The organism is Streptomyces sp. NPDC047081 (genome assembly GCF_040643775.1).
Taxonomy (GTDB): Bacteria; Actinomycetota; Actinomycetes; order Streptomycetales; family Streptomycetaceae; genus Streptomyces.
The window spans coordinates 1-455,399 of sequence record NZ_JBEYUY010000005.1 but is presented as its reverse complement, the minus strand read 5'-3'; the positions used below and the strand labels follow the sequence as shown (position 1 = coordinate 455,399).

Annotated in this window: 413 protein-coding genes, 1 rRNA gene, 5 pseudogenes and 2 riboswitches (1 of these 421 running past the window's edge); of the genes and pseudogenes, 216 read left to right on the top strand and 203 right to left on the bottom strand. The window is 71.6% G+C overall.

Going from position 1 to position 455,399, the window contains the following annotated elements:
- On the bottom strand, positions 1–244 hold the 5' end (the start) of the coding sequence (locus ABZ848_RS12830; protein WP_360829776.1) for an amidohydrolase family protein. Its footprint begins 2,933 nt before the window's first position; 244 of the gene's 3,177 nt are visible here — the first part of the coding sequence; the start codon lies at positions 242–244; the stop codon falls past the left edge of the window.
- Between the two features lie 197 nt (positions 245–441).
- On the opposite strand from ABZ848_RS12830, the gene ABZ848_RS12825 reads away from it, so the two are divergent.
- The 8 genes from ABZ848_RS12825 (at position 442) to ABZ848_RS12790 (ending at position 8,749) form a co-directional block, all read left to right on the top strand.
- Entirely contained in the window at positions 442–1,740 is a 1,299-nt protein-coding gene (locus ABZ848_RS12825) for an extracellular solute-binding protein (protein ID WP_360829773.1), read from the top strand.
- The gene (locus ABZ848_RS12820; protein ID WP_360829770.1) at positions 1,737–2,609 is read left to right on the top strand and encodes a sugar ABC transporter permease; all 873 of its coding nucleotides are present in this window, start codon (positions 1,737–1,739) and stop codon (positions 2,607–2,609) included. The genes ABZ848_RS12825 and ABZ848_RS12820 overlap by 4 nt, the downstream gene beginning before the upstream one ends.
- On the top strand, positions 2,606–3,490 hold the full coding sequence (locus ABZ848_RS12815; RefSeq protein WP_360829767.1) for a carbohydrate ABC transporter permease: 885 nt from the start codon (positions 2,606–2,608) through the stop codon (positions 3,488–3,490). The genes ABZ848_RS12820 and ABZ848_RS12815 overlap by 4 nt, the downstream gene beginning before the upstream one ends.
- Positions 3,491–3,516: 26 nt before the next feature.
- Positions 3,517–4,647, top strand: coding sequence for an ROK family transcriptional regulator (locus tag ABZ848_RS12810; protein ID WP_360829858.1), 1,131 nt, complete (start codon positions 3,517–3,519; stop codon positions 4,645–4,647).
- A gap of 46 nt (positions 4,648–4,693) precedes the next feature.
- Entirely contained in the window at positions 4,694–6,238 is a 1,545-nt protein-coding gene (locus ABZ848_RS12805; protein WP_360829763.1) for a GMC oxidoreductase, read from the top strand.
- Positions 6,235–6,843 (top strand): nucleoside deaminase, encoded by a 609-nt coding sequence (locus tag ABZ848_RS12800; RefSeq protein ID WP_360829760.1) that lies wholly within the window; start codon positions 6,235–6,237, stop codon positions 6,841–6,843. The genes ABZ848_RS12805 and ABZ848_RS12800 overlap by 4 nt, the downstream gene beginning before the upstream one ends.
- Positions 6,840–7,820: a sugar phosphate isomerase/epimerase gene (locus ABZ848_RS12795; RefSeq protein WP_360829757.1), complete on the top strand. Its 981-nt coding sequence runs from the start codon at positions 6,840–6,842 to the stop codon at positions 7,818–7,820. Before ABZ848_RS12800 ends, ABZ848_RS12795 begins: the two co-directional genes overlap by 4 nt.
- 107 nt (positions 7,821–7,927) lie before the next feature.
- Entirely contained in the window at positions 7,928–8,749 is an 822-nt protein-coding gene (locus tag ABZ848_RS12790) for a DUF1684 domain-containing protein (protein ID WP_360829754.1), read from the top strand.
- 3 nt (positions 8,750–8,752) lie between these two features.
- Here the strand turns inward: ABZ848_RS12790 and ABZ848_RS12785 are convergent, their stop codons facing one another.
- From ABZ848_RS12785 to ABZ848_RS12775, 3 genes are read right to left on the bottom strand one after another with little or no spacing between them, the layout of a single operon-like run.
- Positions 8,753–9,568, bottom strand: a complete 816-nt coding sequence (locus ABZ848_RS12785) for a DUF427 domain-containing protein (protein WP_360829751.1) — start codon at positions 9,566–9,568, stop codon at positions 8,753–8,755.
- A gap of 52 nt (positions 9,569–9,620) precedes the next feature.
- The gene (locus ABZ848_RS12780; protein WP_360829748.1) at positions 9,621–10,829 is read right to left on the bottom strand and encodes a cysteine desulfurase-like protein; all 1,209 of its coding nucleotides are present in this window, start codon (positions 10,827–10,829) and stop codon (positions 9,621–9,623) included.
- Between the two features lie 34 nt (positions 10,830–10,863).
- The gene (locus tag ABZ848_RS12775; RefSeq protein WP_360829746.1) at positions 10,864–11,241 is read right to left on the bottom strand and encodes a MerR family transcriptional regulator; all 378 of its coding nucleotides are present in this window, start codon (positions 11,239–11,241) and stop codon (positions 10,864–10,866) included.
- Positions 11,242–11,356: 115 nt separating this feature from the next.
- On the opposite strand from ABZ848_RS12775, the gene ABZ848_RS12770 reads away from it, so the two are divergent.
- A complete protein-coding gene (locus ABZ848_RS12770; protein ID WP_360829743.1) occupies positions 11,357–12,430 on the top strand; it encodes an alkene reductase in 1,074 nt (357 codons plus the stop codon).
- Here ABZ848_RS12770 and ABZ848_RS12765 read toward each other — a convergent pair.
- Both ABZ848_RS12765 and ABZ848_RS12760 read right to left on the bottom strand, forming a co-directional pair.
- Positions 12,399–13,268, bottom strand: coding sequence for an isocitrate lyase/phosphoenolpyruvate mutase family protein (locus ABZ848_RS12765; protein ID WP_360829740.1), 870 nt, complete (start codon positions 13,266–13,268; stop codon positions 12,399–12,401). The genes ABZ848_RS12770 and ABZ848_RS12765 overlap by 32 nt on opposite strands.
- Before the next feature lie 52 nt (positions 13,269–13,320).
- The gene (locus ABZ848_RS12760) at positions 13,321–14,496 is read right to left on the bottom strand and encodes a cytochrome P450 (RefSeq protein ID WP_360829737.1); all 1,176 of its coding nucleotides are present in this window, start codon (positions 14,494–14,496) and stop codon (positions 13,321–13,323) included.
- 186 nt (positions 14,497–14,682) lie between these two features.
- On the opposite strand from ABZ848_RS12760, the gene ABZ848_RS12755 reads away from it, so the two are divergent.
- From ABZ848_RS12755 to ABZ848_RS12735, 5 genes are all read left to right on the top strand, one after another.
- Positions 14,683–15,381, top strand: coding sequence for a FadR/GntR family transcriptional regulator (locus ABZ848_RS12755; RefSeq protein ID WP_360829734.1), 699 nt, complete (start codon positions 14,683–14,685; stop codon positions 15,379–15,381).
- 79 nt (positions 15,382–15,460) lie between these two features.
- Positions 15,461–16,891 (top strand): four-carbon acid sugar kinase family protein, encoded by a 1,431-nt coding sequence (locus ABZ848_RS12750; protein WP_360829731.1) that lies wholly within the window; start codon positions 15,461–15,463, stop codon positions 16,889–16,891.
- Positions 16,891–17,748, top strand: a complete 858-nt coding sequence (locus ABZ848_RS12745) for a class II fructose-bisphosphate aldolase (protein ID WP_360829728.1) — start codon at positions 16,891–16,893, stop codon at positions 17,746–17,748. The genes ABZ848_RS12750 and ABZ848_RS12745 overlap by 1 nt, the downstream gene beginning before the upstream one ends.
- A gap of 224 nt (positions 17,749–17,972) precedes the next feature.
- On the top strand, positions 17,973–18,884 hold the full coding sequence (locus ABZ848_RS12740) for an NAD(P)-dependent oxidoreductase (protein WP_360829725.1): 912 nt from the start codon (positions 17,973–17,975) through the stop codon (positions 18,882–18,884).
- A 2-nt stretch (positions 18,885–18,886) separates the two neighbouring features.
- Positions 18,887–20,317: an SLC13 family permease gene (locus ABZ848_RS12735; protein WP_360829722.1), complete on the top strand. Its 1,431-nt coding sequence runs from the start codon at positions 18,887–18,889 to the stop codon at positions 20,315–20,317.
- A 1-nt stretch (position 20,318) separates the two neighbouring features.
- Here the strand turns inward: ABZ848_RS12735 and ABZ848_RS12730 are convergent, their stop codons facing one another.
- The 3 genes from ABZ848_RS12730 to ABZ848_RS12720 form a co-directional block, all read right to left on the bottom strand.
- Positions 20,319–20,870 (bottom strand): hypothetical protein, encoded by a 552-nt coding sequence (locus ABZ848_RS12730; RefSeq protein ID WP_360829719.1) that lies wholly within the window; start codon positions 20,868–20,870, stop codon positions 20,319–20,321.
- Positions 20,867–22,291 carry a HAMP domain-containing sensor histidine kinase gene (locus ABZ848_RS12725; protein WP_360829855.1) on the bottom strand — a complete coding sequence of 475 codons (1,425 nt, stop codon included), beginning with the start codon at positions 22,289–22,291 and terminating at the stop codon, positions 20,867–20,869. The genes ABZ848_RS12730 and ABZ848_RS12725 overlap by 4 nt, the downstream gene beginning before the upstream one ends.
- Positions 22,292–22,353: 62 nt before the next feature.
- Positions 22,354–23,046, bottom strand: coding sequence for a response regulator transcription factor (locus ABZ848_RS12720; protein ID WP_360829716.1), 693 nt, complete (start codon positions 23,044–23,046; stop codon positions 22,354–22,356).
- Between the two features lie 179 nt (positions 23,047–23,225).
- Here ABZ848_RS12720 and ABZ848_RS12715 point away from each other — a divergent pair, with 179 nt between their 5' ends.
- Entirely contained in the window at positions 23,226–24,005 is a 780-nt protein-coding gene (locus tag ABZ848_RS12715; protein ID WP_360829853.1) for a DUF3152 domain-containing protein, read from the top strand.
- Between the two features lie 43 nt (positions 24,006–24,048).
- Entirely contained in the window at positions 24,049–27,435 is a 3,387-nt protein-coding gene (locus ABZ848_RS12710; RefSeq protein ID WP_360829713.1) for a S8 family serine peptidase, read from the top strand.
- Positions 27,436–27,484: 49 nt separating this feature from the next.
- Here ABZ848_RS12710 and ABZ848_RS12705 read toward each other — a convergent pair whose 3' ends face one another.
- Positions 27,485–28,747, bottom strand: a complete 1,263-nt coding sequence (locus ABZ848_RS12705; RefSeq protein WP_360829710.1) for an MFS transporter — start codon at positions 28,745–28,747, stop codon at positions 27,485–27,487.
- Positions 28,748–28,871: 124 nt separating this feature from the next.
- Here ABZ848_RS12705 and ABZ848_RS12700 point away from each other — a divergent pair, with 124 nt between their 5' ends.
- Positions 28,872–30,119, top strand: coding sequence for a WD40 repeat domain-containing protein (locus ABZ848_RS12700; RefSeq protein WP_360829707.1), 1,248 nt, complete (start codon positions 28,872–28,874; stop codon positions 30,117–30,119).
- 6 nt (positions 30,120–30,125) lie between these two features.
- On the opposite strand, the gene ABZ848_RS12695 is transcribed toward ABZ848_RS12700, so the two are convergent.
- From ABZ848_RS12695 to ABZ848_RS12675, 5 genes are read right to left on the bottom strand one after another with little or no spacing between them, the layout of a single operon-like run.
- Positions 30,126–31,304 carry an MFS transporter gene (locus ABZ848_RS12695; protein WP_360829704.1) on the bottom strand — a complete coding sequence of 393 codons (1,179 nt, stop codon included), beginning with the start codon at positions 31,302–31,304 and terminating at the stop codon, positions 30,126–30,128.
- Entirely contained in the window at positions 31,282–31,812 is a 531-nt protein-coding gene (locus tag ABZ848_RS12690) for a GNAT family N-acetyltransferase (RefSeq protein ID WP_360829701.1), read from the bottom strand. The genes ABZ848_RS12695 and ABZ848_RS12690 overlap by 23 nt, the downstream gene beginning before the upstream one ends.
- A complete protein-coding gene (locus ABZ848_RS12685) occupies positions 31,809–32,984 on the bottom strand; it encodes a type III PLP-dependent enzyme (protein ID WP_360829851.1) in 1,176 nt (391 codons plus the stop codon). The genes ABZ848_RS12690 and ABZ848_RS12685 overlap by 4 nt, the downstream gene beginning before the upstream one ends.
- Positions 32,985–32,995: 11 nt before the next feature.
- Positions 32,996–34,315, bottom strand: a complete 1,320-nt coding sequence (locus ABZ848_RS12680) for a DUF6271 family protein (protein WP_360829697.1) — start codon at positions 34,313–34,315, stop codon at positions 32,996–32,998.
- Positions 34,297–35,358 carry a phytanoyl-CoA dioxygenase family protein gene (locus ABZ848_RS12675; protein WP_360829694.1) on the bottom strand — a complete coding sequence of 354 codons (1,062 nt, stop codon included), beginning with the start codon at positions 35,356–35,358 and terminating at the stop codon, positions 34,297–34,299. Before ABZ848_RS12675 ends, ABZ848_RS12680 begins: the two co-directional genes overlap by 19 nt.
- Before the next feature lie 325 nt (positions 35,359–35,683).
- Between ABZ848_RS12675 and ABZ848_RS12670 the strand changes: the two genes are divergently transcribed.
- The 14 genes from ABZ848_RS12670 to solA all read left to right on the top strand — a co-directional run bounded on the left by ABZ848_RS12670 (position 35,684) and on the right by solA (position 52,268).
- A complete protein-coding gene (locus ABZ848_RS12670) occupies positions 35,684–37,192 on the top strand; it encodes a glycoside hydrolase family 3 protein (RefSeq protein ID WP_360829691.1) in 1,509 nt (502 codons plus the stop codon).
- Between the two features lie 99 nt (positions 37,193–37,291).
- Positions 37,292–38,776 (top strand): glycoside hydrolase family 76 protein, encoded by a 1,485-nt coding sequence (locus ABZ848_RS12665; protein WP_360829688.1) that lies wholly within the window; start codon positions 37,292–37,294, stop codon positions 38,774–38,776.
- Positions 38,777–38,961: 185 nt separating this feature from the next.
- A complete protein-coding gene (locus tag ABZ848_RS12660) occupies positions 38,962–39,762 on the top strand; it encodes an N-acyl homoserine lactonase family protein (protein ID WP_360829685.1) in 801 nt (266 codons plus the stop codon).
- A 105-nt stretch (positions 39,763–39,867) separates the two neighbouring features.
- Positions 39,868–41,523, top strand: a complete 1,656-nt coding sequence (locus tag ABZ848_RS12655) for an ABC transporter substrate-binding protein (RefSeq protein WP_360829682.1) — start codon at positions 39,868–39,870, stop codon at positions 41,521–41,523.
- Entirely contained in the window at positions 41,516–42,394 is an 879-nt protein-coding gene (locus ABZ848_RS12650; protein ID WP_360829679.1) for an ABC transporter permease, read from the top strand. The genes ABZ848_RS12655 and ABZ848_RS12650 overlap by 8 nt, the downstream gene beginning before the upstream one ends.
- Before the next feature lie 26 nt (positions 42,395–42,420).
- Positions 42,421–43,470, top strand: coding sequence for an ABC transporter permease (locus tag ABZ848_RS12645; RefSeq protein WP_360829676.1), 1,050 nt, complete (start codon positions 42,421–42,423; stop codon positions 43,468–43,470).
- A gap of 5 nt (positions 43,471–43,475) precedes the next feature.
- A complete protein-coding gene (locus ABZ848_RS12640; RefSeq protein WP_360829673.1) occupies positions 43,476–44,165 on the top strand; it encodes an alpha/beta hydrolase in 690 nt (229 codons plus the stop codon).
- Positions 44,162–45,208 (top strand): ABC transporter ATP-binding protein, encoded by a 1,047-nt coding sequence (locus ABZ848_RS12635; RefSeq protein WP_360829670.1) that lies wholly within the window; start codon positions 44,162–44,164, stop codon positions 45,206–45,208. The genes ABZ848_RS12640 and ABZ848_RS12635 overlap by 4 nt, the downstream gene beginning before the upstream one ends.
- Entirely contained in the window at positions 45,205–46,224 is a 1,020-nt protein-coding gene (locus tag ABZ848_RS12630; protein ID WP_360829667.1) for an oligopeptide/dipeptide ABC transporter ATP-binding protein, read from the top strand. Before ABZ848_RS12635 ends, ABZ848_RS12630 begins: the two co-directional genes overlap by 4 nt.
- Positions 46,221–46,985 carry an amidohydrolase family protein gene (locus ABZ848_RS12625; RefSeq protein ID WP_360829664.1) on the top strand — a complete coding sequence of 255 codons (765 nt, stop codon included), beginning with the start codon at positions 46,221–46,223 and terminating at the stop codon, positions 46,983–46,985. The genes ABZ848_RS12630 and ABZ848_RS12625 overlap by 4 nt, the downstream gene beginning before the upstream one ends.
- Entirely contained in the window at positions 46,982–47,440 is a 459-nt protein-coding gene (locus ABZ848_RS12620) for a cytidine deaminase (RefSeq protein ID WP_360829661.1), read from the top strand. The genes ABZ848_RS12625 and ABZ848_RS12620 overlap by 4 nt, the downstream gene beginning before the upstream one ends.
- Positions 47,441–47,460: 20 nt before the next feature.
- On the top strand, positions 47,461–48,309 hold the full coding sequence (locus ABZ848_RS12615; protein ID WP_360829658.1) for a creatininase family protein: 849 nt from the start codon (positions 47,461–47,463) through the stop codon (positions 48,307–48,309).
- Positions 48,310–48,366: 57 nt separating this feature from the next.
- Entirely contained in the window at positions 48,367–49,824 is a 1,458-nt protein-coding gene (locus ABZ848_RS12610) for an aldehyde dehydrogenase family protein (protein WP_360829655.1), read from the top strand.
- Positions 49,821–52,268 carry an N-methyl-L-tryptophan oxidase gene (gene solA, locus ABZ848_RS12605; RefSeq protein ID WP_360829652.1) on the top strand — a complete coding sequence of 816 codons (2,448 nt, stop codon included), beginning with the start codon at positions 49,821–49,823 and terminating at the stop codon, positions 52,266–52,268. The genes ABZ848_RS12610 and solA overlap by 4 nt, the downstream gene beginning before the upstream one ends.
- 26 nt (positions 52,269–52,294) lie before the next feature.
- Here the strand turns inward: solA and ABZ848_RS12600 are convergent, their stop codons facing one another.
- A complete protein-coding gene (locus ABZ848_RS12600; RefSeq protein ID WP_360829649.1) occupies positions 52,295–52,984 on the bottom strand; it encodes a GntR family transcriptional regulator in 690 nt (229 codons plus the stop codon).
- A gap of 74 nt (positions 52,985–53,058) precedes the next feature.
- On the opposite strand from ABZ848_RS12600, the gene ABZ848_RS12595 reads away from it, so the two are divergent.
- Genes ABZ848_RS12595 through ABZ848_RS12570 form a run of 6 tightly spaced genes read left to right on the top strand, consistent with a single transcriptional unit; the run spans position 53,059 to position 61,143 of the window.
- Positions 53,059–53,718: a cyclase family protein gene (locus ABZ848_RS12595; protein ID WP_360829647.1), complete on the top strand. Its 660-nt coding sequence runs from the start codon at positions 53,059–53,061 to the stop codon at positions 53,716–53,718.
- Complete coding sequence (locus ABZ848_RS12590) at positions 53,715–55,361, top strand: gamma-glutamyltransferase (RefSeq protein ID WP_360829644.1); 1,647 nt, start codon at positions 53,715–53,717, stop codon at positions 55,359–55,361. The genes ABZ848_RS12595 and ABZ848_RS12590 overlap by 4 nt, the downstream gene beginning before the upstream one ends.
- Positions 55,358–57,316, top strand: coding sequence for a primary-amine oxidase (locus ABZ848_RS12585; protein ID WP_360829641.1), 1,959 nt, complete (start codon positions 55,358–55,360; stop codon positions 57,314–57,316). The genes ABZ848_RS12590 and ABZ848_RS12585 overlap by 4 nt, the downstream gene beginning before the upstream one ends.
- A 38-nt stretch (positions 57,317–57,354) precedes the next feature.
- Complete coding sequence (locus ABZ848_RS12580; RefSeq protein WP_360829638.1) at positions 57,355–58,707, top strand: aromatic ring-hydroxylating dioxygenase subunit alpha; 1,353 nt, start codon at positions 57,355–57,357, stop codon at positions 58,705–58,707.
- A gap of 5 nt (positions 58,708–58,712) precedes the next feature.
- Complete coding sequence (locus ABZ848_RS12575) at positions 58,713–60,167, top strand: glutamine synthetase family protein (protein WP_360829635.1); 1,455 nt, start codon at positions 58,713–58,715, stop codon at positions 60,165–60,167.
- Positions 60,157–61,143, top strand: a complete 987-nt coding sequence (locus tag ABZ848_RS12570) for a PDR/VanB family oxidoreductase (protein WP_360829632.1) — start codon at positions 60,157–60,159, stop codon at positions 61,141–61,143. Before ABZ848_RS12575 ends, ABZ848_RS12570 begins: the two co-directional genes overlap by 11 nt.
- Here ABZ848_RS12570 and ABZ848_RS12565 read toward each other — a convergent pair.
- Positions 61,140–61,565 (bottom strand): YjbQ family protein, encoded by a 426-nt coding sequence (locus ABZ848_RS12565; RefSeq protein ID WP_360829629.1) that lies wholly within the window; start codon positions 61,563–61,565, stop codon positions 61,140–61,142. The genes ABZ848_RS12570 and ABZ848_RS12565 overlap by 4 nt on opposite strands.
- A gap of 122 nt (positions 61,566–61,687) precedes the next feature.
- Here ABZ848_RS12565 and ABZ848_RS12560 point away from each other — a divergent pair, with 122 nt between their 5' ends.
- The 5 genes from ABZ848_RS12560 (at position 61,688) to ABZ848_RS12540 (ending at position 65,782) form a co-directional block, all read left to right on the top strand.
- Positions 61,688–61,771 (top strand): putative leader peptide, encoded by an 84-nt coding sequence (locus ABZ848_RS12560; RefSeq protein ID WP_343234701.1) that lies wholly within the window; start codon positions 61,688–61,690, stop codon positions 61,769–61,771.
- A 137-nt stretch (positions 61,772–61,908) separates the two neighbouring features.
- On the top strand, positions 61,909–62,844 hold the full coding sequence (locus tag ABZ848_RS12555) for an ABC transporter permease (protein WP_360829626.1): 936 nt from the start codon (positions 61,909–61,911) through the stop codon (positions 62,842–62,844).
- A complete protein-coding gene (locus tag ABZ848_RS12550; RefSeq protein ID WP_360829623.1) occupies positions 62,817–63,590 on the top strand; it encodes an ABC transporter ATP-binding protein in 774 nt (257 codons plus the stop codon). Before ABZ848_RS12555 ends, ABZ848_RS12550 begins: the two co-directional genes overlap by 28 nt.
- 41 nt (positions 63,591–63,631) lie before the next feature.
- The gene (locus ABZ848_RS12545) at positions 63,632–64,654 is read left to right on the top strand and encodes an ABC transporter substrate-binding protein (RefSeq protein ID WP_360829620.1); all 1,023 of its coding nucleotides are present in this window, start codon (positions 63,632–63,634) and stop codon (positions 64,652–64,654) included.
- 42 nt (positions 64,655–64,696) lie between these two features.
- The gene (locus tag ABZ848_RS12540) at positions 64,697–65,782 is read left to right on the top strand and encodes an NAD(P)-binding domain-containing protein (RefSeq protein ID WP_360829618.1); all 1,086 of its coding nucleotides are present in this window, start codon (positions 64,697–64,699) and stop codon (positions 65,780–65,782) included.
- 12 nt (positions 65,783–65,794) lie between these two features.
- Here ABZ848_RS12540 and mltG read toward each other — a convergent pair whose 3' ends face one another.
- Together mltG and ABZ848_RS12530 are read right to left on the bottom strand one after the other, a co-directional pair.
- On the bottom strand, positions 65,795–66,637 hold the full coding sequence (gene mltG, locus ABZ848_RS12535) for an endolytic transglycosylase MltG (protein WP_360829615.1): 843 nt from the start codon (positions 66,635–66,637) through the stop codon (positions 65,795–65,797).
- A gap of 43 nt (positions 66,638–66,680) precedes the next feature.
- Positions 66,681–68,483, bottom strand: coding sequence for an ABC transporter ATP-binding protein (locus ABZ848_RS12530; protein WP_360829612.1), 1,803 nt, complete (start codon positions 68,481–68,483; stop codon positions 66,681–66,683).
- A 94-nt stretch (positions 68,484–68,577) separates the two neighbouring features.
- Between ABZ848_RS12530 and ABZ848_RS12525 the strand changes: the two genes are divergently transcribed.
- Entirely contained in the window at positions 68,578–69,030 is a 453-nt protein-coding gene (locus tag ABZ848_RS12525) for a MarR family transcriptional regulator (protein ID WP_360829609.1), read from the top strand.
- Between the two features lie 144 nt (positions 69,031–69,174).
- Here the strand turns inward: ABZ848_RS12525 and ABZ848_RS12520 are convergent, their stop codons facing one another.
- Together ABZ848_RS12520 and ABZ848_RS12515 are read right to left on the bottom strand one after the other, a co-directional pair.
- A complete protein-coding gene (locus tag ABZ848_RS12520; RefSeq protein WP_360829606.1) occupies positions 69,175–70,512 on the bottom strand; it encodes a cation:dicarboxylase symporter family transporter in 1,338 nt (445 codons plus the stop codon).
- 163 nt (positions 70,513–70,675) lie between these two features.
- Positions 70,676–71,401 (bottom strand): L,D-transpeptidase family protein, encoded by a 726-nt coding sequence (locus tag ABZ848_RS12515; RefSeq protein WP_360829603.1) that lies wholly within the window; start codon positions 71,399–71,401, stop codon positions 70,676–70,678.
- Positions 71,402–71,535: 134 nt separating this feature from the next.
- Between ABZ848_RS12515 and ABZ848_RS12510 the strand changes: the two genes are divergently transcribed.
- Positions 71,536–73,350, top strand: a complete 1,815-nt coding sequence (locus tag ABZ848_RS12510) for an ABC transporter ATP-binding protein (protein WP_360829600.1) — start codon at positions 71,536–71,538, stop codon at positions 73,348–73,350.
- On the top strand, positions 73,347–75,128 hold the full coding sequence (locus ABZ848_RS12505) for an ABC transporter ATP-binding protein (RefSeq protein WP_360829597.1): 1,782 nt from the start codon (positions 73,347–73,349) through the stop codon (positions 75,126–75,128). The genes ABZ848_RS12510 and ABZ848_RS12505 overlap by 4 nt, the downstream gene beginning before the upstream one ends.
- Before the next feature lie 161 nt (positions 75,129–75,289).
- On the opposite strand, the gene ABZ848_RS12500 is transcribed toward ABZ848_RS12505, so the two are convergent.
- A complete protein-coding gene (locus ABZ848_RS12500) occupies positions 75,290–76,876 on the bottom strand; it encodes an FAD-dependent monooxygenase (RefSeq protein ID WP_360829594.1) in 1,587 nt (528 codons plus the stop codon).
- 37 nt (positions 76,877–76,913) lie between these two features.
- Positions 76,914–77,405: a hypothetical protein gene (locus tag ABZ848_RS12495; protein WP_360829591.1), complete on the bottom strand. Its 492-nt coding sequence runs from the start codon at positions 77,403–77,405 to the stop codon at positions 76,914–76,916.
- Between the two features lie 120 nt (positions 77,406–77,525).
- On the opposite strand from ABZ848_RS12495, the gene ABZ848_RS12490 reads away from it, so the two are divergent.
- The 4 genes from ABZ848_RS12490 to ABZ848_RS12475 all read left to right on the top strand — a co-directional run bounded on the left by ABZ848_RS12490 (position 77,526) and on the right by ABZ848_RS12475 (position 79,962).
- Positions 77,526–78,134, top strand: a complete 609-nt coding sequence (locus ABZ848_RS12490; RefSeq protein WP_360829588.1) for a sigma-70 family RNA polymerase sigma factor — start codon at positions 77,526–77,528, stop codon at positions 78,132–78,134.
- A complete protein-coding gene (locus tag ABZ848_RS12485) occupies positions 78,118–78,978 on the top strand; it encodes a hypothetical protein (RefSeq protein ID WP_360829585.1) in 861 nt (286 codons plus the stop codon). Before ABZ848_RS12490 ends, ABZ848_RS12485 begins: the two co-directional genes overlap by 17 nt.
- A gap of 216 nt (positions 78,979–79,194) precedes the next feature.
- Complete coding sequence (locus ABZ848_RS12480; RefSeq protein ID WP_360829582.1) at positions 79,195–79,665, top strand: DUF5709 domain-containing protein; 471 nt, start codon at positions 79,195–79,197, stop codon at positions 79,663–79,665.
- 33 nt (positions 79,666–79,698) lie between these two features.
- Entirely contained in the window at positions 79,699–79,962 is a 264-nt protein-coding gene (locus ABZ848_RS12475) for a type B 50S ribosomal protein L31 (RefSeq protein ID WP_360829579.1), read from the top strand.
- Between the two features lie 50 nt (positions 79,963–80,012).
- Here the strand turns inward: ABZ848_RS12475 and ABZ848_RS12470 are convergent, their stop codons facing one another.
- Positions 80,013–80,807, bottom strand: a complete 795-nt coding sequence (locus tag ABZ848_RS12470; RefSeq protein WP_360829576.1) for a metal-dependent hydrolase — start codon at positions 80,805–80,807, stop codon at positions 80,013–80,015.
- A 145-nt stretch (positions 80,808–80,952) separates the two neighbouring features.
- Here ABZ848_RS12470 and ABZ848_RS12465 point away from each other — a divergent pair, with 145 nt between their 5' ends.
- Both ABZ848_RS12465 and ABZ848_RS12460 read left to right on the top strand, forming a co-directional pair.
- Positions 80,953–83,466: a DUF3516 domain-containing protein gene (locus ABZ848_RS12465; RefSeq protein WP_360829573.1), complete on the top strand. Its 2,514-nt coding sequence runs from the start codon at positions 80,953–80,955 to the stop codon at positions 83,464–83,466.
- A gap of 19 nt (positions 83,467–83,485) precedes the next feature.
- Complete coding sequence (locus ABZ848_RS12460) at positions 83,486–84,352, top strand: acyl-CoA thioesterase II (protein ID WP_360829570.1); 867 nt, start codon at positions 83,486–83,488, stop codon at positions 84,350–84,352.
- Positions 84,353–84,362: 10 nt separating this feature from the next.
- Here ABZ848_RS12460 and ABZ848_RS12455 read toward each other — a convergent pair whose 3' ends face one another.
- Together ABZ848_RS12455 and ABZ848_RS12450 are read right to left on the bottom strand one after the other, a co-directional pair.
- Positions 84,363–85,244 carry a DUF6397 family protein gene (locus ABZ848_RS12455; protein ID WP_360829567.1) on the bottom strand — a complete coding sequence of 294 codons (882 nt, stop codon included), beginning with the start codon at positions 85,242–85,244 and terminating at the stop codon, positions 84,363–84,365.
- A 126-nt stretch (positions 85,245–85,370) separates the two neighbouring features.
- Entirely contained in the window at positions 85,371–85,784 is a 414-nt protein-coding gene (locus ABZ848_RS12450) for a roadblock/LC7 domain-containing protein (RefSeq protein WP_360829564.1), read from the bottom strand.
- A gap of 93 nt (positions 85,785–85,877) precedes the next feature.
- Between ABZ848_RS12450 and ABZ848_RS12445 the strand changes: the two genes are divergently transcribed.
- Positions 85,878–86,306: a PPOX class F420-dependent oxidoreductase gene (locus ABZ848_RS12445; RefSeq protein ID WP_360829561.1), complete on the top strand. Its 429-nt coding sequence runs from the start codon at positions 85,878–85,880 to the stop codon at positions 86,304–86,306.
- 13 nt (positions 86,307–86,319) lie between these two features.
- On the opposite strand, the gene ABZ848_RS12440 is transcribed toward ABZ848_RS12445, so the two are convergent.
- From ABZ848_RS12440 to ABZ848_RS12420, 5 genes are all read right to left on the bottom strand, one after another.
- Complete coding sequence (locus ABZ848_RS12440) at positions 86,320–86,925, bottom strand: ATP/GTP-binding protein (protein ID WP_242768868.1); 606 nt, start codon at positions 86,923–86,925, stop codon at positions 86,320–86,322.
- Between the two features lie 179 nt (positions 86,926–87,104).
- Positions 87,105–87,518, bottom strand: coding sequence for a DUF742 domain-containing protein (locus ABZ848_RS12435; protein WP_360829558.1), 414 nt, complete (start codon positions 87,516–87,518; stop codon positions 87,105–87,107).
- Between the two features lie 22 nt (positions 87,519–87,540).
- A complete protein-coding gene (locus ABZ848_RS12430; RefSeq protein ID WP_242768866.1) occupies positions 87,541–87,978 on the bottom strand; it encodes a roadblock/LC7 domain-containing protein in 438 nt (145 codons plus the stop codon).
- On the bottom strand, positions 87,975–90,494 hold the full coding sequence (locus ABZ848_RS12425) for a nitrate- and nitrite sensing domain-containing protein (protein ID WP_360829554.1): 2,520 nt from the start codon (positions 90,492–90,494) through the stop codon (positions 87,975–87,977). Before ABZ848_RS12425 ends, ABZ848_RS12430 begins: the two co-directional genes overlap by 4 nt.
- Positions 90,495–90,551: 57 nt before the next feature.
- Positions 90,552–91,325 (bottom strand): MHYT domain-containing protein, encoded by a 774-nt coding sequence (locus ABZ848_RS12420; RefSeq protein WP_360829551.1) that lies wholly within the window; start codon positions 91,323–91,325, stop codon positions 90,552–90,554.
- 152 nt (positions 91,326–91,477) lie between these two features.
- Between ABZ848_RS12420 and ABZ848_RS12415 the strand changes: the two genes are divergently transcribed.
- Positions 91,478–92,077 (top strand): class I SAM-dependent methyltransferase, encoded by a 600-nt coding sequence (locus tag ABZ848_RS12415; protein WP_360829548.1) that lies wholly within the window; start codon positions 91,478–91,480, stop codon positions 92,075–92,077.
- A gap of 95 nt (positions 92,078–92,172) precedes the next feature.
- On the opposite strand, the gene ABZ848_RS12410 is transcribed toward ABZ848_RS12415, so the two are convergent.
- The gene (locus ABZ848_RS12410; RefSeq protein ID WP_360829545.1) at positions 92,173–93,069 is read right to left on the bottom strand and encodes an oxygenase MpaB family protein; all 897 of its coding nucleotides are present in this window, start codon (positions 93,067–93,069) and stop codon (positions 92,173–92,175) included.
- A 99-nt stretch (positions 93,070–93,168) separates the two neighbouring features.
- On the opposite strand from ABZ848_RS12410, the gene ABZ848_RS12405 reads away from it, so the two are divergent.
- From ABZ848_RS12405 to ABZ848_RS12395, 3 genes are all read left to right on the top strand, one after another.
- Complete coding sequence (locus ABZ848_RS12405; protein ID WP_360829542.1) at positions 93,169–93,465, top strand: hypothetical protein; 297 nt, start codon at positions 93,169–93,171, stop codon at positions 93,463–93,465.
- Positions 93,466–93,601: 136 nt separating this feature from the next.
- Positions 93,602–94,477, top strand: coding sequence for a hypothetical protein (locus tag ABZ848_RS12400; protein ID WP_360829539.1), 876 nt, complete (start codon positions 93,602–93,604; stop codon positions 94,475–94,477).
- A 215-nt stretch (positions 94,478–94,692) separates the two neighbouring features.
- Positions 94,693–96,084 (top strand): tannase/feruloyl esterase family alpha/beta hydrolase, encoded by a 1,392-nt coding sequence (locus tag ABZ848_RS12395; protein WP_360829535.1) that lies wholly within the window; start codon positions 94,693–94,695, stop codon positions 96,082–96,084.
- Positions 96,085–96,088: 4 nt separating this feature from the next.
- Here ABZ848_RS12395 and ABZ848_RS12390 read toward each other — a convergent pair whose 3' ends face one another.
- Together ABZ848_RS12390 and ABZ848_RS12385 are read right to left on the bottom strand one after the other, a co-directional pair.
- On the bottom strand, positions 96,089–96,271 hold the full coding sequence (locus ABZ848_RS12390; RefSeq protein ID WP_242768857.1) for a hypothetical protein: 183 nt from the start codon (positions 96,269–96,271) through the stop codon (positions 96,089–96,091).
- 126 nt (positions 96,272–96,397) lie between these two features.
- Entirely contained in the window at positions 96,398–97,459 is a 1,062-nt protein-coding gene (locus ABZ848_RS12385) for an acyl-CoA desaturase (RefSeq protein ID WP_360829532.1), read from the bottom strand.
- A gap of 249 nt (positions 97,460–97,708) precedes the next feature.
- On the opposite strand from ABZ848_RS12385, the gene ABZ848_RS12380 reads away from it, so the two are divergent.
- The 3 genes from ABZ848_RS12380 to ABZ848_RS12370 all read left to right on the top strand — a co-directional run bounded on the left by ABZ848_RS12380 (position 97,709) and on the right by ABZ848_RS12370 (position 103,295).
- On the top strand, positions 97,709–100,561 hold the full coding sequence (locus ABZ848_RS12380) for a DEAD/DEAH box helicase (protein WP_360829529.1): 2,853 nt from the start codon (positions 97,709–97,711) through the stop codon (positions 100,559–100,561).
- The gene (locus ABZ848_RS12375; protein WP_360829526.1) at positions 100,558–101,826 is read left to right on the top strand and encodes an SWF or SNF family helicase; all 1,269 of its coding nucleotides are present in this window, start codon (positions 100,558–100,560) and stop codon (positions 101,824–101,826) included. Before ABZ848_RS12380 ends, ABZ848_RS12375 begins: the two co-directional genes overlap by 4 nt.
- A gap of 128 nt (positions 101,827–101,954) precedes the next feature.
- Positions 101,955–103,295 (top strand): esterase-like activity of phytase family protein, encoded by a 1,341-nt coding sequence (locus tag ABZ848_RS12370; RefSeq protein ID WP_360829523.1) that lies wholly within the window; start codon positions 101,955–101,957, stop codon positions 103,293–103,295.
- A gap of 56 nt (positions 103,296–103,351) precedes the next feature.
- On the opposite strand, the gene ABZ848_RS12365 is transcribed toward ABZ848_RS12370, so the two are convergent.
- Together ABZ848_RS12365 and xylA are read right to left on the bottom strand one after the other, a co-directional pair.
- Positions 103,352–103,606 carry a hypothetical protein gene (locus ABZ848_RS12365; RefSeq protein WP_360829520.1) on the bottom strand — a complete coding sequence of 85 codons (255 nt, stop codon included), beginning with the start codon at positions 103,604–103,606 and terminating at the stop codon, positions 103,352–103,354.
- Positions 103,607–104,006: 400 nt separating this feature from the next.
- A complete protein-coding gene (xylA, locus tag ABZ848_RS12360; protein ID WP_360829517.1) occupies positions 104,007–105,173 on the bottom strand; it encodes a xylose isomerase in 1,167 nt (388 codons plus the stop codon).
- A gap of 125 nt (positions 105,174–105,298) precedes the next feature.
- Here xylA and xylB point away from each other — a divergent pair, with 125 nt between their 5' ends.
- Positions 105,299–106,744: a xylulokinase gene (xylB, locus tag ABZ848_RS12355; protein ID WP_360829514.1), complete on the top strand. Its 1,446-nt coding sequence runs from the start codon at positions 105,299–105,301 to the stop codon at positions 106,742–106,744.
- 10 nt (positions 106,745–106,754) lie between these two features.
- Positions 106,755–107,963 (top strand): ROK family transcriptional regulator, encoded by a 1,209-nt coding sequence (locus ABZ848_RS12350; protein ID WP_360829511.1) that lies wholly within the window; start codon positions 106,755–106,757, stop codon positions 107,961–107,963.
- A 74-nt stretch (positions 107,964–108,037) separates the two neighbouring features.
- On the opposite strand, the gene ABZ848_RS12345 is transcribed toward ABZ848_RS12350, so the two are convergent.
- Entirely contained in the window at positions 108,038–108,580 is a 543-nt protein-coding gene (locus tag ABZ848_RS12345) for an FABP family protein (RefSeq protein WP_360829508.1), read from the bottom strand.
- A 274-nt stretch (positions 108,581–108,854) separates the two neighbouring features.
- On the opposite strand from ABZ848_RS12345, the gene ABZ848_RS12340 reads away from it, so the two are divergent.
- The 5 genes from ABZ848_RS12340 (at position 108,855) to ABZ848_RS12320 (ending at position 114,962) form a co-directional block, all read left to right on the top strand.
- On the top strand, positions 108,855–110,342 hold the full coding sequence (locus ABZ848_RS12340) for an APC family permease (protein ID WP_360829505.1): 1,488 nt from the start codon (positions 108,855–108,857) through the stop codon (positions 110,340–110,342).
- A complete protein-coding gene (locus ABZ848_RS12335) occupies positions 110,339–111,352 on the top strand; it encodes an acetamidase/formamidase family protein (protein WP_360829502.1) in 1,014 nt (337 codons plus the stop codon). Before ABZ848_RS12340 ends, ABZ848_RS12335 begins: the two co-directional genes overlap by 4 nt.
- 26 nt (positions 111,353–111,378) lie before the next feature.
- Entirely contained in the window at positions 111,379–111,978 is a 600-nt protein-coding gene (locus ABZ848_RS12330) for a peptidoglycan recognition family protein (RefSeq protein WP_360829499.1), read from the top strand.
- Positions 111,979–112,048: 70 nt separating this feature from the next.
- Positions 112,049–113,362 (top strand): GAF domain-containing protein, encoded by a 1,314-nt coding sequence (locus ABZ848_RS12325; RefSeq protein ID WP_360829497.1) that lies wholly within the window; start codon positions 112,049–112,051, stop codon positions 113,360–113,362.
- A 76-nt stretch (positions 113,363–113,438) separates the two neighbouring features.
- The gene (locus tag ABZ848_RS12320; RefSeq protein WP_360829494.1) at positions 113,439–114,962 is read left to right on the top strand and encodes an aldehyde dehydrogenase family protein; all 1,524 of its coding nucleotides are present in this window, start codon (positions 113,439–113,441) and stop codon (positions 114,960–114,962) included.
- Positions 114,963–115,024: 62 nt separating this feature from the next.
- Here ABZ848_RS12320 and ABZ848_RS12315 read toward each other — a convergent pair whose 3' ends face one another.
- The 3 genes from ABZ848_RS12315 to ABZ848_RS12305 form a co-directional block, all read right to left on the bottom strand.
- A complete protein-coding gene (locus tag ABZ848_RS12315) occupies positions 115,025–116,302 on the bottom strand; it encodes an MFS transporter (RefSeq protein WP_360829491.1) in 1,278 nt (425 codons plus the stop codon).
- Entirely contained in the window at positions 116,299–117,408 is a 1,110-nt protein-coding gene (locus tag ABZ848_RS12310; RefSeq protein WP_360829488.1) for a PLP-dependent cysteine synthase family protein, read from the bottom strand. The genes ABZ848_RS12315 and ABZ848_RS12310 overlap by 4 nt, the downstream gene beginning before the upstream one ends.
- Positions 117,409–118,203: 795 nt before the next feature.
- Entirely contained in the window at positions 118,204–118,791 is a 588-nt protein-coding gene (locus ABZ848_RS12305) for a DUF6153 family protein (RefSeq protein ID WP_360829485.1), read from the bottom strand.
- Between the two features lie 88 nt (positions 118,792–118,879).
- Here ABZ848_RS12305 and ABZ848_RS12300 point away from each other — a divergent pair, with 88 nt between their 5' ends.
- The 6 genes and pseudogenes from ABZ848_RS12300 (at position 118,880) to ABZ848_RS12275 (ending at position 123,110) form a co-directional block, all read left to right on the top strand.
- Positions 118,880–119,254: a BlaI/MecI/CopY family transcriptional regulator gene (locus ABZ848_RS12300; RefSeq protein WP_360829482.1), complete on the top strand. Its 375-nt coding sequence runs from the start codon at positions 118,880–118,882 to the stop codon at positions 119,252–119,254.
- Positions 119,251–120,162 (top strand): M56 family metallopeptidase, encoded by a 912-nt coding sequence (locus ABZ848_RS12295; RefSeq protein WP_360829479.1) that lies wholly within the window; start codon positions 119,251–119,253, stop codon positions 120,160–120,162. The genes ABZ848_RS12300 and ABZ848_RS12295 overlap by 4 nt, the downstream gene beginning before the upstream one ends.
- A 176-nt stretch (positions 120,163–120,338) precedes the next feature.
- Positions 120,339–120,890 (top strand): hypothetical protein, encoded by a 552-nt coding sequence (locus ABZ848_RS12290; RefSeq protein WP_360829476.1) that lies wholly within the window; start codon positions 120,339–120,341, stop codon positions 120,888–120,890.
- A gap of 40 nt (positions 120,891–120,930) precedes the next feature.
- Positions 120,931–121,375, top strand: a pseudogene (locus ABZ848_RS12285) (NlpC/P60 family protein); the annotation flags it as partial.
- Between the two features lie 56 nt (positions 121,376–121,431).
- A complete protein-coding gene (locus ABZ848_RS12280; protein WP_360829474.1) occupies positions 121,432–122,082 on the top strand; it encodes a TetR/AcrR family transcriptional regulator in 651 nt (216 codons plus the stop codon).
- A 113-nt stretch (positions 122,083–122,195) separates the two neighbouring features.
- Entirely contained in the window at positions 122,196–123,110 is a 915-nt protein-coding gene (locus ABZ848_RS12275) for a tyrosinase family protein (RefSeq protein ID WP_360829471.1), read from the top strand.
- Positions 123,111–123,230: 120 nt separating this feature from the next.
- Here the strand turns inward: ABZ848_RS12275 and ABZ848_RS12270 are convergent, their stop codons facing one another.
- The gene (locus ABZ848_RS12270; RefSeq protein WP_360829468.1) at positions 123,231–123,848 is read right to left on the bottom strand and encodes a DUF2218 domain-containing protein; all 618 of its coding nucleotides are present in this window, start codon (positions 123,846–123,848) and stop codon (positions 123,231–123,233) included.
- A 28-nt stretch (positions 123,849–123,876) separates the two neighbouring features.
- Positions 123,877–124,509, bottom strand: coding sequence for a class I SAM-dependent methyltransferase (locus tag ABZ848_RS12265; RefSeq protein ID WP_360829465.1), 633 nt, complete (start codon positions 124,507–124,509; stop codon positions 123,877–123,879).
- 343 nt (positions 124,510–124,852) lie between these two features.
- Between ABZ848_RS12265 and ABZ848_RS12260 the strand changes: the two genes are divergently transcribed.
- The 5 genes from ABZ848_RS12260 (at position 124,853) to ABZ848_RS12240 (ending at position 128,358) form a co-directional block, all read left to right on the top strand.
- Positions 124,853–125,656 (top strand): C40 family peptidase, encoded by an 804-nt coding sequence (locus ABZ848_RS12260; protein ID WP_360829462.1) that lies wholly within the window; start codon positions 124,853–124,855, stop codon positions 125,654–125,656.
- A gap of 103 nt (positions 125,657–125,759) precedes the next feature.
- Positions 125,760–126,659, top strand: coding sequence for a DUF5134 domain-containing protein (locus ABZ848_RS12255; protein WP_360829459.1), 900 nt, complete (start codon positions 125,760–125,762; stop codon positions 126,657–126,659).
- A gap of 249 nt (positions 126,660–126,908) precedes the next feature.
- Complete coding sequence (locus ABZ848_RS12250; RefSeq protein WP_360829456.1) at positions 126,909–127,220, top strand: heavy-metal-associated domain-containing protein; 312 nt, start codon at positions 126,909–126,911, stop codon at positions 127,218–127,220.
- Between the two features lie 344 nt (positions 127,221–127,564).
- Positions 127,565–127,816, top strand: a complete 252-nt coding sequence (locus ABZ848_RS12245; protein ID WP_360829860.1) for a hypothetical protein — start codon at positions 127,565–127,567, stop codon at positions 127,814–127,816.
- A 209-nt stretch (positions 127,817–128,025) separates the two neighbouring features.
- Positions 128,026–128,358, top strand: a complete 333-nt coding sequence (locus ABZ848_RS12240; protein WP_360829454.1) for an NADH-quinone oxidoreductase subunit A — start codon at positions 128,026–128,028, stop codon at positions 128,356–128,358.
- Here ABZ848_RS12240 and ABZ848_RS12235 read toward each other — a convergent pair.
- Positions 128,322–128,996, bottom strand: coding sequence for a hypothetical protein (locus tag ABZ848_RS12235; RefSeq protein WP_360829452.1), 675 nt, complete (start codon positions 128,994–128,996; stop codon positions 128,322–128,324). The genes ABZ848_RS12240 and ABZ848_RS12235 overlap by 37 nt on opposite strands.
- Positions 128,997–129,498: 502 nt before the next feature.
- Between ABZ848_RS12235 and ABZ848_RS12230 the strand changes: the two genes are divergently transcribed.
- Genes ABZ848_RS12230 through ABZ848_RS12200 form a run of 7 tightly spaced genes read left to right on the top strand, consistent with a single transcriptional unit; the run spans position 129,499 to position 136,237 of the window.
- The gene (locus tag ABZ848_RS12230) at positions 129,499–129,645 is read left to right on the top strand and encodes a hypothetical protein (RefSeq protein WP_360829449.1); all 147 of its coding nucleotides are present in this window, start codon (positions 129,499–129,501) and stop codon (positions 129,643–129,645) included.
- A complete protein-coding gene (locus ABZ848_RS12225; protein WP_360829446.1) occupies positions 129,638–130,582 on the top strand; it encodes an NADH-quinone oxidoreductase subunit H in 945 nt (314 codons plus the stop codon). The genes ABZ848_RS12230 and ABZ848_RS12225 overlap by 8 nt, the downstream gene beginning before the upstream one ends.
- A 23-nt stretch (positions 130,583–130,605) precedes the next feature.
- Entirely contained in the window at positions 130,606–131,166 is a 561-nt protein-coding gene (locus tag ABZ848_RS12220; RefSeq protein ID WP_360829443.1) for an NADH-quinone oxidoreductase subunit J, read from the top strand.
- Positions 131,163–131,468 carry an NADH-quinone oxidoreductase subunit K gene (locus ABZ848_RS12215; RefSeq protein WP_360829440.1) on the top strand — a complete coding sequence of 102 codons (306 nt, stop codon included), beginning with the start codon at positions 131,163–131,165 and terminating at the stop codon, positions 131,466–131,468. Before ABZ848_RS12220 ends, ABZ848_RS12215 begins: the two co-directional genes overlap by 4 nt.
- Positions 131,465–133,312: a proton-conducting transporter membrane subunit gene (locus ABZ848_RS12210; protein WP_360829437.1), complete on the top strand. Its 1,848-nt coding sequence runs from the start codon at positions 131,465–131,467 to the stop codon at positions 133,310–133,312. Before ABZ848_RS12215 ends, ABZ848_RS12210 begins: the two co-directional genes overlap by 4 nt.
- 4 nt (positions 133,313–133,316) lie before the next feature.
- A complete protein-coding gene (locus ABZ848_RS12205; protein ID WP_360829434.1) occupies positions 133,317–134,822 on the top strand; it encodes an NADH-quinone oxidoreductase subunit M in 1,506 nt (501 codons plus the stop codon).
- The gene (locus ABZ848_RS12200) at positions 134,819–136,237 is read left to right on the top strand and encodes an NADH-quinone oxidoreductase subunit N (RefSeq protein WP_360829431.1); all 1,419 of its coding nucleotides are present in this window, start codon (positions 134,819–134,821) and stop codon (positions 136,235–136,237) included. Before ABZ848_RS12205 ends, ABZ848_RS12200 begins: the two co-directional genes overlap by 4 nt.
- A 14-nt stretch (positions 136,238–136,251) precedes the next feature.
- On the opposite strand, the gene ABZ848_RS12195 is transcribed toward ABZ848_RS12200, so the two are convergent.
- On the bottom strand, positions 136,252–137,889 hold the full coding sequence (locus ABZ848_RS12195; RefSeq protein ID WP_360829428.1) for a serine/threonine-protein kinase: 1,638 nt from the start codon (positions 137,887–137,889) through the stop codon (positions 136,252–136,254).
- Positions 137,890–138,117: 228 nt separating this feature from the next.
- Here ABZ848_RS12195 and ABZ848_RS12190 point away from each other — a divergent pair, with 228 nt between their 5' ends.
- The gene (locus ABZ848_RS12190) at positions 138,118–138,750 is read left to right on the top strand and encodes a phosphatase PAP2 family protein (RefSeq protein ID WP_360829849.1); all 633 of its coding nucleotides are present in this window, start codon (positions 138,118–138,120) and stop codon (positions 138,748–138,750) included.
- A 17-nt stretch (positions 138,751–138,767) separates the two neighbouring features.
- Here the strand turns inward: ABZ848_RS12190 and ABZ848_RS12185 are convergent, their stop codons facing one another.
- The 21 genes from ABZ848_RS12185 to ABZ848_RS12085 are packed head-to-tail and all read right to left on the bottom strand — an operon-like array spanning position 138,768 to position 166,218.
- Positions 138,768–140,102, bottom strand: coding sequence for a glutamate-1-semialdehyde 2,1-aminomutase (locus ABZ848_RS12185; RefSeq protein ID WP_360829425.1), 1,335 nt, complete (start codon positions 140,100–140,102; stop codon positions 138,768–138,770).
- Between the two features lie 7 nt (positions 140,103–140,109).
- Positions 140,110–140,661, bottom strand: coding sequence for a dTDP-4-dehydrorhamnose 3,5-epimerase (rfbC, locus tag ABZ848_RS12180; RefSeq protein WP_360829422.1), 552 nt, complete (start codon positions 140,659–140,661; stop codon positions 140,110–140,112).
- Positions 140,658–141,884 carry a polysaccharide pyruvyl transferase family protein gene (locus ABZ848_RS12175; protein WP_360829419.1) on the bottom strand — a complete coding sequence of 409 codons (1,227 nt, stop codon included), beginning with the start codon at positions 141,882–141,884 and terminating at the stop codon, positions 140,658–140,660. Before ABZ848_RS12175 ends, rfbC begins: the two co-directional genes overlap by 4 nt.
- On the bottom strand, positions 141,881–142,837 hold the full coding sequence (locus ABZ848_RS12170) for a glycosyltransferase family 2 protein (RefSeq protein ID WP_360829416.1): 957 nt from the start codon (positions 142,835–142,837) through the stop codon (positions 141,881–141,883). Before ABZ848_RS12170 ends, ABZ848_RS12175 begins: the two co-directional genes overlap by 4 nt.
- The gene (locus ABZ848_RS12165) at positions 142,834–144,141 is read right to left on the bottom strand and encodes a hypothetical protein (RefSeq protein ID WP_360829413.1); all 1,308 of its coding nucleotides are present in this window, start codon (positions 144,139–144,141) and stop codon (positions 142,834–142,836) included. The genes ABZ848_RS12170 and ABZ848_RS12165 overlap by 4 nt, the downstream gene beginning before the upstream one ends.
- Positions 144,138–145,421, bottom strand: coding sequence for a DUF4910 domain-containing protein (locus ABZ848_RS12160; protein ID WP_360829410.1), 1,284 nt, complete (start codon positions 145,419–145,421; stop codon positions 144,138–144,140). Before ABZ848_RS12160 ends, ABZ848_RS12165 begins: the two co-directional genes overlap by 4 nt.
- A complete protein-coding gene (locus tag ABZ848_RS12155) occupies positions 145,409–146,434 on the bottom strand; it encodes an SDR family oxidoreductase (RefSeq protein ID WP_360829407.1) in 1,026 nt (341 codons plus the stop codon). Before ABZ848_RS12155 ends, ABZ848_RS12160 begins: the two co-directional genes overlap by 13 nt.
- 3 nt (positions 146,435–146,437) lie before the next feature.
- Complete coding sequence (locus ABZ848_RS12150) at positions 146,438–147,085, bottom strand: PIG-L deacetylase family protein (protein WP_360829405.1); 648 nt, start codon at positions 147,083–147,085, stop codon at positions 146,438–146,440.
- The gene (locus ABZ848_RS12145) at positions 147,082–147,867 is read right to left on the bottom strand and encodes a sugar phosphate nucleotidyltransferase (RefSeq protein ID WP_360829402.1); all 786 of its coding nucleotides are present in this window, start codon (positions 147,865–147,867) and stop codon (positions 147,082–147,084) included. Before ABZ848_RS12145 ends, ABZ848_RS12150 begins: the two co-directional genes overlap by 4 nt.
- Positions 147,864–149,123, bottom strand: coding sequence for a class I SAM-dependent methyltransferase (locus tag ABZ848_RS12140; protein WP_360829400.1), 1,260 nt, complete (start codon positions 149,121–149,123; stop codon positions 147,864–147,866). The genes ABZ848_RS12145 and ABZ848_RS12140 overlap by 4 nt, the downstream gene beginning before the upstream one ends.
- Positions 149,120–150,364, bottom strand: a complete 1,245-nt coding sequence (locus tag ABZ848_RS12135) for a glycosyltransferase (protein ID WP_360829397.1) — start codon at positions 150,362–150,364, stop codon at positions 149,120–149,122. The genes ABZ848_RS12140 and ABZ848_RS12135 overlap by 4 nt, the downstream gene beginning before the upstream one ends.
- Before the next feature lie 2 nt (positions 150,365–150,366).
- On the bottom strand, positions 150,367–151,632 hold the full coding sequence (locus tag ABZ848_RS12130) for an O-antigen ligase domain-containing protein (protein WP_360829394.1): 1,266 nt from the start codon (positions 151,630–151,632) through the stop codon (positions 150,367–150,369).
- 1 nt (position 151,633) lies between these two features.
- Entirely contained in the window at positions 151,634–153,178 is a 1,545-nt protein-coding gene (locus ABZ848_RS12125) for a right-handed parallel beta-helix repeat-containing protein (protein WP_360829391.1), read from the bottom strand.
- Positions 153,175–155,115: an alginate lyase family protein gene (locus ABZ848_RS12120; protein ID WP_360829388.1), complete on the bottom strand. Its 1,941-nt coding sequence runs from the start codon at positions 155,113–155,115 to the stop codon at positions 153,175–153,177. Before ABZ848_RS12120 ends, ABZ848_RS12125 begins: the two co-directional genes overlap by 4 nt.
- Positions 155,112–157,286, bottom strand: a complete 2,175-nt coding sequence (locus ABZ848_RS12115; protein WP_360829385.1) for a bi-domain-containing oxidoreductase — start codon at positions 157,284–157,286, stop codon at positions 155,112–155,114. The genes ABZ848_RS12120 and ABZ848_RS12115 overlap by 4 nt, the downstream gene beginning before the upstream one ends.
- 16 nt (positions 157,287–157,302) lie before the next feature.
- Positions 157,303–159,237, bottom strand: coding sequence for an asparagine synthase (glutamine-hydrolyzing) (gene asnB, locus ABZ848_RS12110; RefSeq protein ID WP_360829382.1), 1,935 nt, complete (start codon positions 159,235–159,237; stop codon positions 157,303–157,305).
- 3 nt (positions 159,238–159,240) lie between these two features.
- The gene (locus ABZ848_RS12105) at positions 159,241–160,761 is read right to left on the bottom strand and encodes a Wzz/FepE/Etk N-terminal domain-containing protein (RefSeq protein WP_360829379.1); all 1,521 of its coding nucleotides are present in this window, start codon (positions 160,759–160,761) and stop codon (positions 159,241–159,243) included.
- A complete protein-coding gene (locus ABZ848_RS12100; RefSeq protein WP_360829376.1) occupies positions 160,758–162,128 on the bottom strand; it encodes a Wzz/FepE/Etk N-terminal domain-containing protein in 1,371 nt (456 codons plus the stop codon). Before ABZ848_RS12100 ends, ABZ848_RS12105 begins: the two co-directional genes overlap by 4 nt.
- Complete coding sequence (locus ABZ848_RS12095) at positions 162,125–163,393, bottom strand: glycosyltransferase family 4 protein (RefSeq protein ID WP_360829373.1); 1,269 nt, start codon at positions 163,391–163,393, stop codon at positions 162,125–162,127. The genes ABZ848_RS12100 and ABZ848_RS12095 overlap by 4 nt, the downstream gene beginning before the upstream one ends.
- On the bottom strand, positions 163,383–164,699 hold the full coding sequence (locus ABZ848_RS12090) for a nucleotide sugar dehydrogenase (RefSeq protein ID WP_360829370.1): 1,317 nt from the start codon (positions 164,697–164,699) through the stop codon (positions 163,383–163,385). The genes ABZ848_RS12095 and ABZ848_RS12090 overlap by 11 nt, the downstream gene beginning before the upstream one ends.
- A 46-nt stretch (positions 164,700–164,745) precedes the next feature.
- A complete protein-coding gene (locus tag ABZ848_RS12085; protein ID WP_360829367.1) occupies positions 164,746–166,218 on the bottom strand; it encodes a sugar transferase in 1,473 nt (490 codons plus the stop codon).
- 724 nt (positions 166,219–166,942) lie between these two features.
- On the opposite strand from ABZ848_RS12085, the gene efeU reads away from it, so the two are divergent.
- Genes efeU through ABZ848_RS12070 form a run of 3 tightly spaced genes read left to right on the top strand, consistent with a single transcriptional unit; the run spans position 166,943 to position 171,238 of the window.
- Entirely contained in the window at positions 166,943–168,976 is a 2,034-nt protein-coding gene (efeU, locus tag ABZ848_RS12080) for an iron uptake transporter permease EfeU (protein ID WP_360829364.1), read from the top strand.
- Positions 168,977–169,017: 41 nt separating this feature from the next.
- The gene (efeB, locus tag ABZ848_RS12075; RefSeq protein ID WP_360829847.1) at positions 169,018–170,301 is read left to right on the top strand and encodes an iron uptake transporter deferrochelatase/peroxidase subunit; all 1,284 of its coding nucleotides are present in this window, start codon (positions 169,018–169,020) and stop codon (positions 170,299–170,301) included.
- A gap of 34 nt (positions 170,302–170,335) precedes the next feature.
- Entirely contained in the window at positions 170,336–171,238 is a 903-nt protein-coding gene (locus tag ABZ848_RS12070) for an MBL fold metallo-hydrolase (protein WP_360829361.1), read from the top strand.
- Positions 171,239–171,330: 92 nt separating this feature from the next.
- On the opposite strand, the gene ABZ848_RS12065 is transcribed toward ABZ848_RS12070, so the two are convergent.
- Together ABZ848_RS12065 and ABZ848_RS12060 are read right to left on the bottom strand one after the other, a co-directional pair.
- The gene (locus tag ABZ848_RS12065) at positions 171,331–173,472 is read right to left on the bottom strand and encodes a beta-galactosidase (protein WP_360829359.1); all 2,142 of its coding nucleotides are present in this window, start codon (positions 173,470–173,472) and stop codon (positions 171,331–171,333) included.
- An 84-nt stretch (positions 173,473–173,556) separates the two neighbouring features.
- On the bottom strand, positions 173,557–174,591 hold the full coding sequence (locus ABZ848_RS12060; protein WP_360829356.1) for a LacI family DNA-binding transcriptional regulator: 1,035 nt from the start codon (positions 174,589–174,591) through the stop codon (positions 173,557–173,559).
- A gap of 202 nt (positions 174,592–174,793) precedes the next feature.
- Between ABZ848_RS12060 and ABZ848_RS12055 the strand changes: the two genes are divergently transcribed.
- The 7 genes and pseudogenes from ABZ848_RS12055 (at position 174,794) to ABZ848_RS12025 (ending at position 181,847) form a co-directional block, all read left to right on the top strand.
- The gene (locus ABZ848_RS12055) at positions 174,794–175,564 is read left to right on the top strand and encodes an SDR family NAD(P)-dependent oxidoreductase (RefSeq protein WP_360829353.1); all 771 of its coding nucleotides are present in this window, start codon (positions 174,794–174,796) and stop codon (positions 175,562–175,564) included.
- A gap of 92 nt (positions 175,565–175,656) precedes the next feature.
- Positions 175,657–177,678, top strand: coding sequence for a non-reducing end alpha-L-arabinofuranosidase family hydrolase (locus ABZ848_RS12050; RefSeq protein WP_360829350.1), 2,022 nt, complete (start codon positions 175,657–175,659; stop codon positions 177,676–177,678).
- 162 nt (positions 177,679–177,840) lie between these two features.
- Positions 177,841–178,098 (top strand): annotated as a pseudogene (locus ABZ848_RS12045) (TetR/AcrR family transcriptional regulator); the annotation flags it as partial.
- Positions 178,099–178,124: 26 nt separating this feature from the next.
- Complete coding sequence (locus tag ABZ848_RS12040; protein WP_360829347.1) at positions 178,125–179,168, top strand: NUDIX domain-containing protein; 1,044 nt, start codon at positions 178,125–178,127, stop codon at positions 179,166–179,168.
- A gap of 119 nt (positions 179,169–179,287) precedes the next feature.
- On the top strand, positions 179,288–180,664 hold the full coding sequence (locus tag ABZ848_RS12035; protein ID WP_360829344.1) for an MBL fold metallo-hydrolase: 1,377 nt from the start codon (positions 179,288–179,290) through the stop codon (positions 180,662–180,664).
- A 71-nt stretch (positions 180,665–180,735) separates the two neighbouring features.
- The gene (locus ABZ848_RS12030; protein ID WP_360829341.1) at positions 180,736–181,107 is read left to right on the top strand and encodes a rhodanese-like domain-containing protein; all 372 of its coding nucleotides are present in this window, start codon (positions 180,736–180,738) and stop codon (positions 181,105–181,107) included.
- Positions 181,104–181,847, top strand: a complete 744-nt coding sequence (locus tag ABZ848_RS12025; protein ID WP_360829339.1) for a sulfite exporter TauE/SafE family protein — start codon at positions 181,104–181,106, stop codon at positions 181,845–181,847. The genes ABZ848_RS12030 and ABZ848_RS12025 overlap by 4 nt, the downstream gene beginning before the upstream one ends.
- 18 nt (positions 181,848–181,865) lie before the next feature.
- On the opposite strand, the gene ABZ848_RS12020 is transcribed toward ABZ848_RS12025, so the two are convergent.
- Entirely contained in the window at positions 181,866–182,144 is a 279-nt protein-coding gene (locus ABZ848_RS12020) for a metal-sensitive transcriptional regulator (protein ID WP_242777045.1), read from the bottom strand.
- A gap of 72 nt (positions 182,145–182,216) precedes the next feature.
- Here ABZ848_RS12020 and ABZ848_RS12015 point away from each other — a divergent pair, with 72 nt between their 5' ends.
- The gene (locus ABZ848_RS12015; RefSeq protein ID WP_360829335.1) at positions 182,217–182,792 is read left to right on the top strand and encodes a rhodanese-like domain-containing protein; all 576 of its coding nucleotides are present in this window, start codon (positions 182,217–182,219) and stop codon (positions 182,790–182,792) included.
- 9 nt (positions 182,793–182,801) lie between these two features.
- Here ABZ848_RS12015 and ABZ848_RS12010 read toward each other — a convergent pair whose 3' ends face one another.
- From ABZ848_RS12010 to ABZ848_RS12000, 3 genes are read right to left on the bottom strand one after another with little or no spacing between them, the layout of a single operon-like run.
- Positions 182,802–183,803 carry a VOC family protein gene (locus tag ABZ848_RS12010; protein ID WP_360829332.1) on the bottom strand — a complete coding sequence of 334 codons (1,002 nt, stop codon included), beginning with the start codon at positions 183,801–183,803 and terminating at the stop codon, positions 182,802–182,804.
- Positions 183,800–184,663 (bottom strand): alpha/beta fold hydrolase, encoded by an 864-nt coding sequence (locus ABZ848_RS12005; RefSeq protein WP_360829329.1) that lies wholly within the window; start codon positions 184,661–184,663, stop codon positions 183,800–183,802. The genes ABZ848_RS12010 and ABZ848_RS12005 overlap by 4 nt, the downstream gene beginning before the upstream one ends.
- Positions 184,660–186,237, bottom strand: coding sequence for a bifunctional 3-(3-hydroxy-phenyl)propionate/3-hydroxycinnamic acid hydroxylase (locus ABZ848_RS12000; protein WP_360829326.1), 1,578 nt, complete (start codon positions 186,235–186,237; stop codon positions 184,660–184,662). The genes ABZ848_RS12005 and ABZ848_RS12000 overlap by 4 nt, the downstream gene beginning before the upstream one ends.
- 109 nt (positions 186,238–186,346) lie before the next feature.
- Between ABZ848_RS12000 and ABZ848_RS11995 the strand changes: the two genes are divergently transcribed.
- Genes ABZ848_RS11995 through ABZ848_RS11975 form a run of 5 tightly spaced genes read left to right on the top strand, consistent with a single transcriptional unit; the run spans position 186,347 to position 190,805 of the window.
- Complete coding sequence (locus ABZ848_RS11995; RefSeq protein ID WP_360829323.1) at positions 186,347–186,979, top strand: TetR/AcrR family transcriptional regulator; 633 nt, start codon at positions 186,347–186,349, stop codon at positions 186,977–186,979.
- On the top strand, positions 186,976–187,764 hold the full coding sequence (locus ABZ848_RS11990) for a fumarylacetoacetate hydrolase family protein (RefSeq protein WP_360829320.1): 789 nt from the start codon (positions 186,976–186,978) through the stop codon (positions 187,762–187,764). The genes ABZ848_RS11995 and ABZ848_RS11990 overlap by 4 nt, the downstream gene beginning before the upstream one ends.
- 37 nt (positions 187,765–187,801) lie before the next feature.
- Complete coding sequence (locus ABZ848_RS11985; protein ID WP_360829317.1) at positions 187,802–188,746, top strand: acetaldehyde dehydrogenase (acetylating); 945 nt, start codon at positions 187,802–187,804, stop codon at positions 188,744–188,746.
- Positions 188,743–189,762, top strand: coding sequence for a 4-hydroxy-2-oxovalerate aldolase (gene dmpG, locus ABZ848_RS11980; protein ID WP_360829314.1), 1,020 nt, complete (start codon positions 188,743–188,745; stop codon positions 189,760–189,762). The genes ABZ848_RS11985 and dmpG overlap by 4 nt, the downstream gene beginning before the upstream one ends.
- Positions 189,759–190,805, top strand: a complete 1,047-nt coding sequence (locus tag ABZ848_RS11975) for an amidohydrolase family protein (protein WP_360829311.1) — start codon at positions 189,759–189,761, stop codon at positions 190,803–190,805. The genes dmpG and ABZ848_RS11975 overlap by 4 nt, the downstream gene beginning before the upstream one ends.
- A 67-nt stretch (positions 190,806–190,872) precedes the next feature.
- On the opposite strand, the gene ABZ848_RS11970 is transcribed toward ABZ848_RS11975, so the two are convergent.
- From ABZ848_RS11970 to ABZ848_RS11960, 3 genes are all read right to left on the bottom strand, one after another.
- The gene (locus ABZ848_RS11970; protein WP_360829308.1) at positions 190,873–194,247 is read right to left on the bottom strand and encodes a pyruvate carboxylase; all 3,375 of its coding nucleotides are present in this window, start codon (positions 194,245–194,247) and stop codon (positions 190,873–190,875) included.
- Positions 194,248–194,326: 79 nt separating this feature from the next.
- The gene (locus tag ABZ848_RS11965) at positions 194,327–194,788 is read right to left on the bottom strand and encodes a (2Fe-2S)-binding protein (RefSeq protein WP_360829305.1); all 462 of its coding nucleotides are present in this window, start codon (positions 194,786–194,788) and stop codon (positions 194,327–194,329) included.
- A 30-nt stretch (positions 194,789–194,818) separates the two neighbouring features.
- Positions 194,819–196,903 carry a molybdopterin cofactor-binding domain-containing protein gene (locus tag ABZ848_RS11960; protein WP_360829845.1) on the bottom strand — a complete coding sequence of 695 codons (2,085 nt, stop codon included), beginning with the start codon at positions 196,901–196,903 and terminating at the stop codon, positions 194,819–194,821.
- Between the two features lie 295 nt (positions 196,904–197,198).
- Here ABZ848_RS11960 and ABZ848_RS11955 point away from each other — a divergent pair, with 295 nt between their 5' ends.
- Positions 197,199–198,464 carry a DUF3533 domain-containing protein gene (locus tag ABZ848_RS11955; protein WP_360829302.1) on the top strand — a complete coding sequence of 422 codons (1,266 nt, stop codon included), beginning with the start codon at positions 197,199–197,201 and terminating at the stop codon, positions 198,462–198,464.
- A 9-nt stretch (positions 198,465–198,473) separates the two neighbouring features.
- Here the strand turns inward: ABZ848_RS11955 and ABZ848_RS11950 are convergent, their stop codons facing one another.
- From ABZ848_RS11950 to ABZ848_RS11900, 11 genes are read right to left on the bottom strand one after another with little or no spacing between them, the layout of a single operon-like run.
- Complete coding sequence (locus ABZ848_RS11950) at positions 198,474–199,445, bottom strand: sugar kinase (RefSeq protein WP_360829299.1); 972 nt, start codon at positions 199,443–199,445, stop codon at positions 198,474–198,476.
- Complete coding sequence (locus ABZ848_RS11945; protein WP_360829296.1) at positions 199,442–200,074, bottom strand: bifunctional 4-hydroxy-2-oxoglutarate aldolase/2-dehydro-3-deoxy-phosphogluconate aldolase; 633 nt, start codon at positions 200,072–200,074, stop codon at positions 199,442–199,444. Before ABZ848_RS11945 ends, ABZ848_RS11950 begins: the two co-directional genes overlap by 4 nt.
- Positions 200,075–200,102: 28 nt before the next feature.
- Complete coding sequence (locus ABZ848_RS11940) at positions 200,103–200,888, bottom strand: hypothetical protein (protein ID WP_360829293.1); 786 nt, start codon at positions 200,886–200,888, stop codon at positions 200,103–200,105.
- Positions 200,889–200,925: 37 nt separating this feature from the next.
- Positions 200,926–202,071 (bottom strand): galactonate dehydratase, encoded by a 1,146-nt coding sequence (dgoD, locus tag ABZ848_RS11935; protein ID WP_360829290.1) that lies wholly within the window; start codon positions 202,069–202,071, stop codon positions 200,926–200,928.
- Positions 202,068–202,805: a FadR/GntR family transcriptional regulator gene (locus ABZ848_RS11930; RefSeq protein ID WP_360829287.1), complete on the bottom strand. Its 738-nt coding sequence runs from the start codon at positions 202,803–202,805 to the stop codon at positions 202,068–202,070. Before ABZ848_RS11930 ends, dgoD begins: the two co-directional genes overlap by 4 nt.
- 43 nt (positions 202,806–202,848) lie before the next feature.
- Positions 202,849–203,622 (bottom strand): glucose 1-dehydrogenase, encoded by a 774-nt coding sequence (locus tag ABZ848_RS11925; RefSeq protein ID WP_360829284.1) that lies wholly within the window; start codon positions 203,620–203,622, stop codon positions 202,849–202,851.
- 51 nt (positions 203,623–203,673) lie between these two features.
- The gene (locus tag ABZ848_RS11920; RefSeq protein WP_360829281.1) at positions 203,674–205,731 is read right to left on the bottom strand and encodes an alpha-galactosidase; all 2,058 of its coding nucleotides are present in this window, start codon (positions 205,729–205,731) and stop codon (positions 203,674–203,676) included.
- Entirely contained in the window at positions 205,728–206,567 is an 840-nt protein-coding gene (locus ABZ848_RS11915; protein WP_360829278.1) for a carbohydrate ABC transporter permease, read from the bottom strand. The genes ABZ848_RS11920 and ABZ848_RS11915 overlap by 4 nt, the downstream gene beginning before the upstream one ends.
- Positions 206,567–207,502, bottom strand: a complete 936-nt coding sequence (locus tag ABZ848_RS11910) for a sugar ABC transporter permease (protein ID WP_360829275.1) — start codon at positions 207,500–207,502, stop codon at positions 206,567–206,569. The genes ABZ848_RS11915 and ABZ848_RS11910 overlap by 1 nt, the downstream gene beginning before the upstream one ends.
- 1 nt (position 207,503) lies before the next feature.
- Positions 207,504–208,793: an extracellular solute-binding protein gene (locus ABZ848_RS11905; protein ID WP_360829272.1), complete on the bottom strand. Its 1,290-nt coding sequence runs from the start codon at positions 208,791–208,793 to the stop codon at positions 207,504–207,506.
- Positions 208,794–208,807: 14 nt separating this feature from the next.
- Positions 208,808–210,874 carry a glycoside hydrolase family 27 protein gene (locus tag ABZ848_RS11900; protein ID WP_360829843.1) on the bottom strand — a complete coding sequence of 689 codons (2,067 nt, stop codon included), beginning with the start codon at positions 210,872–210,874 and terminating at the stop codon, positions 208,808–208,810.
- A 191-nt stretch (positions 210,875–211,065) separates the two neighbouring features.
- Here ABZ848_RS11900 and ABZ848_RS11895 point away from each other — a divergent pair, with 191 nt between their 5' ends.
- Complete coding sequence (locus ABZ848_RS11895; RefSeq protein WP_360829269.1) at positions 211,066–215,124, top strand: discoidin domain-containing protein; 4,059 nt, start codon at positions 211,066–211,068, stop codon at positions 215,122–215,124.
- Here ABZ848_RS11895 and ABZ848_RS11890 read toward each other — a convergent pair.
- The gene (locus tag ABZ848_RS11890) at positions 215,112–216,392 is read right to left on the bottom strand and encodes a phosphodiester glycosidase family protein (protein ID WP_360829266.1); all 1,281 of its coding nucleotides are present in this window, start codon (positions 216,390–216,392) and stop codon (positions 215,112–215,114) included. The genes ABZ848_RS11895 and ABZ848_RS11890 overlap by 13 nt on opposite strands.
- A 144-nt stretch (positions 216,393–216,536) precedes the next feature.
- Here ABZ848_RS11890 and ABZ848_RS11885 point away from each other — a divergent pair, with 144 nt between their 5' ends.
- Complete coding sequence (locus ABZ848_RS11885) at positions 216,537–216,896, top strand: DUF779 domain-containing protein (RefSeq protein ID WP_360829262.1); 360 nt, start codon at positions 216,537–216,539, stop codon at positions 216,894–216,896.
- A 171-nt stretch (positions 216,897–217,067) separates the two neighbouring features.
- Positions 217,068–218,219, top strand: coding sequence for a phosphodiester glycosidase family protein (locus ABZ848_RS11880; RefSeq protein WP_360829841.1), 1,152 nt, complete (start codon positions 217,068–217,070; stop codon positions 218,217–218,219).
- 12 nt (positions 218,220–218,231) lie between these two features.
- Here ABZ848_RS11880 and ABZ848_RS11875 read toward each other — a convergent pair whose 3' ends face one another.
- The 7 genes from ABZ848_RS11875 to ABZ848_RS11845 form a co-directional block, all read right to left on the bottom strand.
- Positions 218,232–218,426 (bottom strand): hypothetical protein, encoded by a 195-nt coding sequence (locus ABZ848_RS11875; protein ID WP_242777078.1) that lies wholly within the window; start codon positions 218,424–218,426, stop codon positions 218,232–218,234.
- 102 nt (positions 218,427–218,528) lie between these two features.
- On the bottom strand, positions 218,529–219,392 hold the full coding sequence (locus ABZ848_RS11870) for a phosphatidylinositol-specific phospholipase C/glycerophosphodiester phosphodiesterase family protein (protein ID WP_360829259.1): 864 nt from the start codon (positions 219,390–219,392) through the stop codon (positions 218,529–218,531).
- 171 nt (positions 219,393–219,563) lie between these two features.
- A complete protein-coding gene (locus tag ABZ848_RS11865; RefSeq protein ID WP_360829256.1) occupies positions 219,564–220,637 on the bottom strand; it encodes an acyl-CoA dehydrogenase family protein in 1,074 nt (357 codons plus the stop codon).
- Positions 220,634–221,872: an acyl-CoA dehydrogenase family protein gene (locus ABZ848_RS11860; RefSeq protein ID WP_360829253.1), complete on the bottom strand. Its 1,239-nt coding sequence runs from the start codon at positions 221,870–221,872 to the stop codon at positions 220,634–220,636. The genes ABZ848_RS11865 and ABZ848_RS11860 overlap by 4 nt, the downstream gene beginning before the upstream one ends.
- Positions 221,869–222,846: an NADPH:quinone oxidoreductase family protein gene (locus tag ABZ848_RS11855; RefSeq protein ID WP_360829250.1), complete on the bottom strand. Its 978-nt coding sequence runs from the start codon at positions 222,844–222,846 to the stop codon at positions 221,869–221,871. Before ABZ848_RS11855 ends, ABZ848_RS11860 begins: the two co-directional genes overlap by 4 nt.
- Before the next feature lie 164 nt (positions 222,847–223,010).
- A complete protein-coding gene (gene gap, locus ABZ848_RS11850; RefSeq protein ID WP_360829248.1) occupies positions 223,011–224,009 on the bottom strand; it encodes a type I glyceraldehyde-3-phosphate dehydrogenase in 999 nt (332 codons plus the stop codon).
- A 112-nt stretch (positions 224,010–224,121) separates the two neighbouring features.
- The gene (locus ABZ848_RS11845) at positions 224,122–225,006 is read right to left on the bottom strand and encodes an SDR family oxidoreductase (protein WP_360829245.1); all 885 of its coding nucleotides are present in this window, start codon (positions 225,004–225,006) and stop codon (positions 224,122–224,124) included.
- An 87-nt stretch (positions 225,007–225,093) separates the two neighbouring features.
- On the opposite strand from ABZ848_RS11845, the gene ABZ848_RS11840 reads away from it, so the two are divergent.
- On the top strand, positions 225,094–225,672 hold the full coding sequence (locus ABZ848_RS11840; protein WP_360829242.1) for a helix-turn-helix domain-containing protein: 579 nt from the start codon (positions 225,094–225,096) through the stop codon (positions 225,670–225,672).
- Between the two features lie 20 nt (positions 225,673–225,692).
- Here ABZ848_RS11840 and ABZ848_RS11835 read toward each other — a convergent pair whose 3' ends face one another.
- Both ABZ848_RS11835 and ABZ848_RS11830 read right to left on the bottom strand, forming a co-directional pair.
- Positions 225,693–226,649 carry a helix-turn-helix domain-containing protein gene (locus tag ABZ848_RS11835; protein WP_360829239.1) on the bottom strand — a complete coding sequence of 319 codons (957 nt, stop codon included), beginning with the start codon at positions 226,647–226,649 and terminating at the stop codon, positions 225,693–225,695.
- Positions 226,650–226,670: 21 nt separating this feature from the next.
- A complete protein-coding gene (locus tag ABZ848_RS11830) occupies positions 226,671–227,249 on the bottom strand; it encodes an XRE family transcriptional regulator (protein ID WP_360829236.1) in 579 nt (192 codons plus the stop codon).
- Between the two features lie 80 nt (positions 227,250–227,329).
- Between ABZ848_RS11830 and ABZ848_RS11825 the strand changes: the two genes are divergently transcribed.
- The 5 genes from ABZ848_RS11825 (at position 227,330) to ABZ848_RS11805 (ending at position 232,051) form a co-directional block, all read left to right on the top strand.
- Positions 227,330–228,265, top strand: a complete 936-nt coding sequence (locus tag ABZ848_RS11825; RefSeq protein ID WP_360829233.1) for an NAD(P)/FAD-dependent oxidoreductase — start codon at positions 227,330–227,332, stop codon at positions 228,263–228,265.
- Between the two features lie 29 nt (positions 228,266–228,294).
- Complete coding sequence (locus tag ABZ848_RS11820; protein ID WP_360829230.1) at positions 228,295–229,833, top strand: ATP-dependent DNA ligase; 1,539 nt, start codon at positions 228,295–228,297, stop codon at positions 229,831–229,833.
- Positions 229,830–230,297 carry an NUDIX domain-containing protein gene (locus tag ABZ848_RS11815; RefSeq protein ID WP_360829227.1) on the top strand — a complete coding sequence of 156 codons (468 nt, stop codon included), beginning with the start codon at positions 229,830–229,832 and terminating at the stop codon, positions 230,295–230,297. The genes ABZ848_RS11820 and ABZ848_RS11815 overlap by 4 nt, the downstream gene beginning before the upstream one ends.
- A 97-nt stretch (positions 230,298–230,394) precedes the next feature.
- Positions 230,395–231,789: an NADP-dependent succinic semialdehyde dehydrogenase gene (locus ABZ848_RS11810; RefSeq protein WP_360829224.1), complete on the top strand. Its 1,395-nt coding sequence runs from the start codon at positions 230,395–230,397 to the stop codon at positions 231,787–231,789.
- Positions 231,790–231,814: 25 nt separating this feature from the next.
- On the top strand, positions 231,815–232,051 hold the full coding sequence (locus ABZ848_RS11805) for a DUF6213 family protein (protein ID WP_360829221.1): 237 nt from the start codon (positions 231,815–231,817) through the stop codon (positions 232,049–232,051).
- Positions 232,052–232,120: 69 nt separating this feature from the next.
- Here ABZ848_RS11805 and ABZ848_RS11800 read toward each other — a convergent pair whose 3' ends face one another.
- Positions 232,121–232,783 (bottom strand): transcriptional regulator, encoded by a 663-nt coding sequence (locus ABZ848_RS11800; RefSeq protein WP_360829218.1) that lies wholly within the window; start codon positions 232,781–232,783, stop codon positions 232,121–232,123.
- Positions 232,784–232,960: 177 nt separating this feature from the next.
- On the opposite strand from ABZ848_RS11800, the pseudogene ABZ848_RS11795 reads away from it, so the two are divergent.
- The 3 genes and pseudogenes from ABZ848_RS11795 to ABZ848_RS11785 all read left to right on the top strand — a co-directional run.
- Positions 232,961–234,034: pseudogene (locus tag ABZ848_RS11795) on the top strand (type III polyketide synthase); the annotation flags it as partial.
- A gap of 7 nt (positions 234,035–234,041) precedes the next feature.
- Positions 234,042–235,265, top strand: coding sequence for a cytochrome P450 (locus ABZ848_RS11790; RefSeq protein ID WP_360829215.1), 1,224 nt, complete (start codon positions 234,042–234,044; stop codon positions 235,263–235,265).
- A complete protein-coding gene (locus ABZ848_RS11785; protein ID WP_360829212.1) occupies positions 235,259–235,777 on the top strand; it encodes a cupin domain-containing protein in 519 nt (172 codons plus the stop codon). Before ABZ848_RS11790 ends, ABZ848_RS11785 begins: the two co-directional genes overlap by 7 nt.
- Here the strand turns inward: ABZ848_RS11785 and ABZ848_RS11780 are convergent.
- Positions 235,774–237,000 (bottom strand): acyl-CoA dehydrogenase family protein, encoded by a 1,227-nt coding sequence (locus ABZ848_RS11780; protein WP_360829209.1) that lies wholly within the window; start codon positions 236,998–237,000, stop codon positions 235,774–235,776. The two genes, ABZ848_RS11785 and ABZ848_RS11780, sit on opposite strands and share 4 nt — an antisense overlap.
- 172 nt (positions 237,001–237,172) lie before the next feature.
- On the opposite strand from ABZ848_RS11780, the gene ABZ848_RS11775 reads away from it, so the two are divergent.
- On the top strand, positions 237,173–237,817 hold the full coding sequence (locus ABZ848_RS11775; RefSeq protein ID WP_360829206.1) for a TetR family transcriptional regulator: 645 nt from the start codon (positions 237,173–237,175) through the stop codon (positions 237,815–237,817).
- Here ABZ848_RS11775 and def read toward each other — a convergent pair.
- Positions 237,814–238,356: a peptide deformylase gene (gene def, locus ABZ848_RS11770; protein ID WP_360829203.1), complete on the bottom strand. Its 543-nt coding sequence runs from the start codon at positions 238,354–238,356 to the stop codon at positions 237,814–237,816. The two genes, ABZ848_RS11775 and def, sit on opposite strands and share 4 nt — an antisense overlap.
- Positions 238,357–238,469: 113 nt before the next feature.
- On the opposite strand from def, the gene ABZ848_RS11765 reads away from it, so the two are divergent.
- The 7 genes from ABZ848_RS11765 to ABZ848_RS11735 all read left to right on the top strand — a co-directional run bounded on the left by ABZ848_RS11765 (position 238,470) and on the right by ABZ848_RS11735 (position 246,354).
- A complete protein-coding gene (locus ABZ848_RS11765) occupies positions 238,470–239,708 on the top strand; it encodes a MurT ligase domain-containing protein (RefSeq protein WP_360829200.1) in 1,239 nt (412 codons plus the stop codon).
- 14 nt (positions 239,709–239,722) lie between these two features.
- Positions 239,723–240,451, top strand: a complete 729-nt coding sequence (locus ABZ848_RS11760; RefSeq protein WP_360829197.1) for a glutamine amidotransferase — start codon at positions 239,723–239,725, stop codon at positions 240,449–240,451.
- Between the two features lie 179 nt (positions 240,452–240,630).
- Complete coding sequence (locus ABZ848_RS11755; protein ID WP_360829194.1) at positions 240,631–241,656, top strand: 6-phosphofructokinase; 1,026 nt, start codon at positions 240,631–240,633, stop codon at positions 241,654–241,656.
- Between the two features lie 105 nt (positions 241,657–241,761).
- On the top strand, positions 241,762–242,712 hold the full coding sequence (locus tag ABZ848_RS11750) for a cytochrome c oxidase assembly protein (protein WP_360829191.1): 951 nt from the start codon (positions 241,762–241,764) through the stop codon (positions 242,710–242,712).
- Positions 242,713–242,896: 184 nt separating this feature from the next.
- Complete coding sequence (locus ABZ848_RS11745) at positions 242,897–244,213, top strand: PASTA domain-containing protein (RefSeq protein WP_360829839.1); 1,317 nt, start codon at positions 242,897–242,899, stop codon at positions 244,211–244,213.
- Between the two features lie 28 nt (positions 244,214–244,241).
- A complete protein-coding gene (locus ABZ848_RS11740; RefSeq protein ID WP_360829188.1) occupies positions 244,242–246,167 on the top strand; it encodes a protein kinase in 1,926 nt (641 codons plus the stop codon).
- A 13-nt stretch (positions 246,168–246,180) separates the two neighbouring features.
- Entirely contained in the window at positions 246,181–246,354 is a 174-nt protein-coding gene (locus tag ABZ848_RS11735) for a hypothetical protein (protein ID WP_242777128.1), read from the top strand.
- Positions 246,355–246,370: 16 nt separating this feature from the next.
- Here the strand turns inward: ABZ848_RS11735 and ABZ848_RS11730 are convergent, their stop codons facing one another.
- Genes ABZ848_RS11730 through ABZ848_RS11715 form a run of 4 tightly spaced genes read right to left on the bottom strand, consistent with a single transcriptional unit; the run spans position 246,371 to position 250,408 of the window.
- Entirely contained in the window at positions 246,371–247,588 is a 1,218-nt protein-coding gene (locus ABZ848_RS11730) for a histidine kinase (protein WP_360829184.1), read from the bottom strand.
- Entirely contained in the window at positions 247,585–249,297 is a 1,713-nt protein-coding gene (locus ABZ848_RS11725) for a cation acetate symporter (RefSeq protein WP_360829181.1), read from the bottom strand. Before ABZ848_RS11725 ends, ABZ848_RS11730 begins: the two co-directional genes overlap by 4 nt.
- On the bottom strand, positions 249,294–249,662 hold the full coding sequence (locus ABZ848_RS11720) for a hypothetical protein (protein WP_360829837.1): 369 nt from the start codon (positions 249,660–249,662) through the stop codon (positions 249,294–249,296). Before ABZ848_RS11720 ends, ABZ848_RS11725 begins: the two co-directional genes overlap by 4 nt.
- Positions 249,659–250,408 carry a LytTR family DNA-binding domain-containing protein gene (locus ABZ848_RS11715; protein ID WP_360829178.1) on the bottom strand — a complete coding sequence of 250 codons (750 nt, stop codon included), beginning with the start codon at positions 250,406–250,408 and terminating at the stop codon, positions 249,659–249,661. Before ABZ848_RS11715 ends, ABZ848_RS11720 begins: the two co-directional genes overlap by 4 nt.
- Before the next feature lie 77 nt (positions 250,409–250,485).
- Here ABZ848_RS11715 and ABZ848_RS11710 point away from each other — a divergent pair, with 77 nt between their 5' ends.
- The 6 genes from ABZ848_RS11710 (at position 250,486) to ABZ848_RS11685 (ending at position 258,059) form a co-directional block, all read left to right on the top strand.
- Positions 250,486–250,971 carry an Lrp/AsnC family transcriptional regulator gene (locus ABZ848_RS11710; protein WP_360829175.1) on the top strand — a complete coding sequence of 162 codons (486 nt, stop codon included), beginning with the start codon at positions 250,486–250,488 and terminating at the stop codon, positions 250,969–250,971.
- Between the two features lie 152 nt (positions 250,972–251,123).
- On the top strand, positions 251,124–251,948 hold the full coding sequence (ddaH, locus tag ABZ848_RS11705) for a dimethylargininase (RefSeq protein ID WP_360829172.1): 825 nt from the start codon (positions 251,124–251,126) through the stop codon (positions 251,946–251,948).
- On the top strand, positions 251,945–253,165 hold the full coding sequence (gene rocD / locus ABZ848_RS11700; protein WP_360829169.1) for an ornithine--oxo-acid transaminase: 1,221 nt from the start codon (positions 251,945–251,947) through the stop codon (positions 253,163–253,165). The genes ddaH and rocD overlap by 4 nt, the downstream gene beginning before the upstream one ends.
- Before the next feature lie 122 nt (positions 253,166–253,287).
- Positions 253,288–255,738, top strand: coding sequence for a SpoIIE family protein phosphatase (locus ABZ848_RS11695; protein WP_360829166.1), 2,451 nt, complete (start codon positions 253,288–253,290; stop codon positions 255,736–255,738).
- 75 nt (positions 255,739–255,813) lie between these two features.
- Positions 255,814–257,043 carry a SpoIIE family protein phosphatase gene (locus tag ABZ848_RS11690; protein WP_360829163.1) on the top strand — a complete coding sequence of 410 codons (1,230 nt, stop codon included), beginning with the start codon at positions 255,814–255,816 and terminating at the stop codon, positions 257,041–257,043.
- 284 nt (positions 257,044–257,327) lie between these two features.
- Positions 257,328–258,059 carry a lysophospholipid acyltransferase family protein gene (locus tag ABZ848_RS11685; RefSeq protein WP_360829161.1) on the top strand — a complete coding sequence of 244 codons (732 nt, stop codon included), beginning with the start codon at positions 257,328–257,330 and terminating at the stop codon, positions 258,057–258,059.
- Positions 258,060–258,126: 67 nt separating this feature from the next.
- Here the strand turns inward: ABZ848_RS11685 and ABZ848_RS11680 are convergent, their stop codons facing one another.
- From ABZ848_RS11680 to ABZ848_RS11645, 8 genes are all read right to left on the bottom strand, one after another.
- Entirely contained in the window at positions 258,127–259,728 is a 1,602-nt protein-coding gene (locus ABZ848_RS11680; protein WP_360829158.1) for an alpha/beta hydrolase, read from the bottom strand.
- Positions 259,729–259,886: 158 nt separating this feature from the next.
- On the bottom strand, positions 259,887–260,654 hold the full coding sequence (locus tag ABZ848_RS11675) for an urease accessory protein UreD (protein WP_360829835.1): 768 nt from the start codon (positions 260,652–260,654) through the stop codon (positions 259,887–259,889).
- Positions 260,642–261,319 (bottom strand): urease accessory protein UreG, encoded by a 678-nt coding sequence (ureG, locus tag ABZ848_RS11670; protein WP_360829155.1) that lies wholly within the window; start codon positions 261,317–261,319, stop codon positions 260,642–260,644. The genes ABZ848_RS11675 and ureG overlap by 13 nt, the downstream gene beginning before the upstream one ends.
- A 51-nt stretch (positions 261,320–261,370) precedes the next feature.
- On the bottom strand, positions 261,371–262,045 hold the full coding sequence (locus ABZ848_RS11665) for an urease accessory UreF family protein (protein WP_360829152.1): 675 nt from the start codon (positions 262,043–262,045) through the stop codon (positions 261,371–261,373).
- Between the two features lie 51 nt (positions 262,046–262,096).
- Positions 262,097–263,818, bottom strand: a complete 1,722-nt coding sequence (locus tag ABZ848_RS11660) for an urease subunit alpha (protein WP_360829148.1) — start codon at positions 263,816–263,818, stop codon at positions 262,097–262,099.
- The gene (locus ABZ848_RS11655; RefSeq protein ID WP_360829144.1) at positions 263,811–264,122 is read right to left on the bottom strand and encodes an urease subunit beta; all 312 of its coding nucleotides are present in this window, start codon (positions 264,120–264,122) and stop codon (positions 263,811–263,813) included. The genes ABZ848_RS11660 and ABZ848_RS11655 overlap by 8 nt, the downstream gene beginning before the upstream one ends.
- 9 nt (positions 264,123–264,131) lie before the next feature.
- Positions 264,132–264,434 carry an urease subunit gamma gene (locus tag ABZ848_RS11650; protein ID WP_010355509.1) on the bottom strand — a complete coding sequence of 101 codons (303 nt, stop codon included), beginning with the start codon at positions 264,432–264,434 and terminating at the stop codon, positions 264,132–264,134.
- An 88-nt stretch (positions 264,435–264,522) separates the two neighbouring features.
- Positions 264,523–265,173 carry a TetR/AcrR family transcriptional regulator gene (locus tag ABZ848_RS11645; RefSeq protein WP_360829141.1) on the bottom strand — a complete coding sequence of 217 codons (651 nt, stop codon included), beginning with the start codon at positions 265,171–265,173 and terminating at the stop codon, positions 264,523–264,525.
- Positions 265,174–265,289: 116 nt separating this feature from the next.
- Here ABZ848_RS11645 and ABZ848_RS11640 point away from each other — a divergent pair, with 116 nt between their 5' ends.
- Positions 265,290–266,303: an ABC transporter permease gene (locus ABZ848_RS11640; RefSeq protein ID WP_360829138.1), complete on the top strand. Its 1,014-nt coding sequence runs from the start codon at positions 265,290–265,292 to the stop codon at positions 266,301–266,303.
- Positions 266,304–266,393: 90 nt separating this feature from the next.
- Here ABZ848_RS11640 and ABZ848_RS11635 read toward each other — a convergent pair whose 3' ends face one another.
- The gene (locus tag ABZ848_RS11635; RefSeq protein ID WP_360829135.1) at positions 266,394–266,672 is read right to left on the bottom strand and encodes a type II toxin-antitoxin system Phd/YefM family antitoxin; all 279 of its coding nucleotides are present in this window, start codon (positions 266,670–266,672) and stop codon (positions 266,394–266,396) included.
- 63 nt (positions 266,673–266,735) lie between these two features.
- Between ABZ848_RS11635 and ABZ848_RS11630 the strand changes: the two genes are divergently transcribed.
- The 3 genes from ABZ848_RS11630 (at position 266,736) to ABZ848_RS11620 (ending at position 268,715) form a co-directional block, all read left to right on the top strand.
- Entirely contained in the window at positions 266,736–267,371 is a 636-nt protein-coding gene (locus ABZ848_RS11630; protein WP_360829132.1) for an ATP-dependent Clp protease proteolytic subunit, read from the top strand.
- A 7-nt stretch (positions 267,372–267,378) separates the two neighbouring features.
- Positions 267,379–267,687: a hypothetical protein gene (locus tag ABZ848_RS11625; RefSeq protein ID WP_360829129.1), complete on the top strand. Its 309-nt coding sequence runs from the start codon at positions 267,379–267,381 to the stop codon at positions 267,685–267,687.
- A 363-nt stretch (positions 267,688–268,050) separates the two neighbouring features.
- A riboswitch (cyclic di-AMP (ydaO/yuaA leader) is annotated at positions 268,051–268,238 on the top strand.
- 3 nt (positions 268,239–268,241) lie between these two features.
- Positions 268,242–268,715, top strand: coding sequence for a C40 family peptidase (locus ABZ848_RS11620; protein WP_360829127.1), 474 nt, complete (start codon positions 268,242–268,244; stop codon positions 268,713–268,715).
- Between the two features lie 51 nt (positions 268,716–268,766).
- Here ABZ848_RS11620 and ABZ848_RS11615 read toward each other — a convergent pair whose 3' ends face one another.
- Positions 268,767–269,225 carry an ATP-binding protein gene (locus ABZ848_RS11615; protein WP_360829124.1) on the bottom strand — a complete coding sequence of 153 codons (459 nt, stop codon included), beginning with the start codon at positions 269,223–269,225 and terminating at the stop codon, positions 268,767–268,769.
- Positions 269,226–269,437: 212 nt separating this feature from the next.
- On the opposite strand from ABZ848_RS11615, the gene ABZ848_RS11610 reads away from it, so the two are divergent.
- Both ABZ848_RS11610 and ABZ848_RS11605 read left to right on the top strand, forming a co-directional pair.
- Positions 269,438–270,298: a helix-turn-helix transcriptional regulator gene (locus tag ABZ848_RS11610; protein WP_360829121.1), complete on the top strand. Its 861-nt coding sequence runs from the start codon at positions 269,438–269,440 to the stop codon at positions 270,296–270,298.
- A 9-nt stretch (positions 270,299–270,307) separates the two neighbouring features.
- Positions 270,308–270,535: a DUF397 domain-containing protein gene (locus tag ABZ848_RS11605; protein ID WP_360829118.1), complete on the top strand. Its 228-nt coding sequence runs from the start codon at positions 270,308–270,310 to the stop codon at positions 270,533–270,535.
- A 41-nt stretch (positions 270,536–270,576) separates the two neighbouring features.
- On the opposite strand, the gene ABZ848_RS11600 is transcribed toward ABZ848_RS11605, so the two are convergent.
- Positions 270,577–271,704: an 8-amino-7-oxononanoate synthase gene (locus ABZ848_RS11600; RefSeq protein ID WP_360829115.1), complete on the bottom strand. Its 1,128-nt coding sequence runs from the start codon at positions 271,702–271,704 to the stop codon at positions 270,577–270,579.
- 178 nt (positions 271,705–271,882) lie between these two features.
- Here ABZ848_RS11600 and bioB point away from each other — a divergent pair, with 178 nt between their 5' ends.
- Genes bioB through bioD form a run of 3 tightly spaced genes read left to right on the top strand, consistent with a single transcriptional unit; the run spans position 271,883 to position 275,055 of the window.
- Positions 271,883–273,064 carry a biotin synthase BioB gene (gene bioB / locus ABZ848_RS11595; protein WP_360829112.1) on the top strand — a complete coding sequence of 394 codons (1,182 nt, stop codon included), beginning with the start codon at positions 271,883–271,885 and terminating at the stop codon, positions 273,062–273,064.
- Entirely contained in the window at positions 273,057–274,337 is a 1,281-nt protein-coding gene (locus ABZ848_RS11590) for an adenosylmethionine--8-amino-7-oxononanoate transaminase (RefSeq protein ID WP_360829109.1), read from the top strand. Before bioB ends, ABZ848_RS11590 begins: the two co-directional genes overlap by 8 nt.
- 1 nt (position 274,338) lies before the next feature.
- The gene (bioD, locus tag ABZ848_RS11585) at positions 274,339–275,055 is read left to right on the top strand and encodes a dethiobiotin synthase (protein WP_360829106.1); all 717 of its coding nucleotides are present in this window, start codon (positions 274,339–274,341) and stop codon (positions 275,053–275,055) included.
- Between the two features lie 9 nt (positions 275,056–275,064).
- Here bioD and ABZ848_RS11580 read toward each other — a convergent pair whose 3' ends face one another.
- On the bottom strand, positions 275,065–275,472 hold the full coding sequence (locus ABZ848_RS11580) for a hypothetical protein (protein WP_360829103.1): 408 nt from the start codon (positions 275,470–275,472) through the stop codon (positions 275,065–275,067).
- A gap of 180 nt (positions 275,473–275,652) precedes the next feature.
- Here ABZ848_RS11580 and ABZ848_RS11575 point away from each other — a divergent pair, with 180 nt between their 5' ends.
- Together ABZ848_RS11575 and ABZ848_RS11570 are read left to right on the top strand one after the other, a co-directional pair.
- On the top strand, positions 275,653–276,342 hold the full coding sequence (locus ABZ848_RS11575) for a response regulator transcription factor (protein ID WP_360829100.1): 690 nt from the start codon (positions 275,653–275,655) through the stop codon (positions 276,340–276,342).
- Positions 276,339–278,234 (top strand): sensor histidine kinase, encoded by a 1,896-nt coding sequence (locus ABZ848_RS11570; RefSeq protein ID WP_360829097.1) that lies wholly within the window; start codon positions 276,339–276,341, stop codon positions 278,232–278,234. Before ABZ848_RS11575 ends, ABZ848_RS11570 begins: the two co-directional genes overlap by 4 nt.
- A 35-nt stretch (positions 278,235–278,269) precedes the next feature.
- Here ABZ848_RS11570 and ABZ848_RS11565 read toward each other — a convergent pair whose 3' ends face one another.
- On the bottom strand, positions 278,270–280,813 hold the full coding sequence (locus ABZ848_RS11565; RefSeq protein WP_360829833.1) for a LuxR C-terminal-related transcriptional regulator: 2,544 nt from the start codon (positions 280,811–280,813) through the stop codon (positions 278,270–278,272).
- A 118-nt stretch (positions 280,814–280,931) separates the two neighbouring features.
- Here ABZ848_RS11565 and ABZ848_RS11560 point away from each other — a divergent pair, with 118 nt between their 5' ends.
- Together ABZ848_RS11560 and ABZ848_RS11555 are read left to right on the top strand one after the other, a co-directional pair.
- Positions 280,932–281,618, top strand: a complete 687-nt coding sequence (locus tag ABZ848_RS11560) for an alpha/beta fold hydrolase (protein ID WP_360829094.1) — start codon at positions 280,932–280,934, stop codon at positions 281,616–281,618.
- Positions 281,619–281,699: 81 nt separating this feature from the next.
- Positions 281,700–282,404: a class I SAM-dependent methyltransferase gene (locus tag ABZ848_RS11555; RefSeq protein ID WP_360829091.1), complete on the top strand. Its 705-nt coding sequence runs from the start codon at positions 281,700–281,702 to the stop codon at positions 282,402–282,404.
- Here ABZ848_RS11555 and ABZ848_RS11550 read toward each other — a convergent pair whose 3' ends face one another.
- Together ABZ848_RS11550 and ABZ848_RS11545 are read right to left on the bottom strand one after the other, a co-directional pair.
- A complete protein-coding gene (locus ABZ848_RS11550; RefSeq protein ID WP_360829088.1) occupies positions 282,405–282,779 on the bottom strand; it encodes a fic family toxin-antitoxin system, toxin component in 375 nt (124 codons plus the stop codon).
- Between the two features lie 4 nt (positions 282,780–282,783).
- The gene (locus ABZ848_RS11545; protein WP_360829085.1) at positions 282,784–283,023 is read right to left on the bottom strand and encodes a toxin-antitoxin system HicB family antitoxin; all 240 of its coding nucleotides are present in this window, start codon (positions 283,021–283,023) and stop codon (positions 282,784–282,786) included.
- Between the two features lie 251 nt (positions 283,024–283,274).
- Between ABZ848_RS11545 and ABZ848_RS11540 the strand changes: the two genes are divergently transcribed.
- The 10 genes from ABZ848_RS11540 (at position 283,275) to mug (ending at position 293,972) form a co-directional block, all read left to right on the top strand.
- Positions 283,275–284,099 (top strand): ABC transporter ATP-binding protein, encoded by an 825-nt coding sequence (locus ABZ848_RS11540; protein ID WP_360829083.1) that lies wholly within the window; start codon positions 283,275–283,277, stop codon positions 284,097–284,099.
- Between the two features lie 4 nt (positions 284,100–284,103).
- Entirely contained in the window at positions 284,104–286,671 is a 2,568-nt protein-coding gene (locus ABZ848_RS11535) for an FtsX-like permease family protein (protein ID WP_360829079.1), read from the top strand.
- A gap of 65 nt (positions 286,672–286,736) precedes the next feature.
- Positions 286,737–287,627, top strand: coding sequence for an LLM class F420-dependent oxidoreductase (locus ABZ848_RS11530; RefSeq protein WP_360829076.1), 891 nt, complete (start codon positions 286,737–286,739; stop codon positions 287,625–287,627).
- A 60-nt stretch (positions 287,628–287,687) separates the two neighbouring features.
- A complete protein-coding gene (locus ABZ848_RS11525) occupies positions 287,688–288,113 on the top strand; it encodes a GNAT family N-acetyltransferase (RefSeq protein WP_360829073.1) in 426 nt (141 codons plus the stop codon).
- A 156-nt stretch (positions 288,114–288,269) separates the two neighbouring features.
- The gene (locus tag ABZ848_RS11520; protein ID WP_360829070.1) at positions 288,270–289,619 is read left to right on the top strand and encodes a hemolysin family protein; all 1,350 of its coding nucleotides are present in this window, start codon (positions 288,270–288,272) and stop codon (positions 289,617–289,619) included.
- Positions 289,616–290,647, top strand: a complete 1,032-nt coding sequence (locus tag ABZ848_RS11515; protein ID WP_360829067.1) for a hemolysin family protein — start codon at positions 289,616–289,618, stop codon at positions 290,645–290,647. The genes ABZ848_RS11520 and ABZ848_RS11515 overlap by 4 nt, the downstream gene beginning before the upstream one ends.
- An 82-nt stretch (positions 290,648–290,729) precedes the next feature.
- Positions 290,730–291,518 carry an SGNH/GDSL hydrolase family protein gene (locus ABZ848_RS11510; protein ID WP_360829064.1) on the top strand — a complete coding sequence of 263 codons (789 nt, stop codon included), beginning with the start codon at positions 290,730–290,732 and terminating at the stop codon, positions 291,516–291,518.
- Positions 291,519–291,527: 9 nt separating this feature from the next.
- Positions 291,528–291,878, top strand: coding sequence for a DUF4326 domain-containing protein (locus tag ABZ848_RS11505; RefSeq protein WP_360829061.1), 351 nt, complete (start codon positions 291,528–291,530; stop codon positions 291,876–291,878).
- A gap of 109 nt (positions 291,879–291,987) precedes the next feature.
- Positions 291,988–293,430 carry an adenylosuccinate lyase gene (purB, locus tag ABZ848_RS11500; protein WP_360829058.1) on the top strand — a complete coding sequence of 481 codons (1,443 nt, stop codon included), beginning with the start codon at positions 291,988–291,990 and terminating at the stop codon, positions 293,428–293,430.
- Positions 293,427–293,972 (top strand): G/U mismatch-specific DNA glycosylase, encoded by a 546-nt coding sequence (gene mug / locus ABZ848_RS11495; protein ID WP_360829831.1) that lies wholly within the window; start codon positions 293,427–293,429, stop codon positions 293,970–293,972. Before purB ends, mug begins: the two co-directional genes overlap by 4 nt.
- On the opposite strand, the gene ABZ848_RS11490 is transcribed toward mug, so the two are convergent.
- The 3 genes and pseudogenes from ABZ848_RS11490 to ABZ848_RS11480 all read right to left on the bottom strand — a co-directional run bounded on the left by ABZ848_RS11490 (position 293,969) and on the right by ABZ848_RS11480 (position 296,109).
- The gene (locus tag ABZ848_RS11490; protein WP_360829055.1) at positions 293,969–294,406 is read right to left on the bottom strand and encodes a hypothetical protein; all 438 of its coding nucleotides are present in this window, start codon (positions 294,404–294,406) and stop codon (positions 293,969–293,971) included. The two genes, mug and ABZ848_RS11490, sit on opposite strands and share 4 nt — an antisense overlap.
- Before the next feature lie 58 nt (positions 294,407–294,464).
- Positions 294,465–295,186, bottom strand: a pseudogene (locus tag ABZ848_RS11485) (ABC transporter permease).
- A 2-nt stretch (positions 295,187–295,188) separates the two neighbouring features.
- On the bottom strand, positions 295,189–296,109 hold the full coding sequence (locus tag ABZ848_RS11480; protein WP_360829052.1) for an ATP-binding cassette domain-containing protein: 921 nt from the start codon (positions 296,107–296,109) through the stop codon (positions 295,189–295,191).
- A gap of 108 nt (positions 296,110–296,217) precedes the next feature.
- Between ABZ848_RS11480 and ABZ848_RS11475 the strand changes: the two genes are divergently transcribed.
- The 3 genes from ABZ848_RS11475 to ABZ848_RS11465 all read left to right on the top strand — a co-directional run bounded on the left by ABZ848_RS11475 (position 296,218) and on the right by ABZ848_RS11465 (position 299,372).
- Positions 296,218–297,372: a histidine kinase gene (locus tag ABZ848_RS11475; protein WP_360829049.1), complete on the top strand. Its 1,155-nt coding sequence runs from the start codon at positions 296,218–296,220 to the stop codon at positions 297,370–297,372.
- Positions 297,373–297,386: 14 nt separating this feature from the next.
- Positions 297,387–298,049, top strand: coding sequence for a response regulator transcription factor (locus ABZ848_RS11470; RefSeq protein ID WP_360829046.1), 663 nt, complete (start codon positions 297,387–297,389; stop codon positions 298,047–298,049).
- Between the two features lie 165 nt (positions 298,050–298,214).
- Entirely contained in the window at positions 298,215–299,372 is a 1,158-nt protein-coding gene (locus tag ABZ848_RS11465; protein WP_360829043.1) for an ROK family protein, read from the top strand.
- A gap of 100 nt (positions 299,373–299,472) precedes the next feature.
- Here ABZ848_RS11465 and ABZ848_RS11460 read toward each other — a convergent pair whose 3' ends face one another.
- The gene (locus ABZ848_RS11460; RefSeq protein WP_360829040.1) at positions 299,473–300,234 is read right to left on the bottom strand and encodes a GntR family transcriptional regulator; all 762 of its coding nucleotides are present in this window, start codon (positions 300,232–300,234) and stop codon (positions 299,473–299,475) included.
- Between the two features lie 371 nt (positions 300,235–300,605).
- Here ABZ848_RS11460 and ABZ848_RS11455 point away from each other — a divergent pair.
- Positions 300,606–300,821: pseudogene (locus tag ABZ848_RS11455) on the top strand (DUF1360 domain-containing protein); the annotation flags it as partial.
- Here the strand turns inward: ABZ848_RS11455 and ABZ848_RS11450 are convergent.
- Positions 300,730–301,728 (bottom strand): RNA polymerase sigma-70 factor, encoded by a 999-nt coding sequence (locus ABZ848_RS11450; RefSeq protein ID WP_360829037.1) that lies wholly within the window; start codon positions 301,726–301,728, stop codon positions 300,730–300,732. The pseudogene ABZ848_RS11455 and the gene ABZ848_RS11450 sit on opposite strands and share 92 nt — an antisense overlap.
- Before the next feature lie 113 nt (positions 301,729–301,841).
- Between ABZ848_RS11450 and ABZ848_RS11445 the strand changes: the two genes are divergently transcribed.
- The 7 genes from ABZ848_RS11445 to ABZ848_RS11415 all read left to right on the top strand — a co-directional run bounded on the left by ABZ848_RS11445 (position 301,842) and on the right by ABZ848_RS11415 (position 311,488).
- Positions 301,842–302,495, top strand: a complete 654-nt coding sequence (locus ABZ848_RS11445) for an NAD(P)-binding domain-containing protein (RefSeq protein WP_360829034.1) — start codon at positions 301,842–301,844, stop codon at positions 302,493–302,495.
- 110 nt (positions 302,496–302,605) lie between these two features.
- Positions 302,606–303,436 carry an alpha/beta fold hydrolase gene (locus tag ABZ848_RS11440; RefSeq protein ID WP_360829031.1) on the top strand — a complete coding sequence of 277 codons (831 nt, stop codon included), beginning with the start codon at positions 302,606–302,608 and terminating at the stop codon, positions 303,434–303,436.
- 199 nt (positions 303,437–303,635) lie between these two features.
- Positions 303,636–303,764, top strand: a complete 129-nt coding sequence (locus ABZ848_RS11435) for a hypothetical protein (protein ID WP_360829028.1) — start codon at positions 303,636–303,638, stop codon at positions 303,762–303,764.
- Between the two features lie 187 nt (positions 303,765–303,951).
- Complete coding sequence (locus ABZ848_RS11430; RefSeq protein ID WP_360829025.1) at positions 303,952–305,535, top strand: alkaline phosphatase D family protein; 1,584 nt, start codon at positions 303,952–303,954, stop codon at positions 305,533–305,535.
- A 138-nt stretch (positions 305,536–305,673) separates the two neighbouring features.
- The gene (locus ABZ848_RS11425; protein ID WP_360829022.1) at positions 305,674–307,266 is read left to right on the top strand and encodes an SWIM zinc finger family protein; all 1,593 of its coding nucleotides are present in this window, start codon (positions 305,674–305,676) and stop codon (positions 307,264–307,266) included.
- On the top strand, positions 307,263–309,938 hold the full coding sequence (locus ABZ848_RS11420) for a DUF6493 family protein (RefSeq protein WP_360829019.1): 2,676 nt from the start codon (positions 307,263–307,265) through the stop codon (positions 309,936–309,938). The genes ABZ848_RS11425 and ABZ848_RS11420 overlap by 4 nt, the downstream gene beginning before the upstream one ends.
- A 146-nt stretch (positions 309,939–310,084) precedes the next feature.
- The gene (locus tag ABZ848_RS11415; RefSeq protein WP_360829016.1) at positions 310,085–311,488 is read left to right on the top strand and encodes a GNAT family N-acetyltransferase; all 1,404 of its coding nucleotides are present in this window, start codon (positions 310,085–310,087) and stop codon (positions 311,486–311,488) included.
- Here ABZ848_RS11415 and ABZ848_RS11410 read toward each other — a convergent pair.
- The gene (locus ABZ848_RS11410) at positions 311,436–312,707 is read right to left on the bottom strand and encodes a PLP-dependent transferase (protein ID WP_360829013.1); all 1,272 of its coding nucleotides are present in this window, start codon (positions 312,705–312,707) and stop codon (positions 311,436–311,438) included. The two genes, ABZ848_RS11415 and ABZ848_RS11410, sit on opposite strands and share 53 nt — an antisense overlap.
- Positions 312,708–312,767: 60 nt before the next feature.
- Between ABZ848_RS11410 and ABZ848_RS11405 the strand changes: the two genes are divergently transcribed.
- Entirely contained in the window at positions 312,768–313,259 is a 492-nt protein-coding gene (locus ABZ848_RS11405; RefSeq protein WP_360829010.1) for an Lrp/AsnC family transcriptional regulator, read from the top strand.
- 33 nt (positions 313,260–313,292) lie between these two features.
- Positions 313,293–314,984 carry a DUF885 domain-containing protein gene (locus tag ABZ848_RS11400; RefSeq protein WP_360829007.1) on the top strand — a complete coding sequence of 564 codons (1,692 nt, stop codon included), beginning with the start codon at positions 313,293–313,295 and terminating at the stop codon, positions 314,982–314,984.
- A 51-nt stretch (positions 314,985–315,035) separates the two neighbouring features.
- Here ABZ848_RS11400 and ABZ848_RS11395 read toward each other — a convergent pair whose 3' ends face one another.
- From ABZ848_RS11395 to ABZ848_RS11385, 3 genes are all read right to left on the bottom strand, one after another.
- A complete protein-coding gene (locus ABZ848_RS11395) occupies positions 315,036–315,881 on the bottom strand; it encodes an SDR family oxidoreductase (RefSeq protein ID WP_360829004.1) in 846 nt (281 codons plus the stop codon).
- 60 nt (positions 315,882–315,941) lie between these two features.
- A complete protein-coding gene (locus tag ABZ848_RS11390) occupies positions 315,942–316,454 on the bottom strand; it encodes an immunity 21 family protein (protein ID WP_360829001.1) in 513 nt (170 codons plus the stop codon).
- Between the two features lie 79 nt (positions 316,455–316,533).
- Complete coding sequence (locus ABZ848_RS11385; RefSeq protein WP_360828998.1) at positions 316,534–317,016, bottom strand: rhodanese-like domain-containing protein; 483 nt, start codon at positions 317,014–317,016, stop codon at positions 316,534–316,536.
- Between the two features lie 126 nt (positions 317,017–317,142).
- Here ABZ848_RS11385 and ABZ848_RS11380 point away from each other — a divergent pair, with 126 nt between their 5' ends.
- Complete coding sequence (locus ABZ848_RS11380) at positions 317,143–317,589, top strand: Lrp/AsnC family transcriptional regulator (protein WP_242777255.1); 447 nt, start codon at positions 317,143–317,145, stop codon at positions 317,587–317,589.
- Here ABZ848_RS11380 and ABZ848_RS11375 read toward each other — a convergent pair.
- From ABZ848_RS11375 to ABZ848_RS11355, 5 genes are all read right to left on the bottom strand, one after another.
- Complete coding sequence (locus tag ABZ848_RS11375; RefSeq protein ID WP_360828995.1) at positions 317,583–320,648, bottom strand: SMC family ATPase; 3,066 nt, start codon at positions 320,646–320,648, stop codon at positions 317,583–317,585. The genes ABZ848_RS11380 and ABZ848_RS11375 overlap by 7 nt on opposite strands.
- Positions 320,645–321,808, bottom strand: coding sequence for an exonuclease SbcCD subunit D (locus ABZ848_RS11370; protein WP_360828992.1), 1,164 nt, complete (start codon positions 321,806–321,808; stop codon positions 320,645–320,647). Before ABZ848_RS11370 ends, ABZ848_RS11375 begins: the two co-directional genes overlap by 4 nt.
- Before the next feature lie 107 nt (positions 321,809–321,915).
- Entirely contained in the window at positions 321,916–322,542 is a 627-nt protein-coding gene (locus ABZ848_RS11365) for a YigZ family protein (RefSeq protein WP_360828989.1), read from the bottom strand.
- A gap of 180 nt (positions 322,543–322,722) precedes the next feature.
- Positions 322,723–323,283 carry a histidine phosphatase family protein gene (locus ABZ848_RS11360; RefSeq protein ID WP_360828986.1) on the bottom strand — a complete coding sequence of 187 codons (561 nt, stop codon included), beginning with the start codon at positions 323,281–323,283 and terminating at the stop codon, positions 322,723–322,725.
- Complete coding sequence (locus ABZ848_RS11355) at positions 323,280–324,017, bottom strand: hypothetical protein (RefSeq protein WP_360828983.1); 738 nt, start codon at positions 324,015–324,017, stop codon at positions 323,280–323,282. The genes ABZ848_RS11360 and ABZ848_RS11355 overlap by 4 nt, the downstream gene beginning before the upstream one ends.
- Positions 324,018–324,205: 188 nt before the next feature.
- On the opposite strand from ABZ848_RS11355, the gene ABZ848_RS11350 reads away from it, so the two are divergent.
- The 3 genes from ABZ848_RS11350 (at position 324,206) to ABZ848_RS11340 (ending at position 327,715) form a co-directional block, all read left to right on the top strand.
- Positions 324,206–324,613, top strand: a complete 408-nt coding sequence (locus tag ABZ848_RS11350) for a CoA-binding protein (protein ID WP_360828980.1) — start codon at positions 324,206–324,208, stop codon at positions 324,611–324,613.
- Between the two features lie 163 nt (positions 324,614–324,776).
- Complete coding sequence (locus tag ABZ848_RS11345) at positions 324,777–326,414, top strand: APC family permease (RefSeq protein WP_360828977.1); 1,638 nt, start codon at positions 324,777–324,779, stop codon at positions 326,412–326,414.
- A gap of 83 nt (positions 326,415–326,497) precedes the next feature.
- Complete coding sequence (locus ABZ848_RS11340; protein ID WP_360828974.1) at positions 326,498–327,715, top strand: 4-hydroxybenzoate 3-monooxygenase; 1,218 nt, start codon at positions 326,498–326,500, stop codon at positions 327,713–327,715.
- A 4-nt stretch (positions 327,716–327,719) separates the two neighbouring features.
- On the opposite strand, the gene ABZ848_RS11335 is transcribed toward ABZ848_RS11340, so the two are convergent.
- Together ABZ848_RS11335 and ABZ848_RS11330 are read right to left on the bottom strand one after the other, a co-directional pair.
- On the bottom strand, positions 327,720–328,277 hold the full coding sequence (locus ABZ848_RS11335; protein WP_360828971.1) for a YbaK/EbsC family protein: 558 nt from the start codon (positions 328,275–328,277) through the stop codon (positions 327,720–327,722).
- Positions 328,278–328,300: 23 nt separating this feature from the next.
- Positions 328,301–328,873, bottom strand: a complete 573-nt coding sequence (locus tag ABZ848_RS11330) for an XRE family transcriptional regulator (protein ID WP_360828968.1) — start codon at positions 328,871–328,873, stop codon at positions 328,301–328,303.
- A 106-nt stretch (positions 328,874–328,979) separates the two neighbouring features.
- Here ABZ848_RS11330 and ABZ848_RS11325 point away from each other — a divergent pair, with 106 nt between their 5' ends.
- Positions 328,980–329,837, top strand: a complete 858-nt coding sequence (locus tag ABZ848_RS11325; RefSeq protein WP_360828965.1) for an EamA family transporter — start codon at positions 328,980–328,982, stop codon at positions 329,835–329,837.
- A 28-nt stretch (positions 329,838–329,865) separates the two neighbouring features.
- Here the strand turns inward: ABZ848_RS11325 and ABZ848_RS11320 are convergent, their stop codons facing one another.
- Complete coding sequence (locus ABZ848_RS11320; protein ID WP_360828962.1) at positions 329,866–330,630, bottom strand: acyltransferase; 765 nt, start codon at positions 330,628–330,630, stop codon at positions 329,866–329,868.
- A 167-nt stretch (positions 330,631–330,797) separates the two neighbouring features.
- On the opposite strand from ABZ848_RS11320, the gene ABZ848_RS11315 reads away from it, so the two are divergent.
- Both ABZ848_RS11315 and ABZ848_RS11310 read left to right on the top strand, forming a co-directional pair.
- Positions 330,798–331,535 carry a hypothetical protein gene (locus ABZ848_RS11315; protein WP_360828959.1) on the top strand — a complete coding sequence of 246 codons (738 nt, stop codon included), beginning with the start codon at positions 330,798–330,800 and terminating at the stop codon, positions 331,533–331,535.
- A gap of 383 nt (positions 331,536–331,918) precedes the next feature.
- Positions 331,919–332,317, top strand: a complete 399-nt coding sequence (locus tag ABZ848_RS11310) for an RDD family protein (protein WP_360828956.1) — start codon at positions 331,919–331,921, stop codon at positions 332,315–332,317.
- Between the two features lie 50 nt (positions 332,318–332,367).
- On the opposite strand, the gene ABZ848_RS11305 is transcribed toward ABZ848_RS11310, so the two are convergent.
- Entirely contained in the window at positions 332,368–333,774 is a 1,407-nt protein-coding gene (locus tag ABZ848_RS11305; protein WP_360828953.1) for an MFS transporter, read from the bottom strand.
- Between the two features lie 191 nt (positions 333,775–333,965).
- Between ABZ848_RS11305 and ABZ848_RS11300 the strand changes: the two genes are divergently transcribed.
- From ABZ848_RS11300 to sulP, 4 genes are read left to right on the top strand one after another with little or no spacing between them, the layout of a single operon-like run.
- The gene (locus tag ABZ848_RS11300) at positions 333,966–334,385 is read left to right on the top strand and encodes a hypothetical protein (protein WP_360828950.1); all 420 of its coding nucleotides are present in this window, start codon (positions 333,966–333,968) and stop codon (positions 334,383–334,385) included.
- Between the two features lie 16 nt (positions 334,386–334,401).
- Positions 334,402–335,370, top strand: a complete 969-nt coding sequence (locus ABZ848_RS11295) for a polyphosphate kinase 2 family protein (RefSeq protein ID WP_360828947.1) — start codon at positions 334,402–334,404, stop codon at positions 335,368–335,370.
- Complete coding sequence (locus ABZ848_RS11290) at positions 335,367–338,099, top strand: HAD-IC family P-type ATPase (protein ID WP_360828944.1); 2,733 nt, start codon at positions 335,367–335,369, stop codon at positions 338,097–338,099. Before ABZ848_RS11295 ends, ABZ848_RS11290 begins: the two co-directional genes overlap by 4 nt.
- Positions 338,100–338,134: 35 nt before the next feature.
- Positions 338,135–339,874: a sulfate permease gene (sulP, locus tag ABZ848_RS11285; protein ID WP_360828941.1), complete on the top strand. Its 1,740-nt coding sequence runs from the start codon at positions 338,135–338,137 to the stop codon at positions 339,872–339,874.
- A 9-nt stretch (positions 339,875–339,883) separates the two neighbouring features.
- Here the strand turns inward: sulP and ABZ848_RS11280 are convergent, their stop codons facing one another.
- From ABZ848_RS11280 to ABZ848_RS11270, 3 genes are read right to left on the bottom strand one after another with little or no spacing between them, the layout of a single operon-like run.
- Complete coding sequence (locus tag ABZ848_RS11280; protein ID WP_360828938.1) at positions 339,884–341,368, bottom strand: alpha-amylase; 1,485 nt, start codon at positions 341,366–341,368, stop codon at positions 339,884–339,886.
- Positions 341,365–344,061, bottom strand: a complete 2,697-nt coding sequence (locus ABZ848_RS11275) for a glucosidase (protein WP_360828935.1) — start codon at positions 344,059–344,061, stop codon at positions 341,365–341,367. The genes ABZ848_RS11280 and ABZ848_RS11275 overlap by 4 nt, the downstream gene beginning before the upstream one ends.
- 22 nt (positions 344,062–344,083) lie before the next feature.
- Positions 344,084–345,505, bottom strand: coding sequence for a hypothetical protein (locus tag ABZ848_RS11270; protein WP_360828932.1), 1,422 nt, complete (start codon positions 345,503–345,505; stop codon positions 344,084–344,086).
- 133 nt (positions 345,506–345,638) lie between these two features.
- Here ABZ848_RS11270 and ABZ848_RS11265 point away from each other — a divergent pair, with 133 nt between their 5' ends.
- From ABZ848_RS11265 to ABZ848_RS11255, 3 genes are all read left to right on the top strand, one after another.
- On the top strand, positions 345,639–346,193 hold the full coding sequence (locus ABZ848_RS11265) for a DUF1269 domain-containing protein (RefSeq protein WP_360828929.1): 555 nt from the start codon (positions 345,639–345,641) through the stop codon (positions 346,191–346,193).
- Positions 346,193–346,675, top strand: coding sequence for a DUF1269 domain-containing protein (locus ABZ848_RS11260; RefSeq protein WP_360828926.1), 483 nt, complete (start codon positions 346,193–346,195; stop codon positions 346,673–346,675). The genes ABZ848_RS11265 and ABZ848_RS11260 overlap by 1 nt, the downstream gene beginning before the upstream one ends.
- A gap of 168 nt (positions 346,676–346,843) precedes the next feature.
- Positions 346,844–349,258 (top strand): LuxR C-terminal-related transcriptional regulator, encoded by a 2,415-nt coding sequence (locus ABZ848_RS11255; RefSeq protein WP_360828924.1) that lies wholly within the window; start codon positions 346,844–346,846, stop codon positions 349,256–349,258.
- 25 nt (positions 349,259–349,283) lie between these two features.
- On the opposite strand, the gene ABZ848_RS11250 is transcribed toward ABZ848_RS11255, so the two are convergent.
- A complete protein-coding gene (locus ABZ848_RS11250; protein ID WP_360828920.1) occupies positions 349,284–349,760 on the bottom strand; it encodes a helix-turn-helix transcriptional regulator in 477 nt (158 codons plus the stop codon).
- Positions 349,761–349,877: 117 nt separating this feature from the next.
- Entirely contained in the window at positions 349,878–350,216 is a 339-nt protein-coding gene (locus tag ABZ848_RS11245; protein WP_360828918.1) for a hypothetical protein, read from the bottom strand.
- A gap of 100 nt (positions 350,217–350,316) precedes the next feature.
- Between ABZ848_RS11245 and ABZ848_RS11240 the strand changes: the two genes are divergently transcribed.
- Positions 350,317–350,778, top strand: coding sequence for a hypothetical protein (locus ABZ848_RS11240; protein ID WP_360828915.1), 462 nt, complete (start codon positions 350,317–350,319; stop codon positions 350,776–350,778).
- Here ABZ848_RS11240 and ABZ848_RS11235 read toward each other — a convergent pair.
- On the bottom strand, positions 350,760–352,097 hold the full coding sequence (locus ABZ848_RS11235; RefSeq protein WP_360828912.1) for a diacylglycerol kinase family protein: 1,338 nt from the start codon (positions 352,095–352,097) through the stop codon (positions 350,760–350,762). The genes ABZ848_RS11240 and ABZ848_RS11235 overlap by 19 nt on opposite strands.
- Before the next feature lie 168 nt (positions 352,098–352,265).
- Between ABZ848_RS11235 and ABZ848_RS11230 the strand changes: the two genes are divergently transcribed.
- Positions 352,266–353,669 carry a DUF2252 domain-containing protein gene (locus ABZ848_RS11230; protein ID WP_360828910.1) on the top strand — a complete coding sequence of 468 codons (1,404 nt, stop codon included), beginning with the start codon at positions 352,266–352,268 and terminating at the stop codon, positions 353,667–353,669.
- Between the two features lie 162 nt (positions 353,670–353,831).
- On the opposite strand, the gene ABZ848_RS11225 is transcribed toward ABZ848_RS11230, so the two are convergent.
- A complete protein-coding gene (locus ABZ848_RS11225) occupies positions 353,832–354,674 on the bottom strand; it encodes a YhjD/YihY/BrkB family envelope integrity protein (protein ID WP_360828907.1) in 843 nt (280 codons plus the stop codon).
- A gap of 158 nt (positions 354,675–354,832) precedes the next feature.
- On the opposite strand from ABZ848_RS11225, the gene ABZ848_RS11220 reads away from it, so the two are divergent.
- Entirely contained in the window at positions 354,833–355,363 is a 531-nt protein-coding gene (locus ABZ848_RS11220) for a gamma carbonic anhydrase family protein (RefSeq protein ID WP_360828904.1), read from the top strand.
- A 17-nt stretch (positions 355,364–355,380) separates the two neighbouring features.
- On the opposite strand, the gene ABZ848_RS11215 is transcribed toward ABZ848_RS11220, so the two are convergent.
- The 4 genes from ABZ848_RS11215 to ABZ848_RS11200 form a co-directional block, all read right to left on the bottom strand.
- The gene (locus ABZ848_RS11215) at positions 355,381–356,031 is read right to left on the bottom strand and encodes a DedA family protein (RefSeq protein WP_360828901.1); all 651 of its coding nucleotides are present in this window, start codon (positions 356,029–356,031) and stop codon (positions 355,381–355,383) included.
- 85 nt (positions 356,032–356,116) lie between these two features.
- The gene (locus ABZ848_RS11210; RefSeq protein ID WP_360828898.1) at positions 356,117–357,676 is read right to left on the bottom strand and encodes a carboxylesterase family protein; all 1,560 of its coding nucleotides are present in this window, start codon (positions 357,674–357,676) and stop codon (positions 356,117–356,119) included.
- Positions 357,673–360,138 (bottom strand): glycoside hydrolase family 3 N-terminal domain-containing protein, encoded by a 2,466-nt coding sequence (locus tag ABZ848_RS11205; protein WP_360828895.1) that lies wholly within the window; start codon positions 360,136–360,138, stop codon positions 357,673–357,675. The genes ABZ848_RS11210 and ABZ848_RS11205 overlap by 4 nt, the downstream gene beginning before the upstream one ends.
- A gap of 259 nt (positions 360,139–360,397) precedes the next feature.
- Positions 360,398–362,179: an RICIN domain-containing protein gene (locus ABZ848_RS11200; protein WP_360828893.1), complete on the bottom strand. Its 1,782-nt coding sequence runs from the start codon at positions 362,177–362,179 to the stop codon at positions 360,398–360,400.
- A gap of 380 nt (positions 362,180–362,559) precedes the next feature.
- Between ABZ848_RS11200 and galU the strand changes: the two genes are divergently transcribed.
- Complete coding sequence (gene galU, locus ABZ848_RS11195) at positions 362,560–363,501, top strand: UTP--glucose-1-phosphate uridylyltransferase GalU (protein ID WP_360828890.1); 942 nt, start codon at positions 362,560–362,562, stop codon at positions 363,499–363,501.
- Between the two features lie 72 nt (positions 363,502–363,573).
- On the opposite strand, the gene ABZ848_RS11190 is transcribed toward galU, so the two are convergent.
- The 4 genes from ABZ848_RS11190 to ABZ848_RS11175 all read right to left on the bottom strand — a co-directional run bounded on the left by ABZ848_RS11190 (position 363,574) and on the right by ABZ848_RS11175 (position 367,247).
- Positions 363,574–364,011: a DUF4442 domain-containing protein gene (locus ABZ848_RS11190; protein ID WP_360829828.1), complete on the bottom strand. Its 438-nt coding sequence runs from the start codon at positions 364,009–364,011 to the stop codon at positions 363,574–363,576.
- 98 nt (positions 364,012–364,109) lie between these two features.
- A complete protein-coding gene (locus tag ABZ848_RS11185; RefSeq protein WP_360828887.1) occupies positions 364,110–364,955 on the bottom strand; it encodes a fused MFS/spermidine synthase in 846 nt (281 codons plus the stop codon).
- Positions 364,956–365,048: 93 nt separating this feature from the next.
- Positions 365,049–366,218 carry an elongation factor Tu gene (gene tuf, locus ABZ848_RS11180; protein WP_360828884.1) on the bottom strand — a complete coding sequence of 390 codons (1,170 nt, stop codon included), beginning with the start codon at positions 366,216–366,218 and terminating at the stop codon, positions 365,049–365,051.
- Positions 366,219–366,524: 306 nt separating this feature from the next.
- Positions 366,525–367,247, bottom strand: a complete 723-nt coding sequence (locus ABZ848_RS11175; protein ID WP_360828881.1) for a DNA alkylation repair protein — start codon at positions 367,245–367,247, stop codon at positions 366,525–366,527.
- A gap of 49 nt (positions 367,248–367,296) precedes the next feature.
- Here ABZ848_RS11175 and ABZ848_RS11170 point away from each other — a divergent pair, with 49 nt between their 5' ends.
- Positions 367,297–368,079, top strand: coding sequence for a VTT domain-containing protein (locus ABZ848_RS11170; RefSeq protein ID WP_360828878.1), 783 nt, complete (start codon positions 367,297–367,299; stop codon positions 368,077–368,079).
- A 3-nt stretch (positions 368,080–368,082) separates the two neighbouring features.
- Here ABZ848_RS11170 and ABZ848_RS11165 read toward each other — a convergent pair whose 3' ends face one another.
- Positions 368,083–369,252 carry a thiolase family protein gene (locus ABZ848_RS11165; RefSeq protein ID WP_360828876.1) on the bottom strand — a complete coding sequence of 390 codons (1,170 nt, stop codon included), beginning with the start codon at positions 369,250–369,252 and terminating at the stop codon, positions 368,083–368,085.
- Positions 369,253–369,359: 107 nt separating this feature from the next.
- Between ABZ848_RS11165 and ABZ848_RS11160 the strand changes: the two genes are divergently transcribed.
- Positions 369,360–369,830 (top strand): helix-turn-helix domain-containing protein, encoded by a 471-nt coding sequence (locus ABZ848_RS11160; protein WP_360828873.1) that lies wholly within the window; start codon positions 369,360–369,362, stop codon positions 369,828–369,830.
- 9 nt (positions 369,831–369,839) lie between these two features.
- Here the strand turns inward: ABZ848_RS11160 and ABZ848_RS11155 are convergent, their stop codons facing one another.
- The 3 genes from ABZ848_RS11155 to ABZ848_RS11145 are packed head-to-tail and all read right to left on the bottom strand — an operon-like array spanning position 369,840 to position 372,639.
- On the bottom strand, positions 369,840–370,562 hold the full coding sequence (locus tag ABZ848_RS11155; RefSeq protein ID WP_360828870.1) for a cupin: 723 nt from the start codon (positions 370,560–370,562) through the stop codon (positions 369,840–369,842).
- Positions 370,556–371,482, bottom strand: a complete 927-nt coding sequence (locus ABZ848_RS11150; RefSeq protein WP_360828867.1) for a PmoA family protein — start codon at positions 371,480–371,482, stop codon at positions 370,556–370,558. The genes ABZ848_RS11155 and ABZ848_RS11150 overlap by 7 nt, the downstream gene beginning before the upstream one ends.
- Entirely contained in the window at positions 371,479–372,639 is a 1,161-nt protein-coding gene (locus tag ABZ848_RS11145) for a Gfo/Idh/MocA family oxidoreductase (protein ID WP_360828864.1), read from the bottom strand. The genes ABZ848_RS11150 and ABZ848_RS11145 overlap by 4 nt, the downstream gene beginning before the upstream one ends.
- Before the next feature lie 301 nt (positions 372,640–372,940).
- On the opposite strand from ABZ848_RS11145, the gene ABZ848_RS11140 reads away from it, so the two are divergent.
- Entirely contained in the window at positions 372,941–373,816 is an 876-nt protein-coding gene (locus ABZ848_RS11140; RefSeq protein WP_360828861.1) for an undecaprenyl-diphosphate phosphatase, read from the top strand.
- A 1-nt stretch (position 373,817) separates the two neighbouring features.
- Here ABZ848_RS11140 and ABZ848_RS11135 read toward each other — a convergent pair whose 3' ends face one another.
- Positions 373,818–374,381 carry a carboxymuconolactone decarboxylase family protein gene (locus ABZ848_RS11135; protein WP_360828858.1) on the bottom strand — a complete coding sequence of 188 codons (564 nt, stop codon included), beginning with the start codon at positions 374,379–374,381 and terminating at the stop codon, positions 373,818–373,820.
- Between the two features lie 162 nt (positions 374,382–374,543).
- Between ABZ848_RS11135 and ABZ848_RS11130 the strand changes: the two genes are divergently transcribed.
- Positions 374,544–374,822 carry a helix-turn-helix domain-containing protein gene (locus ABZ848_RS11130; RefSeq protein WP_360828855.1) on the top strand — a complete coding sequence of 93 codons (279 nt, stop codon included), beginning with the start codon at positions 374,544–374,546 and terminating at the stop codon, positions 374,820–374,822.
- 133 nt (positions 374,823–374,955) lie between these two features.
- A complete protein-coding gene (locus tag ABZ848_RS11125) occupies positions 374,956–375,135 on the top strand; it encodes a hypothetical protein (protein WP_360828852.1) in 180 nt (59 codons plus the stop codon).
- 100 nt (positions 375,136–375,235) lie between these two features.
- On the opposite strand, the gene ABZ848_RS11120 is transcribed toward ABZ848_RS11125, so the two are convergent.
- Both ABZ848_RS11120 and ABZ848_RS11115 read right to left on the bottom strand, forming a co-directional pair.
- Entirely contained in the window at positions 375,236–375,976 is a 741-nt protein-coding gene (locus ABZ848_RS11120) for an SDR family oxidoreductase (protein ID WP_360828849.1), read from the bottom strand.
- A gap of 55 nt (positions 375,977–376,031) precedes the next feature.
- Complete coding sequence (locus ABZ848_RS11115; RefSeq protein WP_360829824.1) at positions 376,032–376,688, bottom strand: hypothetical protein; 657 nt, start codon at positions 376,686–376,688, stop codon at positions 376,032–376,034.
- 225 nt (positions 376,689–376,913) lie between these two features.
- Between ABZ848_RS11115 and ABZ848_RS11110 the strand changes: the two genes are divergently transcribed.
- On the top strand, positions 376,914–377,390 hold the full coding sequence (locus tag ABZ848_RS11110; protein ID WP_360828846.1) for a nuclear transport factor 2 family protein: 477 nt from the start codon (positions 376,914–376,916) through the stop codon (positions 377,388–377,390).
- A gap of 92 nt (positions 377,391–377,482) precedes the next feature.
- Positions 377,483–379,057 carry an apolipoprotein N-acyltransferase gene (gene lnt, locus ABZ848_RS11105; RefSeq protein WP_360828843.1) on the top strand — a complete coding sequence of 525 codons (1,575 nt, stop codon included), beginning with the start codon at positions 377,483–377,485 and terminating at the stop codon, positions 379,055–379,057.
- Here the strand turns inward: lnt and ABZ848_RS11100 are convergent.
- The gene (locus ABZ848_RS11100) at positions 378,981–379,886 is read right to left on the bottom strand and encodes a Gfo/Idh/MocA family oxidoreductase (protein WP_360828840.1); all 906 of its coding nucleotides are present in this window, start codon (positions 379,884–379,886) and stop codon (positions 378,981–378,983) included. The genes lnt and ABZ848_RS11100 overlap by 77 nt on opposite strands.
- A 13-nt stretch (positions 379,887–379,899) precedes the next feature.
- Complete coding sequence (locus tag ABZ848_RS11095) at positions 379,900–381,084, bottom strand: FAD-dependent monooxygenase (RefSeq protein ID WP_360828837.1); 1,185 nt, start codon at positions 381,082–381,084, stop codon at positions 379,900–379,902.
- Between the two features lie 172 nt (positions 381,085–381,256).
- Here ABZ848_RS11095 and ABZ848_RS11090 point away from each other — a divergent pair, with 172 nt between their 5' ends.
- From ABZ848_RS11090 to ABZ848_RS11080, 3 genes are all read left to right on the top strand, one after another.
- Entirely contained in the window at positions 381,257–381,853 is a 597-nt protein-coding gene (locus ABZ848_RS11090) for a TetR/AcrR family transcriptional regulator (protein WP_360828834.1), read from the top strand.
- A 42-nt stretch (positions 381,854–381,895) separates the two neighbouring features.
- Complete coding sequence (locus ABZ848_RS11085; RefSeq protein ID WP_360828831.1) at positions 381,896–382,411, top strand: DinB family protein; 516 nt, start codon at positions 381,896–381,898, stop codon at positions 382,409–382,411.
- Between the two features lie 112 nt (positions 382,412–382,523).
- Positions 382,524–383,006 carry a hypothetical protein gene (locus ABZ848_RS11080; RefSeq protein ID WP_360828828.1) on the top strand — a complete coding sequence of 161 codons (483 nt, stop codon included), beginning with the start codon at positions 382,524–382,526 and terminating at the stop codon, positions 383,004–383,006.
- Positions 383,007–383,027: 21 nt separating this feature from the next.
- On the opposite strand, the gene ABZ848_RS11075 is transcribed toward ABZ848_RS11080, so the two are convergent.
- The 7 genes from ABZ848_RS11075 to ABZ848_RS11045 form a co-directional block, all read right to left on the bottom strand.
- Positions 383,028–383,600, bottom strand: a complete 573-nt coding sequence (locus ABZ848_RS11075; protein WP_360828825.1) for a hypothetical protein — start codon at positions 383,598–383,600, stop codon at positions 383,028–383,030.
- 127 nt (positions 383,601–383,727) lie between these two features.
- Positions 383,728–384,411, bottom strand: a complete 684-nt coding sequence (gene ung, locus ABZ848_RS11070) for a uracil-DNA glycosylase (RefSeq protein ID WP_360828822.1) — start codon at positions 384,409–384,411, stop codon at positions 383,728–383,730.
- A 105-nt stretch (positions 384,412–384,516) separates the two neighbouring features.
- Positions 384,517–386,100, bottom strand: coding sequence for an ABC transporter substrate-binding protein (locus ABZ848_RS11065; RefSeq protein WP_360828819.1), 1,584 nt, complete (start codon positions 386,098–386,100; stop codon positions 384,517–384,519).
- Between the two features lie 211 nt (positions 386,101–386,311).
- Entirely contained in the window at positions 386,312–387,073 is a 762-nt protein-coding gene (locus tag ABZ848_RS11060; RefSeq protein ID WP_360828816.1) for an SDR family oxidoreductase, read from the bottom strand.
- 12 nt (positions 387,074–387,085) lie between these two features.
- On the bottom strand, positions 387,086–387,847 hold the full coding sequence (gene fabG / locus ABZ848_RS11055; protein WP_242777735.1) for a 3-oxoacyl-ACP reductase FabG: 762 nt from the start codon (positions 387,845–387,847) through the stop codon (positions 387,086–387,088).
- A 125-nt stretch (positions 387,848–387,972) separates the two neighbouring features.
- On the bottom strand, positions 387,973–388,422 hold the full coding sequence (locus ABZ848_RS11050; RefSeq protein ID WP_360828811.1) for a DUF3037 domain-containing protein: 450 nt from the start codon (positions 388,420–388,422) through the stop codon (positions 387,973–387,975).
- Positions 388,419–389,183, bottom strand: a complete 765-nt coding sequence (locus ABZ848_RS11045) for a HipA family kinase (protein ID WP_360828808.1) — start codon at positions 389,181–389,183, stop codon at positions 388,419–388,421. The genes ABZ848_RS11050 and ABZ848_RS11045 overlap by 4 nt, the downstream gene beginning before the upstream one ends.
- Before the next feature lie 193 nt (positions 389,184–389,376).
- Between ABZ848_RS11045 and ABZ848_RS11040 the strand changes: the two genes are divergently transcribed.
- Positions 389,377–389,880 carry a Rieske (2Fe-2S) protein gene (locus tag ABZ848_RS11040; RefSeq protein ID WP_360828805.1) on the top strand — a complete coding sequence of 168 codons (504 nt, stop codon included), beginning with the start codon at positions 389,377–389,379 and terminating at the stop codon, positions 389,878–389,880.
- On the opposite strand, the gene ABZ848_RS11035 is transcribed toward ABZ848_RS11040, so the two are convergent.
- Positions 389,867–390,523: a cysteine hydrolase gene (locus tag ABZ848_RS11035; RefSeq protein ID WP_360828802.1), complete on the bottom strand. Its 657-nt coding sequence runs from the start codon at positions 390,521–390,523 to the stop codon at positions 389,867–389,869. The genes ABZ848_RS11040 and ABZ848_RS11035 overlap by 14 nt on opposite strands.
- 141 nt (positions 390,524–390,664) lie before the next feature.
- Between ABZ848_RS11035 and ABZ848_RS11030 the strand changes: the two genes are divergently transcribed.
- Positions 390,665–391,132 carry a pyridoxamine 5'-phosphate oxidase family protein gene (locus ABZ848_RS11030; protein WP_360828799.1) on the top strand — a complete coding sequence of 156 codons (468 nt, stop codon included), beginning with the start codon at positions 390,665–390,667 and terminating at the stop codon, positions 391,130–391,132.
- A 10-nt stretch (positions 391,133–391,142) separates the two neighbouring features.
- Here ABZ848_RS11030 and ABZ848_RS11025 read toward each other — a convergent pair whose 3' ends face one another.
- Entirely contained in the window at positions 391,143–392,045 is a 903-nt protein-coding gene (locus tag ABZ848_RS11025) for a LysR family transcriptional regulator (RefSeq protein ID WP_360828796.1), read from the bottom strand.
- Between the two features lie 38 nt (positions 392,046–392,083).
- Here ABZ848_RS11025 and ABZ848_RS11020 point away from each other — a divergent pair, with 38 nt between their 5' ends.
- Positions 392,084–393,049, top strand: coding sequence for a DMT family transporter (locus ABZ848_RS11020; RefSeq protein ID WP_360828793.1), 966 nt, complete (start codon positions 392,084–392,086; stop codon positions 393,047–393,049).
- On the opposite strand, the gene ABZ848_RS11015 is transcribed toward ABZ848_RS11020, so the two are convergent.
- Entirely contained in the window at positions 393,021–394,349 is a 1,329-nt protein-coding gene (locus ABZ848_RS11015; RefSeq protein WP_360828791.1) for an aminotransferase class I/II-fold pyridoxal phosphate-dependent enzyme, read from the bottom strand. The two genes, ABZ848_RS11020 and ABZ848_RS11015, sit on opposite strands and share 29 nt — an antisense overlap.
- A 62-nt stretch (positions 394,350–394,411) precedes the next feature.
- On the opposite strand from ABZ848_RS11015, the gene ABZ848_RS11010 reads away from it, so the two are divergent.
- Positions 394,412–395,095, top strand: a complete 684-nt coding sequence (locus ABZ848_RS11010; RefSeq protein WP_360828788.1) for a pyridoxamine 5'-phosphate oxidase family protein — start codon at positions 394,412–394,414, stop codon at positions 395,093–395,095.
- A complete protein-coding gene (locus tag ABZ848_RS11005) occupies positions 395,095–395,724 on the top strand; it encodes an FMN-binding negative transcriptional regulator (protein WP_360828785.1) in 630 nt (209 codons plus the stop codon). The genes ABZ848_RS11010 and ABZ848_RS11005 overlap by 1 nt, the downstream gene beginning before the upstream one ends.
- Positions 395,725–395,805: 81 nt before the next feature.
- Here the strand turns inward: ABZ848_RS11005 and ABZ848_RS11000 are convergent, their stop codons facing one another.
- Both ABZ848_RS11000 and ABZ848_RS10995 read right to left on the bottom strand, forming a co-directional pair.
- Positions 395,806–396,810, bottom strand: a complete 1,005-nt coding sequence (locus ABZ848_RS11000; protein ID WP_360828782.1) for an EamA family transporter — start codon at positions 396,808–396,810, stop codon at positions 395,806–395,808.
- Between the two features lie 46 nt (positions 396,811–396,856).
- Positions 396,857–397,420 carry a Clp protease N-terminal domain-containing protein gene (locus ABZ848_RS10995; protein ID WP_360828779.1) on the bottom strand — a complete coding sequence of 188 codons (564 nt, stop codon included), beginning with the start codon at positions 397,418–397,420 and terminating at the stop codon, positions 396,857–396,859.
- Positions 397,421–397,639: 219 nt separating this feature from the next.
- On the opposite strand from ABZ848_RS10995, the gene ABZ848_RS10990 reads away from it, so the two are divergent.
- Together ABZ848_RS10990 and ABZ848_RS10985 are read left to right on the top strand one after the other, a co-directional pair.
- A complete protein-coding gene (locus tag ABZ848_RS10990) occupies positions 397,640–397,813 on the top strand; it encodes a hypothetical protein (RefSeq protein WP_360828776.1) in 174 nt (57 codons plus the stop codon).
- Between the two features lie 78 nt (positions 397,814–397,891).
- A complete protein-coding gene (locus tag ABZ848_RS10985; RefSeq protein ID WP_360828773.1) occupies positions 397,892–398,320 on the top strand; it encodes an SRPBCC family protein in 429 nt (142 codons plus the stop codon).
- Between the two features lie 78 nt (positions 398,321–398,398).
- Here the strand turns inward: ABZ848_RS10985 and ABZ848_RS10980 are convergent, their stop codons facing one another.
- From ABZ848_RS10980 to ABZ848_RS10965, 4 genes are all read right to left on the bottom strand, one after another.
- A complete protein-coding gene (locus ABZ848_RS10980; protein WP_360828770.1) occupies positions 398,399–399,031 on the bottom strand; it encodes a PadR family transcriptional regulator in 633 nt (210 codons plus the stop codon).
- Positions 399,032–399,148: 117 nt separating this feature from the next.
- On the bottom strand, positions 399,149–399,634 hold the full coding sequence (locus tag ABZ848_RS10975; protein ID WP_360829821.1) for a GNAT family N-acetyltransferase: 486 nt from the start codon (positions 399,632–399,634) through the stop codon (positions 399,149–399,151).
- A gap of 19 nt (positions 399,635–399,653) precedes the next feature.
- Entirely contained in the window at positions 399,654–401,294 is a 1,641-nt protein-coding gene (locus tag ABZ848_RS10970) for a thiamine pyrophosphate-binding protein (RefSeq protein WP_360828767.1), read from the bottom strand.
- The gene (locus tag ABZ848_RS10965; RefSeq protein ID WP_360828764.1) at positions 401,291–402,076 is read right to left on the bottom strand and encodes a cyclase family protein; all 786 of its coding nucleotides are present in this window, start codon (positions 402,074–402,076) and stop codon (positions 401,291–401,293) included. The genes ABZ848_RS10970 and ABZ848_RS10965 overlap by 4 nt, the downstream gene beginning before the upstream one ends.
- A 153-nt stretch (positions 402,077–402,229) precedes the next feature.
- On the opposite strand from ABZ848_RS10965, the gene ABZ848_RS10960 reads away from it, so the two are divergent.
- Positions 402,230–403,039, top strand: a complete 810-nt coding sequence (locus ABZ848_RS10960; protein WP_360828761.1) for a PhzF family phenazine biosynthesis protein — start codon at positions 402,230–402,232, stop codon at positions 403,037–403,039.
- Here ABZ848_RS10960 and ABZ848_RS10955 read toward each other — a convergent pair.
- Positions 403,036–403,836, bottom strand: coding sequence for a type II CAAX endopeptidase family protein (locus tag ABZ848_RS10955; protein ID WP_360828758.1), 801 nt, complete (start codon positions 403,834–403,836; stop codon positions 403,036–403,038). The two genes, ABZ848_RS10960 and ABZ848_RS10955, sit on opposite strands and share 4 nt — an antisense overlap.
- 185 nt (positions 403,837–404,021) lie before the next feature.
- Between ABZ848_RS10955 and ABZ848_RS10950 the strand changes: the two genes are divergently transcribed.
- Complete coding sequence (locus ABZ848_RS10950; RefSeq protein WP_360828755.1) at positions 404,022–405,791, top strand: substrate-binding and VWA domain-containing protein; 1,770 nt, start codon at positions 404,022–404,024, stop codon at positions 405,789–405,791.
- A gap of 15 nt (positions 405,792–405,806) precedes the next feature.
- On the opposite strand, the gene ABZ848_RS10945 is transcribed toward ABZ848_RS10950, so the two are convergent.
- Entirely contained in the window at positions 405,807–407,324 is a 1,518-nt protein-coding gene (locus ABZ848_RS10945) for a glutamate--cysteine ligase (protein ID WP_360828752.1), read from the bottom strand.
- Between the two features lie 551 nt (positions 407,325–407,875).
- On the opposite strand from ABZ848_RS10945, the gene ABZ848_RS10940 reads away from it, so the two are divergent.
- The 3 genes from ABZ848_RS10940 (at position 407,876) to ABZ848_RS10930 (ending at position 410,339) form a co-directional block, all read left to right on the top strand.
- Positions 407,876–408,460: a hypothetical protein gene (locus tag ABZ848_RS10940; protein WP_360828750.1), complete on the top strand. Its 585-nt coding sequence runs from the start codon at positions 407,876–407,878 to the stop codon at positions 408,458–408,460.
- A 398-nt stretch (positions 408,461–408,858) separates the two neighbouring features.
- On the top strand, positions 408,859–409,065 hold the full coding sequence (locus ABZ848_RS10935; RefSeq protein WP_360828747.1) for a DUF5999 family protein: 207 nt from the start codon (positions 408,859–408,861) through the stop codon (positions 409,063–409,065).
- Between the two features lie 227 nt (positions 409,066–409,292).
- Positions 409,293–410,339, top strand: coding sequence for a LacI family DNA-binding transcriptional regulator (locus ABZ848_RS10930; protein ID WP_360828744.1), 1,047 nt, complete (start codon positions 409,293–409,295; stop codon positions 410,337–410,339).
- A 61-nt stretch (positions 410,340–410,400) separates the two neighbouring features.
- Here the strand turns inward: ABZ848_RS10930 and ABZ848_RS10925 are convergent, their stop codons facing one another.
- The 5 genes from ABZ848_RS10925 to ABZ848_RS10905 all read right to left on the bottom strand — a co-directional run bounded on the left by ABZ848_RS10925 (position 410,401) and on the right by ABZ848_RS10905 (position 415,597).
- Positions 410,401–411,450: an endo-1,4-beta-xylanase gene (locus ABZ848_RS10925; protein ID WP_360828741.1), complete on the bottom strand. Its 1,050-nt coding sequence runs from the start codon at positions 411,448–411,450 to the stop codon at positions 410,401–410,403.
- A 52-nt stretch (positions 411,451–411,502) separates the two neighbouring features.
- On the bottom strand, positions 411,503–412,267 hold the full coding sequence (locus tag ABZ848_RS10920) for a carbohydrate ABC transporter permease (RefSeq protein ID WP_360829818.1): 765 nt from the start codon (positions 412,265–412,267) through the stop codon (positions 411,503–411,505).
- Between the two features lie 53 nt (positions 412,268–412,320).
- Positions 412,321–413,319 (bottom strand): sugar ABC transporter permease, encoded by a 999-nt coding sequence (locus tag ABZ848_RS10915; protein WP_360828738.1) that lies wholly within the window; start codon positions 413,317–413,319, stop codon positions 412,321–412,323.
- Between the two features lie 9 nt (positions 413,320–413,328).
- Positions 413,329–414,621: an extracellular solute-binding protein gene (locus tag ABZ848_RS10910; RefSeq protein WP_360828735.1), complete on the bottom strand. Its 1,293-nt coding sequence runs from the start codon at positions 414,619–414,621 to the stop codon at positions 413,329–413,331.
- A gap of 319 nt (positions 414,622–414,940) precedes the next feature.
- Positions 414,941–415,597: a hypothetical protein gene (locus tag ABZ848_RS10905; protein ID WP_360828732.1), complete on the bottom strand. Its 657-nt coding sequence runs from the start codon at positions 415,595–415,597 to the stop codon at positions 414,941–414,943.
- A gap of 109 nt (positions 415,598–415,706) precedes the next feature.
- Between ABZ848_RS10905 and ABZ848_RS10900 the strand changes: the two genes are divergently transcribed.
- Both ABZ848_RS10900 and ABZ848_RS10895 read left to right on the top strand, forming a co-directional pair.
- On the top strand, positions 415,707–416,000 hold the full coding sequence (locus tag ABZ848_RS10900; protein ID WP_360828729.1) for a hypothetical protein: 294 nt from the start codon (positions 415,707–415,709) through the stop codon (positions 415,998–416,000).
- The gene (locus ABZ848_RS10895) at positions 415,997–416,635 is read left to right on the top strand and encodes a hypothetical protein (RefSeq protein ID WP_360828726.1); all 639 of its coding nucleotides are present in this window, start codon (positions 415,997–415,999) and stop codon (positions 416,633–416,635) included. The genes ABZ848_RS10900 and ABZ848_RS10895 overlap by 4 nt, the downstream gene beginning before the upstream one ends.
- A gap of 109 nt (positions 416,636–416,744) precedes the next feature.
- Here the strand turns inward: ABZ848_RS10895 and ABZ848_RS10890 are convergent, their stop codons facing one another.
- The 3 genes from ABZ848_RS10890 to ABZ848_RS10880 form a co-directional block, all read right to left on the bottom strand.
- On the bottom strand, positions 416,745–421,136 hold the full coding sequence (locus ABZ848_RS10890) for an FtsK/SpoIIIE domain-containing protein (protein ID WP_360828723.1): 4,392 nt from the start codon (positions 421,134–421,136) through the stop codon (positions 416,745–416,747).
- 70 nt (positions 421,137–421,206) lie between these two features.
- Complete coding sequence (locus ABZ848_RS10885) at positions 421,207–421,500, bottom strand: WXG100 family type VII secretion target (RefSeq protein ID WP_242777669.1); 294 nt, start codon at positions 421,498–421,500, stop codon at positions 421,207–421,209.
- 97 nt (positions 421,501–421,597) lie between these two features.
- Positions 421,598–423,571 (bottom strand): hypothetical protein, encoded by a 1,974-nt coding sequence (locus ABZ848_RS10880; protein WP_360828720.1) that lies wholly within the window; start codon positions 423,569–423,571, stop codon positions 421,598–421,600.
- A gap of 178 nt (positions 423,572–423,749) precedes the next feature.
- Between ABZ848_RS10880 and ABZ848_RS10875 the strand changes: the two genes are divergently transcribed.
- Entirely contained in the window at positions 423,750–425,171 is a 1,422-nt protein-coding gene (locus tag ABZ848_RS10875) for a hypothetical protein (protein WP_360828717.1), read from the top strand.
- On the opposite strand, the gene ABZ848_RS10870 is transcribed toward ABZ848_RS10875, so the two are convergent.
- The 5 genes from ABZ848_RS10870 to ABZ848_RS10850 form a co-directional block, all read right to left on the bottom strand.
- Positions 425,155–425,694, bottom strand: a complete 540-nt coding sequence (locus tag ABZ848_RS10870) for a sigma-70 family RNA polymerase sigma factor (RefSeq protein WP_360828714.1) — start codon at positions 425,692–425,694, stop codon at positions 425,155–425,157. The two genes, ABZ848_RS10875 and ABZ848_RS10870, sit on opposite strands and share 17 nt — an antisense overlap.
- A gap of 96 nt (positions 425,695–425,790) precedes the next feature.
- Entirely contained in the window at positions 425,791–428,682 is a 2,892-nt protein-coding gene (locus ABZ848_RS10865; RefSeq protein WP_360828711.1) for a BTAD domain-containing putative transcriptional regulator, read from the bottom strand.
- A 118-nt stretch (positions 428,683–428,800) separates the two neighbouring features.
- Entirely contained in the window at positions 428,801–429,403 is a 603-nt protein-coding gene (locus ABZ848_RS10860; RefSeq protein WP_360828708.1) for a hypothetical protein, read from the bottom strand.
- Complete coding sequence (locus ABZ848_RS10855; protein ID WP_360828705.1) at positions 429,400–431,106, bottom strand: PHP domain-containing protein; 1,707 nt, start codon at positions 431,104–431,106, stop codon at positions 429,400–429,402. The genes ABZ848_RS10860 and ABZ848_RS10855 overlap by 4 nt, the downstream gene beginning before the upstream one ends.
- A gap of 178 nt (positions 431,107–431,284) precedes the next feature.
- Positions 431,285–433,177, bottom strand: coding sequence for an NAD-binding protein (locus tag ABZ848_RS10850; protein ID WP_360828702.1), 1,893 nt, complete (start codon positions 433,175–433,177; stop codon positions 431,285–431,287).
- 351 nt (positions 433,178–433,528) lie between these two features.
- Here ABZ848_RS10850 and ABZ848_RS10845 point away from each other — a divergent pair, with 351 nt between their 5' ends.
- Together ABZ848_RS10845 and ABZ848_RS10840 are read left to right on the top strand one after the other, a co-directional pair.
- Complete coding sequence (locus ABZ848_RS10845) at positions 433,529–435,481, top strand: amino acid transporter (protein ID WP_360828699.1); 1,953 nt, start codon at positions 433,529–433,531, stop codon at positions 435,479–435,481.
- A 126-nt stretch (positions 435,482–435,607) separates the two neighbouring features.
- Positions 435,608–436,126, top strand: a complete 519-nt coding sequence (locus ABZ848_RS10840; RefSeq protein ID WP_360828696.1) for a hypothetical protein — start codon at positions 435,608–435,610, stop codon at positions 436,124–436,126.
- On the opposite strand, the gene ABZ848_RS10835 is transcribed toward ABZ848_RS10840, so the two are convergent.
- Complete coding sequence (locus tag ABZ848_RS10835; protein ID WP_360828693.1) at positions 436,104–436,703, bottom strand: DUF1707 domain-containing protein; 600 nt, start codon at positions 436,701–436,703, stop codon at positions 436,104–436,106. The two genes, ABZ848_RS10840 and ABZ848_RS10835, sit on opposite strands and share 23 nt — an antisense overlap.
- Positions 436,704–436,812: 109 nt before the next feature.
- On the opposite strand from ABZ848_RS10835, the gene ABZ848_RS10830 reads away from it, so the two are divergent.
- The 6 genes from ABZ848_RS10830 to ABZ848_RS10805 all read left to right on the top strand — a co-directional run bounded on the left by ABZ848_RS10830 (position 436,813) and on the right by ABZ848_RS10805 (position 441,133).
- Entirely contained in the window at positions 436,813–437,208 is a 396-nt protein-coding gene (locus tag ABZ848_RS10830) for a helix-turn-helix transcriptional regulator (protein WP_360828690.1), read from the top strand.
- 190 nt (positions 437,209–437,398) lie between these two features.
- The gene (modA, locus tag ABZ848_RS10825) at positions 437,399–438,229 is read left to right on the top strand and encodes a molybdate ABC transporter substrate-binding protein (RefSeq protein ID WP_360828687.1); all 831 of its coding nucleotides are present in this window, start codon (positions 437,399–437,401) and stop codon (positions 438,227–438,229) included.
- The gene (modB, locus tag ABZ848_RS10820; protein WP_360828684.1) at positions 438,226–439,119 is read left to right on the top strand and encodes a molybdate ABC transporter permease subunit; all 894 of its coding nucleotides are present in this window, start codon (positions 438,226–438,228) and stop codon (positions 439,117–439,119) included. The genes modA and modB overlap by 4 nt, the downstream gene beginning before the upstream one ends.
- Positions 439,116–439,241, top strand: a complete 126-nt coding sequence (locus ABZ848_RS10815) for a hypothetical protein (protein ID WP_360828681.1) — start codon at positions 439,116–439,118, stop codon at positions 439,239–439,241. Before modB ends, ABZ848_RS10815 begins: the two co-directional genes overlap by 4 nt.
- Before the next feature lie 356 nt (positions 439,242–439,597).
- A complete protein-coding gene (locus tag ABZ848_RS10810; RefSeq protein ID WP_360829815.1) occupies positions 439,598–440,686 on the top strand; it encodes an ABC transporter ATP-binding protein in 1,089 nt (362 codons plus the stop codon).
- A gap of 27 nt (positions 440,687–440,713) precedes the next feature.
- Complete coding sequence (locus ABZ848_RS10805) at positions 440,714–441,133, top strand: TOBE domain-containing protein (RefSeq protein WP_360828678.1); 420 nt, start codon at positions 440,714–440,716, stop codon at positions 441,131–441,133.
- A gap of 48 nt (positions 441,134–441,181) precedes the next feature.
- Here ABZ848_RS10805 and gcvP read toward each other — a convergent pair whose 3' ends face one another.
- Complete coding sequence (gene gcvP, locus ABZ848_RS10800) at positions 441,182–444,067, bottom strand: aminomethyl-transferring glycine dehydrogenase (protein WP_360828675.1); 2,886 nt, start codon at positions 444,065–444,067, stop codon at positions 441,182–441,184.
- Positions 444,068–444,242: 175 nt separating this feature from the next.
- A riboswitch (glycine riboswitch) is annotated at positions 444,243–444,339 on the bottom strand.
- Positions 444,340–444,453: 114 nt separating this feature from the next.
- Here gcvP and ABZ848_RS10795 point away from each other — a divergent pair.
- Positions 444,454–444,831 (top strand): PRC-barrel domain-containing protein, encoded by a 378-nt coding sequence (locus ABZ848_RS10795; protein ID WP_360828672.1) that lies wholly within the window; start codon positions 444,454–444,456, stop codon positions 444,829–444,831.
- Between the two features lie 130 nt (positions 444,832–444,961).
- Here the strand turns inward: ABZ848_RS10795 and ABZ848_RS10790 are convergent, their stop codons facing one another.
- The 11 genes from ABZ848_RS10790 to rrf all read right to left on the bottom strand — a co-directional run bounded on the left by ABZ848_RS10790 (position 444,962) and on the right by rrf (position 455,277).
- On the bottom strand, positions 444,962–446,353 hold the full coding sequence (locus ABZ848_RS10790; protein ID WP_360828669.1) for a DNA polymerase IV: 1,392 nt from the start codon (positions 446,351–446,353) through the stop codon (positions 444,962–444,964).
- Positions 446,354–446,436: 83 nt separating this feature from the next.
- The gene (locus ABZ848_RS10785; protein ID WP_360828666.1) at positions 446,437–447,081 is read right to left on the bottom strand and encodes a MerR family transcriptional regulator; all 645 of its coding nucleotides are present in this window, start codon (positions 447,079–447,081) and stop codon (positions 446,437–446,439) included.
- A 259-nt stretch (positions 447,082–447,340) separates the two neighbouring features.
- Positions 447,341–447,814, bottom strand: a complete 474-nt coding sequence (locus ABZ848_RS10780) for a bifunctional nuclease family protein (protein WP_004002801.1) — start codon at positions 447,812–447,814, stop codon at positions 447,341–447,343.
- Positions 447,815–447,899: 85 nt separating this feature from the next.
- Positions 447,900–448,637: a MerR family transcriptional regulator gene (locus ABZ848_RS10775; protein WP_360828663.1), complete on the bottom strand. Its 738-nt coding sequence runs from the start codon at positions 448,635–448,637 to the stop codon at positions 447,900–447,902.
- 40 nt (positions 448,638–448,677) lie between these two features.
- Positions 448,678–449,586 (bottom strand): FHA domain-containing protein, encoded by a 909-nt coding sequence (locus tag ABZ848_RS10770; RefSeq protein ID WP_242777628.1) that lies wholly within the window; start codon positions 449,584–449,586, stop codon positions 448,678–448,680.
- Between the two features lie 61 nt (positions 449,587–449,647).
- Positions 449,648–450,484, bottom strand: coding sequence for a DUF881 domain-containing protein (locus ABZ848_RS10765; RefSeq protein ID WP_360828660.1), 837 nt, complete (start codon positions 450,482–450,484; stop codon positions 449,648–449,650).
- Between the two features lie 5 nt (positions 450,485–450,489).
- Positions 450,490–450,822 (bottom strand): small basic family protein, encoded by a 333-nt coding sequence (locus ABZ848_RS10760; RefSeq protein ID WP_003988855.1) that lies wholly within the window; start codon positions 450,820–450,822, stop codon positions 450,490–450,492.
- A complete protein-coding gene (locus ABZ848_RS10755; RefSeq protein WP_360828656.1) occupies positions 450,819–451,724 on the bottom strand; it encodes a DUF881 domain-containing protein in 906 nt (301 codons plus the stop codon). The genes ABZ848_RS10760 and ABZ848_RS10755 overlap by 4 nt, the downstream gene beginning before the upstream one ends.
- Before the next feature lie 107 nt (positions 451,725–451,831).
- Positions 451,832–454,327 carry a mannose-1-phosphate guanyltransferase gene (locus ABZ848_RS10750; RefSeq protein WP_360828653.1) on the bottom strand — a complete coding sequence of 832 codons (2,496 nt, stop codon included), beginning with the start codon at positions 454,325–454,327 and terminating at the stop codon, positions 451,832–451,834.
- 114 nt (positions 454,328–454,441) lie between these two features.
- Positions 454,442–455,050: a CDP-alcohol phosphatidyltransferase family protein gene (locus ABZ848_RS10745; RefSeq protein ID WP_360828650.1), complete on the bottom strand. Its 609-nt coding sequence runs from the start codon at positions 455,048–455,050 to the stop codon at positions 454,442–454,444.
- Positions 455,051–455,160: 110 nt separating this feature from the next.
- Positions 455,161–455,277 (bottom strand): 5S ribosomal RNA (rrf, locus tag ABZ848_RS10740).
- Positions 455,278–455,399 lie beyond the last annotated feature (122 nt).

Genomic DNA, 455,399 nt, shown 5'->3' with positions numbered 1-455,399 from the left:
GGCGGGCGGTGCCGCCGGTGCGGGGCAGGGACCACAGGGTGCCCTGGACCTCGGCGATCAGCCGGTCGCCGGCGGGGGCGAGGGTGGCCGAGCCGTTGGTGGCCCGGGTGAAGGTCAGCGAGGTGGCGCCGGTGTCCGGTCTCGCCAGGGCCGCGGGAGCGACGCCCACGAGGGGCACGGCGCTTGCGGCGGCGAGGAGTTGGCGGCGGGTCGGACGGAAGGTGGGGCTCCAGTCACGGTCCATGACAGCACACACTGCTGCACCGGCCGCCCCGGTTTCAACACACCGTACGGATCAAGCCACGGAAAGTGACCGGCCGATTTTGCTACAAGTTCCGAAATTATTCGTGACGGACGGGCCACGCCGGTGCAACACGGCGTTCGTAGCTTCGCAGTCAGCGAATAACGCTGCTTTCCCGCGAAATCCCCCAGGAGCCCCCGGTGTCCCATCCCTCCAGACGCGGTGCCCTGAAGCTGACCGCCGGCCTGGCGCTCGGCGGCGCCCTCGCCCTGACCGGCTGCGGCCGCGACAGCACGGCCTCCGCCGCGAAGGCCTCCGCCACCCCCGTCGACGACACCCCGGCCACCGGCACCCTGAACGTGTGGGCCGCCCAGGGCGACGCGGACGTGCTGGACAAGGTCCTCAAGCCGTTCAAGGCCGCGAACCCCAAGCTCACCATGAAGTTCACGCTGATCCCGAACGGCGAGTACTACACCAAGCTCCAGTCGGCGATCGCGGCGGGCAAGGGCCCCGACGTCGCCCAGTTCTTCCCGGAGTCGCAGGCCCAGTTCCTCGACCCGTCGATCCTGCGGGCCGTGCCGGACGGACTCGTCGACCCGAATGGCTTCTTCACCAGCCTGTGGGACGCCGGTACGGCCAAGGGCGTCGCCTACACGGTCCCCTGGTACGCCTACACCTACGCGCTGGTCTACCGCGCCGACCTCGCCAGGAAGGCGGGCGTGAAGGCGCCGACCACCTGGGACGGCATGGTGCCGTTCCTCAAGGCGCTCCAGGGCGCCGGCGCCGGGCACGGGCTCGGTGCGGACATCGGCTGGGACATCTTCAACGGCCAGGACGTGGCGATGTACGCCTGGCAGGCGGGCGGCTCGCTGCTGAATGGCGGGAAGTGGACCCTCGACACCCCGCAGATGGCGGACGCGCTCAAGTACAACGCGTCGTTCTTCACCTCCAAGGTCGCCGACACCAGCGGGCCGACCTTCCTCGACGCGCAGCCGTACTTCGTGTCCGGGAAGACGGCCATGATGATCACCGGGCCGTGGGTGGTCGGGCAGCTCGACACCGCCGCCAAGAAGGACGGCTGGACGGCGGCGCACGTCGCCACGGCACCGCTCCCGGCGGGCTCTTCCGGCAGTGTCTCCTTCTCGGCGGGCGGTACCTGGGGCGTGCTCGCCGACAGCGGCAACGCGGAATCCGCGTGGAAGTTCGTCCGTCATCTCGCCGCGCCGAGCACGCAGGTCGCGCAGTACAAGGCGTACAGCTCGCTGCCCGCAGTGGTCTCCGCCTGGGACGACCCGGCGATCAAGGGACAGCCGCTCCTGGACGCCTTCCTCACCCAGCTCAAGAACACCCGCGCGTTCCCGCAGGTGAGCACCTGGCAGCAGGTGGCGACCAGGCTGGGCAAGGAGATGGAGGCCGTGGCCAAGGGCACGGAGAGCGCGGCGAAGGCCGCCGCGAACGTCCAGGCGTACGCCGAGAGCCTCGGTACGGGAGCGAAGTGAGGGCCCGCCGTACGGCAGTCGGCTGGCTGTTCCTCGCGCCGTTCACGGTCGTGTTCCTGCTCTACACGGCCGTCCCGACCGTCGCGGCGCTCGGCTTCAGCCTCACCGACCTGCGGGGCTCGGATCTGCGTCATCCGCTCGCGGTGGACTTCACCGGGCTGGAGAACTACGTCCGGCTGTTCCAGGACGACGCGTTCGTACGGGACATCCTGAACACCGCGCTGTTCGTGGCCGTCGGCGTCCCGCTGACCATGGGCGTCGGCTTCGCGCTGGCGCTCGCGCTGAACTCCGGCATCCGGCGGCTGCGCGGCGCCTTCCGCACGGTCTTCTTCGCGCCGGTCGTAACCAACGTCGTGGCGGTGGCGCTGATCTGGCAGTACGCCTTCCACGCCGACGGCACCGTCAACCGGGTCCTGTCCGCCGTCGGCCTCGCCGGACCGAACTGGCTGGACGACCCGCACCTGGCCATGCCCGTGGTCATCGCCCTCGGCGTCTGGCGCAACTTCGGCACCGCGATGGTGCTGTTCCTCGCCGGGCTGCAGGCGATCCCGCGGGACGTGTACGAGGCCGCGGCCCTCGACGGGGCGGGCAGATGGCGGCAGTTGAGGCACATCACCCTGCCCCTTCTCCTGCCCACCACCCTGATGGTCTCCGTACTGCTGACCGTCTTCTATCTCCAGGTGTTCGACGAGCCGTATCTGCTCACCAACGGCGGCCCGCTCGGCTCCACCGAGTCGGTGGCGCTGTACACCTACCATCAGTTCGGGGTCGGCGAGTTGGGCGTGTCCTCGGCCGCGTCCTTCGTGATGCTCGCCCTCGTCGCCCTGGTGAGTGTCGTCCAGTTCCGACTGCTGAGGCCCCGCTCATGACCACCGTCGCCGCGCTGCGCGAGGCAGCCGAACCGACCACCGGACGGATCGCCGTCCGCCGCCGCCCCGTCTCCCAACCCCTGCTGTACGCCGCCCTGTTGGCGTGCGCGCTGCTCACTCTGCTGCCGTTCGTGTGGGTGCTGGGCGGCTCGCTGCGCAGTCTCGACGAGATCCGCTCCGACCCCGGCGCCTGGCTGCCGCACCACGTCACCTTCGACAACTTCATAAGGCTCTTCAGGACCCAGGGTTTCGGCCGGTTCCTGGTCAACAGCGTCGTCGTAGCGGCGATGGTGGTCGTCGGCAACGTGGTGGCGGCGTCGACGGCCGGATACGCCCTCGCCAAGCTGGAGTTCGCCGGCAAGCGGCTCGCGTTCGGGGCGGTCATGGCGGCGCTGATGGTGCCGTTCACCACGGTCTTCGTCCCACAGTTCGTGATCACGGTCGACCTGGGTCTCGCGGACACCCTCACCGGTATCGCCCTGCCCGCCATGGCGCTGCCGCTGTCGGTCTTCATCATGCGCCAGTACGCCCTGTCGATCCCCGACGAACTCCTGGAGGCCGCCCGGATCGACGGCGCGGGCGAGTTCCGGATCTTCTTCCGGATCTTCCTGCCGCTGGCCGGTCCCGCGGTCGCGACGATCACGATCATGTCGTTCCTGACCTCGTGGAACAACTTCATCTGGCCGCTGGTGGTCGCCCAGAGCATGCAGAGCTACACACTCCCCGTCGGCCTCGCCGCGACCAGCCAGGCGGCGGCCCACGTCACCGACTACGGCCTGCTGCTCGCCGGGGCGATCGTCGTGATGCTCCCGGTGCTGGTCCTCTTCCTGTTCCTGCAGCGGTACTTCGTGCAGGGCGTCGCGGGAACGGGGATGCGGTGATCGGCAACCGTGTCATGGCGTCCGGCATGAACCAGAGCGCGGTACGGCGGGTCAACACCTCGGTGATCCTGCGGGCGTTGGCGGTGTCGGCCGGGCCGACCACGCTGACCGCGCTCGCCGAGCGGACGAGCCTGTCGCGCCGCACGATCGAGCTGATACTGGACTCGCTGCTGGAGGCCGGCTGGGTGGCCGAGCTCGACCGGGTGCCCGCCAAGGGCAGCGCCGGCCGCCCCGCCCGCCGCTATGAACTCCGGGCCGAACACGCCCTGTTGGCGGCCGCGCGGATCACCACAGCGGACGTGTCCGCGGTCGTCGCCGACGTACGCGGCCGTATCGTAGGCCGGGCACACCGCCCGCTGCGCTCCTACCACGACCCGCACTCCTCACTGGACGACGTGGCCGAACTGGTCCGGGAGGCCCTCGCGGACGCGGGGGGCTCACCGGAGCGGCTGCGGGCGGGCGCGGTGGCGAGCGGCGGTGCGATCGACGACGACGGAGTGGTACGACGGCTGGTGCACACCACCCGCTGGGAGGGCGTGGACCTGCCCAGGGAACTCGCACACCGGATCCCGATGCCGTGGTTCGCGGACAACGACTCCAACCTCGGTGCGCTGGCGGAGCGTTGGCGCGGAGTCGCCGGCGACCACGACAACGTCGTCTGGACGGTGCTCGGCAACCGTGCCGGCCTCGGGATTCTGATACGAGGGGCCGTGCACCGCGGCCTCGACGGTGCCGCGGGCGAGATCATCGAGGCGGCGTCGATGTCGGTGGGCTCGGTGGAGGACCGCCCGGTCGCCTGGCTCACCTCGCCGGACCCGGACCGCCGGGCCGTCGCACTCGACCGCTTCGAGGCCGCGCGGAGCGGGGAGGCGGCCGCGTCCGCCGAGGTCGACGAGTTCGTCGAGCACATGGCCTCGATCCTGACCACCCTGTCCTGGACGGTCGCGCCCTCGCTGATCGTGCTCGGCGGCGGCCTGGAAGCGGCGGCGGACGTCATGCTCCCCCGACTGCGCGCGGCCCTGCGCAGGGCGCGCACGCCCGCCGTCGAACTGCGGGCCACCGTCCTGGGCCACGACGCCGCAGTCGTCGGCGCCGTGAAGCTGGCCCTCGACCGGATGGACACGGAGCTGTTCGGCCCGCTCGTCCCGAGTGCGTGAAGCGCCCCAACTTCCCCCCACGGCAACGGATCTACGGAGTCTCACTGTGACCGAAACCCCCCGCACCGGCGTTCTGATCGTCGGCAGCGGCATCATGGGCTCCGTCGTGGCCCGGCGGCTGCGCGAGAGCGACCCGGCGCTGGAGATCACCATGGTCGACGGCGGGACCCCGATCGGTGACACCCCGGGCCGGCATCTGCACGACCTCGACGACCCCGCCCTGTGGGCCCGCTACAACGAGCGGGTGGCCACCGGCATCCAGGGCATGTACACCGGCGCCGACTTGGTGCGCGAGGTCCCGGACCGGCTCGACGGGCTGCCGCCGGGCATGTACCACGCGCTCGCGTTCGGCGAGGACGCCGAGGCGATGCCTCAGGCGGCGCTGGCGTGGAACACGGGGGGCATGGGAGTGCACTGGACGGCCGCGACACCGTGGCCGGCCGGGGACGAGGTGTTCGACTTCGGCGACCCGGCCGGCTGGTCGGCGGACCTCGACACCGCACACCGGCTGCTCGGGGTCACCCCGGCAGCGATCGGGCCGACGGAGGCCGGGCTCCTGGTACTCGACGTCCTGCGCCGGCGCTACGCCGGTATCGGACCGGCCGACCGGCGCCCGCAGCCCATGCCCATGGCGGTCACCGCGACCGCCACGGGCCCGATGCCGCGCACGGCCCCCGGCACCGTCTTCCCCGCGATCGCGACCGGCGGGGACCCGGCCTTCACCCTGTTGACCGGCACGCTCGCCACCCGGCTTCTCGTCACCGGCGGCCGGATCTCGGGCGCCCGCCTGCGTCGCACGGCCGACGGCACCGAGTCCGAGATCCTCGCGGACGCCGTCGTGGTCTGCGCCGACGCCCTGCGCACCCCGCAGCTCCTCTTCGCCTCGGGCATCCGGCCCCCGGCGCTCGGCCGCCACCTCAACGAGCACGCGTTCATCACCGCCCGTGTACTGCTCGACACGGACCGCTTCGGCCTGGCCCCGGACGCCCTGCCCCTTCCCCGCGTCGGCGAGTTCAGCACCGACTCGCTGTGGCTGCCGCAGAACGGGACGGCACAGCCCTTCCACGGCCAGATCATGAACCGGACGTACGTCGACGAGGCCGGCCGGCCGCTCGCCCACTCCGTGGGCGTCTCCCTGTACGTGCCCGTCGAGTCCCGCCCCGAGAACCGGCTGGTGTTCTCCGAGACGGACACCGATCTCGCCGGACTGCCGCGCATCGCCGTCGAGTTCGACTACTCCACGGCCGACCGCGCGCTCATCGACCGCGCACTGCACGAAGTCCGTTCCCTGGCCCGGGAGTTCGGCCCCTTCGACCCCGGGACCGAGAGCGCGCTGCTGCCACCTGGGTCCTCCCTGCACCTGACCGGCACGGTCCGGGCCGGTGCGGCCGACGACGGCACCAGCGTGTGCGACCCGGACGGCCGCGTATGGGGTTACGACAACCTCTACCTCGCCGGGAACGGCGTGATCCCCACCGCGATGGCCGCCAATGTCACCCTCACCGGTGCCGTCACCGCCGTACGCGCCGCCCGCGCCGTCACCGCACGCAAGACCGCACCCGCCGCTCGCCGACAGGAAGTTGGAACATGATCGACATCGCCAAGGAATACCGCGTCTCGCTGCCGGCGTGGATCGACGACGAGCTGGCCGACGTGCCCGCCGTCCTCCCCGGCCGCGAGGACCGGATGCACCTGGTGCACCGTCTGGCCGACCGCAACTGGCGCGAGGGCAACGGCGGTCCGTTCGCGGCGCTCGTCGCCGAGCAGGACACCGGCCGGATCGTCTCGGTCGGCGTGAACGTCGTCCTCGCCTCCGGCATCTCCAGCGCACACGCCGAGGTCCTCGCGCTCGGCCTCGCCCAACAGGCGGTCGGCGGCTGGGATCTCGGTGGCGAGGGACTGCCCGCGCACGAGCTGGTCGTCAACTGGCGTCCCTGCGTGCAGTGTTACGGCGCGACCCTGTGGTCAGGGGTGCGCGGCCTCGTGGTCGCCGGGGAGGGACCGGAGCTGGAGGAGCTCACGACCTTCGACGAGGGCCCGCTGCGCGACGACTGGGCCGAGCAGTTCGAGGCGCGTGGCATCAAGGTCACGGGGGACGTGCTCCGGGACGAGGCCCTGGCGGTGTTCCGCAACTACCGTCAGGCCGTGGACGCCGGCGTGATCACCGTCTACAACGCCCGTGGAGGCTCCGAGTGACGCCGCGCTTCGCCACCGACGTCATCACCTTCTACCACCCCCGCTTCTGGTCCCTCGACTCCGCCGAGGCCGTACGCGACTGGGCCCTCGCCCATCCGGAACGCTTCTGGGAGCGGATCATGGGGACGCTGGTCGAATCCGGCGTCACCGGCGTCGAGTTGACCTTCGCGCCCGCCGACATCGCCTCGGTGCTGCGGGCGTTCGGCAGCGCGTCGGGGTTCCGCCGTGAACTCGCCGCCCGCGGACTGTCCTTGGTGAGCGCGTTCATCGCCGGTGCCGACGCTCCCGACTGGCGCCAGGGCGAGAATCTCCCGGCGATCGTCGCCGATGCCGAGCGCCGGGCGGCCTTCCTCGCCGAGGCGGGCGCCGGGCTCCTCGTCGCCGGGCTGCCGATGAGGACGACGTTCGGGACCCGCCCGGCCTTCTTCGTCGACGCCGCCTACATGACCCGGATGGCCGACATCGCGCACGCCGTGGGCGAGGCGGTCTCGCGGTACGGCGTGAAGCTGGCGTTCCACACCGAGTCCAACAGCACGCTCTGGTACGAGCGGGACATCGACCTCTTCATGGCCCTGACCGATCCGCAGTACGTGTGGCTGTGCCCCGACTCCTGCCACATCGCGCTCGGCGGCGGCGACCCGGTGGCGGTGGCCCGGCGCCACGCCCAGCGGATCGCGCTCGCGCACTGGAAGGACGCGGTCGGGCCGATCGACGTCCACCTCACCGTCGACGAGACGGTCTTCGCCCGGCAGCAGCCGTACATGACCGAACTGGGCACGGGCGTCGTCGACTGGCCGGGCTGGTCCGAGGCGATGTCGCGCACGCCCGGCGCGCACACGGTCCTCATCGAGCTCGACGAGGCCCCGGATCCTGTGGCCGCGCTGCGGGCGGGGACGGCGGTGGCGCGGGCGTCGCTGGGAGCCGTGCGAGATCCGGCGGATGCCCGCGGCAGGCCCGAGCGGCCCGCCGCCGTATGACAGTCGCCGTATGACAGTCGCCGTATGACAGTCGTGTGAAGCCGGAATGGCCCGCGGCGGCGGGACGCTTGCACCGGGAAAGGACCGTGCAGCGAGAGGGAGCCCAGATGACCGTCCAGGACGTCGACCGCGTGAGCTTCGCCGCCGAGTGGCAGGAGTGGCACCGGCAGAAGGAGGAGGTGCTCTCCGGCCCGCACGGCTTCCTCGCGATCACCAGCCTGCGCTGGCTCACCGACGAGCCCGCCCGGTTCGAGGACGCGCCGGGCGCGTGGTCGACCACGGCCGACGGTGTGGTGGTGGAGCTGGCCGAGGACGAGGAGGTGACCGTGGAGGGCCAACTGGTGCGCGGCCGCCATGACTTCGGCGTCCTTCCCGAGCGCGGCAGTGTGTACGTCGGCTGGGGCGACGCGGTGATCGAGGTCGCCAAGCGCGGCGGACACGACATCGTGCGGCCCCGCCATCCGGGCAATGCGCTGCGTACGGCCTTCACCGGCACGCCCGCCTACGAGCCCGACCCGCGCTGGGCCGTGACCGGCCGGTTCGTGCCCTTCGACGAGCCGCGTCCGGTGACGGTCGGAGCGGCCGTCGAGGGCCTGGAGCACGTGTACGACTCCCCCGGCCGGGTCGAGTTCGAGCTGGACGGCAGCACGCACCTGCTCACCGCGTTCAATGGGCGGTCGCCGGGCGCCCTGATGGTGCTGTTCACGGACAAGACGTCGGGCGTGACCACGTACGCGGCCAACCGCTCCCTGCAGATCGACGCCCCGGACGGGGAAGGCCGGGTGACGATCGACTTCAACCGTGCCGCCAACCTGCCCTGTGCCTACACCGACCTGGCCACCTGCCCGCTCCCGCCCACGGAGAACCGCCTGCCGGTGGCGATCGAGACGGGCGAGCGTATCCCGCTGGAGCGGGGCGGGCAGCCCTGAGCCTCAGTCGGTCGAACGGCTTGAGAGCGCCTTGGTGAACGGGGTCACCGGGCGCTCCATGCGTTCGCCGTCCACGGTGATGTCGACGACCTCGTTGTAGAACGCGAGGAGCCCCTTCACCGCACCGACCGCGGGCAGCGGGTCCGGATAGCTCCAGACCAGGTTCGGCGGTACGTCGTCCGTACCCCGCCAGGACCAGTACTCGGCGGTGCCCTTGTACGGGCAGCCGGTGTGGTGCTCGGTCGCTTCCAGCAGGTCGAGGCGGATGTCCTCGCGCGGGATGTAGTAGCGCGTGGGCAGGCCGGTCTCGAAGAGCAGGACCGGGCGGCGGGTGTCGGCGACGAGCGTGCCGGCCACCGAGACCTGGACATGGCGGCTGCTGGGGAGCGCGTCCACCCGTTTGTGCGGATCACGAGGGTGGATGAAGATCTCTTCCTCCTCCTCGTACCAGTGGTCGAGGCCCCGCCCGACCCGCCGGAACCACTCGAAGGCGATGTGTCCGGCCAGGTCGGCGGACGGGAAGGTCCAGGCGGCGTTCTCCAGCAGCTCCCCGTCGATGTCGAGGTCGTAGAAGATCCGCGAGCCGGTGTGGCTGCCGGTGCGCGGGTTCTTCGCCGGGCGGAGCAGGTCCTCGCGCACGTCGGCGCGCGGGAACGCGTACAGCGGTACGGGTACGCCCGGCTCCCAGACCAGCAGCGGGCGTCGGCTGTCGACGACGGTGACGTCGCCCTTGCGGCCCCGCACCCAGCGTGCGCCGGGCTCCCACAGGAGGCCCTCCGGGGTGGTCCGCACGGCTTGCATGGTGGGCAGAGTGGTCATGGGCGGCCCTCCTTCGATCCTTCGACGCTACCGCCGCTCACCCGCCGCAACCTCAGCCCGCCAGGAAGTCGGCCAGTCCCGTCAGCAACCGGTCCACGTCCTCCGTGCTGTTGTAGGGCGCGAGTCCCACGCGCAGGCCCCCGGTGTCGCCGAGGCCCAGGTGGCGGGAGGCCTCGATGGCGTAGAAGGAGCCGGACGGCGCCTGGACGCCACGCTCGGCGAGGAAGGCGTACGCGTCGACCGTGCTGTGGTTCTCGAAGGTGAGCAGCACGGTCGGGGTACGGTCGGCGGCCCTGGAGTGGACGATGACGCCGTCCAGCTCGGCGAGACCCTTGTCGATCCGGGTGCGCAGCACGTGTTCGTGGGCTTCAAGTGCGGCGAACCCGGCGGTCAGCCGCTCGCGCCGGGTGCCGGTGGCCTGCGGGTCCAGGTGCTCGGCGAGGAAGTCGACCGCCGCCGTGGTCCCGGCGAGGAACTCGTAGGGCAGCGTGCCCAGTTCGAAGCGCTCGGGGACGCCGTCGGTGGAGGGCAGGAGCTTGTCGGGGCGGAGGGTTTCGAGCAACTCCGGGCGGGCGGCGAGGACTCCGTGGTGCGGGCCGAGGAACTTGTACGGCGAACAGGCGAAGAAGTCCGCGCCGAGCGCTTCGAGGTCGACGAGGGTGTGGGCGGCGTAGTGGACGCCGTCGACGTAGACGAGCGCTCCGACCTCGTGTGCCGCGCGGGCGATCGCGGGGATGTCGGGGCGGGTGCCGATCAGGTTGGAGGCGGCGGTCACGGCGACGAGCCGGGTGCGCTCGGACAGTACGGCCCGGATCGCGTCGAGCGTCAACTCCCCCGTCTTCGGGTCGAATTCGGCCCAGCGCAGGGTCGCACCGACCGCCGCGGCCGCCTGCACCCAGGGCCGGATGTTGGCGTCGTGGTCGAGCCGGGTGACGACCACCTCGTCGCCGGGCGACCAGGTCTTGGCGAGGGTGCGCGAGAAGTCGTAGGCGAGCTGTGTGGCACTGCGGCCGAAGACGATCCCCGCGGGGTCCGCGCCGAGCAGGTCGGCCATGGCCCGGCGGGCCCCGGTGACGGCCGCTTCCGCGTTGCGCTCCCCCAGCGTGACCTGCCCGCGGTTCGACAGCGGCTGTGCCAGTGTGTCGGCGATGGCCCGGATGACGGGCTCGGGGGTCTGGGTGCCGCCGGGGCCGTCGAAGTGGGCGACTCCGGCGGCCAGGGCCGGGAACCGGGAGCGGATGGCGGCGATGTCGTACGTCACGTGGGCTCCTTGTGGCCGACTCGGTCCGGAGGCCTCAGCCTGCCACGGCGGACCGCAGGCGCTCGCGGTGGGCCCTGTTCGTCGCCATGAGCCCGTCGAGAGCGTTCCGGGTGCGGATCAGGTCGGCGATGTGCTCGTCGAGCCGGTCGCGCTCCTCGGCCATGCGCTCCAGCGCGGCGTCCGAGGTCTCCTCGCTGGGTGCGTCGACGCACGGCAGCAGCTCGGCGATGGTCCGGCTGGACAGGCCCGCCGCGTACATCCGCTGCAGGAACTCGACCCGCTCGACATGGGCATCCGTGTAGTGGCGCTGCCCGCTCGCGCTGCGCACGCTGCTGAGGAGGCCCTGCTCCTCGTAATAGCGCAGCGACCGGACGCTGACCCGGGCGCGTGTCGCGAGTTCCCCGATGCGCATGCCGCCTCCTGGTGTGATCCCGGGCACAACCCTTGCCTCTGACGTCAATGTCAGGTTTTAGCGTAACCGACGTGCCCGGGATCCGGGCGCGACGGAATCACTGAGGAGACTTGACGTGACGACCCTTTTCACGGGCTACCAGCTCGGTTCCCTGGCGCTGCCCAACCGGGTGGTGATGGCTCCGATGAGCCGGGTGCGGGCCGCGGCGGGCGGGCTGGCGACGCCGTCGATGGCGCGCTACTACGCGCAGCGGGCCACGGCCGGCCTGATCGTCAGCGAAGGGGTGCAGCCGAGCCTGATCGGGCAGTCCAACCCCGGCACCCCGGGGCTGTACACCGACGAGCAGGTGGCCTCCTGGCGTCCGGTGACCGATGCCGTGCACGCCAACGGCGGACGGATCTTCGCCCAGATCATGCACGGTGGCCGGGTCTCGCACCCCGACACCACCGGGCTGGTGCCCGTCGGCCCCTCGGCCGTGCCCGCCGTCGGCGAGGTGTTCACCCCGGGCGGGCGCCTGCCCGCGCCGACCCCGCGCGCCCTGGAGACGGCGGAAGTGCCCGAGCACGTCCAGTCGTACGCCGATGCCGCGCGCCGGGCGGTGGACGCCGGCTTCGACGGGGTCGAACTCCACGGCGCCAACGGCTACTTGATCTCCCAGTTCCTGTCGACCAACGCCAACCTGCGCACCGACCGCTACGGCGGCTCGGTCACGAATCGCATCCGGTTCGCCGTCGAGGCCGTCGCCGCGACCGTCGACGCGGTCGGCGCCGACCGGACCGGCATCCGGCTCTCCCCCTCCGGGCCGTTCTGGGGTGTCGAGGAGACCGACGTCCCCGAGCTGTACGGCGCACTGCTGGCCGAGCTGTCGCGGATCGGACTGGCGTACGTCCATCTGGAGGCCACCACCGACGAGGAGACGCTGCTCGGTCTGCGCCGGGCCTGGCCGGGCGCCCTCGTCATGAACCCGGTGCTGCCGCTGGGCCCCAAGCAGACCGGCCGCGACGACGCGGACCACTGGCTCGGGCTCGGTGCCGACCTCATCAGCTTCGGGCGGGCCTTCATCGCCAACCCGGACCTGGTGGAGCGGCTGCGCACCGGGCTGCCGATCGCGCCCGCCGACGAGGCGACCTACTTCGAGGGCGGCGACCGGGGCTATCTCACGTACCCGGCCTATCAGCACTCGGCGTGAAGAGGCGGTTGAGCTCGTCCTGCGGGATCTGCGCGTCGGCGTAGGAGAAGGTGCCCTTGTCGGCCAACTCCCGTGCGGCGGCGACGAGATGGCCGTACATCGCGCGGGCGATGCTGCCGCCGACGGTGACCCGCCGGACGCCGAGTTCGCGCAGGCTGTCCAGGGTGAGCGCGTTGCCGGTGAGGCCCATGACGACGTTGAGCGGGCCGTCGATCTCGCGGACGAGGGTACCGATGGTGGCGGCGTCGGCGGCGCCCGGGACGAAGGCGCAGTCGGCGCCGGCCGCGAGGTAGGCGTTGGCGCGGGCGATGCAGTCGTCGAGGGTGCCGCCGACCAGCAGGCCGTCGGTGCGGCCGACCAGGACGAACGGCTCGCCGCTCGCGTCCACGGCGGCCCGTGCGGCGCGGATGCGGTCGGCGGCCGACTCCGGTGCGTACAGCGGGCGTTCGCGGGAGCCGGTGAAGTCCTCGATGTTGCCGCCCGCGGCACCGGCGGCGAGGGCCATCGTGATCGTCTCGGCCACGGTCTCGGGGGCCTCGCCGTACCCGTCCTCAAGGTCGGCGCTCAGCGGTACGCGGATCTCGTCGGCGATCTCCCGGACCCGGCGCAGCATGGTCTCCCGGTCGACGCGGTCCTCGGGTGCCTGCTCGGCGAAGAAGTCGTGGTCCGGGCGGCCGAGGGAGAAGGCGACACCCGCGCTCGTGGTCGCCACCGCGGGGAACCTGGCCGCCTCCAGGACCCGGGCACTGCCCACGTCCCAGGCGTTGGGCAGCAGGAAGCAGCCTTCCCGGTGCAACTCGACGAACCGCTGGGCCCGTTCGCGTCGTGCGCCGTCCATGTGATTCCCCCTTGCAGTCGATGACTTGTTTCCGACGGATCCGGCAGGTCCCTCAGTCGCGGCCGCCCCAGAGGACATGCAGCGTGGGCGGTTTGCGGAAGACCAGCCCGTACGGAGCGGCCTCGTGGGCCGGGTCGAGGCGGAGGGCGGGGAGGCGTTCGAGGAGCCGCTGGAGGGCTATGCGGGTCTCCAGACGGGCGAGGTGGGCGGCGATGCAGTGGTGCGGGCCGTGTGCGAAGCCCAGTTGGAGGCGGGCGTTGGCGCGCCGGACGTCGAAGCGGTCGGGGTCCGGGAAGACCTCCGGGTCGCGGTTGGCGCCGGTCAGGGAGACGGTGACGAGGTCGCCCCGGCGGATCGTGGCCGGGCCGAGGTCGGTGTCGCGGGTGGCGTAGCGGTCCACGACCGCGGCGCCGGGTTCGAGGCGCAGGGACTCCTCTATCGCGCCGTCGAGCAGCTCGAAGTCGCCCTGGACGAGGGCGAGTTGCTCGGGGTCCCGGAGCAGGTGGAGGAGCGCGTTGGTGATCATCGCCTCGGTGGTCTCGATGCCGCCGAACATCAGCACCGCCGCGTTGGACGCCACCTCGGGCACGGTCAGCCGTCCGGCGGCGGAGAGGAGCAGCGAGGTCGCGCCCTTGTCGGCGACGGTGGCCTCCACTGCGGCCCGCAGCTCCGCGTAGGCCGCGTCGCCGGCCGGTCCCGCCGCCACCCCGGCGGTGATGTCGGAGACAGCCCCTACGATGGCGTCGTACCAGGTCAGGACGGTGTCCGTGCCGGCGCCGGCCAGTCCGAGCGCCTCGGTGACGACGGCGACGGCGAGCGGTCCGGCGAAGGCGCGGCGCACTTCGCAGGCGCCGTCCGGTTCGAGCGCCCCGATGAGCCGCTCGGTCTCCTCCTCGATGAACGACGCGAAGCCCTCCCGTACCGCGCGCGGCTTGAAGGGGGCGGCGAACGGCTCGCGGTGGCGGGCGTGTTCGGCGCCGTCCAGGGAGAGCATGCTCGGGCCGACGACCTGTGCGGTGGAGAAGCGCGGGTCGTCGACGGTGTAGGTCTCGCTGTCCCGCATCACGCTCAGCGCGAGATCGCGGCGGGTCACCAGCCAGCCGCCCAGCTCGGGCAACCAGGACACCGGCTCGTCGGCCCGCAGCCGGGCCAGTCGCGGGTGGGGGTCGTGGGCGAGCTCGGCGAGCGTGGTCGAGGCGCCGAGGGGGAACGTGTCGACGGGGCTCATCGCGCCTTCCGCCCGGGGAGTGGGAAACGGATCACGCCCAAGGCTAACGCCCCGCCGAATTCACCGTCCCGGGGTATTGACGAGCCCTCCACCCGCTGTCATCGTTTCCGGCATATAGACATCAGATGTCTGACGTCTGATGTAGAAACCGAACTCTGATGTAGAAGCCGAACGAAGAGGTTCACCATGTCGCTCTCGGACGACCTCGCCGAGCAGCTGCTCACCGCGATCATCGACGGCGAGTACCCGCCGGACTCCGCCCTCCCGCCCGAGGGAGAGCTCTCGGAGCTGAGCGGGGTCAGCCGGCTCACCGTGCGGGAGGCCGTGAAGCAGCTGCGCGCCCAGAACGTCGTCCGGGTGGTCCGCGGCCGCGGCACCTACGTCAACGCGCCGGACCGCTGGACCGCGCTGGAGCCGGTGGTGCGGGCGGCCTCGCGCACCTCCAGCGGCGCCCTGTCGGAGCGGCTGATCGAGGCACGCCGGCTGATCGAGAACGGCGCCTGCGAGCTGGCCGCCTCCCGGCGCGGCGAGGAGGACCTGGAGGAGCTGCGCCGGCACCTCGCGGTGATGCGCGAGGCCGCCGAGGCCGGCGACACCGAGCAGTTCGTGCAGGCCGACATCGACTTCCACGACACGGTGATGCGGGCGACGGGCAACCTGTTCGTGCCGCTGCTCTTCGAGCCGTTCGGCCCGCTGCTGGTCGAGGGGCGCCGGGAGACCTCGGCCGTCCCCGAGATCCGTACGAACGCCATCGCGCACCACGAACGGGTGCTCGCCGCGCTGGAGTCGGGCAGCCCCGAGGCCGCCCGGGCCGCGATGGACGGCCATATGAACCAGACCGCGGACGACCTGCGCACCCATGTGATCAAGCGCGACGTCGGCTGACACCGCTCCCTCGGCCCCCCCTGTCGAGAGCTCGACCGACACCGCTCCCCAATTCCCCTTTCAAGACCAGGATTTCGCCATGTCCCTACCCCTCCGCGCCCAGACGCCGGCCGTCCCCGAGGCCGATGTGCTGGACGGGCTCCCCCCGGTCCGTGCGGTGAGCGCCGCCGAGGTGGCCGCCCGTATATCCGGCGGCCCGCGTCTCGTCGTCCTGGACGACGACCCGACCGGCACCCAGACCGTCGCCGACGTCCCGGTGCTGACCTCCTGGTCGGTGGACGACCTGCGCTGGGCGCTGCGCCAGGACAGCGCCGCCTTCTTCGTCCTGACCAACACCCGCAGCCTGTCCCCCGAGGACGCGGCCGCCCGCAACCGCGAGGTCGTACGCGCCCTCCGCACGGCGTCGGCGGCCGAGGGCATCGGATACGTTCTGGCCAGCCGCGGCGACTCGACCCTGCGTGGCCACTTCCCGCTGGAGACCGACGTCCTGGCCGAGGAACTCGGCACGGTGGACGGTGTCGTGCTGGTGCCCGCGTACATCGAGGCGGGCCGCCTGACCGTCGGCTCCCGTCACTGGATGCGCACACCGGACGGCCTGCTCCCGGTCGGCGAGAGCGAGTTCGCGCGCGACGCCACCTTCGGCTACCGCAGCTCCTCGCTGCCCGAGTGGGTCGAGGAGAAGACCGGCGGCCGGGTCACCGCCGACGAGGTCCTGCGCATCACCCTCGACGACCTGCGCGGCGGCGGCCCGGCCCACACGGCACGGCTGCTGTCCTCGCTGCGCGACGGGCGTACGGCCGTGGTCGACGCCGTCCGCGACGACGATCTGCGGGTCCTCGCACTGGCCCTCGCCGAGGCGGAGGCGAGCGGCACCCGGCTGCTGTACCGGGTCGGACCGTCCTTCGTGCGGGCCCGCGCCGGACAGGCCGGACGGGCCCCGCTCACCCCGGCCGAACTGGGCCGGCTGCGCGGGCAGGCGCCCCATGGGCTCGTCGCCGTGGGCTCCCATGTCTCCCTGACCACACGGCAGTTGGACCGGCTGCGGGAGCGCGGCGGGATCGCCGAGTACGAACTCGACGTGGCCCGCCTGCTCGACGAGCGGCGCGACGCCCACATCGCGGAGGTCGCGGCCGCCGCGGCGGGTGCGCTGGACTCGGCGGACGCGGTGATCCGCACCTCGCGCACGCTGGTGACGGGCGCGGACGCGGACGACAGTCTGGCGATCTCCCGCCGGATCTCCGCCGCCCTGGTGGAGGCCGTGCGCCAGGTCAACGCCATCCGGCGGCCCGCGTTCGTCGTCGCCAAGGGCGGCATCACCTCCAGCGACACCGCCACCCACGGCCTGGAGATCCGCCGCGCCTGGGCCCGGGGCACGCTGCTGCCCGGCATCGTCTCGCTCTGGGAGCCGGTGGACGGCCCCGCCGCCGGCATCCCCTACATCGTGTTCGCCGGGAACGTCGGCGACGACGACGCCCTCGCCGACGCCCTCGACCTGCTCAGGAGCGCGTGATGCTGCTGCACGGAACCGACGCGCTCAAGCAGGCGGCCGCCGCCGGGCACGCCCTGCCCGGGTTCGTCGCCTACAACCTGGAGACCGTCCAGGGCATCACGGCCGCCGCCGAGGTCTCCGGCCGGCCCGTGCTGATCCAGGCAGGCTCCAGCCCCTTCAAGCATGCCGGGCGCGAGGCCCTGATGCGGCTGGCGCTGGACGCCGCCGAGGACTCCGCCGCCCGGCTCGGTGTGCACCTCGACCACAGCCGGGACATCGACGAGATCACCGTCTGCCTTCGGGCGGGCTACACGTCCGTCATGGTCGACGGCTCCCACCTGCCGTTCGCCGAGAACATCGCGCTGACGCGGGAGGCGGTACGCCGGGCCCGGGACCACGGCGTCTGGGTGGAGGCCGAGTTGGGCGCCCTGGCCGGCGACGAGGACGTCTCCACCGACGCCGTCGCCCACCGCACGGCGATGACCGACCCGCGCCAGGCCGCCGAGTTCGTGGCCGCGACGGGCGTGGACGCGCTCGCCGTCGCCGTCGGCAACGTCCACGGCTTCACCAAGGACCCGGTCCGCCTCGACCTGGACCGGCTGGCCGCGATCCACGAGGCCGTCCCGGTCCCGCTGGTCCTGCACGGCGCCAGCGGGCTGCCCGGCGGAGAGCTGCACGGCGCCCTCGCGCGCGGTGTGGCCAAGGTCAACGTCAACGCCGAACTGCGCCGCGCCTACCTGGAAGCCGTCCGCGCGAGCCTCCCCGACGCGCTCCCCGGCTCCGACGTCGTCTCCCTGTGGGCGGCGGGCCGCGACGCGGTCCGGGACGCGGCCCTGGAGGTCATCGGCCGCCTGAACCCCGAGGGAGAAACCCCGTGACCTTACGCCCGCCCCGCTGACGACGAACCCGCACCACACCGCCGTACGACACGAGACCGTCGTACGACCGTCCGCCGCATCGCGACACCCACGCGAGCCGCGCCCAGAGCCGCCGGCCCTGCGCCATCCCCGCACGCACCGCGCCGCGCCACCCCCCTTGCTGCCCGAGCCTCCCCACTCCGGCATTCCTTCCGCTCCTCTCCTCTGTCCCCAGGAGGACACTCATGTCTGCCCAAACCCGTCCCCACACTGCCGTGCTGGGCCTCGGTGCCATGGGTCTGCCCATGGCCCGGCGCCTCGCCGGTGAACTGCCCGTCTCCGTCTACGACATCGACGCCGACCGGCGGGCCGCACTGGCCGCCGAAGGCGCACGCGAGGCCGCGTCGCCGGCCGAGGCCGCACGGGACGCCGATGTCGTCGTGCTCGCCGTGCGCGACCAGGCGCAGGTCGAGGGCGCGCTGTTCGGCGCGAACGGCGCCGCCGAGGTACTGCGGCCCGGCTCGGTCGTGATCCTCACCAGCACCGTCGGCCCCGAGGCGGCCCGGACCACCGCGGCGCGGCTCGCCGAGCGCGGGGTGCTCACCGTGGACGCGCCGGTCAGCGGCGGCCCGGTGCGGGCCGGAAACGGCGATCTGCTGATCGTCGTCGGCGCCGAGGACGTGGCGCTGAAGGCGGCCCGGCCGGTCCTCGACCTGCTCGCCTCCACGCTCACCGTCGTCGGCCCGCGGGCCGGTGACGGCCAGGCGATGAAGGCCGTCAACCAGCTGCTGGCCGGCGTGCACATCGCCGCCGCGGCCGAGGCGATCGCCCTCGCCCGCGGGCTCGGACTGGACCCGGGCACGGTCGTGGAGAGCCTCAAGCACGGCGCCGCGGGCTCGTTCATGTTCGCCGACCGCGGGCCGCGCATGGTCGAGACGTACGACGACGGGCCCGAGCCCGAGGTGAAGTCCCGGCTCGACATCTTCGTCAAGGACATGGGCATCGTCACCGGCATCGCGAAGGACGCGCACGTCCCGGTGCCGCTGGCCGCCGCGGCCGAGCAGCTCTACCTGCTCGGTGAGCGCGCGGGACTCGGTGCCCGCGACGACTCCTCCGTCGTCACCGTCCTTTCCCCCAAGTCCCCGGAAGGAGAGTGACGATGAGCCACTCCGCCCTGCTCACCATCGCGGTCGCCGGCGTGGCGACCCTGCTGCTGCTCATCCTCAAGGCCAAGGTCCAGCCGTTCGTCGCCCTGGTCGTCGTCAGCGTCGGCGTGGCGCTCGCCGCGGGCGTGCCGGCCGCCGACCTGGTGAAGACCATCGAGGACGGCATGGGCGCCACCCTGGGCCACATCGCCACCATCATCGCCCTGGGCGCGATGATCGGCCGGATCGTCGAACTCTCCGGCGGGGCCCACGCGTTCGCGTACGCGCTCATCGAGAAGTTCGGTTCCCGCCGCACCCCGCTGGCGCTCACCGTCGCCGGGTTCGTGCTGGGCATCCCGGTCTTCTTCGAGGTCGGCCTGATCATCCTGATGCCGATCGCGTACGGCGTCGCCCGCGCCTCCCGCAAGCCGCTGCTGGTGTACGCGCTGCCGATGGGCGCGGCGATGCTGACCGTGCACGCGTTCCTGCCGCCGCACCCGGGTGCCGTCGCGGTCGCCGCGACGATCGGCGCGAGTCAGGGCCTGATGCTGCTGCTGGGCCTGCCCGTGACGGCCGTCGTCGCCCTGGTCGGCTTCCTCGTCTCCCGCCGGCTGACCCGCCGCGAGTACCCGATGGACCCGGCGGTGCGCGCCGAGGTGTACGGCGAGCCGGAGGCCGGGAGCGGTGCCGGGTCCTCGGAACCGACGGTGTCCGACGGCGGCCACGCCACGGCCGTGCTGACCAGACCGGCTCCTTCCGGCACGGAGGTCCGGCCGCCGTCCTTCGGCATGGTCCTGGCGCTCATCGTCACTCCGATCCTGCTGATCCTGCTCGGCACGATCAGCCAGAACACCCTCGCCGAGGGCTCCGCCCTGCGCGGTGTGCTCACGGTGCTGGGTGCGCCGATGGTGGCGCTGCTCATCGACGTCGCCCTGTGCGGCTGGCTGCTCGGTGCCCGGCGGGGCTGGGACCGGTCGCGGATCGCCGAGGTGATGGGCTCCGCGCTGCCGCCGGTGGCGATGGTGATCCTGGTGGCGGGCGCCGGTGGCGTGTTCGGCAAGGTGCTGGTCGCCGGCGGTATCGGCGACGCGATCGCCGACGTGCTGGAGAGGACCGGGCTGCCCGTGCTCCTGCTGGCCTTCCTCACCTCCCTGGCGCTGCGTGCCGCCCAGGGTTCGGCGACGGTCGCCCTCATCACCACGGCGGGCATCCTCACCCCGCTGCTGCACCGCGCCGACCTGTCGACGGCCCAGCTCTCCCTGGTGGCCCTGGCCATGGGCGCGGGCGCGCTGGCCCTGTCCCACATCAACGACGCCGGCTACTGGATGTTCACCAAGCTGGCCGGTCTGGACGTGGCCTCCGGGCTGCGCACCTGGACGGTCCTGACCACGGTCATGGGCTGCACCGGCTTCGCCCTGACCGCGGCCCTGTGGCCACTGGTCTGACCTACCGGACGGGCGGGCAGTCCTTGGCGGACCCCTCGATCCGCCGCCCCTGGTCGTCGGTCACGTAGGCCGCGGCCGGGGTGGCGGACGGGTCGGAGATGCGCTGCACGGCTGCGGCCGTGCAGATGAGCTGCTGGACCGCGAGTCGGCTCAACTCGCCTATGCCGGACGGCAGTTGGATTGACATCCGGCGCCCGCTCACCTTCACGGTGGGCGTGTCCACCGGGACGGCGGACGGCTCGACGCTGTCGGTCGCCGTGCGGGGCGCCCTGGTCGGCCTGCCGGGTATCTCGCTGGTGTAGCCGACCGAAGCCTCCCCGGCGGACGGGCCCTCCAGCAGAAGTTCCATCGCCGTCTCGGCGTCGCCGGGCCGGTCCGTGATGCGCGGGGCCGCGACGAGGGCTCCGTGCTGGACGAAATACACCGTCGCGACCGGCGTCATCCCGCTCGCGGGACCGCCGGCCTCGACCACCCCGGTCGCGGGGATGTCGCAGGAGGCCAGCGCGAGGAGCGCCGGCGCCAGCAGCAGCGGGAGGCGGTGTCGGGCCTTCATGACCGGGGCTCCTCGGGCAACTCGTCTCGCCGCAGCGGGAGTTCGACGGTGAAGACGGCGCCCCCGGCGGAGTGGTTCGCCGCGCGGACGGTGCCGCCGTGCATCCGGACGTTCTCGGCGGTGATCGACAGCCCGAGGCCGCTGCCCTCGGAACGGGTGCGCGCGGAGTCCGACTTGTAGAACCGCTCGAAGACGTACGGGAGTACGTCGTCGGGGATGCCGGGACCGCTGTCCCACACCTGGATGACCGCCAGGGGTGCCGGGGCGGGCGCGACACTGAGTCGTACCCGCACCGGACGGGCGCCGTGCTTCAGGGCGTTGCCGACCAGGTTGGCGACGACGACGTCCAGGCGGCGCGGGTCGACCCGGCCGCGTACGGCGTCGGGCGGCGGCAGGTCCGTCTCCACGGTGTCGGTCCAGCCGCGGGAGGCGAGCGTGCGCCGGATCGACTCGGCGAGGTCGATCTCGTCGAGGTGCAGCACGGCGGCGCCCGCGTCGAAGCGGGAGATCTCCATCAAGTCGTCCACGAGACGGGCCAGTTTGACGGTCTCCTCGCTGATCAGCCGAACCGCGGTGGCCGTGTCCGGGTCCAGCCGGGCGGCGTCCTCGTCCAGGACGTCGGTCACCGCCGACATCGCGGCGAGCGGGGTGCGCAGCTCGTGCGAGACGTCGGCCGCGAAGCGCCGGGCCCGCGCCTCCATCTCGCGCAGCTCCGCCACCGACGCCTCCAGCGCGGCGGCCGTCTCGTTGAACGTGTGGGAGAGATCGGCGAGTTCGTCGGACCCGTTGACCGCGAGCCGGGTGTCGAGGCGCCCCTCCGCGATCCGTCGTGTCGCCTGCCGCAGCGCCCGCACCGGCCGCAGGACCCCGCGGGCGGCGAGGAGGGCGAGCACGACCGCGAGCAACAGGGCCGGAATCATGGCCCGTTCGACGGCGGTGACCAGGGCATCGACGTACGCCTGTTCGGTGGTCTGCGGAACGACGAGGTACACCCGCACCCCGGACAGCGTCCGGGACTCGTCGGAGAACGCGACGGACATACCGACGACGAGAGAGGTACGGCCGTCCGCGCGCACCCGCTGGAAGACGGTCGCCGAACTGGAGGCGACCGCCGAGCGCACGGCGGGCGTCAGCTCCCTGAAGGCGTCACCGGCGGCGGACGTGGCGCTCAGGTCCCCGTAGGTGACCAGCACCCGCCAGCCGCCCGAGGCCTCGGTGTCGGCGATGTCGGCCGCGTAGCCCCGCAGCGCCGACTCGTCCGGAGGGAAACCGAGTTGGGGGGCCTGCTGGGTGGCCTGGACGCGCAGTTGCCGGATGACGGAGTCCTGGCTCTGCTGGAGCACTCCGGTGCGCGCCTCCCGGAAGGTCAGCGCGCCGGTCGTGGCGGCGGCGACGGTGGCCACCAGCCCGAAGGCCACCATCAGACGGGCCCGCAGCCCGCGCAGGCGCCTCTTGCGCAGGGCGCCGATGCGCCTCGGTCTCCTCACGGGGCCGCGAAACGGTAGCCGAAGCCGCGCACGGTGTGGATGTACCGGGGCGCCTTGGGCGGTTCGTACATCTTGGTGCGCAGCCGTTTGACGCAGGCGTCCACCAGGCGGGCGTCACCGTGGTAGTCGTGCTCCCACACCGCCTCCAGGAGCTGCTGCCGGCTGAACACCTGGCCCGGCGAGGCGGAGAGGGTGAGCAGGAGCCGCAGCTCGGACGGGGCGAGCGCGATCGGCTCGCCCTTCAGCGTGACGGTGAAACCGGCCCGGTCGACGGCGAGTTCACCGTAGGTGTCGATCTTCGGCAGTACGGCGTCGGCGGCCCCCGCGCCCGTCCGGCGCAGGACGGCGCGGATCCGGGCGTCGAGCACCCTGGCCTGCACGGGCTTGACGACGTAGTCGTCGGCACCCGCCTCCAGGCCGACAACGATGTCCACTTCGTCCCCCCGGGCGGTGGCCATGATGATCGGCAGCGTCTGGTCGACGGCCCGGATCCCTCGGCACACGTCGAGTCCCGTCATGCCGGGCAGCATCAGATCGAGGACCACGATGTCCGGCCGGAAGGACCGCAGCCGCTCCATGCCCTCCTCGCCGGTCGCGGTGGCGGCCACTTCGTGCCCCTGACGGCGCAGGGCGAGGTCGACGCCCTCACGCACGGCGCGGTCGTCTTCGATCAGCAGTACACGTGACATGGGCACAGTATCCACATGGCATGAGCAGGACCGGGCGTTATCGTCTCGTTATCTTCCGGGCCAGGGTCGATCACATTCCGGTCTCACTGTGAACTGCCGTGACAGCGCACAAGGAACAGCGACCGAGCCGCCGCCGGAGGGGATCCACCCACGCCGCCCGACGGAGCGGCGGGAGACAACTGGCCGTGGGACTGGCCGCGTTGGGCACGCTCGGGGTGGTCGGCTTCAGCGTGGTGGCCTGGCTGCCGGCCGACGCGAAACACTCGCCCACGGTGACCGACGCGGTCACCGGCGCCGGACACACGCCGACGGCGAGCTCGACCTCGCGGGCGCCGAAGCCGACGCCCAAGCCGACGCCGACGCCGAGCAGGACGAAAGAGCCCAGCATCACCATCCCCCAGCACGGTCCGGGCACCTACGTCACCGCCCCCGGCGGAAGCGCGGTGGTGGGCAAGGGAAAAGCCTTCCGGTACACGGTCGAGGTGGAAAACGGCATCGACGTGTCGCCGGCCGAGGCCGCCAAGGAGGTTGAGCGCATCCTCGCCGACCCGCGCGGCTGGACGGCCGACGGCCACTCGGCGTTCCAGCGCGTGTCGAGCGGCCCGGTCGATCTCCACATCCGCATCGCCACACCGGACACCGTCGACACGAACTGCCTGCAGCACGGCCTGGACACCGGCGGCGAGTACAACTGCAGTGCCGACGGCGACGTCATGGTCAACCTCAAGCGGTGGGTGCTGGCGACTCCCGTCTACGCCAAGGACGTCCCCTCCTACCGCGCCCTGATCATCAACCACGAGGTGGGCCACTTCCTCGGCCACGGCCATGTCACCTGCCCCGGCAAGGGGAAACCGGCCCCCGCGATGATGCAGCAGATCAAGGGCATGCTCGGCTGCGTCCCCAATGTCTGGCCCTACGACACCGAGGGCCGGCTCATCACCGGACCCGCCGCTCCCTGACGGCGGGTTGCGATCCCCTGATTCCCCATCACCAGGAGCTGTAGTGGAGTTACGCGCAAGACACAGACGTGCGGCCGTCGCGGCCGGGGTCGCCGCCCTGGCGCTCGCGCTGTCCGGACTGCCGGCCCGCGGCGCCGCCGGCGCGTCGGTCGAGATCGGCAGCCCCGCCCGTACGGCAGCCGCCGTCAAGACCGTCACGCTGATCACCGGCGACCGCGTGCTGCTGGACGGCACCGGCCAGGTCGCCGCGATCCAGCGGGCCAAGGGCCGCGAGGGCATGCCGTTCACGGTACGGACCGTCGCCGGGCACACCCGGGTCGTACCCGGCGACGCCCAACTGCTGCTGGCGCAGGACAAGTTGGATGTACGACTGTTCGACGTCACCCAGCTGGTGAAGGACGGGTACGACGACGCCGGCCGCTCCGACCTCCCGCTCATCGTCACCTTCCGCGGCAACAAGGCCCCCTCGACCGACCCGTTCACCGCGGCCGGCGCGCGCATGGGCCGGCAGCTGCCCGTCGTCAACGGCCGGGCGATGCGCTCCGCGAAGAAGCGCGGCACTGGCTTCTGGCGGGCCGTGACCCACGACTCCGGCAAGGGAACGGCACAATTCACCGCCGCGACCGGCGTGCAGAAGCTCTGGCTGGACGGCAGGCGGAAGGCCTCGCTGGACAGGAGCGTCCCGCAGATCGGCGCGCCGACCGCCTGGGCCGCGGGCTACGACGGCACCGGCACCAAGGTCGCCGTACTGGACACCGGTATCGACACCACCCACCCGGACCTCGCGGGCAAGGTGATCGCGGCGCAGGACTTCAGCGGCACCGGCTCCACCACCGACAAGTTCGGCCACGGCACGCACGTGGCGTCCACCGTGGCCGGCAGCGGGGCGAAGTCGGACGGGAAGTACAAGGGGGTCGCCCCGGGCGCGAAGCTCCTCAACGGCAAGGTCCTCGACGACGACGGCGGTGGCACGGACTCCGGGATCATCGCCGGCATGGAGTGGGCGGTGGCCCAGGGCGCGGACGTCGTCAACCTCAGCCTCGGCGGCCCGGACTTCCCCGACGTGGACCCCATGGAGGAGGCGGTCGACCGCCTGTCCGCCGAGTCCGGCACCCTCTTCGTCATCGCGGCCGGCAACGACGGCGACGGCGAGCGGACCGTCGGCTCGCCCGGCAGCGCCGCGGCCGCGCTCACGGTCGGCGCGGTCGACAAGTCCGACGTGCTCGCCGACTTCTCCAGCCGCGGTCCGCGGGTCGGCGACAGCGGGGTGAAGCCGGACATCACCGCACCGGGCGTCGACATCACGGCCGCGGCCGCCGCGGGCAGCGTCCTGGCGGACTGGTACCCCTCCGACGTCCCCGGGTACCTCACGCTCGAGGGCACCTCGATGGCCACCCCGCATGTCGCGGGCGCCGCCGCGATCCTCGCCCAGCAGCACCCCGACTGGAGCGGCGAGCGGCTCAAGGCGGTGCTGACCGGCTCCGCGAAGCCGGGCACGTACAGCTCCTTCCAGCAGGGCACCGGGCGCGTCGACCTGGTCAGGGCGCTGGACGAGAGCGTCGTCACCGAGCAGGGGCCGCTCGACTTCGGCGTCCAGCAGTGGCCGCACGACGACGACAAAGCGGTGACCAAGCAGCTCACCTACCGCAACCTCGGCACCGAGCCGGTCACCCTCGACCTGTCCGTCGACTCCTACGGGGTGGACGGAAAGCCCGCCGCCGAGGGCATGTTCACCGTCTCCCCGAAGCGGATCACCGTCCCGGCGGGCGGCGAGGCGAGCGCCGACGTCACCGCGGACACCACCGCCGGCAGCACCGACGGCAGCTTCGGCGGCTCGGTGACGGCCGCCTCCGCCGACGGCAAGGTGCAGGTGCGGTCCACCGTCGGCGTGGACCGCGAGGTGGAGTCGTACGACCTGACGATCCGGCACACCGACGAGAACGGCGCGGCGACCGGCGATGCCGTCACCTCCGTGGCGGGTCTCTACAGCAACTTCTACGCCGAGTACGCCGACGAGAAGGACGGTGAGCTGACGGTCCGGCTGCCCAAGGCGCAGTACCTCCTCACCGGTGTGATCCACCCGTCGACGACGTCCGCCGAGCACGCCGTGCTGGTCCAGCCGAAGCTGCTGCTGGACAAGGACATGACCGTCGACGTCGACGCCCGGCAGGCGAAGCCCGTTGACATCACCGTGCCGGACCCGGCGGCCGTGAACAACGACGCGTCGGTCGCGATCCGCTACGGGCGGGGCGAGGGAGAGAGCGACGCCTCCCTCCAGTTCCTGCTGCCCACGTTCGAGGGCTCGCGGTTCGGCCGGCTCGGCGCGGACGAGCCGGTGGACGGGCTGGTCTCGATGTACTCCGGCGGCTGGACGAGCAAGGACAAGGCCGGCAGGCCGGTCGACTACCACCTGGCCTGGTACCGGGAGGACGACTTCGACGGCTTCACCGCGAACATCGAGCGGAAGCAGCTGGCCAAGGTGCAGTTGCAGGCAGGGGAGGCGGTCGAGGGCCGGCGCGTGCAGGCCGAGGTGACTCCGCACCTGCCCGACGGCCGGCTCGTGACCGGCTACACGGACATGCGCGGGGACCTGCCGTACCGGAGCACCGAGTACATCCTCGACAACGGCGTGCAGTGGTCCGTACGCAACTGGCAGGTCTCCGGCCAGGGCGAGGACTCGGTCTTCGAGGGCTTCCTGATGCGGATGCCGAGGACCTGGAAGGCCGGTCACACCTATCGCGAGCGCTTCGGCGTGGGGGTGTTCGGCCCCGTCCTGAACGGTCCCGACGACATCGGCGTCGAGCGCGGATACCCGGGCATCGGCCGCGCCGGGAACACCCTGCGGGCCTTCCTGCCGCTGTTCGGCGACGGCGCCGGGCACTGGGGCATCAGCAACACGGCCCCGGGGACGGTGAAGTTGGAGGCGAACGGCAAGGAGATCGCCGACGACTACGGCATCGCGCTGACCGACGACATCACCGAGTACACGCTCCCGGCCGAGGACACCGCGTACAAGCTGACGGTGGACCACGACCGCGACCCGGCCGTGTACGGGGTCAGCACCCGCGTCCACGCCGAGTGGACCTTCCACTCGGCCAAGACCCCCGAGAACGGCTTCACCACGGTGCCGCTGTCGGTGGTCCGCTACTCCCCCAGGCTGACCCTCGCGAGCACGGCCAAGGCCGGCCGGCGCTTCGAGGTGCCCTTCACCATCCAGGGCGCGGCGGCCGGACAGCGGCCGGCCGAGCTCGCCTTCCAGGTGTCGTACGACGAAGGCGCCACCTGGCACGCGGCGAAGACCGTCGGCACCCACCTGGTGCTGCACCACCCGGCGAAGGCGGGCTCCGTCTCGCTGCGCGCGGAGCTGACGGACCGTGACGGCAACACGCTGACCCAGACGATCGAAAGGGCGTATCTCACCACCCCGTAAGCACCCGTCCGGGCCGAGCCCGCGGCACGCCGACCGGCCCCTTCCCGGGCTACACGGTGTCGGCCGCCGCGGTGCTCGGCGCCCGCGTGCCCGCGCTGCCGAAGCGGATGCCCTTGGCCTCCCTGCCGACCGCGCTGAGCACGATCACCGCGGTCAGGGCGGGTACGACGGTCCAGGTCATCGCCGCCGGATAGCCGTGGTGGTCGGCGATCGCCTCCTGGATGGGCAGGTTGAGGGCGGCGATCAGATTGCCGAGCTGGTAGGTGACGCCGGGGTAGAAGCCCCGGATCGCGTCCGGGCTCATCTCGGTCAGGTGGGCGGGGATGACGCCCCAGGCTCCCTGCACGCACAGCTGCATCAGGAAGGAGGAGAGCATCAGCCAGCCGACGGTCGTGGACAGCACGAAGAAGGGGACGACCACCAGGCCCGCGGCCGCCGCGACCATGATCGTGCGCCGCCGGCCCAGCCGCTCCGAGTAGGCGCCGAGCAGCGAACCGCCGATGATGGCGCCGACGTTGTAGACGACGGCGATGGCGATGGCCGTGTCCGGCGAGAGGCCCAGGCCCTTCTTCACGAAGGTCGGGTAGACGTCCTGGGTACCGTGCGACATCCAGTTGAAGGCGGTCATCAGCGCCACGAGGTACACGAAGCGCTTGAGCACCGCCGGGTTCCTGAACACCTGGTACGCGGGCGTGCGGTTGACGGCGACGCTCTTCTCCCACACCTCGCTCTCCTCCACCCGGGTCCGCACCCACAGGGCGACCAGGGCGGGCACGAGGCTGAAGGCGAACAACCCGCGCCAGCCGAAGGCGGGTTCGATGACGAAGAAGGCGACGGCGGCGAGCAGATATCCGAGCGAGTAGCCGCTCTGCAGCAGCCCCGACCAGAACCCGCGCCGCTGTGCCGGGATCTTCTCCATGGCGAGGGCCGCGCCGAGCCCCCACTCGCCGCCCATGCCGATGCCGTACAGCAGTCGCAGCACCAGCAGGACGGCGTAGTTGGGCGCGAAGGCGCAGGCGAAGCCGACGGTCGAATAGAAGATCACGTCGACCATGAGCGGCACGCGTCGGCCCTTCCGGTCCGCCCACATCCCGAAGATCAGGGCACCGACCGGCCGCATCATGAGGGTGGCGGTGGTCAGGAAGGCCATGTCGGTCAGGGAGACATGGAAGTCGTCGGCGATCTCGCTGTAGACGAGGACGACGAGGAAGTAGTCGAAGGCGTCCATCGCCCAGCCCAGATACGCGGCGACGAATGCGTTGCGCTGATCCTTGGTCAGACCACCTGCTTGCTCCCGCACAGTCTTCAACATGCCGGCCCTTCCCACGGCTCCGCAGGTCACGCTAGGAGTACCCCCGAAACGGAACAACGCAACAACCGGCAAAGCACACACCAGAATTGAACAAAGCCGTCGCTCGGTTCACTACTGTGCCGGGGTGACTGTTGTGGAGACTGTGGCCCGGGTGGCAAGCAGCGGCGGCGCGCCGGTGGAGCGACTGGTGTGCCATCCGAGGCTTCCCCTCGTCGCCGGCCTGGATGCGGAGCGTCCGGCGGTGCGCGTCTGGGACTGCGCGGAAGGGCGACTGCGTGAACTCGGGACCGTCGGCGGCGAGTCGGCCGTCTACGGCGACGCCCTGGGCTGGGACCGGATGAACCGGACGCCTTCCGTGACCTGGCATCCGGAGGAGCCACTGCTCGTGGTGGCGAGCGAGGACGGGGTGGCGCGGTGGACCTCTGCCGCGCTCTCGGAGCTGCCGGGCCCGCCGCCGCACGCCCGCTACGACGATGTGGCGTTCAGTCCCGACGGGCGGACGCTGTGGGCATCGCCGTCGTCGGGCGACGAGGGCGGGGCATGGGAGAGTTCCGACGTCGTCGACCTGGCCTCCGGCACGGTGTCCCGCGGCCCGCGTTGGGACACGGGTGTCACGGAGCACCCGGCCGGCGGCCTGGTGGTCACCCTCTGCAGCGACCAGGGCGCGACGCTCGGCCTCTTCGCGCGGGTCGATCCCGGGGCTCCGGCCACAATGCGCGTACTGCGGCGGGCGCTGGTCCTGGACTGCGACGGGTACGAGACGCCGGTCTTCAGCGCGGACGGGCGCCATCTCGCGATCCGCGGCAACGCCTACGACAACTCGCTGGAGGTGTTCGAATTCCCTTCCCTGCGCCGGATTCTGGCGACCACCCTCGGCGAACCGAGCCCGGGCTATCCGTACCCGCCGGAGTGGCTTGAGCAGATGCAGGCCTGGTCGCGCCACAACATCGCCTTCGGCGCGCTGCCCGGCACGCTCTGGGTCGGGACACCCGCCGGGACCCTCGTCGAAGTCGACATCGAAGGTCAACACGCCTTCGAGCACGACATGTTGGGCGGCGCCCCGGTGACCGGGCTGGCCGCCACGCCGACCGGCGACCTCGTCGTCGCGACCGGCGCGGGCGATCTCGTACTCCTGGCCGTGCGCGCCGCCGAGGCCCGGCCCACGGCCGGCGACGCGTCGAAAGCCACCGTCGCCGCCTTCCTGGCCGCCACCTCGGAGGTGCCCGAGGACGGCGACCTGGAGACGGATCTCGTCCTCACCGACGGGACCCGGACCTGGGACTCCGCCGACCTGGCGGCGGTGACCGAGGCCGAGGCGACGGATCCGACGTGGCTGCGGATCCAGGCCGCCGTCAACAACATCCGCGACTGACCGTCGTCACGTGACGTCAGCGCTCACCGGCGTCCACCGGATCCGCGTACTGCACACGGACACCACGACCGCCGCCGCCGCGACGACCGCGAGCCCCCACACCAGGCTGCTCGCGTTCGCCACGAACCCGATGACCGGCGGCCCGGCCAGCAGGCCCGTCGTGCCCATGGCGGCGACCAGGGCCAGTGCCTGTGAACCCTGTTTCGCCGCCGCCACGTACACGCACGGCGTCACGGCCGCGCAGCCGAGGCCGACGCAGGCGAACCCGATGAGCGCCGGTGCCACTCCCCCGCTCACCAGCGCGAAGGCCAGCCCGGCGGCGGCCAGGGCGCTGCCGGACAGGACGACCCGCCCATCCCCCCAACGGCTGCGCCAGCCGTCGGCGAAGAGGCGGGCGACGACCATCATGCCCGACACCACGGCGATGCCCATCGGCGCCAACTCCGCGGAGGCCTTGGCGATTTCACGCATGTAGAGGGCCGACCAGTCGTTCATGGCGCCCTCGGTCACCGTGCCGAACGCCATCGCGCAGCACATCCAGAGCGTCACCCGCGACGGCAGACTCCACGCACCGCGCGTCTTCTTCGCCTTCGACTCCTCCTCGGCGGGTGCGTCTTCCTGGAGCAGGCCGGAGCGGGCCACCGCGGCCAGCAGTACGAGGAGTACGGCCGCCACGCCGAAGTGCGCGGCCACGGAGGAGGTCGCCGCGTTCAGGCCGGACGCCAGGAGCGCCGCGAGCAGGGAGCCGGCGCTGAAGGTCGCGTGCAGTCTGGCCATGGTGTTGCGTTCGTACCGTGTCTCCAGGGCCGTTCCCTGCGCGTTCATGGCGACGTTCAGACAGCCCACGAACACTCCGTCGGCCACCATCACCAGCAGTGCGAGCGGGTAGTCCGGCGCCACGGCCAGGGCCAGGAGCAGGACGGTCAGGCAGAGCGTCGACAGCAGCGCCAGCCGTGCCGAGCCCAGCCGTCTCATCAGCACCGGCACCAGCGGGAACGACGCCACCGCGCCGATCCCCGCCGCCATCAGCAGCACCCCCACCTCGGCCGCGGTCAGCCCGAGCTCCGCCTTGATCGCCGGGATCCGGGAGGCCCAGGTGGCGTACTGGAAGCCGAGCGAGCAGAACAGCGCGGCGATCGCCAACTGCCCGCGGTGGAAGGGGTCATGGAGTGGGGACACGGGCATCAGCGGCTCGCTTCGTCGATCTGGACATGTAGACGGCGTTCGCGCCGTAACCGCCCGGGGCGATCCCCGGATAAGCGGTGAAACCACGCGCCGACCAGAACCGCTCGCTGCGGCCGACGGCGATCAGCGAGATCCGCTCGAACCCGCGTGAACCGGCGGTCGGGGAAAGGTGGTTGAGGAGGCGCTGCCCGAGTCCCCGGCCCCGCAGCCGCTCCGTGACGACGAGGTCGTGCAGGTGCAGATTGCGCGTGGAGCGCGCACCGGCCGCCTCCGACCGTTCCAGGTCCGGGTACTTGAAGGGTGGATACGGCAACGCCAGCAGGTATCCGGCCGGCTCGCCGCCGACGTCCAGGACGAAACAGGTGTCCGGCGAGGCCTCCGCCCTGGACCGCAGCGCAGCGCGCCCCTCCGAGAGACCGAGGGCCGCGTAGGCGTATGACTCCATCTCGACGATGGCGTCCCAGTCGCAGGCGGCGATGGGGCGTATGTGCACGCTGTCGCCGCTCATGCCTGCTCCTCACGGGTGAAGGCGTACGGGAGCGGGTCGAAGCCGTTGAAGCCCTGGGTCGTGTAGCTGATCGCGTAGGCGCCGCTGGACAGGATCCAGACGGGGTCGCCCGAGGCCAGGTCCTTCGGGACGTGGACGAGGCCGTGCTCCTGCGGGTAGGCGTCGTCGCTGTCGCAGGTGGGCCCGGCGACGACGGCGGGGACGTGCGCGGCCTCGGGGTGCGTGGGGAAGACGAGCCGGTACTGCAGCGCGTCCAGTTCGTACAGGCCGTTGAACTTCCCGCAGGCCAGATAGAGCCAGTACTGCCGTTCGCCGTCCGGTCCGCGCCGCTTGGACAGCCGCGCCACGTGGGTCCGGATGGCCCCGTGGTCGGCGACGAGGTGCCGCCCCGGCTCCAGCACGAACCGCAGGTGCTCGCCGTGCACCTTCCTCAAGTGCCGCATGCCCTCGCGGATCACGGCGAAGATCTTGTCGAGCGGAGGGTCGAGGGGCGTGCCGAACCGGTCGAGGTAGCCGAGCGCGGGCAGACCGCCGCCCAGGTTGACGTGGTCCAGCACGATCCCGCGCCGGCCCAGCACCGCCAGCACGTCCGCCAGGCACTCGACCGCGCTGCGCCAGGCGTCCGCGGTCATCTGCTGGGAACCGACGTGCACGGACAGACCGGAGGGTGTGAGCCCCCGCTCCCGAGCGGCCTCAAGGATCCGCACCGCGTCCGCGGGCGAACAGCCGAACTTGTTGCTGAGCCCCCACAGCGCCCCTTCACCGCTGGTCGCGAGCCTGCAGAACACACGGGCTCCTGGAGCGTGGGCGGCGATGGCGGCCACGTCCTCCAGGCTGTCGGTCGCGAAGTCCCTCACCCCCAGCCGGTGGGCGTCCGCGATGTCCCGGTCGGACTTCACGGTGTTGCCGTAGTGCGTCCGGCCGACCGGCACCCCCGCGCTGAGCGCCTGCTCCAGCTCGCGCGGACTCGCCCCGTCGACTCCGGCACCCTTCCCGGCGAGACACGCGAGCACCTCGTCGACCGGGCAGGCCTTCATCGCGAACCGGACGTCCACGCCGGGCAGTTCACGAAGCAGCGTGCCGTAGCGCTCCTCGATCCCGGTGAGGTCGAAGACGATCCGGTCCTCGGCGACGTCCGCCAGCGCGGCGAGCAGGCGAGCGGAGTCGTACACCGCACCCGCCGTCACGGCTGCCGTCCAGGAGTCGGCGGTACGGCGGTGAGCCGGGCCGCGGCCACCAACGGCTCCCACGCCTCCACCAGCAACGCGAAGTCCTCGATGTCGCCGCGAGCTTCGTCGAGGAGCCGCTCACGGCGCGGCCACAGCAGTTCCGCGAACTCGGCGTATCGGCCGCCCAGTTGTCGGTAGGCGGCGTCGAGGGCGTCCAGCCGACGGACGTTCTCCCCCGTGTCGAGCCCCGCGCTCTCCGCCGCGAGCCGGGCGACGGCCGAGGCGCGTACCTGCCCTTCGTCGTCGAGCAACGCCCCGTCGTCACCGGCCATTTGCTCATAGACGAAGTTGAAGTAGAGCATCGACAGCAGGAACTTGACGTACCGCAGCTGGTACGCGACGAACCCGGCGTCCGTCCTGCGCTCGCCCGTGTAGAAGTTCACGATGTTCCGGTTGTGCAGCACGCCCGGCAGCGCGGCGTCGTGAACGAGGTGGATGAGGAAGTAGTCGCTGCCGATCGTGTCGGTCGCGGGCGGCAGCGGCACCCGCTCGTGCACGCCGTGGAAGGCGATGTTGCACATGTCCACGTGCATGGGGTCGACCAGGGTGAGTGTGGAGTGGTCCTCGATGAAGGGGTCTGTGCCCGCGCCCCGGAAGGACTCCTCGACGAGCTGTCTCTTCTGTTCGGCGGACCAGTGGCCGGGTGCCCACAGACTCACCATGTCGTGGTAGACGCCGGGGTCGATCCGGAGTATCTCGCCGATGTCGACGGACAGTTCACCGACGAAGGAGCTGCCGACCATGGCGACCCGCTTGCCGGCGTGTTCCTGGGCGAGTGCGTTCTCGGTGACATCGTCGGCGGCGTCGGACGCGCGCCGGCCGAGCGAGAGCAGTTCGTGATGGACGGGGAAGACGGTCTCGCCGTTCACAATCTGGTACCGGCTGTCGGAGTCCCTGCGGTGGACGGACTCGCAGCCGAGCGCCGCGGCGATGAGGAACGCGCGGTTGGTGCAGGCGCCGTAGGACAGCCGGTCCGGGAGCATCAGGTCGAGCAGCAGGTCCGGCTTGGTGGCCGCGGCCCGGTCGATCGCCCGCCGCAGGAAGTCCCGCTGCTGCGTCTCGTCGAGATGGTGTACGACGATCCGCGGGTCGCGGGGTAACCGCCGTACGGCGTCGGCGTGTTCGGCGTGGGCCGGCGGGTCGCAGGAGTCCAGGATCAGGAGGTGGACCTCGGTGTCGAAGTGCCGGGCGGCGTAGGCCGCTTCCTCGCCGATCGCCGAGATCGTCGCGGTGCAGGGCCTGTTGGTCGGCAGGGTCAGACAAATTCGGCGCATGACTCTTCTCCGACCGGCGCTGTCTCGTCGTCGCTCCAGGACGTCAAACCCAGCAGCCTGGCGCCGAGTTCGTCGAGTTCTGCACGTCCGTAGCGCAGGGACTCGTGGCGCTTGGCGTCGCCGAGCAGCGTCGGGTTCCAGTCCGGTGTGCCGAGCGTGCGCCAGGATTCGATCCGCGAACGCCTGAGGGGCTCGGCGGACTCCAGGGCCGGCATCATCGACAGGTACTGGACCGCCCGTACGCTGCTCTCGGAGGTGTTGGGCGCCACCCCGTGCGCCAGCAGTCCGTTGAAGATCAGCAGGTCACCGGCCTCCAACTCCGGCCGCACGACCGGGAATTCGTGCCGGTCGATCCTGGGGCGGATCGGGTCGCGGTCGTCCGGTTGGAGCGCCTTCCAGCGGTCGAACTGCCGGAACAGTTCGGGGCAGCACTGGAATCCGCCGAGTTCGGGCCTGGTGTCGGTGAGGGCGATGATGCCCTGGACCCTTTGCGGCAGCACGCCGAGGGTGGTGTCGACGTCCCAGTGGAGCTCGATGTCGAACCCCTCCTCGGTGCGCGGGATCAGCGCCCGGTCACGGTTCCTGACGTTGGGCGGGTTCAGGTTGAGCCGGTCGAGCGTCACCCACAGCTCTTCGCAGTCCCACACGTCGACGAAGGCGTCGTAGACGCGCCGGTTCTGGCGGCTGTCCCAGATCAGCTGGTGGTGGTAGGCCTCGACGAAGCCGTAGATGTGCAGTTCCCGGTCCAGGTCGGAGCGGTACTCGCGCTCCGCGTACCAGGTCTCCGGGCGGTCGGGGTCGAGTCCCTCGAACTCCCAGGCGAAGTCGAGGAGTTGACGGGCCGAGGCGGCGGGGATGGCCTGCTTGACCACGACGTAGCCGTACGACTGCCAGAAGGCGAAGTCGTCCTCGGTCAGGACGCGGAGCGGGCGGCTCTTCTTCAGGTCCCGCAGGGGTGTCTGGGCGAGATAGGTCTCGCCGTCCGAACTGAAGTAGGGGATGTCCGACGGGGCTCGATGGAGATAGCGGGCAGGCGTGGGCATGCGGTGCTCCAGACCTCGATCTCAGGTACCGGCGACCCCGAACGGGTCGCCAACTGCGCGGAGTGAGGGGCGGTGGCCGTTCCCGCAGGGTCGCTGCACCACGTGCCACACCAGCCCCTTGTTCGAACTCGCGCATCACCAACTTGGACTAGACCAACTCGCAATGTCAAACATGCAAGTTGTCGGCGCGTTGCCGCCGACGCGGCGCCATCCGGTGCCACAACAAGGCGTGATCCGGCGCCAGTTGACGAGGTCCGGGCCCACTTGACACGTGCGGTTAGCCTGAGCGGAGACACATTGGTCTGTACCAACAGAAGGGCTCTCGATGGTCTCCAGCAAGCACAGCAGGGAGTTGCGGCGGCTGGCGCTCTCCGTCCTGCAGCCGGGGTTCGTGGGCACCGAGGCGCCGGACTGGGTGCTGCGCGAGATCGGTGACGGACTGGCCTCGGTCGTGCTCTTCTCGCGCAACATCGTCTCGCCCGACCAGGTCGCCCGCCTGACCGGGCAACTGCGCGCGGAGAACCCCGAGTTGATCGTCGCGATCGACGAGGAGGCCGGAGACGTCACCCGTATCGAGTCCGCGACCGGCTCCACCCGGCCCGGCAACTTCGCCCTCGGCACGGTCGACGACACCGAGCTGACCGAGGAGGTCGCCGCCGACCTGGGCCGCCAGCTGCGCACCGTCGGCGTGAGCCTGGACTACGCGCCCAGCGCGGACGTCAACTCCAACCCCGACAACCCGATCATCGGGGTCCGGTCCTTCGGCGTCGACGCGAAGGTGGTGTCCCGGCACACCGCGGCGTGGATCCGGGGACTCCAGTCGGCCGGCGTCGCCGCCTGCGCCAAGCACTTCCCCGGCCACGGCGACGTCGCCGTCGACTCGCACCACGGCCTGCCCGTCTACGGCGCCGACCGCGAGCAGATCGCCACCCAGTCCCTGCCGCCCTTCCGTGCCGCCGTCAAGGCCGGCGTACGCGCGGTGATGACCGGCCATCTCCTGGTCCCCGCCTACGACCCCGACCTGCCCGCCACCCTCAGCCCGCGCATCCTGGACGAACTGCTGCGGCAGGAGCTGGGATTCGACGGCATGATCGTCACCGACGCCATCGAGATGGGCGCGGTCGCCGGCCGCCACGGGATCGGCGGGGCCACGGTGCGCGCGGTCGCCGCCGGTGCCGACGCCGTGTGCGTGGGCGGCGAGAACGCCGAGGAGGCGACCGTCGACCTGCTCGTGAACTCCCTCGTGAATGCCGTCCGTTCGGGGACTCTCAGCGTGGAGCGGCTCGGCGAGGCGGGCGACCGCGTCCGGCGGTTCGCCGCCTGGTCGGCGGCGCTGAGCCCGGCCGTGAACGGCGACCTGGGCGGCGGCATCGGCTTCGCGGCCGCCCGCCGGGCCATCCGGCTGACCGGAGCCGTACGGCGGGCCCTGCCCCTGGTCGTCGCGCCGCACGTGGTGGAGCTGGTGCCGACCACCAATCTGGCCATCGGCAAGGAGACCCCCTGGGGCGTCGCCGCCCCGCTCGGCGAGCGGCTGCCGGGCACGACCTCGGTCCGGGTCCGCCACGAGGACCTGCGTTCGGGGACGACGGCCCTGGAGTCGACCGCCCTGGCACCCGCCGCGGGACGCCCGCTGGTCGTGGTGGTCCGGGACGCCGCCCGGCACGCGTGGATGGCGGGGGCACTCGCCGACCTCGTCGCGGCCCGCCCGGACGCGATCGTCGTGGAGATGGGCCTGCCCGGAACCTCCCTTCCGGCAGCGGCCCAGATCTTCACCCACGGCGCCACGGCCGCCTCCGGGGTGGCCGCGGCGGAGGTGCTGGCCGGCGCCCGCTGAGCGTCAACTCCCGTACTGCCGAGCAACATTGACGCTCTCTCAGCTCTTGCCTACCTTTTGAGAGCGCTCTCACACCCGTAGCCGGAGCAGGGAGGTCCCATGACCCCCGTACAGAGTCCGAGACGTCACCCCCTCCACCGATGGCTGGCAGCCCTTCCCCCGGGGCTGCTCGCCCTCCTGGTCCCCCTCGCACCGCCCGCGTCCGCCGCAGACACCTCGGCGGCGGCCACCGTCTGCAACAAGTACTGCGACGCCCGGGATCCCGCGCTCTCCCCGGGCGACCGCACCCCGGTCACCGCGAGCATCTACTCCCGTTCGATCGTCCTGCACTTCGACGACACCGACGCGATGGGCTGGGCCTCCATCGACAACGGCAGCCCTGGCGACGAGGTCTGGCTCGACCGCTCCTTCGACGGCGGCCGGACCTGGAGCTCGGGCAGCAAGCTCGGCGACACCACCGTCCCCTCGGGACAGCGGGGTTGGCGGACGCTGATGTACAACGTGGACGACTGGAACAACCTCGGCGTGGGCGCCCTGCGCGCCTGCGGCAAGGCCGGAGACCGCGCCGAGATCGCGTGCACACCATGGGCCCGTACGACATGGAACGCCGGCGAGCGGCGCACCGCGGCCGCGACGGCGCTGATGACCTCGTACAACTACGGCACCGGCCTGTTCGACACCACCGGCTGGTGGAACTCGGCGAACGCCCTGACCGCACTGATCGACAACATTCGCGTGACGGGCATGGGCAGCTACAAGTACGCGATCGCCCGCACCTACGACCTCAACATCAACGCCCAGGGCGGGCAGTTCCGCAACGACTACATCGACGACACCGGCTGGTGGGGGCTCGCCTGGGTCGCCGCGTACGACCTGACCGGCGACAGCCGCTATCTGAGCACGGCCCGCGCGGACGCCGACCACATGGCCGCCTACTGGGACACGACCTGCGGCGGCGGAGTGTGGTGGAGCACGGCGAGGACGTACAAGAACGCGATCGCCAACTCCCTCTACATCCAGCTCAACGCGGCCCTGCACAACCGGATTTCGGGCGACACGGCGTATCTGGACCGGGCGCGGGCGGGCTGGTCCTGGTTCCAGGGCACGGGCATGGTCAACGGCTCGCATCTGGTCAACGACGGTATCGACCTGTCCAGTTGCCGCAACAACGGCGCGGCCGTCTGGTCGTACAACCAGGGCGTCCTGCTCGGCGCCCTCACCGAGCTGTACCGGGCGACGGGCGACGGCGGAGTGCTCACCAGCGCCCGGCAGATCGCCGACGCCGCCACCACGACCTCCCTGCTCCACACCTCCGACGGCATCCTGCGCGATCCGTGCGAGGACGGCGACTGCGGAGGCGACGGACCGTCGTTCAAGGGCGCCCACGTCCGCGGCCTCGGCAGGCTCAACGCGGTGCTCGCCGACCACCCGTACACCGCCTACCTCAAACGCCAGGCGGACCGCGCCTACGCGAGCGACCGCAACGCCCTCGACCAGTACGGCCTGCGCTGGTACGGCCCGCTGGACAAGACGGACGCGGCACGCCAGCAGAGCGCCCTCGACCTGCTCAACGCGGCGTCATGAGCACGGGACAACGTTGTCCCACCCTTGCCGCCACGACACCCGGTTCAGACCGCCCTCAGTGTTGTTTACTTCGCCGCAACCCATGATTGGATCCAAATATCTATGCTGTGGATCCTTGCGACGAACGGGCACAACGGAAGGGTCACCGAATTGACCATGCCGATGCACCGCCACCCGGACCCCGTGTGACCCGCCACGGCGTGCGACGGATCGTGCCGCTGCTGCTCGGCTGGGAGGAACTCCCCAAGTCGGTCTCGGTGCACGGCGCCCCGTACGAGGAGCGGCTGCGCGAGCCCGTGCCCGCGGTCCTGCTGGAGTGCGACGGCGGCTGGCTGCTGCTCGACACCGGCTTCAACACCGCCCTGATCCGGGACCCCGCCCTGCGCCGCCGCTTCTACGGCTCCCCCAACTACCGTCCCGTCCTGCCGGGCCCCGGCGAACCGCTGGAGGAGGCCCTGGACGCGGCCGGTGTCGCGATGGACGCGATCCATGCGGTGGCCCTCAGCCATCTGCACGCCGACCACGCGGGCGGGCTGAAGCACTTCGCGGGCCGGGTGCCGGTGCACGTCCAACGGGCGGAGCTGGCCTACGGGTTGTCGGGGCGGCCCGAGGTGGAACGCCACTCGATCTTCCGGGTCGACTTCGACGACCCCCGCATCGACTGGCGGCAGGCGGACGGCGACGTGGAGATCGCCCCCGGGGTGACGGCCGTACTGACCGCCGGGCACACACCGGGCCACCAGAGCTTCGTCGTGGACCTCGCGGACGGCGGAGGGCTCGTGTTCGCCTTCGACGCCGCCGACCTCACCGAGAACATCGAGCACGAACTGCCGATCGGCGCCTTCATCGGGGCCGATCCGGAGCAGACGGTGGAACCGATCCGCCGGCTCAAGCGCATCGCCGCCGAGCGCGGCTACGAACTCGTCCCCGGCCATGACCCCGTCGTCTGGCCGGAGTTGACGCGACGCCGGTTCACACGCCTTTAACTCCTGGGACACGAGAAGGATTCCGTGACCCCTGAAGCTTTTTTTGGATCCAATCCAGCACACATTAGATCCAGTTTCCGAGGATCGGTGCCCAAGGAGGCCCACATGCCGGACCGTTCACATGGATCGCTCCCGCCCGGCTCCAGCACGCCGGAGGTCTCGCGCCGCACCATGCTCAGGGGCGCCGGGCTCCTCGGAGTGGGTGTCGGCTTCGGGCTGCCCGCTCTGTTGAGCGCCTGCGGCGCGGCGGCCGACGACGCCGGGGGAAGCGGCAAGGGCGGGACGCTGACCCTCGCCATCGACGCGACGAGCGCCGTCAACGACCCGGCTTTCTACACCTCGTTGGGCGACTGGATGGCCGTCGACTGCATCTGCCGCGGTCTGACCTTCATCTCCTTCGAGACCAACGAGCCCACGCCCGACCTGGCCAAGACCTGGAAGATCTCCGACGACCTGCTGACGTACACCTTCACCCTCCGCGAGGGCGTCAAGTTCCATGACGGCACCACGCTGACCTCCGCCGACGTACTGGCCAGCCTGGGCCGGCAGTTCGATCCCGAGGACAAGACCCTCCCCAAGGGCGGCACCCGGCCGCTGGCCAGCCTCGGCACCAACGTCGCCTCCCTGACCGCCGAGGGCGATCTCACCGTGAAGATGGTCCTCAAGCAGCCCGACCGGACGGTGCTCGGCCGGCTGTCCGACATCGGCGGCCGCATCATCTCCAAGGCCGCGCTGGAGAAGTACGGCGCCGACATCGGCAAGCACCTCGTCGGCACCGGCCCCTTCGCCTTCTCCTCCGCAACCTCCGGCCAGGCGATCACCCTGGAGGCCTTCGACGGCTTCCGGCTCGGCAGACCTCCCATCGACCGCCTGGTGCTGCGTCAGGTCCAGGACCCGTCGGCCATCGTCAGCTCGCTGCTCAGCGGCGATGTGTCCGCGACCCAGTTCACCCCGTACTCGGCCGCCGACCAGCTGCGCGGCGACGATTCGGTCACCGTCTACGACACCCCGCACAACGCCGACGCGATCATGATGATCGACGCCCGGCGCATCCCCGAGATCAAGGTGCGCAAGGCGATCAACCTCGCCGTCGACCGCAAGGCCATCCTCAGCCAGGCGTTCTTCGGCATGGGCAGCGAACCGAAGGGCTACGCCCTCCCGCCCGCCCAGAACGGCTACGACACCGCCCTCGCCGACCTGAGCACCCAGAACGTCGCCCAGGCGAAGCGCCTTGTCACCGAGGCCGGCGCCGAGGGCCGCACCATCCGGATCATGGCGGCCAGTGACTCGTGGCACCCGAAGGCCGCGCAGATCGTCGCCCAGAACCTCACCGACATCGGGTTCAAGGTGGCGACCACCTCCGTGGACCCGGCCACCTATTTCGGCCGCCTCCTCGACCCCGACGACGAGTACCACGACCTGATGATCTGGGAACGCAACACCTACGTCCCGGACGCCAACGACATGGTCGGCGCCATGGCCAGCCCCACCGGCATCTACGGCTCCAAGATCACCGGCATGGACACCCTCGACGGCGTCGACTCCCTCGCCGAGGACCTGTTCGCGGCCAAGAACCTCCCGGACGGCAAGAAGCGCACCGCCGCGTACACGAAGATCCAGCGACGCTGGGCGGAGGAGTACATGGTGCTGTCGATGCTGGCCTGCTTCACCAACCTCGTCGTCAGCGGCTCGCAGGTGAAGGACATGAACACCAGCGCCCTTGCCAACCACCGGTGTTACATGGAGAAGGCCAGTGTCTGACGCGGCGGTGGCCACGGTCACGCGCGGGCCTTCCGTCCTCTCCGCCCTGCGCCGCCGGCGGCTGGCCCGGTCCTGGCCGGCCGTCCTGTCCTGGCTGGTCCTGGCCGCCGTACTCCTCGTCGCCGCCGTCGGCCCGCTCCTCGTCCAGACCGACCCCCTGCGCCAGACCCCGTCCGCGCTCCTGCCGTTCGGCTCCGCAGGGCATCCGCTCGGCACGGACGACCTGGGGCGCGACGAACTGGCCCGGCTGGTGCACGGAGCGCGCCCGCTGCTGCTGGTGTCCTTCACGGCCACGGCTCTGGCCGCCGTGGCGGGCACCGCGATCGGGCTCGTCGCCGGGTACGCGGGCGGTGTCGTCGAACAGGCCCTGATGCGCCTGGTGGACCTCGCGCTCGCCTTCCCCTCCATCCTCCTCGTCATCCTGCTGGTGGCGGCGGCCGGGCCGGGCACGGTCAGCCTGATCGTCGGCATCGGCGTCTCGCTCGCGCCCGGACTCGCCCGGCTGGCCCGCGCGTTGACGGCCCGCGAGGCGGCCCGCGACTACGTCGTGGCCTGCCGCCTCGGCGGCACCGGCACCCCGCGCATCCTCGTACGGGAACTGCTGCCGAACATCGCCGGTCCGATGCTCGCCCAGATCGTCATGACGCTGTCCGTCGCGGCGGGCTTCGCCGCCGGGCTGTCGTACATCGGCCTGGGGATCCAACCGCCGCAGCCCGACTGGGGATACATGGTCCAGGCGGGGCAGGAGTTCCTGTACTCCGCTCCCCGGCTGGTCGTCCTCCCCGCCACGCTCACCCTGCTGTTCGTCGTCGCCTGCAACTTCGTCGGCGACGACCTGCGCGACGCCCTCGATCCCCGGGGGACGGCATGAGTACGTCCACGCCTTCCCTTGTGCGCGTGCACCTGCCCAGGTGGGCCACCGGCACCGGCCTGTCGGTCGTACGACGGCTCGCGGTCGTCCCCCTTGTCCTGTTCGCGTTGGCCAGTCTCGTGTTCCTCGCGATACGCCTGCTGCCCGGCTCGCCCGCGACCTCGCTCTCGGCGGGCCGGGGCGACATGTCCGCGGTCGAGGTGTCCGCGAACGAGGAGCGGGTCACCAAGGCGCTCGGCCTCGACCAGCCGTTGCTCACGCAGTACGGCCACTTCCTGGACGACCTGGTGCATCTGCGGCTTGGCACCTCGTTCTTCGGGTCCAACAGCGTCCTCGGGCTGCTCGGGGACGCCCTCCCCGCGACGATCGAGCTGACCCTCGCGGCGATGACGATCGCGGTCGTGCTCGGTGTCCTCACCGGGGTGATCGCCGCGCTGCGCAAGGGCAGTTGGGTCGACGCCTCGACCCGGGTCGTGGCCACGGTGAGCTTCTCGCTGCCCTGGTTCGCGCTCGGTGTGCTCGGCATCGTCGTGTTCGGCGTGTGGCTGCGCTGGCTGCCGGTGCTCGGCCGGCTGCCCAGCTCGCTCGACTACCACCCCACGACCAACTTCGTGCTGCTGGACGCGATCCTCCAGGACCGCCCCGAGCTGGTGTGGCCCTGGATCCAGCACCTGATCCTGCCCGCCGTGACACTGGCCCTGTCGATGGCCGGGTTCATCACCCGCATCGTGCGCGCCTCGGTCCTGGAGGTGCTCGACGACGACTTCGTGCGCACGGCCCGGATGAAGGGCCTCGGCGAGGGCGCGGTCATCCGCCGGCATGTGCTGCGCAACGCCTGGCTGCCCATCGTGACCGTCCTGGGGCTCCAGTTCGGCTCGCTCCTCGGCGGCTCGGTGATCACCGAGACGGTCTTCTCCTACGCGGGTGTCGGCCGCCTCCTGGTGCAGGGCGTCCTGCAACGCGACTACCCCGTCGTCCAGGGCGCCGCCCTCGCCATCGCCCTTCTGTTCACCCTGGTCAACCACGCGGTGGATCTGCTCTACACGGTCCTCGATCCGCGGATACGGAAAGGATGAGCCGCATGGACATCGTGCTGGTCCACGGCGCCGGCGGACGGCCGACGACCTGGTCGGCGGTGGAGCCCCTGCTCGCCGCCCTCGGCCACCGGCTGTTCACCGTCACCAATCCGATGACCTCGCTGGCCGACGACGTCGACCACACCTCCGCCGTGCTGGAGGAGACCTGGGGCCCCGTACTGCTCGCCGGGCACTCCTACGGCGGCGCGGTCATCAGCAACGTCGGCCGCGATCCACGGGTCAAGGGGCTCGTCTACATCGCCGCGTTCGGCCCGGACGAGGGCGAGACCGTCAACGAGATCGTCGAGCGGTACGAGGAGGCCGAGATCTCCAAGTACATGCGGCGCGGTCCGAACGGCGAGTGGAAGTCGGAGCCGAGTCCCGAGTTCTGGGCCGAGATCGGCCCCGATCTCTCCCCCGAACAGCGGGTCGTCGTCGAGGCGGAGGGGCGCAAGGCGGAGAACCTCGTCTTCACCCAGCCGACCGGCGTCCCCGCCTGGCGCACGCTGCCCAGCTGGTACCTGGTCGCCGACGACGACCGCACCCTGCGCCCCGAGGCCCAGCGGGACATGGCCGAGCGGATGAAGGCGACGGTCGAGCATGTGCCCGGCAGCCACTACACGACCCTCGTGTGGCCGCGGCGCGTCGCCGACCTGATCCACACGGCCGCGCTGGCCGTGGGCACGGCCTCATGACGGCCGCACTCGAACACACCCCGGACCAGGCCGTGTCCGAGCCCGTACTCGCAATCCGGGACCTGCGTGTGCAGTTCGACGTCCCCTCGGGCCGGCTGCCGGCGGTGGACGGTGTCGACCTGACGCTCCGGCAGGGTGAAGTCCTGGCCCTGGTGGGCGAGTCGGGGTCCGGCAAGTCCGCCCTGTCGATGAGCCTGGTCGGTCTGAACCGGGGTCCGCGCACCCACGTCACCGGCGAGGTGTCCTTCGGCGGCCGAGACCTCGTCACTGCCTCGGAGCGTGAACTGCGCTCGGTGCGGGGCAAGGAGATCGCGGTCGTCTTCCAGGACGCGCTGGCCGCGCTCAATCCGCTGCACCGGGCGGGCGCCCAGGTCTCCGAGATGATCCGCGCCCACCGTGACGTGCCGCGCGAGCAGGCGAGGGACCGTGCGGTGGAGCTGCTGGGCGAGGTGGGCATCGCGGGCCCGGACCGCGCGGCGCGCTCCTACCCGCACCAGCTCTCCGGCGGCATGCGGCAACGCGTGATGATCGCCATGGGCCTGGCCAACGACCCGGCCGTACTGATCGCCGACGAACCCACGACCGCGCTGGACGTCACCATCCAGGCGCAGGTCCTGGCGGTCCTGAAGCGGGTACGGCGCGACCACGGCACCTCGGTACTCCTGATCACCCATGACCTGGGCGTCGTGGCCGAGGTCGCCGACCGGGTGGCCGTCATGTACGCGGGCCGGATCGTGGAGCAGGGGCTGCGGGACGAAGTGCTGTTCAACCCTCAATACCCGTACACGATGGGCCTGTTGGGGTCTGTTCCACCGCTCGACGGTCCGGTTCTACGACGGCTGCCCGCGATCTCCGGGAGCCCGCTGACCGGGGTGGATCGGCCGTCCGGCTGTGCCTTCGCGCCCCGGTGCCCGTTCGTGCACGACGCCTGTGCCGAGCGTCCGGAACTGCGGCGGCGGCACGGCGGGGACGGGCATGTGGATGCCTGCGTGCTGCCCGGCTCCGAGCGCGCCGAGGCCCGTGCCCGGGCAGGCGCCGCATGAGCGCCCCGCTCGTCTCGGCCCGCCGACTGCGGGTCGAGTATCCGGGAAGGGCCGGAGGCCGGGTCAGGGCGCTGCGGGACGTCGACCTCGACATCCTCCGGGGCGAGACCCTCGGTCTCGTCGGAGAGTCGGGGTGCGGCAAGTCGACGCTCGGGCGGGCGCTGCTGCGGGTGATCGAACCCTCGGCGGGCCGCATCGAGTTCGCCGGCGCCGACCTCACCCGAATGCGGGGGCGGCAACTGCGACGCACCCGCGCGGACTTGCAGATGGTCTTCCAGGATCCGTTCGGTTCGCTCAACCCGCGCCGCCGGGTGGCCGACATCGTCGCCGAGCCGCTGCTGCGGGCGCGCGGCGCGACCCGCGCCGAGGCCGCGCGGGCGGTGGCCGAGCTCCTCGACCTCGTCGGTCTGGGCGCGGAGACCGGGGCGCGCAGGCCGCACGAGTTCTCCGGCGGCCAGCGTCAACGCATCGGTATCGCCAGGGCGTTGGCCTCCTCGCCGCAGTTCGTGGTGGCCGACGAGGCGGTGTCGGCGCTGGACGTGTCGATCCAGGCGCAGGTGCTGAACCTGCTGTCGGACCTGGTGCGCGACCGGGGTCTGACGATGCTGTTCATCTCGCACGACCTGGGCGTCGTACGGCACATCGCCGACCGCGTCGCCGTCATGTACCTGGGCCAGATCATCGAGATCGCCTCCCGGGACGCCTTCTTCGCCGGTCCCGCGCACCCCTACAGCCGGGCCCTGCTGTCCTCCGTACCGGCACTGCGGCGGCCCGGCGGTGATCCGGCGCGCGAACGGGAGGTGCTGGAGGGCGAGTTGCCCGACCCGGCGAATCCGCCGGACGGCTGTCTGTTCCGGACGCGGTGTCCCATCGCCGCCCCCGAGTGCCGTACCCGCATGCCCGAGCTGCGGGAGATCGCGCCGGGGAGAAGCGTCCGCTGCCATCTGCCCCTGATCTCCGACGACCTCGAAGCGGACGGTTCCGCGAGCCCAGCGACAAAGGACGTAACGCTGTGATCATCGACGCCTACAACACCACGCAGGACGTCCGCGGCCGCTCGGACTACCTCACCGGGGCACGCAAGGGCCAGGCCCCGCCGCCGTACACGCCCTTCGATCCCCGGCGCATCCTCGACCGGATGGACGCCGCCGGGGTGGACAGGGCGATGGTGTGCTCCCTCGCGCAGCGCATCGAGAACGACTTCATCGCCTCCCTGGTCGCCGGACATCCGGACCGCTTCTTCGGCTTCGGGCAGGTGCTGCCGCAGGCCGACGACGCGATCGAGGAGATCGACCGGATGGCCGACGCGGGCCTGGTCGGACTGAAGCTGCATCCGAGTCTGCACGGCTACCACGTCGCCGACCACGGTCTGCTGGACCCGGTGTTCGAGGCGTGCGCGCGGCGCGGGCTGCTGGTCCTCGTCAACGCTCTCGACGACGCGTTCTGCGCGCCGTTCGCGATCGAGGAGATCGCCCGCGACCATCCGGAAGTGCCCACGGTCATCGCCCACATGGGTGCCGTGTGGAACGTACCGGAGGCGATCATCGTGGCCGAGCGTCAGCCGCACGTGTACCTGGAGACCTCCGCGACCCTGCTGAGCGACGTACGGCGGGCGTACGCACGCCTGGGCCCGGAGAAGATCCTGATGGGCAGCGAGTGGCCCGGCTCCGACTTCGACCTGGAGCGCATGAAGATCGCGAAGGCGATCGAGGACGAGAAGGACCGGGCGCTCATCGAGGGCGGGAACATGGCCCGGCTGCTGGGGTTTCCGGTATGAGCGCGGCCGGCGTCGCCTCCGTCTCCGTCCCGCCTTCGATGGGCGTCGAGGACGCCGAACTCCTCGCTGTGGCAGAGGAGTTGCTGGCCCGTGTGTGGCAGCACGGGCGGCATGAAGTGGCGACCGCGCTGCGTACGGCGGACGGCCGGATCCATACCGGCGTGCACATGGAGGGGTCCTGCCGCCGCAGTTCGGTCTGTGCCGAGGGAGTGGCCATGGGGGCCACGCGGGGCGCGCTGCCGGGCGGGGCTCCGCTGGGCATCGTGTCCGTGGTGTCCGTGCAGATCAAACCGGCGGGGCAGTTCCGGATCATCGCGCCGTGCGGGGTGTGCCGGGAGCTGATCAGCGACTACTGCCCGGACGCGACCGTGTGGGTCACCACGGTCGACGGGGACGAGCCGGTCCCGCTGCGCGCCCTGGACCTGCTGCCCGAGAAGAGCCGACGCCAGTGGTGAACGCACCTTTGAGGAGAGACATGCCTGCTTTCATCACCGGGCCCTGCGGACGGACCGTCCCCACGGAACTCGACGTCCCCGGCCTCGCGGCCCGACTCGGCGGCACCGGTGCCCCCGTCCTGTGGGAGGAATTGACCTGGCCGGAGGCCGGGACCACGACCGCCGCGCAGGACGCCGTCATCATTCCCGTGGGCGCCACCGAGCAGCACGGCCCCCATCTGCCCCTCGCCGTGGACACCCGGATCTGCGAGGCCGTCGCCCTCGGGGTGTCCGCCCTGACGGGGGTCCCCGTCCTGCCGCCGCTGAGCTTCGGGGTGTCCGCGTCCCACGGCGATTTCGCCGGGACGGTGGCGCTGCGCCCCGAGACCATGATCGCCGTCGTCGAGGACGTCATCGACTCGCTGTACGCCTCCGGGGTACGGCAGTTCGTCCTGCTGAACGGGCACATCTGGAACAACGGCGCCCTCGACGTCTCGGCCGAGAAGCTGAGGGTCCGTCATCGAGACGCGCGAGTAAGGGCGTTGGGGTACGTGACGATGTACCCCGGCCCCGAGGTCGACGGACATGTCACCTACGGCCGGGCGCTGATGCACGCCAACTTCTTCGAGACCTCGGTCATGTTGCACCTGGCCCCGGAGCTGGTGCGGATGGACCGGGCGACCTCCCATGTCGACGTCGACTCCTTCTGGGACTACCGCATGGACCAGGTCAGCGAGACCGGCGTGTGGGGCAGGGACGTGACCGACGCCGACGCCAAGCACGGGGCGGCGGAGTTCGACCGCTGCGTCCTGACCACCGCCAGGGCCGTGTCCGCGGCGGTCCGCGAGCCGTGGCCAGATCCGGCCCACCGGCCCGGCGGACGTACGTGAGCCGTACCTCACCCGGACGTGTCCCCTGCGCGACCCCTTGCCCCGAAGGAGAACACCTTGGACCCCAGCACCGCCCTCCCCTCACTGCCGGACTGCGAGCCCATGCTCATCGGCGGCGACTGGACCACGGGGACCTCACCGCAGCGGATCCCGGTGCTCGACCCCGCCACCCGAGAGCAGCTCACCACCATCGCGCAGTCGGGCCCGGACGAGGTGTCCGCGGCGGTCGCCGCCGCGTCCGCCGCACACCGCGACCGGCGCTGGCGCGGGCTCGCACCCCGGCAGCGCCGTGACGTGCTGCTGCGTCTCGCCGACCTGGTGGAGCGGGACGCCGAGCAGTTGGCGGTCCTGGACACCCTGGACAACGGCAAGGCCATCGAGCGCGCCCGGGGCGACGTGGACCTCGGCCTCCAGGCCATCCGGCACTTCGCCGGCGCCCCGGCCCGGCTGACCGGCACCGTCCACGCGGCCGGGCCCGACCGGCACGTCTACAGCGTGCGCGAACCGGTCGGCGTGGTGGCGGCCGTACTGCCGTGGAACTTCCCCTTCATGATCGCCGCCTGGAAGATCGCTCCCGCGCTGGCGGCGGGCTGCACGGTCGTCGTCAAACCGGCCGAGCAGACCCCGCTCACCGCGCTGCGGCTGGCCGCGCTCTGTCTGGAGGCGGGCGTCCCCGAGGGGGTGGTCAACGTGGTGACGGGTGACGGCCGTACGGGAGCGGAGCTGGTCGCCCACCCCGACGTCGCCAAGGTGTCCTTCACCGGGTCCACCGAGGTCGGGCGGCTGATCATGGCCGCCGCCGCGCCGACGGTGAAGCGGCTCACCCTCGAACTCGGTGGCAAGTCGCCCGACATCGTCTTCGCCGACGCCGACCTGGAGGCCGCCGTACCGGCCGCGGTCCGTGCGGTGTTCGGGCACTCCGGGCAGATGTGCACCGCCGGGAGCCGGCTCCTGGTCGAGCGCACGGTCCTCAAGGAGTTCCTCGACCTGCTGGTGCCCGCGGTGGAGGCCCTGCGGATCGGTCCGGGTCTGTCCGGCGGGGTCAACATCGGTCCCCTGGTGTCCCAGGAGCAGTACGACCGCGTCACCGGCTATGTCGAGGCGGGCCGCGCCGAGGGCGCCGAGGTGGCCGTGGGCGGAGAAGCGGTGCCCGGGCCGGGCTGGTTCGTGCGGCCGACGGTGTTCACGGGCGTCACGCCCGACATGCGGATCGCCAGGGAGGAGATCTTCGGCCCGGTCGCCGCGGTCATGCCCTTCGACACCGAGGAGGAGGCGATCGCGCTGGCCAACGACAGCGAGTACGGGCTCGCCGCGGGCGTGTGGACCGGAAGCCTCCAGCGCGCCCACCGCACCGCCGCCGCACTGGAGGCGGGCACCGTGTGGGTCAACACGTACAACGAGTTCGATCCCGCCGTGGCCTTCGGCGGGATGAAGCAGTCCGGCCTCGGCAGGGACCTCGGCGACGCCGCCGTCGACGGGTTCACCGAGCTCAAGAGCATCACGATCGCCCTGTGAGCGCCCCCGTGACGGCCGGGACCGCGGCCAGGCCCGCGCCCCCGGCCGCCCCCGCTCCGGATGTCGCGGCCGAGCGCGCCCGGACCCCCGGCTCCGCCACCGGCCACCACTTCAACGCGGCGGGCGCCGCCCTGCTCGCCAACGGCACCGTCGAGGCGGTCATCGACCACCTGCGGGCCGAGAGCCTGTCCGGCGGTTACGAGGCCGCCAAACACGCCGCCCCCGCCCTGGAGGCCGTCTACGCGCGCACCGCTCGACTCCTCGGCGTCGGCCCGGAGGAGGTCGCCCTCGTCGAGAGCGCGACGGCGGGCTGGCAGCGCGCGGTCTCGGCACTGCGCTTGCGCCCCGGCGACCGGGTCCTGGCCGCCCGCTCCAGCTACGTCAGCTGCGCCCTGCAGCTGCTGGCGGCCGAGCGCGACCTCGGCGTCCGCGTCGAGCTGCTGCCCAACGGCCCTGACGGCGCGGTGGACTTGGCGGCGCTGGAGGCGGCACTGCGGGCCGGTCCCGCCGCGCTGGTCACCGCGGCCCATGTGCCGACCTCCTCGGGCCTGGTCGAACCGGCAGCCGACATCGGCGCGTTGGCGAGGGCCCATGGGGTGCCGTTCCTGCTGGACGCCACGCAGTCGCTCGGCCAACTGCCCGTCGACATGGGCGTCATCGGCTGCGACCTCCTCATCGGGACCGGCCGCAAGTTCCTGCGCGCCCCGCGCGGTACCGGCCTGCTCGCGGTCCGCCGCCCGCTCCTGGAACGGCTCGCCCCCGAGGCCCCCGACGTCCGGGGTGCCCGCTGGACCGCCGAGCGGAGCTTTGAACTGGTGCCGGACGCCAAGCGGTTCGAGCTGTGGGAGGCCGCGCACGCCCTGCGCCTCGGCCTGGGTGCCGCGCTGGCCTCGCTCGAATCCCTGGGCGTGGACGTCGTCGGCGGGCACCTGGCGGCGCTCGCCACGGGTCTGCGGGAGCGGCTCGCGGAACTGCCGGGCGTACACATCACCGACCCACCGGCCGCCGGCGGCGCCATCGTCACCTTCCTGGTCGACGGACTCGACGCCTCCGACGTACAGCGCGAACTCGCCGAGCGCCGGGTCCATCTGGTCGCGGTGCCAGCCGGGCACGGGCGCTGGGACATGGATCCCCGGGGGCTGACCAAGGTGGTCCGGGCCTCGGTGCACGTCTACAACGACCAGTCCGACCTGGACGCCCTGGTGGAGGCGGTGCGGGAGATCGTACGGGGGCACGGGGCGGACGTACGGGCCGGGCGGAGAGACGTACGGGCCGGGCGGAGAGCTGATGCGGAGGTGCGGGCGCCTCATGTCACGCCCGCCCCCGCACCGGGTGCGGCCCTCCGCCGCCACGACGCGATCGTCGTCGGTCTCGGCGTCCACGGCACCGCCGCCCTGCACCGGCTGGCCGCACGCGGACTCGACGTCCTGGGCCTGGAGCAGTACGCGGCGGTCCACGAACTCGGTTCCTCGCACGGTGCGACCCGGATGATCCGGCGCGCCTATCCCCACCCCGACTGGGACGGCCTGCTGGACACGGCCTACCAGGCCTGGGCGGAGCTGGAGGCGGAGGCGAAGACCCAACTCCTGGACATCACCGGTGGGTTGTACGCGGCCCCGCTGGACCGGCCCGATCCGCTGCGCGGCCCCGGCTGCCGTCGGGTCGGCCCCGACGAGGCGGCGCGGATCTTCCCGGGGCTCCGGCTGCCCGCCGGATTCGGCGCGGTGCACGACCCGGCGGCCGGGATCATCGACGCACGGGAGACACTGCGGACCCAACTCACGCTGGCCGAACGGTCGGGCGCGGCCGTGCTGGACCGTACACCGGTCCTCGGCTGGGAGCCGGACGGCGACGAGGTCGTCGTACGCACCACCGACGGCGAACTGCGCACGCGCCGTCTGGTGCTGTGCACGGGTCCCTGGACGGCGGCCCAAGTCCCCTCGCTCGCACCGCATCTGACGGTCACTCGCATAGTGAACGCCTACTTCGAGGCCGACTCCGAGGGCCCCCTGGGCCGCTCCGGTCTGGGCAGCTTCTCGGTGGATCTCCCGCAGGGTCTGCTGTACGGGTTCCCCGCCGCCGACGACCGCGGTCTCAAGGCGGGCCTGGACAGCGGGCCGGCCTGGGATCCGGACGCGCCCCGTCCCCCGGCGAGTTCGGACGAACTCGCCCTGCTCGCCGAGGCGGTGGCGCAGGTGCTGCCAGGGGCGGGACCGGTGACCGAGAGCCTGACGTGTCTGTACACGGTGACGGCGGACCGTCGCTTCATCGTCGGCGAAGTGCCGGGCGCGCCCCAGGTGCTGGTGGCGTCCGCCTGCTCGGGGCACGGGTTCAAGTTCGGTCCGGCTATCGGCGAGGCACTGGCCGACCTCGTGTGCGGGACCGCCCGCCCGGACCTCGAATTCCTCTCCCCCGCACGGCTGTCGACGGGTGGGGCCCGATGAGGGGCCCCACGGCCGTCTCCGCCGCCTCAGCCGTGGAACACGGTCTGGGAGCGGCGCTCGTACCAGGCCGTCAGATGCTCGCCCGAGCTGATGACGTGGTCGCGCATGGCGTCGTCGGCGCGGTCGGGGTCGCCGGCGGCCAGGGCCTCGATGATCGCCTCGTGCTGGCGGATGTTCTCCTGCCGGTGGCGTTCGTCGCCCGCGAGGGCGAGCGAGGAGACGTTGCGCGGGAAGCTCTCGTTGATGCGCTCGATCATCCGGCTCAGCCAGGGGTTGTCGGCCGCCTCGCAGACGACCGTGTGGAAGCAGTCGTTGGCGGCGGTGGTGGCGGGGCTGCCGCCGGTCTCGCGCTCCGCCGCCTCCCGCAGAACGGCGTTGTGCTCGCGCAGGGCGGCGAGCTGGCGGTCCGTGATGCGGGCGGCGGCACGCCGGGCGGCCAGGCCCTCCAGCTCGGCACGCACCTCGTACGCCTGGCGCACCTCCCAGGGCGCGGGCACCCGGACCACGGCGCCGCGATGGGGCTGCATCTCGATCAGGCCGCCGTTCTGCAGCTGACGCAGCGCTTCGCGCACCGGAGTGCGGCTGACCCCGAACTCGGCGGCCAGTGCCGCCTGGCGCAGCGGCTTGCCGATCGCCAGTTCGCCGTTCATGATCCGCGCGCGGATGCGGGCCGCGATGTCGTCGACGAGGGGGCCCTCGTCTGTCTGGGGCGTCATCGGAGTCGGTCAAGCCCTTCTCGATCGATCATTGGATCCATTTCCATGATATCCGCATCCAATAGGAGGACCGCATGGTCATGAACGTGGATTTCGCCAAGGCCATCGACGTGTCCGTTCCCATCCACCCCGGAATGCTCCACTGGGGCCGCCGCCCCGAGATGGAGATCGTGGAGTCCCGCACCGCCGGCGACCCGTCCAACGTCAGCCGCTGGCGCATCGGCGCCCACACCGGCACCCACATCGACGCGCCCGCGCACTTCATCGACGGCGGCAGGACGGTCGACCGGCTCGACCTGTCCGCGCTCAACGGCGTCGCCCGGATCCTCGACCTGACCCATGTGAAGGAGCAGATCACCGCCGCCGACCTGGACGCGGCCGGCCTCCGCGACGAGGAGCGGGTGCTGCTGCGCACCAGCAATTCCGAGGGCGTACTGCGCAGCCCGTGGAAGGCCAGAGAGTGGGTCGGACTCGCCCCGGACGGCGCGGAACGCCTCATCGAGGCCGGGGTGCGCACCGCGGGCATCGACTACCTGAGCATCGAGGCCGTCGCCTACACCACCCACTGGGAGACCCACCAACTGCTGTGCGCGGCCGAGGTGTTGATCCTCGAAGTGGTCGATCTGCTGCACACACCGGCGGGCGTCTACGACATGCTCTCGCTCCCCCTGCCGCTTCAGGGCGCCGAGGCCGCCCCCTCGCGCACGGTTCTCCTGCCCCGGGACGACGCGTGAGCGCCGGCTCCCGGCTGATCCTCGCCGCACCGCACCCGGCCGCGCTCTCGGCCGCCCGCCGAGCGGCGGAGCGCGGCGGCAACGCGGTGGACGCCGCACTCGCCGCGGCCGCCGCCCTCACCGTCGTCTACCCCCACCAGTGCTCCCTGGGCGGCGACCTGATCGCCCTCGTCCACTCCCCCGGCGGGACCGTGCGCGCGATCGTGTCCGCCGGGGCCGCCGCACAGAACGTGGACGTCGAGGCCCTGCGCGCCGCGGACGAGCGGATGCCCGCGCAGGGGCCGCAGACGGTGACGGTGCCCGGCGTGGTCGCCGGCTGGGCGGCGCTCGCCGAGTCCCACGGCACGCCGGGCGCCCTCGCGCCCGCACTGCGGGACGCGGCCGAACTGGCTCAGGACGGTGCCACGGTCTCGGCCGGCCTGGCGCGCGCGATGGTCGAGCGGGCCGCGCACATCGCCGCGGACCCCGGACTCACCACCCTGCTGACCGACCCCGACGGGGCCCCGCTCACCGAGGGTGCCCCGCTTCCGCAGCCGCGGCTGGCCGCCGTACTCCGAAGCCTTGCCGACGAGCCCTGGTCCTTCTACCGGGGAGCGGTGGCCGAGACCCTCGCGGACGGCCTGCGCCGGGCGGGCAGCCCACTGACGGCCGCCGACCTGGCGGCCCACCGGGCGGAGACCGTCGAGCCGTTGGTACTGGACACGGCACGGACACGTTGGTGGGCCGCGCCTCCGCCGAGTCAGGGGGCGACGCTGCTTGCTGTACTGGACACCGCTGTCGTAAGCGGAACTGGCGAACTCCGGTACCGTGCAGCGCCCTTTCAGGGGCGCGGGGAACTGCGCGACCAGCCCCCACCGGCCCGCGGTGAACAACCCACCCATGCGGCGGAAAGCCTGGCGCTCCTCTGCCAGGACGCCTCCGCGGCCCGCGACCGCCTGCTGGGCGACCCGCGCGGCTCGCGGCCGGACCTCGGCGGGCTGCTGCGGCCCGCCCCACTCGTCGGCGCACAGCCACCGAAACCGCCCTCCCGCCCCGCCGGGGACACCGTGGCCATCACGGCGGTCGACTCCTCCGGCCTCGCGATCTCCCTGATCCAGAGCGTCTACCAGACCTTCGGCTCCGGCATCTGCGACCCCGCCACCGGCATCGTGCTGCACAACCGCGGCTCGGCGTTCAGCCTGGAGCCCGGCCACCCGGCGCTCATCGGCCCCGGCCTGCGGCCCCCGCACACCCTGTGCCCGGTACTCGGCCGCTCCGCCGACCTGCTGCTGGCCGCGGGCTGCCAGGGCGGCCGGGCCCAGCCGCAGATCCTCGCCCAGACCGTGCCCGCCCTGATGGACCCCGACGCCGATCCGGCCACCGTGCTGGACCGCCCGCGCTGGGTGGTCGGCGCCCGCGACATCGGCCACGAGACACAGACCCTGCTGGTCGAGCCCGGGGCCGTGTCCGCCACCACGGGCGCGCTCCCGCCGGGGCTGCCGGTCGTCGTCGCACCCGGCCGCACCGACCTCGCCGGCCACACGCAGGCCGTACGACTGTCCGCCGACGGCCGCCTCGACGGCGCCGCCGATCCGCGCGCCGACGGCGGCACCCTGCTGTACGCCGCCCCGGCGGACCGCGCACCGGAAGGAACCCCCGCATGAGCACCCTCGCCCCCGAACCCGTACCGGCAGCCGACGCACCCCATCCGCTGGACCCGCTGACCGTGACCGAACTGGCCACCGCGGTAGCGGTGTTGAAGGCGGACACCCGGGTCACCGAGGACGCGCGCTTCTGGGGCGTGGCCCTGGACGAGGACCACGCCCGGCACGCCGTACCGGGCGATCCCCGACGGGCCCGCGCAGTCGTCATCTGCCCCTCCGCGCACCTCGCCTACGAGGTCGCCCTCGAACTCGGCGACAAACCGCAGAGCACCGCCTGGCGGGAGTTGGACGTGCGCAGCCCGGGCTGCTCCTCCGAGGAGGCCCGCCAGGCCGCCGCCGCGTGCCGGGCCGACCCGCGCTTCAGGGAGGCGCTCGCCCTGCGCGGCATCCACGACGTGTCGCTGGTCATGGTGGACCCGGAGTCGATCGGCGGCTTCGAACCACCCGAGTACCCGGGGCGCCGGCTGTCCTGGGGCAGCGTCTGGCACCGCACCTCCGAGGACGACAACGGTTATGCGCGCCCGGTGCAGGGCGTGGTGCCGATCATCGACATGGAGTCGATGGAGGTCCTGCACATCGAGGACCACGGCATCGTCCCTCTGTCGGAGGAGTCCGGCGCGTTCGGCGCGGGCGTCGTGCCGGAGCGAACAGGCCTGAGGCCACTGGAGGTCGTCCAGCCCGACGGGCCCAGCTTCACCGTCACCGGTCAGCGGCTCGACTGGCAGGGCTGGTCGGTGCGGGTCGGCTTCAGCCACCGCGAGGGTCTGGTGCTGCACGACCTGACCTTCGACGCGGCCGGGAAGGGTCCGCGCCAGGTGGTCCGGCGTGCGGCGGTGAACGAGATGTACGTCCCCTACTTCGACACCGCCTCGACCCAGTACCGCAAGAACTTCTTCGACTGGGGCGAGTACGGCGCGGGCCCGCTCACCAACTCCCTCGCCCTGGGCTGCGACTGCCTCGGTGTGATCCAGTATTTCGACGCGGCGGTGCTCGGCGGCGACGGCGTCCCCCGGCTCGTCCCCAACGCCGTCTGCGTGCACGAGGAGGACGACGGCATCCTCTGGAAGCACCACGACGGCCGCACCGGCCGCACCGAGGTGCGTCGCTCCCGCCGTCTGATCATCTCGGCGTTCGCCACGGTCGCCAACTACGACTACGGCTTCTACTGGTCGCTGTACCAGGACGGTTCGGTGATGCTGGAGATCAAGATGACCGGCATCCTCTCCGCGACCGGTGTCACGGAGGACGAGGAGACGCCGTACGCGCGCCGGGTCGCCCCGAACGTCGCGGTCACCAACCACCAGCACTTCTTCGCCGTACGACTGGACATGGCGGTGGACGGCACCGGCAACCGCCTGGTCGAGGTCACCGCGGAGCCCGAGACCGACCCGGAGCTGAACCCGTACGGAAACGCGGCCCGGACCGTGCTGCGTCCGATCCTCAGCGAGGCGGAGGGCGGCCGGCGCACGGACCCCTCCCGCGCCTTGCACTGGCGGGTGGAGAGCACCGAGGCCCGCAACCGGATGGGGGAACCGACCGCGTACCGCGTGCACGTGGAGAGCACCGCGGTGCTTCCGGTGCGCGAGGACAGTGTGTGCGCCCGCCGTGCCCCGTTCGTGGGGCGGCAGTTGTGGGCGACGGCCTACGCCCCGGAGCGGCGGTTCGTCGCCGGTGAGTATCCCAACCAGGCCGAGCCCGGCGCCGACGGCGTGCACAAGTGGCAGGAGGAGAACCGGTCGTTGGACGGCACGGACCTGGTGCTGTGGGCCACGATCGGCTCCCACCACTTCCCGCGCCCCGAGGAGTGGCCCGTGATGCCGGTCGCCAAGGCGCGGCTGCGCCTGGAACCCGACGGCTTCTTCGACCGCAACCCGGCCCTGGACGTGCCCGCACCGGTCTCCTGCCACACACCGAAGCACCAGTCGTCCGCGACGCCGGACCACTGCTGCGGCTGACCCCGTTCCCCCTCTGTGACACTTCGGAAGGGCTTGAGATGCGCGAGGAAGAGAACCGACGGCTCACCCGGACCGGCCCGGGCACCCCGGCCGGCGAGTGGATGCGCCGCTACTGGCAGCCCGTCGCCCTGAGCGAGGAACTCGACGGCGTACGGCCCCTGGTGGCGCCCAGGGTGATGGGCCAGGCCCTTGTCCTGTTCCGGGACGACGACGGCGAACTCGGCCTCGTCGACCGCGGCTGCCCGCACCGCGGCGCCGACCTGGCGCTCGGCCGGCTGGAGGACGGCGGCCTGCGCTGCTGCTTCCACGGCTGGCTCTTCGGCCGCGACGGCAGCTGCCTGGACACGCCCGCCGAGCCCGCGGGCAGCCCACTCAAGTCCCGTGTCCGCCTGGCCAGTTACCCGGTCCGCGAGATCAACGGCATCGTGTGGGGCTACCTCGGCCCCGGCGAACCGCCCGAACTCCCCGCTCTGGACTGCTTCCGGGCACCCGCCGACCACGCCTTCGCCTGGAAGGGCCTGCTTGAGTGCAACTGGCTCCAGGCCCTGGAGGTCGGCATCGACCCCGCCCACGCCTCCTACCTCCACCGCTTCTTCCAGGACGAGGACCCCGAGGACGGCTACGGCAAGCAGTTCCGGGCCGCCTCCCGGGGCACGGACCTGCCGATGACGAAGATCCTGCGTGAGTACGGACGGCCGGACATCGACGCCGTGCGCACCCCGTACGGCATCCGCATCACCGCCCTGCGCACCCTGGACGGCACGGACACCTCGGGCCGCACGATGGACGGCAGCCGCACCCATGTCCGCGTCACGCATCAGGTGTTCCCGCACGCCTTCCACATCCCGCTCGACGCGGAGACGGCGATCACCCAGTGGCATGTGCCGATCGACGACGACTCCTGCTACTGGTACGCCCTGTTCACCAGCGTCGGCGCCCCGGTGGACGGCGCGGAGATGCGGCGGCAGCGGGTCGGCGCGGTCACCCTGCCCGACTACCGCCCGCGCTTCGGCCGCGCGAACGACTACGGCTACGACCCCGAGGAACAGCGGACGACGACGTACACCGGACTCGGCACCGACATCAACGTGCACGACCAGTGGGCGGTGGAGGGGCAGGGCGCGGTCCAGGACCGTACGCGCGAGCATCTGGGCCGCTCGGACAAGGCGATCGTGATGTACCGGCGCATGCTCGGCGAGGCCGTCTCCGCCGTCGAGCGCGGTGAGAACCCGCCCCTGATACTGCCGCCCGAGGAGGCCGCGCTGGTCCAGGGGCCGGTCACGCTCGACGGCATCGGGCCCACCGAAGGCTGGCAGGAGCACTGGGCGGCCGCCACCGCCAAGCAGCGCGCCGACAGCAGCTGGGCGCAGCCCGTCGGAACGGACGGCTGAGCGGCGTGGGATTCATCGAGCGCCACGGCCTGTGGAGCCCCGAACAGACGGCGGCGGCCGGGGAGATACGCGAGCGCGCCGAGAGCGGCGACATGAAGGTCGTACGGCTCGTCTTCGCCGACCAGCACGGACTGCTGCGCGGCAAGACCGTCACGGTGGGGGAACTGCCCAACGTGCTGCGTGAGGGCACCGGCATCGCCTCGTCGCTCCTCGCCAAGGACACCTCGGGGCGCACCGTCTTCCCCCTCTTCACCAAGGAGACGCCGCTCGGGCTCCCCGAGCTGCGGGGCGCCGCCGACATGGTGATGATCCCGGACCCGCTGACCTTCCGGATGCTGCCCTGGTCGCCGGGCACGGGCTGGCTGCTGTGCGATCTGCGGTTCACCACGGGAGCACCGGTTCCGTTGTGCACGCGCGGGCTGCTGCGATCGGTGCTGGAGCAGGCCGGCGGGCTGGCCTACCGCACCGGCCTGGAAGTGGAGTTCCACCTCTTCCGGCTCACCGATCCGCGCCTGGGCCCCGGTGATCCGGGCCAGCCGGGTGCCGCTCCCGAGGTCGGCATGCTCAACCACGGCTACCAGTACCTCAGCGAGCTGCGGTACGACGAGTTGGACCCGATCCTCGACGTCCTGCGCGCGAACATCGAGGGGCTGGGACTGCCACTGCGCAGCTTGGAGGTCGAATTCGGGCCGAGCCAGGTCGAGTTGACCCTCCAGCCCGCCGACGGGCTCGGCACGGCCGATGCGATGGTGCTCCTGCGCGGCGCCGTCAAACAGGTCGCCGCCCGGCACGGCCACCACGCCACCTTCATGTGCCGCCCCCATCTGCCCGGGGTGTTCTCCAGCGGCTGGCATCTGCACCAGAGCATGCTGCGGGGCGGCGTCGGTGTCTTCGCCCCGGAGGCAGCAGAGGTGGGCGGTGCCGACGGCACGGTGTCCGGACGGCCGCCCCTGTCGCCGTACGGGACCGCCTTCCTCGGCGGGCTGCTGCGGCACGCACGGGCCACCAGCGCGTTCTCCACGCCCACCCTCAACGGCTTCAAGCGCTTCCGGTCCCTCTCACTGGCCCCCGACCGTGCGGTGTGGGGGCGTGACAACCGCGGAGCGATGGTGCGGGTCCTGGGTGACGGGCCGTCATCGACACGGCTGGAGAACCGCATCGGTGAACCGGCGGCCAATCCCTACCTCTACCTCGCCTCCCAGCTCGCCGCCGGGCTGGACGGGGTGGCGGGCGGTTTCGACCCCGGCCCGGCGGCGGACGAGCCGTACGGCACCCACGCCGAGCCGCTGCCGCGCTCGCTCGGCGAGGCCCTGGACGCGTTGGAGGCGGACGAAAGCCTCGCGAGCCGGCTCGGCAAGGACTTCGTGTCCTACTACGCCGGCATCAAGCGCGCGGAGATCGCCCGCTTCGAGCAGGAGGTCACCGACTGGGAACAACGGGAGTACTTCCGTGTCTTCTGATGCCTCACCGTCCACGGAACGTCTGCTGGTCCGGCAGGTGCGCTGGGTCGCCCGCGACGTCGTGGAACTCCGGCTGACCCGGCCCGACGACGGCGAACTGCCCGTGTGGGAGCCGGGGGCCCACGTCGAACTCGTCCTGCCTTCGGGGCTGCGACGCGCCTACTCCCTGTGCGGGAACCCGACGGACGCCCGCGCGTGGACGGTCGCCGTGCACCGGATGCCCGACGGACGCGGCGGCTCGCGCGAGATCCACGACACCGCGCTGGTGGGACGGGAGTTGGAGGTGACAGGCCCGGTCAACCGCTTCCCCCTGCTCCCCGCGGAGGGCTATCTCCTGCTGGCCGGCGGCATCGGCATCACGCCGCTGCTCCCGATGGCCCGCGAACTCACCGCGCGCGGCCTGCCCTGGCGGCTGGTCCTGGGCGCCCGCGACCGGTCGCGTCTCGCGTACGTCGACGAACTCCTGGAGTTGGGCGGGAACCGCGTACTGCTCGTGCCGCAGGACGAGGCGGGTCTGCCGGACCTGGCCGCCGAGATCGCAGCGGCTCCGCCCGGTCACGCGGTCTACGCCTGCGGACCGACGCCGATGCTCGACGCGGTGACGGCCCTGTGCCGCGCGGCGGATCCGGCGCGGACGGCGCACACGGAGCGCTTCGCCCCGGGCGACGACGACACGCACGTCGTAGGCGCAGAAGTCGTAGGCGCAGAAGGGGAGTTCGAGGTCGTGCTGTGTCGCTCCGGACTGCGTGCGACCGTGCCCGCGGACCGTTCCGTGCTGGACGTCGTCCGGGAGTTGCTGCCGGCCGTGCCGTACTCGTGCGAGGAGGGCTACTGCGGTAGCTGCGAGACACCGGTCGCGGCCGGGACGCCGGACCACCGCGACACGGTGATCGACCCGTCCGAACGCGCTACCGCCACCACGATGATGATCTGCGTGAGCCGCTCCGCGTCCCCGGTGCTGGAGCTCGACCTCTAGCCCGCGAGAAACGTCAAGCGCACCTTTCGCTGCGGATTGTCCCTGTTCGTGTCCACCAGACAGACCGACTGCCAGGTCCCCAACTCCAGTCCCCCGCCCACGACCGGCAGCGTCGCGTGCGGTGGTACGAACGCCGGGAGCACGTGGTCGCGGCCGTGGCCGGGGCTGCCGTGGCGGTGCTGCCAGCGGTCGTCGGCGGGGAGGAGGGTGTGGAGTGCGGCGAGGAGGTCGTCGTCGCTGCCGGCGCCCGTTTCGATGATGGCGATGCCGGCCGTGGCGTGCGGGACGAAGATGTTGAGGAGGCCGTCGCGGCCGGCGGCCGCCTCGCGCAGGAAGGCCTCGCAGTCGCGGGTCAGGTCGAAGACCCGCTCGTTCGAGCCGGTGGCGATGTTCAGGACTCGGGTGGTGAAGGCATCTGACATGGGCCCATCCTGACCCATGTGCCGGGATTCGCACGTCAACGGCCGCCCGCTGGTTGATACGAGCGGTCCATTCCGCGAGACACCATTGACCGTGCACCGACCAGCTGGCTACTTTCGGCCGCATGTTGCGCTCAGCCCTGCTCACCACGCGCGGTCACATCGACCTGCTGCGGGTGGCCTCCGCCGCGTGTTGTCGCGGCTGCTGACGCCTTCTCCCCACCTCACTTCCGCATCGCCCTCCCCGCCGCTGACCGGCAGGCGCGTCGCCGACACGCGTCGTCCCACGCCGTGGCGCTGAGGCGCGTACCCCTCTCCGGACGATCTCCCCCACTCGTGGAGCATCATGAGCATCAGCCATGCCCCGCCCGGCTCTCCCGAACCCGATATTTCGGAAATATCCCAGGAGGGCGCCGAGGCCGGTGACGCGAAGGGTGCCGAACAGGGCGCCCAGGCCGAGCCCCTCTCCGGCTCCGACCTCGACCTCACCCCCATCGTCCCCGCCTCCGCCCGCCGCACCCGCGTCCCCCGCTGGCTGCGCCGCACCACCGGGCCCGTCCTGCTCCTCGTCCTGTGGCAACTCCTCAGCGCCACCGGCGTGTTGACCGCCGACGTGCTCGCCTCGCCCGGTCGGATCGCGCAGGTCGGCTGGGACTTGACCGCCGACGGTTCGCTGCCCGGCGCGATCGGGACCTCACTGCAGCGGGTGGCCGGCGGACTGCTGCTCGGCACGGTGATCGGCACCGGACTCGCCCTGGTCTCGGGCCTGTTCAGGGTCGGCGAGGATCTCGTGGACGCGCCGGTACAGATGCTGCGGACCGTGCCGTTCGTGGGTCTCATCCCGCTGTTCATCATCTGGTTCGGCATCGGCGAGGCCCCGAAGATCGCGATCATCACGCTCGGTGTGACCTTCCCGCTCTACCTCAACGTGTACGCCGGAATCCGGGGCGTGGACGCCCAGTTGATCGAGGCCGGGGAGTCCCTGGGGCTCTCCCGCTGGGGGCTCGTGCGGCACGTCGTGCTGCCGGGGGCGCTGCCCGGCGCGCTCACCGGGCTGCGCTACTCGCTCGGCATCGCCTGGCTGGCGCTGGTCTTCGCCGAGCAGGTCAACGCGGACGCCGGCATCGGCTTCCTGATGGTGCAGGCGCGGGACTTCCTGCGCACCGACGTGATCGTGGTCTGCCTGATCGTCTACGCCTTCCTCGGTCTGCTGGCCGACCTCATCGTCCGTACCCTCGAAAGGCTGTTGCTGCAATGGCGACCGACGTTCACGGGCCGGTGAGCCCGAGCCCGGCGACGGCCGGCGAGGCCGTGCGCCCCCTCCAGGCCGTACACGTGGCAGGGCTGACCCGCTCCTTCGACGGCCGTGCCGTCATCGACGACCTCCGACTGGACGTCCGGCCGGGCGAGTTCGTGGCCCTGCTCGGCCGCAGCGGCTGCGGCAAGTCGACCCTGCTGCGCATCCTGGCCGGACTCGACCGCGACATCCGGGGCACCGTCCTGGTCCCGCGCCGCAAGGCCGTCGCCTTCCAGGCACCGCGGCTGATGCCGTGGAAGAAGGTGTGGCGCAACGTCCTGCTCGGCCTGCCCGGCAAGCCCGGGCGTGCCGTCGCCGAGAAGGCGCTCGAAGAGGTGGGCCTGGACCACCGCACCGACGCCTGGCCCAAGACCCTCTCCGGCGGCGAGGCCCAACGCGCCTCGCTGGCACGGGCGTTGGTCCGCGAGCCCGATCTGCTGCTGCTCGACGAGCCGTTCGGCGCCCTGGACGCACTGACCCGTATCAAGGCCCAGCGGCTGGTGGGCGAGTTGTGGCAGCGGCGCGGCTGCGCGGTGCTGCTGGTCACGCACGACGTCGAGGAGGCCGTGCTGCTCGCCGACCGCGTCCTGGTGATGGACGACGGCGTCATCGCGCACGAGCAGACGATCGACCTCGCCCGCCCGCGCGACATCGCCGCCCCCCGCTTCGCCGAGCTCCGCGCCGGCCTGCTGGAACGGCTCGGCGTCGACACCGCCGCCGAAGCCGCCTGAACTCTCCCTGCTCTCACGCCAGTTCCACAGAAGGAATCCCCATGCGACGCCGCCTCGTCCCCGCCGCACTGCTCCTGCCCTTCGCCCTGCTGCTGACCGCCTGCGGCGGCAACTCCGCGGCCGACGCGGGCGGTTCGGTGGACGGCAAGGGCTCCCTCACCCTCAACGTCAGTGACCAGAAGGGCGGTTCGGAGGCCATCCTGCGGGCCGCCGGGGAGCTGAAGAACCTCGACTACAAGATCAAGTGGTCGACCTTCACCTCCGGCCCGCCGCTTCTGGAGGCCGTGAACGCCAAGGCCGTCGACATCGGCGGCGTCGGCAACACCCCGCCGGTCTTCGCGGCCGGCGCGGGCTCGAAGATCACGGTGGTGGCCGCCTGGCACGGCACCTCCAAGGGCGACGCCATCCTCGTCCCCAGCAGCTCGAAGCTGACCAGGCCCCAGGACCTCAAGGGCAAGTCGGTGGCCGTGGCGCAGGGCTCCTCCGCCAACTACCAGCTGGTCGCCTCCCTGAAGGCGGCCGGGCTGAGCCTGAGCGACGTCAAGGTCAAGTACCTCCAGCCGGCCGACGCACTGGCCGCGTTCACGTCCGGCAAGGTCGACGCGTGGGCGGTGTGGGACCCGTACACCTCCCAGATCCTCCAGGCCAAGCAGGGCCGCGTCCTGACGACCGGGGACGGCGTCACCAACGGCCTCACCTTCCAGGTGGCGGCGCCGAGCGCGCTGCAGGACAAGAAGAAGGCCGCCGCGATCAAGGACTACCTGGAGCGGCTGCGCCGGGCCACCGACTGGGTCTACGGCCACAAGGAGGAGTGGGCCAAGGTCTGGGCGAAGGACACCGGGCTGCCGTACGAGGTGGCGCTGGCCTCGGTGAAGCGCACCAACGCGACCCGGATCTCGGTCGCCGTCGACAAGCCGCTCATCGCCTCCGAGCAGCAGATCGCCGACACCTTCACGCAGTTGAAGCTCATCCCGAAGAAGGTCGACTTCGGCGACTTCGTGGACACGCGCTACAACGGCGACCTGCCGCCCTCGACCACGGCGGCGCGTGCCTCGGAAGGGTGAGCGACCGGGAAGATCCATGGCCTCGACGCCGTTGGTAGAAGCGTGAACAACATGCGCGAGGTCGAGGTGGTCGTCATAGGCGCTGGTCAGGCCGGTCTGTCCAGCGCCTATCACCTGCGCCGCACCGGTTTCGAGCCGGACCGCGACTTCGTGGTGCTGGACCACTCCCCCGGCCCGGGCGGAGCCTGGCAGTTCCGCTGGCCGTCGCTGACGTACGGCAAGGTCCACGGCATGCACGCGCTGCCGGGCATGGAACTGACGGGAGCCGATCCCGCGCGGCCGTCGTCCGAGGTGATCGCCGAGTACTTCACGGAGTACGAGCGCACCTTCGACCTGCGGGTACGACGGCCCGTCGACGTCCGTGCCGTGCGCGAGGGCGAGGACGGGCGGCTGCTCGTGGAGACCTCGGAGGGCACCTGGTCGACACGGGCGCTGATCAACGCGACCGGCACCTGGGACCGGCCGTTCTGGCCGCGCTATCCCGGCCAGGAGACCTTCCGTGGACGGCAGTTGCACACCGCGCAGTACCCGGGCCCCGAGGCGTTCGCCGGGCAGCGGGTCGTCGTGGTGGGCGGCGGCGCGTCCGGCACCCAGCACCTGCTGGAGATCGCCGAACACGCGGCCGCCACTACCTGGGTCACCCGCCGCCCACCGGTCTTCCGGGAGGGCCCCTTCACCGAGGAGTACGGCCGGGCCGCCGTCGCCCTCGTCGAGGAGCGGGTACGGCAGGGCCTGCCGCCGAAGAGCGTGGTCTCCGTCACCGGGCTGCCGCTCAACGACGCGATCCGGCAGGGCATCGCGGACGGCGTCCTCGACCGGCAGCCCATTTTCGACCGGATCACGCCCGACGGCGTGGCGTGGAACGACGGACGACACAGTCGGCACATCGCCGCCGACGTGATCCTCTGGGCCACCGGCTTCCGGGCCGCCATCGACCACCTCGCGCCGCTGAAGCTGCGCGAGCCGGGCGGCGGGATCCGTGTCGAGGGCACCCGTTCGGTCGCCGACCCGCGCGTACACCTCGTCGGCTACGGTCCCTCGGCCAGCACCATCGGCGCCAACCGGGCCGGACGCGCGGCCGTACGGGACATCAGGCGGCTGCCGGCCCAGGAGCCGGTGGCCGCGTGACGCCCCGCCCGGTTACTTCGCCGAGGGCTTCTGCCGGGCGTTGAACTCCGCGACATTGCGCTGGTGTTCCGCGAAGTCCGCGGTGAAGCGGGTGTCGCCCGGCTTGACCGTGACGAAGTACAGCCAGTCGCCCGGCGTCGGACTGATCGCCGCACGCATAGCCTCCTCGCCGGGATTGTCGATCGGCGTGGGCGGCAGGCCCATGCGCTGGTACGAGTTGTACGGGCTGTCGATCCGTGTGTCGTCGCCGGTCGTCTTGAGCGTGGCGCGGTTCAGGGCGTAGTTGATGGTGGAGTCCATCTGCAGCGGCATCCCGCGCTCCAGCCGGTTGAAGACGACCCGCGCCACCTTGCCCATGTCCGCCTTGGAGGCGGCCTCGGCCTGCACGATGCTCGCGATGGTGACCGCCTGATAGACGTTCATCGCGTTGCGCTGGGCGCCGGCCGCCACCGGGGCGCCGTTGAACTTCTTGTTCGCGGTGTCGACCATGTACGCCAGCAGTGACTCGGGCGTCGCCTTCTTGCCGTTCCGCTCCAGCGGGTACGTCGCCGGGAAGAGGTAGCCCTCCGGGTTGCCCTCGGCGTCGCTCGGCAGCTTGAGGGCGGCCTTCGCGAGGGACTTGCGGGCGCTGCCGGCCGGCAGGGCGAGGGCCTTGTCGACCGCCTCGTAGACCTGCCCCGCACGCCAGCCCTCCGGGATCACCAGTGCCGTGGGCTTGGCCTCCTGCTCGTTCTCCAGGCTCAGCAGCGGCACCGCCACGGCGGTGCCGGCCACGACGGCTCCGGTCGCGATGAGGACGAGCCGGCCCCTGCGCGTCAGTCGAATCGTTCTCCGTGGCGGAGTGTTCAGGTACATGAGCGCACGGTAACCCGCATACCATCACAAAGCCGGCATATTTTCAGCTTGTCGGTTCCAGTTGGGCATCCCGGCGTACGAGGGCCGCGTACCGCCCGTCCCGGTCGAGCAGTTCCTCGTGCGTGCCCCGCTCGGCCACGTGCCCGGAGTCGAGGACCACGATCTGGTCGGCGCCGCGGACCGTGGACAGCCGGTGCGCGATGGTGAGCGTGGTGCGGTTGGCGGACAGGGCGTCGATGGCGTCCTGGACGGCGGCCTCGGTCCTGGTGTCCAGGGCGCTGGTCGCCTCGTCGAGGATCAGCACCGGCGGGTCGCGCAGGATGGTGCGGGCGATGGCGAGGCGCTGCTTCTCACCGCCGGAGAACCGGTGGCCGCGCTCGCCGACGACCGTGTCGTACCCGTCGGGCAGCCCCGCGATGTGCTCGTGGATCTGCGCCGCCCGCGCCGCCGCGTGCAGTTCCTCGTCGGTGGCGTCCGGCTTGGCGAAGCGCAGGTTCTCGGCGACCGAGGCGTGGAAGAGGTACGTCTCCTGCGAGACCACGCCGACGGCACGCGCGAGGGTGTCGAAGTCGAGGTCGCGGACGTCGACGCCGTCCAGAGTGACCCGGCCGCCGGTGACGTCGTACAGCCGCGGCACCAGGTAGCCGAGGGTCGACTTGCCGGCACCCGTCGGGCCCACCACCGCGAGGCTGCTGCCCGCGGGGACGGTGACGTCGATGCCGTCGAGGACGGGCCCGCCCTTGTCGTCGTAACGGAACTCGACGTCCTCGAAGCGGACCTCGCCCTTGATGTGGTCGAGGTGGACCGGGTTGTCCCGCTCGGTGATGTCGATGGGCAGGTCGAGGTACTCGAAGATGCGCTGGAACAGCGCGAGCGAGGTCTGGATCTGGACGCCGGTCGACAGCAGGCTGACGGCCGGGCGGAACAGGCCCTGCTGGAGCGAGACGAAGGCGACGATCGTGCCGATGGAGATGTCGGGGCCGCCGGCCTGGAGGGCGATGCCCGCGGTCCAGTAGATGACGGCCGGCATGGCGGCCATGACGATCGTGATGACGGCCATCCGCCAGCGGCCCGCCATGTTGGACCGCACTTCGAGGTCGACGAGCCCCTCGGACTCCTCCTCGAACGCCCTGGTCAGCGAGTCGGAACGGCCCATGGTGCGGCCGAGCAGGATGCCGGAGACGGAGAGCGACTCGGTGACCGTGGCGGCCATCGCGGCCATCTGCTTCTGGCGCTGGGTGGTGATCTTCTTGCGTTCGTTGCCGACGCGGCGGCTGATCCAGACGAAGAGCGGGAGCAGCAGCAGCGAGACGACGGTCAGGCGCCAGTCGAGGGCGATCATCGCGACGATGGTGGCGACCACGCTGGTCAGGTTGGAGACCAGGGAGGTGGCGGTGGAGGTGACGGTCGCCTGCATGCCGCCGATGTCGTTGGCGATGCGGGACTGGACCTCGCCGGTGCGGGTGCGGGTGAAGAACGCGAGGGACATGCGCTGGAGGCGGCCGTAGACCGCGGTGCGCAGGTCGTGCATGACGCGCTGGCCGACGGTCGTCGAGATCAGGGTCTGCAGGACGCCGAAGACGCTGGTCAGGACGGCGCTGAGGATCATGCCGAGCGCGAGCAGGCTGAGCAGGCCGGTGCGGCCCTGCGGGATCGCGGTGTCGAGGGTGGCCTTCAGGAGGAAGGGGGTGGCCACGGACACGAGCGACGAGGCGCCGACCAGCAGGCCGACGACCGCGAGCCGGCCGCGGTAGGGACGGAAGAGCTTCAGGATGCGGCGCACCTGCCGGGGCTGCTCTTTGGCGTCGGCCGACGGTGTCCAACGGGATTCTCGATCGGGGTGCAATGGGCTCCTACGGAGGTGAGGGAACGAAGACTGACGGAGCTTAGCTCACTGTTACCTATGCTCACAATGAATTAACTCCTGATATTGTTCCCTCATGACCACGCCCGATTCCGACGGCCTGCTCGCGGAGCAGCTGCTGCGGTTCACCCGCCGGGTGCACCGCATCCAGAAGCGGCACATCGAGCAGTGCGGGTTGGGTGTGACCCCGGCCCAGTCCCGTCTCCTGCGCACGCTGGCGCACTACAGCTCACCACCGCGCATGGCCGACCTCGCGGAGCGGCTGGAGGTGGTGCCGCGAGCGGTGACCTCGCTGGTCGACGCCCTGGAGGCGGGCGGCAAGGTGCGGCGGGTGCCGGATCCTTCGAATCGCCGGGTGATCCGGATCGAGCTGACGGAGGACGGCCGGAAGGCGCTGCGCGCGCTGCGGGGGGCTCGGCGGGCGGCGGCGGAGGAGATGCTGGCGCCGCTGAGTGAGGAGCAGCGGGGGGTGTTGGGCGGGTTGTTGGATGCGCTGGTGGATGGGGAGCGGGAGAAGCGCTGCGGGTAGGGGGTACGACGGTTCGTGGGCGCTGCGGGTGTGTGGGGGCTTGTCGCGCAGTTCCCCGCGCCCCTTTAGGTCTTTAGGGGCGCGGGGAACTGCGCGATCAGCCACGAACCACCCGCAGCCGCCCACGCAACAGAACCCGCCGAGCTACTGGGCGACAGACATCTCCGCCGCCTTCTCCTCGTTCTCGACGACAGCCTCGCCGTCCAGCACCTTCTTCGCCCGCTCCAGATCCAGCGCCCCCTCCCACCGGGACACCGCGAACACGGCGACACAGTTGCCGAGCAGGTTCGTCACCACCCGCATCGAGTCCATGATCCGGTCCACCCCCAGCAACAACGCCACCGCACCCGCGGGAATCGCCCCCAGCGAGGACGCCGTCGCGGACAGCGCGAGGAACGCCGAGCCCGGGATGCCCGCCATGCCCTTGCTGGTCAGCATCAGCACCAGGACCACGGTGATCTGCTGGCCGACGCTGAGGTCGACCCCCACGGCCTGCGCGATGAACAGCGTGCCGATGGAGAGGTAGAGCGACGCACCGTCGAGGTTGAAGGAGTACCCCGTCGGCAGCACGAGACCCACCGCGTCGTCACGCGCACCGGCTCGCCGAAGCTTCTGCATCACCCGCGGCATCACCGACTCCGTCGACGCCGTGCCGAGCGCCAGCAGCATCTCCTCGCGGATGTAGCGCAGGAACTTCCACAGGCTCAGCCCGGTGACCATGCGCAGAGCCACGCCCAGCAGCACGACGAACAGCGCGGCGGCGACGTAACAGAGAATGATCAGCTTCGCGTACGTCTCGATGACACCGAGTCCGTACTGGCCGATCAGGACGGCCATCGCGCCGAAGACCGCGATCGGCGCGAGGCGCATGACGAAGCCGACGATCGCGAAGATGATCTCCTGGGCCTGTTCGATGGCGGGCAGCACCTGCGGCACCTTGGTGTGGCCGAGATGCAGCAGCGCCGCGCCCACGAGGCAGGCCAGGACGAGGACTTGGAGCAGGGAGTTCTCGGCGAAGGCGCCGATGAAGCTCGTCGGCAGCGCGTTCAGGACGAATTCCGTCGTCGAGGGCAGCGAGCCGCCGCCCGTCTTCTCGTCGACCGCCTTGGTGCTCAGCGTGGCCGGGTCGACGTGCATCCCGGAACCGGGCTGGACGACGTTGGCGGCCACGAGCCCGATGATCAGGGCGAGCGTGCTCGCGACCTCGAACCAGATCAGCGCCTTGAGCCCGATCCGGCCGAACGCCTTCAGGTCACCGGCCTTGGCGATGCCTACGACCACCACGCAGAAGACGAGCGGCGAGATGATCGTCTTGATCAGCCGGGTGAACCCGTCGCCGAGCGGCTGAAGGTCCGTGGCCACGCCGGGCCACAGCTTGCCGACGGCTATGCCGAGCACGAGCGCGCAGAGGACCTGCGCGAACAGCGAGGTACGCAGTGTGTGTGCGACGCGTCGCGGGACAGAGGGGACGGACGGCGGCACGGGCACTCCTTGAGGGGGGACGTCAACACAGCAGTAGCCGGGGAGACTTCTGCGATACGGAAAGCGGCTTCCGTGGCGATCACTTTCGCGCGCGAGTTGATCGCGTCGGAAACCTGTGTGTTGCGTCCGTGTAAATCAGCCCGGGCCGTCTCCACCGTCCGCGCTAGGCCTTCAGGTCATCCCTGTCCCCCATGACCACCACGGGATGCCGGTCCGGGTCGAGCGTGCGCAGCAGGTACTCCATCGCCGGCTTGGACAGGCTGACGCAGGCCGACGTACCGCTGCCGTGGTCCATGTGCAGCCAGATTCCGCCGCCCTTCGCGTCGCCCTCGGGGCGGGTCGGGTCGTTCGGCGGACGGCCCTTGACGCGGTTGTAGTCGATGGCGATGACGTAGTCGAAGTCGTGCCAGTGCGACTTCGCCCACCAGCGCGGGGCCGCGAAGGACGGGTCGCGGGTGTACGGGAGCCGGGCGCCGGGGTCGGCGAGGACACCGCCCGCGTCGGTGAGCGTGAACACCCCGACGGGGCTGCGTTTGTCGCCCTCGTGATGGTCGGCGGTCCAGCCCTTCTTGCCGTTGTGCGCCGGCCAACTGCGGGTGCGGTCCCAGGCGGAGCCGCGTTTCGTGTACAGCACGACCGTCGAGTCCGGGGAGTTCGCGCCTTCGCCGTAGACCGCGACGACCTGGCCGGAGTCGCCGGGAATCAGCCGATGCAGGCGGTCACCGACGCCGGGGACGGTGGTACGCGCGTGTGCGGGCGCCGCCTTGGCGCCGGCCCCGTTCTCCCCAGCGCCGCCGTGCCCGGCACCGCCACAGCCGGACAGCGCCGCGAGCAGGGTTCCCAGGGCCGCCACCGCGACCGCCGTACGTTGTGCACCGTTTCTCCGCATCGGCCCATTCTGTACGGCCGCTGAGAAAACCGGTTGCCTCCGACCACGCTGCGACGCGAACCTTGCACGGTTTGCTACCGCCGAACGCGGATCCCTCCACCCCCCTGACACGAGCCACTGGGATGTCAGTCGTCATGCAGATTCAAGACCTTCCGTATCCCGATCCGGGCGTGCCGGACGCGCGCTCGGGGCCACGGTTCCTGTGGTGGCTGGGCCGTAATCAGCTGGGCGGGCAGTTCAAGGCGCTGGCCTGGGGGCTGCTGCACTTCGGGGCGGTCTCCGCGCTGCCGTTCTGCGTGGGCCTCGCCGTGCAGGCCGTGGTGGACCGCTCCGGTACCCGGCTGGCGCTGACCGGCGGGCTGCTGGCGCTGGCCGCCTTCTGCATCGCGCTGGGCGACACCTTCCTGCACCGCGCCGCCGTCACCAACTGGATCACCGCCGCCGCCCGCGTCCAGCAACTGCTCGCCCGCAAGGCGGCACAGCTGGGCTCGGCGCTCACGCGGCGGGTCGCGGCCGGCGAGGTGGTGGCCGTCTCCACGGGCGACGTCGAGAAGATCGGCTGGTTCGTGGAGGCCGTCTCCCGCTTCCTCGCGGCGGCCCTCACCGCCCTGCTGGTCTGCGTCGCCCTGCTGCTCTACCAGCCCGCGCTCGGCGTGGTCGTCGCCGTCGGCCTGCCCCTGGTGGCGCTCGCGGTACTGCCGCTGCTGCCCAAGGCCACCCGGCGGGCCGACCTCCAGCGCGAGAAGGCGGGCCGGGCCACCGAACTGGCCTCGGACACCGTCGCCGGCCTGCGCGTGCTGCGCGGCATCGGCGGCGAGGAACTCTTCCTCGACCGCTACCGCAGCGCCTCCCAGGAGGTCCGCCGGGCAGCGGTGCGCAGCGCCCGCATGTGGTCCCTCATCGCCACGATGCAGGTCCTGCTGCCGGGCCTGCTGATGATCATCGTGGTCTGGTACGGCGTCCATCTCGCCCGAGAGGGCCGCATCACCGTCGGCGAACTGGTCACGGTCTACAGCTCGGTGATGGTGCTGAACTACCCGCTCCAGCACTTCCACGAGATCGCGATGGCGTACTCCTTCTCGCGCCCCTCGGCCAAGCGGGCCGCGCGGGTGCTCTCGCTGGAGCGCGCCACCGACATCGGGGGCGTGCGGGAGGCCGACGTGCCGCGCGGCGATCTGTACGACCCCGCGACCGGTCTGCTGGCCCCCGCCGGCCGGCTCACCGCGGTGGTGTGCGGCGACCCGGACGCGGCGGGCCTGCTCGCCGAGCGGCTGGGCGGGCACCCCGCCGAGCAGGGCACGTCCGTGCGGCTGGACGGCGTACCGCTGGACGAGCTGCCGCTGGACACGGCCCGCACGGCCGTTCTCGTCCAGGACAAGGACCCGGTGCTGCTGTCGGGTTCGCTGCGCGAGCTGCTCGACGTGCCCGCGTCGGGTGCCGTTTCTGCAGAGGACGCGCTGGCCGCGGCCCAGTGCGGGGACGTGCTTGAGGCGCTCGCGCAGGGGTCGTTGGACGCCGAGGACCCGATGGACACGCGGATCACCGAGCGCGGGCGGTCACTGTCCGGCGGTCAGCGACAGCGGCTCGCGCTCGCCCGGTCGCTGATCACCGACCCCGAGGTGCTCGTCCTGGACGAGCCGACCTCCGCCGTGGACTCGCACACCGAGGCGCGGATCGCGGAGGGCGTGCGCGGACTGCGTCAGGGGCGCACGACGGTGGTGTTCACCTCGTCGCCGCTGCTGCTGGACCGCGCGGACCGGGTCGTGCTGGTGCACGAGGGCGAGGTCACGGCGGTCGGCGTGCACCGCGAACTGGTGCGCACCGACCCCCGGTACCGGGCCGTGGTGACCCGGGAGACCGAGGAGGAGTCGGCCATGAACGCCGTACTCGAAGAAGACGAAGCACTCAAAGAACTGCAGGAACTGGAAGAGATCGAGGAGTCGGCATGATCGGCGTCGCGCCACCGGCCTACGACCCGGCGGCACCGACGACGGCGAACACCCTGCCCGTCGGCGCCCCCGCGACCGTACGCGCCTACGTGGCCGAGCTGTTCCGGCGGCACCGCCGTGCCTTCGTGGTCCTGATCGCCGTCAACACCGTGTCCGTGATGGCCTCGTTGGTCGGGCCGTGGCTCCTCGGCGACCTCGTCGAGCGGGTCTCGGACGGCGCGCGGGAGCTCCATCTCCCGCTCACCGTCTCGCTGTTCGCGCTCGCCCTGGTCGTCCAGGCCGTGTTCGTACGGGAGGTACGGCTGCGCGGGGCGATGCTGGGCGAGCGGATGCTGGCCGACCTGCGCGAGGACTTCCTGGTGCGATCGGTCGGACTGCCGCCGGGAGTTCTGGAGCGCGCGGGCACGGGTGACCTCCTGTCCCGTATCACCACGGACATCGACCGGCTCGCCAACGCGATGCGCGAGGCCGTGCCGCAGCTGGCGATCGGTGTGGTGTGGGTGCTGCTGCTGATGGGCGGCCTGGTCGTCACGGTGCCGCCGCTGGCGCCCGCCGTGCTGGTCGCCGTGCCGCTGCTCGTGGTCGGCTGCCGCTGGTACTTCAAGCGAGCGCCGTCCGCGTACCGTTCGGAGGCCGCGGGGTACGCCTCCGTCGCCGCCGCCCTCGCCGAGACCGTCGACGCCGGACGCACCGTCGAGGCCCACCGCCTCGGCGAGCGCCGGATCGAACTCTCGGAGCGCCGGGTGACCGAATGGACGGCGTGGGAACGGTACACGCTGTGGCTGCGGTCGGTGCTCTTCCCGGTCATCAACCTCACGCACGCGACCGTGCTCACGTCGGTGCTGATGATCGGCGGGGTGTTCGTGCTGCACGGCTGGATCGGGGTGGGCGAGCTGACGACGGGCGCGCTCATCGCGCAGATGCTCGTCGATCCGGTCAACCTCATCCTGCGCTGGTACGACGAACTGCAGGTGGCGCAGGTGTCATTGGCGCGGCTGGTCGGCGTGCGGGACATCGAGCCGGAGGCCGGTGAGGAGTCCCTGGCGCCCGACGGGCGGGACGTCCACGCGGACCGCGTGCACTTCGGCTACCGCGAGGGCGTGGACGTGCTGCGCAAGGTGTCCCTCCAAGTCGCTCCCGGCACGCGGCTCGCGCTGGTCGGCCCCTCCGGCGCGGGCAAGTCCACGCTGGGCAGGCTGCTGGCGGGCATCTACGCGCCCCGGGACGGCCGGATCACCCTGGGCGGCGCGGAGCTGTCCCGGATGCCGGCGGAACGGGTCCGCTCGCACGTGGCACTGGTCAACCAGGAGCACCACGTGTTCGTCGGCTCCCTGCGCGACAACCTCCTCCTCGCCCGCACGGACGCCGTGGACGCGGAGTTGTGGGCGGCGCTGGGGGCGGTCGACGCCGACGGCTGGGCGCGGGCACTGGACGACGGCCTCGCCACGGAGGTCGGCTCGGGCGGACTGGCGCTCACTCCGGCGCAGGCCCAGCAGATCGCGCTGGCCCGGCTGGTGCTCGCCGACCCGCACACGCTGGTGCTGGACGAGGCGACGTCCCTGCTGGACCCGCGCGCGGCCCGCCACCTGGAGCGGTCGTTGGCCCGCGTCCTCGACGGCCGCACGGTGGTCGCCATCGCCCACCGCCTGCACACCGCGCACGACGCGGATGTCATCGCGGTGGTGGAGAACGGGCGGATCAGCGAGTTGGGCAGCCATGAGGAGCTGGTGTCGGCCGACGGGGCGTATGCGGCGTTGTGGAGGTCTTGGCACGGGTGAGGTTGCTTGGGCGGCGGCTCAGGACGGTGACCGGGGGGAGGTTGTGGTCGGTGATCGGTCCTGGGCCGTCGTCGGCGGTCTGAAGTGGGCGGATTTGGGGACTCTAGGATTCGCGGATTCGGGAGCCTCTGGGATTCGCGGATTCGGGAGCCTCCGGGATATCAGAGGACCGGCGCGTCCGCGATCGCGGCGAGCGTGGCCCGGACCGTGGCGTCACTCTGTGGGCGGTCGTGCCAGCGGGCGGCGATGTGGCCGTCGGGGCGGACGAGCAGTGCTCCGTGTGGGCCGAGGTCGTAGGGGTCGGTGTGCTCGGCCGGTAGGTGCTCGATGCGCAACGGCCATGCCGGGGTGGCCTGTTGCTGCCAGTGGACGGGGGCCGGGGTGAGCAGCGTGAACCACTCGCCGAGGGTGTCGAGCGTGGAGCGGTCGGGGGCGATCCAGCGGTGTGGGAGGCGGTGGCCGGGTGCGGTGGTGGGGATGTAGTCGGTGCCGCGGTCGGGTGGGACGGATCGGTCGGATGCCGTGCCGTTGGCCGTGAGTACCGCAGTGGAACGGTAGTTGACGCCGAGCACCAGGCCCAGTTGGGCGAAGTACCGCTCCGACCAAGGGAGTTCAAGGGGCGCCGACGGCGCTTCGCCGTTGCGGAGCTGGTCGCGGCGGAGTGTCTGTGCCTTGGCCACCAGCTGGGCGTTGGCCACCGCCTGACGAAGGGTCTCGTGGGCCACGGGCCGGCGTTCCGGCTCGTACGTCTCCAACAGGCCTGGCCCTGCCCAGCCTTGCAGGACCCCCGCCAGCTTCCAGCAGAGGTTGTGCACATCGCCGACGCCGATGTTCATGCCCAGACCGCCGGTGATGGGGATCGCGTGGGCGGCATCACCGGCCAGGAGGATCCGGCCGTGGCGGAAGCGTTCCGCGACGAAGGCGTTCATGGCCCAGTGCTGAACCCGCAGAACTTCGGCCGTTACGGGGGTGCCCGCACCCAGCGCTTTCGTGACGAGCCCAACCCAGTCGGCGCGCTCGGCGTCCCCCGGCGTGGCGCCGAACCAGGCCCAACCACCCTCCGGATACAGCGGGATGAGCGAGCCGTGCGCGGTGACGTACACCCCGGCCGGCTGATCGGCGGCCCAGCGGCTGAGGTCGGCGTCGAACACGACGGTGGTGAAGCTTCCCAACGCGCCCGGGCCGACGGTGCCGATGCCCAGCAGTTGCCGCACCGTCGAGTTCGCCCCGTCGGCGGCAAGGACGTAACGCGCGCGCACGACCGCCCCCGCCCCGCTCCGGTGGTCGACCAGCGAGGCGACAACCCCACCCCCGTCCGTGTCCTCGGCCAGCCCGACGAGCTCGACCCCGAACCGCGCCTCCGTCTCCGCCGCGGCCAGCAACTCGGGTTCGAGTCGGTCCTGCGAGGTGACCACGCCGATCACGGGGCTCTCGGGGACGGGCGCATGCACCCCGACCATCGCCGCCGACGCGAAGTCACGGTCGTACAGGGTGTCGCGGAACCGGATCCGCCCGTACTTCGGCGCGAACGCCGCGTCCGCGATCCCGGCGGCGATCCCGAGCTGCCGGAACACCTCCATCGAGCGAACGTTGACCAGCCGCGACCGCGGAAAGGGCGACAGCTCACGGCGTTTCTCGACCAGCAGGACGCGTACGCCCCAGCGCTCCAACAGTGCCCGGGCGGTGAGCCCGACAGGCCCTCCCCCGACGATCAGTACGTCCGGGTCTGTCGGCAACTCGACCATCATGGGATCAATGATCCCGACCCGGGGCCCGGCCGCAAGGTCAGTATCCGTAGCCGCCGCTGCCGTTCGAGGCCGGGACAGCCTTCTTGACCGCCGCACCCTGGGCGTTCATCACGTACCAGATCCTGTCGATGCCCTGTCCCTTGAGATCACCGGCCGCCCGGTCCTCGGCGTAGTAGTACAGCGGGTGCCCGGCATACGTCACCTGCGGTTTTCCCCCACCCTTGGTGCTGCCGACGAGGCTCGCGTCGATGCCGGAGCCCGCCTTCGGCTTGCCTTCCATGTGCGGCCAGAGCTTGACGCAGGCCGCGTCGCAGTTCATCGAGTTGGTGTTCCTGCCGTCCTCCGTGAAGAGGTAGAGGGTACGTCCGCCGCCGTCGACGAGGATCTTGCCGAGCGGCGAGTCGGCGACCTTGATGCTGGAGGTGTCCATGGCGGCCCTGGCCTGGCTGTCGGACCCGGCGCCGCTGCTCCCGCCGCCACCTCCGCATCCGGCAAGCGCCAGTGCCGACGCGAGTGCGAACCCTGCCACGGTCATCCTGCTTGGCCTCATGATCTTCTCCGTCCGTCGTGACGGAGGTTGTACGAGCGAGCGGTCTCGACGGATTGGGGTGGATTTCGTTCAATCCCTTCGGCCCTCCCGTACGTACCTATGGGCGTGGAGCTGTTCCCGCGCGCTGACCGGGTGGACGACGCCTCGCTCGTCGCCGGCTTCGCGCTGGGCGACGAGCAGGCCTCCGTGGCCTTCGTCCGCCGCTTCCAGGACGCGGTGTACGGCCTGGCACTGTCGGTGACCCGTGAGCCGGCCCTGGCCGAGGACGTCAGCCAGGAGGTCTTCGTACGGGCCTGGCGGGCGGCCGGGAACTACGACCCACGGCGCGCTTCGGCCCTCACCTGGCTGCTGACGATCACCCGCAACGCCGCCATCGACGCGGTCCGGGCCCGGCGCCCCGTGCCCGTCCTGGCCGAGAACCTGGAGCGTCTCCTGGACGTGACCCTCCGGTCCGAAGCCGACACGGAGGGCACGGAGGGACAGGCCCTGGCCGCGCTGGAGAGCGAGCGCGCCCTGGAAGGGCTGCGGGATCTTCCCGTCGAACAGGCCCGCGCGGTCGCCCTCGCCGTGCTCGGCGGCTGCACGGCCGCGGAGGTGGGCCGGCACGAGGGCATCCCGCTCGGCACGGCCAAGACCCGTATCCGTACCGGACTGCGCAGGCTGCGCGACGCGCTGAAGGAGGGGAGCCGCGATGGAACGCCACTCTGACGAGCGCCATGGCGCCGGACGCCACCCGGACGAGGACGAGCTCACCGCCCTGGCCCTCGGCACCCTCCCCGGCGAGCCGACGGAGCTCCTGCGCCACCTCACGACCTGCCCGCCCTGCCGCTCGACCTACGACGACCTCTCGACGGCCGTCGACGCGGTACTCCCGGCCGCCCCGAGGGTCGCGGCTCCGCCCGGCTTCGACGCCAGGGTCCTGGAGCGGCTGGAGCAACTCGAACTTCGGCGACCTGGCGTGGCCGGCGAGGCGTCGGGCGGCGCGGACGAGTCGACGTCTGCTGCCGCTCGCGCATGGTCGGGGGGCGCGCGGAAGTCGCCGGGGTCCGCGCGCTGGTCGCCCAAGGTGTGGCGCAGGTCGCCGTCCGTTGCCCGCGGGGTGCCGGACGTGGTCTCTGTACAGCCCGCCCCGAGCCGTCGATCGCGCCGAGTCCCCCTCCTCGTCGCGGCCGCCGCCCTCGCCGGGCTCGGCCTCGGTGGGGTCGTCGGGGCGGAGGTACTGGGTCACCGGTCGACGCCGGCCCAGGTGACCGCGAGTGATCACGGAGCCGTGCTGACCACCCGCTCGGGCTCCCGCGTCGGCACCGTGGAACCCAGCCGCCTCGGCAGCGACCACGTCATGGTCATGCAGATCACGGCCGGCCCGCCCGGCACCCACTACACCTGTCGCCTCCTCCTCAAGGACGGCTCCACCCGCGACGCCGGCCAGTGGTGGATGCCCGCCTCGGGCCGCGCCACCTGGATCGCCTACGGTTCGGCCGGCGCCGTCGACCGGGTCGAACTGGTCACGGACGACGGCCACGTCTGGTCCGCCGCCGATCTGAACGCCTGACACCGGCCGCGTGGCCGTCGGCCCAGGAAGGGCGTGCCTCCTCGCCCCGTGCCGTTGCGCGGTCCCGAAAGGGGGTGGAAGGCTGGATATCGGCACCGGCTCGGGGAGTGCCCGGGGACCGTCGGGTCCTCCCGGGCGCAGCCTGTGCTCCGCGCACCGGCGCCCCGCCGCACGGCGCGGTGAAGACGGGCCGGTCCGCACCACCAGGAGGTAGCCGTGAACAGCGCCGACGGATGGGGTGACGACGTCTACCAGCCCGACGGATCCGAGATCCAGGAGGACTCGGGGCTGCTCGACGTCGAGGACACCCTGGACAACGACGGTGTCGGCGACCCCCTCGACCGCGGCTGGTCCCCGCCGGAGCGACCGTGGGCGGTGGAGCGCGCCGACGTGACGGCGGCGGAGCGGCACCGCGGGGAGACGCTGGACCAGCGCCTCGCGGAGGAGCTGCCGGACCTCGTCGCGCCCGACGGCGACGGCATCGGCGACTGCGACGGCACCGACGGGGAACTCCTGGACAACGAGGTCGGCTCCGTCCGCTCCGGCCGCCTGGTGGCCCCCGACGAGGGCGCGCACGAGGACGAGGAGAGCGCGCTGGTCGCCACGGACGTGGGCATCGACGGCGCGGCGGCCTCCGCCGAGGAGGCCGCGATGCACATCGTCGACGAGGACGCCCTGTCCGGCTGACCCGTCGTTCCCCCGACCCGCCGAGGAGCCCCCATGCAGCAGGACAAGCACCCCGACTACCACGCGGTCGTCTTCCGTGACCGCGCCGCCGGCTACGCCTTCCTGACCAGGTCCACCGCGACCAGCGACCAGACCATCGAGTGGGACGACGGCGAGACCTACCCGGTGGTGGACGTGGAGATCTCCTCGGAGAGCCACCCCTTCTACACCGGCAAGGCCCGGACGGTGGACTCCGAGGGCCGCATCGCCCAGTTCGAGCGGCGCTACGGGGGCGGCGCGGGACAGGGCCAGGGCTGACACCACATCGCGGCGACGCCCGAGGGCCACACCATCGGCCGTCCCTCGGATCAGATGAAGTTCAGCGCCGCCGCGCAGCCCACCCCGCCGAGCAGCATGAACACCGGCATCAGCACCTTGAGCTCGACCCAGCTGCCGGCCCGGAACCGCATGGCCTTCGGCGGGCCGATCGGGTACCAGCGCTTGCGGCCCACCGGGATCGGCCACAGGATCGGGCAGCCGGAGACGGTCAGCGCGTCGCCGATGTCGTGCACTATCGCGCCGAGCACGATCGGCAGCCCCAGCCACAGGTACTGCTGACCTGGCTCGGTGAACAGCCAGTCCGAACCGTTGCCCGGCTTGTCCAGGACCCCGGCGAGGATCCAGGCGCTGGTCGCGGCCAGCAGCCACACCAGCACATCGCTGCTGGAGCCCCGGGCCGCCCGCCACAGCAGGCCCTCGATGGCCAGCACCATGTGGACGAAGAGGATGGCGAGCACCGCCCAACGGCCACCGGTGATGGCGGCGACCGACGTACCCGCACCGATCAGGACCGCCCACAGCCAGGTGTGGGTGAGGGTGCGGTGGCCGCCGGAGCGGCGCGGGTCGCCCTGCTTCTTCGTCGCCTTGTAGACGGCGTAGGAGAGCTTGTCGACGATCTCGCACAGTCCGCGCGAGAGGGGGCCGAAGGCCCGGGAGATCGTGGCCGCCTTGTGGTCCAGGTCGGGGGCCAGGGCGGCTCCGGCGCAGATCAGGGCGCCGACCAGGAGGACCGGCCAGGGCATCGGGTGTCCGGCTGCGGCGGCCGCCGCACCGACGCCGAGCCAGGCCGCGGCTCCCGACAGTGAGTGTGCTGGTCCCATCATGGCCGTTGCCCGCCCCATTCCTCTTGTGCCGCTGTCCAGTTGACCGGGTGCGCTGACGCTCCGTCGGCGACACAGCGTACTGGTCGTGATCTTCGCAGCCGCATCCGATTCCCCTATGAGGGAGGACGGCAGGCAAGATGGGTCCGTGACACTCATCGATCAGCTGCCGCCGACCGCCGACCCCGACGCTCTCTACGAGGCCTTCGAGTCGTGGGCCCAGGAGCGCGGTCTGACGCTCTACCCCCACCAGGAGGAGGCGCTGATCGAGGTGGTCTCCGGCGCGAACGTGATCGTGTCGACGCCCACCGGCTCCGGCAAGAGCATGATCGCGGCAGGCGCGCACTTCGCGGCGCTCGCCCGCGACGAGGTCACCTTCTACACCGCGCCGATCAAGGCGCTGGTCTCGGAGAAGTTCTTCGAGCTGTGCAAGCTCTTCGGCACCGAGAACGTGGGCATGCTGACCGGCGACGCGTCCGTGAACTCCGACGCGCCCGTCATCTGCTGCACCGCCGAGGTCCTCGCGTCGATCGCACTGCGCGACGGCAAGAACGCGGACGTCGGCCAGGTCGTCATGGACGAGTTCCACTTCTACGCGGAGGGCGACCGCGGCTGGGCCTGGCAGATCCCGATCCTGGAGCTGCCGCAGGCGCAGTTCGTCCTGATGTCGGCGACGCTGGGCGACGTCTCCTTCTTCGAGCAGGACCTCTCGCGCCGCACGGGCCGCCCCACCTCGGTGGTCCGCTCGGCGACCCGCCCGGTGCCGCTCTCCTACGAGTACCGCTTCACACCGCTCACCGAGACCCTCACCGACCTGCTGGAGACCAAGCAGGCGCCGGTCTACATCGTGCACTTCACTCAGGCGCAGGCCGTGGAGCGGGCGCAGGCGCTGATGAGCATCAACATGTGCTCGAAGGAGGAGAAGGAGCAGATCGCCGAGCTGATCGGCAACTTCCGCTTCACCACCAAGTTCGGCCGCAACCTCTCCCGCTACGTCCGCCACGGCATCGGCGTGCACCACGCCGGCATGCTGCCCAAGTACCGGCGCCTGGTGGAGAAGCTCGCCCAGGCCGGTCTGCTGAAGGTCATCTGCGGCACGGACACCCTCGGCGTCGGTGTCAACGTGCCCATCCGCACCGTGCTGTTCACCGCCCTGACCAAGTACGACGGCAACCGGGTGCGCACCCTGCGCGCCCGCGAGTTCCACCAGATCGCGGGCCGGGCCGGGCGGGCCGGCTTCGACACGGCGGGCTTCGTCGTCGCGCAGGCGCCCGAGCACGTCATCGAGAACGAGAAGGCTCTCGCGAAGGCCGGCGACGACCCGAAGAAGCGCCGCAAGGTCGTCCGCAAGAAGGCGCCGGAGGGCTTCGTCGCCTGGACGGAGAACACCTTCGAGAAGCTCATCGCCTCCGAGCCCGAGCCGCTGACGTCCCGCTTCCGGGTCACCCACACGATGCTGCTGTCGGTGATCGCCCGCCCGGGCAACGCCTTCGAGGCGATGCGGCACCTGCTGGAGGACAACCACGAGCCGCGCAAGCAGCAGCTGCGACACATCCGCCGGGCGATCGCGATCTACCGCTCGCTCCTCGACGGCGGCATCGTCGAGAAGCTCGACGAACCGGACCCCACGGGCCGGATCGTCCGTCTCACCGTCGACCTCCAGCAGGACTTCGCGCTCAACCAGCCGCTGTCCACCTTCGCTCTGGCCGCTTTCGAGCTCCTCGACCCCGAGTCGCCGTCCTACGCCCTGGACATGGTGTCCGTCGTCGAGTCGACCCTCGACGACCCGCGGCAGATCCTCGTCGCCCAGCTGAACAAGGCGAAGGGCGAGGCCGTCGCCGCGATGAAGGCGGACGGCATCGAGTACGAGGAGCGCATGGAGCGCCTCCAGGACGTCAGCTACCCGAAGCCTCTGGAGGAGCTGCTCTTCCACGCGTACAACACGTACCGCAAGAGCCACCCCTGGGTCGGCGACCACCCGCTGTCGCCGAAGTCCGTCATCCGCGACATGTACGAACGGGCGCTGTCCTTCACGGAGTTGGTGTCCTTCTACGAGCTGGCCCGCACCGAGGGCATCGTGCTGCGCTACCTCGCCAGCGCGTACAAGACCCTCGACCACAACATCCCCGACGACCTCAAGTCCGAGGATCTGCAGGACCTCATCGAGTGGCTCGGCGAGATGGTGCGCCAGGTCGACTCCAGCCTGCTCGACGAGTGGGAGCAGCTCGCAAACCCGGAGGAGATGACGGCCGAGGAGGCCCAGGAGAAGGCCGACGAGGTCAAGCCGGTCACCGCCAACGCGCGCGCCTTCCGCGTCCTGGTCCGCAACGCGATGTTCCGGCGCGTCGAGCTCGCCGCCCTCGACCAGGTCGAGGAGCTGGGCGAGATGGACGCCGAGGCCGGCTGGGACGCCGACGCGTGGGGCGAGGCGATGGACAAGTACTGGGACGAGTACGAGGACCTCGGCACCGGCCCGGACGCCCGCGGCCCCAAGCTGCTCGTGATCGAGGAGGCGTCCCAGGAGGGCGTCTGGCGTGTCCGGCAGATCTTCGACGACCCGAACGACGATCACGACTGGGGCATCAGCGCGGAGATCGACCTCGCCGCCTCCGACGCGGAGGGCCGTGCGGTCGTCCGCGTCACCGACGTCGGTCAGCTCTGAGCCAAGGAGAGATCCCCGCATGACGAACCCGGCCGAGAGACTCGTCGACCTGCTCGACCTGGAGCAGATCGAGGTCAACATCTTCCGTGGCCTGAGTCCGCACGAGTCCCTGCAACGGGTCTTCGGCGGCCAGGTGGCGGGCCAGGCGCTGGTCGCCGCCGCCCGCACCACGGAGGGCGACCGTCCGGTGCACTCGCTGCACGCGTACTTCCTGCGGCCGGGCCGCCCGGGCGTGCCGATCGTGTACCAGGTCGAACGGGTGCGGGACGGCAGGTCGTTCACGACCCGCCGGGTCACCGCCGTGCAGCAGGGCCGCACGATCTTCAATCTCACCGCCTCCTTTCACAAGCCTGAGGAAGGACCCTTCGAGCACCAGCTGCCGCCGGCCCGTACGGTCCCGGACCCGGAGTCCCTGCCGACGGTGACCGAGGAGATCCGCGAGCACCTCGGCGCGCTGCCCGAGCGGTACGAGGGGATGGCGCGCCGCCAGCCCTTCGACATCCGGTACGTCGACCGGCTGCGCTGGACCCCGGAGGAGATCAAGGACGCCGAGCCGCGCAGTGCCGTGTGGATGCGCGCGGTCGGTCCGCTCGGCGACGACCCGGTCGTGCACACCTGCGCGCTGACCTACGCCAGCGACATGACCCTCCTGGACGCCGTCCGCATCCCGGTCGAACCCCTGTGGGGCGCGCGGAACTTCGACATCGCGTCGCTGGACCACGCCATGTGGTTCCACCGGCCCTTCCGTGCGGACGAGTGGTTCCTGTACGACCAGGAGGCGCCCATCGTGACGGGCGGGCGCGGTCTGGCCCGCGGACGGATCTACGACCGGGCGGGACGCCTGCTCGTGTCCGTCGTCCAGGAAGGGCTGTTCCGGGCGCTGTAGTCGCCGCGGTTCAGGGGTTCCTGCGGCGCAGCCAGCCCAGCAGACCTCGGGAGCGTCCGGGGTCCTCGGTGGCGGGTTCCGGGTCGTCCGCGACCGGCGATGCTCCGGCCGGTCGCGGTGCGGGGTCGCGTCGACGGGCGTCGCTCACCGCGCGGGCGAGTTCGGCGCTGAGCCAGCCGACCTCGTCGGGGTCGTCCGCGTGGGTGAGGCGCTCGGTGAGCTGCGCCCCGGGCGATCCGGGGGCGCCGTACGTGACCGCCTTGGGCAGGAACCGGCTCAAGTGCAGGCGCTCATAGGGGTCCTGGACGACCTCGGCGATCTGGAGCGGGTCGAGTACGGAGGCGATGGCCGCCGCCTGCGCCCAGGGATGGTCGCCGGCCCGGCGCCGCAGGAAGGTCAGTTGCCTCTGCCGCCAGTTGCGGGGGCGCAGGTCCACGCCCTCCTGCACGAGTTCCCGGAAGCCCGCCGGGATGCGGCCGGTCAGCAGGTCCGCCCTGCTCTCGTCGGCCGCGAACTCCCGTAGCTCCTCGGCCAGATAGAGCCAGACCACGGCCCGGTAGCGGTTCAGGTAGAAGTGGACCGGCACGACGATGCCGAGCCGGGCGAAGCGGGTGAACCTGCCGACCGGCACGTCCAGCAGCTCAGCGCCCTCCCTGGTGCCCACGGTCGCCACGCGTTTCGTCAGCGTCCCGGGGAAGCCGTCCTCGCCCCGCAGCCGCTCGATCTCGGTGCGCGGGACACGCAGGCCCCCGCCCCCTTCGTCGGGCACGGTCCGGATGTGCCCGAGATTGACGGCGAGGTCGAACTGTCCTCGCTTGAGCTCCAGTTCGCGGGCCGCTCGGCTCGGCGTGCAGGAGGTGCTGGATGGTGTGGTGACGGTGTTGCCCGACATGGTCGTCTCCCCCGTGGAGTGGTCGGCCCCGCGCCGTCCGCGTGGCCTCGGAGAAAAACCGTAGCCGCTGCGGCGGATCTTGTGGGGGCCTGTGGATAACTCTGCGGGAGAGGGAGAAGTCGCAGGTCAGGAGTCTGTTGACGAGGGCCGTTCGGGCTGTCGGGCCTCCACGCCGAGATGTTCGCCGACCCGGTTGACGAGCAGGGTCATCTCGTAGGCGATCTGGCCGATGTCGGCGTCGGCGGCGCTGAGCACGCACAGACAGCTGCCGGTGCCGGCCGCCGTGACGAACAGCACCGCGTCGTCGAACTCCACCATCGTCTGGCGTACTCTGCCCGCGCCGAAGTGGCGTCCCGATCCCTTGGCCAGGCTGTGCAGTCCGGACGAGACGGCGGCGAGATGCTCGGCGTCCTCGCGCCGCAGCCCCGTGCTCGCTCCCGTCACCAGACCGTCGTTGGACAGGACCAGGGCGTGCCGCACCTGTTCGACACGCTCGGTCAGATCGTCCAGCAACCAGTCAAGTCCCTGGTTCTGCGCCATGTTTCGGTCTCCCCGTGAAACGAATCCCCCTCGCCGGAGGATCTCTGCGCCAGCCTTCCCCACCACCGGCCGCCGGGCAAGGAGGATGGGTTCATGGCGCAGAAGATGACCGACGAGGAATGGCGGGCGTTCGTCTCGCACGGCACCCGCACCGCGAAGCTCTCCACCGTCCGGGCCGACGGCAGCCCGCATGTGACGCCGATCTGGTTCCTGCTCGACGGGGACGACATCGTGTTCAACACGGCCGGTACGAGCGTGAAAGGGCGGAATCTGGTCCGTGACGGGCGCGCCGCGCTGTGCGTGGACGACGACCGGCCGCCCTTCGACTACGTCGTGCTGCAGGGCCGGGCGCGGATCTCGGAGGATCCCGACGAACTGCGGTACTGGGCCGGCCGGATCGGAGCCCGGTACATGGGCGAGGAGCGCGCCGAGGAGTTCGGGGCGCGCAACGGCGTACCCGGTGAACTCCTCGTACGCATCGCCGTCGAGAAGGTCCTGGCCGAGAAGGCCGTCGCGGACTGAGCGGGCCGCCCGCTCAGCCGACCGAGTCGAGCAGCCGGGCGGTGTGCATCCGCCCGGCGTACTCGACGAGCCGGATCAGCACCTCCTTCCCGGAGTCGCGGTCCCGGGCGTCGCAGAGCACGACCGGGGTTCCCCGGTCCAGGTCCAGGGCGCGTGAGACGTCCTGGGCCCCGTACCTGCGGGCGCCCGAGAAGCAGTTGACGGCGACCACGAACGGGATGTGCCGGTGCTCGAAGTAGTCCACCGCGGGGAAGCAGTCCTCCAGGCGCCGGGTGTCCGCGAGGACCACGGCTCCGAGCGCGCCCTGCGAGAGTTCGTCCCACAGGAACCAGAAGCGGTCCTGGCCGGGTGTGCCGAAGAGGTAGAGGGAGAGCCCGGACCGGATGGTGATGCGTCCGAAGTCCATGGCGACGGTCGTGGTGACCTTCTGGTCCACGCCGTCGGTGTCGTCCACCAACTGGCCGGCCTCGCTGAGCAGTTCCTCGGTGCGCAGCGGCCTGATCTCGCTGACCGCGCCCACCAGGGTGGTCTTGCCCACGCCGAACCCGCCGGCGACCAGTATCTTCAACGCGAGTGCGGCCGTGTCGCCGCCCTGGGCATCGGAGTGCTCGGAGACCATCGATCACTTCTCTCGGGAGTGCCGGCAACGGTCGACGTCCATACGCATCATCACAACTGCGGCCCTTCTTCGGAGGATTGGACCGCTATTTGCCCAATGCGACCGACTTGTTCGCTTTCGGAGTCCGGTTGGGTGTACGAGTCGGGGCCGGACGGGACCGGGTGGTTGTGAACTTTCATCTACAGCGCTCGCAGCCCCTCGATCACCTCGCGCAGAATCCGTTCGTCAGGAAGCTGTGCGGGTGGCACGGGACGGCTGACGGTCACGCAGCCGAGCTCCAGCAGGTCGCCGAGCAGCACCCTGACCACGCCCACGGGCAGGTCGGCGCCCGCGGCGAGCTCCGCGACCGACTGGATCTCCAGGCGGCACAGGTCGATCAGCGCCCGGTGTTCCGGGCCGAGCGCGGTGTCGTCGTCGACGCCGGGGGCTCCGGTGTCCAGGGTGACCAGCGCGATCAGGTCGAAGCGGACGCCGGTGGGGCCGGGCCTGGTGCGCCCGCCGGTCATGGCGTACGGCCGCACGAGGGGGCCGGCCTCCCCGTCGTACCACTGGCTGCCCGGCTGCTGCCCGGCGCCCGTCCTGTCCTCGATCATCTGCCCGGACCGCCTTCTCGTCTCATCGGGCGGCCGGCGGCCGGGCGCCGACTCGGGGCGCCGTGTACAGGTGCTCGCCGACGCGTTTGACCAGCCGTGCCATCTCGTAGGCGACCAGGCCGATGTCGGCGGTCACGGCGGTGAGCACGGCGAGGCAGGAGCCGTCGCCCGCCGCGGCCACGAACAGGAAGCCGTCGTCCATCTCCACCATGGTCTGGCGCACCCCGCCGGCGCCGAAGTGCCGGCCCGCCCCCTTGGCGAGGCTGTGGAAGCCGGAGGCGACGGCTGCCAGGTGTTCGGCGTCCTCCCGGCGCAGATCGGTCGACGCGCCGACGGCGAGCCCGTCGTTGGACAGCACCACGGCATGCCGTACCTCGGTCACGCGCAGCACCAAGTCGTCCAGCAGCCAGTCGAGTTCGCCGCCCCGCTGGGCGGCCCTCATGCTCGGGTCCTGGATCATGCGCGGTCTCCTTCGCTGCTGTCGCTGCGCGCTGTCGAATCCGGGGTGGCGCCACGGCCCGGCTGCCTGCCGCCGCCACGCGCCCAGCCGTCCCGGTACGCCGCCATGCGGTCCCGTACGGCCTCCGGGGTGCGCTCGTCGTCCCGGGCGGGGGTGGACGGCTGCGCCGCTTCTTCCTCCGTGCGGTGCTCGCGCAGCTGGGGGGCGAGGTGCGCCTGGCGTACGCGGCGGGGCAGGTCGTCGGAGTCTTCGGCGTCGTCCTCCGGTCGGTGCAGGCGCAAGGTGGTGACTCCGGGTGGTGGGGTGTCGGAGGCCGCCTCCACCGCCGCGGGTACATGCGCCGCCAGGGCGGGCCGCTCGGCCATGGCCGGTACGGATTCCTGGGGCTCCGTGGCGCGGGGCACGCGCGCGTACTCCCGTTCTTCGGTCCGCTCGGTGTCCGCGGCCTTCCTGGGGGAACGTTCCGCCGCACCGCCGTGCAGCAGGGCGGTGGGCAGCAGGACGACGGCGGTGGTGCCGCCGTAGGGCGAGGTGCGCAGGTGCACCTTGATGCCGTGGCGGGCGGCGAGCCTGCTGACCACGAAGAGGCCGAGCCGGTCGCTGTCGAAGAGGTCGAGGGCCTCGGACTGCTCGATGCGGCGGTTGGCCTCGGTGAGGGTCTCCTTGCCCATGCCGAGGCCCCGGTCCTCGACCTCCACGGCGTAGCCGTTGCCGACAGGTTCGCCGGTGATGCGCACGCGCGTGTGCGGCGGCGAGAACTGGGCGGCGTTCTCCACGAGTTCGGCGAGGAGGTGGGTGAGGTCGGCGACGGCCGCGCCGACGACGGACGCCTCGGGGAGCTGCCGTACCTCCACGCGCGCGTAGTCCTCGACCTCGGAGACGGCCGCGCGCACGACGTTGGTGAGCGAGACCGGCATGCGCCAGGCGCGGCCGGGTGCCGCTCCGGAGAGGATGATCAGGCTCTCGGCGTGGCGCCGCATGCGGGTGGTGAGGTGGTCGAGCCGGAAGAGGTCGCTCAGTTCGTTCGGGTCGTCGGAGCGGCGCTCCATGCTGTCGAGCAGGCTCAGCTGGCGGTGGACGAGGACCTGGCTGCGGCGGGCGAGGTTGACGAAGACGCCGGAGATGCCGCTGGCGAGTTCGGCGCGCTCGACGGCGGCGCGCAGGGCGGCGCGGTGCACGGTGCCCAGCGCCTCGGCGACCTGTCCGGCCTCGTCCTCGGCGGGCGGTCCGGGCGGGGCCTCGGCCTGGATGTCGATCTCCTCGCCGGCACGCAGCCTGCGCATGGCCTCGGGGAGGTTGCGGCGGGCGATCTCCAGCGCGCTGTTGCGCAGGCTCACCAGCTCGACGACGAGGCCGCGTCCGATGCGTACGGAGATGACCAGCGAGGCGGCCACGGCGGCGAGGCCGAGGAGGACCGCGGCGCCGGCCGGGGTGAGCAGACCGCGGGTGAACGGGTCGGCCCGGTCGGCGACCTGGCTCCCGGCGTTCGCCTCGATGGTCCGCATGCCGTCCTGCACGCGCGCGTGCGCCGTGCCCCAGTCGGCTTCCGGTGCCGCCTTGGTCGGGCCGGGCGTGCCGGTGACGACCTTGTCCTCGGTGTCGCCGAGGGCGACGTAGGCACTGCTGCCGGCGAGGGTGCGCCAGGCTGCGCGCTCCCGGCCGCTCAGGTCGGCGACCGCGGCCGCGGTGAGGGTGCGGCGGGTGTCGACCGCGCCGGTGAACATCCGCAGCCGCTCGCCGGTGAGGCCTTCGACGAGGGGTGCGCCGGCGAGTACGGCGTCCTCCTGGGCCAACGCCTCGCCCGCGCGGGAGAATTCGAGCAGTACGCGCGCGTCGGAGCCGAGGTCGGCGTCCTGGATGCCGGTCAGCGCGCCGCCCACTCCGAAGGCGGTGGCGATGGTCCTGGTGTACTGCCCATAGGTCTCGTCCCAGCCGGCTCGGCCGGCGAGCACCGCGGTGCGCAGCGAGCGCAGTTGCCGGGCACCGTCGACGAAGGTCTCCAGGCGCTGGGCGACTCCGGCGGGCAACTCCTCGCTGTCGGCGACGGTGTTGTCGTCGCCGAGCCGCAGCTCGGCCACGGCGCGGTCGGTGCGGTCCGCGAGCTTCTTGTAGTCGCCGCTCTGTCCGCCCTGCGGATCGGTCGCGTAGCGGACGGCGGCGACGCGTTCGGCCTGCAGTGCGGCGACGGCCGCGGCGACGGGTGTGCGGATCTCGGAGTCGACGCGCTGCAACTGCCGCAGCCGGGAGACGTCCTGGGCGGTGGTGACGGTGGCGTACGCCCACAGGGCGAGCAGGGAGACGACCGGCACCATCAGCAGGCAGACGATCTTGGCCCGTACGGTGCGCGGCCGTATCCGCCATCCGCTCCCGCTCGCGGGCGGCTCCTCCGGCGTCGCGCCCGCGGGCTCGTCGGGGGCCTCCTCGGCCGGGGGTCCGGCGTGGGCGCGGCGGCCGCGCACGGGCTGTGGGGGCGGCGTCTCGGCGCCGGGGCTGGGGGTCCTACGGGGTGTTCGCATGGCCTCCTCGCTCGGGAGTGGTTCGGGGGCGTGTCTGCGGGTGCGGACCCGCCGCCGCTAGTGGGCCACGCTCTCCACCGGCCGCTGGGCGGAGGCGGACGCCTCGCGCTCCCCGGTCGTCGGCGACAGCGCGACGAAGGCCGAGGTCAGGAAGAGGTAGGAGCCGAGGCCGACGGCGAGGGGGAAGATGAACTGCATCGCCGTGGCCCCGGCCAGGGCCTGGCCGGAGGGCGTGACGCGGACGCTCACCGCGAACATCGCGGTGTAGTGCATGCTCGTGACGGCCGCCCCCATGATGAGCGAGGCGACGGTGACGGCGATCGGCGACTTGATGTTGAGCGCCGCCCACAGGGCCGCGGTCGCCGCCACGACGGCGATCAGGACGGACAGCGCGACGAGCGCCGGGTCGTAGTCGACGTGGCCGTGCAGCCGTACCGCGGCCATGCCCAGGTAGTGCATGCTCGCGACACCGAGGCCGGTGGTGAGACCGCCGAGGAAGAGGGCGCGGGCACGGTCCTTGCTGTAGCCGACGGCGAAGACGCCGGCGCAGACGACGATCATGGCGACGAGAAGGCTCACGATCGTGAGCGGCACGTCGTAGCGGATGTCGGTGCCGCTCACGCCGAATCCGAGCATGGCCACGAAGTGCATGGTCCAGATGCCGGTGCCGATCGCGGAGGCCGCGGTGACGAGCCAGTTGCGGCGTGAACGTCCGGTGGCGCCGAGGGCGCGGACGGTGCAGCGCAGCCCCAGTGCGGCGCCTATGCAGGCCATCACGTACGACAGCACGGGGGTCAGCCAGCCGAAGGTGGCGTGGTCCAGGTGTCCCATGGCCCCGGGACGCTAGTCGGTGCAGAGGCGCGCAAAGGGGGCGCATTTCGAAAGGTGTTGCAATATGTCGCAGATGTGCACCGGAACGATCGCGTCACGCTCGAACGTGTGCACTGCGGCGTCATCCGTGTCGGTGAGGGATCATGCGGAGCATGAGCGACGACCACACACACGTCCAGGAGTTCTTCGGCGTCCGCGCGGCCGACTGGGACCGCCGTTTTCCGGACGACGGCCCCGCCTACGCGGCCGCGGTGGCCGAGCTCGGGCTGCGCGAGGGCGGCCGGGTGCTGGACGCGGGCTGCGGCACGGGACGGGCCCTGTCGCCGCTGCGTGCCGCCGTGGGGCCCTCGGGAGTCGTCGTCGGGGCCGATCTCACCCCGGAGATGCTCCAGGCCGCCGTACGGGCCGGCAGGGGCCGTGACGGGCAGTTGCTGCTTGCCGACGTGGCGGCGCTGCCGCTGCGGTCGGGGTCGCTCGACGCCGTGTTCGCCGCCGGCCTGATCGCGCATCTGCCCCGGCCGACCGAGAACCTGCGGGAGTTGGCGCGCGTGGTGCGCCCCGGCGGGGTGCTCGCGCTGTTCCACCCGATCGGGCGGGCGGCGCTCGCGGCGCGCCAGGGTCGACAGATCACCCCTGACGACCTGCGGGCTGAGCCCAACCTCCGTCCGCTGCTGGCCGGTTCGGGCTGGCGGATGACGTCGTACGTCGACGAGGACGCCCGCTTCCTCGCCCTGGCCGTGCAGGAGGGCTGAGAGGGCTGACCCTTCAGAAGCGGCCCCCGACCGCGGCTTCTGTCCTCACCGTAGGACGCGATGGCGTGCTCGGCCGGCTGCGCGAGACGATCGGCTCACTCGACGGCTGATCCGCCCAGGTGCCGGACCGGGCAGCCCCGGACGCCGGGCGTGGGGCGGGTGCCGAGCCGGTTCAGCTCGTAGCCGTCCGGGTAGCCCCTGACCTCCCGGTTCTGGCGGGCGAAGTGCGGTTCGCGGCGCGGCGGGAGAAGCCGGACCACGCGTCCACGCCCGCGTACCGCGCGACGCACCAACGCGCGCGTGGCGGCGTTCGGGGCCTGGTAGCGGAACGCCCGCAGCAGGCGGTCGTCGAGCAGGGCGAGCGTCGAGGTGCGCAGCAAGGGGGCGAGCGGACGCGGATACCAGGAGGCCATCAGGGCAAGGGTTGCGTCGGAGACCCTGCGCGCGTCCTCGTCCCAGTCGAAGTTGGCCTCCTCATAGGCGTCGAGACACGTCTCGAACTCCTCGAAGGACTCGGGTATGTCCTTGATGCCCATGTGCCGGCCCAGGGTGCGGTAGTGGACGGCCGAGGCGACCGTCTCGTGGCGCGAGAACCTGCGCCACCCGTAGGTGTCGATCCACCGCTTGGGCATCACCACGAACGTGCACAGGACGTAGCGCATGTCGTCGTTGCCGATGTCGTAGCTGCGGTGCATCTGGTTGATCCGGCGGATCGCCGTGCAAGCCTGTTCGCTGCCGAAGCCGTGCTCGACGACGGCGTCGAGCAGCAGCACAGTGTCGTCGTAACGCTTCTGGGTGCGGTCCGTGAGCTCGGCTGTCCTGGCGAGCAGGCGGCCGATGGAGGGCACGGCGTAGGTGCGGTAGAGGGCGAGTTCCAGAGCGCGCGCGAAGTCCCACGGGAACTCGTGGGCCGAACTGAGCCGGTAGATCTCCGAGGCGTCCTGGTAGGGGTCCATCCCACGGATCTGTTCGAGCCGCTCGAACCGCTTCACCGTACCGTCCCCCTTCTGCCGCCGGAGCTCCAACTCTACGTTGAGTAGCAGGAGATGAGCGATCAGCAATGACAACCACGCAGGGGGAAGGTGATCGGCATGTGGGGCAGGGTGCGCAAGTTCTGTTCGAGATTTCTCAACGCCGTGCGGGCGGAGGTGAACCACGGCCGGGACAAACGTACACACAATCTTTTCGAAGCGGCCGCCGCGTACGTCTCGGCCTGCGCGGAGGACGACCAGGACCGCATCGACGAGGCGGCGGGCTGGGTGTCGCCCGAGGCGCTGTCCTTCGGGGTCAACGAGCTGGCGTGCCGAGCTGTCATCGCTCTTGCGCGGGAGCGCGACGAGTCGCCGCGGACGGTGGCCCGTACGCTTCTCGGGCTACCCGCGGCCTGACGCGTCGGACCAGCGGCGGGCGATTCGCCCCGTCCAGCCGGAAAACTGCAGCTCCGGGTGCGCTTGGGAATCGTGACAAGCGGCTTCCGCTCGCATTAGGGTGCGCGCCGTTGGACGAACCGATGGGGAGGCTGGGATGGCCGGGACGGACGAGGACGCCGTCGCCGCCGCGGACGAAGCGCTCTATGTGCTCACGGCGGTACTGCTGACGCCGGCGAAGTTTCCGAGCGTGCTGGGCGACGACTATCCGGAGGCCTGCGCGGCGCTCGGCCTCGCGCCGCTCGCCGACGGATACGGCCTGGTGATCGGCCAGGACGGGGAAGGTGCCCGGTGGACGGTCGTCGTCGACGACGTCTCGCTGGTCGCCGTCGCCATCGCGTCGTGGGACTGCGGCATGGAGTACGACCTGTCGCCCGACGAGCGTTCGGTCGTCGCCGCCCTGCCCGGCTGGCCTCTCGCGGTCGCCGTCGCGGCTCCCGGCGTGCCCGCGCCGCACGACCCCGACCCCGAGGTCGCGGAGCGGCTTCCGCTCACCCCGCCGGACACGAGCACGTGGGGGCCGGCTCAGCGGCGCCTGGGTGCCGACGAGATCGCGCTGCAGTGGGCGCTGTGGCGCGAGCAGATCGACGATGCGGACTTCCCGGCCCCTGACGGCTCCCCGGCCGCCGGAGAGGCCTCCGAGGGCGCCCAGCAGGCAGCCAAGGACGATCAGGCGGGCAAGGACGACAAGGACAAGCCCGTCGGCAGCAGCAAGATCCGGCGGGTGCTCGCCGAGGCCCGGGCGTACGTGGACTCGCCGCCGCCGCTGGGCCGTGTCCGGTCGTCCTTCGCTCCCGGCGACGCGCGGACCCTGCGTGCCGACGGGCCCGGCTGGTCGCTGGTGGCCAGGACCGACGACATCGCGTTCGTGCTCCTCGACGCGGAGCCGGGCGAGGTGCTGCCGGTGGGCCGGGGCCCCGAGCTGCCGGGGCTGCTGGAAGCACTCGACAAGATGGCCGTACGCCCGAGCTGAGCCGACCCGAGCCGCGCAGGGCGGCACTGCTCCAACCCCCTTGTCCTGCGCGGAACTTCACCCACCCACCTGTTGTACGGCCCCACACGCAGGCCTCCCGCCATGTGGCCCCGGCCCATGGATGCCACGGAGGCCGGATCGCACCATGAGGCAGCCCCGGGCGCCCCGCTCATCGGCGGTGGCGCCCGACTTCCACGCTGCCCCTGGAGGCCGTCATGCGTCCGTCCCGAGGTGTTCCGCTCGCTGCCGCCGTACTGGTGGCGGCGGCCCTCACCTGGCCGACTCCCGCCACGGGCACAGCCGTCGGTGCAGGGCACTGCGACCGCCAGGAGCGGGTGCGCGTCCCCGGCGCGGCCTTCCAGCAGAGCGCGTGTCTGCCCGACCTGACGACGACCGGGCTGGCCGGTACGTCCTACACCGACATGGCGGACCAGGCGGGGCTGACGGCCAGGGCCACCCGCACTCCGTCCGGGGTGCCCGGGGTGCAGATCGACGGCTACTTCCCGGACTCCTCGCACTTCAACGCGACCCACGGCCGGCAGCACGACGCGCAGTTCGTGATCCGGCTGCCGGACCGCTGGAACGGCGGCCTGGTGGTCACGGGCGCACCGGGCACACGCCGGCAGTACGCCACGGACACGGCGATCTCCGACCGGGTGATCGCCCAGGGCTACGCCTACGCTGCCACCGACAAGGGCAACAGCGGCGCCGACTTCTACCGCGACGGATCGCGGCCCGGCGACGCGGTCGCCGAATGGAACACACGCACCACCCAGCTCACCCGCGCGGCCAGGCGGGCGGTCGCCCTGCGGTACGGGCACGCGCCGCGCCGTACCTACATGACCGGCATCTCCAACGGCGGCTATCTCACCCGCTGGCAGCTGGAGAACCACCCGGAGCTGTACGACGGCGGAGTCGACTGGGAGGGCGCGCTGTGGACCGCGGACGGCCCGAATCTGCTCACCTCCCTGCCCACCGCGGTGGCACGGACGCTCGGGTCGGCCGGGGACGCGGACATGTACCGGGTCGGCTTCGCACGCGGCTCGGAGTTCCTGTGGCCCTACCACGAGAAGGCCTACTGGGGTGTCACGCAGAAGATCTACCGCGCGGAGTTCGACCCGGGCTACGACCCCGGCTGTCCCGGTCCGTCCGCCGGGAGCACACCGGACGAGATCCTGGCGCCCTGTGCCTCCGACGCCGACTACGACTACGCGTCGCGTCCCGCCGCCGTCCACCGCGCGGTGGCCCGCGTGGCGCTCACCGGGCACATCGGCAGGCCGCTGATCACGCTGCACGGCGACCTGGACGCACTGCTGCCCGAGGCCGTCGACTCGGACGTGTACGCGCGCTTGGTCGACGCGAGCGGCCGGGCCGCGCTGCACCGCTACTACACGATCCAGGGCGGCACGCACGTCGACGGCCTGTACGACACCTATCCGGACCGGCTGCGGCCGATCCTGCCCTGCTACCGCTCAGCCTTCGACGCGCTCGTCTCCTGGGTGGAGAGAGGCGTGTCGCCGCCCGCGGACCGTACCGTCGCTCGGCCCGCGGGCGGCGACGTGGTCGACTCCTGTGCGCTTGCCGACCGCGCCGCTCCCGTCCGGTAGTGCCTCAGCGACCGAGCTCCTTGCGGGTGATGCGGCGCAGCCTGCGCCGCTGCGAGGGGTCCAGCGTGAGGTAGGCGGCGGTCGGGACTCCGACGACTATCAGGACCACTGCCCAGAAGGGCAGCCAGATCCACAGGAAGAGCCCGAGGGCCACTCCCCCTATGGCGATCTTCGCGTTGTTCGACATGTGTGTCGCCTCCTTCGCGGCCACTGCCGCTCTCTGCTTTGAAAACGGGCCCGCGCTTCGCGTGGTTCCGATCCGCAACCCTGAGACGACCCTGAGCCGTGACCCCGACTCGTCCCTGAGAGCCCCTCACGGCCATTCGGCCCTGAGGGGCTCTCCCACCTCGTGCAGATGACGCAGGGCCTGCCGGTAGGAGTCGACGAGCCCGGTCTCCGCGTAGGGAATACCCAACTCCTGGCAGTGGGTCCGCACCAGGGGTCGGGCGAGACGCAGATGAGGCCGCGGCATGCTGGGGAAGAGGTGGTGCTCGATCTGGTAGTTGAGGCCGCCGAGGAACCAGTCGGTCAGGGCGCCGCCGCGGATGTTGCGCGAGGTGAGCACCTGCCGGCGCAGATGCCCCCACCGCTCGCCGTCCGGGTCGGGCATCTCCATGCCCTTGTGGTTGGGGGCGAAGGCCATGCCCAGGTGGAGGCCGAAGAGGGCGTGGTGGAGGGCGGCGAACGCGAGTGCCTTGGCCGGGGACATCGTGGTGAGCAGCAGCGTCGCGTACGCGGCGACATGGGTGATCAGGAGGGCGCCCTCCAGGACGCGCTCGCGGGGCGGCTGCCGGCGCAGGTCCTGGAAGCCGTGGACCTTGAGGGCGACGCCTTCGAGGAGGGTGAGCGGGAAGAACAGCCAGGCCTGGTTGCGGGTGAGCCAGCCCCGGAAGCCGGACCGCCGGCCGGCCTGTGCCGCGGTGAAGACGAGGACATCGGCGACGACGTCCGGGTCCTTGTCGATGTGGTTGGGGTTGGCGTGGTGGCGGTTGTGCTTGTCGTTCCACCAGGCGTAGCTCATCCCCAGCAGCAGGTTGCCGTGGAGCAGGCCGATGACGCGGGCGGTCTTCTTGTCACCGCTGATCTGGCTGTGCCCGGCGTCGTGGCCTATGAAGGCCGCGCGGGCGCAGAAGACGGCCAGCAGCGGGGCCAGGAGCAGCGACCACCAGGAGTCGCCGACGAGGACGACTCCCGTGATCACAGCGGCCAGGGCGAGGGCGTTCACGGCGATCACGCGCGCGTACCAGCCGGTGCGCCGCTCCAGGAGGCCCTGGCCTTTGACTGTGCGCAGGAGGGGTGCGAACTCGCTTCCGGCGTACGGAGCGGCGCGTGCTGCCGGGGTGGGTTCGGCGACGGCGGTGGTGGGCTCGGGCATGTCCGGTCTCCGGCTCTCGCGGGCAACGTGCTGACCTGAGGAAACGTACGAATCCACGCCCCTCCGCGACCATGGCGCCACCACCCGGGTGTCTGCGGGGGTAATCCCCGTACCGCGAAGGGGGGTTGACATCACCCCCGACGCGAGGCCAGCCGCCTCCTTGTCGCGGGATGCCGGGTCGCGCGCCGGGATGCTGTACCCTCGGCGACCCCGACCTCAGTAGTCAAATTTGAGGAGCACGGCATCACTGTGCAGTCGCCCCCAGCGCCAACACCCTCCGAGCTCGCCGGACTGTCACGCTGCTGCGCCGTCTTCCGGCCCGGCGACCCGGCCCGCACCGGCACCGTCGCCTTCTGGCGGGCCGACGGCGCCGCCCCTCCGCTCCTCGCGGCGGGGTCCACGACGACCCTGCGCGTGGCACTTCCCGACGAGGACGGTGTCGGGCTGGTCGAGGTGCCCGCCGTACAGCTGCCGGTACGGGCGGCGCTGCCGGTTCTCACACGCGCGCGTACCGACACGAACGCACACCGGGGGACGGCGTTCTGGGGCGCGGCCGGACTGCTGGCCCTGCAGTTCGTGGCGCGTGGAAAGCTGCTGCCGGGCCTGTCACCGGGCGACCACGACGCCTGGCGCATCGGACCGCTCTCCGTGGAGGACGTCGATCGCATCCGCGGGCTCGCCGCCGCGATGCCGCCCGAGGCTCACGCCGTGCCGCTTGACGGCATCCTGCCGCCGCGCCTGCCCGAACCGGAGCCGCTGCTGCGCGCCTTCCTCGACGCCGTGGCCGACACCCTCCCCCGCTCCGCGGCCGCCCCGCTGGTGACCGGCGGTCCCGCCTACGCGGCGCGGCAGCCCCGGCGCATGCCCGAGCAGCGGGCCTGGGCGGCCGACGTCGCCGCGGGCCTCGACGCGGGCGTACGGCTGTCGCTGCGGATCGAGGTGCCCGGCCTCGCGGGCCGAACGCAGGAGGCGGCGTTCCGGGGTGTGCTGCAGGTGCACAGCGTGAGCGATCCGGGGCTGGTGGCGGACGCCTCCGCCGTCTGGTCCGAGTCGGGCGACACCCATGCGGGTTTCGGTCCACGCGCGCGCATGGACACGCTGCTCGCCCTGCGCCGCGCGGCCCGCGCCTGGCCGCCGCTGGCGCCGCTCCTGTCGGCGAGCGTGCCGGACGCGGTGGACCTCGCCGACGAGGAGATCACCGAACTCCTCGGAGGGGGTGCCGGCAGCCTCTCCGCCGCCGGAGTCGAGGTGCACTGGCCGAAGAACCTGACCCGCGGCCTCACCGCCCGTGCCGTGATCGGCCCGCCGGACGACGAACCTGGCGTCAGGATCTCCTCGGACGCGCCGTCGTTCCTGTCGGCCGATGCGCTGCTCGCGTTCAACTGGCGGTTCGCGCTGGGCGACCAACACCTCACCCGCGAAGAGCTGGACCGGCTCGCCGAGGCCAACCGGCCGGTCGTGCGGCTGCGCGACCAATGGGTTCTCGTGGACCCGGAGGAGGTGCGCCGCGCGCGGGCCGAGCAGGATCGCAAGATCGCGCCCATCGACGCGCTGGGTGCCGCGCTGACGGGCTCCACGGAGGTCTCCGGCCGCCGGGTCGACGTCCAGCCCACGGGCTGGCTGGCGGCCCTGCGGGAGCGGCTGGCGGACCCGGAGGGCCAGGAGCCGGTCGGGCAGCCCGCGGCGCTCCGGGCCACGCTGCGGGACTACCAGCGGCGAGGCCTGAGTTGGCTGGTACGGATGACGTCACTGAGCCTGGGCTGCTGTCTCGCCGACGACATGGGGCTCGGCAAGACGATCACGCTGATCGCGCTCCATCTGCACCGGCAGACCGAGGCGTCGACGGCCGGGCCGACGCTCGTGGTGTGTCCGACGTCCCTGATGGGCAACTGGCAGCGCGAGATCGAGAGGTTCGCGCCCGGCACGCGCGTGCGCCGCTTCCACGGGCCGCGGCGCGGCCTGGACGCCGTGGCCGACGGGGAGTTCGTGCTCACCACGTACGGCACGATGCGCCTGGACGCGCACCGGCTCGCCGACGTCCCCTGGGGCATGGTCGTGGCGGACGAGGCACAGCACGTGAAGAACCCGTACTCGGCGACCGCGCGTCAGCTGCGTTCCATCGGCGCACGCGCGCGCGTGGCGCTCACCGGCACCCCTGTGGAGAACAACCTGTCGGAGCTGTGGGCGATCCTCGACTGGACGACCCCGGGGCTGCTGGGCCGACTCGGCACCTTCCGCACCCGGTACGCGCGGGCCGTCGAGGGCGGCCGGGATCCGGCCGCCGCCGAGCGACTCGCCCGGCTGGTACGGCCGTTCCTGTTGCGTCGGCGCAAGTCGGACCCTGGGATCGCGCCCGAGCTGCCGCCCAAGACCGAGACCGACCGCGCCGTGTCGCTGACCGCCGAACAGGCCGGTCTGTACGAGGCGGTGGTGCGCGAGACCCTCGCGGAGATCTCCGCCGCCGACGGCATGGCCAGGCGCGGGCTGATCGTGAAGCTGCTGACGGAGCTGAAGCAGATCTGCAACCACCCCGCGCAGTTCCTCAAGGAGGAACGCCCGAGGATCACCGGCCGCTCCGGAAAGCTCGAGCTGCTGGACGAACTGCTCGACACGATCCTCTCCGAGGGGGCGGGCGTTCTGGTCTTCACCCAGTACGTGCGCATGGCGAGGCTCGTCGAACGGCACCTGGCCGCCCGTGGCATCGCCTCGCAGTTCCTGCACGGCGGGACGCCCGTCGCCGAGCGCGAGGCGATGGTGCAGCGCTTCCAGGACGGTGAAGTGCCGGTCTTCCTGCTGTCGTTGAAGGCGGCCGGGACGGGCCTGAACCTGACCCGGGCCGAGCATGTCGTGCACTACGACCGCTGGTGGAACCCCGCCGTGGAGGCACAGGCCACCGACCGCGCGTACCGCATCGGCCAGACCCGGCCGGTGCAGGTGCACCGGCTGATCGCGGAGGGCACGGTGGAGGACCGCATCGCCGACATGCTCACCCGCAAGCGGGAGCTCGCGGACGCGGTGCTGGGCGCCGGAGAGGCGGCGCTCTCGGAGCTGACGGACGCGGAGCTGGCCGATCTGGTGGAGCTGCGAGGGGGCACGCGATGAGCAGGTACGACGAGGACAGGGAGCGTACGTTCGCCGCGCTGCCGCCCGCGCACGGGCGGGGTTTCGCGCAGACCTGGTGGGGTCAGGCCTGGTTGAAGTCGCTGGAGGACGCGGCGCTGGACTCGCAGCAGCTGAAGGCGGGGCGCAGACTCGCCCGCGCGGGAGCCGTGGGCGCGGTGACCGTGCGCCCGGGCCGCATCACGGCTGTCGTCCAGGACCGCGACCGCACCGCGCGCCGGGCCGACGTCCTGCTGGAGGAGCTGTCCGGCGAGCAGTGGGACCGCTTCCTGGACATGGCCGTCGAGCGCGCCGGGCATGTGGCGGCACTGCTCGATCGCGAGATGCCGCCGCACCTGGTCGAGGACGCGGCGGCAGCGGGCGTCGAACTGCTGCCCGGGATGGGCGACCTGGAGCCGGAATGCGACTGCGACGCCTGGGACCACTGCGGGCACACGGCGGCGCTGTGCTACCAGGTGGCGCGGCTGCTGGACCAGGACCCCTTCGTCCTGCTGCTGATGCGGGGCCGGGGTGAACAGGCCCTGCTGGCCGACCTCCAGGGCCGGACCGCGCCGCCCGCCGAGTCCGTCGCCGCGGCCGAGGGCGTGGACGCCACGGAGGCGTACGCGACCGGCGGCATCCTGCCCTCGCTGCCCGCCCTCCCGGAACTCCCCTCCGAGCCCGGCTCACCACCCTCCCTCGACACCGACGCCCCGCCGGCACCGGGCATCGACCCCGGCGCCCTGCGGTACTTGGCCGCGCGGACGGCCGCAGAAGCGCATCGGCTGCTGTCCGACGCCCTACGGCCCGGAGCGGAACCACACGGTCCCGAACCGGAATTGACGACCGCTCAGGACGCGATACGGCTCGCCGCGGGCGTCCCCGACGAGACCATCGCGGCTCGGCTGGCCGAGGGGTCGGGGCGGGACCGGGAGGGGCTGGCGCGGGCCACGCGCGCGTGGGCGCTCGGTGGCTCGGCCGCGCTCTCCGTGCTGGAGGAGGAGTGGAACGTCGAGGGCGAGACGCTCGTACGCGCGCGTGCCGCGCTGGAGTCGGCCTGGGACGAGGACGAACGGCCGGTGCTGCGGGGAAGGTTGAACCGGTGGACGGTCGTCGCTGAGCCGGCCCAGCTGCGTCTGGGGCAGGACGGACGCTGGTGGCCGTACCGCAAGGAGCGGGGGCGCTGGGTGCCTGCCGGAGGAGCGGCACTGGATCCGGCGACGGCGCTGTCGTCGGTGGCGGCGGACTGCCGGGACGAGGAGACCTGAGCCGGGCGGTCCGCGACAGCCCGTGTGCTCGGGCTACCGACGCCCTGTGTTCATGTGGCCGTCGGTACGCGTTCGCCATGGGGTCCAAATCTGGCCGCTGTCAGTCGAGTTGCCCTTCAGGAGGCCCGATGTCCCCGTACGCCGCAGGTCGGATCCGTGTCAGACGTGCCGTTGCAGTGGGTGTGCCGCTTGCCGTGATGGGAGCCCTCGTGGCCGCCGCGCCGGCCGCGGGGGCGTCGGACGAGAGCGCCCAGGTCGTTCGTACGGCGACGCTCGGGGACATTCCGCTCGGCGCGTTCAGCAACGCGCTGCTGCCGGGGACGGTGGACAACGACCGCGGGATCGACCTGGGTGGCATCGGCAGCGACATCTACCCGGCGGGCCGCAAGGGCGAGTACTGGACCGTCACCGACCGTGGGCCCAACGGTCAGATCAAGGTGGGCGGCACCAAGCGGCGCACCTTCCCGGTGCCCGGTTTCGATCCGGCGATCGTGAGGATCCGGGTGTCCGGCGACACGGTGAAGGTGCTGGACGCCATCCCGATCACCACGCGCTCCGGGAAGGCCGTCACCGGGCTGTCGAACCAGGCGAGCCGGGACGAGGCGCCGTACTCCTACGACGCGCAGACCGCGCTGTCGTACAACCCGAACGGGCTGGACACCGAGGGCATCGTGCGGGCCGCGGACGGGAGTTTCTGGCTCGTGGACGAGTACGGGCCGTCGCTCGTGCACGTCTCCGCGCGCGGGAAGGTGCTCACGCGCTATGTGCCCAAGGGGCTGAACCTCACCGGCACCGACTACCCGGTGGTCGAAGCCCTGCCCTCGGTCCTGTTGCACCGGAAGATCAATCGCGGGTTCGAGGGTCTCGCCCAACTGCCGGGCGGCGACCTGGTGATGGCCCTGCAGAGCCCGCTGTCCCTGCCCGACACGGACGCCGGTGAGGCCTCGCGGAACACCCGCCTGGTGCGCTTCTCGCCGAAGAAGAAGGCGGTCACAGCCGAGTACGCGTACCGCTTCGACCCGGTGAACGTCGTCGACCCGAGCGAGGACGACACCTCCGAGCTCAAGATCTCCTCCGTGGTCGCCGTGGGCGGCGACCGGCTGCTGGTCGAGGAGCGCACCGACAAGGCGGCACGGCTGCAGCTCGTGAGGCTGGACCGGAAGGCGAACATCCTCGGCGGCCCCTATGACGACGACACGACCTCGCCGTCCCTGGAGCAGCTCGACGACCCGGCGGCCGCCGGCGTCCCGGTGCTCGGCAAGAAGCTCGTCGTCGACCTGGGCGAGGTCGACGGAGTGCCCGGGAAGATCGAGGGCATCGCGCGCGTGGACCACGACACGCTCGCCCTCGTCAACGACAACGACTTCGGGATGACGGACGGCACCGGCGCCTTCGACACGCAGGGCCGGCTGATCGACAGCGGGATCGAGACGACGGTGACGTACGTGCGGTTGCCGCACGGCGTCTGACGGCCGCGCTGCTCCTTCAGGGCCACGCCACTGCTGACGGCGGGCCGGGGCACGCGCTAGGGCAGTTCGATGCCGCCCAGGGACGGGATCAGCGATTCGATCTCGCTGGGGACCTCGCTCGGGAGTTCGCTGGGCAGCCGTGACGGCAGCTTGCTGGGCAGTCTGCTCGGCAGCTCCGTCGGGATGCTCAGCGACGGCGAGGCGCTCGCGCTCGGGCTGCTCGCAGCCGGCGGCTTCTTGTCGGGCGAGTTGTCGCTGCCGGAGTGGGACATCAGCATGACGACGGCGCCGGCGGCCGTCCCCGCGAACACGACCAGCAGGATGTGGAGCCGCTTCTTCCATGGATTCCTGGGCGGCTCCGGCGGCAGCCAACCGCCTTGGGTGGGCGGCTCGTTGCTTCCCGGAGGCGGGCCGTAGCCTTCTGCGGGTCCAAAGCCCTCTCCGGCCCCGTAGGCGGGACCGAAGCGCTCGGTGGGCGGTCCGAAGCCGCCGCTCTGAGGCGGCGTGTCGTCCGGCGGCCCGGGCGGTCGAGGCGGTACGGGCGGCATGGCCATACCGTCCAGAGTCGCCTCACATCGGGCATGAGGCGACCCCCGCACGGAAGCTGATACGGATCCATACCGTGGACCGGACGATTCCGGAGCATTCCGCGCGGGGACGAGTCGGGCACGCGCGCGTACATGTGCGAACACGCCTACGCGCGCGTGCCGTTCAGCCGCGGGCTCCCAGCAGGTGGTCCATGGCCAGCTGGTCGAGGTGCTCGAAGGCCATGCCGCGCGCGGCGGTCGCCTCGACGTCGAACTCCTCGAAGGCGCTGCGGTCCGCGAGCAGGGCCTGGAGGCCGTCCGCGGCGGTCGCCTGGGCCAGCTGGTCCAGACGCGAGGCACGCAGCGCCTCCTGCACCTCCGGGTCGGCGCGGAAGGCGGCCGCGCGCTCCTTGAGGATGAGGTAGTTGCGCATGCAGCCCGCGGCCGACGCCCACACCCCGTCGAGGTCCTCGGTGCGCGGCGGCTTGAAGTCGAAGTGGCGCGGGCCCTCGTAACCGGCGCTCTCCAGGAGGTCGACCAGCCAGAACGCGGCGCGCAGGTCGCCCGCGCCGAAGCGCAGGTCCTGGTCGTACTTGATGCCGGACTGGCCGTTGAGGTCGATGTGGAAGAGCTTGCCCGCCCACAGGGCCTGCGCGATGCCGTGCGGGAAGTTCAGCCCGGCCATCTGCTCGTGGCCGACCTCCGGGTTGACGCCGTACATCTCCGGGCGCTCCAGGCGCTCGATGAAGGCGAGCGCGTGGCCGACGGTGGGCAGCAGGATGTCGCCTCGGGGCTCGTTCGGCTTGGGCTCGATCGCGAACTTCAGGTCGTAGCCCTGGGAGACCACGTACTCGCCGAGCAGGTCGAAGGCCTCCTTCATGCGGTCGAGGGCGACGCGCACGTCCTTGGCGGCGCCGGACTCGGCGCCCTCGCGGCCGCCCCAGGCGACGTAGGTCCTCGCGCCGAGCTCGACCGCGAGGTCGATGTTGCGGATCGTCTTGCGCAGGGCGTAACGACGCACCTCACGGTCGTTCGCGGTGAACGCGCCGTCCTTGAAGACCGGGTGCGTGAAGAGGTTGGTGGTGGCCATCGGCACGGTCATGCCGGTCGTGTCGAGAGCCTGGCGGAATCGCTTGATGTGCGACTCGCGCTCGGCGTCGGAGGACCCGAAGGGGATCAGGTCGTCGTCGTGGAAGGTCACACCGTAGGCGCCCAGCTCGCTCAGGCGCTGCACCGTCTCGACCGGGTCCAGGGCACGCCGCGTGGCGTCGCCGAACGGGTCCCTTCCCTGCCAGCCGACGGTCCACAGGCCGAAGGTGAACCTGTCCTCGGGGGTGGGCTGGTAGTTCATGCCGCGGCTCCTTGCTTGCTCCGACTATTTCGTCATGGCAGTTTACAAATTAGTATGCGGACGCACCTCTGGGAAGAGACAAGATGTCTTTGTTCCCGCAGAGCCGCGCAAAAAGGGAGAGCCCGATGTCAGCAGCCGAGGGTCCGCTCGTCGTCGGCGTGGACACGTCCACCCAGTCCACCAAGGCGCTCGTCGTCGACGCGGCCACCGGTCAGGTCGTCGCGAGCGGCCAGGCGCCGCACACCGTGTCCTCCGGGGCCGGCCGCGAGAGCGACCCGCGCCAGTGGTGGGACGCCCTGTGCGAGGCGCTGCACCAGTGCGGCGACGCCGCGCACGAGGCCGCCGCGGTGTCGATCGGCGGGCAGCAGCACGGTCTCGTCACACTGGACGGGCGGGGCGAGCCGGTGCGCCCGGCGCTGCTGTGGAACGACGTGCGCTCCGCGCCGCAGGCTCGCAGGCTGGTCGAGGAGCTGGGCGGCGCGAAGGCCTGGGCGGAGCGCACCGGGAGCGTGCCCGGCGCGTCCTTCACGGTCACGAAGTGGGCCTGGCTGGCCGAGAGCGAGCCGGAGGCGGTGCGCGCGACCAGGGCGGTCCGGCTCCCGCACGACTACCTCACCGAGCGCCTGACCGGCCAGGGCACGACCGACCGCGGCGACGCCTCCGGCACGGGCTGGTGGGCGTCCGGGACGGAGTCGTACGACGAAGAGACCCTCGCGCACGTCGGCCTCGATCCCGCGCTGCTGCCCCGTGTGGTCCGGCCGGGTGAGATCGCGGGCACCGTGCGCGACAGTCACGACCTGCCGTTCTCGAAGGGCACGCTGGTCGCGCCGGGCACCGGTGACAACGCGGCCGCCGCGCTGGGGCTCGGGCTGCGTCCCGGTACGCCGGTGCTCAGCCTCGGCACATCGGGCACTGTGTACGCCGTCTCCAGGCGCCGCCCGGCCGACCCGACCGGCACGGTGGCCGGTTTCGCCGACGCGCACGGGGACTGGCTGCCGCTGGCCTGCACGCTCAACTGCACTCTTGCCGTCGACCGCGTCGCCGCCCTGCTGGGCCTGGACCGCGAGGCGGTGGAACCCACCGACGCCGTCACACTCCTCCCGTACCTGGACGGTGAGCGCACCCCGAACCTCCCGGCGGCCTCTGGCCTGCTGTACGGCCTGCGCCACGACACGACCGCCGGCCAACTGCTCCAGGCCGCCTACGACGGCGCCGTGCACTCGCTGCTGGGCGCCCTTGACCTGGTCCTCGACGAGGACGCCGACCGCTCCGCTCCCCTGCTGCTGATCGGCGGCGGCGCCCGCGGCACGGCCTGGCAGCAGACGGTACGGCGCCTGTCGGGCCGCCCGGTGCAAGTCCCGGAGGCCAAGGAGCTGGTCGCGCTCGGCGCCGCCGCACAGGCGGCCGGCCTGCTGACCGGCGAGGATCCGGCGGCGGTCGCCCGGCGCTGGAACACGGCCGCGGGGCCGGTGCTGGACGCGGTGGAGCGGGACGAGGCGACGCTGGCCAGGATCGCCGGGGTACTCTCCGACGCGGCCCCGCTGCTGGAGCGGAGCACGGACAGCCGTTGAGGACGGGGGCATGACCGCACCGCTGCACGAGGCCCACCCGGCCGGTCCCGGCCGGGCGCTGCCCGACACCCAGCAGGGCATGCGCCGCCGCAATCTCGCCCGGGTGATGCACGCCGTGAACGCCGAGGGACCGCTCTCCCGTGCCGCGGTCGCCTCGCGCATCGGCCTGACGCGTGCGGCGGTCTCGACCCTCGTCGACGAGCTCATACGCACGGGCCTGCTGGAGGAACTCGGCCCCGAGCGGCCCGGCCGGGTGGGCCGCCCCGGCTCGGCGCTCGCCGTGAGTGGGCACGGTCCCGCCGGGATCGGCGCCGAGATCGGCGTCGATCACCTCGCCGTCTGCGCCGTCGACCTGCGCGGGCAGGTACGCGCGCGTGCCGTGCGGCACGGTGCGAACCGCGGCCGCTCCCCAGGACCCGTCGTCGCGGAGCTCACCGAGCTGGTGCGCCGGGTCGTCGCCGAGGCGGAGGGCGAGGGACTGTGGCCCGCGGGGCTCGCGGTGGCCGTGCCGGGCCTGGTGGCCCGCGACGCCCGTACCGTCGTACGCGCCCCGAACCTGGACTGGCACGACACGGACCTCGGTGCCCTGCTGCCCGACGACATCCCGCTCGCCGTCGACAACGAAGCCAACTTCGGCGCGCTCGCCGAACTCTGGCTCGGCGAGGGCACCCCGCTGGACTTCCTCCACGTGTCCGCGGAGATCGGCATCGGCGCCGCGGTCGTCGTGGCCGGCGGGCTGCTGCGCGGGACGCGCGGTTTCGCGGGCGAGCTGGGGCATGTGCCGGTGCGGCCGGACGGGCCCGCCTGCCCCTGCGGCGGGCTCGGATGTCTGGAGCAGTACGCCGGCGAGGAGGCCGTACTGCGGGCGGCGGGCCTTGAGCCGGGCGAGGACCGGGTCGGACTGCTCGCGGGCCGCGCCGCCGAGGGCGACGCGGACGTACGGCGTGCGCTGCGGGACGCCGGTGAGGCACTCGGCATCGCGCTGACCGGGGCGGTCAATCTGCTGGATCCCGAGAGCGTGGTCCTGGGCGGCGCGCTGGCCGGGCTGGCGCCCTGGCTACTGCCTTCGCTGGAGGCCGAGCTGGACCGGCGCACCGCGGGCCCCGCCTGCCCGGTGTCGGTGTCCCGGCTGGGTCCAGAGGGCCCGCTGCTGGGTGCGGCACATTCGGTGGTGCGGGCGGTACTGGACGATCCTGCTGTGGTGGGCGAGCGGGGCTGAGGCGGGCGCCGGGTCGGCTTCCCTCACTCCGCGACCCGCCTGTGCCGCGCCTGCCCCTGACCCTCGCGCCGCCGCTATCCCTTGCGCCGCAGCGTCGCCGACAGATGGTGCTGCAACGGCCGCCCGACCGCCGCGAGGTCGTGGACGAACGTCAGTGTGTCGCCGTCGGTCAGGGTGTAGCGGCGGCGGGTCGCGTTGACCTCCTTGGCGGTGGGGGTCAGCGCCACCTCGTGGGTCGAGAGGTCGACCGTGCCCTCCGCGACGTGACCGACCATGATCTCCGCGATGCCGGTGGGCTGGGTGATCAGCGCCTCCACCCGGCCGTCGGGCTGAAGCCGCCACCAGCCGCTCTCCCGTGCCGCCGGACGCAACGGCGTGCCGTCGGCGTCGAGCAGCCACGCCCGGGCCTCGTAGCGGAGGAAGGGACGGCCGTCGTGGCTGAAGCCGACCTCCTGCGCATAGGCGAAGTCGCCGTCGAGCGTGGGATATCCGCCCTGGCCCCGGCCGTGCCACGTGCCCAGCAGACCGAGCACCGGCGCGAGCAGCGGGTGCGGTGCGGGCGTCTCGTCCGGCCGGTGGCCGTCGGGGTACGGGAGTTCCGCTGCGGGGTCGAACACGTCTGCGCTCCAGGGGTTGGGCCGGTGCCGGGAGAGAGCCTAGGGGGCCCGTCCCGTCGGCGGCGCGCAAGCCTCGCCGGGATCGGCCTCACGCCGTCTCACGGCCCCGCTTCACCCGATCGAGTGGCCGGGTTTTCCACAATGCCGCCGCCGTCCACGGAACCACGCCGCGCCCTTCTGCCCAACCCGCAAGCGCCGTACCGTGATTCACGCGAGGCCCACCCGTCGGGACCTGGGAGGCCTCGCAAGTCGGCGTGATTTGAGGGGGATTCGCATGGCGGGGGAAGAAGCGGCGGCAGGGCTGAGGCGGGACGCGATCGGGCTGCGCGAGGTCCTGTTCCAGAGCATCACGGCCATGGCCCCGGCCGCCGCGGTGGCCGCGTCGATCCCGTCCGGTGCCGCCTTCGCCGGCGGAAGCCTGCCGCTCGCGGTACTGGTCGCGCTGGTGGCCTGTCTGTTCACCGCGTCCTGCGTGGCGGAGCTGGCACGCGAACTCCCGGCCGCGGGCTCGGTGTCCACGTACGCCGCGCAGGGGCTGCACCCCACAGTCGGCTTCCTCGTCGGCTGGGGCTATGTGTTCGTGGAGGCTCTCGTCCCTCCGCTGCTGCTCCTGCAACTGGGCTTCACGACCGCGGGCACGCTGCACGACGAGTGGTCCTCCTACCCGGCGGACCTGTGGTGGCCGTGGGCGCTCGCGGGCGCGGCCGTCATCGCGGCCGCCGGATACTTCGGCGTGCGCGCCTCCGCCCGGCTCGGCACGGTCCTCGGGGTCTTCGAGATCCTCGTCTTCCTGGTGTTCGCCGTCTGGCTGATCATCAAGGCCGGAGGGGACAACACCCTCTCGGTGTTCGGGACTTCGCACACAGCCGAGGGTTACGAGGGTGTCAGCGGCGTCTTCGCCGGCTCGGTGTACACGGTGCTGGCCTTCGCCGGATTCGAGGCCGCCGCACCGCTCGCCGAGGAGACCCGCGACCCACGCCGCACGATGCACCGCGCGGTTCTCGGCGCGGCCCTGTCGATCGGCCTCTTCTACGTCGTCACCACCTACGCCATGACCGTGTACTTCGGCCCGGACCGCTTCGCGAAGTTCGGGGCCTCCGGCGAGGCGTCCTGGGAGGGCGTGGCCCGGGCGTCGTTCGGACTGTTCTGGGTGCTGGTGTTCCTGGCCGTGGTGAACTCGACCATCGCCAACGCCAACGCGTGCGCCAACGTCTCGACGCGGACGGCCTTCGCCCTGGCCCGCATCAGGGTGCTGCCCGGCCTCTTCGCCTCACTGCATCCCCGGTACCGCTCCCCCGTCGCCGGTATCGCCGTGCAGACGGTCGTGGCGGTCGGCGCGGTGCTCGGGTTGGGCCTGGGCTACGACCCGGTGACGGCGTTCCTGCTGCTCGCGACGGTGATCGTGACGGTGGTGATCGGCGTGTACATCGTGGTGAACCTCGCGTGCGCCGGCTATTTCCTGCGCCGCAGGCGGGAGTTGCTCAAGCCGGTACGGCACCTGCTGCTGCCCGTCCTCGGGATCGTCGCGTTCGTGCCCGCGCTGCTGACCGCGGCCGGCCTGCCCGTCTTCGACTTCGTCACCGAACTGACCGCACCCGTGTCATACGCCGGACCCATCGTCGGGATATGGATGGCCCTGGGACTCGTGGTGCTGGTCGTGCTGATGCGGCGGCATCCCGAGCGCATAGCCGAGACCGCCCGTGTCCACCTCGACGAACCCGCCCTCACCGGCCCCGCGCAGAACGGAGCAGCGCAGCAATGAGCGACCCGCGGATCCTGACCGTCCGGCCCGAACCTGGCGAGTACGCCTGGACGTTCGGCGGCGCACCGCCCGTGGCGCGCATCGCGCCCGGCACGGTTCTCGACCTGTACACGGAGGACTGCTTCGCCGGGCGGGTGCGGTCGGAGAAGGACCTGGTGTCCGAGGTGTGCGAGTTCCCGTTCCTCAACCCGCAGACCGGCCCCTTCTACGTGGAGGGTGCGGAGCCGGGTGACACGGTCGCCGTGCACTTCGTGTCCATCGAGCCTGCCCGCGACTGGGCCGCGTCCACCACCGTCCCCCTCTTCGGCGCGCTCACCTCGACGCACACCACGGCCACCCTGCAGCCGCCGCTGCCGGAGACGGTGTGGATCTGGCAGCTGGACCGGACCCGGCGCACGGCGCTGTTCCGGGCGCACGACAGCGACATCGAGGCCGAGTTGCCCATCGACCCGATGCACGGCACCGTCGGCGTGGCCCCCGCCAATCTGGAGGTCCGCTCGGCCCTGGTGCCGGACGCGCACGGCGGCAACATGGACACGCCCGAGATGCGGGCCGGCGTCACCTGCTACCTCGGGGTGAACGTGGAGGGCGCGCTGCTCAGCCTCGGCGACGGGCACGCCCGGCAGGGTGAGGGCGAGACCTGCGGGGTCGCCGTGGAGTGCGCGATGAACACCGTGGTGATCGTGGAGCTGCTCAAGGGCGTCGCCACGCCGTGGCCGCGCATCGAGTCGGACACGCACATCATCTCGACGGGGTCGGCCCGCCCGCTGGAGGACGCCTTCCGGATATCCCAGCTGGACCTGGTCCAGTGGCTGGTGCGCGACTACGGGTTCAGCGAGCTGGACGCCTACCAGTTCGCCACCCAGGCCGTCGAGTCGCCGCTGGCCAACGTCTGCGACACCAACTACACGTGCGTGGCGAAGATCCGCAAACAGTGGCTCCCCGCGCGGGAGACTCACCGCGGTGTGCACGCGCAGCTGCGCGAGACCGCGGTGATGCTGCGGAGCTGAGTGATCGACAGAAGGGCGACGTTTCCATGGAGCGGGCAAGACCCGGCACCACCCGGCGGCGGTTCCTCAAGGGCGCCGCACTCGCCGCCGTCCCCTACGCGCTGCTGCCCGACGCGCGGGCCGGTGCGGTGGCCCAGTCCGACGACTACCCGACCGCCGAATGGCAGCCGGCGAGCACGTCGAACTACACGGTGTCGAGCCGCCCCTCGGCCTATCCGATCGACTACGTGATCATCCACGTCACGCAGGAGACGTACTCCGACACACTGGCGATCTTCCAGAACTCGAAGAAGAAGGTGTCCGCGCACTATGTGGTGCGCTCGGCGGACGGTTACATCGCGCAGTGCGTCCGGGAGGCCAATATCGCCTGGCACGCGGGGAACTGGGACTACAACACCCGCAGCATCGGCATCGAGCACGAGGGCTGGGTGGACAAGCCCGCCTACTTCACGAACGCCATGTACGAGCAGTCGGCGAGACTCACCGCGGCGATCTGCGCCAAGTACGGCATCCCCAAGGACCGGGAGCACATCATCGGGCACTACGAGGTGCCGGGCACGGACCACACCGACCCCGGGCCCTACTGGGACTGGACGCGCTACATCAGACTGGTCAACTTCGCCTGACGGGGCGGCGGGGGCCCCGTTCGGGTGAGCGTGGTCGAAACGGTTGTCGGAGCGCGTACCCGGAGTGACGATGTCCCCAGCCGCATCACCGTTCGGGGAGGCCCAGTTGACCGATCCGTGGGTGGCCCTGGAGCCGGGGGCCGACCCTGCCGAGCACGCGCGGATGCTGCGTCGCGCGCACGAGACGTTCACCGAGGGGGGCACGGTGCCCCGGCCGGTGCGTTCGGTGGTGGCCGAGTCGTGGCGGCGTTCCGCGCGGGCAGGCGTGGGGCCCGACGGCACGGCGGACGTGGAGCTCATGGACGGTGACCTGGGCTCCTACCGGGCCGAGCATCCGCTGGCGCGGGTGATGCCGCTGTTCCGGGAGCTGATGGGGACCTTCGCCGCCGACGGGGAGCATCTGCTCGCGGTCTGCGACGCGCACGGCAGGCTGCTGTGGGTCGAGGGCCATCCGACGACCCGGCGGGACGCGGGGCGGATGAACTTCGTGCCGGGTGCCCGCTGGGCGGAGACCGCGATGGGGACGAACGCGCCGGGGACGGCGGTCGCCGTGGACCGGCCCGTGCAGGTCTTCGCGGCCGAGCACTTCATCCGGCGGGTGCAGCCCTGGACCTGCGCGGCGGCTCCGGTGCACGATCCGCGGACCGGGCGGGTACTCGGTGCCGTGGACATCACGGGCGGGGACGGGCTCGCGCATCCGCACAGCCTGGGCTTCGTGCAGGCGGTGGCGCGCGCCGCCGAGTCGCAGCTGGCGCTGCTCGTCCCCGAGCTGCCCGCCGTCGACGCACCCGAGCTGACGGCGCTGGGCCGCGACGAGGCGCACCTGCTGCTCGGCGGCCGCAGGATCAGGCTCAGCCGCCGGCACAGCGAGATCCTGGTGCTGCTGGCCCGGCATCCGGAGGGGCTGACCGGCGACGAGCTGCTGTGCGCACTGTACGAGGACGAGTCGGTGACGCCGGTGACCCTGCGTGCCGAACTGGCCCGGCTGCGCCGGGTGCTGGGGCCGGGGCTGCTGGAGTCACGGCCGTACCGGCTGACCGTGCCCGTCGAGTCGGACGTGGACGTGGTCGAGCGGCGGCTGGAGACCGGTGCGGTGACGGCGGCCGCCACCGGTTACGCCGGGCCGCTGCTGCCGGGCTCGCAGGCGCCGGCGGTGGTACGGCTCAGGCAGCGTCTCGCCGACGGGCTGCGCACGGCGCTGATCGCCCGCCGCGATCCCGACCTGCTCGCGGACTGGGCGCACGCGCCGTGGGGCGAGGACGACCTGGACGTGTGGCGGGCGCTCGCCGCGGTACGCCCGACGGCGGCGGTCCGTTCGCGGCTCGCGGCGCTGGAGTCGGAGCTGCGGGTACCGGCCGAATGGCGGGGGCGAGCGGCAACGTAGTTGCAACGTCCGCGTCCCTAGCCTCGCGTCGAGAGCTGCCCAACGGCGGGCAGCGCTGCGAAGGAGGCAGAGCAGTATGACCCGTTACGCGGCGCCCGGTACCGAGGGCGCGGTCGTCTCCTACCAGGCGCGCTACGACCACTTCATCGGCGGCGAATACGTGCCGCCGGCCCGTGGGCAGTACTTCGAGAACCCCTCGCCCGTGAACGGGCAGCCCTTCACCGAGATCGCGCGCGGCACGGCGGAGGACGTCGAGCGGGCGCTGGACGCTGCGCACGCGGCCGCCCCTGGGTGGGGCCGTACGTCGGTGACCGAGCGCTCCGACATCCTGCTGAAGATCGCCGACCGGATGGAGGCGAACCTCGAGTCGCTCGCGGTCGCCGAGAGCTGGGAGAACGGCAAGCCGGTCCGCGAGACGCTCGCCGCCGACATCCCCCTGGCCATCGACCACTTCCGGTACTTCGCGGGCGCGATCCGCGCGCAGGAGGGTTCGCTCGGCGAGGTCGACGACGACACGGTGGCGTACCACTTCCACGAGCCGCTCGGTGTGGTCGCGCAGATCATCCCGTGGAACTTTCCCATCCTGATGGCGACTTGGAAGCTGGCGCCGGCACTCGCGGCGGGCAACGCGGTCGTCATCAAGCCCGCCGAACAGACGCCGGCCTCCATCCACTACTGGATGAGCCTCATCGCCGACCTGCTCCCGCCGGGCGTCGTGAACATCGTCAACGGTTTCGGCGTGGAGGCGGGCAAGCCGCTCGCGTCGTCGCCGCGGGTGGCGAAGGTGGCGTTCACCGGAGAGACCACAACCGGGCGGCTGATCATGCAGTACGCCTCCGAGAACATCAAGCCGGTCACGCTGGAGCTCGGCGGCAAGTCGCCCAACATCTTCTTCGACGACGTCTGGGCGCACAACGACGACTTCCGCGACAAGGCCCTCGAAGGCTTCACCATGTTCGCGCTCAACCAGGGCGAGGTGTGCACCTGCCCGTCCCGGGCGCTCGTGCAGCGCGGCAACTACGCCGAGTTCGTCGAGGCGGCCGTCGCCCGCACCGAGCTGATCAGGCCGGGCCACCCGCTGGACACCGACACGATGATCGGCGCCCAGGCCTCCAACGACCAGCTGGAGAAGATCCTCTCCTACCTGGACATCGGCCGGCAGGAGGGCGCGAAGGTCCTCACGGGCGGTGAACGCATCGAGTACGACGGCGAGTTGAAGGGCGGCTACTACGTCCAGCCGACCATCTTCGAGGGCGACAACCGCATGCGGATCTTCCAGGAGGAGATCTTCGGCCCGGTCGTCTCGGTGACCTCCTTCGACGACTTCGACGACGCGATCAAGGTCGCCAACGACACGTTGTACGGGCTCGGCGCGGGCGTGTGGACGCGAGACATCAACACGGCGTACCGCGCGGGCCGCGCGATCCAGGCGGGCCGCGTCTGGACCAACTGCTACCACGCGTACCCGGCGCATGCCGCCTTCGGCGGCTACAAGCAGTCGGGCATCGGCCGCGAGACGCACAAGATGATGCTGGAGCACTACCAGCAGACGAAGAACCTGCTGGTGTCGTACGCGCCGAAGAAGCTGGGCTTCTTCTAGAGCCTGAAGCCGGTTGCCTGGAGGCCTGGTCGGGCTCCAGGCAACTCGACAGGTCTGGCCCGTCAGGCCGCGACGGGTGTCAGACGGTCGGTACGGTGCAGCCCGTACAGGGATCCGGCGCAGGCCAGCCCGAGGACGAGCAGTGCCAGCCAGGGCAGCGCGGACATGCCGGCCGCCCTGGCGGTGTCCAGGGCCGCTCCGGTGAGCAGGTTGCCCAGCGTGATCCCGATGCCGCAGACGGTGTTGTAGAGCCCGTAGTGGGTGGCGACGAGACGACCGCCGGAGAGCTGGACGATGGTGTCCATCTCGAAGGGGTACGCGACCATCGTGCCGAGCGCCAGCAGCAGTGCGGCCAGTGTGGGCGGTACAACGGCGAGCAGCCGGCGCCCGATTCCCGCGTCCGGAACGGGTACGGCCGTGGCCGCGAGCAACGGAACGAAGGCCAGCCCCATGCTCAACAGCCCCCAGGCCAGGGCCTGTCCGGGCGCGAGCCGCTGCTTGCACCACCCTGTCACCCGGGTCTGGCCGAAGATCGTGGCGAGCCCGGACACGGCGAACAACAGCGCCACAGCCGCCGTACCGAACTCCCCCTGACCGCCGAGCCGTCGCACCTCCAACGGCAGGGCCAGGTAGACCTGGAAGGACAGGACGTACGAACCGATCATGGCCGTGGCGAAGAGCAGGAACGGGCGGTTGCGCACCATCCCCCGCCACTGCGCCGGCACACCCTCCTGGTTCTCGGCGCCCACGCGCGCGACCTGGTCCGGGCGTCGAGCAGGAAGCGACCTGATCTGTACGGCGCTCAGCAACGCGAAGATGGCCGCCGAGACGAGACAGGTGAGCCGGAAGGAGAAGCCGGTCAGCAGCATCCCCACCAGTGGGCCGAGCAGGATGCCCGCCTGGTAGAAGACGTTGAACAGGGCGAAGGCTTCGACGCGGCGCTCCCCCGCGTCGGCCGCCAGGTAGGCCCGGACGGCAGGGTTGAACAACGCACCCGCGAAACCGGTGGCCGCCGAGGCTGCCAGCAGCGCCGGGAGCGAGTCCGCCAGACCGAGCGCGGCGAAGCCGAGGGTCCGCAGGACGCAGCCCGCCACAATCAGCGGTTTGTAGCCGAGCCGGTCGGCGAGCGTGCCGCCGACCAGGAACATGCCCTGCTGGCTGAGGTTCCGTACGCCCAGGACGAGTCCGACCAGCCAGCCGGCCAGGCCCAGGGATCCGGACAGGTGCTGCGCCAGATACGGCATCAGCATGTAGAAGCCGAGGTTGATGGTGAACTGGTTCAGCAGAAGCAGCTGAACGCTCCGTTCGTGGGAGCGGATCTGCGCGAGCGACGTCTTCACTTCTCGCCGCCCTCCGCGTCGCTCGCCCCGGCCATCGGGGAGAGCGGGTCGTGCACCGCCGTGCAGCGGGTCCAGCGGGCGACCTCCTTCTCGTCAAGACGGCCGACGACCTCGGGTTCGGCTGCCGGAGTCACGTCCAACAGCCCGTGCTCGGCGCAGAACTGGTCGTCGTAGACGCTCTCCAGATATCGCTGGGGCCCGTCGGGGAAGACGGCCACGATACGAGTGCCCGAGGGGTTCGTCCGGGCGAGCCACCCGGCCACCAGCGCGACGGCGCCCACGCTCCAGCCACCCGTGGCGTAGTGCGAGGCGGCCAACTGCCGGCAGGCCCACACCGATTCGCCGGGAGCCACCCAGTGCACCTCGCTGAAGTGCTCGTAGGAGACGTTGCGGGGGTAGATGCTGGAGCCGAGTCCGCGCATGAGGCGGGGCCGGGCGGGCTGGCCGAAGATGGTCGATCCAACCGCGTCGACACCCACCAGCCGCACTGCGGGGTAGAGCTGACGCAGCACCCGCGAAATGCCCGCAGAATGACCGCCCGTGCCGACGCTGCACACGAGGACGTCGATGTGGCCCAGCTGCGAGGCGAGTTCGAGGGCCAGCGGGGTGTAGGAGGCCACGTTGTCGGGGTTGTTGTACTGGTCGGGGCACCAGGATCCGGGGTGCTCCGCGAGCAGTTCGGCGACGCGGTCGCAGCGCGCCTGCTGCCAGCCGCCGGTGGTGTGCGGCTCGGGCACCACGTCGACCGAGGCCCCGTAGGCCGCGAGCAAGCGGTTCATCGAGGGTTCGAGCCCGGGGTCGGTGACGAGGGTGACGGGGTGTCCGTAGACCATTCCGGCCAGGGCGAGGCCGAGGCCGAGGGTGCCGCTGGTGGACTCGATGATCGGGCGTCCGCGCTCCAACTCGCCTCGGGCGCAGGCCCGTTCGACCATGTGCAGGGCCGGGCGGTCCTTGATGCCGCCGGGGTTGAAGCCCTCCAGCTTGGCCCAGAAGCCGCGGTCGGACGGGGTGAAGGGCTGGGAGACACGCAGAACGGGTGTGTTGCCGACGAGCCCTTGGAGAGTGGAGTGGGCGGGGACGGAGTCGCCCGTGGCCAGGGAGTGCATTTCGTTGGCTCTCGTTCGTCATGGACGCATGCGGATGCTCGTCTCGTGCGGCGGCCGGGGCACGCCGCGCGGCAGGTCGAGCAGCGCCGACCTGCTGGGAGGCATCCAGATGGGCCACCGGCCGATGGCGTTGAAAGCGGACCGTCCGCCGCTGGGCAGGAGGCCGGACGTCATGAACCGGCAGGGCAGTCCGAGAAGTCCGGCCTAGATACGAAGAACCGCAGAGTCCGCCGCGTGCGCTATGGGAGCCGCTGCGTCCCGCGCTGTCGAGTGACCGAAGCACGCCGGCGGGGGCGCGTCGGCTCCGTCGCCGCTCCCGGGACTCAGCGGCGACAGGCCGGGCACAACCACAGCGGGCCCCTGCGAGGGTTGGCCCAACGCACAGTGCTCGCCGGTGTGTTGCCGGTCGTGGCCGCCGTGATGACCCGCCGCTTGATCGTCGGCGAGCAGATCCGAGCCGGCACTCGCAACGTTTCTGCCATCGTCGACAGAGGCGGTGAGGTGACTCACCGTCTCCTCGGGGCTGACGGCGTGCGTGTAGAGGAGACCGAGGAGCAACAGGCCCAGTCCGAGTACGCGCCACAGAACCGCTGATGAGCGGCCCCACTGCGCGACGGAAGGAGACCAGGCCTTGATCACGCCGTGATCCTAACCTGCTTCGTAAGTGAACAAGTCACCTGCGCGACACGGGACCACCCATTGAGGCGAGTCCCCGGGGAAGCGAGGGGACGGTGCAGCTCTTGCCGAGCATCCGGACATCGTCCTGATCTCCGGGTCCTGCGCCCCCCTTGATCTTCATGGCGAGGTCCTTGACTCCGAGCGCAAGTGCGGGCGGTCGCGGATGCGGCTGGCCGAGGCGGTCGCGGAAAGGCTGGAGCCGGAGTTCATCGACCCCATGTCGTGACCGTCCGCTGCCGTCGCCACAGGCGGCCAGCACGAGAGCGTCCGCGCCGGCGGTGACGGCGAGGGCGGTACGACGGATGCGTTTGAACACGCAGCGACGCGCGGGCCGCTCCAGATCCGCAGGAGTTGGAGTTCGGCGCAGGATGCCGGGTCGGACAGCAGGACCGGTGCCACCCCGGGCGTCCCGGGAACGGACGCCGAGGCACACGTCGGAGCGGCAAGGTTCGCGTGGCCGGTGCAGCCGCCGTCGCCGTGATCGCACCCGCCCGGCATCGACGCCGTCACAGCCGTATGCGCGCGCGACGTCATCCGATCGTGCCCGGACGAACCGGCGGCGGCTCCGGGAACCGGCCCGAGGCCGTGCATGGCGAGCAGGCCCAAGAGCAGCGCGCAGACGAGCAGCCCGCGGGACCGCAACGTCGGTTGCGGTTGCCGGCGCTGTCCGAGGCGGGTCACTGCCTCATCCTGGGCATGGATCATCAGCCACTTCCGCCGTCGCCCCGCAAGCCCGGGAGGGCAGGCGTCTACTATGGCCTTGCGTATTGGGTGGCGAGGAGGAGTCAGGGCGATGCGGCGGCTGGGGGATCTTGAGGCGGAGATCATGGATCGTCTCTGGACGTGGAACCGTCCGGCGACGGTGCGTGAGGTGGTCGACGACATCAACAGGACGCGCCCCGTCGCATACACCACGGTCATGACCGTCACCAACATCCTCTACACCAAAGGGTGGCTGCTGCGCGGCAAGCAGGGCCGAGCCTGGCTGTACGCACCGGTGCGCAGCCGCGAGGCCTACGCCGCCGCGCTCATGGAGGACGGCCTCGGCGAGAGCAAGGACCGTTCCACCGCACTGGTCCACTTCGTGGAGAACATGTCCGAGGACGAGGTCGCAGCCCTGCGCAGGGCCCTGCGGAACGTGAGTCGGCAGGCGAAGGCGGAGTCGTGAACGCGGCCCCGGCACTCGTCGGCTACACGGCAGCGGTGGGCGTCGTCGCTCCCCGTCTGCTGCTGCGCAGCCGCTGGCCGCACCGGGCCCCGGCACTGGCGGCTGCCGTATGGCACGCCCTCGCGGTCTCCTTCTCGATCTCGGCCGCCCTCACCGCGGCCAGCCTGGCCTTGCCCACCGAGCATCTGCACGCGGGGCTGGTGGGCCTCCTGCACAACTGCGGGCTGAGCACGGACGGGGCCGAGCCCGATCCCGTCCTGGCGGACCGGCTGGCCGCCGGGATTCCCGCCGCCATCGGGCTCGCCCTCGTGGCGACCTTCTCCTTCCACGTCGTACGAGCCCATCGGCAGCGCAGTCAGCACCGTGAAGCCCTCGACCTGGTGGGCCGCCACTCGGCCCGCCTGTGCGCCACGGTCCTGCCGTACGACACCCCCGCGGCCTACTGCCTGCCCGGCCGCCGCCCGCGGATCGTGATCAGCGACGCGGCCGTACGTCACCTGACGTCCGAGCAGCTCGACGCCGTACTGGAACACGAGCAGGCCCATATCGCCGGCCGGCACCACCTGGTCCTCGCCGCCGTCGAGGCCTTCCACTCCTTGTTCCGCTGGGTGCCGCTGGCACGCCACGCCCGGGAGCAGACCGCGCTGCTGCTGGAGATGATCGCCGACGACCGGGCGCTGCGCAGTCACTCCCAGGAGGTGCTGGCCACCGCGATGTACGAGATGGCGGCAGCTCGCACCCCGAAGGGCGCGCTGGCGGCGGGCGGTCCGAACGCCCTGATCCGCCTCAAGCGCATCCTGGGCCCACGCAAGGCGCCGCACCCTGTGCTGTGGGGCTCTGTCGCCCTCTCGGCCATGACGGTCCCGCTGCTGCCACTCCTGGTCGCCTGCCCACCCGGCCTCGGCTGAACGCATCTGAAGCAGAACCGCGAACTCGGGTACCGCAGTGCCGTGTTGCGACGCCCCCGGCCGTACGCCCGATGGTCAAGACTCCGCCATGTGGCACCAGTGGCTGAGCAGCATGGAGTTGCCCAACGTACTAAGGAGGTAAGTAGACGCGACAACCTCCTGGCGAAGGGAAACCCGTGATCCGCCAACGCACCGCCCTCGCAGCAGCCGCAGGTCTCGCCTCCATGCTCCTGCTGGCGGCATGCGGCTCCTCGTCGGACAACGCCTCCAGCACGAGCCCCGGCAATGCCACCTCGGTCGCCACGACCGGCGCCGCTCCCGCGACGTCCGCGCCGGCCGACAGCGGCGATTCCGGCAGCGGAGACATGGCCACGACCACCATGCTGATGGCCAGGACGATGAAGGGCATGGGCAGCGTGGTCACCGACGACAAGGGGATGACCCTCTACCGCTCGGACATGGACCAGGCGACCCCGTCGATGTCGATGTGCACGGGCACCTGCGCGAAGACGTGGATGCCGGTCATGGCGCAGGACTCCGTGCAGACGATGGGCGTGGAGAAGAGCCTCCTCGGCAGCGTCGACCGCTCGGACGGCATGAAGCAGCTCACCCTCGGCGGCTGGCCGCTGTACCGGTACATGGGCGACACGAAGGCCGGACAGATGAACGGCCAGGGCAAGGACAAGATGTGGTTCGCCGTCACTCCAGCCGGCGAGAAGGCCGCCTGACGGGTTGAGTGAGTTCGCGCTTGCGGCAATCACAACCACCCTGCGGGACAGCCTCGGTTCGCCGGCCGGCGTCCCGTACCGGTCCGGTGCCGTCGACCCGTCGGTCCAGCTCTTCCTCGACTCCGGCCCGGACGACTACCTCGACAAGGCGTCCACGCTCGACCAGCTGAGCGCCCAGCGGGTCGAGCAGGTCCAGGCCAGGCTCGGAGAGGCGCAGAGGCTCATCAGGATCCTGACCGCCAAGGAGAAGGCGGCCCTGGCCGCGAAGGAGGAGCGAGCGAGCCGCGACAGCGCCCGCAGCGCTCTCGGCCTCGAAGAGCGATCTCCAAGTGGGCGACCTGGTGTTCTTCTTCGTAGATCTGCATCATGTCGGTCTGTACGCGGGCAACGGGCAGATCCTGCACGCGCCTCGGACCGGCACGGTCGTCCGGTACGAGTCGATGAGCACGATCGGCGGCCCGTTCGAGTTCGGCGTCCGGGTCTGATCATCCCCGGCAGGTCACCACCATGGACCGACGCCGCCGTTACGTAGACTGATCCGGTGCCGAAGCTATGGAACGAGACGATCGACGCGCACCGTCGCGCGGTGCACGACGCGATCCTCGACACCACGGCGGATCTGGCCGCAGAGCGCGGCGTGCGGTCGGTGACCATGTCCCAGATCGCCGAGCAGGTCGGCATCGGCCGGGCCACGCTGTACAAGTACTTCCCGGACGTCGAGGCGATCCTGCTCGCCTGGCACGACCGCCAGGTCACCGAGCATCTGGAACAGCTGGCGGAGGTGCGCGACCAGGTCGACGGCGCCGCCTCGAAACTCGAAGCGGTCCTCAGGGCCTTCGCCCGCATCTCGCGCCATTCCCGCGGGCACAGTGCCACCGATCTCTCGGCCCTTCTCCACCGGGACGAACGGGTCGTCGAGGCGCAACAGCAGCTCCACCACATGCTCCGGGACCTGCTGGCGGAGGGTGCGCGGGCCGGCGAACTCCGCGGCGACGTCCCACCCGACGAACTCGCGACCTACTGCCTCCATGCCCTCACGGCGGCCGCCGAGCTGCCCTCTGACGCGGCGGCCGACCGTCTGGTCACGGTCACCCTTTCCGGGCTCCGTGATCTGCGCGGTGCGTCGGGCAACCGGAGCTCGACGCCTGGACACCGGGGCCACGGCGACCACCCAGGACGCTCAACGCACTGAGCTCTCCCACCTCGCTCTTCCCCCATGTGAAGGGCGCCTCCACCGGTCGCGGCGAGAAGGAGTCGGGGCGATGGTGGAAGGGACCGCAAGAGGAACCTCGGGAGGTGCCCGCCATGGTTCTGGGAGACGGAGTCCGCCGCGATGTCGCAAGAGTGAGCGAGGACGAACGCGTACGGCTGCGTGAGGCCTTTCAGCAGCTGGACACCAGCAAGTACACGTTCCCCGACGGGGTCACGTACTGGGACAAGCAGGAAGAGGTCCACAAGGGCGCGCACGCCGCCGGCCAGGACGTGCACGGCGGGCCGGCGTTTCTGCCGTGGCACCGTGAATTGGTCGATCGGCTGGAGGGTCTGCTGCGCAGGGTCGACCCCGATCTCTCCCTGCACTACTGGGACTGGACCACCGACCCCCGGGTGAGCGGTGTCGGCCGTGCCGCACTGTTCACCACCACGTTCATGGGCAGCGCCTCCGGCGACATCGGCGAGCCGTTCCCCGACTTCGAGACCACCGAACCCGGTTCCCACACCAAGGTCTGGCGGAATCTCGCCGCAGGACCACCGGTGGTCGCGGACCTGGACAATGTAGCCTTCGGCCTCGGTATCGCCCTGGACGACACGATCCTGACGGTCGCCGATCAACTGCCCCGAGAACAGCAGTACACGGCCATGGACGCGGTCCTGCAGGGCTCGCACAACTACATCCACAGCCGCTACATCCGCGGCACGATCGCGAACCCGCACTTCTCGTTCCACGATCCCTTCGTCTTCCTCCTCCACTCCAACGTCGACCGGTTGTGGGCCCGTTGGCAAAAGGCACCCGGCCACGCCTGGCGTCTCGACCCGGACCAGGTATACGGCACTCCGGGCACCCAGCCGGCCTCGTCGGTCAACGCCCCGCTCCAGCCCTGGGCGGGCGGAGCCGACGGCCACGTCCGGCCTTGGTCCAACGGCGAGGATCCGATGGATCCACCGCTGGCCAAGACGGCCAAGGACCCGACGATCGTGGAGCCACCGCAGTACGACCGGTAAGCCGGCCAGAATCCAGAATCCAAACTCCAAGAACCAAGACACGAAGGCCAGTTGCCCGTACCGGTGCCACAGTGCGTCTGTCAACGGGCCTCGTGTTGTGCTGGGACTCGCATCGTCGCGCTACGGGGTGCGCCGTCGGCGGCGATGGGCGACGTATCCAACCATCCCGATGACCTTTGCCAGAATGATCGCGACGACGACCGCGCCGGCGCCCCAGCCCCACCACCGGGTCGCCGCCAGGAGCGAGCCACCCAGCACCAGATGCGCGGCGACCATCAGCACGACCACTCCGAGGACCGTCCCGAGGGTCCATCGGCGGGTCGCACCACCGAAGTGACCGCGCCTCTTGGGATGCGAGGCGTCCGCCCTGCCGCTCGTGTCCGGGATCGTGCCGGGTGATTCGGTCGGTTGCCAGGCCACCGTCAGCCGGTCACGCCTGCCTATCTTCTCGACGCGGGCGGTGATGAGATCCCGCATCTGTTGCAGGTCCGCCTGATTCGCGGCTTCGATGCGCAGTACGAGTGCGTCCGGGGTGGCCTGCAAGGTCCACTGGCCCAGACTCATCCGGACCGTCCCGTGGGTGTCGGACCAGTCGGCGTCGTGCACTTGAGGAAATCTGTGGCTGCCACCGCCCTGTCCATAGTGGGGGTGGCGTCCCATCTGCTGGGTGTGTCGGCAGAGTTGGCCGAGGTAACGGCTCGCGCGCTCGGTCTCCACGCGGGCTTCCGCGGTCGGCATCGCATTCCCTTCTGGGCTTCTCAAGTGGTCAGGTCCGGGTGAGGGCGACGAGCCAGGCCCGGATGCCGTCCGGGTCGGTGGTGATGTCGATGGTGCTGGGGTCCATGGAGTCGACTCGCCATCCCTCGGCGAACGAGGTCTCGATCTCGGACTTCGTCAGCTTGTGCACCCGCCCCCACTCACCGGGCTGCCGGTCGCTGAAGCACAGCACGAAGTAGCGACTGCCCGGCCGGGTCACAGCCCGCAGGCCGTCGACGTAGGCCGCACGGTCGTCGGCGGCGAAGACGTGGAGGAGTCCGCAGTCGAGAACGGTGTCGAAGGTTTCCCCCAGGTCGGCCAGCTTCAGGGCGTCCCAGTGCAGGAACCGCGCCGCGCGGTCTCGCCTGCGCCGCTTGTCCTCGGCGGTGCGCAGGGCCCGGGTGGCGAGGTCGATGCCGGTGACGTCGAGGCCGAGGTCCGCGCACATGAGCGCCTGCTCGCCCGTCCCGCAACCGACATCGAGCACCCTTCCCCGGATGGCCCCCGCCTCAGCGAGGCCGAGGAAGGCCGGTTGCGGCCGGCCGATGTCCCAGGGAGGCGGGTCGGCATAGAGGTCCTCGGGTCCCGGTGGCTCCGTGGAAGCGGAGTGGGGGTGATGGGGACAACGGTCCGAGCGGGCCATTCCGGAGTCCTTCCGCCGTGTCTCGTGGTCCGGATCAGCACCCGGGCTTCACATCACCAGCTTTATCGAGACACAGTGTCTCTGTCAATACATGCTGTCTCGATAGTGGCTCGCGGAGGACAGTGGCGGAGTCACGGCACTCGGACGGCAGTGCGCACTTCGACTTCCTCATCGACGGCCGTACCACGCGGACACTCACCCCATGACCTGCATCACAGTCCCCGGGATCCCAAGAGGCCGGGACTGGCCATCAGCCTTGACCGGTGGTATCGCCATGGGCGAATCGGACGTAAAAACGAAGCTACTTAGTTGACGGCCTGCACTCGCAGCCCACGATGTCCGCATGTCCCACACCGCTCACATACGAAGCCGCCGCAAGCCCCGCCCCAGCGTGTCGACCATCGCGAGACGAGCCGGAGTCGCCGGCGGCGTCCTCGGCAGCCTGGCAGTCGCCGGGGCCTCCGGTTCCGCGAACGCCGCCGAGACGGTGACACAGACGATCGAACTGCCCGCCCTCACGGCCGATCTGGCCGCTCAGGTCGCGCAGTCCGCCGACGCCACCCAGCAGGCCGCGGCCAACTACGAACTGCAGGCCGAGCGTGACGCCGCCGCCGCGAAGGCCGCCGAACAGGCCAAGTCGGACCTCGCCGAGGCGAAGAAGAAGGCCGAAGCCGCGCGGAAGGCCGAGGCCGCGCGCAAGAAGGCCGCTGCCTCGCGCTCCGCGGAGCGGACCACACTTGCGGCCTCCTCCAGCACCGCCTCCGCCCCGAGCGCCTCCTCGTCCAATGTCAGCGGTTCGGCCGCCGCGGTCATCGCCTTCGCCCGGGCGCAGATCGGCGACGCCTACGTCCTCGGCGCCACCGGCCCCGACTCCTGGGACTGCTCCAGCCTCATGCAGGCCGCGTTCAAGCAGGCCGGCATCAGCCTGCCGCGCGTCTCACAGGACCAGTCGACCGTCGGCACTCCGGTCTTGCTGAGCAACCTCCAGCCTGGCGACATCCTCCACTGGGGCAGCGCGGGCAGCGCGTACCACACGGCGCTCTACGTCGGTGACGGCAAGTTCGTCGGAGCCGAGAATCCCTCCACGGGCATCGTCGAGAAGCCCCTCTCCTGGGACCCGCCGACCGGGGCGGTACGCGTGCTCTGACGCGTCAGGCGTCGTAAGCGAGGTGGGTCAAGAATTCCGCCGCGCGGCTCTGACCCCCTGAACAACCCTCACCCTCTGAACGTACTAAGGATAATAGGAGTTGATGACCAGGAGGGTGATGATGGGAACTCTGGCGCTCAGTTGGGCCGTGGCGGTGGTTGCCGTCCTGGTGGCCGGCGTCAGTGCGATCCGGGTGGCGACGACGAGCGGCGAGACCCGTTTCGCGGCGGGCGGCGACCTGCTGATGGGCCTGTGCATGGGCGCCATGGCCTTGCCCGCCACGGTCGGTTGGTACGCGGGCCACGGCATGTGGTGGGCGGCGGCGTTCGGCATCCTCGGGCTCGGCGGCGTGGCGATGGCGGTCAAACACACGCGGTCGTGCGGGTGGAAGCACGGTCGACACTGGGTGCACCTCATCGTCGGCAGTGCCGGCATGGCGATCATGACGCTTGCCATGACGAGTACGTCGTCCGGACCGGTGCTCGCCCTGGGTGGCTCCGCCATGGCGAACATGCCGGGCATGGAGAACATGGCGAGCACGACGAGCACGCATGAGCAGATGGCCGGCATGGGTTCGATGGAGGGCATGGAGTCCATGCAGGGTATGGGATCCGTGCACGGGATGAACATGTCGGGCGCGACCACCGCTGCCGCCGACGCCAGCACCTTCGGACTCTCCGCCTCCGCCTGGCGCGTCATGTTCGCGGCGCTCGCGGTGTACTTCCTCCTGTCGATCGGCGCCTCCGTGTGGGCCAGGATCCGCGGCACCGACCGGCGAGCGGGCGGAGGGGCCGCTTGGAGCCGCTGGCTGCTCGCCATGCCGGACACGGTGGTGGTCTTCCTGGCATCGCTGACGCTCTCGGTCTGGGACAGGAGCAGCACGGCCAAGCGGTCCGGTCGGGGACGCCGGCGCAAGGTCGGAGCCACCCCGGATGCGGCGCTCGCGGCCCATATCGGCATGGGCGGGACCATGTCCGCGATGCTGCTGATGATGGTCGCATGACCCCGCAGGCACTCTCCCGAAGAACGGCCGCCACGAGCCGCCATCTGACTGAAGGTGTCGTCGCAGGTCGCGAGGGCTACTAAGTAAATTAGCGGGCTGAGCACCCTTCAAGCAGCCCCGCGCGGGCAGCAATCCAGGTGGTCTAATACCCCTAGGGGGTATAGTGTGGGGCCATCGGCCGGTAGGGGTGAACCGTCATCCCCTCCACCGGCGAGCGACGCCACGCACCTCACACCGGAGGAAGAAGCCATGACCACCGAGACGAACACCAGCACGAGCTCCTGCTGCGGCGGCTCCGGTTCCTGCGGCTCCGGCACCACGTCCGACGTCCAGATCGTGGGCACGGGTGCCACCACCACGGTCTACCGCGTGTCCGGCATGACCTGCGGCCATTGCGAGGGCGCGGTCTCCAAGGAGATCTCCGCGCTGGACGGCGTCAGCGCGGTCACGGCCGTCGCCAAGACCGGCGAGGTGACCGTCACCTCCACCGCCGCGCTCGACGAGGAGGCCGTCCGCGCCGCCGTCGAGGAGGCCGGCTACGAGCTCGTCGGCCGCGCCTGACAGCTCCCCGGGCCACAAATCTGCCCCGGGAACTCGCCGAGGCCAAAGCCACTGCCGAGGCCGAGGGACATACGGCGGTCGCCGTCGCCTGGGACGGCGAGGCATGCGGTGTCCTCACCGTCGCCGACGCGGTCAAGGACACCAGCGCCGAAGCGGTGGCCGAGCTGCGACGACTGGGCCTTCGGCATGCGCGACCCGGTGATCGCGGGAGCGGCGATGGCGTTCTCGTCGGTCTTCGTGGTCACCAACAGCCTGCGGCTGCGGTCCTTCGAGTAGGAACGTTCGTCGCCGTGCTGAGGCAACCGGGTCTGGGGCTGGAATGCCGGGGTCCAGCCGCCGCGACGATGACTCAGAGCAGCTACGGAGTCCCGGGGAATCTGGAGGTCATCGCCCGCGTCGGCGACCAACTCCCGTTCTTCTGGCTCGACTCCGGCCAAGGCTTCGTCGTCGACCAGCCCTACAGCAACGTGGATCGCCTCGCCGGCACCGGTCCCGTCACCCACCCGGTGGACACTGGCACCACGGGTGATCGGCCGGACCTCGCGCACTTCGCATCGGCGCAGGGCAGTCCCCGGACGAACCGCCGTTGCTACTAAATCAGTTAGCGGAATACGATGACGGTCAAGTCGTCGGCCAACAGGCCAAGCTCCTGCCCCTCCCGCTCGACCAGCGCGAGAAATGACCACCGATCACGGTGTCACGCATGCCGCCGGCGGTACTCGGTTGGCATGATGCGTCACGGCGGCGACCTGGTGGGGAGCCCGTCACGGGAAGGGACCCTGTGGAGAAATCCGACTGGCAACCAGTGCTCGTTCTCTTGGGGCTCGTCGTCGCGGCGGTCGTTCTCCTGCACGCCGCGTCGATCGCGCTGCGAGCGATGCGGGAACCGCTCCGGACCGGCCCCTTCAGCGGAGGCCTCGAACCGGAGGAGCACGCGCTGTCCCGGTTCCATGTGCGCTGGTATCCGGTCACGATGATCTTCCTCGCCTTCGACATGGAGATGCTGTTCATGTATCCGTGGACGAGGGTCGTTTCGGCGGTCGGTACGAGCGCGGTCGTCGAGATGTTCCTCTTCCTCGGCATCCTGCTGGCAGGTGTCGGCTACGCCTGGCGTGAGGGAGCCTTCAGGTGGAGTTGAGACGCGCGCTCGTACGGATGGCGATGTCCCGACCCGGAGTTCTGCCGGCGGTCTGTCCAGGAGCAACGCGCGAACGTCTCGCGATCGAGGCGGAGTTGGCACGGCGGGGATGGCGGTGCGTGGCCGCGCCGGCGGACGCGGATCTGCTCGTGGTCGCCGGCGATCCGGGTGTCAACGGAAGCGACTGGGTGGCGAACGTGTGGGGCGGTGTTCCGGCGCCCAGGGCGTTGGTCCGGATCACGGACACGGAGCAGGTCCCCGCGGCACTCGATCGCGGAATGGTCGAGCTTGGGCTTGGGGCACCGCCGGATGCGGCGGCCGGCGACCACGGCGGTCACCGTCAACAGCCGGACGCCGCACACCCAGAAGCCGCTCACCACACCACGCACGAGGCGCACAGCGGTCACAGCGGTCATGCGGCGCACGACGACCACACCGGCCATGACATGCACGGAGGGCAACACGACCACGCGGGACACGCCATGGGGGGCGTGGTGGACGGACTGCCCATGGCGGACCGGGCCGATGACCGTGACGGTCTGCGCCTGGACCGTCTGCATGTGTCGCTCGGTCCAGTGCTCGCCGACTGGCCCCCGGGACTGGTTCTCCGGGTCGCTCTGCAGGGCGACGTCGTCCAAGAGGCCACCGTTCAGCCGCTGACCACTCCCCCGTCCGCCCGACCGCCCTTCTGGAACGAGCCGTTCCTGCGAGCCGGAGCAGGCGAAAGGGTTGCCCGCGGTGACGGGGCACGTCGGCTGTGTGCGGCGCACCTGGACAGCCTGGGCAGGTTCTTCGCGGTGACCGGCTGGGGCGACATGGCGTCGCGCGCCCGATACGTGCGGGATCGCGCCCTCACCGGCGCTACGGCCGCCGAACTCTCCTCTCTGGTGCGGCCTTTGATCCGTCGGGCCGAGCGTTCGCGGGCCCTGCGCCGGCTGACAGCCGGACTGGGACCACTGCCCGCCGACCAGGCACGGCACCACGGCGTCACCGGCCCGGCGCTGGCCGCCGACGGGGACGCGCACGACCGTATGCTCGCGTGGCTGGAGGCAGCCGGGCGAAGCGCGGCAATGGCCGACGACGTTGAGGTCCTGGACAGGGATCAGGCCATCGGGCCCCGCGGGGGGGGTCTTCGGCGCGGTGCCTTCCTCGCGGGCGCTGCTGGACGTCCTGCCGGGCCTGCTGCGGGGAGCCGAGTTCGCGTGCGCGCGCATCGTCGTCGCGAGCCTCGACCCGGATCTCGACGAACTCCATCACGTGTCAGCAGCGGGGACGGTCCATGGCTGAGCGTGCTCCCCTGTGGGCGGCCTTCGTCCTGCCTGCCCTCCTGGTCCTGGTGGCCACGGTGGCGGCCGGATTCGACGCCGTGCTGTCAGCGGGCGCCCGGAACGGAGGGTCCGCGTCACTGCGCGAGACGGCTGCCCGTGCCTCGCGCCCCGGCCGCGAGGCACTGCGACACCTCGTACAGCAGCCACGGCGGACGCGGGCGTCCGACCTGCCGCTGACCCGGATCGGAGCCGCGCTTCTTCCCGCTGCCGCGATCCTCGCCGCCGTCGTACTGCCCCTGGGCTTCCGGTCGGTGAGCGATCTGCCGGAGGGCATCGTCTGGTTCAACGCGATGGAGTCGCTGGCCTGGGCGGCGGTGTGGCTGGCGGGGTGGGGCCCGAACTCGGCCCTGTCGCTCATCGGCGGCTACCGGTTCCTCGCACAGGGGCTGGCGTACGAATTGCCGCACATGCTCGCGATCACCACGGCCGCGCTCGGTGCGGAGTCGTTGCGGGTGGGCGAAGTGGTGGAACGCCAGGCGGGGTTGTGGTTCGCGGTGTGGATGCCCGCGGCCTTCGGGATCTATCTGCTCAGCGCCATGGCCATGGCGTTCTGGGGACCCTTCGATCAGCCCGTGGGGCGTGATGTGGCCGGTGGCGCGGCCGCCGAGTTGTCCGGCGCGGATCGCGTGCTGTTCCTCGGCGGCCGGTGGCTGCTGCTGGTCGTGGCCGCGGCGTTCAGTGTGCCGCTCTTCCTCGGCGGCGGGCATGGGCCGCTGCTGCCGGGCTGGGCGTGGACAGTGGTGAAGACCGGGGCCGTGCTCATCGTCCTGATCTGGGGCCGGCGCAGGCTTCCGACGTTGCGCATGGAGCGCTATGTGGAGCTCGCCTGGGTGGTCTTGACGCCGGCGGCGATCCTGCAGGCCCTGGTCGTGGCCGTCGTGGTCCTGAATCGATGACGAGAGCGAGGTGTCGTACGTACATGGATGTCGCGATCTTCTGGGCGCTGGCCGTACCGGCGGTCGTCAGCGGTGCGATGGTGTTCCGCTTCGACTCCATGGCCCGCGCGACCTTCTCCCTGCTGGCCTCGCTGCTGTGCGTCGGCGGGCTCGTCGTGCTGCTGGGGCTCGACTACCTCGGCATTGTCATCGTGCTGATGATGACGATCGAGATGGCCATCATGGCGGTCTTCATGGTGATGTACATGATGAACCCGGCCGGGCTCATGCCGATGACGATGATGCACAACAAGAAGGGCGCGGCCGTCGTGTGCGGCCTGGTGTTCGCGCTCCTGGCGGCCGGAATTCTGCTCGCGCCCTGGCCCGCCCGGAAGGGCAGGGCACCCGCCGATCCGACCATGGATCTCGGCATGTCGCTCATGGGACCCCAGATGCTCACCATGATGACCCTGGGCATGGCGCTGTTCTCGACGATCGTGGCCACCGTCGTGCTGGCCACCCGCCGAGGACGGTACGACCGCCTCGGCGACGATCTGCGGGCCCGGCACGCGGACGACCCCGTACGAGGCGGTGTCGGCCGGTGACGTTGGAACTGTTCCTGCTGACGGCGGCGGCGCTCTTCTGCATCGGGCTCTTCGGAGCACTCACCCAGCAGTCGATCGTGATGCTGATGATGGGCCTGGAGTTGATGCTCGGCGGTGTGATCCTGGCCGCCGCGACCGTGTGGCACCACATCGCCCCGGCGGCCGCGGACGGCCAGGTCCTGATCGTCGTGGCTGTCACGGCGATGGCGCTGGAGATGGCGATCGGGTTCGCCGTCGTCACCGCCCTGTTCCGGTCACGGGAAATCGACCTCACCGACATGGCGGCGGAGTTGAAGGAGTGAGCGTTCTGCTGTGGGCGCTCGTCGCCGCACCCCTCGGGTCCGGTGTCCTGCTGCTGGTGACAGGGCGCCGGGCCGATCGTGCGGCACCGGGCGTGGCGCTCGCTGTCTCCGTCACGGCCCTGGGTCTCGCCGTCACGGCGGCCTTCCGGCACCCGGCGGCGCAGGCTCCGCTCCTCGACGGTCTGCCGCTACGGCTCGCCGTGGACGGTCTGTCCGGGTTCCTGGTCGTCACCGTCACCGCGGTCACCCTCGCCGTACTCCTGTTCAGCGCCGCCGAGTTCGGTGCGGGCGAGGCGCGGGCGCGCTTCTTCGGCCTGATGCTGCTGTTCGCCGGGAGCATGCTCGTGACGGTGACAGCCGCCACGCTGCCCGTCCTGCTGATGGCGTGGGAGGTCATGGGCGCCACCTCGTGGGCACTGATCGGCTTCTGGTGGCGCGATCCGCAGCGCACGAGCGCGGCCGACACCGCGTTCCTCACCACCCGCACCGCCGACCTCGGCCTCTACCTGGCGGCGGGCGCGGCCCTGGCGAGCGGCCGGGATGCGACGCTCTCCCTCGGCGGGCTGGCCCACGCCGACGATCCGTGGTTGTCGTTCATCACCGCGGGCGTCATCGCCGCCGCGCCCGGCAAGTCCGCCCAACTCCCCTTCAGTTTCTGGCTGTCGAAGGCCATGCAGGGCCCCAGCCCGGTCTCCGCGCTGCTGCACTCGGCGACGATGGTGGTCGCCGGGGCCTATCTGCTGCTGCGGACCGGACCACTGCTGGACGCCTCCGGCTGGGGCGACGACGTCGTCGCCTGGACGGGCGCCGCCACCGCGCTCTGCCTCGGGCTGGTCGCGGTGGCGCAGACCGACCTCAAGCAGCTGCTCGCCGCGTCGAGTTGCGCGCAGATCGGCTTCATGGTGCTCGCGGCCGGGGCCGACGCGACGACCGGCGGCACCCTGCAGCTCATCGCACACGCGGCGGCGAAGAGCCTGCTCTTCCTGACGGCCGGGGCCTGGCTGACCGCGCTGGGCACCCAACGGCTGCCCGAGTTGCTCGGCGCCGGGCGTCACCACCGGACGGCCGGAACGGCATTCACCGTCGGCGCACTCTCGTTGGCCGGGATTCCGCCGCTCGCGCTGTGGGCCGGAAAGGACGTCCTGCTCGCCGGGGCTCTGGAGACCAGTCCCTGGTTGTACGCCGCCGGGCTGACCGCCGCTCTGCTGTCCGCGGTCTACAGCGCCAAGGCCCTGTGGTTCGTGTGGCGGCCGGCGGTCCCACGACCAGCTGCCCGCCGTGTCCAGAACGGGGCCGTGACGCCCTTGGTCCTGCTGGCCCTGGCCTGCCTCGCACTGACACCGTTGGCCTTTCCCCCATTGCGCGACAGCGTCGGGCGCGTCCTGGGGAACCCAGGTCAACCCGAGCCGCACGTCTGGGAGTTCGTGCTCTCCGGAACTCTCGCCCTGTCAGCGGCCGCGGTCACCTGGGCCTGGGGCACTCGCCGACTGCCTCTGCCGCGACGGGCGAAGGCGGGCCTCGCCGAATGGCTGCTCCTCGAGCGCGCCGCCCATGTCCTGCTGGTCACTCCCACGATGCGGCTCGCCCGCGCCGCCGCGGCGTTCGACGACCGGGCGCTGGACCGTGCCGTCGACGCTGCCGCCTCGGGCACCGTGCGGCTGGCCCGCTGGACGAACGACATCGTGGAGCGCTCCGTGGACGGCGCGGTGACCGCCGTCGCGTCCGGCACCCGCGCCCTCGGCCGCTGGGCCCGTCGCCCGCAGACCGGCCAACTGCACCAATACCTCGCCCAGGCCGTCGCGGCCTTCACCGTCCTCGCCGTCGTGCTCGTCCTCGTGAGGTGACCGCTTGCTGACCGCCCTCGTCTTCGCACCCACGGCCGTCGCACTGCTGTTGTTCGCCTTGCCCCGGCGTACGGCGGCGACGGTCTTCCGCACCGTGTGGGTCCTGGCCTCCGCGCTCGAACTCGCTCTGATCATCGTGATGTGGGCCGGATACGAGGCCGACGGCGGGATGCAGTACGAGCAGCGGGCCCGCTGGATTCCGAGCGCGGGCGTCGGCTACCACGTCGGCGTCGACGGGCTGTCGCTGCCGCTGCTCGCTCTCACCTGCCTGCTGTTCCTCGCCTGCGCGCTGTACTCACTGCGCGAGAACCGCCGTGTCCGCGAGTTCGCCGCGCTGTTCCTCTTCCTCCAGACGACGTGTCTGGGGCTGTTCGCCGCCCTGGACCTGATCCTCTTCTTCGTCTTCTTCGACCTGTCCATCGTGGCGATGTACTTCATCATCGCCGGATGGGGACACCAGCAGGCCGGCCGCGCCGCCCTGAAGTTCTTCCTCTACACCTTCATCGGTTCGCTCGCCCTGCTGCTCGGCTTCATCGGCCTGTACCTCGCCGCGTCGCCGCACACCTTCGACATGGTCGAGCTGACCCGCCAGAACCCGCTCGCCGGGCGCTCCGTCTACGGCGGCCTGGTGCTGTTCGCCGTGGTCGTCGGCCTGGCGGTGAAGACCCCGACCGTGCCCTTCCACACATGGCTGCCGCTCGCCCACGTCGAGGCGCCGGCGGCGGGTTCGGCGATCCTGGCCGGGGTGCTGCTGAAGATGGGCACGTACGGATTCGTACGTATCGCCATGCCGATGCTCCCGCAGGCCTGGACGCGTTACGCCCTTGTTCTCGTCGTCGTCGGCGTCCTCTCGGTCCTCCACGGCGCCCTGGTCGCCCTCGCGCAGACCGACTTCAAGCGGATGGTCGCCTACACCTCGGTGAACCACATGGGCTACATCGTGCTCGCCGTCGGCGCGGCCGCGGCGACCGCCGACAGCTCCGCGCAGGCCCGCTCCCTCGCCGTCACCGGCGCGGTGACCCAGATGGTCAGCCACGGCCTGCTCACCGGCGCGCTGTTCCTGCTCGCCGGGGCGCTCTACGAACGCGGCCGTACCTACGACATGACCTCCTACTCCGGAGTCGCCGCCGTAGCCCCAGCGTTCGCTGCCATGACCGGCATCGCGGCCTTCGCCTCCCTCGGGCTTCCCGGCTTCTCCGGCTTCATCGCCGAGTTCCAGATCTTCACCGGAAGCCTCGGGCCGCGGCCTGTCGCCACCGCGCTCGCGGTGCTCGGCATCCTCCTCACGGCCGGGCTGTTCCTGCGCGCCCTGCGGCAGGTGTTCACGGGACCTCTGCGCCTGCCCGACGCGCCGGGCACACCGCGCGCCTTCCCCGACATCCGCGTGCACGAGGGCCTCGCCGTCGTACCGCTGCTCGTCCTGGCCGTCGTCCTGGGTGTGGCACCCCGCTTCCTGCTCGACGTCATCGAGCCCGCCTCCCGGACCGTACTGGAGCTTGTGGCCCGATGACCGAGATGAACGAGAACCCCCTCGACCTCCTCCCCGAGGTGCTGCTTGCCGCCTCGGCGGTGCTCGGGCTGCTGCTCGGCTCCTGGCTGCCCCGAGCCCGGCAGTGGATCGTGGGGCTGCTGGCGTCCGTCGCGTGCGTGACCGGGATCGTCGCCGCCTCGGTGGCCGCCGCACAGCCCGCCACGACCGCCTTCGGCGAGGCCTTCGCCGTCGACCCGGTGACCAACACGTCCCGGATCGTGGTCCTCGGCGGCACACTCCTCGTCCTCGGCGTCTCCTTCCGCCCTCTGCGACGAGACCCGAGGGAGGCCGAGTTCTACGTCCTGGTCCAACTCGCCGCCCTCGGCGCGCTGATGATGGCCGGCGCACAGGACCTGCTCCTGCTCGCCGCCGCGTACTTGCTGGCGAGCATCCCCGCCTACACCCTGGCCGGGTTCCGCAAGGACGGGCCCGGAACCGAGGCCGCCCTCAAGTACTACGTGATCGGCGCCCTGTTGGGCGTACTCATGCTCACCGGCATCACTGTCCTGTACGCGGCGGGGCGCGGAACCGGATATCCGCTGCTGGGGGAAGCGTTCCGCGACGCGCCCGAGGCACTGGTCGCCGCCGGTGCGATCGGGCTTCTCGCGGGCGTCCTGTTCAAGGCCGGGGGTGTGCCCGCGCACTTCTGGGTTCCCGACGCCGTACAGGGCAGCAGCGCGCCGGTGGCGGCACTGCTCACCACCCTCCCGAAGGTCGGGGCGCTCGCCGCGTTCTTCCGCCTGGGTGACGTCGTCTTCGCGGACAGCGCGCTGCCATGGCCCGCGCTCGTCGCGGTACTGGCTGCCGCCTCCATGACCCTCGGAAACCTCGGCGCGTTCTTCCAACAGGACGTCAAACGGCTGCTCGCCTACTCGACCATCAGCCAGGTCGGCTACCTGCTCATGCCCGTGGCCGTCGCGGGCCGCTCCGACCTGGCCCAACAGGCGCTGCTGTACTACCTCGCGGCGTACACGGTCACCAACCTCGGCGCCTTCGCGGTCGTCTGCGCCCTCCCCGGAGCGCACACCCTGGACGACTACCGGGGACTCGCGAAGCAGCGTCCGTTGCTCGCCGCGAGCCTCGTCGTCTGTCTGCTGGGACTCGTCGGGACCCCGCCGACCTCGGTCTTTCTCGGCAAACTCGAAGTGTTCAGCGCCGCGTTCGACGGCGGCTACGCCTGGCTCGCCGTGCTCGCCGCGGCCAACACCGTGGCTTCCCTCTTCTACTACCTGCGCTGGATCGTGCCCACCGTCTCCCGGACCGGAGCACAAGCGCAGACGGGGGGTGGCCGCGCGGCCCGCCTTCTCGCGTACGCCGCGGCGGCGGTCTCGCTCGGGCTCGGCCTGGCCGGGGGGCCGGTGCTCGACGTCCTGAGCGGACCGATCAGCCACTGACGACCACGGCTCGTTCAGTTCTCGGCGGCGTTCACGTCGACGACCTTGCCCTTCGTGTCGGTCCTCAGGTACCCCACCCGGTCGTACTTGTCGGAGAGGTAGACGCCCAGGCCGAACTCCGGGTAGAAGGCGTTGGGCATCATCACCAGGACGTACCGGTACTTCGGGTCCTTGACGTTGAGCTTCTTGTCCGCCTCTTTCATGAGCGCGGGAATCTTGTCCCAGTCGAAGCGTTCGGGGGTGAAGGGCTTGTCGAGGCTGGTCAGGGTGCCGTCGATGATGTCCTTCTCCACGCCTTGGCCCGGGCGGTAGGAGTAGCTCTCGTACGCGACGTTGCTGCCGTTGACCATCACCTTCGCCGACAGGTAGTCCGAGTAGACGGTGAGGCCGCCGAACCGTTTGCGGCCGGTCTCCTTCTCGATCGCGTTGATGGCCGTGCGGATGTTGTCCGGAGTGAGCAGGTTCGTGTTCGCGGACTGCGTCTCGGGGGCCTGCGACGTCCGGGAGGCGGGAGTGGCACTCGGCGAGCCGGTCGCGGTGAAGGTCGAACCGCCCGCGCCCCCGGAGTCGTTGCCGCCCAGGGGCAGCACCCACCACAGCACGGCGAGAACCCCGACGAGCGAGGTTCCCGAGAGGCTGAGCAGGACGGGCCGGGCGGGCCCGCGCCTGCGGGGTGCGGCCGCCGGGGCGGTGGGCACACCGGCCGGAGCGCCGCCGTAGGGGACGAAGGTGGGCGGGGACGGGGGCGTCGGCGGGCTCAGCTGGTACGAGGTCGGTTCGTCCCGCATGCTCGCCTGCCCGGTCGGCTCCGCCTCGATCCCGGCCAGGCGGCGGTCGAGCTCGGCGGCGGTCGGGCGGGCCGCAGGGTCCCGTACGAGGACGTCCATCAGGACAGGGCCCAGCGGGCCGGCCTGCGTCGGTGGCGGGACGTCCTCGTGGAGGACCGCGGCGAGGGTGGCCAGGGTGGTGCCGCGGCGCAGGGGGTGGCGGCCCTCGACGGCGGTGTACAGCATCATCGCGAGGGACCAGAGGTCGGAGGCGGCTCCGCCCTCGTTGCCGGTTATGCGCTCGGGTGCCATGAAGTCGGCCGTGCCGATGATGGAGCCGGTGGCGGTGAGGTTGGTCGTCTCGCGGATCGCGGCGATGCCGAAGTCGGTGAGGACGGGGCGCCCGTCGGGCCGGAGCAGGACGTTGGCGGGTTTGACGTCCCGGTGCTGGATGCCGGCGTCGTGCGCCGCGGTCAGCGCCGCGAGGACCCCGCGGCCGATCCGTGCGGCCTCAGCCGGGTGCATGGCTCCACGGGCCAGGCGGTCGGCCAGGGAGCCGCCGGCGACCAGCTCCATCACCAGCCACGGGTACGTGCCTTGGCCGCCGTCGACGATGTGGTGGATGGTGACGACGTTCGGGTGGTCGATCCGGGCCAGGGCGCGAGCCTCGCGCAGGACGCGTTCGCGCAGCATCCGTGCGCCGTCGGGGTCGTACTCGGCGAGGTCCCGGTCGGGCGGGCGGACCTCCTTGACCGCCACGAACCGGTGCAGAGCCAGGTCCCTGGCCCGCCAGACCGTGCCCATCCCACCCCCGCCCAGACGGGCCTCCAACTCGAAGCGCCCGTCGACGACCCGTCTGGCGGGACCTCTGTCTGCCTCACTCATGGCCGGGAGCTTAGTTGGCACCGGTGACATCGCTCGCCCGCGTGTCGTGAGGCCCCGACGTCGATCTCCAGGGCAAGAAACATCAAAGCGCCCTTCAAGGCCGGTCCGTCTGCGATGTGCCGTGACCGGATTGTTGGTTAGGGTCACCTCAAGGGGCTGAGTCGAACTCCAGGGGGGCTTGGGTTGGAGCGCCTGGCGGAAGCGGAGCCGGAGGTCGGCCGGGCGCGGTTGGGCGTCGTCGGCCCGTGGCTCTGGCCGGTCTCGGTGCTCGCCGCGCTGGTCGTCGCTCTCATCGGGGTCATGTACGCCGGTCATACCCAGCCGGGCCGGGTGGACCGGTGGTTCGTCAAGCCGACGGAGGACAGCGTGCGCGGCCCCTGGAGGCGTGTCGCGCTGTCCCTGGACTTCCTCGGGGAGCCCGCCGGTTCGGCGATCGTGATCGGGGCCGCCGTGACGGCATGCCTGCTGCTACGGCGGCCCCGCGCGGCCGTGCTCGTGGTGGTCGGCGTCGCCCTCGCCGTGGGAACGGCGACGCTGCTCAAGCACGTGGTGGGCCGCACCATCCACGGCCCCGGCAACCTCTCCTATCCCAGCGGGCACACCGCTTTCTTCACCGCACTCGCCCTCATCGGGGCACTGTTCGCGACCGGTCGGCTCGGCCTCGGCCGGACGGCCGGCACGTCACTCGTACTCGCCGCGGCGCTCGTGGCCGGCGCCGCCATGGGGTGGGCGCAGGTCGCGCTGGGCGCGCACTATCCGACCGACGTCCTCGGCGGCTGGTGCACCGCGCTGGCGGTGGTCCCGGCGACCGCATGGCTGGTCGACCGGACGGCCGATGCCCGTCGGCAGGGGCGTCCCTGATGTCACCTCACGGTGCGTTACACCAGGCGGCGGAAGACCGGTTTCACGGGTCGTCCGCCCAGCCAGGGGGTCGGGTCGCCGGCGTCCAGCGCCTTGCGGTAGACCGCGCAGGCCTGCGCCACCGCGTCGACGGTCTGGTCGATGTCGGCGTCGCTGAGCGCGCTGCTCACCACGAACGACGGTGCCAGCACCCCGCCCGCCAGGAGCCGGCGCAGGAACAAGGTGCGGTACTCCTGCGAAGGCTGCCCGCTCCCGTCGAGGGTCGCGAAGACGAGGTTGCTCGCCCGGCCCCGGACGACGACGTGTTCGCCGACGCCCATGCCGGCCGCGGCGTCGCGGACACCGGCGGCCAGCCGCTCGCCGAGGGCGTGCAGCCGTGCCGTGACCCCTTCCTCGGAGTAGACGGTCTGCACGGCCATCGCGGCCGCCAGCGAGTGCGTCTCCGCACCGTGCGTGGTGGACAGCAGGAACACCCGCTCGCCGGAGTGCCGCAGCCCGCCGTGCTCCATCAGCTCGCGGCGCCCGGCCAGCGCGGAGACGGCGAACCCGTTGCCGAGCGCCTTGCCGAAGGTGGAGAGGTCGGGGACGACGCCGTACAGGCCCTGGGCGCCCGCCTCGGACCAGCGGAAGCCGGTGATCATCTCGTCGAAGACCAGGACGCAGCCGTGCCGGTCGGCGAGTTCGCGCAGGCCGGCGAGGTAGCCGGGCGGCGGCTCGGAGTGGGTGGCGGGTTCGAGGATCACACAGGCGATCTCGCCCTCGTGGCGGGTGAGCAGTTCCTCCGTGGCGACCAGGTCGCCGTACGGGAAGGTCACGGTGAGGTCGTTGGTCTCCGCCGGAATGCCGGCCGACATGGGCGTGGTGCCGATGAACCAGTCGTCGACGGAGAAGAAGGGGTGGTCGGCGCAGATGGCCACCCGCGGGCGGCCGGTGGCGGCGCGGGCGAGGCGGACCGCGGCGGTGGTGGCGTCGGAGCCGTTCTTCGCGAACTTCACCATGTCGGCGGTCGGCACCGTGGCCAGGAAGCGCTCCGCGGCCTCGACCTCCAGGACGGACGGCCGGACGAAGTTGCTGCCGCGGTCGATCTCGCGCCGTACCGCCTCGGTCACGCGCGGGTGGGCGTGACCGAGGCTGACCGAACGCAGACCGGAGCCGTACTCGATGTAGCGGTTTCCGTCGACGTCCCACACATGGGCGCCGCGGCCGTGACTGATGACCGGGGCCAGGTCCTCGGGGTACTGGTCGTCACCCTTGGCGTAGGTGTGCGCGCCGCCGGGGATCAGGGCATGCAGCCGCTCGTTCGCCTCCCGCGAGCGGGGCAGGAGGAGTTCTGCGGTGTCTTGGGTGTGCAAGCCGGCCTCAACTTTCTAGGTGCTTCAGGACCTCGGCGAGGCTCGGTGCCTCGCGGTCCCGTTGGGACATCGAAGTGACCGGCAGCGGCCAGTCGATGGCGAGCTCCGGGTCGTCGAACGCGATCGTCACGTCCTCGGACGGGTCGTGCGGGCGGTCGATGCGGTAGGAGGTGTCGGCGGTCTCGGTCAGCGCCTGGAAGCCGTGCGCGCACCCCGCCGGGATGTACAGGGTCGTCTGGGTCTCGCCGGACAGGTCGAACGAGGTCCAGTTGCGGTAGGTCGGCGAGTCCGGACGCAGGTCGACGACGACATCGAAGATCCGCCCGTACGAGCAGCGCACCAGCTTGGCCTCGCCCGAGCCGGAGCGCAGGTGCAGGCCGCGCAGCACGCCCCGGACCGAACGGGAGACGCTGTCCTGGACGAAAGCGTACGGGTCGAGGCCCACCGAGCGGAGCACTTCGACGTCGAAAGTGCGGCAGAAGAAGCCACGTTCGTCGGCGTACGGCGTCGGCTCGAACAGGTACGCGCCGGCGATCTCGGGGACTTCGGTGGCTTTCATCGGGCCTTCCGTGGGGAGTTGGCGTTCGCCGGGAACAGGGTCGCGGTCAAGGCGGTGAACTGCTCGGTGAGTTGCTCTGCGGCGACCCGGTTGCGCTCGGCGAGGGTCTGCCGCAGCTCCGCCGAGTGCTTCTCCAGGTCCCGGAACTGTTCGAGGAGCCGGTCGGCGTCGACCTCTCGGGCCGGGTGGCAGTAGGCGCCGAGGCCCATCCGGTCCATGAGCGCGTCGCTCTTCGCCGCGTAGCAGAGGGCGAGCACGGGCGTTCCGGTCTTCAGCGCGCAGATCAGGTTGTGGTAGCGGACGGCCACCACGGTGTCGGCGGCCGCCATCTCGTTCATGAGGTCGGCCAGCGAGCCCGGTTCGGCCGCGGTGACGAGCGGGGAGTCGACCGCGTCGAGGATGGCGGCGACCACCGACAGGTCGCACTGGTCGCCGGTGAGGAGCCGGATGGGCCGGCCTTCCTCGACGAGCGTGCGGACGAACTTGATCGTCCCGTCGAGGTATCGCTCGTAGATCTCCTCGGACCGGGCGCGGTCGTCGTTGCCGCCGTGGAAGTCCATGACGCCGAGGCAGACGGTGCCGGGCGTGCCGGTGGGCGCGCTCGACCTCGGTGTCGGCAGGGAGAACGCGAGGTCGGGATAGACCTCGTCGCGCGAGGTGTTCACGCCCATCGCCCGCATCGCGTCACGGGACTGGCCGTCCCGGTACGACCGGTACGCGGCCAGCCGTGCCGACCAGCGCACCAGGGCCCGGGTCGGGCGGCTCTTGATCTCGGCGGCGCCGACGCTGACCAGCGCGACCCGCGTGCCCACCAGCCGTCCGCTCGCGCAGAGCAGGAACAGCGAGTACGGGAAGCCCCAGGGGCGCAGCGGCAGGGTGGCCTCCAGGACGCCCATGCCGGGCACGATCACCACGTCGTGCCTGCGCACCCAGGCGGCGGTGCGGAAGACGTCGACGAGCTTGCCGAGTCCCTTCGAGGCGATCGAGCCCACGCGGGAGGCGGTGCGGTACTCGGCGCGGTTCCAGTGCAGCCGCGTCGCGGGGATCCCGAACCTGGCCGTCACCGCCTCGGGTCCGCCGCACAGGGCGTCCACCTCCGCGTCCGGGTGCTCGGCGCGGAGGTATCCGAGGACGGCTTCCAGCGATCCGTCGTTGCCGAGGTTGCCGGAGCCGAGCAGCCCGAACACCCCGACGCGCACCGGAGTTTCGTGCGTGGACGTCATGCCTGCCTCCCTTCACGGCCTTCGCGGCCGGCGACGAGCGCGTCGACGGAGACGGTGAGCTGGGCCGGGTCGACCGGGGCGCGGTCCTCGACCCGCTCACCGGCGCCCGGCCGGGCCCGGCTGGTCATCCAGGCGGCCATGTGGCGGTAGCAGGCGCGCCGGTCGGCCGGGGAGATCGGCGCCCGCCGGATCGCCGAGGCGAAGCCCCAGACGTACTCGGCGAGCAGCCGGGGCGTCGGGTGCAGCAGGCCGGCCCGGCGCGGGTCCAGGTTGACGCACCGGGAGCGCTTGGACGGGTTGGCCCGCTCGGCGCGGGTGGGGTGGTCGCGGCGGAAGTACAGGAGTTCCGGCACCTGGTGGAAGCGGCCGTGCAGGGCGATCTCGGCGACGAAGGTGCGGTCGGCGTGGTGGTAGCTGTCCATCGGCTTCACCCGGCGCAGGGCGGCGGCCCGGATCACGCCGTAGAAGTCGTCGCCGCCGGGCTCGAAGAGCATGCTGCGGAAGCGCTCCGGGGCGTGCGGCGAACCGGTCGCGAGGGTGTACTCGTAGGGGACCTTCACCTTGCCGTCGCCGTCGATGACCGCCTGGTCGGCGTGGGCGAGGATCACGTCCGGCCGCTCGTCCAGCGCCTCGACGCAGCGCCGGATCAGGTCGCGGGCGTAGAGGTCGTCGTGCGAGGCCCACTTGAAGAGTTCGCCGCGGCACTCGTCGAAGACCCGGTTGTGGTTCGGGGTGGCGCCGATGTTGCGGGGCAGCCGGAGGTAGCGGATGCGCGAGTCCTGCGCCGCGTACTTGCGGCAGATGGCCTCGGTCCCGTCGGTGGAGGCGTTGTCGGAGATGACCAGCTCGAAGTCCTCGTAGGTCTGGCCGAGCAGGGCGTCGAGCGACTCGGCCAGGTACTCCTCGCCGTTGTAGACGGGCAGGCCGATGGTCAGCCTGGGCTGGGAGGTCATGAAGTCCTCACTTCGGGAACGGAGTTGGTGTGGCGCTCGCGCAGGGCGGACCGCAGTTGCAGCCACCACACGGCCGAGCCGCTGAGGGTCGCGGCCGCGACACCCCAGGCTGAGCCGGCCGTACCGGCGAGGGCCGCACCGCCGAGTCCGCCGCCGACGTAGCAGGCGGAGGCGAACAGTTGGCAGCGCAGGCTGCGCCGGGCCGCGCCGAGGGCGCGCAGTCCGGCGGCCGCGCCGGTGCCGAGGCCGGCGCCCGCGACGCTGAGGGTGATCTGGACGATGAGGTGCGAGGAGGAGTTCCAGACGTCGCCGAGCACGAGCTCGCCGAGCCGGCCCGGCATCAACAGCAGCGCCGATCCCCAGACCAGCGCCGCGACGGCCTGCCCGCCGCCCAACAGGAGGCAGAACCTGCCCAGTTGGTGGGGGGCCTGCCGCAGCACCCGGGCCGCCTCCGGGACGGTCACCAGCGAAAGACCCATCAGTACGGCGAGGAACGGGCCCATCAGGAGCTCGGCGCCGCGTACCGCGCCGACCGCGCTCACTCCGACGATCGCGCCGAGCCCGTACGCCCGCAGCTGGCTCGCGCCGCTGAGGCTGACGTTCTCGACCAGGTACCGGTAGCCGAGATCACGCTGCTCGCGCAGCCAGCCGCGCGCCTCGGTCAGCCGGGGCCGGATGCCGGACTGGAAGTAGCCGTACCCCGCGGCCACCGTGGCGGAGGCGCCCCAGGCGAGCACGAAGGCGGCCACGGTGTCCACGTGGGCCGCGACGACCATGGCCGGGACGAGCGCGATGCCCCACACGACGTCGTTGAGGAACGCCTTCCGCCCGGCGCCGGCGGCGAAGAACGCGAACCGCCAGGCGTCCTGGAGGAGCAGCCCCGGCAGCATGACGGCGAGGGCGACGAACGCGGGCCCCACCCGGCCGCCGAGCCCGAGCCCGGCCACCAGGCACAGCACGCCGATGGCCGAGCCGACCCCGAGTGCCGTACCCGTCGAGCGGGCCACCGCCCCGCGCCAGGACGCTTCCGGCACACCGCTGAAGCGCACGGTGAGCGGGTCGGTGGCAAGGCCGCGGGAGACGTTGAGGACCACGCCGTACGTCACCCAGGCCAGGCTGAACACGCCGAACGCGGTCACCCCCAGCGAGCGGGCCACGTAGATGCCCACCGCGAAGTTGGAGATGCTGGAGGCCGCCTGGTCGGCCAGTCCCCAGGACAGCCGGCCGACCAGCGCCCGCTTGGCGGATGGGGCCGGTGGCGCCGTGGTCTGCGGGTTCTCCCCCTCGACGGGCAGCGACGTCATGTCTTGATCAGCCCTGCCTCGTGCAGGGCACCGGCCGCGCCGGCGACGGTGTCGAACGGCAGCCCGGACCGCTCGGCGACATCGAGCAGGTCGTGCTCGCCGTCGGAGAGGTTGAGCACCCAGAGCATGGCCATCTGGGCCTGCTTGGTGTCGCTGCGCCCGCCGAGCGCGTCGTACAGCCCACGCCGCCCCAGCTGGGGTTCGCCGTACGGGCTGAGGTTGACGTACTGACGGTTGCGGTCCAGGACGGCGAACGCCTCGCGGCAGACGGCCAGGGTGTCCGCCATCGCCTCCGGGGAGACGAAGTCCAGGTTGTCCGCCGACGTGTGGTACTCCGGGTAGCCCGCGTACGGGGTCCGGGTGAGCGAGCCGACGCCGAGGTTGAAGCCGGGCGAGCAGTACTGCCGCTCGTCGTAGCCGTACGGGGTGAACTCGTTGACCCGGTGCGGGCGTTCGGAGGCGGTCAGCACGTACCGCAGCACACGGTCGATCTCGGCGTCGCCGCGCCGGCTCTGCTTGTACGTCAGCTGCCCCGGGTCCCCGGCGCAGGCCAGCACGAGCCCGTGCTTGACCCGCTCCACCCGCTCGGCGTTGCGGGCCAGCCAGGTGATCGCGCCGATGGTGCCGGGCGCGAAGATGAACCGGTAGGTGTAGTACGGGTTTTCCTCGGCCAGCGCCCGGGCCAGGAAGACCGCCACCGCGACGCCGGCCATGTTGTCGTTGGCCAGCGCCGGGTGGCAGACGTGGCAGGAGACGATCACCTCGTCGGCCACCTGCCCGGGGACGACGTGCTCGGCGTAGGTGAGGTGTCCGTCGGCGAGGGTGGAGTCGATGCGGACCTCGTACTCGCCGTCCGGCATCGCGTCCAGCGTGTCCTGGGCCAGGCAGAAGCCCCACTCCGGCTTGTAGTAGCTGGTGCGGTACGGCACCCAGGACGGCTGGTCCGGCAGGGTGTGCAGGTGCGGGCGCAGCTCGGCGAGCGGCATGGTCGCCGACACCGGGACGCTGTAGCCGAGCACGTGCAGGCTGGACGCGGCGAAGTCGACGACCCGGTGGCCGGCCGCGTCGGCGATGTACGCGTCCCGGATGTTCCACTCCTGCGGCACCGTCCAGTCGAGCACCTGCGTCCCGGTCGGTACCTCGTGCACCTGCAGCGGGATGTACTCGCCGACGATGTCCAGGGTGGCGCGCACACCGTCGCCGGTGATGCTCCGGCAGAGCGGGCACAGCCGCTCCACCAGGGCGTACATCTCGTCGCCTTGCATGGTCACCGGCTCCACCGCAGGGTGTCGTCGACGGTGCCGGCCTCGGACGCCGCGCGCAGCACGGCGAGGCGGGTGAAGCGCTGGTCGAAGGCCTCCTTGGTCAGCCCGAACTTCCGGTAGGCGTCGGCGAGTTCGAGCGCGCCGCGCTTGACCGACCACTCGATGTCGAAGCCGGGGATCGCGGCGCGGAACCGGGAGAAGTCCACCCGGTAGGAGCGCGGGTCGGCGCCGTTCTCCCCGGTGATGTTCACCTTGGAGCCGGGCACCGCCTCGGCGACCTGCTCGGCGATCTCGGCGACCGTGACGTTGTTGGTCTCGCTGCCGATGTTGAACGCCCGGTCGTGCACGGCTTCCCGCGGCGCGCCCAGCGCGGCCGTGAAGGCGCGGGCGATGTCGACGGCGTGCACCAGCGGACGCCAGGGGGTGCCGTCGGAGAGGACGAGGACCTCGCCGGACAGCAGGGCGTGGCCCACGAGGTTGTTCAGCACGATGTCCGCGCGCAGCCGGGGCGAGTAGCCGAAGGCGGTGGCGTTGCGCATGTAGACCGGGGTGAAGTCGTCGTCGGCCAGCTCGTGCAGGTCGTCCTCGACGCGCACCTTGGACTCCGCGTACGGCGTCACCGGGCGCAGCGGGGCGTCCTCGGCCACCAGCTCGTCACCGCCTGCCGCGCCGTAGACGGAGCAGGTGGACGCGTACAGGAAGCGCCGCACCCCGGCGTCGCGGGCGAGCTCGGCGAGTCGTACGGACGCGTGGTGGTTGATGTCGTAGGTGAGCTCGGGCGCCAGCGAGCCCAGCGGGTCGTTGGAGAGCGCGGCCAGGTGGATCACGGCGTCGACGCCGGCCACGTGCTCGGCCGTGACGTCACGCAGGTCGACCCGGTGCCCCTGCGGGTCGGCGGGGGTCTCGCCGAGGACGCAGTCGGCGAAGAGGCCGGAGTCGAGGCCCACGACCTCGTGTCCGGCGGCGGCGAGGACCGGGGCCATGACGGTGCCCAGGTATCCCTGGTGACCGGTCAGCAGTACGCGCATGGTTCAACCCCCAAGGTTGAGCTTGAGTTTGGTGACGGCGAACGCTTCGGCGTATCGCTCGTGGCATTCGATGCCGCGGATCCGCGCGAGGCCGAGGAAGGCCTCCCGGTCGTACCAGGGGCGGTGGCGCTGCGAGGCGTAGTGCTCCTGCAGCAGCCGTACCTTCTCTTCGGCGATCTCCGACGACAGCGGCTGGTAGGCCGCCATGCGGCCGAGGTCGCCGTCCCACTTGACGATCTCGTAGCCGAGCACGAGGTGGTCGCGGAAGGCCGTGGGTATGAGCTGCGCCAGGCCGCGGTGGTCCTGGTGGGCGTCGTCGGTGCGCGGGGCGAGGATCAGGTCCGGGTCGGTCTGGGCACGCAGTTCCTCGACCGCGGCCTTGGCCTCGTCCCAGTGCACGGGCATCCGGCCGTCCGGCAGTTTGAGCACGGTCAGCCGCAGGTCGGCGCCCGGGCAGAAGGCGGCGAGCGCGGCCCGCTCCTCCTGCTCGCGTTCGGTGCCGCCGCCGGAGAGCACCAGCGCGTCGACCCGGAGGCCGGGCCGCGCGAGGCACAGGGCGAGCAGCGTGCCGCCGGCGCCGATCGCGATGTCGTCGCAGTGGGCGCCCACGGCGACGATCGCGTCCGGGGACCCGGCCCCGAGTCGGATCACGCGCGCACTCCCTGCTCCCACACGGCCCACGGACGGTCGCCCTGGGCATAGGCGGCGTCGAGCGCGGCGCGCTCCTTCACGGTGTCGGTCGGCTTCCAGAAGCCGCGGTGCTGGTGCGCCACCAGCCGCCCCCGCTTGGCGAGTTGGGCGCAGCCGTCGGCGACCAGGTCACCGTTCTCCGGGATGTGGTCGAAGACCTCCTGGCGGAGCACGAAGTAGCCGCCGTTCTCCCACAGCGGCAGTTCGCTCACCGCGGTGATGCCGCCGACCAGGTTGTCCTCGCCCAACTCCACGCAGTGGAAGGAGGACTGGGGCGGAACCACCATCATCGACGCGCCGGCGTCGCGCTGGGAGAACTTCTCGATCATCTCGGGCAGCGGGGCGTCGGTGAGGACGTCGGCGTAGTTGGCGAGGAACATCTCGTCGCCGTCCAGGTGGTGGCGCACCCGGCGCAGCCGCTCACCGATCGGCGACTCGATGCCGGTCTGCGCGAACGTGATCGTCCAGTCGGCGATGTCGGTGGACAGCAGCTCGGTCTGCCCCTTGCGGAGCACGAAGTCGTTGGACGTCGTCTCCTCGTAGTTGAGGAAGAAGTCCTTGATGTGGTGGGCGCCGTAGCCGAGGCACAGGATGAACTCCTTGTGCCCGAAGTGCGCGTAGTAGCGCATGACGTGCCAGATCAGCGGGCGCGGGCCGACCATCGCCATCGGCTTGGGCACGTCGTCGGATGTGCCGTTGCGCATCCGCATCCCGTAACCGCCGCAGAACAGAACGACCTTCATGCTGTGACCTCTTCCGACGCGGCCTCGACAACGCTCAGTTCCGGGATGGGGAAGACGAGCCGGCCGCCCCATTCGTGCACGAAGGACAGCTGCTCGGTCAGTTCGGCCCGCAGGTTCCACGGGAGGACGAGCACGTAGTCCGGCTTGTCGGTGGCGATCTGCTCGGGCGGCAGGATCGGGATGCGGGTGCCCGGGGTGAACCGGCCGTGCTTGTACGGGTTGCGGTCGACCGTGTAGGCGAGCAGGTCGGGCCGGATGCCGCAGTGGTTGAGCAGGGTGTTGCCCTTGCCGGGGGCGCCGTAGCCGACGACCGTCTCGCCGCGCTCGGCCGCCTCGATGAGGAACTTGAGGAGGTCCCGGCGCACCTTGGCCACCCGGTCGGAGAACTCGGTGTACCCGGACAGCTCCTGCAGCCCGGCCGCCTTCTCGCGGGCCAGTACGTCGGCCACCCGCGAGGTCGGCTCTCCGGCCACCTCGGCCGGCCGCGCCCACAGCCGGATGGAGCCGCCGTGCGTGGGCAGCAACTCGACGTCCACGAGGGCGAGTCCGCCGCTCGCGAGGGCGCGGATCGCCGAGGCGACCGTGTAGTACTGGAAGTGCTCGTGGTAGATCGTGTCGTACTGGTTCTCCTCGATGAGGGTCAGCAGGTGCTGCACCTCGATGGAGACCCAGCCGTCGTCGGCGACCAGGGCGCGCAGGCCCTGGGTGAAGCCGACCACGTCGGGGATGTGCGCGTACACGTTGTTGGCCACGACCAGGTTCGCCGGGCCGTGCTCGGCGCGGACCTTCGCGCCGGTCTCCGGGCTCAGGAACTCGGTGAGCGTGGGCACGCCCTTGTCGCGCGCCGCCGCGCCGACGTTCACCGACGGCTCGATGCCGAGGCAGCGGATCCCCCGGTCCACCACGTGCCCCAGCAGGTAGCCGTCGTTGCTCGCGACCTCGACCACGAAGGCGTCGGAGCCTTCGGCGCCGAGCCCCACGCGCTCCACGGCGTCGGCGACGAACGTGCGGGCGTGCTCCACCCAGGAGGTCGAGAAGGACGAGAAGTAGGCGTACTCGCTGAACGTCTCCTCCGGCGTGATCAGCGGAGGGATCTGCGCGAGCCAGCAGTCGGTGCAGACCCGCAGGTGCAGCGGGTACGCCGGTTCGGGCCGGTCCAGTTGGTCCGCGGCGAGGAAGCTCTCGCACGGCGGGGTCGCCCCGAGATCGACGACGCTGGCCAGCGTCGCCGAGCCGCAGAGTCGGCATCGTGTCATGTGCTGTTCCCATCCCCCCTGCTCGCGCGGGTGTCCCCGCCGCGAGTCCGTTCCGACCGGACCGCGATCGCGGTGCGGTACTCCTCAACCAGGCGCTCCAGCCCGACCGCCGGGCTGAAGCCCTGTTCGTAACGGAGCCGGGCCGCTCGGCCCATCTCCCGGTTGGTGCTCGGTTCGGCCGTGATCCGGCGCAGGCAGGACGCGAGCGACGCGGACTCCCCCGGCCGGTGCAGCAGTCCGGTCACGCCGTCCTCGACGAGTTCGACGAAGGCGCCGTGGCCGGCGGCGACGACCGGGACCCCGGCCGCCATCGCCTCCACGACCACCAGGCCGAACGCCTCCAGCCAGGTCGAGGGGGCCACCACGGCGACCGACCGCGCGATGGCCTTCTGGCACTCCGCCGTGTCGTACAGGCCGACGTACCGCACGTCGTCCCGGCCCGCCGCCCAGGCGCTGACCTCCGCCTCCAGCGGTCCGGTGCCGGCGATCACGAGCGGTACGCCCGCGCCGCCGCCCGCCGCCAGCTCGTCCCACGCGGCCATGAGCAGCCGTACGCCCTTGGCCTCGGCGAGCCGGCCCAGATAGAGCAGGTGCTCGCCGTCGTCCGACCGGCGCGCGTCCGGGTCCGGCACGAAGTTGTGCTTCACCGCCAGCCGCTGGGCGGGCATACCGGCCCGTACGAGGATGTCGCGCTGTGCCGCGGAGATGCACAGGAACCGCTCGACGCCGGTCCACCACCGCCGCCGGTTCGCCGACATGCTGACCGCGAGCGGCACGGTCGCGAGGCGGGAGTTGCGGTAGCAGCCGTGCCGGACCGCGGGCAGCGGCACCGACGAGCCGACGCACTCGGTGCACGGCTTTCCGTCCCGCTGGAGTGTGCCGGGCGGGCAGACCTGGGTGTAGTTGTGCAGCGTCGCGACGGCGGGCACGCCGGCGTCGGCGCAGGCGGCGAGCACCGCGGGCGACAGGAGCGGGAAGACGTTGTGGACGTGCACCACGTCCGGCCGCTCGGCGCGCAGCCGCGCCGCGAGCTCCGTACGGACCGCCGGGTTCCACGGGACCTGCAGGGGTACGGCGACCTTGCCGAGGAGGGACATGGCGCCGATGTCGTCGCTGCGCCGCTCGAACAGCTCGACCCGGTGGCCGCCGGCGCGCAGCAGCTCCACCTCCTGGTCGACGACCTTGTTCTCGCCGCTCGGCTGGGCCGAGGCGTAGCGGTTGTGCACCACGAGGACGTGCATGCTCAGGTCACCTCCGATCCACGGGCCCAGCGCGGCACGCGCGGTCGGGGAACGGCAGGCGCCGGACGGGCTTCGAGCGTCTTGGGGGCCTCGGGAATCCCGAGCGGGGCAGTGACGGGTGCCGCCAGCAGCGAGGCGGCCAGGGCCAGATGGAGCAGGTACGGCGAGGCGTCGCCCAGGCCGGCCTCGGTGTACGAGGCGATCGCGCAGTAGCTGATCAGGAAGATCGCGCAGGCCCGCTGCAGGGACGGCGGCCGCAGCAGCGCGACTCCGCCCAGGACGACGATGATGACGGCGACCAGGGTGACGCCGATCAGGCCCTGCTCGTTGTAGACGGCCAGCCAGCTGTTGTCGATCGGCAGTCCGCCGAAGGACTTGTCGCCGAGGCCGACGCCGAACAGCTTCTCCCCCGTCGTCCGGGGTGCGGCCAGCAGCGCGTCCCAGACCTTGGCCCGGCCGGTGAGGCTGGAGAAGTTCTCCTTGCTCTGTCCGCGCAGGAACCACGACTGGAGCATGGAGGCGAACCCCACTGCGGCCACCGTGGCGCACACCACCGCCCAGGTGAAGAAGCGGCGCGCGGCGGCGCTGGTGAGCAGGAGCGAGCCGATCGCCAGCAGCAGCCCGAGCAGCAGACCGAGCGTGGCCGTGCGGGTGTGGGTCAGCGCGAGCAGGACGAGGGACGGCACGATGACCACGGCCGCGCTCTTCCCGTCGGTCCGGTGGCCCAGCAGGAGCAGCACGGTGAGCCCGACGATCACCGCGGCGTACTGTCCGATCTGCGGCGGGGTGAGCGGCCACAGGTCGCCGACGAGCCGTCCGCCGTAGAGGTCGGGCAGGGCCATGCCCGGGGAGACGACCAGGCCGAGCGCCACCAGCCCGAGCACCGCGAAGTACATCCGGATGTGGTGCCGGACGAACGTCAGGCCGCCGTCCCACCAGCGGGTGAGCAGCCACAGCGTGCACACGAACAGGGCCAGCCGGAAGCAGCGGAACAGCGCGCCGAAGCCGGACTCCAGGTGCGCGCTGGAGATCACACTGGACACCAGGAGCACGGTGAGCAGGAACACGTAGGCGGTGGGCCGGATGCGCAGCTGGACGTTGATGGCGAGCGCCAGCGCGAACGCGGCGACCAGCGCACCCATGGTGACCATCTGGATCAGGGAGCGGGGCAGCGGGACGATGGTCTTCGCTCCGGCGGAGCCCAGGGTGTTGAGGATCAGCAGCCCCCAGACCGTCCCGACGATCTTCGGCGTGCGGTTCGCCGTCATCTCAACCACCGTCCCCTGCGCGCAGGGTGCTGCCCGCGTCCTGCCGGTACGGCAGGCCCTGCCACTGCGCGAAGTCGAGCACCTTGCTCGGGTCGTGGGCGACGAACTTCCACGCTCCGACGTACACGTTGTCGTGCCAGCGGTTGTGCTGCGTCTGGGTGATCGCGTCGGCCACCTTCTCGCCCTTGTACGGCGACCAGTCCGGGTAGGTGCCGTAGTTGGACAGCACGGCCATGCGGTCGCACTTCGCCGTGCACTTGAGGACGGACTTGTCCAGCACGAAGCGGTTGTCGTGGATGTCCACCCGCTGGGTCTTCCACCGGCAGTCGGAGTAGAGCGGTGCCTTGGCGATCGCCGGCCGGGCGCAGCTGGAGGTCTTCTTCACCAGCAGGGTGCAGTCCCCGGAGGAGGTGTTGGCCGGGCTGTTGCAGAACCGGTCGGCGTTCTCCCACAGGGTGATCCCGGACCAGTTGTTCTCCAACACGTTCCGGTAGACGTCGATCTTGGAGGTGCGGGCCTTGATCCGTGGTTCGCCGCCCGACTCGGACAGGTAGAGGGTCGCGAACGGGAAGCTGTCGCCGCTGTCGGCCGCCTTGCGGCCCTCGACCCAGTTGTTCCGCCGGATGGTGTTGTTCCGGATGATCGCGTTGTAGCTGATCTCGTAGATCAGCGCGGCCCCGTCGTTGGCCTCCAGGACGTTGTTCTCGATGAGGAAGTCGTTGTTGTTGGTGTCCGCCCACAACCCCGTTCCGCGGTTGCCGTGCACCCAGTTGCCGCGCACGTCGGCGCCGTCGACGGCCCAGAACTTGACGCCCCCGGTGCAGCCGCAGCCCGGCCTGCGCCGCTCCCAGTCGCCGGTGTTGTTGCCGACGATCTCGTTGCCCTCGACCACCAGGCCGGTGATACGGCCCTTGCCCTTGTAGGCGTTCATGCCGTACTGGCCGTTGTCGCGCAGGCAGTTGGCGCGGACCTGCTGGCGGGCGCCGGCCATCAGCCCGGCACCGGCGTTGTCCTGGATCGTCGAGTCCTCGACCACCCAGCCGTCGGCCGAGTCGTGGTTGACGACGCCCTCGTCCATCGGGGCCACGAAGTTCTGCACGGTCAGATAGCGGATGGTGACGTCACGGGCGCCGCCGCTGAACGCGTACTGGTTCTTCTTCCCGCCGTCGAGCACCGCGCCCGGCGCACCGATGTAGCGGTCGCCCTTCTTGGGCACGACCTGGGCGTAGCGGTCCGGGTCGAGCCGGTGCTTGCCCGGCTTGAGCCAGAACGTGGTGTTCGCGGGGCTGTTCTTGGTCTTCGCCGCCAGGTCGCCGACCTTCGCGGGGTCGACGGTGACCGCACCCGCCGGCGCCTTCGTCGGCCCGGCCACGGGGTTGGCGCAGACCCGGGCGACGGACGTGGACCGCGCCCCGGACGTGGTCGGCGCGGCACTGGCGGTCGGGTTCGTGCGGGCGTCCGACGTGCTCTCGCAGCCGGTCGCCGTCACCAGGGCCAGCGCCAGCGGTGCCGCCGCCAGCGTCCAGGGCCACCTCTTGATCCTCACGTGCCCTCCTGGCCGCGGAACCTGAGCACGGTGGTGAAGCCCTCCGCGCCGTCCGTGGAGCCGGTGCCGACCAGGGTGGTGGCGGGTTCCTTCCGTCCGAAGCCCGCGGAGTACCAGCCCAGCGGCGGCTCGGTCTCCCCGCGATGTGCCTGCCACGACAGCTGTCCGGGCAGGTCGAGCACCGCCGAGCGGTCCTCGCCGTCCCGGGTCCAGGTGAGCCGGGCCTGATGGCCCACCAGTTCCGCGGTGATCGCCGGGCCGAGGTGGAACGCCAGGCGTGCCTCCCGGCGGGGGCCGCGCACCTCGTCGACGATCTTCAACTCCTGGCTCTCGGCGGTCAGTTCCACCTGCCGCCGGTGAACGGAGCCCTGGTAGCCGTCGTGCTCGGCACTCCAGCGGGCCGCGTCCGCGGTCAGCACCCGGCTCTGTGCGTGCCGGGTCCACAGGAACGGGCCGCCGGAGACGGACTGGTCGGCGCCGTCCAGCTGCAGGGTGTTGTGGCCGAGGGTGGAGCGGAAGTACTGCCGCCACTCGGGCTGCCCGTGGTAGCAGTACGTCCCCGGGTCGGCGAGCACGTCGACCCCGTCGTGCCGGACCTCCACGGACAGCGCGTCCGCGTGGGCGTGCGCGGCGATGGACAGGAAGCCGTGCGGGCCGCCGTCGCAGCGGCACCAGATCTCCTCCGGGCCGCGCAGGATCGTCATGCCCGCGTCGGCGAAGTGACCGGGCCGGGCCGCCGGGCGGGCCACGGACGGTTCGCCGGGTTTGACGAGCGCGGCCAGCAGCGGGGTGCGTACGTCGGTGCCGGTCGCCTCCGGCCACCAGTCGAGCCGGCCGAACACCGCGTCGCCGGTGGCCAGCAGCGAGCCCCAGCGGTCGGTGCCCGCGCCGTCGAGGACCAGACCGTGTCCGTCGTCCGCGTCCCCCTGACGCGGCGGCCGGAGCCGGTTGTCCACGACGGCCGCGAGCGCGTCGGTCATGCGCAGCAGCACCAGCCGGACCGTCGCGGGGACCGGCACTCCGGCGGCGTCCGCCTCGGCCACCGCGGCCAGGCCGAGCTCAAGGACCAGTCCGTGGTACTCGGTGGCCAGCTCGCGGTTGAGGCCGGAGAGGAAGGTGTTGCCGCGCAGCTGACGCTCCAGCGACCGCAGCGCACCGGCCCGCCAGCGCGCCGAGGAGGGGAACCAGTCGAACGCGCAGGCCGCGGCGAGCTGCCCGGCGTCCTCGGCGATGACGTGGTTGTTCGCCGAGGAGCCCCGGCTCGGGAAGGCGGCCAGCCAGCGCTGGTGGTGCCAGATCTGGTTCACCGCCACCGGGTTGTCCTCGAACAGCTCGGCCGCGCCCGCCCAGCCGTCCAGCAGCCGGCGGACCCACACCCAGGACAGCAGCCGGATGCCCAGCTCGATGCCGCTGATCCAGTGGACGCCCTGCAGCGGCGGGTTGGCCGCCCACCACGACCGCAGATGCTCGGCGACGCGCTCGGCGTACCGCTCGTTCCCGGTGATCGCGTAGGCGGCGGCGAGCTGGGTGAGGTACTGGTGCCGGGACGGCTCCCAGATCTGCTTGATGTCCCCGACCGCGTCCTCGCTGCGGTACGGGACGTCGAAGGCGTACCCCGAGGGGGCCCGGCGCCCGGTCTTCGGGTCGAGCCACCAGTCCGGGTCGGCCAGGTCGTCGCGGACCACGCCGAAGAACTCGGCGTGCCCGTCCATGAGCCGGTCCGCCTCGGCGACGAGCCGCTTCGCGGCGTCCGGGGGTACGGCGGCGACGGTCCCGGCGGGCAGCACCGCGGTGAACCGGGCGCCGGTCACGCCCGGGCAGCCGGGCGGCGTCGCCCGCCACCGCCGTCTGCGCAGCGTGTCGCCCACCCGGCCCGCGACCTCCTGCGGCCCCATCCGGGACAGCCGCCGGAGGTACCAGCCCGCGCTCATGGTCATCGGGACCTCGCCAACGTCACCGGCGCACCGCCGGCCAGACCGGCCTGCACGGCGAGGGTGGCCGCCGTGGTGGCGACCAGCGACTGGAGCGGCACCGGCATCGGCTCGCCGGTGCGAACCGCCTTGACGAACGCGGCCAGTTCGGCGTTCTGCCCCTTGTCCCGGGCCTTGGGCAGCCGCGAACTGACCCACTTCTTACGGCCGTACACCGAGGCCCGCACGAAGTCGTCGAGCCGCAGCGCGCGGCCGTCCGCGACCAGGTCCAGCGTCTCCTTCGGGAAGCCGGAGGGGCCGCTGGTGACGTAGCTGATGGTGGCGGTGGAGCCGTCGGGGTAGCGCAGGACGACCTGGAGGTCCTCGTTGCCGGACGTTGCGGTCGCGTACACCGAGACCGGGTCGGCGTCGAGCAGCCAGCTCGCCGTGTCGATGAAGTGCCCGCCCTCGCCCACGAACCGCGAGCCCTCGGAGCCCTGCTGGAGGTACCAGCTGCCGTGGTCGAGGCGTCCCGCGTTGACCAGGTAGCGCAGGTGCGCCGGACCGCTCCGGGCGCCGAACCGTGTCTTGGCCTCCTGGAGCAGCGGCGCGAACCGGCGGTTGAAGCCCACCTGCAGCCGGTCGTTCCCGGACTCCTCCACCGCCGCGAGCACACCGGCCAGCTCGTCCTCGCTGAGGGCGAGGGGCTTCTCGACGAACACGGTCTTGCCGGCGAGGAGGGCTTGTCGGGTCAGTTCGGCGTGCGAGCTGTGCCGGGTGACGACGAAGACGGCGTCGACGGACTTGTCGCCGAGGACGGCGTCGAGGTCGGTGGTCGCCTCCTTGAAGCCGAACTTGCGCTGCGCGTTGGCCCCGGACAGCGCCGTCGTGGTGACGACGGTCGACAGCTCGACGCCTTCGCGCTGGGCGAGGTGGGGCAGCAGCATCGAGGTGGCGTAGTTGCCGGCGCCGACGAACGCGAGACGTACCGGCGTCTTGGCCGCCCGGGCCGGGCTCGGCTTCGCCTTCACCTCGGGGACTGCCACCGACGGGGCTTCCGTCGCTGCTTCCGGCTGTTCGGGGTAACGGAACAGCACGGCCACGGCCTTCAGCTCGCCGTCCTTCAGACGCTGGTACGTCTCCACGGCGTCGTCGAAGTCGGCGACGTGGGAGATGAGGGGCTCCACGTCGACCTTTCCGCGGGCCATGAGGTCGAGGAAGCAGGCCAGGTTGCGGCGCTCGGTCCAGCGGACGTAGCCGATCGGGTAGTCGCGGCCCTGGAGCTCGTACTCGGGGTCGTAGCGCCCGGGGCCGTAGCTGCGGGAGAAGCGGACGTCGAGTTCCTTCTCGTAGTACGCGTTCCACGGCAGGTCGAGGCGGCACTTGCCGATGTCGACGACCCGGCCGCGGTCCCGGCACAGGCGGGCGGCGAGCTCGACGGGCTGGTTGCTGCCGCCGCCGGCCGCCAGGTACACCTGGTCGACGCCGTGGCCGTCGGTGAGTTCGGCGACGGCGGTCTCCACGGCCGTGGACCCGGGGTCGCCGGCGGCCGCGGCACCCAGGCCCTCGGCGAGTTCGCAGCGCGCCGGGTCGGGGTCGGCGCCGACGACGCGGACTCCCGCGGCGGCCAGGAGCTGCACCACTAGCTGCCCGATCAGCCCGAGGCCGATGACCAGCGCGACCTCGCCGAGCTGCGGCTCGCCCTGGCGGACGCCCTGCATCGCGATCGACCCGACGGTGCCGAAGGCCGCGTGCCGCGGGGCGAGGCCGTCCGGCACCGGAGCGTAGAGGTTCTTCGGCACCCAGTTCAGTTCGGCGTGCAGGGCGTGCTCGTTGCCGGCGCAGGCCACCAGGTCGCCGACCTTGACGTCGTCGATGCCGGCGCCGACCTGCTCGACCACTCCGCACAGCGAGTAGCCGAGCGGTGTGTAGGAGTCCAGCTTGCCCATCACCTTGCGGTACGTGGCGGGCACTCCGTTGGTCGCCACGCTCTGCATGACCTTGGCCACCTGGTCGGGGCGGGAACGGGCCTTGCCCAGCATCGACATGCCGGCCTCGGACACCTTCATCATCTCGGTGCCGGTGGAGATCAGCGAGAAGGCGCTGCGCACCAGCACACCGCCCGGCTTGCACCCCGGCACCGGCACGTCGAGCACCGCCAGCTCGCCGCTCTTGTAGTTCTGTACGACCTGTTTCACCGAAGTCCCCTGATTTCTAAGCCGTTTGCCGAGTGCTCTGGCCGGACCCGGAGGTCGCGTCGCGATACCAGTACTCGAGGGTCAGCACATGCCACAGATGCTTGGAGAAGTCCTGCTGCCCGGCGGCGTCCTCGGCGACCATCCGGGCCAGCGCGTCGCGGCGCAGGAACCCGGAGCGGACGAGCTCGCCGTCGTTGACGACCTCGCGCACCAGCGGTGCCAGGTCCCGGCTCATCCAGGCCCGCAGCGGGGCGCTGAACAGGCCCTTGGGCCGGTACACGATCTCCCGGGGCAGGATCGAGGTGGCCGCTTCCTTGAGGACCGCCTTGCCCTGCCGCCCGGCTATCTTGCGGTCGCCGGGCACCGCGAACGCGGCCTTGACCACCTCGACGTCCACGTACGGCACCCGCACCTCGGTCGACGCGGCCATGCTGGAGCGGTCCGTGTAGGTGAGGTTGAGGCCGGGCAGGAACATCCGGGCGTCGGCCAGGCACATGCGGCTGACGAAGTCGTCGAGCTCGTTGTCCTGGTAGACGTCCGCGTGTTCGGTCAGCACGTCGTCGACCGTCCCGGCCAGGTCGGGATCGACCAGGGCGAGCAGCTCCTCCTGGTCGTACATGGTGTAGCTGCGCCGGAACGCGGTCTCCTCCGGCAGGTCGGCGAAGGAGAGGAACCGCTTGGCGAAGCGCACCGACCTCAGGCCCCGGCGGGAGGTGGCGACCGGCAGCCGGTCCACCACCGCGGACGCCCCGCGCCGCAGCGGCCGCGGGACCCGCTGGTAGCGCAGCGCGAGCAGGTTGGCCAGGTGCTTGCGGTAGCCGGCGAACAGCTCGTCGGCGCCCATCCCGGAGAGCATCACCTTGACCCCGGCCTCCCGGGCGGCGGTGCAGATCAGGAAGGTGTTGATCGCGGCGGGGTCGCCGATCGGCTCGTCCAGGGAGTACGTCATCTGCGGCAGCAGGTCGAGCACGTTCGGGGCGATCTCGATCTCGTGCAGGTCGACGCCGAACTGCTCGGCGACCTGCCGGGCGTAGCGCAGGTCGTCCGGCATCGCCTCGAACTTGGCGTCCTCGGCGCGGAATCCGATCGTGTAGGCGGAGATCCCGGGGTGCTCGCGGGCCGCCAGCGCGGTGAGGTAGCTGGAGTCGAGGCCACCGGAGAGGAAGGTCGCCACGGGCACGTCGGAGAGCAGGTGGCTGCGGGTCGACTCCTCGACGACGGCGGCGATGTCCGGCAGGTCGCCGCTGCGGGCCCGCTCCCGGCCCTCGGCGGCGACGTCCTTCAGGTTCCAGAACCGGCCGCGCTCCACCCGGCCGTCGGGACGGCAGCGCAGCCAGCTGCCCGGGGGCAGCTTCTCCGCCTCGCGGAACGCGCAGCGCGAGTCCGGCACCCAGTAGTAGAGGAGCGAGGCCACCAGCGCCGCGTGGTCCACCTCCAGTTTGCCGCCGGTCGCGAGGGCGAGGGCCTTCAGCTCGGAGGCGAAGACCAGGCCCTCGCCGCGCCGCAGCAGGAACAGCGGCTTGATGCCCAACTGGTCGCGGACCAGCACCAGTTCACCGGTGCGCTCGTCGAAGACGCCGAACGCGAACATGCCGCGCAGCCGGGGCAGGCAGTCCGTGCCCCAGCGCCGCCAGGCCTCCAGGAGCACCTCCGTGTCGGAGGTACCGCGGAAGCGCACCCCGGCGGCCTCCAGCTCGGCCCGCAGCTCGGGAGCGTTGTACAGCTCGCCGTTGTACGTCAGGGCGAGTCCGTCCTTGACCATCGGCTGGGCGCCGGTCTCGGACAGGTCGATGATGGACAGCCGGCGGTGTCCGAGCTGCACTTCGCCGTCACCGACGGGGTGGCCGTACCGGCCCGCCCCGTCGGGGCCGCGGTGGGCGAGGGATTCGGTGAGCCGGTCGGTGACGAGCTTGCCGTCCGGCCACCGGTACGTTCCCGCGATGCCACACATGTCCTACCGCACCTCCTGGTCGCTGTCCGGGATTCGTGCGGCCCACATCGGCATGCGCTCCGTCTTCGCCTGGCCAGTCCCGTTCTGCCGGGCCGTCCGCTCGCTGTGTCCCCGCAGCGCGATGTGCAGCCCGTCCCACAGGGTGCCGTCGGTGCGGTCCCGTGGATCGGGGTCGATCAGCACCACGCCGACCACCGTGATGCGCTGGTCCGCGAGTTGCCGTGCCACCGTGTGCAGCCAGGCGGCGCTGCCGTGCCCGGCTCGCGCGACGAGCACGGTCTGGGTGCCGAGGTACTGGAGGTCCGTCCACGCGGTGCCGGGGGCGACCGAGCCGACGCCGATCAGGCGCCCCTGGTCCGGCAGGTTCGCGGCCTGTGCGCCGCTGACGACGGTGGGGTCCCCCGGCTTCTGGTTACGGCTGGAGAGCTGCCCGCCGGGCAGGCCGTCGACGACGACCACGGGCCCGTCGGCCGCCAGTGCCCTGGCGACGTTCAGGGCGATCGCGCTCGTGCTGCGCGCGCAGCCCAGTTCGAGCAGCGACAGCGGTTCCGCGGAGCCGCGGGCGGTGCGGGCCAGGGACGTGGTGAGCCGTTCGCGGGCCAGCCGGGTCCGGCGGCGCTGCCACGGCCGGCCCGACCGGCGGGGCAGTTCCGCGATGACCGAGGCGCCGAGGTTCGCCGCGATGTCCCGGCGCAGTACGGGACGGTCGGCGACGACCACGCCGACGGCGGCGAGCGCGAGCCCGAGGAACAGGCCGAGGATCAGCCCGATCGCGGCGTCGGTGGCGGCGGCCTTGGGCAGGGAGTGCCGTACCGCGCTCGGGTCGTCCACGATCTGCGTGCCGGCGATGACCGCGGGCGTGCCGGTGCGGGCGTCGGCGGCGCGCTGGTCGAAGTCGGAGATGCGGGAGTTGAGTTCGGCCCGGCGGGCGTAGAGCGATTCGAGGCTCGCCGCCCCCGTCGTGTCGCCGGCCGTGGACCGGTCGCTGATCTGCTTGTTGACCGCGGCGAGTTCGTCCCGGGTGCGGTTGCGCTGGTCGAGCAGGGCCTTGGACTCGGCCTGCGCGGTCGCCTTCATCCGCTGTATGTGGTCCGCGACGAACGCGTCGGCCAGCGCCTTGGCCCGGGCCACCGCCTGTGCGTCGGTGTCGCCGGTCACGTCGATCTGCAGCAGGTTGTTGGTCAGGCCGGTGCCCCGGTAGTCCTTCATGAAGTCCTCGGGCTTCTCCGGGGACTTGAGGGCCTTCAGGGCCGCGTCGGCGATCCGCGTGGTCTGCAGCAGCGCGACGTCGGTGCGGATCAGTGTGCCGGTGTCGTTCGGCTGGTCCTCCGCGTGGGCGACCAGCACCTTGGTCATCGCGCTCGGCGGCGGTGGCATCAGGACCGCCACGGCCGCACCGGCCAGGAAGCCCAGGACCGCCATGGCGCACCACAGGCGGCGGCGCCTGCGCACCGCCACGACCAGCGCCTGAAGGTCCACGAGCGGAGTGGCCGTCGATTCCGTCGAAGTCGTGTTCGTGCTCACGCCGAACCTCCCGTCGCGCGGCCGGGAACGGCGAACGTCAGAGTGGCGTCGTCCGGCAGCTCGGCGGCGGGACGCGTGGGGCGGGCCTGGACGGTCCCGGCGACGACGACGCCGAGGACCTCGTGCCTGCCGTCCGCGCACGCGTCGGCGATGCCGGCGAGTTCCTCCGCGGTCCAGGTGCCCGCGCCGAGCACCACCAGGGCGCCGGCCTCGGTCTCGCGGTCCGGCACCGTCGGCCGCTCGACCGACACCTCCACGACCCGCAGCAGCGGGTCGGCCTTGGCCTCGGTGACGAGCAGCCCGGCGGCCCGGCGGGCGATCTCGTCGCCTTCGGGTACGACGACCAGCAGCCGCCGGGGAGCCGGCAGCTGTTCCCGGAGGCGGGCGCACACCCGCCGGTAGCGCAGCCGTCTGCCGGCCTCGTCGCCGGACTTCAGCGGAGCCGGTACGTCCCACCGGACGTCCATGCCGAGGAGCCGGCGGACCCTGGTCCCCCGCTCCCCGCTCTGCGGCCGGTGCGCGGGCCATTCGCCGGCCACGTCGACGGTGCCCAGCGACGCGGCGCCCAGTGCGGCGGCGATCTCGGGTTCGCTGCGCAGTCGGCGGTTCATCCGGGCGGCGACGAGATGGCCGACGACCGTGACCAGGAGGAACAGCAGAGCGCCGCCGGCGATGAGCTGAATCCGCGTCGGCGGTGCCTCGCCGGTCGGCCGGGGAGCCGGCCCCATGACGACCATGCCCGCCTTGCTGGTCGACGGGTCGGCCTCTTCCAGCTTCTTCATGGCCGCCTCCAGCGAGGTGCGCAGGTTCTCGAGCGCCGTGCGGGACTGCACGCTCTCCACGGTCTGTCCCGGATCGGCGGCCTTGGCCAGGTCGGAGATACGGCGGTTGGTCTCCGCGACCTGCTTGCGCAGCGCCTCGGTCTGCGCGGCCACGCCGGCGTCGGCTCCGCTGCCCGCGACCTGGGCGGCGAACTGCACGAACTGCTGCGCCACCCCGTCGGCGAGCCGCTGCGCGCGCTCCGGGGTGTCGGCCGTACCCGAGATCGTGATGATGTTCCCGTCGGCGGCCGAGGCGGCGACATGGCTGCGCAGTTCGGTGCGGCTGACGTCGGTCCAGTGGATGGCGTCGGCCGCGCGGTCGACGACGGTCAGACTGGTGGCGATGTCGACCTGGGTGAGCAGCTCCCGCTCCTCCCACACCCCTGGCAGCAGTACCGGTGCCTGCGCGGTGTACCGCGGCGGGAACACCAGCACCGAGGCGCCGTATCCGACGAGTGCGCCCAAGACGGCGAGGGCGGCAAGGAGCCGCCACCGCCGACGGAGTATCCGCCCGATCGTGACCAGGCGGATGGTGTCTTCGTTCAACTGCGCTGCCTCTTCTTCCTTGTGCGCACCGCGCCGCCCGCGGGGGCCGCGTCGCGGTCCCGGCAGGCGGCGGCGTAGGCGGCGAGCAGCGATGCCTGCGAGTTGCTCCAGGACAGCTGCCCGCCGATTCGCTCCTGGCCGATCTTGCCCATGCGGGCCCGCTTGTCGGGGTCGTCCAGCAGCACCGTGATGAGCTCGGCGAACCGGGCCTCGTCGTTGGCGGGAGCGTAGACGGCGGCGTCACCGGCGGAGACGCGCGCCTCCTTCAGGTCGAAGGAGACGATGGGCCGGCCCATCGCCATGTACTCCAGGACCTTGTTCATGGTCGACACGTCGTTCAGCGGGTTGCGCGGGTCCGGGGAGAGGCACACGTCCGCGGTGGACAGGTAGCGCACCAGGTCGGCGTCCGGAATGCGCCCGGTGAACTGCACCTGGTCGCTGAGCCCGAGCTGCCGGGACAGCTCCACCATCGCGTCGAAGGCGTCGCCGGAGCCGACGAACACCGCGTGCCAGTCGGTCCGCCCGAGCTCGTCGCGCAGCTTGGCGAGGGCGCGCAGGGCGTAGTCGACGCCGTCCTGCGGGCCCATGACGCCCAGGTAGCACAGCAGATGGGGCTTGCCGCGCTTCAACTCCGGCTCGGCCGGCACCGGTTGGAACCGCTCGATCTGGGGCGCGCTGCGCACCACGTAGACGTCCTCGGGCCGCTTGCCGCCACGGCTCACCGCGACGTCCCGGTAGCTCTCGTTCGTGGCGAGTACGACGTCCGCGGCCCGGTAGGTCCGCCGCTCCAGCGCGCACACGGCGCGGTAGAGCAGGTCCTTGCCGCGGTCGAAGCGGGAGAGGTACAGCTCCGGCACCAGGTCGTGCTGGTCGAAGACGAACCGTGCGCCGCGCCGTCTGAGCCACCGGGCCGCCAGGAACAGCAGGTCGGGCGGGTTGCAGGCGTGGACCACGTGGACGGGGCCGACCTTGCGGGCCAGCCGGGCGGTGTGCCACAGGGCCGATCCGTACTCCTGCAGGTAGCCGGCCGGTCCTCCGGTGGCCGCGCGCAGCGGATAGCGGTGGATCCGCACCCCGTCGATCAGGGCCTCGGGCTCGGTGTCCCGCTTCTCGCCGCGGGGGCAGATGACGTGCACCTCCCAGCCCGCGTCGCGCAGTGTCGTGCACTCCTGCCACACCCGCCGGTCGAAGGGCACCGACAGGTTCTCCACCAGGATCAGCGCGCGGCGGCCCGCGCCGTCGCCGCTGACTTCGTTACCAAGCAAGGCCCACGTATCCCGGTTCGGTCCGGCGCGTCTCGGCGTCGGGAAGGCGGATGAGGTCGACGATCGTCTGGCTGCCGCCGTGGGGCAGCGCCGAGAGGACGGCCGGGTCTTTGGTTCCGACGAGGCACACCTCGGCGTGCTCGAGCACTTCGTCGACGGAGTCCGCGAGGAGCTGCGCGAGGTGCGGCAGCCTGGTCTCGATGTACTCGCGGTTCGCGCCCATCAGCCGGGAGAGGCTCACGTTGGCGTCGTGGATCTTCAGGTCGTACCCCTTGCCGAAGAGCCGTTCCGCCAGCTCGACGAGCGGGCTCTCGCGCAGGTCGTCGGTGCCGGGCTTGAAGGACAGCCCGAACATTCCCACCCGGCGCCTGCCGGTCCGCTCGACCAGCTCCACCGCGCGCTGCAGATGGTCGGCGTTGGAGGGCAGGACGTGGGAGAGGATGGGCACCGACACGTCGGCCCGCTGCGCCGCGTGCACCAGGCTGCGCAGGTCCTTGGGCAGGCAGGAGCCGCCGAAGGCGAAGCCGGGGCGCAGATAGGCGGGGCTGATGTTCAGCTTGCGGTCGGCCAGGAACACGTCCATCACCTGGTGCGAGTCCACCCCCAACGCCTGGCACACCGCGCCCAGTTCGTTGGCGAAGCCGATCTTGAGGCCGTGGAACGCGTTGTCCGCGTACTTGATGGCCTCGGCCGTCGGGACCGGCACCCGGAACACCTCGCCGGGCAGGCCCTCGTACAGCGCCGCGACCGCGTCGCCGCTCACCTGGTCGAGCTCGCCGATGACGGTCTTCGGCGGGTCGAAGAAGTCCCGGACGCTGGTGCCCTCGCGCAGGAACTCCGGGTTGACGGCGACTCCGACGTCCACTCCGGCCGTGCCGCCGATGTTCTTCTCCAGGATCGGCACGAGCAGGTTGAGGCAGGTGCCGGGGAGCATGGTGCTGCGGAACACGACGGTGTGCCGTCCGCCCCGCTCGGCGAGCGCGGCGCCGATCTCCTCGGTGACCCGCTCCAAGTACGTGGTGCACAGGCTGCCGTTGGGCTCCGACGGCGTGCCGACACAGACCAGCGAGATCTCGCTGTCCATGATCGCCTCGCGCACGTCGGTGGTGGCGCGCAGTGCTCCGGTCCGTACGACCTCGGCGGTGAGCTCGCCGATGCGCTCCTCGACCACGGGCGCCTTGCCGTCGTTGACCAGGTCGACCTTCACCTGGTTGACGTCCACCCCGATGACCTCGTGGCCCATGCTGGCCAGGCACGCGGCCGACACGCAGCCCACGTAGCCGAGCCCGAAAACGCTGATTCTCATGACCCGTTCCTCCCCCCAGGCCCCTGTGGCCTGCGATCCCCGCACATCAGTAGGCCCCCTGGCCGTAGAGCACCGCACGCAGCGTCTTCCACAAGATCACCGTGTCCAGGGCGAGAGACCAGTCCTCCACGTACCGCAGGTCGAGGCGGACGGCCTCCTCCCACGGCAGGTCGCTGCGTCCGCTGATCTGCCACAGGCCGGTGAGGCCGGGCTTGACCAGCAGCCGCCGCCGGATGTCCGGGCCGTACTCGGCGGACTCCTCCGGCAGCGGGGGCCGGGGACCGACCAGCGACATCGATCCGGTAAGTACGTTGAAGAGCTGCGGGAGTTCGTCGATCGAGTAGCGGCGCAGCGCGGTGCCCACCCGGGTCACCCGCGGGTCCCGGCGCATCTTGAACAGCAGCCCCGCGCCCTCGTTCTGGTCGGCCAGTTCGGCTCGTGCCCGGTCGGCGTCCGCGACCATCGTGCGGAACTTGAGGATGGTGAACTCGCGGCCGTCCTTGCCGACCCGGCGCTGGCGGTAGAACGCGCCGCCCCGGCTGTCCATCACCACGAGCAGTCCGACGCACACCATCAGCGGTGCGAACAGCAGCAGGAGGATCGCGGAGCCCAGCCGGTCGACGACCGCCTTGATGGCCCGGCGGCCGCCGGTGAAGGTCGGCATGCTGACCCGCAGCAGCGGTATGCCGAGCACGGCGTCGACGTGCAAGCGCGGGCCGGCCACCTCCATCAGCACGGGGGCCACGACCATCTCGGCGTCGCTGCCTTCGAGGTTCCAGGCCAGGCGCTGCAGCCGTTCCGGTGTCCAGTGCGGGTCCGGGGTGACCGCGACGACGCGGTAGCCGTCGTGCTCGACGTACTTGGCGACGTCCGTCAGCCGGCCGACGACCGGTACCCCGTCGAGTTCGTCGCCGTCGATCCCGTCGGTCGTGCACACCCCGTCCACCCGCCATCCGAGGTGGGGGAACTTGCGGGTCCGGGCTATCAAGTCCCGTACGGTGTCAGGGCTTCCGGCGGCGAGCACCGGTCTCAGGCACCGCCCTTCGTTCCGCCGCTTGTGCAGCGAAAGCCGGAGTACGTACCGGGCCGTCATGGTGACGAGCGCGATCGCGGGGATCGCGACGAATATCCAGAGCTTGATGTTGCGCGATGTGAGGGCGATCCCGCCGAGCGCGAGGACGACGGTCGCCGTGAACAGTGAGCGTCCGAGTCTTCGGAACTCCTCCGCGCCCTGGCCGAGTACGGCGGGCGCCCACGACCGGCTCACCGCGAGCGATCCCAGCACCAGCAGCTCGGTGCCGAAGGCCAGGATCCCCCATTTCTCATGCCAGTTGGCCGCGTCACGGGCCCCGAAGAACTCACCTATCGCCGCCACCACGATGAAGGTGACCACCGTGTCGCTGGTGATGACGGTACGTCTGTACCGCTGCTCCCAACTGCTCACGGGCCGGCTCATCGCCTCGTCCGCCAGGCGTCTGTGCGCCGACGAAAAAGGGTCGACTAGTCCCCCCTGCGCCACAGAACCCCCCCGGTTCCCAGTGGTACGACGTGCTCGCCCAACACTGTCCCTCCCCCCGGAAGGCCCCCGCCTCCCGCATGCTTCGGCTCCTCGGGAGGCCCCCCGCCCCCCGCGTCGCGCCGTTCCTCCCGGTGGGACACCCCCGCCCCACCGTGTGCACGACATCCCGGCTGCTTCAGGGCAGCCTCAACTACCGCCGTGGCGCAGCAAGTTCACACGTCCTGACGGACTCTCGAGGTGCTCGAGAATCCCTTGGAACCCCCCATGCTCCGCGCAACGCCGGAGCAATAGATCATCATTTGTCGCCTCGTGTCCCACCATGCGAAGCAAGGTCAATCTAGACCATCGAGCCCCTCCTGAAGAGGGGGATGTGTGGAATTTGTGCTCAACGTTTGAAGCTGCATCCATGGCCCGACGATCAACAACAGGATCGACCCTGGCGACGACATGCCTGGTGACCTGTGGTAACGGAAGTTACTCGTCCGGTCAACACCGGCAAAACCGATGGGCCCGGGCACCGGCAACCGAGCCGAACCCAGGGCGAGTTCGGCGGAATCTTGTCGGTGGGGCACGATGCGGCAATCACTCCGCCGAATGGGCTTTGCCCTGGAATTGCCTCCCCATGGCCTTTTGACTACAGATCCGTAGTCATGATGGTCGGCGTCTTGTTAGGTATGCCTACGCTTATGAGCACGGTCTGCGGAGCCGGGCCGGGGAGAACCACATGTGGGATGACGCGTTTCCGAGCCTTCTGATCGGACTGCGGGAGGGCCTGGAAGCCGGGCTCATCGTCTCCGTCCTCGTCGCCACCCTCGTGCGGGCCGACGCCCGTTCGCGACTGCCGCAGGTGTGGACGGGCGTCCTCGCGGCGATCGCGCTCGCCTTGAGCTTCGGCGCTGTCCTGACCTTCACCGCCGCGTCCCTGAGCGCGACCGCGCAGGAGAGCTTCGGGGGCACGCTGAGCGTGATCGCGGTCGCGTTCGTCACCGCCATGGTGTTCTGGATGCGCCGCTCGGCCCGCAACCTGTCCGGCGAGATCAAGGAGAAGGTGACGGGCGCGCTCGGCATGGGCGCCGGCGTACTGATCCTCACCTCCTTCCTCGCCGTGGGCCGGGAGGGCCTGGAGACCGCCCTGTTCCTGTGGACGACCGCCCAGGCCGCCGGCGAGTCCGCGGGCCCGCTCACCGGCGCCGCCATCGGACTCGTGCTGGCCACCGCACTGTGCTGGGGCCTGTACCGCCGGGTCCTGAGGATCAACCTGACGAGGTTCTTCACCGCCACCGGCGCGGTCCTGATCGTCATCGCGGCCGGCGTCCTCGGCTACGGCCTCCGCGACCTCCAGGAGGGCGGCCTGCTCCCCGGAAAGACGGCCTACGCCTTCGACCTGAGCGGCAGCGTCGACGCCGGTTCCTGGTACGGCACCCTGCTCCAGGGCGTGTTCAACCTGACGCCGGCCATGACCTGGCTGCAGATCATCGGGTACGGCGGCTATCTGGCCGTGGTCATGACCCTGTTCGTCCGCGGTGTGCGCGGTACGACGCCCGAGCCCGCCGCCGGGAAGCAGGCCTCCGCGCAGGACTCCCCCGCGTCCCCGCCGCGTCACCGCCCGGTCTGGGTGGTCCCCGTGGCCGTCGTCACCGTCCCGGCCGTGATCGCGGGCCTCGCCGTCGCCTTCGGGCGCCCCAAGCCGGCCTCCGCGCAGACGATCGCGGTCTCGGAGAAGGAGTGCGGCAAGGGATTCACCGCGCCCAGGACGGGCCGGCAGACCTTCCAGATGCACAACACCGGAAGCAGGACCTCCGAGGTGTACCTGATCGACCCGTCCACCGGCGCCGTCTACGGCGAGGTCGAGGGCCTGGCCCCGGGCACCACCCGCGCCCTGGTCGCCACCGTCGCCGGCGGCACCTACGCCTGGCGCTGCGTGCCCACCGGCGGCACCGCCGTCACCTCCAGGGCCGTCCGTGTCACGGGCGGCGGCAGCGCCAAGGCCGTCGTACCCGTCTCCGAGAAGGATCTCGCCGCCCCGCTCAAGCAGTACAAGGCGTACGTCGACCGCGGGTTGGCCACCCTCGTCGCCCAGACCCGCACGCTCGACGCCGACATCAAGGGCGGTCACCTGGGCAAGGCCCGGACCGACTGGCTCACGGCCCACCTCACCTACTCCTCCCTCGGCGCCGCCTACGGCACGTTCGAGGACTTCGACCAGCGGATCAACGGCAGGGCCGACGGTCTGCCGGGCGGTGTGCACGACAAGGACTTCACCGGCTTCCACCGCATCGAGTACGGCCTGTGGCACGGCGAGTCGGCCGGGAGTCTCAAGGCGCCTGCCGACCGGCTCGTCGCCGCGGTCACCGGACTCCAAAAGGCGTTCCCCGCCCAGGACTTCGACCCCTCCGACCTTCCGCTGCGCGCCCACGAGATCCTGGAGAACACTCTCCAGTTCGAGCTCACCGGCGACACGGACGAGGGCAGCGGCACGGGCCTCGCCACCGCCGACGCCAACCTGGCGGGCACCCGCGAGCTGCTCACCGTACTCAGGCCGCTGCTGACCAGCCGCGCGCCGAAGCTGCTGCCGACCGTCGACGCGGACATCGCCCGGCTGCAGAAGCTCCTCGACGCCGCCCATCACGGCGGCACCTGGACGCCCGTGGAACGGCTCGATGCCACCACGCGGGCCCAAGTCGACGGAGCGACTGGGCAGTTGCTGGAGGACCTCTCCCCCGTCCCGGACCTGCTGGAGATCAGGAAGTCCGCCTGATGACCGCCGAGCACCCCGTACCGACCGAAGGGAACCACCCCATGCCGTCCGCCGACACGCCCGCCCCGCACGGCGGTTGCCCCGCCGGTCACGGCCGCCGCTCCTTCGTGAGGACGACCCTCGGCGCCGGAGCGGCCGGGGCGGCCCTGGCCGGCGGTGCTTTCGCCCTCGCCGAGAGCGGCGGGGGTACGGCGCAGGCCGCCACGCAGACGGCGAACGCGGCCAAGGTCCCCTTCCACGGCGCCCACCAGGCCGGCATCGTCACGCCCGCCCCCGCGGCCGCCACCTTCGTGTCCCTCGACGTCATCGCCGACGACCGCGCGGGACTGGCCGAACTGCTCCGGACGATCACCTCCAGGGCCCGCTTCCTCACCTCCGGCGGCACCCCGGCCGACCTCGGCGTCGGCGCACCGCCCGCCGACAACGGCATCCTCGGCCCGACCGTCCCCGCCGACGGCCTCACCGTCACGGTCGGCGTGGGCGCCACCCTCTTCGACGACCGCTACGGCCTCGCCAAGGCGAAGCCGGTCCGGCTGACCCCGATGCGGACCTTCCCCAACGACAACCTCAAGGCCGCCGAGTGCCACGGCGACCTGTCCCTGCAGATCTGCGCGAACCGGCAGGACACCGTGCTGCACACGCTGCGCGACATCGCCAAGCACACCCGCGGCGCCATGCAGATCAGGTGGCGTGTCGACGGCTTCCAGAACGCCCCGCGCCCCACCGGCGCCCAGCGCAACCTGCTCGGCTTCAAGGACGGCATAGCCAACCCGGACGTCACCTCGGCCCGCGAGACGAACCGGCTCATCTGGGTCGGTGGCGGCGACGGCGAACCCGCCTGGGCCGAGGGCGGCAGCTACCAGGTGATCCGCATCATCCGCATGCTGGTGGAGTTCTGGGACCGGGTCTCGCTGAGCGAGCAGGAGCTGATGTTCGGCCGCCGCAAGGACACGGGCGCCCCGCTGGACGGCGCCAAGGAGACCGACACGCCCAACTACGCCAAGGACCCGAAGGGCAACGCGATCCCGCTGGACGCCCACATCCGGCTGGCCAACCCGCGCACCGCGAAGACCGACAACTCCCGTATCCTGCGCCGCGGTTACAACTACGACCGCGGCATCGACGACGTCGGCAACCTCGACATGGGCCTGGTCTTCTGCTGCTACCAGCAGGACGTCAAGCGCCAGTTCGAGGCCACCCAGACCCGCCTGATCGACGAGCCCCTCGTCGACTACATCTCCCCCACCGGCGGCGGCTACTTCTACGCCCTGCCGGGAGTACGCGACGAGAAGGACTGGCTGGGCCGCGCGCTGCTGGCAGGCTGATCCCACCAGGCGTCACAGGGAACGGAGTTCAGCCGTGCAGCTGCGCATCCTCGGTACCGCCGCCGGTGGCGGTCTCCCCCAGTGGAACTGCGCGTGTCCCGGATGCGCCGGGGCACGCCGGGACCCGGCCCGGCGCCGGCTGCACGACGGGCTGGCCGTCCACGGGCCGGATCCGGCCTCCTGGTTCCTCGCCAACGCCACCCCGGACATCGCCGAGCAGCTCGAAAGCCACCCGGGTCTGCGCCCGGAGGCCGGCCAGGCCCGCACTCCCGTGGTGCGTGTCGTCCTCACCGACGCCGAACTCGACCACGTCCTGGGCCTGTTACGGCTGCGGGAGGCGTCCCGTATCGAGGTCTGGGCGACGGAACCCGTACGCCGGGCGCTGCTCACCAGGCTGCACCTCGCGGACGTACTGGACCCCTACACCCGGCTGGCATGGCACGACCTGCCGTCGACCGGTGACGCCCCGCCCGCGGACATCGCCGGCCTCCAGGTCGAAGCCGTGCCCCTGTCGGCCAAGCGCCCGCGCTATGCCGCCGACGAACCGGCCCACCCCGCCTGGAGCGTGGCCCTGCGCGTGCACGACCCGAGCACCGGAGGAACCGCGCTGTACGCACCCGCCCTCGCCACCTGGAGCGACGCCTTCGACAAGGAGACGGCCCGGGCCGACTGCCTACTGCTCGACGGAACCTTCCTCGACGAGGACGAACCGCGCCGCACCGGCATCTCCGAGCGCACGGCCTCCGGCATGGGTCATCTGCCGATCGAGGGCCCGCAGGGCACCGCGCGCCGCCTGCACCGGGCGACGGCGGAGCACCGCTGCTACACCCACCTCAACAACACCAACCCGCTGACCGACCCCGCCGATCCGGCGCACGAGCGGCTCGCCGGGCTGGGGCTGCGCGTGGCCGCCGAGCGAATGCTGATCGCCCTGTGACGGCGGGGCGCGGCCGGCGGACCAGCCGCCACTCCTGCGAGCCGTCGTCGAGACTCCTTTGAGGAACGGCCGATTGACGGATGAACGGTCGTTCAGGAGGCGACGAGGACCCGCACGTCCCAGGCGCCGAGCTCCAGTTGGGCGCCCGCGGGGACTCCGCTGTCGTCCAGGACGTCGGTCAGCTCCAGGGGCGCGGTGACCCGCGCGGGCTCCCAGCTCCAGTTGTGGACGACGTGGACGCGGCGTCCGTCGGGCGAGGTGCCGGTCGTGGCGGTGACCGTGTCCGGGAGGTCGCGCCAGCCGTGGGCCGGCGAGGGCACCAGCCATTCCGACAGCCCCCGGGCGAGGGCGCGGTCCGGGACGGTGCCGACGTAGGTGACGCGGCCCGCGCCGTGGCGCCGGGTGGTGACGGCCGGCCAGCGGCCGAAGTGCCGGTGCCGGTAAGCGGCGAGCACCTCGGCGTCGCTGACGGTCAGACCGTCGGCCCAGTGCGTCGCCGTGGCCTCCTGCGGGAGGTGCAGGGGGCTGCCGGGCACGGCGTGGACCGGGATGCCGCCGGTGAGATTGCTGAATTCCTCGTACGAGACTCCGGCGGCCTCGGTGAGGCGGCCGGGCGCCGGTTCGAGCCGGGCCCGGGCCTCGTGGTCGGCGTAGCCGGTGCGGGGTCCGAGGACCAGGTGGCCGCCGGCGTGGGCGTAGGCGGCGAGCCAGTCGAGGGTGGTGTCGGCGGCGATGTAGAGCGCGGGGACGACGAGGACGGGGTGGCGGCGGGCGGCCTCGGACGGTGTCGTGCCCGTGCGTTCGCCCAGCGGGTCGTGGAGTTGTCGGGCGTGCACGATCCGCACCTGGCGGCCGGACTCGAAGGCGCCCCGGTAGAAGGGGTCGAAGATGCGGTCGTAGGCGGCGGGGTCGGGCTCGCCGTCGGCGGTCGCGAGCGGCGGATGCTTCTCCATCAGCCACTTGCTCGGCGTCGAGTAGACCATCGTGATGTCGGCGTCCGGTTCGAGCCCGGCGACGAGGGGGCCTGCCTTCTCGAAATCGGCGCCCAGCCGGGCGAGTTCGGCATAAACGCGCCCCGGCCGGCAGCTGTGCGGGAGGACTCCGCCCCAGTAGGTCTCGGCGCCGAAGTGCAGCGTCTGCCACTGCCAGTACTCGATCATCCGTGCGCCGCGCGCCACATGGGCCCATGCCGCCTGGCGCCACTGGCCGTCGTAGGCGGGCCTGTTGTCCCAGGCGTAGCCGATGGCGCCCGCGTTGGTCTCCGTCACCAGGAACGGCTCCTGGCGGGACGAGTACATCCAGTCGGCGGTCCGGTACATCGACCACAGGCCGGTGGTCTTCCAGATCTGCCGGTGGTCGTCGGGTGTGGGGTCCGGGAGCAGGAGGCCGTCCTGCATGTCGTAGTACGGGTTGCCCGAGGCGATGTCGAGGCGGGCGGAGAGCTCGTCGTCCTGAACTCCCTGACGGGTGTAGGAGATGCAGGTGGTGACGAACTGCCCCGGCTTGGCGTACTCGCGGACGATGTCGGCCTGCCAGCCGATGAACTCGGTGACCTGGCGGGCCTGGAACTCCCGCCAGGCGACGTCGTACTGCGGCTGCGCGTTGCCGTCCGGGGTCCACAGGTCGGACCAGTCGGAGAGGCGGTGGGACCAGTAGACCAGTCCCCACTCGCGGTTGAGGGTGCCGACATCGCCGTACCTGGCGCGCAGGTGGTCGACGAAGCGCTGGAAGACGCCGTGGTTGTGGAAGAGGTGCAGGCCCGGTTCGTTGTCGACCTGCCAGCCGATGACCGCGGGATGGTCGGCGTACCGGGCGGCGATCTTGCGGATGATCCGTTCGGCGTGGAAACGGAACGCCGGGTGCGTGAAGTCGACTTCCTGGCGGGCGCCCCAGCCGAGCCGCTGCCCGGTGGCGTGCTCGGCGGTGATCTCCGGGTACTGGCGGGCCAGCCACGGCGGTACGGCGTACGTCGGTGTCCCGAGGACGACGGAGATGCCGCGCTCGTGGGCGCCGTCGAGGACGGGTCGGAGCCAGTCGAGGTCGAAGCGGCCGTTGCCGGGTTCCCAGGTCGACCACACCGACTCGCCCACCCGGATCACGGTGAAGTGGGCTTCGGCCATGAGGTCGAGGTCGGTCTTCAGCCGTTCGTCGGGCCGCAGCCGGAGGTCGTACTCGGGGGTGTACTCGTGGTAATACGCGGCGCCGAACAGGACGCGGGCGGGCAGGACCGCCATGAACCAACCTCCAGGAGAGCAAGGGGAGTTACTGCTTGACGCAGCCGGCCGGTTGCGGCGAGGTCGCGTCGCGCGGGTAGGTGGCTAGCGGGTCGGCGGAGGGGCCGTGGAGGCGCGTACGACGAGGTCGACCGGTGGGTCGCCGGCCGGCGCCGGTTCCGCGTCGGGCTTCTCGATGGCCTGCACGAGCAGCCGCAGGCCCTCCCGTGCCACCGCGTCGAACGGCTGGCGCACCGTGGTCAGCGGAGGCGTGACATAGGCGGAGACGGGGATGTCGTCGAAGCCGACGACACTCACGTCCCGCGGCACCCGCAGGCCGGCGTCCGTCAGCCCGCGGATCAGGCCGATGGCCATGTCGTCGTTGGCGGCGAACACCGCGGTGACCTCACCGGCGGCGAGCTCCCGGCCCGCCGCGTAGCCGGACGCCGCGGACCAGTCGCCCTCGATGACGGGCGGCTGCCGCCGGTCGCGGGCCGCCAGTGCCGAGCGCCAGCCGGCCAGCCGGTCCCGGGCGGCGAACCACCGTTGCGGACCGGCGAGGTGATGGACCGTCACATGGCCGAGGTCCAGCAGGTGTTCGGTGGCGGCCCGGGCCAGTGACTCGGCGCCGACGCCCGCGGCCACCACCCGGGAGGCACCGAAGTCCGCGGGCGCGCCGAGCACCAGGACCGGTACGTGCACGCTGAGCGAGACCGTTCCCTCGTCGATCGGTTCGGAGACGATGATGCCGTCGACACCCTGGTCGAGGAGCGACTCGACGGCCCCAACGATGCCTCCGGGTTCGCCCTCCACGGTGTTGACCACGCGCAGCGCGTAGCCCGCGTCCCGGGTGGCCCGCTCGATGCCGATGAGCAGCGAGGCGGGTCCGTACAGGGCGGTGCCGAGGGTGACGACGCCGATGGAGCGGGTGCGTCCCGAGGCGAGGGCGCGGGCCGCGTTGTTCAGGCGGTAGCCGAGTTCCTCGGCGGCCCCGAGCACGCGCCGGCGGACGTCCTCCGACACGTACCGCTCGCCGTTGAAGACCCGGGAGACCGTCTTCTGCGAGACGCCGGCCAGCCGGGCCACGTCCACGGCGCGCGGCGCGGCCGCACCACCGCCCTGCAGTCCGACTCGCGTCATCTCTGGTCTCCCGATGTCCGGCGGCTCACATCCCAGCCAGCCACGGCGAGCGCTCCAGGGGTGCCGACCCGCGTATGACTGCGCTGTCATGTCTGCGCAGTCACATGTCTACGCAGTCATACAGGGGGTGTCAATACTTCGCACGACGCCGGCTCGCGGAGCAGCGGACCACCGGCGCCTGAGTGCCCTTACAGTGATCGTCATGGCAAGCATCACCGGTCGTACGGTCCTGATCGTCGGCGCGTCCTCGGGCATCGGCGCGGAGGTGGCGCGTCTGCTCGCCGCGGGCGGCAACCGGCTCGTCATCACCGCCCGGCGCGCTCCCGAACTGGCCGCCGTGGCCAAGGAGATCCGGTCCGGCGGCGGGAGCTGCCTGGACATCGCCGCCGACGCCCTCGACCCGGAGGCCGCCGCCCGGGTCGTGGCGGCCGCCGTCGCCGAGTACGGCTCCGTCGACATCGCGCTGCTGAACGCGGGCCAGGGCCCCGACATGTCGATGGACCAGGTGGGCGTCCCGGACGTGGCCCGCATCATGGCGCTCAACTACGACGTGGTCGTCAACTACCTCGTCCCACTGATCCAGCAGATGACCACCCAGCCGGAGGGCGGACTCATCGCCCACACCAACTCGCTCGCGGGGCTGATGGGCATCCCCCGCCAGGGCCCGTACTCCGCGGCGAAGGCGGCGGTCCGTACGCTCCTCGACGCCGCCCGCGTCGAACTGGCGCCCAGGGGCATCCGGTTCACCTCGATCCACCCGGGCTTCGTCGCCACCGAGCGCATCAGCGACGACGGCCTGCCCAAGCCGTTCCAGATCAGCCAGGAGCGTGCAGCCCGGCACGTCGTACGCGCCCTGGAGAAGGAACCGGCCAACGCGTACTTCCCCTGGCAGACGGCGGCCCTGGTCCGCACCCTGCGCACCCTGCCCACGCCGCTGGCCGCGCGCGTACTGCGAAAACTGGCCTCCCGCTAGCGGGTGGTGCGCGAGGTATTGACGGTTCCTGTGGGGCTCCTATCATCCTCCAATACCGCTTGTGGGAGCGCTCCCACCGCCTGAGGAGGATCATGAGACTGCTCCGCCGCACACGAGGCCACCGGGCCTCCGCCTCCGCGTTAGGCCTCGTCGCCGTCACCGCGCTGCTCGCCGCCGGGACCGCGGCCGCCGCACCCGACGGCGCCGCCGTCAAGGCGACCACGCTCGGCGCTCAAGCCGCCCAGTCCGGACGGTACTTCGGGACCGCCGTGGCCTCGGGCAAGCTCGGGGACGGGACGTACGCGACGATCCTGGACCGCGAGTTCAACATGGTCACGCCCGAGAACGAGATGAAGTGGGACACGACCGAACGCACCCGAGGCTCCTTCGACTTCGCCCCCGCCGACCAGATCGTCGCCCACGCCTCCGCCCACGGCCAGCGCATCCGCGGCCACACGCTCGTCTGGCACTCCCAACTGCCCAGCTGGGTCGGTTCGATCACCGACGCGAACACCCTGCGCAGTGTGATGAACAATCACATCACCACGGAGATGGCTCACTTCAAGGGCAAGGTCTACGCCTGGGACGTCGTCAACGAGGCCTTCGCCGACGGCAGCAGCGGCACCCACCGCTCCTCCGTGTTCCAGAACCTCCTCGGCGACGGCTTCATCGAGCAGGCCTTCCGCACCGCCCGCTCGGCCGACCCCGCGGCCAAGCTCTGCTACAACGACTACAACATCGAGGACTGGAACGCCGCGAAGACCCAGGGCGTCTACCGCATGGTCCGCGACTTCAAGTCCCGCGGTGTGCCCATCGACTGCGTCGGCTTCCAGGCCCACTTCGGCACCGGCGGTCCCCCGGCGAGCTTCCAGACCACGCTGTCGAACTTCGCGGCGCTCGGCGTCGACGTACAGATCACCGAGCTGGACATCGCGCAGGCGCCGACGACGGCGTACGCCAACACGATCCGGGCCTGCTGGAACGTAGCCCGCTGCAACGGCGTCACGGTCTGGGGCATCCGGGACAGCGACTCCTGGCGCAGCGGTGAGAACCCGCTCCTGTTCGACCGCAACGGCGCCAAGAAGGCGGCGTACAACTCGGTCCTGACGACCATGGGTGGTACGCCGACCGCCACCACGGAGTCCGTCAACGCGGCCGCGCTGCCCGGGAGTTACAGCTGGAGCTCCAGCGGGGTGCTGATGTCGCCGAAGCCCGACTCGACGCACGGCATCGCGGGGCTCAAGGACCCGTCGGTCGTGTACTACAACGGGAAGTACCACGTGTTCGCCAGTGCCGCGAGCGCCTCGGGGTACGGGCTGGTGTATCTCAGTTTCACGGACTGGTCGCAGGCGGGCTCGGCCACCCACTACTACCTCGACCGCACGCCGATCGGCAGTGGCTATCGGGCGGCACCCCAGGTCTTCTACTTCGCGCCGCAGAAGCTCTGGTATCTCGTCTACCAGACCGGCAACGCCTCGTACTCGACCAACGCCGACATCTCCAACCCGAACGGCTGGAGCGCGCCGCGCAACTTCTACGCCGCGATGCCGGACGTCATCAAGCAGAACATCGGCAACGGCTACTGGGTCGACATGTGGGTGATCTGCGACTCGGCCAACTGCTATCTGTTCTCGTCCGACGACAACGGCCACCTGTACCGCTCGCAGACGACCTTGGCGAGCTTCCCGAACGGGTTCACCAACACGGTCATCGCGGCCCAGGACTCCAACAGATACGCGCTGTTCGAGGCCAGCAACGTCTACAAGGTGCAGGGCGGCAACCAGTACCTGCTGCTGGTCGAGGCGATCGGCTCGGACGGGCGGCGCTACTTCCGTTCCTGGACGTCGAGCAGCCTCGCCGGCTCATGGACCGCGCTGGCCGCGACGGAGTCCAACCCGTTCGCGCGGGCGAGCAACGTGACCTTCCCCGGGGGCAGTTGGACGAAGGACATCAGCCATGGCGAGATGGTCCGCGCGGGCTACGACCAGACGCTGACGATCCCGTCCTGCCGCCTCCAGTACCTGTACCAGGGCAAGGACCCGAACGCGACCGGCGACTACAACACCCTCCCGTGGCGCCTCGGCCTGCTCACCCAGACCAACTCGGCCTGCTGATCACGCGTACCTCAGCTTGTCAGGAGGAGGCCGGGCGGAACTGCTCGCTCGGCCTGCCGGATCTCGATCTCGGCGACCTTGAATAGCGTGGACGCTGTGACCAGGGCGAACACCGAGCGCAAGAAGCGGGCGAACGGTTTACGAGGGCACGTCGATCGCCGCACGCCCCTGGAGCGGGCCACCGCCATGGCGGCCAACGTGGCCCGGTCACTCGTCGAAGCACCCGACTTCCTGCGCCTGGGACTGATGCTCGCCCTGGAGCGACGACCCGTCGAACCCCGCGGACGCACCGTCTTCCTCCAGGTCCGCGAGATCTCCAGCCGACGCATCGCCGAGGTCATCGCGGAGCTGTTCCCCGACCTCGACGAGACCGCCGTACACACCCTCACCACCTACGCCGTCGCAGGCGGCGAGGGTGTGACCACGTAACGGGGTATGCCCTTCGAGTGGGATACACCGAGCGTGACGAGTGGGACGCGCACTACGCGGGCGGCAAGGGCTTCAGCGGACTCCGCGACAGCGAGCGGGAGTTGCTCGCCGCGCTCGCTCCGGCCCCCGACGGCGGAGTGGCCCTGGACGTCGGCTGCGGGCTGGGCGAGCTCGCCCGCCATCTCGCCGCGAGCGGCTACCGCGTGGACGCCGTCGACTTCGCGCCCGCGGCACTCGCCCGCGCCGAAGCGGAAGGGGAGGCGGACGCGTCGCTGACGTACCGGCGGTTCGACATCGAGCAGGACGATCTCGCCGAACTTCCGCACCCCGCCTACGACTTGATCACCTTCCGCCTCGCCTGGGCCTTCGTCCGCGACCGCGCCCGCGTGCTGAACCGGCTACGCGAACGGCTACGACCCGGGGGCGCCCTGTGTGTCATCACCCCCGTCGCCGAGGGCGTGTCGGAGGGCAAGCGGGACATCGCCCTCGACGAGGCCGAGCTGGCCGTGCTGTGCGCGGGGTGGGCGGTCGTCGAGCGGCACGACGCCGACGGGCTTGCCTTCGTTCTGCTGCGCGAGCCCGTCCCTGCCGAGGTCGGGTGCGCCGGCAAGGGCCGGCCCTCGCCGCACGCGCTGACCGGTGCGGGCGTCGTCGTCTCCGATCCGGCCGGGCGGATCCTGCTGGGCTGGTCGGCGCACGGGGTGTGGGAGCTGCCGGGCGGCAAGAACGACCCGGACGAGGACTTCGTCGACGCGGCCGTGCGTGAGCTGGAGGAGGAGACGGGGCTGAAGGCCGACCGGGGCGAGGCGCGGCTGCTGGCCCTGCTGATGGACTCCGTGCGGGGCATGCCGCGGCTGACCGCCGCCGTCCACGTCACCGCGTACAGCGGGGAGCCGGTCGTCGCCGAGCCGCATCTGGTCCACCGCTGGGAGTGGCACGAGGTCGCCGACCTGCCGCTTCTCGCCCAGCCGCTCTTCACCCCGAGCGCTCACGTCATCGACGTCGTGCACCCCGGCGTGCTGACCGGTCTGCCGCCGGTCCATCGGTATCCGATCGCCTGACCCACCCGACCGGGCCTCCTTGAGCGGTCGATCACACCCCTGAAAATACCCCCCTGGGTATCTGTTACCGTGAAGGAGCAGATACCCCCGGGGGTAATTTCCCGCGAAGGAGAGTAGCCGTGTTCTTTGTCGAGGTGCTGGAGACCCAGGGGCTGGGCAACCGCAGCTACCTGGCGGGAGGTGGCCTGAGTGCCGTGGTGGTGGATCCGCCGCGGGACGTCGACCGGGTGCTCGCCGCGGCGGCCCGGCGCGGGGTGCGGATCGTGGCCGTCGCCGAGACGCACGTGCACAACGACTACGTGACCGGCGGCCTGGAACTGGCCCGGCTGACCGGGGCGCGCTACCTGGTGCCGGCCGGCGCCGAGGTGGCGTACGAGCGGGTCGCGGTGGCCGACGGGGACGTGGAGCCGCTCGACGAGGAGCTGACGCTGCGGGCGGTGGCCACCCCGGGTCACACCCCGCACCACACCTCGTACGTGCTGGAGGAGGCTGGGCGGGCGGTGGCCGCGTTCACGGGTGGTTCGCTGCTGATCGGCGGTGTGGGACGGCCCGACCTCGTCGAGCCGCGGCTGACCGAGCGGCTGGCCCGCGCCCAGCACGCCTCCGTGCACCGGCTCGCGGCGGAGCTGGACGACGAGGTGACCGTGCTGCCGACGCACGGCTTCGGCAGCTTCTGCTCCTCGAACCGGGCGGGCGGCGCGCAGAGCACGATGGGCGACGAGAAGGCCTCGAACCCGGTGCTGCTGCAGGATGCCGACACCTTCGTCAAGGAGCTGCTGGCCGGGCTCGACGACGTGCCCGCCTATTACGCGCACATGGGGCCGGCCAACGCGGCCGGTCCTGCGCCGGTGGACCTGACCGCGCCACGGCGCGCGGACGCCGCTGAACTCGCGCGGCGGCTCGCGGCCGGTGAGTGGGTGGTGGACCTGCGCAGCCGGGTGGCCTTCGCGGACGGGCATCTGGCCGGGGCGTTCAACTTCGAGGTCGACGGGCAGCTCGCGACCTATCTGGCCTGGATGATCCCGTGGGGCAGGCCGGTGACGCTGCTCGCGGAGAGCGCCGGGCAAGTCGCGCGGGCGCAGCGGGAGTTGGCGCGGGTGGGCGTCGACCGGCCGGCCGCGGCGGCCGTGGGGTCGCCGGAGAACTGGGTCGCCGGGGACGCTCGTCCCGTGTCCTTGCGGCGTGCCGTCTTCGCCGATCTGGCCGAGGCCCGGCGGCAGGGGCAGGAGCCGGTGGTGGTGGATGTGCGCCGGGACAGTGAGCGTGCGGACGGCTGGATCGAGGGCAGTGTGCACATTCCGGTGCACGAGATCCACCGGCGGCTGGACGAGGTGCCGCCGGGCACGGTGTGGGTGCACTGCGCGGGCGGGATGCGGGCCGCCATCGCCGCGTCGGTGCTCGATGCCGCCGAGCGTGAGGTCGTCGCCGTCGACGACGGTTACGCCGCCGCGGCCGAGGCCGGCCTCTCCCTCGTCTCCCCCGCCCGCTCCAACTGACCGCGCCACAGCGCCGGTTCGGACCGTTCGACGGTTCGGGTGACCGGCGCGGACCCGAGGAAGACCCCCCGATGCACTTCCCCCGACGCGGCCCCGACCGCATCACCGTGACCCGGGCCCACCGCCTGCTCCAGGACGGCACGGCCGTACTGATCGACGTCCGAGAGGCGGACGAGTTCAGGGCGGGCCATGCGCCCGGCGCGCTGCACCTGCCGCTGTCCCGGTGGGGAGACGGTACGGCGGACTCCCCCGTTCCGCCTCCGGATCCGTCCGCTGCCCACCTCGTCCTCATCTGCCGTTCCGGCAACCGCTCGCGGCAGGCCGCCGAGGTGCTCGCCGCGCAGGGGATCGCCGCCGTGGACGTGGTCGGCGGGATGCGGGACTGGGCCGCAGAAGGGCTTCCCGTCCAGGACGCGCGCGGTGCCGACGGGGTCGTCATATGACCGTGTTCGTCCTGGCCCTCCTCGCGGGCGCCCTGGTCGGGCTGGCGCTGGGGGCCCTCGGGGCCGGTGGCAGCATCCTGACCGTCCCGGCGCTCGTCTATCTGCTCGGCTTCAGCGCTGCCGAGGCCACCACCACGAGCCTGGTCATAGTGATCGTCACATCGCTCACCGCACTGGTGGCGCATGCCCGGACGGGTGCGGTGCGCTGGCGGGCCGGGCTGCTGTTCGCGGCGGCCGGTCTGGTGCCCGCGGCAGTGGCGGGTGCGCTGTCCGCACACATCCCCGGGACCGTGCTGACCCTGGCCTTCGCGGCACTCGCGGTGACGGCGGCCGGGAAGATGCTGCGCCGCCGTACGCCCCACCGCGGAGGGCGGGTGTCGGGCGTCCGGGCCGCCGGTGCGGGCGCCGGGCTGGGCACGGTCACCGGGTTCCTCGGGGTCGGCGGCGGCTTTCTCGCCGTACCGGCGCTGGTGACGGTGCTGGCCGTGCCGATGAGCGCGGCGGTGGGCACGAGTCTGCTGGTCATCGTGGCCAACGCGCTCGTCGCGCTCGCGGCCCGCGCCCACACCGCCGTACAACTCGACTGGGCGCCGATCATGCCCTTCCTCGCGACCGCGGTCCTGGGGGCGTGGGACGGACGGCGGCTGGCCGCGAAGGTCTCGGCGGCCGTGTTGCAGCGCGTGTTCGGCTGCGTGCTGCTGGCGGTCGCTCTGGCCATGGCCGTGTCGGTCGCTCTGTGAACCGGGCGCCCTCGGCGCTCAGGCCAGCGACAGGAAGAGCTTCTCCAGGCGGGCCCGCATCTGCGCGGAGTCCCGCACCTCCGGGTCCTCGCTGGTCATGCACTGTTCCAGGCCGGTCGCGATGATCGAGAACCCGGCCCGGTCCAGGGCCCGGGACACCGCCGCGAGCTGAGTGATCACGTCCTCGCAGTCACGCCCCTCCTCGATCATCCGGATGACACCCGCGAGCTGGCCCTGGGCCCGCCGCAGCCGGTTGAGCGCCGACTTCAGCTCCTCGGCCGACATGTCGAGTTGCACACTTCCTCCTCGTATATACCCCCATGGGTATCTTACCCGCTCGGGGAACACCCCAGAGAAAGGTTCTGTTCCGTGCCCACCTCCCCCACCTCGTTCACCCCCGGCCAGGCCGCCGCCCGCTTCGGCGAGTTCACCGTCGTCGACGTACGCACTCCCGGTGAGTACGCCGGCGGCCATCTCCCCGGCGCCCACAACATCCCGCTGGACCGCATCGCCGAGGCCGCGGACGCGCTCAGGACGGTCGCCGCCCGTGGCCCGCTGCTGATCGTCTGCGCCTCCGGGGCGCGCTCGGCCAAGGGCTGCGCCCAGCTGGCGGCGCTCGGGACAGCGGCGGCCACTCTGGAGGGCGGCACCGCCGCCTGGACCGCGGCCGGGCATCCGGTCGAGCGGGCCCTCGGCGCCCGTACGCCCTGGCCCCTGGACCGCCAAATCCGGCTCGCCGCCGGGTCGTTGGTCGTCGCCGGCTTCGGGGCGGGCCTGGCCTGGGCGCCCGCCCACTGGTTGTCGGGGCTGGTAGGCGCGGGGCTGGTCTTCTCCGGCGTCACCAACACGTGCGGGATGGCGGCCCTGTTGGCCCGGCTGCCGTACAACCGGCCGAGCAGGGACGCGGTGCCGTTCGAGGAGACGCTGCTGCGGCTGACGGCCTGACCACCGCTGTCAGTCGTCCGGGACGCCCGTGCCGCTCAGGGCCGGCACGGTGTCCTCCCGGCGGGTCAGGGAGCGGGCGGCCAGGCGGAACTGGTCGAGTCTGTCGACGATGGTCTGCCCGACCGGGGTGTGGCCCCAGACGCTGATGCCCTGGTGGGTCGTGGGCCGCCAGGTGGACTCGTCGATGACCACCGGGTTCCAGCCGACCTCCCACTCGAAGCCGGAGGGGGTGCGGGCGTAGTAGGAGAGCTCCTTGTCGTTGGTGTGTTGACCGACGGACAGGGCCATCTCGAAGCCGAGTTCGTGCACGCGCTGGTAGCTGCGGGCCACGTCGTCGAGGCTTGCGGCCTGGATGTTGAGGTGCTGGACGCGGGTGCGGACCGGGTTGATGGGCAGGCCACGGACGGCGGCGACGGCGATGGAGTGGTGGCGTTCGTTGACTCGCAGGAAGCGGATCTTCAGCTTGACGCCGCTGATCGTCTCGTCGATGTAGTCGGTGAGGCGGGCGTCGAAGACGGTGTCGAAGTAGCCGCGCAGCTGGGTCGGCCTGGCGGACGTGATCGCTATGTGGCCCATGCCCGAGGCGCCGGTGACCCAGCCCGAGGCGAGCATGCGCAGAGGGTCGGAGGATGTGAGGGGCGTGGTGTAGATCTCCTGGGCGATGCCCTTGGGGCCCGGGAAGCGGAGGAGGCGTTCGACTCCGCGCAGCGCCGCCTCCTCGGCGGAGCCCTGGACGGCGGGGACGCCGTGGGACCGCAGGCGCGCCTCGATCTCCTCGAAGGCGGTGTGGTCGTCGACGTGCCAGCCGGTGGCGACGACGTCCTCGGCCGGGCCGCGGCGCAGCAGGAAGCGGCACTGCTGGTCGTCGAGACGGAAGCGCATCAGGTCGCGGGAGACCGGGTCGTGGTGCATGCCGATGGCGTCGGTGCCGAAGCGGCGCCAGTCGGTGAGGCGTTCGGTCTCGATGACGACGTAACCGAGGTGGACGCGGCCGAAGACGGAGGTCGTCATCGGCGGGCCGCCAGGAAGTCGGCGCACAGGCGGTTGAAGAGTGCGGCGCGTTCGAACTGGACCCAGTGGCCGGTGTTGGCGACCAGATAGAGGTCGCAGTCGGGCAGGCGCTCGGCGAGCATGGCGCCGCCGGACGGCCGGTTGACCTTGTCCGCCGCGCCCCACAGCACCAGGGTCGGCACGGGCAGACGGCTGAGGCGGGGGTCCCGGGTGAAGTCCATCTTCCAGAGGGCGCGTAGGGACTTCGGACGCCTCAGCGGCGGGGCCGCGACGACTTCCGGGTCGATGCTGTCCCGGTAGCGGGCGTCGATCACGCTGTCCGGCACGTCGGCGGCGTTGAAGACCAGGTGGGTGCGGATGAACCTCTCCAGCTTCAGCCGCGAAGGCCCGTCCCCCGAGTAGTAGTTGAGGAGACTGTTGAGGCCAGGGGTCGGCAGGGCGCGGGTGGTGCCGATGCCGCCGGGGCCCATCAGGACCATGCGGTCGACGCGGTCCGGGGTGTCCAGGGCGAGCCGCAACGCGCAGGCGCCGCCGTAGGAGTTGCCGACGAGGTGGGCCCGGTCCAGGCCGAGCCGGTCCATCGACCCCCGTATGCCGTCGGCGAGATGACCGAAGGGGTCGGCGCCGTCGACGCCTTTAGAGCTGCGCCCGTAGCCCGGCAGGTCGGGCACGACGACCCGGTACTGCTTGGCCAACTCGGCGATGTTCCGGCTGTAGTTGGAGACCCCGGAGGCACCCGGGCCGCCGCCGTGCAGCAGCAGCACGGGCGGGCCCTCTCCCGTCTCCGCGACGAAGATCTTCTTGCCGTCGACGTCGAGGAGGAACTCCTGCATCTTCGGGATGTCGGTGTGCGGAGTCATCGGGTCCTCACTGGGATCGGGCGGGGCGTGGAGGTGAAACCGGCCGGGGGCGGCGGGAGTTGGGCGCCCGTGGGTGCGGCGGCGTAGACGTACGCGTCGGGGCGCAGGGCGAGGGTGGCCGCGCGGTGTCTGTGCATCCACGGCAGCAGGACGCCGTCGCTGTCGACGAGCGTGCCCTCGGCGGGGCGTGAGCCCGCGGGCGTGACGGTGATCGAGGGAACGTCCCACGAGGGCTGGGGCGTTGCGGTGCGTGCGTGCAGCAGCAGCCAGCGCCCGGCGAGCGCGTCGTCCAGCCGCACCCGCCCGCCGTCGGGGCCGGTCACCCACGGCTGCGGGATCTGGTGCCCGCTCGCCTTGGTGCGCGGGCGGGCCTGGAGGCCTTCGGCGTAATGGGCGACGGGTATCCAGTTGGAGTCCTGCAACCAGTTGCTCAGGCCCGGCACCCGGTTCAGCAACGGCAGTACGGAGTCGCGGACCCGTGTCACCGCCCGCCGCCGCTCGGTGATGATCCGGCCGACGAACACCGCCCGCCTGGTCACTTCCCTGACGTGCGGCTTGCGTTCGGCCTCGTACGAGTCGAGCACCGACTCGGGCAGCTCACCGCGCAGCACCGCGTCCAGCTTCCAGCACAGGTTCGCCGCGTCCCGCACGCCGGCCGCCATGCCCTGCCCGATCCAGGGTGGCATCGCATGGGCGGCGTCGCCCGCGAGGAAGACCCGGCCGACGCGGAAGCGGGCGGCGAAGCGGACGTGGTGGCTGTAGACGGTGGCGCGCAGGATCCTGATCTGGTCCCGGCCGATCCCGTACCGGGCCACCATCGAGCGGACCGCCTCGTCGGTGGTCAGATCGGTCTCGTCGTCGCCCGGCAGGATCGGGAACTCCCAGCGGTGGTGGCCGAGCGGGGTCGGACAGTCGACCGCCGGGCGCGCCGGGTCACAGCGGAAGCGGAGCCGGTCGTGGTCGGGCCACGGCTTGAGCATCTCGGTGTCGATGACCACCCAGCGGTCCTCGTACGTCCGCCCTTCGTAGCCGACGTTCAGCTGGGCGCGGGTCAGGCTGGAGCCGCCGTCCGCCGCGATCACGTACTTCGCGCGCAGCCGTCGTACGGAATCGTCCGCGCCCACCACGGTCAGCTCGACGCCGTCCGCGTCCTGCCGCAGCCGCAGGCACTCGTGCCGCAGCAGGACCTCGACGTTCGGGAAGCGGCCGACGCCGTCGCGCAGGACCTGCTCCAGGGCCGGCTGGTAGATGAACATCTGCGGCGGATGGCCGTGGCCGCGCGGGGTGGGACGCGCGCTGATGAAGGTCCGGCCGCGGGCGTCGACGAAGTCCAGCGGGCGCTCGGCGAGCATGTCCTGTTTCAGCCGGTCGGCGAGGCCGGTGCGCTGCCAGATCCGCATGACCTCCTCGTCGGTGGAGATCGCCCGGGCCCGGGAGAAGACCTCGGCGTCGCGCTCCAGCACGACCGTCCTGAGGCCCATGCCGCCCAGCAGGTTCGCAGCGGTCACGCCCGTGGGGCCGTACCCGATCACCGCCACGTCGTAGGTATCGCTATCGGCTCTGATTGCGCCCACCGGGCCACCTCCCGCATTGCTGTAGTGTTTACTCCAATTGGAACGACCGCTACGGTAAGGTCGCTGCCGGAGACGGTCAAGTGCAGCGGACGACAGAAAGGCACAGCTCATGACCAGGCCGCAGACCTCGCGCAGGAAGCGGGCGAACGGAGTCGAGTCGCGTCAGCGGATCCTCGACGCGGCTGTGGCCATCGCCGGCGAGCGCGGTTACGAGGGCACGTCGATCGCCGCCGTCAGTGCCAAGTGCGGGCTGCCCGCCAGCTCGATCTACTGGCACTTCAAGGACAAGGACGACCTGATCGCCGCCGTCATCGAGCGCAGCTTCGAGGCCTGGCTCTCGGACGTCGCACTACCGGACGAGGACACCGGCACGCCCCTGGAGCGGGCGACGACCACGGCCGCGAATGTCGCCAAGTCGCTGGTCGACGCACCCGACTTCCTGCGCCTGGGACTGATGCTCGCCCTGGAGCGACGGCCGGTCGAACCCCGCGGACGCACCGTCTTCCTCCAGGTCCGCGAGATCTCCAGCCGGCGCATCGCCGAGGTCATCGCGGAGCTGTTCCCCGATCTGGACGAGACCGCCGTACACACCCTCACCACCTACGCCGTCGCAGGCGCCGACGGCCTCTTCGTGCACCGGGAGATCCATGGCGAGGACATCGACCTGGTGGCGATGTTCGAGTTGCACGCGCAACTGGTCCACGAGGCGGCCACCCGCATGGCCGCAAGGAGCAAGGCATGAACCTCACCGAAGAACAGCGCGCGGAGGCCGGGCGGCTGCTGCGCCGGGCCGAGTGCGACGCGGCGCCGGTCGACCCGCTGTCGGACCTGTTTCCGGGCCTCGGGCTCGCCGACGCCTACGCGATCCAGCGGGAGAACATCGCCCGGCGGCTGGCCGACGGGGCCACCGTCGTGGGCCACAAGGTCGGCCTGACCGCTGCCGCGATGCAGCAGCTGCTCGGCGTCGGCGAGCCCGACTTCGGGCATCTGCTGGACGACATGGTGCACCGCGACGGCGGCACCGTCCCCGCGGCCCGCTACTGCGCCCCGCGCATCGAGCCGGAGATCTGCTTCCGGCTGGCCCGCCCCCTGCGCGGCCCGGACGTCACGGTCGAGGACGTCCTCGCGGCGACCGAGGCGGTGGCGCCCGCGCTGGAGATCGTCGACAGCCGGATCCGGGACTGGCGGATCACGCTCGCCGACACGGTCGCCGACAACGCAAGCTCCGCGGGGCTCGTCTGCGGGCCGTGGACTCCCCTGGCCGAGGTGCCCGACCTCGCGGCGGTGCCGGTGGACCTGTTCGTCGACGGGGAGGCCGTCGCGTCCGGCACCGGCAAGGAGGTGCTGGGTCATCCGGCCGCCGCGGTCGCCTGGCTGGCCAACACCCTCGCCGGGTTCGGCACCGCGCTGGAGCCCGGGCACGTGGTGCTGCCCGGCGCCATGACCACCGCCCCCTTCGTCGGCGCCGGCCAACGGGTGGAGGCACGCTTCGGCGGCCTCGGCCCGGTGTCGGTGACGTTCGCCTGACCCGCACAACCCTGAGACCGCACACCAGGAGAACCCCATGCCTCCCTCCCCCTGGCCGGTGGCCGTCATCGGCTCCGGCAACATCGGCACCGACCTGATGATCAAGATCCTGCGCGGTTCCGGCGCGCTGGTCATGGGGGCGATGGCCGGCATCGACCCCGCCTCCGACGGCCTGGCCCGCGCCCGCCGCCTGGGCATCGCGACCACCGCCGATGGTGTCGACGGGCTCCTCGCCCTCCCCGAGTTCGCCGACATCAGGCTCGTCTTCGACGCCACCTCCGCCAACGCCCACCGCGCGAACTGGGCCAGGCTGGAGCCCACCGGCGTCCGGGTCCTCGACCTCACGCCCGCCGCGGTCGGCCCGTACTGCGTGCCCGTGGTCAATCTGGACCGGCACCTCGACGCCCCGAACCTCAACATGGTCACCTGCGGCGGCCAGGCCACCGTGCCGATCGCCGCCGCGGTCGCCCGGGTCGCCCCCGTCGCCTACGCCGAGATCGTCTCCTCGATCGCCGCCCGCTCGGCCGGCCCCGGCACCCGCGCCAACATCGACGAGTTCACCGAGACCACCTCCCGGGCCCTGCGCGAGGTGGCCGGCGCCCGGCACGGCAAGGCCGTGATGATCCTCAACCCGGCCGAGCCACCCCTGCTGATGCGGAACACCGTGTACTGCCTGGTCGAGGGCGAATGCGATCAAGTCGCCGTCGAGAACAGCGTCTTGGCGATGGCGGAACGGGTGAACTCGTACGTGCCGGGCTACCGGCTGAAGCAGCGCGTCCAGTTCGACTCGTACGAGGGTGTCCGCGTCCCCGGCCTCAGCGAGTTCACCGGCACCAGGGTGACCGTGATGCTCGAAGTCACCGGCGCCGCCGACTACTTGCCGGCCTACGCCGGGAACCTCGACATCATGACCTCTGCGGCCGTCGCCGCCGCCGAGCGCATCGCCCAGCACGCGCAGAGCACCGCGGGAGCCCTCCGATGAGCCGCCTCTACATCAGCGATGTCACCCTGCGGGACGGCATGCACGCCGTCCGCCACCAGTACTCGGTCGACCAGGCGGTCGCCATCGCCGCCGCCCTGGACGCGGCCGGAGTCGACTCGATCGAGGTCGCGCACGGCGACGGACTGGCGGGCTCCTCCTGTGTGTACGGCTTCGGCGCGCACACCGACCTGGAGTGGATCGAGGCCGTCGCCTCGACCGTCACCCGCGCCAAGGTCGCCACCCTGCTGCTGCCCGGCATCGGCACCGTGCACGACCTCAAGGACGCCCACCGCGCGGGCGCCTCCGTGGTCCGCGTGGCCACGCACTGCACGGAGGCCGACATCTCGGCCCAGCACATCGCCGCGGCCCGGGAGCTGGGGATGGACACCGTCGGCTTCCTGATGATGAGCCATATGACGGAGCCTCAACAGCTGGCCGGGCAGGCGAAGTTGATGGAGGGATATGGCGCCGGGTGCGTGTACGTCGTCGACTCCGGCGGTGCGCTGACCATGGGCGGTGTCGCCGAGCGCGTCGACGCCCTGCGCCAGACGCTGGACCCGGCCACCGAGATCGGCATCCACGCCCACCACAACCTCTCCCTGGGCGTCGCCAACTCCCTCACCGCCGTCGAGCACGGCGCCCTCCAGGTGGACGCCTCCCTCGCCGGGATGGGCGCCGGGGCGGGCAACGCGCCCCTGGAGGTGTTCGTCGCCGTCGCCGACAAGCTCGGCCTGGAGCACGGCTGCGACCTGTTCGCCCTCCAGGACGCGGCCGACGATCTGGTACGGCCGCTGCAGGACCGCCCGGTCCAGGTCGACCGCGAGACCCTCACCCTCGGCTACGCGGGCGTGTACTCCAGCTTCCTCCGGCACGCCGAGGCCGCGTCCGCGCGCTACGGCATCGACGCCCGCAGCCTGCTGGTCGAGGTCGGCCGGCGCGGGATGGTCGGCGGCCAGGAGGACATGCTCACCGACGTGGCCCTCGACCTGCTCGGCAGCCGGGAGGCCACCGCATGAGCGCCGCACCCCACCGGATCGACGTCCACCAGCACATCGTGCCCGCCTTCTACCGCGACCTGCTGGCGAAGGCGGGACTCGTCGAGGCGGGCGGCCGTCAACTGCCCGACTGGAGCCCGGAGTCGGCCCTGGAGCAGATGGACCTGCTGGGCACCGCCACCGCGATCGTGTCCGTGTCCACACCCGGCACCGGCTTCCTCGCCGACCCGGGTGAGGCGGCCGACCTGGCCCGGCAACTCAACGACTTCTCCGCCTCCCTGGCCGCCCAACACCCGCACCGCTTCGGATACTTCGCCACCCTGCCCACGCCCGACACGGCGGCCTCCGCCACCGAAGCCGCACGAGCACTGGACGAACTCGCAGCCGACGGCGTCACTTTGCTCGCCAACAACCAGGGCACCTACCTCGGCGCGGACGGCCAGGACGCCCTCTGGCGCACCCTGAACGACCGTCGTGCCGTCGTCTTCGTCCACCCCGCCGACCTCCCGGCGCCCGCGGTCGACGGCATCCCACCGTTCGCCGCCGACTTCCTCCTGGACACGACCCGGGCCGCCTATCTCCTCGTACGCAACGGTGTCGTGCGGCAGTACCCGGACATCCGGTTCGTCCTCAGTCACGCGGGCGGATTCGTCCCCTATGCCTCGCACCGGATGGCCGTCGCGATCGCGAGCGACACCGGGCGCAGCCCGCTGGACGTCCTGGAGGACCTGCGCGGCTTCTACTTCGACACCGCCCTGTCCTCCAGCCCGGCCGCCCTGCCCACGCTGCTCGCCTTCGCCCGCCCCGGGCACGTCCTGTTCGGCAGCGACTGGCCCTTCGCCCCGGCCGCCGCCGGGCAGTACTTCGCGGGCGGCCTGGAAACCGGCACCGATTCGGCCACGCGGGCCGCGATCGACCGGACCAACGCCCAGGCGTTGTTCCCGCGGCTCGGCGGTACGCCCGTACCGGCCCCGGACCGGCCGGTGACCGTCCGGCTGCGTCAGTCCGCCCAGCGGGCCGGTGCCCGGCTGGTCTTCAAGCTCGTTCAGCCCGGCACCCGTTGAGGCACGAAACGGAATGGGGGTGGCGGTCGAACCGCCACCCCCTTTCCCCATGACCTTCTACGACTGCTCAGCCGATCTCGACGAGCAGGTCGCCGCCCTCCACCTGCTGGATGCGGTTGATGGCCAGCCGACCGACGCGACCCGCCTTGGGCGCGGTGATCGCGGCCTCCATCTTCATCGCCTCGATCGTCGCCACGGTCGCCCCGGCGTCCACTTCGTCGCCCTCGGCGACCGCGAGCGTCACCACTCCGGCGAACGGCGCCGCGACATGGCCCGGGTTGGACCGGTCGGCCTTCTCCGTCGCCGGGATGTCCGAGGCGGCGGCCGTGTCACGGACCTGGATCGGCCGCAACTGGCCGTTCAGCGTGGACATCACGGTGCGCATACCGCGCTCGTCGGCCTCGCCGACCGCCTCCAGACCGATCAGCAGCCGGACACCGGGCTCCAGGTCGATGGCGTACTCCTTCCCCGGGCGCAGCCCGTAGAAGAAGTCCTTGCTGTCGAGGACGCTGGTGTCGCCGTAGGCCTGGCGGTGCGTCTCGAACTCGCGCGTCGGACCGGGGAAGAGCAGGCGGTTGAGTGTCGCCCGGGGCTCCTTCGCCAGGCCCTCGCGGTCCTCCGGGGTCAGCTCCTGCACCGGGCGGGGCTCGGCTCGGCCCTCGAGTGCCTTGCTGCGGAAGGGCTCCGGCCAGCCGCCGGGCGGGGTGCCCAGCTCGCCGCGGAGGAAGCCGATCACGGAGTCGGGGATGTCGTAGCGGTTCGGGGCCGCCTCGAAGTCGGCCGGATCCACGCCCGCGCCCACCAGGTGCAGGGCGAGGTCGCCGACCACCTTGGAGGACGGGGTGACCTTGACGAGCCGGCCCAGCATCCGGTCGGCGGCGGCGTACAGGTCCTCGATGTCCTCGAACCGGTCGCCGAGGCCGAGCGCGACGGCCTGGGTGCGCAGGTTGGAGAGCTGGCCGCCCGGGATCTCGTGGTGGTAGACGCGCCCGGTCGGGGAGGCCAGGCCCGCCTCGAAGGGGGCGTAGATCCGGCGGACGCTCTCCCAGTACGGCTCCAGGTCGCCGACCGCCTGCAGGTCGAGGCCGGTCGGCCGCTCCGAGTGGTCGGTCGCGGCGACGATCGCGGAGAGGGAGGGCTGCGAGGTCGTGCCCGCCATCGACGCCACCGCGCCGTCCACCGCGTCCGCGCCCGCCTGGATCGCGGCCAGGTAGGTCGCGAGCTGGCCGCCCGCCGTGTCGTGCGTGTGCAGGTGCACCGGCAGGTCGAACTCCCGGCGCAGCGCGGATACGAGCTTGGCGGCGGCGGGCGCCCGCAGCAGGCCCGCCATGTCCTTGACGGCCAGAACATGGGCGCCGGCCTCGACGATCTGCTCGGCGAGCCGCAGGTAGTAGTCCAGCGTGTACAGGCGCTCGTTCGGGTCGGACAGGTCCGAGGTGTAGCAGAGGGCGACCTCGGCGATCGCGGTGCCCGTCTCGCGTACCGCGTCGATGGCGGGGCGCATCTGGTTGACGTCGTTGAGGGCGTCGAAGATGCGGAAGATGTCGATGCCGGTGGCGGCGGCCTCCTGCACGAAGGCGTCGGTCACCTCGGTCGGGTACGGGGTGTAGCCGACGGTGTTGCGGCCGCGCAGCAGCATCTGGAGGCAGATGTTGGGGACGGCCTCGCGGAGGGCGGCCAGCCGCTCCCACGGGTCCTCGGCGAGGAAGCGCAGCGCGACGTCGTAGGTGGCGCCGCCCCAGCACTCCAGGGAGAGCAGCTCGGGGAGGGTGCGGGCGACGACCGGGGCGACGGCGAGGAGGTCCTTCGTCCGTACCCGGGTGGCGAGCAGCGACTGATGGGCGTCGCGGAAGGTGGTGTCGGTGATGCCGAGGGTCGGCGACTCGCGCAGCGCGCGGGCGAAGCCGTCCGGGCCGAGCTCGACGAGCCGCTGGCGCGAACCGGCCGCGGGCTCTCCGGCCGGCAGCGGGGGCAGCTTGGTGGTCGACTCGATCAGGTGCGGGCGCTCGCCGTGCGGCTTGTTGACCGTCACGTCGGCGAGGTAGGTGAGCAGCTTGGTGCCCCGGTCAGCCGAGGAGCGGGCCGTCAGCAGGTGCGGGCGCTCTTCGATGAACGACGTGGTCACGCGGCCGGCCTGGAAGTCCGGGTCGTCCAACACCGCTTGCAGGAACGGGATGTTGGTGGCCACACCGCGGATCCGGAACTCGGCCACGGCACGCCGGGCCCGGCCGATCGCGGCCTTGAAGTCCCGGCCCCGGCAGGTGAGTTTCACCAGCATGGAGTCGAAGTGGGCGCTGATCTCCGTACCGGCGTGGGTCGTTCCGCCGTCGAGGCGGATGCCGGAGCCGCCGGGCGAGCGGTAGGCGCTGATGCGGCCGGTGTCCGGGCGGAAGCCGTTGGCGGGGTCCTCGGTGGTGATACGGCACTGGAGGGCCGCGCCGTGCAGCTTCACCGTCTCCTGCGAGAGCCCGAGGTCCGCGAGGGTCTCGCCGGAGGCGATGCGCAGCTGGGCCTGGACCAGGTCGACGTCGGTGACCTCCTCGGTGACCGTGTGCTCGACCTGGATGCGCGGGTTCATCTCGATGAAGACGTGGTTGCCGTCGCGGTCGAGAAGAAACTCGACGGTGCCCGCGTTGCGGTAGCCGATCTCGCGGGCGAAGCGGACGGCGTCGGCGCAGATGCGGTCCCGCAGCTCCGGGTCGAGGTTGGGCGCGGGGGCCAGCTCGATGACCTTCTGGTGGCGGCGCTGGAGGGAACAGTCGCGCTCGAAGAGGTGGATGACGTTGCCCTCGCCGTCGGCGAGGATCTGCACCTCGATGTGGCGGGGGTCGACGACGGCCTTCTCCAGGAAGACGGTCGGATCGCCGAACGCGGAGGCGGCCTCGCGGGACGCGGCCTCGATGGACTCCCGGAGCTGGGCCGGGTCCTCGACGCGGCGCATACCGCGCCCGCCGCCGCCCGCGACCGCCTTCACGAACACCGGGAAGCCGATCTCCTCGGCGGCGGCGACTAGTTCGTCGACGTCGTTCGAGGGCGCGGAGGAACCCAGGACCGGTACGCCGGCCGCGCGGGCGGCGGCCACGGCGCGGGCCTTGTTGCCGGTCAGCTCCAGGGTGTGGGCGCTGGGCCCGACGAAGGTGATGCCGGCTTCCTCGCAGGCCTTGGCCAGCTCGGGATTCTCCGACAGGAAGCCGTAGCCCGGGTAGACGGCGTCGGCGCCGGCCTTGCGGGCGGCGCGGACGATCTCCTCGACGGACAGGTACGCCCGCACCGGATGCCCGGGCTGGCCGATTTCGTACGCCTCGTCGGCTTTGAGCCGGTGCAGCGAGTTGCGGTCCTCGTGCGGGAAGACGGCGACCGTCCTCGCGCCCAGCTCGTAGCCGGCGCGAAATGCCCTGATCGCGATCTCACCACGGTTGGCGACCAGCACCTTGCGGAACATCGCCGCTCCCTTCAGCCTGCCGACGGACGTCCACCATGGTGTCGGTGGCGTGCCGGTCTGGCCATGTGAGCCGGGCCACTCAAGGGGTGATTTCCTTGGCCGCTCTGTTGATCGCCTCCCTGATCCGGGCGTACGTGCCGCAGCGGCAGACGTTCTCGATGCCGTCGATGTCGTCGTCGGAGGGGTGCGGGGTCTTCTTGAGCAGGGCCGCGGCGGCCATGATCTGCCCCGGCTGGCAGAAGCCGCACTGGGAGACGTCGCAGTCGATCCAGGCCTGCTGGACGGGGTGCAGGGTGTCGCCGTCGGCGAGCCCCTCGATGGTGGTGACCTTGCGGTCGACGCAGTCCTTGACCTTCACGACGCAGGGCTGGATCTCCTCCCCGTCGAGATGGCTCGTGCAGGCACGGCAGACGCCGACCCCGCAGCCGTACTTGGGGCCGGTGACGTGCAGCAGGTCGCGCAGCACCCACAGCAGCGGCATGTCGGCGGGCGCCTCGACGGTGACCTGCTCGCCGTTGAGGGTGAAGGAGTAGGAGGGCATCGGGTCCTTCTCGCAGGATCGGGAGGTCGGTCAGAAGTTCAGCGGGAAGCGGCGCGGCTTGAGGCCGGTGGCGCGGGCGTAGGCGTTGGCGACGGCTCCGGACGCGGCGGGGACGCCGAGTTCGCCGGCCCCGCCGGGGTCGCCCTTGGACGGCATGATGTGCGCCTCGAAGTACAGCGGGGCGTTGCGCTGCCGGGCCCACTGGAAGTCCTTGTAGCTGCCCTCGCGCACGGCGCCCCGGTCGATGTGCAGCCCGGCCGTCAGCACCGTGGAGATCCCGTCGGTCGCCGCGCCCATCAGCTGGGCCTCCAGACCGCGCGGGTTGACGACCGTGCCGACGTCGGCCGCCATCACCACCTTGGTCACCCGCGGCTTCTTCGGATCGGTGCCGTCGATCTCGACCAGACAGGCCACGCAGGACCCGTACTCCTCGTGCACGGCGACACCCTGCCCGTGCCGCGCGGGCAGCGGCGCACCCCAGCTACCGGCGGCGGCGACCTTGTCGAGCACGGCCCTGACCGCCTTGCTCCGCAGTGTCGTACGGCGGAAGGCGACCGGATCGACGCCCAGGGCCCCCGCGATCTCGTCGACCATGATCTCCTCGGCGGTCCGCACGGTCCCGGAGTCCACCGACCGCCAGGCGCCGAGCGGCACCGCGAGGTCGACGCCGCCCGAATCGCCGGAGAGCCGCCCGAAGTTGTAGAGACCGGAGTCGCTCGGCAGCGGCGCGGAGGTCGCGCGGGCCGGTCGTACATAGACCGCCTGGTTCGCGGCGCCCTGCTTCCCGTACGACTCGTTCACCGAGGCCATCGAATGGGTGAAGGCGACCACGCGGCCGTCCGCGTGGCTGGCGCGGACGCGGTGGTGGCTGGCGGGGCGCATCCTGCCGTGCCGCATGTCGTCGTTGCGGCTCCACATCAGCTTGACCGGCTGTTTCGCCGCCTTGGAGATGAGCGCCGCCTCGATCGCGGCGTCGAAGTTGAGCCGCCGTCCGAACGAGCCGCCGCCGCGCATCACATGGACCTTGACCTTGGAGGCTCTCAGCCCGATCGCCGAGGCGATGCTGTCCCGGGCGTCCATCGGGGTCTGCGAGGAGAACCAGAGCTCGGCCCGGTCGGCGCGTACGTCCGCGACCGCGGTGAGGACCTCCATCGGGGCATGGCTGACGAAGGCGAACTCGAACTCGCCCTCCACCTGCTTCGATCCGTGCGGAGCGGCACCCGGGCGGGGGACCGCGGCCCGCAGCCGGGAGCGGATGGCGGCGTCGGAGAGCGCGGCCAGCGGCCCCGGCGCCCACTTGATCTTCAGCGCGTCCCGGGCCTGGAAGGCGTGGTGAAAGGTGTCGGCAACGACGGCGACCCCGCCGGGCACCTTCACTACGGCACGCACCCCGTCCATCGCGCGCGCCGCCCGGTCGTCGACCGAGACGAGCTTCCCGCCCAGCGTCGGCGGCCTTGCCACGACGGTCGGCTTGGCGCCGGCCACGTTGAGATCCCCGGCGTACTGCGCCTTTCCGGTGACGATGTCCCGGGCGTCGATCCGGCCCGTCGGCCTGCCGATCACCTTGTGCTTGGCGGCCGGTTTCGGCTTGGCGGACACGGACGTACGGCGGATCCCGGCGGCGCTCTTGGTGAGCGAGCCGTAGGTGGCCGTGCGGCCGTCGGGCGCGGTCACCATCGTCCTGCCGGTGCGCAGACTCCACGCGGGCACGCGCCAGCGCCGGGCGGCCGCGGTCACCAGCCGGGCCCGGGCGGTGGCGGCGAGCTGCCGGGCCGGGCCGTACAGGGAGCTGACCGAGTTGGAGCCGCCGGTGGACTGGTTGCCCTTGGTGCGGGCGTCCGCGAGCGGGATGTCGACGTCGGCGAGGTCGGCGTCCAGCTCCTCGGCGATCATCATGGCGACGGCGGTCGTGATGCCCTGGCCCAGCTCGACGCGCGGCAGCCGGACGACGATCCGGTTGGCCTCGGTGACCTCCAGGACGAGCATCTCGTCGTCGGCGCCGGTCACCAGCACGTCGGCGGCGGCACGGGCGGGTTCGGTGCCCTCGGCCGTGTCGCTGTCGCAGCCGAGCGGCGCGGCGACCGTGAGGGTGGCGGCGGCCAGGGAGTAGACCATGAAACGGCGCCGCGACACACCGGATGCCGACGCTCCGGTTTCCGCGGCGCCGGTGGTGCCGATCCCGACTGACTCGTTGCCGTCCAACAAACACTCCTCGGGTGGGTCGCCCAGTGCGTCAACCGATATGAGTGCCTGCGCGTCCTGTGGGTTCCCTGAGGACTGGCGGAACCCCGACCGGTTCAGGCCGGTCCCGGACGGGTTGCACTCATCTGCCCCTTGTCGTCCGTAGGCTCTGGGTGCGCAGTGGAGCCGTGCGGTAGAACTCCCGTCCCTCCCCAACCTACGGAGAACCATGGCCGACGCCAGCCCCGAGGCCCGTGCCGTCACCCTGCTGGGCCGCCCCAAGCTGTGGCTTGTGCCCACCGTCCTGACCGGACTCCTCGCCCTGTTGCTGGCCCTCCTCTATATGGGCGGCATCGTCAACCCGCAGGGCGCCCTGCACCATCTGCCCATCGCCCTGGTCAACTCCGACACCGGCAAGCCGCCCGCGGGCCAGCAGCAGAACGCGGGCACGCAGATCGCCGCGGCCATCACCTCGGACAAGTCGAACGACAAGGCCAAGTGGCGCACCCTCACCCGCGCCGAGGCCCAGGACCAGCTCGACTCCGGCAAGGTCTACGGGGCCCTGGTCATCCCGCCCGACTTCACCGCGTCTCTCACCGCGCTCACCACGGCCGACGCCACCGCCCGCCCGACGATGACCGTGCTCACCAACCCCGGCAAGGGCAGCCTGGGCTCCTCGCTCGCCAGTCAGATCACCACGGCGGCGGCCCACCAGGCCTCGCAGAGCATCGGCAAACAGCTCAGCGCGGCCGCGGGCGGCCAGGCGAACTCCACCACCAAGCTGCTGCTCGCCGACCCGGTGAACGTCGTCACCCAGGTGGGCCACCCGCTCGGCAGCCACAGCGGCCTCGGCCTGAGCGCCTTCTACTACACGCTGCTGCTCGTGCTGGCCGGCTTCATGGGCGGGAACGTCATCAGCAACGGCGTCGACACCGCCCTCGGTTACGCCGACAACGAGATCGGCCCCTGGCACACCCGCCGCCCCACCGTGCCGATCACCCGCACCCAGACCCTGCTGCTGAAGATGGCCATGACCGCGGGCATCACGCTCGTCAGCGTCTCCCTGATCATGCTGGCCACCATCACCCTCCTGGGCATGGACGCCACCCACATCCCGCTGCTGTGGGTCTACTCCTACTGCGCGGCCCTCGCGGTCGGCCTGGGCGTGCAGGCCATCAACGCCGCCTTCGGCGGGGTCGGCCAGCTCGTCTCCATGTTCGTGTTCATCGTCCTGGGCCTGCCGTCCTCCGGCGCCACGGTCCCCCTCCAGGCCGTCCCCGCCTTCTACCGCTTCCTCTCCCACTTCGAGCCCATGCGCCAGCTCAGCGACGGTGTACGCGCCATCCTCTACTTCGACGCACGCGGCGACGCGGGCCTGTACCGCTCCTGGCTGATGATCGCGATCGGCGCGGCCCTGGCCCTCCTCTTCGGCTTCGCGATGACGCGCTACTACGACCGCAAGGGCCACCAACGCCTGACCCCGCAGCCGGCCTGAGCATCACGCTCAGTCCTCCGGCCCGAGCAGCCGCTCGATCTCGGCGGGCTCCGGCAGCGGGCCGTGGTCCCCCGTCACCCGGAGCGCCGAGGCGGCGGTGACATGCCCGAGCCGCAGGGCGCGCGGCATGCTCTCGCCGCGCAGCAGCCCGGCCAGGAACCCCGCGGCGAAGGCGTCCCCCGCCCCGACCGGCTCCACGACCTCGACGGGCAGGGCGGGCACCGTGCAGACACTCCCGCCGACGAAGGCATGCGCGGCCCGCCCGCCGTCCTTGACGACCAGCACCCGCGGCCCCGCCAACAGCCGCCGCACATCGGCGGGTTGAAGGTCGCCGCCCCACAGCCCCTGCGCCTCGTCGAGCCCGACGAAGACGAGGTCGGCCCGGTCGGCCAGGTCGCGCAGCACAGTGGCGGCCATGCCGTCCGGCCACAGCGCGGGACGGTGGTTGACGTCGAAGGCGATGGCGTACGGCCGCTCGTCCGCCGGCGTGGCGAGCGCCCGCTCCACCAGCTGGCGGCAGGTCGGGGAGAGCGCCGGGGTGATCCCGCTGAGGTGCACCAGCGCGGCCGACCGCACCCGCTTGTCGTCCAGCAGATCGGGTTCCAGCGCCGAGGCGGCGGAACCGGAGCGGTAGTAGTGCACCCGGGTGCGCTCGCGCCCCGGGTCCTTCACGAGCAGCCCGGTGGGCCGCACGGGATCGGTCCGTACGCCGCCGACGTCGACGCCGGCCGCAGACACCGCAGTGAGCACACGTCGTCCGAGGGCGTCGTCGCCGAGGGCCGAGAGCCAGGAGACGGGGTGGCCGAGGTCGGCGAGGTACATGGCCACGTTCGACTCGGCGCCGGCCACGGAGAGACGCAGGTCGGTGGCGGTTTCGAGGGGGTCGGGCGGGGTGGGTGCCAGGGCGGCCATGGTCTCGCCGATGCAGACGACGGGGCCGTCGGCGGGACGCCAAAGATCGGCGACCTGTGTGGGGGTCACGGCGTGAACTCCCGTGCCACCGCCAGGAAGGCCCGCGCACGCTCCCGGAGCGCGGCGATGTCCCCGCCGTCCGCCGCGTCACCGATGAGCGGCGACCCGACACCGACGGCGGTGGCACCGGCGGCCAGATAGGCGAGGGCCGCCGCCTCGTCCACGCCCCCCACCGGCACGAACAGCTCACGCGGAAAGGGACCACGCAGCGCCTTGAGATAGCCAGGCCCTCCCGCCTGCGCCGCCGGAAAGATCTTCAACGCGTCGGCGCCCAGTGACCGCGCGGCGACGATCTCCGTCGGCGTCATCACCCCGGCCAGCACCGGCATCCCCAACTCCCGTGCCGCACCCACCCCTTCGCCCAGCGCGGGCGTCACCGCGAAGTCCGCCCCGGCCCGGTGCGCGGCTCGCGCGTCCTCCACGGTGAGGACCGTGCCCGCACCGAGGGGCCGGTCGGGGCCGAGGGCCTGCCGGGCGCGCTCGATGACGGTGAGCGCGTCCCTGCCGGTGAGCGAGATCTCGATCAGCTCGACGCCCTCCGCGGCCAGGGTCAGTACGGTGCTCAGCGCGGCTTCGGGGTCGTCGCCGCGGACGATGGCGACGAGGCGGTGGGCGGTCAGGGCCGCTCGCAGATCCATGAGAACAGGTGCTCCACTTCCGGGTGTTTCAGGGGCAGTTGCAGTCCGGCGCGAGGGTGAGCCGCCAGCGCAGCTCGCCGGACTGCGGTACGCGGGCCGCGTCGCCGGGGCCCGCCTCGGCGAGGCCGAAGACGCGGCCGAGCATCGGCTCGACGCCCGTACTGCGGTAGGGATCAGTGGCCGGGAAGCCGCCGAGGTTGCGCCACAGCGCGATCGACAGCGGCTGTCCGTCGGCTTCCAGGGCGAACGCCAGCCGGTCGGCGCCGTCGTGCACGCAGCAGCGGTCCGTGTCGACGACGGCTCCGACCGCGGTGCCGTCGTCCGGTCCGAAGCGGTCGAGGCGTGATCCGCGGGGTGCGGGCCAACTTCCCTCCACCCACGGGCCGTTGTCCGGGTACAGGCGGGTGCTCGCCCCCTCGGGCAGCTGAACCGTCGCCGACGCCGAGAGGTCGAGCAGCGCATGTGCGGCCCACACGAAGCGGAAACCGGGGTCGGCCGTCAGGACGTAGTCGACCTCACCGCCGTACCGAATGATCCGGCTGAGCGAGAAGCGCTCGCACTGGACGCTCTCGGTCCCGTCGTCCTCCCGCATCCAGGGGCGGGACCACGCGTCCCCGTGGTCGGGCGTGCCCCGGACCGTCGGGACGCACTCCTCCAGTCCGCCCGCGTCGACGAAGGCGTCCCCCGGCGACACGCTCTCCCGGCCGGTCCCGTCCCGCCGCCACAGCCACTCGCGCCCACCTGCCCGCAGCGAGGTCCAACGCCCGCCGTGGGCAAGGTCGGTGACGATCTCCAGCGGATCCGACGTCACCACCTCACCTCCAGCGACCCCGCCCTTGCCCGTCCCACGGTCACCACTCCGCGAAAGACCCGTCGGTGTGTCGCCACACCGGATTGCGCCACGCGTGCCCGGTGCGGTCCGCCGCCCGTACGGCCGTCTCGTCGACCTCGACGCCGAGGCCGGGTGTCTCGCCGCGGGGCGCGTGGCCGTCCACGAAGCGGAAGGGTTCGGGGTCGACGACGTAGGAGAGCAGGTCGGCGTCCTTGTTGTAGTGGATGCCCCGACTCTGTTCCTGGATGAGGAAGTTGGGCGTGGCGAAGGCGATCTGGAGGCTGGCGGCGAGGGCGATCGGGCCGAGCGGGCAGTGCGGGGCGAGCTGGGCGCCGTAGGTCTCGGCGAGGGAGGCGATGCGGTGGACCTCGGAGATGCCGCCGGCGTGGGAGAGGTCGGGCTGGGCGACGGCGATGCCCGCGGCGAGGACGGGGAGGAACTCGGCGCGGGAGTAGAGGCGTTCGCCGGTGGCGAGGGGGACGGCGGTCGAGGTGACCAGGCCCGGCAGCAGATGGCCCTGTTCGGGGACGACGGGTTCCTCCACGAACAGCGGGTGCAGCGGGGCGAGTTCGGCGAGGACCCGGCGGGCGGCCGCCGCGGTGAAGCGGCCGTGGAAGTCGACGGCGACGTCGCGGTCCGGGCCGAGGGTCTCACGGGCCGCGGCGACGCGGGCGACGACGGCCGCGGTCTCGGCGGCGGTGGCGACCGGCGAGGTGGCGCCGGCGGCGTTCATCTTCACGGCGGTGAAGCCGGCCTCCACCTGCTCGGCGATCTGCTCGCCGAGCTGGGCGGGTTCGTCGCCGCCGACCCAGGCGTAGACGCGGACGCGGTCGCGCACGGGGCCGCCGAGCAGGGCGTGCACGGGGGCGCCGTACGTCTTGCCCGCGATGTCCCACAGGGCCTGGTCGAGGCCCGCGACGGCGCTGGAGAGGACCGGGCCGCCGCGGTAGAAGCCGCCCTTGGTGAGGACCTGCCAGTGGTCCTGGATGCGCAGCGGGTCCTGGCCGACGAGGTACTCGGCGAGGACGTCGACGGCGGCCCGGACGACCTCGGCGCGGCCCTCGACGACGGGTTCGCCCCAGCCGACCACGCCGTCGTCGGTCTCGACACGGCAGAACAGCCAGCGCGGCGGGACCAGGAAGGTTTCGATACGGGTGATCTTCACTGGGCGCGGGCGCCTTCCGTGTCGTCGGTGGTGCCGATCCGGTCCAGATCGCGGCCGGCCTGGTCGAGCAGGGCCCGCATGGCGGCCTCGGCGGCGAGCGGGTCCCGGTCGCGTACGGCGTCCAGGACGGCGCGGTGGGCCGGGACCGGGTCCTCGCTGTGCGGGGAGGAGTGGACGATGCGGTCGCGGTGGGCGAGACCGGACTCGATCACCATCTCCATGCGTTCGAGGAGTTCGTTGTGGGTGGCGGCGAGCAGGGCGCGGTGGAAGGCGAGGTCGGCCTCCACGGCGTGGGCGGCGCCCGCGTCCTCCTCCGCCATGGCCACCAGGGCGCCTTCGAGGGCGATGAGGTCGTCGTCGGTGCGGCGCTCGGCGGCGAGGCGGACGGCGGCCGGTTCGATGATCGCGCGCACCTCGGCGAGGTTGTGCAGCAGCGCCCGGTCGGCGTCCGTCGTACGGCCGCCCTCGAACTGCCAGCGCAGCACATCGGCGTCGAGCAGGTTCCAGTCGGCGCGGGCCCGCACGAACGTGCCGCGCTTCTGCCGGGCGTCGACCATCCCCTTGGCGGCGAGCACCTTCAGGGACTCGCGCAGGGCGGTCAGGCTCACGTCCAGTTCGCTCTGGAGCGCGACCAGGTCGAGGGTCGCCCCTTCCGGGATGTCACCGCCCAGGATGCGGCGCGCGAGGGCCTCCACGGTCTGACCGTGCACGCCGCGGCGGGCGTAGGGGCTCATGTCGTACAGCCTTTCTGCTTCGTGTGCTGCGGGGCGGGGGCGGTCATGCGGAGGCCTTGAGGACGCTCCAGCCGCCGTCCACGACCAGGCTCGTGCCGGTGATGTAGGAGGCCTCGTCGGCGGCGAGGAAGGCGATGGCCGCGGCCACTTCCTCGGGGGTGCCGAGGCGCCGGGCGGCGGTCTCGGCGGCACTGCGCTCCCGGTCCTCGGCCGGCACCCGGTCCCAGGCGGCGGTCAGGATCGGCCCCGGCACGACGGCGTTGACCCGCACCTCGGGCCCGTACTCCACTGCGAGCTGTCCGCACAGTGACAGCAGGGCGCCCTTGGCGGCGGCGTAGGCGGGGTGCCCGGGGATGCCGACGCGGGCGTGCACGGACGAGGTCAGCACGACCGCGCCCCGCCGCTCGCGCAGATCGGGCAGGACCGCCCGGAAGCCGAGGAAGCCGCCGGTGAGGTTGACGTCGAGCTGCCGCTGCCAGGACGGGAGCGACAGCTCGTGCGCGGGCGTGACGTCGACGGTGAAGGCGTTGCTGACCAGGACGTCCACCGGGCCGTAGGCGTGCGCGGCGGCGAGCACGAGCTCCCAGTCCCGCTCGGAGGCGACGTCGGCGGTGACGAACCGGGCCCGTCCGCCGTCCTTGCCGATGCGCTCCGCCACGGCCGCGCCGCGTTCCTCGGCGACATCGGCGAGCACGACGGCCGCGCCCTCTTCGGCGAGGCGTACGGCCGTGGCGGCTCCGATGCCGGAGGCCGCTCCGGTGACCACGGCGGTGCGGCCGGCGAAACGGTCGCCGTGCCGTCGTACGCGCTGTTGCATCGTGGGCTTCGACTCCTTGACGAGAAAGGGCTTGCTCGAAACATAAGGGGCTCACTCACGGATCAGCACGACCAGGTCGGCATCGTGCCCGGCGCTCCACGGGAAGGGCAGCCCGTAGCGGAGCAGATGGGCTCCGCTGTACGACGTCCCGGTGGCGTCGTCGCGGTAGCGCGTGGCCGGGTCCAGTCCCCGCAGCCGCAGCCGGTCGGGCCGCCCCGGCAGCAGCGGGGCGCCGTCGAGCCGGCCGGTGCTCAGCGCGGCGACGACCGTGCGCTCGCCGAGGTCGTACTGCACGCCACAGCTCGGGTCCTCCGGTGTGCCGAGGAGCCGGGCCTCGCCGTGATGGATCACGTCCCGTACCTCCTTGTAGCGGGCGATCCACCCGGCGGCCTCGGCCCGCTGCTCCGCCGTCCAGGCGCGCAGGTCGGCGCCGACGCCGAGCACTCCACACATGGCGATGACGAACCGGAAGGCGAGACTGCGCGGGCGCGGGTCGAAGACGCCGGGCGCGTCGGTGACCCAGGAGCTCATGACGTGCGGGGCGTGCGCGTGCAGGAAGCCGAACTGGACGGACAGCCGGTCCAGCGGGGCGGTGTTGTCGCTCGGCCACACGACGTCGGTGCGGGCGAGGGTCGCGTGGTCGACGCGTCCGCCGCCGCCCGCGCAGCCCTCGACGGTGAGGTGGGGGTGGGCGGCGCGCAGGTGGTCGAGGACGCGGAGGTATCCGGCGACGTGCTCGGCGTCCAGGTCGACGAGGCCGGCGCCGGGTCGGCCGCGCTCGGTGGGGGGCCGGTTCATGTCCCACTTCAGATAGCCGATGTCGTACTCGCCGAGCAGCCGGTCGAGGGTGCCGATCACGAAGTCCTGGACGTCGGTGCGGCCGAGGTCGAGGAGGAGCTGGTTGCGGACCAGACTGGAGGGGCGGCCGTCGATGCGGTAGACCCACTCGGGGTGTTCGGCGTACAGCTCGCTCCCCGGGCTGACCGCCTCCGGCTCGACCCACAGCCCGAAGTCGAGGCCCAACGCCCGTATCTCGTCGACGAATTGACCGAAGCCGCCCGGGAACGCGGCCGGGTCCGGGTACCAGTCCCCCAGTCCCCCGGTGTCGTCGGCCCGCCCGGTGAACCAGCCGTCGTCCACGACGAAAAGCTCCGCCCCGATGTCGACGGCCGCCTTGGCCAGCTCCAGTTGCCCGGCCGCGTCGACGTCGAAGCCGGTGGCCTCCCAGGAGTTGTAGAGGACCTTGCGCGGGCGGTGCAGGCGCTCGCCGGAGAGCCGGCGCTCGTAGCGGTGCCAGACGCGGGACAGGCCGTCGAGGCCGTCCGGGCTGAAGGCGCAGGCCAGGCGCGGGGTGACGAGGGTTTCGCCGGGCGGGAGCAGGACGGCTCCCTCGTGCGGGACCCGCCCGGCCCGGACGCGCACGCTGCCGCCGGGCTCGGCCTCGGCGGTGATGTGCCAGTTGCCAGGCAATTCGAGGGCGACGCCGTACGCCGCTTCCCCGTCCTGCACGGCGAGCCAGGGCGCGTATGCGTGGCCGGGGGCGCCTTGCAGGCTGCCGATGGTGAACGTGCCTCTGGCCAGGTCGAGTTGGGTGCGCTGGAACTCCTGCGACCACTGGCCGGAGAGATACGTCTGCCGGGCCGCGCCGGTGACGGGGATGTTCACGGCGGCCAAGTCGAGGCGTTCCAGGCGGAGTTCGCCGGTGGCGGTGAGCTCGGTCCAGCGGTGGATCACGTCGGTGCCGGGCACGGTCTCGTAGCAGAGGACGGTGCGCAGGCCGAGCAGCTCGTCGGTGAAGGCCAGGCGCAGGGAGCCCTGTTGTTCCTCCGCGCCGTCGAACTCCCACCACACGCCCCGGTCCTCGCCGCCGGGCCGTGAGGCCACGAGCTCCGATCCGGTGAACGGCCGCAGCCCGTACGGCAGATACTCGGCGGGGGCCGCGTCCGCGGGCGTGATGAAGTGCGTGCGCCGGGAACGGTCCAGGGCGGACGGGCCGTGCTCGACGCCGAGCGGCCCCCAGGCGTCGAGTTCGGCCCAGGGTCCCACCGGGGAGAGGCGGACCGTGTAGCTCGTGTGCTCGGTCCGCAAGGTCCAGCGCCGGCCGGTCACTTGACGGCTCCCAGGTCGAGGCCCGCCACGAAGTGCCGCTGGAAGCGGAGGAAGACGGCGACCGTGGGTGCGGCGGCGATGACCGAACCGGCCGCGATCACGTTCCACATCGACACGTACTGGCCCTGGAGTCCGATGAGGGCGGCCGTGATCGGCATCTTGGTGTCGCTGCGCAGGACGGTGATCGCCCAGAGCAGGTCGTTGAAGATCCAGGTGAAGGAGAGGGCGCTGAGCGCGGCCAGGGCGGGGCGGGTCAGCGGGAGGATGATCCGCCAGAAGATCTGCCAGGGGCCGGCCCCGTCGACGACCGCCGCCTGCTGGATCTCCAGCGGGATCGACCGCATGAAGCCGTGCAGCACGAAGACGTAGAAGCCGACGCCGAAGCCGATCTGCACGCCGATGAGCGCGGGGAGAGTGTCGTAGACGCCCATCAGCTCGCTGAGCTTGGAGACCGGGATGAGCAGGATCTGCGGCGGGAGGAGGTTGCCGCCGAGCATGAGCAGCAACAGGGAGCGGCGGAAGGGGAGTTCGTAGCGGCTGAGGGAGAAGGCGGCCATCGCGGCGAGCGCGAGGGTGATCAGGACGCACGGCACGGTGACCAACAGGCTGTTGATCAGGGCGCGTTGCTGACCTCCGTCGGTCCAGGCCTGGCCGAAGTTGCCGAGGGTGAAGGAGTGCGGCCGGCTGCCCAGCCCGTTGGCGGCGATGTCGTCGAAGGAGCGCAGGCTGGTCACCACGACCAGGGCGATGGGCAGCAGCCAGAGGACGGCCAACGCCCCCGCGCCCAGATGGAATCCGGCGGTCGCGGCTTGCTTGCGACGCAGCGCTGTGGACATCAGTCGGCCTCCCGGAACGCGCGGACGAGGTAGGAGGCGATGACGCCGAAGGCCAGCACGAAGATGACGACGGCCAGGGCTGAGCCGTAACCGAGTCGCAGGGACTGGAAGGCGGTCGAGTACATGTAGGTGCTCAGCAGTTCGGACGAGTGGTAGGGGCCGCCGCGGGTCAGGGACCAGACGACGTCGAAGGAGCGGAGTGAGTCGATGACGATCACCGACAGAACGACCGCGTTGACGCTGGAGAGTTGGGGCAGGGTGACGTGGCGGAAGCGCTGCCAGGCGGTCGCGCCGTCGACCTTGGCGGCCTCGTACAGGGCGGGGTCGATGCCCTTGAGGCCGGCCAGGTAGAGGACCATGACGTAGCCGATCTGGCGCCACAGCGCGGGCACGATCACCGCGTACAGGGCGGTGTCCTGGTCGGCGAGCCAGGCGTGCTGGAGGCTGTCGAGGCCGACGGCGCCGAGGAGTCGGTTGAGGACGCCGTCGGGCTGGTAGATCGCCTGCCAGACCAGGGCTGTGGCGACCAGCGAGAAGACGACGGGCAGGAAGAGCGCGGCCCGGTAGAAGCCGACGCCTCGGCGCTCCTGCTGGAGCAGCAGTGCGGCGGCGAGGCCGAGGACGGCGGACAGGCCACCGAAGAGGACGAGCCACAGGACGGTGTGCCCGGCCGCGCTGCGGAAGACCTCGTCGTGTGCCATCTCCCGGAAGTTGCCGAGGCCGACGAACCGCGGTGCGGAGACACCGTCCCACTTGGTGAGGGCGAGGTAGAAGCCCTGGAGGGCGGGCCAGAACACCCACAGGGCCTCCGCGAGCAGCGGGACCAGGACGAAGGCCAGGACCAGGGGCGGGGTGCGCCGAGGACCCCGGGCCCGCCTGCCGCTCGTGGGCAGGCGGGCCGGGGACTTGCGCTCGGGTGCGGTCAGGACTGCCATGTCAGGCGTTCCAGATCTTCTCGGCGTCGCGCTGCCAGTCGGTGAGGATGGAGCCGATCGACTTGGGCTTGGCCAGGAACTTGGTGAGCGCGGTGTCGGCGGTGGGCTGGAGGGCGTCGCTGGAGTCCCGGTTGAAGAACTGGGTTATCTCCGCGGCCTGTTGGATGTGCTCACGGCCCTTCTTCACGAGAGCCGTACCGGCGTCCTTGGCATCGGGGTTGCACGGCAGGACGGTCCCGGACGAGCCCTTGATGTAGAGCTCCTGGGCCTCCGCGGTGGCCAGGTACTTCATCAGGTCGTAGACCTGGTCGCGGCGGCCGGTACGGGCGCTGGCGAAGTAGCCGTCGGTGGGCGCCTCTTCGGCGAGCGGGATCTTCGCGTCGATGACGGGGAAGCGGAAGAAGTCGATGTCGTCGAGGGCGTTCTTGGGCGCCGCGTCGGCGAAGAAGGTGCCGATGAGCATCATGCCGGTGTGGCCGTTGAGCAGGGCGGTGGTAGCGTCCTGGAAGGGGATGGCGACGCCGTTCGGGTCGAAGTAGGGCAGCACCTCCTGCCAGCGGTCGAAGACCTTGCGCACCTCGGGGTCGGTGAACCGGTGCTTTCCGGCGAGGAGTTGGCGGTGGTAGTCGGCGCCGTTGATCCGGATGTCTAGGTAGTCGAACCAGGCCGACGCCACCCACGGGGTGTTGCCGCCGGCGCCGAGCCCGATCGGGGCGACACCCTTGGACTTGAGCTTGTCGCACAGGTCGAGGAAGTCGTCCCAGCTGTTGGGCTCGCTCACGCCCCACTTGGCGAAGTTGGACTTCCGGTAGAACATGCCCCACCAGTAGTAGGTGGTGGGCACGAAGACCTTCTTGCCGGCGCTTGAGGTGCACAGCGAGTTCAGGGCCTTCGAGTACTTCTTCAGGTCCGGCGAGGTGCTCCACACCTCGTCGAGGTCGAGGAGCAGGTTCTTCTTGGCGTAGGCGTCCGCGACCGAGCCGGGGTACCAGGTGTAGACGTCCGGCGGGTTGGCCGAGGTGAGGTAGGTCGGCAGCTGGGTGCGGAAGGTCTCCGCGGCGACCGTGTTGAGGCTCGCGCGCTCGGAGCCCTTCTTGCCGTAGGCCGCGACGATGTCCTCCATCGCGGCCTTGGCCTGCGGGGCGGAGAGGTTGGACTGGAGGGTCACATCGCCCTTGGAGGAGCTCTTGCCGGAGGAGGTCGAGGTGACACAGCCGCCGAGCAGCGCGGCTGTCCCCGCGGCACCGAGCCCGGCGAGGAACCGGCGTCGGCCGGTCTGGAGGTTGGCCATGATTGATTCCTAATTTATTTGAATTCGGTCCGGTGCAGGTGGCCGTCGACTCCGCGGAACACCGCGTCCACGGCTCCGTCCGCCCCGGCGACCGCGCCGAGCGCTCCGTCGAACGCGGCGCTCGGGAACTCCTGCCGCTTGCTCCACCCCTGCCAGGCGCCGTCGGCGTACCGCTGCTGCCAGAGCGTGTAGTCCGCGGCGCGCGCGTACAGCACGACCGCGTCGCCGACGGCGACCAGCGTCGGACTCCCGCTGACGGTCCCGCCGAGCGAGGACCACGCCGACCACTGTCCCGAGGTGTCCCGCGACCGCGTCCAGAGGTCGTCCGCCGCGGTGCGTACGGCGACATGGACGCGCCCCTGGCTGTCGACGACGGCGGACGGCCTGCCGTACGTCGGCCGGTCGCCCGGCAGCCCGAGCGACGACCAGCCGGTGGCCGGCCCGCGCTGCACGACCGCCCCGTCGGCGCCGCGCGCGAACAGCGTCCAGTGCCCGGGATCGGTGAAGGCGACGGACGGCGCGTCGGTCAACTCCCCGCCCAGGGACTGCCATTGGCCCCAGCGTCCGTCGGCGAAGATCCGCCGGTGGGCGCGGTTGTCGGTGCCGCGTACGAACACGTCGATACGGCCGCCGGCGGAGGCGTAGGCGGCGGGCTGGCCGAGGATCCTGCCCTGCGCGGGCCCGCCGAGGTCCTGCACCCTCCCGGCCGCGTCCTTCTCGGCGAGCGAGCCGTGCGGCCCCCGGAAGAAGACGGAGCCGTCGCTCACCACGGCCGGGCTCGCCGTGGTCTTCTCGCCCAGGCTCGTACCGGGCAGGGCATCGGCACCGGTCAGCTTCAGGAACGCCGTGCCGTGGGCGGGGACCTCGACGGTGTACGACCCCGTGTGCGTGCCCCGGTCGGCGCGTGCCCGCAGGTCGCGCACCCGCACCGGCCCGCCGAGCCCGGCGTCCGCGAACTGCACGGTCCGCAGGGCGGGTTGATCGGACCGGTTGAGCAGCACGACCGCCCGCCGCCCCTGTCCCTGGAGGACCCTGCTGTAGACGTCGCCCACCGAGTCCGTCGCCACCCGTACGCCCTGGACCGCGAGGGGGTCCTGGTCGACGGCGATGATCTCCGGGTTGCGGAGAGTCGCGAGCATCGAGTCCGAGAGCGTGCGCGGGTCGGAGCCGAGCACCAGCGGCGAGCCCATCTCGGCCCACATCACGAACTGGCTGGTGGACTCCTCCTGGGTCAGCTCGTACGACCCATCGGTCATCTTCCGCATGGGGATGAGGTAGTCGGGGTCGTTGTAGTGACCGGGCCCCTGGGCCTCGGGGTGCCAGGCGTTGGCGTCCATGTTGCGCAGCACGTTGGGCCACTGACCGGGGCTCGGGGTGCCCCAGGCGATGTCGGTGCCGGTGCGCCACGAGTCGGCGATCGTCGGGGCGTAGACGTAGGTGTTGTGGGCGTCCTGCTCGGGGGTGTGCGGCAGGCCCCAGTCGTCGGTGAGCGGGTTGCAGAGGTTGAGCAGCATTCGCCGGCCGGACTTGGCGACCGCGTCGCTGAACTCCTTGAAGGCCGGCCCCGGATCGAGCTTGGCGCCGATCCCGCACAGGAAGTCGACCTTGACGGCGTCGATCTTCCAGTTCGCGAACTGCCGCGCGTCCTGCTCGTAGTGGCCGCGGCTGCCGAGACCGCAGCTCTTGCCGCCGTCGTAGGTGCCGGCGTCGGTGTAGATGCCGGCGCGCAGTCCGCGCTTGTGCAGATAGGAGACGAGGGCGGGGATGCCGGACGGGAAGCGGACCGGGTTGGCCACCAAGTTCCCTTGCGCGTCACGGGGGTTGTCGGCCTGCCAGCCGCCGTCCAGCCACACGATGTCGTAGCCGCTGTCGCGCAGACCACTGCTCACGAGCCGGTCGGCGACGGCGCGTACCTCCTTCTCGGTGGGAGCGCCGAGGCCGTAGTAGGTGTTCCAGCCCATGTAGGGCGTGGGTGCGAGGCCGCTGTCGTAGTACGCGGGCGCGCCCTGGTCGTCAGCGCTCTGTGCCGCGACGGCGGGGGTGGCTGTGACAGTGAGAACGGTCGCGATCGCGACGGTCATGGCCAGTCTGTGCGGGTGTGAAGTCGTCACGGCGACGACTGTGGCCCGTGGCCGAAACCCTGTCAACATTAATTCCTAATTTATTTAAACAGGGCTGCCGACCCTGCCGGAACCCTTGACACGATCCGAGCCCGCATGCAGTGTTTGGCAACGTTGTCAGAGGTGAACGTCCGTGATCGGAGCCGCAGTTCATGTCAGACGAGCCCTACAGACCGTCCCGCCGCGCCGTACTCTCCACCGGGGCCACGCTCCTGGCGAGCTTCGGCCTCGAAGCGGCCCTTCCCACCGAGGCCCTGGCATCGGATTCCGGCCAGCCCGGTGATCTCGCCACCCACCGCCCCGTCACCGTCTCCTCCACGGACTACGCGCCCACGCCCGCCGAGTTCGCGGTGGACGGCGTCGACTCCGCCGGAGTGCGCGGCACGGGCTGGCGGGCCGCCCCCGGCGACCCGCAGTGGATCTCCGTCGACCTCCAGGCGCAGTGCGAGATCGAGTCGCTCCGCCTCACCTTCGAGGCGACGGCCGACGACCCGCCGTACGTGGACGCCCCCGGCGGCAACCCCCGCAACGACACCACAGGCCAGGAGATCCTCTCCAGCTGCGCCGTCGACTTCGTCATCGAGACCTCGCGGGACCAGCGGACGTGGACGGCCGTGTACCGCACCGACTCCGGCAAGGGCGGCAGCGTCGAGATCAGCCTCCCCCAGCCGGTCACGGCCCGCTGGGTCCGGATGACGGTCCACAAGCGCTCCAACACCAACCCGCTCGGGCTCAACGGCCTTCAGGTGTACGGCACTTGCCGCACCGCACGCCCGCACGTCACCGGCTGGACCGACTGGGGCACCCACCACCGCACGCCCCCGGCGCTGAAGATCGCCGCGGACGGCACGGTCCCGCTGGTGTCCGGCTGGGACCTCACCATGGACGACTGGGCGGACGGCGACGGCGCGGAGCTGTCCAAGTCCGCGGTGGACACGAGTCGTTGGCTGCCTGCCACCGTGCCGGGGACTGTGCTGACCTCGCTGGTGGACCAGGGGAAGCTGCCCGACCCGGTGTCCGGCTTCAACAACCTCCACGCCCCGGAGGCGCTTTCCCGGCACTCGTGGTGGTACCGGCGTGCCTTCGCGCTCCCCAAGGGGCTGCGCACCGGTTCCGGTCGTCGGGTCTGGCTGGAGTTCGACGGGGTCAACCACAAGGCCGAGGTGTGGCTGAACGGCAGTCGGGTCGGCGATGTGACCTTCCCCTTCGCGCGTGCCGCCTTCGACGTGACGGAGCTGCTCGGTGCCGACGAGCAGGCGCTGGCCGTGCGCATCACGCCCATGCCGTTCCCGGGCAGCCCGGGCGACAAGGGCCCGGCGGGTCTGGCCTTCGTGGACGCCGGCGCGAACATGATGAACCGCAACTCCCCGACGTATCTGGCCTCTTCGGGCTGGGACTGGATGCCCGCGGTGCGTGACCGGGCCGCCGGGATCTGGAACCATGTCCGGCTGCGCTCGACGGGCGCCGCGGTCCTCGGCGACCCGCGTGTCGACACCCGCCTGCCCGACCTGCCCGACACCGGTACGGCCGAGCTGACGATCGTGGTCCCGGTGCGCAACGCGGACTCCGCCGCCAGGAGCGTCACGGTCACGGCGGCCTTCGACGGCGTACGCCTGAGCCGGACGGTGCCGGTCCCCGGCGGCGGGACGGCAGACGTCACCTTTGCCCCGGCCGACCACCCCGAACTCCGCCTCCGCGACCCGAAGTTGTGGTGGCCCAACGGCTACGGCTCCCCCGCCCTGCACGACCTGACCCTCACCGCGTCGGTCGGCGGCGAACCTAGCGACCGGCGCACGACCCGGTTCGGGATACGCCAGTTCGGCTACGAGTACGAGGTCCCGCTGGTCTTCCAGTCGGGCAGCGACGCCTACGCCCAGACGGTGACCTTCGCCCGCCGCAAGGCACGGTACGTGCGAGTCATGTGCCGTACGCGGGCGACGAGTTGGGGCTCGTCGATGTGGGCCCTGACGGTCGCCGACAGCTCGGCGCCCGACAACGACCTCGCCCTCCACAAGAAGGCCACCGCCTCCTCGGTCGACGACCCGGCCAACCAGCCGGGCAACGCGACCGACGGCGATCCGGGCACCCGCTGGTCCTCGGCCTTCGAGGACGACCAGTGGATCGAGGTCGACCTGGAGTCGTCGGTCTCCTTCGACCGGGTGGTGATCACCTGGGAGCGGGCGTACGCGAAGACCTTCACGGTCCAGGTCTCCGACGACGGGGACACCTGGACGGACACGGCCCCGGTCGACAACACGGCCGTTCCGCTGCCGTTCCGGACGAGTGGTTCCGCGAGCCTGCAGAACGTGGACTTCCCGGCGTGCACGGCCCGGCACCTCCGGGTCTTCTGCCGTACGAGGGCGACCAGTTGGGGCTCCTCCCTGTGGAGCCTTTCGGTGCTGGACAGCGCCTCGCCGGACACCGACCTCGCCCTGCACAAGCAGGCCTCGGCCTCCTCGGTCGACGACCCGGGCAACCCGGCCTCGAACGCGACCGACGGGAATCCCGACACCCGCTGGTCCTCCGCGTTCGAGGACGACCAGTGGATCCAGGTCGACCTCGGCTCCTCGGTGGCCTTCGACCGCGTGGCCCTCCTCTGGGAGACGGCGTACGCGAGGACGTACACGATCCAGGTCTCGGACGACGGCGAGAGCTGGACGGACGTGAAGACCGTCGACAACTCGACCGTGCCGCTGAAGATCAGCGTCAACGGTGTGCGGGTGTTCTGCCGGGGCGGCAACTGGGGCTGGGACGAGCTGCTGCGCCGTATGCCGGCCGCGCGCATGGACGCGGCGGTGCGGATGCACCGGGACATGAACTTCACGATGATCCGCAACTGGGTGGGCAGCAGCAACCGCGAGGAGTTCTATACCAGTTGCGACGAACACGGGCTCCTGGTGTGGAACGACTTCCCGAACGCCTGGGGCATGGACCCGCCGGACCACAAGGCCTTCCTCGACCTCGCGCAGGACACCGTGCGCAGGTACCGCATCCACCCCGGCGTGGTCGTGTGGTGCGGCGCGAACGAGGGGAATCCGCCCGGTCCGGTCGACGACGGGATGCGGGCGGCCGTGCGCGCCGAGGCGCCGGATCTGCTGTACCAGAGCAACTCGGCGGGCGGGATCGTCTCCGGCGGCGGGCCCTACGGCTGGGTCGAGCCGGAGCGCTACTCCTCCCCCACCACCTACGGCAGCGGCGGCTTCGGCTTCCACACCGAGATCGGGATGCCGGTCGTGCCGACGGCCGAGACGATGCGCGGGCTGGTCGGCGACGAACCCGAGTGGCCGATCGGCGGTGCCTGGTACTACCACGACTGGAGCACCAGGGGGAATCAGGCGCCGCAGAACTACCGAGCGGCCATCGAGTCACGGCTCGGCACGGCCACGGACCTCGACGACTTCTGCCGCAAGGCGCAGTTCGTCAACTACGAGAACCACCGCGCCATGTTCGAGGCCTGGAACGCCAACCTCTGGGACGACGCGAGCGGGCTGATGCTGTGGATGTCCCACCCCGCCTGGTACAGCACGGTGTGGCAGACGTACGACTACGACTTCGACGTCAACGGCGCGTACTACGGCGCCCGCAAGGCCAGTGAGCCGGTGCATGTGCAGGCCGGTGCGACGGACGGGCGGGTGATCGCCGTCAACCACACCCCGAGGGCGATCAAGGGCGCCACGGTCTCGGCCCGCTGTTACGACCTGACCGGTCGTCAACTCACCCCCGAACAGCGCAAGAAGGTCGACATCGCGCCGTCCTCGACCACGAGCACGCTCACCGTGGACCGGGCCGGGCTGCCGGACTTCCACCTGCTGAGAGTCCGGTTGACCGGCGCAGGCGGCGAGGCGCTGTCGGACAACACGTACTGGCGTTACCAAAAGCCGGACGACATGCGGGCGTTGAGCGGCATGCCACGGACCCGGGTCTCCGTGGAGGTGACGGGAACGAGCCAGTCGGGCACCCGGAGCAGCCTCACCGCCCGTCTCCGCAACCGCGGTTCCTCGGTCGCGGCGATGGTGCGTGTCTCGCTGCGGGACGCGAAGACCGGTCGCCGGGTGCTGCCCGCGCTGTACAGCGACAACTATCTGTGGCTGCTGCCCGGCGAGTCCGGTCTCATCGGCGTCTCCTGGCCCGCCGACGCTGCGGGTGGCTCACGGCCGAGGCTCCAGGTGGAGGGCTACAACGTTCCGGTGGCCGGCGCTCAGCCGCGATAGAGGCGGTCGATGTAGACGAGGGCGTCGCCGACGGCCCGTTCGGTCGTGCCGCTCGGCCGGTTGACCAGGTCGCCCCGGACGGACATGGTCGTGGATCCGCCGCCGTCGAGGTTCACGGCGTCGCGCAGGCCCAGCGCGGCGGCGACGGCGGCGGTCTCGTTCATCGTGGTGCCGACGCTGGTGGTCATCCGGCCGTCGATCGTCGCGAGCACGATCCTGCCGGTCGCGGTGGTGCCGGCGATGGTGCGCGGATTGCGGTCGAAGAAGCTGCCGGTGCCTGTCGGTACGACGATCCTGCCGTCCTGGGTGAGCCGGTAGCGGCCGTTGACGCCGAACAGGCCGGTACGCGCGGGGAGTTGCCGGCCGTGCTCATCGGCCAGGACGGACCTGGTGCTGACGCATCCGTGGCCGGCCACCTGGAGCAGGGTCGCCGCCTGCTCTCCGGTGGCCTGGAGCGAGGTCTGTCCGGCCGTGAGTGCGGTGCCGCGTTCCGTCGCCGTGCGCACCACGCAGCCGCGCCGGTCGAGGACGACCTCGACGCCGGCGCCGGAGGGCGTGGCGGCGGCGAACTCGGGCGTGAACTCGACGACGTCGCCGGGCACGGTGCACCGCGTCGGGTCGGGCAGCGCGGCGCAGGCGTCCGGGACGACGGGCGGATGGTCGACGTACTCCAGCGGGAGCGTGTCACCGGTGCGCCGGTTCCGAATGCTGCCGGTCCAGCTCAGCGGGCCCATCAGGGCCTTGCCGCTGCGGGCGTCCACGACGAGGTCGGTCTCGGCGGGGTCCGTGGTGGGCTCGCTGAGGAGCCTGCCGTCGTACAGGCCGAGTCCCACCGGGTCGCCGGGGTACTGGGCGCTGGCCGTGAAGGTGAAGAAGGAGGCGTTGACGCCGGCGAGGGCTCCGGAGGAGCGGACGAGGTCGGTGGTCTTCTCGACCCCGGCCAGGTCCGGCCCGTACGTCGCTTCCAAGTGGCCGTGGGCCTTCCTCGGGTCGATCGTGAGGACGTCGACCACCCAGGGTCCGCGGGTGGTGGTGTTGATCTGGTCGGCGGGGGCGGGATCGGTTCCGCGGACGATCCGGGTCAACGTGACGCCGTCGGCGAGGACCTGGCTGCCGCGGGTCTCCGTGAGGTCCGGGTCGCCGAGCGGTAGGGCCGGGCCGGAGGCGGCCGAGGCGTGGCCGGTCGGGGTGAGCACGAGGGTGAGCGCGGCGGCCGTGGTGGCGGCGGCGCGTGCGATCCGGGTTCTGGGGCGGGTCTTGGACGTCATGCCGGAGAGCCTCTCGGCCGCCCAAAAACCGCCACCACTGTGACAGTTGAGCCACGGCGACGGCCGGATTAACACTCCCGCCGCGCCGCCGTCCGGGTGAGCCGTGCAACCCCCTCGCAACCTTGGTCGTGCTGCCCTGGAGGCATGTATGAGGAGACCCCGCGTGTCGAACTCACCCCCGCGGCCGCCGATCTGCTGCGCAGCCTCCGGGCGACGCACGGGCCGCTGATGTTCCACCAGTCCGGCGGCTGCTGCGACGGCAGTGCGCCCATGTGCTACCCGGAGGGCGAGTTCCGCACCGGCGGCTCGGACGTGCTGCTCGCGGAGTTGCAGGTCGAGGGGGTGCCGGAGCCGGTGACCTTCTGGATGTCGCGCAGCCAGTACGAGGTGTGGAGCCACACGCGGCTGATCGTGGACGTCGTACCAGGTCGCGGGAGCGGCTTCTCACTGGAGGCACCCGAGGGGGTGCGTTTTCTCACTCGTTCTCGCGTAGTCGACGTGTAGGCACGGCGGCGGTCATCGCCGTCTGGTGCACTTCCCCTGAGATTTGGGACAGTTGACGAGACCTCAGGGGGGACTGTGACGCGGCGTCAGAACCGTTACGCACCAGGCAGATCCGGCAGAACCGTACTCTCGTTCGTCACGGCATTCGGCGCGCTGGCCGGTGCGGCCCTGGTGGGGGCGGCACCGGCCAGCGGCGTACCCACGGCCACCACGGTCGCCGCGGGCGTGACCTACCGGCAGTTCGACATCCAGGGGGCGAAGGGCCCGACCCACGCCCATCTGCTCACCGTCGACCTGCGCAATACGCACGTACGCCTCGACCTGCTGTATCCGGGCGCGGTGGCCGCCCGGGCCGCCGTCTCCAAGCTGGCGACCGCGCAGGGCGCCGTCGCGGGCATCAACGGCGACTTCTTCAACATCACCGAGACCCAGCACCCCGGCGTCGAGGCCACCGGCTCGACCGACGGGCCGGCGATCGCGAGCGGGCGCGCGCTGAAGGCGTCCGTCCCCGACGGGCAGCGCTTCGGTCCGTCGCTGCCGCCCGGCACGACCACCAAGGACGTGCTCGGCGTCGGCACCGACCGCAAGGCCCGGCTCGACAGCCTGGCCCTGACCGGCTCGGTGCGCACGCCGGTCGGGCGGCTGCCGCTGGGCGGGTTCAACCAGTACGCGCTGCCGGTGGGCTCGATCGGCGCGTTCACCTCGGACTGGGGCAGCGTCTCCCGGGTCCGCGCCACCTGCGGCACGGACACCGACCGGGCCGCGCCGTGCAGTACGGACACGTACGAGGTGGCGGTCCGCGGCGGCCGGGTGGTGTCGACGTCCGCCACTCCGGGCAAGGGCGCGATCGCGGCCGGGACGACCGTGCTCGTCGGCCGGGAGGCGGGCGCGCAGAAGCTGCGGAAGTTCTTCAAGGGCGAGCCGGTGCAGGTGTCGCACCGGCTCGTGGCGGCCAAGTCCGGGGTCCCGTACCGCTTCGCGCTCGGCGGCTACCCGGTGCTCAAGGGCGGTCAGCCGCTGGCCGGGCTCGACGACAACACCGCGGCCGTGCGGACGGCCGTCGGCATCGCGGACGGCGGGAAGCGGCTGCTGCTGTTCGCGCTGGACGGTGCGCCCGCCTACCGCACTGGGCTGACGATCGCCGAAGTGGCCGCGGAGATGAAGGCGTTGGGCTCTACCGACGCCTTCAGCCTGGACGGCGGCGGCTCCACCACGCTGGTCGCCAAGACCGCGGGCGCGAGCACCGTGACCGTGCGCAACCACCCGTCCGGTGACGCGGAACGCCCCGTGCCGAACGGCATCGGGGTGTTCGTCACGTCCTGACCGCGGCCGGCCTCACGGATGCAGGCTGCTGACGATGTCGGCGGTCGCCGTGAGGCCGCTGTGGATGGTGGGCGCCATGCTCGTGCCGGCCATGAAGAAGCCGAGCAGGGCGCACACCAAGGCGTGTGAGACCTTCAGCCCGCCGTTGCGCATGAAGATCACCGCCAGGATCAGGAGCAGCAGCACCACAGAGATGGAAATCGCCATCGTCAACCTCCTCCGCCACGCCCGTTTCGCGGCGTTCGGCCGCAAGTGTGGCGTAGCGGAGGCGTGGTTCGGGCCGCTGACCTGTCCCCCGAACGTGTGGTTCTACGCCGCCTTGTGGGCGTCCAGGAACGCCTCCAAGCCGACCAGGTCGTCTGTGTTGAAGTAGTCGACGTCGGCGGCGAGCAGCTCGGTCCACAGCGCGTCGCGGGCGGGACCGGCCAGGTCGAGGGTGTTCCAGAAGCGCACCTGCTGCCCGCGCTTGTGCGCCTCGCCGATGATGGCGCGCAGCTTCTGCCGCTCGGCGTCGGGGAAGGCGCCCTCGCCCAGCCAGGTGAAGTTCAGCTGCCAGTTGTCGCTGATCAGCGGGATGAAGGAGGCGGGCGCCGAGGTGCCGAGGTCGGTGAGCCGGCCGTCGTAGAAGGCCCGCCGCACGGTCTGCGCCTCCATCGGGACACGGGCGGCACGGTCGCCGGAGATCACGTTGGTGACCGCACCCGGGTGCACCCGGCCGTGGGCGTAGGTCGTGAACAGGTGCTTGTAGCGCCGGAGATGGCGGTCGAGCTCCAGGTAAGTGGACGAGCCCTCGGTCTTGATGTCGATCAGCAGCTGCAGCGGGTGGCGGTAACCCCGGTACACGGAGCCGTGGTTGGCCTTGACGATCCGGGACAGCGGGTCGAGGTAGAGGGACTCCAGGGTGCGGGTCGGGTCCAGGTCGTCGACCGTGTGGCCGATGAGCAGCTGGTCGCCGACGAGGAAGATGTCGGCCTCGACGCTGCCGAAGCGGTGGTCGAGGGCGTCGAAGAGCGGGCGGGGATGCTCGTAGTCGTTGTGGGCGTGGGCGCGCCACAACGGGCGGGGCCGGTGCCTCTGTTCACTCGCGAAGGCGCTGCCCGCGGGCGGGGCGAGCACGACCGCGGCGGCTGCGCCGAGGGTGGTGAGGGCTCTGCGGCGGGTGACGATCGACATGCGCTGCCTCCCTGTGGGGCGGGTCGGAACCACAGGGAGTATGAGGCCGGACAAGCACCGATGAACCTGTACATGCCAGGAGTTGGCCGGACTGCCGTCGCTCGTTCACTCCTTCGGCGCGGGCGCACGAAAAAGCCCGCCCCAGGTGGGGCGGGCTTCATCTGGTTGATTTCAGGGGGCTTGGAGGTCGACGAGTTCGGCCACCGCGGCGCGGTGGGCGCCGGCGGTGCCGTAGACGATCGAGTCGGCCTTGGCCCGCTTGAGGTAGAGGTGGATCGGGTGCTCCCAGGTCATGCCGATGCCGGCGTGCAGTTGGAGGGCTTCCTCGGCGGCGTGTACGGCGACGGGCGCCGCGTAGGCCTGGGCGACGGCCACCGCCAGGTCCACGTCCGCACCGGTGGCCAACGCGTCGGCCGCGTTGCGCGCGGCGGCACGGAGGTTGACGACCTCCAGCCACAGCTGGGCCAGCCTATGCTTGAGCGCCTGGAAGCCGCCGACGGGCCGGTTGAACTGCTTGCGCTCCTTGAGGTAGCGCACGGTCTCGGTCAACGCCCAGTCGGCGAGACCGAGTTGCTCGGACACGAGCAACCCCGCCCCGGACCGCAGGGCCCGTCGTACGGCGGGTTCGGCATCGCCCAGCAGCCGGCCGCGCGCGCCGTCCAGCCGTACGGTCGCCAGCGGCCGGGTCAGGTCCAGGGACACCTGCGGGACGACGGTCGCGTCGGCCGCGTCCACGGCGTAGAGCCCGCCGTCGTCCGCGGGAACCAGCAGCACGTCGGCCACCGCCGCGTCCGCGACGGAGGTCAACTCCCCGTGCAGCATGCCCTCTTCATGCCGTACGACCTTGTAGGCGCCGCCCGGGGCGACGTTCAGCGCGACGGCGACGGCACCGAGCCTGCGGCCCGAGGCCAGCTCTGCGAGCAGGTCGTCGGCGTCGCAGGCCAGCAGCGCTTCGGTGGCGACGACGGCACTCGTGAGGTAGGGGACGGGGGCGACCGCGCGCCCCAACTCCTCCAGGACCACGGCGACTTCGCGGTGCGTGGCACCCTGGCCGCCCTTGTCCTCGGGCACCAGCAGGCCCGCGAGGCCCATGCCGTCGGCGAGGGCCTTCCAGGCCGCGAGGTCGTGCGGGGCGTCGGACTCGGTGCGGGCGATGACGCCGGGCGCGTCGCAGTGGTCGGCGAGCAGGTCCCGTACGGCGGACCGCAGTGCCTCTTCCTCCTCCGAGTACAGCAGGTCAGTCATCGGGCCAGGTCCTTCCAGGCGACGTCCTTGTCGGTGCGCGGCTCGGCCGGCAGGCCCAGGACGCGTTCGGCGACGATGTTCAGCAGGATCTCGGTGGTCCCGCCCTCGATGCTGTTGCCCTTCGAGCGGAGATAGCGGTAGCCGGCGTCGCGGCCGGTGAAGTCCACCAGTTCCGGGCGGCGCATGGTCCAGTCGTCGTACAACAGGCCCTCCTCGCCGCGGAGTTCGACCTCCAGGCCGCTGATCTCCTGGTTGAGGCGGGCGAAGGCGAGCTTCATGCCGGCGCCCTCGGGGCCGGGCTGGCCGGCGACCAGTTGCTGGCGCAGGCGCTCGGCGGTGAGGCGGGAGACCTCGGACTCGACCCAGAGCTTCAGCAGCCGCTGGTGCAGGTCGTGGGTGCGCAGTTCGGGGCGTTCGCGCCAGGTCCTGGCGGCCGGGGCGATCATGCCGCCCTCGCGGGGCAGCCGCATGCCGCCGATGGCGACGCGCTCGTTGTTGAGCGTGGTCTGGGCGACCCGCCAGCCGTCGCCGATCTCGCCGAGGCGGCGGGAGTCGGGGATGCGGACGTCGGTGATGAACACCTCGTTGAACTCGGCCTCGCCGGTGATCTGCCGCAGCGGGCGGACCTCGATGCCGGGGTCGGTCATGTCGCAGAGGAAGTAGGTGATGCCCGCGTGCTTGGGCACGTCCGGGTCGGTGCGGGCGATGAGGATGGCCCAGCGGGCGAGATGGGCGCTGGAGGTCCACACCTTCTGCCCGTTGACCACCCAGTCCTCGCCCTCACGGACGGCCCGGGTGCCGAGCGCGGCCAGGTCGGACCCGGCGCCGGGCTCGCTGAAGAGCTGGCACCAGACCTCCTCGCCGGTCCACAGCGGCCGCAGGAAGCGCTGCTTCTGCTCGTCCGTGCCGTACTTGAGGATCGTCGGCGCGGCCATGCCGAGGCCGATGCCGATGCGCCGCGGGTCGTTGTCGGGCGCGCCGGCGGCCTCCAGCTCGGCGTCCACGACGGCCTGGAGGGAGCGGGGCGCGCCCAGTCCGCCGAGGCCCTCGGGGTAGTGCACCCAGGCGAGCCCCGCGTCGAAGCGGGCCCGCAGGAAGTCGAGCCGGTCGGTGGTGGCAGACGAGGGGAGCGGGCCCGCAGGGCCCTCGGTTGAGGGCGGTGGTGGGAGACGGGTGGGCGGATACGCGGCCAGCAACTCGGCGGTGCGGCGCTGGAGTTCGGCTGCGTCGGTCATGCGGCGGCTCCGTTCGCGAGGGACGGGACGACGACGACCCGCCCGGTGGTGACGCCGTCGGCGACGCGCTGCACGGCGGCCGCGGCACCGTCCAGCGGGACGCGCTCGCTGACCAGCGGCTTGATGGCGCCGCGCGCGGCCAGCTCGGTGAGCTGCTCGTGGCAGTGCGCGATCAGCTTGGGGTTCTTGGTGCCGTACAGGCCCCAGTGCAGGCCCTGGATCGAGTAGTTCTTGACCAGGGCGTGGTTGAGGCCCGGGCTCGGGATGACACCGCTCGCGAAGCCGACGACCACGATCCGGCCCTCGAAGGCGACGACCTTGGTGGACTGGGTGTAGGCGTCGCCGCCCACGGGGTCGTAGATCACGTCGGCGCCCCGGCCGCCGGTGGCCTCCTTGACCGCGGCGACGACGTCCTCGCTCTTGCGGTCGACGACGACGTCACAGCCGAGCTCCCGGGCCACGGCGGCCTTGTCGGCGCCGCCGACGACACCGATGACCGTCGCCCCGGCCGCCTTGCCGAGCTGCACGGCCGCGCTGCCGACCCCGCCCGCGGCGGCATGCACGAGCAGTGTCTCCCCTGCCTCCAGGTGGGCCCGGCGGTGCAGGCCGAACCAGCCCGTCTGGTAGCCGATGTGCAGGGCCGCGGTCTCGGCGTCGTCCAGCGAGTCCGGCGCGGGCAGCAGAGCGGCGGCGTCCGCGACGGCGTACTCCGCGAAACCGCCGTACGGCAGCGCGGGGTTCGCGATGACCCGCCGCCCGTCCTCGGTCTCGCCGCAGATCTCCACGCCGGGCGTGAACGGCAGCGGCGGGCGCACCTGGTACTGGCCCCGGGCCATCAGGACGTCCGGGAAGTTGATGTTCGCGGCACGCACCTTCAGCAGCACCTGGCCGTCGCCGGGCGTGGGCGTCTCCACCTCCTGGAGCCGCATCACCTCGCTCGGCTCGCCGTTCTCGTGCACTTGCCATGCCTGCATGCGGTGCCTCCACGGGACTGCGTTGTCGTACCGGAGTCATGACCGGGGTCGTACCGGGGTCCAACGCATACTAAGCGGTCGCTTGCCCATCAGGGAACAGTGGAGCGCAAAGGGCGGGCGCCGGGTCGAAACCCGACGCCCGCCCCGTGTTCCGGGAAGGCCGGTCAGCCTGCGGCGAGCAGCTCCAGCGTGTCGATCACCCGGTTGGAGAAGCCCCACTCGTTGTCGTACCAGGCGACCACCTTGACGTGGCGGCCGTCGACGCGGGTGAGGGCCGAGTCGAAGATCGACGAGGCGGGGTTGCCGGTGATGTCGGACGACACCAGCGGGTCCTCGGAGTACTCCAGGACGCCGGCCAGCCTGCCCTCGGCGGCGGTGCGGTAGGCGGCCAGCACGTCCTCGCGGGTCACGTCACGGGCGACCGTGGTGTTCAGCTCGACGATCGAACCCACCGGGACCGGCACCCGGATCGAGTCGCCGGACAGCTTCCCGTCGAGGCCCGGCAGCACGAGGCCGATGGCCTTCGCGGCACCCGTCGTCGTCGGCACGATGTTGACGCCGGCGGCGCGGGCCCGTCGGGCGTCGCGGTGCGGGCCGTCCTGGAGGTTCTGCTCCTGGGTGTAGGCGTGCACCGTGGTCATGAACCCGTGCTCGATACCGGCGAGTTCGTCGAGTACGGCGGCGAGCGGGGCGAGCGCGTTGGTCGTGCAGGACGCGTTCGAGACGATGGTGTGCAGCTCGGGGTCGTACGCCTCGGTGTTGACGCCGTACGCGAGGGTGACGTCGGCGCCGTCCGAGGGCGCGCTGACGAGCACCTTGCGCGCGCCCGCGTCGAGGTGGGCGCGGGCGGCCTTGGCGGAGGTGAAGCGGCCGGTCGACTCCAGCACGATGTCGACGCCGAGCTCGGCCCACGGCAGCTGCGCCGGGTCACGCTCGGCGAGCACCTTGATGCGCCGGCCGTCGACGACCAGGGTGTCGCCGTCGACGGTCACCGGGCGGCCGAGCCGGCCGGCCGTGGAGTCGAAGGCGAGGAGGCGGGCGAGGGTGGCGGGCTCGGTGAGGTCGTTCACGGCGACGACCTCGATCTCGCTGTCGCGTTCGAGCAGGGCGCGCAGCACATTGCGGCCGATGCGGCCGAATCCGTTGACGGCGATGCGAGTCATGAATGGTGTCCCTTCGGTTCGTCACCACCAGGTTCGCGCGCGGGGTCCGGCCGTGGCCGTGGCGTGAGCGCCATGGTTCGCAAGGATCACGCCAAGGCCTCGACGTCACCGGTCAGGGCTGGATGTTCTTCTCCAGGTCCTCCAGAAGGCCGGGGTGCCTGGGCTCCCAGCCGAGCACCTGCCGGGTGTGCGCACTGGACGAGGGCTGATCGCTCGCGAAGATCGGGCCGAGGGGGCCGAAGGTCTCCGCCGGTATCGACTCGACCGGCAGGCCCAGCCGTCGGCCGATGACCGCGGCGATGTCGCGGACCGTGTCCCCCTCGTCGGCCACGGCGTGCCAGGACGTACCCGCTTCCGCCTGTTCCAGGGCGAGCCGGAAGAGGACGGCGGCGTCGAGCGCGTGCACGGCCGGCCAGCGCTGTGTGCCGTCACCGGGGTAGCCGGACACTCCGGTCCGGCGCGCGATGTCGGTCAGCAGGCCGGCGAATCCGCCCGTGCCCTGGTTGTGCACCGTGCGCGGCAGGCGTACGGCGCTGCTGCGGACCCCGCGCGAGGACAGGCCCAGGACCGACGTGACCGCACGACCACGACCGGCGACCGGCCCCTCGATCATCAGCGTGTCGGCCTCGGTGGAGGCGCGGCCGGGCACGTGGGGCGTACCCGAGCAGGTGACGAAGGGACGGTCGCTGCCGACGAGTTCCTCGCCGAGGGCCTTGAGGGCGGCGCTCTCCTCGGCGACGTTCTTCGCGAGGGTCTCGGGGCTGCTGAAGTCGTTGCCGAAGGCCAGGTGGATCACCCCGTCGGCCCCGGCGGCGCCGGCACGAAGGGTGTCCAGGTCGGCGAGGGCTCCTCGCAGCGGCTCGGCACCGGCCGCCTCGACGGCCTGCGCGGACGCTTCGGAGCGGGCGAGCGCGAGGACGGTGTGACCGCCCGCGAGCAGTTCGGCGACGACCGCGGAACCGATCAGACCGGTACCGCCGGTGACGAAAACGCGCATGGGAAAACTCCCCAAAGTGATGGGACTCTTGTCCCATCACCCTACCGCAGTGATGGGACAAGAGTCCCATCACCTAGGATGGTGACCATGGCCAGATGGGAACCAGGCGCACGCGAACGCCTCGTCGTGGCGGCCGTCGACCTGTTCACCGAGCAGGGCTACGACGCCACGACGGTCGCGCAGATCGCCGAGCGCGCAGGAGTCACCAAGAGCACCTTCTTCCGGCACTTCCCCGACAAGCGCGAGCTGCTGGTGGCCGGACAGGAGACGCTGAGCCGACTGCTGACCGAGGGGATCGCCGACGCACCGGCTGACGCCAGCCCGCTCGAGGCGGTGGCCGCCGGTCTGGAGCGCGCCTCGAGCGCGATGGGCCCCATGAGCCGCGAGCTCGCGCCCCGGCTGAAGGCGGCCGTCGCCGCCAGCGCCGAGCTCCAGGAGCGCGACGCGCTCAAGAGCGTCAGCCTCGCGGCCGCGATGACGAGCGCTCTGGTCGCTCGCGGCACACCCGATCCGATCGCGGCCCTGGCGGGCGAGCTGGGCCTCCTCGCCTTCAAACGGGGATACGCCCAATGGTCCGAGGGTGACCGTGACGGCACGGACGACCTCGCCGGGTACACCCTGGCGGCCCTGGACGAACTGCGTGCGGCGAGCGCCTCGCTGGGCTGACCGGCGACCTCACCCGCTGTTCACTCGCCTCGCGTGAACGTCCGCCGGTACTCGCTCGGCGTCGTCCCGAGGATCCGCTGGAAGTGCGCGCGCAGATTCGACCCGGTCCCCAGCCCCACGTCGACCGCGATCTGCTCGACGCTCAGCTCCGAGCGCTCCAGCAGCTCACGGGCCCGGTCGATGCGGGCCCGCATGACCCACTGCATCGGCGTGTACCCGGTGTCCTCGACGAAGCGCCGCGAGAACGTCCGCGGCGAGACCGCCGCATGCCGCGCTAGAACATCAAGCCCGAGCGGCTCGCCCAGCCGGTGCAGCGCCCACTCACGGGTTGCGGCGAACCGCTCCCCGAGCGGCTCGGGCACGCTGCGCGGCACGTACTGCGCCTGACCCCCGCTGCGGTAGGGCGCCGCGACCAGCCGCCGGGCCGCGTGGTTGGAGGCGGCGACCCCGAGATCGCCGCGCAGGATGTGCAGGCACAGGTCGATGCCGGACGCGGCGCCGGCCGAGGTCAGCACGCTGCCCGCGTCGACGAACAGGACGTTCTCGTCGACCTGGACGAGCGGATGCTTCTCCGCGAGCGCCCGCGTGTAGTGCCAGTGCGTGGTGGCCCGCCGGCCGTCCAGCAACCCTGTGGCGGCGAGCGCGAAGGCGCCGGTCGAGATCGCGGCGAGCCGCGCGCCCCGCTCATGGGCGGCGATCAGCGCGTCCACGACGGCCCGCGGCGGATCCTCCCGGTCGGGGAACCGATAACCGGGCACGAAGACGACATCGGCCCACTCCAGCGCGTCGAGCCCATGGGCGACGTGGTACGCAAGCCCGTCACCGCCGGTCACCAGCCCGGCCGCGGCACCGCACACCCGTACCTCGTACGGCATGCTCGCGCGGGTCGTGAACACCTGTGCCGGGATGCCGACATCGAGCGGCTTGGCCCCTTCGAGGACGAGGACGGCGACACGGCGCAGACGGGCGGGCGACACGACGACCAGCGTACGAGGAGCTCAGGCCTTCTTCGGCCGGGCCCGCACGTGCATCCGCTCCCCCTGCGGCCCGAACAGGCTCAGAAACTCCGCCGGGCCCTCCCCCGTCGACCCGAACCAGTGCGGCACCCGCGTGTCGAACTCGGCCGCCTCCCCCGCTGTCATCACGACGTCGTGCTCGGCGAGCACCACCCGCAGCCGCCCGGAGAGCACGTACAGCCACTCGTACCCCTCATGGGTCCGCAGCTCGGGCTCCTCCGCCCGCTGCGGGACCAGCACCTTGAACGCCTGGAGGCCGCCCGGCTGCCGGGTCAGCGGCCAGAAGGTCCGCCCGTGCCGGACCAGCGGCTCGGCGCGCACCCGGGGGTCGGTGACCGGCGGCGCCCCGACCAGCTCGTCCAGCGGCACCTGGTGCGCCCGCGCGATCGGCAGCAGCAGCTCCAGGCTGGGCCTGCGCAGCCCGGACTCCAGCCGCGACAGCGTGCTCACCGAGATCCCGGTCGCCGCCGACAGCCCGGCGAGCGTGGCACCCCGCTCCTTGCGGATACGGCGCAGCCGCGGCCCGACCTCGGCGAGCACCTCGTCCGTGTCGTCATTCATGAGGCCCATTGCAGTTTCGGCAAACGGGTTTGTCAACGCGGCCAAGGGTGCGCGACCGTCGGCAGCGGAGGTGGTCACCCATGACCGAGACACCTTTGACCGAGAAGTACGAAGTGATCGTCGTCGGCGGCGGAGCGGCGGGCCTCTCCGCGGCCCTCGTCCTGGGCCGCGCCCGCCGCCGCACCCTGGTCGTCGACGCCGGCGAACCCCGCAACGCGCCCGCCGCCCACATGCAGGGCTACCTCTCCCGCGACGGCATGCCACCGGCCGAGTTCCTGGCGATCGGCCGCGAGGAGATCGCACGGTACGGCGTCGACCTGGTCCAGGACAGGGTGGTGGACGTAAGGGAGGGCTTCGAGGTCACCCTGGCCGGGGGCCGGACCGTGCACGGCCGCCGCCTGGTGATCGCCACCGGCCTGCGCGACGAACTGCCGCCGGTCCCGGGCGTGGCCGAGCGCTACGGCCGGGATGTACTGCACTGCCCGTACTGCCACGGCTGGGAGGTCCGCGACCGGCCCTTCGGCGTGCTCGCCACGACCCCGATGAGCGTGCACCAGGCGCTGATGGTCTCCCAGTGGTCGAAGGACGTGACGCTCTTCCTGCACACGGTGGGCGAGGAGGAGCTGTCGGACGATGACGCGCGCAGGCTCGCGGCGGCGGGAGTGAAGGTCGTCCCCGGCGAGGTCGCGGAGCTGGTGGTGGAGGACGACCAGCTCACCGCCGTACGCCTGCTGGACGGTTCGACACACCCACGCGAGATCGTCTTCACCGCACCGCGAGCGGTCCCGCAGACGGACCTCCTGGAGCGACTCGGCGCCGACCTGCAGGAGACACCCTTCGGCTCGTACCCCGTGGTCGACCCGACCGGCCTGACGACGGTGCCAGGCGTCTGGGCGGTCGGCAACGTCATGGGCTTCGCCGAACAGGTCGTCAACGCAGCGGCAGGCGGTTACCGGGCCGGGGCTTTCATCAACGGAGAGCTCCTCATGACTGATCTGGACGCCTTCCGGGTGTAACCCGGCGGAGCCCGTCGCACTATGGCTGCATGCTGCTTGCCCGGCTAACCCACGTGTCCCAGGAGGTCGCCGCCACCTCCGCACGCTCCAAAAAGATCGCCCTGCTCGCAGAACTGTTCAGCGACGCCGAGCCGGACGACGTGCCGATCGTCATCCCCTACCTCGCCGGACGCCTCCCCCAGGGCCGGCTCGGCGTCGGCTGGAAGGTGCTCAGCCGCCGAGTCGCCCCGGCCACCGAGCCGACCCTCACCGTGCACGAGGTGGACGCCCTGCTCACCGACCTGGCCAAGGTCTCCGGCGCCGGCTCGCAGGCCGAACGCGCCAGGCTGGTCGGCGAGTTGATGGGCGCGGCCACCGAGGACGAGCAGCGCTTCCTGTTCGGCCTGATCACCGGCGAGGTACGCCAGGGCGCCCTCGACGCAGTAGCCGTCGAGGGCCTGGCGCAGGCCACCGAGGCACCGCCCGCGGACGTACGCCGCGCGGTGATGCTCGCCGGCTCGCTCCAGACCGTCGCGCAGGCCCTGCTCGCGGACGGCCCGGCCGCCCTCGACCGCTTCCGGCTCACCGTCGGCCGCCCGGTCCTCCCGATGCTCGCGCACACCGCCTCCTCGGTCGCCGAGGCGGTCGGGAAGCTCGGCGCATGCGCCGTAGAGGAGAAGCTGGACGGCATCCGCGTCCAGGTCCACCGCGACGGCGACACGGTACGGATCTACACCCGCACCCTCGACGACATCACCGACCGCCTCCCCGAACTGACCGGCGCCGCACTGCGGTTGAAGGGCGAGCGGTTCATCCTGGACGGCGAGGTCATCGCGTTCGACGCGGACGGACGGCCGCGGTCCTTCCAGGAGACCGCGGGCCGCGTCGGCTCCCGCACGGATGTGGCGACGGCCGCCAAGGAGATCCCGGTCTCCCCCGTCTTCTTCGACGCCCTGTCCGTCGGCGACCACGACCTCCTCGACCTCCCGTTCGCCGAACGGCACGCCGAGCTGTCCCGGCTGGTCCCCGAACCGATGCGGGTGCGGCGCACCCTCGTGTCGGGGCCCGAGGACATCGCCGCGGCCGAGGACTTCCTCGCCGCGACCCTCGCCCGCGGCCACGAGGGCGTCGTCGTCAAGGGCCTCGACGCCACCTACAGCGCGGGCCGGCGCGGTGCCTCCTGGCTGAAGGTCAAGCCGGTCCACACGCTCGACCTCGTCGTCCTGGCCGCCGAGTGGGGCCACGGCCGCCGCACCGGCAGGCTCTCCAACCTCCACCTCGGCGCCCGCACCGCCGACGGCGGCTTCGCGATGCTCGGCAAGACCTTCAAGGGCATGACCGACGCGATGCTCACCTGGCAGACCGAGCGCCTGCAGGAGCTGGCCGTCGACACGGACGGTTACGTGGTGACCGTACGCCCCGAACTCGTCGTCGAGATCGCCTACGACGGCCTGCAGCGCTCCACCCGCTACCCGGCCGGCGTCACCCTCCGCTTCGCCCGCGTGGTCCGCTACCGCGAGGACAAGCGCCCCGAGGAGGCCGACACCGTCGAGACCCTGCTCGCCGCCCACCCGGAGGTGCGGCCGTGACGGTCAAACGCAGCGCGGGCCTGCTGTTGTACCGGCACACCGAGGGCGGCCTGGAGGTGTTGCTCGGCCATATGGGCGGCCCGTTCTTCGCGAAGAAGGAAGCCGGGGCGTGGAGCGTGCCCAAGGGTGAGTACGAGCCGGAAGAGGAGACCGCTTGGGACGCGGCCCGGCGGGAGTTCCAGGAGGAGCTCGGGTTGCCACCGCCGGACGGGGACCCGATCGAGCTCGGCGAGGTCCGGCAGACCAACGGCAAAGTGGTGACGGTCTGGGCGATCGAGGCGGACCTCGACCCGGCGACGATCGCCCCGGGCACCTTCCGGATGGAGTGGCCGCCGAGGTCCGGGAACGTCCAGGAGTTCCCCGAGCTGGACCGGGTGGAGTGGTTCGGTCTCGACCGTGCCAGTGCCGTGATCGTGAAGGCGCAGGCCGCGTTTCTCGACCGGCTCGCGGAGCACTCGGGCTGACGGGCTCCGCGGAGCCCTGAGCAGACGCACATGCGTTGCGGTCGCCCGCGGTGCGCGGGAAGGTCGTAACACGACAGCCGCCCCCAGGAGGTCAGCCATGCCCATCGCGACGGTGAACCCGGCGAACGGCGAGACGCTCAAGACGTACGAGGCCATGGGCGAGGAGGAGCTGGAGCGCCGGCTCCAGCTCGCGGAGGCGACGTTCCGCACGTACCGGACGACGTCGTTCGCCGAGCGCGCCCGGCTGATGCACCGGGCCGCGGAACTGCTCGACGGGATGCAGCAGGACATCGGCCGGGTGATGACCACCGAGATGGGCAAGCCGGTCAAGCAGGCCCGCGCGGAGGTCGCCAAGTGCGCCAAGGCGATGCGCTGGTACGCCGACCACGCCGAGGAACTCCTCGCCGACGAGGAGCCCTCCGACTTCGACGTCAAGGACTCCGGCGGGTCCCGGGTGCGGGTGCGCTACCGGCCGCTCGGCCCGGTGCTCGCGGTGATGCCGTGGAACTTCCCGCTGTGGCAGGTGATCCGCTTCGCCGCGCCGGCGCTGATGGCCGGCAACGTCGGCCTGCTCAAGCACGCCTCCAACGTCCCGCAGACCGCCCTGTTCCTGGAGGACCTCTTCCACCAGGCCGGCTACCCGGAGGGCTGCTTCCAGACCCTGCTCATCGGCTCCGGCGCGGTCGACGACATCCTGCGCGACGACCGTGTGAAGGCGGCCACGCTCACCGGCAGCGAGCCGGCCGGGCGGGCCGTCGCCTCCACCTCCGGGGAGATGATCAAGAAGACGGTGCTGGAGCTCGGCGGCAGCGACCCGTACGTGGTGATGCCCTCCGCCGACATCGACCGGGCCGCGCAGGTCGCGGTGACCGCGCGTGTGCAGAACAACGGGCAGTCCTGCATCGCCGCCAAGCGGTTCATCGTGCACAAGGACGTGTACGACCGCTTCGCCGAGCGGTTCGTCGAGGGCATGAAGGCGCTGAAGGTCGGCGATCCGATGGAGGAGGACACGGAGGTCGGGCCGCTCGCCAGCGAGCAGGGGCGGGACGACCTGGAGGAGCTGGTGGAGGACGCGAAGCGCAGCGGGGCGACCGTGCTGTGCGGCGGGCACCGGCTGCGGCGGCCGGAGCTGCCGGGCTGGTACTACCCGCCGACGGTCCTCGCCGGGATCACCCGTGAGATGCGGATCCACCGCGAGGAGGCCTTCGGGCCCGTCGCCACGCTCTACCGGGCCTCCGGGCTCGACGAGGCCGTGCTGATCGCCAACGACTCGCCGTTCGGGCTGAGTTCGAACGTGTGGACGCGGGACGAGGCGGAGGTGGACCGGTTCGTACGGGACCTGGAGGCGGGTGGCGTGTTCTTCAACGGCATGACCGCCTCGCATCCGGCGTTCCCGTTCGGCGGGGTCAAGCGGTCCGGGTACGGGCGTGAGCTGTCCGGGCACGGAATCCGGGAGTTCTGCAACATCACGACGGTTTGGCACGGGGCGTGAGCGTTGCGCGGCTAACATCCCGGTTGTGAACCGCGAAGTGACTCTGCCTCTGATCGTCGACGACCGCGGGACCTTGCAGGTGGCTGCCGCCGATGTGAGCAAGCTTTTGCGGACCGTGGGCGGGCGCTGGCTGCATCTTGTCGAGGCCGGGGAGGGCGGGCTCGACGAGGACACGGTGGCCGCGCTGACGATCGAGCTGGCGAAGCTGGCCGACCGCATTGACGTGGCGTGCATCGCGCACAGCAGCGGGCAGGGTGGGTAGCTGCGTGTTCGTTGTGGCTGGTCGCGCCCACGCGACGGCAGCCGCAAATTGAACACAGCCCCGCGCCCCTCAGGTCGGCAGACTGAGCGTTGCCCAGAACATGGCCTCGTAGCTCTGAAGCAGGCTGCCGTACGTGTGTGCTCGTTCCTCGTCGAGAGTGCCCGTGTCCAGTCCCGCCTGTACCGCCGCCCTCGCCCGCTCGTCCAGCTCGGGGGCCGGCTGGGCGAAGAAGTCGAAGAAGGCGCAGGACTCGTCCCTGAAGCCGTAGTCCGTGCGCAGGGCCCTGGCGATGGTCTCGCAATAGCCGCCCCACGCCGAGAAGTTGGCCGTGATCGCCAGGACCGCGTCCGTCGGGGATGCGTTGAGGGCGAGCCAGGCGACGTACGCGGGGTAGGCCTGGCAGCCGGGGAGGGGCTCGTACGACCGGGTCCGGGCCTCGTCGATGCCGCACGCCGCCGCGAACGGCCCCAGCCGCTCCTCCGCCAGCGCCTCGCCCTCCGCGAGCATCGTGAAGAAGGCCGCCGCGTCCGGCTCCTCCCTCGCGCGTTGGGCCAGATGCAGGAAAGCCGTGCGGTCCGCCGGGATCACCCGGCGCTGCTCCAGCGCCAGCGTGGCCAGGGTGTCCAGGGGTGCCTCGCCCCGGGCGATCAGCGGAATCAGGGGGTTGGCCCGCGGGTCCGGGGCCAGCTGGGACGTGGTCGTTCGCAGCAGTTCCGTGGCCGTGCGCTCCATCGCGTCCTCCGTCGGTTCGGATGCCGTGTTCCTGATCCGACCTTTACACGGGGGTCCCCGAGACGGAGTAGTCCGGCGCGAGATCGTCGCCCCGTCGGGTGATCGTGGGTGAACCACCCCCAGAGGTGAACCACCTTCTGACCGGGGGGCCGAAAGCCTTCCGGACGGCGAAAGCAGGCGCGGTTCATGGCGACTTTGTGCAGACCCTCGGTGTCCGTCCCAGAGCACGTGATCACGATGGAGGAGACGCTGGAGCTGGCGCGCTCCCGCCACGCCGACCATCCCCAACTGCCCCTCGCTCTCCGGCTGATCGAGAACACCGGTGTGCGCACCCGGCACATCGTGCAGCCGATCGAGGAGACCCTGAAGCACCCCGGCTTCGAAGAGCGCAACAAGGTCTACGTGGCCGAGGCGAAGGCCCGGGTGCCCGCGGTGATCCAGCGGGCGCTGGACGACGCCGAGCTGCTCACCAGCGACATCGACGTGATCGTCTACGTGTCGTGCACGGGCTTCATGATGCCCTCGCTCACGGCCTGGCTGATCAACGAGATGGACTTCGACGCCACCACCCGGCAGATCCCCATCGCCCAGCTGGGCTGCGCGGCCGGCGGCGCCGCCATCAACCGGGCGCACGACTTCTGTTCGGCCTACCCCGAGGCCAACGCCCTCATCGTGGCCTGCGAGTTCTGCTCGCTGTGCTACCAGCCCACCGACCTCGGCGTCGGCTCCCTGCTCTGCAACGGCCTGTTCGGCGACGGGATCGCCGCGGCCGTGGTCCGCGGACGCGGCGGCGAGGGCATCGAGCTGGAGCGCAACGGCTCGTACCTGATCCCCAAGACAGAGGACTGGATCATGTACGACGTCCGGGCCACCGGATTCCACTTCCTGCTGGACAAGCGGGTGCCCGCCACCATGGAGCCCCTCGCCCCGGCGCTGCAGGACCTCGCGGGACTGCACGGCTGGGACGCGGCCGACCTGGACTTCTACATAGTCCACGCGGGCGGGCCCCGAATACTCGACGACCTGAGCAAGTTCCTGCAGGTCGACCCGCACGCCTTCCGGTTCAGCCGGGCCACGCTCACCGAGTACGGCAACATCGCCAGCGCCGTCGTCCTGGACGCGCTGCGCCGGCTGTTCGACGAGGGCGGCGCCCACCACCGGGCGCGCGGGCTGCTCGCCGGGTTCGGTCCCGGCATCACGGCGGAGATGTCCCTGGGCCGCTGGCGCCGGGACGAAGCAGAGGCGGCATGAGAACGGCATGACTGACACGACCGAAGAAACCCTGACCGAGGCCCTTCCCCCGGTCCGGCACTGGCCGGCCCTCGACCTCACCGGCGTCGACTTCGACCCGGTGCTGAGCGAGCTGATGCGCGAGGGTCCCGTGACCCGCATCCAGCTGCCCAACGGCGAGGGCTGGGCCTGGCTGGTCACCCGCTACGACGACGTGCGGACGGTGACCAACGACCCCCGCTTCAGCCGCGAGGCGGTCATGGACCAGCCGGTCACCCGGCTCGCCCCGCACTTCATCCCGCAGCGCGGCGCGGTCGGCTTCCTCGACCCGCCGGACCACACCAGGCTGCGCCGCTCGGTCGCCGCCGCCTTCACGGCCAGGGGCGTGGAGCGGGTGCGCGAGCGGTCGCGCCGGATGCTGGACGAACTCGTCGACGAGATGCTCCAGGACGGCCCGCCGGCCGACCTCACCGAGGCCGTCCTGAGCCCGTTCCCCATCGCCGTGATCTGCGAGCTGATGGGCGTCCCGGCGGCGGACCGGCACGGCATGCACACCTGGACCCAGCTGATCCTGTCCTCCTCGCACGGCGCCAAGGTCAGCGAGAAGGCCAAGAACGAGATGGGCGCGTACTTCTCCGACCTGATCGCCCTGCGCGAGGGTGCGTCCGGCGAGGACGTGACGTCCCTGCTCGGCGCCGCCGTGGGCCGTGGGGAGATCACGCTGGAGGAGGCGGTCGGTCTCGCCGTGCTGCTCCAGATCGGCGGCGAGGCGGTCACCAACAACAGCGGCCAGATGTTCTACCTGCTGCTGACCCGCCCCGACCTGGCCGAACGCCTGCGCGCGGAGCCGGAGGTCCGGCCCAGGGCGATCGACGAGTTCCTGCGCTACATCCCGCACCGCAACGCGGTGGGCCTCTCGCGGATCGCGACGGAGGACGTGGAGATCCGGGGGGTACGGATCCGTGCGGGCGACCCGGTCTACGTCTCCTACCTGGCCGCCAACCGCGACCCGGAGGTCTTCTCGGACCCGGAGACCATCGACGTCACCCGCTCCCCCAACCCCCACGTCTCCTTCGGCTTCGGCCCGCACTACTGCCCGGGCGGCATGCTGGCGAGACTGGAGTCGGAGCTCCTGGTGGACGCGCTGCTGGACGGCGTGCCGACCCTGAAACTCGCGGTCCCACCGGACCAGGTCCCCTTCAAGAAGGGCGCGTTGATCCGCGGCCCCGAAGCCCTGCCGGTCACATGGTGAGCGACGGGCTGCTGGTCCCGCCGGGCCACGGCCGGGTCGTCCAGACGCCCGCCCAGCGCGTGACCTTCAAGGTCACCGGCACCCACTCCCGGATGGCCTCCACCTTCGAGGTGGAGGTCCCGCCGGGCTTCGACGTGGGCGCCCATGTCCACACCCGCAGCGAGGAGTTGTTCTACGTCCTGGAGGGCGAGTTGGACGTCCTGGCCTTCGAGCCGAGGGTGCGCACGCCGGACAACTGGCAGCGCTGGGAGTCCAGTTCGGGCAACAAGGTGGTACGGGCGACACCGGGCACGGTGATCGTCGTGCCCCCGGGCTGCCCCCACGCCTTCGCGAACCCGACGGACACCCCGGCAAGGATGTTCTTCCAGGCGTCCCCGCCTCCGGACCACGAGCGCTACTTCGAGGAGCTGCTCGAGATCCTGGGAAGCGGGGGCCCACCGGACCACGCGGCGATCGAGGAGCTGCGGTCGAGGTACGACATCGAGCAGCTGACGCCGCTCAGGCATCGTTAGCGGATGGGCATTCCGGACAGGGTGCGGGCGATGACCAGGCGCTGGATCTCGCTCGTACCCTCGAAGATCGTGTAGATCGCGGCGTCACGGTGCATCCGCTCCACCGGGTACTCCCGCGTGTAGCCGTTGCCGCCCAGGATCTGCACCGCCTGCGCCGTGACCTTCTTCGCCGTCTCGCTCGCGAACAGCTTCGACATCGAGCCCTCGGCCGCGGTGAACTGCTTGCCGTTGATCGCCATCCAGGAGGCCCGCCACACCAGCAGCCGGGCGGCGTCGATGGACGTACGCATGTCCGCGAGCTGGAAGGCCACGCCCTGGTTGTCGATGATCGGGCGGCCGAACTGCGAGCGGGTCTTGGCGTAGTCGAGGGCGACCTCGTACGCGGCCCGCGCGGTGCCCACCGCCATCGCGCCGACGGCCGGGCGGGACGCCTCGAACGTGGCCATCGCGGCGTTCTTCACACGCTCGCCGCCCTGCTTGGCCCGCTCGCGGGCACGCGCGAGCCGCTCGTCCAGCTTCTCCTTGCCGCCGAGCAGGCAGGAGCCGGGTACGCGGACGGCCTCCAGGACCACCTCGGCGGTGTGCGAGGCGCGGATGCCGTGCTTCTTGAACTTCTGCCCCTGGGACAGCCCCGGCGTGTTCGGCGGGATGATGAAGGACGCGTGGCCCTTGGAGCCGAGCTCCGGGTCGACCACGGCCACGACGACATGGACGTTGGCGATGCCGCCGTTGGTCGCCCAGGTCTTCGTGCCGTTGAGCACCCACTCGTCCTTGGCCTCGTCGTACACGGCCTTGGTGCGCATGGAGGCCACGTCGGAGCCGGCGTCGGGCTCGGAGGAGCAGAACGCGGCGACCTTCACGTCGTTCGCGTCGCCGTACATCTGCGGGATCCAGGTGCCGATCTGCTCCTCGGTTCCGTTGGCGAGAACGCCCACGGCGGCCAGACCCGTGCCTACGATCGACAGGGCGATGCCCGCGTCGCCCCAGAACAGCTCCTCCATGGCCATCGGGATACCGAGCCCGGTGGGGTCGAAGTACTGCTGGGCGTAGAAGTCGAGGGAGTAGATGCCTACCTTCGCGGCCTCCTGGATGACCGGCCAGGGAGTCTCCTCACGCTCGTCCCATTCGGCGGCCGCGGGGCGGATGACGTCGGCGGCGAAGCCGTGCAACCAGTCGCGGACCTCCTTCTGTTCGTCGTTGAGCTCCATGGTGAACTCGGCCATGACCCCTCCAGCGGCGGCGCACTTGCATGTTACTAGCGGTAACCACAGTCTGTTACCGACCGGTAGGAAAAGTCAACTCCTGATGACGGCTCGGCAGCCAGTTCGATGGTGAGGGCATGTTGAGTGTTAGTTTGCGCAGGCGTCACCGAATTAGCACGGGTGGGGAGAGCTCATGGACACCACACAGCGGACCGAACAGCAGCGGTCCGCCGACCGACGTCGGCGCGAGTTGCTGGAGGCCGCGGACAGAGTGGTGCTGCGCGACGGCCCACAGGCCTCGATGAACGCGATCGCGGCGGAGGCCGGCATCACCAAGCCGATCCTGTACCGGCACTTCGGGGACAAGAGCGGACTCTACGCCGCGCTGGCCAAGCGGCACACCGACGCGCTGCTGAACTCGCTCCGGGCGGCGCTCGACGCCCCGGCCGACCGGCGCGAGCGGGTCGAGGCCACGCTGGACACGTACCTCGCGGCGATCGAGGCCCGGCCCCAGGTGTACCGCTTCCTGATGCACCCGGCTGACGGCGGCCCCTCCGCCGACCAGGGCTTCGACGTCGGCAAGCACTCGGCTCCCCTGCTGCGCAGGATGGGCGAGGAGCTGGCCCAGGTCATCGAGGACCGCCTCGACCTCGGCCCGGAGAGCCAGCAGCTGGCCCGCGTCTGGGGCCACGGCATCGTCGGCATGATGCACGCGGCAGGCGACTGGTGGCTCGGCGAACGCCCCTGCTCCCGCACGGAGTTGGTCCGCAGCCTGGCCGACCTCCTGTGGGGCCGGCTGGCAGCAGCGGGCGACAAGATCGGCGGCCCCGGGTTCTAACTCCGGTGCCAGGAGGATCGCGCCACCTGCCTCATCAGGCGTCGGTGGCGCAGTCCTTTCAGGTGGTCGGCGTAGACCCTGCCCTCAAGGTGGTCGCACTCGTGCTGCAAACACCTAGCAAAGAAACCCGTCCCGTGCACCGTCACCGGCTCCCCGGTCGCCGTGAAGCCCTCGACCACCGCATGGTCGTAACGCTCCGTCCCCGCCTCCAGACCCGGCAGGGACAGACAGCCCTCGGGGCCCCGGAGCACCACTCCGTCGGCCTCGACGAGCCGCGGGTTCACCACGTGGCCCAGGTGGCGGACGTCCTCGTCGTCGGGGCAGTCGTACACGAACACCCGCAGCGACTCGCCGATCTGGTTCGCCGCCAGCCCCACCCCCTGCGCCGCGTACATCGTCGCGAACAAGTCCTCCACGAGCGACACCAGTTCGGGACCGAAGTCGGCGACCTCCGCGCAGGGCGCGTGCAGGACCGGGTCGCCCAGCAGGGCGAGGGGCCGGACACGCCCGCGCGTGCCCGGAATGGAGCCGTTTCGCATGGCCGCAAGGGTACGGCGGTTCGGGAGCGTGAACAGATCTCGATAGGCTGAGGTCCACACCACGTTGCCGTCAGGCAGAGGCGCGGCGCGTACGCAAGGAGGATCGAGAACTGATGTCAGGCAACTCGGACCCGCTCACGCCGCGGGCCAAGCTGGCCGTGACCGCGGGCAAGGCGGTCGCAGCGGCGTCGCGAGCCGCGGGGCGCGGCAGCGGTTCGGTGATCGGCGGCCGGGTGGCGCTCAAGCTGGACCCCGACCTCCTGGCGCGGCTCGCCCAGCACCTGGACGTCGTCCTGGTCTCGGCGACCAACGGCAAGACCACGACCACCCGCCTGATCGCGGAGGCCCTGCGCGCCGCGGGCCCGGTCGTCTCCAACGCGCTCGGCGCCAACATGCCGGCCGGCATCACCTCGGCCCTCGCGGGCGGTTCGGACGCCAGGTACGGCGTCATCGAGGTCGACGAGAAGTACCTCGCGGGCGTGGCCCGGGACACCGACCCGAAGTGCATCGCGCTGCTCAACCTCTCCCGCGACCAGCTCGACCGCGCCGCCGAGACCCGCATGCTCGCGGAGAACTGGCGCGAGGGGCTCGCCGGTTCGAAGGCCGTGATCATCGCCAACGCCGACGACCCGCTGGTCGTGTGGGCCGCCTCCTCCTCGCCGAACGTGATCTGGGTCGCCGCCGGCCAGATGTGGAAGGACGACGCCTGGTCCTGCCCGTCCTGCGGCGGTGTGATGCAGCGGCCCGGCGACGACTGGTTCTGCGGCGAGTGCGGCTTCCGCCGGCCGACGCCCAGCTGGGCCCTGTCCGGCGACCACGTCCTCGACCCGCACGGCTCGGCCTGGCCGATCCACCTCCAGCTGCCCGGCCGCGCCAACAAGGCCAACGCCGCCTCCTCGGCCGCCGTCGCCGCCGTCTTCGGCGTGCCGCCGCAGGTCGCCCTGGAGCGCATGTGGCAGGTGCAGGCCGTGGCCGGCCGGTACGACGTGGTGCAGTTCCTGGAGCGCGACCTGCGCCTGCTGCTCGCGAAGAACCCGGCGGGCTGGCTCGAAACGTTCAGCCTGATCGATCCGCCGCCCACCCCGGTGATCCTCTCGGTGAACGCGCGCGGCGCCGACGGCACCGACACCTCCTGGCTGTGGGACGTCGACTACACGCGCCTGTCCGGCCACCCGATCTGCGTCATCGGCGACCGCAGACTGGACCTCGCGGTGCGCCTCGAGGTCGCCAACCAGAACTTCCAGGTGTGCGAGACCCTCGACCAGGCGGTGCAGCTGAGCCCGCCCGGCCGGATCGAGGTCATCGCCAACTACACCGCGTTCCAGGACCTGCGCCGCCGCGTCGGCAACTGACACAGGGGACTTTCGTGAGCGACAACCAACTGCGGGTCGTCTGGGTCTACCCCGACCTGCTCAGCACGTACGGCGACCAGGGCAACGTCCTGGTCGTGGAGCGCCGGGCGCGGCAGCGCCGGCTCGACGTGGCCCGCCTCGACGTACGCAGCGACCAGCCGATCCCGACCTCCGGTGACATCTACCTCATCGGCGGCGGCGAGGACCGGCCGCAGCGCCTCGCGGCCGAGCGGCTGCGCCGGGACGGGGGCCTGCACCGGGCCGTGGAGAACGGCGCGATCGTCTTCTCCGTCTGCGCCGGCTACCAGATCCTCGGCCACGAGTTCATCAACGACCTCGGCCAGCGCGAGCCCGGTCTGGGCCTGCTCGACGTGGTCTCCGTCCGCGGCGAGGGCGAGCGGTGCGTCGGTGACGTGCTCGCCGACATCGACCCGCGCCTGGGCCTGCCCGCGCTGACCGGCTTCGAGAACCACCAGGGCGTCACCCACCTCGGCCCCACGGCCCGCCCCTTCGCCCAGGTCAAGCTCGGCAACGGCAACGGCACGGGGGACGGCACGGAGGGCGCGTACAACGACACGGTCTTCGGTACGTACATGCACGGCCCCGTGCTGGCGCGCAACCCGCTCATCGCCGACCTGCTGCTGAAGCTGGCGCTCGACGTGAACGCGCTGCCGCCGACCGACGACCGCTGGTACGAGGCGCTGCGCAACGAACGCATCGCCGCCGCACAGCAGCCTGCCTGACACCTGGAGTCCAGCACTCCGCAACCAGCCCGTCTGACGGGGCGTCCGCACAGGTGAGCGGGGTCGTCCAGCAGTCGGACGCACGGTGCGGCCCCGCCCCCTCCTGCCGCTAGGGTGGCGGGGTTCGAACCGGACAGCGTGGTCCGGTGCCGACCACGCGAAGAAGGTTTTCTCGGGCTATGCGCATTGGTGTCCTCACGTCCGGCGGCGACTGCCCCGGCCTGAACGCCGTCATCCGGTCCGTCGTGCACCGTGCCGTCGTCGACCACGGCGACGAGGTCATCGGCTTCCGCGACGGCTGGAAGGGCCTCCTGGAGTGCGACTACCTCAAGCTCGACCTCGACGCGGTGGGCGGCATCCTGGCCCGCGGCGGCACCATCCTCGGCTCCTCCCGGGTCCAGCCCTCCCATCTGCGTGACGGCGTGGAGCGGGCCAAGGGCCACGTCGAGGAGCTCGGTCTCGACGCGATCATCCCGATCGGCGGCGAGGGCACGCTGAAGGCGGCCCGGCTGATGTACGACGCCGGCCTGCCGATCGTCGGCGTACCGAAGACCATCGACAACGACATCGCCGTCACGGACGTCACCTTCGGCTTCGACACGGCGGTGGGCGTCGCGACGGAGGCGCTCGACCGCCTCAAGACCACCGCCGAGTCCCACCAGCGGGTGCTGGTCGTGGAGGTCATGGGCCGCCACACCGGCTGGATCGCGCTGCACTCGGGCATGGCGGCCGGCGCGCACGCCATCGTCGTACCGGAACGGCCCTTCGACATCGAGGAGTTGGCCAAGCGGATCGGCGAACGCTTCGAGGCGGGCAAGCGGTTCGCGATCGTCGTCGCGGCGGAGGGGGCCAAGCCGGCCGCCGGCACCATGGAGTTCGACGAGGGCGGCAAGGACGTCTACGGCCACGAGCGCTTCGCCGGGATCGCCCGCCAGCTCTCCATCGAGCTGGAGGAGCGGCTGGGCAAGGAGGCGCGGCCGGTGATCCTGGGGCACGTGCAGCGGGGCGGCACGCCGACCGCGTACGACCGGGTCCTGGCGACGCGCTTCGGCTGGCACGCGGTGGAGGCGGTGCACCGCGGGGAGTTCGGCAAGATGACGGCGCTGCGGGGGACGGACATCGTGATGGTGTCGCTGGCGGAGGCGGTCGAGACCCTGAAGACGGTGCCGGCCGAGCGCTACGACGAGGCGGAGTGCGTCCTGTAGGGCGTACGTGAGCGAAACCGGCCCCGGTCACCGACGTGACCGGGGCCGGTTCTAGTCTGGGTCCGGACAGACAGCTCACAACCCCCACGAATCAGGAGCCGTTGGATGGATCACAGCGGGCACGGCATGACCATGGATCTGCCGCCGTTCACGCTGGGGCGGGGGCTTCAGTGGTCGGCGGACCCGTTCTTCCTCACGGCCTGTGTGCTGGGGCTCGCGCTGTACGCGTACGGCGTGCTGCGGCTGCGGCGGCGCGGTGACAAGTGGTCGGCGGCTCGGACGGTGTCGTTCGTCATCGGCGTGCTGACCATCGGGCTCGTCATGTGCACCAAGCTCAACGACTACGGCATGGTCATGTTCAGCGTGCACATGGTGCAGCACATGATCATCAGCATGCTGTCGCCGATCCTGATCCTGCTCGGCGCCCCCGTCACGCTCGCCCTGCGCGCGCTGCCCACCGCGGGCAAGGGCCGCAAGGGCCCGCGCGAGCTGCTGCTGATGCTGCTGCACAGCCGGTACATGCGGATCATCACGCACCCCGCGTTCACCATCCCGCTGTTCATCGCGAGCCTGTACGCGCTGTACTTCACGCCGCTGTTCGACTTCCTGATGGGCTCGAAGACCGGGCACATCGCGATGATGGTGCACTTCCTCGCCGTGGGTGTCGTGTTCTTCTGGCCGATCATCGGCGTGGACCCGGGCCCTCAGCGGCCGGGCTATCTGATGCGGATGCTGGAGCTGTTCGCCGGCATGCCCTTCCACGCGTTCTTCGGCATCGCGCTGATGATGGCGTCGACGCCGATGGTCGAGACGTTCAAGAACCCGCCCGCGTCCCTCGGCATCGACGCGCTGTCCGACCAGACGGCGGCCGGTGGCATCGCCTGGGCGTTCAGCGAGGTCCCGTCCGTACTGGTGCTGCTCGCGCTGCTGTTCCAGTGGTACAGCTCGGAGCAGCGGCAGGCCAAGCGCAAGGACCGGGCCGCCGATCGCGACGGCGACAAGGAACTCGAGGCGTACAACGCCTATTTGGCCTCATTGAACGCACGGGGGCGTTAAGGGCTTCGCCATTCCGCGGCATTCAGTAGCATGAAGCGCATCGGGGGTACCGCCGGGGGGAGCGGTGATGACACTTCGCGCTTTTGTGCCAAGGGCCGGAATATCGGTGATTCGACGGATCGCCGTCCTGCTCGTATTCGTACTGATGCTCAGTGGCTGCGATCGAAGTACGCCATTGACGCTGGTGAAGGCGGTCGCGGCGGGAGTTCCGTCGCTCGCGCCTTTCTTCGACGAGGGCAGCGGGCTGGGGCACGACTCGCCGGTCCGTTCGCAGGTCGTGCAGGGCAGCCTGCAGCAGGGGGACACGCCCGGGCTGTACGGCGGCACGCGCAAGCCGAACATCTGTGACGTCAAGAAACTCAAGGCGTTTCTCACGGATCCCAGGAATCACCAGAAGGCGCAGGCGTGGGCGGACGCCCTGAGTATCACCACCGCCGAGATTCCCGGGTATCTGGACCGGCTCACTCCTGTTCTCCTGCGTCACGACACGCTCGTGAAGAACCACGACTACAAGAAGGGAAAGGCCGTCCCCTTCAACTCCCTGCTCCAGGCGGGAATCGCCATTCTCGTCGATGAACAGGGACTTCCGGCTGTGAAGTGCTCGTGCGGAAATCCGCTGCGGCCCTTCACCGGTGACACGAACCGGATTTCGGTCAAGTTCGACGACGGCAACGAGAAGTGGCAGGGGTATAAGCCTTCGTCGGTGGTGGCCGTGCGGCCGGCCGCCCGGCCGATGCGGCAGCTCGCGCTGGTCGACGTGGACGATTCCGCGCGCGGTATCGACCGGCCGGTCGGCACGACGGGCTCCGCCGACAAGCCCTTCAACGCGGCCAAGCCGCGGGCCGTGCCCGTCCTCGCCGGGACGAGCTTCGGGGACGCGAGCCGGCAGCTGGCCGACAAGGGTCTGGCGGTCGGATACACGGGGAAGTCCCTGCCGCCCGACGACGCCACGGTCACCGCATCGGACCCGCCGGCCGGGACACCGCTCCAGTTCGGGCAGTATGTGACGCTGAGTGTGACCGGCGGGACGTCGCCGGGGAGCGACTCGGGAGGGAAGACGGACGGTTCGTCCGGGGGCACGTCCACGTCCACTCCACCGGATTCCTCGTCCTCGGGACCGTCCACGAAGCCGCCGTCGTCGGGATCGTCCGGGCCCTCCTCGGGATCGTCCGGACCGTCCTCGCCCTCGTCACCATCCAGCAGCGGACCGAGTACGTCCTCCGCCCCGCCGTCGTCCTCCAGCGCCCCGCCGCCGAGCTCACAGAAGCCGCCGTCGAGCGCGCCGCCCACGACCTCCAGCGCGCCTCCGCCGCCCAGCGACCCGGTCACCAGCAGCGCGCCACCCCCGCCGAGCGACCCGGTGACCTCCAGCGCCCCGGTCACCACCAGCGCGCCACCGCCAGAGACCAGCAGCGCCCCGGCCACCAGCGAGCCGGCGAGCAGCGCACCCGCCGTGAGCGTGCCCGCGAGTTCCGGGGCCGCCGTCGGCGCGATCATGTAGCGCCCCCGCAGAACCCGGGAGTCACCGGATGCATTCAGGATCACCGACGTCGGGAGTGGGCCGGGTCATCGCCGGCCGTTATCTGCTGCTGAACCGGCTCGGCAGCGGCGGCATGGGCCATGTCTGGCTCGCCCACGACCAGAGACTCGCCTGCGAGGTGGCGCTCAAGGAGATCGTCTTCCGGGATCCGGAGCCCATCGGTGACGAACGCGAGGCCAGGGTGGCGCGGGCCCGCGCCGAGGCCCGGCACGCGGCCGGGCTGCGCGGCCACCCGCACGTGGTGACCGTGCACGACGTGCTGGAGCACGAGGGGCTGCCGTGGATCGTCATGGAGTACGTGAGCGGCGCGGTCGACCTGCGCGACCTGGTCGAACAGCGCGGCCCGCTCGCGCCCGCGGAGTGCGCCCGGATCGGCCTCGCCGTCCTCGACGCGCTGACCGCCGGGCACGAGCGGGGCGTGCTGCACCGGGACGTGAAACCGGCGAACATCCTGCTGGCGCCGGACCGCTCGGGGGCGCCGTACGGGCGGATCCTGCTCACCGACTACGGCATCTCGGTGCAGCCGGACGCGGGCGAGACCCGGTACACGCTGGCGTCCGTGCTGGTGGGGACGTCGGGCTATCTGGCGCCGGAGCGGGCCACGGGTGGGTCGCCGACGCCCGCCGCCGACCTGTTCTCGCTGGGCTGCACGCTCTACTACGGCGTCGAGGGCCGGGGCCCCTTCGAGCGGGAGTCGCATCTCGCCGAGGTGACCGCCGTGGTGATGGAGGAGCCGCGTCCGGCCCAGCGGGCGGGCGCGCTGGGTCCCGTACTGCAGAGGCTGCTGGAGAAGGATCCGGTACGGCGGCCGTCGGCGCCGGAGGCGGAGGCGGCGCTGTCGCGGATCGTGACGCCGGAGCCGGACTCCTTCGCCCGCACCCAGACCGACCTCGGCTCACAGCCGCCGTGGGCGGGCGTGGCTCCTCCCCCACCGCCTCCGCCGCCGGGTCCCGGACCCGCGGCCGAGGGCTTCCGCTCGGACAGCCTCGGGGCGGGCGACTTCGGTTCGAGGTCGGTGTCGGGCAGTTTCGGATCCAGTGGCTTCGGGCCCGTCGTGGTGCCCGGGACGCCCCCGGCCACCCATCGCCGCAGTGCGCTCCCGCGGGTGCTCCGGGCCGTTGCCGCCGCCTCGCTGGGGCTCGTGCTGGCGCTGGGCGGGGTCTGGTACGCCATGGCCCACCGGACGAGTGACGGCGACAGCGGGGCGAAGGCGCCGTACGGCTCGGCCGTCGGGCTCACCGTGCCGCTCAAGGACGGCGACTGCGTGCTCACCGACTGGCCGGGCGGGCCGCTCCAGGGCACGCCCAGGCTGAAGCTGGACCCGACCTGCACGAGCGGGCCGCCGGACGGGCAGGTCATGGCGTTCGCGCCGGCCGCCTCGGCGGACGAGGCGCGCAAGCTGGGGGCGGCGCGGTGCGAGGAGCGGACGCAGGAGATCCGGGAGCGGCTGGCGGACGTCCACAGTGTCGCGATCGTGCCGACGGACGCCGGTTTCGAGACCGCGGGCCGGCGCACGGCCTGTCTGGTGGTGGGCGCGCACGGGCCGGTCTACGGACCGCTCGGCGACAACCGCAAGCTCGGCACGCCCTTCACCCACACGGAGAACATGCAGCGCCGGGACTGTCTGCGGACCAACTCCAACCGGAGCGCCGCCCTGGTCGACTGCTCCGGCCTGCACGACGAACAGGTGCTCGGTTTCACCCGGCTGGGCAAGGACGTCACCTTCGCCGAGGCCCGTACGGAGTCGGACGCGGCCTGCGCGAAGGACGTGCCGCCGCGCGACTACGGATTCGACCCGTCGGCCTACACCTCGGGCTCCTGGACCAGCGAAGGACCCTGGAAAACGGGCACCCATTTCGTCGTGTGCACCGTCCGGAGGCAGAACGGGGGCACCATGGAGGGGGACGAATCCTGAGGAGGGTGCCTCGATGCCCGGTTCTACGGACGGTTCTACGAAGGCTATGGGCGTGCTGACGGTCGGCGGTCTCGTCGTGGTCACGGCCTACACGGTGGCGCTCGGCAGCAACGGCTGGCTGTGGTTCGGCTGGGTCGTGCTGGGGCTGCTCACCCTCGGCATGATCGCCACCCGCAGCAGCGCCTGACCCACGGCACTGAAGCTCACTCCTCGCCGATCCGCCCGGCGGAGTGGACGCCCGGCTGGTACTTGGGCAGCCGGGCGGTGACCTTCATGCCCGCGCCGACGGCGGTCTCGATGACGAGCCCGTAGTCGTCGCCGTAGACCTGCCGGAGCCGGTCGTCGACGTTGGACAGCCCGATGCCGCCGGACGGGCTGACCTCGCCCGCGAGGATACGGCGCAGCAGCACCGGGTCCATGCCGACGCCGTCGTCCTCGATGACGACCAGGGCCTCGGCGCCGGTGTCCTGTGCCGTGATGCTGATGTGGCACTTGCCCCCGACGGTCGCCGCCTTGCCTTCGAGGCCGTGTTTGACGGCGTTCTCGACGAGGGGCTGGAGGCAGAGGAAGGGCAGGGCGACCGGGAGCACCTCGGGGGCGATCTGCAGGGTGACCGAGAGGCGCTCGCCGAAGCGTGCCCTCACCAGCGCCAAGTAGTGGTCGATGGCGTGGAGTTCGTCGGCCAGGGTGGTGAAGTCGCCGTGCCTGCGGAACGAGTAGCGGGTGAAGTCGGCGAATTCCAGGAGGAGTTCGCGGGCGCGCTCGGGGTCGGTGCGGACGAAGCTGGCGATCACCGCGAGCGAGTTGAAGATGAAGTGCGGGGAGATCTGCGCCCGAAGTGCCTTGATCTCGGCCTCGATCAGGCGGGTGCGGGACTGGTCGAGATCGGCCAGCTCCAGCTGGACGCTCACCCAGCGGGCGACCTCTCCGGCGGCCCGGACCAGGACGGCGGACTCGCGGGGCGCGCAGGCGACGAGGGTGCCGTGCACCCGGTCGTCGACGGTGAGGGGGGCGACGACGGCCCAGCGGACCGGGCAGTCGGGGGCCTCGCACTTGAGGCGGAAGGCCTCGCCGCGGCCGGTTTCAAGGGCGTCGGCGAGGCGTTCCATGATCTCCGTGCGGTGGTGGGCGCCGACGCCGTCCCAGACCAGGACCTCCTTCTGGTCCGTCAGGCACAGCGCGTCCGTGCCGAGCAGGGTGCGCAGCCTGCGGGCCGACTTGCGGGCGGTCTCCTCGGTCAGCCCGGCCCGCAGCGGGGGCGCGGCGAGCGAGGCGGTGTGCAGGGTCTGGAAGGTGGCGTGCTCGACCGGTGTCCCGAGCCCGGCGAGGTTCTCGGGCCGTGCGGTGCGCCGCCCCAGCCAGAAACCGGCGGCGAGCAGCGGGAGGACGGCGACACACAGGCCGGCCAGGAAGCCGCTCACGCCTTCACCTCCGCCCTCAGTTCCTCCGGCAGGTGGAACCGCGCCAGGATGCCCTCGGTCCCCGCCGGCACCCGCCCCGGCGTGGCCAGGGACACCAGCACCATGGTGAGGAAGCCCAGCGGCACCGACCAGAGTGCGGGCCAGGCCAGTAAAGCGTGCAGAGGGCCGGAGCCGGGGAATCCCGCCATGGTCGCGGCCACCGCCACGAACGCCGAGCCGCCGCCGATCAGCATCCCGGCCACCGCGCCCGGCGGAGTGAGCCGCCGCCACCAGATGCCGAGCACCAGCAGCGGGCAGAACGAGGACGCCGACACCGCGAAGGCCAGCCCCACCGCGTCGGCCACCGGCAGCCCGCCCACCAGCACGCTCGCGGCGAGCGGCACGGCCATCGACAGCACCGTGCCGAGCCTGAAGTGGCGCACCCCGCGCGACGGGAGGACGTCCTGGGTGAGCACGCCCGCGACGGCCATGGTCAGCCCGGACGCCGTGGACAGGAACGCGGCGAAGGCCCCGCCCGCCACCAGCGCCCCCAGCAGATCGCCGCCGACGCCACCGATCATGCGGTCCGGCAGCAGCAGTACGGCGGCGTCGGCGTCGCCGCTGAGGGCGAGTTCGGGCGTGTAGAGGCGGCCGAGGGCGCCGTACAGCGGCGGCAGGAGGTAGAAGGCGCCGATCAGGCCGAGGACGGCGACCGTGGTGCGGCGGGCGGCGACGCCGTGCGGGCTGGTGTAGAAGCGGACGACGACGTGCGGCAGGCCCATGGTGCCCAGGAAGGTCGCGAGGATCAGTCCGTACGTGGCGTACAGCGGGCGTTCCTGGCGGCCTGCGGCGAGCGAGGTGGACATGCCGCCGTTGGTGCCGCGGTCGGCGGCCGGGACGGTGGCGCCCTTGGCGAAGGTGAGGCGGGTGCCCTGCTGGATGTGGTGGGTGCCGGCCGGGAGCCGTACCCGCTGGTCGTCGTGGGTACGGCCGTCGACGGTGCCGGTGACCGTGACGGTCAGCGGGCGCTCCAGCTTCAGGTCGAGGCTGTCGTCGACCTTCACGACGCGCTGCTCGCGGAAGGTGGCCGGTTCCTCGAAGGCGTGGTCGGGGGAGCCGTCGCCCTGCCAGGCGAGCACCAGGAAGAGGGCGGGGACGAGCAGGGCGGTGAGCTTGAGCCAGTACTGGAAGGCCTGCACGAAGGTGATGCTGCGCATGCCGCCCGCGGCGACGGTGGCGACCACGACGACGGCCACGATCAGGCCGCCGAGCAGGTCGGGGGCGCCGGTGAGGACGGTCAACGTCAGTCCGGCGCCCTGGAGTTGGGGCAGCAGATAGAGCCAGCCGACGCCCACGACGAAGGCTCCCGCGAGGCGCCGTACGCCGTGCGAGGCGAGCCGGGCCTCGGCGAAGTCGGGGAGCGTGTAGGCGCCGGAGCGGCGCAGCGGGGCGGCGACGAACAGCAGCAGGACCAGGTAGCCGGCGGTGTAGCCGACGGGGTACCAGAGCATGTCCGGGCCCTGGACCAGGACCAGGCCCGCGATGCCCAGGAAGGAGGCGGCGGAGAGGTACTCGCCGCTGATGGCGGCCGCGTTGAGGCGGGGGCCGACGGTGCGGGAGGCGACGTAGAAGTCGGAGGTGGTGCGGGAGATGCGCAGGCCGAAGGCGCCGACGAGCACCGTCGCCACGACCACCAGCGCGACCGCCGGGACCGCGTAGCTGGAGTTCATCGGTCTTCGACGAGCCGCACGAAGTCCCGCTCGTTGCGCTCGGCGCGGCGGACGTACCAGAGGGCGAGCAGGACGAGGGGGGCGTAGAGGCAGAAGCCGAGGATGCCCCATTCGAGGCGGTGGGCGTCCGGCATGGCGGCGAAGACGAGGGGCAGCGGTCCGATCAGCAGGCCTAGGACCGCGAACACGGCGAGGGCGGCGCGGAGTTGGGTGCGCATGAGTGAGCGGACGTAGGTGTGGCCGAGGGTGGTCTGCTCGTCGATCTCGGTGCGCGGGCGGTAGTAGCCGGAGGCGGGGCGGGTGCGGCGGGACGGCCCTGTGACGACGACGCGCCGCTCGGCGGGATCCTGGCTGGGCACGGTCAGGGCCTCCTCATCAGCAGGTCCCGCAGCTCTCGCGCGTGCCGGCGGCTGACCTGGAGCTCCTCGCCGCCGACCACGACGCTCACCGTCCCGGCGTCCAGGCGGAGTTCGCCGACGTGGCGCAGGGCGACCAGGTGGCGGCGGTGGATGCGGACGAAGCCGCGGGAGCGCCAGCGCTCCTCCAGGGTGGACAGCGGGATCCGTACGAGGTGGCTGCCCCTGTCGGTGTGCAGGCGGGCGTAGTCGCCCTGGGCCTCGACGTGGGTGATGTCGTCGACGGCTACGAAGCGGGTCACACCGCCGAGTTCGACGGGTATCTGGTCCGGGTCGGGTTCGTGGACGGGGATGCGCGGGGTGTTGTCGGTGAGTTCGGCGGCCCGGCGGACCGCCTCCGCGAGGCGTTCCTTGCGGACCGGCTTGAGGACGTAGTCGACGGCCTTGAGGTCGAAGGCCTGGACGGCGAAGTCCTCGTGGGCGGTGACGAACACGACGAGCGGCGGCTTGGCGAAGCCGGTCAGCAGCCGGGCCAGGTCGAGGCCGTCGAGGCCGGGCATCTGGATGTCGAGGAAGACGACGTCGATCGCCTCGGGGCCGCCGGGCCCGGACTCCAGGGCGCGGTTGATGCGCCGCAGCGCCTCGGTCGCGTCGCCGGCGCCCTCCGCGGTGCCGACGCGCGGGTCGGCGTTCAGCAGATAGAGCAGTTCCTCCAGCGAGGGGCGTTCGTCGTCGACGGCGAGGGCGCGCAGCATGACCCCGGAGTCTAGGTGTAATCAGGACGGCTGGACATGTGCCGGGCGTGGACGTATCTGCTGGATACAGTGCCGACATGAACAGCAGGCCCGCGCCGTTCGACGAGACCGACCGGAAGATCATCAACGCGCTGATGGGCAACGCCAGGACGAGCTTCGCCGAGATCGGCGCCGCCGTCGGGCTGTCGTCCACGGCGGTGAAACGGAGGGTGGACCGGCTGCGCGAGACCGGGGTGATCACCGGGTTCACGGCCACGGTGGAGCCGTCGGCGCTCGGCTGGCGCACGGAGGCGTACGTCGAGGTGTACTGCGAGGGCGCGGCCCCGCCGCGGCGGCTTACGGAGGTGGTCCGCAACCATCCGGAGATCACCGCGGCGATGACGGTGACCGGCGGCGCCGACGCGCTGCTGCACGTACGGGCGCGGGACGTGGAGCACTTCGAGGAGGTGCTGGAGCGCATCCGCACCGAGCCGTTCATCCGGAAGACGATCAGCGTGATGGTGCTGTCCCATCTGCTCCCGGAGAGTCCGGAGGCGGGCGCCACACAGCCGGCTCCCGAATAGACATCCGAGTGCGCAGCAGAGCTGCGTAGGACCGGACAAAGACGCAGCATTCCTGCGCGGACACGCAATTCTCGTTGCTTGTCGAGCGTCTGGGTCACTTCCTACCTTGGTGTCAACCCACCTCGACACCCAGGAAGCGGAGGAACCCCTCTGTGTCCGATTCCCGTGTGCCGCGCCGGCGGCGGTATCTCGTCTGCGAACCCAGACACTTCGCCGTGCAGTACGCGATCAATCCCTGGATGCAACCCGACGTCCGCGTCGACGTCGACCTGGCACAGGAGCAGTGGCAGGCGCTGATCAGCGCCTATCGCACCCACGGCCACGCCGTGGACGTGGTGGAGCCCGCGCCCGGCCTCCCGGACATGGTCTTCGCCGCGAACTCCGCGGTCGTCGTGGACGGCCGCGTCTTCGGCTCGCTCTTCCACGCGCCCGAGCGGCGCCCGGAGTCCACGCACTACGACACGTGGTTCAAGACGGCCGGCTTCGACGTGCACCGGCCCGAGGCCGTCTGCGAGGGCGAGGGCGACCTGGTCTGGACGGGCCGGTACGTGCTCGCCGGCACCGGCTTCCGCACCACCCGGGAGGCCCACCGCGAGGTGCAGGAGTTCTTCGGCCATCCGGTGATCAGCCTGACGCTGGTGGACCCGCGCTTCTACCACCTGGACACGGCGCTGTTCGTCCTGGACGACTCCGTCGACGGCAACAACGTCTCGTACTACCCGGAGGCGTTCTCGCCGGGCAGCCGCGAGGTGCTGGCGCGGCTCTATCCGAACGCCGTGCTCGCGACCCTCGACGACGCGCTGGCCTTCGGCCTCAACTCCGTCTCCGACGGCCGCAACGTCTTCATCGCACCCCAGGCCGAGTCCCTCGCCTCCTCCCTCGCCGACCGCGGCTATGTCCCCGTGCCCGTCGACCTGTCCGAGTTCCGCAAGGCAGGCGGCGGCATCAAGTGCTGCACCCAGGAGATCCGTTCATGACCGCTCCCGTGACCACGCGTTCGTCCGCCGAGCTCATCCGCGCCGAGGAACCGGTCCTGGCGCACAACTACCACCCGCTGCCCGTCGTGGTCGCCCGCGCCGAGGGCACCTGGGTCGAGGACGTCGAGGGCCGCCGCTACCTGGACATGCTGGCCGGCTACTCGGCCCTCAACTTCGGCCACCGCCACCCGGCGCTGATCGAGGCCGCCCACCGCCAGCTGGACCGGCTGACCCTCACCTCCCGCGCCTTCCACAACGACAGGCTGGCCGAATTCGCCGAGCGGCTGGCCGAGTTGACCGGCCTCGACATGGTGCTGCCGATGAACACGGGCGCCGAGGCGGTCGAGTCCGGCATCAAGGTGGCCCGCAAGTGGGCGTACGAGGTGAAGGGCGTCCCGGCCGACCGGGCGACGATCGTGGTCGCCGCGGAGAACTTCCACGGCCGTACGACGACCATCGTGTCGTTCTCCACGGACGAGACGGCGCGGCAGGGCTTCGGTCCCTTCACGCCCGGCTTCCGGATCGTGCCGTACAACGACCTCGCGGCCCTTGAGGCGGCGGTCGACGGGACGACGGCGGCCGTGCTGCTGGAGCCCATCCAGGGCGAGGCGGGCGTGGTGATCCCGGACGAGGGCTATCTGGCGGGCGTGCGCGAGCTGACCCGCCGCAAGGGCTGCCTCTTCATCGCGGACGAGATCCAGTCGGGCCTCGGCCGCACGGGCCGTACGCTCGCCGTCGAGCACGAGGCGGTCGTGCCGGACGTGCTGCTGCTGGGCAAGGCGCTGGGCGGCGGGATCGTACCGGTGTCGGCGGTGGTCGCCCGCCGGGACGTGCTCGGGGTGCTGCGGCCCGGCGAGCACGGGTCGACGTTCGGCGGCAACCCCCTGGCCGCCGCGGTCGGCACGGCGGTGGTCGAGCTGCTGGAGACGGGCGAGTTCCAGCGCCGGGCGACCGAGCTCGGCGCGGTCCTGCGCGACGGCCTCGCGGCCCTCGTCGGCAGCGGCGTCGCCGGCTTCCGCGCGCGGGGTCTGTGGGCGGGCGTCGACATCGACCCGGCCATCGGCACCGGACGCGAGATCGGCGAGCGCCTGATGCGGGAGGGCGTCCTGGTCAAGGACACCCACGGCTCGACGATCCGCCTGGCGCCGCCGCTGACGATCACGGCGGAGGAGCTGGGGTCGGCGCTGGGGGCGCTGGAGAAGGTGCTGGGCAAGTAGTTCCGGTGTGGGGGGTGGCCGTACCCCACCCCCCACTGTTCTCTCCGAGCCCACCCGGTGCCCGAAGGGTGAAGATGGGGACAAGAGGTGGTAGACCACTCTCAGCGACAGAGAGGTCGGCCGTGGGCACTCACGAGGAGCGGGACGTCGCCCGGCAGCGGTTCGACGTGGCCGACGCCGCGCCCCTGCTGCTCGACGCGCGGGGCGTGGTGACGAGCTGGACGCCGGACGCCCAGCGGCTGCTGGCGTACACCGCCGCCGAGGTGGTGGGCACCGACGTGGCCGGCCTGCTGTCCGCGGAGGACGCCGCGCGGGTGCCCGAGCTGGCCGAGCGGTGCCGCCGGGACGGCGGCTGGGCGGGGCTGCTCACCGCACGCCACCGCGGCGGCCGGCCGGTCCGGCTGATGGTGCGGATCACTCCGGCGGTGGAACCCGACGGCGCGGCCCACTGGCTGGTCCTGCTCTCCGACGCGGCCGGCGCCCGCGGCTGGGACATGAGCCGCACGGTGCTGGAACAGATGGTCACCGACTCCCCCGTCGGCATAGCGATCGTGGACACCGATCTGCGCTGCGTCTGGTCGAACGCCGCCCTGGAGCAGTTCGGCGGCGGCTCCGCGGCCCAGCGGCTGGGCCGGCGGCTCGTGGAGATCCAGCCCGGCATCGACACCGAGGGCATCGAGGCGCAGATCCGGCGCGTGCTGGAGACCGGCCGGCCGGTGGTGGGGTACGAGCACGTGGGCCAGGTCCGCTCGGCACCGCACCGGGAGACCGCGCACATGCTGTCGTTCACCCGGCTGGAGGACGACCAGGGCCACCCCATGGGCGTCTACTACACCGTCGTCGACATCACCGAGCGGCACCGGGCCCGGCAGCGGCTCGCCCTGCTCGACCGGGCCGGTGAGCAGATCGGCCGCACCCTGGACATCACGCGGACCGCGCAGGAGCTGGCCGACGTGGCCGTGCAGGGCTTCGCCGACTTCGTCTGCGTCGACCTGCTGGACTCCGTGCTGCGCGGCGCCGAGCCGGAGCCGGTCCCGCTGGACGACACCGACCAGGTGCCGCTGCGGCGGGCCGGGCACCAGTCGGTCAACGCCGGGGTCCCGGAGGCCGTCGTCGCGATCGGCGAGGTGGCCACCTATCTCGCCGGGTCCCCGCCGATCCGCAGCCTCACCACGGGCCGCTCCTGGCGCGAGGAGCGGCTCGACCCGCTGGCCAAGGAGTGGGCCACCGACATACCGGGCGACCGGGCGGCGACCTTCCTGGAGCTGGGCCTGCACAGCGTGCTGATCGTGCCGATCCGGGCCCGGGGCGTCACGCTGGGCGTCACCACCTTCTTCCGCCGCCACCGGCAGGACCCCTTCGACGAGGACGACCTCACCCTCGCCGAGGACCTTGTCTCGCGCGCCGCGGTCTGCGTGGACAACGCCCGCCGCTACAGCCGGGAGCGGGACGCGGCCCTCGTGCTCCAGCGCAGCCTGCTGCCGCGCCGGCTGCCCGAGCAGGACGCGGTGGAGGTGGCCGCCTGCTACCGGCCGGCCGACGAACTGACCGGCCTCGGCGGCGACTGGTACGACCTGATCACCCTCTCCGGCGCGCGCGTCGCCCTGGTCGTCGGCGAGGTGCCCGGGCACGGCATCGACGCCGCCGCGGCCATGGGCCGGCTGCGCACCGCCGTACGCACCCTCGCGGCGCTCGACCTGCCGCCGGAGGAGATCCTCGCGCACCTCGACGACCTGGTCGGGCGGACGGCCCACGAGGAGGGCTTCGGGCCGGAGGGCGCGGGCGTCCAGCAGGTGGGGTCGGGGTGTGTGTACGTCATCTACGACCCCGTCGACGGGCAGTGCACGATGGCCGCCGCGGGCCATCCCGCTCCGGCCGTCGTGATGCCGGACGGCTCGGTCAGCTTCGTGGACCTTCCGCAGGGGCCGCCGCTGGGCGCCGGGGGTCCGCCCTTCGAGTCGGTCGAGCTGGCCCTGGCCGAGGGCAGCACGCTCGCGCTGCACACCGACGGGCTGCTGGCCCGCGGGGACGACTGGGCCGTGGACGCCGACCGGGACCGGCTGCGGCGCGCCCTGGAGCGGCTCGCGCCCACGCTCGACCTGCGCTGCCGGGCCGTGGTGGACGCGCTGGTCCCGGACCGCCCGTACGACGACGTGGCGCTGCTGATGGCGCGCACCCGGCTGCTCGGCGAGGACCAGGTGGCCGACTGGGACCTGCCCGCCGACCCGGCCGTGGTCGCCGACGCCCGCAAGGAGGCCACCCGGCAGCTGACCGAGTGGGGCCTGGAGGAACTGGCCTTCACCACCGAGCTCGTCGTCAGCGAGCTGGTCACCAACGCCATCCGGCACGCGGACGGCCCGATCCGGCTGCGTCTGATCAGGGACCGCGCGCTGATCTGCGAGGTGTCCGACGGCGGCGCCACCGCGCCCCACCTGCGCCATCCGCGCACCACCGACGAGGGCGGCCGCGGCCTGCTGCTGGTTTCCCAGTTCACCCAGCGATGGGGCACCCGCTTCGTACCGGAAGGGAAGGTCATCTGGGCCGAGCAGTCCCTGACGGATCCGCCGGCCTGACGCACGGGGACGGGGGACGTACATACGTCGTACGACGTGGAAAAATGGTGTGATTCCGGCGGATGGGCGGTAGCCATGAACGATGCGGCCATCGACTACGCGGGGGTGTTCCAGGCGTTGCCGGGCATGGTGGCGCTGCTGACGCCCGACCTGATCTACGCGGACGCCAACGAGGAGTTCCTGCGGGTGGCGGGGCGCACGCGCGAGCAGGTGGTAGGCCGCTATCTCTTCGATGTCTTCCCGGACAACCCGAACGACGACGGCGCGTCGGGCATGCGCAACCTGGCCGCCTCGCTGGAGCGCGTGGTGGCCACCGGCGAGCGTGACGCCATGGCCCTGCAGCGGTACGACGTAGAGGATCCCGAGCGGCCCGGGCAGTGGACGGAGCGCTACTGGAGCCCGGTCAACGCGCCGGTGTTCGACTCCGAGGGCAAGGTCGTGCTGCTGGTGCACCGGGTCGAGGAGGTCACCGAGCTGATCCGGGCCCGCGGCGGGCCGACCGGCAGCCGGTCGCGGGTCCTGGAGGCCGAGCTGTACACGCGGGCCCGGGAACTCCAGGAGCTCAACGAACGGCTGCGCCAGGCGCACGCCCGCGAGCGCGAGGTGGCCCTCGCCCTGCAGGAGGCGATGCTCCCGGCCCGCGGACAGGTCCGCCACCACCAGGCCGCCGTGCGCTACCGGCCCGCCGTCGGCGCGCTCAACGTCTGCGGCGACTGGTACGACCTCGTCGACCTGGTGGGCGGCAACCGCATCGGGGTGGCCGTGGGCGACGTGGTCGGCCACGGCCTCGAAGCCTCCTGTGTCATGGGCCAGTTGCGCAGCGCGCTGAGCGCCGCGTCCCGGGTCGCGGCGGGCCCGGCGGAGGCCCTCAACGTCCTGGGCCGGTACGCGGGCGTGGTCGACGGCGCCGAGTCGGCCACGGCCGTGACGACGTTCATCGACTTCGACGAGCACACCATCACCTACAGCAGCGCGGGCCACCCTCCGCCGGCCCTCGTCCACACCGACGGCCGCGTCGAGTTCCTGGACCAGGCCACCGACCCGCCCCTGGACGCCCGCCCCGACCCGATCCCCAGACCCCAGGCCCGCACGACGTACTCCGAGGGCGCCACGCTCGTCCTCTACACCGACGGCCTGATCGAACGCCGCGGCGAGGACATCGACACGGGCCTGACCCGCCTGTCCGCCTCCCTCACCCGCCACCGCGCCCTGTCCCCGGAACCCCTCGCCGACGCGGTCCTCCTGGAACTGCTCCCACCGGGTGGCGCGACGGACGACACGGCGCTGGTGATCGTGCGGCTGTGAGCGGTACCGGTGCGGCTGGGAGCAGTACCGCACACGACACCGGGCGTTCAAGACGCGGGGGCCCGCCAGTCCGCATGCGGAATCCGCCATGATGGGCCGTCAAGTTGCCTTCTACCGACGGGTAACAGGAGGCTGGTCCCGCAGTTGCTCCCCATGCGTGCGACGCGGCGTCCGTCGTGTTCCGGCGGACTGCGGCTGCACCTACACTGGCAACCCCACGACACGCCGGTTGACCTGCTGGAACGCGGCGGCCCAGGCGATCCGCCGGAGTGAGGAGCGACCCCTTGTTCTACTACGTGCTCAAATACGTGTTGTTGGGCCCTCTGCTGAGACTGGTCTTCCGGCCCCGGATCGAGGGCCTCGAACACGTACCGGCCGACGGTCCGGCCATCGTCGCCGGCAACCATCTCTCCTTCTCGGACCACTTCCTGATGCCGGCGATCCTCAAGCGCCGGATCACCTTCCTCGCGAAGAAGGAGTACTTCACCGGTCCCGGCATCAGGGGCCGGCTGACCGCGGCCTTCTTCCGCAGCGCGGGCCAGATCCCGGTCGACCGCACCGGCAAGGAGGCGGGCCAGGCGGCGATCCGCGAGGGCCTCGGGGTGCTGCGCAAGAACGAGCTGCTCGGCATCTACCCGGAGGGCACCCGCTCGCACGACGGCCGGCTGTACAAGGGCAAGGTCGGCGTCGCCGTGATGGCGCTCAAGGCTCAGGTCCCCGTCATTCCCTGCGCGATGATCGGCACCTTCGAGGCGCAGCCGCCCGGCAAGGTCATCCCGAACATCCACCCCGTCGTCATCCGCTTCGGCAAGCCGCTGGACTTCTCCCGCTACGCCGGGATGGAGAACGAGAAGGCGATCCTGCGGGCCATCACCGACGAGATCATGTACGCCATCCTGACGCTGTCCGAGCAGGAGTACGTCGACGAGTACGCGGCCGTCGTCAAGGCGCAGGAGACGGAGGCGGCCGGGGCCGTGGAGAAGGAACGCCGGTTCCCCCGAATGCCGCTGGGGTAGGGCGAGTCGGGCATGGGCGAGGGGCGGCCGGAGTCTCCGGCCGCCCCTCGCTTCGTACGACTGGCTGTTACGGCTTGGGCGTGGCGTGCGGGGTGCAGGTCACGTCCGCGGCGTCCAGCTTGCCGCTCAGGAGGTAGTCGTCCACCTTCTGGTTGATGCACGGGTTGACCAGGCCGGTCACCCCGTGCGAGCCCGCGTCCTTCTCGGTGATCAGGCGGGAGCCCTTGAAGCGCTTGTGCAGTTCGACGGCGCCGTCGTACGGGGTGGCGGCGTCACGGGTGGACTGCACGATCAGGACCTGCGGCAGGCCCTTGTGGGTCCCCACCTCCACCGGGTTCTGCTGCTTGACCGGCCAGGTCGCGCAGGGCAGGTTCAGCCAGGCGTTGGCCCAGGTCATGAACGGGTAGTCCTTGTTGAGCTCGGTGTTGTCCTTGTCCCACTTCTTCCAGCTGGTGGGCCACTTGGCGTCGGTGCACTCGACGGCCGTGTAGACGGCGTTGCCGTTCTCCGCGGTGATGTTGCCCGCGGTGTCCGACAGGTCGGGGGCGGCGGCGTCGACCAGCGCCTGGGTGTCGCCGACGAAGTACTTGCTGAAGACCGTCGCGACCGGCACCCACGAGGAGTCGTAGTACGGGGCGCTCTGGAAGAAGCCGATCAGCTCGTTCGGGCCGACGACCCCGCCGATGGGGTTCTTCTTGGCGGTGGCCCGCAGTTCCAGCCACTTGGCCTGCACGGCGTCCCGGGTCGTGCCGAGGTGGAAGGCGGCGTCGTTGGCGGCGACCCAGTCCTCCCAGTCCTTCCAGCGGCCCTCGAAGGCGACGTCCTGGTCCAGGTTGGCCTGGTACCAGATCTTCGACTTCGACGGGTTGACCACGCTGTCCACGATCATGCGGCGCAGGTGACCGGGGAACATCGTGCCGTAGACGGCGCCGATGTAGGTGCCGTAGGAGACGCCCAGGTAGTTGAGCTTCTTCTCGCCGAGCGCGGCACGGATGACGTCCAGGTCGCGGACCGTGTTGGGCGTGGTCATCTGCTGGAGCATCGCCTTGCCGGTGCGCTCGGCACAGCCCTTGGCGTACTCGGCGGCCAGCTTGCGCTGGGCGAGCTTGTCGGCCTCGCTGTCCGGGACCGGGTCGGCCTTGGGCGCCTTCACGAACTCCTGCGGGTCGACGCAGGAGATGGGCGCGGAGTGGCCGACGCCGCGCGGGTCGAAGCCCACGAAGTCGTAGGCCTTGGCCACGTTGGCCCAGATCGGGTTCTTGTTGGTGACCCGGGTCGGGAAGCGCATGCCCGAGCCGCCGGGGCCGCCCGGGTTGTAGACGAGGGCGCCCTGGCGCTCCGCCGCGGTCCCCGTGTTGCCGATGCGGTCGACGGCGAGCTTGATCTGCTTGCCGTTCGGCTTGGCGTAGTCGAGCGGGACGCTGACCCAGCCGCACTGGATGGGCTTGGCGAAGCCCCAGTCGGCGGGGCAGTCCTGCCAGTCGATGCCGGCCTTCGCGGCGCGGGCAGCCGCGATGGCGGCGCCACGGGCCTCGCGGTCCTGGCCGTGCCGGGCGCCGGACGCGGCGCTCGCGCTGGCCGAGGGCGCCGCGACGGCGCCGGCTATCAGCGTGGCGGTGACGAGCGCTCCGGCCGAACCGAGCACCGTCGTCCGCCTGTTCTGTCTCATTGCCCTCAAGTGGGGCCTCCCCCTCCGTCTTTTCAAAATGGACAGGGGGATCCTCGCGGCTGTGAGCAGTCTGAGAACAGAGGCTGTTGACCTTCTTTGCCAATCCGATAAACGGAAAGACGTGTCCCGCTCAGCGGATACCCACCCGAGCGCCGTACTCACCCGAGGGCGGCGAGCGCCTCGTCCAGCACGCGCCGCAGCCGCAGCGCGTCGGTGGCCACGGCACTCACCAGCACGGCAGGCCCGGCCAGCGGCATGAGGGCAGCCTCCTCCCCCAGCATGCGGGCCGCCACCGGTTCCGTCCCGAACTCCTGTCGTACGACGACGAGTTGACCGACGGCCCGGCGCCCGCCCAGCACGGCGGAACCGTCCCAGCCGCCCGGCGCTCCGGGACCGCAGGCCAGCTCCTGGTCCAGCACGGCGCGTCCCTCGACGCACACGGTAAGACGGGTGGTCAGCCGTCCGGGTTCCTCCCCGGCCCGGCCCAGCACCTGCTCCTCGCGCAGCACCAGCCGCGCCCGGGCGCCGAGCTCGACGCGTGTGGTGACGTACAGGTCGCTGCCCTTGGCAGAGATCAACTGCTCGGGCAGCCAGGACAGTTCGCCTCCGTCGGCGACGTCGAGCCGTACGTCGTAGTGCGCCTCGCCCTTCGTCTGTCCCGGCAGCGCGATGGTGGCGGCGGCCGATCCGACGCTCAGCCGCGCCCCCGCCTCCACCCTCGCCTCGACGGCGAAGTGGTCCCCGCCGAGCGGTCCGCTCATCGCCCCGACGAGCATCACCCGCGCCTCGGCCCCGCTCCCCCGCGTCCGCCGCAGTGCGAGCGGCCCGTCGCCCTCCAGGACGGGCAGCGAGGTGCCGCCTCTCCCGTCCTCCCGGGCGACGATCCGGGCGGTGGCCCGCACCCCGCTCACGGTCACGCCGTCCAGGCGGCGAGCTGCGCCCGCGCCCACGCGGCGACGTCCCTGACGCCGGTCTCGCTCCTCAACGACTGGAAGACGACGGGAAGTTCGGCCCGCTGGGCCTTGGCGTCGGCGGCCATACGGGCCAGGTCGGAGCCCACGTACGGCGCGAGGTCGGTCTTGTTGACGACGAGCAGGTCGGCGGTGGTCACGCCGGGGCCGCCCTTGCGCGGGATGTCGTCGCCGCCCGCGACGTCGATCACGAAGATCTGCGCGTCCACGAGCCCCTTGGAGAAGGTGGCGGTGAGGTTGTCGCCGCCGGACTCGACGAGGATCAGGTCCAGCGGGCCGACCTCGTCCTCCAGGTCCTCCACCGCTTCGAGGTTGGCGGAGATGTCGTCCCGGATCGCGGTGTGCGGACAGGCGCCCGTCTCGACGGCGGTGATCCGCTCGGGCGGCAGCACGGCCTCCCGGAGCAGGAACTCGGCGTCCTCGCGGGTGTAGATGTCGTTGGTGACGACGGCGAGGGAGAGTTCGTCGCGCAGCGCCCGGCAGAGGGCGGCGACGGTGGCGGTCTTGCCCGAGCCGACGGGTCCGCCGAGCCCGATCCGCAGGGCGCGCCGGGAGCCGTCGGGACGGCGGGCGTCGGCACTGACGGCGGCGGGGCCGTCGTGGGAATGGTCCAGATGCATGGGTACGGCTCCAAATGACTGGCTCGGAATGGCTGGCTCGGAATGACGGGCTCAGGACGCGAAGAGGCGTACCGCCCAGGCGGCGTGCGCCTCCGCGCCGATCTCCAACAGGGGGCCGGACGCGGCCGGCAGGGCGTCGACCCCGTCGTCGACGGCCCGGCGCGCGGCCTCCACGGCCCGGTCCACGACACGGTCCAGCTCCGGCGCGAGCCGCGCCACCGCCCCCGTCGCGTCGAAGGGGTCAAGGCTCAGCAACCGCACCGTCGCGCTCGCCGGCCCGCTCACGCTCTCGTAGGCCGCGCAGTAGGCCGCGTCCACGGCCTCCAGTCCGGCGGCACGGGCGGCCAGGCCCAACACCACCGGCTGATGCGCCCCTTTGGGGAACTCCCGCGCCACGGCGTCGAGTTCATCGCCCGGCCAGGTCGCGCGGGCGGCCCGCAACAGCTGACGGCCCAGTTTCCGCGCGGCGACCCGGATTGCGGGCGAGGGTGTGCGGGCATCTGCCGCCGCGTCCAACTCCCGGATGTCCAGGCCGAGTACGGCTGCCGCGGCGAGGGAGGCCGAGACCAGCCCCGCCGTGTGCAGCCGCCCGCGGCAGAAGTCCTCCAGGCTCGCGCCCCCGGTGATCCGCCCCGCCTTGACGGCCGCCTCGGCCCCGCCGGAGTGCGCGTGCCCTCCGGCGGGGAAGCGGCCGTCGGCCAGTACGAGAAGTGCGGCTCTCGACATCACGGCACCACCAGAGACATCACGGCACCACCGGAAACATCACGGCCCTCATCAGAAGAGGAAGTACCGCTGGGCCAGGGGCAGTTCAGCCGCCGGGGTCGCCTCCACCAGCTCACCGTCGATGTGTACGGCGAAGCTGTCGGGGTCGACCCGTACCTGCGGCCGCGCGTCGTTCTCACGCATGTCGGCCTTGGTCACTCCACGCGTCGACTCGATGGCCACGAACCGCTTCCCGAGCTGGAGCCGCTCCGGCAGCCCGTCCTCGATCGCCAACGGGGCGACGAAGTTGAAGGAGTTGGCCGCGGGTGCCCGCCCGATCGCTCCGTACATCGGCCGCGGCAGGATCGGCTGCGGTGTCGGAATCGACGCGTTGGCGTCGCCCATCTGCGCGTAGGCGATCTGCCCGCCCTTGAGGACGAGGTGGGGCTTGACGCCGAAGAACGCCGGCTCCCACAGCACGAGGTCGGCGAGCTTCCCCCGCTCCACGGAACCGATCTCCCGGGCCAGGCCCTGGGCGAGCGCCGGGTTGATCGTGTACTTGGCGACGTAACGCCGTACCCGGTGGTTGTCCGCCCGTCCGTCGCCGGGCAGCGCGCCCCGCCTGCGCTTCATGACGTGCGCGGTCTGCCAGGTGCGGAGGATCACCTCGCCGACGCGGCCCATGGCCTGGGCGTCGGAGGAGATGATCGAGATCGCGCCCAGGTCGTGCAGTATGTCCTCGGCGCCGATGGTCGAGGGGCGGATCCGGGACTCGGCGAAGGCGAGGTCCTCGGGGACGGCCGGGTTGAGGTGGTGGCAGACCATCAGCATGTCGAGGTGTTCCTCGGCGGTGTTGACGGTGTACGGCCGCGTCGGGTTGGTCGAACTGGGCAGGACGTGCGGCTCGGACACGACGGTCATGATGTCCGGAGCGTGCCCGCCACCCGCACCCTCGGTGTGGTACGCGTGGATGCCGCGTCCGGCGATCGCCGCGAGGGTGTCGCCGACGAACCCGGCCTCGTTCAACGTGTCGGTGTGGATGGCGACCTGGATGCCCGTCTGGTCCGCGACGGTCAGCGAGGCGTCGATGACGGCGGGGGTGGATCCCCAGTCCTCGTGCAGCTTCAGGCCCAGGGCGCCGCCGCGGATCTGGGAGAGCATCGCCTCGTGCGAGACGGTGTTGCCCTTGCCGAGGAAGCCGATGTTGAGCGGGTACTGCTCCATCGCCTCCAGCATGCGCGCCAGGTGCCAGGGGCCGGGCGTGACGGTGGTCGCCTTCGAGCCCTCGGCCGGTCCGGTGCCGCCGCCCACCACGGTGGTGACGCCGGCGGAGAGCGCCTCGTCGGCGATCTGCGGGCAGATGAAGTGGACGTGCGCGTCGACCGCGCCGGCCGTGAGGATCCGCCCGTTGCCCGCGATGATCTCGGTCTCCGGGCCGATCACCAGCTCCGGGTGCACCCCGTCCATGGTGTCGGGGTTGCCCGCCTTGCCGATGCCGGTGATCCGGCCGTCGCGGATGCCGACGTCGGCCTTGACGATGCCCCAGTGGTCGATGATCACCGCGCCCGTGACGACGGTGTCGGGGGTGCCGTCTGCGCGCGTAGCACGCGACTGGCCCATGGACTCCCGGATGACCTTGCCGCCGCCGAACACGGCCTCCTCACCGGCGAGTCCGGGCCCGCCGGAACGATCCTCCTCGATCTCGACGAGCAGGTCGGTGTCGGCGAGCCGGATGCGGTCACCGGTGGTCGGGCCGAACAGGTCGGCGTACGCGGCGCGCGAGATCTCAGGCATCGAGGGCACCTCCGGTCTCCCCGCGCAGCCCGGGCACCACGCGGGCGCCGGCGAGCGGGACGAGTTCGACGTCGACGGGGATGCCGGGCTCGAAGCGCACGGCCGTACCGGCGGGGATGTTCAGCCGCTTGCCGCGCGCGGCGGCGCGGTCGAAGTCCAGACCGGGGTTGGCCTCGGCGAAGTGGTAGTGCGAGCCGACCTGGACGGGGCGGTCGGCGGCGTTGAGGACGGTCAGGCCGGTGACGTCACGGCCCTGGTTGTAGGCAATCGGACCGTCGGCGAAGAGGATCTCTCCGGGGATCATCAGGCCTCCTCAGACGATCGGGTCATGGACGGTGACGAGCTTGGTGCCGTCGGGGAAGGTCGCCTCGACCTGGACGTCGTGGATCATCTCGGGTATGCCTTCCATGACGTCGTCGCGGGTGAGCAGCTTGCGCCCGGAGGCCATGAGCTCGGCGACGGTACGGCCGTCACGCGCGCCCTCCAGGATGTGCGACGTGATGAGCGCGACCGCCTCGGGGTGGTTGAGCTTCAGCCCGCGGGCCCGGCGCTTCTCGGCCACGTCGGCCGCCACGTGGATGAGCAGCCTCTCTTGCTCGTGCGGGGTCAGTTGCACGTCCCACCTCACAGTCCTCGCTCCGGACCGTGCGGGGTCCGGTTGCCGCGGCCGCCGGGCAAAGTGCCTGGTGGCGTGGATCGGCAGGCTAGTTGGACCGAGTTTCAAGCAAGTTAACCGAGCTGTGATCCTGCACGCTCATCAACGCCCGTAGACCGTCTCGCAGCACGTCCGCCGGCATCGGCCCGAACAGGGCCTGCTGCGCGAGAAACCCCATGGCGGCGGACATCATGGTGCGGGCCACGTGGTCCGGGGGCACGTCCGACCGCATCATCCCGGCGTCCTGGTACGCCTCGACGATGCGTGTCCAGGCATCCTGCACGGCGCCGTAGCCCTCGCGCAGCAGGGCCGCGAGTTCGTCGTTGCGGAGTGTCTCCGTCCACACCTGGACCACCAGCCGCGGGAACGCGGGCCGCCCGTCCACGGTCAAGGACTCCCTGCTCGCCAGGACGCGCCCCAGGACCGTCGTCACGAGAAGGTCGGGAGAAGTGGGCGGAGTGCTGTGGGCCGCCGCCTCGAAACCCTCGCGGACCTGGCCGAGCACTTCGCCGACGATCGCGGCGATCAGCTCGTCCTTGCCGCTGAAGTAGCGGTAGACCGCCCCGGCCGACAGGTCGACCTCCTTCAGCACGTCCTGCATGGACGTCGCATGGAAGCCGTTGCGGGCGAAGCAGCGGGCGGCACCGTCGAGGATCTGCCGGCGCCGGGCGTCGAGGTGTTCCTGGGATACGCGGGCCATGCCCCACAAAGTAAAACGAACATTCCTTCTTGACAAGCGGCCACAGCGGCGGGACGGTGGTGACACAGCAAAAACGAACGATCCTTCTTTTTAGCGCTCCGAGAGGAACAGTCCCCATGTCCACCGCTTCCGCTACCGCCCCGCGGACGCATACCCGCCGCCTCGTCGCGGTCGTCGTCCTCGTCCCCCTGCTCGCCGCCCTGGCCCTGTGGGCCTTCGCCTGGCCGGCGGCCCGCACCGCGCCCCGCGACCTGCCGCTCGGCGTGGCCGGCCCCACCACCGCCACGGCCCAGGTCGAGAAGCAACTGGCGCAGCACAAGGGCGCGTTCGAGATCCACCGCTACGCCGACGAGGCCGCGGCCCGGAACGCCATCGAGGACCGGACCGTATACGGCGCCGTCGTGGTCACCGCCCAGGGTCCCGAGCTGCTCACCGCGTCGGCGGCGAGCCCGGTCGTCGCCCAGCTGCTCCAGCAGGCGGTGGCGCAGCAGTCCGCCTCGACCGGTACCGAGGTCACGACGGTCGACGTGGTCGCGGCTCCCGCCGAGGACCCCCGGGGCGCCGCCCTGAACGCGAGCGTGCTGCCCCTCGCGCTGGCCGGGATCATCGCGGGCGGGGTGGTCACCTTCATCGGCCTGCGCGGGATCCGGGCCGTGCTCGCCCTGGTCGGCGCCGCCGCGCTGGTCGGTCTCGTCGCCGTCACGATCGCCCACAGCTGGCTCGGTGTGCTGACCGGCGACTGGTGGGCGGAGGCCGGCACGTTCGGGCTGTCGACGCTGGCGGTCGCCGCGGCCGTGGCGGGGCTCGCCGCGCTGGCCGGCCCGGCGGGCATCGGGGTCGTCTCGTTCGTGGTGATGTTCCTGGGCAACCCGTTCTCGGGCGCCGCCTCGGCGCCGAGCATGCTGCCGGAGCCCGTCGGCACGATCGGCCAGTGGCTGCCGCCGGGTGCCGGGACGACGCTGCTGCGCTCGGTGTCGTTCTTCGACGGCGCGGCGGCGACGGGCCCGGCCCTCACCCTGACCTGGTGGGCCGCGCTGGGCCTGGGCGCCGTACTGCTCGGCAGTGCGCTCAAGGGCCGGGCGCGGGCCGCGGAGCCCGTCGGCGCGCGGGAGCTGACCCCGGTCGGCTGACGCCGCCACGCCACACCGGACCGACCGTGTGTCCCCGCTGTAGCGGACGGGGACACACGGTCTTTCTGCGTCTCGGGAAGGGTCCGACCTCTACGAAGGGCTGGGCCCGCGGTGCTCCGCCGCGATGCCGAACCGCTGCTGTCCGCGGGGAGCGGACGCGACCTCGCGCACGGTCGAGACCGCGCTGATCACCTGCTCCTCGACGGGCTGGTCGAGCGCGTCGAGTCGTTCCAGGTCAGCGGCGGAGACGAGGGCGACGAGGGGCTTGCCGTGGCGGGTCACGACGACGCGCTCACCGCCGTACACCACCCGGTTGATCAGGTCGGCGAGTTCAGCCCTGGCTTGCGTCACCGGAATCTCGTAGGCCATACCCCCATCATAACGTCACGTACATCCTGTACATTTTTTACAGACGCCGAAGGAGGGGTACCCATGACCCGACCGTCCGCCCGCCATGTGCTGCCCGAGTTCACCGAACGCACGAGCTTCGGGAACAAGACGATGGATCCGTACTCGAAGCTGCTGGAGGAGCGGATCGTCTTCCTCGGCACGCCGATCGACGACACCTCCGCGAACGACGTGATGGCGCAGTTCATGCACCTCGAGTACCAGGACCCGGACCGGGACATCTCGCTGTACATCAACTCCCCCGGCGGCTCGTTCACCGCCATGTCGGCGATCTACGACACGATGCAGTTCGTCAACTGCGACGTGGAGACGATCTGCCTGGGGCAGGCGGGTTCGTCGGCCGCGGTGCTGCTGGCCGCCGGCACCCCGGGCAAGCGACTCGCCCTGCCCGGCGTGCGGGTGGTGATCCATCAGCCCGCGCTGGCCGACCCGGTGCAGGGCCAGGCCAGCGATCTCGCCATCCAGGCCGACGAGTTGATCCGGCTGCGGGGCCGGCTGGAGGACATGCTCGTACGGCACACCGGGCGCAGCCACGAGCAGGTGAGCACCGACATCGAGCGCGACCACATCCTGGACGCGCAGGGAGCGGTGGACTACGGACTGGTCGACCGGATCATCCCGAACCGCAAGTCCACCCTCGCGCCGCCGACCGGGCGGTGAGCGGCCGGTGCTCCCACCCGAACTGCCGCCGCTGCCCGCGCTCACGCGCGCCGAGGGCGAGTTGATCGACCGTTACCTCGACGTGGTCGACCTGCTCGGCCGGATCAACCCCGCGCACCCCGGGGACACCTATCGCGGACTGCGCGCCGCCCAGGCGCTGGTGGGCAGGGCGGCCGAACTGCGGGACGCGCTGGCGCTGATGCACCAGCGCGGCGAGACCGAACTGCACGCGAGCACGCTGAGGCAGGCGCTCAGGGTCCTGGACGGGGAGCGGCGCACGGCCCGGGTCACCGTGCCGCCGCACTCCGACAGTTGACGCACGCTCGCCGGGTCCGGACGGTCCGTCACCAACTCGGAGCGTCCGGACCGGAGTCGAAACGGACCAAACGACGTACCCCCGTTCGGAGTAGTCGCGGCTCCTTTTTAGCGACCGTCAAGCTTGCGCAACGCGCGTAGCCAGCGGGCGGAATAGGACATTCCGTCGCTGGTCGGGGGCTCCTTCGCCCCCTCGACACCGTCTCGAACACGGAGGTGTCCACCCGAACGGGTGAGTGGTGAGTAACAACACAAATCCCCGATTCCATTGGGATTTTCGGACATCCGTGAGTCAAGATCCCTGTCTGACGACAAGCCCCCGCCGAAGCGGCGGGGCGGTCCGGGCGGACGCCGAGTCCTGCCGCCGCCCGGATGACCGAGTCGACAGGAGTGGATCGGCAGGAGTGGAGGACCCAGGCAGTACGGGTCGCCGGGACGGTCACGCCATGACCGGGCCGAGCAGCCCTTGGGGTGAAGCCGCGTCAGCGGCCGGGCAACTTCGCCAGCCCGAATCCGACAGGTCATCCTTCACAGGCGGCTGACGAAGGGTTGCGCATGACTGCGCTCAATCGTGTCCCGTCGCTCATGGTCCGGGCCGGTACGGCCTCGGTGTTCACCATCGCCGCAGTGGGCGGCTCCGTCGTGGTCCCGGGTGTCGCCTCCGACGCCGCGGCCGCGACGCCGGCGACGAAGGCACTTCAGGTCGCGGCCTCCAAGAAGGGATCGCCCTACAAGTGGGGCGCCTCGGGGCCCAAGCGATTCGACTGCTCGGGGCTCACGCTGTACTCGTTCAAGAAGGCGGGCAAGAAGCTGCCCCGTACGGCGGCCCAGCAGTACAACAAGACGCACCACGTCTCCGCGAAGAGCCGCAAGGCCGGAGACCTCGTGTTCTTCCACTCGGGGTCGAACGTCTACCACGTCGGCATCTACGCCGGGAAGGGGAAGATCTGGCACGCCCCCAAGACCGGGGACGTGGTCAGGCTCCAGAAGATCTGGACGAAAAGCGTCTGGTACGGACGGGTCAGCTGACTCTCCCGCGGGGGCGGCTGCCACCTGACAGGCCGTCGTCCCCGCGGGCCCTCACGGCTCCTGCTGTCCCGCTGCCGACAGGGGCTGGGCCGGTACGGTCCACGGCAGCTCGATGGAGACCGTCTTGCCGCCCTCTCTGGTGGGCCGCACCCGGAGTCTGCCGCCGCACTCGGCGACCAGCCAACGAATGATCACCATGCCACGGCCGTTGTCCTGCTGGACGGCGGCCGGCAGTCGTTTGGGGAAGCGTGGATGGCTGTCGGTGACGCCGATGTGCAGCTGTTCGTCACGGTCGAGGACGATGTCCACCGTGAAGGTGGGTGACTGCCCGAAGGTGTGCTGTACGGCGTTGGTGGCGAGTTCGGAGACGATCAGGCGGATGGTCTCGGCGGCCTCGGTGTCGGCCGGCAGTCCCCACTCCGCCAGGGTGCTGACCACATAGCCGCGGGCGGCGGAGACCGAGGCCGGCTCGCTCGGCAGAGTGACGGATGCTTCCAGATGGTCTGCCATGGCGCAGTCGTCCCTTTCCCGCGGGACCGGGGTCCGACACAGAGCGGATGGTTCGAGTACGGTCCCGGACTGGTGCTTCTCCGCCAGACTGCCATTAGCGCGCCGGTCACGGTGGCGATCCACCAAGATATGCATATATCTGTCGCTCGAAGCGGTGAACTCTGCGACGGGAGACCGTATTTGGGCGGCCCGGAAGGAGTAAGGAGTAGCGCATGCAGAACGGTCCCGCGGTGCGCCGTCGGAAACTGGGCGCCGAACTGCGTGCGCTGCGCGCGGTTGCGGGTCTCACCAGTGGCGAGGCGGCCCGGATGGTGGGCTGGCACCAGTCGAAGGTGAGCCGGATCGAGACCGGCGCCAGCGGCGTGAAACCGGCCGATGTGCGGTTACTCCTGGACGCCTACGGCGTCGGCGACTCCCAACTGCGGGAGTTGCTCCTGGTGTTGGCGGGATCGGACGAGGGCGGTGGCAGGCACCACTGGTGGCACGCCTACCGCGGGATTCTCCCGCCCACCTACCGCGACTTCATCAGCCTGGAGTCCCAGGCGAGCGCGATGCGCACGCTGGAGACCTCCGTGGTGCCCGGTCTGCTGCAGACGCCCGAATATGCGCGTGCGGTGACCCGTGCGGCGGTCGACGGGCTGGACGACGAACGGCTGGACGCCCTGGTCGAGGTGCGGCTGGCCCGGCAGGACGTACTGCGGGCGGATCCGCCGTTGGAGCTGGCAGCGGTCCTGGACGAGGCGGTGCTGCACCGGGAGATCGGCGGCCCGGACGTGATGACCCGCCAGCTGGAGCGGCTCATGGAGGCCGCCCGTCTGCCCCAAGTGCGGCTTCAGGTACTGCCGTTCACTGCCGGGGCACATGTCGGTGTCACAGGACCTTTCGTAATCTTCTCATTTTCGCGCACTTCTGATCTGGACGTGGTTGTTCTCGACCACTTGACGAGTAGCCTCTACCTCGAACGGAAAGAAGACCTCCAGGCCTATACGGAGGCCTTCAACGCCCTTCAGGTCCACGCCCTTTCGCCCGAGGAATCGCTGGATTACATCGCCGGGAAAGTCGACGGCGCGTAAGGAGGCACCATGTCTGCACTGCCTCGGAACGTACCTTCAAGTACCGAACTGCACGGCGTGCGGTGGCTGCGCAGCAGCTACAGCACCGGAGCGAACAACTGCGTCGAGACGGCACTGCCGCACTCCGGCCCCTGGGCCGGGCTGCTCGCGGTGCGCGACTCCAAGGACCCGGCCGGACCCGCGCTGCTCTTCTCCCCCGAGAGCTGGGCGGGCTTCACGGCCGCGTTCATGTCCTGATCAGTTCCGCAGCGTGCGACACACGGCCGTGTCACGCCGACTCATGGTCGCGTTTCGCCGATCACCCGTACAGCGCGTTCGATCTGCGCCCCGGAGAGGTCCGCGCGGGCGGTGAGCCTCAGCCGTGAGATGCCGTCGGGCACGGAAGGAGGACGGAAGCAGCCCACGGCGAGGCCTGCCGTACGGCAGTCGGCCGCCCACCGCACGGCCCCCTCCGGGGACGGCGCACGAACCGAGACCACCGCGGCGTCCGGACGTACCGCCTCGTGACCCGCGGCGGTCAGGCGTGTGTGCAGTTCCGCCGCCACGGCACGCGCGCGTGCCGCGCGCTCCGGCTCGCCCCGAAGCAGCCTGAGCGCCGCCAGGGCAGCGCCCGCCGCCGCGGGGGCGAGGCCCGTGTCGAAGATGAACGTCCGGGCCGCGTTGACCAGATGGTCGATCACCCGGGCCGGGCCCAGGACGACTCCGCCCTGGCTGCCGAGCGACTTCGACAAGGTGGCGGTCACGACCACGTCCTCGGCGCCCGCGAGCCCCGCCGCGTACGGCGCCCCCTGCCCGCCGTCGCCCAGCACACCGAGCCCGTGCGCGTCGTCGACGACCAGTCCCGCCCCGCGCTCCCGGCAGGCCTCGGCGTACGCGGCCAGCGGAGCGGCGTCGCCGTCCACCGAGAAGACCGTGTCGGAGACCAGCACCGCCGGGCCCTCGTGGGTGCGCAGCGCCTTGCGCACGGCCTCCGGGTCGGAGTGCGGCACGACCTGGGTGGTACCGCGGGCCAGCCGGCAGCCGTCGATCAGCGAGGCGTGGTTGCCCGCGTCGGAGACGATCAGCGAGCCGTGCGGGGCCAGCGTGGTGACCGCGGCGAGGTTGGCCGCGTAGCCGGAGGAGAAGACCAGGGCCGCCTCGAAGCCGCAGAAGTCGGCCAGCTCCCGCTCCAGCTCGGTGTGCAGCTCCGTCGTACCAGTGACGAGCCGGGAGCCGGTCGAGCCGCCGCCCCAGGTGCGGGCGGCCTCGGCGGCGCCCTCGGCGATCGCCGGGTGGTGGGCCAGGCCCAGGTAGTCGTTGCTCGCGAGATCGAGCAGCGGGGACTCGGCCGGGCGCGGCCGGAGGGTCCGTACGAGCCCGGCGCGGCGGCGCAGCTCCGCCTGTTCGTCGATCCAGCCGAACGCCATGGCTCCTCCGGGGCTTTATGGGCAGGGGCTTTTGCGGGCAGGGCCTTTTGTAGGCAATGGACAGACACTAGCCGGACGCCCCGCACCCCAGGATGTGGCAATACACACACGACGAAGTGCACGTCTTGTTGATTCTCTCCTTGGCCGCGGACGGGTCCGTAGGACAGGATCGGCTCTCATGGACCTGCTGAACACGCTGGTGGACAAGGGGCTTCGGCGCGAGCAGCCGACCCGCGAGGAAGCTCTTGCCGTCCTCGCCACCTCAGACGACGACCTGCTCGACGTGGTGGCCGCGGCCGGCAAGGTGCGCCGGCACTGGTTCGGCCGACGGGTGAAGCTCAACTACCTCGTCAACCTGAAGTCCGGACTGTGTCCGGAGGACTGCTCCTACTGCTCCCAGCGGCTCGGCTCCGACACCGGGATCCTGAAGTACACCTGGCTCAAGCCGGACGAGGCCTCCAAGGCCGCGGCGGCCGGGCTCGCGGGCGGCGCCAAGCGGGTCTGCCTGGTGGCCTCCGGGCGCGGCCCGACGGACCGGGACGTGGACCGGGTGGCCGGCACCATCAAGGCGATCAAGGAGCAGAACGAGGGCGTCGAGGTGTGCGCCTGTCTCGGTCTGCTCTCCGACGGCCAGGCCGAGCGGCTGCGCGAGGCGGGCGCCGACGCCTACAACCACAACCTCAACACGTCCGAGTCGACGTACGGGGAGATCACCACCACCCACACGTACGCCGACCGCGTCGACACCGTGACCAAGGCGCACGGGGCCGGTCTGTCGGCCTGCTCCGGCCTGATCGCGGGCATGGGCGAGAGTGACGAGGACCTGGTCGACGTCGTCTTCTCGCTCCGCGAGCTGGACCCCGACTCGGTGCCGGTCAACTTCCTGATCCCGGTCGAGGGCACCCCGCTGGCCAAGGAGTGGAACCTCACCCCGCAGCGCTGTCTGCGCATCCTGGCGATGGTCCGCTTCGTCTGCCCGGACGTCGAGGTCCGTATCGCGGGCGGCCGTGAGGTGCACCTGCGCACGATGCAGCCCCTCGCGCTGAACCTCGCCAACTCGATCTTCCTCGGCGACTACCTGACCACCGAGGGCCAGGCCGGCAAGGCCGACCTGGAGATGATCGCGGACGCGGGCTTCGAGGTGGAGGGCGCGGACCAGATCACGCTGCCCGAGCACCGGGCTACGACGGCCGGCGGCTGCGGCTCGCACGAGGACGCCGGGTGCGGGTCGCACGCGGGTGGCGGAGTCTGCGGTACGGCGGCTGCGGGGACGGCAACAGCGACGGTGACCGAGGCCCGCACGGACCTGGTGGCCGTACGCCGCCGTGGTGCCGGAACGGACCTCGCGCCCAATGCCTGACCTGCCCGTCCCCGAGCTGCTGGAGCTCGACCGACGGCATGTGTGGCACCCGTACGGTCCGATGCCCGGCCGGGTCGACCCGCTCGTCGTGGAGTCGGCGAGCGGGGTGCGGCTGCGGCTGGCCGACGGCTCGGGCGAGCTCGTCGACGGGATGTCGTCCTGGTGGTCGGCGATCCACGGCTACAACCACCCGGTGCTCAACGAGGCGGCGCGCGAGCAGCTCGGCCGGATGAGCCATGTGATGTTCGGCGGGCTCACCCACGAGCCCGCCGTACGCCTGGCGAAGCTCCTTGTCGACATGTCACCCGAGGGCCTGGAGCACGTGTTCCTCGCCGACTCCGGCTCGGTGTCGGTCGAGGTCGCGGTCAAGATGTGCCTGCAGTACTGGCGTTCGCTGGGCCTTGGTGGCAAACAGCGGCTGCTGACCTGGCGCGGCGGCTACCACGGCGACACCTGGCAGCCGATGTCGGTGTGCGACCCCGAGGGCGGGATGCACGAGCTGTGGTCCGGGGTGCTGCCCCGGCAGGTCTTCGTGGACGCGCCTCCGGCCGAGTACGAGGAGTCGTACGCCGAACAGCTGCGCGCGGCGATCGCCGAACACGCGGACGAGCTGGCCGCGGTGATCGTGGAGCCGGTGGTGCAGGGCGCGGGCGGGATGCGGTTCCACTCCCCCGCGTATCTGCGGGTGCTGCGCGAGGCGTGCGACGCGCACGACGTGCTGCTGGTGTTCGACGAGATCGCGACCGGCTTCGGCCGCACGGGCGCGCTGTTCGCGGCCGACCACGCGGCGGTGACGCCGGACGTGATGTGCGTGGGCAAGGCGCTGACCGGCGGTTACCTGACGATGGCGGCGACGCTGTGCACGTCGAGGGTCGCGGACGGCATCTCGCGGGGCGAGGTCCCGGTGCTCGCCCACGGCCCGACGTTCATGGGCAACCCCCTTGCCGCGTCGGTGGCCTGCGCCTCGCTCGGCCTGCTGCTCGGACAGGACTGGCTGGGCGAGGTCAAGCGGATCGAGGCGGGCCTGCGGGAAGGCCTGGCCGAAGCCGCCGCCCTGCCGGGCGTGAAGGACGTACGGGTCCTCGGGGCCATCGGCGTCGTGCAGTTGGACCACGAGGTCGACATGAAGGCGGCCACGGCCGCCGCGGTGCGGGAGGGCGTGTGGCTGCGGCCGTTCCGCGACCTCGTCTACACGATGCCGCCGTACGTCACCGGCGACGCGGACCTGGCGCGGATCGCGCGTGCGGTGTGCGCGGCGGCGCGGGAGGGATGACATGCCGGTACTGGTGATCACGGGGACCGGAACCGAGGTCGGCAAGACGGTCACGACGGCCGCGGTCGCCGCGTCGGCGGTGGCGGCGGGCCGCTCGGTGGCCGTGCTGAAGGCCGCGCAGACGGGCGTACGGCCTGACGAGGCCGGGGACGCGCAGGAGGTGGCGCGGCTCGCGGGTGGCGTGACGTCGGCCGAACTCGCCCGCTATCCCGAGCCGTTGGCACCGGCGACGGCCGCGCGGCGGGCCGGGATGACGCCGGTGCGGCCGCAGGACGTCGCCGAGGCGGCGGCCAAGCTGGCCACCGAGCACGACCTGGTGCTGGTCGAGGGCGCGGGCGGGCTGCTCGTCCGCTTCGACCAGGCCGGCGGCACGCTGGCGGACGCGGCGCAACTGCTGCGGGCGCCGGTGCTGGTGGTGGCGTCGGCGGGCCTGGGCACCCTGAACACGACCGAGCTGACGGCACGTGAACTGCGGGGCCGGGGCCTGGAGTTGCTGGGCGTCGTCATCGGTTGCTGGCCCGACTCCCTGGATCTCGCGATGCGTTGCAACATCACGGACCTCTCGGAGGTCGCCGGGGCCCCTCTGCTGGGCGCGCTCCCGATGGGCGCGGGCTCCCTCGCCCCCGCCGACTTCCGCGCGGCGGCGCCGGGTTGGCTGGCACCGCGGCTGGACGGGACGTGGGATCCGGAGGCCTTCCGGGAGCGGGAAGCGCCGTAGAGGCAACTCTCAGGCGGCGGCGCCCGGTTGCGGTGCGGGGCGCGACAGCACGAGGGCGATCACCACGACGCTGGCGATCACGGAGACCGCCACCAGGGCCACCACCCACGCCGGAACCCCGCTGACGAACAGCGCCGGAAGGGATGTGATCACCGACAGGATCCGTGATCCCGCGACGACACGGGACGCGGTCCGGTCGGCCCTGCGCCAGGCGAACCAGACGGCGACCAGCGTGATCACGCCCAGGATGCCGTCCGCGATCACGATGCCCTGGGGCGGTCCGGCCGCGTCGGGGTCCGAGCTCTCCACCGGGACGTCGAAAAGGTTCGTCAGGTCCAGCAGGCCGAGGACCGCGGCCAGCGCGAGACCGGTCCTGTTCTTGCGGGTGAGCACTGTCACCGGTGCCGTCTGTGTCATCTCGCTTCCCCCGTCCGGGTGTTGAGGGCGCCACCTTCGCGGTGGCCGGTGCGGCGAGCATCCCGGACCCGCCGCGCGGGGCGCATCGAGGGACTTTCCCGGCCGGCCGGGAGAATGTCCCGGCCCGGGAGGAACGCCGGACTCTCCCCGCCCCGAGGCCCCTTCGTCCATCATCGGCACATGACGTCCGCCGCGCGTCCGATCCGCGTGCTCATCGCCGACGACCACCCCGTCGTACGGCGTGGGATGTGCGCCCTGCTGGCCTCGCTGGACGGCGTGGAGGTGGTGGCGGAGGCCGCGACCGGCGAAGAGGCGCTCCGGGAGGCCCAGTTGAGCCGGCCCGACGTCGTCCTGATGGACATCCGGATGCCCGCGATGGACGGCGTCGAGGCGACCCGCCGGCTGCGGGCGTCGCTGCCGGACGTGGCCGTGCTGGTGGTGACCATGTTCGAGGACGACGAGACCGTGGTGTCCGCGATGCGCGCCGGTGCCCGCGGCTATCTGCTCAAGGGCGCCCAGCAGGAGGACATTCTCACCACCCTCCGCGCGGTGGCGGCCGGGCAGTTCGTCATGGGACAGAGCGTGGCGGCCCGCCTGCTCGGCCGTCTCGATCCGGCACCCGCGCCGCCCGTCTGCTTCCCCGAACTGACCGTCCGGGAACGGGAGGTGCTGGACCGGGTGGCCCGGGGCCACAGCAATGCGAGGGTCGCGGCCGACCTGTCCCTGGCCGCCAAGACCGTCGCGAACCATCTGTCCGCCATCTTCCTCAAGCTGGGCGTCAACGGCCGCACGGAGGCGGTGATCCTGGCCCGCGAGCAGGGGCTGGGCGAGGACGCGGCGAAGGGCGGCACAAGGAGCGACGGACCGTGAGGGTCGGCGGTCTACGGCCGGCTCTGTGGTGTCCGCTCGGGCTGCTCGCCGGTGCGGCGGTGTCGTCACTGTGGTGGGGGCCGCCCGGCGCCGGCGACGACTGGGTCGTGTGGCCGGTGCTGGTCGGCGTGTGCCTGGCTGCGTGCTGCTGCGCCATCGCCTGGCGCACGGCTCGCGTCGTCCCGGCCACCCGGCTCCTCGCCCTGTCCGCCGCAGCGCTGCTGTCCGCTCCGCTCGCCCTCGCCACCGGTGCCCACGACCTCGCGGTCGTGCTCTGCGTGCTCGGCTCGACCGTCGTCCTACCGCTCGCCGCGTTCCGTGTCGTCGAGGCGCGTCCCGCCTCCCCGCTGCCGCGCTGGGCGGATGCCGCCGTGATCGTCGCCGGCACCGGATGCGCGGTGGTCTCGGTGACCGGTCCCCGGGCCGCTCTGATCGCCGCGGAGATGGCGGTGGCGGTCGCGGTGTGCGGCGGCACCTGGGTGCTCTTCGAGGTCACCGCGGACGACGACCGGCGCCGCGTGCTGTGGCTGGTGTTCGGGGCCGCGGCGACGACGCTGGGCGGCTTCCTGCTCTTCGCGGCCGAGAGCTCCCTCGACATGCGCCCCGTGGCGACGGTCGTGGCGACGGGCCTCGTGTCCCTGCCGCTCCCCCTCGCCATCACGGTGGCCCTCGTGGCGCCACGGCGTGTCGACGTCCGGACCGCGATGCGCGGCGCTGCCGTGCTCATCGTGATGCTGGCGCTCAGCGCCGCGGTCTACGAGGGCATCGCCGCCGTCTGGGAGCTGGTGCTCGGCAGACGCCCGGACAAGGGCGTACCGGCGCTGCTGGCCGCCGTGATCGCCACCGGGTACCAGCCGGTGCGCTCGCGGGTGGAGGCCGGCATGGACGAGATGCTGTTCGGCCGCTCCGCCGACCCGGTCGAGACGCTCACCCGACTGGGCACGGACCTCACCGCCGGCGCTCCCCCGCCCCTGTGGCTGCACACCCTGCGCACCACCCTCGGCGTACCGGGGATCGCCCTGCAGCAGGACGGGGCGACCATCGCCACCGCGGGCGCCGTCGACGAGGGCCACCCGGCGGTCACCGTGCTGCGCGCCGGCGGCGAGCACGTGGGCGACCTCGTGGTCCGCCTCCCGGTCGGCCACCTGCGGCTGCCCCCGGCCGCCGGCTCCGTCGTCGCACTGGTGGCGGCACCGCTGGCCCAGGCCCTGTACGCGGCGCGGCTCAGCGAGCAACTGCGCCTGTCCCGCGGCCGTGTGGTGACCGTGCTGGAGGAGGAACGCCGCAGGATGCGCCGCGACCTCCACGACGGCCTGGGCCCCACCCTCACCGGCATCGCCTACACGGCGGACGCGGCGGTCAACCTCATCACGAGCGATCCGGAGCTGGCCGTGGAGACCCTGCGCGGTCTGCGCGCCGACGCCGGGGACGCGATCGCCGAGATCCGCCGGATCGTCTACGGACTGCGGCCCCGGGCGCTCGACGAGCTCGGCCTGGTCGACGCCATCCGTCAGCGCGCCGTCCATCTGCGCGCCGCCGACGGCCGTCCGCTGGCGGTGACCGTCGAGGCGCCCGAGCAGCTGCCGGCGCTCCCGGCCGCCGTCGAGGTGGCCGCGTACCGGGTGGCCGTGGAGGCGGTGACCAACGTCGCCCGGCACTCCGGAACGGCCGCCGCGACCATCACCCTGCGGCTGCCCGATCCCGCGTCCCTGCGCGTGACCGTCGCCGACACGGGCGGTCGTGGCGAACCGTGGGCGCATGGCGTGGGCATCCAGTCCATGCACGAGCGGGTCGAGCAGATCGGCGGCCGGCTGACCATCCGCACCGGCCCGCGGGGCGCCACGGTGACGGCGGAGCTGCCCCTGGCGATACCGGCGGGTTCAGCCGAGTGACCGACGCCTCGGGCGCCGACGGAAGCCGAGCCGCGTCATGAGGGGTCGCCGCCCTCGAGCAGCCGGACCAGTTCGATCCGCGACCGGATGCCCAGGCGGCTGAACACGCCCCGCAGATGGTGGTCGATCGTGCGTGGGCTCAGGGCGAGGCGGGCGGCTATCTCCCGATTGGTGGCGCCGTCGGCGGCCATGCGGGCGATGACGTGCTGCTGGGCGGTGAGGCGGCCGGTGGGGTCGTCGGTGCGGGTCGGGGTGGCCGGGGCGCCCAGGGCGCGGAGTTCGGCGCGGGCCTGGGCGGCGCAGTGCGGGGCGCCGAAGCAGTCGAAGGCCTCCAGCGCGCTGTGGAGGCGGTCGCGGGCCTCCGTGCGGTGCCGCAGCCGGCGCAGCGCGCCGCCGAACAGCAGCTCCGTACGGGCGCGTTCGAAGTCACGGGTGCCGCCGGCGTGCAGGTCGAGGGCCTCGCGGTAGTGGTCGACCGCCTCGGCGCCGGGCGCGAGCAGGGCGCGGCAACGGGCGCTGAGCGCAAGGTCGTCGGCGCTGCGGACGGCGGTGGCCCAGCGGTGGTAGTCGGCGTGCGCGGCCCGGGCGACACGGGTGTCGCCGGTGCGGACCGCGGCCTCGACGTAGTGCGGGGTGGCCAGGTGGCGGATGGCCCGGTGCCCGTGGCCGGGGCCGAACCCGGCGAGGGCGCGCAGACGGGCCGAGGCGGCGGCGAAACGGCCGTCCGCGAGGTCGAGGAAGGCGAGCGCCCACTGGGCGAGCGCGGCGGGCAGACCGAGTCCGCGGGCGAGGGCGTACGACCGTGCGGTGGCCGCGCGGTCGCGGCAGCCGGCCTCGTCTCCGGTGACCGCGGCGAACATGGCGAGGGCGGCCTGCAGATGGCAGGCGCCGTTGTCCTGCCCGGTGGCGTGCGCCTGTCTCAGCGCGTCCGTGGCGGTGGCCGCGCCGGCGTGCGGGCGTCCGGTCCAGAAGTCGGCGTAGGCGCGGAACTCCAGGGCCTGTACGACGGTTGCCGTCGCGCCGCGCGCCCGGGCCGAGGCGGCCGCGCGGACGGTGGCGGTACTGGCGCGGGTGTGGTCGCCGAGCATCAGCGCGGCGATCCCGGCGTGCACGAGCAGCGTGGGATCGTCCCCCGGGCCGCACCGGCCGGCGGTCTCCACCAGGAGCCTGCGGGCATCCTCGTAACGCCCGTCGACAGCGGCCACGAGCCCGCCCAGCGCCCCGGGCGGCACGAGACCGAGCCGCCCGGAAACCCGCGCGGCATCCCGGCATCGACGCAGGTCACCGGTGTAGATGGCGGCTTCGGTGGCACGGGCGAGGAGGTGCGCGGCTTCGGGGTTCGGGGACGCCCCGGCCGCGGAGACGCCGACGAGACCGGGACCGTCGGTGCGACCGCCGCGCGCGGAGTCGGCCGTAACCGCAGAACCGTTCCGCCTGCCCGCGGCCCCCGCCCCCGGCTCCCGCCTCTTCAACCGCCGCGCGTCTGTGCCCTCCGGCGGCGCCTCCTGGGCGTCCACCCAGCGCATGCCTCCGCCGTCGGGCGCTGGTTCGCGGTCGTCCACTCGGCGCACGGCTCCACCGTCCAGCCCCGGCTCCCCGTCGCCCGTCCAACGCACGTCTCCGCCGGCCGCCCCCGCCGCCCGGCCGTCCACCCGCCGCGCGCCCCCGGCGCCCGCATCCGACCCGCGGCTCCTCACGCGCTGCACCACCCCCGCCCCGCGGCTCTCCACCCGCTGCACCGCCCCCGCCACCAGCCCGTCGAACGCCTCCATCGCGTTCCCCGCGCGTAGAGCGAACAGCCCGGCCAGCGCGTCGTCCGCCGGTGCCGTGGCCGCAAGGCGGCGGGCCCGGTCCGCGTCGCCCGCGTGCCAGGCGTCCGTGGCGGCGCGGGTGCGGAGGTGGGACTGGGTGGGTGGGTCCGGACAGAGGGTCGCGGCGCGTTCCAGGAGGGCTCGGGACAAGGTGAGTTGGCCCGCGTCCCGGGCCTGGTCCGCCGCCGTGCGGAGTTCCGCCGCGAGGCGGGCGCTGGGTCCGAGCGCGCCCGCTCCCCGGTGCCAGGAGCGGCGCGGTGTCTCGCCCTCGCCGCTCAGGACGCGCGCCAGCAGCCGGTGGACGTCGCGCCGGTCGGCCGGTGAGCCGCTCTCGTACGCGGCGATCCGCGTCCACGCGTCGCGGAAGACGACCCCGCCGGGCCCGGCGTGCGCGAGCCCCGCGGACTCGGCGGCCTCCAGCGGGCGGGTGTCCAGCCGGGCGGCCGCGACCGCGCGCAGGAAGGCGTGCGTGGCGACCGGGTACTGGTCGGCGGCGGCGAGCAGCAGGAGCAGGCGGGTGTCGTCCGGGAGCGCGCGGATCTCGGCGCGGTGTGCGCGCAGCAACGCCGGTGCCAGTTCGGCGGGTTCGGTCGGCAGCGGGTCGAGGCCGGCCGACTGGCGCTCGGTGAGCAGCGGTACGAGTTCGGCGGCGGCGCGCGGATCCCCGTACACGGCGTGCAGGACCCGTACGCGGACGCCCTCGGGAAGCGGCGCCGTGCGCTGCGGTGGCGAAGTGCGGTCGAGAGGTGGGGGGTTCACCGGAGTCACCACACAACCGATGTTACTGGCGGGTTAATTGAACCGTAAAGACCGGCGATTTCGCCGATGCGGCGCGCGTAGACCCGAGTTGACACTCCTGGCGACCCCATCCGTGTCAGGAGGCACCATGCAGCGCTACCGGCGTCGTATCGCCACGGCTCTCTCGGCCGTGGTCGCATCGCTCCTTCTGTCCCTCTCACTGTCCGCGGCCCCCGCCCAGGCGGCGACCCACAACCCGATCGTCTTCGTGCACGGTCTCAGCAGCGATTCCAGCAGCTGGGACGACTGGATCTCCGACTTCGAGGCGGACGGCTACTCGTCCTCCGAGCTGTTCGCGTGGTCGTACGACTGGGGCCAGTCGAACGTCACCACGGCCTCGCAGCTGGCCACCGAGATCAAGAGTGTGCTGGCCCAGACCGGTGCGTCCAAGGTCGACATCGTCGCTCACTCGATGGGTGTGCTCAGCTCCCGTTACTACCTGAAGAACCTCGGCGGAACTTCGTACGTCGACGACTTCGTCTCGGTCGCCGGCGTCAACCACGGCACGTCCGTCGCGTCGTGGTGCGCGTGGCTGTACACGTCCTGCAAGGAGATGCAGACCGGCAGCACCTTCCTGACCTCCCTCAACTCCGGTGACGAGACACCGGGCAGCGTCTCCTACGCCAGCTACTGGTCCGACTGCGACAGCTCGGTCGTACCGAACAGTTCGGCACTGCTGAGCGGCGCGACCAATGTCGACGCGGGCTGCATCTCCCACACCGACATGAACAACGACTACGGCGTCTACGAGCAGGTCCGGGACTTCATCTCCTGAACCCGGAACCCGGCAGCGGGGGTGCGCTGGATCCTCACGGGGGACAATCGCGGTAAGGCCTGTCCCGTGGAGGAGGTCCTCATGCCGCTTCGGTCACCCGGTGCCGCCACAGTGGCGCGGGATCCCGTGCACCATCCGCTGTTCGCCCGCTACTACGCCCGGATCAGTGTGTCCGCCGAGACCCGCATGGGCATGGGCGGGATCCGCGACCGGCTGCTGGCCGGACTGTCCGGCCGGGTGATCGAGGTCGGCGCGGGCAACGGACTGAACTTCGCGCACTACCCGAGCACCGTCTCGGAGGTCGTGGCCATCGAACCGGAGCGCGTGCTGCGGCAGTTGGCCGTGGAGAACGCCCTGCGCGCCGAGGTCCCGGTCGATGTCGCACCCGGCGCCGCGGAGGCGCTGCCCGTCAAGAGCGAGGCCTTCGACGCGGCGGTGATCTCGCTGGTGCTGTGCAGCGTGCGGGACGTGCCGCGGGCGCTCGCGGAGGTACGGCGGGTGCTGCGCCCGGGCGGTGTCGTGCGGTTCTTCGAGCACGGCCGGGGCGGCGGACAGATCATGCACCTCACCCAGCGGGCCCTGGACCGCACGGTGTGGCCACCGCTGGCCGGCGGCTGCCATGTGAGCCGGGACCCGGTCGCCGCCCTGCGCGAGGCCGGTTTCGAACTCGGCCCCTACCGGCGCCTGTTGATGCCGGAGAAGGGACCGGTCCTGCCCACCTCGTACTGCGTGCTGGGCACGGCATGGCGACCGGCAGCCGCCGAGGGCCCGGCCGCCGGGGAGTGATCACACCGTCCAGCCGCGCAGTTCCTCGGCGATGTCGTGCACGGTCGCCTCACCGCTCTTGACCAGCCGGGCCAGCTCACGCACCTGCACCGGCGAGGTGGCGACCTTCAGGCCGCTGGCGACGAGGTAGGCGTAGGCGACGGCCGAGGCGAAGAGGGCGTTGGAGCGCTCCAACGCCGGTACGTGGATCAGGAGTTGGAGCAGCGACGCGGCACGCGCGTGCGGACTGTCGTAGACGGGGACGTCGAAGATCTCCGCCTCGTGGCGCGCGACGGCCGCGACGAGGGCGCCCCAGTCGGTGACCTGGGGATCGCCCGGGGTGTTCTGTTCGGCGAGCATGAGGAGCCAGGCAAGGTCGATTCTGAGGTTGCTCAAGGGATCAGCGGCGACCTTCGCGCGTGCCTTCGTGCTCAGTCCCGAACTCGTCCGCGAAGACGGCCTCGTACTGCTTCATGAAGTCGGCCGCGGCCTCCACGAAGGTGTGGCCGACCTCGCCGGTGTCCTGTCTGACCAGTTCCTCGATGTAGCGGTTGACGCTCATGCCGCGGGCCAGGGCGCGTTCACGGGCGGCGCGGGCCGTGCCCTCGTCCACTCGCACGTTCAGCTGAGTCTTAGCCATACATAGAAGCTAGCGCCCATGCGCTAGCACCGGCAAGAGGCACTTCTGGTACTCCCACGGGTGGAGCGTGCCCCTTACATGCGTATCGGGGGCCCGACCTGGGGTGGAGGCCGCCCTGCACTCAGGGGGGATTCCGGGTGTGGGCCGGATCACATTAGGCTCGCCGGGACGAGGAGTCGTATGTCCCTGTGAGCTACGTCCCTGTGAGCTACGTCCCTGCCAGCTACGTCCCTGCCAGCGAGGAGGCAGCCTTGTCCACACCTGCTGCGGAGCACGCCCCGGGCCATGCGCAGGCCGACGGGATCGCGGCCCGCGCCCGCGGTCTGACCAAGGCGTACGGCTCGGGCGAGACAACCGTGCTGGCCCTCGACTCGGTGGACGTGGACATCGCGCGCGGGCGCTTCACCGCGGTCATGGGGCCCTCGGGTTCCGGGAAGTCCACGCTGATGCACTGCCTCGCCGGGCTGGACTCGGTCTCCGCGGGCCAGGTCTGGCTCGGCGACACCGAGATCACGGGGCTGAAGGAGCGCGAGCTGACCCGGCTGCGGCGGGACCGGATCGGGTTCATGTTCCAGTCGTTCAACCTGATCCCGACCCTGAACGCGGCCGAGAACATCACCCTGCCCATGGACATCGCGGGCAAGAAGCCCGACGAGAAGTGGCTGGACCAGGTCATCGACACGCTCGGGCTGCGGGACCGGCTGGGGCACCGGCCGTCCCAGCTGTCCGGCGGCCAGCAACAGCGCGTGGCCTGCGCGCGGGCGCTGGCCTCCCGGCCCGAGCTGATCTTCGCCGACGAGCCGACCGGGAACCTGGACTCGCGGGCGGGCCTTGAGGTGCTCGGGTTCCTGCGGGAGGCCGTGGACCAGCTGGGACAGACGGTCGTGATGGTCACGCACGATCCCGGCGCCGCTGCCCACTCCGACCTGGTGCTCTTCCTCGGCGACGGGCGGATCGTGGACGAGATGGAGCGGCCGACGGCGGAAGCCGTGCTTGAGCGGATGAAGCGGTTCGACGTGATCCGCGGCCAGTTCGAGGGCCCGGAGGGATCCAAGGGCCCGGAGGGACAGGAGTGAACCGGTGCTGAAGGCCACGCTGCGGAGCTTTCTCGCCCACAAGGGCCGACTGCTGCTCTCCGCCCTGGCGATCGTCCTGTCCGTGGCGTTCGTCGCGGGCAGCCTGATCTTCTCCGACACCGTCACCCGCACCTTCGACCGGCTGTTCGCATCCACCTCCGCCGATGTGACGGTCGAACCCAAGCAGGACCTCAAGTCCCAGGTGCCGACGGGAGCGGCCGAGACCCTGCCCGCCTCGCTCGCGGACCAGGTGGCGAAGGTCGACGGCGTCGCGTCCGCGCACGCCGACGTGAGCGTCGAGAACATCACGGTCGTCGACAGCAGGAACAAGAACGTGGGTCCGACCACCGGCGCCCCCACCATCGCCTCCGACTGGTTCCTGACCGCCCGCAGCCCCGTGAAGCTCACCTCGGGCCACGCCCCGCAGGGCGGCGGCGAGGCGCTGCTGGACGCCGACACCGCCGACAAGAAGCACGTGAGGATCGGCGACACCCTGACCGTGCAGGCCGAGCCGGGCAGCTTCAAGGTCCGGATCGTCGGCATCGCCACCTTCACCACCACCAACCCGGGCGCCGCCCTGGTCTTCCTCGACCCGCGGACCGCGGCGACCCAGCTGCTCGGCGCGCCGGGCCGGGCCACGAGCATCTCGGTGGACGCGGCGAAGGGCGTGACCGACCCCGTCCTCAAACAGCGCGTCGCCGCCGCGGTCGGCACCTCCGCCTACGACGTCAAGACCGCCGACGAGCACGCCAAGTCGGCCGCCGAGGACCTCGGCGGGTTCCTCGACGTCATCAAGTACGTGATGCTCGGCTTCGCCGGGATCGCGGTCCTGGTCGGGATCTTCCTGATCGTCAACACGTTCTCCATGCTGATCGCCCAGCGCACCCGCGAGCTGGGCCTGCTCCGCGCCCTCGGCGCCGACCGGCGGCAGGTGCGCCGGTCCGTGCTCACCGAGGCGGTCCTGCTCGGCCTGGTCGGCTCGACGCTGGGCCTCGCGGCGGGCATCGGCCTCGCGGCCGGCCTGATCAAGCTGATGGGGGTGTTCGGGATGAACCTCAAGACCACGGAGATGGTGGTCGGTTGGGGAACTCCCGTCGCGGCGTACGTCGTTGGCGTCGGCGTCACCTTCGTGGCCGCGTATCTGCCGGCCCGCCGCGCGGCGACGGTCTCGCCGATGGCCGCGCTCGCGGACGCCGAAATCGCGGGCGTGGGACGGCCGTTGAAGGTCCGGGCGATCGTCGGCTCGGTGATCGGCGTGCTCGGCGCGGCGGCGCTCGCCGGCTGTGCCGCCTCCTCGAAGACCGCCTCGTCGGCCTCGCTGCTCGGCCTGGGCGTGGTCCTGACGCTGATCGCGACCGTGGTCGCGGGCCCGCTCCTGGTCCGCCCGGTCATCCGGGTCCTCGGCGGGGCCTTTCCCGCGCTGTTCGGCTCGGTCGGCCGCATGAGCCAGCGCAACGCCCTGCGCAACCCCCGCCGCACCGGCGCCACCGCGGCCGCCCTGATGGTCGGCCTCGCCCTGGTCGGCGGCATGTCGGTCGCCAGCGCCTCGATGTCGAAGTCCTTCGACCAGCAGATCGACAAGACCCTGGGCGCCGACTTCGTCATCCAGAACAGCAACTTCGTGCCGTTCTCGAAGGAGGTCACCGACAAGGTGCGCGGCACCGAGGGCGTCGGTCTCGTCGTACGGCAGCGGTTCGCGCCGGTCGCGGTCACGCTCCCGGACGGCAAGCGCGTCGAGACGACGGCCGCGGGTTACGACGACGGGGTCGACGACGTCGCACACGTCACGTACGCGTCCGGCGACACGGCGGACGCCCTGGCGGCCGGAAACCTCGGCATGGACGTCGACTTCGCGAAGGACCACGGCGTCCGCCTCGGCAGCACGATCCCGGTCGAGTTCCCGGCCGGGCAGAAGACCACCATGAAGGTCGGCGCCCTCACCGACCAGGACCAGTCCGAGGGCTTCGGCATGCAGGGCGGGCTGTTCTTCGGGATCGCGACCGTCGAGAAGTACGTGCCCGGCGGCCAGGACTCCGCCCTCTACGTCGACAAGTCCTCCGGCACGAGCGCGGACCAGCTGCGCAGGAACCTGGATCGGACGCTCAAGCCGTATCCGCAGGTCCAGGCCCGTGACCAGGCCGACTACAAGAAGCTCGTGCACGACCAGATCGCCGTGCTGCTCTACCTCGTGTACGCGCTGCTCGGGCTCGCGATCATCATCGCGGTGCTCGGCGTGGTCAACACCCTTGCCCTGTCGGTCGTCGAGCGCACCCGCGAGATCGGGCTGCTGCGGGCCATCGGACTCGCCCGGCGCCAGCTGCGCCGGATGATCCGGCTGGAGTCGGTGGTGATCGCGGTCTTCGGCGCGGTCCTGGGACTCGCGCTCGGTCTGGTCTGGGGGGTGTGCATCCAACAGGTGCTGGAGCTACAGGGGATGAAGGCGCTCGCGGTCCCGTGGAGCACGATCGTCGCGGTGGTCATCGGCTCGGCGGTGGTGGGCATCGTGGCGGCGTTGCTGCCCGCGTTGCGTGCATCCCGCATGAATGTGCTGGCGGCCATCGCGCACGAGTGATGGGATGACGGCAGGTACTCAAGTCGCCGGCGGGCCCTCAAGTCGCCGCAGAGTGAGGAGAGTTCATGCCGCGTCCCTTCCGCTTCGGGGTCAACCTGCTCACCGCCGCACCCGCCGAGGAGTGGCGCGCCAAGTGCCGCCGGGCCGAGGAACTCGGTTACGACGTCATCCTCGCCCCCGACCATCTGGGCATGCCCGCGCCCTTTCCGGCCCTGGTCGCCGCGGCCGAGGCGACCGAACGGCCGCGCCTGGGCACCTTCGTGCTCAACGCGGGCTTCTGGAACCCGACGCTGCTCGCCCGCGAGGTGGCGACGACGGACGCGCTGACCGGCGGCCGCCTCGAACTCGGCCTCGGCACCGGGTACGTGGGGTCCGAACACGAGGCGGCCGGGCTGCCGTTCGGCTCACCGCGCGAGCGCGTGGACCATCTGCGGCGCACCGTCGGCGAGTTGGACCGGCTGCTCGCCTCACCCGATCACCAGCCGCGGCCGGTGCAGAAGCCCCGGGTGCCGCTGCTGATCGGCGGCAACGGCGACCGGATGCTCCGACTCACCGCCGAACACGCCGACATCGCCGCCTTCACGGGCGCGCGTCTGGCACCGGGCAGCACGACGGGGCAGCTGCTGCCGGTCAGGGCAGCGGAGTTGGAGGAGAGCGTGGCCCGCTATCTGCGGCTGGCCGAGGGCCGCGAGGAGCCGGCGGAACTCAACCTGCTCCTGCAGCTGGTGGCCGTCACCGACGACCGCGAGGCCGCCGTCCGCCCGCTGGTCGAGCGGGTGCCCGGCGCGACCGTGGCGGGGGCGCTGGAGCTGCCCATCCTGCTGATCGGCACCGTGGACGAGATCGTCGCCCAGGTGCTGCGCCAGCGCGAGCGGTACGGCTTCTCGTATCTCACGGTCCTGGAGCCCTACATGGAGGCCTTCGCGCCGGTCCTCGCGGAGTTGAGCGGCCGGTGAGCGGGCGTCCGGATGCTGGAATTCCGGGTCCGGGGCGGCCGAGGGTGATGGGATCGCCGTATGACTGATCTGCGCATACGAGCCGCCACCCCCGCCGACCTCGACTCCGTGCTGGCCTTCTGGAAGACGTCCGCCGAGGGCACGAGCATCAGCGACGACCGAAGCGGTGTGGAGCGGCTGGTCGACCGTGACCCCGAGGCGCTGATCCTGGCCGAGCAGGGCGGCGAGCTGGTCGGCACGGTGATCGCGGGCTTCGACGGCTGGCGCTGCCATCTGTACCGGCTGGCGGTGCACCCCGAGCGGCGCCGGCAGGGCATCGGCTCGGCGCTGCTGGACGCGGCCGAGGAGCGGTTCGTAAGGCTCGGCGGGCGCCGCGGGGACGCGATGGTGCTGACCCGGAACGAGACCGCCCACCATGCGTGGCGCGCGGCCGGGTACACGCCCGAGGAGCAGTGGCGGCGCTGGGTGAAGCCCCTCGCCGACTGACCACCTTTGCCGATCCTTTACCATTGGGGGATCGTTTCGGTCCTCCAATGAAAGGTGTGAGCGTCCACCCATGGACGAGCCTCCCAGTAGTGCGCGCGGCACAGGACATCGCGCGTTCCTTCCGCCCCTGCCCGATCATGGGACGGAGGTGACCCGATGACCGAAGTGCTCCTCCTGCTGGTGGCGATCCTGCTCTCGCTCGCCTGCGGCGCCTTCGTCGCGGCCGAGTTCTCGCTGACCACGGTCGAGCGGGGCGAGCTGGAGCGGGCCGTGGAGCGCGGCGAGCGGGGTGCCGCGGGCGCCCTCAAGGCCGTACGGAACCTGACCTTCCAGCTCTCCGGCGCGCAGCTCGGCATCACCGTCACCAACCTGGTCGTCGGCATGCTCGCCGAGCCGTCGGTCGCCAAGCTGATCGCGGGTCCGCTGGAGTCGCTCGGCATCTCGGCATCGGCGGCGAGCTCCCTGGCGCTGGTGCTCGGCACCGCCCTGTCGACGGTCTTCCTGATGGTCGTCGGTGAACTGGTGCCCAAGAACTGGGCGATCTCCTCGCCGCTGCCCGTGGCCAAGACGGTCGGCAACGCGCAGCGCTGGTTCAGCGCGGCCTTCCGCCCCTTCATCACCCACCTCAACAACACGGCGAACCGCGTGGTGCGCCGCTTCGGCCTGGAGCCCGCCGAGGAACTCGCCTCCGCGCGCGGCCCGAAGGAGCTGGCGGCGCTGGCCCGGCACTCCGCGAAGGAGGGTGCCCTGGAGGCGGACACCGCCGAGCTGTTCGTACGGACGCTGAACCTCGCCGACCTCACCGCGGAGAACGTGATGACCCCGCGCGTCCAGGTCATCGCCCTCGACGCCCAGGCGACCTGCGAGGACGTGGCGAACGCGACCCGGGCGACGGGCCTGTCCCGCTTCCCGGTGCACCGCGGCGGCCTCGATGCGGTGGTCGGCACCGCCCACATCAAGGACGCGCTCGCGATACCCGCCGAGCGGCGCACGCGAGTGCCGGTCTCCGAGATCATGCGCGAGCCGCTGCTCGTCCCGGAGTCCCTCACCGTCGACCGCCTCCTGGACCGCCTCTCCGGTAAGCGCACGATGGCCGTGGTCATCGACGAGTACGGCGGTACGGCGGGCGTGGCCACGCTCGAGGACATCGTCGAGGAGGTCGTCGGCGAGGTGCGGGACGAGCACGACCCGCACGAGACACCGGACCTGGCGCCCGCGGGCAGCGACGACGAGGGACGCGCCCTGTACTCGGCCGACGGCTCGGCCCGGGTCGACCAGCTCGCGCGCGTGGGCCTCAGGGCACCCGAGGGGCCGTACGAGACGCTGGCCGGTCTCGTGGCGACGGAGCTGGGGCGGATCCCCGCGGTCGGCGACACCGTCGAGGTCGCCGGCTGGCGGCTGGACGTGGTGGACGCGTCGGGACGCCGGGCGGCGCGGGTGCTGATGCACGCGCCCTTCGACGACGCGATCGGGGACGCCGTGGATGACGAGGAGGAGGCCCGATGACCGCCGTACAGCTGCTGATCGGTTTCGCGACGCTGGTCGTCAACGCCTTCTTCGTGGGCGCCGAGTTCGCGCTCATCTCGGTACGCCGTTCGCAGATCGAGCAGGCCCTGGAAGGCGGGGCAGGGGGCGGGGAGGGCGACCGGCGGGCGCGGAGCGTGCTGTGGGGGCTTGAGCACGTGTCCGCCCTGCTGGCGGCGGCGCAGCTCGGCATCACGTTGTGCACGCTGGTCCTGGGCGTGGTCGCGGAGCCGGCGATCGCGCATCTCCTGGAGCCGGTGTTCCACGCCGTGGGTGTGTCGAAGAGCGCGGGGCACGCGGTGTCCTTCGTGATCGCGCTGACGCTGGCGACGTATCTGCACATGCTGCTCGGCGAGATGGTGCCGAAGAACGTCGCGCTCGCGGAACCGGTGCGCAGCGCCCTGCTGCTCGGCCCGCCGCTGGTCGCCCTGGCCCGGGCGCTGCGCCCGGTGATCTTCGCGATCAACGCCTTCGCGAACGCCCTGCTGAAGCTGCTCAGGGTGGAGACCAAGGACGAGGTCGCGGCCACCTTCTCGGACGCGGAACTGGCCCGGATCGTGCGGGACTCGGGCGAGGCGGGCCTGATCGACGACCGCGCGCGCGAGCGGCTGAACGACGCGCTGGAACTGGGCCGCCGCCCGGTCCGCGACGTCGTCCTCCCGCTGGAACGCGTCGTGTACGCGCGCGTGGGCGTCACGCCGGAGGAGCTGGAGCAGCTGTCGGCCGAGTCGGGCTTCTCCCGCTTCCCCGTGGTCGACGAGGGCCGCAGGATCGTCGGCTACCTCCATGTGAAGGACGCCCTGGACGCCTCGCCGCGCAGCGATCCGTTCCAGGTGCGGGACATGCGGCCCATCGCGCGCGTGCGCGCCGCGACGCCCCTGGACGACGTGCTGACCGCGATGCGCGGCAGCCGTACGCATCTGGCGGCCGTGCTCGGCGAGGACGGGCGGCTGGAGGGGATGGTGACGATGGAGGACGTGCTGCGGGAGCTGTTCGGGCAGCCGGCCTGAAGGCGTCCGGCCGGGGCCGGGTCTCGGCGGGCGGAGGCCGACCGACCGACGGGTATGGAGTCGGGATACCATCTCTGACGCCATGCAGACGAATCCCACTCCCCCGTACAACAGCCTGGTCGCGGTCGGCGACTCCTTCACCGAGGGCATGTCGGACCTGTTGCCCGACGGCTCGTACCGGGGCTGGGCGGACCTGCTCGCCGGGCGGATGGCCGCCGCCGCGCCCGGCTTCCGGTACGCCAACCTCGCCGTGCGCGGCAAGCTGATCGGTCAGATCGTCGACGAGCAGGTGGACGTGGCGGCCGCGATGGGCGCCGACGTCATCACGCTCGTCGGCGGGCTCAACGACACGCTGCGCCCCAAGTGCGACATGGGGCGGGTACGGGGCCTGCTGACCGAGGCCGTGGAGCGGCTGGCCCCCGCCTGCAAGCAGCTCGTGCTGATGCGCAGCCCCGGCCGCCAGGGCCCGGTCCTGGAGCGGTTCCGGCCGCGCATGGAGGAGCTGTTCAACGTGGTCGAGGCGCTCGCCGAGCGGCACGGCGCCCTGGTCGTCGACCTGTACGGGGCCCCGTCGCTCGCCGACCCGCGCCTGTGGGACGTGGACCGCCTGCACCTGACGCCCGAGGGCCACCGCAGGGTCGCCGAGGCGGTCTGGCAGACGCTCGGGTACGACCCCGAGGACACGGAGTGGCGTACGCCGCTGCCGGCCACGCTGCCGCCCGGCTGGGGCGCACGGCGGGTCGCGGACGTCCGGTTCGCCCGGCAGCACCTGCTGCCGTGGATCGGCCGCCGCCTCACCGGCCGCTCCTCGGGCGACGGCCTGCCCCCGAAGCGCCCGGACCTGCTGCCCTACGAGGGCCCGACGGCGTAGGACATCGCCATGCCGACGCGGGTGATCAACGTCAGGGGCCGCATCCACGACTTCGGCCCCCGGCTGGAACTCGCCCCCGAGGACGTCGTCTACGTCGGCCGCCGCTGGACGATGGGCGGCTGGGACCTCCCCCGGCACCCGCTCTACAACCCCTTCGCGTACGACACCTCGAAGCGCCGCCGGGACGGGACGCGTGCGGAGGTGATGGCGATGTACCGGGCGTATCTGCTGGAGCGTCCCGAGCTGCTGGAGGTGATTCCGGGGCTGCGGGGGCGGACGCTGGCGTGTTGGTGTGCGCCTGAGCTGTGTCATGCGGATGTGCTGGCGGAGCTGGCGGAGTCCGCGGCCGGTGGTATGTGACATAGCACTGAAATTTTCAGTGCTATGTCACATACCACCATCTCTCGTAGCATCCGACGAACGAAGCCGTGGCGCTGGCCTGCACGAATCGCCAGTAGAATCCGTACACGTGACTTCCGCTCCCGCCAAGCCCCGCATCCCGAACGTCCTCGCCGGACGCTACGCCTCCGCCGAGCTCGCCACGCTCTGGTCGCCCGAGCAGAAGGTGAAGCTGGAGCGGCAGCTCTGGCTCGCCGTGCTGCGGGCGCAGAAGGACCTCGGGATCGAGGTGCCGGACGCGGCGATCGCCGACTACGAGCGCGTCCTCGACACCGTCGACCTGGCCTCGATCGCCGAGCGCGAGAAGGTCACGCGGCACGACGTGAAGGCGCGGATCGAGGAGTTCAACGACCTCGCCGGGCACGAGCAGGTGCACAAGGGCATGACCTCCCGCGACCTCACGGAGAACGTCGAGCAGCTGCAGATCCGGCTCTCCCTGGAGCTGATGCGCGACCGCACGGTGGCCGTCCTGGCGCGTCTGGGCAAGCTGGCCGGCGAGTACGGCGAGCTGGTCATGGCCGGCCGCTCCCACAACGTGGCCGCGCAGGCCACCACGCTGGGCAAGCGCTTCGCGACCGCCGCCGACGAGCTGCTCGTGGCGTACGCCCGGGTCGAGGAGCTCCTCGGCCGCTACCCGCTGCGCGGCATCAAGGGTCCCGTCGGCACCGCGCAGGACATGCTGGACCTGCTGGGCGGCGACGCGGCGAAGCTGGCCGAGCTGGAGAACCGGATCGCCGGGCACCTGGGCTTCTCGCAGGCGTTCACCTCGGTCGGCCAGGTGTACCCGCGCTCGCTGGACTACGAGGTCGTGACGGCACTCGTACAGCTCGCGGCCGCCCCCTCCTCGCTCGCCAAGACGATCCGTCTGATGGCCGGGCACGAGCTGGTGACCGAGGGCTTCAAGCCGGGCCAGGTCGGCTCGTCCGCAATGCCGCACAAGATGAACACGCGGTCCTGCGAGCGGGTCAACGGCCTCATGGTCATCCTGCGCGGCTACGCCTCGATGACGGGCGAGCTCGCGGGCGACCAGTGGAACGAGGGCGACGTGTCCTGCTCGGTGGTGCGCCGGGTGGCCCTGCCGGACGCCTTCTTCGCGCTGGACGGCCTGCTGGAGACGTTCCTGACGGTACTGGACGAGTTCGGCGCGTTCCCGGCGGTGGTCGCGCGTGAGCTGGACCGGTATCTCCCCTTCCTGGCCACGACCAAGGTGCTGATGGGTGCGGTGCGCGCGGGTGTCGGCCGTGAGCTTGCGCACGAGGCCATCAAGGAGAACGCCGTCGCCTCCGCGCTCGCGATGCGCGAGCAGGGTGCCGAGCGCAACGAGCTCCTCGACAAGCTCGCCGCCGACGAGCGCATCCCGCTCGACCGGGCCGCGCTGGACGCGCTGATGGCCGACAAGCTCTCCTTCACGGGCGCCGCGGCCGACCAGGTCGCCGCGGTCGTCGGCCGTATCGAGGAGATCCTCAAGCAGCACCCGGAGGCCGCGGGTTACACCCCGGGGGCGATCCTCTGACCCGCTTCACCCAGGCGGAACTGGAGGCCGCCCGCGACCGCCTCGTCCCCGACGTGGTCGCGGACGGCCTCTCCGTTCTCTTCTGCGGCATCAACCCCGGCCTCATGACGGCGGCGACGGGCCATCACTTCGCCCGCCCCGGCAACCGCTTCTGGCCGGTGCTGCACCTGTCCGGGTTCACACCCAGGCTGTTCAGGCCGGCGGAGCAGGAGGAGTTGCTGTCGTACGGGCTCGGCATCACGAACGTCGTGGCGAGGGCGACGGCGCGGGCGGACGAGCTGAGTGCGGAGGAGTACCGCCAGGGCGGCCGCCTGCTGGCCGAGAAGGTGACACAGCTTCGGCCGCGGTGGCTGGCGGTGGTGGGGGTGACGGCGTACCGGGTGGCCTTCGACGACCGGCGGGCGCAGGTGGGGCCGCAGGAGCGGGTGTTCGGTGAGACGCGGGTGTGGGTACTGCCGAACCCGAGCGGGCTGAACGCGCATTGGACGGCGGCGACGATGGCGGAGGAGTTCGCGCGGTTGCGGGCGGCGGCGGAGGGTTAGCCGCTCAGGGGAGGGACGGTCTCCGAGACGACGAGCAGCAGTCGAGGCAGGGCTTCCGGGTCCTGGTCTACGACGGACAGGGTGACCCAGCGGCCGGTCTCGGGTATCTCCCAGGAGCGCAGGTCAACCGCTTGTTCGCTAACCATCCGCCAGGGCGGGGCTATCTCCTCATTGCGGCGGGCGCGTTCTTCAAGCGTCACGGTTCCCCAGCGCGACGCCTCGCCCCACCGGGCGTCGAAGCGCGGCACGATGCCCTCCTCGGCAGCGTAGAAGTCCTCTGCCGTCAGTTCCTCCCCTGGTCGGTCGTCTGCTCCTAACTCGGTCATGAAGTAGCCGGGTCCGGCCGGGCCCACGTCCGACCAGCCGTGCTCCGCCGGGAAATCCCGGGCGCACAGCCGGTCGGCGATCGCGATGTACTCCTCTGCCAGGTCCATGTGATCCAGTATTCCTGGCCCCACTGACAATTGGCGGGCCGTCAGCCGCCTCGCTCGGTCAGGCGTCCCGGCGTCTTACGCTCCACGCCCCGGCGACCAACGCGGCCCCCGCCCACAGTGCCGTCACCGCGAGCCCGCTCCAGGGCCCGAGCAGCCCGTCCCACGTGCTGTGGAGGATCACCTGCCCCGCACGGTCGGCAGCACGTCCGCCACCGACCCGGACATGTCCCCGATCACGAACGAGACGATGAGCAGGAAAGGGATGAGGATGCTCAGCGTCGCGACGCCACTGCGCAACACTGCCGTGAGGCCCGCCGCGAGCAGCGCCATCAGCGTCAGATACAGGGCGCACCCCACGGCCCCGCGCAACTCCTCACCGACCGTCAGTCCCTCCGCCTTCGTGCCGAGCGCGGCCGTGCCCACCGCCAGTCCGGCTCCTCCCGTCACCAGCCCCACCACCAGCACGGGAACGGCGATCGCGACCGCCTTCGCCGCGAACCACCGCCCCCGCCGCGGCACCGCCGCCAGCGTCGCCCGCAGCGCGCCGCCCCTGAACTCGGCCGCCACCGCGCTCGTGCCGAAGGCGATCGCCGCGATCTGCCCGAAGCTGACGCCGAAGAACACCGAGAACAGCGGGTCGAAGTCGGGATCGTCGCTGTCCAGACCGGCGAGCGCGGAGAACAGCACGACGGCGGCCAGTACCGCGCAGAGGCCGACGAGGAGCGACCGAAGTGTGCGGATCTTGAGCCACTCGGAGTGGAGTACGGGCGTGAATTCCATGGTCAGGCCTCCTGGTGCTGTGCGGTGAACTCGGCTTCGGAGCCGGTGAGGTCGAGATAGGCCTGCTCCAACGTGCCCTCCTCCGTGGTGAGTTCGAGGATCGGGACACCCGCGCCGGAGGCGAGGCGGCCGATGTCGTCCACGCGCGCGTGGTCCACGGTCCAGCGCCCCTCCTCGTGCTCCACGGCGTCATAACCATGCCGACTGAGCACGGTCTTGAGACCGGTCGCGTCGGTCGTACGGATCCGCACCCGCGGCCGCACGCGCGCGTCGATGAACTCCCGCATCGGGGTGTCGGCCAGCAGCCGTCCCCGGCCAAGGACGACGAGGTGGTCGGCGAAGGACGCGGTCTCGTTCATGAGGTGGCTGGAGACCAGGACCGTCCGGCCCTCCCCCGCGAGCCTGCGGAGCAACCCGCGGATCCAGATGATGCCCTCGGGGTCGAGGCCATTGGCGGGCTCGTCGAGCATGACGACCTCGGGGTCGCCGAGCAGCGCGGCGGCGATGCCGAGCCGCTGTCGCATGCCCAGGGAGTACGTCTTCACCCGGCGCCGTGCGACCGGGGCGAGCCCCGTCTCCTCCAGTACCTCGTCGGCCCGGCGTTGCGGGATCCGGTTGCTGACGGCCAGGGCGCGAAGGTGGTCGCGTCCGGTGCGCGAGCCGTGCGCGGCCTCGGCGTCGAGCAGGGCGCCGACGTGGCGGAGGGGTTCGCGGAGTGTCGCGTAGGGGCGGCCGCCGATCGTGGCGGAGCCCGAGGTGGGGCGGTCGAGGCCGAGCACCAGGCGCATGGTGGTGGACTTTCCGGCGCCGTTGGGACCGAGGAAGCCGGTGACGCGGCCGGGCCGGACGGTGAAGGTGAGGTGGTCCACGGCGGGCCTGCCGCCGTACTCCTTGGTGAGTGCGTGGACGTCGATGCTGGTCATGGCAGCAGCCTGGCCGGTGGGGCGGGGTGCGCTCCTCCCCCGCCGGTGTGGACCGTCTCCCCCGCCCGGGGGAGGCCCGTTGTCAGTGGCGGCTGGCACGATGACGAAATGGCCCGCCTTCTGCGCCCGTTGGTCCGGGGGACGACGTACACACGGCTGATGCACCTGTGGGTGCCGATGCTGATCGTCAGCGTGTGGCTCTACATCGACATGTCGACGTGGTGGCTGCCCGCGGCGACGCTCGTGCCGGCCGGGCTCATCCCGGCGGTGCGGCACGGCGAGGGCGTGCAGGCGCGGCTGCTGCTGACGCCGAGCGAGGAGGACCCGGGCATCTCCGTGAGCCCGGCGGCGACCTGGCGGGACCGGCTGCGCACCGTGCTGTGGCTCGAGGTGCGCATGGCGCTGGGCGGCGCGACGGCGGTGAGCTGCGTCTGGCTGCCCGTGATCGCCTTCCAACTGGCCGAGATCGCCCGCGGGCGCGTCCCCGACGACATCCCGCTCCTCAGCGATGCACAACCGCACTGGACCTACGCCTTGTTGGTACCGCTGCCGCTGATCGTCCTGTACGGCGTCGTCGTCGGCCTGGGCGAGCTGGTCACCGCCGTCGCCCGCCGGCTCCTGGGCCCGTCCGCCGCCGAGCGCCTCGAAGCCCTGGAGGCACGCACGGAACAGCTCCTGGAGCGCACCCGGATCGCGCGTGAACTGCACGACTCCATCGGGCATGCGCTCACCGTGGCGGTGGTGCAGGCGGGCGCGGCCCGCACGGCGGGCGACCCGGAGTTCACCGACCGCGCCCTGGCCGCCATCGAGGAGACGGGCCGGACCGCGCTGGAGGACCTGGAGCGCGTGCTCGGCGTGCTCCAGGAGTCGGAGCGCCCGGTCGGCAGCCGTCCCACGCTGACGGATGCCGACCGCCTCCTGGAGTCCGCACGCGCGTCCGGCGCGAAGCTGGACGCGGAGGTGTCCGGCCCGCTGGAGTCGATACCCGGGCCGGTGTCCCGCGAGGGCTACCGCATCCTCCAGGAGGCGCTGACCAATGTGCTGCGGCACGCGGGCGCCGTTCCCGTCCGCGTCCGGATCGAGGTCACAGGCCGCCTCCTCGTTCTGGAGGTACGCAATCCGCTGACCGCCGACATACCGGGGCCCGGCCGGGGCAGCGGGCTGCGCGGGATACGCGAGCGCGCGGCCCTGCTGGGCGGTCGCGCGCGCACCGGCCCCGACGAGGGTGACTGGCAGGTACAGGTGGAGCTGCCGTTGAGTTGATCTACGCTGGCCGGATGCCGGTCACCGTTCTCCTCGTCGACGACGAACCCCTCGTGCGCGCGGGTCTGCGTGCCGTGCTGGAGGCGCAGCCCGACATCGAGGTGGTCGGCGAGGCGGCCGACGGAGCGGCCGTGATCCCGCTCGTACGGCAGCTGCGGCCCGACGTGGTCGCCATGGACGTACGAATGCCGCTGCTGGACGGCATCGAGGCCACGCGCGCGGTACTGCGCACGGTCGACGAGCCGCCCAAGATCCTCGTGGTGACGACCTTCGAGAACGACGAGTACGTGTACGAGGCTCTACGGGCCGGCGCCGACGGATTCCTGCTCAAGCGCGCCCGCCCGGCCGAGATCGTCCACGCCGTACGCCTGGTGGCGGAGGGCGAGTCCCTCCTGTTCCCTGCCTCGGTACGGCAACTGGCCGCCGAGTACGGCCGGAGCGGCGGCGACAAGGCGGCCCGAGCGGCGATGGACAGAGCCCAACTGACCGAACGGGAGGCCGAGGTACTGCGCTTGATGGCCCGGGGCCTGTCCAACGCGGAGATCGCAGCGCGGTTGGTGGTGGGGACCGAGACGGTCAAGTCCCACGTGAGCGCCGTCCTGGCAAAGCTGGGAGCGCGGGATCGCACACAAGCGGTGATCGCGGCGTACGAGTCGGGATTCGTGGCGCCGGGGTGACTGGAGCGCCCTAAGGGGCGCGGGGCTGTATCGATTTGCGGCTCCGCCGCGTGGGCGCGACCAGCCACAACGGCGCCGCAGACAAAATACGACCCGGCGCGGCCCAACCCAGCGGAGCGCCCTGTACGATCCGGCCAACACGCGCACAAGCTGGGAGGACGGACCGTGGGGCGGCTGACCGGCGGGGATCCCTCGCTGCTGCGCAGGATCAACTCCGCCGTGGTGCTGCACGCGCTGCGCGCCACGGACTGCGCGACGCTGACCGAGATCACCCGGGTGACCGGACTGTCCAGGCCGACGGTGGAGGGCGTCGTCGAGGGCCTCATCGAGGCCGGTTACGTCGTCGAGAAGGCCGCCGACGAGAGCGTGGTCCGGCGTCAGGGGCGCCCGGCGCGGAGGTTCCGGTTCCGGGCCGAGGCGGGTCATCTGCTGGGCCTGGAGATCGGCCCGCACCGGGTCGCCGCGCTCCTCGCCGATCTGGACGGGCGGGTGCTGGGCGCTCAGGCCAAGGACGTCGACGAGACGGCGTCGGCCGACGAGCGCCTGGAGCGGCTGCGCACGGCGGTCGCCGAGCTGCTGCGCCGGGCCGGCGTCCCGCGCGACTCCCTGCGGGCGGTGGGGGTCGCGACGCCGGGCATCGTCGAGGCCGACGGCACGGTACGGCTGGGGACGGCGCTGCCCGAGTGGACGGGGCTGCACCTGGGCGAGCGGCTGAGCCGGTCCTTCAAGTGCCCGGTGCTGGTCGAGAACGACGCCAACGCCGCGGCCGTCGCGGAGCACTGGAAGGGTGCCGCGACGGAGTCGGACGACGTCGTGATGGTGCTCGCGGGGCTGAGCCCCGGGGCCGGTTCGCTCATCGGCGGGCAGTTGCACCGCGGGTACGGCGGGGCGGCCGGCGAGATCGGCGCGCTGCATCTGCTGGGCCGGGAGGCGACCCCGGAGACCCTCCTGTCGACCACGGACGAACCGCTCCATCCGCTCGACGAACAGGCCGTCGCCGAGGTCTTCGCGCAGGCCCGCGAGGGCGACCAGCGGGCCCGCGCCGCCGTCGACCGCTTCATCCAGCGCCTCGTGCACGACGTCGCCGCCCTGGTCCTCGCCCTGGACCCGGAGCTCGTCGTCGTCGGCGGCTGGGCGGCCGGCCTCGACGGCGTCCTGGAGCCGCTGCGCCGCGAGCTCGCCCGCTACTGTCTGCGCCCGCCGAAGGTGGCCCTGTCCCTGCTCGGCGAGGCCGCGGTGGCGACGGGCGCGCTGCGGCTCGCCCTCGACCATGTGGAGGAACAGCTCTTCGCGGTCGAGGGCACGGCGACGGCTCGGCGCTGACGGACGCCGGGTGGTCGAGGCCGCTCCCCGTGGGCCTCTGTTCTTGAAACGCCGTGCGCCCCGGAGGAGTTCCGGGGCGCACGGCGTTTGAGGATTCGCGTCAGGAGGCCCGGCGCTCCGGCCCCTCGTCGATCACCACGCCACCCGAGTCACCGAAGGTCAGACGGCAGGTGTCGGCACGGTAGGTGGCCACCGAGAGGGCGGCGACACGGCCGTCGGCGAGGAAGCGGGTGGTGACGACGAGGACGGGCGCGCCCGGGAGCCGGTCCAGCTCCTTGGCGTCCTCCGCGCGGGCGGAGCCCAGCTCCACGGCGCTCTCCCGGCCGTCGAGCTCCAGCCGCTGCAGCTCGCGCAGCACTCCACGCGCGCGTGCCGGTCCGGACGGGGCGTCTATGGCGGACAGGTCGGGCACCGACGAGGCCGGGACGTAGAGCAGTTCGGCGGCGACGGGCTGGCCGTGCGAGACGCGCGAGCGGCGGACCGTGTGCACGGCCTCGTCCGGGCCGGTCTCCAGTGCGGCGGCGACGGCGGCGGGCGGGGCCGTCACCGTGCAGTCGACGGACTGCCAGTCGTCCCGGGCGTCCCCCGGCCAGGCGTGCTGCTCGCTGCCGACGGCCACGCCCACGCGCGGCGGCGCGACGGTCGTACCGACACCGCGGCGGCGCTGCAGCCTGCCCTCCAGTTCGAGCTGCTCCAGCGCCTGGCGCAGCGTCGCGCGGGCGACGCCGAAGCGGGCGGCGAGGTCGCGCTCGTTGGGCAGGATCTCGCCCACGGAGAATTCGGAGTCCAGTGCCTCACTGAGCACGGTCTTGAGATGCCAGTACTTCGGTTCCGGCACCGATTCCAGCTGCGTGGTCCCCACCCTGTCCTCCGCAATCGCCGTGGTCCGGCGGCGTTTTAGCGCCCTTGTTTATTAAAGGTTGTTGCACTTATCTGCGACCATAGGGCGGCCCAAACCCTTGGTCAAGACCAATCCTCGATCCCATAGGGATCACTCAGAAAGCGCTTGCGAGGTGGAGGCTCCGGTTCCGCCGCTACCCAGGTGCGGAACGGCGTCAGGAACCGTTCAGGGTGCGGCTCGCGCCCGCGCGCCACGGACGCCGTCGGCATGGACGCTTCCCGGCCCGGGTTTCACCGCACGCCCCGCCCACACGGCCCGCCCCCGCGTGTGGGCGGCACAGCCAGGGGAACTCGGCGTCCGCTCGGCGGGACGGTCCGGTCGGCGCTCCAGGGCGGCGCGGGGCGGCGCTGCCCGCGCGGGTGCCGCCGTGGGACGTCGCGCTGCTCGGCGCGGCGACGTACAAGACGTCCCGGCTGCTGCCCAACGACAAGATCACCAGCTTTGTACGGGCGCCGTTCACCCGCCGCAGCGCCGAGGGCCAGGGCGCGGAGGTGATGGACGAGCCGCGCGGCACGGGCCTGCGCCGGGCCGTCGGCGACCTGGTGTCGTGAGACTCGTACGGGACACGGGCTGGTCGGTCACCAGCGTGTGCAGCTTGTCGGGGTTGCGGACGATGTAGACCGCCTGGATGCGGCCCTCGTAGACGTCCAGCTGGAAGACGCTGTCGGGCTTGTCCGCCGACAGGACGACGAGTGCGGGGCCACCATTGAGTTCCATGAAGCGGTACGACGGGTCCGGTACGCCCTTCTGGGCGGCGCCGATGAGAAACCGGCCCACCTTGTCGGCGCTCTCGAGGATCCGCAGCGGCGCCCGCGACTTGCCTCCGCTGTCCCCCACGAGGCGTACGTCGGGCGCCAGCAGCGCCATCAGGCCCTCCAGGTCGCCCTCCCCCGCGGCGGCGAGGAAGCGCTCGGTGAGCTCGCGGCGCCGGCCCGGATCGACGTCGTACCGCGGCCGCCGTTCCTCCACGTGCTTGCGGGCCCGCCCGGCGAGCTGGCGTACCGCGGGCTCGCCGCGGTCGAGCATCACGGCGATGTCGGCGTAGGGGTAGCCGAAGGCCTCGCGCAGGACGAACACCGCCCGTTCCAGCGGTGACAGGGACTCCAGGACGACCAGGACGGCGAGGGACACCGAGTCGGCGAGCACGGCCCGTTCGGCGGTGTCCGGGACGGTGTCGCCGAAGTCGGTCACGTACGGCTCGGGGAGCCACGGGCCGACGTACGCCTCGTTGCGTGCCTTGACCTGGCGCAGCCGGTCGATGGCCAGCCGGGTGGTGACGCGCACCAGGTAGCCGCGCGGTTCGCGTACGTCGCTCCGGTCGGCGCCGGACCAGCGCAGCCAGGCCTCCTGGACGACGTCCTCCGCGTCGGCCACCCGTCCGAGCATGCGGTAGGCGACTCCCAGCAGGACGGGGCGGTGCTCTTCGAAGACGTCGGTCTCGGTGTCGGTCGTCACGGGCCCATCCCATGCGACGGGTCCGGGCATGTCTAGGAGAATTCCGCGTGTCCGGTAGCAGAATGACCGCGAGTCGCCGAGGCGGTCGGCGGCCCGGACGTGCGGAGGTTGCCATGCGGTACGCGGTTCTGGGCACGGGCGAGGTGGGCAGGACCCTCGGTGGCAAACTGGCGGAGCTGGGCCACGAGGTGACGCTGGGCTCCCGTACGAAGGACAATCCGGCCGCCCTGGAGTGGGCGCGCGAGACCGGTGCGGGTGCGCGGGCCGGCACCTTCGCGGAGGCGGCCTCGTCGGCGGAGGTGGTCCTGGTCGCCGTGGGCGGGCAGGTGGCGCTCGCGGCCCTGGAGGCGGCCGGTGCGGCGAACCTGGGCGGAAAAGTCGTCCTCGACGTCTCCAACCCGATGGCGTTCGAGGACGGTGAGCTGCGGCTGGACCCCGTGGAGTCCGACAGCATGGGCGAGCGGATTCAGCGCGCGTTCCCGCACGCGCGGGTGGTGAAGTCGCTGAACACCGTGAACTGCAAGGTGATGGTGGAGCCTTCGCTGGTGCCGGGCGAGCACCAGGTGTTCGTCTGCGGTGATGACGCGGACGCCAAGGAGCAGGTCACGCGCATGCTCGGGGAGTTCGGCTGGCCGCCGCACCGGGTGCTCGACCTGGGTGGCATCCGCTCGGCACGCAGCGTGGAGATGCTGCTGCCCCTGTGGCTCGACCTGTTCCGGAACCTGGGGCATGCCGAGTTCAACCTGGAGGTCCGCAGGGCGCGTTGAGGGCGGTACCGCGGTGAGGTCGACGAATCCGGGGGCTACCCGTCGGTAGCAATTGCTGACAAGCTGTCTACACGGCGTCCGTCAGCGAGCCCCAGACGAGGAGCACCCCCATGTCCGCCACCGTCTCCTTCAAGGTCCCCTCCCCACGCGGCCCGCAGCCCGTGACCGTCTCCTACGCGCGCGTGGGCCGCGGCGAGCCGCTGCTCCTGCTGCACGGCATCGGTCACCACCGGCAGGCCTGGGACCCGGTGGTGGACATCCTGGCGACCGAGCGCGACGTGATCGCGGTGGACCTGCCCGGCTTCGGCGTGTCCCCCGGACTGCCGGACGGGCTCGACTACGACCTGCCCACGACGACGGCCGTGTTCGGCGCCTTCTGCGAGGAGTTGGAGCTCGACCGTCCGCATGTGGCGGGCAACTCGCTGGGCGGGCTGCTCGCCCTGGAGTTGGGTCGCGAGAAGCTCGTCCGGTCCGTCACGGCGCTCTCACCGGCGGGATTCTGGTCGGAGGCGGAGCGGCGCTACGCGTTCGGCGTCCTGCTCGCGATGCGCCGCATCTCGCGGCGGCTGCCGCTGCCGTTGGTCGAGCAGCTGTCCCGTTCGGCGGCCGGCCGCACCATGCTGACGAGCACCATCTACGCCCGCCCCGGCCGCCGTTCACCCGAGGCCGTGGTCGCCGAGACGCTGGCGCTCGCCCAGGCCACCGGGTTCGACGACACCCTCCGGGCGGGCGGCACCGTCCGGTTCACCGACGACGTCCCGGGACTGCCGGTCACGGTGGCCTGGGGCACCCGGGACATGCTGCTCGTGCGCAGGCAGGGCGTGCGCGCCAAGCAGATCATCCCCCGGGCCCGCCTGGTCCGGCTGCCCGGCTGCGGCCACTGCCCGATGAACGACGACCCGGCGCTGGTCGCCCGCGTCATCCTCGACGGCAGCCGCTGACCCGGCGGGCCTGCGGGTCAACGCGCCCGATCCCAGGGCGCTTCCGGGACCGCCGAGGGCGCCGACGGCCTGGGCGGGGCCGTGGGAGTCGGTGCGGGCGGCGACCGGGATGAGGCCGGACTGCACGTCATCGCCGCACTCCCGAGCCGCTGCGGGCCCCCGGATCGCTTCCGCGCGCGTGGCCCCGACCAGGGTGGCAGTGACTGCACGCGCGCGTGCCGAGTCGGAGGTCGGCAAGGGCGTACGGCTGGTCCTGGGTTATGCGCACCAGTCGGCCGCCCGAATCCACGCGGGTGCACAGCTGATGGCCGGGGCGACGGCCGTATGACCACGGGGTGACGCGCGCGCGAAGCAGCCGGTGGGCTCGTCCCTTTCGTCACGGGCATCCCCCTGGCCGCGTGTCTGTTCCCTTGTCCCCGCGGTCAGTTGTTCACTTGTGGTTTCCGTGTGCGCTGCGGCGCACCAGTAGTTGTGGCAGCGCACACTTGGCCGGATCCCGTCCTGGAGGCGTATCCATGTCACACCGTCCGTTCCCCGGCCGCCGCAGCGTCCTGCGCGGCTCCCTCGCCGCGTCGGCGGCCCTGACCCTGCCCACGGCCCTCGGCGCGGCCCCGGCGTTCGCCCTGTCGGGGCGGCCCAAGGCGGGCTGGGGCGTGCAGGCGGGCGACGTGACCACCGACTCCGGTCTGGTGTGGGTGCGTTCCGACCGGCCGGCCCGGATGGTCGTCGAGACGTCCGCGACCGAGTCCTTCCGCAACCCGCGCAGATGGCACGGCCCGCTGCTCGGCGAGGGCTCGGACTTCACCGGTACGACCCGGCTGCACGGGCTGCCCTCGGGCGAGCAGATCCACTACCGCGTACTGCTCGCCGACCCGGACGACCCGCGCCGCACCGGCGAGCCGGTCATCGGCACCTTCCGCACGGCGCCCGCCAAGCGGCGCAAGGGCGTCAAGTTCGTGTGGTCGGGCGACCTGGCGGGCCAGGGCTGGGGCATCAACGAGTCGATCGGCGGCTACCGGATCTTCGACGCCATGGCCAAGGTCGATCCGGACTTCTTCCTGTGCAGCGGTGACAACATCTACGCCGACGGCGTGATCTCGGCGACGCAGGCCCTGCCCGACGGCAGCCTGTACCGCAACGTCACCACCGAGGAGAAGTCGCACGTCGCCGTCACCCTGAACGACTTCCGGGGCAACTTCCGCTACAACCTGCTGGACTCGGCGCTGCGCCGGTTCAACGCCCAGGTGCCCAGCATCATCCAGTGGGACGACCACGAGGTCCGCAACAACTGGTACCCGGGCGAGGTCATCGGCACCGGCACCCCCTACCCGGCCGGCACGAAGCTCGACGACATGGCCCTGCGCTCCCGGCATGCCTTCTCCGAGTACTTCCCCATCGGCACCATCAGCGGCCGCCCCGACGGACGGATCTACCGCGTCGTCAACCACGGTCCGCTGCTGGACGTGTTCGTGCTCGACATGCGGACCTACCGCAACGCCAACTCCCCCGACAACCAGACGGTCGACCCGCAGGGCATCCTGGGCGCCGAACAGCTGGAGTGGCTCAAGCGCGAGCTGTCCCGGTCGCGCGCGGTGTGGAAGGTCATCGCCGCGGACATGCCGATCGGCCTGGTCGTGCCCGACCCGGTCGAGGGCAAGGCGAACTTCGAGGCCGTCGCCCAGGGCGACGCGGGCGCACCGCTGGGCCGCGAGCTGCAGATCGCGGAGCTGCTGCGGTACATCAAGCACCGGCGGATCACCGGCACGGTGTGGCTGACGGCCGACGTGCACCACACCTCGGCCCAGCACTACGACCCGTCACGGGCCGCGTTCAAGGACTTCGAGCCGTTCTGGGAGTTCGTATCGGGTCCGCTCAACGCCGGCGCCTTCCAGGCCAACGCGCTGGACGGCACGTTCGGCCCGGACCGGGTGTTCGTGAAGGCGCCGAGCGTCGCCAACGTCTCGCCGGCCGACGGCTACCAGTTCTTCGGCGAGGTCGACATCGACGGCGACAGCGGTGAGCTGACGGTCCGTCTGCGCGAGTACGACGGCACGGTGCTGTTCACCCAGACGCTGCAGCCGGGCCGCGTCGGCCAGTAACTCCCGTACCCTCTCAGCAGGGCCGCGCACCGGCGTCATCCCCCGGCGCGCGGCCCTGTCCCGTTCCCGAACTCGACCGCCCGCACGGTGTTTTCGCAGGTCGGAGCGATTGTCAGTGGTCGCCTCTACGGTTTTTCCATGACGCGATCTTTGCAGGCCGTGGCCTATCGCCGACCCTCCGTGCTGGAGTCGTCGGCGAGCGGTCGGCGCCTGGGACTCGAGACCTCACGGGGTGCGACGCCGACCGGCGCCGAGGACCATCCCCGCTTCTTCGCAGGCTTCCTGACGTCTCCTCAGGTGGCCGCCGCCGGGCTGCTCGCGGTGGCGGACGTGGCGGCCGCGCGCTACTACCAGCGGCAGCTGCGCGCCTCGCTGGACCCGGTGGTGACGGGCAACGGCGACCGGCTGCGCTTCGAGTCCTTCTCCGGCTGCGGCGGGGTCTACGCCCGTCTGGACGTGCTGGAGTCGGGCCTTGACGGTGGCGAGGTCGGGCACGGCACGACGAACGTCGACGTCAACAACCCGCTGCGGGACGCCCTTTCCCGGATCGGCTCGGACGATCCCCTGCATCTGCGGGTCGGTCCCGAGGACCTGGCGGTGACCACGCTGGACGGTCCGGTCGTGGAGAAGAAGGTGCCGCTGCCCGACCGCTGGCTGCGGGGCTTCGCCGAGGCCCAGGTGATCGCGGCCGGCTTCGACCTGCGGGCCGAGCTGCCGGCGGCCGACGCGGTCCGGTTCCTGCGCGCCCTGCCCCGCGGGGGTGGGCGGGGCGCCTCGACCGGTCCGCGGTGGGTGGTGCCGGCCGGCCGGACCCTGCGCCCGACCACCCGCGCGGTACCGGGCGCGGTGTGCCTGCCGGGCCCGGAGCGGCTGATCGCCCTCCAGCGCGTACTGCGGCACGCGACGGCCCTGCGGGTGTACGGCCCGACGGTGACCGACGCTGCCTCCACGGCGAGCGCCTGGGAAGCGGTCCTGCCGGGGATGCGCCTCACGCTCACCCTCTCGCCCGACGCCTCGCGCGGGTTCTCCGGCGAGGGCGGCGTCCTCGACGCGCTCGCCACCGACGAGGCGGCCGAGGACGCGGAGCTGATCTCGGTCCTGCTCGCCTGGGAGCCGCGCATCGACATCGCCGACCTCGCCACGGCCTCGGGCCTGACGACCGAGCGGGTCCGGGCGGCACTGGTCCGCCTGGGCACCTCGGGCCGCGTCGGGTACGACACGGCGGAGGCGGCCTACTTCCACCGCGAACTCCCGTACGACGCCGAGCGCGTGGAGCGCCACAACCCCAGGCTGCGTTCGGCCCGGGCACTGGTGGCCACGGGCGCGGTGGCCCTGGACGGCACCCTGGGGACGGTGACAGCTGAGGACGGCCATGTGCACCGGGTCCGGGACGAGGCCGGGGTGCTGACCTGCAGCTGCCTGTGGTGGGCGAAGTACCGGGGCGGGCGCGGGCCGTGCAAGCACGCGCTGGCTGTGCGGATGGTGCGGCGGGGAGCCGCGGTGGGGAAGCCGGGCGGCCGGGTGGTGCAGGCGGGTGCGGCAGCCGGGCAACTGGGCGGCGAGGTGCCGGAGGCGGGTGCGGCGGTGAGGCAGCCGGGCGGCGCGGTGGCGGAGGCGAGTGCCGTGGCGGAAGAGCCCGGTGCCGCGGCGGACCAGCCCGGTGGCAAGGCACAGCAGTCCGGTGCCCGCGCGGTGCCGGGGACGGTTCGGATCGACGGGGGTGTGCGATGAGTTCGCTGATGGAAGCGGTGCGGGCGGGGCGGACGCCCGAGGTGGTGAGCCTGCTCGACGAGATGACGGACGCCGAACGCCGGTCCCTCCTCCCCGAGTTGAAGGCACTGCGCAAGGAGCTTCGGGCCGCTCCCTGGGAGGCGGACGCCCGCCGCGCCTACCCGCCGCTGTACGCGGCCGGCGTGGCGTGCCAGACCGGCGCCGCGGCCGTCGCCGCCTGGATCGCCGCGGCCGACATGCGCTGGTCGCAGACCTCGCCGGCCCTGCTGCTGCGCATCCTCGGCGACCGCTCCCCCGAGTGGCTCGCCGACCTCACCCACCGGCTCGCCGAGCGGCCCGCCTCGTCCGGAGTGCCGTACGAGCTGATGTCCGGGCTGGTGCGGCTGTCGGGCTGCCCGGTGCCGACCACGGACGCGTATGTGCGGGGCTGGATGGGTCACCTGGGCTGGGCCTGGCGGCAGGGCGGCACGTTGCTTGACCGGCTGCGTCGGGATCCGCATCTGCCGGAGCTCGTGGCCGCGCTCTTCGAGACGAGCGACATCGGTGGGCAGCTCGAGTGGCCGCACGGCGACGGCCCGGACACCTGGACCGGCGCGCTGGCCCGGCTCACCGCCGAGGGCGTGCTGGACCGCAAGGTGATGGTCGACGCCTGTGTGTCCCGCCTGCTGCGGGGCGGCACGAACACCGAACTCCGGGTGTTCCTCCGCCTGTTGAAGCTGCTCGACCTCGAACCGGACGAGGTGCGGGAGCGGACCGGCGACTGGCTGGCCCTGGCCTCCGACGCGGTTTCGCCGGTGGCGTCGCACGCCCAGTCGGTGCTGGCCGCACTTGCCCTCGACAGTGAGCTGACGACCCGCCAACTCGCGGAGATGTCGGACGCGGTGCTGTTCCGCACCGAGAAGAAGCTCGTGCGGGCCCAGCTCGTACTGCTCGGCAAGGTGCTCACCCGGGACACCGCCACGGTCGACGAGTTGCTGCCCGTCGTCGCGCAGGCCTTCGGCCACGAGGACTCGGACGTGCAGGAGCGGGCGCTGAAACTGGCGGAACGGCACCTGAAGAAACTCGAAAGCGCCGAGGTTCGGGGCGAACTGGCCGTCGCCGCCGAGCAGTTGATCCCGGCTCTGCGCGCCCGGGCGGCACAGCTCCTGGGTAGCACTCCGGCGGCACCCGAGCCCCTGGTGTACGAGGAGATCCTGCCGCCCGCACCGCAGCCGGCCCGCCTCGCCCCGGCGCCGGTCTCCGCGGTCGAGGTCGCCGAAGAGGTCGGCGCGGCCCTGGCGTCCGAGCCGGGCGTGGCCGCGTTCGAGCGGGTACTGGACGGGCTGGTGCGCCATGCGTTCCACGATCGGGAGGGGCTGCTGGAGGCACTCGGGCCCGTGGTCGCGCGCCGCTGGTGGAACGACGCCGACTCGCCGGACGGGCCATACCGGGGAGGCCGGTTCAACAGGAGCGACTTCGCCGTGTCGACGGCGGCGGACGGTCTGGACCTCCTCCTCGCAGCTCTCTGCGAAAAGGTGCCCCTCGGGACGCTGCACAGGTTCGTCCAGCACGGGTCCACGGCACGTGAATGCGGTCACACCGCACTGGCCCGGGCCTTCGCGGCACGCTTGTGGGAAGTGGCGTACAGGCTGCGGACCGAGCCGCTGCCGTTCCTGCTGTCGACCCCGATGTGGAGCACGGGTCTTCTGGAGCCGGACGAGCTGGTGGACCGTCTGGACGAGTACCGGCGCCTGGGCTCCCGTGTCTCGGAGGCGGACTTCGCGCAGGCGCTGCTGCGGGTGCGGTGCTCGGACCGGGCGGCATCGAAACGAGCCGCCGAGCGCGCGGCCGCCCTCGGCACCGCCGAAGGCACGAGGCTCGCCGACTGGCTGAGCGCGTCCGGGCTCGCGGCGCCGAGGACCGGACGACAGATCTCGGGCAATCGCATCCTGCTGGAATGCGGTGAACTCCTGGCTCTGCAGGAGGACTTCCCGGCGGAGTTCCGGCCGCTCGGCCGCCCGGTGAGCGGCGTGCGGGAGCGTTCGTACTGCTACCACTGGAGCGAGGGCATACGGCAGCACTGGCTGGCCCTGCTCCCCGAGCGGCGCGAGCTCGTCGCCGTACGTCTGCTGCCGGACCTCTCCGCCGGTGCCGTGCACGACGAGCGGGGTGCCGCCGCCGTACTGCCGCTGCTCGCCGAGTCCGGGGGCGAGGCGGGGGAGGCCGTGCATCTGGGGCTGGCGTACGGGCTCGGTGCGCGGCATTCGGAGGACCGGCTCGCCGCGGTGGACGCGCTGCTGATCCTGGCGGCCCGGGGGCAGCTCGACGCGGCCCGGCTGGGTGCGGACCTGGGCCAGTTGGTGCGGCGCGGGGCCGTGAAGCCGCTGCGGCTCGCCGAGTCGGCGCGGACCGCGGCGGCGACGGGGGCGAACACCAGCATCTGGGAGATGCTGCGGCACACCCTGCCGGTGCTGCTCGCCGAACTCGCCGTCGGCGGGAGCGACAGCGGCTCGGCGGCGTCGGCCCGTGGGCTCGGGGAGCTGCTGGCGGTGGCCGCGGAGTCGGCCGAGCGTTGCGGGGCGCGGGGTGAGATACCCCACCTGGCGCAGGCGGCGGATCGGCGCGGTTCCTCCCGGCTGGTGTCTCAGGCGCGGCGGCTGCGGAGCGCGCTGGCCCTGGAGGTGGCCGCCTGACCAGCGCCGTCACCGACCCTCCCGCCGCCCGCAAGACAATCGTAAAAAGATCAACAAAAGGTACATAACCATGCTTTACCCGGCAGTCACAAGGCGTTCGTGATCACGCAACACCCTTCCTTCACAGTGGCTGCATGAGTCGAGAAATGTCTGATGTGACGCGTGCGAAGAACGGACGTCCCGTGCACCACTGGCGGCGGGACGTCGTCGAACTCGCCGCCCTGTTCACGGCCGTGGCCGTGGCGGACGGCGTGGCGAACCTGGTCGGGCAGGGCCCGGACGGGCCGGCGCTGCTGGTGATCTCGGCGGTCGTGCTGGCCGCCACGGCGGGGTTCCACATCTGGTGGTCACGCCGCCACGGTCATGCGCCGCCGGTGAGCGATACCGGTGCCCGGTCGCTGCCGCAGGGGCAGCAGGCCGGGCCGTCCGAGCCGTCGACGGCGGCGGCGACGCCGGAGACCGTGCCCGTGGAGAGCACGTTGTGGCGGATGCGGACGACGGTGAAGGACGAACCGGGGTCGCTGGCGACGCTGTGCACGGCGCTCGCCGTGGAGCGGGTCGACATCCTCAGCCTGCAGACGCATCCGCTGGCCGAGGGGACGGTGGACGAGTTCCTGCTGCGGGCCCCGGGTGGGCTGGCGGCGTCCGAGCTCACGCGGGTGGTCTCGTCGGCCGGGGGTGCGGACACCTGGATGGAGCGGGCCGACGCCCACGATCTGGTGGACGCGCCGACGCGGGTGCTGGGCCTGGCGGCCCGCACCGCGCTGGACGCGGCGGAACTGCCGCTGGCGCTGCGGCAGTTGCTGGGCCGGTGCACCATCCGCCAGCTGCCGGCCGTGCCGATCGGCGGCGGGCGGGCCCGGGAGGGCGTGCCGGTGGAGGGAGTTCTCGAGGACACCGTGATGCGCCTGCGGGCGCCGGAAGGTGGAGTGATCAGCGTGGAGCGGCCGTATCTGCCGTTCACCCCGACCGAGTTCGCGCGGGCGCGGGCGCTGGTGGAGCTGGACACGCGGCTCGGGCCGCGGGTGCCGCGCAGCCAGGACGTGCTGACGTTGCCCGAGGGGAACGAGATCACCGTGCGGCGGGCCGATCCGCGGGACCTGGAGGCCGCGCGGGAGATGCACGAGCGGTGCTCGTCGCGGACGTTGGGGATGCGGTACCACGGGCCTGTCGGGGACGCGGACCGGTATCTGAACCATCTGTTGAACCCGCGGTTCGGCCGCACACTCGCCGTACAGACCGCGTCCGGTCGGCTGGTCGGGCTCGGTCATCTGCTGTGGGACGGGGACGAGACCGAGGTTGCCCTGCTCGTCGAGGACAAGTGGCAGGGGCGGGGGATCGGGAGTGAGTTGTTGCGGCGACTGGTGGCTATGGCGACCGAGACGGGGTGCGGGAGTGTGTATGCCGTGACTCAGGCGTCCAACACGGGGATGGTGGCTGCGATGCGGGGGTTGGGGTTGCCGCTCGACTATCAGGTCGAGGAGGGGACGCTGGTCATCACGGCCACGTTGGATGTGGAGGCGCGAGCTGTGAGCGCCGAAGCGCCGTAGGGGGCACGTAATCGTCGGCGGGTGCGGGTGAATTGTGGCTGGTCGCGCCCCGCGGCGGAGCCGCAATTCGATGCAGCCCCGCGCCCCTGACGGGGCGCTGCCCCAAGGCCTGATTGAGATCCGACCAGAGATCCTCTACCTCCTCCAGGCCTACCGACAGGCGCAGCAACCGGTCACTCACGCCCGCTCCCCGGCGGTCCGCCGGGTCCACTATCCGGTGGCTGATCGACGCCGGGTGCTGGATCAGGGTGTCCACGCTGCCCAGGCTCACCGCCGGGGTGATGAGGTCGACGTTGGCTATGACCTCGTGGGGGTCGCCCGCCACCTCGAAGGCGATCATCGCGCCGCCGATGCGTGGGTAGTGGACGCGGGTGACGCGCGGGTCGGCGGTGAGGCGGCGGGCGAGTTCGGCTGCGTTCGCGGAGGCGGCCCGCACCCGCACCGGCAGGGTCGACAGGCCGCGCAGCAGCAGGTAGCCGGCGAGCGGATGCAGGACGGCGCCCGTGGCGAAGCGGATCTGGCGGAGGTGGGCCGCGAGCTCCTCGTCGCAGGCCACCACTCCCGCCATCACGTCTCCGTGCCCGCCGAGGTACTTGGTGGCGCTGTGCAGGATCAGGCGGGCGCCCTGTTCGGCGGGGCGTTGCAGTACCGGTGTGGCGAAGGTGTTGTCCGCCAGCAGCGGGACCGAGCCGCAGGCGTGGGCCATGGCGCGCAGGTCGACCTCGGCGAGGGTCGGGTTGGCCGGGGACTCGACCATGACCAGGCCGGTGTCGGGGCGCAGGGCGTCCGTGACGCCGGCCGGGTCGGTCCAGGTGACCTCGGAGCCGAGCAGCCCGGCGGTGAGCAGGTGGTCGCTGCAGCCGTACAGGGGGCGGACGGCGACCACGTGGCGCAGGCCCATCGAGGCCCGTACCAGAAGTACCGCGGTGAGCGCGGCCATGCCGCTCGCGAAGGCGACCGCCGAGTCGGTGCCCTCCAGGCGGCCCAGGGCGGTCTCGAAGCGGGCGACCGTCGGATTGCCCAGGCGGCCGTAGACGGGCGGGCCCTCCGGCTCGGCCCCGGTCGCGGCGAAGGCGTCGATGCGGGCGGCTTCGCCGCGGCTGTCGTACGAGGGGTAGGTGGTCGACAGGTCGATGGGCGGCGCGTGCAGTCCCTGGCGGGCGAGGTCGTCGCGGCCTGCGTGCACGGCCTCCGTGGCCAGCGCTCTCGTGGAGTCCATACAGGGAAGGGTGAACAGGCGCCGGGGCTGAGGGGCAGAATGCCGTGCTACGTTCGGGACATGGGCGAATCCGTCGTACTGGATCCGGTGGATCTGCAGCTGCTGCGGCTGTTGCAGAACGACGCCCGGACCACCTATCGGGACCTCGCCGCGCAGGTCGGGGTCGCGCCGTCGACCTGTCTGGACCGGGTGACCCGGCTGCGCCGGGCGGGTGTGATCCTCGGGCATCAGCTGCGGCTGGATCCGGCCAAGCTCGGCCGGGGTCTGGAGGCGCTGCTGTCCGTGCAGGTCAGGCCGCACCGGCGGGAGCTGGTGGGGCCGTTCGTGGACCGGATCCGGGCGCTGCCGGAGTCCCGTACCGTCTTCCATCTCACGGGACCGGACGACTATCTGGTGCATGTGGCCGTCGCGGACATGGCCGATCTTCAGCGGCTCGTGCTGGACGAGTTCACGGCGCGGCGCGAAGTGGCCCGGGTGGAGACCCGGTTGATCTTCCAGCAGTGGGACTGCGGGCCCCTGCTGCCGCCTACGCCCTCGGCTCAACCGGGGTGACGTGCGGCGGATCCTCGTATGAGGATGGACCGCATGTCAGAGACCAAGAACCCGTTGCCCCGTGAGGTCGCCGACGCATACGTCGACGAGCTCATCGCCCTCGACCCGGTGACCGGTACCTACCTCGGTGTGAAGGAGAGTTCCAGCAGGCTGCCCGACCTGTCCCCCGCGGGCCAGGAGGCGCTGGCGGAGCTGGCGCGGGCGACCCTCGCGAAGCTCGACGAGGCCGAACGGCGGCCCGGGGCCGACAGTGACATCGAGCGCCGGTGCGGCCGGCTGCTGCGCGAGCGGCTCACCGCGGAACTCGCCGTGCACGAGGCGGACGAGGGCCTGCGCCGGGTCGGCAACATCGCCACGCCCGCGCACTCGGTGCGTGATGTGTTCACGGTGACGCCGAGTCAGACGGACGAGGACTGGGCGGCGATCGCCGAGCGGCTGCGCGCGGTGCCGGCCACGTACGCGGGCTACCGCGCGTCCCTCGCGCTCGGCCTGGAGCGGAAGCTCTACGCGGCGCCGCGGCCCACCGCCACCTTCGTGGAACAGCTGACCGAGTGGTCGGACACGGACGGCAAGGGCCGCGGCTGGTTCGAGGACTTCGTGTCGGCGGGTCCCGAGGCGCTGCGCGCCGAACTCGACGAGGCGGCCCGCGCGGCGACCGCGTCCGTGGTCGAGCTGCGGGACTGGATGCGGGACGTGTACGCGCCGGCCGTCGAGGGCGCCCCGAACACGGTGGGCCGCGAGCGGTACGCCCGCTGGGCGCGCTACTTCAACGGCACCGACCTCGACCTCGACGAGGCGTACGCGTACGGCTGGTCCGAGTACCACCGCCTCCTCGGCGAGATGCGGCAGGAGGCGGAGAAGATCCTGCCCGGCGCCGAGACGCCGTGGGTGGCGCTCGCCCACCTCGACGAGCACGGCACGCGCGTCGAGGGCGTCGACGAGGTCCGGGAGTGGCTGCAGGGCCTGATGGACCAGGCGATCGAGAAGCTGGACGGCACGCACTTCGAACTCGCTGAGCGGGTACGGAAGGTGGAGTCGTGCATCGCGCCGCCCGGCGGTGCGGCGGCCCCGTACTACACCGCGCCGTCGGAGGACTTCTCGCGTCCCGGCCGCACCTGGCTGCCCACGATGGGCCAGACCAGTTTCGTGGTCTACGACCTCGTCTCGACCTGGTACCACGAGGGCGTCCCCGGGCATCACCTGCAGCTCGCGCAGTGGGCGCACGTGGCCGACAGCCTCTCCCGCTACCAGGCCTCCATCGGCCTGGTCAGCGCCAACGTCGAAGGGTGGGCGCTGTACGCGGAGCGGCTGATGGACGAGCTCGGCTTCCTCACGGACGCGGAGCAGCGGCTCGGCTATCTCGACGCGCAGATGATGCGGGCCGCCCGGGTCATCGTCGACATCGGCATGCATCTGGAGCTGGAGATCCCGGCCGACTCGCCCTTCCACCCGGGCGAGCGCTGGACGCCCGAGCTGGCGCAGGAGTTCTTCGGGGCGCACAGCAGCCGGCCGGCGGACTTCGTGGAGAGCGAGCTGACCCGCTATCTGACCATCCCCGGGCAGGCGATCGGCTACAAGCTGGGCGAGCGGGCCTGGCTGCTGGGCCGGGCGAAGGCGCGCGAGGCGCACGGCGACGCGTTCGACCTCAAGGCCTGGCACATGGCCGCACTCTCGCAGGGCTCGCTGGGCCTGGACGACCTGGTGGACGAGCTGTCCCAGCTCTGACGGCCGCCCGGCGCCGATCACCGACCCCTCAGATCGGCGCCCCGGCCGTACTCAATGCCGGAATCCGCCTTCGGAGTTGACGACCTGGCCGGTGATCCAGTCCGCCTCGTCCGTGGCCAGCCACGCGATGAGGCGGGCCGGGTCGTCGGGCATGCCCCAGCGGCCGGCGGGGAAGCAGGCGGCGATCGCCTCGTAGGTGTCGCCGGTCGCGTAATCCGTGTCCACGGGGCCGGGGTTGACGGTGTTCACGGTGATCGCGTGCTCGGCGAGCGTGGTGGCCAGGGAGCGGGTGATCGAGGCGAGGGCGCCCTTCTGGAGGGCGTAGGCGAGCTCGCCCGGCATGCCGCCCGCGAGGTCCTGCCCGGAGGTCATCATCACGACGCGTCCGCCGGGGGTGCGCGGCGGAAGTTGGGCGCGGTGGCGGGCGAACGCCTGCACGAGCAGCAGCACCGAGCGCGTGTCGACCGCCCAGTGCGCGTCGAGCATCGCCGCGTCGATCGTGTCCAGGTCGCCGTCGCTGCCGCTGAGGGCGTGGTTCGCGATGAGGATGTCGAGGCGGCCGCCGAGCGCGGAGGCGGCGGTGGCGATGAGTTCGGCGGGCGCCGACGGTTCGGAGAGGTCGCCGGGTCCGGCGACGACCAGCGCCTCGGGATCCCCAAGTGCCGTGCGTACGGAAGCGGTTACGTCCTCGGGGCGGTCGGCGCCCCAGGGCATGGCGGCGTCGTGCGGTACGTGGTGGTGCAGGTAGACGCTCGCGCCGTACGCGGCCAGCCGGCGGGCGACGGCGTGTCCGATGCCGCCGCGTCTGCTGGCCCCGGTGACCAGGGCGGTACGGCCGCGCAGCGGCAGGGGGTCACGGCGCAGGTCTTCGGGGGCGGGGTGCGGAAGTCGGGGCATGGACGACCATGATGGGGAGGGTGCCGTCCGGGCGCACGTGATTATCCGCGCAGGGGGTGGTCAGGCGAGGCGCCGCAGCTGTACGAGGCCCAGCCAAGTCTCCGGTCCCGGCTGGACGTTGGCCGCGCGGACCGCGTAACTCCCGGGCTCCAGAACGACCCGCAGGCTGTCGGTCCGCTCCGTGTCGGTGCCGGGCCAGGCGCAGTCGAAGAGGACGACGTCGCCGGGCACCTGCCAGCGCATCGCCTCGCTCCAGTCGGCCGTGGCGAGGGCCTGCGGGACCTCGGCGAGGAGTTCGGCCTCGGAGTTCGCGGCACACCAGCGTACGAAGGTGCCGTGCTCCGGCAGATAGGCGGTCGAGGCGGGTTCGTCGCCGAGGACCAGTGCGGCCGAGTCGCCGACCGGGAGCAGGCCGACGCAGCCGTCGACCTCGCAGGCGCGGTCGTAGTCGGAGGCGTTCTCCTCGCCGTCGGCCCCCGCCCAGAACGGCAGCACGGTCTCCGGCACCGCTATGAGCGGCCCGCCTCCCGACTCGACCCAATCCAGAGCGCCGGGTTCCGCATATCGCACCATGGCGCAGAACCGTACACGCACATACGGCCCACAGTTTCGCCGTCCCCCAACCCTCCCCATGCGCTGGCCGCTCTCTCCCTCAGCAGCCGCAGTCCTCCGCGTCCACCGGCGCCGTCAGCGGGTCGGCGTCGCGGCGGGTGCGGCCCTCCCAGGTCTCGTACTCGAAGCCCTCGCGGGCCCAGTACTCGAAGCCGCCGAGCATCTCCTTGACCTGGTAGCCGAGTTCGGCGAGGGCGAGGGCTGCGCGGGTCGCGCCGTTGCAGCCGGGGCCCCAGCAGTACGTGACCACCGGCACGGACCTGTCGAGGAGTTGCCCGGCCTGCTCGGGGATGAGCGCGGTCGGCAGGTGGATCGCGCCGGGGATGTGGCCCTGGTCCCAGGACTCGGTGGAGCGGGAGTCCAGGACGACGAAGCCGGGGTCACCGCCGGCCGAGAGCGCGGCGGCCACGTCGGACACGTCGGCGTGGAAGACCAGGCTCGCCCGGAAGTAGGCGGCCGCCTCGGCCGGGGCCGCCGGGGCGACGCGCAGGACGGGGTTCACGGCGGTGGCGGTGCTGGTCATGTTCGGCCCTTTCGCCGGAGTTCGCTGTCTGTGCCGAGAAATCTACGGCCGGAGATCATCTCCCTGAAGGGGCATTCCACGGCCCTCACCTTGCTCTGCCGGGGATTCCCCTGCTATCCATCCGCCATGACCGTGTTTTCCCCGGACGCCACCGACTGGCGCATTCTCGACGTCCTCCAGCGCGAGGGACGGGCCAGCTTCGCCGAGCTGGCGCGGGCCGTGGCCATGTCGCCGAGCGCGGTCACCGAGCGGGTGCGGCGGCTGGAGGAGGCGGGCGTCATCCAGGGTTACGCCGCCGTCGTCGACCCCGAGCGGCTGGGGCTGCCGATCCTCGCGTTCGTGCGGCTGCGCTATCCGAACGGCAACTACAAGCCGTTCCACGACCTGGTCGCGGTGACGCCCGAGATCCTGGAGGCCCACCATGTGACGGGCGACGACTGCTTCGTCATCAAGGTCGCCGCCCGCTCGATGCGCCACCTGGAAGAGGTCTCGGGGAAGATCGGCGCGCTCGGCTCGGTCACCACGAGCGTCGTCTACTCCTCACCGCTGCCGCGCCGCCCGCTCGGTCACTGACCCCGCTGCCGCACCAGCGACCCCGAGCGGCCCTTCACGACCTCCAGCTGGGCGTGGATGCGCCGTCTCAGGTCGGCGACATGGCTCACGATGCCGACGCTGCGGTCGCGCTCGCGCAGGGAGTCGAGCACGTCCAGGACCTCGTCGAGGGTCTGGTCGTCGAGGCTGCCGAAGCCCTCGTCGATGAAGAGCGTGTCGAGCCGGACGCCGCCCGCCTCGTCGGTGACGACGTCCGCGAGGCCGAGGGCGAGCGCGAGAGAGGCGAAGAAGGTCTCGCCGCCGGACAGCGTCGCCGTGTCCCGCTCGCGCCCGGTCCACGCGTCGACGACGTGCAGCCCGAGACCGCTGCGGCCGCGGCCGGCCCGGTCGTCGGAGTGGACGAGCGTGTACCGGCCGGAGGACATGCGCTGCAGGCGTACGGTCGCGGCGGCGGCGACCTGTTCCAGGCGGGCGGCCAGGACGTACGACTCCAGGCGCATCTTGCGTTCGTTCTCGGCCGAGGTGCCCGCGGTGAGGGAGGCCAGCCGGGCCACGCCGTCGTACTCCTCGCGCAGCGGGGCGAGCCGTCGTACGCCTGCCGCCGAACGGGCGGAGAGACGGTCGAGTTCGGTGCAGCGGCGGGCCGCCGCGTCGCGGGCGGAGGCGGCGTCGCGCACCCGCTGGGCCGCGCGGGTGGCGCGCTGTTCGGCGCCGGCGACGTCGGCGGGCGGTCGCTGGGCGGCGGCCGCGGTGTCGGGTTCGGCGAGCACGGCTCGTACGGCGGACTCCTCGGACTGCCAGGCGTCCAGGCGCCGTTGGAGGTCCCGGTGGGCCGCGTCGTCGAGGAGGGCGTCGGCCGCGGCCTGCGGGGTGTCGAAGCCGGCCCGGAACGCGGCGTCGGCCAGCCGGGAGTCGGCGTCCTTGAGCCGCTGGGCGGTGTCCTCGGCGGCACGTGCGGCATCGGCGGCGTCGGTGAGCAGCGCGACCCGCCGCTCCAGCTGGGCGGCCCGCGCGGCGACGCTCTCGGCACTCCCCCGCGCCTCGGCCAACTCCCCCTCCAGGGCCGTACGTTCACGGTCCAGTGCTTCCCGGCGGGCGATCCGCGAGGCGCCACGCACGGCGGCCTCCTGCTGGGCGGCGACGCGCCGCTCGCGCTCCTCCTGGGCCTGCCGCAGACGTTCGCTCGCGGTGTGCAGGGCGGTGGCGCCGTTCCGGGCCTCCGCGTACCGCTGCTCCAACTCCTCGGCCTCGGCGGCGAGTTGCTCGGTGGGCGTGTCACCCGCCTCGCCTTCGGCGGCGGCCAGGGCTCGTTGTACGAGGCCGAGGTGCCGCTCGGCCTCGGCGCGGCGTTCGTCGGCCTGCTGGGAGGCGGCGAGGGCGCGCTCCTCGGTCTCGCGGTCGACGTGTCCGGCGTCCTTGCGGGCGGGTGCGGGGTGCTCGACGGCGCCGCAGACCGCGCACGGGTCGCCGTCCTTGAGCTGGGCGGCCAGCTCGGCGGCGATGCCGTTGAGGCGCTGCTCCTTGACGTCCAGCCACTCGGCGCGGGCCTTCAGGGCGGCTTCCGTGGCGGCGGTCACCTGTCGCTGGGCGGCGTCGGTGTCGCGGGCGAACTGGTCCCGCTGGCGGGCGGCGGCGAGGCGTTTGTGGGCGGGGTCGCGCTGGACGGCGAGCTGTTCGGCGCGGGTGACCGCGGCCTGGGCTGTCTCGACGGTGCGTTGAAGGCTTGTACGGGTCTCGTCCCACCCGGCGAGCCAGGCCTCGGCCTCTTGCCGGACGTCCTCGTCGACGCGCTCCTGGTGGTCGAGGTCGGCTCGCTCGTCGGCCAGTTCGGTCAGGCGCTGCTCGGCTCTGCGGGCGGATTCCAGGCCGCCGAGCTCTTCGGCGGTGCGGCGGGCGGCAGCGGCAAGGTGGTCTGCGGGGAGGGCCGAGATGGGTTGTGTGTCGTCCGCGGCGCCGTTGTGGCTGGTCGCGCAGTTCCCCGCGCCCCTTTGGGGCGCTTCAGCGAAGGTCTCTTTGAGAAGTGCACGTGCGTGTGCCTCCGTCTGAGCCGCCTCGCGATGCTCGGCCTCCGCCGATTCCCGCAGGTCCAGTGCCGGCGCCACCATCTCTGCCTTGCGCGCCCGCTCCATCCGGGCCAACGCCTCTTGGTAGCGGTCGGCTCGTTCCTCCAGAAGGCGTGCCCTGTCCTGGGCCTCGGTGAATCTGCGTTGCAATCGGGCCAGTTCGCGTACGTCGTCCAAGTCGCGGTCCGCGGCGGCCTGGGCGGATTCCGCGGATGTGAGGCGGATGTGGGCGATCGTCAGTTGTTCGCGCGCCGTGCTGCGGGCCGTCGCGGCTGCGCCCAGGATGGCCTCCGCCAATCCCGGCTCCCCCGGCGCCAGTTCGGGCAGTTCCATCGCGCCGGCCGCCGCCTGCTGCATGCGGTGCGCGTCGGCCAGGAGTTCGGCGTCGCCCTCGCGGACCTGTGCCTCGGCGGCCCGGCGGCGTTCCGAGAGCCGCTTCTCCACCTCGGCGAAGCGGTGGGTGTCGAAGAGGCGGCCGAGCAGCTTGCCGCGGGCCTCGGCGTCCGCGCGCAGGAAACGTGCGAAGTCGCCCTGGGGCAGCAGCACGACCTGGCAGAACTGCTCGCGGCTCATGCCGAGCAGCTGGGTGATCTCCTCGCCGATCTCCTGGTGGGAGCGGCTGAGGTCCTTCCAGGAGGCCGTCGTGGCGTCGTACTCGCGGAGACAGCTCTGGGCCTTTTCGAGGGTCGTGCCCTCGCCACGCTTCTTCGGGCGCTCCCAGGGCGGCTGCCGGGTGATCTCCAACCGGCGTCCCGCGACGGTCAGTTCGAGGGTCACCTCGGTGCGGGTTCCGGCCGCCGCGTGGTCGCTGCGCAGGGTGAGGCCCTGGCCGCTCTGGCGGGCGCCCGGGACGGTGCCGTACAGGGCGTAGCAGACGGCGTCGAGGATCGATGTCTTGCCGGCTCCGGTCGGCCCGTGCAGGAGGAACAGTCCGGCGGCCGACAGTTCGTCGAAGTCGACCGTCTGGGCGCCGCCGAAGGGTCCGAACGCCGTGACGTCCAGCCGGTGCAGCCTCACCGCGCCACCTCCCGGACCGCCTCGTCCGCGCGCACCGCGTCGAACGCGTCCCGCAGCACGCCCTGTTCCCGCTCGTCGGGCCCGGCGCCGCGCACATGGGCGACGAAGTCCTCGGCGATCTCCTGGTCGCTGCGGCCCGCGAGCCGGCGGGCGTACGACACCTCGGGGTCGTCCGGTGTCCGCTCGGGGTCGAAGACGAGGCTGAGGGTGTGCGGGAAGCGCTCGGTGAGCCGGGCCATGGGGTCGGCGGGGCGGACCGCGTCGGTGAGGGTGGCCTCGACCCACGCGTCCTCGTGCCGGGCGAGGTCGGGGTCGGCGAGCAGGTCGTCCAGGGTGCCCCGGAGGCGGGCCAGCGCGCGCGGCACCGGGCAGTCGACGCGCTCGGCGGTGACGGCGCCGTCGGCGTCGAGGTCGACGAGCCACATGGTCTTGCGGTGGTCGGCCTCCGAGAAGGAGTACGGCAGCGGGGAACCGGAGTAGCGCACGCGCTCGGTGATGGTCTGGCAGCCGTGCAGGTGGCCGAGGGCCGTGTAGTCGACGCCGTCGAAGACTCCGGCGGGCACGGCGGCCACGCCGCCGACCGTGATGTCCCGTTCGCTGTCGCTGGCCTCGCCGCCGGTGACGAAGGCGTGGGCCAGGACGACGGAGCGGGTGCCGGGCGCGCGGGTGGCGAGGTCGGCGCGGACGCGCTCCATGGCGGCGGCGAGGACGGCCTCGTGGCCCGCCTTCTCGACGCCGAACTCGTCCTTCACCAGGGCGGGTTCGAGATACGGCAGTCCGTAGAAGGCCACGTCCCCGTGTGCGTCGGCCAGCACGACGGGTGTTCCGCACGCGGCCGGCTCGGTCCGCAAATGGATGCCCGCGCGTCCGATCAGACCGGCGCCGACGCCCAGTCGGCGGGCCGAGTCGTGGTTGCCGGAGATCATCACCGTCGGCACGCCGAGGCCGGCGAGCCGGTGCAGGGCGTCGTCGTACAGCTCGACGGCGGCGAGGGGCGGGACCGCGCGGTCGTACACGTCTCCCGACACGACCACCGCGTCGACGCCGCGCTCGCGCACGGTCGCGACGAGGTGACCGATGAACTCGGCCTGGGCGGCGAGCATGTTCACCCGGTGGAACGCCCGGCCGAGATGCCAGTCGGAAGTGTGCAGCAGTCTCATGATCCCCGAGACTAACGGCCGGGGCTGACATCACGGACGGTTACTCCCGTATCGCCCCGTCATGAACCACCCCGTACCGGTCCGTTACGCCCGTTTCATGCGGAACGTCACACGTCTCCGTACGCCTCCCCGCCCAGTTCGAACCCCGCCGTCCCCGCCGTCGCGTCGGCGAGCCACGCGCGGAAGGCGTCCACGTCGGCGTCCGGGAGGCCGATCTCGATGGTGACCGCCTCGCCGTAGCGGACGTCGCGGACCTCGCGGCCGGTGGAGCGCAGGTCGTTCTGGACCTTGCCGGCACGCTGGTGGTCGACCGTCACCGTGGCGAGGCGGAAGCGGCGGCGCGTGATGGTGTCGAGGGCGTCCAGGGCCTCGCCGACCGCGCCGCCGTACGCCCTGATGAGGCCGCCCGCGCCGAGCTTGACGCCGCCGTAGTAGCGGGTGACGACGGCGACGACGTACCGCATCTCGCGGCGCAGCAGCATCTGCAGCATGGGGACGCCGGCGGTGCCGCCGGGTTCGCCGTCGTCGCTGGCCTTCTGGACGGAGGCGTCGGCGCCGATGACGTACGCCCAGCAGTTGTGGGTCGCGTCGGCGTGCTCCTTGCGGACGGCGGCGACGAAGTCCTGGGCCTCCTGCTCGGTGGCCGCCGGGGCGACGGCACAGAGGAAGCGTGAGCGGTTGACCTCGGTCTCGTGCACGCCGGCGCGGGCGACGGTGCGGTACTCGTCCTGCATCCGGCCACCCTATGCGCAGGCGTGGCGGGCGGCCGTACGTATGACCGGGACCGCTACCAGCAGGGTGTCGCGGCGCTTGCCGCCGGTCCGGTCTCGCCCGTCGCGACGCTCGTGCCGGTCGCCCCACCGGTCACCCGCGAGGTGCTGCGGCGCGGCGGCCACGCGTGCACGTGGGCTGCGTCAGCCCTTCTCCTTGCCGTCGCCCTTCTTGCCCCTGGGCACCAGGACGCTCGTGAGGAGCGCGGTGCCGGGGGCGAGGGCCTGCCAGCCGGTGCCGTGCCAGGCCAGGACCGCGATCGCCGAGGTCGGGAACTTCAGCCGTACCTGGTCCAGCGCGTCGTCGAGTCCGTCCCCGGCCAGCTCCAGGACGAGCTCCTCCAGGCCCGGGTTGTGCCCGATCAACAGCAGCGTCTCGACCTCGGGCGACACCTCGTGCACGGCACGCAGCAGATCGCCGGCCTCGGCGCCGTACAGCCGCCGGTCCCGTCGTACGGGCGGCGGGGTGCCCCACTGGGCGGAGGCCAGTTCCCAGGTCTGACGGGCGCGTACGGCGGTGGAGCACAGGGCGAGGTCCGGCAGGCAGTCGGCCTCGGCGAGGGCCCGGCCCGCGGCGGGCGCGTCCCGGCGGCCGCGCGGCGCGAGCGGACGCTCGTGGTCCTCGACGCCGTCCGGCCAGGCCGACTTGGCGTGCCGCAGCACGACCAGGCGGCGCAGCGGACCGGCTCCGGCGCGCGCGATCACGACGCTGACCCGAGGTCGCGGGTGAGGTCGAGGCCGAGCAGCCGGTCGGCGAAGGCGTACGTCTCGAAGCGGGCGCCGTCCGGGAGTTCGGCCGCGCTCTCCACCCAGGTCAGGACCTGGAGTACGGCGGGGGTGTCCAGATCGTCCTCCCAGGCGGTACGGAGACGCACCCGCGCCTCTTCGGGAATCGGCCGCGAGGGCTGCCGCGCCCATCCGGCGACGGCTCTCCGCCAGCGTACGAGGGTGTCGTGGGCCTCGGCGAGAGCGGCGGCGCCGAGCGGTACCGGGACGCTGCGGTGATGGGAGAGCAGTGCGAGACGCAGGACGCCGGGGTCGGCGACTTCGGGGATGGCCGGGGCCGAATCGTCCCCGTCGGCGTGTACGGGGGCGACCGTGACCAGGACGCCTGCCGGGACCGGCCCTCCCTCTGCCGCGACATGGATGATCTGGGTCTCGCCCAGGCCGGAGCCGACGTCGCGGCTGTCCTCCAGGGGGCGGATGCCGAGGGCGGTGGCTCCGGAGCGCAGGGGCGCCGGTGGTGGGTCGCCGCTGAGCACGCCCCACACCGGGGTGCCGCCGAGTTCCAGGGTACGTACGAGCAGGTCGGCGACGAGCAGCACGCGCAGGGCGCCGGTGTCGGCCCCCGCGGCATGGACCTCGACCCGGGTCAGGCCGCGTCGGGCCGGAGCGGCCTCGACGGCCTCGCCCGTCCGGGCGTCGATGATGCGCAGCACGGGCTGAGCGTAGGCGGGCGGACGGCCGGGCGCAGGCTTCCGACGCGGATTCCGGACAAGGTGGCGGCGTTCAACCAGGCCGAACCGGGCTCGACCGGGCGCGGCCCGCCCGTGCCGGGGAATTCCGGGGGTGCCGCCGTCGGTTGTCGGTCGGGACGGTTCCGGTACGAGGCTCAGGGAGGCCCCGGGTGTACGGCGACGACGAGACGGTCCGCAGGATTCTCACCGAACTCGGCGACACCTGGGCCGTGGTGGGCCTGTCGTCGAACCGGCGGCGCGCCGCGTACGGCGTCGCCGACGTGCTGCAGCGCTACGGCAAGCGCGTCGTACCCGTCCACCCCAAGGCGGAGACCGTGCACGGCGAGCAGGGGTACGCCACCCTCGCCGACATCCCGTTCGGCGTCGACGTCGTCGACGTGTTCGTGAACAGCGACCTCGCCGGGCCGGTCGTGGACGAGGCGATCGCGAAGGGCGCGAAGGCCGTCTGGTTCCAGCTCGACGTGATCGACGAGGCGGCGTACGACCGCGCCCGCGCGGCGGGTCTCCTCATGGTGATGGACCGCTGCCCCGCGATCGAGATACCGCGCCTCGGATAGCCATACAGGCCCCGCCAACAGCCCTTTTAGGCCTGTCCAGGAACCCCCCGGGCGTTGGTCAAAAGTTCACCATGGGTCTTCTGCTCGACCTCTGTTGTTTCCTAATCTGCGACGTCGCACGAGCTGAAAACAACCATTCACTTTGTGAGAGGTCGCTGAAAATATGGTGAGCGTCGAGCAGACCTCCGTGGAGGACGCCAGGGGTCCGAGTGGCCTGAGGCGTGACGTCGGACTGATCGGTCTGATGTGGGCCTCGGTCGGTTCCATCATCGGTTCGGGATGGCTCTACGGTGCCGAGAAGGCCGTCACGGTGGCCGGTCCCGCGGCGATCATCTCGTGGCTGATCGGCGCGGTGGCCATCGTGCTGCTGGCCCTCGTGCACGCCGAACTCGGCGGCATGTTCCCGGTCGCCGGCGGCACGGCACGCTATCCGCACTACGCCTTCGGCGGCCTGGCCGGTCTCTCCTTCGGCTGGTTCTCCTGGCTGCAGGCGGCGACCGTGGCCCCGATCGAGGTCGAGGCGATGATCGGCTACGCCGGTCACTGGCACTGGGCCCAGGGCTTCCAGCACAGCGACGGGACCCTGACGCCGTCCGGCATCGTCACCGCCGTCTTCCTGATGGCCGTGTTCGTCGCCGTCAACTTCCTCGGCGTGCGCGTCCTGGCGCACACGAACAGCGCCGCCACCTGGTGGAAGATCGCCGTCCCGCTGGGCGCGATCTTCTTCATCGCCATCGGCAACTTCCACCCGGCGAACTTCACCTCCGAGGGCTTCGCGCCGTTCGGCGCGAAGGGCGTGCTCGGGGCGATCAGCGGCAGCGGCATCATCTTCGCCCTGCTGGGCTTCGAGCAGGCCATCCAGCTGGCGGGCGAGAGCCGCAACCCGAAGCGGGACCTGCCGCGGGCGACGCTCGGCTCGGTCGCGATCGGCGCCGTCATCTACGTCCTGCTGCAGGTCGTGTTCATCGCCGCGCTGCCGCACAGCACGTTCGCACACGGCTGGGCCCACCTCGACTACAAGGGCATCAGCGGCCCCTGGGCGGGCCTCGCGACCCTGGTCGGACTGGGCTGGCTCGCCGTCGTCCTCTACGCGGACGCCATCATCTCCCCCGGCGGCACCGGCCTGATCTACACCACCGCCACCTCCCGCGTCTCCTACGGTCTGGCCAAGAACGGCTACGCACCGAAGATCTTCGCCGGCACCGACTCCCGCGGCGTGCCGTGGTTCGGCCTGATCATCTCGTTCGTCACCGGTGTGATCTGCTTCCTGCCCTTCCCCAGCTGGCAGGAGCTGGTCGGCTTCATCACCTCGGCGAGCGTGCTCATGTACGCGGGCGCACCACTGGCGTACGGCGTCTTCGCCGACAAGCTGCCGAACCACGAGCGCCCCTACCGGCTTCCGGCCGGCCAGGTGCTCTCCCCGCTGTCCTTCATCGTGGCGAACCTGATCATCTACTGGGCCGGCTGGGACACCCTGTGGCGGCTCGGCTTCGCGATCCTCATCGGCTACGCCCTGCTCGGCGGCTACGCCTGGTGGGCCAACGCCACCAACCAGCCCGACGCACCCCGGATGGACTTCAAGGCCGCCCAGTGGCTGCCGGTGTATCTGCTGGGCATGGGCGTGATCTCCGCCGAGGGCGGCTTCGGCGGCTCGGGCAACATCGGCCTGTGGTGGGACATCCTGGTCGTCGCCGCCTTCTCCCTGGCCATCTACTACTGGGCCCGGGCGACCTCCTCGAAGCCCGAGGACATCGAGCGCAGCATCGAGGAGGTCGTGGTCACCGACGCCCCGGCGCACTGACCACACCCTCCCCGCACCTCCTCACGTGGCCCGTCCGCCCGGCTCCCCTGCCGCGGCTGACGGGCCCCGGTCATAATGCTCGGGTGACCTCCTCCCCCCACCCCGACTCCCCTTCTCCGCAGCGCTTTCCGGTGGTGATCGTGGGCGCCGGGCCCGCCGGGCTGACCGTCGGGAACATCCTGCGGGCCGCGTCGGTCGACTGTCTGGTGCTGGAGACCGAGACGCGCGCGTTCATCGAACAGCGGCCCCGGGCCGGGGTGTTGGAGGAGTGGGCGGTCAGGGGGCTGGAGCGGCGGGGGCTCGCGGAGAACCTGATGGAGCGGGCCCAGACGCACACCGAGTGCGAGTTCCGGTTCGGCGGGCGCAGCCACCGGCTCGGCTACCAAGAGCTGACGGGGCATCACCACTTCGTGTATCCGCAGCCGTTGCTGGTGACGGACCTGGTGCGCGAGTACGCGGACGTGCGCGGCGGGGCGATCCGGTTCGGGGTGCGGGACGTCCAGCTGCACGGGCTCGACTCGGACCGTCCCGCAGTGTCGTACGTCGATGCCGAAACCGGTCAACGGGAGCTGGTGCACTGCGAGTTCGTGGCCGGCTGCGACGGGGCACGCGGAGTGACCCGGACCGTGCTGCCGCAGCATGCGCGGATCGCCCGGCACGACTACGGCGTCGGCTGGCTGGCGCTGCTCGCCGAGGCGCCGCCGTCCAGCGACTGCGTGGTGTTCGGCATCCATCCCAACGGCTTCGCCGGGCACATGGCCCGCAGCCCCGAGGTCACGCGCTACTACCTGGAGTGCCCGCCCGGCGACGACCCGGAGAACTGGTCGCACGAGCGTGTCTGGGCGGAACTGCAGGAGCGACTGGGCTCCGCCGACCGCCCGCCGCTCACCGAGGGCCGATTGATCGAGAAGCGCGTCCTCGACATGCACAACTACGTGGTGGAACCCATGGTGTTCGGCCGCCTTTTCCTGGCGGGCGACGCCGCCCATCTCACCGCCCCGATCGCCGCGAAGGGCATGAACCTCGCCCTGCACGACGCCTTCCTGCTCGGCGACGGCCTGGTCGGCTTCCTCACCAAGGGCGAACAGGAAGGCCTGACCGGCTACTCGGACGCCTGTCTCGGCCGGGTCTGGGACTACCAGGAGTTCTCCCAGTGGCTGTCGGAGGTCTACCACGGCACCTCGTCGGGCGACGCCTACCGGGCGGGCACCACGCTGGCCCGGCTGCGCCGTCTCTTCGAATCCCCGGCCGCGGCGGCCGCGTTCGCCGAGCAGTACCTCGGCGAGAGCTCGGCCGGCTGAGAGCTCAGGCCACGCCCAGCCCCTCGATCACCACCGCGCCCGGCAGCTGCGCGAACGCCTTGCCCGGCACCAGCAGTTTGCCGCGCCGACGCCCGCTGCCGACCAGGACGTACGGCAGGTCCACGACGCGTGAGTCCACCAACACCGGCCAGCCGTCCGGGAGTCCGATCGGCGTGATGCCGCCGTACTCCATGCCGGTCTCCCCCGTCGCCGTGTCCATGGACGCGAACGAGGCCTTGCGGGCGCCGAGTTGGCGGCGGACCACGTTGTTCACGTCGACCCGGGTCGTGGAGAGCGCCACGCACGCGGCCAGGGTGGTCTCGCCGCCCCGCTTCCCGGCCACCACGACACAGTTCGCCGACTGCTCCAGCAGCTCCTGGCCGTAGTGCTGGACGAAGACCGCGGTGTCGGCCCACTCCGGGTCGGTGTCGACGTACACGATCTGGTCGGCGGGGACAGTGCCGTGCCAGCCGCGTACGGCGGCGGCGACCGGGGCGGTCAGTTCGTCGAGGGCGTCCGGGGCGGGGAGGGCGGTGTCGAAGTGTCCGATGGGTGCGCGCATGCTCCGCACGCTAACAGGACGGTTCAGCGCACGGGCGGGACGGACACCGCGAGCACGAACTCCATCGGTACGTCGCCGTGATTGCCGTAACTGTGCGGGGCGTTGGCCTCGAAGGTGACGCTGGCGCCGGCCGGGACGCGGTACTCCGCGCCCTCCACCGTGAGGGTCAGCTCCCCCGCGATGACGTGCGCGATCTCCACCGTGCCGACGGGGTGCGGGTCGGAGGCGCTGCTGTCGCCCGGCATCAGCCGCCAGTCCCACATCTCCAGCGGGCCCGGCGCCTCGGTGCCGGCCAGGAGCCTGCTGTAGCTGCCCGCGTCGGTGTGCCACAGCCGTACCACCTGGTCGGCGGGGACGATCCGCACCTTCGGCCCCTGTTCGTAGTCGAGCAGGGTGGTGACGCTGACCCCGAGCGCGTCGCCGATCTTCACGACCGTGCCGATGCTCGGGTTGGTGCGGGCCTGCTCGATCTGGATGAGCATGCCCCGGCTGACGCCGGCGCGGGCGGCGAGCGCGTCCAGGGTGAAGCCGCGCTCATTGCGCCAGCGCTTGACGTTGCGCGCCAGGGACTGGGTCAGCAGGTCGAGATCCGACACGTTCCGTCCAACGTTTCCGTCCAACATTATGGATGACAGAGTTCAATGCAGTGAACTACGGTGTTGTGCACCCGATCGTTCACCGAACTGTACTGCGAGGCGACCTGTGACGGCATTCTTCGCCCTGGCCACGAGCTTGCTCTGGGGCCTCGCCGACTTCGGCGGCGGGCTGCTGACCCGGCGCACCCCGGCGCTGACGGTCGTGGTCGTCTCGCAGGCGATCGCCACGGCCGTGCTCGGGGCGGTCGTGGTCGCCACCGGGGGCTGGAGCGAGGCCGGTCCGCGGCTGTGGTTCGCGGTCGCCGCGGGCCTGGCCGGGCCCGTCGCGATGATCTGCTTCTACAAGGCGCTCGCCCTCGGCCCGATGGGCGTGGTCTCCCCGCTCGCCACGCTGAGCGTGGCCGTGCCCGTCGGCGTCGGCCTGTTCCTCGGCGAGCGGCCGGGGCTGACGCAGGCCGCGGGCATCGCGGTCGCCGTCACCGGCGTGGTGCTCGCCGGTGGACCGCACCTGCGCGGGGCGCCCGTGCAGCGGCGGACGATCCTCCTCACGCTGGTTGCGGCGCTCGGCTTCGGCACGGTGTTCGCGCTGATCGCGGAGGCGTCGACGACCGTGACCGGCCTCTTCCTCGCACTGTTCGTGCAGCGGCTGACGAACGTAACCGCGGGCGGCGCGGCCCTCTACGTCTCGGTACGGCGGGGCAACCCGGCACTGCCGACTGCCGGCTTCCCGTGGGCCTCCCTCCCGGCCCTCGGCTTCGTCGGCCTCGCGGACGTGGCGGCGAACGGCACGTACTCGGTCGCGGCCCAGCACGGCCCGGTGACAGTGGCCGCGGTGCTGGCGTCGCTGTACCCGGTGGTGACCGCGCTGGCCGCACGCGGCTTCCTCAGTGAAAGGCTGCGGGCGGTGCAGGCGGCGGGTGCGGGTCTGGCCCTGGTGGGGACGCTGCTGCTGGCGACGGGCTAGGGCCACCGAAGGGTCGGTGGGCGGGCCTTCAGGCCTCGGCGTCCAGCTCCGCCAGCCGGGACGCCGTCTCCTCGTCCAACTCCGAGAGGGCACGCAGCTGTTCGGGCGTGATGTCGTCGGGCAGGGGAACCGGTGCGGGGGTGCGCAGCGGCGGCTGCCAGCCCTCGGCGGGAGTCCAGCGCCGTACGACCCGGGCGGGCGCGCCCGCCACCACGGCGTGGTCCGGGACCACGCCTCGTACCACCGCGCCGGCGGCCACCACGACGTTCCGCCCGATCCGGGCGCCCGGCAGGATCACCGCGCCGGTGCCGATCCAGCAGCCCGGGCCGATCTCCACGGGTTCCATGCGGGGCCACTGCTTGCCGATGGGTTCGTGGGGATCGTCGTACGAGTGGTTCGTGGACGTGACGTACACGTACGGGCCGAAGTAGCAGTCGCTGCCGATGGTGACCGTCGTGTCGGCGATGACATGGCTGCCGCGGCCCAGGACCACGCCGTCGCCGATGCGGAGGATCGGGTCGGGGCCGAGGTCGAGGTCGGGCATGAGGCCGGCGGTGAGGGTGACCTGTTCGCCGACGATGCAGTGGGAGCCGACGTGGATCCAGGGCTCGCCGAAGACCGTGCCGAGCGGGAAGGCGAGGCGGGTGTGCGGGCCCAGGGCGCCGAAGCGGAAGCGGCCGGGGTGCTCCGCGGTGACCGAGCCGGTGCGCTGCACCCAGGCCCAGCCCGCGTGGACCGCGCGCTGCGCTAGGCGGCGCGGCCAGGACGAGAACGTGTTCTTGCGCTTCGGCACCCGCTCACCGTACTCAGCGTGAGGTGCGCCCATGGGGTCGTGGGGCTGTGATCTTCGCCCCACGGGGGGGGCGCGCGGGGTGGCCCGGCCGGAGCACACGGGGTCGTGCGGCGGTTCACCCGCAGCGGATGAGGCGACGGTGCGGGGGGCCGTGCTGCGGTGGCGGGATGACCTGGTACGACACCGTGAACCCCCTCGGCCTGGCGGAACGTGTGGCGCGTCGTGTGCTGGGCGGCGCGGCCTCCACCGCCGACCAGGTGATCCGGGCGCTGACGGCGGCCGTGGTGGACCGCCTCGAACTGGACGACCTGGCCGCGCGTATCGACGTGAACCGGATCGCCGACCGGGTGGACGTGGACCGGATCGCCGACCGGGTGGACGTGGACCGGGTGGCGGCACGGGTGGATGTGGACCGGGTGGCGGGGCGGATCGATGTCGACGCCGTCGCGGGCCGTGTCGACGTGGATCGGATCGTGGACCGCGTCGACCTGGACCGGATCGTGGCGCGTATCGACGTCGACCGGATCGCCGCGCGGCTGGACGTGGACGCCGTGATCGACCGGGTCGACCTCGTCGTGCTCACCAGGGCCGTTCTGGAGGAGATCGACCTGGGGCGGATCGTGCGGGAGACCAGTGGCGGGATGGCCGAGGAGACAGTGGACGCCCTGCGGTCGCGCAGCATGCGGGCCGACCGGATGGTGAACCGCGTCGCCGACCGACTGCTGCACAGACCGGGGGTGCCGGCGGGGCCCGGGGAGGAGACCGGGCCGACGGCGCGGATGGACGGAAACGGTCGGATCGACGGACACGGAACGCCGACGCGGGCCGGCGACCACCGCATGGCGGCACATGCCGACGGCCACGGCACGCCGACGCGGACCGACGGCCAAGGACCCACACCGTGATACCGGCCGACCGAACCGCGGAACCCGACCGCGACCCCGAACTCGACTCGCCCCCTCGGCCCGACGGGGAGCTCGACGCCGCCGCTGGGCCCGACCACGCATCCGGGTCCGCTCCTGGATTCGACGGCACCCACGAAACCGGTTCCAGCCCTCCACCCCGCCACGACCCCGAGTCCGACTCCGGCCCTCGGCCCGACCACGCATCCGGGTCCGCCCCTGGACCCGACCGCACCCCCGAAACCGGCCCCAGCCCTCAACCCCACCGCGGTCCCGAGCCGGGCCCCGGGCCTCGGTCCGAGGGCGTCGGTGTCTCCGCGCCTGCCCCCAGGCTCACAACGGCGCCACAAGTCGCCCCGCGAGCGGCGAGTGATGTTGCCGGGGTCGTGTCTCGGTGTCTTGCCGGGCTTGTGGATGCCGTCGTGGTGGCCCTTGCCGGGCTTGGCGCTCAGCTCGCGTTCGGTGGGTTGCGGCTGCTCGTCACCGGGCCGCCGTTCCGGATGCCCGAGCTGTCGGCGTGGCTGACCGGCGTGCTCGGCTGGGCCCTCGCCGTGCTGTATCTGGCCGTGAGCTGGGCCTCCACCGGCGGCACCGTCGGCGACTGGCTGCTCGGCCTGCGCGTCACCGCCCGCGCCGGGCGACTGCTCGGCGTGCCCCGGGCGCTGCTGCGCGCCGTGCTGTGCGTCGCCTTCCCGCTGGGCCTGTGCTGGATCCCGGTCAGCCGACGGCACGCGTCGCTCCAGGATGTCCTCGTGGCCAGTTCCGTCCGTTATCACCGGTTCTGATGCAATCGCGCGATCGTCGGTGGCCGGCAGGCCAAAGAACCCCGCGGCGTTCAGCCGATCCGCCCCTTCCCCCGCGGCAGCAGCGCCGCCGTGCCCAAGCCGCCGAGCCCGATGACGCCCAGCACGATCATCGCGGCCGCGTACGCCCCGAACGCCGGGTCGGCGACCAGGATCGTGCCGGCGACCGCCGTACCGACGGACGAGCCGAGGTTGGACACGCTCCGCGACAGGCCCGAGATCTCGCCCTGGCGGTCCTCCCCGAAGCTGGACTGCACGACGTTCACCGACGGGGTCAGCATCACGCCCATCCCGAGGCCGATCAGCAGCAGCCCGGGCACGAAGGCCCAGGCGCTCGCCGTGCCGTGCGCCATCGGAATCAGGATCGCGATGCCGGACACCGACACCGCGAACCCGGCCATCACCAGGGTCCGCTGCTCCCGCCGCTTCGCGAAGCGCTCCGCGCCCAGCGAGGAGGCGAGCAGTCCGAGGGTGGCCGCGGTGAAGACGACTCCGGTGCGTATGGCGTCGTAGTCCCGCACCACCTGGAGATAGGCGGCGACCACGAACGAGACGCCCATCAGCAGCAGCCACTGGAGGTGCTGGGTGACCAGGCCGAGGTTGGAGGTGCGGTTGTGGAACAGGCTCGTCGACAGGAGGGGCTCGCGGCCGGTGCGCTCCTTGATCCGCGTCCAGCGGAAGAACCAGGCCAGCACCAGCGCCCCGGCCAGCAGCAGGACCGCCGCCAGCCAGCCGTTGTCGTCGGTGGCCAGGATGCCCATGACCAGGAAGATCAGTCCGAAGGCGGACAGGACCGCCCCGCCGGTGTCGAAGTCCCGCCCGGGATCCGGCGGCAGCGGGTCCTCGACCCGCCGGCTCAGCACGATGATCAGCGCGACCACCAGCGCCTGGAACACGAACGCCGCCCGCCAGCTCAGCGCCGAGGTGATCAGCCCGCCGATCAGGGGCCCCGCGGCGGCGCCGAAGCCGCCGAACGCCATCACGGCGCCGAAGGCACGGGCGCGGGAGGTGACGTCGGTGAAGAGCAGCGTGGTGAGGACGTACACGGGCGGGATGAGCAGCGCCGTACCGACGCCCTGCAGGATCGAGTAGCCGAGGATGAGCACGCCGAGGCCGGGGGCGGCCGCGCAGAGCAGGGCGCCCGCGCCGTACACGAGGAGGCCGCAGATCAGGCAGCGCTTGCGGCCGTAGCGGTCGGTGAGCTTGCCGCCGGGGATCATCAGGGCCGCCATGACGAGCAGGAACGAGGTGATCGCGATCTGCACCCCCTGGACGGTGGTGTCCAGGTCCTCGCCGATGTCGCTGATCATCACGTTCATGTTGGAGCCGGCGAAACTGCAGATGAACTGGGCCAGGGCGAGCGGGGCCAGGATCCTGCGCGCGGCGCCGCGCGAGGGGCCGGAGCGGCCCGCTGACGTGGGTACGGGCGGTACGGCCATGGCGGCTCCCGGCATCGGCGGCTGCACGCACGGGAGCCCGGGCTCCCGGGCGCCCCATCACGCCCATCGTCCGGCCTCGATGATCATCCGTCTTCACCCCTGCGAGGTGACGCCACCGCCCGGGGAAGCGGAGTACGAATCATCGACGAAGGGCCGCGACCGGCGGCCATCCCGAAGACGGAGGCCCAGCCATGGCCACCACGACTACTAAGCACCAGCATTCGCCAGGCGCTCTGGCGGCGGCCGGCGGTCTGACGGCCTTCGCCTGCGTGATGCTGATCATGACCGGCATTCTGGATGTCTTCCGCGGCATCATGGCGATCGCCAACGACGAGGTGTTCGTCAACACCCGCAACTACGTGTTCCAGTTCGACCTGACCAGCTGGGGCTGGATCCACCTGGCCCTCGGCGCGGTCGCTGTGGGCGTCGGCATCGGTCTGGCCATGACGGCGACCTGGGCACGGGTGATGGGCATCCTCATCGCGGGCCTGCTGATCATCGCCAACTTCCTGTCCATGCCCTACTACCCGTTCTGGTCGCTCACCCTGATCGCGATGAACGGGTTCATCATCTGGGGCCTGTGCATCGTGCAGAAGGACTCGGAGTACTGAGAAGCGGACGACACGCATGGCGGACCAACGAGCCGAGCGGATCGCCGAGTTCATCGCACCCCTGAGGGTGCGGCCGGGGTCGGAGGTGAACCTGTCCACCGACTTCGACCCCGGCTTCAAGGCGGGTATCGCAGGCAAGAAGGACGGCCGGGAGCTGCTGCAGACAGGCGTGGCGCTCCTGGCCGACTACCAGCGAAGGCTGGCGGCCGAGAACAGATACGGCGTGCTGATGTGTCTGCAGGCGCTGGACGCCGGCGGCAAGGACGGCACCATCCGGCATGTCATGAGCGGGGTGAATCCGCAGGGCGTGCACGTGGCGAACTTCAAGGTGCCCTCCAACGAGGAGCTCGACCACGACTACCTGTGGCGCTACGCCTGCCGGCTGCCCCGGCGCGGCGAGATCGGCATCTTCAACCGCTCGCACTACGAAGAGGTGCTGGTGGTGCGTGTGCACCCCGAGCACCTCGACCGCCAGCGGCTGCCGGAGGAGGCGAAGCGCAAGGGCGTGTGGCGCCGCCGCTACCGGGAGATCAACGACTGGGAGCGGTATCTGCACGACAACGGGTTCCGGGTGGTCAAGCTCTTCCTGAACCTGTCCAGGGAGGAGCAGCGCAGCCGCTTCCTCAAGCGGATCGACGTGCCCGAGCGCAACTGGAAGTTCTCCGCGGCGGACGCGCGTGAGCGCTCCTGGTGGGACGACTACCAGGAGGCCTTCTCGCACATGCTCTCCGCCACCAGCACCCGGTGGGCGCCCTGGTACGTGATCCCCGCGGACCACAAGTGGTTCGCGCGCATCTGCGCGGCCGCGGTGCTCGCCCACACACTGATCTCCATCGACCCGCAGTATCCGGAGGTCGGCGAGAAGGCCCGGCACGAACTGTTCGTGGCGAAGGAGGAGCTGCTGGCCCAGGCGCCGCCCGGTGCCGAGGCCGATCCGTACGCGGCGTCGGTCGCGGCCGACGGGGAACGGAGGCACGGACGATGACCTCCTCGACGGAAGGGCGGTACGGCGCCGCCGAGCCGTCCGAGCCCTGGTACGCGCAGCCGCCCGACACGGTCGCGAAGGCGCTCGGCGTGGACCCGGCGGTCGGGCTGACCGGCGCACAGGCGGCCGAGCGGCTGGAGCGGGACGGGCCCAACGCCCTCCCGGAGGAGCGGCCGAAGCCCACCTGGCGCCGGGCGCTCGACCAGTACCGCAGCTATATGCAGATCATCCTGGTCGGCGCCGCGATCGTCTCGCTGCTGATCCAGGAGTGGGCCACCGCGGTGCTGCTGCTGGTGCTGACCGTGCTCAACGCGGTCATCGGCATCCGCCAGGAGGGCAAGGCGGAGAGCGCCATGAACGCCCTGAAGTCGATGATGGAGGCGACCGCCCGGGTCCGGCGGGACGGGACGGAGACCGAGATCCCCGCTGAGCAGGTCGTCGTCGGGGACGTCGTCCTGATCACGGCCGGCGACGACGTGCCCGCCGACGGGCGGCTGGTCGCCGCGAGCGCGCTGCAGATCGACGAGTCGGCGCTGACCGGCGAGAGCACGCCGGCCGCGAAGGAGACCGGGGTGCTGCAGGGCTCGGGGCTGAGTCCCGGGGACCGTACCAACACGGCGTTCATGAACACTCCGGTCACCCACGGCAGCGGCACCATGATCGTCACGGAGACCGGGGCCCGCACCGAACTGGGCAAGATCTCCGGGATGTTGTCGGCGACCGAGCGCGAACAGTCGCCACTGACCCGTGAGTTGGACAGGCTGACACTGTGGATCGCGGGCGCGGCCGGGCTCACCATGATCGTGATGTTCGTGCTGGGACGCGGCCGCGGCGAGGCGTGGGACGCCCTGTTCGTCAGCGCCGTGTCGCTGGCCATCGCGGCCGTCCCGGAGGCGCTGCCCACGGTGACGCAGACGATCCTGTCGATGGGCGGTCTCGACCTGGCCAAGCAGCACGCGATCGTGAAGGACCTGCCGTCGGTGGAGACGCTGGGCTTCACCTCGGCGATCAACTCCGACAAGACCGGCACGCTGACGCTCAACCAGATGACGGCTGTCGAGGTCGTCGACGCCTTCGACCGGTACACCGTCTCGGGCACCGGCTACGGGCTGGAGGGCCGGGTGCACCACGCGGCCGGGCGTTCGCCCGACATCGAGGACGCGATCCTGCCGTACCTGGTGGCGAGCGACGCGAAGCTGGTGGACGGCAAGGTGGTCGGCGACCCCACCGAGGGCGCCCTGCTGGTGCTCGGCCACAAGGCGGGCCTGGACGTCGAGGCGACCCGCGAGCGGTTCCCGCGCCTGGCCACGCTGCCCTTCGACCCCTCGTACAAGCTGATGGCCACCTTCAACTCGGCGACGAACGGGCGTGGTCGGCCGATCGTGCGCTGTTTCGTGAAGGGGGCCGCGCCCGCCGTGATGGGGCGGGCCTCGACGGCCCTGTCGGAGGGTACGGCGATCCCCTGGGACGCCGATCTCGACAAGCGGGCGCATGCGCAGATGGAGCGGATGGAGCGGGAGGGCCGCCGGGTGATGGCCGCCGCCACCCGCGATCTGGACCCGGCCGAGTTCACCTCCGACGACCTGCTCGGGTACGTCGAGGGACTGCAGGTGACGAGCCTGGTCGGCATGGAGGACCCACCGCGCGAGGAGTCCCGGCAGGCGGTGGCCGGCGCCCAGGCCGCCCACATCCGGGTGCGGATGGTGACCGGCGACGACGTGATCACCGGTGCGGCGATCGCCGGGCAGGTCGGCATCGAGGGCGGGGCGATCCTCGGGTCGGACTTCGCCGCCCTGTCGGAGGAGGAGCGGCTGGCGCGGATCGACGACATCGGCGTGATCGGCCGGGTCGCCCCCGAGCACAAGGTGCTCCTCGCGGACACCCTGAAGCAGAAGGGCGACGTGGTCGCGATGACCGGGGACGGGGTGAACGACGCCCCCGCCATCAAGGCGGCGGACATCGGGATCGCCATGGGCTCCGGTACCGAAGTGGCCAAGAACGCGGGCCGGTTGATCCTGTCCGACGACAACTTCGCCACGATCGTCTTCGCGGTCGAGCAGGGCCGCAAGATCTACGACAACCTCACCAAGTACATCCGGTTCGTGCTGGTGCTGCTGGTCGTGTTCGTGCTGACCTTCCTCGGCGCGACCCTGTTCAACATCGCGGGCGGCGAGCCGTTCACGCCGGCCCAGGTGCTGTGGATCCACTTCTTCGTCAACGCGGCCTTCGGCTTCGCGCTGGGCTTCGACCAGGTCAGTCCGGGGCTGATGGGACGCCGGCCGCGGCCGCGCGGCGAGCCCGTCATGACGACCCGGCTCATGGTCACGGTGGGCCTTGCGGGGCTGGCGATCACGATCGGCCTGCTGTCAATGATCAAGCTCGGCGAGGCGCGCTTCGACAGCCCGGAGATCGGCAACTCGATCGCCTTCACCTCGTTCGCGCTCTGTCTGATCGTGGCCGCCCTGGAGTGCCGCAGCGAGACGGAGACGGTCCTGTCGGCCTCGGCCTTCGACAGCAAGCAGATGAACCGGGCGGTCTTCGGTGAGTTCGTGCTCGCCGTGCTGGCGACCCAGACGGACGTCTTCAACCGGCTGCTCGGCACGACTCCCCTGACCGTGGGGCAGTTCGGCTGGGCGCTGCTGCCCGCCCTGGCCCTGCTCGGGCTGTGGGAGGCCGGCAAGGCGCTGGCCCGCGGGCGTGCGCGGCCCGCCGCCGTCCCGCAGGGCTGAACCCCCGTACTCCGGCGAAGGAGCGGAGGACCGCGATGCCAGGTGACGACCCCACCCGCCGCTTCGTCCCGCCGGGGCTGCGCACGCTGCTGTCCTACCGGCGCGAGTGGCTGGTCAAGGACGTCGTCGCCGGCATCGTCCTGACCACGCTCCTGGTCCCCCAGGGCATGGCCTACGCCGAACTGGCGGGCCTGCCCGCGATCACCGGCCTGTACACGTCCGTGCTCTGCCTGCTGGCCTATGCCGTCTTCGGGCCGTCGCGGATCCTGGTCCTCGGCCCGGACTCCTCGCTCGGCCCGATGATCGCGGCCACGGTACTGCCGCTGATCGCCTCCGGCGGGGACAGCGAGCGGGCCGTGGCGCTGGCCTCGATGCTGTCGCTGATGGTGGGTGCCATCACGGTCCTGGCCGGGGTGTGCCGGCTCGGCTTCATCGCCGACCTCATCTCCAAGCCGACCATGATCGGCTACATGAACGGTCTGGCGCTGACCATCCTGATCGGACAGCTGCCGAAGCTGTTCGGCTTCAAGACGGACGCCGACGGGCTCATCGACGAGTTCCGTGCGTTCGTACGGGGGCTCGCCGACGGGAAGGCCGTGCCCGCCGCGGTCGCCGTGGGCGTCACGGGGATCGTGCTGATCCTCGTACTGCAGCGGTGGCTGCCCAAGGTGCCGGCGGTGCTGATCATGGTGGTGCTGGCGATCGGCGCGACCTCGCTCTTCGACCTGGGCGGGCACGGCGTCAGCCTGGTCGGTGAACTCCCCAGGGGGTTCCCGCCGTTGACCCTCCCCCACATCGGGCTGGACGACGTGGGTCCGCTGTTCGCCGGGGCGCTGGGCATCGCCCTGGTGTCGCTGGCCGACACCATCTCCAACGCCTCGGCGTTCGCCTCCCGCACCGGCCAGGAGGTGCGCGGCAACGAGGAGATGACGGCGATCGGCGCGGCCAACGTGGCGGCCGGGCTGTTCCAGGGCTTCCCCGTCAGCACCAGCGGATCACGGACGGCGGTGGCCGAGCGGGCCGGCGCCAGGAGCCAGCTCACGGGAGTCGTCGGAGCGGGCCTGATCATCCTGATGCTGGTGCTGCTGCCCGGCCTGTTCCGCAACCTGCCCCAGCCGGCGCTCGCCGCGGTCGTCATCACGGCCTCGCTGTCGCTGGCCGACCTCGCCGGGACCGCGCGGCTGTGGAAGCAGCGCAGGACGGAGTTCCTGCTGTCGATCTCGGCCTTCCTCGGCGTGGCCCTGCTCGGCGTCCTGCCCGGCATCGCGATCGCCGTCGGCCTGTCGATCCTGAACGTCTTCCGCCGGGCCTGGTGGCCGTACAACACCGTGCTGGGCCGGGTGCCGGGGCTGCCGGGCTATCACGACGTACGGTCCTACCCCGATGCGCAGCAGCTGCCGGGCCTGGTGATCCACCGCTTCGACGGGCCGCTGTTCTTCGCCAACGCCAAGGCCTTCCGCAACGAGCTCATGCAGCTGACCCGTGTCGAGCCGCCGCCCCGGTGGGTGCTGCTCGCGGCCGAGCCGATCACGGACGTGGACACCACCGCCGCGGACGAGCTGGAGGAGCTGGACGAGGCGCTCAACGCGCAGGGCATCAGCCTGGTGTTCGCCGAGCTCAAGGATCCGGTGCGGCGCAAGATCGAGCAGTACGAACTGACCCGCACCATCGACCCCGGCCACTTCTTCCCGACCCTGGAGGCGGCGGTGGCCGCGTACCGCGAACGGACCGGGGCGCAGTGGACGACGGCGACGGAGGCAAGGCCCGTCGGCTAGGCGTTTCGGCTAGGCGTTCGGCCCGACCGACAGGACATGTGTGCCCCACGGTTCCAGGTCGACGAACAAGCCGGGGTCGGTCAGCTCGTCGCCCTCGCGGGTGTAGCGCGTGCCGTCCAGCAGGCCGGTCAACGTCCAGGTGACCGCGGTCAGTTCGGGCCAGGGCAGCCGGACCCTGCCCTGGGCCGGGGCGTCGGAGAGGTTGACGACGGTCACGAACCGCCCGGCCGGGCCCACCCAGCCGGAGGCGATCAGATTGCGGTGGGTGGCGTTGTCCGGCCAGCCCGTGCAGTCGAGCAGCCGCCACCGCCCGCCGCGCATCCCGCTGCGATGCACGGCGGCGAGCAACCGCTCGTGGAACGCCCGCAGTTCGGCCTGCGCCGGTTCGTCCGGGCGCCGGTCCAGGAAGACGGGCAACCGGGTACGGCGTCCGGTGAACTGTCCCTCGTGCCACAGCGTGGCCCCGGGCAGCGTGGCGATCAGCACGGCCGCCGCCCGCTCCTTGGCCGGGGTCATGGTGTACGCGGCCCGCGGCTCGTCGTGGTTCTCCAGGAACCGCACGAGCCGCCGCTGGTAGGCCTCGTCGGCGAGCAGGTGCTGCCGGACCGCCTCGGGGCCCTCGTTCAGGACCCGGTCGTAGAGTCGCTTGTCGTAGCAGAAGTCGAACCCCTGCTGCTGGAGCACCCATTCGAGGTCCCAGTACGCCTCGGCGACGAAGGTCATGGCGGGATGCCGGCCGCGGACGGCCGCGAGGACCGTCGGCCAGAACTCCTCCTGCGGCCGCGGCCCCGCGAGACCCGCCCAGGTGCGTTCGAAGACGTCGTTGGTCAGCAGCATCGCCATGTCGCAGCGGACCCCGTCACAGACGTCCCCGATGTGCCCCAGCACGTTCGCGGTGGCCTCGCGCAGCGCCGGCGCGAAGGCGTTGAGCTGGACGACGTCCGGCCACGGCGGGAAGAAGGGGTCGCGCCCGCGCGCGAGGGCGTTGCCGGCGACGGTGAGGAAGGCGGCCGGGTCCCGGCGGGCGTCCTCGTCGCCGCCCCGCACGAAGTACTCGGGGTGTTCCCAGGTCCACGGGTTGTCCGGCGCGACATGGTTCGGGACGTAGTCGAGCAGCAGCCCCACGCCCCGCCGGTCGAGTTCGGCGCGCGCCCCGGCCAGCCCCGCGGCCCCGCCGAGGCTCGCGTCGACCTCGTAGCGCCGGATGCAGTACGGCGATCCGGCGATCTCCTCCTCGCGGATGTCGGGGACGGCGTCGGTGAAGGCCTTGCGCAGGGCCGGGTCGCGCAGCGCGATGTTCCGGCCCTCGGGGCTGCGTTCCCACACGCCCATGAGCCATACGGCGTCGACGCCGTGCGGGGTGATCTCGTCCCAGGCGTCCTTCGGTACGTCCCGCAGGCCCGTGATGCGCCCGGTGCGGGCCGCGATCTCACGCAGCCAGACACGGGTGCTCACCTCGTGGACGACGGGCTGGACGGGCAGCTCACCGGTCATCGCTTCGTCCTCCTGCCTACGGGGTCGGCGAGGAAGTCGCCGGGCCCGAGGGTGCCGAAGATCGTCATCAGGGGGGCGACCAGGCCGGTCCAGCCGGTCTGGTGGGCCGCTCCGATGCCGGCGCCGTTGTCGCCGTGGAAGTACTCGTGGAAGGAGATCAGGTCCCGCCAGTGCGGGTCCTCCTGGAACGTGCGCTGGCCGCCGTATACCGGCCGGCGCCCGTTCCCGTCGCGCAGGAAGAGCCGGGTCAGCCGGTCGGAGATCTCCCGGGCCACCTCGAAGAGGGTCATCCGGGTGCCGGACCCCGTCGGGCACTCGACGGTCAACTCGTCGCCGTAGAAGCCGTAGAGGTTGAGCAGGGCCCGGATGACGAGGGCGTTCATCGGGAACCACACCGGCCCGCGCCAGTTGGAGTTGCCGCCGAACATCCCGGTGTCCGACTCGGCGGGCAGATAGCCGACGCGGTACTCCTCGCCATGTACCCAGAAACGGTAGGGGTGTTCGGCGTGGTGGCGGGAGAGGGAGCGGATGCCGTACGGACTGAGGAACTCCTCCTCGGAGAGGAGATGTCCGAGGACCCTGAGCAGCTTCTTCTCGTCGACGACCGACAGCAGCCGCGGGCCGCCCGCGCTGCCCGCCTGGGCCGACGCGAGCGTGACGGAGAGCGAGGGGTGGCGGTCGGCGAAGCGGCGCAGCCGCTCCCCCAGGCCCGCCACCTTGGCGAGCTGCCGCGGGCGGAAGACGGTGGCCGCGCACAGCGGCAGCAGGCCGACCATGGAGCGGACCTTGAGGCGGACGGCCTGTCCGTCGGGCAGCCGCAGGACGTCGTAGTAGAACCCGTCCTCCTCGTCCCACAGTTCGTCGCCGAGGTCGCCGACGCGGTCCATGGAGGCGGCGATCCACAGGTAGTGCTCGACGAACTTGAGGACCAGCTCCTCGTACGCGGGGTTGTGCTCGACGAGTTCGACGGCGATCTGCAGCATGGACTGGCAGTACAGGGCCATCCAGGCGGTGCCGTCGGCCTGTTCGAGGGTGCCGCCGGTGGGCAGCGGGGCGCTGCGGTCGAAGACGCCGATGTTGTCGAGGCCGAGGAAGCCGCCCTGGAAGACGTTCCGGCCGCCGGGGTCCTTGCGGTTGACCCACCAGGTGAAGTTGGTCAGCAGCTTCTGGAAGGTGCGTTCGAGGAAGGCGTGGTCGGCGTGCCCGGTGGTGCGCTCCTCCATCAGGTAGACGAAGTAGGCGGCCCAGGCGTGCACCGGCGGGTTGACGTCCGCGAAGTTCCACTCGTACGCGGGAATCTGGCCGTTGGGGTGCAAGTAGGCGTCCTGCAGGAGCAGTTCGAGCTGCTCCTTGGCGAAGCGGATGTCGACGGCCGACAGGGCGACGGTGTGGAAGGCGAGGTCCCAGGCGGCGAACCAGGGGTACTCCCACTTGTCCGGCATGGAGACGATGTCGTCGCTGACCATGTGGAACCACTCGCGGTTGCGCACGCCGGGGCGCGGCATGCTCCACGGGTCGAGCCCGTGCTCGTTCAGCCAGGCCTCCAGGTCGAAGAGGTAGTACTGCTTGGTCCAGAGCATCCCGGCGAGCGCCTGCCGCAACACCCGCGCCTCGTCCTCGCTCGCCCCCTTGGGGGTCAACTCCCCGTAGAAGGCGTCGGCTTCGGCGATGCGGTCCTTGAACACCGTGTCGAAGCCGCGGGCGAGGGACAGCTTGGCGCCGGCGGGGCCGAGGCGCAGGCGCACGGTCTCGGAGCCTCCGGCGGGGACGGTGAGGACGTGGTGCGCGGCGGCCTTCGTGCCCTCCCGCGCGGGATTCACGGCACCGCCCTCGCCGTCCACGACGTGCCGGCCGACGCCGTCCTTGACGTACGGGGAGGCGTTGGGCCGGCCGAAGAGCCGTTCCTCGTCGGTCTCGTTCTCGGTGAACAGCAGGGGCACGGACGCGCCGAACCGGCAGTCGTAGCTGCCCAGTTCGGGATGCACGGCACGGATGACGGTGGTGCCGCCGGGGCCGTCGGACGCGCTCAGCCGCGGCCTCTCGGCGCCGTTCTCGTGCCAGGACCAGGTGTTGCGGAACCAGAGGGTCGGCAGCACGTGCACGGTGGCCTCTTCGGGGCCGCGGTTGGCGACGGTGATGCGGGCCAGCACGTCGTCGGCGGCCGCCTTGGCGTACTCCACGGTCACGTCGAAGTAGCGGTCGTCGTCGAAGATCCCGGTGTCCAGCAGCTCGTACTCGAACTCCTGCCTGGTCCGGGACCTGTTGACGGCCACGAGGTCGGTGTAGGGGAACTCCCTCTGCGGGTACTTGTACAGGTACTTCAGGTACGAGTGACTGGGCGTGCTGTCGAGGTAGAAGTAGTACTCCTTGACGTCCTCGCCGTGGTTGCCCTCGCTGTTGGTGAGGCCGAAGGCGCGCTCCTTGAGGATCGGGTCGCGCCCGTTCCACAGGGCGAGCGCCAGGCACAGCCGCTGCTTCTCGTCGCAGATCCCGCCGAGGCCGTCCTCACCCCAGCGGTAGGCACGGGAGCGCGCGTGGTCGTGGGGGAAGTAGGACCACGCGTCACCCCCGTCGCTGTAGTCCTCGCGGACCGTGCCCCACTGACGTTCACTCAGATACGGCCCCCACAGGCGCCATCGCCCGTCCTCGTCGCCCCGCGGGCCGATCCGCTCACCGCTCGTCCGCGCGCTCATCCCCTCGCTCCCTGTCGCAGCTCTAACCGGCGGCGCCAGTCTGTGGGGGCCTCCCGGCAGGTGCCTCACCTGCCGCGGGTGAGGCCGCGCCGCGCGCGAGAAGGGTGAGCGTCACCTCGTACACCGCGAGGACGACCGCGACGACGAGCAGGCCCGTCCAGGAGGACAGCAGCAGGGCGCAGAGCACCGCGAGGACGATCCCGGCGACGCGCAGCACGTCCACGTGGTCCCTGATCCACAGCCGCACCTCGATCTCCCGGGTCAGACGCCGGGTGGTGTCGGCGGCGAACCGGCCGGTGGCCTGCGCGCCCTGGACGCCGTAGCGGCGCGCCGCCACCGGGAGCCGGCCGGGGCCGACGACGTAGGCGGCCACGGCCAGGGCGATGCCCACCAGCAGGAGTTGGTCGCCCCGTTCACGCAGGGTGGTGAACACCGTCCAGAGGACCGCGCGTACGCCGTCGCGGTAGACGCCGTCCGGCACCTGGCCGAGGATCTGGTCACGCACCGCGCGCAACACGCTGGACAGCACGGCCGTGCACACGACGAGCCAGAGCCCGAGCTGCAGCACGCTGCGCCGGCGGTTCGGCGAGATCCACAGCGCGAGGGCCAGCAGCAGGACCGTGCCGATCAGCAGGCCGACGAGAGCCCGCTTGAACACCACGACGGCCTGCTGGAGCTGGCCGAGTTCGTGCCGGTTGTAGAGCCTGATCTGGGCGAAGTCGTCGGGGAGGGTGACCCCGAGGGCCTTCTCGATCCGGTCGTGCAGTCCGGGCGGGATCTCGCCGGAGGAGAGTTCGGGCAGGTCCAGCTGCTTGCCGAACAGGCTGGGGAGCTGCTCCTCCAGGGAGTTGAGGGCGTTGTTGACCATCGGCAGCAGGTTCAGGGTCACGGTGTCGTCCGACGTACGCACGTTCTCGTTGCGCTTCTCCAGCACGTCGACGATCCGCGCATGCGCCGAGCGGTTCGTGGCCCGCCACAGGTTCTGGAACTGCTCGGTCCTGATCAGCTTGGAGATCGTGTCCTTCATGTAGTCGTGGACCGCCGCGGTGACGGGTGCGGCGGCGAAGGCCGCGCGGTCCGGGAGCGCCTCGGACAGCCGTTGCTCCACGTCGAGTTGGTCGAAGATCTGGTCGGTGAGATAGGTGGAGACGGCCGCGTTCACGGCCGGGTTGTCGGGCAGCGGGCCGACCGTCGCGACCCAGCGCCCGGTGTTGAGGGTCGTCCGCGCGCCCCACACCCCGACCACCGAGGTCACCGTGAGGATCGCGACCAGTGCCACGAGCACCGCGGCCACCACGCGCCGCACCATCAACAGCCTGGATCGGCGCCGCTGTTCGCCGCCGACGCGGGCGCGCAGCTCGGCGAGTTCGGCGCGCAGCCGCCGCAGTTCGCCCTCGTCCGCGGCCGGCGGCTTCTCCTGCTGTGCTGCCCGGTTCCGGTCCATGGGCCTCGCACCTCCGAGGCCACCGTGGCGCCGACTTGGGGCCGGGCCCTCACCTGCGGCGGGTGACGCGGAACCGGAGCCGGCGCGACTGGATGGAGTGCCATCACGTCGGCATCACGTGGAGGGAGCGGCCATGGCCGGGATCGGGCCGGTACAACTGCTGACGGTCGAGTTCGGGCCGGACGCGAAGTTCGAGGGAAGGATCGTCGACGAACTCGGCGCGCTGGAGGGCCGCGGCCAAGTCCGCGTGCTCGACCTGCTCTTCGTGCAGAAGGAGCCCGGCGGGGATCTCGTCGTCGCCGACTACCAGGCCGAGGGCATGGGCGAGACCGTGGCCGCGCTGCTCGGCATTCCGCGCCGGACCCTGCGGGAGGCCGAGGCGGTGTTCCCGTCCCTGTCCGAGGGAAACGCCTTCGGTCTCACTCTGGAGGAGATCCGGGAGCTCGCACAGCAGCTGGACCCGGGCACCGCGGCCGGGTTCGTGCTGCTGGAGCACACCTGGGCCAAGGGTCTGCGCGAGGCGATCCGGGAGGCGGGCGGGGTGCCCGTGGCCGAGGGCTTCCTCACGGAGGAGTCCCTGGAGGCCGTGATCGCCGAACTCGCCCTCGCCGTGGCCCGCCTGGACGAGGCCGCCGAAGAAAACAGCCAGCCGGGCCGGGAGTCCGGCCGGAACACCGGGAGGTTCTGATGACCGATCTCGTCGTGCTCGGCTTCACCGACAAGGAGAAGGCCGAGGCCGTGCTGCGCCTCTCGAAGGAGCTGTCCAAACAGGAGCTCCTGGACCTCGAGGACGCGGCGCTCGCCTGGCGCACCCAGGACGGCAAGATCCATGTACGGCAGTCGTTCAGCCCCACCGCGACCGGTGCGGCCGGCGGCGCCCTGTGGGGGACGCTGTTCGGTCTGATCTTCCTGATGCCGGTGTTCGGGGCCGCGGTCGGTGCCGCCACCGGGGCGGTCGCGGGCAAGCTCACGGACGTCGGCATCAACGACGCCTTCATCAAGGAGATCGCCGGCGCGCTGGAGCCGGGCCGGGCCGCCGTCTTCGCGCTGGTACGGCGCACGACGCCCGACAAGGTCCGGGACGCGCTGCGGCCGTTCCAGCCGACCGTGCTGCGCACGTCGCTGACGAAGGACCGCGAGGAGGAGCTCGTGGCGGCCCTCCAGGGGTGAGGGAGCGGTGTTCCCGCAGGGTGCGGGGACGAGCGTCGCGCCGTGAACAGCTGAGCGTTCTACCAAGTTCACCCGGGTGAGATGGGGCGTTCCTCGTGGGCGCCCCGAGCGGGTGGGACCACACTCGTCTGACGTGCACCAGCCAGCCCCGAGAGCGAGGAGCCGGCGATGGACGAGTGGAGGAAGCGGCAGCGGCCGCCCGGGACGGGCGCCCCCGCTCCGTCGGCCGCTCTCCCGGCCCGGGTCGGGGTGCCTCCCCTGCCCTCGTGGCTGGTCCCCCGGCCCCGGCTGACGGACCGTCTCTCCCGAGGCGTGCTGGGGCCGTTGACGGTGGTGGTCGGCCCGGTCGGGGCCGGGAAGTCGGCGGTAGCCGTGGAGTGGGCGCACACCAGGGGCGCGCCCGGCCCGGTCGCCTGGGTCACGTGCGACGGCTCGGAGGAGCAGCCGGACGTCTTCTGGTCCCGGGTGCCGGCGGCCCTGCGCGAGGCGGGCGTCGACCTGCCCGACCTGTCGGGGATGCCCCGCCTCGCGACCGTCGACCCCGCAACCGGAGCCGGGGCCGACACTCTCGCCTCGGTGACCTCGCTGGAGGACTGGCCCCTGCTGGTCGCCTCCCTCGCCGCCGCGCTCGCGGGCCGCGCGGACCCCGTCGTACTCGTGCTGGACGACTTCCAGCCGGAGACCGGTTCGCCGGTCGCCCTGGGTGCGGCCGCCCTGCTCCGGCACGCGGCACCCGCGCTGCGGCTTGTCGTGGTCTCGCGCCGGGACCCGCCGCTGCATCTGCACCGCTACCGGCTGGCCGGTGAACTCACCGAACTGCGCACCGCCGACCTGGCCTTCGACGACCGGGAGACGGCCGCGCTGCTCGCCCAGCACGGCGTCGAGGTGCCCCGCCAGGTGGTGAGCACCCTGCGCGACCGGGCCGACGGATGGGCGGCCGGGCTGCGCCTCGCCGCCATGTCGATGCAGCGGCACCCGCATCCGGAGAAGTTCGTCGCGCAGTTCGCGGGCGACGACGAGGCGGTGGTCAGCTACCTGGTCGAGGAGGTGCTGGACGGACAGAGCCCGGCCATGCGCAGTCTGCTGCTGTCCACCAGTGTCCTGGAGCATCTCAACGCCGAGCTGGCCACCGAGCTCGCGGGCCAGGAGGCCGGGGCGCACTTCGCCGCGCTCGTCGGGCACAACTCCTTCCTCCAGTACGTCGGCAACGGCTGGTACCGCTGCCACCGGATGTTCGCCGACGTGCTGCGTGTACGGCTGCGGCACGAGGCGCCCGGCCTGGTGCCCGGTCTGCACGGCCGCGCGGCCTCCTGGCTGGCCGAGCACGGGCTGCTCGCCGAGGCGGTACGGCACGCGCTGACCGCGGGCGACTGGTGCCAGGCCAGCCGGCTGATCGTCCATCAGCTGGCCATCGGACAGGTCCTGGCCCTGACCGACGCCCGGCTGCCGAAGGAACTGGTCCGGCTGACGCCCGCCGATCTGCGGGACCTGCCCAGGCAGTCGCTCGATCCGGAGACCGCGCTCGTCGCCGCGGCGGCCGCCCTGCGGCGCGGTGAGCAGCCGGCCTGCGTCCAGGCCCTGGAGCTCGCCGACCGACTGCTGACCCAGCTGCCCCGGGAGGAGTCCGACCGGGTGGCGCGCTGCCGGCTGTCCCACGCGGTGGTCCGTATGGCCAAGGACCGGTGCTGCGATCCGCCGGCGGCGCGGGCCGCGGCGGCCGACATCGAGGGGCTGTTCGTCCGTGTGCCGCGCACCCTGCTCGCGGACCGGCCCGAGCTGAAGGCGCTGGCCCTGTCCATCCGGGGGCGCGCGGAGCTGCGGGAGGGCGGCCTCAAGGCGGCCGAGGCCTCCCTGACCGCCGGTCTGAAGGCCGCGGGCGCCGCCGACAACGAGGCGCTGCGCCGCGACTGCCTCGCCGAGCTGGCGCTGCTCGAGGTGGTGCGCGGGCGCTTCCGGGCGGCGGACGAACTCGCCGGGCACGCCCAGCGGCCGCCGCTGCCGGCCGGTATGCCGGAGGACCCGTCCCGGGCGGCGCTGCACGTCGTACGGGCCTGGGTCGGCTTGGCCAGGCTGGAGTCGGGCCGGGCGCGCAGCGAACTCGCCCGGGCGCACGCCGCGTTGCGCACCACGCCGGATCCGTTCGTCGCCGGGATCGGCTCGCTCGTGGCCCAGCTCGTCAGCGCGATGGAGAGCGGCGCTCCGCCGCCGCCCGGGACCGTGGAGGCCATCCCCGACACCGCCGAGTGGCTGGCCGACGGGCTGCGCCGCCCGGTGCGGCAGGCGTGCGCGGCCTCGGTCGGCGCGATCCGCGCCCACACTCAGCGCCTCCCGAGGCTCGACGACCGTACGGCCGTACCGGAGCACCGGCGGGAGGCGGAGCCGCCGCCCGTCGACGCGCTCAGCGCCCGGGAACAGGACGTACTGCGGCGGCTGGCGCAGATGATGACGACGGAGGAGATAGCCGCGGAGCTGTATCTGTCGGTCAACACCGTCAAGACACACCTCAAGAGCGTCTATCGCAAGCTCGCCGTGACGCGGCGGTCGGCCGCGGTACGGCGAGCCCGCGAACTGGAACTGCTCTGAGGCTCCCCCTGACCGGCTCCCGGGGTCACAGGAGCCGCAGTTGCCTCGCCCGGTGCAGCGCCTCGGTGCGCGAGGAGACACCGAGTTTGCGGTAGACCGCGCGCGCATGGCTCTTCACCGTGTTGTGCGAGATGAAGAGATCTGTTCCGATCTGCCGGAGCGGCACGTCCTCCTGGAGCCGCACCAGGACGGTGTGCTCACGTTCCGTCAGGGTTTCGGCCGGTACCACGGGGTCCTGGAGGCCCCGACCGTCCCGAGGCACCGCGGCCAGCACGGCCGACGCCTCGTCCACCAGCACGCCCGCGCTGCGCGGGTCGCCCACGGCGGCCGCGATGTCCACGAGCGTGTCGGCGACCCACACCAGACAGGTCGCCACCACGGTGTCCGCCCCGGGTTCGTCCTCCCCGAGGGCACGCAACCGCCCGTGCAGCACGGACACCCGCCGGGCGTCCGCCGGCCGGAGGGCCGTTTCCCTCCGCTCGCTGCCCAGCACCGTAGGCATGTCCCTCACCTCCTTCGAGGTCGGCGGTACATACCAACGGTGCTTGCCGGACGCCCGGGCCGGAAGGGGCCTTGCGGCATTTTGGTCACGGGACCGGAAAATATGCCTGAAGAGTGTCTACGTCCGCCGACCGGAACCGGGGTCAGCCGCACCGCCATGCCCACCCGGCAACCGGCGTACCTCGACCAGTTCGAGTCCGAGGGCCTGGATCCGGTCCAGGATCCCGTACAGGGCCGCCTGGTCGAGCCCGGCGCCGTGCAGGATGGTCTCCGGCGGGTTGACCGTGACCGTCAGTTCGGCGAAGGCCGTCCGGAAGGCCTCACCGACCCTGCCCTTGATCCGGATCTCGAACTCCTCACCGACGGTGCGCGCCTCGCCCCGCTCAGGTCCCGGGCGTTCCTCCGCCGTACCCATGGGGGTCACCTCCGCTGCCGCGGCCTGGGGGCTGCCCGTCATTCTCCGGGTCCCGGGCCCGCCCGGAGTCATCCATCGCGGGTGAACCCCCGGTGTGCCGCCCGCAGGATGCTCCTGGTCTCCCGAGGAGGAGGTGCCCGACATGGCGGAGCAGACATCGGCAGGGCAGTCCCAGTACGGCCGCCCCGCACCGGAGCCGCGGATCACGCCGCTGATGCTCGGCGGGGTGGTGTTCGCCGTGTGCATGTTGTTCCTGGTCGGCCTGTACCACGCGGTCGTCGGCATGGCCGCGATCATCGACGACGACTTCTACAAGCGGATCCGGGACTATCCGTACGACTACGACGTGAACGCGTGGGGATGGCTCCAGCTGGCCTCCGGGATCGTCATCCTGGCCGCGGCCTTCAGCCTGTTCAGCGGCAAGACGTGGGCCCGGGTCGTCGGCATCGTCGTGGCCGCGCTCAGCGCGCTGGAGAACTTCTTCTTCACGCCGTACTACCCGGTGTGGGCGGTGATCATCATCGGCCTCGACGTGCTGGTCATCTGGTCGTTGGCCACCTACGGCCGGGCGCAGGCCCACAAGGCCTACGGCGCGCCGATGTAGGAGTTCCGGCTCCCGCGGCCGGTCGTCAGCAGGCCCAGCCGGGAGAGCCTGCGCCAGTCGAGCGGGGGCCGCGCCGGGCGCAGTCCCGGGCGGTGGCGGGGCACGAGTACCCGCAGTGCGCGCGGCCGTATCTCGCAGCGCACGGGCACGGGCAGCGTCAGGGCCTCGCCGTCGACGCCCGCCGGGATCGACGGCCGGTCCGCGTCGACCACGACCGTCGTCGCCGTCGCCGTGGTCAGCCCGGCGGCACGGCCGCCGCGCAGCAGACCGGCGGCCTGCGCGGCGCTGGTCACGTCGACGCCGACGGCGCCCAGTTCGCCGCTGTCCAGCCGGGCCCGGCGGCCGAGGCCCGCGATGTCGCCGGTGCCGTAGGGGTTGTTGCTGACCAGCAGGGCCTGCGGCCCGGTGAACGTGGTCTCCCCGGCGCGGGCGGTCAGCCGGGCGCCCTTGTGGCCCACCAGCAGGTCGGGCAGCAGGTCGAGGGTGGTGCGGGTCTTGCCGTCGCGGTAGGCCGGGCTCTGCACCACCTCGGCGTAGGCGCCGAAGGAGACGTTGTTGACGAAGGTGCGGCCACCGGCGAGACCGAGGTCGACGCGGAGTTCGACGCCGTCGCGCAGGGCGTCCAGGGCCCGCGACGGGTCCTCGCGGTCCAGGCCCAGGTCGAGGGCGAAGTGGTTGCGGGTGCCGGCCGGGACGACGAGGAAGGGCAGGTCCAGCGCGGCGGCGACCTCGGCGACCAGCGCCTGGGTGCCGTCCCCGCCGGCGACCCCGAGCAGGTCGGCGCCCTCCGCGGCGGCCTTGCGGGCGAGTTCGGCCACGTCGGTCGGGCCCGGGCCCTCCAGCAGCAGTACCTGGGCGCCCAGCTCCGCGGCCTTCTCGCGGAGCCGGAACCGCTCCACCTTTCCGCCGCCCGACCGCGGGTTCATGATCAGGACGGGGTGGCGGACCGGCGGCGCCGGCCGCTCCGGCATGGCGAGGGGCCGCTCGACGGGGACGAGGGCGCGCCGGCCCGCGCCGATGGCGAGCAGCCACAGCGCGGCGGCCACGATCACGACCCAGGTCAGGTGGGCGCCGGTGTACGTCACCAGGACCCACACGGGCGCGGCCACGGCCAGCAGCACTGCGAGCGCCCGTACCAGGCGCCGCCGGGTCAGCGCCCACCACACGGCCGCCACGGTGATCGCGGTGCCGGCGAGTCCCACTCCCACCAGGGCGATGGTGCGCAGGCCCGCGAAGACGGCCAGGACCAGCACGGACGCGGTGGCGGACGCCAGCGAGGCCCGGGCCAGCCACCGCTGTCGCGATGTCGTGGATTCCATGGCGTCACCTTCGGTGCCGCCCAGGGGAGGCACATCACCCCCGGCAGGCGATCCGTGAGCCGGTGACACCGCGCACCCGGGCGCACCCGGGGCGTGCATCACACGGCCCGGGTGACGGCGCGGACGCCGTTCGGCTCGACAGTCGTAACGTGACGAAGGGGGTCCGCCATGACCGGAACCAGGCACACCCATTTCACCCCGCAGGAACGGGCGGACCGCGGCCGGGAGGCCCGTACGCGCGTCCCGCTCGACCGGCACGCGGAGTTCGCGCCCGCCGCCGACCGGACCGATCCGGTCGACCAGGTCGAGCGGCAGTCCGCGAACCGGCTCCAGGACCTGGTGCCGATCCGCTACGGCCGGATGACCGAGTCGCCGTTCCGGTTCTACCGGGGCGCGGCCGGGGTCATGGCCGCCGACCTCGCCGGAACGCCCGCGAGCGGGATCACCGCCCAGCTGTGCGGGGACGCCCACATGCTGAACTTCCGGCTGCTCGCCTCCCCCGAGCGGCATCTGATGTTCGACGTGAACGACTTCGACGAGACGCTACCGGGGCCGTGGGAGTGGGACGTCAAACGCCTGGCCGCCTCGCTGGTGATCGCGGGCCGCGCCAACGGCTTCGGGGACCGGGAGCGGGCGCACGTGGTCCGGGACACGGTGCGCTCCTACCGGGAGTCGATGGACGAGTTCGCCGGGCAGCGCAACCTGGAGGTGTGGTACTCCCGGATCGAGGCGGACGATCTGTTCACCACGCTGTCCGAGCAGTTGGGCCACCGTGAGCAGCGCCGGGTGAGCCGGGCGCTCACCAAGGCGCGCACCCGGGACCATCTGCACGCGTTCGAGAAGCTGACCCATGTGGTCAAGGGCGAGCGGCGTATCGCCGCCGACCCGCCGCTGGTGGTGCCGCTGGGCGAACTGATGCCCGGGGTGGAGCGGGAGCAACTGGAGGGGCAGCTGCGCGAGTTGATCGACCGCTACGGCCACACCCTGCCGTCCGACCGGCAGGCGCTGCTGGGTCAGTACCGGGTGGTGGACATGGCCCGAAAGGTGGTCGGCGTGGGCAGTGTGGGCACCAGGTGCTGGATCATCCTGCTGCTCGGCCGCGACGACCAGGATCCGCTGCTGCTGCAGGCGAAGGAGGCCGGCGAGTCCGTGCTCGCGGAGTTCACGGCGCCGAGCAGCCACGCCAACCAGGGCGAGCGGGTCGTCGCCGGACAGCGGCTCATGCAGGCGACCAGCGACATGTTCCTCGGCTGGGAACGGGTCGAGGGCCTGGACGGCCGGCAGCGCGACTTCTACGTCCGCCAGCTGCGCGACTGGAAGGCGATACCGCAGGCCGACACCATGTCCCCGGACGTGATGCGGCTGTTCGGCCGCCTGTGCGGGGCGACGCTGGCCCGGGCCCACGCCCGCTCCGGCGACCGCATCGCGATCGCGGCCTATCTGGGCGACTCCGACGCCTTCGACCGAGCGATAGCGACCTTCGCCGAGCTGTACGCCGACCGCAACGAGAAGGACCACCGGGCGCTGACGGAGGCGGTACGGGACGGCCGGGTGACGGCGGTCTCAGCCTGACCGCCGGGTCGTCGCCGCCTCGGCCAAACGGCCCGGGTCGCCGCCACCTCGGCCAGACCGCCCGGTCACCCCCGCCTCAGCCAGACGACCAGGTCACCACCGCCCTCAACCAGACGACCAGGTCACCGCCACCCTCAACCACACGGCCAGGTCACCACCGCCTCAGCCCGAGGGCCGCGGGGCAGCCACCCCGAGCCGCCGCGCGACCGCGTCCACGTGGGCGACGACGTATCCCACGGCGATGCCGACGACGACCGTCGCGAAGAAGAGGATCAGCCAGGACAGCAGGGTGAAGACGGAGCCGAGCGGGCCGTACCGTTCGACGCTCAGCCGCAGTGAGCGCGGCAGCCACAGCCCGGAGACGGCCGAGAAGGCGACCACCCCGACGCCGGTGAGCAGCGCGCCGGGCAGCAGCGGCAGCCAGCCCACCCGCCCGACCAGCAGCAGATGCTGCGTCCACCACCACAGCAGACACGCGCCGACCAGCTGGAGCGGCAGCCCGAGGACCGGCCCCGCGCCGAATCCGTCGCGCACCACGCCCTGGAACAGCAGGGCCGCGACCCACACCACCAGCCAGGCGCCCCACCGCCACACCACACTGCGCAGCCCGGACCGCGGCAGATGCCAGGCCCGCTCGCACAGCCGCTGCAGCGCCCGGCTGAACGCGGTGGCGGACACCAGCGCGACCAGCACCCCGACCGCGCCCCAGGTCTCCCGCGCCTGGTCGCCGCCCGCGTACACCTCGTCGACCTGGGCGAGGACCGGGCCGGAGGCGCCGAGCAGCAGCCGTACCGTCCGCCGCAGTTCGTCCCGGACGGCGGCCGGGGAGAAGGACGCGATCGCGAAGAGCAGGGGCAGCGCGGTGAGGAAGGCCTGGGCCGCCAGCCGGGTCGCCATGTCCAGGAACCCCACGCTCACCAGTTGACGCCCGATGCCGACGGCCAGGGACCTGCCAACGGCCAGCGATTTGCCGATGGCCGGGGATTTGGCGAGACCAAGCGCCATGACCGCCTCCTCGGACCGCGGAAGCCTGTCGATCCGCCACCCTCGCCCAGGCCGACGTGAGCGTGCTTCGCCCGCAGTGGGTGACGCACCGCCCCGCCGAGCCGCCGCGGCCGTTCATCGCCTACCGTGCGTCCTGAACCGACGACGAGGAGAGGTCGATGACGCACAAGGCGCTGATCACGGGCATCGGCGGCAGGGAACCGAAGATCGACGCGGAAGCCTTCGTGGCCCCCACGGCCTCGGTGATCGGCGATGTGACGCTCGCGGCGGGGGCGAGCGTCTGGTACGGCGCGGTGCTGCGCGGCGATGTCGAACGCATCTCCGTGGGCGCCCGGGCGAACATCCAGGACAACTGCACCCTGCACGCCGACCCCGGTTTCCCGGTGAGCATCGGCGAGCGGGTGTCGGTGGGCCACAACGCGGTGGTGCACGGTGCGACGGTCGGCGACGACTGCCTGATCGGCATGGGCGCCACGGTCCTCAACGGCGCGGTGATCGGCGAGGGCTCACTGATCGCGGCGCAGGCCCTGGTGCCGCAGGGAATGCAGGTCCCGCCGGGTTCACTGGTGGCCGGCGTACCGGCGAAGGTGCGGCGCGAGCTGACCGAGGAGGAGCGCCAGGGCGTGACCCTGAACGGCACGTTCTACGCGGAGCTCGCGAAGTCGCACGACGAGCTGTACGAGAAGTAGCCCTCAGCTCTCAGCCCTCAGTCGACGGCCGGGACGGGCTCCGTCTCGGCCGCTTCCTTGCGGGCCGTGGCCTTCTTCGCCCTGCGCCTCAGGACCAGCATCGAGGTGAGCCCGATCAGCAGGGCCACCACCAGCCCGAGGTACGAGAACCGCTTCAGCCAGTCCTCGGCGACGACACCGACGTAGTAGATGACGGCCGTCGTACCGCCCGCCCAGCAGATGCCGCCGAGGACGTTGGCGATCAGGAACTTCCAGTACGGCATGTGCAGCACGCCCGCGAGCGGGCCGGCGAAGATGCGCAGCAGGGCGACGAAGCGGCCGAAGAAGACCGCCCACATGCCCCACTTCTCGAAGGACTTCTCCGCCGTGGCGACGTGTCCCTCGCTGAAGTGCCGCGGGAACTTCCTGCCCAGCCAGGCCAGCAGCGGACGTCCGCCCTTGCGGCCGATCGCGTAGCCGATGGAGTCGCCGACGACGGCGCCCACGGTCGCGCACGCGCCGAGCACGACCGGGTTGATCCCGGAGTGCTGGGAGGACATCAGGGCGGCGGAGACCAGGATGATCTCGCCCGGCAGCGGGATGCCCAGGCTCTCCAGACCGATGACCAGCCCCACCACGGCGTAGACGGCTGCCGCGGGCACGGTGTCGAGCCACTCCTGGACGTGCAACGCCGGTTCCTCCCGTTTCGCGACCTTCGGTTCCGGTGTTCCCGGCGTGCGCCGCACGGGGGCGCACGCCGGGAAGCCTACCGGGTCACCCCGCCGTGGCGGCGTCCCACAGGTCGCACCGGTGCTCCTGGTGCAGGGTGGTGCTGAGGGTGTTCCCGCCCTTGGACGCGGTCTTCAGGGAGAGCACCGTGCCGACAGTCCCCGGCATCGCGGGCTGCCCCGCGGCCCGCGGCACCCCGTCCCGCACGAAGGATCCCCAGTACTGCACCATCTGCCCCGCCAGCACCTTCTGCTCCGCGTTGAACGGTGACTCCAGTCCGAAGTGCTTGAAGAGGTACTGGATCTCGTTCACGTGCGTCGCACCGAAGTCGAAGTCGGTGTGCAGATTGCGCAGGGAGGCGAAGGGCGGGGAGGTGCGGTCCGCGAACTCGTACGAGTAGACGGGACCGCGCGCGGCGAGCAGTCCGTCGAGCCGCAGCGCCGAGCAGCTGAACAGCGTGTCGCCGAGTGCGGTCGCGTAGGCGATCGTCGGCGTCGGGTACGCCGAGAGCGGGTAGCGCTCCAGGGCCTGCTCGCCGAAGTCGTTCCGCATGACCTCGGGGTACTGCTCGGCCGTGAGAGGTGTGCCGTTCAGATCGAAGGAGGAGAAGGCGAACAGCCGGCCCTCGTCCTTGTTCGAGCCGTTGATCACCGGCACCCGGGACGCGGTCCCCCGGGCGATGGCCTGCTCGGGCTGCACCGGCAGGAAGGCGCCGCCGGTCACCGGCCCCCAGTCGAAGTCCCCCTGCGCTTCGAGGATTTCGCGGGCCGATTTGCCGCGCAGACAGGCCATGTCCGAGCAGCCCAGCTTCTGGGCGAAGGCGGCGCCCTGAGCCACCGCGTCCTCGTGCGTGCGCGCGCCGCAGTCGTCGTAGGCACCGCTCTCGATGATCGCCGAACGGAACAGCCCCTTCGCCGTCGGCGAGGCCAGCTGGGTGCAGACCGACCGGCCGCCCGCCGACTCGCCTGCGATGGTGACGCGGCCCGGATCGCCGCCGAAGCGGCCGATGTTGGCGCGCACCCAGCGCAACGCGGCCTGCTGGTCGAGCATGCCGAAGTTCCCGGAGACCCCGTCGTGCGCCTCGCCGTCGAGCCCGGCCGCGGCGAGGAAACCCATCGCGCCCAGGCGGTAGTTGACGGTCACGACGACCGTCCCGGTCTGCCGGGCGAAGACGTCGGGCACGACGTCCTGTCCGGCCCCGGCGGTCAGCCCGCCCCCGTGGAACCAGACGAGCACAGCACGCCGCTGGGACCCCTCGGGCACGTACACGTTGAGATCGAGACAGTCCTCGGTGTACGACGGCTGCCCGTAGCCCGGGTCCCAACTCTCCGTCTGCACACACTTGTTGCCGAAGTCCCGTGCCGAGCGCACTCCTTGCCAGGGCCGGACCGGCCGCGGATCGCGCCAGCGGAGCTTCCCGACCGGCGGTTCGGCGTACGGGATGCCGAGGAACTGCCGCCCCTCGGCGGTGGTTTCGCCGCGCACCGAGCCCGCGTCGGTGCGCACGACCGGACCGGCGCCCGACGCCGATGCCTGGGCAAGGGGAGCCGGAGCGAGGAGCGCCGCGGCGAGCGCGGTCATGGCGATGGCGACACGTCGTATCACTTGCCCACCTCCACGGTCGTCCGCAGCCGCAGATCACGCGAGGACGCGCCGGCCCACACGGTGCGCCGGCCGGTCCCGAGCACCCAATCGTGACGCTTCGGGTCCCATGAGGACAATGTGCGTGCGGAGACTTCGACTTCGACACGACGCCGCTCCGCCGCGCGCAGCGAGATCCGCCGGAATCCGCCCAACACCCGTACCGCCTGGTCGAGTCGGAGATCGGGCGAGCGCCCGACATACACCTGCGGCACCGCGATCCCGTCCCGCCGCCCGGTGTTGCGCACGGAGAACGACACCACGAGGCCGCGCCGGCTCCGGTGCGCGCGCAGATCGTCGTAGGAGAAGGAGGTGTACGACAGTCCGTGCCCGAAGGGGAACAGGGGCCGCACGCCTTCCGCGTCGTACCAGCGGTAGCCGGCGTGGATGCCCTCGGAGTACTCCTCGGTGCCGTCCACGCCCGGGTAGCGGCGGGGGTCGCCGGCGACGGAATGGTGGTCGTCGTCGACCGGGAAGGACTGGGTGAGGCGGCCGCCGGGGTCGCACTCGCCGTACAGCACGGCGGTAGTGGCGGCCGCGCCCTCCTGGCCCGGGTAGTACATCTGGAGCACGGCGCCGGTCTGGCCGAGCCACGGCATCGAGGTCGAGGACGAGGTGTTGAGGACGACCGTGGTGCGCGGGTTGGCCGCGGTGACCGCCTCGATCAGCTGGGCCTGGTGTCCGGGGAGGGCGATGGTGGTGCGGTCGAGGCCCTCGGTGGCGTCCTCGTAGGCGAACAGCACCACGTCCCGGGCGGCGCGGGCGGCACCGACGGCCTCGGCCACGTCCTGGGCGCGGGTCGTGCCGGTGATCCGCCGCAGCCGGAAGAGCAGGCCGGAGGCCCCGCCCTGCGCGGTGATCTTCAGGCTGTGGCTGCCCTGGGTGACGCTCAGGGTCTTGCGGCGCACCGAGAGGCCGTCGGGGGCGGCAGAGACCAGTCCGCCCGAGAAGTACTCGCCGTATCCGGCGGCCTGCGGGAACAGTTCGGTGCCGTCGAGGAGGACCTTGGGGCGGGCCGTGGGCGCGGAGGAGAAGTGCAGGACGAAGGTCCACTCGTCGTCCTCGGGGACGGTGAGCGTCCCGTCGTACGTCCAGATCTTGCCGACGCCGACCTGCTGGCCCTCGCTGTCGAAGGCTGGGCTCAGCGCGGAGGCGGGGATCGCCTTGCCGAACAGGTCCTCGCCGAGGGCGTAAGTCACCTTTCCCGCGCGGGACTTGATGGCGTCCAGCGGGCTGTCGGCGTGGTCGGGGACGACGTGCGCGCTGCCGCCGCCGCTGACGAAGGGCTGGCTGCCGGTCGGGCCGATCACCGCGACGCTGCCGCCGGGGGCCAGCGGGAGGGTGCGGTGTTCGTTGCGCAGGAGGGTGGCGCCCGCCTTGGCGACCTCCAGGGCGACGGCCGCTCCGGCCGGTGCGTCACGGTCGGGGCGGGGCGGCACGCTGCCGTCGAGCAGACCGAAGCGGTCCATGACGGCGAGGATCCGGCGTACGGCACGGTCGACATAGCGCTCGGGGACGCCGCCGTTCTGCACGGCCGTCCTGAGCGCCGTACCGAAATAGGTGCCGTCGGGCATCTCCATGTCGAGGCCCGCGGTGATGGCGGCGACGGTGCTGTGGGCGGCGAACCAGTCGGTCATCACCCAGCCCTCGAAGCCCCACCGGTCGCGCAGGATGTCGCCGAGCAGGGTCTTGTTCTCGCAGGCGAAGGTGCCGTTGACCTTGTTGTAGGCGCCCATGACGGCGCCGGTGCCGGCGTCGACGGCCGCCTCGAAGCCGCGCAGCTCCAGCTCGTGCATGGTCTGCTCGTCGACCCGCACGTCGATCGACATGCGGTCCTTCTCCTGGTTGTTCATCGCGTAGTGCTTGACGGTGGCGATGAGGTGCTCGCCCTGGATGCCGCGGATCTCGGCGGCGACCATGTCCGACGCGAGGAGCGGGTCCTCGCTGAAGGTCTCGAAGTTGCGGCCCGCGTACGGGGTGCGGATGAGGTTGACCATCGGGGAGAGCAGCACGTCCTGGCCGAGGGCGCGGCCCTCGCGGCCGATGACCTGTCCGTAGCGGCGGGCCAGGTCCGGGTCGAAGGCGGAGGCCAGCAGGACGGGGGCGGGCAGGGCGGTCGCGTGCCGGGTGACGCGGACGCCGGCCGGGCCGTCGGCGAGGCGGAGCGGCGGGATGCCGAGACGCGCGACTCCGGGGACGTAGCCCGCCTGACCGAGGGAGGCGGGGTCGGTGGCACCGTGCAGGAGGGAGATCTTCTCGTCGAGGGTGAGCTTGCCGATGAGGCCTTCGACGCGGGGGCCGGCCCCCGCGTCGGGTCTGGTCTGCGCGTGGGCGGGAGTGGTGAGACCGCCGGTGGCCGCCGCGGCGACGGCGATCGCGCCGCCCAGCAGTCGCAGTGCGGATCTCCTCGAGACAGTGTCGGTCATGGGCCGTCACTCCTTCGGTGTGCGGGCACGACGATGTGAACCGCAGGCGCCGCGCGGCGGCCCCGGTCTGTGTTCGGCATCTGAACGCACTATGCGTCAGAACCGAATTGACACCCCGTCGGACACCAGCGGCGCGGCGGGAAAACTATGACCGGAGGTGACTCGTGTCAATGATCCGAACAAGAAACACCCGAATGCCGACAAGAAGCGAAACCGGGGCCACCCCTGGGTGGGGTGGCCCCGGCTGTTGTGCGGCGTGTCAGCCGAGGGCGGACCCGAGCGGGGCCGCGAGGGACGAGACCGTGTCGAGTACGTCGGTGGGGAGCGGACGCAGGTCGTCGAGCGGAACCGGCGGACCGGCGGGTCCGGTCTCGCTGCTGACCCGGGCGTACTTCTTCCCGTACTGCTCGCGCTCTTCGCTCTGAGGCGCCGGCGTCGGAGGCGGGCCGACGGGCGGGCGCGGGGTCGCACCGGGCGGGTCCGGCCGCACGGGCGGCGGCTGCGCGCCCGCCGTTCCTCCCTGCTGGGGCGCGATCCCCTGGTTGTCGGTGCCGGTTTCGAGCACCCAGCGCTGCCGGGCCGCCCCGTCCCGGTGGGCGACGCCGACGGCGTCCCCCTTGCCGGGCGCGACCAGCGATCCCTTGCCCCCGCGCAGCAGCAACTCGCCGCGCACGGTGAGGTCGTAGCGCACCTCCCCCGCGTGTACGACACAACCGGCCAGGGTCACCGAGCCGTCCTCGGCGTCGGAGTCCAGGCAGAGAGCGGGGTCCGCCCCGCTGCGCAGCAGACCGTCGTCCTGGTACGACCACTGCTGGGACCCGGCGGCCGAGCACGCCGCCAGGACGGCCGCGGCGCCGCTGCGGGCCCGGCCGCCGTCGATGTCGAGGCAGAGCCCGGCGCTCGGGTTGCGGAGCCTGCCGCGGCCGACCTCGATCGGCTGCCCCGCGGACGCGGCCGAGGGCGATCCGGCCGAGGCCCCGGTCGCGGAACGCCCCGGGTCGATGGAGCTGCCGCTCTGCGCTCCCCAGGTGGCGTGCGGGTCCGGGACACCGTTGTCGTCGGTCCAGCCCTTGGTGACAAGCACGGTGGCGAGCAGCGCGAGGGAAGTGAGACCGACGCCGACCACGACGGCCTTGGTGCTTCTTCGCGGGGCGACGGGGCGGTGGCGTCCGCCTCCCGCGGGCCGCAGGAGTCCGCGCCCCGGCGCCGGGGCCCGCTCGCCGCCGCGCCCGGGGCGGGAGTCGAGGTAGCGCCGGGCGCCCCAGCCGAGGACGGTCTCGGCGAGGAGCACGTCCAGGCCACCCTCGAAATGGCTCAGCTGCTCGGCCGCGTGCCGGCAGTAGCGGCACTCGGCCAGATGCTGCTGGACATCCGGGAGCAGGGCACCGCCCCGGCGTATCGGGACGTCGAGGAGACGGTTGTAGAAGCGGCATTCCTTGCCCGGCGCGAGTTCCCCGTGGGCGCGCACGCAGCCGGCCCGGAATTGCTCCCGCGCCTGGTCGAGGGCGGCCGTCGCGGTGGGCGCGTCCACCCCCAACAGACCGGCCGGTACGGTTATGGGTTCGGCCTCGACCTCGGTGTGCCACAACAGGCATTGCGAGGCCCCCGGGAGGGCCCGGAATGCACGCTCGGCGAGCAATCGCCTTTCGGGCGTCACGGAGCGTGCCGCCCGCAGTCCGCGGCCGCCGGTCGGTTTGCGGAGTTCCGGCAGGACGAGAGAAATACGGTCGTCGGCGGCCCACTCCTTGACGGTGTCCCGTACGGCGGTCAGAAGCTGTGGCCGCAGGGCTCCGCCGGACGGCTTCCCGAGCACCCGGTGGAATGCGGCGGCCGCCGCCATGGACGCCGAGTGTTCCGGGGCGGCCAGACAGATCGCGGCGTAGTCGTAGGTCGCGCGCCAGTGCCGGGCCAGCAGCAATGCGCCGGCCCGGGCACTCGCGGCCCCCTGGTCCAGTTGCGCGACGAGGTTGCGGTCGGACTCGGCCGGCCCCGATCCGGGACGCGGCGGGTAGGGCGGACGTGGGGGGTATGGGGATTGCACTGAACCAATTCCTTCCACCGCAGGACGGTAAGCGGAATACGCGCGTCCATCGGAAAGCAGGTGCCTGATTGGTGCATACCTATGCGCGTCGGGTCCAGGAGCGCCATAGGGCCGCTCACTTTCGCACAATTGACTCACAGCAAACAAGGAGTTCGAGTGACCCAAGTTCAAAAACGGGAAAGTTCAGATAAGTTACCGCGAGTATCCGTACCCGCATTCGAAATCGCCGGCTCCTGCGCGTCAACTTGTGGACGCCCAAAGGCGGTTGGCACACGAAATCTCCAACTTCTGAGCCCCCGTCACACTTCCGCCGCCGACCCACAGCGTTCTCTGAACTTTCTCCCGGGAAGCTCTCATTCCCGTGGGCCAGCATGGCCCGCATGAGCGCCCCCCACTCTTCGAGCACCCCCGCCCGCACCGTCCGAAAGGCCGTCGTCCCGGCGGCCGGACTCGGCACACGTTTCCTGCCGGCGACCAAGGCCACGCCCAAGGAGATGCTGCCGGTCGTCGACAAGCCGGCCATCCAGTACGTCGTCGAGGAGGCCGCCGCGGCCGGTCTGGACGACGTCCTCATGGTCACCGGCCGGCACAAGCGCGCCATCGAGGACCACTTCGACAACGCCTTCGAGCTGGAGCAGGCACTCGCCGCCAAGGGCGACGCCGTACGGCTGGACGCGGTGCGCGATCCGGCCCGGCTGGCCAACATCCACCACATCCGCCAGGGCGAGCCGCTCGGCCTCGGCCACGCGGTGCTGTGCGCCCGCCGCCATGTCGGCGACCAGCCCTTCGCGGTCCTGCTCGGCGACGACCTGATCGACCCGCGCGAGACCCTGCTCAGCCGGATGCTCGACGTCCGCGACCGGCACGAGGGCAGCGTGATCGCGCTGATGGAGGTTCCGCCGGAGCAGGTCCACCTCTACGGCTGCGCGGCGGTGGAGGCGACCGGCGAGGACGACGTGGTCCGGGTCACCGGCCTGGTCGAGAAGCCGTCCCTCCAGGACGCGCCCAGCCACTACGCCGTCATCGGCCGCTACGTCCTCGACCCGGCCGTCTTCGACACCCTGGAGCGCACGAAGCCCGGCCGGGGCGGCGAGATCCAGCTGACCGACGCGCTCCAGGAACTGGCCGCGGGCGGCACGGTCCACGGGGTCGTCTTCGACGGACTGCGCTACGACACCGGCGACAAGGCGGACTACCTGCGCACGGTGGTCCGCCTGGCCTGCGACCGGGACGACCTGGGCCCCGAATTCGTGGCCTGGCTCAAGGAGTTCGTGTCCGGACTGGAGGGCGGCGGCGCGGAACGCGGGCGCCTGGCGGCCTGAGACACGGCGTCTGCCGACAACGCCGAGGGCCCGGAGCGGACGTACGCCCCGGGCCCTCCGCTCGTACCCCGCTCAGCCGTTGGGCCGCAGCGTCCACACCACGGTCATCTCGCAGGCGACGGCGCCGTCCCCGCGCCGGACCTCGATCGACACCGGGAACTCGGGGCGCTCACCGGCGTCCAGCTCCGCGACGACCTCGGCGACCGGGCGGCCCAGGGTCGCCGTCGCCGTGACGGCCCCCATGGCCAGCTTCCTGTACGCGATCTCGGCGCGCACGGCGAGCGGCACGGCCCGCGCGAGCTGGTCCCCGAACGCGGCCAGCACGATGGTGCCGCTGGCGGTCTCCCCCAGCGTGAACAGCGCACCGGCGTGCGGCCCGCCCACGTGGTTGTGGTACTCGCTCTGGTCCGGCAGTGCCACCACGGCCTTCTCCGCCGTGGTCTCAAGGAACTCGAGGTTCAGCGTCCGGGCCATCGGCACCGTCGCGGCGAGCATCTCGCCGATCGACATCTGGTCTGCGCTCATGAAGCGCATGTTACTCACGAGTATCATCAGGTGGCCAGATCCTTGCGCGGCCAGATCCTTGTGACGAGCGACGCACCCAGGGCTCAGCCGATGCCGAAGGCCCCGTCCGGAGGCTCGGGCGACGGTACGGCGTCCTCGTCCGCCACCGGCCGGGCCGAGCCGATGAACTCCCGCAGCCCCGCGCCGTGTTCGACGCGGGCCGGGAAGGCGTCGGCCGCGGTGAGGCGGGCCAGGGTGGCGGTGTCGACGGGGTGGTGCGAGGCGACGAGCACGGCGTTGCCGAAGCGCCGGCCGCGCAGGACGGCGGGCTCGGCGATCAGGACCAGCTCCTCGAACTCCTCGGCGAACGTCGCGAGTTGGGAGCGGAGGAAGCCGAAGGGGGCGGAGTCGGCGAGGTTGGCGAGGTAGACGCCGTTCTCGCGCAGCACCCGGCCGGCCTCGCGGGCGTAGGCGAGGGAGGTGAGGTGGGCGGGGACACGCGAGCCGCCGAAGACGTCGGCGACGATCACGTCCGCCGAGTCGCCGGGGGCGGCTTCCAGCCAGGCGCGGGCGTCGGCGGGATGCAACGAGATGTCGGCGCCGTCCGGCAGCGGCAGCTGCTCGACGACCAGCTCCAGCAGCACCCGGTCGGCCTCGACGACGTCCTGCCGGGAGCCCGGCCGCGTCACGGTGAGATACCGGGGCAGCGTGAGCGCACCACCGCCGAGATGCAACACGTCCAGCGGCTGCCCCGGTTCACCGAGCACGTCCAGCACATGCCCCAGCCGCCGCGCGTACTCGAACTCCAGGTAGTCCGGCTCGTCGAGATCGACGTACGACTGCGGGGCCCCGTCGACGGTGAGCAGCCAGGCCCGCTCCCGATCGACGTCGGGCATGAGCTTGGCAACGCCGAAGTCGGTGGTCCTGCTGACGGGAATCGGCTCGGTCACCTCCCCATTGTGCGGCCAGGTGATGCCGAGAAGGGGCGCGGGGCACTGCGCGACCAGCCACAACGGCCCCGCAGTCCCCCACGCACACCAGCCTCACTCCACGGAGGTCACGGTCCCGGCCCCGACCGTCCGCCCACCCTCACGGATGGCGAACCCCAGCCCGGCCTCCAGAGGCACGTCCCGCCCCAGCTCCACGGTCATGCTCACCGTGTCCCCGGGCCGGGCGACGGCGACCTCCCCGAGGTCGACGTCCCCCACCACGTCCGCGGTCCGGATGTAGAACTGCGGCCGGTACCCGGTGGCGACCGGCGTCGTACGACCACCCTCGCGGGCGGACAGCACGTACACCTGAGCCGAGAACCGCCGACCGGGCACCACACTCCCCGGCGCGGCGACCACATGGCCCCGCCGCACCGCGTCCCGCGGGACGCCCCGCAGCAGCAGCGCCACGTTGTCCCCGGCCTGCGCCTCGTCCATCGGCTTGCCGAAGGTCTCAAGACCGGTGACGACGGTGTCGACCCCGGCGCCGAGCACTTCGACCCGGTCGCCCACCCGGACCGTGCCCCGCTCGACCGCACCCGTCACCACGGTCCCCCGGCCCGTGATGGTGAGCACGTTCTCGACGGGCAGCAGGAACGGCGCGTCCAAGTACCGCTCCGGCATGGGCACATACGTGTCCACCGCGTCGAGCAGCGCCTCGATCGACGCCGTCCAGCGCGGGTCGCCCTCCAGGGCCTTCAGCCCCGAGACCCGTACGACGGGCACGGCGTCGCCGCCGTAACCCTGCGCGGTGAGCAGCTCGCGGACCTCCAGCTCGACGAGCTCGACCAGCTCCTCGTCGGCCGAGTCGGCCTTGTTCAGCGCCACCACGACGTGGTCCACGCCCACCTGGCGGGCGAGCAGGACGTGTTCGGCGGTCTGCGGCATGATCCCGTCGAGCGCGGAGACGACGAGGATCGCCCCGTCGAGCTGCGCGGCTCCGGTGACCATGTTCTTGACGTAGTCGGCGTGGCCCGGCATGTCCACGTGGGCGTAGTGCCGGGTGTCGGTCTCGTACTCGACGTGCGCGATGTTGATGGTGATGCCGCGGAGGGCCTCCTCCGGGGCACGGTCGATGCGGTCGAAGGGCACGTACGTGCCGCTGCCGCGCTCGGCCAGGACCTTGGTGATGGCGGCGGTCAGGGTGGTCTTGCCGTGGTCGACGTGACCCATCGTGCCGATGTTCAGATGCGGTTTGGTCCGCACGTATGCCGTCTTGGGCATGGCTGTACCTCGAAGCCTCGTAAGTGGTGATGGGGACCCCAAGGACTCGCCGACCCTCCCCTTGCGGGGTCCGCCGGACAATCCGGAGAGGGTCAGCTTCGGGCGCCGTCGACAGCGGCCAGGAGGATCGGGACGGCAGCCTTCGGCGCATCCGCGACTGCGGATGCTGCGAGGGCGAAGGCGTGCCGGAACATGAGGCCGATCATTGCCGACGCCTTGCCCGGCGTCGAATCATTTTCGGGGGTACGGGAGTTCTTCCGTGGTCGGGAGTTCTTCGGTGTACGGGGTTCTTCGATGTACGGCGGTTCAGGCGCCGATGTTCTTCAGCGCCTCGCGCACCGACAGCGGCGCGAACCGCCCTCGCTCGCGCGCCAGGAAGGCGCGTACGGCCTCCGGGTCGGTCTTGGCGTACTCGCGCAGGCACCAGCCGATGGCCTTGCGGATGAAGAAGTCGGGGTGGCCGGACTGGCGCAGGCAATAGGTGAAGAGGCGCTCGGTGTCGGTGCGTTCCTTGTAACGCAGTTGGTGCAGCAGTGCCGTGCGCGCGATCCACAGGTCGTCGTCGACGATCCAGGCGTCCATGTCGGCCGTGAGCTTCGGGTCGGCCGCGACCAGGGCGCCGACGACATGGGCGGCGAGCAGGTCGACGGTGTCCCACCAGGAGACGGTGGCGACGAGGTGCCGTGCCACCGGCAGGAAACCGGAGGAGCACACGCGCGCGTGGCGGCGCAGATAGTCGACGGCGAAGTAGTGGTACTCGCGCTCGGGCAGCCGCCAGCAGCGCAGGGCGACCGCGGCGCAGTCGGCCTCGGCGGGGCGCGGCAGGCCCTCCAGGACGGTGCGGGACAGGGCGCGGCGCACGGGCGTGGTCAGGCCCAGGAAGGGCGCCACGTCCTTCATGTACGCGCGCATGGGCGCGGCCTGCTCGGGGTCGGCCGCGGCGCCGTACACGGCGGTGAGCCGCTCCAGCACGGAGTCGGCGAGTGTGCTGGACGGCACACGCGGAATGTCCGCAGCTGTGACGCTCATGAGACGAACCATACGGCGATCACACATATCCGTCGGTTAGTGTCGCCGAATGCTCGATGCCACCACCCGCTCTGGGGGCACCGCCACGGCCCCTCCCCGGGCCGCCGCCACGGAGCTCGCCGTCACCGTGCCCGTGGGCGCCGCCGTCGCGCCGGCTCCTCCTCTCCTGCGCCTCGGCAGATTCCTGCTGTCGCCGTGGGCCAGGTTCTCGCTGCTCGTCGCGCTGCTCGCGGGCGCGGGGGCGAGCGTGCTGCTGTTCAAGCCGCAGAAGCTGCTCGCCGACGGCTGGCCGCCGCAGTTGAGCGGCGCCACGGCGGCCGTCGTGTTCGCGGTGGCGTACGGCGTCGTCACGGTCGCCTTCGTGCCGCGTCCGCTGCTCAACCTGGCCGCGGGCGCGCTGTTCGGTTCCGCGCTGGGTCTGGGGGTGTCCATGGCCGGCACGGTGCTCGGGGCCGGACTCGCGTTCGGGCTCGGCCGGGTGCTGGGGCAGGACGCGCTGCGGCCGCTGCTGCGGGGGCGGCTGTTGAAGGCCGCGGACGGGCAGTTGAGCCGGCACGGGATGCGCTCGATGCTCGCGGCGCGGCTCTTTCCCGGGCTGCCGTTCTGGGGCGTGAACTACTGCGCGGCCGTCTCCCGGATGGGCTGGACGTCCTTCCTGGTGGCGACCGCGCTGGGGTCGATCCCGAACACGGCGGCCTATGTGGTCGCCGGTGCCCGGGCCTCGTCCCCGACCTCCCCGATCTTCCTGATCGCACTCGCCGCCATCGCGCTGCCGACGGTGGCGGGCGCGGTGGTGGCCTGGCGCAAGCGGCACCACTTCCGCGGCCGGTAGCCCTTACGCCGCTTCGAGAATCATGGCGTTGGCGAGGCCCCCCGCCTCGCACATGGTCTGCAGGGCGTAACGCGCTCCACGCGCGCGCATGGCGTGCACCAGGGTCGTCGTCAGACGGGTGCCGCTCGCGCCGAGCGGGTGGCCGATGGCGATCGCGCCGCCGTTGACGTTCACCTTGGCGAGGTCCGCGCCGGTCTCCTGCTGCCAGGCCAGGACGACGCTGGAGAAGGCCTCGTTGACCTCGAACAGGTCGATGTCGTCGAGGGTCAGCTTCGCCCGGCGCAGCACCTTCTCCGTGGCCGGGATGACGCCGGTGAGCATGAGGATCGGGTCGGAGCCGGTGACGGCGAAGCTGTGCAGCCGGGCCAGCGGGCGCAGGCCGAGGCGGGCCGCGGTCTCGCCGGACATGATGAGGACCGCGGAGGCGCCGTCGTTGATCGGGCTGGCGTTGCCCGCGGTGACGTTCCACTCGATCTGCGGGTAGCGCTCGGCGAAACCGGGGTCGTAGTAGGCGGGCTTGAGGCCCGCCAGGATCTCCGGGGTGCTCCCCGGCCGCACGCACTCGTCCCGCGTGACGCCCTCCAGCGGGGCGACCTCTTCGTCGAAGAGTCCCTGCTCCCAGGCGGCCGCCGCCTTGCGGTGCGAGGAGACCGCGAAGGCGTCCATCTGCTCGCGGCCGATCGACCACTTGGCGGCGATCAGCTCGGCGCTGATGCCCTGCGGGACCAGACCCTCCGGGAAGCGCTCGGCGACTCCCGGGCCGAAGGGGTCCTTGCCGGCAGGGACGTTGGACCACATCGGCACCCGGCTCATGGACTCCACCCCGCAGGCGACGACGATGTCGTACGCGCCCGAGATGACGCCCTGCGCCGCGAAGTGCACGGCCTGCTGGGAGGAACCGCACTGACGGTCCACGGTGGTCGCCGGGACGGTGTCCGGGAAGCCGGCCGACAGCACGGCGTAGCGGGTGGTGTTCATGGCCTGCTCGCCGACCTGGTCGACGGTGCCGCCGATGACGTCGTCGATCAGCGCCGGGTCGACTCCGGTGCGTTCGACGAGGGTGCGCAGGGTGTGGGCGAGCAGTTCGACGGGGTGGACGTGGGCGAGGGCGCCGCCCGGCTTGCCCTTGCCTATCGGGGTGCGTACGGCTTCGACGATGACTGCGTCACGCATGGTGCGGGCCTCCGGTGGAAGCGACGGGAACTACTGGTGAGTAGGAAATCCAAACTCACCATAGCTCGGTGAGTTTGAAAATCCAACCCTCACCTAGACTGGGCGCCATGGCCGCCACCGGAGATCCGCGCCCCTGTTCCATCGCCGACGCACTGGCAGTCGTCGGCGAGAAGTACTCCCTGCTCGTCCTGCGGGAGGTGTGCCTCGGCAACGGCCGCTTCGACCAACTGGTACGCAACATCGGCGCCCCCCGCGACGTCCTCTCCACCCGCCTGCGCCGCCTGGTCGAGGCGGGCATCCTGACCAAGCGCGCCTACAGCGAACGACCGCAGCGCTTCGAGTACCGGCCCACACAGGCCGGCCTGGAGCTGGAACCGGTCCTGATGACCCTCAAGGAGTGGGGCGACCGCCACATCCGGAACGGCGTCGACCTGCCCATGACGGTCGAACACACCTGCGGCCACGAACTCGTCCCGGTGGTCACCTGCCAGTCCTGCGGCAAACCGATCCACCACGAGGACCTGACGGCCCACCCCCAGGCAGAGGGCTGGACGGTTACGGGGCCGACGGCGGCCTAGCGCCTGCCGTCAGGCGGGCCCCGGGTACACGTCCAACCGCCCGCACATCCCGAACTTCCCGTGTCCCGAAGGCAGTTCGGCCCGTACGGCGGCCTCCGTGAGGTAGGTCGCGTCGCCCTGTTCGAGGCGGCGCAGCTGCTCCCCCGTGGCAGCTGCGGCCGCCTCGGCGCCCCGTTGCCAGCGCTCGCGCCACTCGGCGAGCCGGGGACGTACCAGGGCCGCCGCGGCGCGGTGGAAGGCGGCCAGTGGCTCGGGGCCGTCCGCCTCGCGCAGTGCCCGGTAGCCCTCCAGGGCGAGGTCCCGGCGGGCCCGGGCGGCGCGGGCCTGCTCCTCCTCCGGGGCGTCCACCGGGATCCTGGTCGCGGCGGCGTACGTCTCCGGGTCGGTGAGGTATCGCGGCGGCAGCGTCAGCACCGCGTCGCCCGCCTCCGGCAGCCCGCTGTTCTGCATCAGCACCGTGATGCGCAGGTCGTCCTCGTTGACGAGGCGGTGGATGGTGCCCGGCGTGAACCAGGCGACCGTGCCGGGTACGAGGGGCGTGACCTCGTACCCGGACGTCGTGAGCGTCTGCACCGCACCCCGGCCGCCCGTGACGACGTACCCCTCCGAACAGGTCAGGTGCATATGGGGAGTTCCGCCGCAGACGCCGTCGGCGGCGGGCCAGTCGTAGACGCGCAGGTGCGAGACGGCGACGCCGCCCGGCAGTCCGGTGAAGCCCCCGGTGTTCACCACGGATGCGCCTCCAGGTACTTGGCGATCTCCTCCCGCTCCCAGACTCCGTCGGCCACGACCACGCGGTAGCGGCGGGTGAGGGTGTCGCCGGGGGCGAGCTCCAGTTCGTCGTAGAAGGCCCAGGACGGGGCCACGCCGGCGAACGGCTCGTTGCGGACGAACCAGTGGGCCGGGTGGGATCCGGCGGACCCGAGATGGTCGTTCTCGGGGGCGTGCGCGAAGACGAGGGTCGCGTGGCCGTCACTGCCGTCGTGCTCGCCGGAGAAGGCGAGCCAGGCCGCCTGCTCACCCATCAGGCCGGGGCCCTCGGACTCGGGGCCGATGATGCGGCCGTCGCGGAAGGCGCGCGGACCGCGCCAGAACAGGCCGGTGTAGCCCGCCAGTTCGCGCCCGGCGGAGGTCGGGCTGCCGAACCGCAGCGGCTCGTCGCGCCGGTTGGTGACCGCGCTGGTCCAGGTCAGCGCCCAGGAACCGGACTCGCGGTCGACGTCGTGCACCTCGATCAACCGCCGCTCGTCGGCCCACAGTTCACCGCTGTACGGGTGCCAGGTGAGCCGCTCCGCGATGACGGCCCGGTCCTCGTGCGCGGCGACCTCGTCGAAGGCGACGTGCGCCATCGAGCCGACGCGCTCGGGGAGTTCGAGGTAACCCTCGCCGTGCACGTACGAGTTGCCGCCCCACAGGTTGGCGCCGGACAGGTGCGAGGCCGTGAGCTGGAGGCCCTTGTGCCAGCGGTGGTCGTTGGGCCGGTAGTCGGTGACGACGTCGCCTGCCAGGGTGCGCATCGGATGCACGTACGGCTTCGGGGCCTCCCAGGCGGCCTCGGGCGCGTACACGTAACTCAACAGCTCTACGCCGGTGGCCGGTTCGGTGAGCGTGATCCGTTCCCCGTGGGCGTGGACGAGACGCGGGCCGGTCATGCGGACACCTCCTCGGCGGCCACGGGTGCCCAGCCGGGGACGTTCCCGTGCATCGCCGTGTAGAACGGGTCACCCGGCCCGATCTCCCCCGCCTTCACCGTGCTGTCGGTGAACGCCGACTTGTACAGCGCGGCGATCAGCTCCAGGCTCGTACGCCCGTCCGCGCCGCTGCTGCGCGGCCGCTCGCCCTTGCGCATGCTCGCTACCAGCTCGCGCAGCTGCTCCAGGTGCGAGCTGGGCACGTCCGCGCCGAAGTCGTGCCAGGCGGCGGCCTCGTCGCCGGGGACGTCCGGGGCCGGGACGATCCGCCAGTTCGCGTTGGAGTGGCCGTAGAGGTGGGTGAGCTCGACGGTGGCGCGCTCGCAGTCGATACGGATGCGGCTGACCTCCTCGGGGCTCAGCACACTGTTGACGACGGTCGCGAGCGCGCCGTTCTCGAAGCGGACCAGGGCCGTCGACACGTCCTCGGTCTCCACGTCGTGCACCAGCCGCCCGGCCATCGCCCGCACCTCGCTCCACGGCCCGAGCAGATCCAGCAGCAGATCCATCTGGTGGATCCCGTGCCCCATCGCGGGCCCGCCGCCCTCGGTCGCCCAGCGCCCGCGCCAGGGCACGGCGTAGTAGGCGGTGTCCCGGTACCAGGTGGTCTGGCAGTGCGCCACGAGCGGCCGGCCCATGGCCCGCTCGGCCAGCAGCCGCCGTACATGCCGCGAGCCGGAGCCGAAGCGGTGCTGGAAGACGATCGACGCGTACGGGCCGCCCTCCTTGCCCTCTTCGGCTTCTACGGCGTCGTAGTCGGCGAGCGTCGGGACCGGCGGCTTCTCGCACCACACCCAGGCCCCGGCCCGCAGCGCGGCGATCGTCTGCGCGCGGTGCAGGGTCGGCGGGGTGCAGATGCTGACCAGGTCGGGCCGCTGCTCCTCCAGCATCCGGTCCAGGTCGGTGTACGCGTGCGGAATCCCCGTCTGCTCGCAGAACTCCCCGACCGCGATGGCATCGATGTCGACCGCGGCGACGACCTCCGTCTCGCCCTCCTCGGCGAGCCTGTTCAGCGCGGGCAGATGCGAGCCGCGGCCGATGGCACCGATACCGACGAGGGCGGCCCGGATGCGGCGGCCCTCGATGGGCGAGCGGGGGCGGGTCTCGGACGTGGACATGGACGCGATCAGCACTCCTCCGGGGACGGCGGGTCTAAGAGGAGGAACAGCAAGCGCTTTCTCCTTCATGGAAGGTAAGCCGCGCCCCCGCACAAGGTCAACCACCCGAAACGCATGGTCGCGGACGGCCGCGTCCCGAGGCCGCCGTCGCCCGCGAAACCCCTGTGCGGGCGCTGTCAGTGCCGGACGCTAGGCTGCCCCCACATCCGTGATCACGACGCCCGGCTGCGCGACGCCCTGTCCGCCCGCCGCGATCACCACTTGCCGCCCGCCACGACCAGCACTTGGACGCCGTAACTTCATGTCTTGGTTTGAATCCCTCGTCCTCGGACTCGTCCAGGGGCTGACCGAGTTCCTCCCCGTCTCCTCCAGCGCGCATCTGCGGCTGACCGCGGCCTTCTCCGGCTGGAAGGACCCGGGGGCGGCGTTCACGGCGATCACCCAGATCGGCACGGAGGCCGCGGTGCTGATCTACTTCCGCAAGGACATCGGGCGGATCATCTCCGCCTGGGCGCGATCGCTGGTGAACAAGGAGATGCGGGCCGACCACGACGCGCAGATGGGCTGGCTGGTCATCGTCGGCTCGATCCCGATCGGGGTGCTCGGGCTGCTGTTCAAGGACCAGATCGAGGGGCCGTTCCGCGATCTGCGCATCACCGCGACCATGCTGATCGGGATCGGCGTCGTCATCGGCATAGCCGACCGGCTGGCGGCCCGTGACGAGACGGGCGGCCGGCACCGCGCGCCCAAGCAGCGCAAGACGCTGGAGAACCTCGGCGTGAAGGACGGCCTGGTCTTCGGCCTGTGCCAGTCGGCGGCCCTGGTCCCGGGCGTCTCCCGCTCCGGCGCCACCATCAGCGGCGGCCTGTTCATGGGCTACAAGCGCGAGGCCGCGGCCCGCTACTCCTTCCTGCTCGCCATCCCCGCGGTACTGGCGTCCGGCCTGTTCGAACTCAAGGACGCGATGGAGAGCGACCACGTGTCGTGGGGGCCGACGCTGTTCGCGACGGTGATCGCCTTCGCGTCGGGGTACGCGGTGATCGCGTGGTTCATGAAGTTCATCTCGACGAAGAGCTTCATGCCGTTCGTCTGGTACCGGATCGCGCTCGGCATCGTGATCATCGCGCTGGTGACGGCGGGCGTCCTGAGCCCGCACGCGGCGGAGTCGGCGGGCTGAGTCACCGCGCGGGCAGCGGAAGCGCCCAGGGTTCGGCCTCGATCTGCACGCCGTTGGCCACGTAGGCGATGGTGCGGTACCACCCGGCCAGCACGAGGAATTCGATCGCCTCGGGCTCGTCGAGGTGGCCACGGAGCGCGGCCCAGGCCTCGTCGCCCAGCCGGGCGGTGGCGTGCAGTTCGTCGACCGCGCGGAGCAGCGCCGTCTGCCGGGGCGACCAGGCGCGGTCGTCGGGGGTGCCGGTCGCGGTCAAGGTGATCTGGTACGGGGTGAGACCGGCCGTTTCCGCGTACGTCGCCATGTGGACGCCCCACTCGTAGCCGCAGCCGGCGCGGGCCGCGACGCGGGCGATCACGAGCTCGCGGTCGGCGTCGGAGAGGCGGCCGTGGACGAGGAGTCCGGCGCCGAGTGCGCGCATACGGGAGGCGAGTTCGGGGTGGCGTTCGAGGACCTTGAAGAGCATGAGGGGTTCGCGGGTGACGCCGGGTGGCATCCAGCGGTGCAGGGCGCGGTCGGTTTCGGGTGAGTAGGGCGGCACTACGCCGTCCATGCGCTGCTTCTTCATGGGTATCGACTGTTGCGCTTCTGAAATCGAAGCGCAAGGGTGGAGGTGAGGTGAGCCGGGGATGCCGGAGCCGAGGCATGAGGAGAAGCTGGAGGAACTGCTGTGGGGTCGGCACCAACTCCCGGTCGGCCGGTCAGGGGTTCGACGACCGGTCGCCCGGTCATGGCCGCGCTCGACCTGCTGGGCCGTCGCTGGACGCTGCGCGTGATCTGGGAACTCCACCAGCACACGGCCCCGATCGGCTTCCGGGACCTGCAACGCCGTTGCGACGACATGTCCTCCAGCGTCCTGTCGACACGGCTGACGGAACTGCGCGAGGCTGGCATCGCCGCGCCGACGACCGACGCGACCTGGCAACTCACGCCGCTCGGGCAGGACTTGGTGACGGCGATGGGACCGCTGCTGGAGTGGTCGCGGGTCTGGGCGGAGCGGAGGAAGTGACGCGTCTGCTTGCTGAATTGACTGACCGTCAAGTCAGTAGGTGGTGGCGATCAAGAAATCCGTGACCAATGACATAGGGGATGAGTAGCCGTCTGGTAGCGCAGTGTCAGTGCTTGCCCCTAGGCTTGTCGGCATGTTCCCCGATTCCATGGCCCCTGGTTCCGCGCGGTCTGCTGCCGAGGTGAACGAGCAGATCCGCGCGCTGTGGCTGCGCGCGAGCGGCTCACTGTCGGCTCAGGAGCGTGCGGAGTACGAGCTGTTGGTGGTCGAGTGGGCGGCGGCGATCCGTGGAGACGTGATCGAGGCGGCGTAGGAAGCGGCGTAGGAGGCGGCCCGCCCGCCACCGAGCGGGCCCACGCGTCCGGACTCCGAAGCCCCCCACCGCCTCCGGCTCCCGCACCCGCACCTTGAGGTCAACGCCCGCCCGCCACTCGCAGAACCGCACCCGTGGCGTACGACGCGTCCGGCGACATCAGCCAAGCGATGGCCGCGGCGATCTCCTCGGTTCGCGCCGGCCGCCGCAACGGAATCGACTCGGCCATCCGCCAAGCACGGTCCGGATCACCCATGGTGGCGTGCATCTCGGTGTCGACGGCGCCGGGCGCGACGGCGTTGACGCGGATGCCGTCGGGCCCAAGCTCCTTGGCCAGCCCCAGAGTCAGGGCGTCGCCGGCCGCCTTGGTGGCCGCGTAGTGCACGTACTCACCGGGACTGCCGAGAGTGGCGGCCCCCGACGAGACGTTGACGATGACACCGCTCCCCCGCGGGGTCATGAGTTGCGCGGCCCGGCGCGAACACAGCAACACACCGAGGAGATTGACGTCGACGACCCGGCGCAGGGTGTCGGTCCCGGTATCGGCGAGCCGCCCCAACGGCCCGGTCACAGCAGCGTTGTTCACAAGCCCGGTGAGGGGCCCGATCTCAAGCTCGGCCACGCCGAAGAGCCGCTCGACGTCATTCTCGACAGCCGTATCCACCCGTACGGCGAGGGCACGGCCCCCTGCCTCCCGCACCCCGCCGGCCACTCTTTCAGCGGCTTCCCGGTCCCGGACGTACCCGACGACCACGTCATGCCCGTCGGCCGCCAGGCGCAGACAGGTCGCGGCACCGATTCCCCTGCTACCGCCGGTGACGATGGTGACGGGACGCGTCATGGGCTCCTCCTGAACAGCTGGACAGATGATCGATCATCGATCACCCAGCCCCTATTTACAACACTGCTGCCGTCACCGAGGCCGGCCTCCGCGTCCAGAGGGTCAGGTCGCTGCTCGTCGCGACCGCGAGTGTCTGTCCGGAGGGTGAGAAGCCCGTGGCTCGTAGCTCGGAGTAGTTGGAGTGGAAGAGGTGCCACCAGTGCTCTCCGTACGGACCCGAGTGGGGCAGGCCTCCGTCGCGGGAGAGGAGGACTCGGTCGTTGGGCCAGGCCGGGGTGACGACCTCCAGGGTCCAGCCGTCCGGGGTCGTCATGTGGAGTCCGCCGCCGAAGAGGCCGGCGATATGCACCCTGTTTCCGGACACCGGTCCCAATCCTGGGCACGACAGATCCGCAGCCGAGTCGGGAGTGCTGTCCTCGGGGGCTGGGTCGCGGTCCCGGGCGATCTTCTCCCCCGTGACGGCGTCGAAGAGGCCGTGGCCGTCGTGCGAGACGACCATCACCAGATCGTGGCCACTGTCGGGATGCGCCGCGAAGCCGATCCCCAGGAGGCCGCCCACCGGCACGCAGCGTTCGAAGACGGGCCGCCAGGGCTCGGGCGCGGCAACGACAGGAGCCGCGAGGAGGCGGTCCCGCAGGGCGCGTTGATACGCGGAGAGTTCCGCTTCATGACGCGGTTGCTCGACTGGAGCCGCCTTCTTGGTCCGCTTCATCACCTCGCCATGATCCCTGCCTGCGACCCCGAAGGCGCGCTGTTAGGGGGCGGCGCCGTGAGCACGGACATTCATGGCGGCATGGATTCCGGCATCCCGCTGTCAGTACCGACTACGCGGCCTTCGGTTTCTCTTCGGCGTATCGCCCTCGGCGAGGGACGCACTGGCCGACCGAATATCGCCCCCGCCCTTTTCCCGGCACCCCCCATGCCCAACACTGAGCCGATGACGCAGCGCGTGGAGCTTGCGACCGTGATGGATCGGTTGGCCGTGGACGAGGTGGTCACCGATTACGCGGTGGCAGTGGACGACGGTGACTGGGACGCGTATCGGAGGTTGTTCACTGCCGACGGGCGGGCCGACTACCGGTCGGCCGGTGGGATCGAGGGGGATGCCGGGAGTGTTGCCGCCTGGCTCGCCGAGAGCATGGCGTTGTTTCCGATGCGGCAGCATCTGATCGTCAACCGCCGGGTGCGGTTCGGGCTTCTGGAGCAGGACACCGGCGACACCGCGCGCGTGCAGGCCGATTACGTCAACCCCATGCGGTTCGAGGGCGACGGCGCCGCACCGGACTTCGTGTGCGGCGGGCGTTACGCCTTCGGACTGCTGCGGACGTACGACGGTTGGCGGCTGCGCGAAGTCGTCGTCCAGGAGAAGTGGCGCCAACTGCCCGAGCGACGTCCGACATCAGTCGCCGACTGATCGCCGTGGCCATGACCTGATCCCGTGGCCCCCTGTTCCCGATCATCGAAAGCACGCACACTGGAGCCACCCACGGGGTAGGGAGGTGCCGTATGAAGCGTTTGGATCAGTGGCTCGCCTCCCCGTGGCGGCGCTCCGCGCTCGCCGCGCTCACCGGTGCGCTGCCCGTGTTCGCCTTCCCCGCCCCGTCGCTGTGGTGGTTCGCGTACGTCGCCCTCGTCCCGTGGATCCTGCTGGTGCGCTCCGCGCCGACCGGGAAACGGGCGGCGTACGACGGCTGGGCCGGCGGCTTCGGGTTCATGGTGGCCGTGCACCACTGGCTGTTGCCGAGCCTCAATGTGTTCATCTTCGTGATCGGCGCGCTGCTGGGCGCGTTGTGGGCGCCGTGGGGCTGGCTGGTGCGGCGGTTCCTGGGCGGAGTGCCGGGGCCGGGGCGGGTACTCGCCGCCCTCGTCGTGCTGCCGTCCGGGTGGCTGATGGTCGAACTCGTCCGCTCCTGGCAGGGGCTTGGCGGGCCCTGGGGCCTGCTCGGCTCCAGCCAGTGGCAGGTGGAACCCGCACTGCGGCTCGCCTCCGTCGGCGGGGTCTGGCTGCTCAGCTTCCTCGTCGTGGCCGTCAACGTCTCCGTCGCCGTGCTGGTCTCGGTCCGCGAGTCCAGGGTCCCGGCCGTCGCCGGGATCGTCGCGACGGCCGCCGCCACCTCCGCGGCCTGGGTCTGGTCACCGCGCCCCGACGTCGACGGCCGGGTGCGGATCGCCGTCGTACAACCCGGCGTCATAGACGGCGTCGGCAGCCCCGAGAAGCGCTTCGACCGCGAGGAGCAGCTCACCCGGAAGCTCGCCGGGGAGAAGCCGGACCTGATCGTCTGGGGCGAGAGCAGCGTCGGCTTCGACCTCGGCGACCGGCCCGACCTGGCCCGCAGGATCGCGGCGCTCTCCCGCGAGACCGGCGCCGACATCCTGGTCAACGTGGACGCGCGCCGCTCCGACAAGCCCGGCATCTACAAGAGTTCGGTGCTGGTCGGCCCGCAGGGCCTGACCGGCGACCGCTACGACAAGATGCGGCTCGTTCCGTTCGGCGAGTACATACCCTTCCGCTCGGTCCTCGGCTGGGCCACCGACGTCGGCAAGGCGGCCGGCGAGGACCGCCACCGCGGCACCGAGCAGGTCGTCATGAACGTCGGCCACGGCCTCCGCATCGGCCCCATGGTCTGCTTCGAGTCGGCGTTCCCCGACATGAGCCGCCATCTCACCCAGGACGGCGCCGAGGTGCTGGTGGCCCAGTCGGCGACCTCGTCGTTCCAGCAGAGCTGGGCCCCCGAACAGCACGCCTCGCTCGCCGCCCTGCGCGCCGCGGAGACCGGGCGCCCGATGGTGCACGCGACGCTGACAGGCGTGTCGGCGGTGTACGGGGCGAGCGGGGAGCGGATCGGATCGTGGGTCAGGACGAGCGAGAGCAGGTCAGTGCTGTATGACATACCACTGGCGCACGGAGTGACTCCCTACGTCCGCTACGGCGACTGGCCCGTCCACGCCGCCCTCCTGATCCTCGCCGCCTGGTGCACGGCCGAGGGCGTCCGCGCGCTCCGTCTCAGGCGGCCCGGTCCTGAACCGCACGTACCACCCGCTCGCACAGTTCGTGAGTCGCCAGTGCGTCCCGGGCGCTGAGCACCTTGCCCGCGCGCACCGCGTCGAGGAAGGCGAACACCGCCTGCTCGATGCCCCGCTGGCGCGCCACCGGCACCCAGTCGCCGCGCCGGCGCACGGTCGGCTGGCCCTTGTGGTCAATTATCTCGGCGAGGTTGACCACCTGACGCTTGGTGTCCTGCCCGGACACCTCCAGGATCTCCTCCGCCGAACCGCTGAGCCGGTTCATCACGCCGAGCGCGGTGAAGCCGTCGCCGGCCAGCTGCAGCACGACATGGTGCAGCAGCCCGTCGGCCACGCGCGCGCGTACCGTCACGTCGTCGACCGGCCCGGGCGCGAGGAAACGCAGGGTGTCGACGACATGGATGAAGTCGTCGAGGATCATCGAGCGCGGCTCCTCCGGCAGCCCGATGCGGTTCTTCTGCATGAGGATCAGCTCGCGCGGATGGTCGGCGCACTGCGCGTACCCGGGCGCGAACCGCCGGTTGAAGCCGACCGCGAGCGACACATTGCGCTGCTCCGCGAGCGTCACCAGCCGCTCGGAGTCGGCGAGTTCGTAGGCGAGCGGCTTGTCGACGTACGTCGGTACGCCCGCCTCCAGCAGCCGCGTCACGATCTCCGGGTGCGCGACGGTGGGCGCGTGCACGAAGGCGGCGTCGAGGCCCTGGGCGAGCAGCGCGTCGAGATCCCGGTGGCGCTGCCCGGGCGCGAGGTGAAGGGTGTCGGCGACCCGGTCGAGCGTGGCGGGCGTCCGTGTCTGCAGGTGCAGCTCGACCCCGGGGAGCGTGCCGAGCACCGGAAGGTAGGCCTTCTGCGCGATGTCGCCGAGTCCGATGCAGCCGACCTTCACGGGGTGGTCTCCTCTAACGGTTGCCTGCCGGGGTCCTCCCGGAAGCATACGGCCGCTGCGGAGGCCGCCAGCCGGCCACGGAGTCGAACCCACGCAGCAGGAACAGGGGCGCGGCCTGCGCCAGTGCGGCGATCGCCGTGTTGCGTACGGCGATCAGCGCGCGGTTGCGCGTGAGGTTGACGCGAGCCGTCCGCACGGCCTGGCGCGCGATCGCGGTCGTACGGGGGAGCCGTGCCGCCGTGTAGGCGGCGAGGTCGTCGCAGTGGTGTGCCAGCACGATCGCGTCCTCGATCGCCTGGTTGCCGCCCTGCCCGAGCGTCGGCGGCATGGCGTGCGCGGCGTCGCCGAGCAGCGCGACCCGGCCGCGGTGGTACGCCGGCAGCGGCTCGGCGAGGTGGTGGACGTCGTGGCGCAGGACGTCCCCGGGGCGGGCGGCGGCGATGACGGCGGGGATCGGGTCGTGCCAGTCGCCGAAGCGGCGCAGCAGTTCGGCCTTCTCGTCGTCGGGGGCGCGCCCGCCGGCCGGGACGACGGCGGCCGCGTAGGCGTACACCCGCCCGTCCTTGAGCGGATGCGTGCCCCACAGGCTCCCCCTCCCCCAGGTCTCGTGCGAGGCGAACTCGACGCCGGGGACCGGGATCGCGACCCGCCAGGTGGTGAACCCGGAGTAGACGGGCCCGGGATGCTCCGGAAAGAGCTTTCGGCGTACGGCGGAGTGGATGCCGTCCGCGGCCACGACCAGGTCGGCCTGCGACTCGCCGTCCGGCGTGGACACCCGGGCAGGGCGGTCGGCGCCGCCAGGGTCGACGACGGTCGCAGCCGAGCCCGTGCGGACCGTGCCCGGCGGCAGCTGTGCGGTGAGGCTGTTGACGAGGGTGGCCCGGTGGAGCAGGACGAGAGGGCCACCGAAGCGTTCGGCCACGGCGTCGGCGGGTGTGCGGGCGAGCCAGCTCCCGGACGGGGTGCGCAGGCCACCGTCGCCCTGCCAGGCGGCGAGGTCGCGGATCTCGTCGCCGAGGCCGATGACGTCCAGGGCGCGCAGGGAGTTGGGGGCGAGGGAGATGCCGGCGCCGACCGGTTCCAGGGAGGCCGCGCGCTCCAGCACGGTGACCCGCCAGCCGCTCTGGTGCAGGGCGACGGCCGCGGTCAGGCCACCGATCCCGCCACCGATGACGATGGCTCGCCGGGACTGTGCCATGGCTCCTCCTCCGATGCCGGGACGACTGCGACTACACCTGTAGCGAGCGAACTACACCTGTAGTGAGGTGTCACGTCGAAGGTACTACAGGTGTAGTCACCGATGCAGTCCAGGGCACTACACATGTAGTCCCCGGCACTACACATGTAGTCCTCCAGGTATGTTGATCTCCATGACGACCCTCGTAGGCGCCCCGGGCGCCTCCCGCGCCGACCTGGTCGCCGATGCCGCCCTCGCCCTGCTCGCCGAGCGCGGGATGCGCGGGCTCACCCACCGCGCGGTCGACGAGGCGGCGGGGCTGGCGCAAGGCTCCACCTCGAACCTCGCCCGGACCCGGCAGGCGCTGCTGGAACTGGCGGTACGCCGGCTGGCCGACCGTGAGGCGCGGGTCCTCGCGCTGCACGAGCTGCCGGACCCGAAGGCCGGGCTCGCCGGGCTGGTCGACGCGCTGGCCCTGGCGACCCACCGCGCCCTGACCCGCAACCGCGAACTGACCCTGGCCCGCTACGAACTGGCCCTGGAGGCCACCCGCCGCCCCGAGCTGCGCGCCTACTTCGACGCGACCGGCGCCCGCTTCCGCGACCAGCTCACAGACATGGTCACGGCGGCGGGCTCCACGGACCCGGCCCGGCATGTGCTGTCCCTGGTGGCCTGGGCGGACGGGCTGATGTTCTCGTGCGTGGCCGGGTCGTTCAACGCGAGCATGCCGGGCCTGGAGGAGGTGCGGGCGGGGCTGTGGGAGCTGCTGCACGGCATGCTCGACGGCTGAAAACCCGTGGTGGGATCGGGTGGGCTGGGTCAGGATGCGGCCATGACCATCGAGCGAAGCGAACCCGCGAACACCGCCGACGAACGCACCATGCTGGAGGGCTGGCTGGAGTACCACCGCCAGACCCTCGCGTGGAAGTGCGAAGGACTGACCGACGCCCAGCTCAGGACCGCTGCCGTGGAGCCCTCCTCGCTGTCCCTGATGGGGCTGGTGCGGCACATGGCGGAGGTGGAGCGGGGCTGGTTCCGCGTGGTCGTCGGGGCCGAGGAGGAGGCGGGTCCGATCTACTACACGGACGAGGATCCCGACGGCGAGTTCCATCTCACGGAGGCGGACACCTGGGCGGAGGCGTACGCCACCTGGCAGGCGCAGATCGAGGCGGCGCGCCGTCATGCCGCGGGCTTCGGCCTCGACGACATCACCAAGGGGCGGCATCCGCGCAGCGGTGAGCAGTTCAACCTGCGCTGGATCTACACCCACATGATCGAGGAGTACGCCCGTCACAACGGTCACGCCGACCTGATCCGCGAGCGCATCGACGGCGCCACGGGCGACTGACGTCAGCCGGACCGCACGCGCGGACTCCGTAGGGGGCCAGAGATCACCCGTGCGGGGCATCCTCCGCCTGTCCGCTGTCCGCGGGAGTGTCCGAGGCGCCATCGTTGCGCGGGTGCATCGAACGACGACCACCGCAACGCTCCTGGTCACCGTGGCTGTCTCGGCCCTCTCCGGCTGTGTGACGGTCCAGCGGCCATCCGCGCCGCCCGGTCCGGCGCCGGCGGCTCCCTCGCAGCCGTCGGCGCCGCGTCCCGACGGGCAGTCGGATCCGCAGATCGTGCAGGCGCCGGCCCGTGAGGCGCTGGAGATGATGGGCCCGTCCAAGTCGGCGGAGCCGCGGAAGCCGAAGCGGCACGGGCCGACGACGGACGCGCCCGCGCCGGCGGCCCCCCAGCCGGCACCCCGTTCACACCCTCACCCCCGCAAGCCACATCCCCAGCCGCGGCACCAGACCCAGCCGAAGATCGAGATCCCCGACGTGACCAAGTCGGTCCCGAAGAGCCAGTCGGATGTCTGCGCGCTGGGCAAGAAGTACGGCGGCTGGAAGGCGGACAGCCCGGAGTCGGTGATCTGCAAGCAGGCGTACGGGCGTTGAGCCGGAAGGAAAAGAAGGAGGTCAGGGGCGCTGCCGCGGCGGCCCCCAGCCTCCGTCGCCCGCTGCGCCCTCATCCTCCAGCCGCAGCTCAAGCCGCCGGATCGCAGCCCGCACACCGTCCCCGTACGGGTCGTCCCCCAACGCTTCGGCAGACTCCCGGGCCCGCCGCAGATGCGTACGAGCGGCCCCGACCCGGCTGAGCTTCACGTAGTCGGCCGCGAGGTTGAGATGCAGCGAGGGATACAGCGCACGCACGGCAACAGCACCCTCCCGCAATCCGCCCCCCTCGCCGCCGACCGCCCCTTCCGCCCACGCCCCCTCGTGCGCCGCAAGCCGCTCGTCCGTCAATTCCTCCGCTGCCGTCAACGCCCGTAGGTCCCACGCGAGTTCATCCGAAGGGTCGTCCTGTGTGTCGGCCATGTAGTGGGCCAGGGTGCAGCGGTGGAGGGGGTCGCCGTGTTCGCCGATTTCCGCCCACAGGGCGAGGAAGCGGTGCCGGGCCTCCTCGCGGTCGCCCGCGTGGTGCAGGATGACGACCTGCCCGATCCGCGTCATCACGGCATCCGGCGCCGTCTGCTCCTGCCCTGTGGCCACCGCGCACTCCGCCCACTCGCGTCGACTGTCCCGACCGACGCTAACCGCCCCCACCGGCAATCCCGGTCAGGCGGCACCGGACCGCCCCCACGCGGAACCGACCCGGCGGCCCTACTCCCGACCGGCCCTAGCCCAGGTTCGGTACCGTCCAGTCGATCGGCTCGTGGCCCTGCTTCGCCACCGCCTCGTTGATCTGGGTGAACGGGCGGGAGCCGAAGAACTTCTTCGCGGACAGCGGGGAGGGGTGCGCGCCCTTGACCACCACGTGCCGGGTCTCGTCGATCAGCGGGAGCTTCTTCTGCGCGTAGTTGCCCCACAGGACGAAGACCGCCGGGTCGGGCCGCTCCGCCACCGCGCGGATCACCGCGTCGGTGAACTTCTCCCAGCCCTTGCCCTTGTGCGAGTTGGCCTCGCCGGAGCGGACCGTGAGCACCGCGTTGAGCAGCAGCACGCCCTGCTCGGCCCACGGGAGAAGGAACCCGTTGTCCGGGATGGGAGTGCCGAGCTCCTCGTGCATCTCCTTGTAGATGTTGCGCAGGGACGGAGGGATCCTGACGCCGGGCCGGACCGAGAAGCACAGGCCGTGGCCCTGGCCCTCGCCGTGGTACGGGTCCTGACCGAGGATCAGCACCTTCACCCGGTCGTACGGCGTCGCGTCCAGCGCGGCGAAGACCTCCTCGCGCGGCGGATAGACGGGACCGTTCGCCCGCTCCTCCTCCACGAACTCCGTGAGCTCCTTGAAGTAGGGCTGCTGCAGCTCGTCGCCCAGAACTCCGCGCCAGGACTCGGGCAGCATGGCGATGTCGGTCACGTCAACGTCCTTACGGTGTACGGAAACCGCTGTGCGGTCACTTCCAGGTCTCAAAACCTACAGGCGACCACTGACAACGGCCCTCCGCTCCCGCAAGCGCACCCCCTACCAGCTGGTCTTGCGGTACAGCTGCCACATCATCATGATCGTCGACGGGTCCAGCGCCTGCTCCGCGCCGGAGATGTCCTCGCTCGCCGCCACGAACTGCTTGCCCTGCCACAGCGGCAGCAGCCGCGCGTCGTTCACCAGGATCTGCTGGGCCCGCTCGAAGTCGGAGACGACGTTGGCCCGGTCGCTCTCGCTGCGCGAGCGGGGCAGCAGCGTCCCGGTGATCTCGGGCTCCGGATAGGGCGTACCGAGGGCGTTCTGGTTGCCCACGAACGGCGCGATGAAGTTGTCGGGGTCCGGGAAGTCGGGGAACCAGCCGCGTCCGAAGACCGGGTACTCGCCGTCCTGGTAGCCCTGCACATAGGTCTTCCAGGGGCGGCTCTTGAGGGTGATCGTGAAGAGCCCCGAGTCCTCCAGCTGGCGCTTGAGCTCGGCGAACTCCAGCTTGGTCGAGGAACCGTACCGGTCGGTGGTGTACCAGAAGGTGAGCGGGACCCGCTCCTTGATGCCCGCGTCGGTGAGGATCTTGCGGGCCTTGGCCGTGCTGGGGTTGCCGAAGTCGTCGAAGAAATCGGTGGTGTGGCCGGTGAGGCCCTTCGGGACCATGGAGTACAGGGGCTCCACGGTGTCCTTGTACACCTTGTGGGCGATCGCGCCGCGGTCGACGACCTGGGCGACGGCCTTGCGGACCGCGACATTCGAGGCCCAGGAGTGCTTGGGGTTGAACACCAGGTAGTTGATCTCGATGCCGGCGCCCTCGACGAGCTGGATGTTGCCGTCCGCGTCGTGCTTCTGCAGGTCGACGATGTCGTCGGCGTCCATGCCGCGGAAGGCGGCGTCGAGCGCGCCCTTCTTGAGGTCGGCGACCATCGGGGCCGACTCCTGGTAGTACCGGATGGTCACCGCGCTGTTCTTGCGGTCGGCGTACCCCTGGTAGTTGTCGTTCCTGACGAGCTCGGCCTTCTTGCCCTCCTCGTAGGAGGCGAGCGTGTAGGGCCCGGAGCCGTAGACCTTGCCGTCCTTGCGGAGCGAGGAGGCGGGGTACTCGTCGGGGTCGACGATCGACATGGCGGGTGTGGCGAGCACGAACGGGAAGGTGGCGTCCGCCTTGTTGAGGTGGAAGACGACCTCCCTGTCGCCGAGCACCTGGACGCGGTCGAGGCTGCCGAGGAGGCCGGCGGGGCCGCCGTTGAGGTTGATCTTCCGGATCCGGTCGATGGAGTACTTCACGGCCCGCGCGTCGAGCGTGTGCCCGTCGGCGAACTTCAGGCCCGAGCGCAGCTCGCATCTGTACGTCTTGCTGGCGCTGTCCGTGAAGCGGCAGTTGTCGGCCGCGTCGGGCTGCGGGGAGGTCGCGCCGGACGGATAGCTCAGGAGCGTTTGGTAAATGTTGCGGAACAGCTCCCAGGACTGGTCCCAGGACGCGGCCGGGTCCAGTGTGCTGGGGGCACTCGTCGTCCCGACGGTGATCGGTCCCTTGTCGTCGGAGGAGCCCGACGAGAACACTCCGCATCCGGTCACCAGGGACGATATGGACGCGATGGCCGCCACCTGACGCAGGCGTCGCTTCCGGTTGAACACGCGCTCGCTCCTCGATCTGCCGTACCAAGGGTCGGCAGACCATACCGCAGCACCCCGGAGGTTGAACCCGGTTCGAACATGGCCTTTGATCAGCTTGTTTATGACGACGTTGTCATTCCGCTGTGCATCTCTCGTACGACGACAAGGGCGCCGTTTCCGTCAAGGAAACGGCGCCCTCGGGTGCCCGATCGTTACGTTCGCAACCGTTGCGTCAGCCGACGCCGGCGTTCAGGAAGATGCCGCCGTCGACCACGAGCGTCTGGCCGGTGACCCAGGCGGACTGCTCGGAGGTGAGGAACGCGGCGGCGCCGCCGATGTCGGACGGCACACCGAGCCGGGCCAGCGGGTAGGAGGCGGCCGCCTCCTCCTCGCGGCCCTCGTACAGCGCCTTGGCGAACTGGGTCTTCACCACGGCCGGGGCGATGGCGTTGACCCGCACCTTGGGCGCGAACTCGTGCGCCAGCTGCTGGGTCAGGTTGATCAGCGCGGCCTTTGAGACGCCGTACGCGGCGATGAAGGGCGAGGGCGCGATGCCCGCGACGGAGGCGATGTTGACGATCGCGCCGCCGTTCTCCTTCTGCCAGGCGTGCCAGGTCTTCTGGGCGAAGCCGAGCGCGGAGATCACGTTGGTCTCGAAGACCTTGCGCGCGACGTTCAGGTCGAGGTCGGCGATCGGCCCGAACACCGGGTTCGTACCGGCGTTGTTGACCAGGAAGTCGACGCGGCCGAAGGCCTCCATGGTGCGCGCGACGGCCTCGGTCTGGTGGTCCAGGTCGTGCGCCTTGCCGGCGATGCCGATGACGCGCTCGGCGCCGAGCTTGTCGACGGCCTCCTTGAGGGCGTCCTCGTTGCGGCCGGTGATGGCGACGCGGTCGCCACGGGCGACGAGCGCCTCGGCGACGCCGTAGCCGATGCCGCGGCTGGCGCCCGTGACGAGGGCGACCTTGCCGGAGAGGGCGGGCAGTTCAGTCATGGTGCTGTTCTCCTAGTCGAGCGGTCCGCCGGCGACGTACAGCACCTGACCGGAGACGAACCCGGCCGCCTCGCCGGTGAAGAAGGCGATGGCGTTGGCGATGTCGTCGGGCTCGCCGACGCGGGCCACCGGGATCTGGGTGGCGGCGGCGGCCTTGAACTCCTCGAAGCCCATGCCGACGCGGGCGGCGGTGGCGGCGGTCATGTCGGTAGCGATGAAGCCGGGGGCGACCGCGTTGGCGGTGATGCCGAACTTGCCGAGCTCGATGGCGAGGGTCTTGGTGAAGCCCTGCAGGCCTGCCTTGGCGGCCGAGTAGTTGGCCTGGCCGCGGTTGCCGAGGGCGGAGGACGAGGAGAGGTTGACGATCCGGCCGAAGCCGGCGTCGACCATGTGCTTCTGGACCGCCTTGGACATCAGGAAGGAGCCGCGCAGGTGCACGTTCAGGACGGTGTCCCAGTCGGACGTGCTCATCTTGAACAGCAGGTTGTCGCGGAGCACGCCCGCGTTGTTCACGAGGATCGTGGGCGCGCCCAGCTCGGCGACCACGCGTGCGATCGCGGCCTCGACCTGCGCCTCGTCGGAGACGTCCGCGCCGACCGCGATCGCCTTGCCGCCGGCCGCGGTGATCTTCTCCACGGTGTCCTTGCAGGCGGCCTCGTCGAGGTCGATCACGGCGACCGCGCGCCCCTCGGCGGCCAGTCGTACGGCGGTGGCGGCGCCGATCCCGCGCGCTGCGCCCGTGACTACGGCGACCCGCTGGTCAGTGGTGGACATTGGTGCTTCTCCTCGCCCTTGAGAGAACCTTCGATGCGGTGAGCGACCGCTTAGTACCTTCGATGGACGTGACGCTAGAAGGCCTGGCACTCGGTGTCAACGCCACGCGGCGCCGGTGTGATCCATTACCTCACCAGCAGGTCGAGCAACCGCTCCGTCTCGGCCGCCGGATCGGCGGTGAGTCCGGTGTGCACCGGTCCGGGCTGGACGACGGTGGAGCGGGGCGCGACGAGCCAGCGGAAGCGCCGTCCGGGGTCGTCGCCCGCGGCCTGTCCGGCCGTGTCCCCGCCGCCGCAGACGCCTTCCACGGCGCCGAGCGCGGCCCGGATGCCGGCCACGTCCGCCGCCGGGTCGAGGGCGAGCAGCCGCGCCTCGTCGAGGTGGGTGCGAGCACCGACGTACCCCTTGGCGCGGCAGTAGACCAGCACGCCCGCGTTGATGCACTCGCCGCGCTCGACGCGGGGCACGATCCGCAGCAGGGCGTACTCGAAGACGTCGCGTTCGTTCGTCTCGCCGCCCCGGATGATGTGGCGCTCGACCACGCTGCCGGCCATGTGGATGTGGCGCTCGCTCACTTGCCCTCCTCGATTCCGGTCACACGCGTGTGGACGTCGACGGCGCGGGCGAGCAGCACGCGCGCGTAGGCGTGCCGAAGGTCGTCGGGGGTGTCGAAGCCGGGCTCGTCGGCCAGCCAGACGTCCGGGACCTCGGCGGTGACCTCGGCCAGCAGGTCCTCGGTGACGCGGGGGGCCAACTCGGCGGCGGCGCCCGCGAGATCGGGGCGGAAGCGGGCCAGGGCGTGGTCGGAGGCGTCGTAGGGGCGGGTCGCGGAGGCTTCGGCGCCGGGCCAGTTGTGGTGCCAGATCATGGTGGCGCCGTGGTCGATGAGCCACAGGTCGCCGTGGGACATCAGCAGGTTGGGGTTGCGCCAGGAGCGGTCGACGTTGTTGATCAGCGCGTCGAACCACAGGATCCGGCCTGCCTCCTCGGGGCTCACCGTGAAGGCGAGCGGGTCGAAGCCGAGGGCGCCGGAGAGGAAGTCCATGCCGAGGTTGGTGCCGCCGCTGGCCCGCAGCAGGTCCTGCACCTGCTGCTCCGGCTCCCCGAGGCCCAGCACCGGATCGAGGTCGACCGTCACGAGGCGGGGCATCCGGAAACCCAGCCGCCGGGCGAGTTCACCGCAGACCACCTCGGCGACCAGCGTCTTGCGGCCCTGCCCGGCGCCGGTGAACTTCAGGACGTACGTCCCGAAGTCGTCCGCCTCGACGAGCCCCGGCAGCGAGCCGCCCTCGCGCAGTGGCGTGATGTAGCGGGTCGCGATGACTTCCTTGAGCATCGCCCCAGGTTACTGGGGCGGAGGCGGCCCCCGGTGGCGCGGTGCCGTGACATCGACAGCAAAGCGACAGCGTGGTTTTACCCATCCCTGAGCTCGACAGGGTCAAGCTCTCGACTGCGTCTGAACAACCCACGGCAGGCGCCCGTACCCCTGGACAGATCCAGGAAACTTGCAATGGAAGGGAAACGTCAGCATGACCAGCGAATCAATTCCCCCCGCCCCGGCACCCGCCCGTCGCACCGTGATGGCGGCAGCCGGCGCGGCCGGACTCGCCGTCGCGCTGACCGCGTGCGGATCCTCCGACGACTCCTCGTCGAGTTCGTCCGACACCCAGGCCGGCGCGAACGCGTCGACCGGCGGCGACACCGGCTCCAGCGCCAGCAGCAGCGCCTCCTCCGGCTCCGGCGGCGGCACGGCGCTCGCGAAGACCTCCGACATCCCCGAGGGCGGCGGCAAGATCTTCAAGGACCAGGCCGTGGTCGTCACCCAGCCCGCCTCGGGCACCTTCAAGGCCTTCTCGACCAAGTGTCCGCACGCGGGCTGCGCGGTGAGCAGCATCGCGAACGGCGCCATCGTCTGCCCGTGCCACGGCAGCCAGTTCTCGGTCGAGGACGGCAGCGTGAAGAAGGGCCCGGCGACCACCGGTCTGACGGCCGAGAACGTCACCGTCAGCGGGGACTCGATCACCCTGGCGTGACCGGTACCCGTCGGGGCCGTTCGAAGCAGCCCAGCACCTCGTCCGTGGTCGCGACCGTGGCGACCAACGCGAGGGTGTGACGGATCATCGCGGGGGTGTACTCGGAAGGCACTCCCGCGATGGCGTCGGACGGCACCACCGCCGTGTAGCCGCGGTTCACCGCGTCGAAGACGGTGTTGGGGATCGCCACGTTGGCCGAGACCCCGGTCACGACCAGCGTGCGGCAGCCGAGATTCCGCAGCAGCGCGTCGACGTCGGTGCCCTGGATGGGCGACAGCCCGTGCAGCCGTCGTACGACGAAGTCCTGGTCGGCGACCTCGATGGGGGCCGCCACCCGTACCGCCGTACTGCCGGACAGCTGGTGGACGGGCAGCCGTTCGGCGGCGCGGAACAGCCGGGCGTTGCGGCTGGCGCCGCGGCCGTCGGGGCGGCGCTCGGCGATGGCGTGGACGACCTGGACGCCGCTCGTGTGGGCCGCGGCCACCAGCCGGGCGATGTTGGCCAGGGCCCCCGACGAGCGTGCCTCGCGGGCGAGTTCGGGCAGGGCGCTGTGCGGGCCGACGACCCCCTGCTGGCACTCGACGGTGAGCAGCACGGTGGTGGCCGGATCGAGGAGCTCGCGGAGCTTTGGGTACGACGGCACAGGGCCCCCTCGTCACCGACGGTGTGGGCGGGCGACACTAGCCACCATTGCGCACGGACGGAAGACGACCCATCCTTTTCTGACGTGATGTCAGAGGATCACAGGAATCCTCTGGCACGACGTGAGAGAAGAGGGGGCCGCATGACCGTCACTCAGCGCCGGGGCCGCAAGATCATGATGACGCCCGGCGAGCTGGACGAGTTCCTCGCCACCCAGCGCACCTGCCGGGTCGCCACGGTGTCGGCGAACGGCGCGCCGCACGTCAGCACGCTGTGGTTCGCCTGGGACGGCAAGTCGCTGTGGCTGTACTCCGTGGTGCGCAGCAAGCGCTGGACCGACCTGCGCCGCGATCCCCGGGTGGCGATCGTGATCGACACCGGGGAGGAGTACGACGAGCTGCGCGGCGTCGAGCTGTCCGGGGCCGTGGAGTTCGTGGGCGAGTTCCCGCGCACCGGGGAGCTGTGCGCCGAACTCGACGTCCCGGAGACGCTGTTCGCGCGCAAGAACTTCAACCTGGAGGAGATGCCGCACGACGGCCGGCACGCCTGGGTGCGGCTGACCCCGGAGAAGATCGTGTCCTGGGACTTCCGCAAGCTGGGCCCCGCGTAGGCCTGTTGGGCTAGTCCACCTTTCGAGCCGCTTCCTGCAACGCCTCGACCGCCGCCCGGATCGACGGGCGGCGGTCGGCGTCCGCGCGCCACACGGCGTAGATCTGGCGCCGCACGGACTGTCGTACGGGCACGGTCCGCACACCCTCGGGGACGGGCCCGCGCCCGAGCCGCGGTGCCACGCACACGCCCAACCCGGCGCCCACCAGGGCGAGTTGGGTGGGGTGTTCCTCGGCTCGGTGGGCGACGCGCGGTTCGATGCCCTTGGAGCGCAGGGTGTGGATCAGCCACTCGTGGCAGAACTCGCTCTCGCCCCAGGTGATCCAGTCGTCGTCGGCGAAGTCCTCCAGGTCGACCTCGGCACGGTCCGCGTAACGGTGGCCCGCGGGCATCGCCACGTCCGCGGTGTCGTCGAGGATGACGGCCTTGGCGAGCCCGTCGGGCACCGGCAGTGGCCTGTTGTACCAGTCGAGGACGACGGCCAGGTCGAAGTCGCCGCGCATCACGGCCAGTACGGCAGGCTCGGGCTCCATCTCCCGTGAGGTGGCGCGCAGTCCGGGATGCGCGGTGCGCAACTGGGCCAGCGCCTCCGGGAACAGGCCGCGCGCGGCCGTCGGGAAGGCCGCGAGGCGCAGCTCGCCGACCACTTCCCCGCGATGCGCCTCCAGATCGGACTGGGCGAGCTCGACCTGGGACAGGATGCGGGCCGCGTGCTCGGCGAGCAGCCGGCCGGCGTCGGTGAGCCGCACGCCCCGGCCGTTCTTGGCGAGGAGCTGCTGGCCGACCTCGCGCTCCAGCTTGGACAGCTGCTGCGAGACCGCCGAGGTGGTGACATGCAGCCCCTCGGCCGCGCCGCTGACCGAGCCGTGCCGGGCGAGGGCGTCTAGGGTGCGCAGGCGCTCCAGGTTCAACATGTAAGCAATGCTACGAGATACCCCGCGCAAATACTCGATTGTGCTACGAGGTTTCCTCCAGCATCGTTATGACCATGACCATCGCCACCACGCCCCGGGCCTCCGTCGACACCGTCCCCCGCAGACCCGCCCTCGACTGGCGCCTGCGCTTCGGCGCGCTGTCGCTGATCTGGGGCTTCAGCTTTCTGCTGATCAAGGTCGGGACGGAGGGCTACGCACCGTTCCAGGTCACGCTGGGGCGGCTGGTGTTCGGGACGGCGGTGCTGGGTGTGGCGATGGCGGTGAAGCGGCAGGGGTTGCCGCGCGGGGTGCGGACCTGGGGGCATCTCGCGGTCGCCGCGTTCCTGCTGAACGCGCTGCCGTTCTCGCTGTTCGCCTACTCGGAGCTGACGATCCCGTCCACGCTGGCGGGGATCTGCAACGCGACGTCGCCGCTGTGGGGCATGGCGCTGTCCTTGATCGCCCTGTCGGAGGACCGGCCGACTCGGGTCCGGGTCGCGGGGCTGGGGATCGGGTTCCTGGGCGTCCTGACGGTCCTCGGAGCGTGGGAGGGATTCAGCGGCCTGGACGCCAGAGGTACGGCGATGGCCCTGCTCGCCTCGCTGAGCTATCCGATCGGCTGGATCTACGTCCGGCGGACCCTGGCCGGGTCCAGCCACTCGAACCTGTCGCTGACGGGAGCGCAGTTGCTGCTGGCGACCGCTCAACTGGCCTTCGTGACCCCGCTGTTCACCTCGGTGCCGACACGGATCGCGATGGTCCCGCTCCTGGCGATCGCGGCGCTGGGGGCACTGGGGACCGGGCTGGCCGTGCTCATCCAGTACGGGCTGGTCGCCGAAGTCGGGCCGACCACGGCCCAGATGGTCACGTACTTCATTCCGGTCATCGCCACGGCGGCGGGAGTCGCCATCCTCGGGGAGTCGTTGGGCTGGTCGACTCCGGTCGGAGCGCTGATCGTGCTGGCGGGCGCGGCTCTCACACAGGTGAGGCCCAAGGACTCCTGAACGTGCCGGCCACCGCGTCGGCCAGCGAAGCGACCTCCTCAAGTCCCAGGGTGGACACGGTCACCCTGATCCCGGCCGGTGCGTTCATCCTGAAGCGCGCGCCCGGGGCCACCGCCCAGCCGGCGTGCAGGAGTCGGGCCACGGCGGCCGTCTCGTCCGGGACCGGGATCCAGACGTTCAGGCCGCTGCGGCCGTGGGCCTCGATGCCGCGTTGGGCCAGGGCGTCGATCAGGCGGTCCCGGCGCGTGCGGTACGCCGCCGCCACCGCCCGCGTGTCGTGCGCGTCGTCGGTCCACAGGCCCACCACCGCCCGCTGGGTGATGCGGCTGAGCCAGCCGGGGCCCAGGCGGTGGCGGCCACTGACGCGGTCCACCGTGACGGGGTCGCCGGTGAGGACCGCCAGGCGGAGGTCGGGGCCGTAGGCCTTGGCGACCGAGCGGACGAAGGCCCAGTGCCGGGTCGGACCGGCCAGAGGATGCAGCGGGAGGTCGACGATGCCGTGACCGTGGTCGTCCTCGATCAGGAGGATCTCCGGGTGGTCCCGGAGAACCGCGCGCAGGGCACGCGCGCGTGCCGCGGTCACCGCGGCGCCGGTCGGGTTCTGCGCGCGGTCCGTGACGATCAGGGCGCGGGCGCCGGATTCCAGGGCCCGGCGGACGTCGTCCGGAAGCGGGCCCTCGTCGTCGACGCGCATCGGAGCCGTGCGCAGGCCCAGCGCCGGGATCAGGTCGAGCAGGCTGCCCCAGCCGGGGTCCTCGACGGCGACGGTGTCGCCGGGCTTGAGGTGGGCGGCGAGGACGCGCTCGATGGCGTCCAGGGATCCGGCGGCCACGGTCAGGGGGCCGTCCGGCACACCGTCGGCGTCCAGTTCGGCGCGGGCGATGCGGGCCAGCGCCGGTTCCACGAGGGCGTCCCCGTACAGCACAGGTTCCCGGTCGGCCTGCTCGGCCGCCGCCGTGAACGCCTTCGTCAGGGAGGGCAGCAGCGCCGGGTCCGGGTTGCCGCTCGCCACGTTCCGTACGCCCTCGGGGACGTCCATCCGGGCGTACTCGCGTCCCGTGGTGGCCGGCTTCGAGCGCACCCGGCTGCCCCGCCGCCCGTCGGTCTCGATCACCCCGCGCTCGCGCAGGATCCGGTACGCGGACGCCACCGTGTTCGGATTGACGCCCAGCTCTCCCGCCAACTCCCGCATGGGCGGCAGAAGTTGCCCCGGCGCCAGCTCACCGGCACCCACCGCACGCTCGACGCTCGCCGCAATCTCTGCTGCGCGCCGCCCTTCGATCCGGTATTCTCCTAGCACAAAGCAGATTATGCACTAGTGCAATACCGAAGGCAACTCGAACAGCAGCCATGGAGATGGAAATGCAGGGGACCGCCCAGCCGACGTCGCAGCCCGCCGCCTACACGCCGACCGACCGCACCGTCCCCACACGCTCGCCGGACCGGGCGTCGTACGACAGGGAACTGGTGCACTCGATACTCGACGAGGGCTATGTCTGCCATCTCGGCTTCGTGCGGGACGGGGCACCGGTGGTGCTGCCGACGCTGTACGGACGGGTCGGCGACCGGCTCTACGTGCACGGCTCGACGGGTTCGCGCCCGCTGCGGATGACCGGCAAGGCCGACCCGGGGCTCCCGGTCTGCCTCACCGTCACCCACGTCGACGGACTGATCCTGGCCCGCTCGGCCTTCCACCACTCGATCAACTACCGGTCCGTCGTGGTCCACGGCATCGCGTACGACGTGACGGACCCGGAGGAGAAGCGGACGGCCCTGGACGCGCTGGTCGACCACGTGGTGCCGGGCCGGGCCGCCGACTCCCGGCCCGCGAACAAGAAGGAACTCGCCGCCACCGCCGTGATCCGCCTCGACCTGAACGAGGTCTCCGCCAAGCTCCGCACCGGCGGAGTCAACGACGAGCCCGAGGACCTCGCCCTCCCCCACTGGGCCGGAGTCGTCCCCCTGCGCAAGGGTTACGAGACCCCGGTCGCCGACCCCGACCTCTCCCCCGGCACCGAGCTCCCCGACTACCTGGCGGCGCGCTGATGCTCATCCACCCCTGGGACGCGCCCCGCGACGACACCGAATGGCAACAGTGGCTCGCCACCCACGACTTCGGCCAGCTCGCCGTCAACGGCCTGCCCGGCGAGGCACCGTACGTCCAGCCCCTGCATTTCCTGTACGACGCCGAGCGCGCCGAGATCCTCGCCCACCTGGCCCGCCCCAACCCCCTGTGGAAGGCACTGGAGGCGGACCCGCAGGTACTCCTGAGCGTGGTCGACGACTACGTCTACGCACCCGGCTACTGGCAGGCCATGCCTGACGCCCCACCCGAGCACGGCACCCCGACGAGCTACTACACGGCGGTCCAACTCCGCTGCCGGGCCCACCTGGTGGACGACCCCACCGAGAAGGCACAGCTGCTCAACCGGCTGATAGGCCACTTCCAGCCGGAGGGCGGCTCGGCACGGGTAACGGCGGGCGAGGACCCGTACGGCAGGATGCTCTCCGGGCTGCGCGGGATCCGCTTCGAAGTGACCGACGTAAGGGCGAAATTCAAGTACGCCAACCACAAGCCCCAGGCACACGAGCGAATAGCGGCCGGACTGGTCGAGCGGGCCGGCCCACGGGACGCGGCGGCCCTGGCACATCTGCAGCGTAGGCAACACGGGTGACTTCAGCGCCCCGAAAGGGGCGCGGGGAACTGCGCGACCAGCCACGACGGCGCCGCAGACGCCCGACGCCCCATCGCGGCACTACCGGCGCGCGGACAACTCCCGTTCCGGCCCCCCACTCGCGACCGGCTCCGCGGGCGCCTTCGCCGGCGCGGAGGACTGGGCGATGAACGCACCGACCAGGACAACCACACCCCCGACGATCTGCGGAGCCGAGAGATGCTCCCCGAGCAGCACCCACGCCAGCACGGTCGCGACGACCGCTTCGAGGCAGGCCACCACCCCCGCGACCTGGGGTGAGAGCCGCCGCACCGACAGCACACCGGTGACGTAGGCGAGGACCGTCGCGATCAGCACGATCCAGGCCAGCAGAAGACCGGCCGCGACCGAGGTGCCGTTCATCGCCGCGCTGCCGCCCAGCACGGACCAGTCCATGCCCCAGGGGCGGGCGACCACAGTCAGCACGAGCGCGCCGATCAGCAGACCGTACGCGATGACGCCGAGCGGGTCCGGCGCGTCCTCGCCGGCGTCGCTGCCCTGGTCGGACAGGACGAAGTAGCCGACCTGGCAGCAGGCCGCGCCCAGCGCGAGCAGCAGGCCGAGGGCGTCGAAGCTCAGTCCCGACCAGACCTCGACGACACAGGCGAGGCCGCCGACCGCGAGGACCACGCCGAGCGCCGCCGCCCGCGTCACCGGCCGCCGCTGCACGAACCGCACCCAGCCGAGGACGAGGGCGGGCGCGAGGTACTCGACGAGCAGCGCCACGCCGACCGGGATGCGGGATATCGCGGCGAAGTAGCAGGCCTGCACACCGGCCACGGCGAGCAGGCCGAACCCGGCGAGCAGCGCGGGGCGGCGGCGCAGCAGCGCGCGATGGCGCACGGCGACCGGGAGCATCACCAGTGCGGCGCCGGTCACGCGCAGCCACACCACGTGGAGCGGGTCGAGGCCCGCCTCGATCAGCGGCTTGGCCGCGACCCCGGATCCGCCGAAGGCGAGCGCGGACGCGAGCGCGAGGCCGAGCCCGACGCCCTTTCCGCGGGCCTCCGGGCCGCCCTGACTGCTCTCAGACGTATGCACCGGCACATGATGACAGGGGATGACATGAGCGTCACCCCCGTTGACACCTGTCTCAGCGGTTGGACGCGTCCCAGGGGCCGCCCCACCCTGAACCGGCCGGCAGGTGCTCGACGCGGGCGAGCACCTCGCGCGGGTCGAGACCGGCGCGCAGGAGCACCTCGACGGCCCGGGCCTGCGGGTCGACGACGATCGCGGCGAGCAGGTCGACGCCGAGCGCCGGTTCGCCGCCGCGGCGCGCGGCCCGCTCGCAGGCGTCCTCCATCGCGCCCGCGGCCAGCGGCGAGAGGCCCTCGGCCTCGGTCACCACGGGTACGGCGCCGGAGTCCTCGACGGAGCTCTGCCAGCGCAGGCCGTAGCCGATGCTGCGCTGCACGAGATAGCCGAGCAGCCGGGCGAGGCCGGGCCCGTCGCCGAAGACGGCGCGCGCCTCGGGGTCGTACTCCAGGAGCGAGTGCAGCAGATGGGCCGTGTCGATCTGCCGGTCCCCGTCGCGCACCGCCCGCCGTCTGGCACCCGAGACCACCGCTGCCAGCTCGGCGCTGAGCCTGGCATCGCTGTCCGGGCGAGGACCGACGGGCTGCTCGTCGGCCTGCTGGCGGGGGATACGGGGTTGCACATCCCCCACCCCATCAGTCCCGCCGTCTCCGGTCATCCCCGAGGGGAAGCATCTTGGGGTCCCACACAGAGTGGACCCGCGAGGCCGCAATCTCCTCCTTGCGGATGACATCAGGCCGCTTTACCCGCAGGGGCGCGAGCCGCCTTGCCATGCGCCCCGCGCGCAACCGTGGCGCTCCGTCGCACGTCCAACAGGAGCGTGGAGAGCAGGTGCTGGCTGGTGGCTCTGCCGGCCGTCGACGGCAAGCAGTACGTGTACCGGGTGTACGCCCCGGAGGACGCGCTGCCGGCCGACCTGTTCTGGGACGCCTGGCACTGCCACGACGAGAGCGCCTTCCCGCGCGCGTGGGACCTCTTCGACGCCGCGGTCATACGACTCGTCCACAATTCCTGACGGTTCATCAGTATTGAATGTTGCGACCTCTGACGTTACTTTCCGCGACACCACAGCCCGACACGAAGAGGTGGTCGCATGCCCGAAATCAGCGCGGAGGCACGGATCGAGGCGCCGGCCGAGAAGGTGTGGGCACAGCTCACGGACTGGCCCGCGTACAGCGAGTGGAACGCCACCCACACCAGCTTTCCGCAGGGCGGCCCGACCGCGCTCGAAGTGGGCGGGACCTTCCAGGAGAACATGAAGCTGATGGGCTTCCCGGCCGAGGTCGACTGGACCATCGAGGAACTGGAACCGGCCCGCGTCTTCGCCATCAAGGGCAAGGGCCCGATGGCGGTGACCGTGGCCACGCGCTACACCCTCACCCCCGACGGCGACGCCACGACAGTCCGTATCGACGGCGAGTTCACGGGCGCCGCGGTCACGTTGATGGCGGGCAAGCTGAAGGACTCGGGCACCGCGGCCCTGAACGAATCGCTGCGCAAGCTCGCCGGGCTGGTGTCCTGACCTCCGGACACGGAAGGCGCCCCGCGGAGTGATCCGCGGGGCGCCTTCTTCGTACGGCGGGGAGGCCGCCGGCCCTTGTCAGTCCTCGTCGGCGAGGATCAGGTACAGCTTCTTGCGGGCTTCGTTGATGACGGCCAGCGCCTTCTCGCGCTGCTCCTTGCTGCCGGTCTTCCAGACCTGGCCGAATGCCTCCATCAGACCGAAGCCGGCCTGGCGGATCTCACCGAGCGCCTCGAAGTCGATACCGCGGGAGGCTTCCTCCCAGGGCGCGTCCGGGCCCGCGTCGGCCGCGGTGCGGCCGGAGTCGGTGAGCGAGAACAGCTTCTTGCCGCCCTCGGACTCACTGGCGATCAGGCCCTCGTCCTCCAGCAGCTGGAGGGTGGGGTACACCGAGCCGGGGCTGGGCTTCCACGCCCCGCCGCTGCGCTCGGCGATCTCCTGGATCATCTCGTAACCGTGCATCGGACGGTCCTTCAGCAGGGCGAGGATGGAGGCCCGGACATCACCGCGCCGCGCCCTCCCCCTCGGTCCGCCGCGTCCTCGCGGGCCCCAGGGGCCCGGACCGAAGCCCGGTCCGCCGAAGCCGAAGCCAGGGCCACCCGGACCGCCGCCCGGCCCAAAGGGCCCGAAGGCACCGCGCACGCCCTCGAAATCACCCCGACCACGACGGCCGGGTCCACTGTGTCCACGCTCGAATCCATGGGAACGCATCGCAATCACTCCATTCAATCGTTGATCTGTCGCGATGCGTCAACGATATATCGGAAGTGTTCGGATGGCAAGCCCCTGGCTTCAGCTCGGGCAGATGCCCAGGTGGAGCCCGGTTTCCTAGGGCAGGGAGCGGGTCAGCCAGACCAGTTCGCCGCTCTCCTCCGCCGTGGTGTGGTCCCGTTCGAAGCCGAGCTTCTCGAGGACGCGGAAGGACGGCGTGTTCCAGGGGCGTACCGACGACCAGAGCCGCTCGCGGCCGGTCGCGGTGGCGGCGTCGAGGACCGCGGCCGCCGCCTCCGTCGCGTAACCGCGGCCGTGGGCCCGCCGGAACAGCTCGTACGCGATCTCGGGTTCGTCGAGGGAGGCCCGGCCGACGGTGAGGCCGCAGTAGCCGATGAAGTCGCCCTCGTCACGGCGGTGGACGGCGAGCAGGGCGAGCCCGGTCTCCCGTTGCCGGGCGAACTGGCGCTCCATGATCCGCCGGTTGTCCTCGACGGAGAGCAGGCCGCCGCCCCGCTCGCCGACGAGCGCGCGATGCTCGGCGACGTCGGAGTCGTCCCACTCGCGCAGGATCAGCCGAGCGGTTTCGAGGTGGAGCGGCATCGGGGCGTACACCCTGGCGTCAGTGGCCACGGAACGCCTCCTCCAGCCACCAGGAGCCGTGGTCCCGGGTCACCTTGGCGTCCACCAGGAGCGGGGCCGAGCGGGGGCCGCCCACCCAGTCGGCCACCGACTTGAGGTCGGCCGGGGTGCGGACGGTCACCGCCTCGAAGCCGTAGCCGCGGGCCACCGCCGCGATGTCCGTCTCCGGGAAGGTGACGGTGTCCAGCGGGAAGCCGTCGGGGCCGAAGTGGTGGACCTCGGCACCATAGGCCTCGTCGTTGTAGACCACGACCACCATGGGCAGGCCCAGGCGGCGCACGGTGTCCAGCTCCACCGCGCTCATCAGGGCGCCGCCGTCGCCGAGCGTGGCGACCGGCAGCCGGTCCGGCCGGGCGAGCGCCGCGCCGATCGCCGTGGCGAGCCCCAGGCCGATCGACTGGAAGGCCTGCGTGAAGCAGAACCCGTTCTCGTCCGGCACCGAAAGGTACGCGCTGGGATACCCCATGAAGTTCCCCGAGTCGACGGCGACGACCCGCTCGGCCGGGAGGATGTCGTCCAGCGCGATGCTGAGCGTGCGCGGGTCGATGCGCTCCCGGGTGCCTTCGTCCTCGTACGGCACATCGCGCCAGCGCCCGCGCGCGGCGAGGCCGGCGGCGAGCTCGGGCGTCCGGTATCCCTGGCGGCCCTCGCCGCCCGCCTCCAGCGCCCGCAGTGCCGTCCGTTCCACATCCCCGGTCACGCCCAGGTCGATGGCGCGGTGGGCGCCGAGTGCGTGCGGGTCGTCGTCCACCTGTACGACGGTCGCGTCGGGGCCGATCAGGCTGCCGTGCCGCATGGTCCACATGTTCAGGGCGCAGCCCCAGCCGACGATCAGGTCGGCGCCCTGGAGGAGTTCGGTCGCGAGGGGTGACGCGAAGCCGCCGGAGACGTCCAGGGACCAGGGGCTTTCGTGGAAGAGGCCGCGGGCGACCGCCGACGTGGCGAGGAGGGCGCCGTAGCGGTCGGCGAGGGTCAGGAGGGCGTCGCGGGCGGCGGGCGTACGGGCGCCCCGGCCGGCGACGAAGACCGGGCGCCGGGCGGTCTCCAGGACTCGTACCAGATCCGCCACCGCGGCATCCGAAGGCTCGACCGGCTCCCTGGCGGGCATGGGCAGGGCGTCCAGCAGCGCGCCGTCCGGCACCTCCAGGGACTGCACCTCCAGCGGGAGGTTCAGGAGGACCGTGCGGCGGTCGTGGCGGGCCCGCTGGAGGGCCGCGCGGGCCTGTTCGACGGCGTCGTGGGCGGTCGTCACGCGGGCGGTCACCGCGCCGACGGAGTGCGCCAGCATCGCCTGGTCGATACGGAAGTTGGAGTTCTGCGCGGTCGCCTCGGCGGCCAGGACGAGGAGGGGCGTACGGCTCTTGGCGGCCTCGGTGACGCCGGTCAGGGCGTTGGTGAGGCCGGGCCCCTGGTGGACGCTGACCGCGGCGACCGCGCCGCTCGTGCGGGCGTACGCGTCGGCCATGGTCGCCGCGCCGCCCTCGTGCCGGGCGGCGACGAAGCGGGCGCCGGCGGCCACCATGGCGTTGGTGAGGTGGAAGTTGCCCGAGCCGACGACGCCGAAGACGTGGTCGACCCCGGCCGCGGTGAGCGCCCGTCCGACGGCTTCGGCGACCTTCACGACCGCTCCACCAGGGCGAGCACGCGCGCGGGGGCGCCGGAGCCGGTGACGATGGGCAGCGGTCCCGCGAGGACGACGGCGCCGGTCGGGGGCAGGGCGGCGAGGTTCTGCAGCTGGGTCAGGCCGTACTTGTCGGCGCCCAGGAGGTAGGAGTGGCAGGGGAACGCCGGGTCGAAGGAGTGGGCGCGGCCCGCGTCGGTGCCGACCGTCTCGGTGCCGAGGCCCAGCACCGGGGACTCCTCGGCGACCCAGCGGGCGCACTCCGGTGACAGGCCGGGCGTGTGCGGGCCGTTCTCGTCGGCGTTGAGGAACTCCTCCTGCGAGCCCGAGCGGGCGTCCCAGCCGGTGCGCAGCAGCAGCCAGCCCCCGTCGGGCAGCGGGCCGTGCTCCGCCTCCCAGGCCTTGATGTGGTCCACCTCGACGAGGAAGTCGGGGTCCTTGGCGGCCTGCTCGGAGAAGTCCAGTACGGCCGCCGGGGCGATGAGCCGGCTCGCGGGCACCGAGGCCACATCGGCGAGGTCCTTGCCGGTGACCCAGTGGACCGGGGCGTCGAAGTGGGTGCCGGTGTGCTCGCCGCTGCGGAAGTTGTTCCAGTACCAGGCCGGGCCCCGGTCGTCGTACCGGCTGATCTCCTCCAGTTCGAAGGCCTGGGTCTGGCCGAACGGGGGCGGCAGCTGGATCACCGGTGTCGTCGAGGAGAGGGGCTGGGTGAGGTCGACGACCTCGATGGAGCCGCTGCGCAGCCCGGACAACAGGGCGGCGAGCACGGACGGCTGGGACATGACGGCCTCCTGGGGCGGAGCTGGACTGTCGGCGCCTGCCTGTACAGGGTGTCAGCCGGCGGCCGCCGCGCCGAGGCGCACGGCCCGGAAATCAGTCCAGGAACCGGGAATTGGCCTTGGTCGGGGAAGCCACCGCGGCCTAGCGTCTCCCTCATGCGAATCCGAATCGTCGACGCCTTCACCGACCGTCCCTTCGCCGGCAACCCGGCCGGCGTGCTGCTTCTCGACGCCTTCCCGGACGACGACCGGTTGCAGAAGATCGCGCTGGAGGTGAACCACGCGGAGACGGCGTTCGCGCACCCGCTGCCCGGGGGCGGGGAGGCCGACTGGGCGCTGCGCTGGTTCACGCCCGCGGCCGAGGTCAACATGTGCGGGCACGCGACGCTCGCCACGGCCCATGTCCTGCACACGACCGGTGCGCACAAGGGCGCGGTCCGGTTCGCCAGTCGCAGCGGGGTGCTCGTGGCGACGCCCCAGGAGGACGGGTCGATCACGCTGGACTTCCCGACCGCACCGCTGACGGCGGTCGAGGTGCCGGCCGGGGTCGCCGGGGCGCTGGGCGCCGAGCCGCGCTCCGCCTTCGACACCGGCCCGAACGTCGGCGACCTGCTGCTCGAACTCGCCGACGAGAAGACCGTCCACGCCCTCACCCCGGACCACAAGGCGCTCGCCGCCTACTCCGAGCGCGGCATCATCGCCACCGCCCCCGCCGAGGACCCGTCCCGCGGCTACGACTTCGTCTCCCGCTGCTTCTTCCCGAACGTCGGCATCGACGAGGACCCGGTCACCGGCAGCGCCCACACCGCGCTGGCGCCGTTCTGGGCGGAGCGCCTGGGCAGTCCCGTCCTCACCGGTCTGCAGGCCTCGCCGCGCTCCGGCCGCGTCCGCACCGAACTGCGTGGCGACCGAACGCTGCTGAGCGGGCGCGCGGTCACCGTGATCGAGGGCGAACTGCTGGCCTAGGCGGTGGGCAGCCAGCCCACTTTCCCGGCCAGCAGCGCGTAGCCGACGAAGGCTCCGATGTCGAGCAGGGAATGCGCCACCACGAGGGGACCGACCCGGCCCCAGCGCCGGTACAGGTAGACGAACACCACGCCCATCACCATGTTGCCGACGAAGCCGCCGATGCCCTGGTAGAGGTGGTAGCTACCGCGCAGTACGGAACTGGCCACCAGGGCGGTCCCCGGGGTCCAGCCCAACTGGCCGAGGCGGCGCAGCAGATAGCCGACGACGATGACCTCTTCGAGGATCGCGTTCTGCATCGCGGACAGGATCAGCACCGGGTACTTCCACCACACGTCGGGCAGCGCCTCCGGCACCACGGTGAGGTTGAAGCCGAGGCCGCGTGCGGCCAGGTAGAAGGCGATTCCGGCGCTGCCGATCACCGCCGCGATCCCCGCGCCGCGGCCGAGGTCGGGCCAGGGCCAGGTGCGGTCGAAGCCGATCGTGCGCAGGCTCTCGCCCTCCCGCAGCAGCAGGTGCGCGACCAGCGCGACGGGCACCAGGGCACTCGCGATCCCGAACAGCTGCCAGGCGAGATCGAGCCAGGGACGGCCCGGCGCGGCGGACGCGTTGAGCGTCGCCGCCTGGTCCTTGAGGCCGCCCGGTTTCGTGACCGATCCGACAAAGCTGATCAGGGCGGACACTCCGCTCGCACCGAGCGAAAGCCCCAGAACGAGCAGGGTCTCGTCACGGAAAATGCGTCGCGAGGGCCGCTCCGGCGGAAAAGAATCGGCCACCGGGCCCGCCTCTGCCTGCACTCCTGCCTCCAGTTGAGTATTCGCGCCTCATCCCCATCGCCGCCCCGCTAGGGTCTCGAAAGAACTTACGAAGATCGTGCGCTTGGCCGTCTGGGGGGACGGACGCCGTACGGGGCGTGTCTCCCCTTTGCCTGTCGTACGGCCGCCATTCGGCACGAGGTTCAACAGGGAGGGGCACCACCGTCATGGGACGTCACAGCTTGCCCGATCAGTATGGGGCGGGCGGCAGCGACCCCCGTCCACGCGCGCGCCGCCGGACGGTGGCGATCGCGACGGTTCTCGTTCTCACCGTCGCCGGCGGCACCGCGGGTGCCGTCAAGGGCGGTCTGCTCTCGTTCGGCTCGTCGTGCAAGGACGACCCGGTGCGGCTCCGGCTCGCCGCCTCGCCGGACATCGAGCCCGCCCTCACGGCGGCGGCGAAGCGGGCCCGGGACAGCGGCGTCACCTCGGACGGCCGCTGTGTCGCGGTCACGGTGACCGCGCGCGACTCGTACAAGGTCGCGGACGAACTGACCGCGGGCAAGAAGCCGGACGCGCAGGTGTGGGTGCCGGACTCGCAGCTGTGGGTCGACCGGATCACCGCGAACAGCGCCGCGACCGACGTGACCCCCGCGGGTCAGGTCGCCTCTACGCCGGTCGGCGTGGCGATGGTGCCGACGGCGGCGAAGTCGCTCGGGTGGCCGAGGAAGACGTACAGCTGGATCGAGCTGGCCGGCGCCGCCATGCAGAACGACTCGCTGAAGCTGGGCGCCGCCGACCCCGCGCGCAGCGCCACCGGGCTGCTCGCGCTGACGCAGTTGATGACCGCCGCCGCCGGGCTGAAGGGCGGGGAGACCCAGGCCGCGGCCATGATGAAGACGCTGTCGCAGCGCACCTCGGACAGCGACAGCCAGGTCGTGGACACGCTGCCGCGCGACTCCTCGGGCACCGAGCTGGGCAATCCGAAGCGCAACCAGGCGCTCATCCTCACCGAGCAGGCGGCGTACGCCTACAACGCCTCGGCGGACGGGGGCAACGGGCTCGACATGTTCTATCCGAAGGACGGCTCGCCCGTACTGGACTACCCGTACGTGATGGTCGACCAGCTGTCGACCGACGAGAGCCGGGCCGCGCTGCGGTTCATGAACTACCTGCGCCAGACGGAGCAGTTGAAGCTCCTGCAGAAGTACGGTTTCCGCACCTCCGACGACAGCGCGCCGGAGACAGTGGTGGCCGAGGCCGGCGGCGAGAGCCCGCAGCCGTACGACGAACCCGCGCCGCAGGCCGCCTCGGACTCCTCGCTCCAGGAGGCGCTCGGCACCTGGACGATCACCGTGCAGAGCGCCCGGATCACCACGGTCGTGGACGCCTCCGGGTCCATGGCGGAGCCCGTGTCGAAGTCGGGCCAGTCGCGGATGGACGTCACCAAGGCCTCGCTGCTGCAGGCGCTCGCCACCTTCACGCCCGAGGACGAGATCGGGCTGTGGGAGTTCTCCACCAAGCTGGACGGTGACAAGGACTACCGCGTCCTGGTGCCGACCGAGCGACTCGGCGACCAGAAGGACGGCAGCACCGTACGGGACAAGCTGTCGGCGGCGTTCACCGGCCTGGAGCCGGTGCCGAACGGCGCGACCGGCCTGTACGACACCACGCTCGCCGCCTACCGGGAGGCCACCGCCTCTTATGTGAAGGGCAAGTTCAACGCCCTGGTCATCCTGACCGACGGCGTCAACCAGGACCCGGGCAGCATCAGCCGCTCCAAACTGATCAGCGAACTGCAGAAGCTCACCAACCCCGAGCGTCCGGTCCCGCTGATCATCATCGCCGTGGGTCCCGACGCCGACCAGCAGGAGGCCGAGGAGATCGCCCAGGCCACCGGCGGCTCCGGCCAGTCGGTCAGCAACCCGTCCCAGATCCAGGCGGTGATGCTGAAGGCGATCGTGGCGGCGGGGGCCCAGGGCAACAGCCAGGACTGAGCCCGCCTGATCGCGTCACCCCAGCGGCACCGGCTCGGGCAACCCCACGGGCCAGGTGTGCACCGGCTCCCCCTGATGCATCAGATCGCGGTACCTGCGGGTGGTGGCCGCCAGCGCGGCATCCCTCGACAGCCCCGCCTCCAGGGCCCGGTGGAAGGTCGCCGCCTGCCAGGACGCGCCGTTGACCCGGCGCCGGCAGCGCTCCTCGATCACCCCGAGGTAGAAGTCCCGGTCGGCCCGCTCCACCCCCCACGCGTCCAGGCCGGCCTCGGCCAATGGCAGCAGTTCGTCGCGTACGAGGCTCACCGCGTCGACCTCGGCGGTGCCGCCGTACCGTCCACGGCGCGGCCACTGGAGGCGGGCGTCGATGCCGTCCCGGCACGCGGCGTCGAAGTTGGCCTCCGCCGCCTCGAAGGACAGCCGGGTCCACACCGGCCGCGACTCCTCGGCGAGGGCGCGGACCAGGCCGTAGTAGAAGGCCGTATTGGCGATGACGTCGGTGACGGTGGGGCCCGCGGGCAGCACGCGGTTCTCGACGCGCAGGTGCGGGACGCCGTCGGCGATGCCGTAGACCGGGCGGTTCCAGCGGTACACCGTGCCGTTGTGCAGGACGAGTTCGGCGAGTGTGGGGACGCCGCCCGCGTCGAGGACGTCGAGCGGGTCCTCCTCGTCGCAGATCGGCAGCACGGCGGGGAAGAAGCGCAGGTTCTCCTCGAACAGCTCGTACGCGGAGGAGATCCAGCGTTCCCCGAACCAGGTGCGCGGCCGTACGCCCTGGGCCTGGAGTTCGGGTGGGCGGGTGTCGGTGGACTGCAGGAAGAGCGGGGGCCGGGACTCGCGCCATAGCTCACGGCCGAACAGGAACGGGGAGTTGGCGCCCACGGCGATCTGCGCGGCCGTGACGGCCTGCGCGGCGTTCCACACGTCGGCGAAGCGGGCCGGGGTGACCTGGAGGTGCAGTTGTACGGAGGTGCAGGCGGCCTCCGGCGCTATCGACTTCGAGGTGCAGGTGAGGTGCTCGACGCCGTCGATGTCGAGGACGAAGTCCTCGCCGCGCGCGGCCACGATCTGTTCGTTGAGCAGCGCGTAGCGGTCGACGGCGGAGAGATTGGAGGAAACGAGGTCGTCGCGGTCGAGGGTCGGCAGAATTCCGATCATCACGATTCCCGCGTCGACCTCGCCCGCTTTACGGTCGGCATATGCCAGAGAGGTGCGGAGTTCCTCCCCGAGCCGGTCGAATACCCGCCCGCCCAATCGGTGTGGGGCTATGTTGACTTCCAGATTGAACATGGCGAGTTCTGTTTGGAAATCTCGGCTCGCGATGCGTTCGAGGACCTCGGCATTGAGCATTCTCGGCATGCCGTCGGCGCCGGTGAGATTCAATTCGATCTCCAGCCCCATGAGGTTCTTGGGGCGGTCGAACCGCTTCTCGGCCAGGAGCCGCTCCAGCCCCGCAAGGCACCTGCGCAGCTTGTCGCGGTAGAGCTGCCGATCGGACAGATCGAACCGGCCTGCCACGACCTTCTCCCCCATCGAAGCGTCCCTCCTCGATCGGGCGGCGGGAAGATCCCGGCCGCCGGTGTCGGGTCACGTGGGATGATGCCCAGCCGCGGCGATCGGTAACGTCCCCGCGCGGGCCCGTCGACCGCTACTCTGATGGGATGTGACCGGAGGCACATTCACGAGGCATGAAACGGTGCGTTGTTTCGGGCCGAAGAAGACCTCGTGAAAAATGCCGACGAGAATTGGCCGACCGCGCCCCGGGCATTTCCCGAGGTCACCGCAGCGGCGCCGAGGGGAATCGGGATGATTCCCACGTATCGCCGACCGGATACACCCTTGCCGGGTGCACCGCAAACGGCTAGACGAAACACCGTCTGAACACATGTCGTATAAACTCCGCGAACAAGGCAGAGGGTTGGCGCCCGCGGTCGTGGAACCTGCCGTCGAGGTGACGTGCGGCAGGCCTCACCCATATCCCTCGTTCCCAGACCCCGGCCCCGCCTCTCTGACCGCGTGAGCAGACAGCGCCGTCCGCCCCCGCCCTCGCGCCACCGTGCCTGTCGAATGAGAGGCGACCCACCATGCCGCTGCATGTCCCCCCGGCACCCGCACCTGCCCTGCGCACCGTTCTCACCGCACTCGCCTCGCCCACCGCGGTCCGCGAGGCCCGAACACCCGCCCTGCTGCGTTCCCAGGCACCCGCCACCCCCGAACTCCCGCTGCCCGTCCATGTGCTGGACGACCTCACGCCCGCGGGCATGTCCGCCACCCGGCTGGCCGGGTGGCGCTTCCTGATCCACTGCGGCGACCGCGCCGTGGCCGCGGCCGAGACCCGGCTGACCCCCGACGGCTGGGCCTTCTCACACTTCTTCGAGGGCCCCTACATCACCTCCACCGAGCGCGCCCTGCGCCAGGCGGAGACGATGCCCCAGACCTACCAGCCACGCCTGCTCTCGGTACCCAGCCTGTACATGCTCACGCTGTGGCTGCACGGCGACAGCACGGCGGACGGGGCGAGCGGCCACCCCGCCGCCACCGATCTGCTGGTCCCGCTGGCCCCTGCCCCGCCCGGTATCGCGGCCCATCGCCCGCACCGGGTCGCCGAACTCCTCCCGGTGCTGACCCATCGGGTGACTGCCGCACCCCTGCTGAGCCAGCCCGCCTGAACCCCACCTCCGCGAGGCCCTTCGTACCCCGCTCCCGAATTTCCGGGTGGCGGGGTACGACGCTTTTCCCGGCACCTTTCCCGACTCATCTGCTCGTACGAGCAAATGACTGCTCGTACGAGCCGAAAACCGTCCCTGACCAGGAAGGACTAGCCCTATCCGGCCACCGCGAACCACCCGAAGTGACAGTGCAGTTGGAATGAACCGCCCAGCCGGGTGATGCGTCATCAACCTGTGAAGAAGTGGTGCCGCAAAATGCCTGCGGATTGACGTCCGTGGGGCAACACTGGGACTGGACCGACTTATCACAACGGGGGGCGGCCATGGACAGCGCTTCAAGCCGCAAAGCAGACACGACAGCCATCCCACACATCACGACAGAGCGAAAGATCCCACCAATGTGCCAGCACCAGCCACCGTGCCCGTCAGCAGACTCCGCCGACCGGGAGTGCGCCCGACTCGTGGTGCACCACCCGGAGCAGGGATGGAGCCTGCTGTGCAACGGCGTTCTGCTCTTCGAGGACACCGGTGAGCTCCTGCCCGACGGCAAGATCATCGCCCCGCACCGCCCGCTGGGCGCGAACAAGGTGATGACCGCCGCCTGAGGCGGCGGCCGGGCGGCGCCGCCGAGCCGTCCGGTGGATTTTCAGGGGCCGGTCGCGGACACGAACCGCGAGCCGGCCCCGACGCATGTCGGGGGTCGGTCACTCCCCGTAGTTACCCGTGCGTAATGAGGTTCGCACTTCCCATGAGCGCCGGTTTTCCGGAAGACTTCTGGAAGTTTCGCCGCAGGCGCCCACGTTCGCCGCAGGCGTCCACGGAGGTGGGGGACATGGCAGCAGACGGGGCCGGTGCCGAGGAGGCGTCCGAGACACGGGGCCGGGTCACGATCACGGAGATCGCCCGGCAGGCCGGCGTCTCGGTGCCGACCGTCTCCCGGGTCGTCAACGGCCGCTCCGACGTGTCGCCGCGCACCCGCGCCCGCGTCGAGGACCTGCTGCTGAGGTACGGCTACCGCAAGCGCGCGGGCTCCTCCGCCACCCGTGCCGCCCTGCTCGACCTGGTCTTCAACGACCTCGACAGCCCCTGGGCGGTGGAGATCATCAGGGGCGTGGAGGAGGTCGCGCACGCATCGGGCGTCGGCACGGTCGTCTCCGCGATCCACGGCCGCTCGGGCGACGCCCGCGAGTGGATGCGCAACCTCAGGGCCCGCGCCTCCGACGGGGTCATCCTGGTCACCTCGGCCCTGGAGCCGCTGCTGCACGAGGAGTTGCGGGCGCTCGGCGTCCCCCTGGTGGTCGTCGACCCGGCGGGCTCGCCCACGCTGGAGGTCCCCACGATCGGCGCCGCCAACTGGTCGGGGGGCATGGCCGCCACCCAGCACCTGCTGTCCCTGGGCCACCGCAGGATCGGCCTGATCGCGGGCCCGCCCCGGCTGCTGTGCTCCCGCGCCCGCCTCGACGGCTACCGCGCGGCCCTGGAGGGCGCCGGCATCGCCCTCGACGGAACCCTCGTCGTCCCCGGCGACTTCCGTCCCGAGTCCGGCTTCACCGGCTGCAACGCCCTGCTGGACCTGCCCGAGCCGCCGACCGCCCTGTTCGCGGCCAGCGACCAGATGGCCCTGGGCGCGATCGAGGCGCTGCGGCGGCGCGGCCTCAGAGTGCCGGAGGACATGAGCATGGTCGGCTTCGACGACCTCCCGGAAGTCCGCTGGTCGGCGCCGCCGCTCACCACGGTCCGCCAACCGCTCGCCGACATGGGCAAGTTGGCGGTCCGCACGGTTCTGCGGCTGGCCCGCGACGAGCAGCCCGACTCGCCTCGCGTGGAGCTGGGCACGGAGTTGGTGGTGCGGTCGAGCACGGCACCCCCGGCACCCTGACCGGGGGTGCCGGACCCCGGCGGTGCTCCCCACTGCACCGCCGGGGCGTTCGGGAAACCCCCTACTTGCCGCCCAGCGCCTCCCTGATCGCGAAGTACGCCGGTTTCGGCTGGAGTTGCTCGTCCCACGGGAGCGCGGCGCCCTGACCGGGGAAGAAAGCAGGGATCCACGAATAGCGATCTGTGTAATCCCACACCGTGATGCCCACACACCGCCGCACCGCGAGACACGCGGCGGTCAGGTCCCGGTACCAGTCGGCCTGTTGCGCCAGCTTCTCCTCGGTCGCCGGCAGGATCATCCGTACGTCGACCTCGGTGAGCGCGGTGTCGAGGCCGAGCTTCGAGAAGCGGCGGAGGTTGTCCTCCAGGGTGGTCGGATAGCCGTACTGCAGGGCCAGATGGGCCTGGAGGCCGATGCCGTCGAGCGGCACGTGCTGGGCCTTGAGCTGCTGGGCGAGGGCGTAGTACGCGTCGCTCTTCGGGCCGACCGCCTCGATGTTGTAGTCGTTGAGGTAGAGCTTCGCGTGCGGGTCGGCCTGGTGGGCCCAGCGCAGGGCGTCGGCGATGTAGCCGGGGCCGAGGGTCTTGTACCAGATGGTCTCGCGGTAGGTGCCGTCCTCGTTGAAGGCCTCGTTGACGACGTCCCAGGAGTAGACCTTGCCGCGGTAGTGCCGTACCTCCGTCTGGATGTGCTTCTTCAGTACGGCCCTCAGCTCGTCGGCGGTCCACTCGCGGTCGGTGAGCCAGCCCGGCAGCTGGCTGTGCCAGACCAGGGTGTGGGCGCGGACCTTCTGGTGGTTCTCGCGGGCCAGGTCGACGATCTGGTCGCCGTTCGTCCAGTCGAAGACGCCCTGCTGGGGCTCGGTGGCGTACCACTTCATGCCGTTGCCGGGCGTGATCATGTCGAACTCGCTGCCGAGCAGGGCCGTGTAGGCGGTGTCGGTGAGTTCGGGGTTGTCGGTGGCGCTGCCGAAGTAGCGGCCGTGGCGCTGGGCGAGGTCGGCGAGGGTGGCGGGCCGTTCGTGGGCCTGGGCCGGGGTGCCGGTGGTGAGGCCGGCGGCGACCAGGGCGGCGGCGAGGGCGCCGACGAGTCTGAGACGGTTCTTGGGCATGGTGCGACTCCTCACGGGGTGGGGTGCGGGGCCGTACGTCCGCGGGCGCGGGTCATCCCTTCGTCGCGCCGGCGGTGAGGCCGCCGACGAGCTGGCGCTCGGCGACCGAGTAGAAGGCGAGGGCGGGGACCATCGCCAGGACCAGGTAGGCGAAGACGCGGGCGTACTCCGCCGAGTACTGGCCCTGGAACTGCTGCACGCCGATCGGCAGGGTCCACCACTTGGCGTCGGTGAACACCAGCAGCGGCAGCATGAAGTTGTTCCAGCTGGTGACGACGGCGAGCACGGAGACCGTGCCGAGCGCGGGCCGGGCCATGGGCAGCAGCACCCGCCAGAAGAAGCCGAAGGCGCTGCATCCGTCGAGGGTGGCGGCCTCCTCCAGTTCCCCCGGGATCTGCCGGAAGAAGCCCCGCAGGATGATGATCGTCATCGGCAGCCCGAAGGCGGCCTGCGGGAGGATCACGCCCAGCGGGTTGTCCAGCAGGTCGAGGTAGCGCAGCAGCAGGAAGAGCGGCAGGGCGGCCACCGCGAAGGGGAACATCAGCCCCATCGTGAAGAAGGTGAACAGCACCTCCCGGCCGCGGAAGGCGAACCGCGCGAAGGAGAAGGCCGCGAGCGCCGACACCGCGACCACCAGCACGGTCGTACCGACCGCGATCAGGGTGCTGTTGCCGAGCAGCCGCCAGAAGTCGTCGGAGCCGAGGATGTCCGTGTAGTTGCCGGTCAGCCAGTGCTCGGGCAGTCCGAAGGGGTTGCGGGAGAGCTCGTCGGTGGACTTGAAGCCGGACAGCACGGCGTACAGCAGGGGTACGACCATCACCGCGCCGACCAGGACGAGGACCACGTGCAGCGGCAGATTGCGTACGGTCTTCACTTGCCGTCTCCCCTCATGTTCGTGGTGGCGCCTTCGAGGTCGCGGCGGAGCACGAACCGCTGGTAGGCGAGGGCGAAGACGAGGCAGATGCCGAACATGACCACGCTGATCGCGCTGGCGTAGCCGACCTGGTAGCGCTTGAAGCCGTACTGGAACATCGTCACGGCCATCGTCTCGGAGTGGTGGTCGGGACCGCCCTGGGTGATCACCCACACCAGGTCGAAGAGCTGGATCGCCCCGATGACGGAGAGGAAGACGCTGATGCGCAGGGTGGGCGCGAGCAGCGGCAGGGTGACGTTGCGGAAGCGCTGCCAGGGGCCGGCGCCGTCGATGAGGGCCGCCTCGGTCAACTCGGCCGGGATGGACTGGAGTCCGGCCAGGTAGAGCATCATGTGGAAGCCGAAGTACTTCCAGGTCATGACGAGGAAGAGGGTCGCCATGACGTAGGAGGGGTCGGCGAACCATTCGCCGCCGAGCCCGTCGAGGCCGATGCTGCCGAGGATGTGGTCGGCGAGTCCGTCGTCGGGGGCGAAGATCATGCTGAAGAGGACGCCGGTGATGGCCTCGGACAGGACGTACGGCGCGAAGAACAGCATGCGGTAGACGGCCCGGCCGCGGATGCGCTGGTTGAGGGCGACGGCCAGGGCGAGCGCGAACGGCAGTTGCAGGGCGAGCGAGAGGACGATCAGGACTCCGCAGCGCCACAGGTCGCCGAGGAAGACGTCGTCCTGGAAGAGGCGGGTGAAGTTGTCGCCGCCGACGTAGTCGGAGGGCATGCCGAAGCCGCCCCAGCGGAAGAACGCGGCGTACAGCGCGAACAGCATCGGCAGCAGCACCAGGCCGATGAACAGCACCAGGGCGGGCACCTGGAAGCCGACCGCGGTGAGCCAGTGCGCCAGCCGGCGGCGGGCGCGCCGCCGGGCCGACGTCGCCGTCGGGGAGGAGAGGGCGACGTCGGGGCCGGTCCGCTTGTCCGGGAGGAAAGTGGAGGTCATCGCCGGCTACTACGCTTCCTTCGCGGTCTTGGTGATCGACTGCGTGACCTGCTCGGGGGACTTGGAGCCGGCGATCAGCGCGGAGACGCTGTCGTTGACCTCCTGGCCGACGGCGGGCGCGTAGGCCTGGTCGAGGTAGAGCTGGAAGCCGGTGGCGGCGTTCAACTGGGCCTGTACGGCCTTGGTGTTGGGGTCGGAGAGGCCCTTCTCGGCGGCGGGCAGGATCGGCAGGGTGCCGGTCTTCTTGACGAGTTCGAGGTCGGTGGCCTCGGAGGCGAAGAACTTCAGGAAGTCGACGGCCGCCTCCGGGGCGCCCTTGCGCAGGGCGTGTCCGCCGCCGCCGCCGAACACCTCGGTGATGGCGCCCTTTCCGCCCTCGACGGCCGGGAAGGGGAAGAAGCCGAGGTTCGCGCCGAGGCCCTTGCCGGAGTCGGCCTCGACGGACGGGGCCCACTGGCCCATCAGCTCCATGGCGGCCTTGCCGTTGCCCATGGTGGCGGCCTGTCCGGTCGGCGTGGAGTAGGCGGCGCCGAGGAACCCCTTCTGGAACGGCTGGAGTTGGACCAGTTCCTTGAGGTGCTGTCCGGCCTGGACGAGCCCGGGGTCGGTGAAGTCCTTGCTGTCGTTGGCCTTCTTGAGGGTGTCGAGGCCCGCCGTGCGCATCGCCAGGTAGGCCCAGTAGTACATCTCGGGCCACTTCTCCTTGCCCGCCAGCGCGATCGGCGTGATCTTCTTCGCCTTCAGCTTCTTGACCGTGTCGAGGAAGCCGCTCCAGGTGGTCGGTGGCTCGGTGATGCCGGCCTGTTTGAAGAGCGCCTTGTTGTACCAGAACCCGATCATGCCGATGTCGAAGGGGATGCCGTACGTCTTGTCGTCGAGGATGTACGCCTGCTTGGCGACCGACAGCAGGCCGTCGGCCCACGGCTTGGTCTTGTCGGTGAGGTCCTCGACGAGCCCGGCGTCGACCTGCTGCTGGAGGACGCCCCCGCCCCAGGTGTGGAAGATGTCGGGCAGCTTCCCGGAGGCGGTCAGCGAGGTCATCTTCGTCTTGTAGGCGTCGTTCTCCAGCTGGGTGATCTTTATCTTCACCTTGGGGTTCTGCGCCTCGAACTTCTTGGCAAGCCCGGCCCAGACGGTCTTCGCGGGCTCGGTGGTGGAGATGTTCCACCACTCGATCGTGGTCGTCCCGTCGGACGACCCCCCGTCCGAGTCGCCACCGCAGCCGCTCAGTGCCGTCATGCCCAGACCGGCCGCGGCGGAGGCCGCCAGGAAGCCGCGGCGGGACAGTGCCCGGTCGCCCATATTGCGCTCCTTGGATAGGGACGGCGCGTCCACGACCGTCCGCTGGGACCGAAAGTTTCGGAAGTGATCCAGAAAGATGCGTTGTTGCCGCACCCTAGAGACAGCTCCCAAACGGTGGCAACCCCTTGTACGCAGTGAATCTGCGGGCAACTTGTGCACCGGCGCCGAGCGTTGCGGCGATGCGGATGAGGTGGCGACCGAAACATTCGGCATGATCGGCGAACTTTGCGGAACGGTTCCGGCAACAGGGAAGCATCACGCGCGATGAAAAACGGCGGCACCCCCTGAGGGGCGCCGCCGTCGACGAGGGCGGTGACCGCTACTGCGTCACCTTGTCTCCCTTCGGTCCGGCCGCGAACCACTTGCCGTCCAGTCCCTGACCGTTGAGGTCACCCGGCTTGCTGTCGCCGGAGAAGCGGTAGAGGGGCCAGCCGCCGACGGTGATCTGGACCTGGCCGTCCTGCCGGCGGAAGGCGCCGACCTGCTTGGGGTCCACGCCCGCCAGGTAGACGTTGCCGCCCTCCTGGACCGTCACCGGGGGCCACTTCACGGCGCAGGCGCCGTTGCAGGCCGACTGGCCGGAGCCGGCCGTGTCGGCGTCGAAGCGGTAGAGCGCGGCCTGGTTGATGTTGATGAGGTGGGGCGCGTTCAGCGGCGCCGAGGTGACCGCGGAAAGCTGCACCCACTTGGGCGGCGTCTCCTGCACAGCCGCTCCGACCACGGTCCCGCCGGTGCCGTTGAGGCCGTTGTCCTGCGCGGTGGAGTCCACCACCTGGAGCGCCGAGTTGCCCGCGCCCTGGGCGGGGGCTGACGCCGTGGCCGAGGGCGAGGCCGCGGCGGACGACGCGGGGGCCGAGGAGGCCGGGCCCGAACTGTCGCCGATGGAGATCGTCTTGCCGCAGGCCGACAGGCTCAGCACACCGCACAGGGCGAGCACGGGAGCGACGACGGCACGGCGGGTGAAGAGCGAGGTCATGCCTGACACACGAGACGGAGGCCGGGGAGGGTTCACTGAACGTTTCGGGCCCGCGGCCTCGTGTTCCCCGCAGAGGCGAATCCTCAGCGAACAGAAACGGGGGCCCGCAGTGGCGTCGGACGTCAACATCCCCGGGAGCGAGCTCGAGGAGGCCAGGAACATGCTGGCCTTCGTGCACGACAACATCGACATCGGACACCACACGTTCGACTTCGATGCCGCGTTCGGGCCCGAGCTCTCCCACGGCTCCGCCCAGAACTTCGAGAACAAGTGGGAGGACGGCAAGCACCAGCTGCAGAAGCAGGTGCAGGGCATCCGCGACGCCATCGGCAACATCCTCGACTCCTTCGAGAAGACCGACCAGGACGCGGTGGCGAACCTCGACGACGGAGGCGGCAAGTGAGCACGGCACAACGATTTCTGCTGGACATCCCGGACCAGTGGCAGCAGGTCGACCTGAGCGGCGAGGAGCTGGCCAGGACCCGCGCCCAGGCGCTCGCCACGACCGACGACCCGCGCGAGAAGGCGCGGATCAACGACATGTTCCGGCAGGGCCGCGAGCTGACCCGGGCGGCCCGCCGGCACGGGGCGCTGCTGGCCGCGGGCACGGCGACCATGTACACCGAGGGCCTCTTCATGGCGTACGGCATGGTGTTCGCCGTCAGCACGCCCGAGGGCGAGGAGCTCACGCTGCCGGTGCTGTCCGCGCGGCTCGGCGTCTCCTCCGCTACGGGAGTGGCGCCCAAGGACCGCGTCATCGCGTCGGCGAAGGTCCCGCACGTGGGCACGGTGGCCCGGGTCACCGGCACCGAGGTGACCCGGCTGACCGGAGACATCGACGTCAAGCTGCTGACGATGCACACGATGATGCCGGTGCCGGGCAGCACCGAGGACTTCCTGGTCGTCACCCTCGCCAGCCCCAATCTGCCGCTGAAGAGCGAGGTCTACGACCTGTTCGACGCCATCACCGGCACGTTCCGCTTCGTCACGGACGACGGTGTCCAGGTGCCGCCGAAGGACGACACGGTCGCCGCCTGATCCACCGCACGCAGCCCGAAGGGCGGCCGGACCCCCACGGTCCGGCCGCCCTTCGGCGTGCGGAGGGAGGTGCGCTCCCGCGGGGGAAGCGGGGGCGCACCTCCCCGTCTCAGAGCCCCGCGTCGGGGAGCGGCACCTGTACGGCGCGCAGGGTCCCGTCGCCCAGGTGCATGAGGCCCCGGCCCGGCTGCGGGGCCTGGCCGACGACGCCCCGGGTCAGCTTGACGCCGATCACCTCGCCTTCGCTCAGGCCCTGCGGGGAGAGGAGCATGCCGGTGCGGTTGCGCTTCACCTGGCCCATCCAGCCGGCCAGGCTCAGCGCCAGCGACTCGGCGTTGCCTGCCGCGAGGAGGCCCCAGCCGGTGCCGGCTCCGCCGCGGGCGAGCAGTGCGAGGTCGGGGTCGATCTCGGCGCCCATGAGGAGTTCGGCGTCGTCGACGACGATCACGCCGTGTTCTTCCGGGACGTTGCCGAGGGCCTGGCGGAACTCGCCGGCCGTGACCTCGGGGTCGGTGATGACGGTGGCCACGCCGGGCCGTCCCAGCAGTTGCCGCAACGGGGAACGCCTCGGTGCGAGCACGATCAGGCCGGTCCCCGCGGCCAGCAACGACTCCGCCGCGACGAGCAGGGCGGTGCTGCGACCGGTGCGCGGCGGCCCGGCGACCACGAAGGTCGGCACGTCCGCCAGGTCGGGACCCAGCGAGGTGAGGGTGTCGCCGCCGACGGCCACCAGGGGCCGCATGGGCCCGCCGTGGGTGTGCAGGGCGAGGGCGTCGGCGTACGTGATCCGGTCGGGGAGCACGTCGAGCCGGATCGGGCGACGGGCGGCGGGGACGGCGGCCTCGCGTTCGGTCAGCTCCCGGCCCAGGGTGAACAGCACCTCGGCCTGCGCGGTGCCGGACAGGTCCTCGCCGAGCACCGCGATCTGGGCCTCGCTGAGGTCCTGGGTGCGGATGCCGCGGCCCGGTTCGGGGTCGGTCGGGGCGGACTTGGTGGGGATGCCGACGCTGGAGTAGTCCTGCTTGTCGTTGAGCCTGAGGACGATCTTGTCCTCGGTGGTGCCGGAGAAGCGGCTGCTGCCGAGCACCCGGTCGCCGGCCAGCACGACATGGATACCGACGCCCGCGCCGTCGCGCAGCAGGCGGAGCATGCGCTCCAGGTAGCTGCCGTTGTCGTACGCGGTGAACTCCCGCTCGAAGACCTCGAACCGGTCGACCATCAGCACGATGTGCGCGAGCCGCTCCTCGGGTGCCTGGTTGCGGCGCAGTTCGGTCAGGTCGGCGGTGCCGCGCGCGCCCAGGATGCTCTGGCGGGCGGTGAGTTCGGCGCCGAGCCGGTCCAACAGGCGGCCCAGACGCTCGACTTGATTCCGGTCGACGACCGCACCGCAATGGGGCAGCGCGGTCAGGGCGTTGAGCGCGCCGTTGCCGCAGTCGATGCCGTAGAGGTGCACGTCGTCGGCGCCGTGGGCCTGGGCCAGTGCCGCGGCCAGGGTGCGCAGGGTCTGGGAGCGTCCGCTGCGCGGGGAGCCGACGATGTGCAGATGACCGGCCCGGTCGAGGTCGAGGACCAGCGGGGCGCGGGTCTGCTGGGCGGGCAGGTCGACGATGCCGTACTCCACGGCGGGCAGGGCCGCTTCGCGCTCGGCGGTGTGCTTGGGCGCGGGCGGCGGTGTCCACGGGAGCAGTGCGGGCAGCGGCGGCAGCCAGGGGCTGGGCTGACGGGGTACGTCGGCCAGCCGGGCCGCCTGTGCCACGGCGCCCGCGAGGACGGCGAGGTCGGTGACGGCCTCGGTCTGTGCCGCGCCGGAGCCGCCCCGGGAGCGGGCGGACGGCAGCGGTCCGCCGAGGTTCTGCCAGGTCACCGGCTCCGCATGGACGGTCACCTCGGTCCCGGCCGGGACTTCGCCGCCCGGGCGGCGGCCGCCGACACGGCCCGACTGGAAGGGCAGCAGGGCCGACGGGCCCAGACGGGCGTACGCGCGGCCCGGGTTGGCCGGGGAGATGTCCCCGGAGTCCGGGGCGTCGATGATGTCCCGGCTCTCGCTGGTGTCGGTGGTGCGCAGGGCGATGCGCAGGTTGGTGTTGGCGCGGATGTCCGGCGTGACCGCGCCGCCGGGGCGCTGGGTCGCGAGGACCAGGTGGATGCCGAGCGAGCGGCCGCGCTGCGCGATGTTCACCAACCCGGAGATGAAGTCGGGCAGTTCGCGCACCATGGAGGCGAACTCGTCGATGACCAGCAGCAGTCGGGGCAGCGGAGGCAGTACGTTGCCGCCGCGGGCGCGCTTGTCGAGGTAGTCCTCGATGTCCTTGGCGCCGGCCTGCGCCAACTGCGTCTCGCGGCGGCGCAGTTCGGCGCCGAGGGAGACCAGGGCCCGCTCCACGAGGCGGGTGTCGAGGTCGGTGACCAGGCCGACGGTGTGCGGCAGGTCGGCGCACTCGGCGAAGGCGCTGCCGCCCTTGTAGTCGACGAGCACGAAGGTCATCTCGTCCGGCCGGTTGACCACGGCGAGGGTGGCGACGAGGGTCTGCAGCAGCTCGGACTTGCCGGAACCGGTGGTGCCGGCGATCAGCGCGTGCGGACCGTCGCGCACCAGGTCGACGGCGAACTCACCGTCGTAACCCACCCCGAGCAGAGCCCTGGTGCTGCGGCCGCCGAGGGACCAGCCGGCCACCACGGCCTCGGCGGTGGGCGGTTCGATGTGCAGCAGGTCCAAGAGGCGTACGGCACCGGGCAGGGCGCTCTCGTCGCTGTCGCCGACGCCGCGCAGCGGGGCCAGGGCGCGGGCGAAGTGCTCGTACCAGTCGGGCTCCGGGGAGTCGCCGCGGACGTTCTCCAGGGCGGCGGCGGAGCCGGTGCGGACCTTGGCCGTGGTGGCGTCGGCGCCGGTGACGACGACGGCTCCGCACTCCTCGGGCAGCAGCCGCTCCTCGCGGTCGATGCAGAGGGTGTGGACGCCGACGGACGGGCCGTCGCGCAGCAGGGCGATCACGCCGGGCAACGAGCGGGCGCGGCGGGCCTGTTCGAGGACGACCAGGACGTCGGGGTAGCCGTTCACGCCGCCGCGGACCAGGTCGGGTCCTGCGGCGATGCGGGCGGCGACGAGCTGGCCGAGTTCGCCGATGCGGCGGGCCAGGGACTCGGCGGTGCTGCCGATCAGGGCGTAGGCGTCCTCGCCCTGGGCCTGGGCGTGGGGCAGCCAGCGGGTCCACGACCAGTCGCGTTCGCCGTCCGGTCCGGCCAGCACGACGATCCGCAGGTCGGTGGGGCTGTGCAGGGCGGCGGCCTGGGCGGTCAGCCAGCCGGCGAGCCGGGTCGCGCCCGGGCCCGCGATGCCCGCGACCCCGGCGCGGCGCAGCGGCACGGCGACCGGCACCTGGTTCAGCCACGGCACGGTGGAGCGCCGGTGCTCGTCCTGCTCGGGGTCGTCGACGCTCACGGACGAGGGCAGGTCGGTGGTGCCGACGCGCACGGTGAGGAAGTCGGGGTCCTGCCAACGGCGTTCCCACAGCCGCTCCGAGGGCTGGACCGCCATCTGGAGCAGCGTGGCCGGATCGGGCAGGGACAGGCGCAGGTTGTGCTGTTCTTCGAGTACGGCCGCTTCGATGTCGGCGCGCACCCGCGCGAGCGTCCCGTCGTACTCCTCCTTCTTCTCCAGGTACTTGAGCATCGCCTGCTTACGGCCGCCGAACTGGGTGACCAGGGCGGCGATCGGGGAGAGCAGGGCGATGAAGACGAAGGACCAGCGGTGGGTGACGAAGATGGCGATCGCCGCGCTGCCCGCGGGCAGGAGAAGGATCGGCAGCAGGGGGATGGGCCGCTTGTCGGGCTTGACCGGCGGTGTCGGCAGTCGGAACCTGGCGCCCGCGGCCGGGGGCAGGAACCTCGGGGGCCGGTTGAACTCCAGGCCGAGGCCGTCCTGCGCGGGGGTCAGCGGGGCGCGGGCCGTGGGCCGTGAGGTCAGCTCCAACAGGATGTCGCCGACGGCGAGTTGGCTGCCCTCCCGCCACGGCGACGGGTCCTCGGCGGGCTTGCCGTCGAGCAACGCCATGTCGGTCATGAGGAGTTGGGCGCTGCCGTCGAGCCGGATCCGCACTCGGGCCGCGAGCATCGGCGCACCCTCGGCGAGGCGGATCCGGCAGCTTGTGGCGTTGCCGATGTCGTAGTCGCCCGGGACCAGGCGGAACACGGTTCCCGCGCCCGGCCCGGAGACGACCCGGACCTCGGTACTGCCCTCGGGCTCGGGCTCCCGCGGCAGGGGAGCGCCGAGACCGAGGTCCATGCCGTCCCGGACACCGGCGCCCTGGAGCGTGGTGTTCGGGTCGACGGGGGTCGAGCCGATGTACAGGGGTGGCTCCCCCGCCGCCGCCCCCGCGTACCCGACGCTCCGGGCCAGCTCGGCCGCGAACCTGCCCGTCTGCGCGGACGGTTCGGTTTCCACGGCGACGGTGGTGGACACCCCCTCGACCTGCGGGTCACGCACGCTGACGGTCAATCGCACTGCTCATCGTCCTTCTCGTGTGGAGGTGGGTGCGGCACCGACCGCCGTGGCGGCGAGCCGGGCCGTTCGGTCAGGAGAGGTTGGAGCCGAGCTGGCTGTCGGTCTGGTCGAAGGCCTCGCCGACGGACTTCACGTACTGGCCGATGCCCTGCAGACCCTGGTTGACCTGCTCGAAGCCCTTGGCGAACTCGTCGAAGAACGGCTGGAACTTCTGCTGCGCGGCGGGCGTGCTGTAGCCGTCGGCGAGCAGGTTGGTGATCTTGCCGCGGACCTCGTTGAGCTTGTCCTGGAGCTGGGAGAAGTCGTTGAGCAGGGCCTGCGAAGTGGACGACGTGGTGTCGGAGTTGACGGCGTAGTTGGGCATGGGAGTTCTCCTTGCTGGTAGTTGGAGCGCTGACAGGTGGAGCGATCCGTCCGGGAAGGGGGACGGACGACTGGTGGCCGCGCGAACGCCCGTGCGCCTAGCGGCCGTTGCCGCCGCCCTGGCCCTCCGCGGGACTGGTCGGCGCGGTGACGAACCCGTCGCTGTTCGGCGACGGCGACGACGACTCACTGCCGGAGTTCGACTGCGAGTCGGAGGTGCTGATGGGCGGGACCGTGGGGCGCCCGGGGGCCGACCCGTCGCCGGGAGCGGTGGGCGAGGGTGCCGTGACCGGCGAATGCGGAGTGGTGGGAGAGGGCGGAAGCGGTACGTCCGCCGGGTTCGTCGGAGCAGGAGTGGCGGGCCGCGAGCCGGTCGGCGACGGCGGGACCGGCACGTTCGCCGGATCCACGGGAGCCGGAGTCGAGGGACGCGAGCCGGTCGGCGACGGCGGAAGGGGTACGTTCGCCGGATCGGCCGACGTGGGTCCGTGCGCCCCGGCCCCGCCATTCGCACCATCCGGCGCGGGACCATGCGCCCCAGCCCCGGCATTTCCACCGCCCGGCGCCGATCCCTGGGCCCCCGCGTTCGCGGGATCCGGTGTCGTCGGCTGCCCGGACCCCGGCGCATTCGTCGCCCCCGTCGACGGCCTCGGGCTGCCCTTGATCGGGATCTTGTCGGTGAGGCCGTCGATCGAGCGGCCGAGGCCCGCCTTGCCGACCGGCCCAGCACCCAGCTTCGGCGCGGAGTTGGCGATCTCACCGGCCGCGACCTCGTTGGGGTCACCGCCCTGGGCAACGCCCACGCCGATCTTCGTGCCCAGCGTGGCGCCCTCCTCGATCGCACCGCCGACCTGGTCGGAGGCCCGCTTACCGACCGTGTCCCCGGCCGCCGGCGCCGTCGTATCGCCGAAGCGGCCGCCCTTGCCCTCCTCCACCGGAGGGTTCCCACGACCCTTGCCGATCTTCCCGATACCGCCCTTGAAGGCCGCTCCGGCCACCGCCCCCGCCGCGGCCCCGGCGAACACGCCCGCGGCCGTGATCTGGTCGTGGTTGGCCGCCTTGGCGCCCGCCTCCAACGCCGAGTTGGTGAGGAACTTCCCGGTGACCTCCACACCCACCTTGCCGACGGAATTGCCGAGGACCCCGCTGACGATCTTGCTGTTGGTGAAGGACTCACCGATCTTGGTGATCGACGCGGTGCTCTTGGCGATGAACCCGGAGTTCTTGACCGCGGCCACGGCGGCCGGCGCGATCGCCTCCACGGCCCGCCCGCCCAGCTTCAGCAGCGAACCGCCGGGAACGATCCCGAGCAGCCCGACCACGAAGTCACCGGCTTTGATACCGCCGGTCTGACTCGCTATCACTTGGTTGAAGACGAACAACGCCCCGCCGAGCAGCGCCCCCACCACCGGGAAGAACACCGCGACCACGGCGATCAGCGCGGCCAGCAGGATCTGCACGAACGGGAAGTCCTTGAAGAAGTCGGCGATCTTCTGGAAGATGTTCCGCTCCGGAATCGCCTCCCCCGCCGCACGGTCCAGCACATCGGCACACTGCCGCTGCGCGCTCTCCCGCATCGACTTGGCCTGCTCGGCGAGGCTTTTCGCCGCGTTCAGCTGGGACTTGCCCGCGTCGATGGCGTCCTGCGCCTTGCGTGCCTCGGACTTCTCGGCGTCCGTAGGGTTCGCGCCGAGCTCCTTGGGCGCCTGGTTCGCCGCGGGCGCCGCGGCCTGTGCCTGGTCCACGGCCCGGTCGAAGGTGTCCTGGGCCTCGCGCAGCCGGGGCATGTAGTCGCTGTAGGCCTGGGCCGCGTCGTGGTAGGAGTTCATGGTCTTGGTCAGCTTGTCCGGGAGATCGTCGCCGATCTTCTCCTTCAGCTGGTCCATCGCCGAACCTCGGCCCTGCGAGATCGTGCCGTCCTTCTTCAGCACGTTCAGCGCCTTCTCGGCGGCGTCCCCGATGTCCCGGTACCGCTGCATCACGCCCTGGATCAGGTCCGGGTCGCCGGGGGTCGGGTCCGAGTCCATGCCGACGAGCCGGAAGTCCTCGGGACTCGAGTGCCGACGTGCCATGGGATCCCCCGGTGCGCTGCCTGTGACGAGTGGTCGCCAGGTACACGGGGTCGGTGTCGCGGAGGGTTCAAAGCAACTTCCCTACGAAGTCCGGGAAGTCCAGGGCGAGTTCCCTTCGAACGTTTTCGGCGGGTGGCCCCGTGTAGTCGGTGCAACGGAACCCCGAAGGGTGGACACGATGAGCAACGGCGCGGGCGCGAGGCCCGAGCACAGGCCGGCAACCGTCACGGCACGGACACTCCTGCGCGCCCTGGGGGCGCTGCTGGCAGCCTGTCTCATGGCGATCGGCGCCACCGCCTCCGCGCACGCGGCGCCCCAGGACGATCTGATCAAGGTGTTCGTGGTCCCGGACCCCGCGCAGACGGGCGGGCAGCTCGCCACCCTGCAGTCGATCGCCGTCTCCACACTCGGCGACGCCTCGCGCTCCGGCGAGATCTTCGACCTGAACCGCGGCCAGGCCCAGAAGGACGGCGGCGCGCTGAACGACCCGGCCGACCAGCTGCACCCCGGCTGGATCCTGCGCCTGCCCCAGGACGCCTCGGGCCCCGACGTCCAACTGGCCCGCGACACCGGCGCCCAGAACAGCACTGCCTCTCCCCCGGCCTCGGGGCAAAAGACGGTGAACACCGGCCAGTCGGCGACTTTCACGTTCCCGCTGGCCGCCGCCATCGCCGTCCTCGGTGCCATCCTGCTCGCCCTGATCACCGCGGGCATCGTGGGCCGCCGGAAGGTCCGCAAGGCGTACGCCGCCATGGTCCGCGCGCTCCGCGGGCTGGGCGAGCCGATGCGGCGCAGGCGCCTGCTGATGCAACGCCGGGCGACGGGCCGCCGGTTCGCGACCGACGCGGAGTCGGTACGACGTGCCTACGGCACCCTGGGCGAGTTCGCGCCCACCCGGCAGCAGCCCGAGAAGCCGGTCCACGCCCTGCGCGTCGACGCCACGGGCGTCACGGTGTGGCTCGCCGCCTCCGACTCGGCCGACGCCCCCTGGACCAACGTCGACAGCACCCGCTGGCGCCGCCCCGCCGCAGCCACCGGCTGGCTGACCCGCGGCGACGAGCCCGGCATGACGGCGCAGGCCTCGGTCAACGCCGCATGCCTCGTCCGCGCGGGCACGGACGAGGACGGCGAGCCCGTCTTCGTGGACCTGAGCCGCCTGGACGGCGTCCTCAGCGTGGGCGGCGACCGGACGGTGGCCCGGGACGTCGTACAGAATCTCCTCGCGGAGATCGCCCGCACCCGCCCGAACACCCCGGTGACCGTGCTGCGCGGGGCGGACGGCGACCTGCCGCTCGCCGTGCCGGCCGGGCTGCGGCAGCTGCCGCGGGTGGACGCGCCCGCACCCTCGGCGCCGGTTGCCGGGCGGGGCACGGTGCGCGCCGGAGCCTCGCGGCGGCCGGTGCGGGGCCTGGTCGTGGTGACCGGGACGCCGGGCGAGCGGGAGGCCGCCGAGCTGGCCGCCCTGTGCGGGCCGGGCGGCGCGGGCTGGACCGGGCTGGTCTACGGCGAGGCGGGCGGCGCCCACTGGCGCTGGCGCACCGACGCCGACGGCCATGTCGACATCCCGGTCCTGGACGTACGGCTCACCGTGCCGGCCTGAGTCGCTTGTCGGCCTTGGCGCGCAGGGTGTTGAGGGCGTAGTGGCGGCGGGACTTGACGGTGCCGGCGGGTATCCCGAGGATGCGCGCCGTCTCCTGCGCGGTGCGGCCGAACATGCAGGTGTGCACGAGCACTTCACGGTGCTCGTGGCTCAACTCCCGCAGCAGGTCGGTCGCTTCGACCGAGGTCAGCACGGCGCCCGAGTGGTCGGGCAGCGGCACGTCCCGGTCCTCGGCGCCGATGGTCTCGTGGCGGGCGGCGGCGCTGCGCATGCGGTCGACGACGAGGTTGCGGGTCACGGTGAGGAGCCAGCCCCGTATCGAACCCTCGGTGCTGTAGAGGCGTTCGGCGTGCGGCCAGGCACGGATGAGGGCCTCCTGGACGATGTCCTCCGCCGTGTGACGGTCTTTCAGCAGCTTCTCGGCGTAGGCGAGCAGGGCCTTCGCGTGGTCCGCCATCATGGTGTGCAGCAGCTGGTCCCGGTGCGCGGCCGACGCGGCGGCCACGGCAGTGGTCGTGGTCATGATCCAGTTCCTGAAGGGGTTGCCGTACGCGGCTCCGGCTCCGGTTGGAGCGGAGCGGGGAGCGTAGGCAGGACCCGCTTCCGGAACTCTGACGCTTTACTGACGCCCGGGCGGCTCGGGTTCGGGATCGGGTACGGCGAGGTCCCTCAAGCGGTCGCGGACCTGGGCGGCCTCCGAGTGACCGATCTCCTCGAGGATGCCGACCGCTTCGCGCCAGGCGACCACGGCCCGGCCGTGCTCGCCCCTCGCGCGGTGGGTGTCGCCGATGTGCACCAGGGTGTCGGCCTCCAGGTAGCGGTCGCGGCCCTCCCGGTACCACCGCAGGGCGTGCTCGTAGCATTCGAGCGCCCGCTCGTGCTCGTGCAGGTGGTGATGGGCGTAGCCGAGGCTGTCCCACGCGGAGGCCACGCCGTTGCCGTCCCCCGTGCGCTGGTGGGCCGCCAGCGCACGGCCGCACTCCTTCAGGGCGTCTTCGTACCGGCCCATCAGGATGTACGTCCATCCGACCTCGTTGGCCACGTACGCCTCGCCGCTGTCCCAGCCGGCCGCCCGGTAGAGGGCCCCGGCGTCGGCGTAGTGACCGAGGGCCTCTTCGTGGCGTCCGCGCCGGTTGGCGAGGTAGGCGCAGTGGCGGTGCACCCTGGCCTCGCCGATCCCGTCGCCGATCTCGCCGAAGAGTTCGAGGGCGCGGGCGAGGTGTGCGTCGGCCTCGTCCCACTTGTCGAAGCGGCCGTTGGTGAAGCCGAGCGCCTTGTGCCCGTGTGCCTGGCCCCGGATGTCGCCGAGTCGCTGGGCGGCCCCCAACGCCGTTGTCTGCGCGGCGAGTTGTTCCTGCCAGTGGCCGTTGCGGTCGAGGTACAGGTCGGCGGTCGCGGCCAGCTGCCAGCTGTGCTCGCCGTTGCCGTGCCGGGCGGCCTGCTCGATCGCGGCGAGCACGACGGTCCGGTTCGCCTCCAGCCAGGTGGCCGCGGCCGCCTGGTCGGGCAGGCGCGGGACGGTCACTCCCGGTGCCTGGGGCCGCAGTTGGAGGCGTTCCCTGGTGGGCGCGATGACGGTGTCGGCCGCGTGCACGGTGTGCAGGTAGTGGTCGAGGAGCCGGCGCCTGGCCGCGTCCAGGTCCGCTGTGCCGTCCTCGGCCCGGCCCAGCTCGGTGGCGTAGGCGCGCAGCAGCTCGTGGCAGCCGTAGCGGCCCGGCACGGGCTCGGAGAGCAGGTGGGCACGGACCAACTCCGCGAGCAACGGCCGTACTTGGCCGGTTCGCTGCCCTGCGAGGCTGGCGACGGCGGCGAGCGAGCAGTCGGGGCCGGGGTGCAGGGCGAGCAATCGGAAGACGCGGGCGGCGGCGGGGGTGAGGAGTTGGTACGACCACGAGAACGCGCTGCGTGCGTCCGCGACGGGAGCCTCGCCGGAGAACGCGTCGAGGCTGTCCTCGCTCTCGCGCAGTTCGGCGGCGACGGACGCGAGCGGGAAGGTCGGGTTCACCACCGCGCGGGCGCTGACCACGGCGAGCGCCAGCGGGAGCCGTCCGCACAGGTCGATGATCTCGGTGACGGCGTCGGGTTCGCGTGCGACGCGTTCGTCGCCGAGCCTGCGGGAGAGGAACTCGCGGGCGTCGGCTTGGGTGAGCACGTCCAGCGTCAGGGAGTGCGCGCCCTCGCCGGCGACCAGGCCGTACAGCTGGTTGCGGCTGGTGACGAGGACCAGGCAGCCGGGCGCGCCGGGCAGCAGCGGCCGTACGTGCTCGGTGTCCCGGGCGTTGTCGAGGACGATCAGGACGCGCCGGTCGGCGAGGATGCTGCGGTACAGCGCGGCCTGCGCGTCGAGGCCGGCGGGGATGCGCTGCCCGGGGACGCCGAACGCGTCGAGGAACGACCGGATCGCCTCGGCCGCGCTCATGATCGACCCGGTCGGATGGAAGCCGCGCAGATTGACGTAGAGCTGCCCGTCGGGGAACCGGTCGGCGACACTGTGCGCCCAGTGCACCGCGAGGGTCGTCTTGCCGACGCCGGCCATGCCGCCGATGGCGCTGATGACGACGGTCGACATGGCCTCCCCGAACGGGGGCAACAGCTCCCGGACGCGGGCGAGTTCATCGCGCCTGCCGGTGAACGCGGCGAGATCCACGGGGAGTTGGGCGGGCCGCACGGTGGCGACGGCCGTCGGCTGGAGCTCCTCCTCGCCCGCGTCCTCGCCGGAACCGGTCGGCACGGAGGCCCGCAGAGTCTGGGTACGGCCGAGAACCCGCTGCTGGGCCGCCTGGAGTTCGGGGCCGGGCTGTACGCCCAGCTCGTCGGCGAGCCGGGTCCGAACGGTCCGATGGACGTCCAGGGCCTCGGCCTGATGTCCGGTGGCCGCGAGCACCAGGATGAGCCTGGCCTGCAACCCTTCGTCCAACGGGTGTTGTGCCGCGGCCTGCCGCAGCGTCACCAACACCCGTGCGCCGAGCCCTCCTCCGGCCTCCAGTGCCAGCTCCGCCGCCTCCTTCACGGCGGCCAGATGCTCGCCGTCCAGGGCGGTGAAGGCCGGATACGACCGCACCTCGGGCGCGATCCCGGAGGCCACGGGACCGCGCCACAGCGCCAGCGCCTCGATCAACAGCTCGGTGGCGGCGCCCGGTTCACCCTCCTGCGCCGCCTTGGCCGCCCGCTGCCGCAGCTCGCGGAAGCGCAGCAGGTCAAGGGATTCGGGGTCCGCGTCGAGGCGGTAGCCGCCCGAGCCGCGCACCAGCCACCGTGACTCTCCCCTGGCGGGCAACTCGGGTTCCAGCAGCCTGCGCAGGGCGCCGATGTGCCGCTGGACGACGTTGACGGCGGTGTCCGGCGGGTCCTGGCCCCACAGCGCGTCGACGATCTCGTGCACGGCGACCGGATGCCCCGCCTCGGTCAACAGCAGCGCGAGCAGGGCACGTTGCTTGGGTGGCCCGAGCACCAGCTCCGTGTCGCCGCGCCAGGCCCGGACGGGTCCGAGCACGGCGAATCGAGTACGCACCGAATCCCCTGTACCGACTGTGACGACGTGAACGACCGGACGAGCATAGAGTCCGGGCGGGCCGGGCGAGGCATGGTTGCGTGGCGCCGGAGCGTCGCACGCGCCGAACCGGCCAACGTCAGCCGTGGTCCGCGCAGCAGGGCGTGGGATTGGGGACCTCGAACGGTGCGAGGGTCTCCCCCACCGCAGGGACCAGGGCAAGAGTCAGCCGACCCGCACGCCATTCGGGGCGAACGTGGTCGCGTGTGAGCACCGGCGTCTCGTGGTCGGGTACCGACGAGCGTCCGACCACGACGACCTCGTCGACGGCGGTCAGGCCGAGCACTTCACTCAAAGCGACCGTGCCGGTGAGGTGTTCGACTCCCGGATAGATCACCGCCCTGCCCCCATGACGCCCGACATGCTCCTCCGCCGCCACGCGAGCACCCCCGACGCGCCCGTGTCGACGGTCCTCCAGGACCGCACCCAGTTCCGGCTCACCGAGGGCCACCAGCCGCGGCCACGCCCTCTCGGCCGCCGCCCTGTCGGGAAGGGCGAAGGACACGGCCGTACCCCGCCGTTCGCCCTCGCGGATCAGATGCGTGCAGGCGAACGTGCCTGCGGGGAGCCCGAGTTCGTCCGCCAGCCGGTGGACGAGATGGTCCGCCTCCCGCAGGCTCACCGTCCCGGCGTCCACCCCGATGACGGAGCGGACGCCGGGCAGGAACTCCGGTGCGGTCATGCCGGCAGGACCCACATCGGGTTGGAGTAGAACCACAGGTCCTTCCACGGGTCGGCGTCGCCGAGCACGTCCATGGCCGGGCCCGCCGGGTCGATCGCGGGACCGTTGATGCCGACGGCGCCGCGGTTGCCGTCGGTGCCGCGCAGCCGTACGTACACCGGCTTGTCGACGCGCCCCAGGGAGTACGTCAGACGCACCGAACCGGTCGCCTTGTTCACCTCGAAGGACTTGACCACCTTGGTGCTCGGCGTGGCGAAGACGTCCTTGTCGGAGACCGGGCCGGTGACATCACCCTGGACGACGTCCACGCGCGCCAACGCCGGCACGAACTGCGCCCAGTTGGGGCCGTTGGCCAGGCTGATCTCGATCACCAGGTCGACCTGGCTGCCGCGCTTCACGTGCAGCACCCCGCCGAGGGTGACGGCACGGCCGCCGCCCCGCAGCCGGGCGTCGAGGCCGCTGATGAGCCCGCCGTGGTCGACCCAGACACGGCCGGCCCGGATGCCGTCCATGACCGACTGGTACGAGAAGGACGCGGCGCCGACGTGGGTGCGGGAGTACTGGCCGGGCCAGAAGTCGGTGTCGGTGAGGTTGAGGCCACCGCCGTAAACCGGGTCGTTGTAGCGGCCGTTGGCGTTGAAGTCGCTGTTCGGGCCGCGTACGGCGGTGTCGGCGTAGACGTTGTGGGAGTCGGAGTTGGCGGTGATCCACCAGGGCTTGCCCTCGGCGAGGAGGCTGTCCCACAGGCCTCCGACGGTGGCGGTCATCCAGTCGAAGCCGCCCCAGGTGCGGTAGCTCTCCAGCGGGTAGCCGGTGAAGGAGTCGGCGCTGGGGCTGTTGTCGTAGATGCCGCGCGCCCCGCCGGGGCCGTTCGGCTTGGGCAAGCCGCCGGCCTGGTGACCGGGGGCGCCCTCCATGCCGACCGCGATGGTGGGCTGGGCGTCACGCCAGCCGCGGATCTCGTGCGGGGAGTCGATGCCCTTGCGGGCCGGGTGGTTGGCGAGGAACAGGGCGTCCTTGACCTTGCGGCGGCGTACCGCGTCGGCGAGGAAGTTGACGCCCGCGATGGCCAGCGCCTCGTTGGCCGGGGTGCTCGCCGAGGCGCCCTTGACCGAGCCGTCGAAGGAGTTCTCGAACTCCTTGAGCACCGCGACCTCGTTCTTGCCCGGGTGCACGAAGACGGTGCCGTGCTCGGCGGCCGGGATGTTCCACTCCAGGCCCTGGAAGACGAGGGTGTCGTCGATCCGGTCGCGCGCGGCGACGATATCCGGGTTGACCTTCTCCACACCGATCTTGGCGTGGGTCTCGCTGCCGTGGTCGGTGATGACCATCCAGTCCAGGCCGTGCGCGTTGGCCTGCCGGACGTGGTCGATCACCCGGTACTTGGCGTCGGAGCTGTACTGGGTGTGGATGTGGTGGTCGCCGGCGAGCCACAGGTAGCCGCCGGTGCGGGAGCCGCCGTGCGTGGCGGGCATGTCGACGGTCGACGCGGCTGCCTCCCCCGCGCCGGCCAGCACGCTGCCCGCGGCGAGCCCGGCCCCGAGCAGCCCGGTGCGCCGCAGCATCGAGCGCCGCGACAGCTGACTGGGCGTCAACTCCTCGTCCGGTACGGACATGTCGAGGGCCGGCGGCAGGGAGCCAGTGCCGGTCTCGTGATCGTGGTGGTGATGTCCATGGCCGTGTCTGTGACCGCTGTGGCCCATGTCAGCTCCTGCTGCAGCAACGGAGTATGCGTCGGACGGGGCCGAGGCTGATCACCCCCGATGAACTGCGCGCGATGCCACAGCGGCGGAACAAAGAACTCCGGAAGTAAAGCAGGAGCAAAGACCAGCCCCTCGTTCTCCTCCTTGCCGAGCCACCACCACAGGGGCCCACTGTGCCTCAGCCGCGCCGCGGCACCCCCGTCATGAGAATGTCCAGCCCCCGCCGCGTCGTCGCCAGCACCACCCGGTCGCCCGCCCGCAGCACCCGCTCCTGCCCCGGCCGCCAGTCGAACTCCGTCCGGTCGACCCCGAGACCGGTGAGGGAGTCCCCGCCCGACGCCGGAAGTGGCCCCGTGGCGGCCCCGACCGCCAGCACCCGCCACTCGTTCTCCCGGAACGCCTCCCGCACGGAACGCCCCTCCAGCTCGGCATGCCCGGCGACGTCCACGCAGGTGAACAGCAGCGAGCCCCGCTCCACCGGCATCACCCCCAGCACATGCCGGCCCATCATCGCCGCGGCGAACGATGGCGCGGCCAGCGCGGAAACGCTCCTGCTCCGGGTCAGGGCGTCGGGGTAGGAGGCGCGCAGGGTGCGCTGGACGGTGGCGGCGAAGTCGTCGTCGTACAAGCGCGTCACGACCCGGACGGCGGGGTTGGTCTCCCGGACGGCCATGACGATGTCGAGGTTCTGGCCGTCGTCGCGGGTGAGGACGAGCAGTGAGCGGCTGTGCCGGACGCGGGCGAGTTCGAGCACGTCCGGGGCCGTGGCGTCGTCCAGGATCAGCGGGATGCCGAGCTGCCGGGCGAGGGCGACGCCACGGGCCCGCGGGTCGCGCTCGATGGCGACCACCTGGTGGTCGGTGGCGCGCAGCCGGGCCAGTACACGGGTGCCGACCATGCCGAGGCCGACCAGCACGATGTGTCCGCTGACGTCGTCGTCGGGCGGATGGTTCGCGGAGGCGGTGCGGAAGGCCTCGGTGGCGTTCATGGTCGCGGCGACGACCAGCGGCAGTACCGCCAACCCGACGAATCCGGCGAGCAGTTGGAGGACGCGCCGGGCGGGCGACTCCTCGGTGGCCGGGTCGCCCATGGTGAAGATGTCCAGGAGCGGCAGGTAGATGTTCTTCCACCACGGGTGCTCGTCGGCGAAGAGCGCGGTGGCGGTGGAGAGTCCGACGACGACCGCGGCCAAGGCCCCGTAGACGGCGGCGAGTTGGTGGGACAGGAAGACCTTCCACGGCAGATGCGCGAGCCGTCTCCGCAGCCAGCTGCGCAGATGGGGCCGCCGCGCCCCCACGGCCTGTTCGAAGGCGTGCGTGACCTCCTCCAGCATCAACCGGCCGTGTGTGAACTGCCGTTGGTGGGCGGTCCGGTCGTCGGGCAGCAGCTGCGTCCCGTCCTCCCCCGGCGTCTCCGCGCTGTCCTGGCTCGCCGGGTCGTCCTGATGCGCACCGGACAGCACGGCCAGCGTCGCCAGATCGGTGCCCTGCGGCGCGGTCCGCGCGGGCCGTACGACCCCGCGGAACACCTTGCCCTCGACCTGAAGGGTGTGGCCGTGCCCCACCGCGGCGGCCGCGACGAGTTCCGGTACGGCGGTGTCGGCGTCGGAGAGCACGGTGGTGGACGTGTCCTGCACCGGGGCGTCGCACAGTCCCGCCGCCCGGTCCAGCAGCCGCTCCAGATGCCGCCCGCGTTCGCGGTTGAACATCCGGACCACCAGCCGCACCGAGGGGTTGACGGTCCGCGCGAGCAGGGCCGCGGTCATGTTGACCTGGTCGTCGCGGTAGGTGAGGGCGAGCGCGGCGGCCCGCTCGACGCCCGCCGCGCGCAGGGTCCGCTCGTCGGGCCGCGCGGAGAGGTGCAGTTCGACCGGCGAGCCCGGGTCCCGGTGCAGTGCGGCGATCTCCGCCCCGTGCTCGTCGCTCGCGGACGGCAGCACGACGGTGACGATCTCGCCGCACACCCCGTCCAGCTCGACGGCCAGCCGGTGCGCGAGTCCGTCGTCGCCGCAGATCACCATGTGCTGGGCGCGCTGGGCGGGTTCCGTGCGTATGGGCAGAGTTGACGTCACATCAGGCTGAACGGCCAGGCCCGCGAGGGCTGTTCCGGCCGTGTACCTGACAGCACCCAAGTTTGCGTCAAGGGAACACCAAGACCATCCCGCCGTACCCCCGCCCTCATGACGCAGGGTGTCCGCCCCGGCCCGACGACGAGCCTCCCCTCGTACGGCGCAATCGTGATGTAACACCCGAGAAGCTCCCATTCCCTCGGCGCACGCCGCTGACCGGCCAGTCTTAACGGAAGCTTGACGCCCTCGACGCCCTCAGCCGTGGGCCCTCGCGTCACTCTCCGCTTACGCTGGTGCCGCCGTCCGCGTGATGGCCGGAACCCACACGCTGAGCCGCACATCAGGAGCACGCCGATGGCCACCACCGAGCACCCCCCACCCAGTCGCCTGCGCGCCTGGATGCTGGAAGGTCTCTCCGACATGGGCAAGGGGACCGCCCAGGCGGAGCCGCCGGCCGAGTCGGAGCCGGTCCACAAGGGGCAGCGCTGGTACCGGGTGATGTGCCTGACCGGTGTCGACTACTTCTCCACCCTCGGCTACCAGCCGGGCATCGCCGCCCTGGCGGCCGGTCTCCTGTCACCCATCGCGACGATCGTGCTGGTGATCGTGACGCTGGCGGGCGCCCTGCCCGTCTACCGGCGGGTGGCCGAGGAGAGCCCGCACGGCGAGGGCTCGATCGCCATGCTGGAACGCCTGCTGTCGTTCTGGAAGGGCAAGCTCTTCGTCCTCGCCCTGCTCGGCTTCGCCGCCACGGACTTCCTGATCACCATCACCCTGTCGGCGGCCGACGCGGCCACGCACATGGTCGAGAACCCGCACCTGACCAGCGTCCTGCACGGCAAGGAGATGCTGATCACCCTGGTCCTCGTCGCCCTGCTCGGCGCGGTCTTCCTCAAGGGCTTCCTGGAGGCGATCGGCGTCGCGGTGGCCCTGGTGGTGGCCTACCTCGGCCTCAACGCCGTCGTCGTGGTCGTCGGCATGTGGCACGTGATCACCGCCGGGCACGTCGTCACCGACTGGACCAGCGCCCTGACGGCCGAGCACGGCAACGTCTTCGCCATGATCGGCGTGTCCCTGCTGGTCTTCCCCAAGCTCGCGCTCGGCCTCTCCGGCTTCGAGACCGGCGTGGCCGTCATGCCGCACGTCCAGGGCGACCCCGGTGACACCGAGGAGAACCCCCAGGGCCGGATCCGCGACACCAAGAAGCTCCTGACGGCCGCCGCCCTGATCATGAGCGTGTTCCTGATCGTCACGAGCTTCATCACCACCGTGCTGATCCCGGAGAAGGAGTTCAAGTCGGGCGGCGAGGCGAACGGCCGCGCCCTCGCCTACCTGGCCCACGAATACCTGGGCAACGCCTTCGGCACGGTCTACGACGTCTCCACCATCGCCATCCTCTGGTTCGCGGGCGCCTCCGCGATGGCCGGCCTGCTCAACCTGATGCCGCGCTACCTGCCCCGCTACGGCATGGCCCCGCACTGGGCCCGCGCCGTCCGCCCGATGGTGATCGTCTTCACGCTGATCGCCTTCCTGGTCACCTGGATCTTCGACGCCGACGTCGACGCCCAGGGCGGCGCCTACGCCACCGGCGTCCTGGTCCTCATGTCCTCCGCCGCGATCGCGGTCACCATCGCCGCCCGCCGGGCCCGGCAGAAGGGCTGGACCATCGGCTTCGCGGCGGTCTCGGCGGTCCTGCTGTACGTCACCGTCGCGAACGTCGTCGAACGCCCCGACGGCGTCAAGATCGGCGCCTGCTTCATCGCCGGCATCATCCTGGTCTCGCTCCTGTCCCGGCTGGCCCGAGCCTTCGAGCTCCGCGTGACCAGCGTGACGCTGGACCCGATGGCGGAACGTTTCATCCGGGACATGTCCAGCCGGAAGATACGGTTCATCGCCAACGAGCCCGACCAGCGCGACAAGGCCGAGTACCGCGACAAGATCGAGCAGATCCGCGCCGACAACGACATCCCGGGCGAGGACTTCGTCTTCGTCGAGGTCACGGTCACCGACCCGTCCGAGTTCGAGGCCGGCCTGAGGGTGAGCGGCGAGGTCCTGCACAACCGCTACCGCGTCCTGACCCTGGAGTCCTCCTCCATCCCGAACGCCCTGGCCGCCCTGCTCCTGCACGCCCGCGACACCACCGGCTGCACCCCGCACATCTACTTCGAGTGGACCGAGGGCAGCCCGTTCGCCAACTTCCTGCGCTTCTTCCTCTTCGGCCAGGGCGAGGTCGCCCCGGTCACCCGCGAGGTCCTGCGCGAGGCGGAGCCGGACCGGGCACGCCGACCGCGGGTGCACACCGGCTGAACCCCGGGCGCCTGCCGGGTTACGGAACCCGGGAGACGTAAGGAACGCGTCAGAATCCGCTCTCTCCGCGTCAGAAGAGCGTCAGCGGCGGGCCCGCCCACCCGTGCGCCGACCTACCGTCGCCTCATGCGAAGGAGCACACCGCCGACCCCGGCAGGCGACCGCCACTGGCGCGGCAGCGCCCGGCTCGCCGCGTGCTGCGCCCTGGCCTTCTTCACCATGACGCTGCTGGTCGACTGGGACGCGCGGACGCTCACCCCGGCCCGCGCCCTGCTCTGGCTCGCCCTCTCGGCGGCCGTCTTCGCCGTCCTGCTCCCGCCCCGCGTGACCGCGGGCCCGGGCTGGCTCGCGGTCAGCGGCCCGGTCCACCGCCGCACGGTCCGCACGGACGCCCTGGTCTCGGTACGGCAGTACGAGGGCGCCTCCTCCCACCTCGCCCTGCGCGACACCGACGGCCACAACCTGGAACTCGACCCGCGTGTCCTGGTCGCCGACCCGCTGCTCTGGCACGAGCTGGACACGGGCGTCCGCCGCTCCCTGGAGCGCGGCACCCTCTGCCAGGGCACGGAGGTGCTGCGCCGCCTCGGCCACCGCATCGACGACGAGACCGCACTGGCGGTCCTCAGGGCTTCGGGGCTCTCCTGAACAACCCGCGCCGCAGCGGACGTACCACCACCTGCCCGAAGTTCATACGGCCGTGGATCTCGACGCGCAGTTCCACGGGCACCCCCGCCCCGCTCGCCGAGCGGTTCTTGACGCCCCCGTACTCGATCACGAGCGAGTCGGTGTCCACCACGACGCCCGGCCGGGTCAGCAGCTTCAACGCGCCGCCGCGCAGGGCAAGTTCGATGTGCAGGGTGTCGTACGTGATCACCGCGTCCGTGAGGTCGAGGGTCACCTCGCCCCACTCCGAGTCGATCTCCAGCCGCCGTGGCACGGCCCAGCCGTCACCGCGCCGGGCGGAGGCACCGCGCTGCTTGATGCGCTCGACGTCCTTGCCCCCTGCCTCCGCGGCCGGGGCCGGCAAGTCGGCCGTCAGGACGGCGAGTTCGCCCAGCGTGCGGGCGGTCAGGGCCGCTTCCAGCCGCTCGTCGAGCTCCTCCGCGGTGAGCCGGCCGTCCCCGGCGGCGACGCGCAGGACGTCCACGACCCGGTCCCGGTCCGCGTGCGAGGCCCGCAGTTCGAGCGCTGCTTCTCCGGTGTGTGCCGACCGACCCGACATGACCTCACTCCCATCCCCCGACGACGGTCTCGACTGACGATATATCGCGTTACACCTTCGGCTCAACCCCACGTCCGCCGAAGCCCGTTCACGGCCCTATCGTGACCGCATGCAGAGCTACACAATCGGCCAGGCAGCACGGCTGCTCGGCGTCAGCCCCGACACCGCACGCCGCTGGGCGGACGCCGGCCGGGTGGCGACCCATCGCGACGACAGCGGGCGGCGGCTCATCGACGGGCGGGCCCTGGCCGCGTTCTCCGTAGAACTCGCCAAGGCCGGCACCGCCGAGGAGGAGACCTCCTACACCTCGGTGCGCAACGCCTTCCCGGGCATCGTGACCGCGATCAAACTCGGCGACGTGGCCGCCCAGGTGGAGATCCAGGCCGGCCCGCACCGCCTGGTCTCGCTGCTGACCCGGGAGGCCGTCGAGGAACTGGGCCTGGAGGTCGGCATGGAGGCCACGGCCCGCGTGAAGTCGACGAACGTACACATCGACCGCGTCTGACCCACCGGGCACATTCGACCCACCCGCCACTCCCTTCCCGTACGAACGCACATGCACACCCCATCCACCCATTGCTCCAGCTCATGCGATGCGACAGGAGACTTACACCTCGCATTTGCGCCAGTATGATCGGCGCACAGGAGAGGCCCGACGGGCTCCTCCGCGAAGCGACTTAGGGAGTGGACCCGTGATGACCCGTTCCGCGCGCCGGACCCGCCGGACTCTGCAGGTGGCCGGCGCAGGAGCCGCCGCGCTGCTGGCCCTGACCGCCTGTTCCTCCTCCGACTCGGACTCGGACTCCACCAAGTCCGACACTTCGGCCGCGGCCTCCTCGTCGCCGAAGCTGTCCGGCACCGTGACCGTCTTCGCGGCGGCCTCGCTGCAGGAGAGCTTCACGACGCTCGGCAAGGAGTTCGAGAAGGAGCACCCGGGCACGAAGGTCACCTTCAGCTTCGGCGGCAGCGACTCGCTCGCCGCGGGCATCACGGGCGGCGCCCCGGCCGACGTCTTCGCCGCGGCCAGCCCGAAGACGATGGCGATCGTGACGGACAAGGGCGACGCGGTCGGCACGCCGGCCACCTTCGTCCGCAACCAGCTGGAGATCGCCACCCTGCCGGGCAACCCGGACAAGGTCGCCTCCCTGAAGGACCTCACCAAGTCCTCCCTGAAGGTCGTGCTGTGCGACAAGACGGTGCCGTGCGGCGCCGCGGCGCAGAAGGCGCTCGACGCGAGCAGCCTGAAGCTCACGCCGGTCTCGTACGAGGAGGACGTCAAGTCCGCCCTCAACAAGGTGGTGCTGAAGGAGGCGGACGCGGCGGTCGTCTACCAGACCGACGTGAAGGCGGCGGGCAGCAAGGTCGAGGGCGTGGAGTTCCCCGAGTCCGCGAAGGCCATCAACGACTACCCGATCGCCCTCCTGAAGAACGCCAAGAACCCCACCGCGGCCAAGGCGTTCATCCAGCTCGTGCAGTCCGCGGAGGGTCAGAAGGTCCTGAACGAGGCCGGGTTCCTCAAGCCGTGACCCCCACCGACAAGTCCGACGCCGCGGCCGACACCCTGGAGGGTGGCCCGCGGCGCGGACGTGTCCGCAACACCCGCCGAGGACCGGCCACCGCCCAGGCGACTCGCCGCGGAATCGCCGTCCCCCTCCCCCTCCTCCTCCCGGCCCTCCTGGGCCTGGCCTTCCTCCTCCTCCCCCTGGTCGCACTGCTCGTCCGGGCCCCGTGGAGCACGATGCCGGACCAGTTGACCAGCGCGGAGGTCTGGCAGGCCCTGCGCCTGTCGCTGTTCTGCGCCACGGCGGCGACGGCGGCGAGTCTGGTCATCGGCGTCCCGTTGGCCTGGGTGCTGGCCCGCACGGACTTCCCAGGCCGAGGTTTCGTACGGGCCCTGGTCACCCTGCCCCTCGTCCTGCCCCCCGTGGTGGGCGGCGTGGCCCTCCTCCTCGCCCTGGGCCGCAACGGCGTGGTCGGCCAGTGGCTCGACTCCTGGTTCGGCATCACCCTCCCCTTCACGACCACCGGAGTCGTGGTCGCGGAGACCTTCGTGGCGATGCCGTTCCTGGTCATCAGCGTGGAGGGCACACTGCGCGCGGCCGACCCGCGCTACGAGGAGGCGGCGACGACCCTGGGCGCGTCCCGCTTCACGGCCTTCCGCCGGGTGACCCTCCCCTTGATCGCCCCTGGCATCGCAGCGGGCGCGGTCCTGGCCTGGGCGCGGGCACTGGGTGAGTTCGGCGCGACGATCACTTTCGCGGGCAACTTCCCGGGCCGCACCCAGACGATGCCCCTGGCGGTGTACCTGGCCCTCCAGAACAACCCAGAGGCAGCCATAGCCCTGAGCCTGGTCCTCCTGGCAGTCTCGATCACAGTCCTGGCAGCCCTACGAGACCGCTGGATGACGGCATCATGAAGCACACGCTAGGGCTCTACACCACCCCGACGCGACCCACCGAGCCGCTGGCCGACAGCACGGCAACGACCCCCGGGCTCAGGGACATCCTCTCGAACTCCCCCTGGACGACGCCCCGATGACGAACAAGCACCCGGCACCCACCGACGCCACCCAGCCCACACCCCCCGACGGCAGCCACCCCCCGCAGGACGCACCCGCCCCTGCCGACGCCCCTCACCCCTCGCAGCCCCAGCCCACACCCACCGACGGCTCTCGCCCGACGCAGGACCCACCCGCACCCGCCGACGCCGCTCACACCCCGCAGACCCAACCCGCACCCGCCAACGGCTCTCGCCCGACGCAGGACCCACCCGCACCCGCCAACGCCGCTCAACCCCCACAGCCCCAACCCGCACCCGCCAACGGCGCTCACCCCCCACAGGGGCCACCCGCACCCGACAACGAAAGCCGCACGGGCGGTGCGGGTGGGAACACAATCCCGGCCGAAGGCCGGGCCCCCACCACGCACCCGCACCCCCACACCACCCCCGCCCTCGACGCCCACCTCGTCATCACCCGCCCCACCTTCACCCTCGACATCACCCTCACCGCCGCCCCCGGCGACGTACTCGCCCTCCTAGGCCCCAACGGCGCAGGCAAAACCACCGCCCTGAGAGCCCTCGCCGGCCTCACCCCCCTCACCACAGGCCACCTCCACCTCGACGGCACCCCCCTCCACCACACACACCCCGAATCCCGCCCGGTAGGCGTCGTCTTCCAGGACTACCTCCTCTTCCCCCACCTCACGGCCCTCGACAACGTCGCCTTCGGCCCCCGCTGCCAGGGCGCGACAAGATCCGAATCCCGAGCCGAAGCCGCGGCCTGGCTGGCCCGCATGGACCTCACCGCCCACGCCGCAGCCAAACCCCGCCACCTCTCCGGCGGCCAGGCCCAACGCGTAGCCCTCGCCCGAGCCCTGGCCACCAACCCCCGCCTGCTCCTCCTAGACGAACCCCTCGCCGCCCTGGACGCCCGCACCCGCCTGGACGTAAGGGCCCAACTCCGCCGCCACCTGGCCGAGTTCGAGGCGGTCGCGATCCTCGTCACCCACGACCCCCTGGACGCCATGGTCCTGGCAGACCGCCTGGTCGTCATCGAACACGGCCGCGTGGTCCAGGAGGGCACCCCGTCCGACATCGCCCGCCACCCTCGTACCGACTACATCGCCCAACTGGTCGGCCTCAACCTCTACAAGGGCACGGCGGACGGCCACACGGTCCACCTGGACGCGGGCCCGGCCATCACGACCACGGAACTCCTCACCGGCCAGGTGTTCGTCGCGTTCCCACCCAGCGCCGTAACCCTCCACCGCGACCCACCCACCGGCACCAGCGCCCGCAACCACTGGCGCTGCGAGGTGGCCGGCCTGGAAACCCACGGCGACCAGATCCGCGCCGACCTCACCGGCGAACTCCCCCTCGCCGCCGACCTCACCACGGTCGCCGCGGCCGAACTCGACCTGCACCCGGGTGCGTCGATCTGGGCGACGGTGAAGGCGACGCAGACCCACGCGTACCCGGCGTAAATCCCCCAAAGCACTACCGTGATGCCCATGACCCTGAGCATCCGCAACCAACTCCCCGGCACCGTCACCACCATCACCCCCGGCGAGGCGATGGCGACCGTCGGCGTCCGTCTCTCCGGCGGCCAGACCCTCACCGCGGCGATCACCCGCGAGGCCGTGACCGACCTGGCCCTCGCCCCGGGCTCCGCGGTCCGCGCCCTGGTTAAGGCGACGGAGGTCTCCCTCGCCACCGGCCCGGTCGAGGGCCTCTCCATCCGCAACCGGCTCCCCGGCACGATCACCGCCATCGCGTCCGGCGGCGCCATGGCCTCGGTCAAGGTCGCCGTGGAGGGCGGCGAACTGACCTCCGCGATCACGAACGAGGCGGCCCGCGACCTGGCCCTCGCGAAGGGCACCCAGGTAGTCGCCCTGATCAAGTCGACCGAGGTCTCCCTGGCCACCGCCTGAAAACACCAGGGCCCCGCCGAAGCGGGGCCCTGTTTCACAGCACGGACGTCAGTCCTCGTACGCGTCCAGCGGCGGGCAGGAGCACACCAGATTCCGGTCCCCGAAGGCCTGGTCGATCCGCCGCACCGGCGGCCAGTACTTGTCCGCGACGGACACCCCCGCCGGGAACACTGCCTCCTCACGCGTGTACGCGTGCTCCCACTCCCCACCGAGCGCGGCAGCGGTGTGCGGAGCGTTCCGCAGCGGGTTGTCCTCGCCCGGCCACTCGCCCGCCCCGACCTTCTCGATCTCCCCACGAATGGCGATCATCGCCTCGCAGAACCGGTCCAGTTCGACGAGGTCCTCGGACTCGGTCGGCTCGATCATCAGCGTGCCGGCCACCGGGAACGACATCGTCGGCGCGTGGAAGCCGTAGTCGATGAGCCGCTTGGCCACATCGTCCACCGACACCCCGGTCGCCTTGGTCAGCGGCCGCAGATCGATGATGCACTCGTGCGCGACCAGCCCGCCGGGGCCGGTGTAGAGCACGGGGTAGTGCGGCTCCAGCCGCTTGGCGATGTAGTTGGCGGACAGCACGGCCACCTGCGTGGCCCGCTTGAGCCCCTCGCCGCCCATGAGCCGTACGTACGCCCAGGAGATCGGCAGGATCCCGGCGGAACCCCAGGGCGCGGCCGAGATCGGCCCCACACCGGTCTCGGGCCCGGCCGCCGGCTGCAGCGGATGGTTCGGCAGATACGGCGCCAGGTGCGCACGCACACCCACCGGGCCGACGCCGGGACCGCCACCGCCGTGCGGGATGCAGAAGGTCTTGTGCAGGTTCAGGTGGGACACGTCACCGCCGAAGTGCCCCGGCTTGGCAAGCCCCACAAGGGCGTTGAGGTTCGCCCCGTCGACGTACACCTGCCCGCCGGCCTCGTGCACCTGCGCGCAGATGTCGGCGACATGCTCCTCGAACACACCATGCGTCGAGGGGTACGTGATCATCAGCACGGCGAGCTCGTCGCGGTACTGCTCGATCTTCGCCCGCAGGTCCTCGACGTCGATCTCGCCGTCCTCGGCGGTCTTCACGACGACGACCTTCATCCCGGCCATCACGGCACTCGCGGCGTTCGTACCGTGCGCGGACGACGGAATCAGACACACGGTCCGCTGCTCGTCCCCGTTGGCCCGGTGGTATCCGCGTACGGCGAGCAGCCCGGCGAACTCGCCCTGCGACCCGGCGTTGGGCTGCAGGGACACCTTGTCGTACCCGGTGACCTCGGCGAGCCGCTCCTCCAGCTCACGGATGAGCGTCAGATAGCCCTGCGCCTGCTCGGCGGGCGCGAAGGGGTGCAGCTGCCCGAACTCGGGCCAGGTGACCGGCTCCATCTCGGTGGTCGCGTTGAGCTTCATGGTGCAGGAGCCCAGCGGGATCATGCCGCGGTCGAGCGCGTAGTCACGGTCGGCGAGCCGGCGCAGGTAGCGCAGCATCGCTGTCTCGGAGCGGTACTGGTGGAAGACGGGGTGGGTGAGGTATTCGTCATCGCGCAGCAGCCCCTCGGGAATCGCCTCCCCGACGGCAGCGTCCAGCGCCTCGATGTCCCCCTCGACCCCGAACGCGCCCCACACGGCAGCGAGTTGGGCCCGCCGCGTCGTCTCGTCGCACGCGATCGACACATGGTCGGCGTCGACGAGGTACAGGTTGACCCCGTTCTCCCGAGCGGCGGCGGCGACCTCGGCGGCCCGCCCGGCGACGCGCACGGTCAAGGTGTCGAAGTAGGAGCCATGCACGACCTCGACCCCACCCGCCGCGAGCCCGGCGGCGAGGATGGTGGCGTACCGATGGGTCCGCCCGGCGATGCTCTTCAGCCCCTCCGGCCCGTGGTACACGGCGTACATGCCGGCCATCACGGCGAGCAGCACCTGCGCGGTACAGATGTTGCTGGTGGCCTTCTCCCGCCGGATGTGCTGCTCACGCGTCTGCAACGCCAGCCGGTACGCCTTGTGCCCGTCCGCGTCGACGGACACACCCACGAGCCGCCCGGGCAGGCTGCGCGCGAACTTCTCGTGTACGGCCATGAAGCCGGCGTGCGGCCCGCCGAAGCCCATCGGCACACCGAACCGCTGCGTCGTACCGACCGCGATGTCCGCCCCGAGCTCCCCGGGCGACTTCAGCAGCGTCAGCGCGAGCAGATCAGCGGCGACGGTGACGAGCGCGCCGAGCTCGTGCGCCTGGTCGATCAGCGGCTTGATATCGCGTACGACACCCGATGCGCCGGGGTACTGGACGAGCACGCCGTTGATCTCACGGGAGGCGATCTCGGCCGGAATGCCGTCACTCAGGTCGGCGACCACGACCTCCACACCGGTGGGCTCGGCCCGCGTCTCGATCACGGCGACGGTCTGCGGAAGCACGTCCGCGTCGACGAGGAAGAGGCCCTTCTTGTTCTTCCCCATGCGCCGGGACAGAGCCATGGCCTCGGCGGCGGCCGTGCCCTCGTCCAGCAGCGAGGCACCGGAGGTGGGCAGCCCGGTGAGGTCGGCGACCATGGTCTGGAAGTTGAGGAGGGCTTCGAGCCGCCCCTGGGAGATCTCCGGCTGGTACGGCGTGTAGGCCGTGTACCAGGCCGGGTTCTCCATGACGTTCCGCAGGATGACGGGCGGGGTGAAGGTCCCGTAGTACCCGAGCCCGATCATCGAGTCGAGCACCTGGTTCCGGTCGGCCAGCGACCGCAGCTCGGCCAGCACCTCGGCCTCGGTACGCGCCCCGGGAAGTTCGAGAGCGTCCGCGTTCTTGATCACATCCGGCACAGCGGCGGCGGTGAGCTCGTCCAGGGAGCCGTACCCGACCTGGGCGAGCATCTTGGCCCGCGCCTCGTGATCGGGACCGATATGACGCTGCTCGAACGGAATTCCCTGTTCGAGCTCGGCGAGCGGAATGCGGTGGGCGGTCATTGCGGAGGCCTCCTGGTCTGACGCGACCTTCGAGGGGCACCCCGGCGCGGGTACCCCGACGGCCTCCCCCTCTGTCATCTCAACCTGAGAGCTTCACCGGGTCGCCAAGAGCCCCCGGTTTTCACCGTCGGTGAGAGCGGAAGCCGTCGACACCCGCCCTGCTTTCCAGAGTGACCTCGTCCGTGCGGTACGTGTGCCTGAGAGATTCCGGGGAGGATTTGCTCCTTCGGCGCTTCCGGACGATCTCCGGAAGACTCTCCCGCACGGGGTCAGCAGCCGCAGCCAGCCTACCAAGCGAGCACCTCCCCCGGGCGTTCGAGTGGCCGCCTTCACCAATGTGCTCTTTTGTAGTGCTTACGAATGAGTTGCGACCAAGTGGAGGGCCCGTGCAGACCGACATCGATCCGCGCAACCTGATCGGCCGCAAGGCGTTCGACCGCAATGGCACGAAGATCGGCACCATCGACGAGGTCTACCTCGACGACGCGACCGGCGTGCCGGAGTGGGCGGCCATACGCACCGGCCTCTTCTCCCGGGACGCCTTCGTCCCCCTGGAGCCCAGCGAACTGGTCGAAGGCACACTCCACATCCCCTTCGACCGCTCCCTGATCAAGGACGCCCCCGACTTCGGCGTAGGCCGCCACCTCTCCCCCGACCAGGAACTCCAGCTCTACCACCACTACGGCCTGGACGTAGCTCCCCCACCCCCGTTCCCGGACCGAGATTTCGGCAACTTGGCAGGCACGGAGGACGCCGACGCGTAAGCCCACCCAACAGCGGCGCTGAACGCTGGCACAGCCTGCGGGCAGTCGTGCCGCTGGGGCGGCACGGGTGGGCGCAGGCGTCACCCCGCCAGCGCGGGCAAGCGAAACCCCCGCCCAGCCCCGGCACCGCTCAGGCACGAACCCCGTCCACAGCAGCCCCCGGTCTCCCGGCCGCCGGCACCAAGGGCAACGGCTCAGCCGGCTCCAATTCCGCGTCGTCGACCCGAAACGTCCGCACCCGCCCCACCTCCGACTGCGGCGTCTCGAACCGCACGGTCACCCGCCCGAGCCCACTCCCCTGCACCCACCCATGCCCGAACTCCGCATGCCGCACATCATGCCCAGCAGCCCACCGCCGCTCACCACCCCCCACCTGCACCTCCGCCGCCCCGGCTCCCCCTTCCTCCGAGGAATGCTCCGCTTCAGCCGCCTCCTCGGCCTCCCCCACCCCCGCGGCCTGCGCGAACAAGTCCTCCTGTGTGTAATCCGCAAGCCCGCTCACCCCGACCCCCAGCAACCGCACACCCCCCGTCGTGTCCACGGACTCCAGCAACCGAGCCGCAGCCTCCCGCACCACAGCCGGATCATCCGTGGGCCCCCGCAAGGTCTCGGACCGCGTCAGCGTCGAGAAGTCGTACCGCCGAACCTTCAGCACGATCGTCCGCCCCGACAGCCCGGCCCCCCGCAGCCGCCGCACACACCGGTCCGCCAGCCGCTGCACCTCCATCCCCACCCTCAGCCGGTCATGGATGTCCACGTCGTACGTGTCCTCGACCGACACCGACTTGGCCTCCCGCTCGGCCACCACGGGCCGGTCGTCCCGCGCCAGCGCCATCGCGTACAGCGCATGCCCGTGCGCCTTCCCCAGCAGCCGTACGAGCTCGTCCTCCCCCGCCTCGGCCAGCTCGTCGACCGTGGTGATCCCGGCCCGCCGCAGATGGTCCCCCGTCGCCGGCCCCACCCCCGGCAGGATCCGCACCGGCATCGGTCCCAGCATGGCCCGCTCGGTCCCCGGCTCGATCAGCACCAGCCCGTCCGGCTTCGCCTCCTCGGACGCGATCTTCGCGAGCATCTTGGACGCGGCGAGCCCCACGGACCCGGTGAGCCCCGTACCCGCCCGTATGTCGGCCCGCAGCTTCTCTCCCACCAGCCGCGCCGACGCCTCGTCCCAGGCCGCCTCCCCGGCCTCCAGATCCACGAACGCCTCGTCCAGGCTGAGCGGCTCCACCAGCGGCGACAACGCGTGGAGCAGCCCCATCACCTGCTCGCTGATCGCCCGGTAGAACCCGAAGCGCGGCACGAGATACGCGGCGTTAGGCGCCAGCCGCCGCGCCTGGGCCATCGGCATCGCGGACCGCACCCCGAAAACCCGTGCCTCGTACGAGGCCGTGGCCACCACCCCACGCGGCCCCAGCCCGCCCACGATGACGGCCTTCCCGCGCAGACTCGGCTTGGACGCCTGCTCCGCCGAGGCGTAGAAGGCATCCATGTCGAGATGCAGGATCGTGGGCGCGTTTCTCACATATCCGATGCTGCCCTACGCCACTGACAATGGCCCCGAACGACCGTCCGGGGCCTCCGGCCCTCACCAGCGCTCGCGTGCGCTCAGACGGCCCTGTTGCGCCGCCGCGCCAGCTCGTCCGCGGGGTTCTGTCCGATCAGGGTCTCGCCGGTGTCGATGCGCTCGCCGTGCAGCTGCGACAGCGCGCTCTCGACGTCCCGCCACACCACGCCGACGGCGATCCCGAAGACGCCCTGGCCGCCCTGGAGGAGCGCGTGGACCTCGTCGGGCGAGGTGCACTCGTAGACCGTGGCGCCGTCGCTCATCAGCGTCATGCGCTCCAGGTCCCGGAAGCCCCGCTCACGCAGATGCTGCACCGCGGTCCGGATGTTCTGCAACGACACGCCCGTGTCCAGGAACCGCTTGACGATCTTCAGGACGACGACGTCCCGGAAGCTGTACAGCCGCTGCGTCCCCGACCCGTAGGCGGGCCGCACGCTCGGCTCGACGAGCCCGGTGCGCGCCCAGTAGTCCAGTTGCCGGTAGGTGATGCCGGCGGCGGCACATGCCGTCGGCCCGCGATAGCCGATCTGCTCGGACGCCATGGACGTCGCCCCTCCGCTGCTCGGCACGGCCGCCGGTCGCTGCGGAGCGTGATCGGCCGCGCTGCTGTGAAGCGGATACGGGCCGCTCTCCCCCAGACTGCGTCCGGGGGCACCCCCAGCCGTACCGTCGCCGCTGCTTCTCACGCCGACCTCCGTCCTTGACCTGCCTCCTCGACGGTAGGCAGCCACCAGGGGTGCGTCAACGACCGCCACACTCGGCACGCCGAGTGATAATCACCCTAGGAGTGGTTTCCCGTACCCCACCGCGGGGAAAGGCTAGCCGAATGCGCTCGGGACGGGCCGCAGGACTCTCTCACGCGCCGGTGGCAAATGCCAGCATTTCAGTGGTGACCGGACATGGCCGACCCGTCACGGACGGCTGGTCCGCCGGATCGGCCGCGTCTCACTGGCTGCTGGTGCCGAAGTCCTCGGGCGAGATCTGGTCGAGGAACTCGCGGAACTTCTCCACCTCGTCCTCCTGCTCGTCGGGGATCGCGATGCCCGCGTCGTCGAGCACGCCGTCGCTGCCGTAGATCGGCGTGCCGGTGCGCAGGGCCAGCGCTATGGCGTCGGACGGACGGGCGCTCACCTCGACTCCGCTGGCGAAGACCAGTTCCGCGTAGAAGACGCCCTCACGCAGGTCCGTGATGCGCACTTCGGTGAGCTCCTGGCCGACGGCCTCCAGCACGTCCTTGAACAGGTCGTGGGTCAGCGGTCGTGCGGGGGCCATGCCCTGCTGGGCGAAGGCGATCGCCGTCGCCTCCCCGGGCCCGATCCAGATGGGGAGGTAGCGGTCGCCTCCCACTTCACGCAGGAGCACGATCGGTTGGTTGGAGGGCATTTCGACCCGGACACCTACGACATCGAGCTCGTTCACACAGCAACCCTAGGACGTGCCCGGGACGTTTGGGTAGTCGGGCAGAGAACGGGGGGTCTATCCGGCCTTCGCGCACCCGCCCGGCTCAGGGCAGGCGCACGCCGAGCGCGGTCTGCACGAGGGCCGCGTGCAGCCGCACCGTGAGCGCCGCCAGTTCCTTCGTACGGGCCTCGGCGTGCGCCCTGGTCTGCGGATTGCGGTGGCGCTTGAGCGGCGCCACCACCTGGTCCACGAGGCCGGCCTCACGGTCCGCGGCCGCCTTCATCACCCGAAGGTGGCGCGGCTCGATCCCGAACCGCCCGAGTTCCACGACGAGCGAGGCCACGGTGACCGCCTCGGCGTCGTAGGCACCGTCGGGCAGCGGTGCGAGGAGCCCGTACGACTCCCACTCCTGGAGCTCCTCGTCGCCGATGTCGGCCGCGGCGAGCAGCTCGGCCCGCCCGATCCGGGCGGCGGTGGGCCCCTCGGAGACCTCCAGGACGGCCTCACCGTCCCGCTGACGGCCCACGGTGGGCAAGGGGACCGCCTCACCGCGCTCCATGGCGTCCAGGTGCTCGCGGATCACCTTGAGGGGCAGATAGTGGTCCCGCTGCATTCTCAGCACGTGACCGAGGCGCTCGACGTCCCCTGCGGTGAATTTCCGGTACCCCGACGGGGTCCGCTGCGGCTCGATCAACCCTTCCGACTCCAGGAACCGGATCTTGGAGATGGTCACTTCGGGGAACTCGTCGCGCAGCACGTTCAGCACCGTGCCGATGCTCATCAGCCCACTGTCCGTGGCGGCGGTGCCGTGGCCGGCACCACCGCTCGGTGTTTGAAGCATGGACCTTCCCTGGGGATTCCCCGGACCGGGCCGGGGCGGCTCAGTAGCCGCGCTGGCTCGCGTAGAACACCAGCCGGTACTTGCCGATCTGCACCTCGTCGCCGTTGTTCAGGCCGACCTGGTCGATCCGCTCGCGGTTGACGTACGTGCCGTTGAGGCTGCCCACGTCGGCCACCGTGAACGAGCCGTCCGCGCCGCGGCGGAACTCCACGTGCCGACGCGAGACCGTCACATCGTCGAGGAAGATGTCGCTCTGCGGGTGGCGCCCGGCCGTGGTCAGGTCGCCGTCCAGCAGGAAGCGGCTGCCCGAGTTCGGTCCGCGGCGGACCACCAGAAGCGCGGAACCCATCGGCAGCGCGTCCACGGCCGCCTGCGCCTCGGGAGAGAGGGCCGGCAGCTGGGTCTGGCCAGTGGCCTCGGCATCGTACGCCTCGAGGCCGGAAATGGAGATCGTGGACGTGGTCTCGGACGGTCGCTCGGGGGTGGCCCCGGGCCGCAACGGAGCGCCGCAGTTCGAGCAGAAGCGGCTGTTCTCCGCGTTGCGGTTACCGCACCTCGTACACACCAGGGCCGACATAGGGGAAAACCCTCCACCCGTACTTGAGGTTGACGGTTGCCCGAAACCTATGCCGCCGGACTGCGCAGGGTCAACAGACGGCGCGCCCTGACCTCCGGAAATGTCACCGCCCGGACCAGCGACCTGATCGCGGAACAGGGGTCGCTGACCCTCTGCGTCTGGCTGTGCGCGATGGCGAGCGGTCGCGTTGCTGTCGCTGCCCTCTCGCGCGCTCTTGCCGAACAACCTCTGAAACAACTTCACGGGCGATTCCCCTTGACCGAAACAGACCCGCCCGTGGGGCAGGACGAACCCTGACTCAATACGCCGGCCGACCCGGACATCCTCACAACGTCCGTAACCACCAGACAGTTTCCACCACGCACCACCCATTCGGTGCGCCGACCCCCCGCAACCTCATGCCCCTGCCGGACGTCCCCCATGCACCGCCGGTTCACTGGGAGGACGACCGAGCGTAGTCAGGCTGCTTCGCCGCTCGCAAGGCGTCCACGACGATCTTGCTCGATCGCTCCACGGTGACCGTGGCCTGCTCCTTCTCGAGAGTCTGCACCACGCCTCCAGGGATGTTGAGCGCCGGTTCGAGGTCCTCGGGCTTGCCGATGACCTCGAAACGATAGGGAGCGTTGATCTTGTTCCCGTCGACGCTCACGCTCTTGCCCGAGTCCGTGAGGTAGGTGCCGGCCACCACACGGACGTCGTTCACCTGGATCGCCTCAGCCCCGGCCGCGCGCAACTCCTGGATCGTGTCGAGCAGCATGTCCGCCTCGACCGTCCCCTTCGTGTCGTCGATCGTCATCGTGATGCCGGGCCCCTGCGCGGCCACCGTGCCCGCCAGAATGCCGAGTTGCTTCTCCTTCTCGACCGTCTGCTTGCGGGCCTCCTCTGCCTGGTCGGAGCTGTTCTCCAGCTCGTCGCGCTGCTTCTCCAGTCCCTGCTTCTCGTCCTCAAGACGCTGCGTACGGTCGTCGAGTTCATCGAGGATGCGAACAAGATCTTCCTGACGCGCACCGCGCAGGGCACTGTCGCTGTCGCTGTTCGAGGCCACCTGGACGGCCAGCCCGAAGCCGAGGCCGAACAGCAGCACCGCGACGATGAGTTGGGCCCGGGTGACGCGCGGCGGCCACAGGCCCTTGGCCAGCCGCTGCCGGCCGGTCAGCTCGGGCTGCTTCTCCTCGGGAGCCTCCGCCTCACCCTCGGAGGTCTCCGCGGGCACTTCTTCGGGCAGTTCCTTGCGCAGCCTGTTGTCGGGCGTCTCTTCCTTGTCGCTCATCGGCCTCACGCCCGGAACACGTGCCGGCGGATCGCGGCGGCGTTCGAGAAGATGCGGATACCGAGTACGACGACGACACCGGTGGACAGCTGCGCGCCCACGCCCAACTTGTCGCCCAGGAACACGATCAGCGCGGCGACGACCACGTTGGACAGGAACGACACCACGAAGACCTTGTCGTCGAAGATGCCGTCGAGCATGGCCCGCAGACCGCCGAAGACGGCGTCCAGCGCCGCGACGACGGCGATCGGCAGATAAGGCTCGACGACCGCCGGAACCTCAGGCCGGACCAACAGTCCGGCCACGACTCCCACGACGAGGCCCAGTACGGCGATCACGATGTGCCCTTCTCAGTTTTCTCGGTGCTCGGCTGTGCTGTGCGTACGATCACACTCGGTGCTGCGGGCAACCGGAGGTCGTCCTCGACGGAAATGCCCGTCCGGATGCCGTAGTTCTCCTGCAGCGCGTGCAGATAGAGCCCGTCGGCGCTGTTCTGGAACCTGGTGCTCAACTGCTTGCCGTTGCCCACGGCGAGCACCGTATAGGGCGGAACCAGTGGCTTGTTGTCGACCAGTATCGCGTCACCCGCGGCCCTGATCGCCGACAGTGCCGTCAGCCGCTGCCCGTTGATGGAGATGGCCTCGGCACCCGACTCCCACAGCCCGTTCACCACACGCTGCATGTCGCGGTCGCGGACGCGGCCGGTGTCGGAGAAGTCGGTGGTCTCGCGCGGGTTGCCGTTGCCGCCGCTGGTCGCTTCCTTGGCGTCGTTCACGACCAGTTTCACGCCCGGCCCGTGCACTTCGACGGCGCCCGACAGAACGCCCACGAGCTCACTCTGGTCCCCGCTGCCGCTCTTCTTGAGGGCTTCGCGCTGGCTGGCGCTCACGTCGTCGCGCAGCTTGTCGACGGAGCCCTCCAGCTTGTCCGCCGCGGCCGTCTCCCGGTCGATGCGGTCGATCAGCTCCTGGCGCTCCTTGGCTACGACGGGAGCCGCCACGCGCGCCTGTGCCGCTCCGACGGTCACCACCAGGGCGGCGAGCACGAGCCCGGCGGCCAGTCCCAGCTTCGCCCGGAGGGTCTTCGGCATGCCGCCGGCGCCGTCCGCCTTCTTGCGGGCGGCGGCCTCGGCGTATCCGTCGTCGAGGCTGTGATCCATGACGTTGGTGAGCAGCGACATGGATGCGTCCGGACGCGAGGGTCGCGCGGGTGTGCTCCGAACGGGGGGCTGCTGCGGCATGCCGCACATCGTCGCACGTCGCGACTACTACCTCCGAATGGCCCCACCGGCGTGCCGGACAGGCCCCCTTGAGGACACCTGTCCGGCACGCGCGCGTGCTGCGTCTCTCAGCGCCCGGCGCTGTCCACGACCGCCGACCACTCGTCGAGCAGGGCCTGCGCGGAGGCGTCGTCCGGCCCCTCCGCCCACAGATGGGTGACCGCCTCCGCGGGGTCGGGCAGCACCATCACCCAGCGCCCGTCGGTCTCCACCACCCGCACGCCGTCGGTGGTGTCCACGAAGCGGTCTCCGGCCGCCTCGACGACCCGGCGCATCACGAGTCCCTTGACGGCCCAGGGAGTCGCCAGATCCCGCTTCAGGACGTGCGCACGCGGAATCCGCGCGTCGATCTGGCTGAGCGTGAGCTGCGTCCGCGCCACCAGCCCGATCAGCCGTACGAAGGCCGCCGTACCGTCGAAGACACTGCTGAACTCCGGGACGATGAAGCCGCCCTTGCCGTCGCCGCCGAAGATGGTCGACTCGTCACGTCCGACGCGGGTCAGATCGTCGGGCGAGGTCGTCGTCCACTCGACCTGTGTCCCGTGGTACGCCGCCACCTGCTCGGCGATACGGGTCGTGGTCACCGGAAGCGCCACACGGCCGCTGCGCCGCTCCGCCGCCACCAGGTCGAGCATCACGAGCAGCGCCCGGTCGTCCTCGACGATCCGCCCCTTCTCGTCGACCAGCGACAGCCGCTCGCCGACGGGGTCGAACCGCACCCCGAAGGCGGCACGAGAGGACGCGACGATCTCACCGAGCCGAACCAGCCCCGACCGCCGTACGTCGCTGGTCTCGGTGGGCCGCGACTCGTCGAGCCCCGGGTTGATGGTCAGCGAGTCCACCCCCAACTTGCCGAGCAGACTGGGCAGCACGAGCCCCGCACTGCCGTTCGACGCGTCGACGACGACCTTCAGCCCGGACTCGGCGATCCCGGTCGTGTCGACATTGCGCAGCAGCGATCCGGTGTACGAGTCGAAGACACTGGCCGGGAAGTGCAGATCCCCGATCTCACCCGGGAACGCCCGCCGATACTCCTGCCGCGCGAAAACCCGGTCCAGCTTCCGCTGGCTACCCTGCGACAGATCGGCGCCCTGCCCGTCGAAGAACATGATGTCCACGGAGTCCGGCACCCCGAGCGTGGTCCGGATCATGATCCCGCCGGCACTGCCCCGCGCGGTCTGCTGCCGGGCCACCGGCAGCGGTACGTTCTCCAGATCTCGTACGTCGATGGCGCTGGCCTGCAGCGCGGAGATCACCGCCCGCTTGAGGGCACGCGCACCACGGGAGTGGTCGCGGGCCGTGGTGACGGTGGAGCCCTTCTTGAGCGTCGTCGCATAGGCGCCGGCGAGGCGCACAGCGAGCTCTGGCGTGATCTCCACGTTCAGGATGCCGGACACCCCACGGGCACCGAAGAGATGGGCCTGTCCCCTCGACTCCCAGATGACCGAGGTGTTGACGAAGGCACCGGCTTCGATGGTCTTGAACGGATAGACCCGCACATTGCCCTGAACGATCGATTCTTCACCGATCAGGCACTCGTCACCGATGACCGCACCGTCCTCGATCCGTGCGGCACGCATGATGTCGGTGTTCTTTCCGACGACACAGCCACGAAGATTGCTGTGCTGCCCGACGTACACGTTGTCGTGGACGACGGCCTTGTGCAGAAAAGCACCGCTCTTCACGACGACGTTCGAACCCACGACGGTGTGCTCACGGATTTCCGCACCGGCCTCGACCTTGGCGTAGTCGCCGATGTAGAGCGGCCCGCGCAGAACGGCATCGGGATGCACCTCGGCACCTTCCGCCACCCACACACCCGGTGAGATCTCGAAGCCGTCGAGCTCGACGTCGACCTTGCCCTCCAGGACGTCGGCCTGCGCCTTCACATAGCTCTCGTGCGTGCCTACGTCCTCCCAGTAGCCCTCGGCGACATAGCCGTAGATCGGCTTGCCTTCCTTCATCAGCTGCGGAAAGACATCGCCCGACCAGTCGACGGGCACATCGGCCTCGACATAGTCGAAGACCTCGGGCTCCATGACATAGATGCCCGTGTTCACGGTGTCGGAGAAGACCTGCCCCCAGGTCGGCTTCTCCAGGAAACGTTCGACCTTGCCCTCTTCGTCGACGATCGTGATGCCGAATTCCAGCGGATTGGGCACACGGGTCAGACAGACGGTGACGAGCGCACCCTTTTCCTTGTGGAAATTGATGAGCTCGGTGAGGTCGAAGTCGGTCAGCGCATCGCCGGAGATGACGAGGAAAGCATCGTCCTTCAACGCCTCTTCGGCGTTCTTGACGCTTCCGGCGGTACCGAGTGGCTTCTCCTCGTTGGCATAGGAGAGCTCCATTCCGAGCTCTTCGCCGTCGCCGAAGTAGTTCTTGACCAATGAGGCCAGGAACTGGACAGTTACGACGGTCTCGTTCAGCCCATGCCTTTTGAGCAGCCTCAGCACATGCTCCATGATCGGGCGGTTGGCCACAGGCAGGAGCGGCTTGGGCATGCTTGAGGTCATGGGGCGAAGGCGTGTGCCTTCACCTCCGGCCATCACGACGGCCTTCATGTCGGAAGCGTCCTCCTCAAAGAGACGACGGTCTAGCCGACTTCACCCGTCCAGATTGTCCCGCACTTTTCCGCCGGAAGCCATCGAGCCACAACGGCCGGGCAATCGACGAGTTCAGTCGGCCATGGCGTCCGCACGGACCAGGCGGCGGACTTGTACCACGTAGAGGACTCCTGCCCACCAGTACAGCGTTGTACCCCAACCTGCGAACGCCCATCCGAAAATAGCAGCGAGTGACGAGATCCATCCAGTTCCGTCACTGAGCAGGAGCAACGGGAAGGCATACATCAGGTTGAAGGTGGCCGCCTTCCCCAGGAAGTTCACCTGCGGCGGCGGATAGCCGTGCCGTCTGAGGATGCCCACCATCACCAGCAGGACCAGCTCCCGCGCCAGAAGTACAGCGGTCAACCAGATTGGCAGAATCTCGCGCCAGGTGAGACCGACCAAAGTCGAGAGAATGTAGAGCCGGTCGGCCGCGGGATCGAGAAGCCGGCCGAGGCTGCTGATCTGGTTCCACCGACGCGCGAGCTTGCCGTCCAGGTAGTCGCTGATCCCGCTCAGAGCCAACACCAGCAGCGCCCAGCCGTCACTCTTGGGCCCCCCGAACTCGGGCCTGAGAATCAGCCACAGGAAGATCGGTACGCCGACGAGACGCGCCATGCTGAGGATGTTGGGGATGGTGAGGACCCGGTCCGTCTGGACGCGGGTCTCCTGGACCTCCACCCGGGGGCCTCCTGTGGGAAACGAGCCAACGATGCCCCCTGACCTTACCTCAACGCAAAAAAGCTCTGGCTCTTGGGCTTGTATGCCCAAGAGCCAGAGCTCTAAAAGGAGTTCGGCGGCGTCCTACTCTCCCACAGGGTCCCCCCTGCAGTACCATCGGCGCTGTAAGGCTTAGCTTCCGGGTTCGGAATGTAACCGGGCGTTTCCCTCACGCTATAACCACCGAAACACTATGAAGTTAGACCGGAAAACACACGGTCGTTGCCTCAGAACTAACACAGTGGACGCGAGCAACTGAGGACAAGCCCTCGGCCTATTAGTACCGGTCACCTCCACACCTCACGGTGCT

Bases quoted from the DNA above. Each gene is read 5' to 3' on its own strand.
- ABZ848_RS12815 (WP_360829767.1), top strand. From the start codon at position 2,606: ATGACCACCGTCGCCGCGCTGCGCGAGGCAGCCGAACCGACCACCGGA.
- ABZ848_RS12810 (WP_360829858.1), top strand. From the start codon at position 3,517: ATGAACCAGAGCGCGGTACGGCGGGTCAACACCTCGGTGATCCTGCGG.
- ABZ848_RS12800 (WP_360829760.1), top strand. From the start codon at position 6,235: ATGATCGACATCGCCAAGGAATACCGCGTCTCGCTGCCGGCGTGGATC.
- ABZ848_RS12790 (WP_360829754.1), top strand. From the start codon at position 7,928: ATGACCGTCCAGGACGTCGACCGCGTGAGCTTCGCCGCCGAGTGGCAG.
- ABZ848_RS12785 (WP_360829751.1), bottom strand. From the start codon at position 9,568: ATGACCACTCTGCCCACCATGCAAGCCGTGCGGACCACCCCGGAGGGC.
- ABZ848_RS12775 (WP_360829746.1), bottom strand. From the start codon at position 11,241: ATGCGCATCGGGGAACTCGCGACACGCGCCCGGGTCAGCGTCCGGTCG.
- ABZ848_RS12765 (WP_360829740.1), bottom strand. From the start codon at position 13,268: ATGGACGGCGCACGACGCGAACGGGCCCAGCGGTTCGTCGAGTTGCAC.
- ABZ848_RS12760 (WP_360829737.1), bottom strand. From the start codon at position 14,496: ATGAGCCCCGTCGACACGTTCCCCCTCGGCGCCTCGACCACGCTCGCC.
- ABZ848_RS12755 (WP_360829734.1), top strand. From the start codon at position 14,683: ATGTCGCTCTCGGACGACCTCGCCGAGCAGCTGCTCACCGCGATCATC.
- ABZ848_RS12750 (WP_360829731.1), top strand. From the start codon at position 15,461: ATGTCCCTACCCCTCCGCGCCCAGACGCCGGCCGTCCCCGAGGCCGAT.
- ABZ848_RS12745 (WP_360829728.1), top strand. From the start codon at position 16,891: ATGCTGCTGCACGGAACCGACGCGCTCAAGCAGGCGGCCGCCGCCGGG.
- ABZ848_RS12740 (WP_360829725.1), top strand. From the start codon at position 17,973: ATGTCTGCCCAAACCCGTCCCCACACTGCCGTGCTGGGCCTCGGTGCC.
- ABZ848_RS12735 (WP_360829722.1), top strand. From the start codon at position 18,887: ATGAGCCACTCCGCCCTGCTCACCATCGCGGTCGCCGGCGTGGCGACC.
- ABZ848_RS12730 (WP_360829719.1), bottom strand. From the start codon at position 20,870: ATGAAGGCCCGACACCGCCTCCCGCTGCTGCTGGCGCCGGCGCTCCTC.
- ABZ848_RS12725 (WP_360829855.1), bottom strand. From the start codon at position 22,291: ATGGTGGCCTTCGGGCTGGTGGCCACCGTCGCCGCCGCCACGACCGGC.
- ABZ848_RS12720 (WP_360829716.1), bottom strand. From the start codon at position 23,046: ATGTCACGTGTACTGCTGATCGAAGACGACCGCGCCGTGCGTGAGGGC.
- ABZ848_RS12705 (WP_360829710.1), bottom strand. From the start codon at position 28,747: ATGTTGAAGACTGTGCGGGAGCAAGCAGGTGGTCTGACCAAGGATCAG.
- ABZ848_RS12695 (WP_360829704.1), bottom strand. From the start codon at position 31,304: ATGCCCGTGTCCCCACTCCATGACCCCTTCCACCGCGGGCAGTTGGCG.
- ABZ848_RS12690 (WP_360829701.1), bottom strand. From the start codon at position 31,812: ATGAGCGGCGACAGCGTGCACATACGCCCCATCGCCGCCTGCGACTGG.
- ABZ848_RS12680 (WP_360829697.1), bottom strand. From the start codon at position 34,315: ATGCGCCGAATTTGTCTGACCCTGCCGACCAACAGGCCCTGCACCGCG.
- ABZ848_RS12675 (WP_360829694.1), bottom strand. From the start codon at position 35,358: ATGCCCACGCCTGCCCGCTATCTCCATCGAGCCCCGTCGGACATCCCC.
- ABZ848_RS12670 (WP_360829691.1), top strand. From the start codon at position 35,684: ATGGTCTCCAGCAAGCACAGCAGGGAGTTGCGGCGGCTGGCGCTCTCC.
- ABZ848_RS12665 (WP_360829688.1), top strand. From the start codon at position 37,292: ATGACCCCCGTACAGAGTCCGAGACGTCACCCCCTCCACCGATGGCTG.
- ABZ848_RS12655 (WP_360829682.1), top strand. From the start codon at position 39,868: ATGCCGGACCGTTCACATGGATCGCTCCCGCCCGGCTCCAGCACGCCG.
- ABZ848_RS12640 (WP_360829673.1), top strand. From the start codon at position 43,476: ATGGACATCGTGCTGGTCCACGGCGCCGGCGGACGGCCGACGACCTGG.
- ABZ848_RS12635 (WP_360829670.1), top strand. From the start codon at position 44,162: ATGACGGCCGCACTCGAACACACCCCGGACCAGGCCGTGTCCGAGCCC.
- ABZ848_RS12630 (WP_360829667.1), top strand. From the start codon at position 45,205: ATGAGCGCCCCGCTCGTCTCGGCCCGCCGACTGCGGGTCGAGTATCCG.
- ABZ848_RS12620 (WP_360829661.1), top strand. From the start codon at position 46,982: ATGAGCGCGGCCGGCGTCGCCTCCGTCTCCGTCCCGCCTTCGATGGGC.
- ABZ848_RS12615 (WP_360829658.1), top strand. From the start codon at position 47,461: ATGCCTGCTTTCATCACCGGGCCCTGCGGACGGACCGTCCCCACGGAA.
- ABZ848_RS12600 (WP_360829649.1), bottom strand. From the start codon at position 52,984: ATGACGCCCCAGACAGACGAGGGCCCCCTCGTCGACGACATCGCGGCC.
- ABZ848_RS12595 (WP_360829647.1), top strand. From the start codon at position 53,059: ATGGTCATGAACGTGGATTTCGCCAAGGCCATCGACGTGTCCGTTCCC.
- ABZ848_RS12585 (WP_360829641.1), top strand. From the start codon at position 55,358: ATGAGCACCCTCGCCCCCGAACCCGTACCGGCAGCCGACGCACCCCAT.
- ABZ848_RS12580 (WP_360829638.1), top strand. From the start codon at position 57,355: ATGCGCGAGGAAGAGAACCGACGGCTCACCCGGACCGGCCCGGGCACC.
- ABZ848_RS12565 (WP_360829629.1), bottom strand. From the start codon at position 61,565: ATGTCAGATGCCTTCACCACCCGAGTCCTGAACATCGCCACCGGCTCG.
- ABZ848_RS12560 (WP_343234701.1), top strand. From the start codon at position 61,688: ATGTTGCGCTCAGCCCTGCTCACCACGCGCGGTCACATCGACCTGCTG.
- ABZ848_RS12555 (WP_360829626.1), top strand. From the start codon at position 61,909: ATGAGCATCAGCCATGCCCCGCCCGGCTCTCCCGAACCCGATATTTCG.
- ABZ848_RS12550 (WP_360829623.1), top strand. From the start codon at position 62,817: ATGGCGACCGACGTTCACGGGCCGGTGAGCCCGAGCCCGGCGACGGCC.
- ABZ848_RS12545 (WP_360829620.1), top strand. From the start codon at position 63,632: ATGCGACGCCGCCTCGTCCCCGCCGCACTGCTCCTGCCCTTCGCCCTG.
- mltG (WP_360829615.1), bottom strand. From the start codon at position 66,637: ATGTACCTGAACACTCCGCCACGGAGAACGATTCGACTGACGCGCAGG.
- ABZ848_RS12525 (WP_360829609.1), top strand. From the start codon at position 68,578: ATGACCACGCCCGATTCCGACGGCCTGCTCGCGGAGCAGCTGCTGCGG.
- ABZ848_RS12515 (WP_360829603.1), bottom strand. From the start codon at position 71,401: ATGCGGAGAAACGGTGCACAACGTACGGCGGTCGCGGTGGCGGCCCTG.
- ABZ848_RS12510 (WP_360829600.1), top strand. From the start codon at position 71,536: ATGCAGATTCAAGACCTTCCGTATCCCGATCCGGGCGTGCCGGACGCG.
- ABZ848_RS12505 (WP_360829597.1), top strand. From the start codon at position 73,347: ATGATCGGCGTCGCGCCACCGGCCTACGACCCGGCGGCACCGACGACG.
- ABZ848_RS12500 (WP_360829594.1), bottom strand. From the start codon at position 76,876: ATGATGGTCGAGTTGCCGACAGACCCGGACGTACTGATCGTCGGGGGA.
- ABZ848_RS12490 (WP_360829588.1), top strand. From the start codon at position 77,526: ATGGGCGTGGAGCTGTTCCCGCGCGCTGACCGGGTGGACGACGCCTCG.
- ABZ848_RS12485 (WP_360829585.1), top strand. From the start codon at position 78,118: ATGGAACGCCACTCTGACGAGCGCCATGGCGCCGGACGCCACCCGGAC.
- ABZ848_RS12475 (WP_360829579.1), top strand. From the start codon at position 79,699: ATGCAGCAGGACAAGCACCCCGACTACCACGCGGTCGTCTTCCGTGAC.
- ABZ848_RS12470 (WP_360829576.1), bottom strand. From the start codon at position 80,807: ATGATGGGACCAGCACACTCACTGTCGGGAGCCGCGGCCTGGCTCGGC.
- ABZ848_RS12460 (WP_360829570.1), top strand. From the start codon at position 83,486: ATGACGAACCCGGCCGAGAGACTCGTCGACCTGCTCGACCTGGAGCAG.
- ABZ848_RS12455 (WP_360829567.1), bottom strand. From the start codon at position 85,244: ATGTCGGGCAACACCGTCACCACACCATCCAGCACCTCCTGCACGCCG.
- ABZ848_RS12450 (WP_360829564.1), bottom strand. From the start codon at position 85,784: ATGGCGCAGAACCAGGGACTTGACTGGTTGCTGGACGATCTGACCGAG.
- ABZ848_RS12445 (WP_360829561.1), top strand. From the start codon at position 85,878: ATGGCGCAGAAGATGACCGACGAGGAATGGCGGGCGTTCGTCTCGCAC.
- ABZ848_RS12440 (WP_242768868.1), bottom strand. From the start codon at position 86,925: ATGGTCTCCGAGCACTCCGATGCCCAGGGCGGCGACACGGCCGCACTC.
- ABZ848_RS12435 (WP_360829558.1), bottom strand. From the start codon at position 87,518: ATGATCGAGGACAGGACGGGCGCCGGGCAGCAGCCGGGCAGCCAGTGG.
- ABZ848_RS12430 (WP_242768866.1), bottom strand. From the start codon at position 87,978: ATGATCCAGGACCCGAGCATGAGGGCCGCCCAGCGGGGCGGCGAACTC.
- ABZ848_RS12425 (WP_360829554.1), bottom strand. From the start codon at position 90,494: ATGCGAACACCCCGTAGGACCCCCAGCCCCGGCGCCGAGACGCCGCCC.
- ABZ848_RS12420 (WP_360829551.1), bottom strand. From the start codon at position 91,325: ATGGGACACCTGGACCACGCCACCTTCGGCTGGCTGACCCCCGTGCTG.
- ABZ848_RS12415 (WP_360829548.1), top strand. From the start codon at position 91,478: ATGAGCGACGACCACACACACGTCCAGGAGTTCTTCGGCGTCCGCGCG.
- ABZ848_RS12405 (WP_360829542.1), top strand. From the start codon at position 93,169: ATGTGGGGCAGGGTGCGCAAGTTCTGTTCGAGATTTCTCAACGCCGTG.
- ABZ848_RS12400 (WP_360829539.1), top strand. From the start codon at position 93,602: ATGGCCGGGACGGACGAGGACGCCGTCGCCGCCGCGGACGAAGCGCTC.
- ABZ848_RS12395 (WP_360829535.1), top strand. From the start codon at position 94,693: ATGCGTCCGTCCCGAGGTGTTCCGCTCGCTGCCGCCGTACTGGTGGCG.
- ABZ848_RS12390 (WP_242768857.1), bottom strand. From the start codon at position 96,271: ATGTCGAACAACGCGAAGATCGCCATAGGGGGAGTGGCCCTCGGGCTC.
- ABZ848_RS12385 (WP_360829532.1), bottom strand. From the start codon at position 97,459: ATGCCCGAGCCCACCACCGCCGTCGCCGAACCCACCCCGGCAGCACGC.
- ABZ848_RS12375 (WP_360829526.1), top strand. From the start codon at position 100,558: ATGAGCAGGTACGACGAGGACAGGGAGCGTACGTTCGCCGCGCTGCCG.
- ABZ848_RS12370 (WP_360829523.1), top strand. From the start codon at position 101,955: ATGTCCCCGTACGCCGCAGGTCGGATCCGTGTCAGACGTGCCGTTGCA.
- xylA (WP_360829517.1), bottom strand. From the start codon at position 105,173: ATGAACTACCAGCCCACCCCCGAGGACAGGTTCACCTTCGGCCTGTGG.
- xylB (WP_360829514.1), top strand. From the start codon at position 105,299: ATGTCAGCAGCCGAGGGTCCGCTCGTCGTCGGCGTGGACACGTCCACC.
- ABZ848_RS12350 (WP_360829511.1), top strand. From the start codon at position 106,755: ATGACCGCACCGCTGCACGAGGCCCACCCGGCCGGTCCCGGCCGGGCG.
- ABZ848_RS12340 (WP_360829505.1), top strand. From the start codon at position 108,855: ATGGCGGGGGAAGAAGCGGCGGCAGGGCTGAGGCGGGACGCGATCGGG.
- ABZ848_RS12335 (WP_360829502.1), top strand. From the start codon at position 110,339: ATGAGCGACCCGCGGATCCTGACCGTCCGGCCCGAACCTGGCGAGTAC.
- ABZ848_RS12330 (WP_360829499.1), top strand. From the start codon at position 111,379: ATGGAGCGGGCAAGACCCGGCACCACCCGGCGGCGGTTCCTCAAGGGC.
- ABZ848_RS12325 (WP_360829497.1), top strand. From the start codon at position 112,049: ATGTCCCCAGCCGCATCACCGTTCGGGGAGGCCCAGTTGACCGATCCG.
- ABZ848_RS12320 (WP_360829494.1), top strand. From the start codon at position 113,439: ATGACCCGTTACGCGGCGCCCGGTACCGAGGGCGCGGTCGTCTCCTAC.
- ABZ848_RS12310 (WP_360829488.1), bottom strand. From the start codon at position 117,408: ATGCACTCCCTGGCCACGGGCGACTCCGTCCCCGCCCACTCCACTCTC.
- ABZ848_RS12305 (WP_360829485.1), bottom strand. From the start codon at position 118,791: ATGATCCATGCCCAGGATGAGGCAGTGACCCGCCTCGGACAGCGCCGG.
- ABZ848_RS12300 (WP_360829482.1), top strand. From the start codon at position 118,880: ATGCGGCGGCTGGGGGATCTTGAGGCGGAGATCATGGATCGTCTCTGG.
- ABZ848_RS12275 (WP_360829471.1), top strand. From the start codon at position 122,196: ATGGTTCTGGGAGACGGAGTCCGCCGCGATGTCGCAAGAGTGAGCGAG.
- ABZ848_RS12270 (WP_360829468.1), bottom strand. From the start codon at position 123,848: ATGCCGACCGCGGAAGCCCGCGTGGAGACCGAGCGCGCGAGCCGTTAC.
- ABZ848_RS12265 (WP_360829465.1), bottom strand. From the start codon at position 124,509: ATGGCCCGCTCGGACCGTTGTCCCCATCACCCCCACTCCGCTTCCACG.
- ABZ848_RS12260 (WP_360829462.1), top strand. From the start codon at position 124,853: ATGTCCCACACCGCTCACATACGAAGCCGCCGCAAGCCCCGCCCCAGC.
- ABZ848_RS12255 (WP_360829459.1), top strand. From the start codon at position 125,760: ATGACCAGGAGGGTGATGATGGGAACTCTGGCGCTCAGTTGGGCCGTG.
- ABZ848_RS12250 (WP_360829456.1), top strand. From the start codon at position 126,909: ATGACCACCGAGACGAACACCAGCACGAGCTCCTGCTGCGGCGGCTCC.
- ABZ848_RS12245 (WP_360829860.1), top strand. From the start codon at position 127,565: ATGACTCAGAGCAGCTACGGAGTCCCGGGGAATCTGGAGGTCATCGCC.
- ABZ848_RS12225 (WP_360829446.1), top strand. From the start codon at position 129,638: ATGGCTGAGCGTGCTCCCCTGTGGGCGGCCTTCGTCCTGCCTGCCCTC.
- ABZ848_RS12220 (WP_360829443.1), top strand. From the start codon at position 130,606: ATGGATGTCGCGATCTTCTGGGCGCTGGCCGTACCGGCGGTCGTCAGC.
- ABZ848_RS12200 (WP_360829431.1), top strand. From the start codon at position 134,819: ATGACCGAGATGAACGAGAACCCCCTCGACCTCCTCCCCGAGGTGCTG.
- ABZ848_RS12195 (WP_360829428.1), bottom strand. From the start codon at position 137,889: ATGAGTGAGGCAGACAGAGGTCCCGCCAGACGGGTCGTCGACGGGCGC.
- rfbC (WP_360829422.1), bottom strand. From the start codon at position 140,661: ATGAAAGCCACCGAAGTCCCCGAGATCGCCGGCGCGTACCTGTTCGAG.
- ABZ848_RS12175 (WP_360829419.1), bottom strand. From the start codon at position 141,884: ATGACGTCCACGCACGAAACTCCGGTGCGCGTCGGGGTGTTCGGGCTG.
- ABZ848_RS12170 (WP_360829416.1), bottom strand. From the start codon at position 142,837: ATGACCTCCCAGCCCAGGCTGACCATCGGCCTGCCCGTCTACAACGGC.
- ABZ848_RS12165 (WP_360829413.1), bottom strand. From the start codon at position 144,141: ATGACGTCGCTGCCCGTCGAGGGGGAGAACCCGCAGACCACGGCGCCA.
- ABZ848_RS12155 (WP_360829407.1), bottom strand. From the start codon at position 146,434: ATGCGCGTACTGCTGACCGGTCACCAGGGATACCTGGGCACCGTCATG.
- ABZ848_RS12145 (WP_360829402.1), bottom strand. From the start codon at position 147,867: ATGAAGGTCGTTCTGTTCTGCGGCGGTTACGGGATGCGGATGCGCAAC.
- ABZ848_RS12140 (WP_360829400.1), bottom strand. From the start codon at position 149,123: ATGACACGATGCCGACTCTGCGGCTCGGCGACGCTGGCCAGCGTCGTC.
- ABZ848_RS12135 (WP_360829397.1), bottom strand. From the start codon at position 150,364: ATGCACGTCCTCGTGGTGCACAACCGCTACGCCTCGGCCCAGCCGAGC.
- ABZ848_RS12130 (WP_360829394.1), bottom strand. From the start codon at position 151,632: ATGACGGCGAACCGCACGCCGAAGATCGTCGGGACGGTCTGGGGGCTG.
- ABZ848_RS12120 (WP_360829388.1), bottom strand. From the start codon at position 155,115: ATGACCATGAGCGCGGGCTGGTACCTCCGGCGGCTGTCCCGGATGGGG.
- asnB (WP_360829382.1), bottom strand. From the start codon at position 159,237: ATGTGTGGCATCGCGGGAACGTACCGGTGGCCGGACGGCAAGCTCGTC.
- ABZ848_RS12090 (WP_360829370.1), bottom strand. From the start codon at position 164,699: ATGAGAATCAGCGTTTTCGGGCTCGGCTACGTGGGCTGCGTGTCGGCC.
- efeU (WP_360829364.1), top strand. From the start codon at position 166,943: ATGTGGGATGACGCGTTTCCGAGCCTTCTGATCGGACTGCGGGAGGGC.
- efeB (WP_360829847.1), top strand. From the start codon at position 169,018: ATGCCGTCCGCCGACACGCCCGCCCCGCACGGCGGTTGCCCCGCCGGT.
- ABZ848_RS12065 (WP_360829359.1), bottom strand. From the start codon at position 173,472: ATGGCGGTCCTGCCCGCCCGCGTCCTGTTCGGCGCCGCGTATTACCAC.
- ABZ848_RS12060 (WP_360829356.1), bottom strand. From the start codon at position 174,591: ATGACGCGAGTCGGACTGCAGGGCGGTGGTGCGGCCGCGCCGCGCGCC.
- ABZ848_RS12055 (WP_360829353.1), top strand. From the start codon at position 174,794: ATGGCAAGCATCACCGGTCGTACGGTCCTGATCGTCGGCGCGTCCTCG.
- ABZ848_RS12050 (WP_360829350.1), top strand. From the start codon at position 175,657: ATGAGACTGCTCCGCCGCACACGAGGCCACCGGGCCTCCGCCTCCGCG.
- ABZ848_RS12030 (WP_360829341.1), top strand. From the start codon at position 180,736: ATGCACTTCCCCCGACGCGGCCCCGACCGCATCACCGTGACCCGGGCC.
- ABZ848_RS12025 (WP_360829339.1), top strand. From the start codon at position 181,104: ATGACCGTGTTCGTCCTGGCCCTCCTCGCGGGCGCCCTGGTCGGGCTG.
- ABZ848_RS12010 (WP_360829332.1), bottom strand. From the start codon at position 183,803: ATGACGACCTCCGTCTTCGGCCGCGTCCACCTCGGTTACGTCGTCATC.
- ABZ848_RS12005 (WP_360829329.1), bottom strand. From the start codon at position 184,663: ATGACTCCGCACACCGACATCCCGAAGATGCAGGAGTTCCTCCTCGAC.
- ABZ848_RS11995 (WP_360829323.1), top strand. From the start codon at position 186,347: ATGACCAGGCCGCAGACCTCGCGCAGGAAGCGGGCGAACGGAGTCGAG.
- ABZ848_RS11990 (WP_360829320.1), top strand. From the start codon at position 186,976: ATGAACCTCACCGAAGAACAGCGCGCGGAGGCCGGGCGGCTGCTGCGC.
- ABZ848_RS11985 (WP_360829317.1), top strand. From the start codon at position 187,802: ATGCCTCCCTCCCCCTGGCCGGTGGCCGTCATCGGCTCCGGCAACATC.
- dmpG (WP_360829314.1), top strand. From the start codon at position 188,743: ATGAGCCGCCTCTACATCAGCGATGTCACCCTGCGGGACGGCATGCAC.
- ABZ848_RS11975 (WP_360829311.1), top strand. From the start codon at position 189,759: ATGAGCGCCGCACCCCACCGGATCGACGTCCACCAGCACATCGTGCCC.
- ABZ848_RS11970 (WP_360829308.1), bottom strand. From the start codon at position 194,247: ATGTTCCGCAAGGTGCTGGTCGCCAACCGTGGTGAGATCGCGATCAGG.
- ABZ848_RS11965 (WP_360829305.1), bottom strand. From the start codon at position 194,788: ATGCCCTCCTACTCCTTCACCCTCAACGGCGAGCAGGTCACCGTCGAG.
- ABZ848_RS11960 (WP_360829845.1), bottom strand. From the start codon at position 196,903: ATGGTCTACTCCCTGGCCGCCGCCACCCTCACGGTCGCCGCGCCGCTC.
- ABZ848_RS11955 (WP_360829302.1), top strand. From the start codon at position 197,199: ATGGCCGACGCCAGCCCCGAGGCCCGTGCCGTCACCCTGCTGGGCCGC.
- ABZ848_RS11945 (WP_360829296.1), bottom strand. From the start codon at position 200,074: ATGGATCTGCGAGCGGCCCTGACCGCCCACCGCCTCGTCGCCATCGTC.
- ABZ848_RS11930 (WP_360829287.1), bottom strand. From the start codon at position 202,805: ATGAGCCCCTACGCCCGCCGCGGCGTGCACGGTCAGACCGTGGAGGCC.
- ABZ848_RS11925 (WP_360829284.1), bottom strand. From the start codon at position 203,622: ATGCAACAGCGCGTACGACGGCACGGCGACCGTTTCGCCGGCCGCACC.
- ABZ848_RS11915 (WP_360829278.1), bottom strand. From the start codon at position 206,567: ATGTCCACAGCGCTGCGTCGCAAGCAAGCCGCGACCGCCGGATTCCAT.
- ABZ848_RS11910 (WP_360829275.1), bottom strand. From the start codon at position 207,502: ATGGCAGTCCTGACCGCACCCGAGCGCAAGTCCCCGGCCCGCCTGCCC.
- ABZ848_RS11905 (WP_360829272.1), bottom strand. From the start codon at position 208,793: ATGGCCAACCTCCAGACCGGCCGACGCCGGTTCCTCGCCGGGCTCGGT.
- ABZ848_RS11900 (WP_360829843.1), bottom strand. From the start codon at position 210,874: ATGACCGTCGCGATCGCGACCGTTCTCACTGTCACAGCCACCCCCGCC.
- ABZ848_RS11895 (WP_360829269.1), top strand. From the start codon at position 211,066: ATGTCAGACGAGCCCTACAGACCGTCCCGCCGCGCCGTACTCTCCACC.
- ABZ848_RS11890 (WP_360829266.1), bottom strand. From the start codon at position 216,392: ATGACGTCCAAGACCCGCCCCAGAACCCGGATCGCACGCGCCGCCGCC.
- ABZ848_RS11885 (WP_360829262.1), top strand. From the start codon at position 216,537: ATGTATGAGGAGACCCCGCGTGTCGAACTCACCCCCGCGGCCGCCGAT.
- ABZ848_RS11875 (WP_242777078.1), bottom strand. From the start codon at position 218,426: ATGGCGATTTCCATCTCTGTGGTGCTGCTGCTCCTGATCCTGGCGGTG.
- ABZ848_RS11870 (WP_360829259.1), bottom strand. From the start codon at position 219,392: ATGTCGATCGTCACCCGCCGCAGAGCCCTCACCACCCTCGGCGCAGCC.
- ABZ848_RS11865 (WP_360829256.1), bottom strand. From the start codon at position 220,637: ATGACTGACCTGCTGTACTCGGAGGAGGAAGAGGCACTGCGGTCCGCC.
- ABZ848_RS11860 (WP_360829253.1), bottom strand. From the start codon at position 221,872: ATGACCGACGCAGCCGAACTCCAGCGCCGCACCGCCGAGTTGCTGGCC.
- ABZ848_RS11855 (WP_360829250.1), bottom strand. From the start codon at position 222,846: ATGCAGGCATGGCAAGTGCACGAGAACGGCGAGCCGAGCGAGGTGATG.
- gap (WP_360829248.1), bottom strand. From the start codon at position 224,009: ATGACTCGCATCGCCGTCAACGGATTCGGCCGCATCGGCCGCAATGTG.
- ABZ848_RS11845 (WP_360829245.1), bottom strand. From the start codon at position 225,006: ATGCGCGTTTTCGTCACCGGCGGTACCGGTCTGATCGGTTCCGCGGTC.
- ABZ848_RS11840 (WP_360829242.1), top strand. From the start codon at position 225,094: ATGGCCAGATGGGAACCAGGCGCACGCGAACGCCTCGTCGTGGCGGCC.
- ABZ848_RS11830 (WP_360829236.1), bottom strand. From the start codon at position 227,249: ATGAATGACGACACGGACGAGGTGCTCGCCGAGGTCGGGCCGCGGCTG.
- ABZ848_RS11825 (WP_360829233.1), top strand. From the start codon at position 227,330: ATGACCGAGACACCTTTGACCGAGAAGTACGAAGTGATCGTCGTCGGC.
- ABZ848_RS11820 (WP_360829230.1), top strand. From the start codon at position 228,295: ATGCTGCTTGCCCGGCTAACCCACGTGTCCCAGGAGGTCGCCGCCACC.
- ABZ848_RS11810 (WP_360829224.1), top strand. From the start codon at position 230,395: ATGCCCATCGCGACGGTGAACCCGGCGAACGGCGAGACGCTCAAGACG.
- ABZ848_RS11800 (WP_360829218.1), bottom strand. From the start codon at position 232,783: ATGGAGCGCACGGCCACGGAACTGCTGCGAACGACCACGTCCCAGCTG.
- ABZ848_RS11790 (WP_360829215.1), top strand. From the start codon at position 234,042: ATGACTGACACGACCGAAGAAACCCTGACCGAGGCCCTTCCCCCGGTC.
- ABZ848_RS11785 (WP_360829212.1), top strand. From the start codon at position 235,259: ATGGTGAGCGACGGGCTGCTGGTCCCGCCGGGCCACGGCCGGGTCGTC.
- ABZ848_RS11780 (WP_360829209.1), bottom strand. From the start codon at position 237,000: ATGGCCGAGTTCACCATGGAGCTCAACGACGAACAGAAGGAGGTCCGC.
- ABZ848_RS11775 (WP_360829206.1), top strand. From the start codon at position 237,173: ATGGACACCACACAGCGGACCGAACAGCAGCGGTCCGCCGACCGACGT.
- def (WP_360829203.1), bottom strand. From the start codon at position 238,356: ATGCGAAACGGCTCCATTCCGGGCACGCGCGGGCGTGTCCGGCCCCTC.
- ABZ848_RS11765 (WP_360829200.1), top strand. From the start codon at position 238,470: ATGTCAGGCAACTCGGACCCGCTCACGCCGCGGGCCAAGCTGGCCGTG.
- ABZ848_RS11755 (WP_360829194.1), top strand. From the start codon at position 240,631: ATGCGCATTGGTGTCCTCACGTCCGGCGGCGACTGCCCCGGCCTGAAC.
- ABZ848_RS11750 (WP_360829191.1), top strand. From the start codon at position 241,762: ATGGATCACAGCGGGCACGGCATGACCATGGATCTGCCGCCGTTCACG.
- ABZ848_RS11740 (WP_360829188.1), top strand. From the start codon at position 244,242: ATGCATTCAGGATCACCGACGTCGGGAGTGGGCCGGGTCATCGCCGGC.
- ABZ848_RS11735 (WP_242777128.1), top strand. From the start codon at position 246,181: ATGCCCGGTTCTACGGACGGTTCTACGAAGGCTATGGGCGTGCTGACG.
- ABZ848_RS11725 (WP_360829181.1), bottom strand. From the start codon at position 249,297: ATGAACTCCAGCTACGCGGTCCCGGCGGTCGCGCTGGTGGTCGTGGCG.
- ABZ848_RS11715 (WP_360829178.1), bottom strand. From the start codon at position 250,408: ATGCTGCGCGCCCTCGCCGTCGACGACGAACGCCCCTCGCTGGAGGAA.
- ABZ848_RS11710 (WP_360829175.1), top strand. From the start codon at position 250,486: ATGAACAGCAGGCCCGCGCCGTTCGACGAGACCGACCGGAAGATCATC.
- rocD (WP_360829169.1), top strand. From the start codon at position 251,945: ATGACCGCTCCCGTGACCACGCGTTCGTCCGCCGAGCTCATCCGCGCC.
- ABZ848_RS11690 (WP_360829163.1), top strand. From the start codon at position 255,814: ATGAACGATGCGGCCATCGACTACGCGGGGGTGTTCCAGGCGTTGCCG.
- ABZ848_RS11680 (WP_360829158.1), bottom strand. From the start codon at position 259,728: ATGAGACAGAACAGGCGGACGACGGTGCTCGGTTCGGCCGGAGCGCTC.
- ureG (WP_360829155.1), bottom strand. From the start codon at position 261,319: ATGCATCTGGACCATTCCCACGACGGCCCCGCCGCCGTCAGTGCCGAC.
- ABZ848_RS11665 (WP_360829152.1), bottom strand. From the start codon at position 262,045: ATGTCGAGAGCCGCACTTCTCGTACTGGCCGACGGCCGCTTCCCCGCC.
- ABZ848_RS11660 (WP_360829148.1), bottom strand. From the start codon at position 263,818: ATGCCTGAGATCTCGCGCGCCGCGTACGCCGACCTGTTCGGCCCGACC.
- ABZ848_RS11655 (WP_360829144.1), bottom strand. From the start codon at position 264,122: ATGATCCCCGGAGAGATCCTCTTCGCCGACGGTCCGATTGCCTACAAC.
- ABZ848_RS11645 (WP_360829141.1), bottom strand. From the start codon at position 265,173: ATGGCCCGCGTATCCCAGGAACACCTCGACGCCCGGCGCCGGCAGATC.
- ABZ848_RS11640 (WP_360829138.1), top strand. From the start codon at position 265,290: ATGTCCACCGCTTCCGCTACCGCCCCGCGGACGCATACCCGCCGCCTC.
- ABZ848_RS11635 (WP_360829135.1), bottom strand. From the start codon at position 266,672: ATGGCCTACGAGATTCCGGTGACGCAAGCCAGGGCTGAACTCGCCGAC.
- ABZ848_RS11630 (WP_360829132.1), top strand. From the start codon at position 266,736: ATGACCCGACCGTCCGCCCGCCATGTGCTGCCCGAGTTCACCGAACGC.
- ABZ848_RS11620 (WP_360829127.1), top strand. From the start codon at position 268,242: ATGACTGCGCTCAATCGTGTCCCGTCGCTCATGGTCCGGGCCGGTACG.
- ABZ848_RS11615 (WP_360829124.1), bottom strand. From the start codon at position 269,225: ATGGCAGACCATCTGGAAGCATCCGTCACTCTGCCGAGCGAGCCGGCC.
- ABZ848_RS11610 (WP_360829121.1), top strand. From the start codon at position 269,438: ATGCAGAACGGTCCCGCGGTGCGCCGTCGGAAACTGGGCGCCGAACTG.
- ABZ848_RS11605 (WP_360829118.1), top strand. From the start codon at position 270,308: ATGTCTGCACTGCCTCGGAACGTACCTTCAAGTACCGAACTGCACGGC.
- ABZ848_RS11600 (WP_360829115.1), bottom strand. From the start codon at position 271,704: ATGGCGTTCGGCTGGATCGACGAACAGGCGGAGCTGCGCCGCCGCGCC.
- bioB (WP_360829112.1), top strand. From the start codon at position 271,883: ATGGACCTGCTGAACACGCTGGTGGACAAGGGGCTTCGGCGCGAGCAG.
- ABZ848_RS11590 (WP_360829109.1), top strand. From the start codon at position 273,057: ATGCCTGACCTGCCCGTCCCCGAGCTGCTGGAGCTCGACCGACGGCAT.
- bioD (WP_360829106.1), top strand. From the start codon at position 274,339: ATGCCGGTACTGGTGATCACGGGGACCGGAACCGAGGTCGGCAAGACG.
- ABZ848_RS11580 (WP_360829103.1), bottom strand. From the start codon at position 275,472: ATGACACAGACGGCACCGGTGACAGTGCTCACCCGCAAGAACAGGACC.
- ABZ848_RS11575 (WP_360829100.1), top strand. From the start codon at position 275,653: ATGACGTCCGCCGCGCGTCCGATCCGCGTGCTCATCGCCGACGACCAC.
- ABZ848_RS11560 (WP_360829094.1), top strand. From the start codon at position 280,932: ATGCAGCGCTACCGGCGTCGTATCGCCACGGCTCTCTCGGCCGTGGTC.
- ABZ848_RS11555 (WP_360829091.1), top strand. From the start codon at position 281,700: ATGCCGCTTCGGTCACCCGGTGCCGCCACAGTGGCGCGGGATCCCGTG.
- ABZ848_RS11545 (WP_360829085.1), bottom strand. From the start codon at position 283,023: ATGGCTAAGACTCAGCTGAACGTGCGAGTGGACGAGGGCACGGCCCGC.
- ABZ848_RS11530 (WP_360829076.1), top strand. From the start codon at position 286,737: ATGCCGCGTCCCTTCCGCTTCGGGGTCAACCTGCTCACCGCCGCACCC.
- ABZ848_RS11525 (WP_360829073.1), top strand. From the start codon at position 287,688: ATGACTGATCTGCGCATACGAGCCGCCACCCCCGCCGACCTCGACTCC.
- ABZ848_RS11520 (WP_360829070.1), top strand. From the start codon at position 288,270: ATGACCGAAGTGCTCCTCCTGCTGGTGGCGATCCTGCTCTCGCTCGCC.
- ABZ848_RS11515 (WP_360829067.1), top strand. From the start codon at position 289,616: ATGACCGCCGTACAGCTGCTGATCGGTTTCGCGACGCTGGTCGTCAAC.
- ABZ848_RS11510 (WP_360829064.1), top strand. From the start codon at position 290,730: ATGCAGACGAATCCCACTCCCCCGTACAACAGCCTGGTCGCGGTCGGC.
- ABZ848_RS11505 (WP_360829061.1), top strand. From the start codon at position 291,528: ATGCCGACGCGGGTGATCAACGTCAGGGGCCGCATCCACGACTTCGGC.
- ABZ848_RS11490 (WP_360829055.1), bottom strand. From the start codon at position 294,406: ATGGACCTGGCAGAGGAGTACATCGCGATCGCCGACCGGCTGTGCGCC.
- ABZ848_RS11480 (WP_360829052.1), bottom strand. From the start codon at position 296,109: ATGACCAGCATCGACGTCCACGCACTCACCAAGGAGTACGGCGGCAGG.
- ABZ848_RS11475 (WP_360829049.1), top strand. From the start codon at position 296,218: ATGGCCCGCCTTCTGCGCCCGTTGGTCCGGGGGACGACGTACACACGG.
- ABZ848_RS11470 (WP_360829046.1), top strand. From the start codon at position 297,387: ATGCCGGTCACCGTTCTCCTCGTCGACGACGAACCCCTCGTGCGCGCG.
- ABZ848_RS11445 (WP_360829034.1), top strand. From the start codon at position 301,842: ATGCGGTACGCGGTTCTGGGCACGGGCGAGGTGGGCAGGACCCTCGGT.
- ABZ848_RS11440 (WP_360829031.1), top strand. From the start codon at position 302,606: ATGTCCGCCACCGTCTCCTTCAAGGTCCCCTCCCCACGCGGCCCGCAG.
- ABZ848_RS11430 (WP_360829025.1), top strand. From the start codon at position 303,952: ATGTCACACCGTCCGTTCCCCGGCCGCCGCAGCGTCCTGCGCGGCTCC.
- ABZ848_RS11425 (WP_360829022.1), top strand. From the start codon at position 305,674: ATGACGCGATCTTTGCAGGCCGTGGCCTATCGCCGACCCTCCGTGCTG.
- ABZ848_RS11420 (WP_360829019.1), top strand. From the start codon at position 307,263: ATGAGTTCGCTGATGGAAGCGGTGCGGGCGGGGCGGACGCCCGAGGTG.
- ABZ848_RS11415 (WP_360829016.1), top strand. From the start codon at position 310,085: ATGTCTGATGTGACGCGTGCGAAGAACGGACGTCCCGTGCACCACTGG.
- ABZ848_RS11410 (WP_360829013.1), bottom strand. From the start codon at position 312,707: ATGGACTCCACGAGAGCGCTGGCCACGGAGGCCGTGCACGCAGGCCGC.
- ABZ848_RS11405 (WP_360829010.1), top strand. From the start codon at position 312,768: ATGGGCGAATCCGTCGTACTGGATCCGGTGGATCTGCAGCTGCTGCGG.
- ABZ848_RS11400 (WP_360829007.1), top strand. From the start codon at position 313,293: ATGTCAGAGACCAAGAACCCGTTGCCCCGTGAGGTCGCCGACGCATAC.
- ABZ848_RS11395 (WP_360829004.1), bottom strand. From the start codon at position 315,881: ATGCCCCGACTTCCGCACCCCGCCCCCGAAGACCTGCGCCGTGACCCC.
- ABZ848_RS11390 (WP_360829001.1), bottom strand. From the start codon at position 316,454: ATGGTGCGATATGCGGAACCCGGCGCTCTGGATTGGGTCGAGTCGGGA.
- ABZ848_RS11385 (WP_360828998.1), bottom strand. From the start codon at position 317,016: ATGACCAGCACCGCCACCGCCGTGAACCCCGTCCTGCGCGTCGCCCCG.
- ABZ848_RS11380 (WP_242777255.1), top strand. From the start codon at position 317,143: ATGACCGTGTTTTCCCCGGACGCCACCGACTGGCGCATTCTCGACGTC.
- ABZ848_RS11370 (WP_360828992.1), bottom strand. From the start codon at position 321,808: ATGAGACTGCTGCACACTTCCGACTGGCATCTCGGCCGGGCGTTCCAC.
- ABZ848_RS11365 (WP_360828989.1), bottom strand. From the start codon at position 322,542: ATGCAGGACGAGTACCGCACCGTCGCCCGCGCCGGCGTGCACGAGACC.
- ABZ848_RS11345 (WP_360828977.1), top strand. From the start codon at position 324,777: ATGGTGAGCGTCGAGCAGACCTCCGTGGAGGACGCCAGGGGTCCGAGT.
- ABZ848_RS11335 (WP_360828971.1), bottom strand. From the start codon at position 328,277: ATGCGCGCACCCATCGGACACTTCGACACCGCCCTCCCCGCCCCGGAC.
- ABZ848_RS11315 (WP_360828959.1), top strand. From the start codon at position 330,798: ATGACCTGGTACGACACCGTGAACCCCCTCGGCCTGGCGGAACGTGTG.
- ABZ848_RS11305 (WP_360828953.1), bottom strand. From the start codon at position 333,774: ATGGCCGTACCGCCCGTACCCACGTCAGCGGGCCGCTCCGGCCCCTCG.
- ABZ848_RS11300 (WP_360828950.1), top strand. From the start codon at position 333,966: ATGGCCACCACGACTACTAAGCACCAGCATTCGCCAGGCGCTCTGGCG.
- ABZ848_RS11295 (WP_360828947.1), top strand. From the start codon at position 334,402: ATGGCGGACCAACGAGCCGAGCGGATCGCCGAGTTCATCGCACCCCTG.
- ABZ848_RS11290 (WP_360828944.1), top strand. From the start codon at position 335,367: ATGACCTCCTCGACGGAAGGGCGGTACGGCGCCGCCGAGCCGTCCGAG.
- sulP (WP_360828941.1), top strand. From the start codon at position 338,135: ATGCCAGGTGACGACCCCACCCGCCGCTTCGTCCCGCCGGGGCTGCGC.
- ABZ848_RS11280 (WP_360828938.1), bottom strand. From the start codon at position 341,368: ATGACCGGTGAGCTGCCCGTCCAGCCCGTCGTCCACGAGGTGAGCACC.
- ABZ848_RS11275 (WP_360828935.1), bottom strand. From the start codon at position 344,061: ATGAGCGCGCGGACGAGCGGTGAGCGGATCGGCCCGCGGGGCGACGAG.
- ABZ848_RS11270 (WP_360828932.1), bottom strand. From the start codon at position 345,505: ATGGACCGGAACCGGGCAGCACAGCAGGAGAAGCCGCCGGCCGCGGAC.
- ABZ848_RS11265 (WP_360828929.1), top strand. From the start codon at position 345,639: ATGGCCGGGATCGGGCCGGTACAACTGCTGACGGTCGAGTTCGGGCCG.
- ABZ848_RS11260 (WP_360828926.1), top strand. From the start codon at position 346,193: ATGACCGATCTCGTCGTGCTCGGCTTCACCGACAAGGAGAAGGCCGAG.
- ABZ848_RS11255 (WP_360828924.1), top strand. From the start codon at position 346,844: ATGGACGAGTGGAGGAAGCGGCAGCGGCCGCCCGGGACGGGCGCCCCC.
- ABZ848_RS11250 (WP_360828920.1), bottom strand. From the start codon at position 349,760: ATGCCTACGGTGCTGGGCAGCGAGCGGAGGGAAACGGCCCTCCGGCCG.
- ABZ848_RS11245 (WP_360828918.1), bottom strand. From the start codon at position 350,216: ATGACGGGCAGCCCCCAGGCCGCGGCAGCGGAGGTGACCCCCATGGGT.
- ABZ848_RS11240 (WP_360828915.1), top strand. From the start codon at position 350,317: ATGGCGGAGCAGACATCGGCAGGGCAGTCCCAGTACGGCCGCCCCGCA.
- ABZ848_RS11235 (WP_360828912.1), bottom strand. From the start codon at position 352,097: ATGGAATCCACGACATCGCGACAGCGGTGGCTGGCCCGGGCCTCGCTG.
- ABZ848_RS11230 (WP_360828910.1), top strand. From the start codon at position 352,266: ATGACCGGAACCAGGCACACCCATTTCACCCCGCAGGAACGGGCGGAC.
- ABZ848_RS11225 (WP_360828907.1), bottom strand. From the start codon at position 354,674: ATGGCGCTTGGTCTCGCCAAATCCCCGGCCATCGGCAAATCGCTGGCC.
- ABZ848_RS11220 (WP_360828904.1), top strand. From the start codon at position 354,833: ATGACGCACAAGGCGCTGATCACGGGCATCGGCGGCAGGGAACCGAAG.
- ABZ848_RS11205 (WP_360828895.1), bottom strand. From the start codon at position 360,138: ATGACCGACACTGTCTCGAGGAGATCCGCACTGCGACTGCTGGGCGGC.
- galU (WP_360828890.1), top strand. From the start codon at position 362,560: ATGAGCGCCCCCCACTCTTCGAGCACCCCCGCCCGCACCGTCCGAAAG.
- ABZ848_RS11190 (WP_360829828.1), bottom strand. From the start codon at position 364,011: ATGTCGATCGGCGAGATGCTCGCCGCGACGGTGCCGATGGCCCGGACG.
- tuf (WP_360828884.1), bottom strand. From the start codon at position 366,218: ATGCCCAAGACGGCATACGTGCGGACCAAACCGCATCTGAACATCGGC.
- ABZ848_RS11175 (WP_360828881.1), bottom strand. From the start codon at position 367,247: ATGAGCGTCACAGCTGCGGACATTCCGCGTGTGCCGTCCAGCACACTC.
- ABZ848_RS11170 (WP_360828878.1), top strand. From the start codon at position 367,297: ATGCTCGATGCCACCACCCGCTCTGGGGGCACCGCCACGGCCCCTCCC.
- ABZ848_RS11165 (WP_360828876.1), bottom strand. From the start codon at position 369,252: ATGCGTGACGCAGTCATCGTCGAAGCCGTACGCACCCCGATAGGCAAG.
- ABZ848_RS11160 (WP_360828873.1), top strand. From the start codon at position 369,360: ATGGCCGCCACCGGAGATCCGCGCCCCTGTTCCATCGCCGACGCACTG.
- ABZ848_RS11150 (WP_360828867.1), bottom strand. From the start codon at position 371,482: ATGACCGGCCCGCGTCTCGTCCACGCCCACGGGGAACGGATCACGCTC.
- ABZ848_RS11145 (WP_360828864.1), bottom strand. From the start codon at position 372,639: ATGTCCACGTCCGAGACCCGCCCCCGCTCGCCCATCGAGGGCCGCCGC.
- ABZ848_RS11140 (WP_360828861.1), top strand. From the start codon at position 372,941: ATGTCTTGGTTTGAATCCCTCGTCCTCGGACTCGTCCAGGGGCTGACC.
- ABZ848_RS11135 (WP_360828858.1), bottom strand. From the start codon at position 374,381: ATGAAGAAGCAGCGCATGGACGGCGTAGTGCCGCCCTACTCACCCGAA.
- ABZ848_RS11130 (WP_360828855.1), top strand. From the start codon at position 374,544: ATGGCCGCGCTCGACCTGCTGGGCCGTCGCTGGACGCTGCGCGTGATC.
- ABZ848_RS11125 (WP_360828852.1), top strand. From the start codon at position 374,956: ATGTTCCCCGATTCCATGGCCCCTGGTTCCGCGCGGTCTGCTGCCGAG.
- ABZ848_RS11120 (WP_360828849.1), bottom strand. From the start codon at position 375,976: ATGACGCGTCCCGTCACCATCGTCACCGGCGGTAGCAGGGGAATCGGT.
- ABZ848_RS11115 (WP_360829824.1), bottom strand. From the start codon at position 376,688: ATGAAGCGGACCAAGAAGGCGGCTCCAGTCGAGCAACCGCGTCATGAA.
- ABZ848_RS11110 (WP_360828846.1), top strand. From the start codon at position 376,914: ATGACGCAGCGCGTGGAGCTTGCGACCGTGATGGATCGGTTGGCCGTG.
- lnt (WP_360828843.1), top strand. From the start codon at position 377,483: ATGAAGCGTTTGGATCAGTGGCTCGCCTCCCCGTGGCGGCGCTCCGCG.
- ABZ848_RS11095 (WP_360828837.1), bottom strand. From the start codon at position 381,084: ATGGCACAGTCCCGGCGAGCCATCGTCATCGGTGGCGGGATCGGTGGC.
- ABZ848_RS11090 (WP_360828834.1), top strand. From the start codon at position 381,257: ATGACGACCCTCGTAGGCGCCCCGGGCGCCTCCCGCGCCGACCTGGTC.
- ABZ848_RS11085 (WP_360828831.1), top strand. From the start codon at position 381,896: ATGACCATCGAGCGAAGCGAACCCGCGAACACCGCCGACGAACGCACC.
- ABZ848_RS11060 (WP_360828816.1), bottom strand. From the start codon at position 387,073: ATGACTGAACTGCCCGCCCTCTCCGGCAAGGTCGCCCTCGTCACGGGC.
- fabG (WP_242777735.1), bottom strand. From the start codon at position 387,847: ATGTCCACCACTGACCAGCGGGTCGCCGTAGTCACGGGCGCAGCGCGC.
- ABZ848_RS11045 (WP_360828808.1), bottom strand. From the start codon at position 389,183: ATGCTCAAGGAAGTCATCGCGACCCGCTACATCACGCCACTGCGCGAG.
- ABZ848_RS11040 (WP_360828805.1), top strand. From the start codon at position 389,377: ATGACCAGCGAATCAATTCCCCCCGCCCCGGCACCCGCCCGTCGCACC.
- ABZ848_RS11030 (WP_360828799.1), top strand. From the start codon at position 390,665: ATGACCGTCACTCAGCGCCGGGGCCGCAAGATCATGATGACGCCCGGC.
- ABZ848_RS11025 (WP_360828796.1), bottom strand. From the start codon at position 392,045: ATGTTGAACCTGGAGCGCCTGCGCACCCTAGACGCCCTCGCCCGGCAC.
- ABZ848_RS11010 (WP_360828788.1), top strand. From the start codon at position 394,412: ATGCAGGGGACCGCCCAGCCGACGTCGCAGCCCGCCGCCTACACGCCG.
- ABZ848_RS11005 (WP_360828785.1), top strand. From the start codon at position 395,095: ATGCTCATCCACCCCTGGGACGCGCCCCGCGACGACACCGAATGGCAA.
- ABZ848_RS10985 (WP_360828773.1), top strand. From the start codon at position 397,892: ATGCCCGAAATCAGCGCGGAGGCACGGATCGAGGCGCCGGCCGAGAAG.
- ABZ848_RS10980 (WP_360828770.1), bottom strand. From the start codon at position 399,031: ATGCGTTCCCATGGATTCGAGCGTGGACACAGTGGACCCGGCCGTCGT.
- ABZ848_RS10975 (WP_360829821.1), bottom strand. From the start codon at position 399,634: ATGCCGCTCCACCTCGAAACCGCTCGGCTGATCCTGCGCGAGTGGGAC.
- ABZ848_RS10965 (WP_360828764.1), bottom strand. From the start codon at position 402,076: ATGTCCCAGCCGTCCGTGCTCGCCGCCCTGTTGTCCGGGCTGCGCAGC.
- ABZ848_RS10960 (WP_360828761.1), top strand. From the start codon at position 402,230: ATGCGAATCCGAATCGTCGACGCCTTCACCGACCGTCCCTTCGCCGGC.
- ABZ848_RS10950 (WP_360828755.1), top strand. From the start codon at position 404,022: ATGGGACGTCACAGCTTGCCCGATCAGTATGGGGCGGGCGGCAGCGAC.
- ABZ848_RS10945 (WP_360828752.1), bottom strand. From the start codon at position 407,324: ATGGGGGAGAAGGTCGTGGCAGGCCGGTTCGATCTGTCCGATCGGCAG.
- ABZ848_RS10940 (WP_360828750.1), top strand. From the start codon at position 407,876: ATGCCGCTGCATGTCCCCCCGGCACCCGCACCTGCCCTGCGCACCGTT.
- ABZ848_RS10935 (WP_360828747.1), top strand. From the start codon at position 408,859: ATGTGCCAGCACCAGCCACCGTGCCCGTCAGCAGACTCCGCCGACCGG.
- ABZ848_RS10930 (WP_360828744.1), top strand. From the start codon at position 409,293: ATGGCAGCAGACGGGGCCGGTGCCGAGGAGGCGTCCGAGACACGGGGC.
- ABZ848_RS10925 (WP_360828741.1), bottom strand. From the start codon at position 411,450: ATGCCCAAGAACCGTCTCAGACTCGTCGGCGCCCTCGCCGCCGCCCTG.
- ABZ848_RS10920 (WP_360829818.1), bottom strand. From the start codon at position 412,267: ATGGTCGTACCCCTGCTGTACGCCGTGCTGTCCGGCTTCAAGTCCACC.
- ABZ848_RS10915 (WP_360828738.1), bottom strand. From the start codon at position 413,319: ATGACCTCCACTTTCCTCCCGGACAAGCGGACCGGCCCCGACGTCGCC.
- ABZ848_RS10910 (WP_360828735.1), bottom strand. From the start codon at position 414,621: ATGGGCGACCGGGCACTGTCCCGCCGCGGCTTCCTGGCGGCCTCCGCC.
- ABZ848_RS10905 (WP_360828732.1), bottom strand. From the start codon at position 415,597: ATGACCTCGCTCTTCACCCGCCGTGCCGTCGTCGCTCCCGTGCTCGCC.
- ABZ848_RS10885 (WP_242777669.1), bottom strand. From the start codon at position 421,500: ATGCCCAACTACGCCGTCAACTCCGACACCACGTCGTCCACTTCGCAG.
- ABZ848_RS10880 (WP_360828720.1), bottom strand. From the start codon at position 423,571: ATGGCACGTCGGCACTCGAGTCCCGAGGACTTCCGGCTCGTCGGCATG.
- ABZ848_RS10875 (WP_360828717.1), top strand. From the start codon at position 423,750: ATGAGCAACGGCGCGGGCGCGAGGCCCGAGCACAGGCCGGCAACCGTC.
- ABZ848_RS10870 (WP_360828714.1), bottom strand. From the start codon at position 425,694: ATGACCACGACCACTGCCGTGGCCGCCGCGTCGGCCGCGCACCGGGAC.
- ABZ848_RS10860 (WP_360828708.1), bottom strand. From the start codon at position 429,403: ATGACCGCACCGGAGTTCCTGCCCGGCGTCCGCTCCGTCATCGGGGTG.
- ABZ848_RS10855 (WP_360828705.1), bottom strand. From the start codon at position 431,106: ATGGGCCACAGCGGTCACAGACACGGCCATGGACATCACCACCACGAT.
- ABZ848_RS10845 (WP_360828699.1), top strand. From the start codon at position 433,529: ATGGCCACCACCGAGCACCCCCCACCCAGTCGCCTGCGCGCCTGGATG.
- ABZ848_RS10840 (WP_360828696.1), top strand. From the start codon at position 435,608: ATGCGAAGGAGCACACCGCCGACCCCGGCAGGCGACCGCCACTGGCGC.
- ABZ848_RS10835 (WP_360828693.1), bottom strand. From the start codon at position 436,703: ATGTCGGGTCGGTCGGCACACACCGGAGAAGCAGCGCTCGAACTGCGG.
- ABZ848_RS10830 (WP_360828690.1), top strand. From the start codon at position 436,813: ATGCAGAGCTACACAATCGGCCAGGCAGCACGGCTGCTCGGCGTCAGC.
- modA (WP_360828687.1), top strand. From the start codon at position 437,399: ATGACCCGTTCCGCGCGCCGGACCCGCCGGACTCTGCAGGTGGCCGGC.
- ABZ848_RS10815 (WP_360828681.1), top strand. From the start codon at position 439,116: ATGAAGCACACGCTAGGGCTCTACACCACCCCGACGCGACCCACCGAG.
- ABZ848_RS10805 (WP_360828678.1), top strand. From the start codon at position 440,714: ATGACCCTGAGCATCCGCAACCAACTCCCCGGCACCGTCACCACCATC.
- gcvP (WP_360828675.1), bottom strand. From the start codon at position 444,067: ATGACCGCCCACCGCATTCCGCTCGCCGAGCTCGAACAGGGAATTCCG.
- ABZ848_RS10775 (WP_360828663.1), bottom strand. From the start codon at position 448,637: ATGCTTCAAACACCGAGCGGTGGTGCCGGCCACGGCACCGCCGCCACG.
- ABZ848_RS10770 (WP_242777628.1), bottom strand. From the start codon at position 449,586: ATGGGTGGTGCGTGGTGGAAACTGTCTGGTGGTTACGGACGTTGTGAG.
- ABZ848_RS10765 (WP_360828660.1), bottom strand. From the start codon at position 450,484: ATGAGCGACAAGGAAGAGACGCCCGACAACAGGCTGCGCAAGGAACTG.
- ABZ848_RS10755 (WP_360828656.1), bottom strand. From the start codon at position 451,724: ATGCCGCAGCAGCCCCCCGTTCGGAGCACACCCGCGCGACCCTCGCGT.
- ABZ848_RS10750 (WP_360828653.1), bottom strand. From the start codon at position 454,327: ATGAAGGCCGTCGTGATGGCCGGAGGTGAAGGCACACGCCTTCGCCCC.